The organism is Anaerostipes rhamnosivorans (assembly GCF_005280655.1).
In the GTDB taxonomy this organism is placed as follows: Bacteria; Bacillota; Clostridia; order Lachnospirales; family Lachnospiraceae; genus Anaerostipes; species Anaerostipes rhamnosivorans.
In genome coordinates this window covers 2,315,448-2,776,820 of record NZ_CP040058.1, presented here as the reverse complement: position 1 = coordinate 2,776,820, position 461,373 = coordinate 2,315,448, and the positions used below count along the sequence as shown (strand labels likewise).

Here is a 461,373-nt window from a genome sequence, read left to right as displayed (position 1 = left end):
GGTGAAATCATACATATTTTGCCCCTCCTTATACCAGTCCGGCTTTTCTTAGTTCTTGAAATACCCTCTGCGGAGAGAGGGGGATCTCGTTGACAGCGACTCCTGTGGCGTTGAGAAATGCATTTCTTATGGCCGGAGCAGGGGGAATGGCAGGAGGCTCCCCGAGAGCTTTGTTTCCAAACGGACCGGTGGGGTCCTCAAGCTCCACAAAATCCAGATGAAGGTCAGGGGCATCCATGGCAGTGGGAAGCTTGTAATCCAGCAGGGTCCCGTTTAATACCCGCCCAGTTTGTTCATCCAGCAGCATCTGCTCGCTGAGGCCATAACCAATCCCCATGGACATACCGCCGTGGACCTGCATGGAGGCAAGCTGGGGATTGATGATCTTACCGCTGTCGTGGACGTTGATAATATCAAGGATTCTGATTTTTGAAAGTTTCAAGTCCACCTCAATCTCGGCGAAACAGGCACCGAACGCGATGGTATTCTTTTTGATCTGCCGGGAGATGTCGGAGGTGATGGCAGAAGAGGAGGAGCGGCTGTAGTAGCTCTCCAAAGCCAGTTCCTCCAGGGACAGTACCGATTCTTTGCCGCACCAGATCTGTTTTTCTGACAATTTCAGTTCCCGGTCTTTATATTCCTCAGAGATCAAAGTCCTGGCATATGAAAGAATCTTTTCTCTCAGAAGTTCGGCACATTCCTTTACGGCGGTTCCGCTGATGTATGTCTGTCTGGAAGCGTAGGCGCCTGTATCAAACGGAGTGATGTCCGTATCCTGGAAGGACTGGATGTGAACGTCCTCCGGGCAAAGGCCAAGGACATCCGCCGCCATCTGTGTAAAGACTGTGTCTGAACCCTGCCCGATCTCTGCCGCACCGGTCTGGAGCTGGACACTGCCGTCCTGGTTTAAGATCAGCCTGGCGCCAGAAATCTCCAGAGAAATGGGCCATACGCCTGTTTTATAGCTGAACAGGGCCATACCCACTCCGCGCCTTTTATCGCCGGTCTGGTTCTTATATAAATCACGTTTTTCTTCCCAGTGTATGTAATCAGCACCACGCCTCATACATTCCCTGATGCCGTTGGTATTTGCCGCAATGGGAGTCAAAACAGGATCTTCAAAGTATCCGTCATATAGGTTGAGTTCCCGAAACTTCAAAGGATCCATGGAAAGCTTGTGTGCCATATCATCCATCAGGCATTCTGACACAAAACAAAACTGGGGAATACCGTAGCCGCGCATGGCTCCGCCTACGGGTGTGTTGGTGTAGACCGTATAAGCATCGGCGCGGATATTTTTAACGTCATACATATGGCGCCATGCGGTGGCGCCGTTTGCCGCGATGGCATGGCCGTGGGAGGCATAGGCCCCCTGATTGGAATAGGCCTTCATATCCTTGGCTAGGATCTTTCCCTCTTTGGATACACCTGCTGTCAGATCGTACTCAATGGAATGCCGGGTCCTTGTGTTGGCGAAGGTCTCTTCCCTGGAAAGGTCAAGCTTCACCGGGCGGCCGCCCACCAATGTCGTCAGGAATGCATTGAGCGGTTCGTACAGGACATCCTGTTTGTTGCCAAAACCTCCCCCGATATATGGCTTTATGACACGGACCTTTCCCCATGGGATTCCAAGGGCCTGCCCGATGACTCTTTTTACGATATGCGGGATCTGCGTGGAACTGACCACCACGATCCTGTCTTTTTCCATATAGGCGTAGGAGATAGGAGCTTCAATATGGCAGTGCTGGACCATAGGTGTGCAGAAGGATTCCTTCAGGACGATGTCCGATGCCAGAAGAGCTTCCTCCACATGGCCGATCTCGTAGCCGCTTTTTGCCAGGATATTGTCCGGGTTTTCTGCATGGACCGGAGGAGAGCTGCCCTTCATGGCATCTCTGGGATGCAGAACAGGCGGATACTCCTCATATTCTGCCTTGATCAGCTTCAGGGCTCTTGAGGCCGTGACTTCATCCTCTGCTACAACGGTGGCAATATCATCGCCGTAGTAACGGATCCTTCCGGTCAGCAGATGGCGGTCTGCCACATCCTGATGGGACTGCTCCACAGACCATGGATGGCCCGGCGTGGGATATGTATGTGTTGGAACTTCATGAAATGTGACGACTTTCACAACACCGTCCAAAGCCTCGGCCTCGGAAGTGTCAATGGAAGTGACGATGCCGTTGGCGATGGGAGCATGCAGCACCTTGGCAAAAAGACAGCGGTTTAAAATTAAATCATCTGTATATTTGGCTCTCCCGGTAACCTTTTCATAAGCATCCACTCTTTTTATACTCTGACCAACTGTTTTCATAGGCAATTCTCCCTTTGGATCTCATACATCTGAGCATACTACTAAATCATTCTATGTCCTTCTACGGCCTTACTTGTTATATAGTTTGAACAAAAAGTAAACGTCTGTTTAAATATATCTATGGAAAAAAGTGGGCATGCCCACTTTCAAAGTCTGTTTCATATGATAAAAAAGAAATTAGGGACAAACAGTGTGTTGCCCCGGGTGTCCTTTAAAATTGTATCAAAAATAATACAATGTGTCAACGAACAGCAAAGAAGAAGAGGAGGGTCCTCCATGGCTTATTTTGTGTAAGCCTATTGGCCGGAACCTCCCGTTGTCTGTCTGTATTGTTATTTATGAAAGATATATATAGTGGCGGATTCAGCATAAAAGACTTTGTTTTTTATCATTCCTTTAAGTTCTATGGTGCGGCCTTTTTTTACGTCATGGATACTTCCTTTTCGGTATTTCGTTTTTGTTCCCATGTCATAGGCATCACACACAGTGACCTTCAGATCTTTCCTGTATTTTACTGTGATATGGATGTCCGTACTTTCCGAGATGTCACCTCCTGTTTTTTTGTCTTTATAGGTATTGATCTTGGTGATGGTAAAACTTCCGGATTGAATATCTACGACTGTTCCATTCAGCTTTTTCTTTTTAGCAGAGGATTCAGAGGTCATGATATCCTCGTCGTTTCCCGGAGGATCGGATAGGACCACGATATCCGCGTGATTCTTCTTTTTTGAAAACCAGACAGACACCTTGGAATTCTTTTTGACGGACTTAAGCTGGGACAGACTGCAGCGTTTATACACCGTGTTTATCTGATGAAGACTGGCTTTGTCGTTTTCATAACTTAAAAAGAAGACCTTCGTGTCAGAAGTGACGGATATGGAAGAGGGATCCCCATACGTTTCGTCTATGTCACTGGTGCAGTGGATTGCCTCAGCACTTCCGGAAACAAAGTAACCGTTATAGTCTGGATTTCTTTTTGGAATGTCCTCCCCGCCTATGGTTTCCGATTTGTAGTGCACAAGGCCCAGCCTGTTTCCGAATTCTATATAAGCGATGGAACTGGCAGCAGCAAATGAAATGCACCCAAGGATCAGGCTGGTGACATAGATGCGGCGCTGGTCTTTTCTGCATAAGGCAGTTAGTAGCTTAAAACATAGGATCCCTGTGCATGCTCCCAGCACATTTAAAATGAGATCATCAATATCTGCGGATCCTAGATAAAAAACATATTGGCTGGTCTCGAAAAAAAGGCTCAAAAGAGCTGAGAGAAGTATAATTTTAAGTTTGGAGCCTTTGGATCCTCTCAGAAGGGCAAGAAGGTAACCAAACGGGAGGAATACCAGGCTGTTCCCCAAAAGATTTGAAAGGCTCCATAAGAAATTTCCCTGTCCTGCAATACGCGAGAAGCTTACAAAGGTCTGGAAAGGTATTAAATTTAGTGAGCGGAATCCCTTTTTCTCTCCGGTCAGAAACATTGGGAGAGAAGAGAGTTCCGTATCTTTTAGAAGTACGATTTTGATAAGGATCAGCAGATAAAAAATAAACACTGCCCAGAAAAACCGTTTAAAATATTTGTTTGAATTTTCTTTCTTCATAGTGATCTCCTTTTAAATGTGGGGAGATCAGGCAATACAGGATCATTCCGTCTGGCTTATTTCAAGATGCTGGACGAATTTCCCGTTGTTTGTATAGGAGTTTAAAATGATGTTCGGATACTTTTCCAATATTTTATGAACGATCATCAGCCCGTTGCCTCGTCCCAGGCCTTTGTCCGAGATACCAGGCACCACATCCTTTTCTTTCCGGATAGAGTTTGAGATGACAGTTTCATAAGTGTCTCTATTTGAAACAAACCGGATATCGATCCGTTTTTCCGCAGTAAACTCAGCTTCTTCCATGGCGTTGTCGAGAAAGATCCCCAGAATGCGGATGAAATCCAGGAAATCAATATGATCAGTGATCAGGCTTTCTTTGAAAGCGCCGTCAAAGGACAGATGGATGTCCAAGTGTTCCCGAAAGCCGGAAGAAATTTTATAATATAGAAAAGCTCTCAGCTGCTCATCGTCTGCCTGTTGCAGCTGGGCGTATAAATCGTTTTTCTTTAATTCACTCTGAAAGTACGGGTTGACCGTTTGCTTAAAATACTCTTTTAATGGTTCATCATGGCTGTTCTCGATTAGATGGCTCAGAGTAAATAAAATATTTTTCATATCGTGTTTTAAGTTCCGGATCTCGTTCAGATTCTTCTCCAGGTCATTGCTGTAGAGAAGCAGATTTTCTTCATTCCTCCGTTTTGCGTCAATGGTAAAACGGTACTTGGAAAACATCAAAAGAGTGACCAGAATGATGATCTGGATTAATAGCACACAAATTGTTATAACATTAATACATGAATTGACCTGGTTATAAAAACTGGAGTAACTATCCATATAATAATGTACTAGCAGCATAAAAAGCTGATACTGAAAGATCAGTCCGAATCCAAACAACAGAATTGTGCAGATGATAAAATTACGGGCGATCTTTGGATAGGATTTTTCCAGTATGGACACCTTTAAAAGATATTTGCCGAACAGCCTGCGGATCAAAAAGACAAACAGAGCGTCAACCAGAATCACAGCCGCCGATAGCAGCACAAAAATCCCGATTTTGATCAAATACTCAGCCTGCTGCCCGTTTGCATAGTCGAAATAAAAACTCATGAATGAATTATAAATTGCCCGGAGGAACAGCCGGTTGACCACATATAGAATAAAAGTGATCCATGAAAAAAATACTTTGCCATTCTGAAGTTCTCTTCTGTAGTAGCTGATGCCGAAGATCAGAAAGAAAATAAGGAAATCTGAAAATGCCTCAATATAAGAGGGTTTCGACACAACCAGCAAGATGGCAGAAAACAGCAGTAAATAATCAGGAAGCCGTAATCGGAGCAGATTTAAAATGGCGATGGATAAAATGGAAACAAGGCTCATCACAAAGTACTGCATAAAGGTGGTGCCTGTCATGTAAATAATCCGCCAAAACAATATATACCAGATCAGCCCGAGAGCGGCGGGATACAGGACCCACATGATTTTTCTAGTCTTTGTTTCCATAGATGACTCCTTTTATCTCGTTCCTCTGCCGGAAAGAACAGGGAGCGGTGTCCCCGTTGATAAACTTGATCATTCCGTCCGAGAGACCGATCATATGGCATTTTTGCACGATGACGGAACGATGGCTCTTCATGAATCCGTCACCCAGACATTCTAAAGCGTGATCGATGGTCTCCCGCACGGTGATGGAAGAACCGTTGACTGTGTGATAGCATATGCAGTGGGATTTTGTCTTGACTGCTTCCACATACAGGATATCAGCTTTGGGAAGTGAGACTTCTTCATCAGTGCCGATCTTCAAAGTAATAGAGTCCGCATCTGCCTCTGGATCGCCGGACGGTAAACTTTTTTTTGCCAGATAGATATACTGGTAGCAACATTGGTTCATTTTTGTGATGTCTGTGGTTTTTTCAATAAAGCCAAAAGGCTCGACCCCGGATTTTAGAACGTTTAGTGCCAGTTCATAATGGTTGGTGACAAATACAATCTTTGACCCTGGAAAATTCTTTTTAATCTGTTTTGCGATGTCAATCCCGTTAAATTCATTGCTCCCGAAATCCAGATCTAAAAAGAATAGATAGTCGCCGGGATTCTTTTTTAAATAGAGAAACAATTCCTGATAGCCGGAGGCAACACATGCCACGCGGCCCTCGGAGATAGATTCTGATAAAATATGTTCCACCTGTTCTTTGATGATCTTTAAGATAAAAGGGTCATCGTCACAGAGAATGATTTCTAACATAAAACTCCTTTCTGTCTGCCTGATCTCTATTGACTCCTATACAAGAACCACTATAAAAGATGAAAGCAGGCATGTCATAAAAATAACCTATAATTACGCAAACGCAACGCGAAGTAATCCGTGTTTGTTACGTTCAGGACAAAAAACATGCGGCCAGGATATTTGATAAAATAAAACCTGTCATCGATATAACGATTATATCATAAGTAGAAGGTATACCCAAACCTATGTGGGTATTTATGGAAATAAATACAATATAATCAACATTGCCCGTAGACTTTGCATGCATTCTATGCTAATATATTGCTATATTAACAAATGAAATTATACTGTGTTATACAATTAAAACAACGAAAGGATTAAGTCCAACTAGCCGTTGGGAACTGAACCCTGTATTTATATAGTAGGAGGTGACATAATGAACGATTTTGAGAACACTATGTTGGAAATGATGTCTGAATTATCTGTAAATATGGTAAGTATGGGTGCGGATATAAGTACTCTGAAAGAAGATCTGACAGCTGTAAAGGAAGAAGTCACATCTGTGAAAGAAGATCTAACAGCTGTAAAGGAAGAAGTCACGTCTGTGAGAGAAGATCTAACATCAGTGAAGGAAGAAGTCACGTCTGTGAGAGAAGATCTAACATCAGTGAAGGAAGAAGTCACGTCTGTGAGAGAAGATCTAACATCAGTGAAGGAAGAAGTCACGTCTGTGAGAGAAGATCTAACATCAGTGAAGGAAGAAGTCACGTCTATAAAGAAAGATGTAACTTCCCTAAAGAAAGATGTACGGGAACTAAAAGACAGTGTTACTAAATTAGAAATTACACAGGAAAATGAAATACTGCCGCGTTTAAAAGAGATCGAGTCCTGTTATTTAGATACATACAAACGTTATCAAGAAGGCAATGACGATATTGAATCTCTTAAAGTAGATGTAACAACAATTAAGAACTATTTGGCAAAGGCAAATTAATTTTTAACTGCATATATAAAACCCGTGTAATGTTGATTTTAACAGGCTCACACGGGTTGTTTTTATCTTTTACAATTGGAAGGGAAGGAAGTAAGGAACATGACAAAGATAGATATTATTTCAGGTTTTTTAGGAGCGGGTAAGACAACGCTGATCAAAAAGCTTTTAAAAGAGGCTTTGGGACAGGAGAAGATCGTTCTAATAGAGAATGAATTTGGGGAGATTGGCATTGACAGCGGTTTCTTAAAAGAGGCAGGAATCCAGGTGACAGAAATGAATTCCGGGTGTATCTGTTGTTCCCTGGTAGGGGACTTTGGCACTGCTCTAAAAGAAGTTGTATCCAAATACGCCCCGGACCGTATCATCATTGAGCCTTCCGGTGTCGGGAAATTATCTGACGTGATCAAGGCAGTACAGAAGGAGGCTGAGAATTGTAGTCTTTCTCTGAACAGTTTTGTCACCGTGGCAGATGCAAAAAAGTGTCAGATGTATATGAAGAATTTCGGGGAATTCTACAATAACCAGATAGAATATGCGGGTACAATCATTTTAAGCAGAACAGGGCAGCTGCAGGAGGAGAAACTTCAAAAGGCAGTAGAACTGATCAGGGAGCACAACCAGAAGGCGGCAGTGATCACCACTCCGTGGGAGGAACTTGACGGAGAAAAAATCCTTTCTGTGATGGAGGAAGGGAACCAGCTTTCAAGGGAGCTTTTTGACAAGGAAGAGATCTGTCCGGGGTGCGGACACCACCATGAGCACGGGGAGGATCATCATCATGAACATGAGCACCACCATCACCATGAACATGAACATGGGGACCACCATCATCACCATGCGGACGAAGTGTTTACAAGCTGGGGGATAGAGACACTGAAGAAGTTTGAGGAAGAATCATTGGAGAATATCCTGAAACAGTTGTCAGAGAAAGATTCCTTCGGTACGATCCTGCGGGCAAAGGGGATCGTGGAGAGTGGAAATAAGACCTGGATTCACTTTGACCTGGTGCCCGGAGAATATGAGATTCGCCGGGGAGACGCAGATTACACCGGAAGGATCTGTGTCATAGGTGCTAAGCTTGATACAGAAAAGATCCAAAAACTTTTCGGGCTGTCATAAGGAGGTGTATAACATGGAAATGCCGGTATACCTTATCTGGGGATTTCTGGAGAGCGGCAAAACCTCTTTTATCAAAGACACTTTGGGCCAGGAGTATTTTGCGGACGGTGAGCGGACAATGATCCTTTCATTTGAAGAAGGGGAAGAAGAATATGAAAAAGATTTTCTGGAGGAAAGTAATTCCTTTGTTATACAGGTGGATGATATGAATGATTTCTCACCGGCCTTTGTGGAAAACTGTGAGAAGAACTATCATCCGGACCGTATCATGATCGAATATAACGGAATGTACCAGATCGAGGATGTGATGGATGTAATTGATGAGACGAATATGGAGCTGTACCAGATCATTGTTATGGTGGACGCATCCACTGCGGAGTTGTATTTGAAAAATATGCGCTCTATGATGGTGGAAATGTTTAAGATGGCCGATATGGTCATATTTAACCGCTGTACCGATGAGACTAATGCATCTTCCTACAGAAGGAGTATCAAGGCGGTCAACCGGAGGGCACAGGTGGGCTTTGAGCGGGCGGACGGCAGAGAGTTTGAGATGAATGAGATGCTTCCATATGATCCGGAGGCTGAGATTATCAAGGTGGAAGAGGAGGATTTTGGGATCTGGTATATCGACGTCCTAGAGCGGCCCAACGTGTATCTGGGGAAAGTCGTGGAACTTTCCAATGTGTTCGTCAGAAGGCCAAACGGAATTCCTGCCGGGCTGATCCTGCCGGGGCGTTCTGCCATGACCTGCTGTGAGGATGATATCACTTTTATCGGTTTCATCTGCAAAATGCAGCATGCAAAGTCTTCCTCTATTAAAAAGGTCAAGGACGGCACATGGGCTGTTCTCACTGCAAAGATTTGCATGGAAAACCATAAGGCCTATGGTGGTGAGCGGGGGCCGGTGCTCCAGGCGCTGCGTATTGAACAGGGAACACAGCCAAAAGAGAGGCTGATCTATTTTTAGCAGCATATGGTAAGAAACGGAGACAAACGTCGGTTATTTGGCCCAAACGTTTGTCTCTGTTTTTTTCTGGGCAAGATCGCAGCCAACACAAGGTTTTTTCACCACAGATTCTCTGATCTTTTTTATACTGAAAGTGTTAAGAAAAGCTTACAGGATAAAAACAGGAGGAACTAGAATGAAAAGAAAAAGTGTGTGGCTGCTGGTCATCATCTTTACCGCCGTATTGTGGGCAAAAGGAGGAGATTGGTTTCAAGAGGATATACAGATCCAAGGTGATACTCCGAGGCAGGTATCAAATCTCAAGCAGATTTCAGAACAAAATATATACAGTGAATTTGTCGTGCTCGCAGAACGCGGGACCGGAAGGGTCCTGATGAATAAACGGGGAGAAAAAAAGATTTATCCTGCGTCGTTGACAAAGATCATGACGGTCCTGGTAGCTGTAGAATCAATTTCAGATGACAGCAGGGAAATCATTATGACGGATGATGTTTTTCACACGTTGACCGAACAGCACGCTTCTGTGGCGGGTTTTCTGCCTGGAGAGAGAGTAAAAATTAGGGACCTCTATTACGGCGCCATGCTGCCGTCAGGAGCAGAATGCTGTATCCGGCTTGCGAAGTATCTGTCTGGAAACGAAGAAAAGTTTACCAGGCTGATGAACCAGAAAGCGGAAGAAATCGGAATGAAACATACGAATTTTGTAAATTCAACAGGCCTGCACGATCCACAGCATGTTACAACAGCCAAAGACCTGGAGGTCCTGCTCCGTTATGCGTTAAAGAATCCAAAATTCAGAAAGGTTTTCCAGACCATGCAGTACCGCACAGGCCCCACTGGAAAGCATCCACAGGGGCTTCTACTTCGCAGTACCCTGACAAAGTATAAAAATCAGCTTAAACCTGAGAACGGCAGTTTCCTCGGCGGGAAGACCGGATATACAAGCGAAGCGGGACTCTGCCTGGCAAGCTGGGTTAAGATACACGGAAAGGAGTATCTTTTGGTGACGGCGGGCGCCAGAGGTGATCATCAAACCAAGCCGTTACATGTACTGGACGCGGAATCTATATATCAAGGATTATAGGAAGTCTAAACAGAAATTCCCCTGCATACACTGTAAAAACAGAGAATGCAGGGGATTTTTATGAAAGAGTACATTGAAGAACGCGCGGTAGAAGTCGGCAATTATATCGTAGATAAAAAAGCTACAGTCAGACAAACTGCCAAGGTGTTCGGAATCTCTAAATCTACCGTACATAAAGATGTGACGGAACGGTTGGAAAAGATCAACCAGTCCCTGGCCAGAAGGGCCAGAGAGGTACTGGATCTCAACAAATCGGAACGCCACATACGGGGCGGAATGGCGACCCGTGGAAAATACGAAAAGATTAAAAAAAATACAAAAGCAATTCAGGGGTGAATTGCTTTTGTATCCTTTTGGGTCAGCGGCCGGCGTTGGCATTTCCCGTCTGGTTATGTAGCAGCTGTTCATTGTATTTCAGAAGAGAGGATATCGGTTTGGACAGTGTCAGATATTGTCTTGTATGGCATCTGAATGAAGATGTCTTCTGAGCGTAAAGCTTCTGGGGAGAAAAGAAATCAGAGCCTTCAAACGGCGTCCTCTTGATAGAAATATCGATCACAATGTCTAAAAACCGATTCTGGTGAAAGATCTTCCTGGTACACTCCTTTTTATAGGTCGGATGAAGCTTATTGATCGTGAACTGGAAATACAGAGAATTCATCGCCGGCTCATCACTTTCCAGCAGAAAGCGATAATCGCCGTTCAGTATCTTTTGCACTTCTTCCTGGGTCAGAGAGAACTTTGTCTTATTGGCCACATGTCCATTGGTCTGGTTTTGAATAAAGAAAAAGTTGGTGTGGTCTTCTTCGTAGATATAATAGCGGATATTGGGTTCCTTCTCAACCCCTTCAAACATCAGAACTCTGACAGGCATGCTGATCATGTACTTTTCAGGGGAGGCAGAGAGCAGATATTCTTCCTGGATCTTTTCGTATTCTGCCTGGCTGATGTTCTTGTTCACTTCTGTATAAGAAAGCTTTTCTACTAATATTTTACCCATAATAACTCCAATGCGCAGTTTTGGTTTTTTGTTTCTTATCAATATACTAGTGACATTATATCAAATCGTGCCTATAAAATCATGACTTATTTCTAAAAAAAGTCTTAAATTTGCGTGGATTTTCATGGTTTCCTATGTTAAGATTACCAAAAAGGAGGAGCTATGGATTTATTTGATTATGCAAGACAGAAAAACAGCAGGAAAGAAGCTCCGCTGGCCGGGAGAATGCGGCCCAAATCCCTTGATGAAGTCGTGGGACAGGAGCATATTATAGGAAAGGACAAGCTGCTTTACCGGGCGATTCAGGCTGACAAGTTAAGCTCGATCATCTTTTACGGGCCTCCGGGTACGGGAAAAACAACACTCGCCAGAGTCATCGCCCAGACAACCCAGGCAAACTTTGTCCAGATGAATGCCACCACTTCTGGCAAGAAAGAGATGCAGGAGGCAGTGAAGGAGGCCAAGGAAGCCCTGGGTATGTTCCAAAAGAAAACGATTCTTTTCATCGACGAGATCCACAGATTCAATAAGGCACAGCAGGATTTTCTTCTGCCCTTTGTGGAGGACGGCACGATCATTCTCATCGGCGCCACCACAGAGAACCCATATTTTGAGGTGAATCAGGCTTTGATCTCCAGGTCCAATGTCTTTGAACTAAAGTCCCTGGAGGCAGAGGATATCAAGAAACTGCTCATAAGAGCGGTGAACGATGACGAAAAAGGCATGGGGATCTATCGGGCCAAGATTACGGACGATGCCCTGGATTTCCTGTCGGATATGGCGGAGGGGGACGCAAGAAGTGCGCTCAATGCCATTGAGCTTGGGATTCTCACCACACAGCCCGGAGAGGACGGGACCATTTTGATCGATATCGACGTGGCCCAGGAATGTATCCAAAAGCGGGTCATGAGGTATGACAAAGGCGGGGACAACCACTACGATATTATTTCTGCCTTTATTAAGAGTATGAGAGGATCGGATCCCGATGCCGCTGTTTATTATCTGGCCCGGATGATCGATGCGGGGGAGAGCGTTACGTTTATCGCCCGCAGAATCATGATCTGTGCCTCTGAGGACGTGGGAAATGCAGATCCCCAGGCACTTCAGGTGGCTGTGGCGGCCTCCCAGGCCGTGGAACGGATCGGTCTTCCGGAAGCCAGGATCATTCTGGCTCAGGCGGTGACTTATGTGGCGGGGGCCCCAAAGAGCAATGCGGCTTATATGGCTGTGGATCAGGCGCTTGACGCTGTGAGGAAGAAAAAGAATGGAATGGTACCGAATCACTTAAGAGATTCCCACTACAAGGGAGCCTCAAAACTGGGCAGGGGCATCGGATACCAGTATGCCCATAATTTTCCTGGCCATTATGTAAAACAGCAGTATCTGCCGGATGAACTTTTGGGAACGGTATTTTATGAACCCACAGATAATGGGTACGAAAAATACATTAAGAAATACCTGGACAGCTTAAAGGAGGAATAAGCCATGGAGAATTTACAGGATGGATATCTGCTTAGAAACGGAATAAAGATTCCGTGTATCGGGTTCGGGACCTGGAAGTCTCCGGACGATGTGGTCTGCGAGAGTGTGAAAGTGGCAATCGAAGCAGGCTACCGTCATATTGACGGTGCGGCGGCCTACGCCAATGAAGCAGGTGTGGGAAAGGGAATCCGGGAGAGCGGGATACCGAGGGAAGAACTGTTCATCACGAGCAAGCTGCCCAACGCAGATCACGGATACGGACCGGCCAAAGAATCCTTTGAAAGAACCTTAAACCAGATGGGGCTTGAGTATCTGGACCTCTATCTGATTCACTGGCCGGTGGTCATTGAGCATAAGGATGATTTTGAGCAGGATATACTGGACACCTGGAGAGCATTTGAAGAGCTCTATGAGGCCGGGAAGATCAAAGCCATCGGTGTCAGCAACTTTATGATAGAGCATTTGGAGATTCTGAAAAACCATGCTAAGATCATGCCGATGGTCAATCAGGTGCAGCTCCATCCGCAGCACCCCCAGGAGGAGATGGTAACCTACTGTAAGAAAAATGGGATCGTGCCGGAAGCGTGGAGCCCGCTGATCCAGGGACAGGCGTTCAAGAGAGAACTGTTAAAAGAGATGGCCCAAAAGTATGACCGGACGGTTGCGCAGATTTGTCTCAGGTGGATCATGCAGAAAGGGGTTGTTCCTCTTCCAAAAGCATCCAGCATAGAGCGGATCAAAGGTAATGCCGATGTGTTTGATTTTGAAATATCTAAAGATGATATGGAGGAGATCGCCACACTCAGGTCGTATGGAATGATCGGGGATGAGCCGAACATACCGAGAACAAAACAAGTGGTTGGATTTTAAAAGACAGAAGGAGTTTCCCGTAAACTGAGAAGCTCCTTCTGTTTTATTTTTGTCCTTTTTTATAGAGAAAGATGAGAACCCACAGCAGCAGCGGATAGAAAAACATCAGTGCCAGCATGCCGAAAAACGCCCGGCTTCCGGTAAAGGCACAGTATAGTGTGAGGCCTATGACCAAAAGGATGGACAGTATGACAAGAATGGACAGTATTCTTTTTGTTGTCTGTTTCATAGTGTGATCCTTTCCAAAACCAAATCCTTCAGGTGATCCTGGTCAGGGGCAGCAAGGCCGTGCTCCATGAGATAGGGAAAAAGGTCCAGTTCATGAAACAGATCCAGAAGCTGTTCCATATGTCCGGCGTCTGAACTAAGCATTGGGAGCATCGCCTGATAATCTGGAAGACTGGCTGCAGCTTTGTTGATGCCGCGCTGGTTGTAGGTGAAGGAAACCTGGTAGTCTGCGATGATATCTTCCCTTTCTGCACCGAGCAGGGTCAAGAGTACAGCGGAAAGGACACCGGTCCGGTCTTTGCCCGCGCTGCAATGGAATAAGACGCCGCCTTTTTCTAAGCCTTGTATGACAGTCTTTACTGCAGCAGCTATGAGTTCAGGACTGTCAGTAACCATTTTTTGATATCCGTCAGCGAGGCTTTTGGTGAAAGCTTTGGCAGCTGACTCAGAAGCATTTGAAAAATCAATTTCTTCTTTTTGAAGCGGGCAGTGAAAATACTGCATAGTTTCCGGGACCTGATCTTTCATGAGTTCTGCCTCAGATCTGCTGCGCAGGTCAACCACGGAGACGATACCGCAGCGTAAAAGCTTTTGCCATTCTTCTGAAGTCAGGAAGGAAAGACAGTCACCGCGGAACAGGCGGTTCCAGCGGACCAGGGAGCCTTCTGTGGTTTCCAGGCCGCCCAAGTCCCTTATATTAAACGCATGATCCAGACGTATTCTTTTTATGTTGTGCAATTGATAACCTCCCATCTAATTGATTTGATTCTTCTATTCTAATAGGTAGCCCAGGAAGATACAAGAGGTTATATTTTATAAAAAATATAACTGAATCTAAAAGCCACCTGGTTTATTGATCCAAAATAAGCGCAGAAGCTTCATTTATTCCCAGACTGACAAGATGATCTACAGCAAATTTGATCTCGTGTTCCATCAGCTCTTCAAACTTTGAAGCAAATCCAACTGCATCAAAACGCTCCAGAGATTCTAAAAAGAAATCAAAGTAGGGGAGATAAAAAGAAGTGTATGACTGTGGATCCTTTAACATACCTCGCAGGGGATGGCCCCAAAATAACTGTTGAAAGAGTTCTGTATATACTGTTCTAACTGCCGTCAAAGGAGCATCTTGGGATAACAGAGACAGAATAGTATAAGGAACAAGTTCCTGCCGATGTACTTGAGCGATTGCTGTTAACTTTAACTTCCATTTTTCTATAGAATTTTTATCCATTGAAGATATTGTGGCCTCAACGATCTGCCTGCAGGAAAGGGTTAGAATATGAAGGCTTTTGGCATAATCGAAAAGCCTTTTTCTGACAGTCGGTTGAGATAAATCACAGTATTCTGCAATTTGTTCAATCGGAAGGACCTGAGTGCCTACACCGTTGATCGATCTTGTCACACCGATGTTATTTAGCAGGGAAAACGTACGGCGGACTGTGTTGATAGAAACTTGTTTTTCTTTTGCCAGTGTCTTTAAAGAAGGAAGAAAAGTTCCCGGAGGATAATAACCATGATTAATTGCGATTAACAGTTCCATACCCAGTGAATAGCAGATTTGTGAGGCCTTTTGATAACTGCTCCAGATGAAGGGAATCTGTTGTTTGGAAGTTGAAAATAGATTCCTGTTTTTATAAAAATTTCTTAAAGCATGGTATTTTTGTTCTTGATATATTTCAGTAGAGGTCCTGAGCAATTCCCAATTTTGATCCCTGCATAACTGAGTCATTTGTAGCAGAGACTCCTGTTCTGTAGTGAGATATTTCAGATTACCTGGGACACTGAAAAAGGGTGTTAGAAAAAACATAAACACCTGCCACACGAGGCGCATGAGTAAATCATTGCCCAATGCACCATAGATGAACTGATGTTGTAGGATCACAATATAAGGTGAAAGATTCTCATCCTGGGTAGATAATTGTTCCAAATAATCTAATTGTTTTGAGGAAATACTTTTTAAACCCAGCCATTGGGCTTTGCTGAACAGCAGCCGCATGGACCGGCTCAGGTCTAACAGAGAATTTTTATGCTCGGCAAGAAACTGCTGGACATATGTCTCAATTTCCTGTTCACTGTATTGTACTTTTACCTTGACTCCGATGCTCTTGGAGATTGTGATGTAACCATCACTTGCAAGATGCTGATAAACTGTGCGGATCGTTCGGACCGAGACAAGAAAATACTGAGATGCATCCTCTATAGTAGGCAGACGATCTTCAAAACGGTAGGCACCAAATCTGATCTGTATTTTTATAACGTTATAGATTACATGCTGTAACTCTAAATGGTTTTTCACACCGTTTATCTCCAATCCTTTATTTACTAATTCCTTTTTATGCAGACAGTATATCATTTTTTTGCTGATAGTTCTATAAAAGGACCTTACATTTTTTACAGTTTGTTGCTATTTCAGTATTACTTTGCTATACTTAATATTAAATAACCATATGGACAAGGTGGAAATATTGGCATGGTATCACTGCCAAGGCAAATATCTAAAGAAGCCATTTGGCAACCATAAATTTTCAGTCAAAATAAAGGGACAATTTGGGAGGTGAATCCATGAAAAGATGGAATAGAGGATTGATTAAAGCGCTTATTCTTGGAACTCCTATTGTTCTATTGTTGGCAGTCTGGGTATATATCAATGAACTATCGCATACAACTGAGGCATCAGTTATTGCTTCCATGGAAGAATTATCCGGACATGACATGCAGAATATTCAAAGTGAACTGAAAAGTTCGTGGAATGAACTCTCAGCTGTTTATGGCAGAATCCAAGCCAGCCGGTGCGATACAGTACAGGAAGTGTGTAAGCGCCTGAATATTGAACAAGTGTCCAATACCTATGACAAGATTTTTTTGGTGGATTCTGAAGGAAATACCTATTCCAGTACAAATGCAGTTCAAAACAGCAAGGATAAAGCTTACATAAATCCATTGCTTTCTGGTGAAAAGAAGTTTGTGATGAGATATGACGAGCTGGATATTTTGGAAGCAGTTAAGGAAAACCTTGTTTATGGCACACGGTGTGAACCGCTTGAGGTAGACGGCATTCAATTTATTGGAATTATAGGCTTTTCAAAAATTAATACGATCCAGGAACGCCTTAAGATTGACAGCTTTGATGGACGGGGGTATACCGGTATTGTAGATATGGAAGGTAATTATGTCGTAAATCCTGACCGCAGCGCAGGTATCGGGAGAATTGACAATTATTTTGAACAAGTCCAAAAAAATGCAAACTTGTCAAAACAGGAAATTAAACAAATTACCGCTCGGCTTAACGAGGGGAAATCATTTATCGAGCATTTTGATTATAAGGATCAAGGTGCTCAGGTGGTGTCCTTTGTTTCCATCCCTGATACGAAATGGAGCATTGTACTGACAGTTCCCGAAAAAGCGTTCAGTGAACAAACGAATCAATTTGTAATCATGACGGGTATCATGCTTGCAGTTGTTGTGGTCGCTCTGTGCTTGATGATGTTGATTATCATCCGTACATTAATGGTTTCTACAACAGCAAAGGCAGAGGCAAAGGCCAGGGGAGACTTTCTCTCAAGCATGAGCCATGAGATACGTACGCCGCTCAACGGAATCGTTGGGTTGAACCATTTGATGCAGCAGAATATTAAAAATCCGGCAAAACTCAAGGGATATATTGAAAAATCGGATTCAACTACTAAGTATCTGCTTTCTCTCGTCAATGATATTTTAGATATGTCAAAGTTACAGGAAGGTAAGATGGAGTTGATTCTGAGGCCATTTTCCATTCACAGCTTAATTTCTACAATCGAAACGATTATGTACAACCGTATGGAAGATAAAAACATTGTTTTTCAAGTGGAATCAGATATTCAAAGCCCATACCTCATTGGAGATGAGATGAGAATTGAACAAATACTGATAAACATTCTCGGAAATGCGGTGAAATTTACTCCGGAGTACGGTCACATTACGCTGCGTGTATATCAATCTGCATTGGGATCTAAAAGGGTCAAAACGACCTATGAGGTGGAAGACACCGGCTGCGGTATAAGCGAGGAATTCCAGAAAAAAATATTTGATTCGTTCAGCCAGGAACACAATACCGTTTCACAAGGTATGCAGGGCACAGGACTGGGAATGTCCATCAGCTCTTTGCTGGTAAAGCAGATGGGAGGAACTTTATCCGTCAAAAGTAAGCTTGGCCAAGGGAGTTGTTTTATATTTACTATGGATGGAGATGTTACGGACGGTGTATCAGAGAGTATACCAACAAAAGAATGTTCGCCAGCAAAAGAAAAAAAAGAAAGGAGTTTAAAGGTTTTAATTGCTGAAGATAATGATCTAAATGCAGAAATCTTAATGGAGATGTTAAGTACAGCAGGATTTACCGCGACCCGTGCAGCCGATGGCGGACAGGTTGTGGAAATGTTCAGAGACTCGTCCCTTTATGATTTTGATGTTATTTTGATGGACGTAAAGATGCCTGTCAGAAATGGCTATGAGGCAACAAAAACGATCCGTATGCTGAACCGGCCAGATGCGAAGACGGTTATTATCTATGCCTGTACGGCCAATACATTTAAGGAAGATCAGGATATGGCACTGGAAAGTGGAATGGATGGCTTTATTGCAAAGCCAATTGACGTCCGTAAGCTCATGGAGAAACTCAACAAGATAAAGTGAAGGAGGAATGGGTCAAGATGAAAAGATGGAAAAGGATTCTAGCCGGAGGATTGCTGTTTGTAATGCTTCTAAGTATTATGTCTGGCTGTACAGCCAAAAAGGCAGAGAAAAAACAAGTGACGCTGACGATTAAACTTCCGCCGCTTACGGTGGCAAATGCAGACACAGATGTTACAGATGCTTATGATATGCTGGTTCAGGCAGGCAAAGATTTTGCGGCTCAGTATACCGAAGCTGAGGTCACGGTAAATGTAGTAAAGTTTGGCTATACTGAGGAGGATGAATATATCACAGGCTGTTTTGACAAGAAAGATGCCGCTGATATATTGTTTGAAGGCTATTTTAATATGGCTGGATACATTCATACAGGGCGCGTAGTGCCTCTAGATGACATTATTACTGATAAAATGAAAAATGATCTTGACAGTACGGTAATGAAAATGAGCCAGGTGAACGGTAAAACCTATATGCTTCCCTTCTACAGTCTACAAAATACCCTGTGCTTTAACAGGAAAATTTTCCGTAAATGTGGACTGGACAAGTACATAGGCAAAGAAGGGGAAATCCAGAGCTGGAGCCTCAAGGACTGGGAAATCATTCTGTCCACATTAAAAAGAAAACTGCCTGAGATGTCTTATCCTATGCTGATGTATGCCAAAAACGATCAGGGTGACACGCATATCATGACATTGTTACGCAGTCAGGGCAGCAAATTTTTTGATAAAAAAGGCCGTTTCCATGTGAATACCAAAGAGGGGGTCGCTGCACTCGAGTGGATTGTTGATTCGTATAAAAAAGGATACTTTCCTGAGGGATGTGAAAATCTAGAGATTAATGACTGTAATAATCTTTTCCTAAATAATCAATTAGCAATTGACCAGACAAATAGTGCCACTGCAATTAATATGGATTTAAAAACTACGGGTTTTGTTAATTTTCCGAGCAAAAACGGAAAGGGATATAATACTTCCTTTGTCACTGGATTTGAGGTTTTTGACAATGGAGATAAAACAAAGCTAAAAGCAGCCAAGGAATTTGTAAAATATTTTTATTCCAACGATGAATTAATGGATTATGCACAGATTGGCCTTCCTTCTAGTGCTGCCACTACAAAGCGTGTAAGTGATCATATCTTTATGCAGAAGGCATATAACGATAACATCTCTAATACAGTGGATTTTACAGCAAATAATCCGAATTGGCGCGGCGTGCGTGACGTATTTTACAAACATATTCATAAATTACTTACCGGGGAGGAAAGTCCGAAAGCGGCAGCAAAAGCAATTGATACAGATTGTAATGCGGCGATTGAGGAAGGATGGAAAAACAGTAAGCTGCATAAGTAAAATAAAATGTACCTAGATAGGTCTGGCATTTATCAGATGTCCGGAAGTACCGCTGATGGTACAGATATATCAAAAAAACATGCAGAAAGCCCTGTAACCCAAGGCTCCCTGCATGTCAAGGGGAGGATAAGTAATCCAATCTCTCGATCAGACATTAACAGTATGTCCTCTGTAATTTTTTTTATTCACAGATTGAAAAAATATTTTAAATTTGTTATAGTATCATAAGTATCACGAAAGCAATATAATCAATTAAAGGATGGATAAATCATGGGATTACTACAGGAATGGCGTGACTACGCATATAAGTTTGACGACCGTACACAGGAAGGGCAGCAGTTCTGGCTTTCTTATTTCGGAATAGAAAAAGAGATTTATGTAAAATTATTATCAGATAAAGACTCTGTGGAAAAAGGAACTGTAAAAGAGCTGGCCGAAAAGTATGAGACAGAACTTCAGTTTTTTGTCGGATTTCTGGATGGGATCAACGACAGTCTGAAGACTCCGAATCCGATCGAAGAGATGGAAGAGGATACAGAGGTAACCTTGGACATTGATTTTGAGAAATTATACTATAACATGGTTGCATGCCGCGCAGAATGGCTGTATGAGCTGGAGCAGTGGAATGACATCCTGCCGGAAGACAGAAGAAAAGAATTATATAAGGAACAGAAGTCATCCACAACGGTCGTAAAAGGCGAAAAGATCGGAAGGAATGATCCATGTCCTTGTGGAAGCGGCAAGAAATACAAAAAATGCTGTGGAAAAAATGCATAAGAGATTATAACGCCCGAAAAGTTGTCAATTCAGATTGGCAGCTTTTTGTTTATAAAAAGAAAAGGGTAAGAAAGATGAAAAAAGTGGAAGATAATATTACCTGGAGAAAACTTGATAACACGGCGCAGCTGTTTCCTGTCATTGCAAACAAGGAGATCAGCCACGTATACCGTATTTCAGCAACTCTGAAGAAGCCAGTGCAGCCAGAGCTTCTTCAGAGAGCATTGGAGGATACCCTGCCATGGTTTGACGTGTTTAGAGTACGGCTAAGAAGAGGATTCTTCTGGTTTTATTTTGAGGAGAATAAAAATAAATCTGAAGTAGAAGACGAAACAGAGTATCCATGTCGGTATATTGATCCCCATGGGAGGCGAAAATTTCTGTTCAGAGTCTCTTATTACGGAAGACGGATCAATCTGGAGGTGTTCCATGCGGTGTCCGACGGCATGGGAGCCATCACCTTTTTAAAAGAACTTACGTACCGTTACATTGACCTGTCCAAGAGACAGAGCGGCGAGAAAATCGGGAAGTATCGTCCAAGCGAAGAATGTATTCTTGACCAGGAAGACAGCTATATAAAACATTACAGGAAGAAAAAAGGGAAAAGCTACAGCACCAAGAAGGCATATCAGATCAGAGGACGGAAAATTTACGGATCTGGGATCAGTGTGATCCATGGGTATGTGGATTTAAAGGATTTAAAAAAAACTTGTAAAAAATATAAAGTCAGTGTTACAAAATACCTGACGGCAGTGTTGATCTTCAGTATCTATGAGGAATATTTAAATAGGCAGGAAGAACCGCATCCTATATGTATTAATCTGCCTGTCAACCTGCGTGCATTTTTTGATTCCAGCACAACAAGCAATTTTTTTGCAGTAACTCTGATTGAATTTTTCTCCCATGGTGAGAAGCACACGTTTGAAGAAGTACTCTCTCTGGTCAGTCAGCAGATGGATGAAAAGATAACAAAAACTAAAATTGAGGAGACCTTGGCATATAATGTAGCTGCACAGAAGAATCGCCTGATCAAGATACTGCCTTTGTTCATCAAAAACCTTGGACTCAGTTATACGTTTCGGCGATCCAGCAAATCAGCTACAACGACATTGTCCAACCTGGGGCAGATCAAGGTGCTGTCTGAATATGAAAATGAAATCGAACAGTTCCACGTGATGATGGGAGTCTTTAAGACCCAGGAGATCAAATGCGCCATGTTAAGCTATCAGGACCAGGCTGTTATCACATTTACGTCTGTATTCCAGGAAAGCTATCTGCAAAAAGCATTTTTCAGGAATCTCACAAGAGAAGGAATTAAAGTATCAATAGAAAGCAATGGGGTAATCAATGAAAAGGTGTAAGAGCTGCCAGGTGGAAGTCCTGGATCATACAGTGACATGCCCGCTCTGCAACAGGGTTCTAAGCGATGACGGAAAGGGTTTCACTCCTGAGAGAATGTACCCGGACCCGGAGGAGGACAGAAAAAGACTGTATGGAATAAAAAATATTTTTTTTATCCTGCTTGGTATGATCGCAGTTTTGATGGGAATCATCAATTATATTACATATAATGGATTCCTGTGGTCTGTGATCGTCCTGGCCAGTATTTTATATCTGATGGTGACTGTATCTTATTCCATCGTTCACAGAAGGAATCTGGCGGCCAAGATCGTCGTGGAAGTGATCGGCGGGGGAATCCTCGTTTCTGTCATTGACTACGTGATCGGGTTTGAGGGATGGTCTGTGGCTTATGTGATCCCCGGGCTGATCCTTACTGCGGATCTGGCTATGGTAGTCCTGGTTTTAGTCAACCGGAAGACGTGGTACAGTTATCTGATGTACCTGATCTTTATTGCGGCCTTGAGCCTGGTCCCGGTGGTTTTATACCTGTTCGGCCTTTTTGAACAGCCGCTGGTGGCATTGATCTCCTGCGGGATATCCGTGCTGACGGTCTTTATCATTCTGGCGGCAGGGAACAAAAAAGGGAAAAATGAGCTGGCCCGAAGATTTCACACTTGATATGGAAGGAGCATACAATGAAACGAGCAAGTTTCCGCGGACAGATGGCCGTTCAATGCATCAGAGGATTTACAGCGACACCCCGCGGCAGGACTTATGCCACAGGAATGGGGCATCAGAATCCAGAGGAATACCGATGGAGATGTCCGAAGGGATATACGAATGAAAAGCTTTCAGGGGGAGAATTTCGGATGGAATTTCTCTCGCCAAAACAGAACAAAAATGACACGGCAGTGTTGCAGCTTCACGGCGGCGGATATATCGGCACTCTGAGAAATGCATACCGCAGGGCGGCCGTCCAGTATTCTGTCTGCAGCGGGGGAGGAAGTGTCTTATCTCCTGATTACAGAGTGGTGCCAAATCATCCGTTTCCCGCTGCGCTGGAGGATGCGGTTTCCGCTTACCGGTGGCTGCTTTATCAGAAGGGATACGCTCCGGAACGGATTGTCGTCGCAGGGGATTCCGCAGGGGGAGGCTTAGCGCTGGCTCTCGGAATGTACTTAAAAGACCACAGTCTTCCTATGCCCGGAGGATTTATCGCCATGTCGCCGTGGACAGATCTGACCTTGAGCGGCGAAAGCCTTAAGTATAACTACGGAAGGGATCCCCTGTTCGGAAGATCGAAGGTGACGATGATATATGACTCCCTGTATCCGGGAGAGCATGATGTGAGGGATCCGTATATTTCTCCGCTGTTTGGGGATTTCCATGGGTTTCCTCCCATGCTGTTTCAGGCAGGCGGCAGGGAAGTACTGCTGGATGACACGCTGAGAGCTGCCAGAAAAGCCAGGGAGAGCGGAGTACCGGTGAGAACCAGCATTTATCCTGACATGTTCCATGTGTTTGAACTGGCAATGGGCCTGTTCCCGGAGAGTCAAGCCGCATGGAGAGAGATCAGAGCATATTTCAAAAAAACGCTGGGAACATAGTTTGGCAGAAATGTCACGGAATGTTCACAAATCTGTTCTTGTATTTTTAAATGTGCTGTGCTATGATATCGATTAGTCAACTAATGATTAGACAACTAATCTATCTGGAGAGGAAAGAAAACTCCCAGCTTATAAGTGGAGGATAAGAAACATTTTAATCTTTTGAAAGGAGATATCATGTATGAAGATGACGGCATTTATCATTTGCTGCTGAAGATAAACCATAAAAATTTTGCAATTGGATTTGCCTATTTGAAAGAGGCCGGGCTGCATCCGGGGCAGATGCCTCTGATTACCAGCCTTTACAAAAAAGAAGGGGTGACCCAGAAGGAAATTGCGGATAAATTAGGAATTAAGCCTTCCACCATCAATGTGATGATCAGAAGACTTGAGAAGAAAGAGTTTGTCATCAGGAAGCAGGACCCGGAAGACCAGAGAAGGAGCCTTGTGTATCTCACGGTACACGGCCGCCAGATTTATGAAAAGATCTCCGGAGCCGCCGTTGATATTAAAGATCAGGTCATGAACACCTTTACGGAAGATGAAAAGGAAGAACTGTTCCGCCTGCTCACAAAGTTTTATGAGGGGCTGGAGAAGTTAGTTGATTTGGAAATGGGAACTTGTAAATGTAAGGAATAGTCGTAGAAAGGAGACAACATGCTAAAAATATTCCGATATCTGAAAAAAGCGTATATCCCTATTGCATGTATTGTTCTGCTTTTATGTGTGCAGGTCAGCTGTGAACTGACGATCCCGACCTATACGTCCGATATCGTCAACGTCGGAATTCAGCAGGGCGGAATTGAGGACGCAGTTCCCGACGCCATGCGTGAAGAGACAATGCAGGCACTCGTTGGAATGATGAAACAAAAAGATGCAGACAAAGTTAAGGATGCCTATGAGCTGTACACCAAAGATCAGGTGAAGCACTCAGATTATGACTCCTATAAAAAAGGCCGGCTCTACGTGAAGAAAAATATCAGCAAAAAAGAGAGAGAGGAACTGGATAGGGTCCTTTCCAAACCTATGCTGATGCTGGAAATGAAAATGATGCAGCAGAGCGGACAGAGCAAAGAAAATGCGAAAATGGCCCAGAAATTCAAAGGAAAGAGCATTGATGACATGCCGGACAGCATTATCAGCCAGGCAGCCATCTCCTTTGTAAAAGCCGAGTACAAAGCTATGGGCCTTGATCTGGACCAGATCCAGACCAACTACATGTTAAAGACCGGAGCCATCATGGTGGGGCTTGCACTGCTGGCCATGGCCGTGACAGTTGTACTTTTATCAGCAAAACTGGCTGCAAGGCTGAGCCGGATCCTTCGTGACCATATTTTCAAAAAGGTTATGGATTTTACAAACTCAGAGTTTGACAAATTCTCCACAGCATCTCTGATCACCAGGAGTACCAATGATATTCAGCAGATCCAGATGTTTGTGACCATGATGTTTCGGATCGTGGTATTTGCACCGCTGATGGGTCTTGGAGGTATCTATAAGGTACTGAAGACCAACGTCAATATGACATGGACCATCGCTATCGGAGTTGTTGCGATCATGACTGTGATCTTGGTATTGTTTACGGTAGCGATGCCAAAGTTTAAGTCTTTACAGAAGCTGATTGACCGGCTGAATCTGGTCTCCAGGGAGATCCTGACGGGACTTCCGGTTATCCGTGCATTCAGCACAGAAAAGCACGAGGAAGAGAGATTTGATACAGCCAATAAAAATCTCATGAAGACGAACCTGTTTGTCAACAGAGCCATGACGTTTATGATGCCGCTGATGATGCTGATCATGAACGGACTGACGGTGCTGATCGTCTATGTGGGGGCAGACAACATTGATCTCGGAAGAATGCAGGTAGGAGATTTGATGGCATTCATCCAGTACGCTATGCAGATCATCATGTCCTTCCTGTTTATTTCTATGGTATCCATCATGATGCCGAGAGCACAGGTAGCAGCAGAGCGTGTCAATGAGATTCTGGATACTGAGATCATGATCAAAGACCCAGAACAGCCGAAAGAATTTATCAAAGAGAAAAAGGGAGAAGTGGAATTTAAGAACGTATCCTTCCGCTATCCTGATGCGGAAGAAGATATGCTGCACGACATCAGTTTTACAGCTCCTTCCGGAAAGACGACGGCGTTTATAGGAAGTACGGGAAGCGGGAAATCCACGCTGATTAACCTGATCCCCAGATTCTTTGATGTGACCGAGGGAAGCATCCTAGTGGATGGGACCGACATCCGCGATGTAAAGCAGTCAGACTTGAGAGACAGACTTGGTTATGTACCACAGAAAGGTGTGTTGTTCTCAGGAACCATAGATTCCAACTTACGTTATGGAAAAGAAGACGCCACGGAAGAACAGGTGAAGAAGGCGGCAAGGATCGCCCAAGCCACGGATTTCATTGAAGAAAAGAAAGAGGCATATGATTCACCGATCGCCCAGGGCGGTTCCAACGTTTCCGGAGGACAGAAGCAGAGGCTTTCTATTGCCAGAGCCATCGCAAAGGATCCGGAGATCTACATTTTTGACGACAGTTTTTCTGCACTTGACTATAAAACAGATGTAACTCTCCGTCAGGCTTTGGCCAGGGAAACTGCGGGCAGCACGACGTTGATCGTGGCGCAGAGAATCAGCACCATCCTGCATGCGGACCAGATCGTTGTATTAGATGAGGGCCGTGTTGTGGGAACCGGAACTCATGAAGAATTGCTGGAGTCATGTCCAGTCTACTTACAGATTGCAAAATCCCAGTTGTCAGAGGATGATTTTGCAAAAGCAAGGGAGGTGGCAGAACATGAGTAATCAGAATAGAAGACCCGGCAGAAGAATGGGCCATGGCCCGATGCAGGGCAGCGGCGAGAAGGCAAAAGACTTTAAAGGGACCATTAAAAAGCTTTTAAAGTACATGAGACGCTACTATGCTGCCATAGCTTTTGTCATCTTATTTGCCATTGCCAGTACCGTGTTTAATATTGTAGGACCGACAATCCTGGGAAATGCCACAACAGAGATATTTAACGGATTGGTCAAAAAGGTCCAGGGAACGGGCAGTATTGATTTTTCTAAGATCAGAAGTATTTTGCTTATGCTCTTAGGCCTGTATCTTACATCGGCGGCATTTTCATTCCTGCAGGGACTGATCATGACGCATGTGTCCAATAATACTACCTATCAGATGAGAAAAGATATCTCTGAAAAGATTCATCGTATGCCGATGAAATACTTTGAGAGCAGAACGTTCGGAGAAGTATTGTCAAGGATCACCAATGACGTAGATACTCTTGGGCAAAGCCTGAATCAGAGTATGACCCAGATCATCACGTCAATAGCCACCATCATCGGTGTGTTTGTAATGATGATCAGGATCAGTGTTCCGATGACTGTAGCCGTTGTCATCATCCTTCCGGTCTCTTTTCTGATGATCGGAGCGATCATGAAAAAATCCCAGCCTTATTTCCAGGCACAGCAGGCGCTGCTGGGGGAAGTCAACGGACAGGTGGAAGAGATCTACAGTGGACACAACATTGTAAAAGTTTTTAATAAAGAAAAAAGTGTTGTGGAAGAGTTTGAAAAAGTCAACGGAAAATTATATAATTCTGCATGGAGGTCCCAGTTCTTTTCAGGGGCAATGATGCCGCTGATGCAGTTTGTGGGTAACCTGGGTTATGTGGTCGTGGCGATCCTGGGCGGATTCCTGGCTATCAAAAATACCATTGAGGTAGGCCAGATCCAGTCCTTCATACAGTATGTGCGAAACTTTACCCAGCCTATCACCCAGCTGGCTCAGGTCGGCAATATGATGCAGACTACGGCGGCTTCCGCGGAGCGTGTCTTTGAATTCCTGGAAGAGGAAGAAGAGGCTGAAGTAGACGAGAACCCGGTGGATGTGTCTTCACTGCAGGGAAATGTATCCTTTGAACATGTATCCTTTGGGTATAATGAAAACCAGACCATCATCAATGATTTCTCTGTGGAAGTGAAGGAGGGACAAAAGATCGCTATCGTAGGTCCGACCGGCGCCGGAAAGACGACATTGATTAAGCTTTTAATGAGATTTTATGATGTCAACAGCGGTTCTATCAAGATAGACGGCCATGACTTAAGAGAGTTCAAGAGAAGCGATATCCGCCAGATGTTCGGAATGGTGCTGCAGGATACATGGCTTTACAACGCATCTGTCCGCGACAACATCCGGTACGGAAAGCTTAATGCCAGCGAAGAAGAGATTCAGGGAGCGGCGAGAGCTGCATTTGCCCATCATTTTATCGAGACACAGCCGAAAGGTTATGATATGATAATAAATGAGGAGAGCAATAATATTTCCCAGGGGCAGAAACAGCTTCTGACCATTGCAAGGGCGATCCTGGCAGATCCTAAGATCCTGATCCTGGATGAAGCTACAAGCTCTGTAGATACAAGGACAGAGGAGCGGATCCAGAAGGCCATGGATAATCTGATGGAGGGAAGGACCAGCTTTGTCATCGCCCATCGTCTTTCTACAATTAAAGATGCTGATGTGATCCTCGTCATGAATCACGGGGACATCGTAGAACAGGGGAATCATGAGGAATTGCTTGCCAAAGGCGGTTTCTATGCGAACCTTTATAACAGTCAGTTTGAAACAGCGGACTAGGAGGGATATACATCTTCCAGTCCTGAAGGCCTCCGGCACGTTGGTGTTTTTTGCACCGGCATGCCAGAGGCTAAATTGCATTTATCACAAGGAGGGAATTATGGTACGTTTAGCGTGTATAGGAACGAACTTTATCACGGATTGGCTGATGGAAGGGGTCCAGGAATTAGACGGGATCGAACTTACAGCAGTCTATTCAAGGACCATGGAAAAAGGAAAAGAATTTGCGGGCAAATACGGGGTAGAAAAAGTATATGACAATTTTGAAGAACTGGCAAAGGATTCTGATATTGACGCAGTTTACGTGGCAAGTCCTACATACTGCCACTTTAAACATACGATGATGATGCTGAACCATAAAAAGCACGTGCTCTGTGAGAAGCCGGTGGCGTCCAATTTAACGGAATTGGAACTGATGGTAAAGGCGGCTAAGGACAATCAAGTGATCTTTATGGAGGCGATGAAGTCTGTACATACACCTGGATACAAGGCGATGTTGGAGCATCTTCCGAAGCTGGGAGCTATTCGCCGTGCCACCATCCAGTACTGCCAGTATTCTTCACGCTATGACAAGTTTAAGATGGGCATCATCGAAAATGCATTTAAGCCGGAGCTTTCCAATGGGGCTGTCATGGATATCGGGGTATACTGCGTGCATTTTCTCGCAGCATTGTTCGGTATGCCTGATAAAATATTGGCGGATGCTATATTTTTGGACAACGGTGTGGACGGAGCGGGGACGATCATCGCTTCCTATGGGGACAAACAGGCGGAAGTCATCTATTCAAAGATCACAAATTCCAAACTTCCCACCCAGATTCAGGGCGAAAAGGGCTGTATGATCATTTCTGAGTGCCCGAACCCACAGGAGATCAAGATCTTGTACAATGACGGTACAGAAGAATTCCTTGAGTTTGAAAGCCGTGAAAATCCTATGAAGTATGAGACAGAGACATTTTTGGAACTGATCGGGACAAATCAGGTAGACCATCCGTATTTGGAGGCCTCCGTCATTGAAATGAAGATCATAGATGAAGCCAGACGGCAGACCGGGATTGTATTTCCGGCAGATAAAATCAGAGAACAGTAAAGGAGCCATATTCATGAAGAAGAAACTGATCGCAGGAGGGCTGGTATTGACTATGTTTGCGCTTGCCGGATGCCAGACTGCAAAGAAACAGGATAAAACAGAGAAAGCAAAAACGACTGCGGAGACTTCCACAGAGGCAAAGGTGCTCAGCAAATATAAAGAGATCAAGATCAACGGTGCCAAAAAGACCGTGCAGATCGGAGAGCCTTCCAAGGGAGAGACGGTAGCGGAAGTAAAGGTCAAAGGATACGGAACAATGAAGTTTAAGTTCTTTTTAAAGGATTCTCCATTGGCAGTCAAAAACTTCCTTACTTTGGCGGCTAACGATTACTATGACGGGATCATTTTCCACAGGGTCATCAAAGATTTTATGATCCAGGGTGGAGACCCAACTGGAACAGGAAAAGGCGGACAGAGTATCTGGGGGAAAGAGTTCAAGAACGAGACTTCAGATTCCTTGATTCCGTTAAGGGGGGCTTTATGTATGGCAAATGCAGGGCCGGATACAAACGGAAGCCAGTTTTTTGTAGTGCAGAACCGAGAGGTCACCGATGAGATGCTGGATTCTTCTCCTGTGGAATTGACCGGAGACCAGAGGAAGCTGTTTAAGGACCAGGGAGGATACCCGTCCCTGACTGGGGATTACACTGTATTCGGACAGTTATATGACGGATACGATGTGCTGGATAAGATTGCGCAGGCCCAGACCGTCTCGGATACGAAGGCTGAGAACAAGCCAAAAAAAGATATTGTCATTGAAAAGATCACGGTAAAGAATTACTAGGACACAACCGGGGAGGGACAGATGCTTACCATCGGACTGGACCATACAAAAAAAGAACCGCTGTACAGGCAGATCTATGCCTATATCCGGGATGAAATACGAAGCGGGGCTCTGCCCTGCGGCTCAAAGCTTCCATCTACCAGAAGACTGGCAAAGCATATGGACTTAAGCCGCAATACCATTGATCTGGCATACGGGCAGCTGGCGGCGGAGGGTTATATCGAGGCGCAGCCGAAACGGGGATATTTTGTCTGTCAGGTGGAAGATCTGGCCGCGTTTCATATACCGGTGGAGGCAGAAGACGAGGAGTTTGTACAGCAGGAGGAACCGGCACCCTATGATTTCTCTCCGGTGGGAGTTGACATGTCCCTGTTTCCCTATAATGTGTGGAGGAAGCTACTCAAGGAAGTGATGATGGACGACAACAGTGAGTTGTTTCAAAAGGGAGAAAACCAGGGAGATATGGACTTGAGGCGTGCCATCATGTATTACCTGAGACAGTCCAGGGGTGTGCACGTGGCTACAAGCCAGATCGTCATAGGAGCAGGGATTGAGAACCTTTTGTTCCTTCTAAGGCTGACCCTGGGCAAGGATCAGGTGATGGCCATGGAAAATCCTGCTTATCTGAATGCATACCGGACAATCCGGGAGCTGGGATTTCAGGTTGTTCCGGTCAATATGGACGAGGAAGGGCTGAAGATCACGGAACTTGAGCGAAGCAGCGCAGATCTTGCCTATGTGACGCCTGCTCACCAGTATCCTACCGGTGTGGTGCTTCCCATCGGGAGAAGGAGCCGGCTGATCAAATGGGCACGGGAAAAGGATGGGCGGTATGTCATTGAGGATGACTACGACAGCGAATTCCGCTACTATGGAAAACCAATACCCGCCCTGCAGGGCATCGATGAGAGTGGAAGAGTCATTTACCTTGGAACCTTCTCAAAAGCCATTGCTCCGGCCATCAGGATCGGATATATGGTGCTGCCTAAAAGTCTGATAGCTGCATACAAGAAAACAGCAGGGAATTTCTCCTGCGCTGTATCAAGAATCGATCAGCGGGTTCTGACCTCCTTTCTATCAGAGGGACATTTTGAACGGCATCAGAACCGGATGAGAAACGTCTATAAAGAAAAACATGATCTGCTCATTCAAAAGCTTAAGGAAATTGACAGCTCGATCACAGTTTATGGGGCAGGGGCAGGCCTTCATGTGCGTGTGGATTTCCACATAAAGGATACAGAGTGGTTTGAACAAGAACTGCTGAACAGAGGAGTCAGGATTTACGCCCTTTCTCTGTATTATATCGAGGGCTGTCCTGAGAGAGAGCAGTACATTTTGGGGTTTACGAAAATGCAGAAAGAAGATATGATAAAGGGACTGGAGACCATCCGGGAGGTATATGGACTGGCAAAAGACCGATTGGTATGCGAAATGACAAAGAAATGAGGTACATGAAATGTCGGAAGAAATAAAGGATACAGAATTAGAAGAAAAAGAAGTGCCTGCAGAGACCACAAAAGAGGATGATCCGCATGATGTGGAACACTACTGCTATCTGTGCCGCAGACCGGAATCCGTAACAGGGAAGATGATCACTCTGCCGAAGGATATCCACATCTGCGTAGACTGTATGCAGAGAACCATGGACAGCATGGGGAACGGACAGTTCAGCTTTATCGATGCATCCAACATGGATCTGAACAATATGGATCTGACCCGTCTCATGGAAAATATGCAGGAACCGCCGCAGCAGGCAGTGAAAAAGAAAGAGAAAAAGAAAAAGAAGAAGGAAAAAAAGGAATTAGATCTTAGAGATATCCCGGCACCCCACAAGATTAAGGCGATGCTGGATGAATATGTCATTGGACAGGATTATGCAAAAAAGGTCATGTCCGTGGCAGTATACAATCATTATAAACGTGTGGTAACCAACACGATGGATGAGATCGAGATTGACAAGTCCAATATGCTGATGATCGGACCTACAGGTTCCGGGAAGACGTATCTTGTAAAGACATTGGCCAGGCTTCTGGAAGTGCCGCTTGCCATCACTGATGCCACTTCCTTGACAGAAGCGGGCTATATCGGTGACGACGTGGAGAGTGTGCTGTCCAAGCTTTTGCAGGCCGCAGACAACGACGTGGATGAGGCAGAGCACGGCATCATCTTTATCGATGAGATTGACAAGATCTCAAAGAAACAGAATACCAACAGCCGCGATGTCAGTGGAGAATCTGTACAGCAGGGGCTGTTAAAGCTTTTGGAGGGCGCTGAAGTAGAAGTGCCGGTAGGTGCTACCAGCAAGAATGCTATGGTGCCGATGACGACAATCAATACAAAGAATATCCTGTTTATCTGTGGCGGGGCATTCCCTGACCTGGATGAGATCATTAAAAAGCGTCTGATGAAACAGACATCCATAGGTTTTCACGCAGATTTAAAGGATAAGTTTGACAAAGATGAAAATATTCTCTCCAGGGTCACAGTGGATGACCTCAGAGAATACGGAATGATACCGGAATTTTTGGGCAGGCTTCCTATGGTGTTTACCTTAGAGGGACTGTCTAAAGACATGCTAGTACGGATCTTAAAAGAGCCAAAGAATGCCATCTTAAAACAGTATCAGAAGCTTCTGGAACTGGATGAGGTGGAATTGATCTTTGACGAAAGCGCGCTGGAAGCTATTGCGGAAAAAGCGCTGGAAAAGAAGACAGGTGCCCGTGCTTTAAGGGCGATCATAGAGAAGTTTATGCTGGATATCATGTTTGAGATTCCAAAGGATGATACCATTGGAAGAGTGATCATCAACCGGGATTATATTCAAAACCATGGTACGCCGGTGATTGAACTGCGGGGACAATAGACAAAAAAGCCGGATCATTTGATCTGGCTTTTAATTCTATTCCATAGGAAAGTTCTTCGAACCTCCCTATGGAACAAAAAAGCCCTGCGGGCATTATGCACACAAATGCGTGAGGAAATTATTTGACCAAGTCAAATCGCATTTAGCGCCCAAAGTTGTCAAGCACCTCAAAGAGTGAGGGGCTGGGGAGATGAAGTGGGCTTGCCCACTTTGTTCCTTATGATAGACAGATGTACAGAAATTTTTCTTCGCAGATCAGATAGCATTATATTTTTACTAAGGAGATGATATAATAAGATCATGGAGGATTGTGTATGAATGATTTAAAGTATTTAAAAGAGCTGTCCAAGCAGTACCCTAACATTTCTGCAGCTTCTGCGGAAATTATTAATTTGCAGGCAATTTTAAATCTGCCGAAAGGGACAGAACATTTTGTGTCTGACCTTCATGGAGAGTATGAAAAATTCAGCCACATATTGAGGAACGGATCCGGGGCCATCAGGGGAAAAATTGATGACCAGTTCGGCAATATCCTGAGTATGAAGGAGAAAAAGAATTTGGCATCTGTCATTTATTATCCTGAGCAGAAGATGGATCTTATGGAAGAGGATTTAACGGAAGAAGAACTGGATTCCTGGTATCGGACTACACTGATCCGTTTGATTTTAATGGCCAAACTGGCAGCCAGCAAGTATACAAGATCTAAAGTAAGAAAAGCTATGCCTCCGGTGTTCGCATATATCATGGAGGAATTGATCACGGAGCATGGAATGCTGGACAAGGATGAATATTTTGACCAGATCATCGAGACGATCTTAAAGACCGGACAGGTAAGGGAGTTGATCGCGGCTCTGGGACATCTGATTCAGAGACTCACCATCGACCATCTCCATGTGATCGGGGATATCTATGACAGAGGGCCGGGAGCACACCGCATCATGGACTGCCTGATGGATTACCACTCACTGGATATCCAGTGGGGAAATCATGATATTCTGTGGATGGGGGCAGCAGCCGGGCATGGGGCGTGTATTGCCAATGTGGTAAGGATCAGCGCAAGATACAATAATCTTGATACACTGGAGAACGGATATGGAATCAACTTGATTCCTCTGGCACGGTTTGCTCTGGATTGTTACAAGGATGACCAATGTGAGCTATTCAGAGTTTCCGGGGATGTTCAGGAAGAGGACGTCAGAGAATTGGATCTCAATAAAAAAATGCACAAGGCCATTGCCGTGATCCAGTTTAAGCTGGAAGGACAGCTGATCAAGAGAAGACCGGATTTTGGTATGGATGATCGTCTGCTGCTGGACAAGATTGATTATGACAAGGGAACCATCTGTATCCAGGGTACGGAATATCCTCTGAAAGACGCTCTTTTTCCGACGATTGATCCGAAGAATCCGTATCAGCTGACCAAAGAAGAAGAGTACGTCATGGAGCATTTGGTCACATCATTTAAATACTGTGCTCATCTGCAGGAGCATGTGCGTTTTCTCTTTTCAAAGGGAAGTATGTATCTTACATATAACGATATGGTGCTTTACCATGGCTGTGTACCGCTGAATGCCGACGGAAGTTTTCGGCAGGTGAAAGTCAACGGGAAAAAGTATGCGGGCAAGGCTCTCTATGATGTGCTGGAACACCACGTCCGCCAGGGATATTTTGAGCAGGAGAATTCCTCAAAGAGGAAATATGGACAGGATATCATGTGGTACATATGGTCTAATGAAAACTCACCGGTATACGGAAAAGACAAGATGGCTACCTTTGAACGGTATTTTGTGGATGATGCAGATCTGAAAAAGGAAACAAAGGATTACTATTATCATCTGATCGAGGAGGAGGCAGTTCTATACCAGATACTGGAGGAGTTTGACGCTGACGGAACGAAAGGACATGTCGTCAACGGCCATATGCCCGTTGCAGTAAAAGACGGCGAGAGCCCCATCAAATGTAAGGGCAAGCTGTTCATCATAGACGGAGGTTTTTCAAAAGCTTACCAGAAGAAGACGGGGATCGCGGGTTATACCCTGGTTTCCAATTCTTACGGAATTAAGCTGGTAGCACATGAACCTTTTAAGTCCAGGGATGTTGTGATCAGAGAAGAAACCGATATCCACTCAGATACGGTCCTGTCCAAGAAAGTGACCCGCAGAAAAAGGGTCGGGGATACGGACAATGGAAGGCGCATCAAAGAAAGCATCAAAGATCTGGGCTGTCTCGTGACAGCATATCGCAAAGGCGAAATTTCAGAGAGAATTTAAGGAGCAGACACTATGGAAAAGACATATTATCAGGCACCGACAGCGGCAGTATTGGGAGATGTAGAACTGGAAGACGGAGTATCTGTCTGGTTTTCCTCGGTGGTAAGGGGAGATGAGAACCGAATACAGATCGGAAGACAGACCAATATCCAGGAAAACTGTACAGTTCATGTGGAGGAAGGACATCCGGTTATCGTGGGCGAACGGGTGACCGTGGGCCACAATACGATTCTCCATGGATGCACCATCGGGGATGAGTCCATGATCGGCATGGGAAGCATCATCATGAACGGAGCCCAGATCGGGACCCACTGTTTTATCGGTGCGGGAAGCTTGGTGACGGAAGGAACCGTGATTCCTGACGGCAGTCTTGCGTTCGGCCGTCCGGCCAAGGTTGTGCGTCGGGTGACCGATGAAGAGATCCAGCATATCAAAGAGAGCAGTCAGTATTATGTGGACACTGCACAAAATCACCTCATAGAGAAAAAGAGACATAATCCAAATTAAATTTTCATATTAATTTAGGAAGATGATGTTTGGGGGATGTTTATGCCGGAAGATTGCGTTGGTGTAGCAGTCAATGAGGATTACCGTGATTATATATCCGGTTTCAGGACCAGTACGGAGGAGCTCCGTGATTTTTATAAAACAGATTGTATCACCCAGGTTAACTTTCAGTATGCGATTGTTTATATTGACCGGCGGGAGGCGTCCGCGTCACCGGTGGATGATTTTTCGGGGAATGCGATCCCCAGGTGTTATGGTCTGATGGATACGCAGGTGCTGGAGGAAACCGGTGCGGCCCAGGTGAGGCGTTCAGGTCTTGACCTGACCGGGCAGGGGGTCCTGGCGGCCGTCATCGACACAGGGATCGACTATACAAACTCTGTGTTCCAGCTGGGAAACCGGACCACAAAGATACAGTATCTCTGGGACCAGACCATACAGGGAGAGAATCCTCCCATGCCCTATGGATATGGGACGGAATATACAAAGGAACAGATTGACAATGCGCTGCAGACGGAAAATCCTCTGGAGACCGTTCCTACGGAAGACACATCAGGCCATGGTACATTTCTTGCGGGAATGATTGCCGGGAATGAAGTACAGGAGGAAAATTTTTCGGGTATTGCCCCAGGAGCGGAGTTGATTGTAGTCAAACTTAAGCAGGCCAAAAGATATTTAAAGGAATATTATTGCATTGAACCCTCCAGAGAAGTATATGCGGAGCCGGATATCATGCTGGCGATCCGTTACGTTTTGGAGAAAGCAGATGAGCTTTCCATGCCCATTGTCATCTATCTGGGCCTTGGTACGAATCTCTCTTCCCATACGGGCACCTCTCCTTTAGCCAGACAGATTTCCACGCTGGCCTACCAGCCGGGGATCACGGTGGTAGTATGCGGAGGAAACGAAGGTCAGGCAAAGCATCACTATGCAGGGAATCTGACGGACGGGGAAGTTGTAGTTGAGGTGAAGGTCGGTCCCAATGAGTATGGATTTACCACTGAATTATGGGGATTTCAGCCCAACCAGTTTTTCGTGGATATTGAATCCCCATCGGGACAGAGAACAGGGACTATTTCGGGGGGTTATAAAGGCAGAAGGGATATCACGTTTCTTCTGGAAAATACCAATTTGGCTGTGGATTATTTCACTATCGATGTATCCACGGGTTCACCGTTTATCCGAATGCGGTTCAGGCAGCCGGCAGAAGGAATCTGGAGGTTTTATGTGACGGATGAAAATGTGGGTAGCAGGGAGTTTGATATGTGGCTTCCTATCCGCAATTTTATCTCTGATGAGACCTACTTTCTGGAATCTACGCCTTATAATACACTGACGGCTCCGGGAAACGCGGCACCCGTCATCACACCCTCCACGTATAACCAGAGCAATAACAGTTTTTTTATTGAAAGCGGAAGAGGATTTCCAAGGACCATGACCGTACAGCCTGATTTTGCAGCTCCCGGGGTAAATGTCATCGGCGTTTTACCCAGAGGACGCTTCGGTATGAAGACAGGGTCCAGCATATCAGGTGCCGTAGTCGCAGGGATTGCGGCTTTGATGTTAGAGTGGGGATCGGTCAAGGGAAATGACTTGATCTTAAATACGCTGAGAATGAAAAATTATCTGATCCGGGGAGCCAGAAGAGATCCGGACCGGACTTATCCCAATAGGGAATGGGGATTCGGAGCAGTGGATATTTACCAGACTTTTTTAAGGATCCGGTAGACATTTTGGAAGACATAGCTGTATAAAGAATACAGCCGTGCCCTTCTGTTGAGAGGGAAAAAACTGGAGATGAAAAGGCATTTGAATAACTATAGTTTGTCAAAAAATAAGAATACAGAAATCAACCTTTCGGTTGATTTCTTTTTTTGTGCCTTGATCTACAATGATCATATCAAATAAAGGAGGCATATGATGAATACCATATTAAATATCAATCATTTGAAAAAGGTGTTTCAAAAGAAAGAAGTGATAAAAAACTTATCTTTCCAGCTTAATCAAGGGGAAATTCTCTGCCTGCTGGGACCAAACGGCGCTGGGAAAAGTACTACAATCAATATATTAAGCGGGGTTCTTGAAGATGACGGAGGAAATGTTTTGTATTATGGAAGGGATATCAGAACATGCAGTAAGGAATTTCAAAAGCATCTGGGCTTTGTACCCCAGGACCTGGCTTTGTATGAAGATCTCAGCGCCCAGGATAATGTTCATTTTTTCGGCTCCCTGTATGGATTAAAAAAAGAGGAATTGAAGGAAAGGACAAAAGAATCCCTGGAGTTCGCCGGACTGTGGGACCGCAGAAAGGATAAAGTTAAAACGTTTTCCGGCGGGATGAAGCGGAGACTTAACATTGCCTGTGCCATCACCCACCATCCAGAGATTATTATTATGGATGAGCCCACGGTGGGGATCGATCCTCAGTCCAGAAACCATATTCTCAATTCTATCCGGGAACTGAGAGAGAAGGGAATGACAGTGCTGTATACGACACATTATATGGAAGAAGTAGAGGAAATATCAACAAGGATCATTATCATGGACCACGGCAGGATCTTGGCGGAGGGGACCAAAGAATCCTTAAAAGAAGAATTGGAGACACAGAAACGGTATCTTTTGTCTGTGGAGAATCTGGAGAATTTTTCTGCCAAGGGATTTTATAAGATCGAAGGGGTGGAAGAAGTGTCAGCCAAGGAGGGGATCATAGAGATCGCAACACTGAAAAACGTGGAGAATCTGGATTTTATCATTGGAGAGGCAGTGCGACAGGGACTTAAGATCAGCCATCTTTCCTGTGAAAATACAAGCCTTGAGATGGTATTTCTGAATCTGACCGGAAGAACACTGAGGGATTAGGAGATGAATTATGAAAGCAGTAAAAAATATAATTACACAGGATATTTATAATCTTTTTACAAATCCCATGTGGATTTTTTATAACATCGTTTTTTCATTTCTGCTGACAGCGGCCCTTGGATATCTGACAAAAGGAATGTACGGAGGCGGTGTGACGTCCTATGATTACTATGGCATTGCCATGACCGTGTTTGCCGTGATGAATACGGGAACAATCGCAGCCAACAGCTTTATGGAAGAAAGGATCAAAGCGGGGAACATGAGAATCTTATTTTCACCGGTGAATAATGCATGGATCTGGATTTCAAAAATCATTGCATCCTTTGTGTTCGGTCTTGTCTGCCATCTTGTGACCATAGGCCTTTTAAAGATCAGTTTCCACATCTATCTGGGAAGCGGGGCATGGCCGTGGCTTGTATTTCTGTTTATAAGCGCAGAGCTGTTTGCGGCAGTCTTGGGAGTATTTTTATGCTGTCTGTTTAAAAGCGAACATACTGCAAATCAGATCCTGAGCCTTGTTCTGCAGCTGATGGCTTTGGCCGGCGGTGTTTTTGTTTCATTGGAGAGATTCGGGGAAGTCTTTCGGAAACTTAGTTTTTTATCTCCTATGAAATGGATCATACAGTCTGTATTTTTACTGGTTTATGACCAGATCCCGGTCTACTGCATCTATGCGGGCATTGGGCTGCTGATCCTGTCAGGTCTTGGAATTCTGGGATGCTTTAAAACATGGAAAGGAGGGGACTGCTTATGATTCCGGTATTTATGAATAATTTAAAAAGAATTCTGGAGAAAAAGAAGAATGTAATGATCTACATGACCCTCACGATCATCAGTATATTGGCTGCGGTATATTTGGCAGGAATGCCAGAGACAGCAGGGAATATCGCGCTAGTATCAAAGAGCAGTATCTCCCTGCCAAAGAGCCAGAACATTAAAGTGACAAAACTGAAAAAAGTTCCGCCAAAAGCAGACCTGGTCTCCCAGCGTTTTGATGCGGTGGTTGAGATATCCGCACAGGGGGAAATCAAGGTCCATACCCTGAGAGATAAGCAATTTGAGTCCAAGATCTCAGATGCGGTGGGACACGGCGGAAACATGCAGGAGACACAGATAAAAACCAAGAAGAAAGGGAGCACTGTCATGGGATTTATGATGATGTTTCTTTTGATGCAGAGTCTCTATTATAATTCCCTGTTCGGCGAGGACAAGGAGAAACATCTGATTTCCAGGGTGCTGGTTTCTGATGTTTCCCATATAAGATATTTAGCAGGACATCTTTTGTTTTCCATCTTGTTTACCTTTCTGCCCGCTTTTCTCACCGTCAGTATCCTGTGGCTGGCCGGTTTTCAGATGGGATTTACACTGCTCCAATATGCATGGATGATCGGACTGCTGTCAGCATTTGCATCTGCTGCCTCCCTGCTGTTTTATACGGTCTTTCAGGAGGAGACCGCCAGCATGGCTGGTTCCGCGGTGTTTGTGCTCACCTCAGTTTTGGCAGGGGGATTTTATTCCTTTTCAGGCACAGGCAGATTGTTTAACCTGGTTACAGTCCTTTTGCCCCAGAAAGCCTTTTTGTCCTTTCTGCACGGGGTGGAACAGGGAAGGATCACCACAGTGAATGAGGCCCAGATCTTTTATGTGGCGGCAGTTACCGTTGCGTTTCTTTTGATCTCAGCGGGCTTGAGCAGAAGGAAGGTGTACAGGAGTTAAGCAGACAGTTGCAAAGGGCAGGTGTTCAGGGTACAATCAGGGCAGAAATAAAGTTGGGAAGGGGAGACAGATGGAGAGACCATTGATCATGACGAAAATCGGGATGCCGGTTCCACGGGACCATTATGTGGTAAGAACACGTCTGTTTTCCAAGCTGGAACAGATCAGATACTCAAAGGCTGCATTGATCGAAGGAGGCGCAGGAACGGGGAAAACGACTCTGGTCTCCTCATGGTTTCAGCAATCCGGTTCGGGACCGGTCTTCTGGATCACGCTGGATGAAGCTTTTGATCATGTGATCGTTTTTTGGAACTATGTGATGGAAGCTCTGAAGGATCTGATCGGAAATGACATACAGATGCAGACGGTTTTAAAAGAACATATTCAGGAAGAAGATATGGAGCAGGTTTTGGCACTGCTTATCAACCGCCTCTATGAGGCTGGGGAGTGTTTCCTTGTGCTGGATAATGCTCAGTATATAAAGAATCAAAAGCTTCTGGAATCACTGGATTTTTTTGTTGCCCATATGCCGGATAGCATGCACCTTATTCTGTCCGGCCGGAAAAAACCGGATATCTACCTGGGAACCCTGGCAATGGAGGCAAAACTCTTTGAGATTCGTCCGGAAGAATTAAAGCTGGATGGGGCGGAGGCAGCAGCCTTTTTAAAAAACACCCTGCAGCTCTCCTGCAAAGAAACAACATTGTCAGAGATGTGCAGGCTTGCAGCGGGGTGGGTTGGAGGCCTGCAGCTTCTGTCACTTTCCGTTACAAAGGACGGGGAAAATATAAGAAAACAGAAATTCAGCGGAAGTATTATCGACAAATACATGGAAAGAGAAGTACTCTCCAGTCTTACATCTAAAGAGACCGAATTCCTCACAGTGGCTGGAATCCTTGGATACTTTGATGAAGAAGTCTGCGGGTCTTTGTTTGAGGACTTCTCATTTCAGCAGATGATACAGGGGCTGCTCGGGAAAAATGTTATGCTCACAATCTTAAATGAAGAAAAGGAGATTTACTGCTGTCATGATATTTTAAAAGAATTCTTCGGGCGCAGATTTGAAACACTGCCTGAGAGTCAAAAGGGGAAGATTCTTCGGAAAGCCTCCGAGGTATATTTAGAAAAAGGGGATTTTGGCGAATGTCTGAAGTATGATATAAAAAGAAGAGACTACACACATGCCATGCAGGTCATCGCACAGATGGAGTTCGCCGGGGAAGCCATCACATATTTAAAACAGATTCCTATTGAACGCTCAGCAGAATGTCCTGAGTTTGCCTGTCAGGCTTTCTTCTATTATTATTCAAACTTTGAGGAAGAAACGTGTGAGAAAATCTACCGTCTGATCGAGGAAAAGATGAAGTATGACCAGGTGTATGAAGCGTTTTCCTATATTGATCTGTTTCTGGCCAGGTCCATCCAGAAGAGACATAATGAGATTCTTCCCCTTGAGGAGACATTAAACCTTCCCATGGGAAAGATGACGATGACGATCACCTTGATCAAAAATGCTTACCTGCTGTTTATTCAGGACAGAGTCCGGGAAGCAGAAGCATATCTGAGGGAAGCGGATCAGTATTATCAGGAATCGGCAAACCTGTATATTGGTTTTTTCCTATACACAACAAAATGCCAGATGTATGAGTATACAGGGAAACTTTCGAAGGCTATGGAAGCTTATGAGGCCTCCCGGCCGCTTATGGCAAGACTTCCCAACATGAAGCCTTCTTTCTTTGTGGGGATTGCCGGGGTTTATATAAAACAGATGGAACTTGAGAAAGCAGGAGAGGCTCTTTGCCAGACAAAAAAATACATGCAAGAAAAATCTGGAAGCATCCTGCTGGCTTGGAAGGTCACAAGCTTGAGGTTGCTTGTTATAACGGGGCAGTACGAAGAAGCCAGGGAGATGCTGGCTGATATTAGAAACTATTCGGCAGCAAAACTGGTCCATATGGGAGAAGAACTGCTGCTTTATTACAAAGCGATGCCCGGGGATCTTGTATTTGAGGAGTTCCAAAAAGACTATGAGAGTACAGACCTGAAGGAAACCGATTACAACAGCCAGATTTTATATGCTTTGCTGCTGTGGGAGAAAGGGAAAGAAAAAGAAGCGCTGGAGCTTTTGGAAAGAATTCTGGCCTACGCCAGGGAAACAGGAAATAAAGCTGCCATTTCCCAGGCAGGACTTATGAAAGCCAGGCTCCTGCTCCATAAAGAAGATAAAGAAAGCATCCGGATAAGAGAAGCTGCTATGTCGGAAGCAGTATATTATTCTTTTTCTGAAAATCACCGCCTGCCGTTTTGGATGGTCAGGGATCAGTGGGGACAACTTTTACAAAAGGCAGGGCCTCTGTGGAAAAAACAGCTGTCCGCAAAGGAACAGGACTTTATCCGAAGCCTTGGCACAGCAGGACAGAATGAGCTGCTCACTCTGAGAGAAAGGGAAGTGCTCATGGAGATTAAAAAAGGAAAGACAAACAAAGAGATAGCCAGGGATCTGTGTATCTCCCTGGCTACGGTGAAAAGCCATTTGATCCATATCTATTCTAAATTAGGGGCCAGCAACCGATTGGATGCCGTGAATAAGATGGAAGACGATGATTATCTATAATCCCCGCGGCAGAATTCTAAATGATACCCTATGCTGTCCATCCTGCGGCCAAGGCAGCCCACGCACTCAGCGGCTTCATCGCCGGTACAGATCTTGTTGTCGTATAGGGCATAGTCTTTTCTGACATCAATAGGGGAAAGATTCGGCATCACTACATTTGCACCGGCCAGAATCCCTTTTTCACGTCCTTTAGGATCAATGGTTCCAAGGGCCGTAGTGGAAGGCAGCAGAAGATGATGGTTCATCAGGCGCAGAATGCTGATCAAAAAGGTTGTAAGTTCTGCTGTGCCGGACGGCTCGTCCTTAAAAGGGGTGTCGTGATGGGGCACAAATGGACCAATGCCTACCATCTTAGGGTCCAGTTCTTTAATAAACAGCAGGTCCTCTGCCAGATGGGCCGCAGTCTGTCCGGGAGCGCCCACCATGAAGCCGGTACCCACATGGAAGCCAGCTTCTTTTAGATTCCACAGGCACTGTTTCCGGTGAGCCAGGGACATTTCCTTTGGATGAAGGTGCTGATAGTGTTCCTCTGTGGCTGTCTCATGGCGCAGAAGATAGCGGTCAGCGCCGGCCGCATGGAGAGCCTGATAGCTTTCCAGAGAGCGTTCCCCAAGGGACAGGGTGATGGCACAGTCAGGATAAGTTTTGCGCATGAGAGAAACAATGGAAACCATACGTTCATCGTTAAAATAGGGATCTTCTCCTCCCTGAAGGACAAAGCTTCGGTATCCAAGCTCATATCCGCACTGGCAGGCAGAGAGGATCTGCTCTGGTGTCAGGCGGTAACGGCTCACATTTGCATTAGAACGTTGAATGCCGCAGTAACAGCAGTCATTCTTGCAGTAGTTGGTAAACTCAATGAGCCCTCGTGGGAACACTCCTGTACCATATATCTTCTGTGCCTCTTTCCGGGCCAGGGATGCTATATATTCGGCATCTTCTTTGGTTCTGTGTTCTATGAGGCAGATAAAGTCTTCTTTCGACAAAATCTGATCGTTATATAATCGGTCGATCAATGAAAACTGGTTCATACAAATCAGGTTCCTTTCTTAGCATATTCGTGAGCATATCATACCATAATAAAAATAGAAGATAAAGGTTTTCTCTCCCCGTGGCTTTGTGATAAAATTTGATAGAAACTACAGGAGAAAAAGAAAGGAAATGATCATGAACGAGAATGTAACTGTTTTCAGCCATCCGCTGATCAAGCATAAGATATCCCAGCTCAGGGATGAAACATGCAAAACAAAGGAATTCAGAGCTTTAGTGGAAGAAATTTCTATGCTTATGGGATATGAGGTGCTCAGGGACCTTGAAATGGAAGAAATAGAGATCAAGACACCTCTGGAGACGACCATGGCGCCGATCATAAAAGGGAAAAAACTGGCCTTGGTCCCGATCTTAAGGGCAGGACTTGGCATGACCGGCGGGATCCTGTCCCTGGTACCTTCCGCAAAGGTGGGACATGTGGGGATGTACAGGGATGAAGAGACACTGGAGCCTAAGGAATATTACTGTAAGCTTCCGGAAGGCATTGACCAAAGAATGATCCTTATTGTAGATCCTATGCTGGCCACAGGAGGATCAGCAGATGCCGCAGTACAGTTCGTAAAGCAGAAAGGCGGAAAACAGATTAAGTTTGTTTCCATCATTGCGGCGCCGGAGGGAGTAAAGCGTCTGTCAAAAGCACATCCGGATATCCAGATCTACTGCGGAGAGATCGACAGGGAACTGAATGAAAACGGTTACATTCTCCCGGGACTTGGAGATGCCGGAGACCGGATTTTCGGAACAAAATGAAATATGAATGGCAAAAATGCTTTGGGAAACAATGAGAGTAATATTTGAATCTTATATCCGTATGTGCTAAACTACAAAAGTTGACGTTTTTTAAAGGAAAGTGAGTAAAAGATGGTAAGAGAAGATATTAGAAATATTGCGATTATTGCCCATGTCGATCATGGAAAGACCACATTGGTGGATGAACTGTTAAAACAGAGCGGTACCTTCCGCGAAAATCAGGCAGTGGAAGAAAGAGTCATGGACTCTAACGATATTGAGCGGGAACGCGGTATCACGATTTTGTCGAAAAATACCGGAGTCCGTTATAATGATGTAAAGATCAACATTATTGATACACCGGGGCATGCTGATTTCGGAGGCGAAGTAGAGCGTGTGTTAAAGATGGTAAACGGTGTTGTACTTGTTGTGGATGCCTTTGAGGGTCCCATGCCTCAGACAAAGTTTGTCTTGAAAAAAGCATTGGAGCTGGATCTGTCAGTGATCGTATGTGTCAATAAGGTAGACCGGCCGGAGGCAAGACCTCACGAGGTAGTGGATGAGGTTCTGGAATTGCTGATGGAGTTGGATGCTGACGATAAGCAGTTAGATTGTCCGTTTGTGTTTGCATCCGCAAAGGGCGGATATGCAGTCACTGATCTGGATAACGAACAGAAGGATATGAAGCCTTTGTTTGATACGATCATTGAACACATTGAAGCTCCGGAGGGAGATCCGGAAAAACCAACCCAGGTACTGATCAGTACCATTGACTACAATGAATATGTGGGAAGGATCGGTGTCGGTAAAGTGGACAACGGTTCTATCAAGGTTAACCAGGAATATATGGTGGTCAATGCCCATGAGGAAGAAAAGCAGCAGAAGGTCCGCATCACCAAATTATACGAATTTGAGGGACTTAACAAAGTGGATGTGAAGGAGGCAGGGATTGGTTCTATCGTGGCAATCTCTGGAATCTCTGATATCCACATTGGGGATACGATCTGTGACCTGGAGGAGCCTGTGGCCATCCCATTTCAGAAGATCTCAGAGCCTACCATTGCCATGCAGTTCATGGTCAATGACAGCCCATTGGCGGGACAGGAAGGCAAGTTTGTGACAAGCAGACATTTAAGAGACCGTCTGTTCCGGGAATTGAATACGGATGTCAGCCTGAGAGTGGAAGAGAGTGATTCAACCGACAGCTATAAGGTGTCCGGACGTGGAGAACTCCATTTATCCGTCCTGATTGAAAATATGCGCCGTGAAGGCTATGAGTTTGCAGTGAGCAAGGCTGAGGTCCTATATAAAGAAGACGAGAACGGCAAAAAACTGGAGCCTATGGAGATCGCCGTCGTGGACGTTCCAGAAGAGTTCTCAGGGGCCGTAATAGATAAGTTAAGCCAGAGAAAAGGGGAACTTCAGGGAATGAGTTCAGCCAAGGGCGGTTATTCCCGGCTGGAATTCTCTATTCCGTCCAGAGGTTTGATCGGCTACCGGGGTGAGTTTCTCACCGATACAAAGGGCAATGGTATCTTAAACACAGTTTTCGACGGTTATGGACCTTATAAGGGGGACATCCAGTACCGCAAGCAGGGTTCATTGATCGCCTATGAAACAGGTGAGACTGTAACCTATGGCTTATTTGCGGCCCAGGAAAGAGGAACCTTGTTTGTGGGAGCCGGCGAGAAGGTTTACAGCGGTATGGTCATCGGCCAGAACGGAAAGGCTGAGGATGTAGAAGTGAATGTCTGCAAGACCAAGAAGCTCACCAATACCCGTGCCTCAGGTTCCGATGATTCACTGAAGCTTTCACCACCTAAAATCTTAAGCCTGGAACAGGCTCTGGAGTTCATTGACACGGACGAACTGCTGGAGATTACACCGGAAAATATCAGGATCCGAAAGAAGATTTTGGACCCTACAATGAGGAAAAGACAGGCATATAAGAAAAAATAATGTCAAAACCTTCCGAATATTTTGTCGAAGGATTTTTCTTCTAATTGCTGCCAATTTGGAATACTCTGTATAGTACACGAATTGATACAAGAAGGGAGAAAAAGTATGACAGAAAAAGGAATCAATAATAATCAAGTGGAGGTAGCGGGCGAGATCATATCCACCTTTGAATACAGCCATGAGATTTTTGGTGAAGGTTTTTATATGGTCAAACTTTTAGTAAACAGGTTAAGCGAAGCGACTGATGAAATACCATTGATGATTTCCGAACGTTTAGTGGATGTGACAAAAGACTGCCGGGGCAAATATTTAAGGGCTTTCGGACAGTTCCGCTCTTATAACAAGCATGAAGAAAACCATAATCATCTGATTTTATCTGTCTTTGTCAGGGATCTGGAATTTCTGGATTCCATGGAAGACGTGAAGCCGAATCAGATCCAGCTGGACGGATTTATCTGTAAACAGCCGGTTTACCGGATGACACCTCTCGGACGGGAGATCTGTGACATCCTGCTGGCTGTGAACCGTTCATATGGCAAGTCCGATTATATCCCTTGTATCTGCTGGGGAAGGAATGCCAGATTTGCGGGCAGCCTGGAAATCGGAGCCAGGATTGAACTGGTGGGAAGGATCCAGAGCCGTGAATACCAGAAAAGGATCAGTGAATTTGAGGTTGTTAAGAGAACGGCCTATGAAGTTTCTGTGAACAAACTTGAAATGAAGGTTCTTGAAGAAGAGTAATCCCGCTGAAAATGGGGCATGACCAGTAAAATGCCATGAATTTGCTTCGCACGATAAGGGATAGATTTTTTGCCGGATTGGTGATATAATAAAGCGATATTACTAAAGGAAGATTCTTTGAGGTGAAAAGATGAAAGGACGAGTGGAAGTTTACTGCGGACAGGGCAAGGGGAAGACATCGTCTGCCTTAGGCCACTGTATTAAAGCAGCAGGACAGGGGAAGCAAGTCATTATTGTTCAATTCCTGAAAGGAAAAGACACGGAAGAAATCAGCTTTATCAGACGCCTGGAACCAGAGATTCAGCTGTTCAGCTTTGAAAAGTATGACCAGCACTACATGGATTTGACTCCTGAACAGAAAAAAGAACAGGAGCACTTCATTGGAAACGGTCTCTGTTATACAAAAAAGGTCATCGACACAAGACAGTGTGATGTCTTAGTGTTGGATGAGGTACTCGGACTTTTGGATCTCGGACTTCTCACAGAGAAGGAACTGGTGGCACTGATCGCCGGCAGGGATGAGGAACTGGAAGTCATCATGACAGGGAGAAGCCTGCCCGATTCCCTAAAGGACTGGGCGGATGACATCTACTGTATCAGCACAATAAAAGAATCATAAGGTTACATAAGAGATTAGGAGGAATGTATATGGCTATTTTTACTGGGGCCGGCGTTGCGTTGATTACGCCGATGAAAGAGGACTTATCAGTAGACTACGACCAGCTTGAGAGGGTCATTGACGACCAGATCAAGAATGGTACAGACAGTATCATCATCTGCGGGACCACAGGGGAAGCGTCCACAATGTCTCATAAAGAACAGATAGAAGTGGTTGCCGCATGTGTTTCCTGTGTCAACAAACGCGTTCCGGTCATTGCCGGTGCCGGTGCTAATTGCACAGATGAAGCCCTTTATCTTGCCAAGGAGTCGGAAAGAGTCGGAAGCGACGGGCTTTTAGTAGTAACTCCATATTATAATAAAGCGACACAGGCCGGTTTAGTTGAATATTACGAAAGCATTGGAAACTCAGTGAACATTCCGATTCTTATGTATAATATCCCGGGAAGAACCGGTGTGAACATTCAGGCCGATACAACAGCCAAGATTTTTAAATCTGTAGAAAATATCGTAGGTATGAAAGAAGCCAGCGGAAACCTTTCCCAGGTGGCGGATGCGCTTTATCTGACAGACGGGGAGATTGATATGTACTCTGGAAATGATGACCAGATACTTCCAATCTTGTCTCTCGGAGGAAAAGGTGTAATCTCTGTACTGTCTAATATTGCTCCTCAGGAGACTCATGATCTGGTCATGAAGTTCTTAAATGGAGATGTAAAAGGCAGTCAGGAGCTTCAGATGAAGTATATGGATGTGATCCACAAACTTTTCTGTGAAGTGAATCCTATCCCTGTTAAGAGAGCCATGGCAGAGCTTGGATACGGAGCCAATGCCGTAAGAAGACCTCTCACGGAGATGGAAGAAGACCATGCCCAGGAACTGATCGAAGCTATGAAAAAAGTAGGAATTCTTTAAGGAGCAGCACGAATGATAAAAGTAATGATGCACGGCTGCAACGGAGCCATGGGACAGGTGATCAGCAAGATCATCGATGAATCTGACAGCGCCGTGATGGCAGCCGGAGTGGACTTTAAGGACGATGGACACAATCCTTATCCTGTGTTTAAGAATCTGGACGACTGCAATGTGGATGTGGATGTCATTATCGACTTTTCATCTTCCAAAGCAACAGACCGTCTGCTGAACTATGTGACAGAGAAGCAGATCCCGCTTGTACTCTGTACAACGGGCCTCAGCGAAGAACAGATTCAAAAGGTTCAGGAGACAAGTAAAAAAACAGCGGTTTTGAGGTCTGCCAATATGTCTCTTGGTGTTAATGTTTTATTAAAGCTTGTAAATACGGCGGCGAAAGTGCTGGCGGAGGCAGACTTTGACATCGATATCGTAGAAAAGCACCATAAGCTCAAGGTGGATGCGCCGTCGGGAACCGCACTTGCTCTAGCGGATGCGGTGAATGAAGCACTTCACAATGAATATGAGTACGTCTACGACCGAAGCCAGAGGAGGATTCAACGTCCGAAAAAGGAAATCGGCATCTCAGCAGTCCGCGGAGGAACCATTGTCGGACAGCATGATGTAATTTTTGCCGGGCAGGATGAGGTTATTGAATTTCATCACACGGCATATTCCAAGGCCATTTTTGGAAAAGGAGCGGTCAGCGCAGCGATCTATCTGGCAGGGAAACCGGCAGGTATGTATGACATGAGCGACGTGATCGGTTAAATAGAATTTGAAACCAAAGGCGGTACGTTAATCTTACGTACTGCCTTTTTATTCCATAGGGAAACTATTTGACTGCGTCGAATTGCATTTGGCGCATAAAGTGAACATACGAAAGAAAGAGTGGGATTTATGTTATCAAAAAAAGTATTAGAATTGTCCGGCCAGCATTCTGTGATCCGGGATATCTTTGAATTCGGGATGGAAAGAGCCAAGGAAGTGGGAGCTGAAAATGTATTTGACTTCAGCATTGGAAATCCTTCTGTTCCCGCCCCGAAAGAGGTGGATGACACAGCGGTAAAGTACATACAAGACGGAGATCCTGTGGCAGTACACGGCTACACCAGCAATGCCGGCATTTATGAGGTCAGGGATGCTGTTGCCAAGTCTCTGAACCGCAGGTTTTCAACCGACTACAGGGCAGACAATATCTTTATGACCATCGGAGCGGCTGCGGCCATCGGCATCTGTTTTAAAAGTCTTGTGGACGGGCCCGAAGATGAGATCATCACCTTTGCCCCGTACTTTCCCGAGTATCAGGTGTATGCCCAGGGGGCAGGATGTAAGCTTACGGTGATCCCGGCAGAGACAGATTCCTTTCAGATTGATTTTGAAAGGCTTGAGGCAGCCATCAGTGAACATACAAAAGCAGTGTTGATCAACTCTCCTAACAATCCATCGGGAGCGGTCTATTCAGAAGAGACGATTAAACGACTGGCGAAACTCCTGGAGACAAAACAGAAAGAGATAGGACACAGCATTTATATCATATCAGATGAGCCTTACAGGGAGATCGTGTATGATGGTATTAAGCTGCCGCACATTCCTTCTTATTATAATAATACACTGGTCTGCTATTCCTTCAGCAAATCCCTTTCCATTCCGGGAGAGAGGATCGGATATATCATAGCGCCCAGCCAGGCCGAGGATTTTGATGATCTTTTGGCAGTTTTTATCGCTGCGGGAAGGCTTCTCTCCTATGTGAGCGTCCCTGCCCTTTATCAGAAGGTTGTGGGCGATTGTGTAGATCTTACCTCTGACTTGTCTGTCTATCAGGCAAATAAAGATCTGTTTTATCACGCGTTGATTGAGATGGGTTATGAGTGTGTGGAGCCGGGAGGGGCCTTTTATCTGTTTCCAAAAGCCTTGGAACCGGACGCCAACGCATTTTGTGAAAGGGCAAAGAAATACGATCTTCTTATGGTTCCTGGAGACAGTTTTGGCTGTCCGGGTTACGTGAGGATCTCTTACTGTGTACCCACAGAACGTATTGAGAAAGCACTGCCGCTGTTTCAACAGCTGATTGATGAATACAAGGAGAGATAAGATGAAGTCTTGGAGAGATAGTGTAAGAAATGTGGTTCCGTATACGCCAGGGGAACAGCCCAAGGAAGATGGCGTGATCAAGCTTAACACCAATGAAAACCCGTATCCCCCGTCTCCTAAGGTTCTGGAGGCAATGAAAGAAATTACAAATTTAAGAAAATATCCGGATCCGGCGGTATCTGACTTGACGGAAGCTTTGAGTTCGTATTATAGGATTGACAGCAGTGAAGTGTTTGTGGGAGTGGGCTCCGATGATGTTTTGGCCATTGCCTTTCTGACCTTTTTTAATTCGGACGTTCCTGTTTTCTTCCCTGACATTACCTATTCCTTTTATGATGTCTGGGCAGATCTGTTCCAGATACCGTTTGAGAGAAAACCGCTGAATGAGAAATTTGAGATCTGCGCTCAGGATTATTACGGTGAAAACGGGGGAGTGATTTTCCCGAATCCCAATGCCCCCACAGGAGCACTGCTGGAACTTGAGACGGTCAGGGATATTTTAGACCATAACAGGGAAGTACTGGTGATCGTGGACGAAGCCTATATTGATTTCGGGGGAGAAAGCGCATTGAGCCTAATCCATGACTATGACAACCTTCTTGTGGTGCAGACGTACTCTAAATCCCGTTCCCTTGCGGGACTTAGAATCGGCTATGCCATGGGAAACCGGGAACTGATCAAGGCTATGAGTGATGTGAAATACTCTTTTAATTCTTATACAATGAATGAGCCGTCAATCGTCATGGGCACGGCAGCCATTAAAGATGAGGAATATTTTCAGGATACAAGAAACAAGATCATAAAGACCAGGGAATGGTTTCAGGAAGAGCTGAGAGAGCTGGGCTTTTCATTTGCGGACTCCAAGGCAAATTTTGTGTTTGCGGCCCATGAATCGATACCGGCCAGGGAGTTGTTTGAGGCGGCAAAAAAAGAAAAAATTTACGTCCGTTATTTTGATAAACCGAGAATCAATAATTATCTAAGAATATCCATTGGAACGGATGAAGAAATGCAGGCTCTTGTAAGATTCTTTAAATCAATGATGAATAAATAGGTTATGGCAGGCGGCCGGAGAATTATTTCGGTACCGCTTGCTTTTTTTATTCTGGTGGGTTAAGATAATATTGTAATTATTTCAAAATTATGGAATATACGAGGAGGGGTATGGCGTAGATTTCCGTTTCACAGGGAAGGAGCGGTTATGTTGAACAGTCAAGAATTCTTAGATTATGTAGAGGAGCATATATTAGAGTATGTCAGTGATCCGGAAGAGAAAAAGGCCACTATACGGCAGATCACGAAGAATAATAACATCAGCTTGCATGGTCTGTGTATTGGAAAAGCAAAAGAGACCTGCCAGCCCATTATCTATGTAGATTCTTTTTTTACAGAGTACCAAAACGGTGCTGATCTGGGAGAGCTTTTGTGCAGAATGGGCGCACTCTATGAGGAGAGTGGGAGCGACTGCCCGATAGAATCTGATCTGTACAGGGATTACAGTTATATGAAGGGGCACCTGTTCTTTAGGCTCGTAAATTATGAGAAGAATAAAAAACTGCTGGAGGACTGTCCTTATGAGCGTGTGGAGGACCTTGCAGTCACATTCCGTTGGTTTGCCCACCATGACAGGGATGGAATGGCCAGTGCGCTCATACGCAGCCAGGATCTCAAGCTTTGGGGCATCACCAGGGAGCAACTCATAAGAGATGCAAAAGAGAACACGGAAAAGGCCTTCCCTGCGCTGCTCCGCCCTATGGAGCAGATCTTCCCGCAGATGAAGGGCGGCAGGGAAAAGCTGTATGTATTATCCAATAGGGAAGGGATCAACGGAGCAGGGGCTGTGTTGTACCAAGGTGTCCTGGAACGCTTTTCCGAGCAGATCCAGGGAGGATTTTATATCCTTCCCAGCAGCATTCATGAAGTACTTTTGGTGCCGGAAGAGGACGGAAGCGACCCTTTGGCTCTTGCAAAACTGGTCAAGGAAGTAAACCGTACTGTGGTAGAAAAAGATGAGATTTTGTCTGACAGGGTTTACTATTACGAAAAGGGACAGAATTTATTTATGACAAAAGTGTGAATTTTACATCGGGAGGGGCAGTGACCTTGTCATACGAAGCCTTGTACTTTATAATAGATGTACCCGTGGGGCATATCGTATTCCATAGCCTTTGGGTGGATACGTTCTGTGCAACAAACTAAAATTAAAAATCTGGGGTGATGAAAATGAGACGTTGGGAAATATACTTAGAAATTTTTATGGAACTTCTTGTGATTGCGGGAGGGGCATTTTTGCTGATCTTTGTTCTGCCGAAGTGCATCGGCTTTTTATGGCCTTTTGTGGCTGCCTGGATCGTTGCGATGCTGGCTCATCCGGTTATCTCTTTTCTAGAAGATAAGGTCCGGCTGCCCAAACAGTTTGGCTCGGCGCTGATCATCATCGCGGTTATAGCAGGCCTGATCGCTCTAATCTCTTTTATCGTCAGCCAGCTGGCACAGCAGATCGTTGGATTTGCAGCCAGTCTTCCGGATCTCAGGGAGACAGTTCAGACCCAGCTTATGAATCTAAAGGAGCAGATGCTCCATTTGATGGAGTCCCTGCCGTATGGTTTCGGGGACAAGTTTGATACCATGCTTGGTTCCACGGACAAAGTGCTGGACAAGGTGGTGGGAGCTATTGGAAACTACGGAATGGAGCATTCCGGCAATGTTGCCAAAGGAATGACCAGCGGATTTATTGGGACGGTTGTGATGTTCTTTGCTGCGTATCTTTTTATTGTGGATAAGGAGAAGATCATGCAGGGATATGAAAAGCATGTTCCAAAGATGGTACGCCATAAGATTGGAATCTTTTACCACAATACTTTGGGTGTGCTGGCAAGTTACTGCTGGGCCCAGGTGAAGATCATGGTCATTATTATTGCCATCCTATGGATCGGATTTATCCTTGCAGGAATCAGCTATGCTTTTTTTCTCGCTGTTGTGATCGCAATCCTGGACGTACTGCCGATCCTTGGTACGGGGACAGCCATTATTCCATGGGCACTCTATAAGATTCTCACCGGGGATATCAAGACGGCTGTGATCCTATTGATCATTTATGTGATCTGTCTTGTGACAAAACAGGTGCTGCAGCCGAAGATGATGGGGGACAGCATGGGAATTTCTCCGCTCACGACACTGTTTTTGATTTATATTGGATTAAAACTTTCCGGAATCGGAGGCATGCTTTTGGCCCTGATCCTTGGTATCTTCGTGTACAATTTGTATAAGCTCGGGGTGTTTGACCGGAAGATTGCATTTTTCCAGAGGCGGATTGAGATGCTGACCATCAACAGTGAGAAGGAAGAAGAGCAGATAAGAGAAGAACTTGAGAAAGTGGAAAGAGAGGGTAAGGAATGAGTTATGCAGATACATTGTTTATGAATATGTGCAGGGACATTTTAGAGAATGGCACCAGCACAGAGGGGGAGAAGGTCAGGCCTAAATGGCCGGACGGGACACCTGCCTACACTTTGAAGCAGTTTGGTGTGGTCAACCGCTATGATTTATCCAAAGAGTTTCCGGCTCTGACACTGAGGAAGACGTTTGTGAAGTCTGCGGTAGATGAACTGCTTTGGATCTGGCAGAGGAAGTCTAACAATATTCACGACTTAAAGAGCCATGTGTGGGATGAATGGGCAGATGAAGACGGATCGATCGGTAAGGCGTACGGTTATCAGATGCAGGTGAAGCATCAGTATGCGGAAGGTATGATGGACCAGGTGGACAGGGTGATCTATGATCTGAAGCATAATCCCTACAGCCGCAGGATTATGACAAATATTTATGTGCACCAGGATCTGCATGAGATGAACCTTTATCCGTGTGCCTACAGTATGACATTTAATGTGACGAAGAAACCGGGACATGACAAGCTGGTGCTGAACGGTATTCTCAACCAGAGATCCCAGGACATCCTGGCGGCAAACAACTGGAATGTTGTTCAGTACTCTGTCCTGATCTATATGCTGGCTCAGGTGTGCGATATGGAGCCGGGTGAGTTTGTCCATGTGATCGCAGATGCCCACATCTATGACCGGCATATCCCGATTATCAGGGAATTGATCCAGCGGCCGGTCTATGATGCACCGAAGTTTTCCCTGAATCCTGATGTGAAGGATTTTTATGAGTTTACACTGGACGACATTAAGATAGAAGATTACAAGGCGGGAGAACAGATCAAAGATATTCCCATCGCCATATAGGAGAAGACTATGAATCTAATTGTAAATGCAGATAAGAACTGGGGGATCGGAAAAGAAAACCAGCTTCTGGTCCACATCCCAAATGATATGAAGATGTTCCGGCAGACGACAACAGGCAAGGTGGTTGTCATGGGAAGAAAGACATTGGAGAGTTTCCCCAACGGAATGCCCCTTCCAAAGAGAACCAATATCGTCTTGACCACAGATCAGGACTATGATGGCAGAGGGGCGGTTGTAGTGCACAGCACAGAAGAGCTGTTTGATGAACTGAAAAAGTACAGTGACGAGGATATTTTTATCATCGGTGGAGAGAGCATCTACAGAATGATGCTTCCCTACTGTGATACAGCATACGTGACCAGACTGGACTATGCCTATGACGCAGACACTTATTTTCCAGATCTCGATGAGATGGAGGAGTGGAAGATTGTAGAGGAGAGCGATGAACAGACATATTTCGACCTTGAGTATGTATTTTTGAAGTATCAGAAGATGAAAGATTGACAGAAGATTTAAAAAGTTTCATAATAAAACGTAAGAAAATACATAGAACAGGAAGGAAGAGATAACATGTTAGATATCAAAGTTGAAAAGACCCAGTGTCCGAAGGAAAAACCGGCCAAAGACGATCCGCTGTTGTTTGGAACCATTTTTACGGATCATATGTTTGTGATGGATTATGAGGAGGGCAGAGGATGGTATGATCCGCGCATCGTTCCTTATACAGACCTTACATTGTCACCGGCGGCTACGATCTTTCATTACGGACAAGGTGTCTTTGAAGGACTGAAGGCATACAACTCAGAAAGCGGGAATGTTAATTTATTCCGTCCGGATATGAATGCCAAGAGATCTAACCGCTCATCCGACAGACTGTGCATTCCGGAGATCCCGGAAGAAGATTATATCCAGGCCATTGAGCAGCTGGTCGCATTGGATAAGGACTGGATACCGGACGAACCGGATCATTCACTGTACATCCGTCCATTCATCATCGGAACAGATCCTTTCTTAGGACTGAAGACATCCAGATATTATAAGTTCATTATCATTCTGTCACCGGTAGGACCTTATTATCCTGAAGGACTTGATCCGGTCAGCATCTGGATCGAAGATGACTATGTGCGCGCTGTCCGCGGAGGAATCGGGGAGGCCAAGACCGGGGGGAATTATGCAGCCAGCATCCTTTCCCAGGTAAAAGCCCATGATGAGGGATATTCTCAAGTACTCTGGTTGGACGGTGTAGAGAGAAAGTATATCGAAGAAGTGGGAGCCATGAATATCTTCTTTAAGATAGATGGTAAAGTTGTGACTCCGAAGTTAAATGGAAGTATCCTTCCAGGAATCACAAGGGATTCTGTGATCCAGCTCTGCAAAGAGTGGGGATATGAAGTGGAAGAAAAAAGGATCTCTATTGATGAGATTTACGAAGCCCACAAGGCAGGACTCCTGGAGGAAGTCTGGGGAACAGGGACTGCAGCAGTAATCTCACCGGTAGGAAAGTTCCGCTGGGGAGATGAGGTCATGCAGGTAAAAGACGGCGGAATCGGTGAATTAAGCCACAAGCTTTATGATACCGTAAGCGGGATACAGCTTGGTAAGATCAAGGACAACCATGGCTGGATCGTGGAAATCAAATAATATCTTTTTATTGGCTGGAAGTTTGATCTTCCAGCCTTTTTCATTGAAAATATTGTATTCTTGAAATGTCTTTGGTATAATATGAAAATGTGACTATAAGTCATAGACTCAAATTTTATTTATGAGGAAAGTGAAAGGAGATTGGACAATGGAAATGTACATTGCGATTGCGGCCGGAATCTTATCTCTGGTTGTTGCATTTGCGCTTATGTCAAAAGTAAAAAGTGCCAATGCGGGAAATGACCAGATGCAGGAAATTGCCGGAGCGATCAACGAAGGAGCCCATGCGTTCTTAAGGGCGGAATACAAGCTGCTTATTGTTTTTTGTATTGTAGTATTTGTATTAATCGGCCTTGGAATTCAAAGCTGGGTATCAGCAGTCTGTTTTTTGGTTGGAGCATGCTTTTCTGCGTTAGCAGGATATATCGGTATGCATACAGCTACAAAAGCAAATGTTAGAACAGCAGAAGCAGCAAGATCAGGCGGGATGAGCAAAGCTTTATCCATCGCATTTTCAGGCGGAGCCGTTATGGGTCTTACAGTAGTAGGTCTCGGACTGTTCGGTGTGACCATGGTTTATAAGATTACAGGAGACGTCAGCGTACTGACAGGATTCAGTCTGGGAGCATCTTCTGTAGCGCTGTTTGGACGTGTGGGAGGCGGTATTTATACAAAAGCTGCCGACGTAGGAGCCGATCTGGTAGGTAAAGTAGAAGCAGGAATCCCGGAAGATGATCCGAGAAACCCGGCTGTTATCGCCGATAACGTAGGTGATAACGTAGGTGACGTCGCAGGTATGGGTGCCGATTTATACGAATCCTATGTAGGATCTATCGTATCTGCTATCACCATCGGTGTAGTGGCATTCAGCGTGAAAGGTGCCGTATATCCATTAGTGCTTGCAGCGATTGGAATCGCGGCATCAATCCTCGGAGTTATCTTTGTTGTCAACACAAAGAGCCAGAATCCGCACAGGGCATTGGATGGAGGTACATACTTCTCAAGTGTCATCGTTTTAGTTGCAGCATTTTTCTTAAGCCGTCAGTTCTTTGGTAACCTGGATACTTTCTGGGCAATCCTCGGCGGTGTGCTGGTTGGAAATATCATCGGTAAGCTTACTGAGATCTACACATCCAGCGACTACGGCGCAGTTAAGAAGATTGCAGACCAGTCCGAGACAGGATCTGCAACAACGATTATTTCAGGACTTGCAGTAGGAATGGAATCCACAGCATTCCCGATCATTTTTATCTGTATCGCAGTTATCGTTGCGTATCAGTTTGCAGGTTTATATGGAATTGCCCTTGCAGCAGTTGGTATGCTTTCTACAACAGGTATCACAGTAGCAGTTGATGCTTATGGACCGATCGCCGACAATGCTGGAGGTATTGCGGAGATGGCAGAGCTTGATGAATCTGTACGTAAGATCACAGATAAGCTGGATGCAGTAGGAAATACAACAGCAGCTATGGGTAAAGGATTTGCCATCGGTTCTGCAGCGCTGACAGCACTTGCACTGTTTTCTGCGTATTCACAGGCCGTAAGCCTTACAACCATCAACTGTCTGGATCCGAAAGTTATCGTGGGTGTATTGATCGGAGGAATGCTTCCGTTCTTATTCTCAGCATTTACAATGCAGTCTGTAGGTAAGACAGCAAATGAAATGATTGTGGAAGTACGCCGTCAGTTTAAAGAGATCCCGGGAATTCTTGAAGGAAAAGGAAAACCGGATTACAAGAACTGTGTTGAGATTTCTACATCAGCAGCATTAAAAGAGATGCTTCTTCCAGGAGTTATGGCGATCATTGCTCCATTGCTCATCGGAGTTCTGTTGGGGGTAGAGGCACTCGGCGGATTGTTAGTAGGATCTTTGGCATCAGGTGTTATGATGGCGATCTTCATGGCAAATGCCGGAGGAGCTTGGGATAATGCGAAGAAGTATATTGAAGAAGGAAATCACGGCGGAAAAGGAAGCGATGCCCATAAGGCAGCAGTTGTCGGTGACACCGTAGGAGATCCATTCAAAGATACATCAGGACCGTCTATCAACATCTTGATCAAGCTGATGACGATCGTAGCATTAGTATTTGCACCGTTATTCTTAAGCATCGGTGGAATTTTATAAGACTTATGAAGACAAATATAATATCCATGGAATCGTTTGATTCCATGGATATTTTTTTGTTTATACTAGAAGCTTTTTGACCCTCTCTAATTTTCTGCTGCCGTTGCCTTATACGCCTGAGATTTTAGCTTTCTTTTCATCATCAGTACGGCAATGGCAGTGACAGCGGCTTCTGCGGCAATAATACCGGTCCAAAGAGCCTGCCGTCCAAAGACAGAGGGCAGAAGAAAGATAAACGCCACATTTACAACAAAGCTTCTCAGAGAGGCAATGACCAGAGCCTTGGACGTTCTTTTGGACGCCAGGTGGTAGGTGGTAAAGATCATATTCACTGCGGCAAACAGAAAGGATATACCATAGACCGACAAACTCTCACTGGCAAGGCGCACAAGAGCCGGTTCCCTGTTAAATATGTGAATGATCGGTTTTCCAAACAATAGCAGCACCGCATATAAGGAAAGAGCCAGTAGAAAATTTATCACAATACCTTTTCGGAAAAAATACTGCTCTAGTTCCTTTTTTCCTTCTCCTACAGAACGGCTGATCAACGGCTGGATTCCATCTGAAACTCCGATAAAAATAGAGAATACCAGGGTCAGGAGATAACATACGACAGAAAAAGCGGATACGCCCATATTCCCAAGATACTGGATCACGATTAAATTATAGCAGAAAATTGTGATGGGCTGGCTCATCTGCGTGATCAGTTCCGGTATACCCCTGCGCAGGATCTCCAGAACATAGTATTTTTTTAGGGGCAGGAGTTTCAGTTTCAGCCGGCCTTTTCCCACGATAAAGTGGGGAAGCATGATCATACAGGAAATGACCTGGCCGAGCCCGGATGCAATGGCAGCTCCGTGAATCCCCATGTTAAAAACAAAGATAAACAGCCAGTCAAGAAACACATTGCTTATCGCGCCGGCTGCCATGCCTACTAAGCCGAGCCGCGGACTTCCGTCGTTACGGACAAACGCTGCAAGCACCATGGCCATACAGAAGAAGACTCCGAACAGGATATAGTAACGAAGATAATCCGAAGTCAAGGACAGCAGATTCCCCTTTGCACCTAGGATCATAGCAATGCTGTCTGAAAAAAGAAAGCTGATGATAGTCATGACGGCCGAAAAGATTAGTACAAGAAAAATACTGTTCATGAAAGAATGAACGGCTTTTTTGTCATTGCCCTGTCCGATAAAGATGGATGTAATGGTTGCACCTCCCATGGCGATCATCATAGCCACTGCAGTCAGGATACAGATGAAGGGAACTGCAAGATTAATGGCTCCCAGTCCGGAAGAGCCGATTCCCCGCCCCACAAAAATCCCGTCAACTACAAAGTATAAACCGGTGACCATGGATGCACAAACCGACGGAATCACAAATTGATAAAATTTATTTTTGTTCATTTAGATAAAACCTCCACATTTCTGTTATAATAAAAGTATAAAGTATCCCATAATGGGAGAGTCAAGGAGAAGTGAGATGAAAGAATATCTGACAATCGGAGAAGTTTCTAGAATGAAAGGAGTAGGCATTAAATCCTTGAGATATTATGACCGGATTGGCATTCTGAAACCTGCATATACAAATCCCAAAACCGGGTACCGTTATTATTCCATTGAGCAGATGTTGATGCTGGATATGATCCTGCTGTGTCTGGGATTGGACATTCCACTGAAAGAAATGCAGGAATATATGGATGAGGAGAGCCATTTAGATGTAAAAAGCCTGCTGGAGGACGGCCGCCGAAAGGCGGAGGAGAAGGCAAAAAAGATACAGGAGACATTGTCTCAGATTGACGGTTTGGAAAAGAGGATCAAAGGGTCTGATGAGATAAGAAAAAGGGGCAGGGATATTTATGATAAATACATTGGGGAGAGGGCGGTCATTGCGCTTCCATGGGAACATCCGGCTGCAGATGACAAAGCATATATGAGTGAGATCACAAAATTGTACTCTTTATCACAGGAATTGGGACTGACTGTGTTTTATCAGCAGGGCCTGATCCGCTATAGAAAAGGCGAAAAGGATCTCTACTATATATTTATGGAAATACAGCAGTCAGATCTTAAGGATCCCAGGATTTTTTATCTGCCGGAGGGCATGTACCAATGCAGTGTTTCGGACGAAACGAGGATTGAGGAAGGTAATACGGTGGATTTCGATGAAGAAGGACTCATAGTTGAGACTGATTTTTATTTTGATCGACAGCCCAAAGACAAATATTTTTTGGAGTTACAGATATTGAAAGGAATAGGCAGCGGGAAATAGTGTTCCGCTGCCTATTTGATTTTATGGATTTAGTTCCGCGATCCGGCTGACCGCTACATAGATCTCGCTGATCTTATACCAGGTAGGATAGTCAACGATTCCCGTCTGTCCAAGTCCGAATACATTCTGGAATGTCCTTACGGCATCGGCTGTCTGCTGTCCGAAGGAACCGTCTACCGGGATCGTAGGGATGGAAGGATAATCCTTCGCAATCCGGTTTAATTGTTCCTGCATCTGGCGTACCTTGTCACCCGTGGAACCAATAGTCAGGTCATGGCCCGGCCAGGAGGCAGGAATACCTGAGATCTGCTCCGCAGTATTGATATAAATACTTTCACCGTAGTAGTATCTGAGGATTTCGATTGGAGTGTATCCTTGATCGCCAAGATACTTAGATCCCCATTGTGTCATCCTTATAGTAATAGCGTATGTAGTACGACGAAGCACGCATTTATCAGGTTTATGAATAATAGTAATAGATGTCAACCTCTCCATCAGATTTCCTGTAGACTATTTTTTTAACAATCGAATTGATAGCTGCATACTTCTCATCCTTTGTAGTTGATTCACTTGAAACAATATCGTATACGCTTCCAATCCTTTTAGGCATATCTGCTTTCATTTCTTCTTCAGGGACATTTAAACACTCAAGTTTATTTTGTAGAGAAGATCGTTCTCTTGTAAGTATATCTTTATTTTCCTTGTATTCATCCAAAGTGTCAATTCCATTCCTGTAGGCTTCTTTGATTCGAAGCTCCTTCATATCTATTTTTTCTAACTGTAACTTTAAGATTGAGATTTCATCAGAGTTCTTGTTATCTGTCAGGATCTCGAATGGAACGTCTTTTTTTAGCGAGTCTTCTTTTAACATTGCCAATACAATAGGAACAATCTTTTTTTCGGATACCTGATGGGACACAGTGCATTTCCCTTTAAAATATCCATAACATTGAAAGTTTGTATAAATCCTTCCATATCTTTTGTCAGTGTGGACAGAGGTAGAAAGACTACGCCCGCAAGCAGAACATTTAATCAGGCCGGAAAGCCAATGCCGCTTGACAGATGACGGTTTGCTTTTCGGGGGGACTATCTTAGACATTAATTCTATTCTTTCGTTTACAGCATCCCAAAGCTCTTCAGAAACGGTGGGCTCCAATCCGGGAACTTTCACTATAATCCAATCCTCTTTTGATTTCCTTGATCCATCTGGATTTCTATAGTTCCATCTAAGCCAACCTTTATAGATCGGATTGGTTAAAATATACTTAATTCCTCTTGCCTCAAATAATTTTCCTGTTTTTGTCCGATAGCCAAGTGAATTTAGATATCTTGCGATTTCTAAAAAACCCATGGAAGAATTGAATTTTTTAAAAGCTATCTCAACGGGTTTTGATTCTTCTGGAACTTTCTTCGGAAGCTCACCTTTACGGACAACTTTATATCCAATAGCGGGTGATGCTTGGAAATTGCCACGCATAGCGTTTTCAACCATGCCTCTTGTAACATCCTCCCCCAGGCGAATAGAATAAAATTCGTCCATCCACTCAATGATCCGCTCAATTAGCTTGCCGAACATCCCGTCACCCGTCTGCTCCGTGATGCTTATCACATCGACTTTACACTTATTACGAAGTAAATTTTTGTATACAATACTTTCTTCTTGATTCCTTGCGAAACGGCTGAACTTCCAAACTAAAATCACATCGAAGGGCGCAGGCTTTTGTTTTGCCATAGATATCATTTTCATAAAATCAGGTCGCTTATCAGCTTTCTTTCCCGATATCCCCTTATCCATAAAAATAAATTCATTGCTAAGGATCATGTCATTCTTCTTTGCGTATTCGATCAGAAGACGTTTCTGAGCGTCAGGAGACAATTCCTCCTGCATATGGGTACTGACTCTTATGTAAGCGGCAGCAGTTTTCATTATATCACCTCATTCTATTGTATTAAAAAAGAGTACAAAAATAACACCTATTGCCAGGTGCCTTCATGAAATGATATAATATGTATGCGACTACGATATTATATCCGACATGACCGGTAATAGTATCATTTTATTTCCGCCTGGTTGACGCCGGGCGGTTTTTTTATTTTTGGTTAAGTTTATCTAATTCCCGTTGTGAAATTAAGTATAGTTTAATGTCAACGACTTCAACGCAATCGAATTTAGGGTTATCGCTTTCAACTTCTTCGATTTTCTTTATATAACCTTCTGCTTTATGAAATGCGTATTCGTTTGAAATCATTTCAGCAACATGAGCCGGAACAACACCGATATCCATATCTGTCCTGTCAGGAACAACTAAATATGCAGGTTCGCCTTTGTATTGATATTCTTCTAAGTGAATTGTATCATCGACAGATATGTCAGAAATCTCATCCTGCCGGAGAAAATCCCCGTCTTTGTAACAAGGAAAAGTTACACCAGCTAAGTGAAAAGTTAAATGTTTTGAAGGCTTTGCAGATGGCTTGAAATCCGACGATGCAAAATCCTGTCTTGATTTAACGAACTTCGGTCTATTTTTCTTTTGCCTCATTGTGAAAAAGAGAGTCGAGCCACAAAAAAGTAAGAGTCCAAATAAATAGATTATAAGCCCTGGAAGAAAACCAACTTGTTTAATTATTTTTGACATATTGTAGATGATATAGCCAGTCCATATTACAAAAACAACTATAGTTATTTTGTTAAAGCTATGTTTTTTCATAAAACTTCTCCTTATTGTAGAAATTTAACTGCGTTCATCTGAGTGTATTATCGTGGTAAATTTTACCAAGGTATAAAAACTGACTTTTATTTATAATTTGTTTTATGGAAATAAGAACATGGCACGCACGGCACAATAAAAATATAACTTTAAAGCAATTACAAGATCTAACTGGAATCACAAAAACCGCATTAAACGAAATTGAGAATGGAAAAAAGTCACCCACATTAGATCAGTTAGAAAAAATAGCAAAAGCCTTAAATGTACGGATCACTGACCTTTTTATAAGCAAATATAAGTAAATTATACCATAATTTCAAGCTGTAGTGGCGGTTCAATGTACGATTTCCAGAATACCGGAAATCGTATGTATATATGACACAAAAGAAAGAAATTATGGTAAAATCTTTATATCTTATAAATTTCACATATGAAAAGGGGGATAAGCCAATGAATCACATCCCATATGTCAAACAAATTATTGAAAAACTACAAGAAATGGACGAATCAGACGAACATTTCATAAAACAGATTTTAGTGCTTATTAACAGGCACTTGCAGAAAAAGGGGACGAGTTAATCGTCTTCTTTTTTTGTATGTTCATTTTTTAAGTACTCACTTATTATATGTTCTTTTATATCTGCACTTGTTTTACAGAGCACCTCTCGTCCTGATCGGTCTAAGTTCTTGTATGATCGCATTGTCGCAAGTATCAAGTCAAAGAAATCATTTTTTTCTTCTAGGAACATAGAGACATATTCGGCAACTTCATCCTCTGGCGGGACGAACATTTCACCAGTTCCATTCTCTAAATAAGAAATATTTATACCAAATTCTGAACAGATAAGTGCCTTTGTTTGATCGGATGGATTGTTTTTTCCGGATTCTAACAAACTAACAGACGATTTTGTTATATGTATTCTCTTTCCAAAATCATCTTGACTTAATTCAAAGTATTGTCTTATTTCTTTTATTCGTTGTCCAATTTCTTTAAATTCGTTACTCAATTTATCACCTCCATAAATGAATCATATCAGAAAAAGTTAGTTTAGTCAACTAAAAAGAGTTGACAAAGATGATTTAACAAACTATAATGTAAGTGTAATCAACAAGGAGGTGAGAAAAATGGACGTAAAAAAAATGACAGAGGAAGAATTGAGAGAAACAACAATGAAAAACCTTTTACAAATGGATAAGCAGAGCTTGTTATTAATGAAAAGCAATGCAGAGGTATTGTGTATGTACCAAGAAATGAAAAAACGGGAGCAACAAAAAGACCAGGGAAAGAAACCAGCATAGGGATGAAAAGCAGGAAAAGAAAAGACATCTAACACAGCTACGTAAACCGGCTGTGGAAGGACAAGTATAAGAATCGAGGTGAGAAAGTGACAAAAGACTTAAAAGCAGCAAATGTAATTAATCATTACACAAATCTTCAGAATGCCATTTATGCAGAACTTCCAGAACTAATCAATAGAATACATGTTGAAGCCCTGATGAATTGCGAAGAGGGATCACCTGTTTTTTTTTCGGATGATACAAAATTTATTGAAGGATTCATAGAGGATACGAAAAGAGTCTTTGAAATATCAATGAAGAAAAGCGGTGAAATGATAAAAGAAATCTTGAATGAGACAGAAGAAGAACCCCAAAACATAAAAAATATTTTGGGGGAGAGTGAAAGCGTTGACAAAATGAGTGAACAAATTACTCATCAAATTCAAGGACTTCTGAAAGAACGGTTTTAAGAACAACTTTGTTCATTTCAAGTGATGTCATAATGGCCATTACGGCAAGAGAGCCAGAATCAATTTTACCATTTTCATCTGCATAGTTTAAAAACATAGTTTCTATAGCGTTTTTGTTTGCGTATTTCTCCAGGGCTTTTTTATAGGAAGAATCAAAAAGCAATGAAAAATCGTTTTTAGTCATAGAGATCTCCTTTCTTCTGATACTCGGCTCTGGCGGGAGCCTGTACTAAAATTATAAAGGAGATACATGGAAATAACAAGCAGGAAACAAGGACAAACAGCGGTTCATAAGATGTATAAAGGAGGTGATTTTGTGCTAAAACCAGGAAAACGTTATGTTGAAATTAATGGAAAAGACGTTCCAATGGAAGAGATCCCGGAAGATGAACTGGAAGAAATAAAAGAAGAATTTGTCCGAAGGGTAATCAAATCACTGGGAGGGAAGGTCACAACTGCGTAAGCAGTTGCAGAAGGACAAGCAAGGAGGAGCCATGTATATAAAAAAGCAAATGAAAGAAGAAATATATGCGATGCATCTGAATGGGATACCAATAGAAGAGATCGCAAAGAACAAAGATATTAAAATTGGGGATGCAGAAAAAGCAATCATAGAATGGGAAACAATCCTTTTAAAAGAAGTAGACCCACGGATCATTAGAAGAACATTTTTGTATTCTCTTGAAGGGAACTCTGTAGCTAAAGCTGTTTGTGATACAGCGGAAAAAACAGGACAAGCCAGAGATATTGTAGAAGAAATCTTGGGATTTCAATATCCTTTATTAACAGTACAGAGTGAAGGAGACAGAGACTTTGTTAATTGCTGGAACGGAATACATACTTATTGTCAATGCGTAAAGCATGGGAGAGCAAGGGAGGCTAGGAGGTACTATGCATTGTGCAAAGGATAGGCTGACCATGCGTAACGGAGACACAAATACATATCGGGCGTCAAAGATTTCAGAGACGTCAGAAGAAAATAATTGCCTCTTTGGACAGCTTGTGGACAAGCTGGGCCAATATGAAGACTTGGGAACGGTCGAGGAACTTAGAGAATTAAAAGAAAAAAGGCGTTAGATTTTGGGAGAATCTAACGCCAAGGTATTTGCATGGTAACAAATAAATCCTTAAGTTCATTTTACCATGCACATACTGAAAATGCAAGGAGCCGAGCGGCTTATATCGGCCTTGTAATTTATATTAACAACTCAACGAAAAGTAGGTGGTGCGTAGGTGACAAGGAAGAAGAGAGGGATGACCTACATCCCATATAACTATGAGGAAGCATTCAATCAACAGATCGAGACACTCCATGAATATTTCATAGAACAGATGCTAAAGTACCGATTCAAAGCGGTATATGCCTGTAAAGAAGTAAGGGCAGGTGAACAGCTTGAAATAGAGATCTATCCGGAGTTTTCAAAGCTGTCAGATATACCGGAAGGGGCAAGACTCAAAAGGGATAACTCGAAGGCACAAAAGAGTCTGAATGATAAGAACGCAAGAAAATATGTGAATCGGCTCATAGAGCATAATTTTACGGACCGGGATATCTGGATCACTCTTACATACGGGAAAGGGCAGGAGCCGGACGATATGGATGAAGCGATTAAGAATATGCAGAACTATATTAGAAGGATTAATTACCAGCGGAAAAAGCGTGGCCTGCCAAATGCAAAGTATGTCTATGTAACAGAGTTTTCGCCAGAATCAAAAGTCAGGTGGCACCACCATTTAGTAATGGATGGGCAGCTCGATATGGACCTGGTAGAAAAGACCTGGAAAAAAGGGCACAGAAATGAAACACGACGTCTGGAAAAAGATGAGTATGGTCTAACTGGTCTGGCAAATTACATAACCAAGGAGCCGAAAGGAAAAAAGCGATGGAACAGCAGCACAAACCTAAAGCAATTTAGAGTTCGGAAAGTCCATTCAAAAAAGGATCAGTTCGGAAAGTACAAAAAGGTGGAAGGTTATGTAAAAGAAATGGTCAAAGACCGATCCTATTTGGAATGGCAAATGAAAGAATGGTTCCCAGAGTATCTTTTTACGGAGTCGCAGGTTTACTATAACGATTTTAACGGGATGTTTTACATTCGGGCCAGGATGCGGAAAAGAAGGGAGATTCCATGAAACGCATAGATATTTACATATACACAGCCTGCCATGCAAGGAAGACCGGACCAGCAGTGTACCGGGCAATCTTGGAGTATGTATCAATAAAAACAAATCTTCTGATTGATGAAGGACAATTAGAAGATACGACCAAGAACCGGGCAGTAGTAGAAGCCGCACTCCGAGCATTGCACAGGATCAAGAAGGGCGAACGAATGGAAATCACGATCCACACGGAATCGGAATACTTCATGCGGATATTAAAAGATCTAAATAGGTATGCAGACGCAGATTGGCAGAAAGCAAATAAGCAAGACATTAAAAACGCAGACTTGTGGAAGCAAATCTATGTCTTTGCAACGCTGCACAAATTAAGGTGCGATATTAATTTAGACAAATATAACTGCAAAACAATTTTGGAAGGGAGACTTACATGATTAATTTTGACGTACAGAAAGAACTTGGATATTACAGCGATGAAGAGGCAGCAGGACCGATTGAGATGCACCATATTGTTTACCGGTCACACGGAGGCGTAGACCACTTTTATTCAAAAATAGCCCTCCCGGCCGGATTCCATAAAGGAAATAGGGGGCCACACTTGAACAAAAAAACGGATAAGGCTTTGAAAGAGGCTATGCAGAAAGAATTATTTGCGGCGTTCCAAGAATTTGCTACATATGACATTAATGCAATCCTGACCATCCTACAACCAGAAAATAAACGAAGCCGTGAAAAAATTTGCAGACAGATGGAAAAGACAAAGAATATCGCAGGGGAGTACAAGGCAGAGGACATTGTAAGGACCTTGATGGGAGGGAGATTGCATTGAGAGTAGCGAAGCAAAATGGACGCTATGCATACACGGATGAAATGATGCGAAAATCCATGAAGCTGAAAGCTGGAAGTCAAATAAGCGTTTCTAAATGGGTAGGGAGAGGAAAAGAGGCTCATATGCAGCGGATCGAAGGGAAATTAATAGAGATCTATCCGCATTATATCCTGATAGAAGTTGAAAAGAAAAAAGGGAAGTACCGGGAATGTTTCTTAAACAAAGATATTTTCTTTGGAAACGTAAAGATTCAAAAAGCCAGAAGGGAGAAAGCAATTTGAAAACGATATCAATTATAAACCTAAAGGGCGGGGTTGCAAAAACGATCTCTAGTGTAAACATAGGCCATATACTGGCAGCAGCCCACGGATTCAAAGTTTTGCTGATCGACAATGATAAGCAGGGCAATGCAAGTAAAATATTGAATCGGCATGATTATAGCCATAAAGGAACCGCGGACATCATGACGGAACGCAGAACGGAACTGAAAGAAATAATACAGCAAACGGATTATGAAGGGCTTGACATTATAACTGCAAACATGAATCTTTTGAAAGCAAATTTAGAGGTTCTCCTTGACCAGCAGAGACCGCAACAGACAAGATTCAAAAAAGCTTTAGAGCAGGCTCAAAGGGAGTATGACTACTGCATTATAGACAATGCCCCGGATATAAATATATCCACGATTAATGCGCTGGTGGCAGCAGATGACGTATTAGTACCGGTCACGATAGATGACTTTGCTCTGGACGGTTTGGCAGAATTAAAAGAGCAGATCGACAATACAAAAGAAGATCTAAACCCAAATCTTCGTTTCTGCGGGTGTTTTGTAACACAATACGACAGGACAAATGATGCTGATATACAGGGGAAAGAGTTTTTTAAAACCTTGGAATATCCGGTTTTTGAAACATGCATCAGAAAAACGCCAAAAATGAAGCCTAGCACGTTTGCAAGAGAACCAATTCTTTTATATTCAAGCAGATGCGCAGCATCATACGATTACAAGTCGCTAGTAGAAGAATATCTAAAAATGTGACCAATTTGGTCACGTTAAGGAGGAAAAATGCCAAAGGAAAACTTTAACTTGATGGATCTACTGAACCAAAGATCAAAGGAGACAGTAGAAAAAAAGAGCGAGAAAGTTTTGGAGGACGCAGAAAATATAATGATTGATATTTATGATCTGGCCCCGTCGAAAGAAAACTTTTACGATACAAAGAAAGAAATTGAAGAGTTGAAACAGTCTATTGAATTGGTAGGGCCTGCTGCAACCACTGCTTGTGAAGAAAGAAGGAGAAAAATACAGAATCATATCCGGGCACAGGAGAAGAATTGCTATGCTTGCACTTGTGAAAGAGGGAAAAGAACGATTCCGGAAAGTGCCATGTGTAAAGAAAGACAGTAAAAATGCCATAATGGACAGGCTGGCCCTGATCATGGCAAATAGATACCGGGACAAAACGGATTGGGAGAAAATGACGGAAGTTATTAAAACTGAAGAACTGGTTTTAAAACTTAGAGAAGAGTATGAAATAAAGGGGAAAACCAGGGAATTAATTTCCGAGATTGTAAAAAGTGCACCGGCTCAGATCGGGAGATATAAAACAATATATAAAAATCTTTGTTCAGATCTGATGGAAGAGTTTAAAAACGACAACATAGGTATTTCGGCAGTTTATGAGGCAGCAGGTATGTCAGAGGAATGGCAAGAAAGAGTATTTGAACTGTACAAAGAAAATGGAACTCTCAGCATAAACGATGTAATCACGATGAAGGAAAAAGAGGAAGAAGCAAAACCAATACCAGGTCAGATTGAAATGGAAGAGTTTGTTGAAAATGAAGCACATGGCACTGAAGAGAAAGGAGAGCAGCGAGGGTTCGAAGCAAATCCAGAAAAAATAATATCAAAATGCTTCTCATGTGCAAACTGGGAGCAGTGTAGCGAAAAAGGGGAAGCTGTTGATTATTGTCTTGACTTTAAAAACAAAGATATACCAGGATCCATGTCTGAGCGAGAACTGCAAGAGACACATTTTATGAACAAACCTGAGAATCAGACGGTAGATGCGAACGGCGAGATTCGCAATCGGAGAATTGAACATGATGTTAAAACTGCGGCTGAGTTTTTTGAGGACGCAAAAGCGGGGATAAAACCATTTGAATTACGAAAAAACGACCGGGATTATAAAGTGGGAGATTTCATGAAGATGCGAAAGTATAAGGATGGTGAATGGAGCGGAGATATTATCCGAAGGGAAATAACATATGTTCTGGAGGATCATGAAGGGCTGAAACCTGGCTACTGTATTTTAGGGGTGAAAGATGTATGAAGAATTTATACCGTGGTGGAGCTGCCCGGAGTGCGGCAGCAGGGATTTTGAAATTGAGGAACTAGCTGTAGAGATAGAATACGGATTAACAGACGGCTATAAGTGTAAGGAATGTGGACATAGAGAAATTGTCCCATATCCAAACATGTAGCATATATCACAAAGAAACTATTAATATCGACTAAAGGAACTAATGCGAGTAGGCCCCTCTTAGTAGGGGCAGAAAGGAGAACAATGAAATTATTGAAACGGATAGATGAAATAGAAGACAGACTTGATAGTCAAAACAGGAACATAAATAGATTATCAAACGAAATCAGAAGAACGCAAAGGGAGGGAAGAAAAATGGAATGCAAGAATAAAGAAATTTTTGTAAAAGGAATCAAAAAAACAGGCACAAGAATCGGATATAAAACAAAAATGTTGAGAGTCATGGTAACGAATGATCAGACGGGAAAAACATTGTCGGTATCAGACGGAGATACAATATTTACATTTTCTGCCGATGAAATTTCACGCTGGTTAGAACGATGATGGAACTAATATTACACACTGCGCTAATTTTTGTGGCCGCTTTTGAGGTTACGGCAGGATTTATAAGTGAATGGAGAGGGGACAAAATAAAGCAATTTGAACATTTTCAAAAAGCAATCCTTCTTATATTGATTGCAAAAATGTAGAAAGGAAAATCATGATAGAAAAAGAAAAAGGGATTTATGAATTACAGATAAAAATAGAATTGGATAACGATGATTTAAAGACGCTTGAAAGATATGGAGAGATTAGAAATAATAATGCACATCCTTCAGAAGAAAATTTAAAAGGATATTGCGAAATCTTATTGGGCGGAGCAATTGATAAACTCTCTGAGGAATATGATCAAGTGGAGCTAGAAGAGCATGATCCGAGTATTAGAGAGATACGAGAAATGCAAAGAAATCTAAGAGGAGCCGCGGATGAACTGACAAAAGTGATAGTGGTAGCAAAAGAAGGAGACGAAGAAGCAAAAGATACAGCAATTGCAAAGTACATGCTTAAACTAATAAAAATTGGAAAATAAATTGTTCGCATTACGAAAGGAAGGAGGAAAAGACATGGAGATTGTTTCAAACGGTGAATGCAGGGCTGAATTTACTGAGGAGGAGCAGGAGATCCTTAAGAAGTCGGAACAGATTTTGGACGAGGCGCGGATCAAAGTTTTTGAGGAAGGATCAGGAACAGAGGTAGAGGATGAACTGCAATATTTCTTAGAGGACACTTCCAATAGTCTAAGGAGAATTATTGAGGGAAGATATTAACGGTGAATAGAAGAAGTGGACTGGTTCCGGCCAGAGAAAGGGGCGAAACGATAAAAATGAAAAAGACAAAAAAATTCCGGCATTGCAACGAAGCTCTCCAGAATTTCATTAGTTTTTCACTTGGCATAATAATTTCTATTGTTTTGATTATTATACGAATAATCAAATACGCTTAGAAAACTCACCTATATTAGCATTTTAGGAGGTGAGGGAATGAAATTAAGAATGAAATGTGGAATCGGGTACGTAGGAGCAGAATACGTAGAAGAGGTTGAAATACAAGAATCGGAACTGAAAGGGATGGATGAAACGGAAAAAGACAGCTATATTTATGAAAAATATCTTCGCCCATTTGGGATGGAGCATTTAGAGTTGTCGTATGAGGAGATATAAAAAATTAAGATTTAGGGGGATAGGATGCTATTATTACCGATAAAAAGAAAATGGTTCCAGATGATTCTTACTGGTGAAAAGCGTGAAGAATACAGAGAAATCAAACCATATTGGACAAAGCGTATTCTCAGGGAGTTGGGATATCCAGAAGAACACTGGGAAGGTATTAAAGAATGTTTGATAGAGACGAGCACAGGCCGTTCTTTTCTGGTACATTTTAGGAATGGTTATGGGAATAACGTACCAGAGTTTATAGCGGAATGCCATTTATCAATTGGAAAAGGAAAAGAAGAGTGGGGAGCAAAACAAAATGTGGAATACTTTGTGTTTCATATTGAGAGAATCACTTGGTCTGCAACAAGAGGTATAATTTAAAATTTTGAGGAGGTAAAATGATAATCTTAGCACAAAGTGGTGAAGAATATGATGCCTATGAATTTATTCAGTCTGGGAAAGTAATAAAAATAAAATCTACAGAAGACAGAAGAATAAATATTATTGTTGGCACCTATGGTAGCAGACAAAGAGCAATAGAAGTGTTTAAAGAAATAGAGCATGCCACTAAGAATGGGAAATACAGGATGCCTAAGGATTAGAATATTAAGGAGGATAAGCAATGAAAATAAGAATGAAATGCGGAATTGGATATGAAGGCGCAGAGCACGTAGATGAGGTGGAAATACCAGACTCTGAATTAGAGGGAAAAGATGAATTAGAAAAAGAAAACTACATTTATAAAGAATACCTTCGTCCGTTTGCAGAAGAATATCTGGATATGGGATATGAAGAAATTAGAATTTAGAAAAGAAGGGAGATACAGATATGAACGAAACGAAGATAGTAGAAGTTGACCGATGCATAAACCTTGGGTGTATATTTTGCATCGGAAGACAGTGCATTACAGATCCAGAAATAGACTGCAAAACAAATGAGTGTATGAGCACCAATAATCAGAAGTATATAATTCCAGAGTGTGACATTGTAGAAGACTGAAAATTAGGATTTAGGAGGGCAATATGGAAGAGTGGTATGACGATAAATGCTGCGCCACTTGCATAAAAGGCGAATTGGTGAAGGACAATGACGAGGGCGAAATGGTTTATTGTAAACCAATAGATGATTATGTAGCGACAGATTACTATTGTCCAGGATATAAAAATTAGTGGGTGACGGACATCCAGCGGGGTGCAGAGGGGTTCGATTCCCTGAACGAGCCGGTTCAACTCCGGATCGTGCAAGGTGCAAAACCCCGTATTTTTAGTATTTGAGGAGGAAAAGATGATTAGATGTAATAGTCAAAATAGATGCGGAAAATGCGTGGCTGAAATGGACGGGCAAGAGAGCAAAGGTGGCACGATTGTATGTGATATTGCAGAAGATCTAGAGTTTTGTATAGATGATATTTTAGCAATCTGTGAATTTGCAACAGATGAATAAAATTAGAATTTAGGAGGAAGGACATGAACATTGTATCATTTGGTGGAGGAACGAATAGTACTGCAATGATTATTGGTATGTATAGAAGGAAAATTCCTATTGACCTGATCTTGTTTTCAGATACAGGAGGAGAACATCCACATACATATAAGCATGTAAGTAGATTTAATGAGTGGCTTAAAATCCATGGATTACCGCAAATTACAGTTGTGAGAAATGTAGATAAAGAAGGGAATGTGTTTACATTAGAAGAAGAGTGCTTAAAATCCCATTCTCTTCCTAGCATAGCATATGGATGGAAGAAATGTAGTTTAAAACACAAGATCGGGCCTCAGGATAAATATTGCAACCATCACCCTGAATGTAAAGAAATATGGAAGACAGGGAAGAAAATAAATAAGTATATTGGGTATGATGCAGGAGAAGTGAGAAGAAAGGAACATGCATTTGCTATTGATTTACAAGACAAGAAATATAAGAAAATTTATGCATTGATTGATTGGGATTGGTACAGAGAGGATTGTATTAAGGCTATACAGGAGGAAGGACTTGAACTTCCAGGAAAGAGCAGCTGTTTCTTTTGCCCATCTATGAAAAAGACCGAAATCAAGGCGCTAAGACGGGACTATCCGGAATTATTTAATAGGGCAATCACAATAGAGGACAATGCGCAGAACCAGCTTATTAAAGTAAAAGGACTTGGAAGGAGTTTTGCATGGAAAAACTACATGGAATGGGAAGATAGCCAGATCAGTATGTGCCAATTTTATGAGGAAAACGAAATCCCTTGTAGTTGCTATGATGGTTAAACTGAGATATTAAAAAATTTGTGTATTGCTACACATCAGGAAAGGAGTGTTTCAACATGGCAAGACAGAAAAAGGAGCCGGAACAAAAATATATTCGTCAAAATGTTAGCATGGAACCTGAACAAATGAAACAGTTGATTAAGTATTGCCAAAGGGAAGATCGCTCAATTTCCTGGGTGATCCGGCAGGCATTAAGTGAGTATTTGGTGCGTAATGGTGTGTAGTGATACATACCGAAACTGAGATTTAGCTGTCCTATCGGCTGTACGGGGAAATTAAAAAAATGGAGGTATAAAAAATGTTTTTAGTAAAGATTTTATTGCTTTTGGCAACAGTGGTAACAGTTATGATATTTGGAATTAAAAAGGACGTAGATGATAATGGTCACTATTTCAGCCCGGGGAAGAAACAACTATTTGCAATTATCCCGTTAACACTTTTCTTGGTTATAACATTTTGCATGGCATATGTTCCAGCAAACAATGTTGGTATTAAATGGTCCGCTTTTGGAGGTACGAGCAGTAAAACATTAAAGGAAGGGATATCCTTTAAGTCTCCTTTGGATAAGGTATATAAAATAGAAACAACTGTTCAAGAGAGGACTATGAAAGGGGTTAAGGTGCAGACAAAAGATTCTCAATTTGTGGAATCAAGAACAGATTTTAAGATTACTAAGTCGTTGCTGCGGAGAGTTTTCAATGTTAAGTTCACAGAATACAGAAGATAAGAAAGAGTTTGACAGCGCAATAAGTAAATGCAGACAGATTATGGCGGTAAGAATTATAAGAAAATATAGACCAGAACTTTTTAAAAAATAAGAATCCAAAAAGATTAATGAATTCACAATGTGAATAGAGAGGGGAATATGAAAAAAGAAAAGAAAGGAGGATAGGTTCCGCGGACAATAGATATCTTCCTAAAAAAGAGCTATGAACAAAAAAGAAGAATTGGTCAACACATTGCTAGTCAGGTTATCCGTCAAGTTTACTCCGGAACAACTTTCAACGGTGCAACAAAGCATGTATCTGGTGTTAAATAATTATGAAATTGATGATCGAAAGACGGAATTAACAATCTATAATCAAGACGAGGATCACAAGATGTATAACATGTTCTTTGTCTCTAAAAAGGTATCCGGACTCTCTATGGAGACATTAAACTATTACGGTTATGTCCTGCAAAGATTCTTTCATGAGATTCAAAAGGATATCAAGAATATTGATACAAATGATATCCGGTACTATTTGGCTGAACGGGCAATGAGAGATAATATATCTAAAGTGACGCAAGATAACGAGTTGCGGGTATTAAAATCTTTCTTTAACTGGCAGCAGGAAGAAGGATACCTTCAGCACAGTCCGGCCAGGAAGGTTGCAAAGATCAAGCAGGACTATCGAATTAAAAAACCGTATTCAGAAATCGAACTTGAAAAATTAAGACGTGAGACGACAAATAAAAGAGATCTGGCAATCATAGATGTTCTTTATAGTACCGGATGCCGGGTATCAGAAATTGTTAAGGCGAATAGGGAAGATATCGCCGGGGACGAATTAACCGTATATGGAAAGGGCGGGAAAGAAAGAGTTGTATACTTAAATCCTAAAGCCATCCTAACCTTGACAGAATACATAAATGACAGAGAAGACGACAACGAAGCTCTATTCGTTCATCTGCGGCGGCCGCATAGCAGGCTGAAGAAAGAAGGAATAGAAAGTATGATCTGCGAGCTTGGGAAACGTGCAGGAGTAAAGAAAGCACATCCGCACCGGTTCCGCAGGACCGTAGCAACAAACGCTTTAAACAGAGGAATGCCGATGGAAGAAGTTCAGCAGCTTTTGGGACATAACGACATACAAACCACTTCCATCTATGCAAAATCAACCCAGGAAAATGTAAAAGCAGATCATAAAAAGTATGTGGTATAGGGAGGACACAAACAATGACAGAGAGAGAAATTTTAAAGGAAGCAGAGAACTACTGTAATAAAAAGAAGTGCAAGGAATGTGATTACTGGAAAGCTGGACAAGGATGCAGGATTAATTATCCTGGAACAAAAGGAGACAAAAAACATGCCTAAACCGTTGTCTGAGAGGAAATGGGGAATTACTAAGCATGCATTCTACCAGGCTTATCATTTTGCACTCAGATACACGGAGTTCCGGGATATATTAAAGTACAAGACGGACACGGTGGGAAGCCAGGACATGGACGGGATGCCAAAGGGAAATGGGAGTAATGATGCGACACAGAATCTTGCAATAGTTCGGCAGCAGGCGGATAGAAATTGCCAGATAATTGAACAAACAGCCATTGAGGCGGATGGTGATATCTATCAATATCTTCTAAAAGCAGTTACAGAAGAAAATGTTACATTCAAATACTTAAAGACAGTAATGAACATTCCGTGCGAAAAGGATATGTTCTATGATAGACGTAGAAAGTTTTACTTCTTGCTGTCAAAAAAAATATAGAATGACCGTAATCAGAATCCTTTTTTTATAGTATTATAGTAGTATCGGAATAGGGAACAGGGAAGGTAGCCAAACGGCAACAGTCCTTGTTCCTTTATTTTGTGGAGTGGCGCGGATTAGTGAAAGGGTATCATGTCGGTCTCCTTAGCCGAAGTTATAGGTTCGACTCCTATGTCCGCAATTTTGTCAGGAGGATAAGATGCTGAAAAGTTGTAAATATTGTGGAAGGATCCATGACAGTAAGTTCAACTGTGGGAAAAAGCCACAAACAAATAAGAAGAATACAAAGGAAACAAAGTTCCACAGATCAAGGGTATGGACAAAGAAAAGCATAAGGATCCGGGAAAGAGACGCTTACCTTTGCCAATGCTGCATCAGAAAGATCGCGGGAACAGTAGAGGAACATAACTATAAAAACATATCAGTGCATCATATTGAGCCGTTGTGTCAAGCATGGGATAAGCGGCTGGATGATGACAACCTGATTACTCTCTGCGGGTATCATCACGAAGAGGCAGAGAAGGGGAACATAAGCAGAAGGATATTGAAACGGATTGTCGAGGAGCAGAACAGTAGCAGATAAGATGTAGCAGGTACCCCCCTGGGGGTGGAAAAATGAAATACCATCGGTCGTGTAGACCGACGCCCTACCTTTATCTATAATTTATTCCCACATCAGGTTTTCAAATTTGAAAAGATAGGAGGGATATTAAGGCCAACACCCACAAAGCCAACAAATATAATTGAGATGGAAGGTCGTTCCCATCGGACAAAGAAGGAAATGCGCCAACGCAAGCAGGCTGAACAATCTTTGTTGACAGGGGAAGAAATTAGAGAAAAACCGGAAGTAAAACAGAATAAAATTGCTCATAAAGAGTTCCTCAGAATAAAAAAATTACTAAAAAATATAGAAAAAAATGATGATTTGTACGGAGTTGTGATCAATAGGTATTGTCTTCTTTACGCCGAGTGTTTTGAGTTTGAGCAGAAAAGAGAAAAGATGTTTGAACAGCTCTGCGACCTTCAAGAAAAAGAGAATGAATTAATTGAACATGAGGAAATGACACTCAAAGAATTTTATGGGATGGAAAATAGTATGCAAAAAAATTTGATTGCTCTGGATCGGCAGGTGCAATCAAAAAGAAAAATGCTGTTAGAAATCGAAAAAGAAAACATTATGACCATTGCATCTGCTTTACGTTCAGTGCCAAAAAAAACAGAAAAAAAGAAAAATCCTTTGATGGAGGCGCTGAATGGTTCGTGACGGGAAAGCTTATCAGTATGCGGCGTGGTGTGTCACTGAAACAGATGGAAAGGTACCAAACTATGTGAAAAAACAGGCGAAGGACTGGATTAATATTGCAGATGACAATGATCCGGATGCTTATGTCGATGAAGAGGCGTATGAGAGAATATGCCGGTTATTAAAAATCATGATCCACCCGGATCTTCGATGCAGCATTTATGATGGACTGGAAGATTACGCATGGTTGTTTATTACGGCAACTCTTTGTACAAAGCTAAGAAATTCTGAATTTGACTCACGATTTTATGTCACTGCATTATTGGAAATTGCAAGAAAGAACTTCAAGACCTTCACCAGCGCAGTGATATTTATTATATTGATGCTTACAGAACCGGATTTTTCCCGGTTCTTTTCCGTTGCACCAGATTTGTCACTTTCCAGCGAGCTACAAAAAGCAATCAGAAAAATAATCAAGGTATCACCAGCACTATACGATGAAGATGAATCTGCATTTAAGCTTTTACGAAGTCAGATCATTTGTAATTTAAATGAAAACGAATACACCCCGCTTGCATATAGCAAAGACGGGATGGACGGTAAACTTGCAAATACATTCCTTGCGGATGAAGCTGGTGCATTGGATGAATACCCCGTAGAAGCTATGCGTTCTTCTCAGATCACATTATTTAACAAGCTGGGGATCATCATTTCAACACAATATCCGAACGATAATAATGTGTTAGTGGATGAAATTGACATAGCAAAGAAAACGCTTGACGGTCTGACTGATGACCGTCGATATTTTTCTTTGTTATATGAGCCGGATCAGGAGTTACAGACCGGGGATGCATGGAAAACTGATGATCGTGTTATTTACCAAAGTAATCCGGTGGCAGTAGCACATGAATATATTTTTAAAGAACTTAAAAAGAAACGTAATCTGGCAGTTATCTATGAAAATAAAAGGGAAAATTATTTATGTAAGCACAGCAACATTCTGTACAAAGGGCTTGGAACCGAAGGTTATATTGATGTACAAAAAGTTAAAGAATGTAGGATAGAACAAAACTTGAAATTTTGGAGAGGTCGCCGCGTATGGCTGGGAGTTGACCTTTCCATGACGGACGATAATACGGCAGTCGCTATGGTAACAGAGGAAGAAGGAGTCATTTATGCAAAAGTATTTGGATTCTTGCCAGCTGACAAGATTGAATACAAGTCAAACAAGGAGCATGTCGATTATAAAAAAATGATCAGAAATGAATATTGTTATGCCTGCGGAGACGAAGTTATTGATTATGGGGAAATTGAAAAATTTATCCTGGATATCGAGAAGAAATTTGATGTTGAGATTGTCCAAATTGGTTACGATAAGTGGAACGCGCTTGCAACAGTGCAAAAACTTGAGGCAGAAGGATTTGAATGTGTCGATATTAAACAGCATAGTTCTGTACTTCATATGCCAACGAAATTATTGAAGGAAAAAATACTTCAGCATGAATTTCAGTATGAAAGTAATCGTTTACTTGAAATCAACTTTCAGAATGCCAGGTGCACAGAAGATACGAATTTGAACAAATATGTGAATAAGAAAAAATCAAGTGGAAAAGTCGATATGGTGATTTCCTTAATCAATGCAATCTATTTGATACAACAGGATATGTTGTATGGAAATGATGGATTTATATGTCAGATGGCATGAAGGAGGTATAAAAGGAAGTTTTTTAAAAGAAAGGAACGGGCGGAGCCTGAAGTTAAAGAAACACCGGAAATGAACGAAGCTCTGTTAAGAGCCTTTATCTATGGTGTTGAAATGGATCGGGAAAAAGCGATGAACATTCCATCTCTTGCGGGGGCAATTCTTAAAATAGCGGATACAGTGGCGGCAATCCCTATCAAGCTTTATAAAAGGAACGGTGATAAAAATGAAGTGGTAGAAGACGAAAGAACGGTCCTTTTAAATGAAGATACCGGGGATACATTGGATGGATACCAGTTCAAACATGCGCTAATAATGGATTATTTCCTGGGAAAAGGAGGGTACGCATATATCAATAAAAGTGGAAGGAAGATAGAAAGCCTGCACTATGTAAAAGAAAGCAATATTTCCTTTCGGGAAAATGCTGATGTTATTTTCAAGGATTATCAGATCATGGTACAGGGGAATACATATGATCCGGAAGACTGGATCAGGCTATTGAGAAATACAGAAGATGGGATCAGGGGAAAAAGTATCATAGAAGAAAATAAGGAATCGTTGTCGGTGGCATACACAGCTTTAAAATTTGAAAAAAATCTTGTTTCAAAAGGTGGAAATAAAAAAGGATTTTTAAAATCAGAACGCCGATTGAAGAAAGAGCAAATGGATGAATTGAAAGCAGCGTGGAAAGAACTCTACTCAAATAATGGAGAAAATGTTGTCATTCTAAATGAAGGTATGGACTTCAAAGAAGCATCGAACACTTCAGTTGAGATGCAGCTCAATGAAAATAAAAAAACAAATGGAATAGAAGTTTGCAAAATTGTCGGAACTCCGCCGGCAATGATTGAAGGAAAAGCCACAGAGCGAGATGAGAAGATTTTTATTAAATATGAGATCAACAACGTCCTAAAAGCTTTGGAAACTGCAATCAACCGGGCAATGCTGCTTGAATCAGAAAAAGGGGAATATTACTTTGAAGCAGATACAGATGATCTGAACCGAAGCGATATTGAAAAACGATACGCTGCATACGGGACAGGCATTGAAAAAGGATTCTTGCAAGTAGATGAAGTGAGAAAAAAAGAGAAGATGCCACAGCTGGGAGTCGAATTTATAAAACTCGGATTAAACGATGGATTACTTGATCCGGTTGCAAATAAAGTTTATGTGTTAAATACCAATAAAACGATTGATCTAAACAAATTAAGAAAGGGGGAAGAAGAAGGAGAGTTGAACTTAGAGAACAATCCGTCCTCATTGACGGATACGTCAATGCAGTCGGGAGAGATAGCAGGCCAATCAGGGACCGAAGAACCGGAGAAAAATTTATAGAACAAATTGTCCCAGGAGTTTTTAAAAAAGCATTAGAGCGGGCAGATGATGTTGAAATTTTATTGAACCACGACCATTCAAGGCGACTTGGAAGTACAAAGGAAAATATAAAATTATTTGAAGACAATATCGGACTTCGGGCGATTGCGGAGATCACGGACGCTGAGATCGTGGAAAAAGCAAAAGAAAAGAAACTTCGGGGCTGGTCCTTTGGTTTTGTCGAGAAAAAAGCAAGTGAAGAAGAAATGAAAACAGGTCTAAAGCGAAGATACGTGGAAGATCTTGACCTGAAAGAGGTATCTTTAATTGACGAAAGGAAGCTTCCATGTTACGTAGGAACTTCGATCTATTTGCGTTCTGAAGGGGAAGAAGTGATTGAGGAGCGGGCCGAGGAGACAGAGGCCGTATATGAGGATTTAAGAGCTGGAGAAAAACTGGATCTTTCATCATACAAAAACAGAATTAAAAATTTAGGAGGGAAAATTAAGGAATAAGCAGAGAAGAATTGTAACAACAAAAAAAGGAATCCAGGAAAGAGCAGAAAACATTAAGGGTCTAAAAGAGCAGAGAGCTGCCTATCTGGAAGAATTACAGGGGATTGTAGAAACGGCGGAAATAGAAGAGCGTGCAATGAGCAATGATGAGCAAGGGAAATTTGACGACCTGGAAAAAAAGATAGCCGGGATTGATGCGACGATTAAGGCAAAAGAAAAAGTTCGTTCTATGTATCCTGAGAAAAAAACAGAGCAGCAGGAACAAAAAACGGGGGAACTCAGTGTCGAAGAAAGAGCGTTCGTTGATTATCTCCGAGGCAACGCAACAGAAGAGCGCGCGGAAAACTTAACATTTACGGATAACGGGGCAGTCATTCCAAATTCTATCATGAATAAAATCATTGAAAAGGTCGTTGATATTTGTCCGGTATATCAGATGTCAGATCGGTATAATGTAGGCGGAAATATTTCAATTCCATATTATGACGAAGAAACAAGTTCTATTACAATGGCTTATGCGGATGAGTTTACGGAATTGACTTCAAGTTCCGGATCCTTCAAGTCAATTGATTTATCCGGATTCCTGGCAGGGGCATTGACGCTAGTATCAAAAAAACTGATGAATAACAGCAATTTCAATGTTCTTCAGAAAGTCATAGAATATATGGGTAAAGCAATTGCGAAATTTGTAGAACATGAATGTCTGATCGGAACAGCAGATAAAGCAGACGGAATGAAAGGGGTAAAACAGGTAATAACTGCGGGAGCAGCAAACGCCATCACAGCCGATGAGCTGATTGATGTACAGGAAGAAGTGCCGGATACGTATCAAGGAGAATGTATCTGGATTATGAATAAAGATACTAGAAAGGCAATTCGGAAACTGAAGGATGCAGATGGAAATTATTTATTAAATCGGGATGTATCTGCGAAGTGGGGTTATACTTTGCTTGGAAAAGATGTGTATTGCTCTGCAAACATGGAAAAGATGGAAGCGGGGAAAGATGCAATTATCTACGGGGATATGAGCGGTCTTGCAGTAAAGGTAACAGAAGAAGCATCTATCGAGGTGCTGAGGGAAAAGTATGCGACGATGCACGCCGTTGGAGTGGTTGCATGGATGGAAATTGATACAAAGGTGGCAGACGTTCAGAAGATTGCGAAGCTGAAAATGAAAGCGTCATAGGAGGAGTCTATGGAGATTCGAGCATTAAAAAAATTTTGTGGTACCATCACAATGTCAAAAGGAGAAGTCAGAGAATGTGAAGAGACGGAGGTCGTAAAAGACCTACTGAAAGTCGGATACATTGAAAAAGTGAGGAAAACAAAGAATGAAGGCAAATGAACTCACGCCGGAATACATAGCTGACTATCTAAAAATTGACGATCCCGAAGAAAGTGATTTTAAGGATATTGAAATATTTCATTCCGCAGCAATCGACTACATAAAAAATCAGACTGGAATTGATGATCAAAAGATCAATTCCAGCGATGATCTGACAGTAGCAATTCTTGTTCTGGTAGAAGATATGTATGATAACCGAAGAATGTATGTTGACAACCAGAACATGAATCGGGTCGTGGAAAACATCATTTATCAATATTCAGAAAATTTGATTTAGGAGGACCTAATGAAGCAAATTAATATTGGTAAAATGAACAAAAGGATTTTTGTTATAAGAAGAGAAGAAACAGAAGATGCAATGGGACAGACGGTTCATCGTGAAATAAAGGGAAAAAGAATATGGGCGACTGTAAAATCTATTAGGGGAGGAGAATACTATGAGGCATTAAAAATTATTCCGGAGATCTCCTATGTTATTTACACAAGGTACAGGGAAGACATTAAAACGGATACAATCCTTGAGTATAAGGGGAAGAAATTAGAAGTGAAATATGTTGCGGATATAGAGGAACAACACCAAATGCTTGAGATTCAGTGCACAGAGTATATAAAAGAAGGTGATATCAGTGATCTCTTTTGACTTCGATGGAATTGAAGAAATTGAAGAACAGTTAGAGGCCGCCGCAAAAAAATTCCCGGATCTTGCAGAAAGTACATTGAAAAAAGAACAGTCTGAATTTAAAAAAGATATGAAGCAGGAGACATGGAATAAGGTAAAAAAGGGAACCGGAAACATAGTAAAAGGATTTCGATTTGACAAGATATATCGTTTCAGAGCGGATTTTGAAACAAACTTTCTTGCAGAGGGAGGAAAAAAGAATCCTCATTTTCATTTGATTAACAATGGACACGAGATGGTCACTCCGGTCAGCAGAAAAGGGAAGAAACTCAAAAATGGAGGTCAGACGGTCGGGTTTGTTCATGGGAAACGGATCAAAGAGCCGGTTATTGCAAAGTGGCATGAAAAACATGCAGAGCGGGCGAAACGGATGTTAAACAGGATATGTGAGGAGGCAAATAAGTGATAGAATTAAAAAGCATAAAGAATGCCTATATCAAGATTCTGAAAAAGCAATGTCCAGAAATTAAAAAAATATATTCGATAGAAGTAGAAGAAGGATATAAAACCCCTTCTTTTTTTGTACGTATTATTCCGCTTATTTTCAGAGAAAGAGCAACAATCAGCATTGTAAAATCACAATGCATGATTGAGACAACGTTCTTCCAAAAAGACAAGGATGAATCTCAACAGCTTGAAATAGCCGAAAAGATTAGAGAGGGGATTGGAGACTATATTGAAGTTTGTGAAGAGAAGTTAAGAGTCATGGATACTGAACTGGGATACACCGGGAAAGCACAGAACATCATGCAATTTACATTCAATCTTGAATTTTACGAGGATATTCGTCAAATCGCAACAGAACCGAAAATCAAAGGTGTAAGAGTAAAGGAGGAAATAACACATGGGAATGCCACAAATTAGCATCAGATTTTCAGAACTGGCCAAAAGTGTAACAGATAGAGCCGGTTCTAAAACCGTTGGGTTAATCCTAGCAGCAACAAATAAAGAAAAAATTCTAAAACTTGCTCCGGGGGACAAGGCTCCATCGGGAGTAGATAAAAATGCAGTTGAAATGTCTTTGATTGGGGGAGAACAGAAGCCAAAACGGACAGTTATTGTTTTTGCGGGAGAAGGATTTACCGAGATAGATACCGCGCTTGAAACGCTGGAAAGCGAGCAAATTGATTACCTTGCACTTAACGGAACGGCAGAAGGGGTTTCACAAAAAGTTGTAGATTGGGTAAAAGAGCAAAGAGCGCAGGGGAAGAACGTAAAGGCAGTTATGAATTATGAAGCTGATCATGAAGCCGTTATAAATTACGCAACAGAGAATACGACAGTTGATGGTAAAGATTATACCGCAGATCAGTTTTGTCCGCGTATCGCTGGACTTCTTGCAGGAACACCGATCACAATGTCTGCAACTTATTTTGTCCTTCCGGAAGTACAGGATTGTACAAGAATGAAGAAAGCCGAAATGGACAATGCAATCAACGAAGGAAAGCTGATTCTTTTCTACGATGGAGAAGATATCCGGATCGCAAGGGGTGTAAACTCATTAAAAACAATAACTTCAGAAAAGGGGGAACAGCAAAAGAAGATTAAGATTGTCGACATTATGGACACCATACGGGCAGATATTACGCGCACGGTCCGTAATAACTGGATCGGGAAAGTTCCGAATACATACGACAATAAGTGTCTTTTAGTATCGGCAATTCAAAATTATTTGGATGATTTGGTAAAACAGAGTGTTTTATCTGCGGCCGCAGTGGAAATTGACATCGAAGCTAACAAAGAATATTTAGAGGCAGCAGGGTATGATACCACTGAAATGTCCAGCGAAGAGCTTAAAAAAGCAAACACGGGTGACAGCGTCTTCCTGAAAGCGAGTATTGGAATTGTTGACGCAATCGAAGACATTATCATGGAGATTACAATTTAGGAGGTAGGAAAAGGGATAGCTACAAAGAAAATCAAGTAATTAACGGAACTTGGGGTGAAGTCTGGTTAAATGAACAATACATGGCTGAAGCGATTGGGTTAGAGGCAAAATATAAGATTACAAAAGCAGATGTAAACCAGACCGGGACACTCACAAAAGGAAAGAAGATCACGGAGATTGAGGGAACTGGTACATTAAAATTAAATAAAGTGTCCTCGTATATGTTGAAACTGTTGCTTGAGGATGTAAAACAAGGGAAAATGCCGGATATAACGATTATTTCAAATCTAAAAGATCCAGCCGCAGCTGGGAATGAGCGAGTAAAAATAACCGGCGTAAGCTTTGATGAATTAACGATAGCGGACTGGGAAGCTGGAAAATTAGGTGAAGAGTCATATGCATTTACTTTTGAAAATGCAGAATTGATTGACGCGGTATAGGAGGAGATAAAATGAATTTGATTGATAAATTATTACAGATTGATAAAAAGAAGATAACAGAGAAGAAAGAAAAAACATATGAGTCAGGCAGAATGCAAGAATTAATCGGAGATCCGAAAATTACAATCAGGGAAATTGATCCGGAAAGGTTATCTGAATTACAGTGTAATGCAGTAAACGCAGAGACAGGTAAACCGGATCTGACAAAAATGTATGACATTAACCTGCTTATTACAACAGAAGGAGTAGTGAATCCAGACCTAAGGGATAAAGGTCTTCAAGAGCATTTTGGAGCAGCCACTCCAAAAGATCTGGCAAAGATGATATTTAAAAATGAGGTCATGGAGATTGCTGATGCAATTTCCGAATTGGGTGCACCATCAGTTAAGGCGGAAACAATAAAAAACTAATCTATGAAAAAGAAGATATCAGCATGGGGTATCTTCTTTTTCGTGATCATAATATTCTGCCAGAGCAACACATGAATATGGGGCCAAATCAGCAACAAGTGGTGTATGGGTATCTGCTGAAAGAATGCGAAGAAAGAGAGGAGGCGCAAAAGGAGCAGAGTAATTGATGCGACGCTCAGATTAGTCGATAAGTTTTCATCACCACTGTCAAAGGCTGCAAAAAATATGGAGCATCAGACGGGGCTGATGCAGCGGCAGGCAAAACAGATTCAAAAGGCAGGAAAATCAATTCAATCTGTTGGTTCTTCTCTGACCAGAAAAGTCACCATGCCAATCATAGGGGTTGGGATGGCGAGTGGAAAGATGGCTGACACTTTCCAAAGGAACATGGGGCAGATTAATACCCTGTTAGACAATACGAGCCATTTACAGGGCTACAAAGATGCGGTCCTGCGAACATCGAATGATACCGGGCTGGGGCTTGATACAACAGCGAAAGGAATGTATCAAGCAATTTCAAGTCTGGGTGATGGAGGGAAGAAAACAGAAAAGATATTTGATGCCATGGCTAAATCCGCGAAAGCAGGTGGAGCTGAGGTAAAAGACTCTGTATCCCTGATTTCTTCCGGTATGAAAGGCTACAATAGCATTTCAGAAGGGACTGCAAAGAAGATATCTGACTTGGCATTCCAGACGCAGAAACTAGGCGTTACGACATTTCCTGAAATGGCGCAGAGTATGCAGCCACTTTTTCCGCTTGGAAAAAGCTTGAACGTGAGCTACGAAGAGCTATTCGGATCCATGGCGACGTTGACCGGGGTTACGGGGAATACGGCAGAAGTAACCACGCAGATGAAAGGAATTTTTACTGGGCTGTTAAAGCCTACAGAGTCCATGCAAAATTTGATGGCTAAATATGGCTATCAAAACGGGCAGGCAATGATCAAGGCGAAGGGAATGAGTGGAGTCCTTCAGATTCTGAAAAAAGAAACAGGCGGCCAGTCCGATAAGATGGCGAAGTTGTTTGGAAACTCACGAGCCTTGGTTGGTGCATTGGCCCTGACCGGTTCCCAATATGATACATTCAATCAGAAAACGAAAAAAATGAATGATTCAACGGGATCAACAGAGAAAGCATTAAAAGCAATTCAAACACCGCTGAGTAAGATCAGAAAGTCCGTCAATATTGTAAAGAACGGAATGACGGTTTTCGGGGAGGCTGTCTTAAAGGTAGTTGTTCCGCCAGCAACAAAGCTGGCCAATAAGGTAAAGGACCTATCTGAACGGTTTTCCAAACTGAATCCAAAGACACAGGAAACGATTGTAAAAATCGCTATGGTAGCGGCAGCGGTCGGACCGGTGATTTTAATGTTTGGAAAAATGGTTTTTTGGGTAGGGAAATCATATCTCGCATGGGCAAAATTGCTCAGAAGCATCAATAGATTTGGCGGGATTGCCGCAATGATTAAAAGTCCAGCTGGTATCGTGATTATTGCGTTGCTGGCAATTGTAACAGCAGCAGTCTTAGTTTATAAGAACTGGGATAAAATCAGTGCTGGTGCAAAGAAGATGGCCAAATTCGTAATATCGGCCATGAAAAGTGCAGGAATTGATGTAAAGCAATTAGGAAAGACCGTAAAAGCGATAGCCTCTAATATAAACAGTGCATTTAAAACAATCATAAAAATATTGAAGAGTTTACTAAAAGCTCTTGCACCGATAGCGAAATTTATCGGCGGAACGTTGCTAAAAATCGTGAAGCTGGCAATGAAGTTAATGATCGGATATTTTTCGGGATGGCTGAAATCTACGCTGGATATTATCAAAGGTGTTACAAAAGCCTTTTCCGGAATTGTAGATTTTATCTCCGGAGTTTTTACGGGGAATTGGAAAAAGGCTTGGCAGGGCGTTAAAAAAATCTTTTCTGGAATTTTTGAAGCATTGCTGGGAATAGCAAAACGCCCGTTGAACGGGATTATCGGTCTGGTGAATACTGTAATTGGCGGGCTGAATAAGTTGAAGATTAAAATTCCTTCTTGGGTTCCAGGGAAATATGGAGGGAAAAGCTTTGGAGTGAATATTCCTAAGATCCCGGCTCTTGCAAAAGGTACTCAAAATTGGAAAGGCGGTATTGCACAGATTAACGAGAAAGGCGGAGAACTCGTTAATCTGCCGAGTGGTGCAAAAGTTTGGCCGCACGATAAAAGCATACAAAAAGCCAGAGAAGAAGGAAAGAAATCAATCATAATTCAAAAACTGGCCGATCAGATTATCGTGAGGTCGGATGAAGACATTGACCGTATTGTGGATGAGATTGTGAAGAAACTATCAAAAGTTGTAGTATGAGGAGGAAGAAAGGGAATTTTGGTTAAACAATGGAAGTGATAAAATCAGGCTTGCAGTCATCCCGTCTTCTTATAAGATCTCAGACGGACAAAACAATACAAGCGTAAACGTACATCGAAAAGGAGAAATAAATTTACTTGGAGAAAAGGCACTGAGAACAGTTGAGATCAGTGCCTTTTTCCCTGCAAAGGAATATGACTTCTGCCAATACAAAGGATTTAACACGGATCCATGGCATTATGTGAAGAAGATTAAGGCGTGGAAAGATGGAAAAGTTACCCCACAACTCATGATTACAGGAAAACCAAATATCAACATGGCGGTGTCTATTGAGAGTTTCGAGTATGGGCAGGATGACGGAACCGAAGATGTTAGCTTTACGCTCAGTTTAAAAGAATATGTGGTAGTTAAATATACGACACAACCGAAAAAAACAAATACCAAGTCGGGAAAGAAAGTAAAAAAGAAAAGCAAGACAAAAAAGAGATCAAGTAAGAAAATAAAAACTTCAACGTATAAGGTAAAAAAAGGAGATACCTTGTGGGGTATTGCAAAGAAAAAGACGGGGAAATCATCGAACTGGAAAAAAATCTACAAGAAAAACAAAACGATCATTGAAAAAACTGCAAGAAAACATGGGAGGAAATCATCCAGTAATGGACATTGGATTTATCCCGGAACAAAGCTGGTGATAGAAAAATGAGCCTAAAAGTTAAATGGAAAGGCAATGACATTACAGACATAACTACGAACTATACATGGTCAGGCAGTAGCTATCAAGCTGCTAGAACATTTGAGTTTGGAATGGTGAATCCGGCAGGAGATAAGAATTTTAAAATTCCAAATATAAAAGTCGGGGATGTTGTTTGCTTTTATGATGGAGATAATAAATTGTTTCATGGGAAGGTAACAACAAGAACCAGGACCGGAGAAGCAGGAAATACAACTATCACATGCAATGATTTCATGATTCATCTGTTACGGAGCAAGGGGACGTATAAATTCAAAAAGAAAAAACCGGAACAAATTGTGAAACTGATCTGCAAAGATCTGAAGGTTAAGACAACAAGTTTAGCGAAAACCGGGGTAAAAATATCAAAGATCTTCTTTCAGGAAAAAGAATACTACAATATGATCCTTGCAGTTTATACAAAGGCATATCGGAAAAAAGGAAAGAAATATATGCCGGTTATGGTAGGGGATAAGCTTTCTGTAATAGAAAAAGGAAAACTACTTAAAATCGAACTGAATCAGGGAGAGGGAATCACAGAATCAGAGTTTCAGGAGACGAGCGATTCTATGATCAATAAAGTCGCAATATATAATGAAAAGAATAAGAAGATTGGCACGTTAACAAACAAGAAATGGATGAAAACGTATGGAACCTTTCAGGAGGCGATTACGGTTGACAAAGGCAGCGGAAAAAAAGAAGCAAAGAACACACTAACAGGAATAGAAAAAAGTGCGTCCATTACTGCGATTGGTGACATCCGGTGTATCTCAGGATATGGATTAAAAATACATGATGATGATTCTGGACTGACCGGAAAATTTTACATCGAAAACGACTCCCATACCTGGGAAAACGGCACGCACATGATGACTTTAGAACTTGCATTTAAAAATATCATGGATACCCAGGATGGTGATACGGAAGATAATAAGACAAAAAGCACAGGGATACTGAATGGAAAAAAAGTAAAAGCTTTGTTCACGGCATATTACCCGGCCAACAATAAAATGGAAGGTGGGTTTTATGATTGCAAAGGGAAAAAGCTTGATCCCTCAAAATATACCTGCGCTGCACCAAAGTCAATTTCATACGGAAAGCAGATTCAGGTCCTTGGAACAAAAACGTCCAGGGACAAAAAAGTGCATAAGGTCAATGACCGTGGCGGCCGGATTAATATAGAAAATGGAGTTTACCATTTTGATTTATTAATGAAGACAAAAGCACAGTGTAATAAATTTGGAAAGCGAAAAGGGTACGCAATCATCGGGAATGGAACGGGATTTAAGCAGACAAGTGCATCCGGAGGGAAAGCGGATAAAGTAATCTCTAAGGCAAAAACATATAAAGGGAAAGTCCGATATGTATTCGGTGCCGCAAGCCCGCAAAGTGGAAAATCGGATTGTTCTGGATACACGCAATATGTTTTTAAAAAAGCGGCCGGAATCAGTATTGGGAGAACGGCAGCGGCCCAAGCAACTAAAGGAAAGAAGATCTCAAAAAAAAACTTGAAGAAAGGCGATCTGGTAATCTTCCAGGGGACCTATAAGGCCGGGCCTTCTCATGTCGGGATTTATCTTGGGAATAAGCAGTTTATACACTGTTCAAGTTCAGGAGGGGTGAAGATCAGCAATCTAAACAGCACATATTATGTGAAACATTGGATGCAGGGAAGGAGGGTGCTGTGAATCAATATGAACAGTTATTAGAGATTATGAAGAAGATGGGAAGCAAAACAAATCCTGAAGAGCTTCAGTTGGCCGAAGCAGTATCTTCAACAGAAATACAAGTTGGAGGGAACAAATTAGATACAGACGACTATAAGATAAACGAAAATATCAAAGATCTGAAAGCTGGGGATTTGGTCTTGGTATATAAGATAAGAGACGATCTCTACATAATCATTTGCAAGGTGGTGTGATATGTTTCCATTTGAAGAAGATACAGAAGAAGAGAATATTAATGAAGAGGAAGAAGAGTGGTATCCAAAAGAGTATGAGGTCGATTTTACGACAGGAAAGCTGACCGGGAAAATTGTTGAAGGGTCAAAGGCTATTGCTGTATGGTGCTATCTTGCCTTATTGATTCCTAGATACAAGTATTACCAGTATTCATGGGAGCATGGAAGCGAATTAAGAGAATTAATCGGATCGAATAATTCGGACGAATACATAGAATCAGAAGTCAATCGTTTGATATCGGAATGCGTGTCAGAGAATCCTTATGTCACTGGGATTGAGAACCTTCAGATAGAAAGGCAGGAAAGCACACTTAAAATTACATTTGCGATCATTACGGACTATGGAAAGGAGGGAGTTGATATCAATGTATGAAGAAATGACATTTGATTATATCATTGCACTTATGATGGAAGATATGCCGGACGGTCTGGATACTTCTGAAGGGAGTTTAATTTACCACGCTTGTTCAAAATGTGCAGCACAGCTGGAAGAAGCGTATCTTCAACTGGCCGCAGTATATGAAAATATTTATCCGGATACGGCTGATCTGGATCATCTTGTACTCTTTGGCCAGGAAAAAGGTATTTATATAGAAGAAGCAACAGCAGCAGTTTTCAAAGGAAAATTTAATATTTCGATAGAAATCGGAAGCGAGTTTTCCGGAGACGATTATGATTATATCGTTACAGAATTGATTGACGATATAACACATACGTACAAGCTGGAATGCGAAGAAACGGGGACGGATCCAAACGGGTGGCTAGGAGAATTAACACCGCTTGATGATATTGACGGTCTGGAAACAGCCGAGTTGGTTGAACTCATTGAACCTGGAAGCGAAGAGGAGGATGAAGAATCATATCGGATGAGATTACTGGACAGTTTTGAAATTAAACCTTTTGCGGGCAATAGAGCGTACTACATTCAGGAGATAGGAAAGATCGAGGGTGTAGGAGGAGTAAAAGTATATCGCAGAGAGGGAGGAACCATCCCTGTGTATGTGATTTCTTCTACGTATGAAAGACCGGATGATGATGTCATACAGCGAGTACAGGAGGCAGTAGATCCATTACAAAATAATGGAGATGGAATAGGGATTGCTCCGATTGGCCATTCCGTTTTGATTAATGGTGTAGTAGAAGTAAAGATTAATCTTGATATGGCATTAATTTTTGACGTTGGTTTTGCATATGAAGATCTGAAAAGTCAGATCGAGAGTGCAATTTCAGAATACTTTCTTTTGCTTAGAAAAGACTGGATAGAAAAAGATAATATTGTAGTAAGGAAAGCAGGAGTTGAAAATGCAATATTTAACATTGAAGGAGTCCAGGATGTGACGGAAATAAAATTAAACGGTCTTACTTCAAATATAACACTTGATGAAAATGTAATACCTATACAGGGGGATATCATATGCAGTTAGAATACCCTGAATGTGTGATAGCGATTGATGAGATCAAGGCTGTTTATGACAAAGGTGACATTATAGAAAAAAAACTGTTTGGACATATAGAAACGGCTGATCAAGATACGAATATTACAACATCTACGGAAAATGGAATAAAGAGAAGAGAAGAAATCCTAAAAGTGAATCCAAAAGATACGGAATCTCTTGAGGACAGAAGGTTCCGTATCTTGATTAAATGGTATGACAGCTATCCATACACATTCCGTGACCTTATTAACCGTATGGATAATCTATTAGGTAAAGGAAATTATACGATTGTTATAGATAATGACACTCAGGAAATGATGTGTCGCTTAGAACTTAAAAAACGAGCAATGTATGATGAGTTTGTAAAATTGCTAGAAACAATCGTGCCTCTTAATATAAAAATGGATATTATGCTTCGGTACCGGCAATGGTTAGAATATAAGAACATAACATGGAAAGATTTGAAATTAAAAACATGGTATGACATGAGAAATGAGGCGAGGTAATGGCAGAAAAAAAGTATACAGAGCATTTAGAGCTGACACAGCAGTCCGAAGAGGATTTTGTGGATGGCGAAGAGATATCGAGAAGTTTTAGGGTCTTAGATAATACAGTTTGGAAAAACAAAATGGACATGGAAGATGTAAAACATGACCTGTTTCCTTCTTATACAGTAGAATTAGAGAAAGAAACAGATATTCCAATAATAAAGAGTAACATTATCTATGGAAACAGTAAGTATTTAGCACTGACGGAAAACGGATATTGCGTATCCGAAAATGGTGAGGCCTGGAATAGCCGTACATACGAGAATTTTTCCGGAGAATTTGTTGCCGGATTTCTCTCTGGGAAGTTTATTGTTTGTGGTCCGCCTGATAAGGGTATCTATATATCTGAAACGACGGAAATAGGAGATTGGCAAAATGTAAACGGTCCAGGGGTTGTAATCAAAGGTATGAATGAAGTAAACGGACGTTACTTTGTGATTGATGAAGAAGGTCATTTGTTCGAAATTTTGAATAATATAAGCACACCAGCTTTTAGCCCTTTGTATGAATCTTCCATGTCAGGGATTACGGATATAACATATGGAAATGGAACTTATGTGATATCTACTACAAAAGGACTGCGTTTTTCCAATGATGAGTTTAGATCACTTAAAAAAATATCAAATAATGGTGATGAAAATTTTATGAACTTAAATTTTACAAGTGTACGGTATGCCGGAAAACAGTTCCTTGCTGTCACGCAGGATGGAAATATATACACTTCGACAGATACGCGAATGTGGGAGCACACATCGTTTTTAGACAAAACGGTAACAAGACAAATAGAATTTTTAAATGGATTATTCTTTATCATTTGTGGAAGATACATTTTCGCAACGAAAGACGGGAGAGCAGCAAAATCTTTTATTGCATCGCTAGATGATATGACTGGAGTTGTAAATGCAAAAGAGAAGATTGCTTTTTACGACACCGCATCACGTGTATCTTATGTTTCGGTAGAAAAAAGTCTAAAAGAGCAGGTTTCCGAACTAAATGCGGATTTAAATAGTACTGATTTAAATTTAAATAAGATTAAGGAATCACTTCCATACAAAGTACTACCAACAAATAGAAAAATAATAGATTCACTTGATGAAAACAATGGAAATTTTATCTTTTACATAAATAGTTACGATAACTATGGAGGTTGTGATGTACCGGGAAAAGAAAATTATTATGGAATAGTATTTGCGGCAGGTGGAAGATATTCACAAGTGCTTTGTATGGGGAATTTAAATGGAGGTTTATATACACGAGTTAAAATTAACGGATCCTGGTCAGGATGGTTTGCGAAGTAAATAGGAATTTAGTTTAGGACCGCAAGGTTCTTTTTTGTTGCGATATCGCAACGTGGAGGGAAAATGGAGATACGAGCAGGACCGGAAACGGTCTTTTTATTATGCAATAAACGAATAATGAAATAAATAATTGGAAAGGAAAGTGAGGTACATGAAGAAAATGGGAAACAACATCATTGATACTTATAATGCGGTTACAGGAGCGGCGGTGGCGATTTTAAGCTATATATTAGGAGAACACTGGATTTTATTTGTTGCTTTTTTTGCTCTGAATGCAGTTGATTGGCTTACCGGGTGGATGAAAAGCCGTATGGCAGGAAGGGAGAACTCTGCAGAGGGGTGGAAAGGTGTTTTAAAGAAGTTGGGATACTGGTTGATGATTATGGTTGCTTTCGGATCTAGTGCAGTGTTTATAGAAATTGGAAAAGTAATTGGAGTTGACCTTGGTATTACTACATTACTGGGATGGTTTGTCCTGGCGTCACTCCTTGTAAATGAGATTCGATCTATTGTGGAGAATTTCGTTGAAGCTGGATTTAATGTTCCTGCAATCCTTATTAAAGGGCTTGAAGTTGCGGATAAAATGGTAAATAAAGATCAGGAGGGAGAGGACGAATAATCGCCCTCTTTTCTTTTCGGGAAGGAGAAGCAAATGTCATTAAAATTTAAAAAGAAGTTTGCTCATAAAAGCAACTACGGCGGCAAAAGAAGCACAAAGGATATAGATTATATCGTAATACATTACACCGGGAATAGCGGCGATACGGCTTTAAACAACTGTAAATACTTCCAGGGTGCATCCAGGGGAGCGTCAGCACATTATTTTGTCGATGGCGGAAAGTACATCTATAAGTCTGTAGCAGTAAACCGGGTGGCCTGGTCCGTGGGTGGGTGTTATTCTACGTCTGGGGCAGCGGGAAATTATTACAAAAAATGCACGAACGCAAACAGCTTGTCTATAGAGATGTGCAACAGTGCCGGGAAGGTGCCGGGGAATGTCCGGGAGCAGACAGTCGAACTGGTCAAATTTCTAATGAAGAAATATGGCGTTCCAGCATCACATGTAATTCGACATTGGGACGTAAACGGGAAAGCCTGCCCAGAGCCATGGGCCGGCGCAACAAATTCATGCTGGTCCGATTTTAAAAATGCAATCGGTGTTAAATCTGCCGCAAAGAAGTACACAGCGGTAAAAAAGGATTCCGGCAAAAATGCAATTCGCTGGCTGCAAGGCAAATTAAACAGCCTGGTTCCGGGCGAGAATATTGTGACAGACGGCATCTGGGGTCACAGGACGCAGTCTAAACTTGAAGCATACTGGCGGCAACTCGGCTGGAAGAAAGGCAGCTATGCAGGAAAGAAGACCTGCACGGCGCTGTACAAGAACAGAAAAAGATAGGATCAGGCCGGGAGGGATCCCGGCCTTTTTTAATTCTAAAAAATTCCCAGGATAAAACACCTGGGAATAGATTTATTCTTCAATACTTGAACCAGCAAGTTTGCTTAGTTCAATGATAGAATTTTTTGAAACTTTTTTACCTTTGTATTCAATGAGATTATCCATTTCACCAGTAAAGATGTCTGCTGGGTTATACTTTTTTAATATGATAGTATCCTCATCGGTGAAAATTTCAAGGGGATCCCTCTCAGCCACATCCAGATTCCGCCGTAATTCGATTGGCAACGTAATACGTCCTAACTCATCAAGCTTTCTAACTATTCCTGTACTTCTCATTTATGCTTCCTCCTATGTAATTTATTTACTTTATATATAATAACATATTTATCCATGTGTCGACATGGAAAATCATGGATACAAATGATGAAGAAACGAAAATTATCTAAATTGATAACTATTCGCTGCCCATTCTTGGTCTGATATGAGTTCAGCGCAGCTGTCCATAATATACCAACTATTTTTGCTGATTATGTATCTAGCTTTATAAGTGCGATATGTGCCAAATTTATTTACCAAAACCCGGATTTTGTATTCTACATAATTATATTTTTTTCCGGAATGATCAGTAGACTTCCCCTGTTTACATAAAAGAATTTCTTTTATTTCATATCTTTTCGTCCCTGAAATAGCACAGATCCAAAAATTCTTTTTATCATCTGACATGTTTATCAATTTCATATTATACCTCCATAAGAAAATAGAACATTTGTTTTTGATGATATTATATCTCAATATCGTAAAAAAGTAAACATATGTTTGGGTGTCGCGAATGTGGTATAAAATGGAATCGATAAAAAGATGATGGAAATTTGAAAGCGTGGATGATATAATGAGTTTAAGAAAAGAGCAGTGACAGGACTGCCCTTCTCTTATTTGTCGTATGTAGCCGGTATATTGCCGGCTTTTTTATTGCTGTTTTTCAGCCTCTTTGATTACCTTCTCGATAATCTCTTTTGCTTTTTCTGTATTCCCGGTGTCCATAAGGGCTTGTATGGAATATAGAAGGGTAAGAAGTTCAAGTCTTGTCATTTCCTCCATCTTGTCCTCCTTTCTCCGCCTGCCCGGCGATTCGTTAAAGGTTATCCCTTAACTAATTTTATTATACTATACGTACGTAATAATGTCAATGCTTATTTGTTGTTTTCGATTTTTTCTTCGATTGCAGAAAGAATGAAAGCCCGCACTGACATTTTACGTTTTTCAGCTTCTTTAACAATTACTTCATCATAATACTCCTTCTGAACATCGAGAGGTATTCTTTTCAATTTCTTTTTTGCGTATTCAACGCTATATTTTCCTTGTTCCTTAGTGTATGCCACCTTATCACATCCTTTCATATACATACTATCACATAATAGACTATACGTACATAATAAAAATAAACAACAATACGTACGTAAATTTGTGCAAAATGTCAGTAGAATTAATTACGTACGTATGGTATAATGTAATTACAGTAAAGGAAACGAATAAATCAAATAAAAAGGGAGGAAACGAAATGGATGTTTTAGTTTATAACGAAATGCCGAAAGGATGGAGCGCACTAAACGGAGCATTAACCGCACCAGAAGGATTTGTATGGATTTGGAATGGGAAATCTAGATTCGGGAATGGTAAAAATTTTCAGCATGGGTTGTTAAGACAATCAAATAGAGATTTTTAATAACTGACCGGGAGAGGTTTTCTCCCGGAGAAGGAGAAATTATGGATCATAGAAAATATAAAAAAATGCTTATAAAAGGCATATTAGAATTTCAGACAAAAAATCAATTCTGTGCAGAAGATTTAAAATCAAAAAGTATCAGGGCTTTAGAGATAATTTATGACAATGTGGAATAAGAACAAAAAACATGTTAAGATAAAAGAAAATATGGAGGTAGAAAAATGAATAGCATAGTAGAAAAAGCGCAGACAATAGATCAATACAATAACAACCTTCCTGATGTAGAACAGGGGGGGAAGTAACTCTCGGTGAAATCTGGGACGGAATAGGAGACGTTCCGGAGGGATCTTATAGTATCAAGTTAACCGACAGTGATTGGATCAACTATGTGTTTGATATTATTGAGCGAAAAGACGATCCATTAGAAACAACAATAAAAATTATTAGTATAGAGTTGTTATAAGAAAGTGAGGTTATATGAATACAGAAAAGGAACAAAGAGATGCATTAAAAGAAGCGTGTAAGAAAAAAGGAATGAAAGTATTAAATGAGAGCGCGGGAATGGAGAAAGAAGATGCCATTATCGCATTGTCAAAGGATAGAATTTCAAAGGACCCTTTAACGGCAGCAATAACAATTAAAAATAACGGTGATAAAACTGTTATCATTACTGACGAAGAATAAAAAATAAGCTCGGCGTATAGCCGGGCTTTTATATTTAATAGGAAGAAAAAAGTTAATACGCTATTACTATAAGGTCATCCATTCTGGACAAGACACCCGGTTGCCGTCACAGTACTGGGTCAGGATCGGCTGACGCACATTTGGCCGTGACAGATAGCTGGCAAATATCTCATCCACAATGCTGTTAATGGAATCATATGTTGTCTTTCCATTCATCCACTTGTGGTCATAAGCTGTGGAGGAAGTGATAGTAAAATCGTGTCCTTTGTTTCTGTACCATTCGGTGTAAACCCTGTTTAAGGTAAAGGACATGATCGCAAGAATATTTGCCTCCAAGGTCGCCCGGGGCCAGGTAGAATAAACTTCACAGGCCGCCACATTTTTAATGTAATCTTTGTAGCGGACATAGTAATTTTGCGCTGTTTGGTCACCGATAGCCCCATCGTGAACGATCACAAACTCGGGGATAACCACACGGCTTAATACAATCTCACCGGTTTCATCAACCGGTTTGATCTCATCTTCCGCAATCTTAGGGGGATACTCACCCCACAGAGTATGGGGGCCTATGACGATGTTATCAAAGTTCGTAGCTGCCGTTTCCAGAGGAATTAAGCTAACATTCTGCAGGCCGTTTGTATCTGCCAGGATCTGTGCTCCGGAAATGGTAATTGGCTCGTAGTCAGGTGCTGTCACATGCAGATTATATTCTGAATACGGCTGGGTTTCACCTGGAGAAAGACTGTATTCTACCGGAGGGGCATCCAGTGCAATCTCTTCCGTCTGTCCGTCTTGATTGGTATTAAGCTGCTCAAGAATCTGATCTGATTCACCTGTGTAGGAAATCGATATTGTAGCATTCCGGACCGGAACATATCCAATGGTAGAGTTTACTTGAATTTTTAAGTTGCCTTTGTCTGCCATTTAAAAAATCCTTTTTTTTTACTATATGCGGGCGAGTCGAAAATATAACCATAGGGCAGCTGCTTATAGTTATATTAATATAGAAGAAACATATTTAGAAGGAATGTCTGGACAAAGGAAGGATTTTCAAATATAATTGTTGTATATACACGGAAAGGAGGCGGAAATGAAAAAGGAAGCATGTGTGTGCATACGTCTGCGGCGGGCAGCCAATACTCTGACCAGCTATTATGACGCCGGTTTAAAGGAGGCGGGGATCACGGTAAACCAATATTCAGCTTTGGCACATCTTAAAAAGCTGGAATCAGCAAGTGTCAGTGAACTGGCTAAGAGTATGAGGCTTGAGAGGAGTACTCTCGTGAGAAACTTAAGACCTCTTCAAAAGAGCAGCTACATAAAAGATATCTCTAAGACCAGGGAAAGAAACCGCAGATTAGTTTTGACGCCGTCAGGAGAAGAGCTTTTAGAAAAAGCGGAACCCTTGTGGGATAAAATCCAGGCAGAGGTCAGGCAGCAGCTGGGGGAAACGCAGGTAGAGAGCCTGTTGGAGATCTTGGAAGAATTGCAGGAAATAGGAGGATATGAAGATGATTTATGAGGAAAAGGATTTAGAAATGGAAGGAGTACTTCAGGCCGCAAGGCAGATTTGCGTGGCTGCCAGAACCGCACCGAAGACAAGAGGGCTGGATTTTATCCACACGGCGGTTGTCACCGGAGAAGAGCTTTCAGCCCTTGCGGATGAGACAGAAAGATTGGGAAAAGAACAAGGGCAGGATTTTTATATTAGAGATGCAGAAAACTTAAGAAAAAGCCAGGCTGTGGTCTTAGTAGGTGTAACTTATCAGCAGAGAGGACTGAATGAATGCTGCGGGTATTGTAATCAGACAGACTGTCAGGGATGCCGCGAGAACCAGAGTGTCTGTGTATTTGATCCCATCGATCTGGGAATTGCATTGGGATCAGCAGTCAGCACAGCATCCATGAACCGAGTGGATAACCGTATCATGTTTTCCATAGGAAAGGGAGCTTTATCACTTGGATTGCTTGGGCCGGAGGTTAAAATTGTTCTTGGGATACCGCTTTCTGCTCTTGGCAAGTCACCTTATTTTGACCGGAAATAGCTGTAGAATATATTGGAGAACGTAAGCCTGATTTCCCGGATGACTGAGAAGCTAATTGTCCGGGAAATCTGAGCGGAAGCGTTGAATCTGTCTACATTTAGAGATATAATGAGAGATAAGAAACGACTTTAGAGTACCTTATGGACAACCCCGAAGACTGGATTCCAAATGTGAAATTATTAAATATATTCTAATAATATGATTTAATGATATATTTTGTTAGAAAAACCTATAATAAGTTGTATTTCCTTCTAAAATATAGTAAAATAGAACAATAGAATGGTTCATATATAAAGGAAACTAATGAGTCATATCAAAACACACATGATATGAGGGTAAAGCAAAAGGAAGGGGTGGGAAAGTGGATTTACAAGTATTTGAAGTCCGCTTAAAGGTATATTTATTAAAGGATATACCTGTAGATACGGTTCAAAAAAAGACGGCTGCGCTGATCGACATTTGCCTGAGCAGAGACGAAGCACTTCTGGAATTTCATGAGACAAATCAATTCAAAAATTATTCTTTCGGCAACCCATATCCACTGGAAAAAGACAAACTATATAAGAAGGACAAAGTGTATGTGATCACGATCCGCACGATTGATCCAAGACTTGCAGAAGTTTTTTCAGGAAAATTAAAGAATGAGCGGTCCGAAGAGATGCAGGCATTGACCTGTGAATATAAAATCATTCCCAAGAAACACAAAATTATAGATACGATTTATTCTATCTCCCCGGTGATTGTCAAAGCAGAACGCTACTGGAGGGGATTTTTTTCGTTGGAGGAATATGAAAAAAGGCTGACGGTAAATCTTATTAAGAAATATAACAATTTTTGCAGTACAAAAATAGATGAAGATTTTGAGTTTATCCGAATGATCCAAGTACAGAACAGAGCGCCCATCGCAGTTGCCTATAAGAAGATAAAGCTGCTGGGGGATAAGATTGCGCTCAAAGTAGCGGACAATGAATTGTCTCAGGAGCTTAGTTATATGACATTGGGAACTGGGCTGGGGGAGATCAATGCCCGCGGAGCTGGGTTTGTTAATTACCGTTGGATGTAGGAGGTGCAGGATAAATAATGTGCTGTAACCTGTATAAAATGTAAACAGAATGATATGGGGATTAAGTGATAAACATGATAGATCAGAACATCTCAAATTTATGTGGGTATAATTGTATAATAAATTGGAGTACAAAAAGGATTCCTATTTACTTGAATATAATGAAACTCTACAAATTTAATAGGGATATTCTGCGTCCAAAAAATTAGACAGAAGTTGCAAGTGTGCAATTTCTGTCTTTTTTTCAAAAGAGGAGGAATGATGATGAGTGGAAGTATTTTAGATGGGAGCAAGCTTGAATTCAGATTATGGCAGCTGACTCCGTTAATCCATTTTAAAGATGAGTCGGGAAGGACTGTCCGTGCTACGGAAATGAAACCTAAACTAGATCGATATATAAGCCAGTATATTCAAAAGAACGATAAAGAAATCAAACACAAATGGTTGGCTTATGGTGATGAAAGTTGGATAGCGCAAGATAATGATAGAAAACTGGAACTTATCGCATATGATTATAAATTGAGAATTAAGTTAGTCAAAAACCAACATAAATTAAAGACATATAAGAGAAACAAAAATACGGCCTATGGCGCATACTTTTGGACCAATGAAGATCCTAGATTCAATTCATATAGCACGGAATTAATTATTGAATTTCTTTGCAGCCATCATGAATTAAAAGAGTTAATCCATCATGTTTTTCCGGAGTTTTTGGCAACCACAACATTTGGATTCAGGCAGGATAAAGGTTATGGTTACTTTTTGACAGAGGAAGTAAAAGAAAATAAACATTTGCAAGATCAGTTGATCAAGAAATATATGAAAACATTCCTTTGCTCAGAGAATCCTAGATTTCAGCTTTACAAATTAAAAGGAACAAAAAGTTGCTACAAAGAATGTTTAGATTTGATTAAGAATTTTAACTGTGATATAAAAAGTGGTTTGAATGGAAAGCCATCTTTTATGCTGGATGAATATCATTATAAGGAAAGAGGTAACATTATACATGAAAAAAATGCTATGGATATGCTATTAAAAAATGAAAAACTAAACGGAGAAGAACAAATATGGTATATCAGAGGATTACTTGGATTTGCAGAACATTACTCCTATCTCCGTCCTAAAAAAGGTGATTTTAAGCTAAAAGTAACTGAAAATGGAACAGAGCGTCCTCAATTTAGATTTCCTTCTCCGATCCGTTTTATTCCGGCAATCGACTATAAAAATGTATATTTATTGTTTGATATGAAAGCTGTCCATAAGCTCCAGGAAAAAGCAGATTCTTTAGAGATCATCTTTCAAAATGGAGAGAATAAATTCGTGGCTAAAATACCTGATAAAGGGCAGTATGATGTTAGAGATATGCTGGATTCCTATAGTAAAAACAAAAAACAATTTAAACTAGAAAAAATTGATTAATATAAGGAGATAAACTGATGGAAATACAAAATAGTTCAGATTACATAGGAATCACGATTGGCCCTATTGTGGATACTCTGATGTTATCATCATCTCCGGCGGGACTTTGGGGAGCCAGTTATTTTTTTTCATATATTGCAAGAAATTTAACAGAAAAATTGATTGCAGCTGGGATAGAAGAAACAGAATTTGTCTGCCCTGTAGTGGATGAGGAAACAAAACAAATACGGCAGGAAGCGCAGGGTGTGGGACTTTTTCATGACCGTATAATTTTTAGAGCAAAAGCCGGCGAAATGAAAGTAGTTCAGGATTCCGTAAAGTGGATAAAAACTAAAGTGGCAGATCAATTTTATGAAAACCTTAAAGGTGATCCTGAGGAGAGAGAAAAGTACCAGAAGTTTATGAACAGCTGCCTGCAGATTCATGCAGTCAAGGCATCCGTCATGGAAAATGATAATCCGATTCTTCAGCTGGGGAAACTATTGGATGCGCTGGAATTGATGAAAACTGTCAACACGAAGGAAAACGAAAACTACATATTAAAAATGCTTGTGAATCAGGGAATGTTGAATGAAAAGGCAAAGGAGGATGGTGACAGTGAGAAAGGGAAGAACTTCTATATAAAACAAAGTTTTCTTGTGAAAGATGCAGTCCAGGGGGATAACTGGCAGCTGATGGAAAATGGAAGGATTAAGAATATCTCCGATATTGCGAAAAACGAAGTGGGCGCTGAAAAACTCAAAAAAAAGAAATATCAATATTATGCATTTGTCCAGTCTGATGGAGATAATTTAACAAAAATACTAAGAAATATAATAAATTTTTCTCAAGAAAAAGAAGTACATCCTGCTATCCGGGAATTTTCAAAGACATGTTTTCGATACTCAAAAAAGGCGGCAGAAAGGATTCATAAATATGGAGGAGTTACCATTTATGCAGGAGGAGATGATTTACTGTTTCTGGCACCTTTGGAGGGAAAAGAGCAGGATACTATTTTTGACCTGATACAGGAATTAGATATAGTCTTTAAAACGGAATTTAAAGAATATTTAAAGGATGGAGATGGAATGCCTTCTGGACTATCTGTTTCTTTTGGGGTTGCCATCCATCATGAAGGTTATCCATTGTATGAAAGTCTAAATAGGGCCTATATGCTATTAATGAAGGCAAAGGAAGGAGATAAACACGGACTTGCTGTTGAGCTGATGAAACATTCGGGGCAGGCAAATGGGATTTTTATAAAAAGATTCTCTAAGAATGAAACTTATCTCCGGATGCTTGAATTGTTTCATGAGATCAGGAACTTAGATGAGAAGTTTCTGCGTTCGTTGACACAAAAATTTGCCCTGCATGAACAGGAAATAAAAATGGCATTAGAAAAGAGCAGTAAAAGAGATAGTGAAAAAGTCCTACAAAATTTGGTGGAAAATTTATTTTCAAACAGACATAGGGGTATTTTTATTAAGGGCAAGGATGATATGGAGGCATCGCTTACAGAAGAAAGAAAGTATATAAGAGACATTACAATGTTGTTTTATAATCTGGAAAAGAAAAAAGAGATTGTAAGTTTGAATCAGAATAAGCAAGAGGCTCTGGAATGTTTAGATGCTATTATCCGAATCATGAAATTTTACCAGGAAGAAAGGGGTGATGCATAGTGGCAGTTTATAAAGTTTTATTTCATCCCATAGAGCCGTATTTTCTGGGGAACGAAAGATCCTTTGGATTTGATAAAGGGAATATCAGATATTATGCTGAGTCGAAGGAAATGCCTTCCCAATCTACAATATTGGGAACATTAAGATATCTTGGATTAAAACACGTAAAATCTGATTTTGATTATACTCAAGAAGAAAAAGAAGAAAATAACCAGTTGGTTGGAGAACGAAGTTTTTCTTTGGAGGATCCACCAGAAAGGTATGGAAAGATCCTGGGGATTTCCCCGGTTTTTATCCATGCTCAAAGCAAAAAGGAAGATAAAAAATCAATTTATCTGCCAATGCCTAAAAATCACGACAATGAGAAATTAATATATTCACCTTTTCAGTTATCAGAGACGGCTTACGAGACAACGGAAGGCTGTATAAAACTTCCAGAAACGTTTGATGTGAAAAAAGGAATCACACAGGATTTTGTAGATCTTGATTCTGGAAAGAAAATATTGCATGATACATTGTTTGGAACAGATACGAGGGTTGGAATTAAGAAAGCAGAGACAGGAACAGCCGCCGGTACGGATAACTCTGGCTTTTTTAAAAAAGGTTATAAATATTTAAAGCAAACCGAAGATCAGTGTTTTACTTTTGGATGTTTTGTTAAAACCGAAGCCGAACTTTGGAAACAACAGAAACCTATGCTGGCTTATATAGGACAGGGGAAATCTATGTTCCAGGTAACGTTCTTAAAAGTAGATGGAGAAGAGAACGGGCTAATGCAGTATCTGAATATGGAAAATGTATTTGCTCAAACGGATATAAATAAGCTTGTATATTTTATATCAGATGCATATGTGCCGCATTTTGATGAAAAATTCAAAGGACTGCAGGATTTTTCTGTGATTGAGACAGTAGAATACCGGGGACTGACAACAAAGGATGGAAAGAATATCAGTTACCGGGAGCGGTTTAAAAAGGATGAGGCTTTGTTTAAAATGATTTCTGCCGGAAGTGTGATTTATACAGAGAATAAAAAAGAATTGCTGAAAATTATACAGCATCCGGGGCTGCAGGCCGCTGGTTTTAACTATTGTTTTTAGAGGAGGATGACAAATGAAGACAGCAGTATATTTATTAAAGTGTTTAACAAACATGCATGTGGGAAATGGTGAAGAAAGTTATAATATTATAGATAATGAAGTAGAAAAAGATGTGGTTACCGGAAATCCTGCCATTTATTCTTCGGGAATAAAAGGCTCTCTGCTTCAGCATTTTAGGACACAGACGGACGTCAGCAAGGAAATAATAGAATACATATTTGGCAATGAGTTTGGCGGACCGGTTGTAAAAGAAGGACATTTTAAATTTCTGCAGGCACAGCTGCTTGCAAGGCCTATGAGAGTGTCATGCGGAGAAGCTACATATGCGATGGTGACGACGAATGAAATCCTGCATTCCTTTATAGAACATATGAAGATATTTGGATCTCAAAAAAATGAGAAAGATTTGTTTAAAGAAATACCTCAAAATGGTTATGATTTTGCGGTCATGGAATCTTCAAAAATTATCGAAATAGAAGGGTATCCGGTTAAGAAAATAATAAATAATACGTTCCCAGATGAACTTCAACTAACTGATAATCTTGCTATCGCATCCTCATCCATCTTTCAAAGTATTGATCTCCCGGTTCTTGCAAGAAATCGTCTGGAAAATGGAACGTCTAAAAATCTTTGGTACGAGCAGATCGTACCCCATGAGAGCCTGTTTTATATGACGGTATTGTACCCGGATGACTGTGACAAATTTGATTATTTCAATGAAATTGTCACCAATAACATAGTACAGTTTGGAGGAAGTGCTTCTGTGGGATATGGATATACCAAGATCACGTGTTTAGAAGGGGGAGTACAGAAGTGAATAAGAGAAAGGTAGATCAGGCCATTTCACGGGCTTATGATGTTTTGAATGAAATAGGTATTGTCGAAGAAATAAATGGAGAACCAGTGATCTTAAAGGGATACAAATCTCAGATCTCAGCTTTCGGGGCATCCATATCAATGGGCAGTTTAATTTCCGCAGTCTCTTTTTATAGTGAAAAAGGGAATGCAGCCGTAGACCGGACAAAGTTGATGAAAGCTATTTATATAATGATCAATGAACAGGAAAAGCTGGATCAACCGGATTGCACTCTTTGGGAATATATAAAGGAGACCTTGTCAGGATGTAAGGGTCTTGAATATCGTGAAACATATGCTGTATTAAAGGAACAAGTCATAAATTATTCGATTGCATTAAAGCTGGCAATGAATTTATATCCACTGAAGGATGATGCGGAGATAGGAGAAAAAGATAATGGGGGAGAAAACGAATAGTAATCTTCAATATTTATTTGAGGTTGATTATTATAAATGTCTATTAAAAACTGATGAGGAAGCTGAATATCAAATGAAGACATGTAAAGATCGATTAGTTGACTCAGATTTCAAAAAGCATACGAACAGTTATGACGAATTGAAACAATTACATGGGGTAGTGTCTTTTCAGCTGAAAACCTGTTCTCCTGGCCTGTTGATAGGGATTGGAAACGCACATGGAACAAAAGGAAAAAACGAAGATATCCAGATGGGAATGTCAATGGACTATGTTACCGGATATCCATATATTCCAGGATCCACGATTAAGGGAATTATCCGATCAGGATTTAAGAAGTTTCCGGAAGAAATCTGCAAATGGCTTGGGTGGGAGTATGAAAGCGGAGGAGAACAGAAACTGGGAGAGCTTGAGAAAAAGGTTTTTGAACCGGATTTGGACAAGGAGTTTGCAGAAAAGGATTTATTTTTTGATGCTTATATTACAAAAGCAGAAGAATGTGGAAGAAAGTTTATAGATACAGATAATATAACTCCTCATATCAATAAGAAAAATCCGGCAGAGAGTATTTTTAAATCACCAGAGGCAATCACTACGATACTGAAAGTGCGGCCTAATATTACCTTTGAATTTAACATAAGAATGAGCGATGGGGGTAAGATTGAAGATTCAGAAAAGAACAGGAAGGATTTGTATCAGAAGCTTTTGTGTGAACTTGGGATTGGGGCAAAGACAAATCTTGGTTATGGATCTATGGTGCCGGTTAAAAACAAAATTGAGTTAAAACCTGGAAACCTTTATTCAGCTGAGGTCATAGAGGTCCAGGGAAGACAATTAAAGTGTAGAATTGGAGAAGCAAATTATTCTATAGTCAAAAAGAAAAATATTTTGAATGTAGAAAAGACAAAGGGCGAATTATCTGACTTCTTTCATGTGGGAATGAAAATACGAATAAGGATGAAAAGAGAAATAAATGAATCTGGAAAACTTATTTCTATTTTTAATATGGAAGATCAAGGAGAGGAAATGAAAAAGTTATTTGAAAGCAGGGGGTTATATCATGAATGAAGAAAAAGAAGTATATAGCTACCATACTTTCTATTTTCCGTTTATATGGGAAGGGATAAAAGTAAAACAAGAAGAAATTATATCATATTTTGACAGTAACCATTATTGGGATAAAACGGATATAAAAGACTTTTCAAATGTAAATACAACGCCTGCTTTACAAGACGAAAAAAGTCGGATATGGCTTTATCAGGCTTATCAGTATTTTCATACTCCAGTCTGTCAGGCTATTTTTGGAGGTGACTCAGAAGTAGTACATAATTATCAGTTCTGTACAAAAGAGGTGAGACAACAAGCGTGTTATACTATTAAAAAAACTGAAAAATTTAACAATGAGATGATTAAAAAAGTATATGAACTGGATCTATATTCAATAAAATTAAAAATTTTTAATTCTGGCATTGGAATTTTAATTTTTGAGTGTGAGAACAGAAAACATGGTTCAATTAAAGAGGTAAAAGATATTAATGAATACGGAAGAAGAATCACAGCTCCTTTTTTGGATTCAGATATATGTGCAGACTTACTTTCTGTGTCGATAGAGAATATAGGAACCTTTAGTTTTGATTTTCGTAAAAAGTTTGGAAGCAGCCATGAAATCTTACATGAACATAAATATGCAAATTATAATTGTATAGCGTCTTTTATTATTGATATACTGAATTATAAAAAGGCCGAAAAAAAGTTTACGGATCAAAAATATTCATCAGGCGAAAAGTGGTATCTGGCTACTGCTTTAGATGATAGGATGTACGTGACATGCCTGGTCCGGGATGATTATTTTGCCAAATGCCTTCAAAAAGAAAAATTTTGTGGCAGTGGAAATCAATTAATAAAAACAGCGGGATGCAATCAATTTAAACAAGAGTTGTATGAATTGATTTTTGTGGATCGTCAAGATAAAACTTCATGTCCGACAGAGCGGATGAGAGAAGAAATTTTAAACAAACAATTATATGATCGCTGGATTGAATACGGGACTGCTTATGCGATTACTCATCATTCGTTCTTTTGTATGACAACAACAGACAAAGACATAGATGCCCCAGTTGTTAATCCATTCTTAGTCATTTATACGGAGATGGTCACATTATGCCTTGCACAGAGATGTTCTATCATATCATTTCAGCGGAAAATCGCAGCTTTTTCAAATGCGTTGAAAAAACATAAGTTCATATTGAATTGTAGAGCAGCAAAGAAATTAACAGATTTACAGGAAGATTATATTGCTTTTCAAAATCAATTACAGTTTTTTGAGGTGACATGCCAGGAACAGGGAATAGAACTGTATGACATGATAGCAGAAGCACTGTATATTGAAAAAGAAAAGCAAATGCTGATGGATCAAATGAACATTGCATATGAAGCCGCTAGTATTAATCAAGGCTTTAGATGGAACAAATGGGCCCTTTTTGTTAGTTTTCTAGCATTGCTTGTAACTTTAATGCCTCATATGCCAGATCTATGTAAAGTGATTGCAAAATGCATGAAATAGTTTTATTATAAAAATTGAATATGTGAAATCGATACTCGCAGAGGAAGGGGGATTCCTATTCGTTATTTTTTTGTAGACGCAGAGACAGATGGGTTATATGGTTCCTTTTTGACAGTAGCGTCAATTGTCATAGATGAAACAGGAAAGGAAATAGATTCTCTCTATATAGGAAGAAAAATAGACCAGAAAGAGATTAAAACCCAATGGGTGAGAGAAAATGTGATTCCGGTCCTTGGAGATTATGAACAAGTTGAGACTGAGGAAGAGTTGCTGGATTGCTTTTGGAGTTTTTGGATGAAATATAAAGAGAAAACTTATTGTATCGCTGATGTTCCTTTTCCAGTAGAGACTAGGCTTTTTTTGAAATGTGTTGAGACAGACAGAGAACGGAGACAATGGGATGCACCTTATCCCTTGCTAGATCTGAGCAGTATGCTCTATTTCGCAGGAATTGATCCATTGAAATCCAGAGATCAATTGAGTACGAAAAAAGGGATGGGACATAATGCTTTGGATGATGTAGACACCAGCGTGAGGATATGGAAAAAATTGCACGAAAAAGATTGAATAAAAGCAGTAATATAAGTATAATTAATGTGTAATTAAGTTACAAAACTTTAAAACAATTCATTTAGGAGGAGAGAGAATGAAAAAAGTTTTATTAGCTTTAACTGTATTTATATTAGTTTTTAGTATGGCAGGATGTGGGACAAAGAAGTCAACAAAAAGGGAGGAAACAAAACAGTACAGTGTGGAAGGAACGGATCTGGTCTATAAACTTCCAAAGAGCTGGAAATCAATGGAGGAAGAAGCAGAGGGTGCTTTTCAGAAAGAAGAAAGAGGAAAGGTTGTAGTTACTTTTCAAGTAGAGACAGTTGATTTGCCCAATTTAGATATTAATAAAAAGGAAAATCTGGATGCTTATTTAAAATCTGTCAAAGCAAACAACCCCTACTATAAATCAAATTTAAAAGCTAAAGCCAAGACAGTGAATGATTTAAAAGGACAGTACATTTCATTTGACGCAGAAAATGACAATGGAGAGATGAAATACCAAGGTTTTCTTTTTAATATAGATGGTAAGCTTATTGCTTTATCTATGTTTTATCAGGATTCTGAGTATAAAAAGCAGTTTGAGGACATACTAACATCTATAAAAGTAGAGGATTAGCTCAAAGATGCCCCGGCTATAAAGCCAGGGCATCTTTTTATTTAAACTTCACTGCAGTTCCATAAGCCATGATCTCTGCGGCCCCGGCCATAACTTCCGCGGAAGCATAACGGATATTGACAACCGCATCCGCTCCCAGGCTTTCAGCTTCCTCAGCCATGCGTTTGGTAGCCAAAGCACGGGCATCGTTCATCATTTCAGTGTAGGCTGTCAACTCCCCGCCTACCAGATGTTTAAATCCCTGTGTGATATCCCTTCCTACATTTTTTGTCTGGATCGTATTGCCTTTTACCAGCTGGATCATTTCTAATTCTTTTCCTGTAATGTAATCAGTATTTACTAAGATCATCTTCCTCACCACTCCTTATCTCTTTTATTCGCTCAACGAGTACAAAAATGGAGACTCCGCCAAGAGAAAGAGGCAGAATACCGATCAATGCTTTTATCCAGAATGAAAGAGGGATAAAAGCAAAAATCAGGCCATAATAAAATAGCATGAAGCAAAGTGAAAAAATAGTTATAATGATCGGTGCAACTAATTTCTTTCCCATAAGTGCCTCCTTGTTTGTGTTAATGTTATAATACAATAATAAAATAGATTGAATGAATTGTCAATAGAATTTTATTACCAAATGTTATTTGTAAATATTTGATGTACTTAATTGAATTAGGTAGGAAATCGTGTATAATAAAAGACAGGAGTGGAAATGATGAAGGAAAATTATCAGAAAAAGTTAGACCGTATCATAGAAGGGCTTCAGGATGAGAGGCCTTCTCTTTTGCTGCACAGCTGCTGTGCTCCTTGCAGCTGCTACGTTTTGGAATATCTCTCAAAGTATTTTCAAATCACAGTATATTACTATAACCCCAACATTGACTCCGAAGAAGAATATGAAAAAAGAGCCGAAGAGCAGAGACGCCTGATCTCAGAGATGGAATTCCCGGAGGAAGTGGCCTTTATAAAAGAAGAGTTTCGTCCCAAAGAGTTTTATGAAGCTGTCAAGGGATATGAAAAGGAGCCGGAGGGCGGGAAACGGTGTCTTATTTGTTATCGGCTGAGACTTTCAGAGGCAGCCAGGGCGGCCCGGGATCTGGGAAGTGATTATTTTACCACCACACTTACGATAAGTCCGATGAAGAACGCACAATGGCTCAATGAAATCGGACAGGAGATGGAGGAGCAGTTTCATGTAAAGTTCCTGCCGTCTGATTTTAAGAAAAAGAATGGTTATAAACGTTCTGTAGAGCTGTCACAAATGTATGGGTTATACCGGCAAAGCTTCTGCGGCTGTATTTTTTCAAAAAACGCAAATTAATTGTCAAAAACCCTTGCAAAAGGTTTTTATTTGTGATAGAATTTTTACAATTTGTAGAGAGATATATCTAAAATAATACCACATATTGCATTGAACTGCGCCTGCGCCTCAATGCTTGGATTCGTGATTTTTATTTTTGGATATATTTTTTTTATGCACATTTTTAAGGAGGAAACAGATTCATGGACGCATTTTTGATTTTGGAAGATGGGCAAGTGTTTAAAGGAAAAAGTTTCGGCGCCAAGAAAGAAGTGATCTGCGAAGTTGTATTTAATACATCGATGACAGGTTATCTGGAGGTGCTTACGGACCCGTCCTATCAGGGACAGGGAGTTGTCATGACATATCCGCTGATTGGAAATTACGGCGTATGTCTTGAGGATGCAGAATCCGTAAAGCCATGGCATTCGGCTTTTATTGTAAGAGAATTATCAAGAACTGCAAGTAACTTCAGGAGTGAGCAGGATCTGGAGGCATATCTTATTGCCAATGATATACCTGGAATCCAGGGAGTGGATACCAGAGCGATCACAAAAATCTTAAGAGAAGAAGGCTGCATGGGTGGAATGATCACTACAGATCCAGATTACGATTTGGATGAGATCCTTCCAAAATTAAAAGGATATCAGGTAAAAGACGCAGTAAAGACTGTAACAAGAAATGAAAAAGAGCATTTTCCGGGGGACGGGCTGAAGGTTGCCCTTTTAGACCTGGGCACAAAGAGCAATATTGCGAAGTCTTTAAATAAGAGAGGCTGCGATGTTACAGTTTATCCGGCATTTACTACAGCAGAAGAAATCCTTGGGGACCAGCCGGACGGGATTATGTTGTCCAACGGACCTGGGGATCCGAAAGAATGTGTGTCCATTATCAAAGAGATCAAGAAATTATACGACAGCGAGGTACCGATTTTTGCAATCTGCCTTGGGCATCAGCTGATGGCCCTGGCCAACGGTGCGGATACGAGAAAGATGCGTTTCGGACACCGCGGCGGCAACCACCCGGTCAAAGATCTTGCGACAGGACGCGTTTATATTTCTTCCCAGAACCATGGATATGTCATTAAAAAAGAAAGTGTACCAAAGAATCTGGCAGAAGTTTCATTCATCAATGTCAACGATAAGAGCATTGAGGGGCTCCGCTATAAGGACAAGAATGTCCGTACCGTGCAGTTCCATCCGGAAGCCAGCCCGGGACCGGTTGACACCGCTTACTTGTTTGATGAATTTATTGAAATGATGAAAGGAGCAAAAAATGCCTAGGATAGAAGATATTAAGAAAGTATTAGTCATTGGGTCCGGACCGATCGTCATCGGACAGGCAGCAGAGTTTGACTATGCGGGAACCCAGGCCTGTCGTGCCCTTCAGGAAGAGGGAATCGAAGTTGTTTTGGTAAACTCCAACCCGGCCACCATCATGACAGATAAAGATATCGCTGATAAAGTCTACATTGAGCCGCTGACTGCGGAGGTTGTAGAAAAAATCGTGGAAAAAGAAAAACCGGACAGCATTCTTCCGACTCTCGGAGGACAGGCTGCCCTGAACCTTGCCATGGAGCTTGAAGAGAGCGGGTATCTTGAAAAGAGCGGCGTGCGCCTGATCGGTACCTCTTCCACAACGATCAAAAAGGCAGAGGACCGCCAGGAATTTAAAGATACTATGGAAAAGATCGGGGAGCCCATCGCGGCGGGACGGGTTGTAACTGATATTCCTGCGGGTGCAGAATTTGCGGAAGAGATCGGTTATCCAGTTGTGTGCCGTCCGGCCTATACATTGGGAGGAAGCGGCGGCGGAATCGCCCACGACAGAGAAGAGTTAGAGGTGATCCTGGAAAATGGACTCAGACTGAGCCGTGTAGGAGAAGTTCTCGTAGAGCGTTACATCGGCGGATGGAAAGAAGTCGAGTATGAAGTGATGCGTGATGCCAACGGCACCTGCATTACAGTATGTAATATGGAAAACATTGATCCGGTCGGAGTCCACACTGGTGACAGTATCGTTGTGGCCCCTTCCCAGACATTAGGGGACAAAGAGTACCAGATGCTGCGTACTTCCGCCCTGAATATTATCACGGAACTTAAAGTAAACGGCGGATGTAACGTGCAGTTTGCGTTGAACCCGGACAGTTTTGAATACTGTGTCATCGAGGTAAATCCACGTGTCAGCCGTTCTTCTGCCCTGGCATCCAAGGCGACAGGTTATCCGATCGCAAAGGTGACAGCAAAGATCGCAGTGGGATACAATCTGGATGAGATTCCAAATGCGATCACTGGAAAAACTTACGCAAGCTTTGAACCAATGCTGGATTACTGTGTTGTCAAAATGCCGCGTCTGCCGTTTGACAAGTTTATTCATGCAAAGAGGACGCTGACGACTCAGATGAAAGCGACCGGAGAGGTCATGAGTATCTGCAACAACTTTGAAGGAGCGCTCATGAAGGCGATCCGTTCTCTGGAACAGAACGTGGACAGCCTGATCTTCGGAAACTACGGGGATATGTCAGATGAGGAATTGAAGTCAGAGTTAGAGAAGATCGATGATCTGAGAATCTACGTGATTGCGGAAGCGATCAGAAGAGGCTTTGACTATGACACCATTTTCAACATCACGAAGATTGACCGGTGGTTCTTAGATAAGATTGCTGTTCTGGTAGAGATGGAAAAGAAATTGCAGAGTGCAGGGGAATTGGACAAAGAGCTTCTTGCCGAAGCGAAACGCCTTGAGTTCCCGGATTCTGTCATTGGAAAGCTGACAGGAAAAACCGCAAAAGAGATTAAGGAGCTGAGAAATCAGTTTGACCTCCATGCAGCATATAAGATGGTAGATACCTGTGCGGCTGAGTTTGAGGCCAGCACTCCGTATTACTACTCTATCTACGGAAGTGAAAACGAAGTAGAGGAACTGAGCAAAAAGAAAAAGGTTATGGTATTGGGATCAGGCCCGATCCGTATCGGACAGGGAATCGAGTTTGACTATTGTTCTGTTCACAGTGTGTGGGCTTTGAGAGAGGCTGGATATGAGACGATCATCGTAAACAATAATCCAGAGACTGTATCAACAGATTTTGACGTGGCAGATAAGCTGTACTTTGAGCCGCTGACCGCTGAGGATGTGGAAAGCATCGTCGATCTGGAAAAACCGGACGGAGCGGTTGTACAGTTCGGCGGACAGACCGCGATCAAACTGACCCAGGCTCTGATGGAGATGGGAGTTCCGATTTTAGGAACCAGTGCGGAGAATGTAGATGCTGCTGAGGATCGGGAGTTATTTGATGAGATTCTCGAAGAATGTTGTATTCCAAGACCGAAAGGAATGACAGTATTTACTTGTGAGGAAGCGCTGAACGCGGCCCATGAGCTGGGATATCCGGTTCTTGTGAGACCATCCTATGTTCTCGGAGGACAGGGAATGCAGATCGCCGTTTCCGATGAAGATATCATTTCCTTTATCGAGATCATCAACCGTCAGACACAGGAGCATCCGATTCTGATCGACAAATATTTGGTAGGACGGGAAGTGGAAGTAGATGCCGTATGTGACGGGGAAGAGATTATCATTCCTGGAATCATGGAGCATATTGAGCGTGCCGGAATCCATTCCGGTGACAGTATTTCTGTCTACCCTTCCATTAACTTAAGTGATAAGGTGAAACGTGTCATCGCTGAATACACAAGAAAGCTTGCGAAATCGCTGCACGTTGTGGGACTGATCAACATTCAGTTCATCGTTTGTGACGAGGAAGTATTTGTCATCGAGGTGAATCCACGTTCCAGCCGAACTGTTCCTTATATCAGTAAGGTGACAGGGATTCCGATCGTAGATTTGGCAGCTAAGGTGATCGCCGGAGCTAAGATCAAAAATCTGGAATACAAACCGGGTCTTCAGGATGAATCTGAGTATTATGCTATTAAAAAGCCGGTGTTCTCATTTGAGAAACTGCGCGGGGCAGAGGTCAGCCTTGGACCAGAGATGAAATCCACAGGAGAATGCCTCGGTGTATCTAAAAATTACAACGAAGCGCTTTATAAAGCTTTCCTCGGGGCGGGAATCAATCTTCCGAAATACAAGAAGATGATCCTCACGGTGAAGGATTCTGATAAAATCGACGCGGTGGATATCGGCAGAAGATTTGCGGATCTTGGATATGAGATCTTCTCCACAAGAAGTACATGCAGGGTGCTGAATGAAAATGGAGTGCCTGCTCATCCGATCAATAAACTGGAGGAAGAATCTCCCAACTTGCTTGATTTGATTTTAGATGATAAAATAGATTTGATCATAGACACACCTTCTCAGGGAGTAGGGCGCAGCAAGGACGGATTCCTGATCCGCCGGTATGCGATTGAAACCGGTGTGACTTGTCTTACCAGCCTGGATACAGCGGATGCTCTGCTGACCAGCCTGGAATCAGGAAGCAGAGAAAATTTATCAGTTGTGGACATCGCACAAATTTAAACGTACAACGGGGTACCTTTAAGTCTATTAAAGGTGCCCCTTTTTATTATTCTTTTAGATGAGGCGTGTGATGTTCTTGAATTGACAATGAAAATGTTACTTGATAAAATTATTATAACTAGGCAAAGGCTGGATTCCGGGCCGTATGCCAAAAAAGAAAAGAGGAGTGATGATATGGACCGATATACGAAGCAAGACGTCATAGATCTGGTTAGAGAAAATGATGTACAGTTTATCAGGCTGCAGTTCTCCGACGTGTTCGGAACACTGAAAAATGTGGCGATCACGGCAAGACAACTGGAAAAGGCATTGGATAATAAGTGCATGTTTGACGGGTCTTCTGTGGATGGTTTTGTGCGGATAGAAGAATCTGACATGTATTTGTATCCTGATTTGGACAGTTTCCTTATATTTCCCTGGCATTCCCAAAGCGGCAAGGTCGCAAGGCTGGTCTGTGATGTCTACGGGCAGGACGGGCTTCCATTCATCGGGGATTCCCGCTATATCTTGAAAAAAGTGCTCAGAACGAGCAAGAAGCTCGGGTATAACTTTAACGTAGGACCGGAGTGCGAATTCTTCTTATTCCATACGGATGAGGAAGGATGCCCGACCACACTGACCCATGAGAAGGCCAGCTATTTTGACGTGGCGCCGTTAGACCTTGGAGAGGCGGCCAGGCGGGATATGATCCTGAATCTTGAAAACATGGGATTTGAGATCGAGGCATCCCACCACGAGGTGGCGCCGGCCCAGCACGAGATCGATTTCAAGTACGACAATGCGCTCCGCACAGCTGACAATATTCTCACATTTAAATTTGTTGTAAAGTATATTGCCAAGCGCCATGGGCTTTACGCAAGCTTTATGCCGAAACCGATTTCCGGCGTGGACGGTTCCGGTATGCATCTGAACATGTCCCTTTGGAGAGAAGGACAGAATATATTTGCAGATTCCAGAGGTGATCTGGGTCTCAGCGATGAGGCATATCATTTCATGGCAGGATTGATGAAGCATGCACCGGAGATGTCGCTTATCACGAATCCTTTGGTAAACTCCTATAAACGGATCGTGCCGGGCTATGAAGCTCCGGTCGATATCTCCTGGTCTCCGGCCAACCGGAGTCCGCTGATCCGTGTGCCGACCGCCAGAGGAAGCGGAACGCGTCTGGAATTCAGAAGTCCGGATTCTGCGGCCAATCCATATCTGGCGCTGGCAGTGAGCCTGGCGGCAGGGATCGACGGATTGGAAAACAAGCTCCAGCCAGGAAAAGCATCCACGAAGAATCAATACGAAGTCACAGAACGGGCTAAGCTTAAGGCCGGTATTGGCTCCCTTCCAAGGGATATGAAGGAGGCACTGGACCTGTTCAAAGACAGTCAGTTTATGAAAGAAGTGCTCGGACAGCACATTTTTGACCGGTATCTGGATGCAAAACAGGGAGAATGGGAATCCTATCAAAAGACTGTCTCCCAGTGGGAAATTGATGAATATTTGTATAAGATTTAACCGGCAGAAGGCAGGCGTCATTCATACGGGGAGGTGGGAAGCTTGGTTAATATTTTTGTTCTTTTCCCGAAACAAGAACAGGCAAGGAGCATCCGTAACCTGCTTGTGAGAAATGGATTTGAAGTGACGGCTGCCTGTGTTACAGGAGCCCAGATTATGCAGCGGGCGGAGAGTCTGGAAGACGGACTAGTTGTCTGCGGCTATAAGTTTGTTGACATGGTCAGCAGTGAACTGAGGGAATATCTCCCGACAGGGTTTAAAATGATCGTTTTGGCTCCCCAGACGAATCTTGAATTTTTTGATCTTCAGGGGATGGAATATCTGCCCATGCCGTTAAAACCCCAGCTTTTGTTAGAAAAGGTCAGACAGGTGGTAGACACCATGCTGGCCAGACAAAAGGAAAAGAAGCATAAACCGAGACAGCGCACCAGAGAAGAACTGGAGATTATAGAAGAAGTTAAGGCACTGCTGATGAAAAATAACCGGATCACAGAGCAGGAAGCCCACGAATACATCCAGCGCCGCAGTATGAACAGCGGGGTCGGATTAATTGAGATGGCAAAAATGATCCGGGATTCATATACATATTAAATATTAGGAGGACATCATGTTTAAAATCAACGACAACTATTTAAAGTTACCAGGCAGCTATTTGTTTTCTACCATTGCCAAAAAGGTTAATGCATTTCAAGAAGCCAATCCGGATAAGGAATTGATCCGCCTTGGGATCGGGGATGTGACACAGCCTCTGGCTCCGGCAATCATCGAGGCACTTCACGGTGCAGTGGATGAGATGGCTTCGGCAGAAACATTTCATGGATATGCGCCTGATCTTGGATATGAATTTTTACGAAACGCAATCGTGGAGGGTGATTATAGATCACGTGGAGCCAAGATCCAGGCAGATGAGATCTTTGTCAGCGACGGCGCAAAGTGTGACTCAGGAAATATCCAGGAGATTTTTGCAAAGGACAATAAGATTGCAGTCTGTGACCCGGTCTATCCGGTCTATGTAGACACCAATGTCATGGCGGGCAGAACGGGAACCTATGATCCAAAGAGTGAAACATGGAGCGATGTGATCTATATGCCGTGTACGGCAGAGAATAATTTCGCGCCGGAATTCCCTGAGGAAGTGCCGGATATTATTTATCTGTGTTTCCCAAATAACCCGACTGGTTCTACGATCACAAAAGACCAGCTTCAGGGCTGGGTGGATTATGCCAACAAAAACGGGGCGGTCATCATCTATGATGCGGCATATGAGGCATATATTTCAGAAGATGATGTGGCCCACACCATCTATGAGTGTGAAGGCGCAAGAACCTGTGCCATTGAGTTAAAGAGTTTTTCCAAAAACGCTGGGTTTACCGGGGTGCGCCTGGGATATGCGGTGGTTCCGAAGGATTTGAAATGCGGAGATGTAAAACTTCATGATTTATGGGCAAGACGCCACGGAACAAAATATAACGGTGCACCATATATTGTTCAAAAAGCGGGAGCGGCCGTTTATACAGAGCAGGGAAAAGCCCAGCTGAAAGAACAGGTCGGCTACTATATGAACAATGCAAAAGTTATCTTTGAGGGACTAAAAGAAGCGGGATATACCGTGTCCGGCGGAGTCAATGCACCATATATCTGGTTAAAGACTCCGGAGGGAATGTCTTCCTGGGATTTCTTTGACCATCTGTTGGAGCAGGCGAATGTGGTGGGGACACCGGGATCAGGATTCGGACCGAGCGGTGAAGGATATTTCCGGCTCACAGCGTTTGGAAACTACGAAAATACCGTAAAAGCTATTGAACGGATCAAGAATATATAGATCATATGAGAGGACCATGTCAGCGCCAGAGACATGGTCCTTTTTGTTTATTACGATTTTCATCGAGAATCATCTAGTTTTGTGAGAATATGACGATTTATTGACATTCTGCATAGAATGTGTTAAATTTATTTCAATAATATTGTAATATGTTCACAATACACTGGAAGGAGAGGGAGACACAAAAGGGATATGAAGCGGATAATAGCAAAGGGGACGATGACAGCCGGACTGTCACTGGCATTCATTCTCGGAGTTTCCACGTTTGCAGATGCGAAGGCAAGCCAGTATCAGACCGGACTTGCAGGCTCTGCGGCAGCCATGGAAGAGTACACAGGATCAGACAGTTCTGCATCACAAAAAAAGGCAGCGCCAAACAGTAAAACAACAAAGACCACAGCCAGGACAACGGCGGCGGAGAAGACAACCCAGGCAAAACATATCACAGAAGTAAAGAAACAGCCAGTATCCACAACTACCGCAGCACAGAAGACAACAAGTGCAAAACCAAAGACCGAGGCTAAAAAACAGAACGAGGAACCAGAATACACAAGTTCTACATATCAGGGCAAGGCAGCGCCGGATGTCCGTTCAGTGTTAAATATCAGGAAGAAGAAAAGTACATCCAGCCTGGTCGTAGGAAAGTTTAAAAAGGGAAACATCGGAACGGTTTTAAAAAAGGGCAGAGAGTGGACAAAGATCCGTTCCGGGAAAGTGACTGGCTATGTTAAGAATGATTATCTCATCTGGGGAAATAACATTCACAAGTATGCCAAGGAGCATAATTTTCCGAAGAAGGCAGTGGTGAAAGCAGACACGCTGAAAGTAAGGCAGAAACAGTCTACCAAAGCGAAGGTGCTGACCCTGGTCTCAAAGAATGACAGCTATAAGATCCTGAAAGAAAGTGCAGACTGGGTCAATGTAAAAGCAGACGGTGATAAAGGCTATCTTGCAAAGGACTATGTCAGCATCCGGTATTATTTTACCAATGCCAAGTCAACGGTGAAGAAGTCTAAACCGAAAGCAACAGAGAGCACCCAGAGTACGGAGCGGTCCACACAGAGCAGCCGGGAGACATCCTCTTCCCAGGACAGCGAGAGCAGTTCTTCAGGTACCAGCCGCCAGAAGGTAGTGAACTATGCACTGAAGTTTGTGGGAAATAAATACCGCTACGGGGGAAACAGCCTGACCAACGGGATTGACTGTTCCGGATTCACCCAGCAGGTACTGGGACATTTCGGTTACAGCATCAGCAGGACCTCATCCTCCCAGGCAAACGACGGACGTACCATCTCCGTCAGCAATGTGAGACCGGGAGATCTGTTGTTCTACAAAAGAGGCGGACGGATCAACCATGTGACAATGTACATAGGAAATGGACAGGTAGTCCACGCCAGCAACTCTGCACCATATCCGCGCGGAGGCATCAAAGTATCCAGCATGGGATACCGTACCCCATGCAAAGCAGTGCGCATCATAAACTAAGCGAGAGAAGATTATTTACATATAACTAAAGGGACCGCAGTGTTTCACATTTGTGAAACACTGCGGTCCCTCCTTTTTGAAAAGATATCACAGGTGACATCCTCTGGATTCTCCAGAAGATATTTTATCCTTTTTTCACATGATTGGAGTGAGACATTCTAAGAGCCGAACGGAAATTATGTGGAAAATGTTACACATTGAACTTAAATACAATCACGTCCCCGTCATGTACCACGTATTCTTTTCCTTCTTGTCTGACAAGGCCTTTTTCACGGGCAGCAGTGATACTTCCGTTTTCCACCAAGTCATCATAGGATACGACTTCAGCGCGGATGAAGCCGCGTTCAAAGTCTGTGTGGATCTTTCCGGCTGCCTGAGGAGCCTTGGTTCCCTCTGTGATGGTCCAGGCTCTTGTCTCATCCTCTCCGGATGTCAGATAGCTGATCAGACCGAGAAGAGAATAGCTTGCGGCAATCAGCTTGTCAAGGCCTGACTCACTGAGTCCCAGATCTTCTAAAAACTCTTTCCGCTCATCATCATCCAGCTCCGCGATTTCCTGTTCGATCTGAGCGCAGATAACAAAAACGCCTGCATCCACATCTTTGGCATAATCTCTCACTTCATTTACATACTCATTGGAAGCGGCGTCATCCATAAGATCGTCTTCACAGACATTGGCTGCAAAAATGACAGGCTTGATCGTCAGAAGATTACAGGAATCCAAAATGGCCTGTTCCTCCTCGTCAGCTGTCTCAAATGTCTTGGCAAGCTTTCCGTCTTCCAGATGGGCCTTGACTCTCTCTAAAAGCTCTACTTCCTGGGCGAGAGCTTTATCGTTTCTGGAGCCCTTTTTGGATTTTGCGATCCTTCTGTCTAAAACCTCAATGTCGGAAAAGATCAATTCAAAGTTAATCGTCTCGATATCCCTCAACGGGCTGACAGATCCGTCCACATGGACAATATTTTCGTCCTCGAAACAGCGGACTACGTGGACAATGGCATCCACCTCGCGGATGTTCGCCAGGAACTGGTTCCCAAGACCTTCTCCTTTGGAAGCTCCTTTTACCAAGCCTGCGATGTCCACGAACTCTATAACGGCAGGGACGACCTTCTTTGAGTGATACATTTCAGACAGTACGTCCAGTCTTTTGTCCGGCACAGTTACGATCCCTACATTAGGGTCAATGGTGCAGAATGGATAGTTGGCAGACTCAGCGCCTGCTTTTGTGAGAGAATTGAACAAAGTACTTTTACCTACGTTTGGCAATCCTACGATACCTAATTTCATTGTGTATTGATTCCTTTCTACTATCTTTGCGTATAATAAAGCTCTTCGGGCAGGATGCCCGCAAATGCTTAAGAAAATAATCTGCCTTTGGCAGTCCGCATTTGGCGCACTCAGCCGTCAAGCCGCTAAAATATGATAAAACAAGTCTACCATAAGAACCTTGAAAAGAAAAGGAAAATGGGATAAGATGAAACGACGGAAAGGAGTTTGGTAACATGGAAAATGAAATCCGATTTCCCTTTTTGGGTATTGTACTCAAACATGTAGGGGAGGGCATCTCGATCGGAGGATTTGAGATTAAATATTATGGGATTGTCATCGCCCTGGGGTTTTTGCTCGGAATGCTGGCTGCCAGCAGAATGGCGAAAAAGAACGGGATCAATCCTGATCTTGTGTTTGACTTTGTTATCGTCGTACTCATACCGGCGATCATTGGGGCGAGACTTTACTATGTAATCTTTTCATGGGATTATTATAAGAATCACCTGACGGAGATCCTGAATATCAGAAGCGGAGGTCTTGCCATCTACGGCGGGATCATTGTGTCGGTTATCACCATGGTGATATTCTGCAGGGTAAAGAAAATAGAGTTTTTTAAGCTTGCGGATATCGCAGTGCCAGGGCTTTTGATCGGCCAGATTCTTGGCCGGTGGGGGAATTTTTTCAACAGGGAGGCTTTTGGAGGATTTACAGACGGTCCTCTGGCTATGCAGATTCCCACGGATTACTTCGTGAAGCACGGTAGGCTTTCGGAGATCGTGGACACGGGGCTGTATGACCAGGCTGTCTTTGTAGGGAGTGGGAACCACATGAATACGTATATTCAGGTTCATCCTACCTTTTTATATGAAGGACTGTGGAATCTGGCAGTGCTGATCATCGTTGTCATCATGTCCAGGCGCAAGAAGTTTGATGGAGAATCAGTGGTAATTTATGCCATTGGATATGGGATCGGACGGTTTTGGATCGAGGGACTCCGGACAGACCAACTGCTGATTCCTGGTACGCAGATCGCTGTATCCCAGGTGGTTGCGGCACTTCTGGCCATTGGAGCACTGTTGGTGCTGGTCTATCAGTGGAGAAAAATAAAACATTAAGGTTGTGGAAAAGAAACTGTTCACAGAAGGAATTCTGTGGACAGTTTTTTCTTTTTCTTGATTTTTTGTTAACAATCCATTAGAATGGAAACAGTAGTGGTGGGAAGTGGTGGATAGTGGGTATAAAATACCACAAAGTGTCACGCTTGAACACCAGGTGGAGCGCACCCGATCAGGGAAACGGTAGGTGATTACCATGTTTATGGGCGAATACAATCACACAATCGACGCAAAAGGCAGACTGATAATCCCCTCAAAGTTCAGGGAAGCCCTGGGCAGTGAATTTGTAATTACAAAGGGATTGGATGGATGCCTATTCGTGTTTCCTATGAAAGAGTGGGAGGCCTTTGAGGAGAAACTCCGGGGCCTGCCTCTAATCGATAAGAATGCGCGGAAGTTTTCCAGATTCTTTTTAGCTGGAGCATCCACCTGTGAGCTGGACAAGCAGGGAAGGATCCTGGTGCCGGGCACACTGCGTGAATTTGCACAGATGGATAAGGAAGTAGTTCTTACAGGCATGCTGGACCGTATCGAGGTATGGAGTAAGGAACAATGGCTTTTAAATAATGCTTATGACGATATGGACGATATTGCCGGAAGTATGCAGGAACTAGGTTTGAATATCTAAATGGAAGGAAAGACAAATGGATTTTGAACATGCATCTGTGTTGTTGGATGAGACAATAAGGGAACTTAAGATAAAACCGGACGGAATCTATGTGGACGGAACCCTGGGCGGAGGTGGACATGCTTACCATGTTTTGAGCAGGCTCTCTGATGAGGGAAGATATATCGGTATTGACCAGGACGAAGATGCGATCAGGGCCAGTACAAAGCGGCTTGCGCCGTTTAAGGATAAAGTCACCATAGTCAGAGACAATTATGTAAACATGCCGAATGTACTCAGGGATCTTGGGATTTCACATGTAGATGGGATTCTTCTGGATCTGGGCGTTTCTTCTTTTCAGCTGGATGAGAAGGACCGGGGATTCACCTACCGGGAGGATGTACCGCTGGATATGAGGATGGACCAGAGACAGTCGTTTTCCGCAAGAGACATTGTCAATGAATACAGTGAACAAGAATTGTTTCATATCATCCGTGACTATGGGGAGGACAAGTTTGCCAAGAATATTGCCAAGCACATAGCCGCGGAGAGAGAAAAAGCACCGATTGAGACAACAGGGCAGCTTATTGAGGTGATCAAACATGCAATTCCGATGAAGATAAGGGCTGTGGGAGGACATCCTGCCAAGCGAACATTTCAGGCTATACGGATTGAGTGCAACCGTGAACTTGATGTTCTGAAGACAAGCCTGGACCAGATGATCGAGCTGTTAAACCCCGAAGGAAGACTTTGTATCATTACCTTTCACTCACTGGAAGACAGGATCGTAAAACGGGCATTCAGAAAAAATGAAAACCCATGTACCTGTCCGCCGAATTTTCCAATCTGTACATGCGGAAATGAGTCAAAAGGCAAGGTGATCACGAGAAAGCCGATTTTACCTACAGAAGAAGAATTGATAAGGAACAAAAGAGCAAAAAGTTCAAAGTTAAGAGTGTTTGAGAGAAAATAGTGAGGGGGAGAACAGCCAAGTGAATAAGACAAGACAAGAACGATATGAATTTATTTACGGAAGCACTGCACGGAAAATGGAAGCAGCACCGGCGAGGCCTGAATATGAACCATCGGTACAGCCTAAGAAGAAACCGGCAGTCCGCACAAAGAAAAAGACAACACCTCAGACAAAGGAAAATCAGAATAAAGCTCTGGAGTTTGATTTTGCATTTATTAGGGCCCTGGCGGCGGGAATTGCAGTGATCGCAGTGGTCAGTTTCTTTTATTTATCGGAACAGACGAAACTGGAACACCAGCGTGCCGTGGTCTCGGCAAAAAAATCGGAGCTCAGCACCCTGATGGTGGAAAATGAGGATTTGAATCTGGAAATTGAACAGAGCATTAATCTTCCTGCGATCCAGGAGACTGCCATGAAAAAATATGGGATGAAAAAACCTGCGCAGAACAAGGTAATTGCATATGACAGTAAAAATGTTGACTATGTAAGACAATACAATAAGATACCTGATTCGAAGTAAGGAGCGGTGTTTTTGAAGAAAAAAAAATATAAAAAGATAAAAAGAATAAACAATGCTATGAGAGTCAGGACGTTGTCCATTGTGGCTCTCATAGCAATTCTTTTTATAGGCCTTGTGGGCCGGCTGGTTTATTTCAGTGTGGCGAAAAACAAGACATATAAAAAGAAGGTCCTGGCCCAGCAGAATTACCAGAGCCAGACTCTTCCATATAAAAGAGGAGATATTTTAGACAGAAACGGTAATACCCTGGCTACCAGCCAAAAGCTGTACAGCCTGGTCCTGGAGCCGAAAAATATTCTGCGGACAGAGCAGACACAGAAAAATGCGTTAAACGCGCTGACCAAATATATGAATCTGGACCGGGATGACCTGCTGGAGTATTTGAAGGACCACAAGGATTCCTATTATTCTGTTTACAAAAAGGACATGAAATACAGTAAGGTTGCGGACTTAAAGGATTATCTCAAATCCAAAGACGGGAAAAAGGTCGTTGGAATTACATTTTCTGAGAAGTATGTGAGAAGATATCCAAATAAAAGTCTTGCGAGCCACCTTCTTGGGTTTGTGTCCGACGGAAGTATAGGTACAACAGGCATTGAACAATATTACAATAGCGCCCTGATCGGTGTGGACGGAAGGAAGTATACCTATTTAAATGAAGAGCTGGAACAGGATGATTCCATTGTGGATCCTGAAAACGGAAAGACACTGGTGTCAACCATTGATATCAACATTCAGAAAATAGCGGAAGACCGGCTGGCCAAGTTTGAGAAAAAATACGGCAGCAAGGGAAGTTCCATCTTGGTCATGGATCCCAACAATGGGGAAGTGCTGGCTATGGCTAATTCCAACACCTATGACCTGGAAAATCCCAGGAATGACAAGGCACTGCTATCAAAATATACCCAGAGCCAGATCAATGGGATGTCTGAGAAGCAAAAAGTTAAGGCTTTTAATGAAATCTGGAAAAATCCGATCGTCTCCAACAGTTTTGAGCCTGGATCAACCTACAAACCATTTACAGTGGCAGGCGGTCTTGAAGAGGGGATTTTAAAAGGAAACGAGACATATTACTGTAAAGGCTACAAGCAGGTTGGAAAGCATAAAATCCACTGCTCGCATCAGGAGGGACACGGAAACCTTACTCTTTCGGACAGTATCGCATATTCCTGCAATGTGGCTCTGATGGACATTGCGGCCAAAGAAGGGAAAAATGTATTTGCCAAGTATCAGAAAGATTTTAATTTCGGAGTGAAGACCGGCATTGACCTCCCTGCGGAGGCGGAAACCTCCGGGCTTTTGTACAGTGCAGATGAGATGACCAATGTGGACCTGGCGACCAGTTCCTTCGGACAGACATTCAACTGCTCCATGATCCAGATGGCATCTTCCTTCAGTTCTCTCGTAAATGGGGGCTACTATTACAAACCTCATGTTGTAAAGCAGACCAGGGACGATAGTGGAAATGTGCTGAACAATAAAAATTCAGAGCTGGTAAAACAGACGATCTCCGCGGACACTTCCAAAAAGCTCCGTTCTTATATGAAGGAGACCGTGGAAAAGGGAACCGGAAAGAAAGCGCAGATCAAAGGATACAGCGTGGGAGGAAAGACAGGAACAGCCCAGAAGATCCCCAGAAGTGCAAAAACCTATATTGTCTCCTTCTGCGGATTTGCCCCGGTAGAAAACCCAAAAGTCGTAGTCTATGTGGTGATCGATGAAATCCAGAAGGATTCACAGCTCAACACAGGACTGGCAGTGGAGATGGCAAGAGACGTGCTGAAAGAATCCTTAAAAGACATGAATGTCCCAAAAACAACCAAATAACATTTTCACCAGTTCTCCGGCTTGCTGTCTCAGGGACGTAAGATTTTCTAACTTTCAGCAAAGTCTCTCCGGCGGCCCGTTCGGAACTCGCTGACGCTGACCTAGAGCACTTAGTGAAGACAAACAAAGTGCAGGCTAAACTTAGTGCGAAGGTCGTTCGAAGGAACTTAATGAACGTGAGCCAGAGGCGAGGCGAGAATTTAGTGAATCGAACCTCCTTGCCTCCGAGTCTTTGCTTCAAGAAGAAAAACTAACGACCCTTCGAATGCAAGGCCTCCGAACTGGTGAAAATGGACGTAATGTCTGCTGGAGCAGGCTGCTACAAGACAAAAGGCGCCACCTCTAAGAGTTTTTCTTCATTGTTGGAAGGAGGCCTTTCCAGAGCCGACTGGAAACAATGGAGAAAAACTCATACTTGTTCGATGTTTGTCATATATTTTACCATTATAGATTCCGGAGTTTTGTATGAAAACAAGTTATAAACGAAGGATGCTTTTAATGGGAGGCATCTTTGCATTCTGCCTGATCTTTGTGGGGGGAAGGCTTTGCTATCTTATGATAGGCCAGGCGGATAAGTATCTGGCTCTGGCAAAGGATCTGCATCAGAGGGAGCGGGAGATCAAAGCTCCCAGAGGGAATATTTACGACAGAAACGGCGTGAAGATTGCCTCCAATAAGGCGGTGTACTCCATATCCGTTATCCATTCCCAGACAAAACAGAAGGATAAAATTGTGTCCGTCCTATCCAGGGAGCTTGAGATAGACAAGGCGGAAATCAAAAAAAAGGTTTATAAAAATTCAGTTAGGGAAAAGATTAAAAGTAATGTAGAAAAAGATGTAGCTGACCGGATCAGAAAATACGAGCTGGCTGGGGTTAAGGTGGATGAGGACTATAAGAGAACCTATCCGTACAATGATCTTGCCTCAAAGGTCCTGGGTTTTACCGGAGGAGACAACCAGGGCATCGTAGGCCTTGAAGTGACGTATGACTCCTATCTGCAGGGAACCCCGGGAAGAATCCTTACACTCACCGACGGCGGAGGACGGGAGATTGATGGGGCCTATGAGGAAAGAGATGAGCCTGTAGCAGGGAATGACCTGTACACAACGCTGGATGTAAACCTTCAGAATTATGTATGGCAGGCATGTGAAAAGGTCAGAAAAGAAAAGGGAGCCAAGAGGGTGTCTATGATCATCATGAATCCCCAAAACGGAGAAATCTATGCCATGGTCAATACTCCTGAATATAATTTAAATGAACCGTTTAAGCTGAAAGGCAAAAAAGACAAGACCACAGGGAAGAAGAGACAGGAACTTCTGAACCAGATGTGGAGAAATACATGTATCAATGATACTTATGAACCAGGGTCTGTTTTTAAGATCGTGACCGCCACTGCCGGGCTGGAGCTTGGGAAGGTGAAGGTGACCGATCATTTCAGCTGTCCGGGCTTCAGGATCGTGGAAGACAGAAAGATCCGCTGCCATAAAACCACGGGACACGGATCTGAGACTTTTAAAGAGGGCGTTATGAATTCCTGCAACCCCGTCTTTATGGAAGTGGGAGCCAGAGTGGGAGTGGACGGCATGTATACCATGTTCCGCAGGATGGGATTATTTGAAAAGACCGGGATCGACATTCCGGGAGAGGCCAACTCCATCATGCACAATAAAAAGAATGTGGGAGCTGTGGAGCTTGCCACCATGTCCTTCGGCCAGTCCTTCCAGATCACTCCTCTTCAGCTTATGAGAGCGGCCAGTGCCGCAGTCAATGGAGGCACTCTGGTGACACCGCATTTCGGTATGAAGGCAGTGGCACCGTCAGGGAAGACAGTCAAGACCTTTGAATTTGCAAAAAAGAAGAATGTAATCAAGAAGGAAACATCTGAGACTATGAGAGAGCTTTTGGAGGCGGTAGTGTCAGAAGGGTCCGGAAGGAACTGCAAGATCGAGGGATATTCCATAGGAGGAAAGACTGCAACCAGTGAAAAGCTGCCTCGTGGAACAGGAAAGTATATTTCTTCATTCTTAGGTTTTTCAAAGGCAAAGCATCCAACCGTAATGGCGTTAGTTATGATCGACGAGCCGAAAGGGACGTATTATGGGGGAACCATCGCGGCTCCGGTCGTCCGTGAAGTGTTCAAAGTCGCGCTTCCTTATCTTGGAATTTCCAAGGATTATACGGTTGATAAAACAGAGAAATAAAGATATACTGGAAAGATAAGAAAAACAAATGAGGTGAAAACATGAATTATAGTATCGTAAAACCAATTCTAATAGCATTCTTCGTCAGCGTGGTTTTAAGCCCGGTGATGATTAAATATTTGCAGAAGCTGAAATTCGGCCAGTTCATCCGGGGAGAGGGACCGGAGTCCCACCTGAAAAAATCAGGGACCCCAACCATGGGCGGATTGATCATCTTACTTGGCATTATCGTGGCTTCTCTGTTTTATGTAAAGGACTACCCGAACATCATTCCAGTGCTGTTTGTCACATTGGGATTTGGATTTATCGGATTTATTGACGATTACATCAAAGTTGTAATGAAAAGAAATCTGGGACTCCGGGCCTGGCAGAAGATGCTTGGCCAGATCATTGTGACCGGAGTGTTTGCGTATTATCTGATCAACCATACGGATATCGGCACTTCCATGCTGATTCCGTTCTCACACGGAAAATACCTGGAATTAGGTGCGCTCTTTGTTCCGGCTATTTTTATCATCCTTTTGGGAACAGTCAACGGAGCCAATTTTACAGACGGACTGGATGGCCTTGCGTCCAGCGTCACTGTTCTGATCGCCACTTTCTTTACGGTGGTTGCCATCGGGGCTGGAATCGCTGGGAACGATCCGGGGCTGTGGCCGATCACCTGCGCCACTGTGGGAGCCCTGCTTGGATTCCTTGTATTTAATGTGTATCCGGCTCGGGTATTTATGGGCGATACAGGTTCGCTGGCGCTGGGAGGATTTGTGGCTGCAACTGCGGTGATGTTACGTCTTCCGCTGTTTATTCCGCTTGTGGCCTTTATTTACATGATTGAAGTGCTGTCTGTTATGATACAGGTAGTATATTTTAAGAAAACAGGAAAAAGAATCTTTAAGATGGCGCCGATCCACCATCATTTTGAACTGTCCGGATGGCCAGAGACGAAAGTCGTCGCCATATTTGCCATTGTGACAGCCATCTTATGTCTGATCGGCCTGGTTGCCATTTAGATAAGGAGCGTAAAATGACATTAAAAGATAAGAAGGTTTTAGTTGCGGGAGCAGGAAAAAGCGGCATAGGTTCAGCCAATCTTCTGATTCGATCCGGAGCCTTGGTAAGTCTCTATGACGGAAATGAAGAGCTTAAACCGATGGATGTGTACGCCAAGCTTGAAGGGAACAGAGAGATCCCTCTGATCCTGGGTGAACTTAAAGCAGAAGATACAGAAGCGTTTGATCTCCTTGTGTTAAGCCCTGGCATATCAGTAAATGCTCCGGTTTCAAAGAGATTTATGGAAGCCGGGAAACCTGTCTGGAGTGAGATCGAGCTGGCATACCAGGTATCCAGAGGACAGATAGCGGCCATCACAGGCACCAATGGAAAGACAACCACAACAGCACTGGTGGGCGAGATCATGAGATGCTGTTACAGTGATGTCTATGTTGTTGGAAATATCGGGACACCGTATACGAGCATTGCCTTGGATACAAAAGACGATAGCGTGATCGTAGCAGAGATCAGCAGTTTCCAGCTGGAAACGATTCATGACTTTTGTCCGAAGGTTTCAGCGGTTTTAAACATTACCCCGGATCATCTGGACCGGCATGGGACTGTGGAGATTTATGCTAAGACCAAGGAGTCCATTGGAATGAATCAGACCAAGGACCAGATCATGGTACTCAACTATGAGGATGCCGTCACCAGGGAAATGGCAGTGCGGGCAAAGGCAAAAGTCGTATTTTTCAGCCTTCACCATGAATTAGAAGAAGGTGTGTATTTTAAAGATGGAGCCTTTATGCTGGCAGAAAACGGATCTGCGTTTGCCATATGTACAGAGCAGGACATCAACCTCCTGGGAGACCACAACTATGAGAATATTCTGGCGGCCATCGCAGTATCTCATTATATGGGAGTTCCGGCCGAAAAGATCAGACAGGGAGTTTCTGGTTTTAAAGGTGTGGAACACCGCATAGAATATGTAGATACCATTGAAAATGTTGCCTACTATAACGATTCAAAAGGAACAAACACCGATGCCGCCATAAAAGGGATCAAAGCCATGAACCGCCCGACATTTTTGATCGGCGGGGGTTATGATAAAAAGGCAGAGTATGATGACTGGATTGAAGCTTTTGACGGAAAAGTTAAAGAACTGATCCTTCTCGGAGCAACAGCAGAGAAGATCGGTGAGACAGCCAAAGCCCATGGTTTTTCTCAGATCGTGTATGTGGATACACTGGAGGAAGCGGTAGAGTATGCGGCGTCTCATGCGGTTTCAGGTGATGCGGTTCTTTTGTCACCTGCATGTGCAAGCTGGGGGATGTTCCCGAATTATGAAGTAAGGGGTGACCGCTTCAAGGAGTGTGTAAAAAGAATAAAGGAGCGTTAAGATTTGAAGAAGAGCAGAGTCAGTGAAAAATACATGCCAAAACGGCGTTATCTCGATTATCCGATGCTTTTCATCGTGATGTTTCTCGTTGGATTCGGCTTGGTCATGATCTTCAGTACAAGTTCTTATAAGAGTACTCTGAACTTTGGGAACCCTTATCACTGGTTGATCAGGCAGTGTTTTGCCGTGGCAGTGGGGGCAGTTTTTATGGCTGTTCTCACGTGGTTTGATTATAGGATCCTCAACACGAAGGTCATAGCCTACGGCTGCTATGGGCTCAGCGTGGCACTTTTGATCATCGTGTTATTTATCGGAGCTGCCAAAAAGGGTGCGGTGCGCTGGATTTCCATAGGAGGATTTCAGTTCCAGCCATCTGAGGTGGCAAAGATTTTCCTCGTGATCTACCTGGCTTACATATTGTCGAAGAATGCCCATAGGATGAGAACTATGGCCGCCGCAGTGAAAGTCATTGTACGCTGTCTGCCTATCATCGGACTGGTTGCTTACCAGAATCTGAGTACAGCCATTGTACTGACTGCAATGGTGGGGGTCATGATTTTTGTGGTGAGCCCAAAGACCAAAGAGCTCTTGGGAATCGCCCTGTCCGGCGTCGCGGGACTGGTACTCTATCTGACATTTTCCAACAGCTACCGAAATGAGCGTGTGGCGATCTGGAAAAATCCTGAGACACATCCCAAAGGACTTCAGACAATGCAGGCACTGTATGCCATAGGATCCGGGGGACTGTTTGGAAAAGGGCTGGGACAGAGTATGCAGAAGATGGGATTCATACCGGAGTCCCATAATGATATGATATTTTCAATCATCTGCGAGGAGCTGGGACTGTTTGGAGCTGTGTGCCTTATTTTACTGTTTATGCTCTTGATCTGGAGAATGCTTTTGATCGCCATGAACTCTGATGATCTGTTTGGGTCCTTGGTTGTCATCGGCTTTATGATTCATATCGGAGTACAGGTTTTCATTAATATTGCAGTTGTAACAAACACAATTCCGCCTACCGGAATTCCATTGCCGTTCATCAGTTACGGCGGTACTTCTATTTTGGTGGTCATGGCGGAGATGGGTCTGGTTCTGTCAGTATCCAGAAAAATACGGATGTAAAGGAACTGCTTATGGATAAAAATGAAAAGATCATAACAATCAGCCAGGCCAAGAAACAAAAAAAGGGGCCTGGCCACAAAAAGACAATCGTTTTATGTGTCGTTACTCTGTTGATTTTTGTATGTGTCGTGCTTTTTGGTGTTTTTCAAACAAAAAAGATGATTGTAAAAGGGAACGACCATTACACAGAAGGAGAGATCGCAGCGGCACTGAAACAAAATACATATGTGGGGAATGGTCTGGTCTTATATCTGCAAAACAAAATCTCACCGATAAAAACGCTTCCATTTGTGGAGTCAGTTGATATCTCACTGCAGGGGACCAATCAGGTGACAGTGCAGGTCAATGAGAAGAAAAGGGCAGGGTGTTTGAATTATAACGGCAAGTATGTTTACTTCGACAAAGAAGGGTACGCGCTGGAAATTTATGAGAAACACTATGATGATGTACCGTTGGTAACAGGGCTGAATTACAAAGAAATTGCGCTTGGGGAAAAAATCCCGGAGAAGAAAAGCAGTGTATTTATGCAGATACTAAAAATTACCATGGCCATTGACAAGTACGAGCTTCCGGTCAGCCAGATCCATTTCAACGCGGACGGAAAGGCTCTGCTGATCAGCGGAGAACTCACCGTAAACCTTTGGAACAGCCAGGAACTGGACTTAAAGCTCAGTGAGCTCACCGGGATCCTCCCGAAGATGAAGGGGAAGAAGGGAACCATCTCGATGAAATATTTTACAAAGGACAATCCAGTCGCAATTTTCAAGACGAAAAAGTAGTTGAAAGTTTAGGTGAAAAACTGTATCATATAATAATATAAGAATAGTGATAATGTGGATGAGTGTAAGAAAATTTGAGATAGATATTGAAGGAGGAGCATCGTGGTCGAGATTATGCCTAATGTAGAAAGCACACAAGCCAGAATTTTAGTCATTGGGGTCGGAGGAGCCGGCAACAATGCAGTCAACCGCATGGTTGATGAGAATATACAGGGAGTGGAACTTGTAGGGATCAATACGGACAGGCAGGCTCTGTCTTTATGTAAATGCTCTACAAAGATCCAGATCGGAGAAAAGCTGACCAAAGGTCTCGGTGCAGGTGCAAAACCTGAGATCGGAGAAGCAGCCGTTGAGGAGAACAGGGATGAGATCACCCAGCTGGTACAGGGCGCTGACATGGTGTTCGTAACCTGTGGTATGGGAGGCGGAACAGGGACTGGCGCAGCCCCGGTGATCGCTGAGATTTCAAAATCACTTGGCATTCTGACAGTAGGTGTTGTCACAAAACCGTTTACCTTTGAAGGCAAGCCCCGCATGAACAATGCCATAGCAGGGGTGGCCCGTCTTCAGGATCAGGTGGACACGATGATCGTGATCCCCAATGACAAGCTGCTTCAGATCTGTGAGAAGAAGACAACCATTCCGGATGCCCTGAAGAAAGCAGATGAAGTTCTTCAGCAGGGTGTACAGGGAATTACAGATATGATCTACAATCCTGGACTGATCAACGTGGATTTTGCAGATATCCAGACAGTTATGCGCGACAAGGGTATCGCGCACATCGGCATGGGTGTCGCGGACGAGGAATTGGAGGCTATCAAGGCAGCTATGGAAAGTCCGCTTCTGGAGACAACTGTTTCCGGAGCTACCGACATCATCGTCAACTTCTCAGGAGATGTAGGAATGCTGGAAGCACAGCAGGCAGTCGAGTACTTAAAGGATACGGCAGGACAGGAAGTCAATGTGATCTTCGGTACGGTTAACTCTGATATGGGAGACCAGATCAGCGCTACCATCGTTGCCACAGGGATTCAGTCTGAGACCGCATCCAGAGGGACAGGCTTTAAAAAGAAAAGTATTACACCTCCGCCTGTTTTTTCAGGACAGCCGATCTATAGCAGTCAGCCGAAAAGTGAGCCGGCCGAAAGTACAGAATCTACATACAGCAGCAAGGAACACGAGAATGCCAGTGTAGAGGACCATGATTCTAAGATTGTGATTCCAGAGTTTCTGTTAAAGAGCAGAAGAAAATAAAATACAACATGGGACAAGCCCGTATTCAGCCGAAAGGCAGGAATACGGGCTTTTTTTGTAGAATTTACGTAGCTGGCACTTCTCTTTTTTGACAAAGTACGTGCGCTTCTTTTTTTATAATAAGCTTATGTTTTTTTTGATGATGTTTTTGGAACAGTGGCTGGTTCTTCTGGGACTGCTGCTTATTTTAAGAAGTTCGCTGAAATCCTCCAGTTCGATTGTAAGGATCCTGACCGCATCGGCCGCAGGAAGCGGACTTGGGTGTCTGACTGTGTGGGCAGCTGGGGGAAACCAGGCCGTAATGCTTGGATTTCTTGCCGCAAGCATAGCAGCCACATCGTGGCTGGCGTTTCCGCTTTCCCTTAGGAAAAGTCTTATTTGTTCCGGATATTTGTTTGCGCTGTCAGCTTTGCTGGGAGGAATATGGAGCTTTATCAAATACCGTCTGTCCATCCACATCTGGATTTTCGGTTGTTTTGCCGCATTTCTCCTTCTGGCCTTTTTATACTGTGCAGTCTGGGAAAATATCCGGGAACAGAAGGATTCCTTATATCAAGTATCATTTGAACTGCTTGGAAAGACGGTCAGGGTAACCGCTTACCTGGACACAGGAAATTTTCTTTATGAGCCCATAGAGAAACTCCCGGTTTCTGTCATAGAAGAACAGGCACTGAATCCATATTTGGATGAGTCATTAACCATTTTAATAGAAAAACATAAGCTAAAAGATATAAGAATGATTCCATACAGGTCCGTAGGGAAAGAGGGCGGCCTGATGATGGGAGTTCTTGTAACTAATATGAGAATCAAGAATAGCAGCCAGACATGGATAGTGCAAAGGGGACTGATAGGACTGTCAGAGCAGCCGCTTTCCCGAAACGGTCATTATCAGCTTTTGCTTCATCCGGATCTGGTCAGGTAAGGTAATGGGAGGTTGTACAGTGCTGAAACTTAATGTGACATGTCAAAAGAGGACATTTTTAGCGAAAGGAAAAGAGATTCATTACATCGGAGGTGCAGAGATACTGCCGGCTCCTCTGGAGGCAAAGGAAGAGGAAAAAATGATTCATATGCTCGGAACGGCGGAGGAACCGGAAGCCAGGGCAAAACTGATTGAGAGGAATCTGCGGCTTGTTGTGTACATAGCAAAAAAATTTGACAATACGGGAATTGGGGTGGAGGATTTGATCTCCATTGGGACCATTGGGCTGATAAAAGCGATCAATACATTTAACCCAGCGAAAAAGATCAAACTTGCCACCTATGCTTCCAGATGTATCGAGAATGAAATTCTGATGTATTTAAGAAGGAACAACAAGACAAAAATGGAAGTGTCCATCGATGAGCCTCTGAACGTAGATTGGGATGGAAATGAACTGCTTTTGTCAGATATCCTCGGAACGGATGAGGATATCATCTACAGGGATCTGGAACACGAGGTGGACCGGAAGCTCTTGCTGAATGCAATGAAGATCCTCTCTGACCGGGAAAGAAAGATCATTGAGTTGAGATTTGGCATCAATCAGAAAGATGGAGAAGAAAAAACGCAGAAGGAGGTTGCGGATCTAATGGGAATCTCTCAATCCTATATTTCAAGATTAGAGAAAAAAATCATCAAGAGATTAAAGAGAGAGATGTCCAGGATGGGTTGTGTTTAAAAAGAAATTAGAGAGGTGTGCTGCATTATTATACTTTATATGCAGCACACTTTTTTCATTACCATAGGAAAGTTCTTCGAACCTCCCTATGGAACAAAAAAGCCCTACGGGCATTATGCACACAAATGCGTGAGGAAATTATTTGACCACGTCAAATCGCATTTAGCGCCCAAAGTTGTCAAGCCCCTCAAAGAGTGAGGGGCTGGGGAGATGAAGTGGGCTTGCCCACTTTGTTCTTCCTGGGAAGGTTTTCAAGATCTCTCGATGAATTAAAAATACCTTATGGAGGGTCCCGCCCACATTGGCTTGGGAAATTTTTCTTCTCTTTTATCTTTGGAAAATCATGAGAAAAATGATATACTACACAAAGAGATAAAAGGAGGAGGAAAATGAGATTAAAAGGGATAAAAAGTAAGATTGCAGTATTATCTTCAGTGTTAGTGCTGGCCGCCGGAGTTTGGACAGTAAGCAGTGTTCCGATTATGGCGGAAACAAAAAGCGCGGAAGAAAATGATCCGGCCAACAGCTGGAGATATAAAGATGGAAAGCCCATAAAGCAGCAGGAAGAAATAGGGCCTTCTGTAAACAGCAGAGGCGCAAGGGCAGTATCGAATGCTTGGAAAAATGTAAATGGAGTGTTTTTGAATTCTTTGGGCGATCCGATTCCTAACGCAACAGCCAAAGGGATTGACGTGAGCAAATGGGATGGAAAGATTGACTGGAACAAAGTCAAAGCAGACGGGATTGACTATGCGATCCTAAGAGTGGGATACGGCGAGAATCTTAAAAGCCAGGATGATCCTACATGGGCATATAATTCTTCTGAATGTGAGAGAATCGGCATGCCTTATGGTGTTTATATTTATTCCTATGCGACAAACACTACAAAAGCAAAAAGTGAAGCAGAACACGTGATACGCCTGATCAAAGGGAAGAAGCTTTCTTATCCAATCTATTATGACATGGAGGATGAGAAGTACCAGGGAGGATTGTCCAATAAAAAACTGTCGGATATCGCAGATACCTTCATAAAAACATTGAACAATGCAGGCTATAAAAATGTAGGCGTCTATGCCAATAAATATTGGTTTTCCTCACTTTTAACAAGCAGTGTGTTTGATAAAAATCCTAGATGGGTGGCACAGTATAATTACCGCTGTGATTATAAAGGAGATTATCACATGTGGCAAAGTACCTCTACCGGTACGGTCAGTGGTATTGGTACAAATGTAGATTTAAACTTTAAGATTGGATCCTGGAACGTAAACGCTTATCATACAGCAGCGGTTTCTTCTGTGAAGTTGAATAAGACAAGTCTGGGTCTCAAAAATGGATCTTCCTATACACTGAAAAAGTCCATTTCACCGTCCAATGCAGGAAATAAAAATGTGACATGGAGCAGCTCGAATAAGAAAGTTGCAGTGGTTTCTTCTAGCGGAAAGGTTACTGCCAAAGGAGTTGGAAAAGCAACCATTACAGCGAAGTCATCTAACGGAAAGAAGGCAGCGTGCAAAGTCACTGTCCGGCCTAAGACCAATAAAATTAAAAAGCTCAAGAAATTCGGAAAGAAAAGCATCAAGATTACATGGTCAAAAGTGAGCGGGACGACAAAATACCAAATCTATATGTCTAAAAAGAAATCTTCTGGTTTTAAACGGATTAAGACTGCTTCCTCAAAATCCGCCAGCTATACAAAAAAGAGCCTGAAAAGAGGCAGGCGTTATTATTTCAAAGTCCGTTCATACAAAACGGTAGGGAAAACAAAGTATTACAGCAGTTTTAGTTCTGTCAAATCATTAAAACGTTAAAATAAGGAAGAATACAATGCAATAGAGAAAGAAGATCCTATAGGGGATCTTTTTTCTGTTTCATGAATGAATTCATGTGAGATATAATAGATATAGCCATTCCATTATCCATATGGTATAATAATCCTACAAATGTAAGATTATTGAAAGGAGAAGACATGGCAAATCTTAAGATAAAGGTATGTAATAGGTTTTTTGCCGTTTTCATGGCAGTGGGGATGGGGCTGGCGCCTGCCGCTCAGACAGTGTATGGCAGCCAGCAGAATGTACAGCAGGAAAAGAAAGAAAGCGGGAAAGAAGACAGCTGGCGTTATAAGGATGGAAAGCCCATTTACTCAACTGAGGGGCAGATGGCTAGCAGATCTGCCAGGGGTTACAGCAATGCCTGGAATAAAGTCAACGGGATGTTTGTAAATGATCTTGGCAGCCCGATTCCAGGTGCATGGGCAAAAGGAATTGATGTCAGCCACCATCAGAAAAAGATTGACTGGGAGAAAGTGAAGGCATCCGGTATTGACTTTGTTATTCTCCGGTGTGGCTATGGGATGAATCAACCAGAGCAAGATGATGATCAATGGCTTCGAAACGTATCGGAATGTGAACGGCTGAATATACCATATGGAGTTTATCTCTATTCCTATGCAGACACAGTAGAAAAAGCAAAAAGCGAAGCTGACCATGTGATCCGATTGATACAGGACAGGAAACTTTCCTATCCTATTTATTACGATCTGGAAGAAAACGATATATATAAACTTTCAAACTCCAAAGTGGCACAGATAGCAGGCGCTTTTGCAGACAGATTAAAGGCAAACGGCTATACGAATGTCGGAATCTATGCTAATAAAGAATGGTTTGAGAAGAAACTGACAGATAAGTTATTCCAAAAGTACCCCAGATGGATTGCACAGTACAATAGTGTCTGTAGTTATTCTGGAAGTTACATTATGTGGCAGAGCACCGACAAAGGAAATGTTCCGGGAATCAACGGATATGTAGATCTGAATTTTTTGATCAAAAGCATTCCGGCAAAGAGCTTTAAACTGAGTAAGAAGTCGCTGTCGCTGAAAAGGGGTTCCTCTTATACGCTGAAAAGTTACACAGAGCCAAAAAACGCATTTCCAACCGTCAGGTGGTCCAGCTCCAATTCATCGGTGGCGTCCATCAGTTCTGCAGGTAAAGTGACAGCAAAAAAAGTCGGCACAGCAGTGATTACGGGAACAAGTGGAAGTGGCAAAAAAGTATCCTGTAAAATCACAGTGATTCCAAAATCCAATAAGATCAAAAAACTAAAAAAGAGCGGGTCAAAGGGGATCAAAATAACATGGTCAAAGGTCTCTGGTGTGACAAAGTACCAGATTTATATGTCCAAGAAAAAATCATCTGGGTATAAGCGGATCGCGACAGTGTCAGTGAAAAAATCATCTTATACAAAAGGTAAATTAACAAAGAAAAAGCGGTATTATTTTAAGGTCAGATCCTATCAGACAGTCAGGAAAAAGAAAATATATAGTCAGTTTTCTTCTGTAAAGTCTCTGAAACGCTGATCTAAAGATATTCCTCTTGAAAAAATAGCGCCTATAGTGTAGATTGGCTTTACAGTCAATAAACATCAGGAGGATAAAATTATGATAATTGCATTGATTGCACATGATAAGAAAAAAGATGAGATGGTGGAATTTGCAAAAAAGAATAAAGAGACTTTAGCAAAGTATAACTTAGTTGCAACTGGTACTACCGGAAAAAGAGTGGAGGAAGCCACCGGCCTTCCTGTAAAGCGATATCTGTCAGGACCTTATGGCGGTGACCAGCAGTTAGGCGGCAGGATTGCAGAAGGAAAGATTGGACTGGTTGTGTTCTTCCGGGACCCATTGACAGCGCAGCCTCATGAGCCGGATGTTTCAGCGCTGCTTCGTGTCTGTGATGTACACAACGTACCGGCAGTTACAAATACTGCTGCCGCAGAACTGATGATACAGATGTTTTAGTTTTAGATGAAGATTATCCGCGGATTACAGGCTTTACGGTTTCTGAAAATTAACTTGAAAAATGGCGGATCATAGTGTATATTTATTTTGAAAGCTGTGCGACTGGCGGATAGTGGAGAAACCACGGGGAGCACGGTAGTAGACATGTCGGCCGCCTGGGCAACTTTTATTTAGTATGCCCAGGCGGCTGTTTTATTCTATAGGATAGTTTTCCCTATGGAATAAAACAGCCCTGCGGGCGTTATGAACACAAATGCGTGAGGAATCATTTGACTACGTCAAATCGCATTTGGTACGCAAAGTAAACAAGCCAAAAGGAGGATGTAAGACAATGAAGATGTTGTCATTGGAAGACGAGTTAAAAGGGAATTCATATCCTGGCAGAGGGATTGTGATTGGAAAATCACCCAACGGAACTTATGCAGTAACTGCATACTTTATCATGGGAAGAAGTGAGAACAGCAGAAACCGTGTGTTTATTGAGGACGGAAAAGGAATCCGAACCCAGGCATTTGATCCATCCAAGTTGAGCGACCCAAGTCTTATCATCTATGCCCCGGTGAAGGTGCTTGGGAATAAGACGATTGTGACTAACGGAGATCAGACAGATACGATCTATGAGCTTATGGATAAACAGCAGACGTTTGAACAGGCACTTCGCACAAGAGAGTTTGAGCCGGATGCTCCGAATTATACTCCGCGTATTTCAGGTATCATGCACGTGGAAAATGGAACTTACAATTATGCCATGTCCATTTTAAAAAGCAATAACGGCAATCCGAATGCATGCAACCGCTATACATTTGCTTACGAAAATCCAGTAAACGGGGAAGGCCATTTCATCCATACCTATATGCAGGATGGGGATCCGCTCCCAAGCTTTGAAGGAGAACCGAAGTTAGTTGGTGTGGAGGATGACATCGAGACATTTACAGGCCGTATTTGGGACAGCCTGAATGAGGATAATAAAGTGTCACTGTTTGTAAGGTATATCAATATCGAAACAGGAGAATATGAAACAAGGATCGTGAACAAGAATCAATAGGAGGAAACCATGAAGGAATTAGAATTAAAATACGGATGCAATCCAAACCAGAAACCGTCAAGGATCTACATGGAAGATGGAGAACTGCCGATCAAAGTGTTAAGTGGAAAGCCAGGATACATTAATTTCCTTGATGCATTAAATGGCTGGCAGCTGGTGAAGGAACTGAAGAAAGCAACCGGACTTCCGGCAGCGGCTTCCTTTAAACATGTCTCACCGGCAGGTGCGGCAGTAGGACTTCCCATGTCAGATGTAGAAAAGAAAATCTATTGGGTGGATGATATGGATATGGAATTTACCCCTCCCGCCAATGCTTACGCCAGGGCAAGAGGAGCAGACAGGATGTCTTCTTTCGGAGATTTTATTTCACTTTCTGATGTGTGTGACGCAGCCACAGCAAAGATTATCAAAAGAGAAGTTTCCGACGGAGTGATCGCTCCAGGATATGAGCCGGAAGCGCTTGAGATCTTAAACGAAAAGAAAAAAGGGAACTACAATGTGATCGAGATTGATCCGGATTATGTGCCTGCTCCGATCGAACGCAAAGAAGTGTTTGGCATCACTTTTGAACAGGGAAGGAATGAGCTGAACATCGACAAAGATTTCTTTAACGATATTGTCACAGAAAATAAGGAAATTCCTGACTCCGCAAAAATCGACCTGGCCATTGCCATGATCACATTGAAGTATACACAGTCTAACTCTGTCTGCTATGCAAAGGATGGACAGGCCATCGGTATCGGTGCCGGACAGCAGTCCAGGATCCATTGTACACGCCTGGCAGGACAGAAGGCGGATAACTGGTATCTGCGCCAGGCACCGAAAGTTATGGGACTGCAGTTCGTTGACGGTATCCGCAGAGCGGACCGTGACAATGCCATTGATTTGTATATCGGAGATGATTATATGGATGTTCTGGCTGACGGAGAGTGGGAAAACATCTTTAAAGTGAAGCCAGAAGTATTTACGAGAGAAGAAAAACGAGAATGGCTTTCGCAGCTGACAGGAGTCGCTCTTGGATCTGATGCGTTTTTCCCATTTGGGGATAACATTGAGAGGGCTCACAAGAGTGGTGTCTCTTATGTGGCTGAGCCGGGCGGTTCTATCCGTGATGACCATGTTATTGAAACATGCAACAAATACAATATGGCTATGTGTTTTACAGGAATCCGTTTATTCCATCACTAAATCATAAAGGGAGAGAAATCATTATGATTTCTCTCCCTTGCCTATGAATGGGACTGGCAGTAAATGCGGATCGCGTCTGAAACAAACTGGGCAGTGCCCTGTCCTCCAGCGCGGTCAATGGACTCCTTCATCCTGTCATCACCGGTGTACATAGTACCGAGAGAGGCGAGGATATCGTCGGTACAAGTATAATACTGGTCTGTGATCGACTGCTTTAAGGCTTCAACTTGCTTTTTTACAGTTTCAGATGCCGGATCTTCGGCTTTCAGACGGCCGAATTCCACAAAGTTTGCCATAAACTTTGTATTCATGAACTTTAGGTCCTCCTCTGTATAGTCCTGGGTCTTTTGTTCGTATTCCTGGAAAGCTTCTGTTTGGCCCCAACTCTTTTTTGCCTCGGCTTTATAGTTTTCCAGTGTCTGTTTGTCAAATGCCTGATAATTCAATGGCTCCACTCCTAACTTCTGTATTCCAAGAGCAAAATCAATCAGATGTTCCAGACGATCCTTTTTCAGCATTAATAGTTCAATCTGCTGGTCCAGCGCTTTTTGCCGGTCAAAGTCCGGACGGTCTAAAATCTGTCTGATGTCTTTTAGAGAGAACTCAAGCTCACGGAACAGTAAAATATGCTGAAGACGTTCTAACGCCTGAGCTCCATACAGACGGTAGCCAGCCTCTGAGATTCGGTCAGGACATAAGAGTCCGATCTCGTCATAATAGTGGAGGGTGCGCACACTGACACCGGTTAATCTGCTTACTTCTCTTACTGTTTTCATCTTGGTCTCCTCCTGGTAAGATAAGAATAGCCCATAACGCCACGTGAGAGTCAAGAGTTTTTCTCCATTATCTCCAGTCGGCTCTGGAAAGGCCTCCTTCCGACAATGGGGAAAAACTTATACCCACAGGGCACACCGCATTTTATACCCTTCGGGTGGGCGTGCTCCGCACGATAAAGTATCCCTTGGATCACTGAAACTCGGTCATGTGTTTTCGGTACCAGAGCGGCATCATGGTTCTCTGGCAGCGGGGATTTTTTCTTGCCTCCACTCCGATGGTTTCAAAGAAAGCCTTCCAAAGGTCCGTATAGATATCGGAGCGCTCGGACTCTTTTAAGCGGCTCAGTTCATTCTCTGACAGTATTGTCATGTAATAGTCCTGGTCAGATGGATGGATTACAGCGGTTTTTCTGTTGTCATCGATGATCATCCAGTTCTCGGAGGGCATGCGGTCCGTAAATTGGGGAGCCAGGATGGTGAGGACATCGCATTTGGGCTCGATATGAGCGATAAGGACCTTGTCCACTTCTGAAAACCGGAGGAATTCCCGGAATAGATGAGCTTCATTGGACACCTTCCGGTCAAGCTCAAACAGATTCATCACGGCCGGCTCCTGAAGCATATGGACCACAGAGGGGCCGTAGTGAAAGCCATAGATTAGGAAACGGTAGATTATATCCAGCTTTTCTTCCTCAAATGACATGGCGGCCCGGTATACCATATGATAGGCGTGAAAAGAAATCTTTTTTTGGATGGATCGGATGACACTTGCGGTTTTGTCAGCATCATGTTCTACATGACGGTAATCACAGAACAGTTCCAGATTCCCTATAGGTTCTGTTTTGAGACGGACGTTATTATGGCCTAAGCGGGCGGCCCAGGCAGTATAGATACAGGACATCATATCCTCAAATGTGTTGTTGCAGGTAAAGATGGTCATAAATTCTTCTCCATTATCTCCAGCCGGCTCTGGAAAGGCCTCCTTCCAACAATGGAGAAAAACTTTCGCAGAGTGAAACCTTATGTTGGAACGGGTGTTTCCCGGGCAGATATCATAACTGTTCTTAGCATTATATCTGTCCGCTCAGTGATTTGCAGGAGTCCTCGGCTGAAGGGGATGTTGTAAAATTCTTATCGTCAAAGAGGGACAGCTGTTCGTAGGTCTGGGGATGGTCAATCTCCCAGGACTTCTTGGAGTCTTCACCGATCAGCTGCCGGGTGATGAAATTCTCTTCTATGGGGATGTTATACATCATTTTTCCATTGCAGGTGATAAAGTATTTTGCGCGTTTCAGGACGACGCCGATCTTTTTAAGGTTCTCAAATGTGAGAGAGCGCTGCCTCCGGCTCTTCACAATGCGGTAGGCGGACTTGGTGCCGATGCCGGGAACCCTCAGCAGATCTGCGTAGCTGGCCCGGTTGATCTCTACGGGGAAAAGTTCCAGATGACGCAGAGCCCAGTCGCACTTGGGGTCCAGCATAATATTAAAATTGGGCCGGTCGGTGCTCAGGAGTTCTTCTGCGTGGAAACCGTAGAATCTCAAAAGCCAATCCGCCTGATACAGCCGATGTTCTCTGAGCAGCGGCGGTGCAGTATCCAGAGCGGGAAGGCGGGAGTCTTCGTTGAGGGGGACATAAGCTGAGAAGAAAACACGTTTCAGGTCAAACTTCTGGTACATCTGCTGGGTGACGGTCAGAAGCTGCAGATCGTTCTCTGCGGTGGCGCCTACGATCATCTGGGTACTTTGTCCGGCGGGAACAAACGGTGCCGGCTTTCCCTTAGCAGGCGGACGGAAGGAGTCAGAAGCCAGCAGCTTGTGTTCTTCAATACGGCTGGCCGGGACATCATCAAAGATCGTGTGCTTTAAGTTCCGGTTACCACCGAAACGCTCCATCTGCGCATCCTTCCCGATGGACAGCCGGTGGTCTACAATGCCGGAGCGGATCTGTTCCATGGGCCTTAGGATCGTCTTCTGTGTCTTGTGGGGGGCCAGATCCTTAAGTCCTTCCGGCGTGGGCAGCTCCAGATTGATGCTGACCCGGTCTGCCAGATATCCGATGCTTGAAAGAAGTTCCTCGGGAGCGCCGGGGATGGCTTTCACATGGATGTAGCCGTTGAAACGGTACTGGTTCCTCAGCATGGAAAGGGTCCGGCACATAAGCTCCATCGTATAGGCGGGGCTTTTTACTACACCGGAGCTTAAGAACAGTCCCTCGATATAATTCCGTCGGTAGAACTCGATGACCAAATGGCAGACTTCCTCCGGAGTGAATGTGGTGCGGACCCGGTCATTGCCTGCACGGTTCAGGCAGTACTTGCAGTCATAGATGCACTCATTGCTCTGAAGTATTTTTAACAGGGAGACACAGCGGCCGTCAGAGGCAAAGCTGTGGCAGATGCCTGCGGCCACGCCGTTTCCCAGTTTTCCTTTTTCGCCCCGGCGGTCTACGCCGCTGGAGGTGCAGGCCACGTCATATTTGGCCGCGTCTGCAAGAATTGTTAATTTCTCCTGTAATGACAGGGAAGGACTTATAGTTTCCATAACCCACCTCACAATATCGAATGTTTGTTCTTTTATTCTAGCACAGTGCCATGGAGAAAGCAAGCAAAATAAGAACAGAAGTTCGAACGAAAAGAAGTTGCGGCAGTGCATTGGTAAATGGTATGATAATAGTCAACGGCAATACAATTTAGAAGGTTGAGGGTTAGTATGGATCAAAAAACAAAAATGAAGTTCGGCAAGGCAGCATTGTTTGGTTCTGCACTGATATGGGGCAGTTCCTTTTTTATTATGAAAAATACCATTGCCAATATACCAGAAAACTTTCTGCTTGCCACTAGATTTTTAGTGGGGGCATTGTTACTGTGTATTTTTTTCCATAAGAGGCTGGGGAACATAAATAAAAGTTATTTGAAAATCGGATTTGTACTGGGAAGTTTCTGGTTTTGGGCTTATTGGTTTCAGACAGAAGGGCTGTATCACACAACACCCGGGAAAAATGCATTTTTAACAGCTATCTACTGTGTGATTGTGCCTTTTGTGGCATGGGCCTGGCAGAAAAAAAGGCCCACAAAACAAAACTTTCTGGCGGCATTGATCTGTATCACCGGTATCGGGCTGATATCTCTCAATGGCAGTTTAAGCATTGGAATAGGTGACGCGCTGACCTTAGCGGGCGGCCTTTTGTTTTCTCTCCATATCGCTTATCTGGGAATGAAGAGTGGGGAAAAAGATCCTGTGCTGCTTACAATCGTACAGTTTTTATTTGCGGGGCTGTGGGGAGCAGTGCTGTCCTTGTTTACTGAGGATCTCAGTGCCATCCACTGGACTTTTGGGCAGGCGGGAAGCCTGGCCTATCTGGTCATCATGTGTACGGCTGTGGCAGTAACCTTTCAGAGCGTGGGACAGAGCCATGTGAATTCTTCCTCCGCTTCCCTGATCCTGAGTCTGGAGTCTGTATTCGGGGTGCTTTTCAGCGTGATTTTTTACGGAGAAAAGGCCACGTTAAAGATTTTGGCCGGTTTTGCGCTGGTGATGGCCGCAATTTTGCTCTCAGAGACAGATTTCGGCAGGAAGTCCAGACGAAAAAAAGTTATAAATAAGAAAACGGCAAATGTGGTATAATTTATCTTGAACGCCGATAAAATTTCCATCCGTGCATACGGTGGATCAAAATATAAAAAAGGAGCGAATTTCAAAGGCTATGATAAAGAATTATGAGTTGGTAAAAGAAGAACAGATCAAAGAGCTGAATGGAACAGGCTATGTATACCGCCACAAAAAGACGGGGGCCAGAGTGGTAGTGATCTCCAATGAGGACGATAACAAGGTATTCCAGATTGGATTTAAGACACCGCCAAAGGATGATACCGGGGTTCCGCATATTATGGAGCACTCCGTGCTCTGCGGGTCCAGAGAATTTCCTTTAAAAGATCCGTTTGTGGAGCTGGTGAAAGGATCCCTGAACACATTTTTGAATGCCATGACGTATCCGGATAAGACGGTATATCCGGTGGCAAGCTGTAACGATAAAGATTTTTTCAACCTGATGCACGTCTATCTGGATGCGGTCTTTTATCCGAACATTTATACAAAACCGGAGATCTTAAAGCAGGAAGGGTGGCATTATTCTCTTGAGTCAGAAGATGCGCCTGTAACCTACAACGGTGTTGTATATAATGAGATGAAGGGTGTATTTTCTTCCCCGGACCAGCAGCTTGCGCGTCTCATCCAGAAGTCACTGCTTTCTGACACTCCGTATGGATTTGAGTCAGGAGGAGATCCGGAAGCGATCCCTGAGCTCAGCTATGAGCAGTTCCTGGATTTTCACAGAACCTACTACCATCCTTCCAACAGCTATATCTATCTGTATGGGGATATGGACCCAGAGGAATATCTGGAGTTTATCGATGAGCATTATCTTTCTGACTTTGATAAAAAGCAGGTAGACACCTCATGGGAGCCCCAAAAAGCTTTCAGCGAAGTGAAACGTGTGGAGGAAGTGTATCCGGTCAGTGAACAGGATGGGACGGAGAATAAAACGTTCCTTTCTTATAATGCAGTCATAGGCACAAGTCTTGACAAAGAGCTGTATATTGCTTTTCAGATTCTTGACCGGGCGTTGTTTTCCATGCAGGGAGCACCTGTAAAAAAGGCTTTGATGGAAGCAGGAATCGCAAAGGATATCAGCAGTTCTTACGACAACGGTATTGAGCAGCCTGTCTTTTCTGTGGTAGCCCAGGAGGCAGATGAGAAAAAAGAAGAGGAATTTGTGCGCATCATCGAGGAGATGCTTCAAAAAATCTCTGAGGAAGGAATACAGAGACGCAGTCTGGAGGCGGCGCTGAATTATTATGAATTCCAATACAAGGAGGCCAACTTCGGGAGATTTCCAAAGGGACTCATGTATGGGCTTCAGATGTACGACAGCTGGCTCTACGACGATGATGAGCCGTTTATGCATGTAAAGACCAACGAGGTGTTTGCATTTTTAAGAGAGCAGCTGGACGGAAGCTATTTCACCGACTTGATCAAAACCTATCTGTTGTCAAATACACATAAATCCATCGTTGTGCTGAAACCGGAAAAGGGACTTCAGACCAGGAAGGACCAAAAGACAGCAGAGCAGCTCAGGGAATTCAAGGAGAGCCTGTTAGAAGAAGAACTCAGGCAGCTGGTAAAATCAACTAAAGAATTGAAAGAATATCAGGAGGCAGCGACTCCGAAAGAGGATCTGGAGAAAATACCGCTTCTGGATATTAAAGATATTAAGAAGGAAATCCGCCCTCTGTGCAACGAAGAAGTACTGGTGGATGGAGTCAAGATCATCTGGCACCCATACTTTACCAACCAGATCTGCTATCTGAAGATGGTATTTGATATGTCCAGGGTTCCAGCCAGACTGGTACCTTATGTGTCTCTCATGTCAGAAGTGTTCAGAAGCGTAGATACCAAAAAACACAGTTATTTTGAGCTGGGCAATGAGATCGGCATTGAGACAGGAGGCATGGTGACAACCATGGATGTTCTTCCTGACGGTACTGATGGGGTGAAAAGCTATTTTGTCATCAGGACAAAGTGCTTCTACGAAAATGCTGATAAAGCCTTTGAGCTGATGGAGGAGATCCTGTTTGACAGTAAACTGGACGACAAAAAACGTCTCAAGGAGATCATCGGGCAGATCTACACCAATATGAAGACCGATCTTGCTCAGGCAGGACACAAAACAGCTTCCAACCGGGCTATGTCCTATTTTTCTCCTTATGCAAGGTATAAAGAGCAGATCCAGGGTGTTTCCATGTTTGAATTTGTGAAAGACTGGTACGAATCCTTTGAACAGGAGAGCGATAAGATCGCAGATAACATGAAAGAAGCATGCAGATATATTTTCCGAAAGGAAAATCTTATGGTCAGTTATACTGGAAAAGAGAAAAAGCCGTCTTTCATGGAAGATGCTATGCATCAGTTTACAGGGCGTATGTTTACAGAAGACCTTCCGGAAGAAGAGACAAAGATTCTGCCGGAGAACATGGAGGAGGGATTCGCCACGGCAGGAGGAGTACAGTATGTAGCCTGTGCAGGAAACTTTGCCACAAAGGGTTATGAGTATACGGGAGCGCTCAATGTGTTACAGGTCATCTTTTCCTATGAGTATCTCTGGCTTAATATCCGGGTCAAAGGAGGAGCTTACGGCTGTATGTGCAGCTTTATGCCTCAGGGAGACAGTATGTTTGTCTCCTACAGAGACCCAAATCTCTTAGAGACCTATCAGGTGTTTGAGAATGCGGCGGATTTTGTAGAGCATTTTGATATTGATGACCGTGACATGGTGAAATATATCATCGGAACCATCAGCAACATGGATACTCCGCTGGAACCGGATGATCTGGGAGAGAGAAGCTTCCAGGCATATCTGCTGGGAAGGACAGAAGCAGAGCTTCAGAAGTACCGGGACCAGGTGCTTTCCTGTGATCAGGAAACGATTCGTTCTCTGGCGCCGTATGTGCGCTGTGTGGTGGATGCAGGAAATAACTGCACCATCGGAAATGAAGACAAACTAGAAGAAGCAAAGGATAAATTTAAGGAAATCAGACACGTATTTTAGGAAGGAAGTTTATGGACGCAGGAATGAAATCAGGATTTGTAACATTGATCGGCAGGCCGAATGTGGGCAAATCTACGCTGATGAATCAGCTGATCGGACAGAAGATCGCGATCACCTCTAAAAAGCCGCAGACAACAAGAAACAGAATCCAGACAGTTTTTACGGACGAGCGGGGGCAGATCGTCTTTTTAGACACACCAGGGATCAACAAAGCAAAAAATAAGCTCGGCGACTATATGCTCAAAGTCGCTGAGCGCACACTCAACGAAGTGGATCTTATTTTATGGCTGGTGGAGCCTACTACTTTTATTGGGGGTGGAGAGCGGTATATCATCGAACAGCTTGGCAAGGTCAAGACACCGGTCATCCTTGTCATTAACAAGACAGATACAGTTAAAGATGAGGAAATACTGAAGGCGATCACCACATACAAAGACGTGTGTGAATTTGTGGAAGTCATCCCGGTCTCTGCACTAAAGGGAAAGAATACGGACGATGTTATTGACTGTATTTTCAAATATCTTCCGGAAGGCCCCATGTTTTTTGACGAGGACACGGTCACGGACCAGCCCGAAAGACAGATCTGTGCGGAGCTCATCAGAGAAAAGGCACTGCGTCTGCTGGACCAGGAAATCCCCCACGGGATCGCGGTGATCATTGATTCTATGAAAGAGCGCCGGCACGGACATATCATAGACATTGACGCTACCATCGTATGCGAGAGGGATTCCCACAAAGGCATCATCATCGGGAAGCAGGGCAGCATGTTAAAGAAAATCGGATCTCAGGCCCGGATCGAAATGGAAAACCTGCTGGATATTAAAGTGAATCTGCAGCTGTGGGTGAAGGTAAAAAAGGACTGGCGAGACAGCGATATGCTTCTTAAAAACTACGGGTACAATAAGAAAGAAGTTTAAACATGGGACAGGAAATCAAAGTAACCGGCCTGGTATTAAATGCCGGGAATATCGGAGAATTTGATAAAAGGGTCACACTTCTCACAAAAGAGAGAGGAAGGATCACCGCCTTTGCAAGAGGGGCAAAAAAGGCAACAAGTCCTTATGCTGCAGCCTGTCAGCCGTTTACGTTTGGAGAATTTTCTCTGTATGAGGGCAGAAGCTCCTTTAATCTCATGTGGGCAGACGTGGGGCATTACTTTGAGGGGATCAAGGAGGATCTTCTACTGATCTCCTATGGCAGTTATTTTTGTGAGTTTGTTTCTTATCTCACAAGGGAAAATAACGATGAGATGGATATTTTAAAGCTGCTGTACCAAAGCCTGCGGGCCTTGGAGAAGAAAACCATCGGACCCGAATTGATCCGCAGGGTATTTGAGATCAAAATCATGGCTCTGTATGGGCAGGGCATGGAGGTTTTCTGCTGTACCCAGTGTGGCAGCACAGAAGACCTTGAATATTTTGACAGCAGCGCAGGCGGGATGGTATGTTCAAATTGCCAAAAGGCCGGGGGACGGGCGGTACATATTTCCGGATCTACGGTATATACCATTCAGTTTATTTTAAGCAGTGCCCTGGAAAAGCTGTATACATTTAAGGTTTCCAAAGAAGTGCAGAAGGAACTTGAGATAGTCTGCGATTCTTTTCTAAACCAATATGTCAGCCACCATTTTAAGTCGTTGGATTTTTTGGAGCTGCTTTGACTTTTTTTGCTTATCTCTTGAAAAAAGAGGGGTTACACGCTACAATAGAACAGATTATAGGAAATGAAAAAACGGTGAGGTAGAAACAATATGGAATTAACAATGGAGAAAATCGTAAATTTAGCAAAAGCCAGAGGTTTTGTGTACAGCGGATCTGAGATTTACGGCGGATTGGCAAATACATGGGATTACGGAAATCTGGGCGTGGAGCTTAAGAACAATGTCAAAAAGGCATGGTGGAAGAAATTCATCCAGGAGAGCCCGTACAATGTAGGTGTTGACTGTGCGATCCTGATGAATCCGCAGACTTGGGTTGCCTCCGGGCATCTGGGCGGATTTTCTGACCCTCTGATGGACTGTAAAGAGTGTCATGAACGGTTCCGCGCAGATAAGATCATCGAAGACTACATGGATGAACACGGCATGGAGATCGAAGGCGGTTCCGTGGACGGATGGACAAAAGAAGAGATGGTAGATTTTATCAATGACCATAATATTGTCTGCCCATCCTGCGGTAAGAAGAATTTTACGGATATCCGCGAGTTCAACCTGATGTTTAAGACCTTCCAGGGTGTCACTGAGGATGCGAAAAATACAGTTTATCTGCGTCCGGAGACAGCACAGGGTATTTTCGTCAATTTTAAAAATGTACAGAGAACATCCAGAAAGAAAATTCCGTTCGGTATCGGACAGGTAGGAAAGTCTTTCAGAAATGAAATCACTCCTGGAAACTTTACGTTCCGTACAAGAGAATTTGAGCAGATGGAACTGGAATTTTTCTGTGAGCCAGATACTGACCTTGAGTGGTTTGCCTATTGGAAAGATTTCTGTATTAACTGGCTGAAAACTTTGGGGATCACAGATGACCAGATGAGAGTCCGTGACCATGGAAAAGAAGAACTTTCCTTCTACTCCAAGGCTACTTCTGATATTGAATTTTTATTCCCGTTTGGATGGGGAGAGCTGTGGGGTATCGCTGACCGTACAGATTATGACCTGACACAGCATCAAAATACCTCAGGGGAAGATCTGACATACTTTGATGACGAGAAGAAAGAACGTTATATTCCTTACGTAATTGAACCGTCTCTGGGAGCAGACCGTGTAACGTTAGCGTTCTTATGTGCTGCTTATGACGAAGAAGAGCTGGAAGGCGGAGATAAGAGAACGGTACTCCGTTTTCATCCGGCCATTGCACCGGTAAAGATCGGCGTGCTTCCGCTGTCTAAGAAATTAGGCGAGGGTGCAGGTAAGGTCTACGAGATGCTTGCCAAATATTACAACTGTGAGTATGATGAGCGGGGAAATATCGGAAAACGTTATAGAAGACAGGATGAGATCGGAACACCGTTCTGTGTGACCTATGACTTTGATTCTGAGGAAGATGGGGCAGTGACCGTCAGAGACCGTGACACTATGGAACAGGAAAGAATCAAGATCGAAGATTTAAAAGACTATTTTGAAAAGAAATTTGAATATTAAGATTAAAAACCGACCAGGTCAATCATCTGGCCGGTTTTTTATTCCATAGGAAAGTTCTTCGAACCTCCCTATGGAATAAAAAAGCCCTGTGGGCAGTATGCACACAAATGCGTAAGGAATCTATTTGACTACGTCAAATCGCATTTGGTGCTCAAAGTTGTCAAGCCCCTCAAAGAGTGATGGGTTGGGGAGATGAGGTGGCTTGCCCACTTTGTTCAGATTTCTGATATGCAAGTCTCTCACTGCCGTTTTCCAAATAGATGATACCGCAATAGGTAAATCCATTTCTTTTAAGTAGATTCTGCATCACGTGATTATCTCTATGGGTGTCGATCCGCAGATTTCCGCATTCTTCAAAAGCCCAAGCCAGGCAGAAGGATGCGGATCCTTTCTTTTTCCCGCTGGAAGCAATCCGGTGAATCACACCGTAAGGATCCAGGTTCAGCCAATTTCCCTGATAAATATGTCCATAGGTGGGATCTTCCCCGGCTTTGTAAAAAAATACTGCAAGGATTTTTCCGTTTTCCATGCAGACATAGCTGTTTCCTGATTTTATATCACCGCATATGACTGCTTCCTGGGGATGTGTCTCTCCCCATTGGTCAGGATTCCCATGGTCCTTCATGAACGCTCTGGCATTAGAATAGATCTTCAGAATCTCACTGAGCTGTCCGATCTCAGCTTTTCGTATTTCCATATGTTTTCCCTCTTTTGTTATATTTTATGAGTGATAATATACAATGACTGGCTGCATAAATCAATAAAAATATTTTTTATCTGTTCAGAAAAAGGAAACGATCATAGTATCCTAAGAAAATTGTAATAATTTATGCATTTTTTTATCATACTTTTCTGGTATACTTAATTTATTCGGTAACAAGAAGGGAGAAATTATGAGAAAGATTGTTTTTAATAAAAAGTTTTTGGCAGCAGTGGGAATCGTACTGGCTGTGGGAGGGTGTTTTTTTGTAAAAGGAAAGATGAATACAAAGGCTGCGGATGACAGCATTTTTGTTCAAAATATGAGTGTTCAATTCAAACAGTGCGAAGGAACTTCCAAAGAAATACTGGAAGAAGATATTGATGAAAATATTTCAGAGGAGATCATGGCTCTGGAGGAAAAAGGCCATACCTATGAGATCGGTGAGGAATTAACTGCCCAGAACGGTTATTTCATACCAGTGATAAAACAGATAGAGGATGAGACAGCCTATGAGGCCATCGGCGGCTTTACCGTCAAGAAGAAAAATTATGTGGTAAAGGTAAAATCAGACCAGAAGATCACAGAGAGTGATGTGGAGACTGCACTGGAGGCAGTAAAGGAGCAGTTGAATTAGAGAATTAAAGAATATTGTTCATATATTGGCGGAGAGAAGTTAAAACTTCTCTCTGTTTTTTTATGTAAAAACCAGAGAACTTCCTGAGAAACCGAAAACTTCTTTGAATAAAATATATATTTCATTTCTTTGGTCAGGAAAAGTTTTATATCTATCTGTAAACTTTATTTCCGGTCGTGGGGAAAAAACTTGTATTGAGGGCTGCCAGAGCCGAGGATATACTAAAACCATAGAATTCATGAATTCCAATGGAACAATAAAACTGACATTAAAGGAGAATAAGTGCCATGGGAAGCAGCGCCAATGAGATTAAGAAACAAATAGTTTATTATGCAAAACTTATGGACGAAAAAGGGCTTGTCAATACACTGGAAGGAAACTTATCAATCTTAGACCGTGAAACAGAAGAATTATATATCACGCCGTCAGGCATAAGAAAAAGGCAGCTGAATGAAGACATGATAGCAGTGTTGAGAGACGGGGAACAAATTGGAGGAAGTGCGAAGAGATCCAGCGAGTACCTGCTGCACGAAGCTGCACTGAAGGCCAGACCTGACTGCTGTGCAGCGGCACACATTCATGCGCCGTATATGACAGCATATGCATACTGCGGAAAAGATATAAAATTAAAATGTTCTACAACATTTGCACTAAAGATGGGGGAGATCCCATGCCTTCCATATGGCGAACCTGGAACTTCCAGCATTGCACATGGGATAGAAGAAGTCATCAAAGACCACGACTTGATTCTTTTGGGGAATCATGGATGTATTGCTGTCGGGAATACGCTGGAAGATGCAGTAAAGATTGTGGAGGCTGCGGAAGAAGTTTTAAAAATTTATCATTTGACGGAGAGTATAGGGAAAGTGAAAGATATACCGGAGTGCCAGTTAAAGAAACTGATGGAGCGGAGGTCAAAAATACAGATGATTGGAAAAGAAACGAATGACAGAAAAGGAGGGATGTAATGATGAAGGCCGCACTGATGTATGGACCAAATGATATCCGGATAGAAGAAATGAAACGGCCGGCTTGTCCGGAGGGAGGATTTGTTTTAAAAGTATGTGCCATCGGATTATGTGGATCCGATATCAGAAATTTAACTACTGATTCAAAAAAAGGGCGGTATCCGCATGTTTTTGGGCATGAGATGGTAGGAATGATTGATGAGATTTCAGAAACAACAAAGAACTACAAAGTTGGAGACAGGGTTTATGTTCATCCTGGAAATCATTGTTTGGAATGTGAGGAATGCCGGAGCGGACATAGTGAGAACTGTGTGAACCATGAATCCTATACGGACAGGCAGGGTGGTTTTGCAGAGTTTGCGCCGGTAACCAAAGCACAGGCAGAGAAGGACTCTGTTTATAAGATTCCGGAAGATGTAAGCTTTGAGAGAGCTTCTCTTGGAGAACCGTTATCCTCCGTTTATGCCTGCCAGGAAAATATTCAAGTTGGATTCGGGGATACAGTTGTGATTATTGGTGCAGGACCGATCGGATGTTTTCATTCCAGGCTGGCAAAGCTGAGAGGTGCAAAAAAAGTTATCATGATCGAGATCAATGATCAGCGGCTGGAAATGACAAAGCAGTTTGGGGTGGACCATACGATTAACAGTACGAAGACTGACCCGGTTAAAGAAGTTAAAGAGTTGACAAATGGAAAAGGTGCTGACAAAGTGATTTCCGCGAATCCTTCAACACAGGCTCAGGCACAATCCATATTTATGGCAAGAAAAGGCGGAATTGTTGTGTTTTTCGGAGGAGTAGCAAAGGGAGCCATGACAGAGCTGGATACAAATTATATTCATTATCATAATTTATGGATTTACGGTCATTATGGAGCAAACAGCATGCAGGTCCAGAGAGCATTTGAACTGGCAATCTCTGATGAATTTGGAGCAGATCAATTTATTACTCATGTGCTTCCGCTGAGTATGATCAAAGAAGCCATTGAGTTGACAAGGACAGGAGAGGCCATCAAGGTGGTACTGTTTCCAAACAAAGAAAAGGAGGAGAGTACATGTCAAAACAATTGACCATTTTAGTAGCATGCGGCAGCGGTGTTGCCACATCCACTGTCGCACAGGAGGCAGTAAAGAAGATTTGCAGGGAGGCCGGCATACCAGCAAAAATAGTAAAAAGTACGATGACAGAAATTCCGTCCAAACAAAATGATGTAGATGTCATTATGGTGACGACAAATTACCGTAGGCCTGTAACAAAACCATTAATAAAAGTGTTTGGTTTAATCTCGGGGATCGGGGAGGACAGAATCAGAGAAGAGATTGTGAATACGTGCAAAGGATTATTGGATTAGGAGAGAACTTCTGAGCCATATAAATATTAGCTGTGCAAAAGAGAAAAGAAAGGAGTTTCTATGGATACCTTGTTAATGATCAGCCAAAAAATAATAAATATGGGCGCGGTTTCCCTGCTTCCGTTTATGATCCTGATTTTAGGATTAATTTTCCGAATGAAATTTGGAGCGGCATTAAAATCAGGTATGTTTGTAGGAATTGGGTTTCAGGGACTTAAGCTTGTTGTCTCATTACTCATTACAACCATACAGCCGGTCATCGACCATTATCAGTCATTGGGAAAAGGTTTCACAACAATTGATATGGGGTTTGCGGCAACTGGAGCTGCCTCCTGGACAGTACCGTTTGCGCCTGTGGCGGTCCCTTTGATCGTGTTGGCAAATTTTATCCTGATTTTTGTCTTTAAAAGAAAAGTCCTCAATGTAGATATTTGGAACTATATTCATTTGTTAATTCCGGGAGCACTTGCGTATGCCCTGTTTGGCAACATCATTCTTGGAGTGGCCGTCACGGTGGGGCTGTCAGTTGTCACAGTCTTAGTATCTGAACTGATTGCACCTAAGTGGCAGGAATATTTCGGTCTGGAAGGTACGACTTGTACAACATTTTCCTTTATCGTGTGGACTTATCCGGTCTCCTGGCTGATGAATAAGATTATTGATAAAATTCCCGGCCTTAAGGATATTGATATCGATATGGAACATCTGGAAGACAAACTAGGCATCTTTGGAGAACCATGTTTTGTTGGATTTCTCGTAGGAGTTTTTCTTGGAGTCATGACAAAGCAGCCGGTTGAAACCATGCTAGTGCTTGGCATGGGAATTGCCAGTGTATTGATTCTAATACCAAGAATGGTCTCCATCATGATGGAAGGAATCACCCCGATTGGGAATGCAGCAAATAAATTTATGAAAAAACATCTTGGAGAGGATTCACAGCTCTTTATCGGGATGGATATCGCGCTTGGACTTGGAGATCCTGCCTGCGTCACTTGCACAGCGATCTGCATACCAATCACCATCGCAACCGCATTTTTAATACCGGGAATGACTTATTTTCCAATCGGAATGTTGGCTTCTGTCTGTTACTTAACCGTATTTTGTGTTATGGCAAGTAACGGGAAACTGTTGCGGAGCCTAATTTGCTGCGTGGTTCTCATCTTCCTGAAATCTTTTCTGGCAAATCTATTCGTGCCGGAGGCCACTGCTTTCTTCAGTGTCACCGGATTGGATCTAGGGGGAAAGATGGCAACCGACGGTTTCTTCGGATATAATCTTGGAACAACGGTTATCTGTCTGCTGCATCGGCTGGCTGGTCTTTTCGTAGGATAAGAAAGCAATAGAATAGGAGAAGGCATATGGGCAAAAAAAATATATATTTGGCAACGGAGGGGGATGCAAAAGACTGGAAAGAAGCAATTCTTCTGTGCGGTGAATGTATGATGAGCTGCGGAAGTGTCAGTCAGGATTTTGTAGATGCCTGTATTGAGAGAGAAAAAGAATATCCAACAGGCCTTCCCTCAGAGATCCCGGTGGCAATTCCTCATTCTAAAGCAGAAGGGATCAGAGAAAACTGTATCTGTCTTTTGAGACTGGATCACCCAGTGCGGTTTTACCGAATGGACGACACAGAAGAATATGTTGACACCAGGCTGGTCTTTAATCTGGCAATTAAGGGGGCGGAGGATCATCTGGAATTTTTGAAGAGACTGATTCATTTTGTCCTTGATCAAACAACAATTTCAAAATGCAGTGAACTGCCGTTGGAAGAAATTCCAAGCTACCTTGAGAAAAAAATGAAAGTGTAAAAAACAAATAGAACGGAGAATAAACATTGCGTTTCCGGCGCAGTGTTTATTCTGCTTTTCCATGGTGGAGGGATGCTTATGAGAAAGCGCAGTGTGGAAATCATTCAAAAATTTATTCTTAATACAGATAAAGTCTGGACAGTAAAAGAACTTGCCCTGGAATACAAAATTACAAAAAAGACGCTGCGCAATGATATTGGAGAGATTAACCAATTCCTACATTCGATTCCTGTATCGGATATCACAGTATCAGAAGGCGGGGCACTGATAAAACAAGAGGATTTTGATGAAGCTCTTGTAGAAGAACATCTGTATAATATGGATATTTATTTGTATAAATTATCTAATCAGGAACGGCAAATCTATATTATGATGATTCTTGCAGTCAGCCAGCACCATATCACGATGCAGAATTTTGCAGAGGAGCTATATGTAAGCCGGATTACCATCGTTAAAGACATCGAACAAATCAAAGAGAAATTTATGGAACTTGAAACAAATCTGGTGATCGATCCTGGGAAAGGGATGTGCTTAAAGTGTGATGATCAAAAGAGGATTGAAATATTAATTTCTTTATTCCGGGAAATAGCAATTGATATAAAACATAATGGTTATTTTCAGAGAATGGTCATGAAGCGCATGGAGATCAGGTACAGCTTGTCTGCAATATTCTCCTATATGCAGGAATATATGCAGGTTTGCAGTCTGGTCTTTATGGAAGATGTTTTTTATGATATTGTATTATACTTATTTGTAATATTTAATTTTGGAAGAAAAGAAGGCACAGTGATCAGTAAAAAGGCTGTATTATCAGGAATTGATCATTTGATTTTATATGTGGGAGCTATGCTGCATATTCAGGTTACTCTGGAGATGCTGGAAAATTTCCGGTCCTATATTAAACGTCATCATTTGTATTCTTTTGTAAAAACAGTGGACGAGATTGAGCTGTATAAAATAATTATGCATTTTGTGGAGATCATCGATCAAAGGTTACAGCTTGGACTTGGCGATGATACCAAACTGTTGGATTCATTGCTTATGCATATCAAAAACCGGAAAGACTGGGGCAGCTATGAAGTGGAACTGCCAAAGGAATATGACAGCTTTATCAATTACGAATTACTGCAACAGGCAGTCAATCAAAATGCATGGATACTGGAACGCTATCTTACTTATAAGCTCAGTGAGAATATGAAAAAATCAATTGTAATCCATATTTGTGTTTCAATTATCAGAAACCGGCGTTACATGCCGAGGCTTTCTGTTGTGATTGTCTGTCCCGGCAGTATGGCAACTGGAAAATATCTTGAGGCACAGATTAAGAATTATTTTGACTTTAAGGTCATCGGTGTTCTGGCAGCTGAGGAGGTACCGGAGGAATTGGAGGCTAAAGATAAAAAGGTAGACTTTATTATTTCTACAGTTTCGATCAAAAGCAAAAAGTATCCGGTGATCAAAGTGCATGCTTTCCTAAAAATGTCTGATATGAATCTGATCCAGCAAATGGCACTTCAAAAGCAAAAAGTGCAGCAGGATGTTATGAATCCAAAATCTGAATTATTAAAAAGTATGATTCAGGATATCATAGATGATAAAAAGCTGGCGGATCTGCTGTGCAGGAAAGTGTCAGAGGTGATAAAGGACTATCGAAATACTGTTCTTTTAGTCCAAGAAAATGCATTGGGGGATCTCCTGGAGGAAGCATATATTCAGATCTGTAACCGGGAGATGACTTGGAAACAGGCTATATACAAAGCGGCAGAACCATTGGAAAGAGCCGGATTTATTGAATCGGAATACATCAGAAAATCAGTTGAACATGTGGAGGAATATGGCGACTATATCGTTGTAAGCAAAGGTGTCGCTCTTGCACATGCCAATAAAAATTACGGAGCCAATAAAGACTGTCTGAGTCTTCTCGTTTCAGAAAAAGGAATTACATTCACGGAAACAGAAGATAAGATTCATTTATTGTTCTGTTTTGCATCAAAAGGAGAAAATGAATATCTAGAACTTCTGAAATCAATCGTATTGATCGGAAAAACGGATGGGAAAGTAGATGAAATATGTAGCAAAAAAACGGTGGGTGAGATTTATAGGGAAGTTGTTTATTGTACTTAGCTGCTGTGGAGGCAGATAGCCTAAAGGTGGACGTGCCTCGCACGATAAGGTATGACATTTTCACCGGTTCTCCGGCTTGCTGTCTCAGGGACGTAAGATTTTCTGACTTTCAGCAAAGCCTCTCCGGCGGCCCGTTCGGAACTCGCTGACGCTCAAACAGCCTCACTGCGCAATGCGCACCGCCTACGAGTCTTTACTTCAAGAAGAAAAACTAACGTCCCTTCGAATGCAAGGCCTCCGAACTGGTGAAAATGGACGTAATGTCTGCTGGAGATAGCTGTTGCAAGACAAAAGGCATATAAAATGTAGGTTGATATGAGTCAAAAGGGGCTGCTCCACGAAAGTTAATTACCACTATTGGAGGAGCGCATTTCAAAAGCGCGACGGAAATAGTGGTAATTAACTTTCGATAAATGGCAGCTTTTTTTGACAGAGGTCCTTCTCCAGCGGACACTACGTCCATGTTCTACATGATTGGAGTGAGGCATTCTAAGAGCCGAACGGAAATCATGTGGAACATGTCATATCCACAGGGCATCCCGTATTTCATACCCTACGGGTGGACGTGCTTCGCACGATAAGGTAAAATAAAACCTGTAGGAGGAAAAGATATGATTTTAATAAAAAATGGAAGAGTTTTGGATCCGGAAACCGGATTCGACAAAGTGACCGATCTTGTTCTTTCCGACGGAAAGATCAAGAGCATAGGAAAATCTGAAGAAATAGATTATGACCAGATCATAGACGCAGAAGGCATGACCGTTGCGCCTGGGCTGATCGATGTACATGTGCATTTCAGGGATCCGGGTTTTACGCACAAGGAAGATCTGGAAACAGGAAGCAAAGCTGCCCTGCACGGGGGAGTTACCACGGTTGTCTGTATGGCAAATACGAAACCTGTGGTGGACAGCGCAGAGATCCTGGATGATATCATGAAGCGTGCGCAGGAGCAGCCGGTCCGCATCATTCAGACTGCGGCAGTATCCAAAGGATTCAAGGGAAAAGAGCTTGTGGACATGGAAGAGTTGAAAGCCCACGGAGCTCTTGGATTTACGGATGACGGACTTCCGCTCATGGATGAGAACGTTGTACGCAAAGCAATGGAAACTGCGGCGAAGCTGGACGTTCCGATCAGTCTCCACGAGGAGGATCCAAAGTATATTAAACGTCCGGGAGTTAATGCGGGGAAAGTGGCCGATCAGCTTGAATATGGAGGTGCTTCTGACGAAGCAGAGGCAGTGATGGTAGAAAGAGACTGCCGATTGGCTCTGGAGACCGGGGCATCTGTGGATATCCAGCATATCAGCTCTGCTAAAGCCGTGGATTATGTCAGAGACGCTAAAGCAAAAGGAGCTAAAGTGACTGCTGAAGCATCCCCACATCATTTTACCCTCACAGAGGAGGATGTGCTGACCTATGGGCCGCTGGCTAAAATGAATCCTCCGCTTCGGACATCAAAAGACAGGGACAGAATCATTGAGGGGCTGAAAGAAGGCACCATAGAGATCATTGCGACGGATCATGCCCCGCACTCAGAAGAAGAGAAAGCGGCAGGTCTTATAAAAGCACCAAGCGGTATCACGGGATTGGAAACATCTCTGGGACTTGGGATCACCAAGCTTGTGAGAGAAGGACACCTTACCTTGATGGAACTTTTGGAGAAGATGACAGTGAATCCGGCGAAACTGTATCATTTAGAGCAGGGAAGGATCCAAGAGGGAAAACCTGCGGATCTGGTTCTGTTTAAAGAAGATGAAGAGTATATTGTAGAGAAGTTTTACTCTAAGGCTTCAAACTCACCGTTCAAGGGCTGGAAGCTTTTCGGAAAGATTTATTACACCGTCTGCAAAGGAAATGTTTACGATCTCTGCCAAGACTAAAAACTTCATGTGAATGTCATAGTTCTGAGATATCTGCATGATATAATATCTTCATAGATGAATTTCTGATGGATCTTACGATCATATAAAGCCGCTTCGACAGGGCAGATACGAAGGAGGGGTGTCTTATGAAAAGATACGGTATCTGTTTTACAAGTATCATTGTAGCTGTTGTTTTATGTGCAGAGCTCATCGGGTTTCCGGTGTCTGTTTCTGCCAATGAGCCAAGGAGTGCAGACAGTATCGCGGCTGACGCAAAAGCGGGACGAAGTGCCAGGACTTCTGGGATGGATGAAGGCATTATGGAAGCGGGCCGGTTTGCCAGCATGGATGAAGCGTCCATGTATCTGATGTACGGTGACGGCATGTACACATTTACCCAGTCCTACCTAAGGGACCACCCTGATAGGATGATCGAGCTGAGAGTCAAGGAAGAGGGCAGCCTGATCCTTGTCTATCTCCAGGAGGATGAAAAGGCACAGATACCTTCACTGCTGGACCATCAGAAGACGCCTGTGGGGAACAGAATTCCGGATGGGGCTGTCAAGCTGAAAGCAAAGCCAGGCACATACTATGTGAGGCTTCCGAAAGATTATTCTACGATCTTTATCGCTCCGTTTGTCATCAAGGATGATCCCCGTACTTTATCCAATGAGACATCCTATATTCAGAGCGGTCAGGGAAAATATACGCACCACACATTCAATATGGGGAAACGGGGAACCGCAGATATCACGGCATCACCGATGATAAATCAGGCGAAACCGATCACCTTTTATATCCAGCGGAAAGAAAATGGACACTGGAAGAACATTGGAAAGCAGCAAAAGTCCTATTTCAGCAGTGAAACTGGAACGGTTGTCTACGGATTGAAAAAGGGAACCTATAGAATAGCTGCCAAGTCAGGAAAGGATCAGGGATATTCACTCTGTGTCATCAAGACCTACATGAAACCTGCTTACAAGACCAAAAAGCGGAATGCCAAGGTCTTAAAAAGATTCCAGGAACAGTATGATCTATATACGGTGACAGAAAAGGCCTCCAGATGGTACCGCATTTCGGTTCCGAAAAAACGGAAAAAGATCTCTATGGAAGCAGAAACTTATATGAACTCCGGACAGATCAAATTCACTGTTTACAAAAAGGGCAGGAAAAAGCCCGTGAAGTCCTTGATTTTATCTGGAGAAAAGGTTAAACAGTTTAGTTTTAAGGGCAGCAAAGGCACTTATTATATAAAAGTCACAAAATCAGGGAAACAGGCAAACGGCTCTTACTGGCTGTATCAGTATTAATCCCAGACATGACATATGGAAGAAGAATCTATTGAAAATCATAGATTCTTCTTTTTTTGTTATCTAAAAAGTGTTAAATATTCATAAGAAGTCTGTGAAATTTTACTCAGATTTAACAGAACTCATCTTTTGAATTTTACATTGGGGACGTAATATATGACTTGTAGCGATGAAAAGCCAAAAGGAGAATATTATGAGAAAGATGAGGAAAAGAATTTTAAGTGTTTTGTTGACAACAGTAGCGGCGACCAGCTTATTGGCAGGCTGCGGAAGTAAAGATGAAAGCAAAAAAGCAGCAGGCGAGGAGATCACTGTCGTATCCAGAGAAGACGGTTCTGGCACTAGAGGGGCTTTTATAGAGTTATTTGGGATTGAAGAAAAAGACAGTGACGGAAATAAGATAGATAACACCACAACGGAAGCGATGATCACAAACTCCACTTCCGTTATGATGACAACGGTATCAGAAAATGAGGCAGCCATCGGATACATATCCCTGGGTTCCCTGAATGATACAGTGAAGGCGTTAAAAATTGACGGAGCAGAGCCTAGCACAAAAAATGTAAAAAATAAGACTTATAAGATCGTCCGTCCGTTTAATATTGTAACAAATAAGAAAAAAATGTCCTCACAGTCTAAAGATTTTATAAAGTTTATTATGAGCAAAGAAGGGCAGAAGGTAGTTGCGGATAACGGATATATTACAGTGGATGACAAGGCTGCAGCCTATAAAGCTTCCGGTGCCAAAGGAAAGATTGTAGTGGCAGGTTCTTCCTCCGTAACACCAGTCATGGAGAAATTAAAAGAGGCTTATACGGCGCTCAACAAGGATGTAAAGATCGAAGTACAACAGAGTGATTCAACAACAGGCGTAACCTCAACAATCGATGGAGTATGTGATATCGGTATGGCATCCAGAGAGCTGGCTGAAAGTGAGACTAAGAAGGGTGTGGAACCGACCGTGATTGCACAGGATGGTATCGCGGTGGTCGTAAATAAGAAAAACGATGTTTCCGAAATGAAGAGCAGCCAGATTAAAGACATCTTTACAGGCAATGTGACTTCATGGGGCGATGTAAAGTAGATCTTTACACTGCAAGAAAAGAATGAGTGGGGAAATGAAGATGAAACAGTACAAAGAAAAAATTATGAAAGGTGTATTTCTTGCCGCAGCCTGTACTTCCATACTGGCAGTCATATTGATCTGTGTCTTTCTGTTCCTGAACGGACTTCCCGCTATTGGGAAAATCGGACCGGCAGAGTTTCTGGCCGGTGAGAGATGGATGCCAAAGAACGGACTCTTTGGCATCTTCCCAATGATCCTGGGAAGTCTTTACATCACGGCGGGAGCCATTATCGTGGGAGTGCCAATCGGTATTTTTACTGCAGTTTTTATGGCGAAATTCTGCAACAAGAAATTATATAAGATCTTAAAACCGGCAGTTGAACTTTTGGCTGGGATCCCATCTGTAGTTTATGGATTTTTCGGCATGGTTGTTATGGTTCCGATGATTCGCAATATATTCGGGGGAAACGGAAACAGTATTCTTACGGCTTCTCTTCTTCTTGGAATCATGATTCTTCCGACAATCATCGGCGTGTCAGAGAGCGCCATCCGTGCAGTGCCGGATCATTATTATGAAGGGGCTTTGGCTCTCGGGGCCAGTCATGAACGGAGTGTTTTCTTTACCGTTCTGCCGGCGGCCAAATCTGGGATTCTGGCCGGGGTTGTGCTTGGGATCGGACGTGCCATAGGGGAGACCATGGCAGTCGTAATGGTTGCGGGAAACCAGGCCAGGATGCCGATGGAACTTTACAAAGGAGTCAGGACACTGACAGCAAATATCGTATTGGAAATGGGGTATGCCACAGACCTGCACCGGGAAGCATTGATCGCCACAGCTGTTGTGCTGTTTGTATTCATTCTGCTGATCAACCTTTCTTTTTCTGCATTAAAACATAAGGAGGAATTCTGATGGAAGCAATAACAGCAAAGCCAGTGGGCAGCATCAAACCAGTGAACAGAGTCAGCCGGAAGCAGCGTTTTTCTTCTTATAAAAGGACACCTCTTTCTCTGCTTTTATACCTGCTCGTCCTGGCATCTACGATTTTTACAGCAGGCATCCTGATCTATCTGATCGGATACATTTTGGTCCATGGAGTTCCCTACCTTACAAAAGACCTGTTTTCCCTGAAATATACATCTACAAATGTGTCGCTGTTTCCGGCTATGGTCAATACGATCAGTATGACAGTTCTTGCGCTTCTTCTGGCAGTGCCTCTGGGGATCTTTTCTGCAATTTATCTTGTGGAATATGCCAGAAAAGGGAACAGATTTGTGGGGATCGTGAGGATCACGGCAGAGACTCTTTCGGGGATCCCGTCTATCGTATACGGATTGTTTGGATTGCTGTTTTTTGTTACCACATTAAAATGGGGGCTTTCCATTCTATCTGGGGCTGCAACACTGGCGATCATGATTTTGCCGGCTGTGATGAGGACCAGCGAAGAAGCGTTAAAATCAGTTCCCGATTCATTCAGGGAAGGCAGCTTCGGCCTTGGCGCGGGCAAGCTAAGAACAGTCTTTAAGATCGTCCTTCCATCTGCGGTTCCCGGTATTCTTTCGGGCGTGATCCTGGCAGTGGGAAGGATCGTAGGAGAGACTGCTGCATTGATGTACACGGCGGGTACCGTAGCAGAGATCCCCTCCAATGTGATGGGATCCGGAAGAACCTTATCGGTTCATATGTATGCCCTCTCCAGTGAAGGACTCCACATCAACCAGTCTTATGCAACGGCAGTGGTTCTGCTGATCGTAGTGATCGTGATCAATGCAGTGTCTACGTTTATTGCCAAGCGGATAACGAAAGGATAGAACATGGAATCAAAAATCAAAGTACAAAATCTGGATTTATATTATGGGGATTTTAAAGCATTAAAAGGGATCAATCTGGACATTTCTCCAAATGAGATCACGGCATTTATCGGTCCCTCCGGTTGTGGAAAGTCCACCCTTTTAAAATCCCTAAACCGCATGAATGACCTGGTGGAAGGATGTAAAATCACGGGAAAGGTCACGCTTGACGGGGAAGATATTTACGGGGATATGGATATTAACCTGCTGAGAAAGCGGGTGGGTATGGTCTTCCAGAAACCCAATCCGTTTCCTATGAGTGTCTATGACAATGTGGCTTACGGGCCGAGGACCCATGGAGTGAGGAATAAAGCCCAGCTGGATGAGATTGTGGAAAAGTCTTTGAGAAATGCGGCGATCTGGGATGAACTGAAAGACCGGCTGAAAAAAAGTGCTCTGGGGCTTTCAGGTGGACAGCAGCAGAGACTTTGTATCGCCAGGGCTCTGGCAGTGGAGCCGGAGGTGCTTTTGATGGATGAGCCGACTTCTGCGCTGGATCCGATCTCCACCTCAAAGATCGAGGACCTTGCGGCAGAACTGAAATCCAAGTATACTATCATTATGGTAACCCATAATATGCAGCAGGCTGTCCGTATTTCCGATAAGACCGCGTTTTTCCTCTTGGGAGAGGTAGTTGAGTATGGAAAGTCCGACAAATTGTTTTCCATGCCAAAAGATCAAAGAACAGAAGACTATATAACAGGAAGGTTTGGTTGATATGAGAAATCGGTTTGACAGGCAGCTTAGCCAGCTGAATATTGAAATGATCGAGATGGGTGCCCTCTGTGAAGATATGATACATCTGGCAGGGAAACTGGTAGACACAAAGAGCAAAGAGATGATTCAAAGGCTCAACGATCTGGAGGAAGAGATCAATCAGAAGGAACGGGACATTGAGAGACGCTGTATGAAGCTTTTGCTGCAGCAGCAGCCGGTGGCCGGGGATCTGAGAGTGATTTCCGCGGCGCTTAAAATGGTTTCCGACATGGAACGGATCGGGGACCAGGCCGTGGATATTGCGGGCATTGTGAAGAAAAGCGATGTGGTAGCCGTGATGAACGACCATACTCATGTGCAGATGATGGCTGCGAGGACCATCGCCATGGTGACAAAGGCTGTGGATTCCTTTGTAAAGAAGGATCTGGATGCAGCTAACGATGTAATCAAAGCGGACGATGAGGTGGATGATCTGTTTTCCAAGGTTAAAAAAGAAGTGATCTCTTTGATTCATCAGGACCCGGAGAAAGGGGAAGCCTGCGTTGCCATCGTCATGATCGCAAAATACTTTGAGCGGATCGGCGATCACGCCAGCAATATTGCTGAATGGGTGGAATTCTCCATCACCGGGGAATATAAAGGAGGAAGTCTGTGATATATATTGTCGAGGATGATGCAAACATACGTGAGCTCGTCATCTACACTCTTCAGAGTACAGGATTTGATGCAAAGGGATATGAAAGCGGCATCAGTTTTTTTAAGGACCTTTCCAATGGGAAGGTCCCTGAGCTGGTGCTTTTGGATATTATGCTTCCAGGGGAAGACGGCATCAGTATCTTGAGGAAGATCAGAAGCAATCCGGAGGTTAAACATATACCGGTTATCATGATGACCGCAAAAGGAGCGGAATATGACAAGGTGCTGGGCTTAGACAGCGGAGCGGATGATTATATCACAAAGCCGTTCGGAATGATGGAGTTGGTGTCCAGGATCAAAGCAGTGTTAAGACGGGTAAAAAAAGAGGAACCTAAGGAGGAGCTTTCAGCAGGCGGCCTTTATATCCATGTGGGAAAGCATAAGGTGCTGGCGGACGGCGAAAAGGTCGAGCTCACTTACAAGGAGTTCCGCCTGCTCTGTATGCTTATGGAAAGCAAAGGAAATGTGCTCACCAGAGACCAGCTTCTCACTAATATTTGGGGATATGATTTTGACGGTGAGACCCGGACGGTGGATGTGCATATCCGTACCCTGCGCCAGAAGCTGGGGGACTGCGGATCTATGATCGAGACTGTGAGAGGGATTGGATACCGTATCGGAGGCAGTGAATGAAACACAAGATATTTAAGAATATGTCCTACATCGCCCTGATCACAGTGGTCTGTACCACGGTGTTTTTATCCGCTGTGGCATACGGAAGATATATGTCACAGGTAAAAGAGGGGATTCAAAACGAGGCTGGATATATGGCGGAATCCTTAAACCAGCATGAAAACCAGAGCCTGGACGCATACAAGGATATTACCATCAGCAGGATTACGCTGATATCTTCAGACGGAAAGGTTTTGTATGACAGCACAGGGAAAGAGAACTCCATGGGCAACCATAGAAACCGTAAAGAATTCAAAGAGGCCAGAAAAAACGGAGCCGGGGAGAGTACCCGGGTTTCCAGAACACTGAATAAACAGACTTATTATTATGCAGTAAGACTTACCGATGGCAGCGTCTTAAGGCTCAGCAGGGAGACACAGACGATTCTGAACCAGGTAGAAGGCGTTCTTCCGGCCCTGATCCTTATGATGGCAGTGGTGTTTGTATTGGCGCTGGCGCTATCAAGACTTCTCACGGGAAGGATCATTGAACCGATCAACCGGATCAATCTGGAGCATCCGGAGGAGGAGACCACCTATGATGAACTGTCGCCTCTGCTGGTGAGGATCCATAGGCAGAATGAAGCGATCAAGGAAAAGATCAGGGAGATCAAGGAAAAGCAGATCGAGTTTACGACGATCACGGAAAATATGAGTGAGGGCTTTCTCGTTCTGAATGAGAAGTCGGTTGTGCTTTCTTATAATACAAGTGCCCTGCGTATTCTGGATATTGACAAGGAACAGTGCAGCAACCAGAATGTATTGTCCATCAACCGGAGCCACGAATTCCGAGATGCGGTGGAGATGGCACTTGGAGGAGAGGCTTCGGAAGAGGTGATGGAATTTCATGAGCGGAAATTTCTTCTGATGGCGAATCCGGTGACGGTATCCGGCGCAGTTAAAGGAGTAGTGCTGATGATGATCGATGTAACAGAAAAGGAAGAAAGGGAGGAGCTTAGAAAAGAATTCTCAGCCAATGTATCCCATGAGTTAAAGACACCGCTGACCACCATTTCAGGGTATGCGGAGCTGATGAAGGACGGGCTTGTGAAGCAGGAGGATATCGAGCGGTTTTCTGAGAAGATCTATACGGAAGCCAGAAGACTGATCTCCATGATTGAAGGAATCATAAAGCTGTCCAGGCTGGATGAAAATAAAATTGTACAGGAGAAGGAGAATGTGGACATCTACCAGCTGGCGTTGGAGATTAAGAATTCTCTTTCTATGGCAGCGGCGGAGTCAGGCATTGATATCCAGGTTCTAGGAGCCCCGTCTCAAGTATCCGGTGTCCGGCAGATGCTGTATGAGATGCTTCACAATCTAGTGGAAAATGCGGTGAAGTATAATAACAATGGGGGCCATGTATTTGTGACTGCGGCCAGCATGGAGGGCCGGCCCACACTCATCGTGGAAGATGACGGTATCGGAATCCCTCCGGAGGACGAGGAACGGATCTTTGAGCGGTTTTACAGGGGAGATAAAAGCCATTCCAGCGAGAGAGAAGGCACGGGTCTCGGACTGTCCATCGTAAAACACGGGGCAAAATACCACAACGCCAGGATCCAGGTGGAAAGTGAAGTTGGCAAAGGAACTAAAATCGCTATCATCTTTTAAATGAAAAGAGACTGTCTTTTTGATAGTCTCTTTTTTTCTTTCGTTTTTTATGGTATGATTTCAAATAAATATGTGAGTTTTTTTCCAATGTTGTAGGAGTTCGTTTTAAGCAACGGCGGAAATAATGAGAAATAACTCTGACGAGTAAAGGAGAAACAACATGATCAATGAATTAGTAAAAAAAATAAAACAACTGGATGCCCCGATTGTAGTCGGTCTGGACCCGATGCTTGATTATGTGCCTGAACAGATAAAAAAAGCAGCATTTGACGAATTCGGAGAAACATTAAAAGGAGCGGGAGAAGCCATCTGGCAGTATAATAAAGGCATCATTGACAGCACATATGACCTGATCCCCGCAGTGAAACCGCAGATCGCCATGTATGAACAGTTTGGTGTGGAAGGGTTGGCGGCATTTAACAAGACTTGTGAATATGCTAAGAGCAAAGGCCTTGTGGTCATCGGAGATATTAAACGGGGAGACATCGGTTCCACTTCATCCGCATACGCAGTGGGACACGCGGGACAAGTGCAGGTAGGCAGCAAAAAGTACAGGGGATTTGACGAGGACTTCCTGACAGTGAACCCCTACCTTGGAAGTGATGGCATTCTGCCTTTCATTGATGTGTGCAGGGAGGAGAACAAAGGGCTATTTATCCTGGTCAAGACATCCAATCCGTCCAGCGGAGAGTTCCAGGATCAGTTGGTGGACGGAAAACCTTTATATGAATTGGTAGCAGAAAAAGTTGCCATGTGGGGAGAAAGCCACATGGGAGAGGACTACAGCTATATCGGAGCTGTGGTAGGGGCAACCTATCCGAAGATGGGAGAGATCCTTAGAAAGATCATGCCGAAAAACTTTATTCTGGTTCCGGGATACGGTGCGCAGGGAGGAAAGGCTGAGGATCTGGCCCCATTCTTTAATGAGGATGGACTGGGAGCTATCATCAATTCCTCCAGAGGAATCATCTGTGCATACAAACAGGACCAGTACAGCAAGTTTGGAGAAGAAAACTATGCGGATGCGTCCAGACAGGCAGTTTTAGATATGAAGGAAGACTTGAAGAAAGCATTTGTAAAATAAGGAGAAGTATATGGGAAAACAAAACATAGAAGCTGAGATCATCAGCCAGAAAAAGCTTTCCGAAGATATTTTCGATATGACTTTAAATGTGGGAGACATGGCAGGGGAGGCCGAAGCCGGACAGTTTGTGTCTGTCTATGTTAACGACCAAAGCAGGCTATTGCCGAGACCGATCAGTATCTGCGGCATCGACAGCAAGCAGGGAACATTAAGGCTTGTCTACCGCATTGCAGGCGGCGGAACGGAAGTCTTAAGCTCTTATGAGGCAGGGACAAAGATCACGGTTCTGGGTCCTCTGGGCAATGGATTTACGAAGAAAAAAGAGAAAGCGATCTTGATTGGAGGCGGCATTGGGATTCCTCCGATGCTGGAGCTTGCAAAGCAGCTTCAATGTGATAAAAGTATTGTGCTCGGCTACCGGGATCATGATACTTTTCTGAAAGATGAATTTGAGCCGTACGGCAGTGTATATGTTTCCACAGAAGACGGTTCCGTGGGAACAAAGGGTAATGTCATTGACGCTGTCAGAGAACAGGCAGTCGAAGGGGCAGTGATTTATGCCTGCGGACCTACTCCTATGCTAAGGGGTGTGAAGGCATATGCACAGGAAAAGGGATTAGAGGCCCAGATTTCCCTGGAGGAGAGAATGGCATGTGGGATTGGAGCATGTCTTGCCTGTGTCTGCAATTCCAAGGAAGTAGATGGACATACCCATGTCCACAATAAACGTGTCTGCAAAGACGGACCGGTATTTGATGCAGAGGAGGTGGAGATCTGATGAATCTGGCAGTGAAGATCGCAGGAGTTTCCTTAAAGAATCCGGTGACAACAGGTTCCGGGACGTTTGGCTCCGGAGAAGAATACAGTGAATTTGTTGAGCTGTCCAGCCTTGGAGCGGTGACCACAAAAGGGGTTGCCAATGTTCCATGGCCAGGTAATCCCACCCCAAGAGTGGCAGAGACCTACGGAGGCATGCTCAATGCAGTAGGGCTTCAGAATCCGGGTGTGGATGTAATGATCGAGAGGGATCTGCCGTTTTTAAAGAAAGCGGGAGCCACAGTGATCGTCAACGTCTGCGGAAAGACAACGGAGGATTATCTGGAGGTGGTGGAACGGCTCTCTGATCAGCCGGCGGACCTTTTAGAGATCAATGTGTCCTGCCCCAATGTAAAAGAGGGAGGCATTGCGTTCGGACAGGATCCGAAGGCATTGTATGAGATTACAAAAGCGGTAAAGGAAAAAGCAAAACAGCCGATTATCATGAAACTGAGTCCCAACGTGACGGACATCAAAGAGATGGCAAAGGCAGCGGAGGCAGCGGGCAGTGATGCTCTTTCTCTGATCAATACGCTCACAGGCATGAAGATTGATATTGAAAAGAGAGATTTTCTGCTGGCCAACAAAACCGGAGGACTCTCTGGACCGGCGATCAAGCCGGTGGCTGTGCGGATGGTATACGAAGTATGCAGTACAGTAAAGATTCCGGTGATCGGTATGGGAGGAATCATGAACGCGGAGGATGCCCTGGAATTTATCATGGCCGGAGCCACCGCAGTGGCTGTCGGGACAGCCAACTTTACGGATCCCTGTGCTACAGTCAAGGTGATTGACGGGATCAGGACTTACATGGAAGATCACGGGATTGAGGACATCAAAGAACTGATCGGATGTGTAAAGTAAAAACAAAAGAAAACGGAAGTGAGGTCAGCATGAACATATTGTTTTTCTTGACGCCAAAAGAGAATGTTTCTTATCTGCCGGAAGACTATACGCTAAGACAGGCGCTGGAAAAGATGAAATACCACGGATATTCTGCGGTTCCGGTCTTGACTTTGGACGGCAGGTATGTGGGGACAGTGACAGAGGGGGATCTTCTCTGGGCGATGATGGACGAGGCCAGATTTGACCTTGAAAAGGCAGAACTCATTTTTTTAAGAGATATGGAACGGAGACGGGATAACCGTCCGGTGACAGTCAATACAGACATGGACGATCTGGTGGATGTGATCAAAGACCAGAATTTTGTGCCGGTCATCGATGATGAGCAGCGGTTCATCGGGATTGTCACGAGAAAAGATGTGATAGAGTTTTATTATAGAGAATATCAGAAGGCTGAACAAAAGGAGGAACATAATGGAACAGTATAAAAAAGAGTTTATTGAATTTATGATCGACTGCAATGTATTAAAATTCGGAGACTTTGTGACAAAAAGCGGAAGAAACACACCGTTTTTTGTCAATACAGGATTTTACAGGACCGGAGCACAGTTAAAGAAGCTGGGTGTGTATTATGCCAAGGCCATCGAAGCCAAATTTGGGTTTGATTTTGATGTCCTGTTCGGACCGGCGTATAAGGGAATCCCATTAAGCGTAGCTGCCGCCATCGCCATTTCTGAGGATTACGGCAAGGATATCAAATACTGTGCCAACCGGAAAGAAGTGAAAGATCACGGAGATACAGGAATTCTGTTAGGAAGCCCGATCGAGGACGGAGACAAGGTGGTCATCATTGAGGATGTGACAACGGCCGGAACTTCCATTCAGGAGACACTTCCTATCGTAAAGGCACAGGGAGACGTAGATGTGTTGGGTCTGGTAGTTTCTGTGGACCGCATGGAGCGGGGGCAGGGTACAAAAAGCGCTCTGGAGGAGATCCGCGAAAATTACGGGCTGGAGACTACAGCCATTGTGACCATGCAGGAAGTTGTGGAACACCTGTACAATAAACCATACAAAGGAAAAGTTATTATTGATGATACATTAAAGGCATCTATTGACGCATACTATGAACAGTATGGCGTTCAATAAAGAAGGGCTTATTTGTGACTAGAAAAAAGAAAAAGGCAGCCAGATTCGGCTGCCGGATTTTATTTTATTTGTATATCATTTTGATTTTTTATTTTGTGCTGTTGAGTGAGCGTTACGGCAGAGAGACAGGATATGAGACATCCCATGTGAATTTAGTTTTATTCAAAGAGATCAAACGTTTTTGGATGTATCGTTCCCTGCTGACGCCGGAGGCTTTTATTACAAATCTGGTGGGCAATGTATTTGCATTCAGCCCGTTTGGATTTCTGCTTCCTGCCATGACGGAGAAAAAGCGCGGCTTTATCAAAGTTGTAGTGGGAACATTTTTATTCAGTTTTCTCATCGAAAGCTGCCAATTTATTTTTAAAGTTGGGGTTTTTGATGTGGATGATTTACTATTAAACACAGTAGGCGGATTGATCGGTTATATTATTTATACCTTTGGGTATAAGATTTCCGTCACGATATACCGGAGGAGATAACATGCGGGTGAATAAAAAGAAGCGTCAGGCCTACCGTCCGTCGGATCATGTTGTATCCAGAGAGTCAGCAGTTTCCAGTATTCTGGGGGCCATAGGAATCTTCGGATATCTTATTTTAGTTGGATTTTCATTTCAGGCTGCCGGCAATGGAGGAATCCTGATCGGCGCAGCTGCTTGGGTGCTGTTTGGCATCTCTGTCTTTGGAATGATGCTTGCGGTCAGGAGTTATCACGACACAGCGTCCATGAGAATTTGGAAGGTGGTTGGAAGTATTACCAACGGAGCAGTTCTTCTGTTTTCCACGGCTATATTTCTGATCGGGCTGATATAGGAGGGAGTATGGAACGATTACAGAAACAGATGGAGTTTATCATAGAGGTGGACAGGCTTAAGGATATCATCCGCCAGACACATCTGACAAACGGGGAAAGAAAAGAAAACGATGCGGAACATTCCTGGCATCTTGCATTGATGGCAGTCTTTCTATCGGAATATTCAAAAGAACCGGTGGATGTGCTGCAGGTGATCAAGATGGTCCTGATCCATGATCTGGTGGAGATCGATGCGGGGGATACCTATCTTTATGATGAGGCAGGTAACGGAACAAAAGCTGCCAGAGAGCAGAAGGCGGCCGAGAGGATCTTCCATATCCTCCCCGAAGATCAGGCAGAAGAACTGTTTGGACTTTGGAGAGAGTTTGAGGAACGAAAGACACCAGAATCCAAGTTTGCAAACACCTTGGACCGGATTCAGCCGATCCTTTTAAATGATGCCACAGATGGAAGGGCCTGGAGAGAGCATGATGTCTGCATCGGCCAGATTATGAGCAAAAACGAGTATACCAGCCAGGGATCCGATGTACTTTGGGCGTATATTCAGGAAGTTTTTGAGAAAAATATAAAAAACGGAAATATTAAAAGGAGCTTATAACGTGGATGAATTATTAATGGAACGCCATGATTTAAATCAGGAAAGGCTGAAGGCTATTTTACAGGAAGATTCTGTGAAAGAGCCTTTTTTGGCCTATTTTAAAAAGATGGCGGAGAGGCTTTTATTTGCCAACGAGGTATTTGAGGAAAAAGACAGGCCGCTTTGCCGGATGAAAACGTGGAACCAGAGATGGTATGAGGATGTATTTCCATCCCGCTATCATGTCTGCTATGGGAATCCTGAATATGCACAGGCTGTCCTGGGAGAAGAATTCGGTGATATCCTGTGTTTTTTATATGCAGAGATTCATGGCTGTCTGATTTATGCTGTGGAAGAGCGGCTTTTTGAACTGACAATCTTAAGCGAATTGTTCTTAGAGATCTATCAGCTGTTCCAGGATGGGAATCCGCTAAGAAAGACCGCAAAACAGATCATCTTTGACCATATGAGAGATTATAGCCAGGAGATCTGCGCTTACCGTGTCAGAGAACAGCTGGATCCTTCCTTTCATTTTGCATCGGATATTGTCATGAAGGAGGATCTGTCTGATCCGGATGTACTCTACCGCTACGGGGAATATATTTCGGAAAATGAGATCCGGATGCTTTCATTTTTAAATAGCTTTCCAAAAGAAAGGATACAGGCCATCGCCAAAACTTATGTGGATGGTTTTCACGATGGTTTTATCATCAACAACATCGATATGACCCAAAAGGCCACCGTCAATATCAGGTATCACTTGGGATTTGAACCTGTAATCCGGGAAGCTGTCCGGCAGTTTCAAGAGATTGGGTTAACACCTATTTTGTACCGGGGTACCACAGGAGTGATTACAAGGGGGATGTCCAAAGTCGGATATATCTCCACAAGTCCAAATCCCCAGTTTGAATACGACCATAGATTTGACCAGGCTCTGTATTTTAACAATGCGTTTATGAGACATAAGCTGGAATGCTACAGAAATGCCTATGAAAAGCTGAAAGAAGAGGCGGCTGCATTTGCCGGCCCAGCCTGCATGGAGACCTTCGGTGAGCTGCCGTTTACGCCGGAGAACAAGGAGGCAAGTTTGAGGCTGTCCGAAAAGCAGGAAAAACTGTCTGTGGAATTCCAGAACGAGTCCAGCAAGATCGCCAATGAATATATGAAGCCTGAGGAGAGGAGTTTTACGATCATCGCCTATCCCATTCCTGAGATTGGCGAAAAGTTTGAGGAGATCTTTGAAGAGGTAGTGAAGGTCAATACACTGAACAAAGAAAAATATAAAAAGATCCAGCAGTATCTGATCGATGCCTTGGACCAGGGTGTGGAAGTCCACATCAAAGGGGCAAAAGACAACGAAACAGATCTGTATGTAGCGCTCCATGAGCTGGATCATCCGGACAGGGAGACGAATTTTGAAAACTGTCTGGCGGACGTGAACATTCCAGTAGGAGAAGTGTTTACGTCTCCGAAACTTAAGGGGACAAATGGAGTTCTTCATGTAAGTGAAGTTTATCTGAGAGATTTAAAATTTATTGACCTTAAGCTGGTGTTCAAGGATGGTATGATCAGTGAATATTCCTGCAGGAATTTTGAATCTGAGGAGGAGAATCAGGCTTATATCAAACAGAATCTTCTTTATAACAGAGAGACTCTTCCGATGGGAGAATTTGCGGTGGGGACCAACACCACAGCCTATGCCATGGCTCAGAAGTACGGAATCCTTTATCAGCTGCCGATCCTGATTGTAGAAAAGATGGGGCCGCATTTCGCAGTGGGAGATACCTGCTACAGCCACAGTGAGGCCACTGAATTGCATAACCCGGATGGAAAAGAAATCGTTGCAAAAAGCAATGAGTGGTCCAGAAAGGGAGAATATTTTAACTGTCATACAGACATCACCATTCCCTATGAGGAACTGGATTCTATCTGCGTGATCGGACTTGGAGGGATGGAAACACATTTGATCGAAAGCGGGAAATTTGTGCTCCCAGGCACGGAAATCCTGAACGAACCATTGACGTGACCGGATCCAGTGGGTAGAATAGAAGAAAAACAAATCGAATTATGACAAAGGAGATAAGATTATGGCAAAAGTAGCAATCGTTATGGGCAGTGATTCCGATATGCCGGTTATGAGCAAGGCGGCAGACTTTTTAGAGGAGATGGGAATTGATTTTGAGATGACCATTATTTCTGCGCACAGAGAACCGGATATTTTCTTTGAGTGGGCAAAGGGAGCTGAGGATAGAGGAGTCAAAGTCATTATCGCAGGTGCAGGAAAAGCGGCACACCTTCCAGGGATGTGCGCGGCACTGTTTCCGATGCCGGTCATTGGGATCCCGATGAAAACCTCAGATCTCGGAGGAGTGGATTCTCTTTACTCTATTGTCCAGATGCCGTCCGGAGTCCCGGTTGCATCCGTTGCCATTAACGGAGGACAGAACGCAGGAATCCTTGCAGCACAGATCCTGGCTTCCTCTGATGCAGAACTTCTTCAAAAATTAAAGGATTACAGAGAGACTATGAAAGATTCTGTAGTGAAAAAAGCCCAGAAGCTTGATGAGGTTGGCTATAAGAAGTATGAATAAGAAAAGACTTGCAGCCGTACTGTTATGTACGGCTGTTTGCGCTGGAGCGGTGCGGTCTTTGACAGCCAGTCAGAGCGCCCTGGCTGGGGATCGCCGGATCACGGTGGCCATCGATGCGGGCCATCAGAAAAAGGGTGACAGTAGAAAAGAACCCATCGGTCCGGGGGCAAAGAGAAAGAAAGCCAGAGTTGCATCCGGTACTCAGGGTGCGGCAACAAAAGTTCCGGAATCAAAGCTCACACTCAGTGTGGCAAAAAAATTGGAGAAGGAACTGAAAAAAAGAGGCTATAAGGTTTATATGGTCAGAAAGAAGCAAAACGTCAACATCAGCAATAAGAAAAGGGCACAGCTGGCCAATAAAAGTGGAGCTTCTGTCTGTATCCGTCTTCATGCGGACGCTGCAGGCAAAGGAGTACGCGGAGCTTCAGTCTTGTACCCGACTAAGAAAAATGCATATGTAAAAAAGATTAGTAAGCGCAGCAAAAAGCTTTCAAAGGCTGTGATCAAAAAGTATTGTGCAGTTACAGGAATCAAAAACCGTGGATTATCTGGACGGGATGACCTGACGGGTACGAACTGGAGTAAAATTCCAGTCACACTGATCGAAATGGGTTTTATGACAAACAAAAAAGAAGATAAAAAGATGCAGAAGGATTCTTTTCAGAAAAAGATGGCGGAAGGAATCGCAGACGGCATCGATGCTTATTTTGGAAAATAAAGAGGGTGTGCCCTTTGGGTACACATATTTAGGAGGATGAAAATGGATTATAAAAAAGCAGGAGTGGATATTGAAGCAGGTTACCAGTCGGTAGAACTTATGAAAAAGCACGTACAGGCAACCATGAGAGAGGAAGTTTTGACAAACATCGGAGGATTCTCCGGAGCTTTTTCATTAAAGAAGTTTAAGGATATGGAAAATCCTACTCTTGTTTCAGGTACCGACGGTGTTGGGACAAAGTTAAAGCTTGCATTTATCATGGATAAGCATGACACGATCGGTATCGACTGTGTGGCTATGTGTGTGAACGATATTGCATGTGCGGGCGGAGAGCCTCTTTACTTCTTAGACTATATTGCATGCGGCAAAAACTTCCCGGAAAAAATCGCTACCATTGTCAGTGGTGTGGCAGAGGGATGCAAACAGTCAGATGCCGCATTGATCGGTGGTGAGACAGCGGAGATGCCTGGATTTTATCCGGAAGACGAATACGACCTGGCAGGTTTTGCTGTCGGTATTGTGGATGAGAAGGATCTGATCACTGGAAAAGAGATCAAAGAAGGTGACGTGTTGATCGGTATTGCATCATCAGGTATCCACAGCAATGGATATTCTCTTGTGCGAAACGTTTTTGATATGACCAAAGAATCTCTGGAGACCTACTATGAGGAACTTGGTACAACACTCGGGGAAGCGCTGTTAGCACCTACCAAGATTTATGTAAAAGCATTAAAGTCCATCAAAGAGGCCGGTGTGGAGATCAAGGGATGCAGCCATATCACCGGAGGTGGTTTTTATGAGAATATTCCTCGGATGCTTCCGGACGGGGCGCATGCGGTCGTGCACAAGGATGCTTATGAAGTACCTGCGGTCTTTAAACTGCTCCAGAAGACCGGGGAGATCGATGAGAAAATGATGTATAATACATACAACATGGGAATCGGCATGATGGTAGCCGTAGATGAAAAGAATGTGAATGATACACTGGAAGCTCTGGGACGTGCAGGTGAAACTGCGTTTGTAGTCGGTGAGATTAAGGCCGGTGACAAAGGTGTTACAGTATGCTAAAGGTTGCAGTATTAGTGTCCGGAGGAGGTACCAATTTACAGGCTGTCATTGATGCTATAGAGGAGGGCCGGATTTCCAATGCCCGTATAGATGTAGTGATCAGCAACAATAAAAAGGCGTATGCTCTTGAGCGCGCCAAGATTCATGGAATCGAGGCTGTGGGACTTTCTCCGAAGGATTTTGAGACCAGAGACTTATTTAATGAAGCACTCTATCAGGAGCTGGTTGGCAGAGAGATTGATCTGGTGGTACTGGCAGGATGCCTGGTTGTGATACCTGACAAGATCATACGCAGATTTGAGAACAGGATGATTAATATCCATCCGTCTCTGATTCCATCTTTCTGCGGCAAGGGCTGTTACGGGCTGAAGGTACACGAACAGGCTCTGCTAAGAGGTGTAAAGATTTCTGGAGCTACCGTTCATTTTGTGGATGAAGGGACGGATACTGGGCCGATCATCATGCAGAAAGCAGTGGAGGTCAAAGAAGACGATTCACCGGAGACTCTCCAGAGGCGTATCATGGAACAGGCAGAGTGGGTGATTCTGCCGGAGGTCATCAACTTAATCGCGGAGGGCAGAGTCACAGTTTCCAAAGGACATGTAAAGATCGAGAAGTAAAAGGAAGGATAAAAGGATGAAGATACTGATTGTTGGAAGTGGCGGAAGAGAACATGCCATTGCCTGGGCAGCGTCAAAAAGCCCGAAGGCTGATAAGATTTACTGTGCCCCGGGAAATGCAGGGATTGCGGAGTATGCAGAGTGCGTGGACATCGGAGCTATGGAGTTTGATAAACTGGTGGCATTTGCTAAGGAAAGAGAGATTGATCTTACCATCATCGGAATGGATGATCCGCTTGTGGGAGGGGTCGTGGACGCATTTGAGGCTGAAGGGCTCAGAGTGTTCGGACCGCGCAAGAACGCGGCAGTCATCGAAGGATCTAAGGCATTTTCCAAGGATCTCATGAAAAAATATAATATCCCCACAGCAGCCTATGAAAATTTCACGGATCCTGAAAAGGCACTTGCTTATCTGGAGACCGTGAAGATGCCGATCGTCCTGAAAGCGGACGGACTGGCACTTGGCAAAGGGGTCTTGATCTGCAGCACACTGGAGGAGGCGAAGGCGGGTGTTAAAACGTTAATGCTGGACAAGCAGTTCGGAGACGCCGGCAATGAGATCGTCATTGAAGAATTTATGACCGGACGGGAAGTATCTGTTCTTGCCTTCTGTGACGGAAAGACGATCAGATGTATGACTTCTGCACAGGACCATAAGCGTGCCAAGGATGGAGACCAGGGGCTCAACACTGGCGGTATGGGAACCTTCTCCCCAAGTCCGTTCTATACGAAGGAAGTGGAAGAATTCTGTGAAAAGTATGTCTATCAGCCGACCATGGATGCCATGGCAGCAGAAGGACGCCCATTTACCGGCATTTTGTTTACCGGTCTTATGCTCACGGAGGACGGGCCGAAGGTGCTGGAATACAATGCACGGTTTGGAGATCCGGAAGCGCAGGTTGTCCTTCCCCGGATGAAAAACGATATCATTGACGTAATGGAAGCGTGTATCGACGGTAAGCTATCCGATATCACTCTGGAATTTGAGGACAATGCGGCAGTCTGTGTGGTACTGGCATCCGACGGATATCCTGAAAAGTACGAGAAAGGTTTTGAGATCACGGGGCTTGACACGTTCAAGGAAAAGGACGGCTACTATGTATTCCATGCGGGTACAAAGTTTGACGGAGACAAGATCGTTACAAACGGAGGCCGTGTGCTCGGAGTAGTGGCAAAGGGCAGTGATCTGAAAGAAGCTCGTAAGAATGCATACGGGGCGACAGACTGGGTCGATTTTGCAAATAAATACAAAAGAAATGACATTGGAAAGGCCATTGACGAGGCTTAGGAAAGGTCATGTGACAGAAGCAGGACAGAGGTACATTCTCTGTCCTGCTTCTCTATTTTTTGACATTGACAATCCGTGCTATTTATTATAGTCTAAGTATAACAAAAGATAGGAAAGAAGGAAGGGATGAAAATGCTGCTTGAAGTAGATTTTAACAGCGATCAGGCCATTTATATTCAATTGAGAAACCAGATCATCGTCGGTATTGCATGTTCCGATATCCAGGATGGCGAGTCCCTGCCGTCGGTGCGTCAGCTGGCACAGATCTTAGGAGTAAACATGCATACGGTAAATAAAGCATATGCTATATTGAGGGAAGAAGGCTACTTAAAGCTGGACAGAAGAAAAGGCGCCGTTGTAAGCGTGGATGCCAATGAGAAGGCCAAACAGCTGGATGAATTGGAGGAAAGCCTGCAGCTTTTGGTGGCCCAGGCCATCTGTAAGGGCGTGACAAGAGAAGAATTATATCAGCTGGTGGACCACGTTTACCGGCAGCTTGACAAGAGTTAGGAGGACAGAATGAGGAAATTACCACTTACCAGATATTTAAGCCATGCACTGGAGGAGGCGGGAAAGATATCCGCAAGGCTTGGGGCAGAGAATATAGAAACACTGTTTCTTTTAATGGGACTTTTAAAGATGAAAGGTTCTTTAGCATGTGAGATCCTCAGAATGCACGGAGTATCGGATGAACTATTTTCGGAAGCTTTAAAAGAGCGGGATATGGAGAAAAAAAGACGGACAAAAATAAAAAGTTTCACACCCAGGGCAGAGGAGATCCTGAGCCTTGCCGGCCAGATGGCTGTCAAATACGGAAGTGATGTCGTCGGAACCGAACATGTGCTGTTAGCTATCTTAAAAGATGGTGAAAATGAAGCGGTTCAGATCATGGGACAGAAAAAGATCCAGGTAGATGCTATTTTTATTGACACTTTGGTTACCATGGGGATTGACTATAAGTCTGCCAAGAACGAGTTTTCCAATAATACAGCGGACGATTATTTTACAGAGGACGGGTCCGGAGAGAACATATTGGAAAAGTTCAGCACAGATTTGACCCAGAAGGCAAAAGATGACGAACTGGATCCTATGATCGGAAGAGAAGATGAGATGGAACGTCTGATGCAGGTGCTCTGCAGAAGATCCAAAAATAATCCTTGTCTGATCGGAGACCCAGGAGTTGGAAAGACCGCTATCGTGGAGGGACTGGCCGCCCGGATCGCAGAGGGGAACGTGCCACTGAATCTGAGAGATAAAAGAGTGCTTTCCCTAGACCTGACAAGAGTCATCGCAGGGACCAAGTACCGGGGTGAATTTGAGGAACGCATGAAGCAGATTATCTCAGAAGTGACGGAGGATTCTTCTGTGATCCTTTTTATTGATGAGATACACACCATGATCGGAGCCGGCGGCTCTGAGGGAGCCATGGATGCATCCAATATTTTAAAGCCGTCTCTGGCCCGAGGGGATTTTCAGTTAATCGGCGCCACTACCAGTGAAGAGTATACAAAGTATTTTGAGAAGGATGCAGCATTGGTTCGAAGATTCCAGTCTATTTTGGTGGAGGAGCCTTCGTCGGAAGAAGCAATAAAGATTCTTGACGGACTGAAATATAAGTTTGAGTCCCACCACAGAGTTCTAATCCCTGAAGAGGTCACAGCCTATGCGGTAGATCTCTCCTGCCGGTATGTCAATGACCGGTTCCTGCCCGACAAGGCCATCGACGTTTTGGATGAGGCCTGTGCCAAGAAGAGGATGAAGGCTCTGAAAGTGCCCGCTGACATGAAAGAGGAACAGGAAAAGCTTAAGTTTCTCGTAAGAGAGATGGAGACATATATCAGCAGGGGCAAGATCGTTGAGGCCCGGGAGCTGAAGGCACAAAAAGAGGTACTTCAGAAAAGCTTGGATAAAAAGGGCCGAAGGATGGAAAGCCAGCAGAAAAAAGTACCGGTTATCGAAAAGGAAGATGTGGAAGAGATTATTTCTCTATGGACAAAGATTCCGGTAAACCAGCTCAAACAGGGAGAGATGGAGAGGCTCAAGAATCTGGAAAAGACTCTGCACAAGCAGGTCATCGGACAGGATAAGGCCGTGGAGGCTGTGGCAAAAGCCATAAAGCGCAGCAGGGTTGGGTTAAAGGATCCAAAACGCCCCATTGGCTCCTTTCTGTTTCTAGGGCCTACCGGCGTGGGTAAGACGGAGCTTTCCAAAAGCCTTGCCAGAGCTATGTTCGGAAGGGAAGAGGACCTGATCCGTGTGGATATGTCGGAATATATGGAAAAACACAGCGTGTCGAAGATCATCGGCTCACCTCCTGGATATGTGGGATTCGGGGAGGGCGGTCAGCTCAGTGAGCAGGTCCGGAGACATCCTTACTCCGTCATTCTTCTGGATGAGATCGAGAAAGCGCATCCGGATGTATTTAACATACTTCTCCAGGTGCTGGATGACGGGCATATTACAGATTCCAACGGCAGAAAGGTGGATTTTAAAAATACCGTTCTCATCATGACTTCCAATGCTGGGGCATCCAGGATCATTTCGCCTAAACAGCTTGGGTTTGTGAGGACCTCTGACAAGGAGAAAAACCACGAGAAGATGACCCAGGGAGTGATGGAAGAGGTACGTCAGATATTTAAACCTGAATTCTTGAATCGAATTGACGGGACCATTGTATTTACCATGCTTACAAAAGAAGAATTAAAGGAGATCACCAAGCTGTTTTTAAAAAATGTAAAAGAGCAGCTTATGAAGAATCATCAGGTTTCCTTGAAGATCACTCCTGCAGCCATTGCACTACTGGCAGACAAGGGCTACAGCGAGACCTATGGAGCAAGGCCTCTGCGCCGTGTGATCACCAGTGAGATTGAAGATGTTCTGGCGGATAAAATTCTAAACGGGGAGCTTAATGATGGGACTGTGCTGACGATCGGAGCAAAAGACAAAAACCTTACTTTTTCGATAAAGGATGCTAGTAAATAAGTATGAAATATTATATAATAAAATAACAAATGCAGATTTAATAGGAGGATAAGAACATGTCAGTGGTAACAGAGTTGTTTCGCAGCGAAGAAAATGGGACATTAAGCTTCGGAGATTACACATTAGATACGAAAGCCAAAAAGGACAAGATTGAATTTGAAGGGGATATGTACAAAGTCAAGACCTTCAAGACAATGACGAAGCTGGATAAGAACGGACAGCTGATCTTTGAATCTGTACCGGGATCCGCAGTCCATAATTTTGCTGCAACAACAGATGGAGTGGCATTTGAGATCGAGGCATCAGAGGATGTACAGGTAACCCTGGAAGTGGAGCCTGAACAAGAGTACCGCGTGTATATAGACAATACCAACGTAGGAACCATGAAGGCAAACCTCGGAGGAAAGCTGATCCTGAGTGTTGAGTTGAATCCAGGCATGACCGCTATGGTCCGTGTGAAGAAACAGTAGGGAGCAGGAACTGATATGGCAAAGGCAAAAACCGTATTTTTCTGCAGCGAGTGCGGACATGAATCGTCCAAGTGGATGGGACAGTGTCCGGCCTGCAAATCATGGAACACCTTTGTAGAAGAAAAGCAGTCAGTGACAAAAAAGGGAGGGGCAAAGCCCAAGCGGGCTTCTGCCTCTCCTATGAGTATGTCCGAGGTTTCTATAAAGAGCGAGGAGCGGATTCCCACAGGCATCGGTGAGCTGGACAGAGTCCTTGGAGGAGGCATTGTGACCGGTTCCCTTTCGCTGGTGGGAGGAGATCCGGGAATTGGTAAATCCACTCTGCTTCTCCAGGTCTGCAGGAATTTAGTCAATGCAAAACGAAAGGTTCTGTATGTTTCCGGGGAAGAGTCGGCTCACCAGATCAAGATGCGCGCTGAGAGGATTGGAACATTTGAAGATGAGCTTCTCCTGTTTTGTGAGACAAATTTAGAAGAGATCCTGGAGTCGGTTCGGAAGGTCCGGCCAGAATTTGTGGTAATCGACTCTATCCAGACCATGTACAGTGAAGAACTCACCGCTGCGGCGGGTAGTGTTTCTCAGGTTAGGGAAGTGACCGCGCAGATGATGCGCATCGCCAAGGAAGAAAATATCGCTGTCTTTATTGTGGGACATGTGACAAAGGAAGGCGTTGTGGCAGGGCCGAGGACACTGGAGCATATGGTGGATACGGTCCTTTATTTTGAAGGAGAGAGAGAAGCGGCATACCGGATCCTGAGGGGCGTAAAAAACCGCTTTGGCTCCACAAATGAGATCGGAGTGTTTGAGATGTGCGGAAACGGTCTTGTGGAGGTGGAAAATCCATCCAAGATGATGTTAAATGGCCGTCCTGTGGATGCCTCAGGTTCTGTGGTGGTATGTTCACTGGAGGGAACCAGGCCGATTCTCATTGAGATCCAGGCACTGATCTCCCCAACCAGCTTCCAGATGCCCAGGAGGACTGCCGTGGGGATCGACTACAACAGGGTCAATCTTCTCATGGCAGTCTTGGAAAAGAGGGTCGGCCTGCAGCTGGGCGGCTGTGACGCCTATGTAAACCTGGCCGGGGGTATGAGGCTCGGGGAGCCAGCCATCGACCTAGGGATCATTTTAGCCATTGCATCCAGCTATAAAAATCTGCCTTTGCCTGAGGACACGATCATTTTCGGCGAGGTGGGTCTTGTGGGAGAGATCAGGAGAGTATCCCAGGGTGACCAGAGGATCAAGGAGGCAGAGAAGCTTGGATTTAAAACCTGTATTCTGCCCAAGGCAAATGTGGACAGCTTAAAGATCAAGACAAAGATGCGGCTTCTGGGTGTGGCAAATGTAAGGGAAGCCCTTGATTGTATTTAAATTATGTCTTATATTATTAAAGAATAATGAAAAGTATGGAGGAATGGAGACACAATGGAAGAGGTCATCTCAAAAAATTTTATTGAGCAGATCATTGATGAGGATCTGAAAGAAGGGAAATACGAAAAAATTGTAACCAGGTTTCCACCGGAGCCAAACGGTTACCTGCATATCGGACATGCCAAGTCGATTCTTTTAAACTATGGTCTGGCCAAGGAGTACGGAGGGGATTTTCATTTCCGTTTTGATGATACAAACCCCACAAAGGAAAAGACAGAATATGTGGAATCAATCAAAGAGGATGTGGAATGGCTCGGAGCAGACTATGACCAGAATATTTATTTTGCATCCAGCTATTTTGACAGGATGTATGAATGCGCAGAGCTTTTGATTAAAAAAGGAAAGGCCTATGTGTGTGATCTGACACCAGAAGAGATAAGGGAATACAGAGGGACTTTGACGGAGCCGGGAAAAAACAGCCCATACAGAGACCGTACTCCGGAAGAAAATCTTGTGTTATTCCGGGCGATGAAAAACGGGGAGTTTGAGGACGGAAGCAAGGTGCTCCGCGCTAAGATTGATATGACTTCCGGCAATATGAACATGAGGGATCCAATCCTTTACCGTATTGCCAGAATGGAGCATCACAACACTGGCGGGGATTGGTGTATTTATCCTATGTATGATTTTGCCCATCCTCTAGAGGATGCCTTTGAAGGTGTGACTCATTCCATCTGTACCCTGGAGTTTGAGGATCACAGGCCGTTATATGACTGGGTCGTACAGGAGTGTGAATTTGAGCATCCTCCGAAACAGATTGAATTTGCAAAGCTTTACCTGACCAATGTGGTGACAGGAAAGCGTTATATTAAGAAGTTAGTAGATGAGGGAATCGTAGACGGATGGGATGATCCGAGACTGGTGACATTATCCGCATTAAGACGCCGCGGTTATACTCCAGAGTCTATCCGTAGATTCATGGAACTGGTCGGCGTGGCCAAGAGTCACAGTTCTGTAGATTACGCCATGCTTGAGTACTGTATCAGAGATGATCTGAAACTGAAAAAGCCAAGGGTTTCAGCCATCCTGGATCCAGTCAAACTGGTCATTACAAATTATCCAGAAGACCAGGTAGAGTATATGGAAGTGAAAAACAATCAGGAAAATGAAGAGATGGGAGTGAGAAAGGTTCCGTTCTGCAGGGAACTTTATATTGAAAGGGATGACTTTAAGATTGAGCGTCCGAAGAAGTACTTCCGCTTATATCCGGGCAATGAAGTGCGTCTGATGAATGGATATTTCGTGACCTGCACGGATTACGTAACTGATGAAGATGGTAATGTGACCGAAGTTCACTGCACTTATGATCCTGAATCCAGAGGAGGAAACAGTCCAGATGGAAGAAAGGTTAAGGGCACCATACATTGGGTGGCAGTGCCGTTTGCCAAGAAGGCGGAAGTCCGGTTATACGAAAATATCGTGGATGAGGAAAAAGGTGTCTATAATGAGGACGGATCGATCAACCTGAATCCGGATTCTCTTAAGATACTCACGGATTGCTATGTGGAGCCATGTCTTTTAGAGGCCGCTCCCGGCGATAGTTTTCAGTTTGTAAGGCAGGGATACTTCTGTCTTGATACAAAGGATACTACACCGGAGCATATGGTATTTAACCGGATTGTCTCCATGAAAAGTTCCTATCAGCCAAAATAAGAGAAAGATAAGCTGTTTTACGACAATAAAGAAAGGGGAAATCATGAAAAAGCTTACGGAAATGTCCAACGAAGAACTTTGGATACTCTTTCCTATCATTTTAACCGGGCATAAAAAGGAATGGAAACAGATGTATGAAAATGAAAGGAAGCTTTTGCTCCACATAATCGGAAAGGAACACGTGGCCCGGATCAGCCACATCGGCAGCACCGCGGTCGAGGGACTATTGGCAAAGCCAACGATTGATATTTTATTGGAGATTAAAGAGGGATATAATTTAGAACATTTGGCCTCAGTTCTCCAAAAGGAAGGTTATATCTATACAAAACAGCCGAAGAATCCGCCACCCCACATGACGTTCCTGAAGGGGTATACATTAAACGGATTTGCCAAACGGGTTTACCATCTCCATGTTCGGTATCCCGGAGATTGGGATGAATTATATTTCCGTGACTATTTAAGGAGGCATAAAGGAGCTGCGGAGGAGTATGGCAAATTGAAGATCGGACTTCAAAAGCGGTTTGAGCACGACAGAGATGCATATACGAGAGCTAAGACAGATTTCGTCAGACAGTGTACAAAACAGGCGCGGAAAGAGTTTGGAGACCTCTATCGGCTGGTTGATGAAAAGTGATAAAATTTTTCGAAAAAGCTCTTGCATTTTTTTGATAGGGTGTTATACTATATTTTGTGATTAGCACTCGAGCTAAGTGAGTGCTAACAATAATCGGGTAAATAAGACAAAAGAATTTCATCTGAATTTTAGGAGGTAATGATATGAATTTAAAACCATTAGGAGACAGAGTAGTACTGAAACAGTTAGAAGCAGAGACTACCACAAAATCCGGAATCGTGTTGACAACAGCATCTCAGGAAAAACCGCAGGAAGCGGAAGTTGTTGCAGTAGGACCTGGAACGGATGAAGTAAAAATGGAAGTAGAAAACGGACAGAAAGTCATCTATTCCAAATATGCGGGAACTGAAGTAAAATGTGGAGATGATGAGTACATCATCGTAAAACAGAACGATATTTTAGCAGTTGTAGAATAAGATTTTTGGAGGAGACGAATCATGGCAAAAGAAATCAAATACGGTATTGAGGCAAGAAAAGCATTAGAAGCAGGTGTGAACCAGTTAGCAGATACAGTCAGAGTTACCATCGGACCAAAGGGAAGAAATGTTGTCTTAGACAAATCTTTTGGTATCCCTTTGATCACAAATGACGGTGTTACCATCGCAAAAGAAATTGAGTTAGAAGATGCATTTGAGAACATGGGTGCTCAGATCGTCAAAGAAGTGGCAACTAAGACAAATGATGTTGCGGGTGACGGTACTACAACAGCAACTGTATTAGCTCAGGCAATGGTAAATGAAGGAATGAAGAACCTGGCAGCAGGTGCGAATCCGATCATTTTGAGAAAAGGAATGAAAAAAGCTACAGACGCTGCAGTGGAAGCAATCGCTGAGATGAGCAGCAAAGTAAATGGCAAGGACCAGATCGCGAAAGTTGCAGCAATTTCTGCAAGTGATGAGGAAGTTGGCGAGTTAGTAGCAGATGCTATGGAAAAAGTATCGAATGACGGTGTCATCACCATCGAAGAATCTAAGACAATGAAGACAGAATTAGATTTAGTAGAAGGTATGCAGTTTGACCGCGGATACTTATCTGCTTACTTCTCAACAGATATGGAAAAAATGGTTGCTGAGCTGGAAGATCCATACATCCTGATCACTGATAAGAAGATTTCAAACATCCAGGATATTCTCCCAATCTTAGAGCAGATCGTGCAGAGTGGAAAGAAACTGCTGATCATCGCTGAAGATATCGAAGGGGAAGCATTGACAACTCTGATCGTAAATAAACTTCGCGGAACATTCTCTGTTTGTGCTGTGAAAGCACCTGGATATGGTGACAGAAGAAAAGCTATGTTAGAAGATATTGCAATCTTAACAGGCGGTACAGTGATTTCTGAGGAAGTGGGATTAGACCTGAAAGAGATCACAATAGACCAGTTAGGACGCGCGAAATCTGTGAAAGTTGAAAAAGAGAATACAGTCATCGTTGACGGAGAAGGATCCAAGGATGCAATCCAGGCAAGAATTGGACAGATCAAAGGACAGATTGAAGAAACTACTTCTGAATTTGACAAAGAAAAATTACAGGAAAGACTTGCAAAATTATCCGGAGGAGTTGCAGTTATCCGTGTAGGTGCGGCAACAGAGACAGAGATGAAGGAAAGCAAGCTTCGTCTGGAAGATGCTCTTGCGGCAACGAAAGCGGCAGTTGAAGAAGGTATTATCTTCGGCGGTGGATCTGCATATATCCATGCTTCTAAAAACGTAGCAGCAATGGCTGAGGAATTAGAGGGTGACGAGAAGACAGGTGCAAACATCATCTTGAAAGCGCTCCAGGCTCCGTTATTCCACATTGCTGCAAATGCTGGTCTGGAAGGATCTGTTATCATTAATAAAGTGGAAGAACAGGAAATCGGATTTGGTTTTGATGCGTTAAACGGAAAATATGTTGACATGATCGAAGCAGGTATCATTGATCCGGCTAAGGTTACAAGAAGTGCATTACAGAATGCAACATCTGTGGCGTCTACTTTATTGACAACAGAGTCTGTAGTGGCTGACATCAAAGAAGATGCGCCGGCAATGCCAGCTGGAGCAGGGGCACCAGGAATGGGTATGATGTAATCCGCATACGGATAGAATTAAGATGTAAAAGGAATACAGATATAGGAAGAAGACTGATAAATACGTCAGTCTTCTTTTTTTTATGACATGAAAAAGGTATTCTAGTACAAATGACTGGACATAAAAGAGTAAAAGAAGTATAATATTTACAATTTATAACATTTGTAGAAGAAAGGAAGTGATGTTTTGCCTGAAGAACAGATGATGAAAGACATGTATGATTTAATGCAACAGATGAATTCCAGTATGATTACATTTGACGGAAGAATGGAGCGTGTGGAGGGAAAGGTTGACCTGCTGACTGTTAAGACAGAAAAACTGGAAGAAAAAACAGATGTGCTGGGTCAGGACATTCAGAAGCTGAACGAGAAAACTGACGGATTGGGCCGGGACATCCAGGGGCTGGACGAGAAGACTGATGGACTGACACAGGATATCCAGAGGCTGGACGAGAAGACTGACGGACTGACACAGAATATCCAGAGACTGGATGAGAAGACTGATGGACTGACACAGGATATCCATAGGTTGGACGAAAAGACCGACGGGATGAGCCGGGACATCCAGAGGCTGGACGAGAAGACTGACGGACTGACGCAGGATATCCATAGGTTGGACGAAAAGACCGACGGGATGAGCCGGGACATCCAGAGGCTGGACGAGAAGACTGACGGACTGACGCAGGATATCCATAGGTTGGACGAAAAGACCGACGGGATGAGCCGGGACATCCAGAGACTGGACGAGAAGACTGACGGACTGACACAGGATATCCAGAAACTAGATGAGAAGGCTGACGGATTGACACAGGATGTCCAGAAGCTGAACGAAAAGACTGACGGGATGAGCCGGGACATTCAGAGACTGGATGAGAAGACCGACGGGTTGACACAGGACATTCACAGACTGGATGAGAAGACCGACGGGTTGACACAGGACATTCAGAGACTGGATGAGAAGACCGACGGGTTGACACAGGATATTCAGAGGCTGGATGAGAAGACCGATAAGCTGAGTCAGGATATTCAGAGACTGGATAAAAAAACTGATATCTTGGAAGAGAAAACGGATACTCTGAGCAAGGATCTTAAGAGATTGGATCAAAAGACCGATGTAATGGAGAGGGATATCCAGAACCTGAATCAAAAGACTGATGCAATGGAGCAGAATATCCAAAACCTGAATGAAAAAACCGATGAGATGAATCAGAGCATCTGTCGTCTGGATCAAAAAACTGATAGAATGGAACACGATATTAAGCAGCTAAGGAAAAGAACAGATTCTCTGGAAGAAAAAACAGATAGATTAGACAGAACGACACAGCTTTTGTGTGAACAAAACAGTCTGCTGCTTCAGCGGACTGATATTCTTGCAGAAAAGACAAATCTTCTTTCTGAGAAGACAGACTCTATAGCGTCTCGTCTGGAACGTACCGAAGGGGAAGTGTCCGGACTCAGAACTGCAATGGAATCTGGTTTCTCAGATATCCATATGATCTTGGAAAATGAGATCTGTACAAAACTGAATGTTTTGTTTGAAAACCGGGAAGATTCATCCAGATACAAGATGGTCATCAAAAGGCAGGAGGTCCTTGAGACAGATATAGAACTTCTAAAAAAGACCGTGATCGACCACAGTGACAGACTCAATAAGATATTGTAAGGAGAAGGGCACAAGTACCTTCTCTTTTTGTGGCCTAAATACACAAAAGTTCTGTTTGCATAGATGTATTTCAACACTTTGCTATGCCGAAACAAGGGATGGTTTTTGCTTTTATTAAGAGTATTTTAAGAATTTGCAAAAAATGCTTTGCTATTGTGCAGATTCACGATATAATAAAAAAGATATTAAAAGATGCAGAAAGAGGTGTATTTGGTGTATAAAATAGTAAAAAAAGAGACACTTAATAACTTGGTTGAATTGATGGAAATTCACGCGCCGTTTGTAGCAAGGAAATGTGAACCAGGGCAGTTCATCATTATCCGCGTGGATGAAAATGGAGAGAGGGTTCCTTTAACCATCGCTGACTATGACAGAGAGAAAGAAACTGTCACAATTATTTATCAGGTTGTCGGCTATTCTACGGAATTATTGAGCAAGAAAAAAGAGGGAGATTTTGTAGCCGATTTTGTTGGTCCGCTTGGACAGCCATCCATGTTACATAAAAGAGAGAGAGTTTTAGGTGTGGCAGGAGGAGTCGGTGCAGCACCACTTTACCCTCAGCTGCGCAAGCTTGCCGATATGGGAGTTCCAGTTGATGTCATAATTGGCGGCAAGAGTGCAGAGTTTGTCATTTTAAAGGAAAAATTTGAAGAGTTTTGTGAAAATGTTTTCATCGCTACAGATGACGGAAGCCTTGGGACAAAGGGATTCGTTACCAATGTACTGGAAGATCAGATTGCAAAAGGCGTCAAGTATGATGAAGTGATTGCGATCGGGCCGTTGATCATGATGAAAAATGTTGTAAACATTACAAAACAGCACGATATTCCTACCATGGTGTCCTTAAATCCTATCATGATTGATGGAACCGGAATGTGCGGCGGATGCCGCGTCACTGTAGGCGGAGAGACAAAGTTCGCCTGCGTAGACGGACCGGATTTTGACGGATTCCAGGTGAACTTTGATGAGTGTATGAAACGTCAGACAATGTTTAGAGAAGAAGAACACGAATGCAAGATTGGGAGGGGTAAGTAGTCATGGCAAATATGAGTCCAAATAAAGTAGCAATGCCGGAACAGGATCCGAATGTTCGGAATAAGAATTTTAAAGAAGTTGCTTTGGGATATACGAAAGAAATGGCTATGGAAGAGGCAACCCGCTGCTTAAACTGTAAGAATAAACCTTGTGTGAACGGATGTCCGGTCAATGTACCGATTCCTGAGTTCATTGAAAAGGTAGCAGCTGGAGACTTTGAAGGCGCTTATGAAGTGATCACAAGTGAGAATGCCCTGCCTGCCATCTGTGGCCGTGTATGTCCTCAGGAAAACCAGTGCGAAGGGAAATGTGTCAGAGGAATCAAAGGTGAGGCTGTGGGAATCGGACGTATGGAACGGTTCGTGGCAGACTATCATATGGCAAACGCAAAGCCGGTGGAAGTGAACATCGAAAAAAATGGAAAAAAAGTTGCAGTGGTCGGATGCGGACCTGCTGGTATCACCTGTGCCGGGGAACTGATTAAAAAGGGATATGAGGTTACTGTTTTTGAGGCACTTCACAAACCGGGTGGAGTACTGAGTTATGGCATCCCAGAATTCCGTCTGCCGAAGGACTTAGTAGCAAAAGAAATAGAGTCAGTTGAGAATCTCGGAGTTAAGATTGAGACTAATGTGATCGTTGGAAGATCTGTCACCATCGATGAACTGATGGAGCAGGGGTATGAGGCAGTTTTTGTAGGAAGCGGCGCAGGACTTCCAAGATTCTTAAATATACCAGGAGAAAACTACCTTGGTGTTTATTCTGCAAACGAATTTTTAACCCGTGTGAACCTGATGAAGGGTTATGAATTTCCAGAGTATCCGACTCCTGTAAAGATCGGAAAGAAAGTTGCGGTTGTGGGAGCAGGAAACGTGGCAATGGATGCAGCAAGAACAGCAAAACGCTTGGGTGCGGATGAAGTTTATATTGTTTATAGAAGAAGTGAGGAAGAGGCTCCGGCACGTCTGGAGGAACTTCACCATGCAAAAGAAGAAGGAATCATCTTCAAATTCTTAAACAATCCGGTTGCTATTAAAGCCAATGAAGACGGCTGGGTAGATAAGATGGAGATTGTAAAACAGGAATTAGGTGAGCCTGATGCATCAGGAAGAAGATCTCCTGTTCCGATTGAAGGATCCAATTACGACATTGATGTTGATACTGTCGTAATCGCCATCGGTCAAAGCCCGAATCCATTGATCCGCCAGACTACCCCAGGACTGGATGTTCAAAAATGGGGCGGAATCATTGTCAATGAAGAGACAATGGAGTCAAGCAAAGATGGAGTTTATGCAGGAGGAGATACAGTCACTGGTGCGGCAACCGTCATACTGGCTATGGGTGCCGGCAAAAAAGCAGCAGCGGCGATCGACAAAAAATTAAGAGGATAATCAGGAGGACAGGATATGAGCAAAACAATTTTTCAAACGTCTGTCTATGAGTTGGGAGACCAGGTTGATGCCTTTTATGACGAAGGAATGTTTGTGCTGTTCGGCGAGAATGTTCCGGACACATTGAAAGACTTCTGTCATTTCATTGATGTCAACCAGATAGACGGAACGATCAGCAAAGGGAATACACTGGTTATTGATGATGCTGAATTTAAAATTACTGCTGTAGGGGAAATTGCCCAGTCAAATTTAGAAACATTGGGACATCTAACTGTAGTATTCAGCGGAGCGTCTGAGGCAGGGCTGCCGGGAAGCATCTGTGTTGAGGCAAATCCTATGCCTAAGTTAAAAGTCGGTTCCAAAATTTTAATCACAGAAGACTAAATCGAATGTACAAAGGATTATTGTTATCAGACAATAATCCTTTGTTTGTTGACAAAGAATTTAGAATTTGTTATAGTATAAAACTATAAATTAGATTACGAAAGAGATAGAAAGCGAGGAAAAAATGGGAAAGTTAATTGGCCAGGGAATTACATTTGACGACGTTTTATTAGTGCCGGGATATTCAGAAGTAATCGCGAATGAAGTTGAGACTGCTACCCGTCTGACAAACAAGATTACATTAAATATTCCTTTGATGAGTGCCAGCATGGATACTGTTACGGAACACCGCATGGCTATTGCAATGGCAAGACAAGGTGGAATCGGAATCATTCATAAGAATATGACCATTGCACAGCAGGCAGACGAGGTGGACAAGGTGAAGCGTTCTGAGAACGGCGTTATTACTGATCCATTCTCTTTAAGCCCGGACCATACGATTCAGGACGCAGATGATCTGATGGCAAAATACCGTATTTCAGGAGTGCCGATTACTGAGGGAACCAAACTGGTTGGAATTATCACAAACCGTGATTTAAAGTTTGAGACGGATTTTTCTAAAAAGATCAAAGAATCTATGACATCTGAACATCTGGTGACAGCTCCGGAAGGCATTACACTGGAAGAGGCAAAACAGATTTTAGGAAAAGCCAGAAAAGAAAAGCTGCCGATCGTGGATAAGGACTTTAATTTAAAAGGTTTGATCACAATCAAGGATATTGAAAAACAGATCAAATATCCAAATGCTGCAAAAGATGAGCAGGGCAGGCTGTTGTGCGGAGCCGGAGTCGGCATCACAGCAGACATTTTAGACCGAGTTGACGCACTGGTAAATGCACATGTGGATGTAGTTGTCGTTGATTCAGCACATGGACACTCAGCCAATGTACTAAAAGCAGTCAGAATGGTAAAAGAAGCATATCCTGAGCTTCAGGTCATTGCAGGGAACGTGGCTACGGCAGAGGGTACAAAGGCATTGATCGAGGCAGGAGCTGACGCAGTTAAAGTGGGAATTGGCCCTGGATCCATCTGTACTACACGAGTTGTGGCAGGAATCGGAGTGCCACAGATAACTGCAATCATGGGAGCATATGAGGAGGCTAAAAAAGCCGGAATTCCAATCATCGCTGACGGTGGTATCAAGTTCTCAGGAGATATTACAAAAGCTATCGCAGCCGGAGCCAGCGCATGTATGCTCGGAAGCATGATGGCTGGATGTGACGAAAGTCCTGGAGAATTTGAACTTTACCAGGGAAGAAAATACAAAGTATACCGTGGAATGGGATCTTTAGCTGCTATGGAATGTGGAAGCAAAGACCGCTACTTCCAGACCAATGCTAAGAAACTGGTTCCAGAGGGTGTCGAGGGACGTGTTGCTTACAGGGGAACAGCGGAAGATACCATATTCCAGTTGCTTGGTGGACTACGTTCCGGTATGGGATATTGCGGCGCAAAGACGGTGGAGCAGCTTCAGGAAAAGGGACAGTTTGTACAGATCACGGCTGCATCTCTGAAAGAAAGCCATCCGCATGATATCCATATCACAAAAGAAGCACCAAACTACAGTGTAGACGTTTAGACGATAAATACAAAATGGAACGATCGGATAACTATACCGGATCGTTCCATTTTTTTAATATTTCAAATTACTTTTGTGATTCAAACCATTTCTTACTGTCTTCCAGCCTTTTGTTTACGTAATCCCAATTGATCAGAGAAAACCAGTTATTCACATAATCCGGACGGCGGTTTTGATATTGGAGATAATACGCATGTTCCCAGACATCTACGGGGAGAAGGGGATAAAGGGTATCACTGAGCGGCACATCCTGATTCGGGAGCTTTATGACTTCTAACGTTCCGTTGTGATTTACAAGCCATCCATAACCAGAACCGAACACTGTGAGGGCAGCTTCTGTCATTTCTTTCATAAAAGCATCTAAAGATCCAAAATCTCTTTCGATTGCTTTCCCGATTTCACCTTCCGGGGTAGTGAATTCATCTTTTTCCATGGCATTAAAATAGACTTGATGATTATAAACACCTCCGCCGTTGTTTTTAATAGCAGTCTTTGCATTCTCAGGTATTTTATCCGGTTCAGTGAGAAGCTGTTCTAATGTCATGTTGTGCAGCTCCTCGTGTGGTTTGATCGCAGCATTCAGCTTCTCTACATAAGCAGCAAGATGTTTATCGTGGTGAAATCTGAGAGTCTCAGCATCAATCACTGGTTCCAGTGCATCATAATCGTATGGAAGCGGTTCGAGGGAAAATGGATATGTCTCATTCATATTTCAATCTATCTCCTTTTTTCTTTTTATTTTACGTAGGAATATAAAATAATATTCAAAAAAACTTGAATCATCTTGCCGGTCATGCTAACATTGTATTATTCTTATAATACAAAAAGTCAGAAGGGGTAAAATCATGTTTTCAAAGTTTAGTGTACGAAAGCCATATACTGTCATTGTAGGCGTCGTCCTTGTGATCATTTTGGGAGTTGTCTCTTTTTCAAAAATGACCACAGATCTGCTTCCGAGTATGGAACTTCCATATGCGCTTGTTATGACTACATATCAGGGGGCTTCTCCGGAGGAAGTGGAGACCACCGTGACAAAGCCTGTGGAACAGGCTATGGCTACAATTTCTAATATCAAGCAGGTAGCATCTTCTTCCAGCGAGAATATGTCCATTGTATATATGGAGTTTGAGGGGGATGCTAATATGGATTCCGCAGCTCTTGATATGCGGGAAAAGCTGGATATGATCAAGGGATACTGGCCGGATAAGGTGGGTAATCCTACGATCATGAAGTTAAATCCGGATATGATGCCGGTCCTTGTAACAGCGATGGATTCAGATAACAAAGATATGTCGGAGATATCCAAGCTCATCAAGGACAAAGTTTCGCCTGGGGTGGAAGCAGTGGAAGGTGTGGCTTCTGTGAGCCAGACAGGAATGCTTGAGGAAAATATCAATGTCATTATCAATGAGGATAAGATTAAATCCCTCAATAAAAAGATACAGAGGGCCTTAAACGGCCAGTTTGACGAGGCCCAGGATAAGCTGGACCGTGCGAAATCAAAGCTGGACGGAAGCAAAGCCCAGCTCAACTCTAAGAGAACCGAGTTAAACAATACACTGGCCAAGGCACAGACTGCCTTAAACAGCGGAAAACTGAGCCTTGCCCAGAAGGAAGTCGAGGTTACAAGTGCTCTGACAAACCTTGAGAATCAGAAAAAGGTTTTGGAGCTTGTAAAGCAGGCAGGAGAGGCAAGTGTCAAACAGTTGGAGGAGCAGCTTAAGACGGTGACGGATCCTGCACAGAAAGCGCAGCTCCAGGTACAGATCGCGGAGATAAACAAGCAGCTCAAGACAGCCGACAGCACCATCAAGACGCTGGATAAAAATATAAAGGCCTTAAAACAGGCACTGAAGCAGATACAGAAAGGCAAGAAAGAGGTAGATGCCAATCTGACTACGGTGACTGCACAGTCAGCTAATGCAAACAGCCAGATGACATCAGGAGAGATCGGGATCGCACAGGGCGAGTCCCAGATCACAATGGGGCAGCAGCAGCTGGACGCCAGCAAAAAGCAGGCAAAAGCAGCGGCCAACATTAAGGATAAGATCACTGTGGATAATGTAAAAGCCATGCTGATTGCTCAGAATTTTGAGATGCCGGCAGGTTATATCTCGGAAGATAATACCCAGTATCTTGTAAGAGTCGGGGACAAGGTTTCCAGCCAGGAGGACCTGGAGGACCTGGAGTTGATGGATCTTGGCATTAAGAATTTTGCCCCGATCCGTTTAAGCGATGTGGCAGATGTGGCTGTAGTCAATAACAAGAAAGACACATACTGCAGGATCAATGGAAATGATGCGGTGGTTCTGAGTGTGCAGAAACAGAATAATTATTCCACAGCGGACGTATCCAAGAGAGTGTCTGAAAAGCTGGATACTCTTAAGAAAGAAAATCCGGGACTGCATTATACAAACCTGATGGATCAGGGCATTTACATTGACATGGTAGTTGGCTCCGTCTTACAGAACCTTGGGATGGGTGCAGTACTGGCAGTATTGATCCTGCTTGTTTTCTTAAAGGATATCAAACCTACAGCGGTTATTGCCTGTTCCATACCAATCAGCGTCATCTTTGCGGTAGTCATGATGTACTTCAGCGGTATTACCCTGAATGTGATCTCACTTTCCGGCTTGGCACTTGGAGTCGGTATGCTGGTAGATAATTCGATTGTCGTCATAGAAAATATCTACCGGCTGAGAAAGGAAGGAGTGCCGGTCAAAGAGGCGGCCATTGAGGGTGCCAAGGGAGTGGCAGGTGCTATTACGGCTTCCACGCTGACAACGATTTCAGTTTTTCTGCCCATCGTATTTACCACAGGGCTGACCAAAAAGCTGTTTTCTGATATGGCACTGACCATCGGATACTCATTGATCGCCAGTCTGATCGTGGCGGTAACCTTTGTGCCGATGATGTCTGCTGGCGTACTGCACAAAGTGACAGAGAAAGATAACAAGCTGTTTGACGGCCTCCAGTCTCTGTACCGAGGTGTAATGGAAAAGGTTCTGAAGCGCAAGTGGATCGCAATCATTCTGACATTGGCAGTGTTTGTGGGCGCGGTCATCGGAGCGACTAAGATCGGTACCTCCCTTATGCCATCCATGGACAGTACAGAGATGAGTCTTACCATTGAGATGCCGAAGGGGTCAGGACTAAGCGATACAGCCGCCATGTCAGATACTGTCATGAAGAAGATCCGTGAAATCTCTGACGTAGACAGTGTGGGTGCTATGGTGAGCAGCTCTTCAGGAATCGGGGGTACTTCATCTTCAAGTAAGGCAAACCAGGATACTGCAAGTGTCTACATTATGTTAAAGGAAGACAAAAAACACACCAACAAAGAAATTAAAAACGAAATCTTGAATAAGACTAAGAAATTCGACTGTGAGATCCAGGTGCAGGAGTCCAATATGGATATGAGCGCCCTTGGAGGAAGCGGTATTTCCATTGAAGTAAAAGGAAATGATATGAATACCCTGAGAAAAACTGCCAGGGATATAGCGAAGAAAGTGGGCACCGTTAAAGGAACAAAAAATATAAGTGACGGCCAGGAGGAAACCACACCGGATATCCATGTGACGGTGGATAAGGCCAAGGCTGCAAAATACGGCCTGACAGTGGCTACCGTATATCAGCAGCTAAATGCGAAGCTCCAGGAAGGCTCCACGGCTACGACGATCAACCAGAATGAGAAACAGTGGGACGTAAAGGTGTCCAATGATACAAAGGACAATATCACAAGATCACAGTTGAAAAAAATGAAGCTTACCGGAACACAGAAAGGTGAAAGCAAGGAGGTCGCTCTATCCAAAGTTGCAAGTTTCCACGATACCGACAGTCTTTCTACAATCTCAAGGTCAGAACAGGAGAGAATTCTGACTGTGACAGCAGAACTGAAGGACGGATATAATATTGGTATTGTCAGCGAGAATGTAACGAAAGCTTTGAAGGGATATAAGGCACCGGCAGGCTACAGCTACAAGATAGCGGGTGAAATGGAATCTATCAATGAAACAGCGGGCCAGGTTGGGCTTATGTTAATACTGGCAATTGCATTTATGTACTTGATCATGGTTGCTCAGTTCCAGTCCTTAAAGTCTCCGTTCATCATTCTGTTTACGATCCCTCTGGCATTTACAGGAGGGCTCATCGGACTGTTTGTGGCAGGCAAGGATCTCAGCATTATTGCAATGATCGGCTTTGTTATGCTGTCGGGTATCATTGTAAACAACGGAATCGTGCTGGTGGATACTGTGAACCAGCTGAGAGATAAAGGCTGCGAGATGATGGATGCCGTCATAACTGCAGGGGCTATGAGAATCCGGCCAATCCTGATGACAGCCATCACAACGATTCTGGGGCTTTCCACAATGGCACTTGGCATGGGATCCGGAGCAGAGATGGTGCAGCCAATGGCAATCGTCACCATTGGAGGCCTGATTTACGGAACCTTGCTCACATTGATTTTCATCCCTTGTATTTATCTTGTGTTCAACCGAAAGAAGAAAAAGCGCAGATCCTGAATTTTCTTACAAATGTATTAAATAAATGCGCTTAGCTTTACATTTTGATAAGGGAAAGCTATAATTAAACAAGAATCATGTCAAATATCTGACATGGTTTTTGTTTGTAAAGGAGCGAAACATGAAAAAACAGCAAGGATATTTATGGAATTTAATTCCCAAATATGCAGTGCTTCCTTTGATCTGTTCTTTCACTTTTAATTCACTGATATATACAGGTACCCAGATTTTGTGCAGGGATTTAAAGCATTATGATTTTACAACAGCTTTTGACAGGGCAGTGCCCGTTATTCCCGGATTCACTAGTATTTATCTGATCTGTTATCTCTTTTGGGCAGTGAATTACATTATGATTGGAAGGATCGGAAAAGAGCATTTATATCGGTTCTTAGTGGGGGATTTTCTTTCCAGAATTGTCTGCGGAGTCTTTTTTGTATTGATCCCGACAACACTTGCAAGGCCTGAGATCACCGGAAGCGGGTTCTGGGACCAAATGCTGAGACTTGTATATACAGTAGATCCGTCGGCAAACTTGTTTCCGTCGATCCACTGTCTGGTCAGCTGGTTCTGTTATGTGGGAATCCGCGGTCAGAAAAAGGTTCCTGTATGGTATCAGCGTTTTTCTTGTGTTTTTGCGGTCTTGGTATGCATCTCCACACAGGTAACGAAGCAGCATTACATCATAGACCTTGTTGCAGGAGTTTTACTGGCAGAAGCCATGTATCTGGTCGGTCAGAAGACGGACTGGTATCTGAAGCTGCAGGGTATTTTCACAAAGGTCAACAGAGGAGTCCGTTTGGAGAGGGCAATTGACAAAGAGGTAGGTTATGGAGAATAAGAAGCGCTGGATTGGCAACGGCATCTTCTTTTTTGCACTGTTCGGGCTTACATTTTATGCAATTTTCCGGGGAAAAGAGCTGCCTGAACTGCTGCATGTCATGAGAAGCGTCAGTCCTGTTTACTATATACTGGGTTTTGCCCTGATCATTATATTTGTCTGCTGTGAATCTTTTATCATTGACAGAATGCTTCGTGTACTCCGGTATCGTGTGCCAAAAAGGCACTGCGTTCTTTATTCATTTGTAGGATTTTTCTTCAGCTGCATCACGCCGTCAGCTACAGGAGGACAGCCGGCTCAGCTTTACTATATGAACAGAGACAAGGTTGACGTGTCAGTCGGGACCGTTGTTTTAATGATCGTCACAATACTGTATAAGTTTGTACTTGTCTTTTTGGGAGCGGTGATCTTTATTTTCCGGCATGGTCTGATCACAGATTATATATCCCAGGTGGCTTTTTTCTTTTATCTTGGTATTGGCTTAAACGTTTTCTGTGTAGCACTGATGTTGATGCTTGTATTTGAACCCACTCTGGCATCCAGAGTATTGCTGGGAATGACACGGGGACTGGAGAAGATCCACATCCTTAAGAAGAAAGAGGAGAGGATCCGCAAGATCGAAGGATGGATGCAGGATTACCACAAGGCAGCTGCGGTCATAAAAGAACATAAGTTGATGATCTTTGAGATGTTTTTGGTCACATTGGCGCAGAGGATTCTGCATTTTTCCATCACATATCTGGTCTACCGGGCATTGGGACTGTCAGCGCTGGGATTTGTGGATATCGTGGCACTGCAGTGTGTGATTTCAATTTCAGTGGATATGCTGCCGCTTCCGGGAGGAATGGGAATCAGCGAAGGTCTGTTCTTAAGTATCTTTAGGAAGATATTCAGGGGCAGCTTATTGTATCCGGCCATGTTATTGAGCCGCGGAATCAGTTATTATGCGCTGGTTCTGATCAGTGCATTTTTAACATTTGTGGCACATGTGACAATAAAGCGTAAGGAATAGAGGTTTAATTATGATAGGATTTTATAATGTATCAGTCATACTGACATATGCGGGCGTTGTGAGTGCAGTGTTCGGCATGTCAGCGGCATTCAACGGCAACTTTAAAATAGCAATGATTTGTCTGATGATATCCGGATTCACTGATATGTATGACGGGACCGTCGCGAAGATGATCAAACGTTCTGACGATGCAAAGAAGTTTGGGATTGAGATTGATTCCCTTTGTGACCTGATCTGTTTTGGGGCGTTTCCGGTTGTGATCGGATACTCCATGGGGATGGACGCCTGGTACGCAAAGATTATTTATATGATGTATATTTTAGGGGCTGTGATCCGCCTGGCATTTTTTAATGTCACTGAGGAACAGAGACAGGCAGAGACAAGTGAGAGAAGAAAACATTACCGGGGACTTCCGGTCACGTCAGTGGCGTTGATCCTGCCCATTGTGTATCAGCTGAAGCGTTTTTTTACCGCACAGTTTCCTTACATATACCTGTTGGCTGTGCTGATCATTTCTCTTTTGTTTGTGATTGATTTCAGCGTGTTTAAGCCTGGGAAAAAGTGTATGTTCGCATTTGTCATCATCGGTATTCTGGTGGCAGTCCGTATTTATTTTCTATAAAGGAGACAGTCAATGAAGTATATAGACCAAAGCGGCCGCTGTTATGAGGAAGAGACATTCCAGGATCAGTTTTTAAAACTGCTGTACGGGACCTTTCTGGGAAGGATCAAACTAAAGTTTCTCACAAAGCCCTGGGTATCCAGGCTTGGGGGATTTATATTAAATACGTCCTGTTCAAAATGTCTGATTCAGCGTTTTATCAGAAAAAACAGGATCGATATGCGGGAGTATGAGGACAGATCCTATACCTCCTACAATGATTTTTTTACCAGAAGGATCAGGCCTGGAAAGCGTCCGCTGCCGGAGGATGAAAATATTCTGTTCAGCCCGTGCGACTGCAAAGCCAGCGCATACCGTATCACGGAGGATACTTCTTTCTGTGTAAAAGATACAGTGTATACGGTTGAGTCGCTGTTAAGAAGCAAAAAAATCGCAGATCATTTCATGAACGGCTACGCAGTCATTCTGCGTCTGACTGTGGACGACTATCACAGGTACTGCTATATTGACAACGGTAAGAAAAGCAAAAACTATTTTATAAATGGAACGTATCACACCGTAAATCCTGTGGCCAATGATTATGTTTCCATCTATAAAGAAAATGCCAGGGAATTTACCATGATGAAGACAGAGCATTTCGGCCATGTGGTACAGATGGAAGTGGGAGCTCTGATGGTTGGAAGGATCGTAAACCACCATGAGGAGGGGCGTATGCGCCGCGGCATGGAAAAGGGTTACTTTGAATTCGGCGGATCTACCATTGTCCTGCTTTTTCAGGGAGACAAGGTGGACATTGACCAGTGCCTTCTCGACAGAACACAGGATGGGTGCGAGACAAAAATTAAACAAGGACAGCGTCTGGGCGCTGGAAAGAAGAAAAGCCGGCAATGATGATTGCGGGCTTTTTTCTGTTACGCAGGTCAGAATACCAGAATTGTAAGGAACGATTTTATTTAGAAAGAGAGGGGACAAAATGCTTACCTATCACAAATTATCAAAAGAACGGCAGCAGGAAATCATAAAGGACCGGGAACAGGGATGGGTCAATCCATACGCCTGCAGGGATGAACAGGTGATCCGCAGAAATAAAGATCGGGATGAGGCCAGTCTCTGGAGACCGGCATTTGTCAGGGATGTGGAGAAGATCATTCACTCCCCATATTACAACCGTTATACGGATAAGACCCAGGTTTTTTCCTTTTACTTGAATGACGATATCTCAAGAAGGTCCCTTCATGTCCAGCTTGTCTCAAGGATTGCCAGGAATATCGGCAGGCTTCTGGGCTTAAACTGTGACCTGATTGAGGCCATCGCGCTGGGGCATGATATCGGACATACGCCGTTCGGCCATGCAGGAGAGCGCTTTTTAAACCAGATCTACCATGAGAAAACAGGCCGCTATTTTCAGCACAACGTCCACAGCGTGCGGGTTTTGGATGGGATGTTTCAACGAAATGTCTCTCTGCAGACCCTGGACGGAATCCTGTGCCATAACGGAGAGTTTGAACAGCAGGAGTACCGTCCGTGCCATATGGTGTCCTTTGAGGAGTTTTATGAAAAGACAGAACAGTGCAGCAGAGATAAGGCTTATATTAAAACACTGATTCCTTCTACATTGGAAGGATGTGTCGTGAGGATCTGTGATATGGTGGCTTATCTGGGAAAGGACCGGCAGGATGCAAAGAAAGCAAAGCTTATCGAAAACAGTGGAATCTTTACCCAGGGAGAGATAGGTGTGGAGAATGCGGAGATCATCAACAATCTGACGGTGAATATCGTGGAAAACAGCTACCGCAAGGATTATATTATGCTGGATTCCGAATATTACGAGGCTATGAAGAATGCTAAGAAAGAAAACTATGAGCAAATCTACTTTAACAAAAAACTGGACCGCATTTATACGGAAAATGTGGAACCTATGTTCAGAGAAGTTTATGAAAAGCTGTATTCCGACTTAGTCAAAGGGAATGAGGATTCTGTGATCTTTAAGCATCATATAGAATATGTGGAGGATGCCAGGGCACACTATGAGACATCAAGCGCCTATAGAGATGAGGAACCCTGTCAGATCGTAGTGGACTATATCGCAAGTATGACGGACGATTATTTTGTAGACCTGTACCATTATTTATTCCCGGACGGGAATTACCATGTCAATTATAAGTCTTATTTTAATGAAGAGGAGCATCGGAGGTAGCCGCCATGGCCGGATACACAAAGAACTGGACTGTTAAGGTAGTCTGCATTTTGACAGCGGTAATGATCATGACCGGGCAGCCCGCAGAGGTCCAGGCTGCAAAAAAGAATAAGTTTACTTATACATATGGCGTGTTCTTAAATGCAGGCAGAAAAGAAATAAATAAGTTCAAAAAATATAAGACCATCGTGATCGATGCACAGTATTTTAAGAAAAAAGATATTAGAAAACTGAAAAAACAGGGGCATATTGTATACAGTTATATAAACATTGGGTCTTTGGAGCACTTTCGTCCCTACTATAAAAAATACCGCAAATATACTATGAAGCCTTATGAAAATTGGGACGGGGAATATTGGGTTGATGTTTCCCAAAAGCCTTGGCAGAGAAAAATAAAGCAGCTTGCGGGTCAGCTTAATGGAAAAGGAGTGGACGGATTTTTTGTGGACAACTGTGACGTCTATGCGGAGTTTCCCAAAAAGAAGATCTACCGCGGATTAAAGAAGATCTTGTGTCATCTCCGGTCTTACCGAAAGAAAGCAGTCATACTGAACGGAGGGGATACGTTCGTCAGGAAGTTTTACAAAAACAACCGTAAACTTGGGCCGATCCTCACGGGAGTCAACCAGGAGGAGGTATTCACAAGGATTGATTTTAAGGGCAGGAAGCTTAGGAAAGCAAGGGTGGAAGACAGAAAATATTTTTTGGACTATTTAAATTTGGTGGCCGGCAGGAAAAAGAAAGTGTACCTGCTGGAATATACGAAGGATCCAGACTTAAAAAAATCCATCCGGCGTTACTGCAGAAAGAAGCACTGGAAGTGTTATATCACAAAATCTGTTAATTTGAGATTTTGAGAATTGGTATCAAATATAACTTGACATTTCAAATGAAATTGCGTATGATAAAACTATAAATGATATTGGTTATCAGTTTTAAAAGTGACGGCAAAAAGGCAGATGTGAATGGGAGGAATTATGACCACAGAACTTAGCCGGGAAAAAATCATAGAGCAGCTTCGGGAGCAGGGGCTGAGGATTACAAATCAAAGGAAAGTGATCTTGGATGTGATCCTTAAAAATAATTGTTCCTGCTGTAAAGAAATATTTTATGAGGCCAGTAAGATCGACTCTGCGATCGGAAGAGCTACTGTCTACCGGATGATGAATACGCTGGAAGAGCTGGGAGTCATCGACAGGGGAAAGCAGTATGAGATCTGTTACGAAGGGTTGTTCGGGACGAGACAGGATCAAACGAGCCTTCTGACCAAAGAGGAGATAAAGGAACTTCCAAAGGATATCTGGTATCCTGCTCTGAAAAAAATGCTCAGGGCTTTAGGAGAAATTAAGGATGAAGATATTTCCGTTGTTGTGAAAGTCGGCCGGAAAAGCAGTTAATGAAGATGCTGTGAGATCGTTAGAAACAGACGATTTTACGGCATCTCTGTTTTTATGCCAATTGATATTATTTTCCTTTGCCGAGGCACATTTGAAGCATGGACCCTCCACTTTTTATTTTTCATTGATCAGACTTTATGTTATAATACAGTCTAGGTTAATTTATTTGAAAATCAATTATGAGAAAGAGGTCAAACAATCATGGGAAAATATTTTGGAACAGACGGCTTCCGCGGGGAGGCAAATATCGACCTGACTGTGGAACACGCATATAAAGTAGGAAGATTTTTGGGATGGCATTTAGGGAAGAATAAAAAACGTCCTAAAGTTGTGATCGGAAAGGATACAAGAAGAAGCAGCTATATGTTTGAGCATGCACTGGTTGCAGGCCTTACCGCATCCGGCGCCAACGCTTATATGCTGTATGTGACAACAACACCGAGTGTGTCCTACGTGGTGCGCACGGAGCAGTTTGACTGCGGGATCATGATCTCAGCCAGCCATAACCCGTACTATGACAACGGAATCAAGCTGATCAATGCCAAGGGGCATAAGATGGAAGCAGAGATCGAAGACCAGATAGAGGCATATATCGACGGGGAGATAGGGGAGCTGCCTTTTGCGACAAAGAGTGATATCGGAAGAGCGACGGATTACGCTTCCGGAAGGAACCGCTACATAGGATATTTGATTTCCCTCGCCACACGGTCATTTAAGAATGTAAAAGTCGGCCTTGACTGTTCTAACGGAAGCTCATCCAGTATCGCAAAGAATGTATTTGAGACACTGGGAGCAGAGGTCTACGTGATCAACAATGAGCCGGACGGTACCAATATCAATACCAACTGCGGTTCAACTCACATTGAGATTCTCAAAGGCTATGTGAAAGAAAACCACCTGGATGTGGGATTTGCATATGACGGCGACGCAGACCGTTGTATCGCTGTGGATGAAAACGGGATGGAGGTAAACGGCGACCTGATCCTCTATGTATGCGGAAAATATATGAAAGAGCATGGAGCCTTAAATAACAACACCGTCGTGACGACGATTATGTCAAATCTTGGTCTCTACAAAGCATTCGACAAGGCCGGGATTGATTATGAGAAGACAGCAGTGGGTGACAAGTATGTCTATGAAAATATGTCTAAAAACGGACACGGTTTAGGCGGAGAGCAGTCCGGACATATTATTTTCAGCAAGTTTGCAACTACAGGAGACGGGATTCTTACTTCACTGAAAGTGATGGAAGCGATGCTGGAGCAGAAGCAGTCTCTTGGGCAGCTGGTAAGGGACGTGGAGATCTACCCGCAGATTCTTGAAAATGTTAAGGTCAGAGATAAAAAAGACGCAAGGGAAGATGCAGATGTGATCGCGGCAGTGGAAGCGGTGGAGAAGGAACTTGGAGAGGACGGAAGGATTCTCGTAAGGGAAAGCGGAACGGAACCTTTGGTGCGTGTAATGGTGGAAGCAAAATCCCATGAGATCTGCAGAGAGTATGTGGACCGTGTGGTCAAAGTGCTGCGCCAGAAGGGGCACGTTATCGAATAATTTATGGGAACATTATACGCAGATATTATCATCAATATTTCGCATGAGGCACTAGATCGGGTATTTCAATATCGAGTGCCTTTTTCCTTATGTGACCAGATCCGGGTGGGCCAGTCGGTCCGTGTGCCGTTTGGCGCCGGAAACAGGGAGCAGAGGGGATATGTGGTCAGACTTTCCGACAGGGCAGATTACGATCCCAAAAAGATAAAAGAAATCCTTTCCATAGAGGAAGACAGCGTAGATGCAGAGTCCAGGATGATACAGCTTGCGTATTGGATCCGGGAAAACTATGGTTCCACCATGATCCAGGCGTTAAAGACGGTGCTCCCGGTGCAGGATAAGATGAAGCAGAAGGAAAAGAAGACTGTGAAGCTCTTGCTTTCCATGGAACATGCGCCTGCACAGCTGGATGAATATTTTGGAAAGCATTATGTGGCAAAAGCAAGGCTTCTGGCAGCACTTATGGATCATCAGGAACTTACCTGGGAATCTGTCATAAAGAACTTAAAGATCCCCAGGACAACGGTGGAAGGTATGGAAAAGGACGGAATTATCCGGGTGCAGCGTGAGCAGTTTTACAGAAATCCCAACCCGAAAGGTCTTCAGATAGAGGAGCCTCTGCCGCTGAATGAAGATCAGGAGAGACTGATACGGGAGTTCAAGGAAGACTATGCCTTGGGAGAGAGAAAGACTTATCTGCTTCATGGAGTTACGGGGAGCGGGAAAACGGAAGTCTACCTGGCGGCCATCGAGGAAGCCGTCAGAATGGGAAAACAGGCCATCGTGCTGATCCCTGAGATCGCACTGACCTATCAGACAGTCTGCCGTTTTACTAAAAGATTCGGGGAGCGGGTATCCATCTTGAACTCCAGGTTATCAAAGGGAGAAAAGTATGATCAGTGGCTCCGGGCTAAAAACGGAGAGATTGATATCATCATTGGACCGAGATCAGCGCTGTTTGTACCGTTTCCGAACCTGGGCTTGATCATCATTGATGAGGAACATGAGGGAAGCTATAAAAGTGAACAGACCCCCAAATACCACGCAAGGGAGGTGGCACTTCAAAAGGCAGAGATGGAGGACGCCGCAGTGATTTTAGGATCGGCAACACCGTCCCTTGAGAGCTATCAGAAAGCACTTGACGGGGAATATAGACTTTGGACGTTAAAACAGAGAGCAAAGGAAGCGGTTCTGCCGGATGTCTATATTGAGGATTTAAGGGAAGAATTAAAACAAGGAAACCGGAGCATGTTCAGCCGCAGGCTGTACGGGCTGATCGAAGACCGGCTCCAAAAGAAAGAACAGATCATGCTGTTTTTAAACCGCAGAGGTTATGCAGGATTTGTGTCCTGCAGAAGCTGCGGGACTGTCATGCAGTGTCCCCACTGTGATGTATCTCTCACATATCACAGGGATGGAAAACTCCGATGCCATTACTGCGGATATGAGGAGATCATGCCGGAGGCCTGTCCAGAGTGTAAAAGTCCGTTTATCGGGACCTTCGGCCTGGGCACCCAGAAAGTGGAAGCCGCCATCAAGAGAGAATTCCCTGAGGCAAGAGTGCTGCGGATGGACATGGACACCACAAAGAGAAAGCATAGCCATGAGAAGATCTTAAAATCATTTTCTGACGGTGAAGCGGACATTCTTGTGGGAACCCAGATGATTGTCAAGGGGCATGATTTTGCAGACGTAACGCTGGTAGGCATACTGGCGGCGGATCTGTCTCTGCACGCCAATGATTTCAGGGCGGCAGAACGGACCTTCCAGCTTCTGACTCAGGCGGCCGGCCGGGCCGGAAGAGGGGAAAAAGCCGGAGAGGTGGTGATTCAGACCTATTCTCCGGAACATTACTGTATCGTGACGGCGGCCGGCCAGGACTATGAAGAATTTTATCAGCAGGAGATTGCATACAGGACCATGCTTTGTTACCCGCCGGTCTGGCAGATGCTGACGGTTCTTCTTGCCGGACCGGATGAAGAAGTGTGCAGACAGACTGCGCAGCGTCTGGGCAGGGTCATAAAGAACTCCGGCATCCGTGTCATAGGGCCGGGGGAGGCATCCCTGTCCAAGGTCAATGACATTTACCGGCAGGTATTGTATGTAAAAGAAAAAGATTACCAGCAGCTCGTCAGGGTGAAAGAGCGGCTGGAACTGTGGATCGACAGGCAGGAGCTGCCGAAGGATCTTCATATCACATTCGACTTTAATCCGATGAGCAGTTATTAACATAGAACATTTGAGAAGGAGAAGTATCCATGGCAATCAGAAACATCAGAAAAATGGGGGATGATGTCCTCAGAAAATCATCAAAAGAGATCAAAGAAATGACACCCAGGCTTCAGACATTGGTAGATGACATGTTTGAGACCATGTATCAGGCTTACGGCGTAGGGCTTGCGGCGCCCCAGGTGGGGATACTGAAACGGCTTGTGGTCATTGACACATATGAAGGGCAGCCGCTGGTCCTGGTCAATCCAAAGATTATAGAAAAGGACGGGGAACAGATCGGAGATGAAGGCTGCTTAAGCTTACCTGGCAAGGTGGCAGTGGTAAAGCGCCCGAATCATGTGATCTGCGAAGCTCTGGACCGGGATATGAACCCGATTACCGTAGAAGGGGAAGGACTTCTGGCCAGGGCAATCTGCCATGAACTTGACCATTTGGACGGAGTTCTCTATCCAGATGTGGCGGAGGAAGCGGTGAGAGATGTAGAAGAGGAAGAAGAGTAAGGAGGGCACGATGAACGTTGTATTTATGGGAACGCCGGAATTTGCGGTGCCGACACTGGAGAAACTGATCGAAAACCACCATGTGATGGCAGTGGTCACACAGCCGGATAAGCAGAAAGGCAGAGGGAAAAAAGTATCCTTTCCGCCGGTGAAGGAGTCTGCAATGAAACATGGAATCCCTGTCCTGCAGCCTGTGAAGGCCAGAGATGAGGAATTTATCGATCATCTGGAAGAATTAAATCCAGATGTCATTGTTGTAGTGGCATACGGACAGATTCTGCCGGAACGGATTTTGAAGATCCCAGAATACGGCTGTATTAACGTGCACGGTTCCCTTCTTCCGAAATACCGGGGAGCTGGGCCGATTCAGTGGGCAGTCTTAAACGGGGAAAAAGAGACCGGGATCACAACCATGTATATGGAAAAAGGTCTGGATACGGGTGATATGATCGACAAAGCGGTCATTTCCCTGGATGAGAAGGAAACATCGGGAACTCTTCACGACAAGCTGATGGTGCTGGGAGCAGATCTGCTCATAGAGACATTAAACAAACTGGAAAACAAAACTGCAGTGAGAACAAAACAGACAGACGAGGACAGTACCTATGCCCCGATGTTGAGCAAAGAGATGGGGCGGATCGACTTTACAAAGACTGCGGACCAGATCGAGCAGTGGGTCAGGGGACTGAATCCATGGCCCAGCGCTTACACAGAGCTTGAGGGAAAGACAATGAAGATCTGGGATGCGGACACTGTTGATTATGACGGGGACGAGAGACCTGGCACAGTGGTAGAGGTGACAAAAAAGCAGATCGTCGTTGCCTGCGGTGAGAATGCACTGGCCCTCAATGAGATTCAGTTATCCGGAAAGAAACGGATGGCTGTCCAGGCATTTTTGGCAGGATCTAAAGTGGAAACCGGAACGGTGTTGGGAGAGTAATATGCAGAATCCAAGAGAATCAGCACTAGATGTTCTGATGAAGGTAGATAAAAAAGAGGCACTGTCCCACATTGCCATTGGAGAGACCCTTGAGAAGTACCAGTTCAGTGACAAAAAGGACCGGGCATTTTTTACCCGTCTCTGCCAGGGTACTCTGGAACGCCGGCTGACCATAGACTATGTGATCAACCAGTATTCCAAGATGAAAGTAAACAAACTGAAACCGCTGGTCCGGGCACTACTTCGTATGGGCGTTTACCAGATCCTGTATCTGGATCAGATTCCGGATTCCGCAGCCTGCAATGAATGTGTCAAGCTTGCGAAAAAAAGAGGCTTTTCAAAATTGTCAGGGTTTGTCAACGGGGTTCTAAGGACTGTTTCACGGCAGAAAGAGAACATAGTGTTTCCTTCCAGAGAAAAGGATGTTGTAAAATATCTGTCCGTTTCCTATTCCATGCCGGAGTGGATCGTCCGCCATTTTCTTTCCAATTATTCAGAGCAGGATACGGAGAATATCGTCCGCTCTTTTCTGGAACCTAAGAAGACGACGTTGTCCTGGATGGAGAGCAATGGATCCAGGGAGGAACTGGTGGATTCACTTAAGAGAGAAGACATCACGGTGAAAGACGGGGAACTGCTCCCTGAGGCCATATACATCACCCATTATGACTTTTTAAAACGCCTGTCTTCTTTCCGCCAGGGGCGATTTATCGTACAGGATGAGAGTTCGATGCTTGCGGGGAAGATCGCAGATGTAAAGGAAGGACAGGATATTCTTGACATGTGCAGCGCCCCGGGAGGAAAAGCACTGTATATGGCAGATAAACTGCATGGAACTGGCCAGGTCCTGGCCAGGGACCTGACAGAATATAAAGTGGAATTGCTGGAAGAAAATATGGAACGCACCGGGTTTCATAATATCAGATCCCAGGTATGGGATGCCCGGATCCTGGATGAAGATCTGAGAGAAAGCATGGATGTAGTACTATGTGATGTTCCATGTTCCGGTCTTGGCATCATGGGAAAAAAACATGACATCAAATACAATCTGGAAGAAAAGGTTTTGAAGGAATTAGTCAGCCTTCAGAGAGAGATATTGAAGACAGCGGTGGCCTATGTAAAACCAGGAGGTGTCCTGATATTTTCAACCTGTACCATCAATCCAAAAGAAAATGAAGATAATTACCGGTGGCTTGCAGCCCAGCCGGGGTTTGAGCCGGAGGACATTACTTCGCTGCTGCCGGAATATCTTAGGATTGAGACAGCAAAAGAAGGTTACATCCAGCTGCTTCCGGGGATTCATCCGTGCGACGGATTTTTTATAGGAAAACTTAGGAGAATGAAATGAAGGATCTAAAATCGATGACACTGGAAGAACTTGAACTGGCGCTTGAACAAGCAGGTGAAAAAAAGTTCAGGGCAAAGCAGATATTTGAATGGTTCCATAAAAGGCTGGCATCTTCCATGGATGAGATGAATAATCTTCCGAAAGCGCTGAAAGAAAAATTGCTTTGTCGGTATGAGGTTAGGGAGCTTAAGGCGGTGGAGACTTATGTCTCAAAGATTGACGGGACAAGAAAATATTTATTTCAGCTGGATGATGGGAATATCATAGAGAGTGTACTGATGAAATACAAACATGGTAACTCTGTCTGTATCTCCTCTCAGGCCGGGTGCAGAATGGGCTGCAGATTCTGTGCGTCTACTCTCGGAGGGCTGGACAGAGATCTTCTCCCTTCAGAGATGCTGGGACAGATTTATTACATTCAGAGGGACACGGGAGAACGGGTATCCAACGTGGTCGTTATGGGAACCGGAGAGCCTTTGGATAATTATGAGAACCTCTTAAGATTTATCAGGCTTTTGACCGATGAGAAGGGACTGAACCTGAGCCAGCGGAACTTAACAGTATCGACCTGCGGGCTGGTGCCCAAGATCCGGGAGCTGGCCGGCGAAAAGCTTCAGATGACACTGGCCATTTCCCTTCACGCTTCCAACGATGACATGAGAAAATCTCTCATGCCGGTGGCAAACCAGTATTCCATGGAGGAACTGCTTTCTGCTTGTAAATATTATTTTGAACAGACTGGACGTAGAATGACATTTGAGTATAGTCTTGTAGCAGGTGTGAATGACAGTCCGAAAAATGCCAGAGAATTGTGCCGTTTTTTAGGAGGCTTTCCATGCCATGTGAACCTGATCCCGGTCAATCCCATCAAGGAAAGAGATTTCCGCCAGTCAATGCCGGAATTTGTAAATGACTTCAAAAACATACTTGAAAAAAATCGTGTAAATGTTACCATAAGAAGAGAAATGGGCAGAGATATCAATGCTGCCTGTGGACAATTAAGAAGAAAAAAGCTGGATTCTGTGGATAAACAGGGAATCCAGATCAAAAAGGAGAACTAAGATGCAATCCGTTGGAACTTCTCACAGAGGAAAGGTACGGTCTGAAAACCAGGACACAATCTTTAACTCTGATGTACCTGTAGGTCAATTGGATAATTTGTATATCGTTGCAGACGGCATGGGAGGCCACAAAGCAGGAGGCTTTGCGTCTTCTTTGGCTGTCAGGCGTTTTGTGGAATTGATACGCGAGATTGAGAATTCTGATCCTATTGAGATCATGAAGGAAGCACTGCAGAAGGTCAGCAGCGAAATATTACTGAAATGCCAGGAAGAAGAATATGCAGGCATGGGAACAACTATGGTGGCAGCAACTGTGACAGAGGAAAGCATTTTTGTAATGAACATCGGAGACAGCCGGCTGTATTTCGCAGACCAGGATTTAGTACAGATCACCACGGACCATTCCTTTGTGGAGGAACTGGTGAAGGCCGGAGAGATCGAACGCGGACAGATGAGACAGCATCCAAAGAGAAATCTGATCACAAGAGCCATCGGTGCAGGCATAGAGTCTGTTCCGGATTTTTTTGAGCTGCCGAAGAAAAGCGGATATCTGCTTTTGTGCAGTGACGGCTTGACGAGTATGGTCGCAGATGACGAAATCAAGGAACTCCTGTTAGATCACAGTCAATTAGAAAATAAGGCAGCCCAGTTGGTGAACAGGGCCAACGAATATGGCGGCAAGGACAATATATCCCTGGTGATCGTAGCGCTGGGGGAGCGAGGTGAGATCACATGTTAGAAGCAGGAACCATTTTGGGAGGACGCTATGAAATCCTGAAAAAAATTGGTACTGGCGGAATGGCGGACGTATATATGGCAAAGTGCCATAAGCTGAACCGAAACGTTGCCATCAAAGTGTTAAAAAATGAATATGTAGATAACGAAAAGTTTTTGAAAAAGTTTCAGGTGGAGGCAGAGGCGGTCGCAAGACTGGCCCATCCGAACATTGTAAATGTATATGATGTCGGGCAGGAAGGCAGTGTCAATTATATCGTAATGGAACTGGCAGAGGGCATTACCCTGAAGGAATATATCAAGAAAAAAGGGCATCTCTCCGCAAAAGAAACGGTTGAGCTTTCGCTTCAGATCGCTTCAGCCATCGGGCACGCCCATGAACACCACACGATTCACAGGGACATTAAGCCGCAGAATATCCTGGTATCTGAATCCGGGCAGGTGAAGGTGACGGATTTTGGAATCGCAAAAGCGGCCAACTCCAATACCGTCACATCCACGGCCATCGGATCGGTCCACTATATCTCCCCGGAACAGGCAAAAGGAAAGTATTGTGATGAGAAAAGTGACATCTATTCTCTGGGAATCACAATGTATGAGATGGCCACAGGGCAGGTTCCATTTGATCACGAGAACGGCGTGACCATCGCGCTGATGCATCTGCAGAATGAGATTACTTCCCCGGGAGAGTTGATTGAAGACATCCCGGAAAGCCTGGAAAAAATCATTTTAAAATGTACGATGAAAAAGCCCGAAGACCGCTACCAGTCTGTCAATGAGCTGATGGAGGATCTTAGACTTGTATTTGAGGATACAAAAGGAAGCTATGTGGGCATGGCTCCGTTTGTGGATGATTCACCGACCCAGCTGCTGAACACAAAAGAGTTTATCAGGCAGGAGGAGCCGGAGGAAGACGAACCGCAAGAGGAATCCGGATTTGTGGAAGATGACGAGGAGGAAGAAGAAAGAGGGATGAACTCCAAGCTGGAAAAGCTAGTGGTAGTCCTGGCCGCAGTGGTCGGTGCCATCATCCTGATTTCTATTATTGTTCTGGTCATCAACAGTTCTGGTTTGTTCCGTTCTGGCGATAACGCCACAACGGAAAAGCTTACGACTACAGAGGAGAGTACCACAGAGAAACTGGTCAAGGTTCCTGTAGAAAATTATGTAGGCATGACTTACGATGCAGCACTTGCGTCCATCGGGGATGATTTGAAAGTGGAACGTAAGACTGAGGCTTCATCCTCCTATGAAGCTGGATATGTGATTCGGCAGAGTCTGGAGTCAGACCAGGAAGTGGAGGAAGGGACAACGATTGTATTGACTGTCAGCAGCGGGGAGAGCAAGGTTTCCGTACCGGATGTCCGGGGATACAGCCAGAAATCAGCTACAAAGATTTTGTCTGAACAGGGATTTAAGGTTTCAGTATCCACCAAGTTCAGTTCCAGTGTAAATGAGGGAGATGTGATCTCCCAGTCCCCGGGAGCGGGAAACAGGATCGCCAGGGGCGCAAAGGTGACGATCACGGTCAGCAAGGGAGAAGACAAAGTGGCGGTACCGGAGATCGTATTCAAGACCGTGGATGACGCAAAAGAGCTTTTGAACAATGAGGGATTAAAACTCATCGTGTCTTCACAGAAATACAACAGCACGGTGCCGGAGGGCTGCATTATAAGCCAGTCCCCGAAAGCCGGGAAGAAGGTGACCAAAGGCACGGGCATTGGTGTTGTCGTAAGCCTTGGTAAACAGCCGTCCACAGAAGATACTACAGGAGATACAGAGGAGTAAGGTCAAGTTCATGCAGGGAAGAATAATCAAAGGAATTGCAGGATTTTATTATGTCTACGCAGACGGCGGATTATATGAGTGCAAAGCGAAAGGTATTTTCAGGAACCGGAAGATGAAGCCTCTGGTAGGTGATGTGGTTGAGATCGAGGTACTGGATGAGGATAAAAAACTTGGGAATCTGACAGAGATCCTTCCGCGAAGGAACGAATTGATCCGTCCCGCCGTGGCAAACGTAGACCAGGCACTGGTGATCTTTGCGGCTAAAAACCCAAAACCCAATTACAATCTATTGGACCGATTTTTATTGATGATGGAAAAACAGCAGGTTCCTGCGGTGGTCTGTTTTAACAAGACAGATCTGGCCAGGGAAAGAGAACTGTCTGTGTTAACAGATGTTTACAAGGACTGCGGGTACAGGGTGATCTTTACCAGTGTTTCCGAGGAGACAGGACTTTCTGAGATAAGAGAGGCTGTGGAGCACAAGACGACTGTGCTGGCAGGTCCGTCAGGGGTAGGCAAATCTTCTATGATGAACCTTCTGTATCCACAGGCGGCTATGGAGACCGGAGAGGTCAGTGAAAAGATCAAAAGAGGAAAGCATACCACCAGACATTCTGAACTGATCCATGTGGAAGGTGACACGTTTGTGATGGATACTCCGGGATTCAGCTCCTTGTTTGTGGATATGTTTGAGGAAGATGAGATCAAGTATTACTTCAAGGAGTTCGAGCCATATGAAGGCAAGTGCAGATTTCAGGGATGCAGCCATACCCACGAGCCGGGATGCGGCGTCAAGGAAGCGCTGGAGCAGGGGAAAATCAGCCAGATCCGGTATGACAACTATGTACTCATCTATCATGAATTAAAAGAAAAGAGAAAATGGTAATGCATATATTAATTTTAACAGGCGGAGATTTAGACACAGTCTTCGCCCGTTCTTATATCCAGACACAGACATTTGACAAAATCATTACTGCGGACAGGGGACTTCTATACGCAGAACAGCTTGGGATCCAGCCGGATTTTATCCTTGGTGACTTTGACAGCTGCCCGGACGAGACGCTCAAACGGTTTAAAGAAGAAAATATCATGATCCTTCCCAGGGAAAAGGATGACACGGACACAGGGATTGCCATGGAACAGGCAGTCAGCATGGGAGCAGGGAAAGTCACTGTGCTGGGAAGCACCGGAACCAGACTGGATCATGTACTAGGAAATATGGGACAGCTTGTTTATGCTCTAAAGCATGGGGTGGAGGCATACATTGTGGATGCCCACAACCGTATCCGGGCCGTGGACCGCCCTTTGAAACTGGAAAAGAGAGAACAGTTTGGAGATTATATCTCCCTGATCCCTGTGGGCACGGTGACGGGAGTGACACTTCACGGTTTTTATTATCCCCTGAACAACGACACTCTTCTGTTCCAGGAAACATGGGGGATCAGTAATGAACTGGTGGATGAGACAGGGGTCATTGAAATGAAGGACGGTATCCTGCTGATTGTTGAGAGCAAAGACTGAGGCACACCGTATTTTATATCCTTCGGGTAGACGCACTGCGTGCGATAAGGTAAACATGTTCCACATGATTTCCGTTCGGCTCTTAGAATGCCTCACTCCAATCATGTGGAACATGAACGTAATGTTTTCTGGATAAAGAGGGCATATCGTGTCTTTTACCTGTCGGCTAGACGCATGGCGTGCGATAAGGTATACCCAGGAGGGCATCCCGCATTTTATACCCTTCGGGTGGACGCACTGCGTGCGATAAGGTATACTTTTGTTATATTGTTTTTTTGTTTTGATTAGGAGAGGGTAGATATCATGAAAAAAGGTTTGATCTTGGATATGGACGGCGTTATTGTGGACAGTGAAGTGGTGTACCTGAAGGCATTTAAGAAGTGGTTTCAAAAACATGGGATTGAAATGGAGTTGGCGGATTTTGAGAAGGTGATCGGTACTCCATATGCGGATGCCATTGATTATTTTATGGAGTTTTGGGGAGACAGGAGCAGCAGGGAAGAATTTGAGGAGAAGTTTACCCGCATGAAAGAAAGCATCACTTTTGACTATCGTGATATTCTGAATCCGGGAGTGGACGAGCTGCTTACATATTGCAGGGAGAGACAGATTAAGACAACACTGGCATCGGGTAATTCTATGGACTGTATTGAAAAAATGCTGGCTGACTGTGAGCTGGAAAAGCATTTTGATTTTGTGATCAGTGGAGAACGGCTTACTAGGAATAAGCCACATCCGGATGTTTATCTAAAGGCGATGGAGTACATGGGGCTGGAGCCGGAAGAGTGCATTACACTGGAAGATTCTCAGATCGGGATCAGGGCGTCCAAAAATGCAGGGATCTTTACAGTGGCAAAGGTGCCTGAGATGTACCGGTTAGAACAGGAAGAAGCTGATACAAAAGTAAATCATATAAAAGAAGTGATCTCGATGTTAAAAGACGCGTGATCCAGCATACAGAGGTGAAAAGATGGGTTTATATAAAAAATTAGAAAAAGTGTTGTGGGCGGTATTGATACTGATGTTTGTATTCAGCCTGGTGTTTGACTGGGTAAAAGACTTTGTTGGATCCAGCACTTCATTTACAGATGTGGCATTTGTTTTAACGATCATCAGTGGGGCTGCATTGCTGCTGGAGCGATTTCTGGTAGGCCCTGGAAGGGGCAAGAACTATACTGCCACTGAGTCATTTGCTCTGCTTTTAGTTTTTGTCTATATGTTTGTGATGATGTTTCAGGCAAAAGGGCTCTTGACTCTATCAATTCTGGGAAATGATCAGAGATCCCTGTGGATCCTTGCGCCGGCTTTGGCTCTTTTGTGGTTTACGAAGACCATCGCACCAGAAATTGAGCAAAAAGACAAAGAACGTATCGAAAAGCAAAAGAAGAAATTTAAAAATCGGGATAGATAACATAATATTTTTATCAGTCAGAGGGAATGAATATGAAATATGATAAATGCCCGGTCTGTCAAGAAAAATTAAAAAACGGCGTCTGTCCTATGTGCGGTTATGATTTTAAGCGGTTGGAGATCGGACAGAGGTTCGAAAGCACAAGGAATAGACCGGAGTACAGAGTAAGGCCAAATGTGGAGCCAAAGAGCTCCATGACAAAATATCATAAAAGGGCACACAGACAGTTCCGCACGGAAACGAAAAGGGGAAAAGGAAAGTTTATAAAATTTATCTTGAGCCTTGTAGTTATTTCCGGCATGGTATTAGATGTTGTAAGTGATAACGATATCGGAGAGATATTAAAAAAGGTTCAGATATTTGTGAACGATGATGGGATGGAAGAGCATACAAAAACAATGCCCGATTTTACATATGAAGATGCGGCCTATTCTTTGGAAAAAACCGGGAACAGTTTTTCTGTGAAGCTTTCTTCCGGCAGATATATCGTAGGATTGGACCTTCCGGAAGGAAACTATACAATGACTGGGGCAGGGGATGATTTAAACTTCTCAGCAATAAATGATGTACAGAATATCAGTATTTATGAACAGGTTACAAATAAGAAAACATTGGAAGCGGACCGGTTCTGCAAAGTGAAAAATGTCCGTCTTTATCAGGGTTCTTTAGTAGAAGTTTCGGGCAAGGGGCACATATCCTGCAAAACATCGGACGCCAATCTAAAAAAAATGGGAGAACCGAGGGATAATAGTCTGAGCCAAGAGGTGGAAGTCTTCGGGGTGATGACTGCAGGAAAAGATTTTCCGGCAGGTACTTATGATATCGTTGCGGTTAACGGAGAAGGTGAGATTGATTTTACTTTTGAACAAGACAAGGATGACGAATATGGGGCACACAGTGTTTGGCTCTCAGAAGATCCACAGGGGGAAGAGCCGGATAAATACGTGAATCTGGAACTTACAGAAGGAACGGAAATTGAAATTTTATCCGAAGGAGACCTGGAGGTAAAGCTTGTACCAAGCAAACGTATCAGACCTGAGAATGTACCTGTGTATGATTCGTGAAATGGACTTGATTCATAAATTCAACTGTGTTATGATTAAAAATCATAGTGGATAAAAGGCGATGAAAAAGACTCAAAGCAAAAAGAACTCTACAGGGAGGAAAAGCCAAAGACTGAAAGCTTTCCGGGGACACCTTGCGGCGGGAACACTTTGGAGCCGGACAGTCAAAATGCAGAATCTGCACTAGGCTGTCACGTGGTACGCGTTAAGTACGGAAATGAGAAGAAGTCAGGATAAGAATAGAGATCCTGGTTTTAAGACGGGTGGTACCGTGGGAAGATATTCCCGCCCCGAAGCATATTATGCTTTGGGGCGGGATTTTTGAGTTAACCCACTCTGGATAAAAAGGAGGAATTAAAATGGCAAATCACATCAGTGATGAAACAATCGAATATGTCGGGATCTTAGCAAAACTGGAGCTGTCCGGCGAAGAAAAGGAACAGGCGAAAAAGGATATGGAGAGTATGCTGGACTACGTTGATAAGCTGAATGAGCTGGACACCGATGGTGTTGAGCCGATGTCACATGTATTTCCGGTACACAATGTATTTAGAGAAGATGTTGTCACCAACGAAAATGACAGAGAAGAGATTCTTAAAAACGCACCAGAAAAGAAGGATGGAGCCTTTATGGTTCCAAAGACTGTAGAATAGGAGGAAACCATGGGAATTTTAGATTTAACAGCCCTGGAACTGGGCAGGAAAATAAAAGCAAAAGAGATTTCCGTCAGGGAGGCAACGCAGGCTGTTTTGGACCAGATCCGGGAAATAGAACCGACTGTCCACGGGTATGTATCTTATGATGAGGAGAGCGCCTTGAAAAGGGCCGATGAAGTACAGCAGAAAATCGATGACGGAATATTGACCGGGCCTCTGGCCGGTGTTCCGATGGCGGTGAAGGACAATATCTGTACAAAAGGATATGCCACCACATGTGCTTCCAAGATCCTTGAAAATTTTGTTCCCACTTATGCTGCACAGGCAGTGGAAAACCTCATAGACGCTGGGGCAGTCATCATTGGAAAGACCAACATGGATGAGTTTGCCATGGGAAGCACCACTGAGACTTCTGCCTTCGGACCGACAAAGAATCCATGGAATGAGGAACATGTGCCAGGAGGATCTTCCGGCGGTTCAGCTGCGGCGGTGGCAGCAGGAGAATGTTTTATGGCTCTTGGCTCTGACACGGGCGGATCTATCCGCCAGCCGGCTTCTTTTTGCGGAATTACAGGAATGAAACCAACTTATGGGACTATCTCCAGATATGGATTGATCGCTTACGGCTCCTCTCTGGATCAGATTGGACCGATGGCCAAAGATGTATCCGACTGTGCCGCTCTTCTGGAAGCAGTCTCATCTTATGATAAAAAAGATTCCACATCCATTGAGCGGGAAGAATATGATTTCACGCAAGCCCTGGTGGATGATGTAAGAGGAATGAAGATCGGAATCCCTAAGGATTATTTTGGAGACGGACTGGACCAGGAGGTCAGAGAAGCCGTTTTGAAAGCGGCAAAGACACTGGAGCAAAAAGGTGCAATGATCGAAGAGTTTGACCTGGGCCTTGTAGAATACGCCATTCCCGCATATTATGTCATCGCTGCGGCGGAGGCAAGCTCTAACCTGTCACGGTTTGACGGGATAAAATACGGATACAGAGCAAAAGGGACAGAAGGTCTTCATGATATGTATAAAAAGACCCGTTCGGAAGGATTCGGGCCGGAGGTCAAGAGAAGGATCATGCTTGGTTCCTTTGTGTTAAGTTCCGGGTATTATGATGCATATTATCTAAAAGCCTTGAGGACAAAAGCTCTGATCAAACAGGAGTTTGACAAAGCCTTTGCCTCCTATGACTTGATCTTAGGACCTGCGGCGCCGACAACCGCTCCGAAGCTGGGAGAGAGTCTCAGTGACCCGATCAAGATGTATTTGGGAGATATCTATACGATTTCTGCCAATTTAGCAGGCCTGCCGGGCATCAGTGTCCCATGCGGAAAGGACAGCAAAGGGCTGCCGATCGGACTGCAGCTTTTAGGAGACTGTTTCCAGGAAAAGAAACTGATCCGTGCGGCTTTCGCATATGAACAGACGAGAACTTATGAAGCACCGGAGATAACAAAAGGAGGTGTGCGGTAATGAGCAGACAATATGAGACTGTCATCGGTCTGGAAGTCCATGTGGAACTGGCGACGAAAACAAAGATTTTCTGTGGATGCAGCACAGAATTCGGCGGGGAGCCCAACACCCATACCTGTCCGGTATGCACCGGAATGCCAGGTTCTCTCCCTGTATTAAACAAACAGGTAGTGGAATACGCCATGGCTGTGGGACTGGCTACCAATTGTAAGATCACTCAGAACTGCAAGTTTGACCGTAAAAATTATTTTTATCCGGATAACCCGCAGAACTACCAGATCTCCCAGTTATATCTGCCAATCTGCCGGGACGGGCACGTGGAAATTGAGACAGACGGAGAAAAGAAATCCATTGGGATTCATGAGATCCATATGGAAGAGGATGCAGGAAAGCTGATCCACGATGAATGGGAGGACTGTTCTTTGGTTGATTATAACCGTTCCGGCGTACCGCTGATCGAGATCGTCTCTGAACCGGATATGCGTTCTGCCGACGAAGTTATCGCTTATCTGGAAAAATTGAGACTGATCATTCAGTATCTCGGAGCCTCTGACTGTAAACTTCAGGAAGGTTCTATGAGGGCTGACGTGAATCTCTCCATAAGAGAAGCGGGAGCCAAAGAATTCGGAACCAGGACGGAGATGAAAAACCTGAACTCTTTTAAAGCCATAAGGCGTGCAATTGAGGGAGAGACAGACCGTCAGATTGCCCTTTTAGAGGAAGGAAAAGAAGTGACCCAGGAGACAAGACGTTGGGACGATGCCAAAGAAAAATCCTACCCGATGCGCTCCAAGGAGGACGCCCAGGATTACCGTTATTTCCCTGACCCTGACCTGGCACCGGTTGTGATCAGTGATGAGTGGATCCAGACAATAAAAGATGCGCAGCCGGAGCTACGTGATGAAAAACGCAGCCGCTATAAGGAAACATACGGCCTGCCGGATTATGATATCGACATTCTCACTGGAAGCAAGCATTTGGCAGATATTTTTGAGGTAACGATCGCAGAAGGAGCCGAGGCAAAGGAAGTCTCCAACTGGCTGATGGGTGAGACAATGCGCCTGGTCAATGATTCAGAGATGGATCTGGAGGACATTTCTTTTGCACCGCAACATCTGGCAGATCTGATCGCCATGGTGAAGAGTAATGAGATCAACAGGAAAGTGGCAAAAGAAGTCTTTGAAAAAATCTTCAAAGAAGATGTGGATCCAAAGTCCTATGTAGAGGAAAACGGACTGAAATCTATGAATGATGAAGGAGCCATTAAGGGAACCATTGAACAGATCGTAAAGGAAAATCCGAAATCTGTGGAGGATTACAAAGCAGGAAAGAAAAAAGCCATTGGATTCCTCGTGGGACAGACCATGAGAGCAACCCAGGGCAAGGCAGATCCGGGTATCGTCAATAAGATACTGAAAGAGATTCTGGATAAACTATAATAAAAGAGAGGCTTTGGGCAGCTGCTGTCCAGAGCTTCTTTTGGATAAAAACACAAAATGTTAAGAAATATTTCATAAAATGGTTGAGATTTATGAAAGAGAAATCCGGTATGATAACGTTATAAGATAAAAACATAATAGATAAGTAAATCAGAAGGAGCGTTATCATGAAAGATTTCTATAGGTCAATGTTTCTGCTTTCCCTTGGAATTACACTGATTTTAGTCATACAGGTGCTGATGATGTAGAATACCGCTTGAAATGGGAATTAAAAGAAAGTACAATAGTATTGGTTAAGCTGTTGATTTTAATAAATAAGGAGAAGAGACCATACTATGAAACAATATAAAGGAGCGGTATTTTTTGATTATGACGGGACACTGGTGGATGAGGTAGATCATATTAAGACAGTCACGCCTAAGACCCTGGAGGCTGTCAAGAAGCTTCAGGACAACGGCTATGCGGCATTGCTCTGTTCCGGGCGGACCAAGCGTTTTTTGGAGGCTGACATCGAACATTTTGACGGTGCGGTCACCTGCAATGGGAGCTATGCGGAAGTTGACGGTGAAGTGCTGCGGGATATCTTTATTGAGGAGGACCTGCTGCACGAAGTCATAGACAAATATTTTGTCAGGGATACGATCATCCAGATGGATACCCAGGATGTCACCTACTACTTACATAACGATGAAGAGTTTTTTAAGTATTTCTGTCGGCTGTTCAGTCTTCCGATGGAGTGGTACGCACCGTGGAAGTACTGGAAGAAACAGCATATATCAAAGCTGACGATGAACTATAAGGCACCGGATGTGTTTGAAGACTTTAAGAAGGAGTACGCGGACACATTTGAATGTGCCAAGCATGTCCGGGAGAATTTCTTTGATATTACTTTAAAGGGTGTTACAAAGGGTGATGCGGTTGTCCAGGTGGCGAAGGATCTGGGGCTTTCCAGAGAGAACCTTTATGCATTCGGTGATTCGGACAACGATGTGGAGATGTTAAGAAACGTAGGAACCGGAATCGGTATGGGCCGCTGCAGCGATGCTGTCAGGGCTGTCGCAGATATGTTTACTCAGACAACAAAGGAAAACGGAATCTATAATGCGCTGGAAGGGTTAGAATTAATATAAAGGTGGAAGCGGATGAAGAAAATTGTTGATGATGACCGTCTGATTTATAAATGCTGTAACTTATACTATATGAAGAATAAGACCCAGGTGGAGATCTGCAACACACTGGGACTTTCCAGAGCCACGGTTTCCAGGATGCTGGCACTTGGAAGAGAGCAGGGGATTGTGAAGATTGAGGTCATTAATCCAATCAGTTACGATTACGGGGAACTGGAACAGAAGCTGGAGCAGAGATTTGGTCTGAAGGAAGCGATCATTGTGGAGAGTGAACCTCTGGATACAAGAGAAGAGCAGATGGACATGCTGTCTGAGGCAGCCTTTGATTATCTGAGCCATATTCTAAAAAATGATGATTATGTAGGAGTTACCATGGGTAGGACGCTGTCCCATATAGCCCATGTGGATAAAGGTTACGATAAGGGAAATAAACTTTTATTTGTGCCCCTTTACGGGGGTATTTCCCAGAAAAGGACGGAGAAGCGGGATGTCCAGTCCAACCGTATCGCTGTGGAATTTGCTGAGAAGTTCGGTGGGGACTATGTCCAGTTTCTCTCACCTGGGATTTTTTCCAGCAAAGAGGTCAAGGATATTTTTCTTCAAGAGGAAACGGTCAATTATATCTATGAGTATTTTTCTAAGCTGAGGATCGTGGTGATGGGGATCGGCATCCCGGAGGCAGGCGGTACCGCCCTCGTGGCCGAAGGGTATTTGTCGGAGAAGGAACTAAAAGATTTTGTTGAGATGGGTGCAGTGGGGGATGCTTCACTTTACTTTTACAATATCGAGGGCAATACACAGCCCTTTGATTCCTTTAACCAGAGAGTAGCAGGTATTTCCCAGGAACAGCTCAAAAGCATCGATATCAGGATTGGAGTGGCCGGAGGAATTGAAAAAGCAAAATCTGTCATCGGAGCAGTCAGATCCAAGAATATCAATGTCCTGATCACAGACTCAGAATGTGCAAGGCAGATGTTAAAAGAAGTGTGATATTCTAATTGAAAATAAGTTAACATAAAGGGACTTCCCGGATTAAAAAAATCCGGGAAGTTTTTTGTTTGTTATGAATAAAATTGTATTGAAAAAATGTATTAATATTTGAACAATAATATTTACTTATACATTATTCCAAAAATAATTATTGACTATGATTAAGTTGAGAGTTAAAATAACAATACAGAGAAAATGTTCAAAGAAAGGAGAGGAAAATGTCAAATCATGTAGTGATTCTTTTTGGAGTATTTCTGGTATTGTTTTTGCTCCAGTCGGCGGGCGGCTTTTTTCAGATTAAAGATTATGAGAAAGCTGTGCGGCGGGTGAACCAAAACGGAACGGTAGGAATCGGACAAAAAAGGGGGCGGCTGCTGTCCGGGGGACACATTGTCATTCTTGCATGCGGCGATGACGGAAGGATAACGGGAGGAGAAGCGATGGACGGTATCTCGTTTCTGGCCAGGTTCCATCCGGTTGCTGAGGTTTATCAGGTAAAATTGCTGGACCGGGATTTCCGGGAAGTGCTCTCTGAGCTCCGTGGTATGACGAAAAAAAAGCAGAAGTATTATAAAGGATACATACAGGCGCTGGAAGCATTAGAAATGAGAGGTTAAGGAGGAACATATGCAGGTTATATCAAATTTAGCAAATGGGTTTATGAAACTGTTTTCCACGGGAGGGCAGACATTTTTGAGCTGGGTTACCACGATCATTCCCACAGTCGTATGTCTGATGACAGCAGTCAACGCGATCATAAAACTGATCGGTGAAGACCGGGTTGAAAAGTTTTGTATGAAGATCACCGGAAACAGAATATGCCGGTACTTATTCCTGCCTGTGATCGCCATGATTTGTGTTGGAAATCCAATGGCCTACACATTCGGAAGATTTGTAGAAGAAAAGTATAAGGTGCCGTTTTTTGATGCGGCCATCAGCTTTTGTCATCCGGTGCTGGGATTTTTTCCTCATGCCAATGCCGGTGAACTGTTTGTCTACATGGGAATCGCCGTGGGCATCCAGAAGTTAAAGCTTCCTCTGGGAGACTTGGCAGTCCGATATTTTCTGGTAGGACTTGTCGTCATCTTCATCAGAGGTATGGTGACAGAGAGAATTTATCTGATGCTCAGCAACAAATATAAGAAGATGGGGAAAAAGGAGGTAGCTGTCAATGAATAAGCCAGTAAAGATAACCGCAGGCTCCGGAGGATTCGGAGGTCCGCTTGTAGTTCAGGCAACAGAAACATGCAACAAGATCTTATGTATGACTGCCATCGGCGGCATCCATCCGCTGGGAGCAAAGCTTGCCCAGATGACCGGAGGGGAGGCAGTGGACGGACACAAGAATAATGTGCCCGACGAAGAAATCCTTGTGGCGATCGTGGACTGCGGAGGTACTTTAAGATGTGGGATTTATCCTCAAAAGGGAATCTTTACGATCAACTTGAATCCTGTAGGACAGTCTGGTCCTCTGGCAAAATACATCACTCCTGACATCTATGTATCCGCAGTTGACGAAAACTGTCTCTCCTATGCAGATGGGGAGACGGTCATGGAAAAGAAAGCGCCGGAGGGAGAAAAACAGGCCGGGCAGGAGAATAAAGCTGGGGAAGCAGGCGAACAGCCTGGACTGATCACAAGGCTTGGTATCGGTGTAGGGCAGGTGGTAGGAAAATTCTTTGCCGCAGGACGTGAGACTATTGATATGGTGGTAAAAAATATCCTCCCGTTTATGGCTTTCACAAGTACGATCCTTGGTATTATCACTGCCACAGGACTTGGAAACATCATAGCGAAGACCATCTCGCCTCTGTGTGCCACGCTCCCTGGAATGCTGATCATTTCTCTGATCTGTGCGATGCCGTTTTTGTCACCTGTGCTCGGACCGGGAGCTGTTATCGCGCAGGTGGTGGGAACACTTCTGGGATCTCAGATCGCTATGGGAAAGATTCCGGCCCAGTACGCACTGCCTGCACTATTTGCCATCAATGCCCAGGTGGGCTGTGATTTCATCCCGGTAGGATTGAGTCTCGCGGAATGTGAATCTGAGACCATCGAACTGGGTGTGCCGTCCGTTTTATATTCCCGTGTCATCACAGGACCGGTGGCCGTTGTCATCGCTTTCGTTGCAAGCTTTGGTCTGTATACATCATAGAAAGAAATATTTATACATAATTTCAATAAATTCTATGGACTTTGCATAAATATCGAGGTAAAATGGAGACATAAAATCAAAGGAGGCAGATACATATGAAGATTTCAATTGGATGTGATGAGGCAGCTTATGAATTAAAAGAGGCGATCAAAAAGAGATTAGAAGAAACAGGGCATACGTATGTAGACAATGGAGTAGAAGCAGGAGAAAGCGCATTGTACCCGGATGTTGCAGTAAAGACCTGTGAGAAGGTTACCAGCGGTGAGTGTGACAGGGGGATCCTTGTATGCGGCACAGGCATCGGTATGGCTATGACGGCAAACAAGGTACCGGGTATTAGAGCGGCAGTCTGCCACGATCCATTCTCTACAGAGCGTTCTATCCTAAGCAATGACGGAAATGTCATGTGTATGGGGGCAAGAGTGGTGGCGCCTCAGCTGGCACTTTATCTGCTGGATATCTGGATGGGGCTTGAATTCAAAGATGGGCCTTCTACAGAAAAGGTAGAGCGGATTACTTATTACGAAAAACAGTTTAGCAAATAGGCAGGAGGAGAGCATATGGATGAAGTTTTAAATTTTTCAATGAATGAAATGGCAGGCGCGGATTTCGACTGCAGCTGTGGAAAACACCACACGCTGGATATTAAACATATCATTATGGGCCAGGGAGTTTTAAAGGAACTTTCCAATGTACTGGAGCCGTTTAGGGGCAAGAAGGTTTACATGCTCAGCGACAACCATACATTTAAGGCAGCAGGAGACCGTGTGCTTTCGATCCTGGAGGCTGATGACTTCCTTGTGAAAAATGTCATGCTGGATTCCGGGGATGATATTCTGATTCCAAATGAGCAGGCCGTTGGAACCATGTTCCTGAATCTCGAGCCGGATACTGCAGTGATCGTTGCTGTAGGCTCAGGTACCATCAATGATATGGCAAAATATATGTCTGCCAGAACAAAGATTCCATATGTGATCGTCTGTACAGCACCTTCCATGGATGGATATGTAGCCGACGGGGCGCCGCTGATCCTGGAAGGAAGAAAAATATCCTTTGTCGCAACCCTCCCTTACGGTGTGGTCGGAGATACTGACATCATGAAACAGGCCCCAATGCATATGATCCATGCCGGGTTCGGCGATGTGCTGGGGAAACTGACAGCTCTGGCAGACTGGTATCTGGCAAAGGAAAAAGTGAATGAATACTGCTGTGAGACCTGTGTGACCCTTGTACAGAGGGCACTTGAGAAGGTCACAGGAAGTGCAGAAGCACTGGCAAAAAGGGATGATGATGCAATCCTTTATCTGATTGAGGCTCTGACCCTCACCGGAGTTGCCATGGGGTTAATCGGAGTATCTCGTCCCGCTTCCGGCGCAGAGCATATGCTGAGCCATTACTGGGAGATGGATTTCATCGCCAGAGGAAAGTTCCCGGAACTGCACGGCATTAAAGTAGGGATCGCTACCCCGGTGGTTGCGGAGATCTTTGAGATGATGAGAGACGAGGTGCCAGAGGAGGCTACGAAGCTGGCGCCGTCCAGAGAATATGTGGAAGGCCTCTTAAAGACCGTGGGGGCGCCGGTATACCCGACTGATATCGGAATCGACCGGGAGCTGTTCTATAACAGTATCTTGGAGGGATATAAAGTGAGGAACCGGTACAGTATCCTGGAACTGGCCCTGAAAACGGGAAGACTTGAGGAGATAGCCGAGAAAATAACCAACCGTATTTATCAGTAAGGGAGAGATAAGATGAAGTATTTCACAAGAATCCAGAAGCTGGGAAAAGATTCTCTGACATTTTTAGGAGATCCTGATTCCAATTTTATCATTCTGTTTAACGACGATGCACCGCCGGCCTTTGAAGATCTGTGTGTGCTGCATACCATCGAAGAACTGAGAGCCAATATAGAGCCTGGGGATACCATGCTGATCAACGAAAAAGGATTTGAGGTGACAGCAGTGGGCACAGAGGCCAACGAAACGCTCAGAGGCCTGGGGCACTGTACTGTGAGCTTCAAGGGCGGGCCTGAGGCAGAACGCCCTGGATGCATCATGGTCCAGGCCATAAAGGGTGAAGAGCCGCTGACAGCATCGGATCTTGCCCCGGGAAATACCATCGAGTTTATTTAACAGAGACACTACGTCCATGTTCCACATGATTGAAGTGAGGCATTTTAAGAGCCAAACGGAAATTATGTGGAACATGTTATATCCAGAAGGGTGTTTAAGCAGTATGAATGCACTGATTTATACAAATGTCTGTATATTTGATTAAAATAAAGAATTTATACAATTGTTCTATAGAAGGGGTAGATTTTATAATAGAATAGAAGTAAAATGAGATTATATTACCAGTGGTATTATTTATGTTGCAGGTGGTAACCTTATTTGAAATTAAGATTCGGGAGGAAACAAAATGGATGAGATCTTAAACTATTCTATGAATGAAATGGCAAAGGCAAGTTTTGACTGCAGCTGCGGAAGACATCATACTTTAGAAATTGAACGCCTGGTGATGGGGCAGGGAGTGATCAGTGAACTGCCTGAAATGGTCAAAGGGCTTGAAGCTAAGAAAGTTTACATGCTGAGTGATAACAATACATATAAAGCTGCGGGGGAAACAGCAAAGAAACTTCTGGAAGATGCAGGTTTCCAGGTAAAAAGTGTTGTGTTGGACTCAGGAGAGGACATCTTGATCCCGGATGAACATGCAGCGGGAACCATGTTCCTGAACCTGGAGCCTGAGACGGACGTTTTGATCGCAGTGGGTTCCGGAACCTTAAACGATATGGTAAAATATATGTCAGCGAGGACAAAGATTCCATACATTGTTGTGTGTACGGCACCTTCCATGGATGGATATGCGTCAGACGGAGCCCCTCTGATCCTGGGAGGGAAGAAGATCTCGTTCATCGCAACGCTGCCTTATGGAATCCTCGGTGATACAGACATCATGAAGCAGGCACCGATGCACATGATCCGGGCCGGTTTCGGAGATGTGATCGGTAAGCTTACAGCGCTGGCGGACTGGTACTTATCGAAAGAAAACACTGGAGAGTACTGTTGTGAGACCTGTGTGACCCTGGTGCAGAAAGCTCTTGAAAAAGTAACAGGAAGCGCTGAGGCACTGGCCAACCGGGATGAAGAAGCGGTTCTTTACCTGATCGAGGCTCTGACTTTGACGGGAGTTGCCATGGGGCTGATCGGGGTGTCCCGTCCGGCATCCGGAGCGGAGCATATGCTGAGCCATTACTGGGAGATGGAGTTTATCGCAAGGAAGAAGTATCCGGAGCTTCACGGCATCAAAGTGGGGATCGCAACACCGATCATCGCGGAGATCTTTGAGATGATGGGAGATGAGATACCAGAGGCGGCAAAGAAGCTGGCACCATCCAGGGAATACGTAGAAGGACTGTTAAAGACAGTAGGCGCACCGGTTTCCCCAAAAGAGATTGGCATTGACAGGGAACTGTTTTACGAGAGCTTGTTGAACGGACACAAGGTCAGAGACCGCTACAGCGTCTTAGACCTGGCAGTGGAAAAAGGAAGGATGCAGGAGATCGCGGAAAAGATCACGCATCGGTTTTATGACGAAGAATAAGGAGAAAAGCAGATGAAGCAAAATATTCAGGCAGTGAAAGATATCAAATGTTTTGTTCTTGATATGGACGGGACGATCTATCTGGGAAATGACTTGTTTCCATTCACCCAGGACTTTTTAAAGAAGGTGGAAGACACAGGGCGGGAATATTATTTCTTTACCAATAATTCATCCAAAAGCCAGCAGGCTTACATAGACAAACTTGCCGGCATGGACATTTCCATCACACCGGATCAGATGATGATATCCAGCCATGTGATGATCCAGTATTTAAAAAAGCATCATCCGGGAGAGACCCTCTATGTAGTGGGAACTCCTTCTCTGTTAAAAGAGTTTGAAGCGTTTGACATGCCGCTTGTTGAGGAAGACCCGGATATCGTGATCCTTGGATTTGATACCACGCTTACCTATGAGAAGATTTCCAAGGCGTGCCACTATGTAAGGAACGGCTGTACCTATTACGGCATCAACCCGGACTGGAACTGTCCGATGGAGGGAGGAAACTTCATTCCGGACTGCGGTTCTATGGCAAAGCTTGTTGAGGCGTCCACCGGAAGATTCCCTGAGTTTTTCGGTAAACCGTCAAAGCATACCCTGAATTATTTTGTGGAGCAGTCAGGTTTTAAACCGGAAGAGATCGCCATCGTCGGCGACAGGCTGTATACAGATATCGCCGTGGCAGACGGAAGTCCGGTGACTTCTATTCTGGTGCTTTCTGGGGAGAGTACCTTGGAGGATGTGGAGAACAGTGACGTAAAGCCGGATGTGATTGTGGATTCCTTGGCTGATATTACGGAGATTCTGTAAATTTAGCAAATAAATACTTGTAAAAAAGGTCAGTGGATGTAATTGGTTTACATGCGCTGGCCTTTTGTGTCTTCGTAAAGAAATGTATCTATTATCTAAAGAGCCATAAGCCAGCGGTTTATTCTGTGGCAGCTTCATTTCATAAGGGATACCCTGCTGTAAAAAAATTTGACGCAGAAACATTCCAACAAAACTTGAAATTGGACCTATATCTGTTAGAATGAAGAAGTAAGTTATAAGAGTATTTGCAAAGGAGGAACTCTTTATGACAAAAAAAGAAGCATTTTTCTTCGGCGGATTCTGGCTCTGGCTCGGCGTGGTCATCGGATTTTTGCTCTCCCCGATCAAAAAGGGTGTTGAGATCGGAAATAATAACACGTGTGACAACAACAGCTATGAAGGAAAAAAGAAAAAAAGAATAATTAAAACAAAAAGCCTGTACCGAGATTTTAAATTCCTGGTACAAGCTTTTTTAAGGATGTATATAAAATACGTTAGGAACTTTGATTCTTACCCTGCCAGCTGTCCTCTTGTTTCATGCGTTTGGCAATCTCATTTAAGACTTTGCGTTTATGGAGAGTCCAGCGGGGAGCGATCAAAAGATCTCTGGGACCATCGCCCGTAAGCCGGTGAATGACAATGTCCTCCCTCAGTTCTTCCAAGCAGCGAATGACCAAGCTGACATAATCGTCAAGTTCATACACAGGAAACGGCTGCTTTTTATAAAGCTCACCCAGATCCGTATGATGAAGGACGTGGAGAAGGGAAAGTTTCAGGCCGTCCACAGGGAGGCTGTTTAAGTATCGCACGGATTTAAGCATCATTTCTTCCGTTTCTCCAGGAAGGCCGAGGATCAAATGGACTACCGTATTGATCCCTCTTTCATGGAGATCTTTTACTGCATGATCAAAACAGGAGAGGGGATATCCTCTGCGGATCAATCCGGCGGTCTCTTCGTGGATGGTTTGGAGTCCCAGTTCTACGAAGACTGGTTTGATATGGTTTAATTCCCTGAGAAGTTCCAGAACCTCAGGCGGCAGGCAGTCCGGCCTTGTACCAATGGAAAGTGCGGCGATCCTTTCATCCTGGATTGCTTCACGGTACAGCCTGTTTAATCGTTCCACAGGGGCATAGGTATTGGTAAATGCCTGGAAATAAGCGATAAATCTTTGAGCATTGGATTTTCCTTCTATTAGCCGGATGCCATCTTCAATCTGTTCTGTCACTGTGAGGGCCCGATCAGAGGCAAAATCTCCTGATCCCCCCTCACTGCAGAAAATGCAGCCGCGGGTTCCGAGAGTACCGTCCCGGTTTGGACAGGTAAAGCCTCCGTCTAAAGAAATCTTGTATATTTTCTCTCCAAACGTTTGTTTTAAATAGAAATCTAAAGAGTAATAGCGTTTTCCATCCCAATTCATATGGTGTAGTTTCCTTTCCGGTTTTTATGGAGGTGTACAATGAATCTATAAAAAATTGTGACATCCTAAAACGGAAACCTCAAGAAGAATAGGGAGGCTCATCTAAATGAAGAAAAAACTTAAGGATATCACCGTTATGATACCGGGAAAAATCAAAAAACACAAGAAGCTGAAAGCTGTTTTATTGATTTTTTGTGGCCGCAGATGCATTTGCGGGAAGTTGGTTTGTGTTATAATCTTCTTAAATGATACAAAAGTACATAATTCACAGGGGGAAGAGAGACATGGATGCAGTTTTATTTGATGTGGATGATACACTGTATGACCAGCAGACTCCGTTTGAGAGGGCATACCGGCAGCTGTTTAACGAAAAATACAAGATCGATATGAGGCAATTGTTTGCATTGAGCAGAAAATACAGCGATGAATCATTTGAACAGTCCCAGAGTGGGCAGATGACAATGGATGAGATGTATATTTACAGGATCAGAAAGGCACTGGAGGAGTTTGATATCCAGATTTCAGACGAAACGGGGCTTAAATTCCAGCATCTGTACGCGGAGCATCAAAAACAGATCACGGTCTCTGATGTTATGAAAGAGATCCTGTCATACTGCCGGGCGAGAGTCCCCATCGGAGTGATAACCAATGGACCGTCCGGACATCAGTGGGAGAAAATAGAGACGCTGGGGCTTCAAGAATGGTTTTTAAAGGAAACTATTTTTGTATCGGGAGATATAGGAACGGCGAAACCTGACAAAAGAATTTTTCTGTACGCCTGTGAAAAGATGAAGGTTCAAAAGGACTCGGTCTGGTATGTGGGAGATTCTTTTCGTAACGATGTAGAAGGAGCCAAAGGTGCAGGGCTTCATTCCATATGGGTGAACCGGAGGAAGCATCCATATCCGCCGTCAGTAGTTAGGCCGGATTACTGTGCCGGCTCTGATGAGGAACTGTATCAGCTGCTTCAAAAGCTTTTGGGATAAAAGACAGGTCTAAAACTTTTCAAAATCTATGGAAAGGTTTTAGACCTGTTTATTTTTTTGCAAAAATACCAGAAATCCTTTTGACTGTTTTCTAAAATACAAGGATGATATAGTAAATGCATAGCAACGGAGGGATAAAAATGAACAAAAGATCAAGAGAGATTTTGCTCGGCCTTATGGATGCGGATAAGAGTTTCCGGATTTCAGAGCTGGCAGAGAAGTTTCAGGTTTCGGAGCGGACCATCAGAAATGATATCAATGATGTCAATGACATTTTGGAACAGCATCATATTTCTGTGATTAAGTTCGGGAGCAACGGCCTGCTTCTTGTGGAGGCTGACATTGAGGAGGCGGCCAAGCTGTTTCGCCAGAATGACTTCTACACTTACAGGCTCTCAAAAGGAGAAAGGAAAACGCTGACCGCAGCGATCCTGATCCAGGCTGAGGGACATGTGACATTATCGGAGATCGCTGAGCTTTTGTACGTGAGCAGGGCAACCGTGATCAATGATCTGGACAGTGTCAAACAGATGCTTTTGGCTGAAAATCTGACAGTAGAATCCCATTCCAACAAAGGCCTGGTGCTCTCAGGAGATGAGAGTGCAAAGAGGGCCTGTCTGCTGAAGCTCCTGAGCCAGGGAGGCGGTTTTGACGCGGAGGGGAGTGTGGTACAGACCTTCATACGGGGCTTAAATGTGGGATGCCGTTTGAAAAAAGAAGACAGGCAGAATTTACAGAAGATCATCAATGAACAGGAACATGCCCACGGACGTTTCCTGACAGACGCTTCCTTTGACTATCTGCTTCAGTATCTGATGATTATGATTCAGAGAGTAAAGCAGGGAAGACAGATTACATGCACCACAGGGATGAAAAAGAGCAAGTATGAAATGGCGGGAGACATTTTAAAGTATGTATCCCAGTATTGGGATTTCTCGGAAAGTGAAGGCGAGACAGAGCTTCTCAGTGATATTCTTGACAGCCTAAGCTATATAAAAAAGACGAGCAGAAACCAGAGGATCATCGGTCTCCAGCTGATCACGAGAAAGTTTATCGAACAAGTATCCAATGAACTGCATGTGGATTTAAACAAGGATTTTGTATTTTACGAGAATCTGGTGAATCATCTGGAATCCATATTTACAAAAGAATTTAATATCACCCAGCGGGATGATTTCCTGAAGGAGATTGTGGAACAAAACCAAACAGTGCTTTTGGCAGCTTCCAAGCATTTGGAAATGCTGGAGCGTTTTGTGGGGAGAAAGATCTCAGAAATCGAGATCGATTATATTGTCATTCATATCAGTGCGGCGCTGGAACGCAGAAAAAAGAAAGAGATCGACTTCCGCGTTGTCATCGTCTGCAACGGAGGCGTGGGCACATCACAGCTGCTGCTGGCCAAGATGAAGAACCGGTTTGATTTCCATATCGTCGATGTGGTATCTGCCCATGATCTGAAAAAAAGCGGCCACCAGAGCATTGATATGATCGTGTCTACCATTCCTCTGAAGGATTATGAGGGAGAATATGTGCTGGTGACACCAATGTTTTCCGATGAAGATTATCTGAGAGTAAACAAAAAGATAGAGCTTCTGCAGGGAAAACAGGGGATTCCAACGAAGAAGGTACAGGAAAAAGAGAATAATCCGGCAGAGCTCCTGGCTCTTTTAAAACCCTTGGTGAAGGATTCGGATCTCTTCAGGGATATATCAAAAACCGTATATGAATATTTTGAGGAGCCATATGATGAGTACCGAGAACCGCTTTTGTGCGAACTTTTGAGAGAAGGGAACATACAGCTGGACATCGAATGCAGTGACTGGAAGGATGCCATTCATAAGTCGGCGGCTCCGCTGCTGGAAAAAGGATTTATCGAAGACCGTTATGTGGACGCCATGATCCAGAATGTGCTGGAAAATGGAAGCTACATTGTCATATCCAAAGGTTTTGCCCTGCCCCATGAAGGATTTGAGGCGGGCAGCCAAAAAGTCGGGATGAACCTGATCAGGCTTAAAACTCCTGTTATCATCGAGGATGAGGACGGAGACCGGGAGGAAGTGAGATTTTTCTGCTGCCTCAGCACAGTCGATCACAAAAAGCATATGAAAGCATTTTTCCATCTGGTCAATATGCTTACAAATGAACGGTTCAAGGAAGAACTATTGGGTGCAAAGAGCGCCAGAGAGACAGCAAAGATCATTAAAACTTATGAACATAGAATAAAGGAGTAGATCATGGTTTGGGAACAATTAAAAGAAGAATTGATTTTGACCGGACTGGACGCAAAGGACAGCGGTGAAATATTTGAGGCAGCGGGAGGGAAGCTTCATGCTCTCGGCTACTGCAAAGACAGCTATGTGGATGCACTGAAAAAGAGAGAGCAGGATTTTCCCACCGGTGTGGACATGGGAGGAGCAGGGGTTGCCATTCCCCACACGGACATCAGCCATGTAAACAAGAAAGGGATCGCCATCGTAACCACAAAACAGCCAGTATCCTTTGTACAGATGGGGACAGACGACGAGACAGTGGACGTCCGGGTCATCTTTATGCTGGCGGTGGACGAAAAAGGGCATCTGGAATTACTTCAGGCAATTTTGGGGATTCTGAGAGACTTGGATGTATTAGAACAGCTGAGCTTAGCAGAAACCCCGGCAGAAATTATAAATATCATCAAAGAAAAGGAGAGTTCATTATGAAGAAGAAAGTAATCGTAGCATGCGGAGGAGCAGTGGCAACATCAACAGTGGCAGCAAACGCGGTGGTAGACCTGGCAAAAGAGAACGGAATTGATATAGAGATCGCACAGGTGAGGATCTCAGAGATTGAATCCAATCTTCCGGCAGACCTGATTGTGACTACATCCAAAGTAAAGAGAGATTATGGTGCGCCGTTGATTACGGGAATGCCGTTTATCTCAGGAATCGGAGTGGATAAGACGAAAGAAAAGATCCTGGAAGTGCTGAATAAATAAAAGGAAAATTCAAGGAGGAGAACAATGGGTATTTTTGGAGAGGCAATTAATTATGTGATTGACATGGGAGCATCGGTTATGCTGCCTTTGGTCATTGCGATACTGAGTATTATTGTAGGAGTTAAAATAAGAAAGGCTGTGCGTGCCGGACTGATGGTCGGTGTCGGATTCGTGGGGCTTGGCCTGATCGTTGATATGATGAATGCTAACTTAGGCCCTGCGGCAAAGGCAATGTCAGAAACCTTTGGGCTGCACATGAGTGTCGTGGATGTAGGATGGCCGGGAATGTCGCCGATCACCTGGGCTTCCGGAATCGCAACTGTTGCAATCCCGGTAGCGATCCTGGTCAATGTGGTCATGATCGTACTGAAGTTGACAAAAACCGTAAATATTGACATCTGGAACATCTGGCATATGACGTTTACCGGTGCCATCGCTTATGCGGTGACAGGGAACTTTGCCATCGGAATTTTAGGGGTAGTGGTCCATGCGGTTTTTACATACAAGTTTGGTGATTTATACGCACCGCTGATGGAAGATTATTTTGAATTGGAAGGACTTACAGTCCCTCATGGAACGTCCGCGTACCTGGCACCGTTTGCCTGCGCTATTGACGCCATCATTGAAAAAATTCCGGGACTCAATAAGATCAACCTCACTGCAGACAAACTGCAGGAAAAAGTCGGAGTCCTCGGAGAACCTATCGTCATCGGCGGCCTTTTGGGAACGCTGGTGGGAGCACTTGCAGGATATAATTTTCAGGCGGCACTCCAGCTGGGAATCAAGATGTCCGCAGTTATGGTGCTGATGCCGAAAATCACTAAATGTATCATGGAAGGACTGATGCCTCTCTCTGAGCGAATGAAAGAGATTCTCACAAAACGGTCCGGAGACGCAGAATTTTACATCGGACTGGACCCGGCAATCCTTTTGGGAGATGCCCAGGTAGTGACCGCAGGCCTGATCTTCATCCCTCTGACCATTCTTATTGCGATCATCGTGCCGGGAAATGTCATTCTTCCGTTTGGTGATCTGGCGACCATTGGATTCTTTATCGCCATTGCCGTTGCAGTGCACAAAGGAAACCTGTTCCGCACATTAATCTCTGGATCTGTGATCATGTATGTGACCATCTGGATCGCAAACCAGGCAATTCCTTGGACCACAGCGCTGGCTAAGTCTGTCAACTTAACCAAGGGGGCATCACAGATTGCGGCCCTTGACCAGGGAGGCTCACCGATCACTTATATGTTTACGCAGATCTTTACACGGGAGAATCTTGCAGGTCTTGCGATGATCGCAGTGATTTATGCCATCTGTCTTGTGTTCACCGTAAGAACATCCAAAGCAAGAGCGGCAGCTTTAAAAGAAGATTAATCACAGTGAGCGGGCCGAAAAGCCCGCTCCGGCTTTATCAAAATTTCAGGAGGAATGAATATGCCATTAGTGACAACCGAACAAATGCTTCTTCGTGCCCAGGCGGGCGGTTATGCGGTAGGTGCATTTAATGTAGAAAATATGGAAATGGTCATGGCGGTCATGGAAGCCGCAGAAGAGTTAAAATCTCCGGTGATCATGCAGACCACGCCGTCCACGGTGAAATATGCAGGCCTGGATTACTTTCTGGCCAACGTAAGAGCGGCGGCGCAGCGTGCTAGTGTACCGATCGCCATGCACTTAGACCACGGAGACAGCTTCGCGCTGGCCATGCAGGCTTTGAGGACCGGATATACATCCATCATGATTGACGGCTCTCATGAATCCTTTGAGGAGAATATCAGGCTCACCAAGTCAGTGGCGGATGCCTGTGCCCCTTCCGGTATATCTGTGGAAGCGGAGCTCGGCAAAGTCGGTGGAAAAGAAGATGACTTAGACGGAGGCGACGGAGGATATACAGATCCTATGCAAGCCAAGGAATTTGCCAAGAAGACAGGCATCACTTCCCTGGCTGTGGCCATCGGGACGGCCCACGGGGTTTACAAAGGAGAGCCGAAGCTGGACTTAGACCGTCTCTCAGAGATCAGGGAGGTTGTCTCCATTCCTCTGGTGCTCCATGGGACCAGCGGTGTGCCGGATGAAACGGTGGCAGACTGCGTAAGACGCGGGATCTGCAAAGTAAATTATGCCACAGACTTAAGGATTGCATTTACAAAGGGTGTTACCGGGTTTTTAAAGGAACAGCCAGATGCCATCGATCCGAAAAAGTATAACAAGGCAGGCAAGGAAATGGTCAAGGAATACGTAAAGTCAAAGATCAAGGTAGTGAAAAGTGAAGGAAAGGCTTAGGTGAGAGTGATGAAAGCAGGAGTGGTCCATGCCAAAAATGATATCCGCTATGAGGAGATCGAGACTCCCGTTCCAAAGAAAGGGCAGGTACTGATCAAAGTTAAATATACAGGGATCTGCGGATCTGATGTGCCAAGGGTCAATGGAGACGCATGTCATTTCTTTCCGAATGTTCTGGGACATGAGTTTTCCGGTGTGGTAGAAACAGTGGGAGAGGGAGTATCTTCCTTAAAACCAGGTGACCGTGTAGCAGGTGTGCCACTGGTTCCTTGTATGGAATGTGAGGACTGCCAGAAAGGCAATTATTCTCTCTGTAAACATTACAGCTTTATCGGCTCCAGAGAGTTCGGAAGCTTTGCGGAGTATGTGACGGTGCCGGAGAAAAATGCGGTGAAGTTTGAGGATTCTGTGTCTTTTGAACAGGGAGCCTTTTTTGAGCCCGCAACTGTGGCGCTTCACGGGCTTTGCAGAACAGACTATAAAGGCGGTGAAAGCGTAGCTATCCTTGGAGGAGGCACCATAGGGCTCTTTACCGCCCAGTGGGCAAAAATATTTGGGGCCAAAAAGGTTGTAGTCTTTGATATCAGCACCGAACGTCTGGAACTGGCGAAACGTCTTGGCATAGATGAAGGGATCAATACATTGGATGAAAATTTCATGGAGCAGGCCATGAAACTCACGGACGGCAAAGGATTTGGTTATGTCTATGAGACAGCCGGAGTCACCACCACAATGAAATATGCCTTTGAACTGGCGGCCAACAAAGCGGGAGTCTGCTTTATAGGAACACCGACCAGGGAGCTTTCGTTCAGCGTGGAAGAATGGGAACATATGAACCGAAAGGAATTTACCCTGACGGGTTCCTGGATGTCTTACAGTGCTCCGTTCCCCGGAAGAGAATGGGAACTTGCGGCACACTATTTTAAAGCAGGACAGCTGAAGTTTGATGAATCCCTGATTTTTAAGAAAATGCCTTTATCTAAGATTATGGATGCTTTTGAGCTTTATAAGGAAAAGGGTGCTGTAAAAGGAAAGATTTTAATCGACAGTGAGGAATAGCGATGATTACTACGGTGACATTAAACGTATCAGTGGATAAAGCTTACAAGATCAAAGGTTCTGTAAGGCCCGGGACCGTCTCCAGAGTGGAGGAGTGTACAAACACTGCAGGCGGCAAAGGGCTGAATGTGGCCAGGATTGTGGATCTCTGCGGTGAAGAGGTGCAGGCAGCAGGCTTTGCCGGGGGCTTTAACGGCGGGTACGTCAGAAAAATGCTGGATGAAGATGGCATTCAACATCAATTTACAGAGGTGAAAAGCGAGACTAGAAGCTGTATCAATATCCTGGCGGAAGACGGCACATCGACAGAATATCTGGAGCCAGGCGCACCAGTGACGGAAGAGGAGTGGCAGCGGTTTTTACAAGATTTCGCCTGGATGACAGAGAATAGCAGTGTCATCACCATTTCAGGAAGCGCGCCACAAGGATTGGAGGCAGAGTGTTATAAAACTCTGATTGAGGAAGTAAAGCGTCAGGGGAAACAGGTGATCCTGGATACCAGCGGGGTCTATTTGGAAGAAGGATTGAAAGCGGTTCCTACAATGATAAAGCCGAACCAGGAGGAATTAGAGGCACTGCTGGGGACCCGAATCCAGAACAGGCAGGAGTTGATCAAAGCAGGAAAGCAGCTTAAGAACTGGGGGATACCATTTGTAGTCATTTCGGCCGGGGCGGACGGTGCCCTTTTGATCTGTGAAGATGGTATTTACCACGGAAGGCCGCCAAAGCTTGAGGCTGTCAATCCTGTAGGCTGCGGGGATTCCATGGTGGGAGCTTTCGCTGTGGCAATGAGCCGCAGCAAAACACCAGAGGAGGCACTGGCCTTTGCGGTGGCAGTGTCCGCCGCCAATGCGATGAACGAGGGCACCGGAAGATTCCAGAGCGAGGATATGGAACAAATCCTCGGAAATGTCAGCGTGGAGAGAATTCAGGATTAACTTGGTACATATTTTAAAAGGAGCCATCCGGCGATTGTCAGATGACTCCTTTTGTCTTCCATTGCTGGAAGATTACTTTCTTTGTTTTGCTTCCTTTAATGTCTCCATGACGAAATCATGGTCTTCATTTTGTTTCAGCCCCGAAATCCCGATGGTTCCAACCAGACCGGCGCCCTCCACGACAATGGGGACGCACCCTCCTGCTGCAGCATATTCGGATGCCGGTAATCCATAGCGATTCTGCATGGTATCCTGTTTTAACTGCATATACAGGCTCATTTCATAGGAACTTTTTTCAAAATAATATACCGTATTTTCTTTTCTTTTCACCCAGTTGTCATTGTCAGAGGAAGTACCATCCAGAGCGGCATAGAAGATCTGATGGCGGTTCATAGTAATGGAGATCACAATAGGAAGTTTTTTCTCCAAAGCTTTTTCATACATTGCCATTCCGACCTTATACGCCTTTTCATAAGAAAAGCACGGCTGTATAACTTCTTTTCTGTCCTGTTCGATCTGCCTGATCTGATCTTCAATGTTCATGTTATCTCCTTTCGTCAGCAGGAAATAAAATTCCATTCTGTCTGCGCGCTTCATCCATGACCTGCAGTTCCATTACAGAAGCCTCATTGTGGATCTCGGCAGATGAACCGCTGTTTATGAGACGGATAAACTCCTGGATCTCATAGTACATATTGTTTGTTTTTTTCTCGATCGGTATGGTCTCTGTTGTTTTGTCTTTGTATACAATCGAAATCTCTGTGGTGTCCGGGATCTCTGTGATGACCATGGTTCCGTCCTCTCCCTGAATCTGGCTTGGCAGGGCAGAATTTGTTATCTTACTGTAAATCAGTTCCGCAAGCATATCCTCATATTTGCAGACAATGGTTCCTTCGGCTTCTACCCCGTTGGAGAGTTTAAGGCAGGATGCGTCAATTTCCTTTGGTGCGCCGAATAATTTTACCAGAGGATGAACGCAGTACACACCGATATCCATCAGGGCACCGTTTGAAAAAGCAGGGTTAAACGCGTTTTCAACAATCCCCTCCTTATACTTGTCATACCTCCTGGAATACTGGCAGTATTGGAACGTTGCCCTGCGGACGGTTCCTATTTTATGTAAATGTTCTTTGATGGCAGCAAAGCCTGGATCAAACACAGAGCGCATGGCTTCTAAGAGGACCACATGATTTTCTTTGGATGTCTCCAGCATTTCCTTCAATTCCTCTGAATTTGATGCGATTGTCTTTTCACACAATACATGTTTTCCAGCTTTCATCATCATAATACTCTGTTCGGCATGAAGGCTGTTTGGACTTGCCACATAGACGGCATCCACTGTATCAGACATTGCCAGTTCCTTAAGATTGTCATAATATTCTTCGGCGCCGTACTTTGCACCGTACTCCTTTGCCTTTTCTATATTCCGGGAGTACACTGCCTGAAGTTTGAAATCTTCGCACCAGTTTCCGGCTTCCAGTAAGCCGTCCGTTACAAAATTTGTGCCTATCACTGCAAATCGTACCATATAAACCTCCAGTTTAGTTGTTTTCTTTAGGAAAGTTTTAAGCTCTTCCTAAATAGATGGGTTGGTTTCATTATACCATTAATTTGACATTTTCTCCAGTTGCCCGGCATTCTGCGAGGACCTCCCAATAAGCTTTGTTGATCAAATAGGGATATATGAGAATGGATTCCCGTGGCAGCGGATGACTTGTTCTAGATCTCTGCAGCTGATCCATACAGTTGCGGTGTTGTCATTGGGATGGACACCGATGCAGGTACTGTCCTTAAGAGCTTCATCGATAAACACTTCTACTGCCAGATCATCATCATTTAAGATTCCCATAGGGGACACAGATCCTTTGGTAACTTTCAGGTGCTTCATCAGACGTTCTTCCGATGCGAAACTTAATCTGGACGATCCTATGGTCTGTTTTAATTTCTTTAAATCCACGGTCTTGTCTCCGGCCACAAGAACAAGAAAATGGCGTTTTCCGCTGCCGTCTCTTAAAAACAGGTTTTTGGCAATGGACTCGTTGGGACGGGTCAGTCTAAGAGCATCGATTTCCTCCATCGTGTAGGCGGCCGGGTGTCTCTCAAAGTCATAAGAAATGTTTAGGGAATCAAGGATATCCAATACCTTCTTGTGCGGGGTATGTTGCTTCATTTATTGGACCTTCTTTCTAATCAATGAGTGTCAGTAACTCTTCTGGATGATTTAAAACCAGACTACAATCTTTCTTTAAGGACTCAGAGGCTCCCCATCCGGCCAGGGCAAAGCTACAGCCGGCAGCCTCGGCACAGTCCTTATCATAAAGAGTATCCCCTACGAACAGCATGTGGGTGATAGGGGTGCGGGACTGCTCAGCCAGATAGTATAAAGGTTCCGGATCCGGTTTGGCTCTGGATACTTCATCCAGGCAGATGGAGTGTCTCATAAAGTGCTTCAGTTCAAATCGCTCCATGGTCTCCTCATATTCAATCCTTAATTTGTTCGTGGCAACACCCAGTGTGATTCCAGTCTGCTTCAGCGCAGACAGAGTATCCGGGATTCCGTCAAAAGGGTGAATTGTATGTGCGTAGCGTTCAATATTTTTAAGCCAGACATGAATGCTTCCCTCCGGAAATCCCATGGAATGAAGCAGGGCGATACTGTCGCCTCCCAGGCAATATTCAAATTCGCCAAGAGGTTTGGTTTCCTTCCATGTTTCTGCATACAAATCCCGAAAGCCTGAGAGAATCGAATACTTGGTATCCAGAAGAGTGCCATCCAGATCAAAGCCGATCATCTGATACATATTCCCCTCCATATCATAAAACCGTGATCGTATAGGTCAGTGTCTCAGACTGTCCGGGCGCCAGTTTTTTTACTCCCCGTTTATGTTCAAATATATCATCTTCATTGGAGCATGTGGAGGTGCCGCTCCAGGGCTCTATGGCCACGAAAGGCCCGTCATTGGCGCTGGACCAGATTCCGAGATAATCAAAGCCGGCAAAATCAACACGGATTCCTTTTTTGGTATCCCTGTGGAGCAGGGAAGCAGATCTGGATGTAAGGGTATCAAAAATCAGAGCATCATTATAGAAAAGTTCATGCTTTACTCCAAATTCAGATTCTTGGTTAAGAAAAGGTTTCCGGCTGTCCACGTTGACAAGCCCGTCTTCTGTGAGCATAGGGCAGGCTGCGGTTTCCGGCTGCTCAAATTTAATGACATAATCCTCAAAATTCTCTCCGTCATTTACCGGACAGTGAAAGGCGGGATGTCCTCCCACAAAATACGGCATGACCTGGGAATCATGGTTTGTCACCGTATGTTCCACGGCAACACTGCTGCCGGTGATCCGGTACGTCATCTGAAATTCAAAATCAAAGGGAAAAGCTTTCAGTGTTTCCTCATCGGCTTTTAAAGAAAGTGAAATACAATCCGCATCCAGATGGCTCAGGGTAAATTCACACCTTCTGGCAATGCCGTGCCTGCCCATGGTACAGGTCTCTCCATCTCCTATAGAAGCCATTCCGTTTCTTAAGCTGCCGCAGATGGGAAACAAAACAGGGGCCTGTCCGCTCCAGAACTCAGAATCACCCTGCCACAAATATTCCTTGCCCTCTGCATCCATAATAGAAGTAAGACCGGCACCGGCAGTGTCAACAGAAACAGAAATAGAATCATTTTTTAACTGATAAGAACTCATACTATGCTCCTTTATGCTGCAAAAAATAAACATGTGCTATACCGAATAGTATACCTTATCGTGCGCAGCACGTCCACCCGCAGGGTATAAGATGCGGGATGCTCCAGAGGGTATGAGTTATTTACCACTATTTCCGTCACGCTTTTAAAATGCGCTCCTCCAATAGCGGTAAATAACTTTCGAAAAGTGGCACCCTTCTTTTGACAGAAGCCCTTCCCTAGCAGACATTATGTCCATTTTCTACATGATTGGAGTGAAGCATTCTAAGAGCTGAACGGAAATCATGTGGAAATGTCATGAGTTATTCACCACTATTTCCGTCGCACTTTTGAAATGTACTCCTCCAATAGTGGCAAATAACTTTCGAAAAGTGACACTTTTCTTTTGACAGAAACCCTTCTCCAGCAGACATTACGTCCATTTTCTACATGATTGGAGTGAAGCATTCTAAGAGCTGAACGGAAATTATGTGGAAAATGTCATACCTTATCGTGCGCAGCACGTCCACCTGAAGGGCATAAAGCCTTGTGGTATGTTATAATACCAAAAAGGAGATAAATCATGACTAGCACGCGTTTATTTGAAATCATATATATTCTGCTGGAAAAGAAAAAGGTCACGGCCCCTGAGCTGGCCGAGCGGTTTGAGGTTTCCGTAAGAACCATATACCGTGACATTGACGCACTGAGTAGTGCGGGCATACCGGTTTACTGTACCCGGGGAAAAGGGGGAGGCATCGGTCTTTTAGAGGATTTTGTCATGGACAAGTCGGCTCTCACGGAGCAGGAACAGAACCAGATCCTTTTGTCGCTGCAGTGTATGGCGGTGACAGAGCATATGGACGCCCAGAAGCTTTTATCCAGGCTTTCAAGCCTGTTCCAGAAAGATGATGAAAACTGGGTTTATGTGGACTTCTCCAGGTGGAATGCACAGGGGGAAAAGGAACTTTTTGAGCAGCTGAAGCAGGCAGTTCTTAACCAGGAAGTGGTGTCCTTTGATTACTATAATGCAAAGGGAGAGCACTCCAGAAGGGCGGCAGAGCCTATGCAGCTTTACTTCCGGGGGATGGACTGGTATTTGATCGCCTATTGTAAAAAACACAAAGAAATGAGGACCTTTAAGCTGAAAAGGCTCAAGAACCTGGAAGTCACGAAAGAGCATTTTAAAAGAAGGGATATCAGGCAAATTAAAACCATGCCGGAACTTGAGGAACACAATGATCTGACGGTGTCCGTTCGCGTAGACGGCAGTCTAGGATTCCGTGTCTATGATGAGTTTGAACCGGAATGGATCAAGGTGCAGGACGGCGCCTTCTATATATCCTTTCCGTGTTCCGGGCAGGAATGGCTGTACGGCTGGCTTTTATCGTTCGGACCTGGACTTGAGGTGCTGGAGCCGGAGGAGATCCGCCAGGGGATGATAGACCGTCTGGAGCTTATGGCTGGCCAGTATCAGAACTTCCCTGTGTAATATGTGTAAGAACAAAGTGTACAAACCCATGAAAGTTCTCTAACTATTCACCCTATGAGGGGTTTGTACACTTTGCGCGCCAAATGCGATTTGACGAAGTCAAATGATTACCCCTCGCATTTGTGCGCATTATGCCCGAAGGGCTGCTTTTATTACACAGGGAAGTTCTCAGAACTTCCCTGTGTAATAAAAGTAAAACCTGACACACAGCTGTCAAGTTCTCTGTTGTACAATAAAGAAAAAACAATGGAGGAAGAATTATGGATTACGAAGTAGTGGATTTAAAGGAAAAGTTAGTAGCGGGGCTCAGTGCTAGGACATCCAATGATGCACCGGATATGGGCATGGTGATTGGATCGCTGTGGGGACGTTTTTTCGAGGAAGGCATCTTCTTTCACATTGACCATAAAGAGAATGAAAAAAGCATCGGTCTGTATTCTGATTACAACGGGGAGAAAATGGAGGAATATCAGATCACAGTAGGATGTGAGGTAAACAGCCGGGAGCAGTCCCAGGAGGGCTTGACGTTTGCTGTGATCCCCGCAGGAAAATATGCGAAGTTTGTTGTCCGGGGACACATGCAGAAGGCTGTGAGTGACTTTTGGATGAAGCTTTGGAGCATGGACCTAAACCGCAGTTTTACCGGGGATTTTGAGGAATATCAGCCGGGAGGCACGATGGAGGATTCTGAGATCCATATGTATATTGCACTGAAGGAGTGAGTTTATGGAAAAACTGGATTATAAAAAAGAGTATAAAGATCTGTATATGCCAAAAAAGAAACCGGTCCTTATAGAAGTCCCGGAAATGACTTTTTTTATGGTGGACGGAAAAGGAGAGCCTGGCGGAGACAATTACCAGCAGGCAATGGAGCTTTTATATGCATTTTCTTTTACAATAAAAATGAGCAAAATGGGTAACAACAGACCGGAAGGGTATTTTGAATATGTAGTACCTCCGCTGGAGGGACTTTGGTGGACCAAAGACAGCATGTTTGACTTGAATACTCCAAGGGAGGAATGGCTCTGGACCTCTATGATCCGCCAGCCTGAATTTGTCACGGAGGATGTATTTCAGTGGGCAAAAGATGAGATCAAGATAAAAAAGCCCAAACTGGATATCAGCCGTCTCCGGATGGAGACATTTACGGAGGGAAAATGTGTCCAGGCAATGCATATAGGAACCTATGCCCAGGAAGCTGAGACAATGGAAAAAATGGCCGCATTTATGAAGGAGAATGGACTGGCGCCAGATGTGGGAAATGGCCGCAAGCATCATGAGATCTATCTGTCTGATCCGAGAAGGACAGCTCCTGAACGTCTGAAAACAGTTTTGAGAACTCCGGTCGTGTGAGGTAAAAAGGATGGAATATGTAAAGGCAAAGCAGATCATCACCAGGGGACCGGGGGATTCCTGGTTCGGCGAAGAATACAACATGAATATATACCGTGGCTGCTGCCACGGTTGTATTTATTGTGACAGCAGAAGTGACTGTTATCATATTGAGAATTTTGACCAGGTGCGGGCCAAAGAAAATGCCCTGAAAATCATAAGAGATGATCTAAGGAGAAAAACAAAAAAGGGAGTCGTGGCCACCGGAGCCATGAGTGATCCATATAACCCTTTTGAAAAGGAACTGAAACTCACCAGGCATGCACTGGAGCTGATCAATGCGTTTGGTTTTGGCAGTGCCATTGCCACCAAAAGTGCGCTTATTACCAGGGATATTGATATTCTGGAAGAGATTAAAGAGCATTCCCCTGTGATCTGCAAACTTACGATTACAACATGTGATGACAATCTTTCTAAAAAAATAGAACCGGGAGTTTCTTTGTCTTCGGAACGGTTTGAGACCATTGCAAGGCTGAAAGAGGCGGGGATCTTTACAGGGATCCTGATGATGCCGGTGCTTCCATGGATCGAGGATACGAAGGAGAATGTTCTTGGCATCGTCAAGAAAGCTAAAGAATGCGGAGTAGATTTTATCTATCCTGCCTTTGGCATGACTCTGAGGCAGAATCAGAGGGAGTGGTATTTTCAAAAGCTGGAGCAGATATTTCCAGAACAGGGATTCAGAGAAAAATATGAAAAGAAATACAGAGACAGATACCAGTGTACCAGCCCCAGGGCAAAGGAACTTTGGAATGCCTTTGCTTCCGCCTGTAGCGATGCCGGTATTTTCTTTAATATGAGACATATTATCACGGCATATAAAAGGCCGTATCAGGCGGAACAGATGGATCTGTTCCAGTATCTTAAATCTTAGCGCGTCAAAAAACATTTGGAGGTATAGTGTGAAAGAAAGTAGAGGACAGCCAAAAAGTGGCGCACTGATTTAAGCTGTCAAGAAATGGCAACTTTTTGAAGTATTGATTTTAGGAATTAATTTAAGAAGCTATTGGTTCTAGTGGTGGATATAGTCCTTCACGTTGTAATAGCTTCATAGCCTGCTTGATGGCTTTTGCTTTTTGTTTTTCAAGTAAAGCTTCAGGCATATCAATTTTGTATAAGTCGCTTGGATTCCAAGCTTCACCAGTTGATAACATCTGGTAGATTGCAGTCAGAATCATACGAGCGATAGCAACTATGGCTCTTTTCTTGCCACGGCGTTTCATAAGAGATTCATATTTCTTTTTGTAGTAAGGAGACTTTTCAGATTTAACGGCTGCATGAGCACATTGTACTAATGCAGGTTTGAGGTAAACTCCAGCACGTGTGATCCGAACAGATTTCTTTTTACCACCAGATTCATTGCTGCCAGGGACTAAACCAGCCCAACAGCATAAACGTTTTGAAGAGCAGAACTGAGACATATCAATACCTATTTCGGAGATGATAGTGATTGCACTATCACGTTTAACACCCGGAATAGTCATTAGGAACTGGATAGCATTTTCATAATCAGGGTCAGAAGAAATCAATTTTTCTATTTCACGGTCTACATCATTGATTTCAGCTGTGATATAATCCATATGTGCACGGACGAGGCGCATACGATATTTTTGGGGATCAGTCATCTGATATCCTTCAATGGATTCAATCACAGCATCTTCTTTGGATTTGAGACGTCTAAGAAGTTTGGATGCGATTTCTTCATGGTTGATAGAATTGTCAGTCTGCTCAAGCAGGTAGTCAATAATGGATGTGGATGACTTCCCAAAGATATCGGAAACAACAGAATCTAAAGCGACATTACAAACAGTAAGCGCATTCTGATATCGATTCTTTTCACTGGAACGGCAGGAAACCAGCTTATAGCGGTATCTTGTATATTCTCTTAAAATACGTATTTTTTTACAAGGGATGTAGCGGCCCTTCACAAGTCCGAGACGGAATAAGTCTCCAATCCATTTAGAATCTTTGGTGTCATCCTTGTTGCCTTTTACAGCTTTTACCCATTTGGGATTAGCGATGGTAACATTGATTTCATCTTCCAATAGATTAAAGACAGGAACCCAGTATTTACCGGTGGATTCCATACAGACATCATGGCAGTCATTTTCGAGAAGCCAATGCTTGAACTCAAGAATTGAATTGTTAAAGGTGGAAAAACGTTTCTTCTGATAAGAAGGTTGAATGCCACCAGTGGTAGTAATGATTGTGGCAACGAGAAATGATTTGTGAACATCGACACCACAACAGGTTTTGTAGGTAACTTTCATAGTCAGACTCCTTTCTGAAAAAAGATAAGAGAAGCCATTGACTGAACTGCCACACAATTTAACCAAGGCGTTAAAACAATTCTTAGTGTACGGTCTTATAGATCCACTTATTTGTGCTTGAAAAGGCAGAACTTACACTGATTAAAATGCTGTCTAAAACGAGAAAGAATTTACAACTCCTCCTCCCGTGCTTTGTAGTGTAGCTTCTTGAAGCTATTATCTCATGGAGTTGAGGTTTTGAAAATCTTTCATTACTATTTGTGCCGCCGACTGAAAGGCGGCGGAATGGAGATTAAAATGAAAAAATGGTATGACGAGGAGTATGAGTTTGAAATCGAGGTGACGGGATTTCTCAGAAGTGACCACACAGAGCGGTATTGCAGGAACGGTGAGGAAATCGGAGATAAATATATGTGTACCTATGGCTGTCCTGTCAATGCGGATGGGCAGGGTATCTGCTCCAAGGTAATGATGATGATGTTTCCGGTCATGGAGGCTGTGAGAAGCGGAGGAGATCTTGAGAATATCGGCGGTGACGGAAAATACAGCAAGGATATTGTATGTCCGGATGGCTGTGTTGTGTTCAGGCTGACGGCAAAAAAACTCGGAAATGAAAATTTTTATAAGGGCAAATTTTTTGACTAGTTTTTTGCATTTATTTTTTCCTTTTTAAGAGGCATCGTACTGTTACTGTACGGTGCCTCTTCTGCCTGAGTGGAAAAAAGTTTTAAAATATGATAAACTAAAAAGGCAGTGCTGATAATTCTATAGTATAACAGATGATATTTGTTTTATAGAAAACGGAATAAAAGGATCTGGGGTGACACAGATCCTTTTGACTGTTTAAACAAAAGGAGTGAAATGAATGATTGAGTTTCAACACGTAACGAAGAGTTTTAAAGATAATAAAGTCCTGTCGGATATCTCTCTGACGATTGAAGATGGGGAACTGGTGGCGATCATTGGTTCCAGCGGCTGTGGCAAGACCACAACGCTTAAAATGATCAACCGGCTGATCCGTCCGACGAAAGGCAAGATTTTCATCGACGGGAATGACATTGAAGATATGAACAAAGTCGAGATGCGGCGCAATATCGGATATGTGATACAGCAGGCGGGACTGTTTCCCCATATGACTGTCAGAGAGAACATCGAACTGATCCAGAGATTGGAAAAAAAGAATGATGAAGAGATCAGGAAAAATACAGATTATCTCATGGATATGGTCGGACTCGAAGGAGAGGAATTCCTCGACCGCTATCCCAATGACTTAAGCGGCGGACAGCAGCAGCGAGTAGGTGTTGCCAGGGCGCTTGCCAATAACCCAAAGATTATTTTGATGGATGAGCCGTTTTCAGCGCTGGACCCTATGACAAGAGTCAGCCTCCAGGATGAACTGATCGCTCTCCATGAGAAGGTGGACACAACCATCGTATTTGTCACCCACGATATGGATGAGGCCATCAAGATCGCAGATAAGATTTGTATTATGAAAGACGGACACATTCTCCAATATGATACACCGGAAGAGATTCTTAAAAATCCGGCCAATGAGTTTGTAGAAAACTTCGTAGGAAAAAACCGTATCTGGGGATCACCGGAATACATAAAGGTGGAAGATATCATGATCGAGAATCCAGTCACCTGTTCCGGGGACCTGTCCAGAAGCCGGTGTGTGAAAAGGATGAAAGAACGCCATGTAGATACACTGCTTGTAGTGGATCAAGACAGGAAACTTAAGGGTATGGTCAACAGGAAAGCCCTCTACAGGGCTAAGAATCCGCTGGCTGCAGCGGAGACTATGATGAAGACAGATGTCCTGACCGCAAGCCCGGATGACAACATCCTCCAGCTTTTAAAGCTGATCGATGAGTATGACGTAGGAAACATCCCTGTGGTAGACGAAAATGAAAAGGTGCTGGGTCTGATCACAAACAGTAATCTGATCTCTACATTGAGCCAGCAGTATTTGACAGAGGATGAAGAAGAAACAGAGGGAGAACCGCCAGAAGGTTCCCATGCAGAAATGACAGAGGAGGAGGTGTAACCGATGGAATTTATTCAGTATATGATACAAAATAAACAACAGATTTTTTCTCTTGTGACAGAACATATCGAACTCACCGCCATTGCGGTGGGATGCTCTATTCTCGTCGGTGTGCCTCTCGGAATATTGATCAGCTATGTAAAGAATCTAAACAAGCCGGTTCTAGGAGTGGCAAATGTAGTACAGGCGATCCCAAGTATGGCACTTTTAGGACTGTCTATTCCGCTTCTAGGAATCGGGACCCTTCCTGCCGTGGTGATGGTTATCATTTATTCACTGCTGCCGATCATTAAGAACACATTTACTGGTATTAACAGTATCAGTCCGGAAATGGTGGAAGCGGCCAAGGGAATCGGCTTAACAAAAGCACAGGTGCTGTTTAAGGTCAAAATACCGCTGGCTCTGCCGATCATCATGGCAGGTGTCCGTATCTCTGCGGTAACGGCAGTGGGACTTATGACCATGGCTGCCTTTATCGGTGCCGGAGGACTTGGATATCTGGTATTTTCAGGAATCCGTACAGTTAACAACGCACAGATCCTGGCAGGTGCTATCCCGTCATGTATCTTAGCTCTTTTGGTAGACTATCTGGCGGGGCTGATTGAAAAGCTTGTGACGCCGATCAGTCTGCAGCAGGGATATGAAGGTTCAAAGGAACAGTTAAAAAGAAAGAGACGCCGCCAGAAAGGTGTGCTGGCACTGGTAGGAGTCCTGATCGTTGTGATCATGGGCAACTCCATCATCTCAAGCTTCAAGGGAGATGACAAGAGGATAGCCATTGGAAGTAAAGACTTTACGGAACAGCTGGTTCTCTGTAATCTCTATGCCGATGTGATCGAGGACAAGACAGATATCAAGGTGGACCGGAGAGAAAATCTCGGAGGCAGTGAGGTCTGCTATGAAGCCCAGGATAAAGGCGAGATCGATATGTATGTGGAATACACAGGAACTGCATATATGAACATTATGAAACAGGAATCCACCAACGATATGGATAAAGTCTATCAGGCTTTGAAGAAATACTTTAAAGAGAAAAATAATTTTGAAGTATTGGATCAGACAAAGTTTAACAATACTTATACATTGGCCGTGAGCAAAGAGACGGCCAAGAAGTATAATCTTAATAGGATCAGTGATCTGAGGAAAAGCGGATCCCAGCTGAGCATCGGTTCCACACTGGAATTCTTAAACCGTGCGGACGGTCTTCCGGGATTATGTGAAACTTACGGTTTTAAGTTTAAGGGTGAGACCGGCATTGACGGTTCTCCGAGATATACAGCACTGGAGAATAAGAAAGTGGACGTTGTAGACGCATTTGCGACAGACGGCCTATTAAAGAAGTTTAAACTGAAGGTATTGGAAGATGACAAAAAATATTTCCCTCCGTACTATGCGGTGCCGGTGATCAGAGAGGATACTCTCAATCAATATCCTGAGCTGAAAAAAGTCATCAACGACTTAAGTTCTCAGCTGACCAATGACGCTATGATGGAGATGAATTACGAAGTAGATGAATTGGGAAAAGAACCGAGAGAAGTTGCACACAACTATCTGGTAAAACAGGGACTGATAAAAGAATAAGAATCAAAGGCAAAACGCCTGCAGAATGTCTGCAGGCGTTTTTTTATTCCATAGGAAAGTTCTTCGAACCTCCCTATGGGATAAAAAAGCCCTGTGGGCAGTATGCACACAAATGCGTGAAGAAATTATTTGACTACGTCAAATCACATTTGGTGCGCAAGCTTGTTGATTTTGTTTTGATGTGCACATATGTGCACTATAAAGAAAAAATGAATTGACAAAGATACAAAACGGGAATATACTACGGGTAAGAACAAATGATACCTATAGTGGATATTTGATTAGGAGGTCAATATGATAGTTACGATGGATCAGATACTGAAAAAAGCAAAGCAGGATGGTTACGGAGTGGCTGCTCCCAATGTGTGGGACAGATTTACCGTCAAGAGTGTCTTTGAAGCGGCCAGGGAACTGAAAGCTCCGGTGGTGATCGACTGTGCAGGGATACATGACATCGAGGAGACCGCAGACTTAGTCAAGTTTTATGAGAAAAAATTCCCGGAGGTCACCGCGGCTCTGAATCTGGACCACGGCGGTGACTTTGAGGAGATCGTAGCGGCGGTCCGTTTTGGATTTAGTTCTGTTATGGTAGACCGCTCCACTCTTTCCCTGGAGGAGAACATAAAAGAGGTAAAGGAGATCGTGAAGATCGCCCATGCGTCAGGGATTTCCGTGGAGGCAGAGCTTGGGCATGTGGGTCAGGGGTTTGAGTATGAGCAGACAAGAGACTCCGGGCTCACAAGAAAGGAAGAGGCTAAAAGATTTGTGGAAGAGACAGAAGTTGACTGCCTGGCGGTATCCGTAGGGACATCCCATGGAACTTATAAAGGGACACCGAAACTGGAGTTTGGGCTTCTGGGTGAGCTGCATACACTGCTTGAGATACCTCTGGTACTCCACGGCGGTTCTGGAACCGGAGACGAGAACCTTAAAAAAGCAGTTCAGACAGGGATCCAGAAGGTTAACCTCTGTACGGACTTGAGCAACGCAGGCCTTACGAAGCTGAAGTCCTATCTAGGTATCGATTACGAAAGCATGGAGAAAAACGGGTCACTCGGGGAGTTTGGAAATCCGGCGGCCAATATGTGGGATGTGTCCAAAACTATGGCCGGAGGTTATAAAGAGGAGTTAAAACGTTATATGATTCTTTTTGGAAGTGATGGAAGAGCATAATTGTCAGGAGGGTAAGCGTATGGAACCAACAACAATGAAATTTGGATGCCTGGTGAAAAAGGGAGTGGCAGAAGTCCGGGAAAGGGAGCTGCCGGATGTGGGAGACCACCAGGTACTGCTTAAGATGAAAGCCTGCAATATCTGTACAACAGATTACGGGCAGTGGCTGGGGCTCAGGGAGCATCAGGGATACCCTATGGCGGGGGGACATGAAGCCTCTGGAGAGGTGATCAAAGTCGGAAAGAAGGTGGACGATTACCAGGTTGGGGATCTGGTGGCCACGGGCTACAACGGATGCGGCCACTGTATGGCCTGCAGGAACGGTGACGTGGATGCTTGCAAGTCAAAGACAAAAACATCTGAGGATGGATATTGTTTCAGTTTTTTTGGATTTTCAGACTACTGTGTGAAAGACGCAAAAAGTATTTATAAAGTGAATCCTGAGATGAATCCGTCCGAGGCGGGATTTTTAGAGCCGCTGGCGACCGTACTGCACGGCATTAAAAAAATCCAGATCAGACCGTTTGAAAACGTGGTCATCATCGGGGCAGGGACCATGGGGCTGGTAAATGCGCAGGCCGCCAAAGCCTATGGTGCCAGAGTGATCGTCTCTGAGATCATACCGAAAAAAATCCAGACTGCAAGAGACATGGGATTTGAGGTGATCGACGGAGGCACTGAAGATCCTGTAAAAAAAGTGATGGAGCTTACACAGGAAGAAGGGGCGGATACCGTCATCATCGCAGTGGGAAATACAAACGCCAACCAGCAGGCACTGGAGATGATAAGGGAACTGGACGGCAAGATTTTGTTGTTTGCGGCAGGATATCCTGCTCCTGAGATGGACGTTGATCCGAATACGCTCCACTACAGGAGGATCAGCCTGATCGGAACCTTTGGGGCAAACCACAAGGATTTTATGGAATCAGCAAAGGCGTTAAGTGCAGGGATCGTAGATGTTTCTAAACTGATTGAGCCGAAAACATTCTGCCTCGATCAGATACAGGAAGCATTTGAGGAAGCAAGCAAGCCCGGTATGTACAGAGTCAGTGTCTTACTAGATTAAAAAAGTAAATAGGGGCTTCCGGGCAGTGTGGAAGGAGGATCTGTATGGCAAAAAGATTGGCAGTAAGGATCGATGACAGGCTGATTCACGGACAAGTAGTGACGCAATGGGTGAACATTTTTAAGGCAGACCACATCATAGTGATCGACGATCAGGTGGCGGCAGACAAGATGCAGAAAAGTATTTTGAAATTTGCCGCCCCGCCGGACATAAAAGTCAGTATCTACTCTTCTGACAAGGCGGCAGAACAGTGGCAGAAAAACCAGTTTGGAAAGGGCAGTGTGTTTGTCTTATTCAAACAGGTGGGACAGATCGAAAAAACCGCGGATTTGGGAATTGTATTTGACGAGATCACCATCGGCCAGATGGCTGTGACCGGGGAACGGAAACAGATTTACAAACAGGTTGGCTTATCAAAAGCAGAAGCAGAGACATTACTCGACTTAGAAAAAAGAGGGATCAAGTTTAGCTTTCAGATGATCCCCACGGATAAAAAGATAGGGTTGCAGGAACGGATAAAAAAAGTCTTTCCGGACCTGTTATAAAGATCGGAGGGTTAAGTCATGGGAATCACTTTGTTTCAAGCGTTGCTTTTAGGCCTGATCTGCGGCCTTGCAAAGGCAATTATTTTTTACACGCCATCAGCGTTTATGATCAACACAGTCGTTTTTAATGCAGTCGTTGTTGGAGCTGTTCTGGGAGATATGAAGACGGCAATGATCATAGGTGCTTCATTACAGCTGATCTATCTGGGCGTTATCTCCGCGGGGGGAAACCAGCCGACAGATCCATGTCTGGCATCGTACATTGCCATACCGGTGGCAATGGCGTCCGGACTCAACACAACTGCCGCGGTGGCTATCGCAGTGCCCATCGGGCTTCTGGGGGCACAGCTTCAAAATCTTGTCTATTTAATGGCCGGTTTTTTTGCCCAGAGAGCGGATCAGTTTGCAGGAAAAGGTGATGCAGGAGGGATGACACGCTGGGCGGTTTTATACTGCGGATGCGTAAAGACACTGATATTTATGGTTCCGGTCACCTTGGCGCTGTACTTTGGAAGCGGGGCTCTGCAGGGAGTGCTGGACCATATCCCTGCCGCGGTGACCAACGGACTGGCGGCTATGGGCGCGTGCCTGCCGGCGGTAGGTTTTGCCATCATCGCAAGCCTGATCTCAAAGCCAAAGTATCTGCCGTTCTTTTTCGCAGGATTTTTCCTGATCGAATATACGAAAATCGGAACGATACCACTGCTGCTGGCAGGTCTTTTTCTCACTTTCCTGTATCTTACTTTCACAGACAAAGGGAAGGAGACAGATCTGGACGAAGAAGATGATGAGGAGGAAGAACCTGAAGCGGAAGGACAAAAACTGCTCAGCAAAAAAGACATTTTTAAAGCTTGGCTGATCTGGTGGACAACGGCGGAGATAAGCCACAGCTTTGAGAGAATGCAGGCTCCCAGTTTCTGTACGGCTTTAGTTCCTGCACTGAAAAGATACTACCCTAAAAAAGAGGATCAACCGAAGTTTGTCGAAGCATTAAAGAGAAATATGACATTTTTTAATACGGAAGGTCATTGGGGTGGAGGAACGATACTGGGTCTTACCCTGGCTCTGGAAGAGAAAAAGTCACAAAATTATGAGGCGATCCCGGGGGAAGTGATCGTCAATCTTAAAACAGGTCTTATGGGTCCTCTGGCAGGGATTGGGGACACCATTTCCTGGTCAACCCTGATGTATCTGCTGATTGGATTGTTCCTGCCTCTTGCCAAGAGCGGAAACGCACTGGGAGGTATTGCGCCGTTTGTACTGCTGACGGTCATATGTTTTAGCATCGGCCTGTTTCTGACTCAGAAGTGCTACCAGTTTGGTTACTCCTTTGCGGAAAACATGTTAAAGTCCGGACTGGTAAATAAAGTGATCACAGGGGCAAGTATCTTAGGACTGTTTATGATGGGGGGACTGGCTTCCACCTATGTGACGGTTTCTACACCGCTGAAACTTGCCACCAGCAGTTATTCCATTACGCTGCAGTCCATCTTTGACTCCATCGTGCCGGGGCTTCTGCCTCTTGTGGTGGTGCTCTGTGTATGGGGTTACTTATCAAAGATTAAAAGAAACTATTTTGCGGCCACCCTGGGAGTCACAGTACTCTCACTCATTCTTGGATGCATCGGCATCATAGGGGGATGATGATTTTCCGGAACGGATATGATAAAATGAAGATCAAAGAAAAATACTGTTTACAGATAGTTTAGACATAGGAAAGTGGTGAGAAGAAGGATGGAGAGCGTGAAAGAAGAGCGGTTTGTCTTAAAAGTAGTAGAAATGTATTACAAGCAGGGTTTGTCCCAAAGCGAGATCGGAAAGAAGCTCAATGTTTCCAGGACAAAGATATCTAGGACTTTGTCAAGAGCCAGGACAGAGGGATATGTCCAGATCAAGATCAATTATCCGAAGAATTCTATGATCAGCGTGGAAGAGCAGCTGGAAAAGAAGTTCGGGTTAAAAGAAGCGATTATTGCATATGAGCGGGACAGTGAAAGTATCAGTGATGAAGTAGCGTTCCTGGCCTCTGATTATATTGTCAGAGTCCTGAAAAATAAAATGATCCTGGCACTCACCAGGGGGACTACTCTGCAAAAGACCATCGCATGTTTGGAGCATGATATGAGACTGAAGTTCTTAAAGCTGGAAGACGTGAAGGTCATCCCGCTGATGGGAGCTACCAATATATCTTTGGAGGAGGACAAGAACTATCGTGCTGCGTACTCCAACTACTTGATTGATGAGGCGGCCAGGATCATCAATGCCAACAGTTATCAGATCCTGGCGCCGCAGTATGTGACAGATCCCGGAGTAAAAGAGAATCTGATGAAAGAAGAAACCGTGAAGGAAGTGATCGATCTGGCAAAGAATGCGGATATCGCCGTGTTTGGCATCGGAACGCTCAACGAAAATTCTGCGACCATCAACGCCAAAATCGTTCCCATGGAGGAATTTAAAAGACTTCAGGAAAAGGGAGGAGTAGGTGAGGTGCTTTCCAGAGTTTTTGACAAAGAAGGGAATCTGATCTCTGATGATTTTGACCGGAGGCTGATCTGCCTGGGATTAGAGGATTTAAAAAAGATACCGATCCGGGTCGGGGTAGCTTACGGTATTGAAAAAACAGATGCAATCCTTGGAGCTTTAAGGGGTGGAATTGTCAATGTGCTGATCACGGACAGTGAAGTTGCCGCAGCTCTGAACCAGAATAGGAGGTAATTTGATGAACAACTTTACATATTCAATTCCCACAAAGGTGCATTTCGGAAAGGGGCAGATTGTCCATCTGAAAGAACTGAGAGAAAGCGGGAATAAGGTGCTGCTGGTCTACGGAGGAGGAAGCATCAAAAAGAACGGAATCTATGACAGGGCCGTCGGGCTTTTAAAAGAGGCCGGCCTCGAGATCTTTGAACTTTCAGGGGTAGAGCCGAACCCAAAGATTGAGTCTGTCCGCAAGGGAGTTGCGTTGTGCCAAGAACATGAAATCGACATGACGCTTGCTATCGGCGGCGGAAGTGTCATAGACTGTGCGAAAGTCATTGCAGCAGGTGTCCGGTATGACGGAGATCCTTGGGATCTGGTCATTGATCCGAAGAAGATCAGAGGGGCTCTGCCTATTTACAGTGTACTCACATTGGCGGCCACAGGCTCTGAGATGGATGTGTTTGCGGTAATCTCTGATATGGACAAGAATGAAAAATGGGGCACTTCAAGTGATTATTTGAAACCAAGGATGTCAGTGCTGGATCCGGAGTATACCTATTCTGTTTCGGCAAAACAGACATCGGCAGGTACAGCAGATATTATGAGTCATATTCTGGAAAGTTATTTTACCAACGTTGAACATGCGGACGTGCAGGCCCGCTTTGCAGAGGGGCTTTTGAAAATATGCATTGAAAACGGGCCAAAAGCGCTGGCAGATCCCAGGGACTATGACGCAAGGGCAAATCTGATGTGGGCGTCCAGTATGGCGATCAATGGGATCATCAGCGGAGGCGCGGAAGTGGAATGGTGTGTTCATCCAATGGAACATGAGTTAAGTGCATTCTACGATATCACCCACGGGGAAGGTCTGGCGATCCTGACACCTCACTGGATGGAGTTTGCGCTGAACGATAGTACCGCTGGAAAGTTTGCGGACTACGGAAGAAATGTATGGGGGATTACAGAAACGGATGACATCACTGCCGCAAAAGAAGCGGTCAAATGTACCAGAAACTTTTTCAAACAAATGAATCTTCCATCCACATTGTCGGAGGTAGGAATTGATGACAAGTATTTTGAGGTTATGGCAGATAAAGCCGAGAAAGGGTGCAAGGGTTCTTTTGTTCCTCTTACGGCAGCGGATATTATAAAGATATACGAAGCATCGAAGTAGCGATATGTATGAACAGTGAATTTCGGAATAAATAGAAATAGTGCTTTTTTCGTCATATGGCTGGGCAGCCTGTGGAAAAAGCATTATTTCTATGTGAAAGGATAAAAAGAATGAAGATCGAAACTGAAAGGCTTATGATCCTTCCTCTTACACCGGAACAGCTTGACTTATGGACATGCAATCTGGCAGAGCTTGAAAAAGAACTAAACTGTTCCTATCAAGCGGAACCAATGGAGGGGATGTTCCGTGAGATTGTATGCGCGCAGGCAGATAAAGCAAAAAGAGATCCTGCAAATTATCTATGGCATACATTCTGGTTTATTTTGAGAAAATTGGACCGCTGTGTCGTTGGATCCATTGATTTTAAAGATATTCCGAACATAGAAGGCGAGGTTGAAATAGGATACGGTCTGGGAAGGAGCTTTGAACATAACGGTTATATGACCGAAACGGTCCAGGCATTTTGTGACTGGGCACTGGGGCAGGAGGGAGTCGGTCATATCATTGCGGAAACCGAGATTGAGGGACTTTCATCACAGAAGATTTTGCGAAAAATCGGCTTCAAAGAATATGACAGAAAGGATACTGTGTGGTGGCGTTATTCAAATATAATATGAATTCTTAGCATAGAGTTTCTCAAATGAAACTCTATTTTTAGTGGAAATCCATCTTTTGTTATGCTATCATAACCAGGAATACCCGCAGGGGCATGTGAGATAAAGAAAGAGGAAGAACTATGGCAAACAGTATTGAAAAGGAAATCGGCAGAAGAAGGACCTTTGCGATCATTTCGCATCCGGATGCCGGAAAGACCACCCTGACAGAGAAATTTCTGTTATATGGAGGAGCCATCAACACAGCAGGCTCTGTAAAAGGAAAAGCGAATACAAAACATGCGGTGTCTGACTGGATGGAAATCGAGAAGGAGAGAGGAATTTCAGTTACCTCATCTGTTCTGCAGTTTGAGTACAACGACTACTGCATCAATATCCTGGACACGCCGGGACATGAGGACTTTTCTGAGGACACATACCGGACATTGATGGCGGCCGACTGCGCTGTCATGGTCATTGATGCGTCCAAAGGTGTGGAGGCCCAGACGATCAAATTGTTTAAGGTCTGTGTCATGAGACATATCCCCATCTTTACGTTTATAAATAAAATGGACCGGGAGGCCAAAGATACATTTGAGCTTCTGGACAATATAGAAAAAGTTCTTGGCATTGATACCTGTCCAGTGAACTGGCCGATCGGGTGCGGGAAAGAATTTAAGGGAGTTTATGAGAGAAACAGCAGGGAGATCCTGGGCTTTGAAGCGGTCTCCACTGGCGGGTCCAAAGAAGCGAAAGAGACCGTGGTCTCCATCGATGACGGACAGGCTGAGCAGATGATCGGAGAGGATTTTTACGAAAATCTCATGGAAGAGATCGAACTTCTGGACGGAGCGTCACAGCCGCTAGATATGGAGAAAGTCCAGAAAGGAGAACTGTCCCCGGTATTTTTTGGATCAGCGCTGACCAACTTTGGTGTTCAGCCGTTTCTTGAACATTTCCTGAAGATGACGACGGCACCGCTTCCACGAATTTCAAAAGGAACCGAGATTGCTCCTTCTGGAAATGACTTTTCGGCGTTTGTGTTTAAGATCCAGGCAAACATGAATAAAAACCACAGGGACAGGATTGCTTTTATGAGGATCTGCTCCGGTAAATTTGAAGCCAATATGGAAGTAAAACATGTACAGAGCAAAAAGAAGATGCGCCTTTCCCAGCCGCAGCAGATCATGGCACAGGAGAGGAAGATTGTGGACGAAGCCTACGCCGGAGATATCATCGGCGTGTTTGATCCAGGAATCTTTTCCATCGGGGACACCGTCTGTATGCCAAAAGATGACTTTGAGTATGAGGGAATCCCTACCTTTGCACCGGAACATTTTGCCAGGGTCATTCAGCTGGACTCTATGAAGAGAAAACAGTTTGTAAAAGGTGTTGAGCAGATCGCGCAGGAAGGTGCCATTCAGATCTTCCAGGAGCACCAGGCAGGGTTTGCGGAGATCATCGTGGGCGTTGTGGGCACCCTGCAGTTTGATGTGTTAAAATACCGCCTGGAGAACGAGTACAACTGTGAGATCCGGCTGGAGCCGCTTCCGTACCAGGCGATCCGCTGGATCAAAGACGTCAAAACTGACATGGGCAAATTAAAGGGTGTGGCGGAAGTGAAGAAAGTCCGGGATATGAGAGGAAATCCACTTCTTTTATTTAAAAACGAATGGGGCATCCAATTTGTGCTGGATCGAAACGATGGGCTCGAACTGGTGGAATTCAGCAAAGAGTAAGCAAAAACAGTTGACAGGATCAGATTTTGATTGTATGATATTAAGAGTTGTGAGAAACAACAGGAACAAGAAAGAAGAGTATCCACTCTCACCTTAGCACCAGAGTGACTTGGGTTAATATTTAAGAAATTGATTCTATAATCATGCTTGAATGTAAAGTGGATAGTCTGACTATCCACTTATTTTTTTATGGAGGTGTAACGTTATTAGCGATTTAATGATCAATGGACAAATCAGAGACAAAGAAGTGCGACTGATCGGAGAGGATGGGTCACAGTTAGGGATTATGTCCGCAAGGGAAGCTCAAAAAAAAGCTGACGAGGCTGAACTGGATTTAGTTAAGATCTCTCCGAAAGCTAAGCCGCCGGTGTGCAAGATCATCAATTACGGTAAGTATAAGTATGAACTGGCCCGCAAGGAAAAGGAAGCGAAAAAGAAGCAGAAGACTGTTGAGGTAAAAGAAGTCCGGATGTCTCCGAACATTGATACGAATGATCTGAATACAAAGATCAGCCATGCCAGGAAATTTTTATCTAAGGGTGCCCGTGTAAAGGTAACGCTTCGATTCAGAGGAAGAGAGCTTGCCCATGTGAATTCCAGCAAAGGAATCCTGGATGATTTTGCAAAGGCGTTGGATGATGTAGCGACCGTTGATAAACGTCCGAAATTTGAAGGCAGAAGTATGATTATGTTTTTAGCACCTAAGAACTAGTGCCAGGAAGAAGCAAGAAAGTACAAGGAGGAAATTATCATGCCAAAGGTAAAGACATGTAGAGCAGCAGCAAAAAGATTTAAAAAGACAGGAACAGGAAAATTAAAAAGAAATAAGGCATATAAGAGCCATATCTTAACAAAGAAATCTCCTAAGAGAAAGAGAAATCTTAGAAAATCTGCAGTGACAGATTCTACAAACGCAAAAGTAATGAAGAAGATTTTACCGTATTTATAAGATAGAATATTGAAGGAGGTACTATAAGAAATGGCAAGAATCAAAGGCGGAATGAACGCAAGAAAGAGACATAATAAAGTATTAAAGCTGGCTAAAGGATACAGAGGTGCCAGATCAAAACAGTATAGAGTGGCAAAACAGTCTGTTATGAGAGCTCTTACATCTTCTTACGCAGGAAGAAAACAGAGAAAACGCCAGTTCAGACAGTTATGGATCGCACGTATCAACGCAGCTGCAAGAATGAACGGTTTATCTTACAGCAAATTTATGCATGGATTAAAGTTAGCAGAAGTTGACATCAACAGAAAGATGCTTTCTGAGATGGCAATCAGCAGCCCGGAAGCATTTACAGCATTAGTTGATGTTGCTAAAGGAAAACTGGCTTAAGAAATAGATTTTAAACTACAGCCCGGCTGGGTTATGGATACCCCTCCCGCAGAAGACAGTTCTTTGAACAAGGACGGTTTCCTGCGGGAGGGATTTTTATGTTATAGGAGTCTCCTCCAGAATTTGACGGCAGCTGCCATCTTTCTCTACAATGTTACAAAATGTGATAATATATTACGAATATATTACGAAATTGTTTAAAAAGTATTGACATAGGGGCTGTGCGTGTTATAATAGCACCTGTAGCAACAAAGTTAACAATTTTGTAACATTTAGAATTTGAGGAGGAAACATGATTATCAAGAAGATGAAACTGTCTGCCGCAGTTGTGGCCATGGCAGGTATGATATTGACATCGGCTCCTGTAAATGCGGCACCAAAAGAGACATCAAAGCCGGCAGCGCAGACACAGAAAAAAGAAAACGATCAGGCAAAGAGTGAATATGCCAATAAAGTAGTTGCGAAAGTAAAGAGCTCCTCTACTTTGAACATAAGAAAGAAGCCAAATACAGATTCCAAGATCTTAGGAAAAATGAAAAGAGGAGCGCTTGGAACGATTGTAGAAAAGAGCGATGGCTGGACAAAAGTGAAATCCGGGGATGTGACCGGATATGTGAAAAATGACTACCTTGTCTTTGAAGACGACATCCAGAGTTTTGCAGAAAAAAATATCAAGAAGGTGGCAAAAGTTAAGACAGAGACCCTCAGGGTACGGGAAAAGGCATCCACGGATGCTGATGTTGTAACTTTAGTCTCTGAGGATGAGACTTATAAGGTGAAAAAGCAGAACGGTGACTGGGCAAAGGTTAAAGTCGAAGGCGAGACTGGATATGTTTCAAAGGATTATGTGGATGTAAAATATAAATTCAAAAAAGCAAAATCTATGAAACAGATCGAGGCAGAGCGCCAGGCAAAACTGGAAGCAGAAAGAAAAGCCAGAGAAGCTAAAGAAGAGCAAGTACAGTCATCCCAGAGCAGCTCAGAGAGCAGTTCTTCCAATACGCAGAGCAGCGGCGGCAGCCAGAGCAAAAAATCCGTGCCGGCATCCGCAAGTGTTTCAGGATCATCTACAGGAGCAAGAGCGGCAAACTATGCCCAGCAGTTTGTAGGAAATCCTTACCGCTACGGAGGTAACAGTCTTACAAACGGTATCGACTGCTCCGGATTCACACAGCAGATCATGGCTAAGTTTGGATACAGCATCAGCAGGACATCCAGCGCGCAGGCTTCCGACGGTGTCGCGGTATCCACCAGTAATCTCCGGCCAGGAGATCTGATCTTCTACGGAAGCGGAGGAAGCATCAATCACGTGGCCATGTATATCGGCGGCGGACAGGTTGTGCATGCAAGTAATTCCGCACCTTATCCAAAGGGTGGAATCAAGATCTCAAATGCATTTTACAGGACTCCAGTTTGTGCAAGAAGAATCATCCAGTAATAAACAATATTCCAAAAGGTAAAGAGACTCCCGGGAGCTGCGGCTTGCGGGAGTTTCCATTTATTAAAAAAATCTGAAATCAGGTTTAGGAGTTGCGAAATTATGCCAGTGGATGTATGATGGAAAATATACAAGGGGGTATCAGTGTGAGTAAAGTTCTAAGAAAGGCCGCCAGTATCTTGTGTATGGTCGTTCTCATCCTGAGTATGTCAGTGCCGGCTTTTGCCGTTTCGCCTGACAGTGCCAAGGAGACCGCGGAGACTTCGTCATCCGGCACGACAGAAGAGAAGACAGAGACGGCCACAGAAGAGCAGACGGCAACACAGAAGCCGAAACCAACAACGGCTTCTGAGAAAACAGATACAGAGAAAAAGGGGGACTCAGAAAAGCCGGACAAAGTACATAAAAAGAAAAAGCTAGAGAAGAAAAAAAAGAAAGACAAAAAGAAAAAAGACAAGAAGAAAAAGAAAGAAAAGAAAATTGAAGCACCGGAAGATTCCGTATCGGTCAGATCCAAAACGGCGCTTGACAGAGAGAAAAAGCTGAAACGGCAGCTCATGCAGGAAGAAAGCCTGCAACAGGGGCTGATGCATACGGATAAGGTAAAGGAAGAGATTCAGAAGTTTTATGCGTCACTGGAGGAACAGAGCGGCAGTGTAACGCTTCCAGGAGTCGTGGCGTTGACCGGAGTGAAAAAGGATGGAGATGACACCCAGATCGGACACAGGGTGAACCATCTGCTCATGGAATTGGCACAGAAAACAAAGAATCGTTACTTAAAAGACATTGCTAGAAATTATAATTTTGATGTGGCCGGTGAAGTGAAGGTAGCGGATGTCATTCAGGAGGAGGAGACGATCCAGCTGAAGCAGTACTTAGACCAGCAGCTTCTCAACTGCGACAAGACGCAGGAGCAGCGAATAAAAGATCTGAAAAAGAGCAGAAAAAAGATACAGGCCCTGAAAAAACAGATCAAAGAATTGAATGCAGATAAGCCCCGTATCTTTGACCCGATGGATCTGCTGAAGAAGAGCAATCTGTCAGTGGAGGAGATCCGTCTTATGTTGAAGGGGACGGCTCTAGAGGAACAGGCTCCGGCATTTTATAAGTGTGAGAAGACTTACGGAGTCAATGCTGTTATGGTGATGGGCATTGCCATTCACGAAAGTGCCTGGGGCACCAGCAGGCGCGCCAGGGAAGATCATAATCTCACAGGCTACGGGGTCACTTCAGACAGTGCCAAGGGCATCAACGCACCAACCAAAGAAGAGAATCTGATGATGACTGCTAAGCTTTTGAAAGAAAAATATCTGGTCAAGGGCGGGGCCTATTATCACGGTCCTACCGTAAAAGGGGTCAATCAGAACTATTGTGTGGGAAACACATGGGCTGGTTATGTGACTAATCGGTGCTATGAGATCATGAAAAGATTATAAAGTTCCTGAAGAATCATTGTCGGGGGGACGGTATTTTAGACGCCATTCCCCGACAATTTTTTTTGCCCATTTTTCTTTCTGTCTGTAACGGGCCAGTGACAGGAACAGCCAGAGGAAAATCGAGACAGAGGCAACGCCCAAGATTCTGAAAAAATGTTTTTTATCCATAAAATCCACCTTTTTTATATTATATGAAATATTTTTATTTATATAGACTATTCTAACAAAAACGAATAACGGAGACAATATAGATAAAGAAATGTACTATAGAAATAAAAAGTATTTATGTAAATCAGAGATTATATTTTGTTACATAAATTATAGAAAGAAGTGGGGAAAGTGTATGAAGATAAATTATGAGGCTCTTGGGCGGAAGATAAAAGAAGTGAGAAGAAAACAAAATATGACCCAGGAATATTTGGCGGAGAAGGTTGACCTTTCTGTAAGTCATGTTTCAAATATTGAAACGGCAAAGACCAAGGTCTCACTTCCTACGCTGGTGGAGATCAGCAATGCGTTGGGTGTTTCTGTGGACTATTTGTTGATGGACAGTTATCAATCTCTGGAAATGAAAGAGGATATTTTTGTGAAGGAACTGGACGCGGTGATTGAAAATTGCGGTCCGAGAGATAAAAAGATTGTTCTGGAGATTTCCAGAAAACTTGCGGAGTTGTTGGAGAGCGAGTAAGGATTGGGATAGGCAGAAGGTGCCTATCCTTTTTAGTTTTGTACATAAAGGCAGCAATTTTCAAATTTGATTAAAACATTATCTTGACAAATAGAAATGTAATTGATATAGTTACAGTAAGAAATGTAACTAATATGGTTTCAGTTCACAAAAGAATTGGAGGGCACATTATGAGTATTTTAAATATAACAAAAGAAAATTTTCAATCCGAGGTAACGGAATCTAAAAAACCTGTATTGGTTGATTTTTGGGCTCCTTGGTGTGGCTACTGCAGAAGGATTTCACCTGCTCTGGATCAGCTGGGGGAGGAAAATGGGGGTGCAGTACAGATTGGAAAAATCAACATTGATGAACAGATGGAACTGGCAGAAAAGTTCCAGGTGATGACGATTCCCACAATGATTCTATTTAAGGACGGACAGGTAGGAAAGCCTCTTGTGGCTGCACAGTCAAAAGGACAGATCGAACAATGGCTTAAGGAGCAGGGAATGTAGTCTTGATTCCGGCAGTTTCCAGCCAGAATCCTCATAAAATCAACTGTTTTGAGCATGTATGTAAAAAAATACAAAGAAAATGAAAAAAAGACTGGATATTTTCTTTGGAATCGTGTATTATTAATTTTGCTTGAGACATGCAGAAGTGGCGGAACTGGCAGACGCGCTGTCTTCAGGCGGCAGTGGGATTACTCCCGTGAGAGTTCGAGTCTCTTCTTCTGCATTATATAAAACGGTTAAGTTCATTGATCTGAACTTAACCGTTTTTTCGTTCTATAGGAAAGCTCTTCGAACCTTTCTATGGTACTAAAAAGCCTTGCGGGCATGATGTGCACTTGTCCGCTTTGTTCTTTTCTAAAAATTGAATTCTTTTTCCCAGTCAAAGACTGCGGATTCCTCCAAGCTTTTGGGCCAATGGCTGCACCAGTCTGGGACCTGTGGGGATTCGATCCGGTCAAGGCTCGGTGTGTAGGGCTTAATATCCAGTACCGGCGAACCGTCATTGGCATCTATGTAAGCGATCTGGATTGTTCCACTCTGATCATCAATATGCAGGACTTCCGATGCGGTCAGGGCGATGGGGTTGGGTCGGATGGGTGATCTGGTAGAAAAGATCCCCATGACCTCCGGTGAATGTTGATAGGGCTGGGCTGTCTCAAGGACAGATCTGGCTTCTTTGGAATCACATTCACTGAACCACCAGATCACGTTGATATGGCTAAAGCCGTCCAGAGCCTTTAAAGCGGGGATATAGGGCGGATCGATCTGGATCACGGTTCCCTCTTCGCTGCTGCGGATTTTTCCGATGGAATTGACGTTAAATGTTTTCATAACACGTACCTCCGTATATTTGTTTTAATTACAAAGCAAATATAGACCCTCACATCATGTGAGAGTCAAGGAGTAGATTTAACAAAGCTCTCTTAGAGGGATCTGGATCTCTGTGAGATACTTTTCCGGACTGCTTTCGTTCCAAGGTCCCCGGTGGACGATCTGACGGGTCTGGCCGGTCATCTCATATTGGCTCTTTTCCTGGAGCCACTGGGCAAAGGATATATAGGCGTCTGCGATGTTTGAAAAGGGACCGTACACCATGGTACATGCCATAAGGGGTACAGGCTCTGTGTCACGGAAGACAAAGCCATCCATGTCTGCCAGCTTTTTTTTGACCGGGGCACACAGTTCCACGTCCACATGTTCTTCTTTATATTCTGTATCATGATAGATAGAAAAGGTTTGTTCTGCTGATAGCAGAACCCTGTGTTTGTCAATAAATCCAGACATTGTTTTCCACAGATCACCCTCGGCGTAATAATTGGGGATTACGTTTCTCAGGGAAAGCACTTGGCAGCTTGGGATGGATTTTAACAAAATGTTATAATGCATTTCATTTTTACTGCCTAAAAGTTCTTTTTTCGCATATTCAATCTTCTTAAGTTTCTTCTTCTCAGTCTCAATGAGCTTCTGGATCTCTCTGTATTTTTTGTCCAGCAGACTGGCGGCGGCAGTGTCATCCTCAGCGTTGAGGGCTGCAGCAATATCTGCCACCTGAAAACCGCTGTCCCGCAAATAAATAATTTTGTTCAGCACCGGGATCTGTTCTGTGGAATACAGCCGGTACCCGGTTATCGGATCAATCTGTGCAGGTTTTAAAAGACCTGTCTCATCATAGTGTCTCAGCATCCGGATGGTAACCTGCGTGAGTTTGGAAAATTCACCTATTTTAAACATACTGTTCTCCATATCGTGTTTTACAATCATACCCGTTTAGTTCCATAATATCATGAGTTTCGATATTTTAAAATGACAGTGCTGCCGATTGGGGGGATTAAAAATGTTTTATTTGAGTTGATTTCTGTATACACAAGGTATAAAATAACTTCGCAAAAAGATTTGGTTAAGAGCTGGAAAGGAAATAGCAATGATATTATATGAGACAACAGTGAACGATGTAGGACCGGAAGTGGAGATATTTGCAGAAAAAGGAATGCTGATCACCTTTGCCCAGAAGGCCATCGTGACTTTAAAGGACTACTGTTATTATATTGAGAAGAATGATGTAAAAGGTGATTTAAAGACAGCAGGGAAGATAGACATCGACGGAGAAGAGTACGAGGTGACACAGGTGGGCTTGATCGCGGAAGAGAATTTGAAAGCGCTTGGACATGTGACCATCTCTTTTAACGGAGACGGAGAATGTCTGCCTGGAAGTATCTGCACCAAGAAGGCCAAGGCACCGGTGCTCAAAAAGGGAAGCGGGATAACGATCTTTTCAAAGTCATAACAGAATAGACAGAAGTTTTACGATTGTCTATTGACTCTGACACTGTGATATAGTCTATAGTAAACATGAGCTCAGAAATAACACATATATGTGAGAGGTAGGAAACATGTTAAGAATCGGAGATTTTTCTAAATTGTCAAGAGTCAGCATCCGAATGCTGCGCCATTATGATAAGATCGGTCTGCTTGTGCCGGAGGAGGTGGATGAATCCACTGGATACCGGTATTACAGTGAATCACAGCTTCCGCTGGCAGAAAAGATACAGGTGCTGAAAACCATGGGATTTGGTTTATCTGTCATTGGCGAGATTCTGGTGAAATACGAGGACGCAGAAGAGATAGAGCAGTTTCTGCAAATCAAGCGGGAAGAACTCCTCTGCCAGGCACAGGAGACAGAACAGAGGATCAGGCTGCTTGACAATACGATACAGTGGCTGAGAAAGGATGGGAATTTTATGGATTATAATGTAGTTTTAAAAACACTGCCAAGGAGGTATGTGGCGAGTGTCCGGCAGGTGATCCCTGCATATAACTGTGAGGGTATGCTGTGGGAGCTTCTGAACAAAGAGATTGCAGGACAGGATGTACGTCCGGCAGTACCATGTTATGGGCTGGCAGTGTTTCACGACAAAGGTTTCAAGGAAAGTGACGTGGACGTTGAGATTCAGATTTCAGTGAGCGGGATCTATCAGGATACAGAGAATGTAAGATTTAAGGACGTGGATGCCATGGAGATCGCGTCCGTCACGTACAAAGGAAGCTACGAGCAGCTCACGAGGGTAAACAAAGCAGTTGCGGAGTGGATCTGTGAGAATGGTTACGATTTTAACGGAGCTTCTCTCTGTATTTATCACGTGAGTCCGCATGACGCAGAGACTCCGGAGGAACTTGTGACGGAAGTATGCTACCCGGTGAAAAAAAAGAATTAACAAGAAAATAAACATAGGATTGGGGTATCTGAGGCGGAAACCGCAGGTGCTTCGATCCTTTTTGTTCCATAGGAAAGTTCTCCCTATGGAACAAAAAAGCCCTCCGGGCATGATGCGCACGATGTGCCAAGGAAGGCTGCTTTGCAGCCGCACATCGGCGCGCAAAGCGGAACAAGTCCCTCATGATTGAGGGATTTAGGGAGTTGAAGCGGACTTGTCCGCTTTGTTCTTTTGGGTATAGATTAATTGTACAGAAAATAGGAAAAGATATTTCTAAACGGACGAAACTTAGAGCGGGGTGTTTATGGGAAATATCAAGAGACTTATCATTGATCTATGGAAATTGTTGACGTGGGACTGGCCGGTCCTTTTGCTGTTTGAAGTCATCTATAAAATGGTATTCCTGACTGTGATGTCGCTGAGTGAAAATGGGATTGATTTTGCTCTCAGCAAAGCCGGTATTGAATATCTGACAAACCAGAATCTGTTTCAGGTTTTGGTTAATCCGTATTCTCTGGCAGCATTGGTGTTATCATTTCTTATGGTCATATATTTTTCTTTTTTGGAAATCACAGCTATTATCTTGTACTGCCATATGGGCATGAAAGGGGAGAAGGCCAGTGTATACGGCCTTCTGATAGAGAGTGCCAAAAGAGCAGGCAGGCTGTCTTGGCCAGGGAATCTATGGGTAGTTCTTCTTTTGATCCTGGCAATGCCTGTCACCGGGATCAGCGTTATGTCCGGCCCCATCGGCTCTTTGAGAATCCCTGGGTTTATTCTGGAATTCATCCGGGGTAACACTGTACTGAGTATTTTATACGGAGGGCTCATTTTTGTACTGATCTTCCTGTTCTGCCGCTGGATCTTTGGCCTCCATGAATTTGTGCTGAACAGGATTACGTTTCGCCGGGCATGCCAAAAGAGTGCAGAACTTGTAAATGGGAAGAAAAGAAAAAGTGCCGTTTCTGTACTGTGTATCATGCTCTTTCTATGGGTGGGGGCGTCACTGGTTTATACAGCGGTCCTGATTGGAATGATGATCATCATCCGTTTTACCGGGAGTCTGGGAAGTGCTTTTTATGACTTTTGGTATCATTACCATGACCTGAACCGGGCATTGAGTTTTCTGTCTGCCATGCTAAAACCGGTCATATTATTTGGAACGGTCTCTGTGATCTATTATCGGGTACAGGGACACAAGATATCCACAAAAATAAGCAGGCGCACTAACGGAAGGAAAATTCTTGTGCTCATAGAGTGTGCGGCGGTTTATATTATCTCTGTGTTCTATATGGAGATGACCATGCCATACGGCTATGAAACTCCAAGTGACAGAAAGATCCAGGTGGTGGCTCACCGGGCTGGTGCGAAGTTTGCGCCGGAGAATACGATGTCAGCGATCCACGAGGCGGTCAAAAGCGGGGCGGATATTGCCGAGATCGATGTCCAGCAGACTAAAGACGGAGAACTGATCGTCATGCATGACACAAATTTCAAGCGAACGGCGGGGATTAAAAAGAATGTGTGGGACGTGACGTTAAAAGAGGCACAGACATACGACGTGGGCAGTTTCTTTGGAGCCCGTTACCGGGATGAAAGAATACCGGCTCTGGAAGATATGGTGAAGGCGGCAGACCGGCACATCAATCTGATGATCGAATTAAAAAGCAACAGGCATCAGAAACATCTGGAGGAGAAGACGGTCAGTTTAATCCGTAAATATGGGTTTGAAGACCAGTGCAGTATAGCATCTATGGATTACAGGATCCTTCAGAAGGTCAAAAAGCTGGATCCGGAGATAAAAACCGTTTACATTACCTCAATAGCATATGGGGATATGGAAAGACTGGAAGCAGCCGATATGATCAGTGTGGAGGAGAGCTTTGTAAATACACAGCTGATTGCCCGGGCAGGATTGTATGGGAAAAAAGTATTTGCATGGACCGTAAATAAAGAGACATTCATGAAAAAAATGAGACGCATTCATGTGGACGGCATTGTAACTGACAATGTTTATTTTACAAATTATATGCTGGAAGAAGGGGAGAAGAGTTATCTTATAAATGAGCTGGCAGAAAAACTGTTGAGGCACAAATAACAAAGCGGACAAGTCTGCTTCAACTCCCTAACTCCCTCAATTATGAGGGACTTGTTCCGCTTTGCGCGCCAAATGCGATTTGACGTAGTCAAATAGTTTCCTTACGCATTTGTGTGCATAATGCCCGTAGGGCTTTTTTGTTCCATAGGGAGGTTCGAAGAACTTTCCTATGGAATAACAAAAGAGGGTACAGAACAATGCTGAACCCTCCTTAATAGAACTTTGTTTTATTGGTGGATCCGGGTTCCGGTTTTTCCCATGATACCGTCTTTAGCTTTTTCCAGAAGCGTGATCATGGCGGTCCGGCCTTTTTTTGAACCTGCAAAGTCTATGGCCGCCTGGACTTTCGGCAGCATGGAGCCGGGAGCGAAGTGGCCTTCTTCAATAAACTTCTCAGCCTGCTCAACGGTCAGTTCGGAGAGCCATTGTTCGTTTTCTTTACCGTAGTTGATGGCTACCTTTTCCACTGCAGTCAGTATGATCAATACATCCGCATCCAGTTCTTTTGCCAGCAGGGCACTGGCAAAGTCTTTGTCAATGACTGCGCTGGCACCGGACAGATGGTCGTCTTTTAAGATGACCGGAATCCCGCCTCCGCCGCAGGTGATCACGACCCGTCCTGAGTCCACTAAGTTTTTGATGGCTCCCAGTTCCACGATCTCTTTTGGCTTTGGGGAAGCGACTACACGGCGGTATCCGCGTCCTGCGTCCTCCTTCATGATGTGGCCGTATTCTTTTGCCTGGAAATCTGCCTCCTCTTTGGTCAGAAAACGTCCGATGGGTTTGGACGGATTTCCAAAGGCAGGATCCTTTTCATCCACCCGCACCTGAGTTATGATGGTCACTACGGGAGTGCGGAGAAATCCGCGTTTTCTCAGTTCTTCCCGGATTGCGTTCTGTAGATCGTAACCGATATAACCCTGGCTCATGGCTACACACACAGAGAGGGGAGTGTTGGGCTGGTTTTCATCTTCCCGGCTCAATGCGCTCATGGCATTGTTGATCATACCTACCTGAGGTCCGTTGCCGTGAACGATGACAACCTCATGGCCGTCCTCGATCAGATCACAGATAGCTTTGGATGTGGATTTCACCGCCAGCATCTGTTCCGGCAGTGTATCTCCCAGAGCGTTGCCGCCCAGAGCGATGACGATTCTTTTTCTTGTATACATGCGGTACCTCCTGGAAATAGAAACCGCCACAAACACAATGGTCAGAATGTAAGTGGCGGTAAACTAGGATTTCATAGTTCAGATTATTCAAAGATTCTCGGTTTCTTGTTTTCTTCAAGCTTTTGAAGGATTGCCTGAGGATCTTCAAATTTGCTCAGGAAGATCATGGCAGCGATCACGTACGGTTTGTAGCTTGCTTCTTTGTAGAGCGGATTGCGGTAGCGGTCAAAGACGCTCTCGTCCACTTCTCCCTCCTCACAGCTCAGTCCGGTGATATCAGCCGGCAGGCAGTGGAGATAGAGGGCTTTTCCGTCTTTTGTGGTTTTCATTAATTCTTCAGTGCAAGCCCAGTCTTTATGTTCTGCGTTCTGTTTAAGCAGTTCCTGTTCCAGGCGGTCAATGCCGTCAAAGTCACCTTTTCCGTAGAGGTCTGTCCGTTCTTCCATAGCGGCAAACGGAGCCCAGCTTTTTGGATAGACAATATCAGCGTCTTTGAATGCCTCTGCCATATCATTGGTCTTTTTAAAGGTTCCACCGGATTTTTCCGCATTCTTTTTTGCAACCTCTTCCACTTCCGGCATAACATCGTAACCTTCCGGATGAGCCAGAACCACGTCCATGCCCATTCTGGTCATAAGACCGATGACACCCTGAGGAACAGAGAGCGGTTTTCCGTAGGAAGGAGAGTAAGCCCAGGACATAGCCAGTTTTTTGCCTTTCAGATTTTCTACACCGCCGAATTCGTGAATGATATGGAGCATATCTGCCATACACTGGGTCGGGTGGTCGATATCGCACTGCAGGTTTACAAGTGTCGGGCGCTGCTCTAAAATGCCGTCTTTATTTCCCTGTTCTACAGAGTCTGCCACTTCGTGCATGTAGGCATTTCCTTTTCCAATGTACATGTCATCCCGGATTCCGATGACGTCTGCCATAAAGGAGATCATGTTGGCGGTCTCCCTGACAGTTTCCCCGTGGGCAATCTGGGATTTGCCTTCGTCCAGATCCTGGACCTCCAGGCCCAGCAGGTTACAGGCAGAGGCAAAGGAGAAGCGGGTCCTGGTTGAGTTGTCCCGGAATAAAGAGATTCCCAGACCGCTCTCAAATACTTTGGTGGAAATATTGTGCTCGCGCATGAAACGCAGGGCGTCAGCCACCAGCCATACGGCCTCCAGCTCGTCGTCGGTCTTTTCCCAGGTCAGGAAAAAGTCGTTCTGATACATCTCTTTAAAATTTAATTGGTTCAAGCGGTCAATATAATCCTGTAATGAATTCATTTTCATGAAAGGTTCCTCCTATAATATAGATCTGATAAAAAGGCAGCGGGTTTTTATTTCTTTTCGCAGTAGACAGTCGGAAGTGCTGCGTAGACAGCGGCGCAGGTCACAAGTTCAGCCTTCCATGTCTTTTCGTTTGGCGCGTGGGCCTGGTCTTCATGTCCCGGTCCGAATCCGATGCAAGGGATACCGAAGCGGCCCATGATGGAAACTCCGTTGGTGGAGAAGGTCCACTTATCGATTCTTGGCTCTCCATACAATCCTTCAAAGGCATCGGCCATGGCCTTTGTCACGTCGTGGTCCTCAGGGATCACCCAGGTAGGGAAGTAGCATTCCGTTGGGTAGGTCAGGCCTTTCCAGGACGGCCTTGCATATTCATACATGGAAACCCTGGCACCGTATTTCTTTACATTCGGAAGGGCGCGGATCTCATCCAGGCAGCTCTCCCAGGTCTCACCGGCTGTCATCCGGCGGTCCAGAGAAACGGAGCAGGAATCGGCAACAGCACAGCGGCTCGGTGATGAGAAGAAGATCTCAGAAGTTGTGACGGTTCCGCGGCCTAAGAAGCGGGCTTCCTGCCATTCCTTGTTGAACTTTTCATCCAGCATCTTTACGAGGCCTTTGATCTCGGTTTTGTCCTCCGCGTCATTTTCATTGAGGGACCGCACATCCTGAAGAATATCAGCCATCTTATAGATCGCGTTGTCACCGCGCTCCGGAGCAGAGCCGTGGCAGGATACACCGTCCACGTCAATGCGGATTTCCATACGTCCTCTCTGTCCGCGGTAGATGCCGCCGTCCGTAGGCTCGGTGGATACGACAAATTCGGGGCGGACTTTATCTTCATTGACGATATACTGCCAACACAGGCCGTCACAGTCCTCTTCCTGGACTGTTCCTGTGACTAATACGGTATATTTGTCATTTAACATACCAAGGTCTTTCATGATCTTTGCACCGTAGACAGCAGATACGATACCGCCTAACTGGTCAGAGGTACCCCGGCCGCCGATCTCCATGTCGGATTCAAAACCTTCATAGGGATCAAATTCCCAGTTGTCGAGATTTCCCACGCCTACGGTATCTATGTGGGCGTCGTATCCAATCAGTGTCTCACCGGTTCCCATATATCCAAGAACATTGCCCATGGGATCGATCTCTACCTTGTCAAATCCAAGTTTGTTCATCTCTTCGGCGATTCTGTTGACATGGGCTTCCTCATCGCTGCTCTCTCCGGGGAATTTTACGATATCCCTCAAAAATTTTGTCATATCTGCTTCATAGTTTTGTGCGGCTTCTTTGATCTTGTTAAAATCCATTCTAATATCCTCCTAATGCGGTAAGTTTTCAGGGTTTTATTTGTCTTTTCCTTCCCAGACGATCTGTTTGTAGCGGTCCGGGTCAGTATCTCCTTCGGTTGAGAAGAGGAGAACTTTTGAGTCACGGTCTAGTCCTAAATGCTCACGGAGGTCTTTATACTCATCCATGGTCATGATACTTGCCAAAAGTCCGAAAGGAGCTGCTCCTGATTCTCCCGAGATGACCTGGGGGTCTCCTTTCAGGGGAGCAGAAAGCATACGCATTCCTTTTCTGGATACCCAGTCAGGGCAGGCAGTGAAAGTGTCCACATGATTCTTTAAAATATCCCAGGAGAGTGTATTGGGCTCCCCACAGGCAAGGCCGGCCATGATCGTAGGCATATCCCCGTCCACGATCTGGATGCTGCCGTCTTTTTTCACAGCCCCTTTGTAGAGGCAGGCGGCGGATTCAGCCTCCACCACGATGACCTTCGGCGGGTTATCAGGGTAACGGTTGGCAAAGTAGCCCTGTACCGCACCTGCCAGAGAACCTACGCCTGCTTGGATAAACACATGGGTGGGCCGTCCGCAGCCGTCTTCATTTAGCTGTTCATCGGCCTCCATAGCCATTGTGCCGTAGCCCTGCATGATCCAGGCCGGGATCTCTTCGTATCCATCCCATGCAGTATCCTGTACGACCACTCCGTGAGGTGTCTTTGCCGCCGCGGCAGCGGCCATGCGGACGCATTCATCATAGTTTACTTCTTCGATGGTAGCCGTTGCATTTTCAGCCAGAATGTTTTGGAGCCTGGTCTTTGTGGAGCCTTTCGGCATAAAGACCACGGCTTTCTGTCCCAGTTTGTTTGCTGCCCATGCGACGCCCCGCCCATGATTTCCGTCTGTGGCGGTAAAGAAGGTTGCCTGCCCGAATTCCTTTTTCAGGTCTTCAGAGACCAGCACGGGATAAGGCAGATCCCTCACATCCCTCCCAGTCTCTTTTGCTATGTAGCGGGCCATGGAAAAGGATCCTCCAAGGACTTTGAACGCATTCAGCCCGAAGCGGTAGGACTCATCCTTTACATAGATGCTGTGAAGTCCCAGGAAATCGGCCATGCAGTTTAATCTGGCAAGGGGAGTCTTACTGTACTGGGGAAAGCTTTCGTGGAATGTCCTGGCTTTCTGTATCTCATCCAGTGCCATAATGTCCAAATGCCTGTCATCGGTTTTCGGCATCTCATTGACTGCCCATTTGATTGTTTCCATATAGGTCAAAACCTCCTTTATTTGTTAACGTCAATGTAGCTGTATAAAGTAAACTTTGATATGCCAAAGTACTTTGCGACTTTATCACCGGACTTTGTGATCAGGAATGCTCCGGCGTCATTTAAAAACTGGATCGCCTTCACTTTCTCTTCCTTGTTCATAAGGGCCGCCGGTTTTCCGACCAGTGCAACAGACTGTTCAATCAGACTGTCCAGCAGATCGTGTACGTTGCCTACGATGGCTGTGGGCTCCTCCTTTTTTTGTTCCTCCACATGCATGAGGGACTGAAGGGAAGCGTCGATCATTAGAAGAGCGCTGATGTCATAGTTGATGGCGACAATATAGTGGACCCTGCCGTCATCGCCCTTTACAAATGTAGTGGTTGATTTTAAGATCTTTCCATCGGATGTCTTTATCTGATATGCATAGTGGTCTTTAATGTCTTCCGGATGCTTATGAAGAGTTTCCAGAACGACGGCAGAAGGGCCGTCTCCCAATTTCCGGTTTGTGACGTGTCCGTTTTCGATGTGTACGATCGTATGCTCCATGTCTTCACAGGTCAGATCGTGGATGATGACCTCACAGTCTTTCCCGAACTGCATGGCAATGGTGTGTGCCATTTGTTTTAAAAGTTCCAATTCCGGATTCATAATGATCACTCCTTTTCTGAGTGTTTTGGTTGCCTGATAAGTTAATCATAGCACGTTTTTTTAGGATTGCAATAAAAAAATACAAAAATTTTTAGATATATCAAAAATATTTTGTATACATGCTTCGGAACGGTTGTTTTTTACATTTTGGGATGCTATATTTAGATTATCAAAAGAGCACCTGCACAATGAATAGGAGGTCAAGTTATGAGAATTGTCGGGAACGGAAGAATGATCACGAGAGATGTCAGCTGTCCATTTTTAGAAGATGGCGCTGTTGTCATGGACGGAAATAAAATCATAGAAGTAGGCCAAACAAAAGACATAAAACAGGCTTATAAGGAGGCGGAGTATATAGATGCTAAGGGAGGCGTCATTATGCCCGCCTTCATTAATGCCCATGAGCATATTTACAGCGCCATGGCGAGAGGACTTTCCATCAACGGATATGATCCCAAGGGATTTTTAGACATTCTGGACGGTATGTGGTGGACCATTGACCGGAACCTTTCACCGGAACAGATCCTTCAGAGTGCAAGGGCAACCTACATTGACAGTATTAAAAATGGAGTGACAACCGTATTTGACCATCATGCAAGTTTTGGGAATATCACGGACAGTCTCTTTATTATAGAAGAAGCGGCAAAGGAGCTGGGGGTCAGGAGTTGTCTGTGTTACGAGGTTTCCGACAGGGATGGAAAGGAAAAGGCCAGAGAGGCTGTTTTAGAAAATTCCAGATTTATCAGTCATGCCCTGAAGGACGACTCTGATATGATCGCGGGGATGATGGGAATGCATGCGTCGTTTACGATCTCGGATGAGACTATGGAACTGGCGGCTGCCAATAAGCCCGAAGAGGTGGGTTATCACATCCATGTGGCAGAGGGGATCGAAGATCTGCACCACTGTCTAAAGCATTACGGCAAGAGGATCATTGACCGGCTCATGGATTGCGGGGTGCTGGGTGAGAAAACACTGCTTGGCCACTGTATCTATGTGAATGAGCATGAGATGGACCTGATCAGGGATACGGAAACTATGGTCGTACACAATCCGGAATCCAACATGGGAAATGCCTGTGGATGTCCTCCCACCATGCGAATGGTGGAAAAGGGAATCCTTACTGGACTTGGAACTGACGGATATACCCATGATATGACCGAATCCTACAAGGTGGCAAATTTATTACATAAGCATTCCCTCTGTGATCCAAATATAGCCTGGGCGGAAGTCCCTAAAATGCTGTTTGAGAACAATGCAAAGATTGCGAACCGGTATTTCAAGAGACCTCTTGGAGTCCTCAGAAAAGGAGCGGCAGCAGATGTGATCATCGTGGATTATGACCCGCTGACACCGATGAATGAGGGAAATATAAACGGTCATATCCTGTTCGGAATGAGTGGAAGAAATGTTGTGACGACCATCGGAAACGGAAAAGTCCTGATGAAGGACCGCAGGCTTCTTGTAGCCGATGAAGCTGAGGCAATGGCAAAGTGCAGGGAAGAAGCTGCTAAGCTTGCACATACCATCAATGGTTAGGAGGATAATTATATGAGCGATATTATGACGTCAATCCCGTTTTCACGGCTGCTTGAGTGGGTCGTGGAGGAGAAGGAAGATAAAGGAACGATTTTTGGGATCCGCAGGCCTTTTAAGGCGGATCCGGCTGACACTGCGGAGATCTTCGGACGGAAGCTGGAGACACCGATCGGGCCGGCGGCAGGGCCTCACACCCAGCTTGCTCAGAACATTGTGGCGGCCTATGTGGCAGGAAGCCGTTTCTTTGAACTAAAGACCGTACAGATCATGGACGGGGAAGAGTTGTCCGCCTGTGTCAACAAACCGTGCATCCTTGCGGAGGATGAAGGATATAACTGCGAATGGTCCACGGAGCTTTATGTTCCACAGGCGATGGAAGAATATATCAAAGCCTGGTTTCTGCTTCATATTCTTTCTAAAGAATATGGGCTTGGGACTGCGGACGGATTCCAGTTTAATATGAGTGTCGGGTATGACCTGGCAGGGATCAAGTCAGAAAAGATCAACACCTTCATCGACACCATGATGGATGCAGGGGAAAGCAGTATTTTTAGGGAGTGTATGAGGGATGCCAGGGCAATGGCCAAAAGGCTTAAGAACGTAACGGAAGAAGATGTAGAAGCCATTCCGGCTAAGATCTGCAATTCCGCCACGATCTCAACACTCCACGGATGTCCGCCACAGGAAATCGAGAGCATCGCAGACTACTTATTAAAAGAAAAAGGCCTGCATACATTTATTAAATGTAATCCCACACTGCTTGGATATGATTTTGCCAGAAAAACCATGGATGACATGGGATATGATTATATGGTGTTCGGTGACTTCCATTTTAAAGATGACCTTCAGTATGAGGATGCGGTCCCGATGCTTAAAAGGCTCATGGAGCTTGCAGATAAAAAGGGACTGGAATTCGGTGTAAAGATCACCAACACGTTCCCTGTGGATGTGAAGGAACATCAGCTTCCAAGTGAAGAAATGTATATGTCAGGAAAGGCACTGTTCCCGCTGTCTATCTCTCTGGCGGCAAAGCTGTCCAAAGAATTTGGTGGAAACTTAAGGATCTCCTATTCCGGAGGCGCGGATGCCTACAATATCGAGGAGATCATCGACACCGGAATCTGGCCGGTCACCGTGGCTACCACGCTGCTGAAGCCCGGCGGTTACCAGAGACTTACCCAGATGGCAAAGAAGCTTCAGGAGAGCAAAGTCCTGCGGCCGTTCGAAGGGATTGATGCAGAGGCAGTATCTAAGATCGCAGAGAAAGCTAAATCGGATAAGCACCATGTGAAAGCTGCAAAACCTCTTCCGTCCAGAAAAATGAAACAGCCGGTTCCTCTTTTGGACTGTTATGTGGCGCCGTGTAAGGAGGGATGTCCGATCCATCAGGATATCACCGCCTATATGCCGCTGGCTGACGAAGGAAAGTACAAAGAAGCACTGGAAGTCATCATGGAAAGAAATGCGCTTCCGTTTATCACGGGAACGATCTGTGCCCATAACTGCATGAGCAAATGCACCAGAAACTTTTACGAGGAACCGGTACATATCCGTGACAATAAGCTGAAAGCAGCCCAGGGTGGTTATGAAGAAGTGCTAAAGGCACTGAAACCGGCAGAGGAGAACGGAAAGAAGGCGGCTGTCATCGGAGGAGGACCGGCAGGTATGGCATGTGCATACTATCTGGCCAAGGCCGGAACCAAGGTCACCTTATATGAACAGAGCGGTTCCCTTGGAGGTGTAGTATCTCAGGTGATCCCTGAGTTCAGGATCTCGTCCTCTTTGGTGGAAAAGGATGCCTCTTTCCTGGAGAAGCTGGGCGTTGACATCCAGCTGAATGTAAGGATCGACAATGCACCGGCTCTTAAGAACCAGGGATATGATGCGGTGATCCTGGCAGTGGGAGCCTCCAAACCGGGAGAGCTGCCTCTGGAAAAGGGAGGTGTGATCAATGCGCTGGAATTCCTGAAGGAATTTAAGCAGAATGACGGTCATGTGATGATCGGAAAAAATGTAGCAGTTATCGGTGGCGGCAACACAGCTATGGACACCGCAAGGGCCGCAAAGCGGACCGAGGGAGTGGAGCATGTTTATCTTGTTTACCGCCGGACAAAACGATATATGCCTGCCGATGAGGAAGAACTTTTGATGGCTGTGGAAGACGGCGTGGAGTTTAAAGAACTTTTGTCCCCGGTACTGTTAGAAGACGGGGAGCTGGTCTGCAAAGCCATGGAGCTGTCTGATCCTGATGAGACGGGACGAAGGGGAGTCAAGAGCACAGGACAGCGTGTGAAGATTCCTGCAGATACGGTGATCGCCGCAGTTGGAGAACAGGTTCCCTCAAGCTTTTATCAGGAAAACGGAATCCATGTGGACAGCAGGGGAAGAGCAAAGACAGACCCTGAGACCCTGATGACTAACAAGGAAGGGATCTATGTGATCGGAGACGGGTTGAGCGGCCCCGCTACGGTAGTAGAAGGCATGAGGGATGCCATGAAAGCGGCAGAACATATTCTTGGCATTCCGGTTTCAAAGGGAGAAGACAATCCTTCTTCAAAAGAGGACTGCTGCGAGAAGAAGGGAATTCTTAAGGATACACAGGAAGAAAAAGACCAGAGCAGAAGATGCCTTGGGTGCGACGTGGTATGCGAAAACTGTGTGGATGTCTGTCCAAACAGGGCAAATGTATCCATCCATGTGCCTGGGTTTGAGAAAGACCAGGTCATCCATATTGACTATATGTGCAATGAATGTGGAAACTGCAGGTCCTTCTGTCCGTATGAAAGTGCCCCTTATCTGGATAAATTCACTCTTTTTGCGAACGAAAACGATATGGAGAACAGCAAAAATGAAGGATTTACCGTGCTGGATCTTATGGAACAGAAGTGCCAGGTAAGGTATCTGGGAGAAACTATGACAGTGAACTTAAAGGATGGAAGCTGCGCAGTGACAGAGGGCTTAAGAAGGCTGATGACTGTTGTCTGCGAAGACTACGCATTTTATCTGCTTTAGCCTTGTGGGCCGGTACGGGGAGCCCGGCCCGGATTTCAAAGGCTGTTATGCAGATGGCAGGGAGATAGTAGATATGTTGGATAGTTTTAAGAGTAAGACAGGAGTAAAAGAGCTATTTTTAACCGATGGGAAGCCGCCTTATAAACAGGTGCTCCCTCTGGCTCTGCAGCATGTGGTGGCTATGATCGTGGGCTGCGTGACCCCGGCGATTATCGTGGCGGGAATCGCTGTATCCCGGGGGGAGATTTCACCCCAGGATAAGATTGTGCTTGTGCAGGGGGCGCTGATCGTGGCCGCTGTGGCAACATTTTTACAGTTGATATCATTAAATCACAAAGTGGGATCTGGCCTTCCAGTTATCATGGGCGTCAGTTTCGCGTATTTGGCGACCATGCAGGCCGTAGTTCAGGAATTTGATCTGGCCACCCTGTTTGGTGCCCAGCTGACCGGAGGAGTGATCGCGGTCCTGGTAGGCATTTTTATCAAGAGGATCCGTTCCCTGTTTCCGCCTATCGTGACGGGAACTGTGGTGTTTACCATAGGGCTTTCTCTGTATCCGGTTGCTGTGGGATATATGGCAGGGGGAACCGGGTCCAAAGATTATGGGAGCGTGAAGAACTGGGCGGTAGCCCTGATCACACTGGCAGTTGTGGTTGGGCTGAGCCATTTTACCAAGGGATTTCTGAAGCTTTCCGCCATCTTGATCGGGATCTGCGTGGGATATGTGATCGCAGTGATTCTGGGGATGGTTGACTTTACACCGGTGGTGTCAGCGTCATGGATGCAGCTGCCAAAACCTTTGCATTTTGGAATCCGCTTTGAGCCTTCCTCTATGATCACCATGTCGATCTTGTTTGTGGTCAATTCGGTGCAGGCCATCGGGGACCTGACTGCGACCACACAGGGCGGGCTTGGAAGAGAACCCTCAGATCAGGAACTGTCAGGAGGGATCATCGGAAACGGTCTGGGCAGCATTTTCGGTGCCCTGTTCGGGGGGCTTCCGACTGCCACCTTCAGCCAGAATGTAGGGATCGTCGGAACCACAAAGGTAGTGGCAAAAAGGGTGTTTTATCTGGCGTCCATCATCATACTTGCGGCAGGGCTGCTGCCGAAGATTGCTTCTCTTTTGACCACAATCCCACAGTGTGTTCTCGGCGGAGCCACCATCTCGGTGTTTGCGTCCATCGCTATGACAGGAGTCAAGCTGATCGCAAAGGCAGGGCTCAATAACCGGAATACGGCTATTGTAGGCCTTGGAGTTGCCGTAGGCATGGGAGTCACACTGGCGCCGGATTCTCTGGCACTGTTCCCTTCCTGGGTCATGATGGTATTTGGAAAATCAGCGGTTGTTTTGGCAACCTTGATCACAGTCGTGCTGAACCTGATCATCCCGGAGGAAAAAGAAAAAGTAAAAGTCCGCAAAAGGATACCGCTGAATTTTACGGTGAAGGATAAGAATTTTAAAAATATCAAATCTTTGTAGATTGGCGGGGAGAATGGAGGGATCGATATGTTCCAATGCACGATTAACCATAAACAATACAGTACAGACAAAGACCAGAAGCTGATCCGTTTTTTGAGAGATGAATTGAAGCTTAAATCTGTTAAAGACGGATGCAGCCAGGGAGCCTGCGGCACCTGTACGGTGCTGGTGGACGGGAAAGCTACAAAAGCCTGTATTCCCATGATGTCCAGGATGGACGGGAAAGAAATACTCACAGTGGAGGGGATCCCTGAGGACGAAAAGGAGATCTTCGTCTATGCATTCGGCCAGGCAGGGGCTGTCCAATGTGGTTTCTGTATCCCTGGCATGGTGATCTGTGCCAAAGGACTGCTGGATGTGAATCAGAATCCCACGAGACAGGAGATTGCCTTTGCGCTCAGGAATAATATCTGCAGATGCACAGGATACAAAAAGATCATCGATGCGGTGGAGCTTGCGGCACAGCTGTTCCGGGATGGAAAGAAGGTACCGGAAGAAAACGGACAGTGGAAGATCGGTGAGAGGGTGCACCGCCTGGATGTGAGAGAAAAGGTTCTGGGCACCGGGGAGTATACGGACGACGTGGAGATGGATGGCATGCTTTATGCCAGTGCCGTTCGCTCAAAATATGCCAGGGCAAGAGTACTCTCCATCGATACCTCCAAGGCGCTGGCTGTTCCGGGGGTGGCCGCAGTGTTGACCGCAAAAGATATCCCGGGCAGTGTCAGAACCGGACATTTAAAACGGGATTGGTATGTGTTGATCCCGGAAGGTACCACCACCAAATATCTGGGAGACTCCATAGCTCTTGTGGCGGCGGAAAATGAAGAGGCTTTAAAACAGGCAAAAGAGCTTGTGGAAGTGGAATATGAGGTACTCACTCCCGTAAGGAATCCATATGAAGCCATGAAGGAGGATGCGCCTCTTGTGCACAGCGATGGCAATCTCCTCGCCAGGGAGCATGTGCGAAGAGGGAATGCTGAAAAAGCCATTCAAAATTCCAAGTATGTGATTACGAAGAAGTTCCACACTCCATGGACGGAACATGCGTTTTTGGAGCCGGAGTGCGCGGTGGCCTTTCCGTACAAGGAGGACGGCGTGAAGGTTTACTCCTCTGACCAGGGGGTCTATGATACCCAGCGGGAGTGTTATGAGATGCTTGGCATCTCCCCGGAAAAGGTTTACGTGGAAAACAAGCTGGTAGGCGGAGGCTTCGGCGGCAAAGAAGACATGACGGTGCAGCATCACGCGGCACTGGCAGCCTATCTTTTAAAGAGACCGGTGAAGGTAAAGCTAACAAGAGATGAAAGTATTTTAATCCATCCGAAGCGCCATCCGATGGACATGGAGTTTACCATGGGATGCGATGAGAACGGGATCATCCAGGGAGTAAAGGCAAGCATCATATCAGATACCGGGGCTTATGCGTCTCTGGGCGGCCCGGTGCTCCAGCGGGCATGCACCCATGCGGCAGGCCCTTATAACTATCAGAACTTTGAGATCGAGGGCAGGGCTTATTATACAAATAATCCCCCTGCCGGCGCATTCCGTGGATTCGGAGTGACCCAGAGCTGCTTTGGGCTGGAGATGGTTCTTACGCTGATGGCAGAAAAAGCGGGCATCTCTCCTTGGGAGATTCGCTACCGCAATGCCATCCGCCCCGGACAGGAGCTTCCCAACGGACAGCTGGTGGATGAGTCCACAGGTCTTGCCGAGACACTGGAGGCGGTCAGGGATATTATGGAGCAGTACCCGAAGGCCGGCATTGCCTGTGCTATGAAGAATGCAGGGGTCGGAGTGGGCATCCCGGATACCGGAAGATGTATTCTGAAAGTTTTGGATGGCAGGCTTCATATCCGAAGCGGCGCGTCCTGTATCGGGCAGGGGCTCGGAACCGTTCTGGTCCAGATCGTCGGGGAACAGACCGGACTTTCCAGAGATCAGATCGTCTATGAGGCATCCAACTCGATCCTGGCGCCGGATTCAGGAACGACATCAGGATCCAGGCAGACTCTGGTCACCGGTGAGGCGGTGAGGCGCGCGTGTGCCCTCTATAACGAGGCGGTCAGAGGAAAGGATATATCGGATCTTAATGGGGAAGAATTTTACGGGGAATATCTGGCCAAGACGGATCCAATGGGGACCGACAAACCCAATCCGGTATCCCATGTGGCTTACGGTTATGCCACCCAGGTCTGTGTGCTCAATGAGGACGGAACCATAAAGAAGATGACAGCGGCTCACGATGTGGGCAAAGCCATCAATCCTCTCTCCGTGGAAGGACAGATTGAGGGAGGGGTTGTCATGTCTCTCGGATTTGCCCTGACGGAGCAGTACCCGATCAATGAGAATCTGAAACCTACGGCTAAGTTTGGGACCCTGGGGCTTTTCAGGGCAGACAAGGTGCCCGAGGTGGAGAGCCGGATCGTAGAAAAAGAGGGACTTTCGGTGGCATGCGGAGCCATCGGGGTAGGAGAGATCACATCTATCCCTACGGCGCCGGCTGTGGCAGCGGCATACTATAATAAGAACGGCATTTTTGAGCAGGAGCTTCCTCTCGTGAACACGCCGTATGCAAGGAAAAAGAATATAAAGCAGAGATAGAAGGAGGCGGTTTTCGATGAGATACTTATTGAAAAATGGGACGATTGTGTCCGGGGACCAGATGAAGAAAGCCGACGTTCTGATCGAAGATGAGAAGATATTGGAGACGGGGCCGGATCTTCATGATCCGGAGGCTGTCTTGGTGGATGTGACCGGGGAACTTTTGTTTCCCGGTTTCATTGACGCTCACACCCATTTTCAGTTGGAAGTGTCAGGCACCGTAACAGCAGATGATTTTGACACGGGGACCAGAGCCGCCATCAAGGGCGGAACAACCATGGTCATTGATTTTGCCACACAGTATAAGGGAGAGACATTGGAGGAAGCCTTAGAGAACTGGCATCAGCGGGCTGACAACCGAAGCTCCTGCGACTATTCTTTTCACATGGCCATCTCCGACTGGAATAAAAATACAGCAGAGTCCATGGAGCATATGATGGAGGAAGGCATCACTTCCTTTAAGATGTATATGACATATCCGGATATGATCTTAAACGACCATGATATATTTATGGCCCTTAGAAAGATGAAAGAGATCGGCGGCATCACGGGCGTTCACTGTGAAAATTCAGGAATGATCGATGCGCTGACAGAGGAGGCCAGAAATAAAGGGGATCTGGGGGCGGATGTCCATCCGAAAGTCAGGCCCGAAGGCGCAGAGGCGGAGGCAGTCAACCGGCTTCTGGCCATTGCCGGTGAAATCGGTATTCCTGTGATCGTAGTCCATCTCACCTGCAAAGAAGCGCTGGACGCGGTGGAACGGGCCAGAAAAAAGGGGCAGACTGTGTTTGCAGAAACCTGTCCGCAGTATCTTCTCCTGGATTCATCCCTCTATGAAACCGGAGAAGAAGGGCGGAATTATATATGTTCCCCTCCCCTGAGAAAAAAGGAGAACCAGAAGGTACTGTGGGAGGGCCTTAGGAACGGAACCATCCAGACGGTCTCCACGGACCACTGCAGTTTTACCACGAAACAAAAAGGTTTCGGCAGGGATGATTTTACCAAGACCCCAAACGGTATGCCGGGGGTGGAAACCAGAGGCGTTTTACTTTATACTTATGGAGTAGGAAAGGGACTGCTGACTCCCCAGCAGATGTGCCGGGTGCTCTCAGAAAATCCGGCAAAGCTTTACGGTCTCTATCCAAAAAAGGGTTGTATCATGCCTGGAAGCGATGCGGATATTGCCGTGATTGACCCGGAACGAGAAGATGTGATCACGGCTGAAAGCCAAGAACAGAATGTGGATTACAGCCCCTTTGAGGGAACGAAGATCAAAGGGACCATCGACAAGGTGTTCTTAAGAGGCTGTCTGGTCACGGACGGCGGCCGGGTGGTAAAAATAAAACAGGGGAAATTTATTAAGAGAGGACCTCATATGTTATGAAGCCAATCATTGTCAGGGGCGGGGGCGATATTGCCACCGGAACCATCTATCAGTTAAGCAGGGCCGGATATCCGGTTCTTATATTAGAGACAGAAAAACCGTCTGCGATCCGCCGGCAGGTGTCATTTTGTGAAGCTGTCTATGAAGGGACGGCAGTTGTGGAAGGACTTGAGGCAGTACGCGCGGATACCTTAAAAGAGGCTCTGGGAACAGTCAGCCCTCAAAAGCCGGTGGTGTTAGTAGATCCTAAGGGAGACTCTATCAGAGCGGTCAGACCGGATGCGGTGGTGGATGCCATTCTTGCAAAGAGGAATCTGGGGACCAGGCGGGACATGGCAGGGCTGACCATAGGTTTGGGACCGGGTTTTACGGCAGGTTTGGATGTGGACTATGTCATCGAGACGATGCGGGGACACAATCTGGGAAGGATCATAACGGACGGAACAGCCATGGCGGACACAGGGATTCCTGGTGCCATCATGGGATACGGAAAAGAGAGAGTTCTCCACGCCCCGCAGAAAGGCCGCCTTTACGGACGCACAAAGATCGGGGCACAGGTGAAAAAGGGGGAGCTTATAGCGGTGATCCAGTCAGCGGATGGTCAAATGACACCGGTGCCTGCAAGCCTTGACGGCATTGTGCGGGGACTGATTCGGGACGGATACCCGGTCAGCAAAGGCTTTAAAATAGCGGACATTGACCCGAGAGCAGGGGAAAGAGAGAACTGTTTCACAATTTCAGATAAGGCAAGGTGTATCGGGGGCAGTGTGCTCCAGTTAATATGCGCCGCAGAGAAAGGACAGCTTAAGAGGTGAACGTATGAAAAAAGTCAGGGTAACAGATGCCGTCGGCATGGTGCTCTGCCACGATATGACGGAGATCGTTCCGGGAAAGTTTAAAGGCAGGGCGTTTAAAAAAGGACATGTGGTAAAAGAAGAAGATATAGAGAAGCTTTTGGATATTGGGAAACGATATGTCTATGTCTGGGACTTGGAAGAAGGTTTTGTCCATGAGGATGATGCGGCTTTTCGTATGGCCAGAGCCGCTGCGGGAGCCAATATCTCCTTCGGTGAGCCAAAGGAAGGAAAGATCGAATTCAGGGCAGCCTGCAGGGGAGTCTTAAGCATCAACATTGATTTATTATATGAGTTAAACAGCCTTAAGGATGTGTGTTTTTCTACCATTCATTCTGGAAAGATCGTGGAGGAAGGCAAACCTCTGGCGGGCACCAGAGTGATCCCTCTGGTGGCCGAGGAAGAGATGCTTGGACAGTTTGAGGCATTGTGTGAAGAAAAGGGGCCGCTGATCCAGGTTCTGCCGTTTAGGCATGCAAAGATCGGGATCGTGACCACTGGATCTGAGATTGCGGAGGGCCGTATTGAGGATAAGTTCGGTCCGGTGCTTCATAGGAAAGCCCGGGAACTGGACGCGGAAATCATCGGCCAGGTTTTCCCCGGGGATGACAAAGAGGAGATCACAAAAGCCATTCTAAGCTTTATCGAGCGGGGAGCGGACATGGTGCAGGTATCCGGCGGCATGAGCGTAGATCCGGACGATATGACGCCGTCTGCCATCAGAGGCTGCGGCGGGGAGGTCATCACCTACGGAAGCCCTGTGCTGCCGGGAGCCATGTTTATGCTGGCCTATGTAAAAGGCATCCCTGTGGTGGGTCTGCCGGGATGTGTCATGTTTTCCAAGCGGACGGTGTTTGACTTGGCAGTGCCGAGGATTCTGGCAGGAGAGAGGCTTCAAAAGGAAGACTTTATCAAAATGGCCCACGGAGGATTTTGTATGCAGTGCAGTCCGTGTACTTATCCGGACTGCGGATTTGGAAGGTAAGAAAGATGAATGATTTTTCACATTTTGACGGAGACGGCAACGCTGTGATGGTGGATGTTTCCGGAAAAGATAATACACGGCGGGAGGCCGCAGCCCAGGGAAGGATCTATGTGGGCAGGGAAGTCTATGAAAAGATCAAGGAACAGAAAATAGAAAAAGGAGATGTGCTGTCTGTTGCACGGATCGCAGGCATCATGGGCGCTAAACAGACCAGCAGTCTTATTCCTCTGTGCCATGTACTTCTGATCCATAAATGCAGCATAGATTTTACAATGCGCAAAGAGGATCACTCCATAAAAGCCGTCTGTACGGTAAAGACCACCGGCAAAACAGGGGTGGAAATGGAAGCGCTCACTGGTGTGCAGATCGCACTTCTGACGATCTATGACATGTGCAAGGCGGTGAACAAGTCCATGTCTATGGGGGATATCCACCTTTTAGAAAAGAGCGGAGGAAAGAGCGGCAGCTTTTGTTATGAGGACCATAAAATATCCAATGACGAAACGGAGGATGACAGTGGGAAGGATTGAAGCAATCTGTATCAGCACAAAAAAAGGAACGGTAAAACGGCCTGTGGAAGAGGCAGTGCTGATCGAGGATTTTGGAATAGAGGGAGACGCCCATGCCGGAAAATGGCACCGCCAGGTGAGTGTTTTAGGCTATGAGAAGATTAAGGATTTTAATGACCAGGGAGGACAGGTCACAGACGGAGATTTTGGAGAGAATCTGATCGTGTCCGGAATTGACATGGAATGTCTGGCTGTAGGGGACCGTCTTTTGTCGGGGGCTGTGGTCCTTGAAGTGACCCAGAGAGGAAAGGAATGTCACAGCCATTGTGAGATTTATAAGAGAGTCGGTAAATGCATCATGCCCACAGAGGGCATTTTTTTGAGAGTGATCCATGGAGGAATCCTGCACAGAAATGACAGGATCTCAAAATTACCGGAGGAGGAAACGGCATGTCATACAGAGTAGCAGTGATCACGCTGAGTGACAAGGGCGCGGCGGGAGTCCGGCAGGATGAGAGCGGACCTTTGGTAAGAAAGATAGTGGAAACAGAAGGGTTTCAGGTGATTTCTGAGGAGATACTAAAAGATGGGATCGAGCCTTTGAAAAGCCAGCTTATAAAGATCTGTGACCAGGGCCTGGCAGATCTGGTCCTGACTACCGGGGGGACCGGTTTTTCTGAGAGGGATCTGACACCGGAAGCAACGCTCCAGGTTTCAGAGCGCCTGGTCCCGGGCATCAGTGAAGCAATGCGCCAGGAATCATTAAAGATCACAAAGAGGGCAATGCTTAGCAGGGGAGTTTCCGTCATTCGGAAAAAAACGCTGATTGTGAATCTGCCCGGAAGTCCCAAGGCAGTCAGGGAAAACCTTGGATATATCATGGATACCCTCTCCCACGGACTGGGGATCCTGTGCGGAAAGGAGACAGAATGTGGGAATCCGGGAAAATAGATGTTTGACGGTTCACCCAAACATTTGATATGATAAAAGGACGGGATTATTTGTAGTTCCTAAAAATCATGAAAGGATTCATTATGGGAAAAGTTGCAGTAATTACAGATAGCAACAGCGGAATCACACAGAATCAGGCAGAGGAGTATGGGATCTATGTGCTGCCTATGCCGTTCTACATTGATGAAAAGCTGTATTTTGAGGATATTACCCTGACACAGGAAGAATTTTATAAGAAGCTGGGGGAAGGTGTCGACATCAAGACATCACAGCCTGCCCCGGGAGATGTGCTGGATCTGTGGAACAAGGTGCTCACAGATCACGACGAAATCGTCCACATTCCTATGTCCAGCGGGCTCAGCAGTTCCTGTGAGACTGCGCATATGCTGGCAGAAGACTTTGACGGCAGGGTACAGGTAGTGAACAACCAGAGGATATCCGTCACTCAGAAACAGTCAGTCCTGGAGGCAAAAAAGCTGGCTGATCAGGGAGAGAGTGCATCCAAGATCAAGGATCTGCTGGAAGAGCACAAGATGGATTCTTCTATTTTTATAACAGTGGATACTTTAAAGTATTTAAAGCAGGGCGGAAGAATCACACCGGCAGCGGCAGCCATCGGATCCGTATTAAATATCAAGCCGGTGCTTCAGATCAAAGGAGAAAAGCTGGATGCCTTCACCAAGGCCAGAGGAATGAAGCTGGCCAAAAAGAAAATGCTGGAGGCCGTGGAAAAAGAACTCATTGAAAACTTTGGCCAGACTGTAGATCCGGAAGCAGTCAATATCCAGGCTGCCTATACGGGGAGCAGGGAGGAAGCCCAGCTTTGGGCAGAGGAGATCAAGGAGCGTTTTCCGGGACATAAGTTTGAGATGGATCCGTTGTCTTTGAGCATTGCATGCCATATCGGATACGGCGCACTGGCCATCGCATGGACCAAAAGGCTTGTCTGAGATGGAGATATCTGGTCATTTATGAACAGGAGGTAGTAAGATGGAAGAGACGATCAAAGATTTAAAGGAAAGAAGAAGCATCAGGAAGTATCAGGACAGACAGATTGAGGAGGCTGACCTTCAGAAGATTCTGGAGGCCGGCATGTATGCACCCACAGGGATGGGGATGCAGTCTCCGCTTATGGTTGTGGTACAGGACAGAGATACAATCGCCAAACTGTCCAAGATGAATGCAAAGATCTTTGGGAATGAGAACATGGATCCATTTTACGGCGCTCCTACGGTGATCGTAGTCTTAGCAGACAAGAACAGACCCACGTACATCGAAGACGGCAGCCTTGTGATGGGGAATCTGATGAACGCCGCCCACGCACTGGGACTTGGTTCCTGCTGGATCCACAGGGCAAAGCAGGAGTTTGAGAGCGAAGAAGGGAAAGAGCTTCTGAGGCAGTGGGGGATCGAGGGTGATTATGCAGGGATCGGCCACTGTATCATCGGATATCCGGACGGAGCGATTCCGGAGGCTAAGCCAAGAAAAGAAAATTATATCTATAGAGTATGAGTTTTTCTTTCTTGTTGGCTGGGACCCTCCAGAAAAACCGCAGTACAAAACTGCGGTTTTTGTTTTACCTAGATAAGAGTTGGCTGAACTGTTCTGAGGGCATAGGGCGGTAGAAATAAAAGCCCTGGACAACGTCACAGCCGATGGTCTTTAGAAATTCTACCTGGCTTTGTTCCTCGATCCCCTCAGCCACGGTCTGTATATTCAGTTCTTTCACCATGGAGATGATGCCGCGTATAACGGTCAGATCCTTCTTAGAATCCCGGCTGTTCACAAAAAAGAGGGAATCCAGCTTGAGAACATCAATCGGCATGTCCTTCAGCATACTGAGGGAAGAATAGCCTTTCCCGAAATCGTCCATAGCGCATAAAAAGCCGTGCTCGTGCAGACGGGATATGATCTCCAGAAAATACTCCGTATTTTCAAAACCGACAGATTCGGTAAACTCAATCTCCAGTAATCCGTCCGGGATATCAAAGCTTTCTTTAATATCGGAATAGATGTGCAGGAAATCCGGGTTGTAAAACTGGATCTTGGAGACGTTTACGGATATGGGGATCACCGGAAGGCCGTCATCTATGCGTTTCTTTAAGAAAGAACAGACCTCACGGAATACATATTGGTCCAAGGCACTGATCAAGAAGTTTTTTTCCAGAACAGGGATGAAGGCGGCGGGGGAGATCAGGTTCCCGTCCTTTGTCTGCCAACGCACCAGGGCTTCCGCTGAGTCAAAAGTTCCCTGAGAAAGGTTTACCTTCGGCTGATAATAGACAAGGAACTCTTTTTCGTTTATGGCATCGTTAAACCGGCTCTGGATATTGATCTCCTCGATCATCTGCTCCCGGATGCTGTCTGTATAGAAAGCATAATGGCGTTCTTCCTGTCCTTTTACGGTTTTTTGGGCAAAGTTTGCCCGGTCTAAGATAGAGTCGATCTCCATGTCAGAAGAAACATCCTCAGCGCAGCAGATACCGCCGAAGATAGTAAGACTGTAGTGTTCCTTGGAATCCATGGCAAATGCCCTCATACGGCTGTCCACAGCTTTTTGGCGTGCCAGCAGCTCTTCCCGGAAATTATATCTTCTTAAAACAACAAACTTGTCACCAGAAATACGGCCGAAGGTCTCCCCCTCATTCATATCCTCAGACAGGTAGAAAGCATATTGTTTTAAAAGCCGGTCTCCGAAATCATAGCCGAAGATATCATTGCAGTATTTAAAATTCTGAAAATCCAGATGGAAAAAAGCATACTTATAGAGAGGATTTGATGCAAGCAGATGTTCTGCATCCAAACGGAACTTCTCCAAATTGGATGCGTTGGTGAGATCATCCCGGTAAGCGATGGATTCGAGATTCGTATTTTTCCTCTGCAGGTGGAATAGATTGCGGAAATAGATCAGGACAATACACAGCCAGGTAAAGATGGCTACTACAGAGAGTATGATGCTCAGACGGGTAAAGCTTTGAATATGTTCATTGGAGTAGTTTTCAGCCACAAAAACGGTGTTGTTGGCTGTATCAAAAAAATTCTCGCTGAAAGAGAGAAGATCCTTTGTATCAGAACCTTTCCGCACCTGGTAGATTTCTCGTTTCATTTCCTTCCACTCTCTGGTGAGTTTTGAAAGGCTTTGCTCATAATCCTTGTCATGAAGAGGCGACAGGCCGTATTTTCCTTCGCCGGTCTCAAGCTCTGAGAGGATGCCGTCCACATAGCTGATCAGGTTATCCTTCGGCTGTCTGCTGACTTCTAGTTTAGCGATCCGCTGGCCGCATCCCCGGACGATCCCAAGATAGTTGATCAGCTTTGCATAGCCCTGCATACTGACGATTGAGCGCACAGAAAAAAGGCTCGCCATGATCATGAGCAAGAAAAATATTGGTATTAGAATCTTGTTCCAACGTTTCATGAAAGTCCCCTTTAATCCCTAATTACTTATACCCCATTTTCTCTATTATAATCGAAACCTCCTGCTATTACCATCATATTTCACAAAAAGATCAAGAGCATCATAGGTGTTTTCAGAGATCTTGAATAAACGTTCTGATCACATCGCAGGAATGGTCAAATTTCTCTTGCTCCCGGTCTGTGAGAGGGATCTCAATGATCTTTTCAATTCCGGCTTTTCCAATCACGCAGGGGACACCGGCGTGAACGCCATGCTGTCCATATTCTCCTTCCAGCAGAGGCGAAGCGGGAAGGACCTTTTTTGAATCGTGGAAAATGGACTGGACGATCTCGGACAGGGCGATGCCGATACCAAACTCTGTGCTGCCCTTTCCTTCGATCACTTCATGGCCGGCGTTGGCGGTCTCCGTTTCAATCTGTGAAAGATCGAGACTTCCGTACCGTTCCGGTTCATCTTGCATCCACTGAAGCAATGGTTTCCCGGCTATATGTACCGCAGAAAACGGGATCATTTGGGAATCTCCGTGTTCTCCCATGACAAAGGCCTGAATGGAATTCCGGTCTAAGTGCATTCTTTGGGAAAGAATCCTTCTGAGACGGCAGGAGTCCAGGGAAGTACCGGTGCTGAAGCAGCGGTTTCTCGGAAGGCCCAGTTGTTTTCTCAGATAATCCGCCACAATGTCGGCAGGATTGGAGATACTGATGAGGATGCCCTGAATCTTCTTATCTTTTAAATGGCTGGTGACTTCTTTCATGATGCGGATGGAATCGTCCAGCATATCCAGCCTTGTCTGACCGGGCAGCCTGGAAACACCAGCGGCCATAACGATGATGTCAGCGTCCTCCACATCTTCATAATCCCCGGTGCGCACCGTGATCTGCCGGGGCAGGAAGGAGACGGCATCACTAAGGTCCAGCGCCTGGCTGTATGCCTTTTCCTTATCGATGTCTATGAATACCAATTCGTCCACTTCTCCGCGGTACATAAGACTCAGGCCGCACATGGTTCCCACATGTCCGGCCCCTATGATCACTATTTTTCTCATTTTATATGTCATTGTTTGTCTCCTTTACAGTGTTGCATTAATGTGATAAAATCGTAGCACTTTCAATTTTAAAAGTCAACGCAGGCCAGGGGGGATATTTATGGAACAGTGGAGAAACAGGATTCATACCGTCAGGAGAAAGTGGGCGGCCGCGTTTCCTGTTATTTTTGTATCCTTATTTATGTTCTTTTCAATTTTACTGCTGTTTGGCATAGGACAGGTCATCATGGTATCCTTTCTGACCCTGTTGTTCCGGACAAAGAGCCAGAAGGACTTTTCCCTTAATGACCTTCTTAACTGTTACGGCATCATGCTGCTGGTCTGCCTGGGAGCCTATCTGGCGGTCCTTAATCTCCCTTTGTGCTTTTTGCTGAATCTATTTGTCCCGTTTGCCATCGTCTTTCTGCTCACTGATAAATTTAACCCCAAAGCATATTTTGTTTACGGTATGGAATTTGTTTTCCTACAGCTCAGGCCGATCCCGCTGTCTCAGATGCCCGTGCGTCTTGCGGCGTTGTTTTACGCATTCCTTTCCCTTACGGTTCTGCTCTATCTCCATTCCAGGATTATCAGAAAGCGGAGGCATTACGGCACTGTGAGAAAGGGAATGAACAACCTGGGGCGCCAGTTGATGAATCTTGCTGCCGGAAAAAGAGATCCCCGAGATAGAGAAGAGCTGGTGCAGATGATGTCCCACATGAATCAGGTCATCTATTCCAGCAGGAATTATACATACTTGTCAAACGGGTACGGCACGGTAAACTACTATTTTATGCTGGTGTTCCAGCGGTTCCAATACCTGGTGGATGAAATTCTGGATGGGCAGACTATAGTATCAGGAGGCAGCCAGAGGTATTTCCTGAAACTGTCCGGTTTATGTTTTTGTATTGAAAAAGGCATGAATCAGAAGGACAACCGTTCCCTGGTCACAGAACTCACGGATTTCATAGAAAGTGAATCATTGGCCCCTAAAAAGCTTCAGGAGGGCATGCGGGAGATCCTGGAACTGATCTGCTTTTCCCTGACGAAGATTACAGATGTCAAGATGAACCGGCCGGTAAAGGAGTGGAAGATCCCGGATATGTCCCATAAACTTAAGGGAATCCGCTCTCATTTCCATCTGAACCAGTTTCATATGCGCTTTGCGCTGCGGCTGTCCATCGTACTGTGTGTTTCCTTTACTGTGTGCAGGATTACAGGACTGGAACACAGCTATTGGTACCCCATGAGTTCTTTTCTGATGCTCATGCCGTATTCAGAGGAGAGTGTCATGAAGATCAACAATCGTATCATCGGGACGGTTGCAGGTCTGTTGGTGACGTTTCTGCTCACAGAGATCTTCAAGAGCCTTGCGGGTCATATTGTTATCATTGTGGTGATGACGTGCTTTATGTACTATGTGCCGGTCACATCCTGGACCATGCCTATGTACAGCACCTGTTATGGAATGGCTTTAACAACCCTGAGCCTTCCAAGAGGGGAGGCCATAGAGCTTAGGATTTTCTATGTAGCGGCTGCAGTGGTAACAGTGCTGCTGGCAAACAGATTCCTGCTTCCGATCACTGCTAAGTCAGAATTCTTAAAAAGTGTCAACAGCCTGCTGGATATCGACGAGAGTATCATGACAGAAACCAGAAAGGGCAGGGACAGTGACCTGAATGTGATAAGAGAATTGCTTCTGCGGTCTCAGATGGTTTCCAATGAGATCAGAAATTATATAGAGAAAAACCTGGCACCGGAGGAAAAGGAATTTTATCAACAGCTTCTGCCGGTCAATGCCCAGCTTGTCTCAGAGATGGAACAGATCGGGGCCTATATGCGCAAAAGGAAGATTGTACCAGAACAGAATCTGATGCTGGAAGAGCTTTTAAGAAATATAGAACAGGCATTGAGAAGAATCAGGAAAAGCTATACAAAAAATGAACTGGCCAGTTCGATGCTGACAGAGGAGGAGAGCAGGGCTTACGGGTGTCTGGATGAGGAATTGTACTTTAATACCCTGGCTTTGAACTGTCTGAAAAGTGTCAACGAATTAGACCAGATCTTACACTCAAAATAGAGGACCATGGCGGCCATTGCCATGGTCCTGTTTCTTTGTGGTTGATTAAATCAACCAAAATCAACTTCAAATCCATTGTAGGATTCCTGCAGACGGATATAATGTAATTGAGGTGATGAAAATGAAGGAGCTGAATATCGCAAACAAACTGATGAAAAAGAGAAAGGAAAAAGGAGTCACACAGGATCAGCTGGCTGCCTACATAGGAGTCTCAAAGGCTTCAGTCTCCAAATGGGAGACAGGGCAGAGTTATCCTGATATCACATTTTTACCGCAGCTTGCCGCATATTTTAATATCAGCGTGGATGAACTGATTGGATATGAGCCTCAGATGACAAAAGAGGATATCCGCAGGCTCTACCACAGGCTTGCCGGTGAATTTTCCAAAAGGCCGGCAGAAGACGTTTTTCAGGAATGTGAAGAGATTGTCAAAAAGTATTATTCCTGTTTTCCGCTTCTATTGCAGATGGTCGTTTTGTATTTTAACCACTATGTGCTGTTCAAGGATCCAAAGCAGCAGGAGACAGTGCTCTTAAAAGCGGCAGAACTCTGCCGGAGAGTCAAGAAGGAGAGCGGGGACGTATCGGCCTCGTCCCAGGCAAATACCATGGAAGCCAGCATTGAACTGATGTCAGGCAGGCCAGAAAAGGTCCTGGAACTTCTGGATGAAGAGATCAGGCCGGATCTATACAACGCCACGATCCTGGTGGAAGCCTACCGCCTGCTGGGGAACAAAGAGAAAGCCACGGAGACAGTGCAGATCAGCCTGTACCAATATCTCATGGGGATAATGGCCTTTACCATACAGGCATTGACCTTATATGAGCAGGATGAAGAAAAATTTGAGATGATCATAGAGAGATCACTTCGGCTCACAGAAGCGTTTGAGGTGGAGTCATTGCATGGGAACGCCATGGCACAGTTTTATTTTGCCGCTGCCATGGGATACTTAAAGCAGGAGAAGGAGGACCGTGCCCTTAATATGCTGGAACGGTATGAGAATGTTTGTGTCAACAGCATGCTGCCGTTTACCCTGCATGGAGATGAATTTTTTGATCTGATCGATCCATGGCTCCACGATTTTGATCTGGGGGTTAAAGCTCCGCGGGAGGATAAGCTGATGAGGGAGTCTATGGTGAGCGCATTGGAAATCCCGCCTATGGCTTCGTTAAAGAACAATCCAAGGTATGAAGAAATCGTTAAAAGAATGAAAAGGAGAACAGAAATATGAATACATCAATTATGACAGAATATATACCTTTTTTAATACCAGTGATCCTGCTGGAGCTGGTACTCATGGTGACTGCGCTGGTCCATGTGCTGAGACACAAAAACTATCGGTTCGGAAATCGTGTGTTATGGGTCCTGGTGGTCGTGTTGATCCAGTTCCTTGGACCGGCAGCCTATTTTGTATTTGGAAGAGGGGATGAATGATGAACGTACTGGAAATCACAAACCTGTCCAAAAACTTTGGCAGCCATCAGGTGTTAAAGGGGCTTAACCTTCAGGTACCGGAACACTCCGTGTACGGATTTCTGGGTCAGAACGGCGCCGGAAAGACAACGACAATGAAGATTATCCTGGGTCTTTTAAGGGCAGGTGAAGGGGAGATTAGAGTTCTGGGAGAAGCTGTCTCTTACGGCGCCACAAAGACTAATAGACAGGTCGGGTACCTTCCGGATGTGCCGGAATTCTATGGATATATGAATGCAGTACAATATTTAAAACTGTGTGGGGAAGTGACAGGGCTTTCCAGAAATGAGATTACCCGGAGATGCACGGAGTTATTAGAACTGGTTGGCCTTTCAGGGACCAAGAAAAGGATTCGAGGGTATTCCAGGGGCATGAAGCAGAGACTGGGGATTGCCCAGGCGCTGCTCAACGAACCAAAGCTGCTGATCTGCGACGAACCCACTTCGGCTCTGGATCCCATAGGCAGAAAAGAGATCCTGGATATCCTCTCCAGGGTCAGGGAGAAGACTACAGTGTTGTTTTCCACTCACGTGCTTTCTGACGTGGAGCGGATCTGTGACCGCGCGGCCGTTCTAAAGGACGGAAAGCTGGTGTTGTCGGGAAGTCTTGAAGAATTAAAGACAAGACATAAAAAGGACAGTCTTCTTTTGGAGACCAGCAGCATTGAGGATCGGAAGTTTTTGAAAGAACAATTTATGGTCAAAGGTTATGTATTGGAAATAGAAGACAAGGAAGATGGGATGATCCTGCACACATCAGACATGAGACAGCTGGAGATTGAACTGATGACTGTTATGGCAGAGAAGGATATCTGTCCGCTGAGAATAGAAGTGCAGAAACCGACTCTGGAAAACTTGTTTATGGAGGTGGTCTCATGAGAGCTTACTGGGCATTCACAAAAAAAGAACTTATGGAAAGCGCTGCGACATACAGGCTGCTGATCCTGGTGTGTATTTTCCTTCTGTTTGGTGTCATGAACCCGTTAATAGCCAAGATGACCCCACAGCTTGTAAAGGAGTTCATGCCGGCGGGCATGCAGATGGTCCTGCCGGAGCCTTCCGCGGTGGATTCGTGGATGCAGTTTTTTAAAAATGTCGGGCAGATAGGCCTTGCAGTGCTGGCAATCCTGTTTTCCGGGATGATCGCGGGGGAGATTCAGAAAGGGACGTTAGTACTCATGGTAACCAAGGGCCTTTCCAGAACCACAGTATTATGTTCAAAGTTCACCGTTTCAGTTCTGCTCTGGACGGTCTCTTATGTGTTCTGTGTTGGCATCACATATGGGTACACCGTATATTTCTGGAACGCAGATGAAATCAAAAATTTGATGCCTGCACTCCTGGGTGTCTGGCTGTTCGGTGTACTTCTTCTGGCCTCTGACCTTTTGGGAAGTGTTCTGTCCAAGAGCAGTTATACGAGCCTTTTGTTTACCGGCGGCCTCGTGGCAGTGATGTTTCTTGTAAATATTGTACCAAAAGTCCAGAAGTACAATCCAATCCGGTTGGTATCAGAACCTTCCGGCCTGATCTCAGGAAGCCTGAAACTCTCTGGCTTTTATACGGCCTTTGCTGTTACCGGTGGGATGATCCTTATGTTCTTGCTGCTCTCTGTGCTGGTCTTCAGAAAAAAGCAGCTTTAATCCAATTGAAGAATATAGTAAAATGGAGGTTAGAATATAAGAAACAGGAGAAACTAAAATTGAAGACTTTAGGGAAAAAGGATTCTCTTTCTGAGGCTCTCGGAATCAGAGACGGAATCCTTGCAGTAACCGGGGCCGGCGGAAAGACGACCTCGGTATTTCTCATTGCTGATGAGCAGGCGGCAGCAGGGAAAAAAGTCCTGGTGACAACCACTACACATATGGAGATACCAGGGGATGACACCGTACTTTCCGGGGAGCTGGAAGAGATCAAAAAATGTCTGATCCCGGGGCGGGTACTCACGGCCGGCTTAAGGGACGGAGAGAAGATGAAGGGACTTTCTGAGAATGTGTTCCGGGAGATCCCAAAATATGCTGACCTTACGATCGTGGAGGCGGACGGAGCCAAAAGACTTCCTTTGAAAGCGAGGAATGACACGGAACCGGTCATTCCTGAGGGAACGGATCATATTCTTGTCGTGGCAGGTTTGAGTGCCCTGGGCCGTCCTATAGGGGAAGTATGCCATCGGCCGGAGCTTGCGTGCACTCTTCTGCAAAAATCATGTGAACATTTTGTTAAATGTGAAGATTTTGTTCGTCTGATCCGGGAAGGATATGTTATAATGCTGAGAAAACAATATCCGGATGCAAACCTTTCGATTCTGCTGAACCAGTGTGATACAGAAGAGCTTAAGAAAAAGGCGGCTGAGATAGGAGCATATTTCGACTGCTGTTATCCGGTGATCTTACGATAGAGGAGTTGCCATGTTTTTAAAGCAGGTGTTGATCCAGGCCATGGATCTTGGAAAAATGATGTTGATCAGCGGAGCAGGTGTCTCCAGAGTGGAAGATACCATTGAGCGGATCTGCCTGGCGTACGGAGCCAGGGAAGTAGAGGCTTTTACCATCACGTCCAGCATTGTCGTGACGGTGACAACGATGGACGGAGATGTGTTCACACAGACAAAACGGATTAAATATTATAAGACAGATTTTCATAAGCTGGATCAGTTAAATGATCTGTCCAGATATGTCTGCCGGGAAAAACCCGACATTTCTTATTTGGAGGACAAGCTTTCAAAGATACAAAAGGAGCGGATCTACAGCCTGCCAATCCAGTGTCTGATCGCGTCTCTGATCGCAGGTACTTTTTCGGTCTTTTTCGGAGGCGGGCTTGTGGAAGGGATCATCGGCGCAGTCTGCGGGGCAGCGGTCTGGTGGCTGATGGCAGGTCTTCAGAAGCTGGACTCCAACATCATGTTCTCTGATTTTGCGGCGGCCTTTATGGTTGCCAGCATCGCTTATTTAGTTGCACATCTGGGTGTTACCAGAGATTATGGCACGATCATTATAGGAAACATCATGCTCCTTGTCCCAGGGGTTGCATTTGTCAACTCCATCCGGGACATCATAGGCGGTGATGTGATGGCAGGTATGATACGGCTTTGCGAGGTGGTGGTGACCGCTGTTTTTCTGGCGGCAGGCTCCTTCACTGCCTTGGTATTATGGGGAGGTATCTTATGATAACACAGGCGGTTCAGGTGCTTTCTTCGTTTATCGGAGCGCTGGGGTTTTCCATTTTATTTAATGTGAGAGGGAAGAAGTTATTTTTAGCAGGTCTGGGAGGACTGGTTTCCTGGACGGTCTATCTGGTCATAGCATCCACGACCACCAGCACATTTTTCCCAAACTTTGTGGCGTCCATGGCCGCAACCATCTATGCGGAGGGACTGGCCAGGCTGGCAAAAAGCCCGGCTACCATATTTTTGATCGGTGCGATCATTCCTCTAGTGCCCGGAGGCCAGTTATATTACACCATGAACTATGCGGTGGCAAAGAACTGGGGGCTGTTTACACTCTATGGACAGAGAACGCTGATCACAGCTATGGCGGTATCCGGAGGGATCATGATGATTTCTTCGGTCTACAGGCTCTATAACGGCGTCAAAGGAATGAAAAAAAAGAATAGAAGCAAAGAAAAAGAAAGCAGAACATAAACCCTGCTTTCTTTTTTGTTCCATAGGAAAGTTCCCCCTATGGAACGAAAAAGCCCTCCGGGCATGATGCGCACGATGTGCCAAGGAAGGCTGCTTTGTTCTTATGCTAAATATCGGAAAAGCTGTATGAATACAGAGCTGACTTTAAAGATTAGTTTTTTCGATGAAGACAGCTCTTTTTTTTCTACCCCTTGCTTTGGCACATAGGTCCCGTCAGAATTCACCTTAAGGGACTGGGATTTCAGATGGTCCATATGTCCCCGGAGTTCCCGGTTGAATTCTTCTCCCTCCAGCACCAGCATAGTCTCTGTATCCAGATAGGTGCTGCGCATATCAAAGTTATAAGATCCTATAACAGACAGGTCATTGTCGATGGCGATGGATTTGCCGTGACAAGAGTGGTCTCCGAAAAATTCGTATACCTTAGCACCGGTCTTTAAGACTTTTGGACGGTTCATGGTATAGTCGGAGGAGGCGATAAAATTGTCGCCTGCAGCCGTAGAATTCACCAGCATTTCTACATTGGGGACCTTGGAGGTGAGCTCTTCCATACCCTGATACATGTCCCCCGAAAAGACTGCATACGGGGTCTGGATAGTCACATCTTTTTTTGCTGTGAGCATAAGCTGCTGCATGGTATACCACATATAGGGTTCCTTGTTTCCGATATGGGTGGGATTGGTCACAAAGGAGGCCTTTTTTACAGGGACCGTTTTCCTGGTCCAGTCTGTCCTTTCAGGGATCCGTTTTTTAATCTTTTCGTACCGGGAGGAGAGATATTTGATCTCTGTTTCCACCTTTTCCCCGGATGAAGATCCGCTGAATACGGTTTTGCAGTCAGAGGAGTCCCAAAGCTTATGAAAGTAGGAGAGTACCTGGGGAATGGCGTTTCCTTCGAATCCCTCGTTTGGGGAATACAGCAGGACTTCCCGGTCATATCCGATACTGCCGCGGCTGTCATCTCCGATAAAATAATCAAACATGTTGCGGCCTCCCATCAGCAGGAGAGAACCGTCAACCACCACATATTTATCGTGAAGCCGGCCGTTGATGGTCCATGGCTTTATAAAATTAGGTTCGTTATAGAATTTGATCTCCAGATTTTTGTGGCTTCCGGCTGCCTGGAAGACAGTCTTTCCGTTCATATGAAGCATTCCGTACAGCCCGTCCACAAGAACCTGAACCTTGACACCCCGGTCGGCGGCATTCAAAAGTGCAGCAAACGTATCGTCCGTACTTTTCCCCTCACGGATGTCAAAGGTGGAGATCACGATGCTCTTTTTTGCCTCTTTAAACATGGCGAGCCTTGTGTCCAGCGCACCTTTGTTCGTCTCCACGATGCCGGCCCGTTCCTTTGTTTTCCCTGTTCCCCGAAAGGCTTGGACATCCACCTTATTTTTATAGGAGTCACTGACCGGTTTTTGAAAAGCAAAGGGCAGGCAGGCGCCGACTGCTTCGTAAAGTATAACGATCAGGATCAGCAGCAGAATACGTTTTGTTATGGTTCGTTTTTTCTTTTTCATAGGTTCACCTGATTTTCCTTTGTATTATTTATAATATATTGTACCGCACCCTGTAACGTTTTACAATGTCCCGGGGGAGGGGTTGTTTTTTTCAGTCAATAGAATATAATCAAACATAATCATTAACCAAACCAGTCAATGGAGGTGGCATCTTGAATGAAAAGTTCTTAAACCTGTCGGAAGAAAAACAACAGAAGATCATAGACGGCGCCATACAAGTTTTTGCCGAAAACGACTATAAGCATGCCTCGACAGACCAGATGGCCGCACTGGCAGGGATATCAAAGGGACTGCTGTTTTATTATTTCAAAAATAAGAAAACGTTGTATCTTTTTTTATATGACCACATAATGGATACCATTATAAAACTCATCGAAGCTACGAATTTTAAGGATGTGCATGACTTCTTTGAACTGTTTAAGCTGTCCATCCGTGTGAAATCTGAACTGATGAAGAAAAATCACTATATCAATGGTTTTATATTGAAAGCAAAATATGAGGAAAATGAGGCTGTAAAAGAGGAATTGGACAGAAGAAACCAGATTTTTTTAGAGGAGATGTTTCCACGCTGGTTTCCGGAGGTGGATTTTTCAAAATTCAGGGAGGAAGTCAGCCCGGAAGATGTCTTTATGCTTTTATATTATCTGGGAGACGGATACATGCGGGACGCCGTACACCGGCCTGACTTTGACCTGGACCGGATATGTAAGGATTATGAACGCTGGATGGGATGGGTCAAAAAGAGTGTCTATCGGGAGGAGTATTTATGAAAATGATGGAGATGAAACATGTGACAAAGGACTACGGAAATCAAAGGGGGATCTTTGACGTCTCTTTTGCCGTTAAAGAGGGAGAAGTGCTTGGTTTTCTAGGTCCTAACGGTGCTGGAAAGACAACTACAATACGGCACCTTCTGGGCTTTTCTACCCCGGATAAAGGGGTCTGTACCATCAGCGGAAAGGACTGTTTTAAGGAGGCCGAAACAATCCATAGATCTCTTGGGTATCTGCCGGGAGAGATCGCATTTATGGACGATATGACAGGAAAACAGTTCCTGAGATTCATGGCGGACATGAAGGGGATGAAGAATATGGGGAGAATGCAGGAACTTATAGAAATGTTCTCTCTGGATTCGAGGGGAAAAATTAAAAAAATGTCCAAAGGAATGAAGCAGAAGATCGGTATTGTCTGTGCTTTTATGGATTCCCCCGACCTGTATATTCTGGATGAGCCTACCAGCGGGCTGGACCCGCTGATGCAGAACCAGTTTATTGATCTGATCCGGGAAGAAAAAAAGCGTGGAGCTACGATTCTCATGTCCTCCCATATGTTCGAGGAAGTGGAAAGGACCTGTGACCGTACAGCCATCATCAAAGAGGGAAAAATCGTGGCCGTGGAAGATATGAAGACGCTTAAGAAAAACAAGCAGAAGATTTTCCATGTCACATTGGCATCGGAAGCGGAAGCCCTGAGTCTGGCAGGTGAGATCAAAGGGGTCAGGGAAGTAAAAGAAACCCAGGTCACCATAGGAATAAAGGGAGAGATGACGGAATTCATCCGCTGCCTGGGCAACTACCGGGTCTTAAGCCTGACAGAACAGAGACAGAGCCTGGAGGACTTGTTTTTACATTTTTACGGAGGTGATTCTAATGAATAGATTCTTTGTTTTGCCGCTTTTGAAACGGGAGATAAAATCGAATTATAAAGTGTTTCTGATCATCGCAGCAGTGGCCTCCATGTATGTCAGCGTCATGATCTCCATGTTCGAGCCGGAACTGGGGAAAATGCTTTCAGAGTTTGAAAAGGCCATGCCCGGACTTATGTCCGCCGCAGGGATGACCAATCCAGGGACAACACTTCAAAGCTTTTTAAAAACATACTTATACGGATTCTTTTTGTTTGTGCTTCCGATGATCTATGAATTGTTTGCCGCAAATAAGCTGGTAGCCCGGTATGTAGACCTGGGTTCTATGGCACTGATCCTCGCTGCACCCCATTCCAGAAGAAAGACCGTGCGCACACAGGGATTCTTTCTCGCTGTCAGTGTGTGCCTGATGATCGCATATATTACGGTGCTTGGGATCGTCTGCTCTGAAGCTATGTTTCCCGGAGATCTGGATATAACAGAATTCTTAAGGCTTAATGCCGGCCTGCTCTGTCTTCACATCTGCATCAGCGGATTTTTCTTCTTTATGTCCTGCATCTGCAACGACAGCCGCAGGTCCACCGGCATTGGAGTGGGAGTTTTTCTGGCCTTTTATTTGATCCAGATGCTCTCTAATATGGGGGATAAGCTGGAGAACCTGAAATATGCCACAGTGTTTACCTTGTTTGACGGCGATGCTCTGTTAAAGGGAGAAATCAGAGCGTTGGTTATGTCCGGAGTCCTGCTTTTGATCGGGATTGCTTTTTATGAACTTGGGAAATACAGGTTTCAAAAGAGAGATCTTCCTCTGTGATAAAAGATCCCTTCTTAACACCGGAAGGTTCCAATGGTATAATATAGGAAGAAAAAATCAAATCTAGAAAAGAGGAACTGAAAATGATAGGGAAATTGGGAAGAAATGATGCCTGCTGGTGTGGAAGCAACAAAAAATACAAAGCCTGCCATATGGCTTCAGATGAGAAAATAGAGGCATTTGCTCGGAAAGGCCATATTGTGCCGCCGAGATTTATTCTCAAGAACAAAGAACAGATCGAGGGGATCAGAGAAAGCGGAAAGATCAATATCGCGGTCCTTGACTATGTGGCTGAACATATCCGGGAAGGCATGACTACGGAGGAGATCGACCGGCTTGTTTATGACAAGACAACGGAGCTTTCCGGAGTTCCTGCTCCGCTTGGATATGAAGGATTTCCAAAGAGCGTCTGCACCTCCATCAACGAACAGGTGTGCCACGGCATCCCTTCTGAGGATATCGTTTTGAAGGATGGGGATATTATCAATGTAGATGTTTCCACGATCTATAAAGGATATTTCTCTGATTCATCCAGGATGTTCTGTATCGGCGATGTGAGCGAAGAGAAAAGAAAGCTTGTGGACGTGACAAAGGAATGTGTGGGGCTGGGTCTTGAACAGGTGAAACCATGGGGCTTCATGGGGGATATGGGTCAGGCAGTCCATGACCATGCCAAGGAGAACGGCTACACGGTAGTCCGGGAGATCGGAGGACACGGTGTGGGCCTGGAGTTCCACGAGGAGCCGTTTGTCAGCTATGTGACAAAGAGGGGGACGGAGATGCTCCTGGTCCCTGGCATGATCTTTACCATCGAGCCTATGGTGAATATGGGAACAGATGAGGTTTACACTGACGGAGGAGATAACTGGAGTGTCTACACGGCCGATGGTCTTCCTTCTGCCCAGTGGGAGATCCAGGTCCTTGTGACGGAAACGGGGTACGAAGTGTTGGCATATTAGGAGGTGTCTGTTTGTCTGCATATGAATTGTTATTTAAGATACTGAAGGAACGGGGAAAGGTATTTTCTGCGACCATAGTCTCAGGCCCTATGGCTGGAGAGAAATGTGTTTACACAGAAAATGAGATGCACGGAAAACCATTTTGGAATGACTTTCTGCCAGATTTACAAAAGATTGAGCAGACCGAGACCGTCAGGATAGGAAAACGGGAGATTTTTGTAGAACTGTTTCTGAAAGCGCCAAGGCTTCTGATCCTGGGAGGCGGCCACGTTTCTTTGCCTGTCTGCCAGATCGGCAAAATCCTGGGATTTGATATCACCGTTGTGGATGACAGGGAAGAGTTTGTCACAAAGGAGCGTTTCCCGTGGGCAGACCATCTTCTGTGCTGTGATTTCGGCAACCTGCCGGAGGAACTGTTTGCGTATGAGAATACATTTTATGTAGCGGTGACCAGAGGGCATCAGGGGGACCGGGCCTGTGCCAGAGCAGTGCTGTCCCACCCATTTGCATACTTTGGCATGATCGGCAGCCGTACAAAAGTACAGATCACAAAAGATGCTCTGCTGAGAGAAGGTTTCTCAAAAGAAAAGATAGAGTCTATGCATTCGCCCATAGGACTTCCCCTGGGCGGACAGCTGCCTGAGGAGATTGCCGTGAGCATCATGGCGGAGATCGTAAAGGAAAAGAACCGCCGTTATACTGGGTTTGCTGATATGGAAGTGGCAGAGGCTGTTCTTAAAGGACAGCACGGAGTAATGTTGACGATCCTCTCCAAAAGTGGTTCTTCTCCCAGAGGAACCGGAAGCAAGATGTTTTTAGCGGATGGCGGACAGACAGCAGGAAGCATCGGGGGCGGCAATGTGGAATTCACTGCGTGCCGGGATGCCGGGCGGGTATCGGATGTGCAGGTCAAGGATTATGATCTTTCCGCCAAAGATGCGTCCAGCCTCGGAATGGTGTGCGGTGGACATGTCAGAGTGCTTTTTGAGAGGATCTAAGATATGAAGATTCATATGATCCTGCTGGCTGCAGGCCTCGGCAGCAGATTCGGATCCAACAAGCTTCTATACCCGGTGGACGGAAAAGCCATGTACCGGCACACCATGGACCTCATGGTAAAGCTGGTCGGAGAGTTTGAGGAGGCAGATGCAGCTGTTGTCACCCGCTATGAGGAGATCGCCGAGGAAGCCAAACGGCAGGGGGCAGCCTGTCTGATCAACCATCACAGCGAACAGGGAATCTCCTCCTCCATGCAGACCGGGCTCCGGGCAAGGCTGGAGGATGAAGCCTATTACTTATTTTTTACAGCGGACCAGCCGAGACTTAAAATGGCAACAGTAAAGGCATTTCTCTGTCAGTTTTTCGAGAGCGGGAAAGGGATCGGATGTGTTTCAAAACAGGGTACGCCTAAAAATCCATGCGTGTTTCACAGCCGCTACGCAGGAGAGCTGCTCTCCATCCGGGGTGACCGGGGAGGAAAGCAGGTAGTCTTAAGGCATCCGGAGGACGTTTTCTTATTTGAAGCCGGGGAAGAGGAGACAGAGGACATTGATACACCAGACGACTTCGTATAAAAGGCAGACAAAAAAGAGAAGCCGGGCAAACGTTTGTTTTTGCCTGGCTTCTCTTTTTTTGGTCATTGCGCCGGGTCCTCTTTCATAAATAAGAACCGGTCTTCGGGGAATCTGAGAAAAAGTGTATCCTTGAATTCCTGTCTGCGCCATATGTTTTTTGGAAGCTCAAACCGCAGACCTGTCCAGTCTCCCGTTTTCAGATTGTGCGTCTCCCTGAATAAAAGGATCATGGAAAAGGTATCTTCAATCATGTCAGTGATCCTGCACTCCATGGTATTGGAAAGAGATCCGTCCGGCACAATAGAAAAATAATGGGCCCGGAATCCAGCGTATTTGATATCTCTTGGAACTGGAACGGAAGATGTCAACGTAATATTCCAGTCGGAAGCAAAGAAGGTATGTTCATCCACATATTCTGCATGGGTCAGATTCTTGCAACCGGTGAGAAGCGCCGCCTCCAGTGATTTCGGGTTTTGAAACAGTTCTTTTTTTGACTGCATGGTTTTTAATTGGCCGTTTCCCATGACAGCGATCCTGTCAGACATACGAAAGACTTCGTCACGGTTATGGGAGACAAACAAAACAGTGCCGGGAAAGGCAAGGATGGTGCGCCTAAGTTCCTGTTCCAGCTGCCATTTCAGGTAGTCATCCAGTGCAGAAAAGGGTTCATCCAGCATGATCAGGGTGGGGTTGGAGGCGAGCATCCTTGCAAGGGCCGTGCGCTGCTGCTGTCCGCCGGACAGCTGAGCCGGATAATGATCTTCAAGTCCTGTCAGATAGAACTTTTCAATCCAGCAGCTAACGTCTTTTATATGTTTGGAGACAAGTCCGCATGCAATGTTTTCCTTTACTGTCATATGGGGAAACAGGGCATAGTTTTGAAATAGATATCCGATGTTTCGGTCCCTGGTGGGCAGGTTGATCCGTTTTTTTGAGTCAAATAAAACCCTGCCGTCCATTACGATACGTCCCCGGTCCGGCGTCTCGATTCCTGCAATGCACTTTAAGGTGAGGCTTTTTCCGCAGCCGGAGGCACCCAGAATGGAAAGCACTTCGTTTTCAGCCTCAAACTTTGTTTTCAGGCAGAACTCAGGGAAACGTTTTTCGATGTCTACATAAAGGCTCATTTTTTCCATCCTTTCCGGCGGGCTAAACGTACCTGGAACGATGTCCAGAAGTTCATGGCGATCATCATTACAAAAGAAAAACAGATGATGACAATGACCCAAAGATATGCGCTTTCACGGTCGCCTGCCTGTACTGCCGTATAAACAGCCACTGACATTGTCTGAGTCTTGCCGGGGATATTTCCTGCGATCATGATGGTAGCACCGAATTCACCCAGGGCCCGGGCAAAGGAAAGGATTGTTCCTGCCAGGATCCCGGGCCAGGCGATGGGAATGATGATCTTTCTGAATATTTTTCCCTCTGTCATACCAAGAGTCCGGGCTGCGTACAGGTATTCTGGGTCGATCTGTTCCAGAGCCCCGCGGACCGTGCGGTACATCAGCGGAAATGCGACAACGGTGGAGGCGATGACAGCCCCCTGCCATGAAAATACAAAGGAAAAGTCAAACCGGGAAAAGAATTGTCCGATCAGACTGTTTTTTCCGAAGAACAGCAACAGAAAAAAGCCTACAACTGTGGGGGGCAGGACTAAAGGCAGAGTGAACAGGCCGTCAATGACAGCCTGTCCATGTTTTAGTTTTACTACTGCCCGGGCAGCGCAGATGCCTAGTATAAAGGTAAATATGGTAGCCAGCAGGGCTACTTTTAATGAAATCCACAGCGGTGATAAATCAAACATTATTTTACCCTTTGAAAGCCGTAAGACTCAAACAGCTTCAGTATTTCGTCAGTTTTTAAGTAATCTACAAACTTTTGGGCTTCGTCCTTGTGTTTGCTGTCTTGTAATACGGCGACAGGATAAATGACAGGATCGGCAGCCTTTTTTGGAGCTTCACAGACAACGGTTATTTTGTCGGAGATTTTAGCATCTGTCATGTAGACAACTCCGCAGTCCACCTCGCCGCTTTCCACCCAGGTGAGGACCTGGCGCACATCGCTTCCATAGTTTGCTTTCTCTTTAATTTTATCTAATATTCCGAGTTTTTGGAAGACCCCTTCGGAATACTGTCCAACAGGAACGGCCTTTGGCTCACCAAGCGCCACTTTTTTGACACTGGATTTTGCCAGATCCTCAAAGGACTTGATGGAAGTCTTGCTGTCTTTTGGAACGATCAGCACCAGTTTGTTCTCCAGCAGTTCCACACGTGATTTTTTGTTGACTAGATTCTTTTTGGAGAGGGCGTCCATTTGTTTCTGGGCGGCTGACATAAAGATATCCACCTCTGCGCCTTCTTCGATCTGTGTCTGAAGGGCGCCGGAACTTCCATAAGAGAAATTGAGCTTTACATGGGGCTCCTTTTCTTTATATTTCTTGGCGATGTCTTTTGTTACATCCGTAAGGCTGGCAGCTGCGGAGATGGTCAGTGTGGTGGTTTCCTTCTTGGATGTTTCTTTGTCTTTTGAGCTGCATCCGGACAGGACAGCAGCAGAAAGGACTGCGGCAGCCAGTACAGCAAATAATTGTTTATTTCTCATAACATTCCTCCTTCTTGATGCTTCTACTTTACATGAAATAAATGTTCTATGTTATATGAAAAGCAAATAGAAAGGAGCCGATTGTTTTGGAAATGGGTGGAAAACCTCCGGTTCAGTAGTATTAATAGATAAAAACTATAAATAGAAGAGATGAGACGGTTCATAGATTTAAATAACAGGGGAATTGCGGAGATTATTATGGATGAAAAATTAGAAAACCAGCTGAATCTTTCCTTGAGTTTAACACCGGAAGAACGGGAAAAGAGCAGAGATCTGGATGTGGGATACGACAGGGCGCAGAATCTGTGGGAATTGATCATACGATATATTGGAGATATCAATGAACTGCCGGTGCCGGAAGGAGGCCGTATAGAAAAACTGAGCAATGAGTATGCCGTGGTTTATCTGCCAGAACAGGACATCGATGCATTTTCCAGGCTGCCCCAGGTCATTTATATGGAAAAACCCAAAAGCCTTCTGCTCAGCGACCAGGCGGGTATCGCGGCTTCCTGTATTCTGTCTGTCAGGGAAGGAAGAAGCGGTCTGCGCGGCGAGGGTGTTTATGTGGCAGTGATTGATACGGGCATTGATATTTTTCACCCGGACTTCTCCGATGCCCAGGGAGATACGGTGATCGAAGTGTTGTGGGACCAGACCATCCCGGGAAATCCGCCGGAAGGTTTTTTAGAGGGGAGTGTCTATAGCAGGGAGGAGATCAACCGCGCGCTGCATGCACCATCTTCCGAGGCAAGACAGATTGTTCCGAGCAGGGATACCAACGGCCATGGGACCCATGTGGCCTCTATCTGTGCCGGAAGACAGGGGGTGGCAGACAGGGCCTCTCTGATTGTAGTAAAATTAGGAGTTACAATAGAACAGGGGTTTCCAAAAACGACCCAGCTGATGACTGCTCTGGAGTTTGTGATCCGGTATGCCGAGGCAGAGGGCAAACCGGTCAGTATTAATTTAAGCTACGGAAATAATTATGGAGACCACCGGGGAAATTCTCTTCTTGAGACGTATATTGCCCAGATGGCAAACCAATGGCAGACAGCCATCTGCATCGGCACCGGAAACGAAGGAGATTCAGGCAGGCATCGGCAGGGATGTCTGAGGCAGTCAGAAGAAGTGATTTTTGCTGTTGCGCCATATGAACAGAGCCTGAATCTTCAGCTCTGGAAAAATTATGTGGATCGATTCAGGATCTGGCTTACAAGCCCTTCGGGGGAACGGCGGGAGATCCTGGACCAGACGGGAAGGACCGATTACCGTTACGGGGCTACCACAGTGTATGTCTACTATGGTTCTCCCACGCCTTACAACCGTCTCCAGGAAATTTATTTTTCGTTTGTACCCCAGAGGGAAGAGATAGAGAGCGGACAGTGGCTGCTTTACATAGAACCCGTGCAGGTGGTAAGAGGGGATTACTATATGTGGCTGCCTGTGTCTGCGGGGACCAATGAGGGGACCAGATTTCTGGAGCCAAGCCTTGATCTTACCCTGACGATCCCGTCTACGGCAAGAAGTGTGATTTCAGTCGGTGCTTATGATGCGTATAATAATTCGTATGCTTCATTCTCCGGCAGGGGAGATCTGAATATTTGTATGGAAAAACCTGATCTCGCAGCTCCGGGTGTGGGAATCTTGGGGGCAAGTCCGGGAGGAGGGAACACAAGGATGAGTGGAACATCCATGGCCACACCGTTTGTGACTGGCAGTGCCGCTCTTTTGATGGAGTGGGGAATTATAAAAGGAAACGATCCTTTCTTATACGGGGAGAAGATCAAAGCATATCTGCAGAAAGGGGCTAGAGAGCTTCCAGGATTTACGAAATATCCAAATTCGCAGGTGGGGTATGGGAAACTTTGTGTCAGGGACAGTCTGCCCGAATAGTAATTAAATTTACAGAGACATTTACCAGTTCTTATCAGGCAAAGCTTGTGATTGAAAGAAACCAAATGTATGTGGAAAACGCAAACAGGGCATCTCAGGATGCATTTATTACACCAGAAAATCTGGAACCAAATCCGAAGAACCCTGTCATTGCATCGTTTTTTAGGAATATTGGATATGCCGATCAACTTGGGTCTGGTGTGCGGAATTTATTTAAATATTGTAAATACTATTCTGGAAATGAGCCTGAATTTGTAGAGGGTGATGTATTTCGTATTGTTGTACCCTTAGATGATGGCTACTCATTTGATATAGGAAGAGGGCCAGATGTTCTTCAAGCCACTACCCAAGCTAATCAAACTACAGAGCAGGCTATCATTGATCTGCTTAAACAGAGACCGGATTTGTCACAAAAACAACTGGATTGTTTGTTAAATATGAATTTGAACACCGTAAAATATTATATGAAAAAAATGCGTAATAACGGAAGTTTACAAAGGGAGGGTTCCTCTCAAAAGGGACTTTGGATCGTAAAGTAATGTAAATGATATGATAGTATTTTTTATGTAGTTCTTGTTAAATATGCCCATATGTAATATAATTCCTAAGGGGATTATGATATCCGGATCAGTCAAAATAGAAAAAGTAACACACTCACGAAAGATAAAGTTGTTCTAGGTATCATTTTCCTCAAATGAAGATGGATAGACACAAAACCGTATAAGGATTTTAAATATTTTTTCTTCATCACTTGACAGGTACTTTTCCAATATGATATTCTGACTCTGCTTTAGAAAAGCTATATATTTTTCTGTTTCTGATTCACAAACAGAAAAATATATAGCTTTTTTTATGATGATGAGAGGAGAAATTATGGATACTGCAACAAACCCAATGGGTACAAAAAAGGTATTTCCCCTGCTGATCTCCATGGCGATCCCTCCGATGGTCTCCATGTTGATCCAATCCCTCTATAATATTGTAGACAGCATGTTTGCGGCCAGGCTGGGAGTGAATGCCATCACGGCGATTTCTCTGGCCTATCCTTTGCAGAATCTGATCTTATCGGTGGGAGTCGGGCTTGGCGTGGGGATCAATGCGTGTATCGCCATGAGCCACGGAACAGGAGATACAAAAAAGGCAGATCAGGCTGCCGTTCACGGACTGGTGCTGGCCGGTGTGCACGCTTTATTTTTTATCGCAATCGGGCTTTTGGGAATCCGTGCCTATCTGGGCATGTTTACAAAAGATCCGGAAGTATTGGCACTGAGTAGTCAATATACATATATCGTGGTTCTCTTGTCTGCCGGGTCCCTTGTCCATGTGGCCATAGAAAAGATTTTTCAAGCCATGGGAAACATGAAAGTTCCCATGATACTACAGGCTATGGGTGCACTGATTAACATCATATTAGATCCTCTGTTTATTTTCGGCTGGGGGATATTTCCGAGACTTGGAGTAGCCGGAGCGGCCATAGCCACAGTGATTGGGCAGTGGAGTGCCTGTCTACTTGCTGTTTTCCTGCTGTTTCGCAAAGAACACTCCATTCACATCAGATTCCGGGGATTTTCCTTTGACAGAGCTCTGCTAAAAAGGATCTATATGGTAGCGGTTCCCTCTGCTATTACTATGTCTCTGCCTTCCATCCTGATTTCTATTTTAAATGGGATACTGGCAGGGATCTCAGAGGTGGGTATTGCAGTCCTGGGGATCTATTTTAAGGTGCAGACTTTTATTTATATGCCGTCCAATGGACTGATCCAGGGCATGCGGCCCATCATCAGTTATAATTACGGTGCCGGCCAGGATAAGAGAGTAAAAGAGACAATCCGTTTCAGCCTGTTGGTGACAGGCGGGATCATGGCGGCAGGAACTGTGCTGTTCTGTGCTTTTCCAACACAGATCATGGGATTGTTCCATGCAGGAGGCTCTTTGATGGAAATGGGAGTTATGGCCTTTAGGATCATCAGCATCGGCTTTATTTTTTCAGCAGCTGGAGTGGTGTTTTCCGGTGTATTTGAGGCTCTGGGCAGAGGAACTGCATCTCTGGCAGTTTCTACCCTGAGACAGTTTTTTATTATTCCGATCCTGTCCCTGATCCTGGTTTCAAAAATGGGTGCCAATGGAATATGGGTCTCCTTTCCCATAGCAGAGACGACGGCAGCTTTGGCAGCGATTCTTTTGTACAAAAAGTATCAGAAAACGATCGCAGGATAATGTCAATTAGCTTTTTCAGATGAAATTTTGCGCATGTTGTGTTAAAATCATAATGACTTGAAGTGTAAAGGAGAATTTATATGGATAAAAAACTAAAGGCAGTCCTGATTGCGGTGCTGGTCATTGTGATCGGCGGAGCAGGATTTCTTGGATATGAATATGTAACACAGCGGCTTTCGGGGAATGAAGGGATTGAATACCTCACGAAAGGCGAATACCAGAAAGCATATGAGGCATTTCAAAAAGCGTGCGGAAAGAAGACACTGGTGTGGACGAGCCAGAAAAACGATGTGATGTTTTATCAGGCGGAATCACTCTACCAGCTGAAACGGTATAAGGACGCGGTCCATGTTTATGACCAGATCATAGAAAAGAAGCCGCAGGGAAGAGCTTATGAGTGGAAAGCCCTCTGTTATGTGGGGCTTGGGCAGGAGGAAAAGGCTCTTGAGGTGTGTGACGAAGGCATCGCCGCTCTTCCTTCTGAGGGAGAGAGCTACTATGCAAAATACGGAATCCTGGCGAAACAGAAAAAGTACGACAAGGGGCTTGCTGTTGTAAATAAGGCCTTAAAGCAGAAGCTTTCCACAAAGAAAAAAGAGCTGATGTTTGCAAGGATCAGTCTATATGAGGCAAAGTTTGATTTCAAGACAGCCTACCGATATGCCAAAGAATATGTAAAAGCTTATCCAAAGGATGAGAAAGGAAAGAAAGAAGCTACATTTTTAGAGACAAGATAAATAAGGGCGTATGTTCCAATTGGGGACATACGTTTTTTTTGTGCAAAACGCACAGATTTCATCTGTCAGGTTTGTGCGAAATAAAGTTTTGTTTCTTACATAAATGTATTGACAAAATAAAATTTTATAGTTAAAATATAAACATAAAATAAAGTTTCACATAAGATTATGAAACAAAATAAAGTTACTTTGAAGGAGGAAATGTATGAAACTGATCATCGCTGCCCACGGGCAACTGGCACAGGAAGCAGTCAATTCAGCAAACATGGTATTCGGTCAAATTGAAGATGCCGTGGCTGTTACTTTTGTTCCAGGTGAAAACGCAGACGACCTGAAACAAAAATACAGGGAACATATGACGGAGGGAGAAGATGTCTTGTTCTTAGTGGATCTGTTTGGGGGAAGTCCTTATAATGCGGCATTTCAGATCGCGGCAGAGACAGAGAACACAGACGTGATTTCCGGTCTGAGCCTGCCGATGCTCCTCGATGTGGTTGGCATCAGGGAGACTGTTACAGGGATTCGTCCATGGGAAGTGTATGAGAAACTTGGAAAAGATACTTACATAAAATCATGTAAAACTCTGTTAAACCAAAAGAACGAAGAAGAAGAGGAGGATGAGTTATAATGAAGATCAATTTATGCAGGATCGATGACAGGCTGATTCACGGACAGGTGGCTACAGTCTGGGCAAAGGAAGCAAATGCGGAGAGGATTATCGTTTGCAGCGATGAGGTGGCAAAGGACGATATCAGAAAGACCTTACTATTACAGGTGGGGCCTCCGGGAATCAAAGTAAGCGTTGTGGATATCGCAAAGGCAATTCGTGTCTACAACAATCCAAAGTATGAAAATGATACTGTATTTCTTTTGTTCACATGTCCGCAGGACGTATTGAGGATGATCGAAGGGGGAGTTCCGATCACAAGTGTAAACATCGGGGGAATGGCATTCAAGACCGGAAAAGAACAGATCACCAAAGCAGTATCTGTAGATGAAAGTGACAAGGATGCGTTCCGGAGAATGCATGAACTTGGCGTTGAACTGGAGATTCGTCCGGTAGCTACAGACAACAAAATCGACTTAATGACCAAAATCTGATAGAGGAAAAGAAAGGGAGGAACTATTATGGGATTATCAGGAATTCAAATTGTATTGCTGTTTATTGTATCATGTATCGTAGGAATGGGAAGTGTACTGGATTCATTCCAGACACACAGACCATTGATCGCATGTACCTTAGTCGGAATCATCCTCGGTGATGTAAAGACCGGAATCATGCTCGGAGGAACTCTTGAAATGATCGCACTTGGATGGATGAATATCGGAGCTGCACAGTCTCCGGACTCTGCTCTTGCCAGTGTCATCTCCACCATTCTGGTCATCGTTGGTAACCAGTCTGTATCAGCCGGTATCGCCATCGCGCTTCCGGTAGCAGTTGCAGGACAGGTACTGACCGTATTGGCAAGGACAGTCACTATTTTCTTCCAGCATGCAGCAGATAAGTATGCAGAAGATGCAAACTTCAGGATGATCGATGTGTGCCATATCACTGCTCTGGCAGTACAGGCACTGCGTGTTGCGATCCCTTGTCTTTTAGTATCCATGGTCGTAAATCCTTCCGGAGTCCAGAATATGCTCAACATGATCCCTGACGTGATCACAACCGGACTTTCCGTAGCAGGTGGATTTATCGTTGTTGTGGGTTATGCGATGGTATTGAACATGATGGGAGCGAAATACCTGATGCCGTTTTTCTTCTTGGGATTCGTCATTGCGGCATTCACAGACTTTAACTTAGTTGCCTTTGGCATCATGGGTATCGTGTTCGGACTTATTTACATACAGCTAAATCCAAAGTTCAATATGCCGAAAGCAGCTGTGGCAGCCGCGGCTCCGGCAGGCGGGGCATCAGTGGATGCGGACCTGGATGACGATTTAGACGATGAGTTAGATTAGGAAAAGGGAGGAAATAAGATATGAGTGAAGATATGAAAAAGACAGAAAATACTCTGACAAAAAAAGACCGTGTCAACATGTTTATAAGGAGCAACTTCCAGCAGGCCTCGTTCAACTTTGAGAGAATTCATGCTCTTGGGTTTGCATTTGATATGGTGCCGGCAATCAAACGGCTTTACCATACAAAGAAGGAGCAGTCAGAAGCATTAAAGCGCCACATGACATTCTTTAACGTAACACCGGGATGTGTAGGACCGGTGCTCGGTGTGACAGCGGCTCTTGAAGAGACAAAAGCAAACGGAGCGGATATTGACGAGGGAACCATCGGAAGTATCAAGATTGGTCTAATGGGACCTCTGTGCGGAGTCGGCGATCCGATCTTCTGGGGAACACTCCGCCCGATCACGGCAGCCATCGGTGCATCTATGGCATTGACTGGAAATGTGCTGGGACCGCTTTTATTCTTCGTACTGTTTAATGCAGTCCGTCTGGCAGCGTTATATTTTGGACTGGAATTCGGATATAAAAAGGGACTGGATTTAGTAAAAAATCTTGCAGGCAACATGCTTCAGAAGGTGACAGAATGTGCATCTATCCTGGGATTGTTTGTCATGGGTGCCCTCGTATCCAAGTGGACCACCATCAACGTGCCTTTGGTTGTATCTAAGGTTACAGCAAACGGTAAAACAACCATCACAACAGTGCAGAACATTTTAGACCAGTTACTGCCGGGACTGCTGGGACTTGTCCTTACCTTAGTTGTCTGCCGTCTGTTAAAGAAAAACATCAGCCCGATCCTGATCATCTTCATCTTATTTGCAGTTGGTATCATCGGTTATGGTTTAGGTATTTTAGGAGCGTAAAGATTCTCTGGGAGGAGTGAAGAATGAAGACAAAAGCAGTGAGACTGTATGGACGGGAAGATATCAGACTGGAAGAATTTGAGCTTCCTCCGATCAAAGAGGATGAGATTCTTGCGGAGGTAGTCACAGACAGCCTGTGTATGTCCAGCTATAAAGCGGCCATACAGGGAGAAAAGCATAAAAAAGTGCCGGAAGACATCAAAGAAAATCCAATCATTCTGGGACATGAATTCTGCGGTGTGATCCTGGAAGTAGGAGAAAAGTGGAAAGACCAGTATCATGCAGGGGATAAGTTTGTCATCCAGCCGAACATTGGGACGAAGAACGGTTTTGCGCCGGGATATTCCTATCCTTATGCGGGAGGAGATGCCACTAAGATCGTACTGATGAATCAGATCATGGAAAACGGTTCTCTTTTAAAATATAACGGGGAGTCCTTCTTTGAAGGCTCTCTGGTGGAGCCGCTCTCCTGTGTGGTAGGGGCCTTTAACGCCCAGTATCATCATAAAAAAATGTACAGCTACGACCATGTCATGGGTATCAAAGAGGGCGGAAATCTGGCAATCTTAGGGGCTACCGGCCCCATGGGATTCCTGGCCATCGACTTTGCCCTGCATGGACCGAAGAAACCAGGTCTGCTGGTTATCACGGGAAGGACAGAATCCAAGCTGGATCTGGCAAGAAAACTTTACACAGAGGAAGAGGCCAAACGCCAGGGAGTGAAGCTTGTCTATGTCAATACAAAACAGATGGAAGACTTCAGTGTTCCGCTTCGGGAGATGACAGAGGATCAGCGCGGATTTGATGATGTGTTTGTATTTGCGCCCAATGAACAGATGGTGACACAGGGAGAAAAACTGCTGGCATTTGACGGCTGTCTGAACTTCTTTTCTGGGCCTGCCGATACAGGATTTACAGCTCCGGTAAACTTCTACAATGTGCACTATAACTCTACACACTTTATAGGTACCAGCGGCGGAAATACGGACGATATGAAACAGTCTATTGAACTGATCGAAAACAAGATTGTCAATGTGGCAAAAATCGCCACCCATGTTCTGGGACTGGATCAGGTGGCAGAAACGACAAAACAGCTTCCAAAGCTCAACGGAGGGAAAAAGGTTGTGTACACACACCGGGAATTTCCGTTGACAGAAGTTGACAACCTGGGTGAAATAAGTGACAATAAAATAATAGAAGGACTCCGTCCAATTCTGGAAAAACACGGTCACTTATGGAGCGCGGAAGCAGAGACATATTTTTTAGAAAACGCTCCAGAGATTTGAAAGGGAGAGTTTTATGGCAAAGGAAGCAACGGTAAGGAATCAGATATTTTCCGCGTATGACAGTTTGTTTGATGCCGAAAAAAAGGTGGCAGATTATCTGATGAACCATCAGGAAAAGGCGATCGAGATGTCAGTATCAGAGCTGGCTGCTGCATGTGAAGCAAGTCAGGCTACAATTGTCCGGTTTTGCAAAAAGATCGGGTGCAACGGTTACCACCATCTGAAGATCAAGATGGCAAAGGAGATGCGGGAGCAGGATGATCATGAATTTTCCAATGAGATCAGCATAGACAACATTGAACAGTCGCTGAAAAATATCATGGCCAGCAAGATGGAAGAACTGAAGGAAACGCTGAGCAGCATCGACGGAAAGATGCTCAGAGAGATCATAGACCTGATCCTGAATGCAAACGTAGTGGAGTTTACCGCTATGGGGAATACGATCCCCGTGGCTCTGGACGGATCCTATAAGTTTAACCAGCTGGGGATTCCGGCAGTCAGCTCTACTATCTGGGAAACCCAGGAAGCTTATGCCAGGACCATGAGAAAAGGCGACGTGATGATCGCCATCTCAGCCTCCGGAGCTTCCAGGCATCTGCTCAACATGGCAAATATCGCAAAGGAAAACGGCGTAGAAGTTGTGGCGATCACGAATCAGGCCAAATCGCCGCTTGCAGAGGCGAGCCACTACACGATCGTGACAGCGACAAGAGAGCAGGTGTTCCACGATCAGGTCAGCTTTACCAGGATGGCTGCAATGGCAGTGATCGACAGTCTGTTCCTGCTGCTGTTTTCTACAAAATGGGATTCCTTTAAGAATCTGTCAGAACATGAACAGTCAGTGGCAGAAGATAAGATATAAGTTTTAAGCTTTGAATTGGAGGGCTTTTATTATGAATGAATCATGGCTGGGACTTGACGGCAAGACCGTCATCGTGACCGGAGGGGCATCCGGGATCGGGAAAGCAGCAGCCCAGGGGTTTTTAAATGTAGGATGTAATGTTGTTGTCTCTGATATGGCGCCGGAAGCACCGGTGTTCGAGGCAGCAGACGGCAGGTTCCATTATGTTAAGACTGATGTGACCAGCGCAAAAGATGTGGACGCCATGGTCAAAGAAGTGGTGGATACATACGGTACCGTGGATGTGTTAGTAAACAACGCAGGAATCAACATCCCAAGGCTTTTGGTAGATCCGAACGAGCCAAAAGGACAGTATGAGTTAGACGAAGCAGTGTGGGATAAAGTGTGCAGCGTCAACTTAAAAGGAGTGTTCTTCTGTGCTCAGGCAGTGGGAAGGATCCTTGTGGAAAAAGGAGAGGGCGTCATCATCAATATGTCCTCAGAGAGTGGACTGGAAGGTTCTGAGGGACAGAGCGTGTACGCGGCGACAAAGAACGCGGTGAATTCTCTAACCAGAAGCTGGGCGAAAGAGTTAGGAAAACAAGGAGTGCGCGTAGTAGGAGTGGCACCAGGGATCATGGAAGCCACAGGCTTAAGGACCTTAGCATACGAATCAGCTCTTGCCTACACAAGAGGGATCACAGTGGAGGACTTAAGAGCAGGATACAGCAAGACATCCACCACACCGCTTGGAAGATCTGGAAAGCTTTCTGAAGTGGCAGACATGTGTGTGTACCTGGCAAGCCAGAGATCTTCTTATGTACATGGAGTAACCATCAACGTGGCCGGCGGTAAAACAAGAGGCTAAACAACAAATTTTCAATCACGGCATAAATCCGGATGAGATATCAAAAAGATATTTCATCCGGATTTTTTGGTAAGATAGCTAACAAGAGCATGAAGATAACTGCCGAGAAAAATAAAATAGGTACAAAGAAAATATTCTAAATTGCCCATATATTCTTGGCTGGTCAGAAATCTCCAGATTATGACCGGTATCAGGATTTCGGCTGCGCATATGATATTTACGGATCTGTGCTTTATAACGAGTGCCACATTTTTTGAAAACAGGCAGACAAGAAATCCTGTCAATATAAAGAAGGTACATTTTAGTATGAATGTTGTTATTACAGTATCAGGGTTGACTAGATCCCTAGTTTCTGCCTCTATCAATAGAAATGCTGAAAAATAAGACAAAATCGGAGCTGATATGATCCATGCTTTTTTCATAATGTGAATCTCCTTTCGGTCTTTTCACGGTTGGCGATTCTTTAATACCATTATAAGGAAACTGCTGTAAAATAACAATAGATATGTATTGTTATTTTTTTTTGCCTATCTTATAATCATTAAGAACAGCAAAAGAGAAAGGATCAATATTTTGTGAACGTGATGGAAAGAAAAAAGCAGATATTTTATATGATTTTTCATATCATAGGGGTTCTGTTTAGTATTACGGCATTGGTATTGTGTGTGATTCAGTCAGCGGGAGCTGGCAGCGGCAGCAGAATTTTGGCCTCCTGTCTTTATGGGGCGGGGTTGATCTTGTTTCATATTGCTGCATCAATCTTTTATGGGCTCAAGCCTTGTAAGGGAAAAAACGTATTCCTTGTGCTCCTTCACTGCATATCAGTCCTAGTGCCAGTCTTTGGATGGTTTCCATTGTTTTTAGGTGTTTTAAGACAAGAGCACGCGGCTTGCGCATGGAGTCTGTTTGGCATCCTTGTGGGGATCGCCGTGCTGGGAATCACCTTTGCATCTATTAATATGAAAAGATTCCACAGTGTCTGGGGAATCTGCATCGGAGTGAATGCATGGCTTCCTATTTTTTGTGCGGCTTTTTACATCAATGATATAGGGCGTATAGGATTTTATCTGCTGTCAGCAGGGAATGTATTATGCACTTTAGGGATAGTCATACACAGCCTGCGGGGAAAAAGGATATACCCTGTCTATCCTTTGGTCCTGGCGATGGGAGGAATCCTTCATTTTTTCGCGGTTTGGATGTATATACTTTGAAGAATTTATTACGGAGGGTTTGTTATGTGGATGAAAATTGCAGTGGCTTTTGTCATGGTGATCGCTATACTGGCATTTATCGGATATTCTTATATGATCAAGCAGCAGTCAGATGAGGTGAGAAAACTGTATGCAGATTTCAGGGAGACCTATGGAAAAGATTATCAGATTGGGTTTGGGTTGTGTAAGGGAACCGTTTTTAACAAAGAATATATAGTGATCCTTGCTGCAGACAAGGACAAAAAAGTGATTGATGCTGTGTCGGCGGAAGGAGCTGGAATGGAATGGAGCCATGGGACCGCTTCTGAGTATATTGGCATGGATATCGCAAAATATAAAACAGAGCAGGAAGAAATGAAAAAGAAGCAGACGCTGTATGAAAAAGGGGAACAAGAAATGACTCCAAAGGAAAAAGCATTGACGATGGCTGTGAAAAATATTTAAATTTTTATTGTTAGAAGCAAAGCGGCAGGAAAGGAACAGAATGGAAGAAATACTGGAGCAGAAAAAAGAAAGAGTGATCCTGGTGGGTGTGTGTCTGGGAGAGCCGAGGGAAGCCGAGGAATCCCTGGAAGAGTTAGAAGAACTTACAAGGACGGCAGGAGCTTTAGTGGAAGGAAGCATTCTCCAGGCCAGAGAACAGGTCCATCCCGGTACTTATGTGGGAAAAGGTAAGATAGAGGAGATCCGGGATCTTTTATTTGAGACAGAGGCAGACGGTATTGTGTGTGACGATGAACTCTCACCGGCACAGCTTGCAAATCTCTCACAGATACTGGATATCAAGGTGATGGACCGGACATTGGTGATCCTGGACATTTTCGCTAAGCGTGCCAGAACAAAAGAGGGAAAGATCCAGGTGGAACTGGCCCAGCTCAGATACCGCGCCACAAAGCTGACCGGAAAGGGAGTAAGCCTTTCAAGGCTAGGCGGCGGAATCGGCACGAGAGGGCCGGGAGAAAAGAAGCTTGAGATGGACAGGCGCCTGATCCGCACCCGGATATCCCATTTAAAAGCTGAACTTTCCGGGGTGATCAAACATAGGGAAGTCCAGAGAAAGCAGCGGCAGAGAAACCATACACCTGTGGTCTGTATTGTCGGTTATACCAATGCCGGGAAATCCACGCTGTTAAATTACTTTACGGATGCCGGAGTCCTGGAAGAGGATCAGCTGTTTGCCACACTGGATCCCACCACAAAAAGTGTTGTGTTAAACAGCGGGCAGACCATTCTTATGACGGATACGGTTGGATTTATCAGAAAGCTTCCGCATCATTTGGTAGATGCATTTAAGAGTACACTGGAAGAGGCTAAGTACAGTGATGTGATCCTTCACGTGGTTGACTGCTCCAATCCATGTATGGAGCAGCAGATGGAGGCTGTCTATGAGACATTAAATCAGCTCGGCATCAAGGATACGCCTGTGATCACGGCATTTAATAAGATAGACCAGGCAGATAAAGGCATTTTTTTGAAGGATGTCCATGCGGATGAAACTGTAAAGATTTCCGCCAAAGAGGGTACTGGAACCGGGGATCTCTTAAATGTAATCGAAGACGTCCTTAGCAGACAGAAAATTTATTTAGAGAAAAAATACGGTTATGACGAGGCGGGAAAGATCCAGGCCATCAGAAACCACGGCCAGCTTTTAAAAGAGGAATACCGGGATGACGGCATTTACGTGGAGGCTTATATACCAAAAGAAATATTAGGAATGGTGTAGGAGGACGTATGATAATACAGAAAGTGATTAACAATAATGTGGTCAGTACCTATGACACGAACAACCATGAGGTGATTCTCATGGGAAAGGGCATAGGATTCCGCAAAAAGGCGGGGGATGAACTGGACAAGACAAAGATCGAAAAGATCTTTACGCTGGATCAGAGGGAAAAAAGTCCATTTATCCAGGAGGTCCTGGCCATCATCCAAGAATTTTATGAAATTAGCTTTCGGACAGAGATGCCGGCCTACCAAAGGTTTATCACACATCTGGAATATCTGGAGAACAGTATTAAGTCCGGAGAATCCCATTCCGCGGAAGAGGAAGAGGACGATGTGGAATTTTACGAGAGAAACCAGAAAAAATATCCGGAGGCATATATATGCAGCCAGAAAATCGTGGAACACATTGAGGGGCATTACGGCTATACTTTGTCCGTGGATGAAAAAATGTACCTGATCATTTATGTGAAACGCCTGATTTTAGAAGCTGGGATCCAGTAGGAATTTGTTTTGGTTTCAGTTGACAGCAGGACAGGTTTTTGATAAAATTTAGACATTGAATATTGGATTGTGACTGGTAAGGCAGGCAAGACCTTTTTGATAGATGTAAGCAGATATTCGCGCATTTATTAAGGGGTCTTTTTGTTTTTTTTCAGGCAGTCCGTCATTTATTAACTAAAATTTACAGAATGAAGGAGATTTTATTATGGTATCTAAGAAGTTTGTAATTGAAAACGAGCAGGGATTACACATGAGACCAGCAGGAGTTTTAGCAAAGGCAGTAACAAAGTTTGAATCTGATGTCACCATCGTTTTCGAAGACAAGAAAATCAATGCAAAGAGCCTTCTGAACATCATCGGTGCATGTATCAAATGTGGTTCAGAGATTGAACTTGTCTGTGAAGGTCCTGATGAGGAAGCTGCATTAGCGCATGCGACAGAATTAATTGAATCTGGTTTAGGTGAATAATTAATCTCATTTTACAAAGGGGACAGGTGGCATATGTATAAAGGTATTGGAGCATCTGCTGGAATCGGCATCGGAAAAGTAGTTGTGATCAAGGAACAGAGCCTGGATTACAAGAAGGAGACTATTGCAGACGCTGAGGCAGAAAAGAAAAGATTAGGCGAAGCGATCGAAGTGTTCATCGACAAGACAACCAAGATGGTGGAGGCCATGAAGGTGACTGCTGGAGAACAGGAATCTGAGATCTTAGAGGGACATATCCTCATGATTCAGGACCCTGCCATCAAAGAGCAGATTGACGCAAAGATCGATGATGAAAAGATCAATGCGGAAGCCGCAGTCGAAGAAGCATGTGATTTCTTTGCACAGATTTTTGCCATGGCTGAAGATGAATTAACCCAACAGAGAGCATCTGACTTAGGAGACATCAAAACTCGGTTAATCAAAATATTATTGGGAGTTGAAGAAGTTGATATCAGCGCCGTTCCAGAGGGAACGATCCTGGTAGCAGAGGATTTGACCCCGTCTATGACTGCCGGTATCAATCCAGCAAACGTTGAAGGTGTATTGACAGAGATCGGAGGAAAGACTTCCCACTCTGCCATCATCTGCCGTTCTATGGAGATCCCTGCGGTACTTAGTGTTGAAAACATTGTCTCTACCGTCAAGGACGGAGATGTTGTCGTATTAGACGGCGCAACAGGAGAGGCTTACATCAATCCTGAGGATTCCGTTTTAGAAGACTACAAGGCTAAAAAAGCAGCATATCTTGAAGAGAAAGCTGCTCTGTCCAAGTTTATCGGACAGGCGTCTCAGACTGCTGACGGACATGTGGTTGAACTGGTTGCCAACATCGGCGGACCGGATGAGGCTGCAAAGGTTGTTGAGTGTGATGGAGAAGGTGTGGGATTATTCCGTACGGAGTTCTTATTCATGGACCGTGACAGCGTGCCGACAGAAGAAGAGCAGTTCCAGGCATATAAGACAGTTGCAGAGACTCTGGAAGGAAAACCTGTCATTATCCGTACTCTGGATATCGGAGGCGACAAAGCACTTCCGTATCTTGGACTGGAGACAGAAGAGAACCCATTCCTTGGTTTCCGTGCAGTGCGTTTCTGTCTGCAGCGTCCTGATATCTACAGACCTCAGCTGAGAGCTTTATTAAGAGCCAGTGCGTTCGGAAAGATTCGTATCATGGTTCCGCTTGTAACATGTGTGGATGAGCTCCGTGCAGTGAATGCTTTGATCGAAGAGATCAAGGCAGAATTAGATGCAGAAGGTGTCGCATACAACAAAGACGTAGAAGTCGGAGTTATGATGGAAACCGCAGCTGCAAGTTTGATTGCCGACATTTTAGCAAAAGAAGCAGATTTCTTCAGCATCGGTACCAACGATCTGACTGGTTACACAATGGCAGCCGACAGAGGAAATGCCGATGTAGCTTACCTGTATTCAGCATATAACCCTGCAGTGCTGCGTTCTATCCGGAACATCATCGGTGCTGCAAACAAAGAGGGAATCATGGCTGGTATGTGTGGAGAAGCTGCCAGTGATCCATTGCTTGTACCGGTACTTCTTGCATTCGGATTGAACGAATTCTCTGTTAGCGCAACCGCAATTCTCGCTACGAGAAAAGTGATGTCCTTATGGACTATGGATGAAGCTAAGGCTTTAGCAGATGAAGTTATGCAGTTAACGACAGAAGCAGAAGTAAAAGCTTTATTAGAAGAAAGAGCTAGAAGCTAGGCTTTTGGTTTTTACAGACTCTTTGGAGATATCTTCCCATTAAAAGGGGGATCTCCTTAGAGTCTTTTTTTATTCCATTGGAAAGTTCTTCAAATTTGTTTACGCAATTCATTTTTTTGATTATAATATAGAGTAAGAAGACAGTTACGAAAAAGTGAAAAAAGGAGAATTTTATGGACCAGAATATGGAGAGAAAACAGTTCGTATGTCCCAAGTGCGGATGCAATTCCTTTGAGCATGATCAGTTTCAGGCCACCGGAGGGAATTTTGCTAAAATTTTTGATGTACAGAATAAAAAGTTTATTACCATCAGCTGTACCCGCTGCGGTTTTACTGAATTATATAGGAGCCAGACTTCCGATGGAATGAATATTTTAGATTTCCTTATGGGATAACGGGAATGAAAGAGAGAGCTTATAAGGAGATTCAATGTTCCGCGGCCTGCAACCGTGTCCGCGGACGGTTTCCCTACCATTGGGATTTGAATATATACAGGGGCTGTGCCCATTGCTGCCAATACTGTTTTGCGCTTTATTCCCATGAATACATGGAGTCAGATGATTTCTACAGTGAGATTTTTGTGAAGACGAACATTGCAGAACGGCTGGAACGGCAGTTAAAGAGCAGAAACTGGGACCGCCAGGTAATCAATCTTGGAGGTGTTACAGACAATTACCAGCCTGCCGAGGCACACTATAAGATCATGCCGGAGCTTTTAAAGCTTTTAATCCGATTTGAGAATCCGGCAATCATTTCTACCAAGTCTGATTTAATACTGAGAGATTACGACTTGATCGATCAGTTATCCAGAGTAGCCTATGTGAATATTGCGGCTACGATCACAACCATGGATGAAGATATAAGGGGCGTATTAGAGCCGGGAGGTGTTTCTTCCAGCCGGAGGTTTGAAGTACTGGGAGAATTCCGGAAGACAAACGCCAGCACAGGTGTCCATATGATGCCCATTGTTCCATATCTCACAAGCACCAGAGAGAATCTGGAGGCTGTATTTTCTGAGACAAAGCATAGAGATATCCACTATCTGATAACGTCAAATTTAAACTTAAAGGGACCGACTCGTGCCGTTTTTTTTCAATTTATAAGAGAAGAGTTTCCACAGTATGAGCAAGCACTGACAAACTTGTTTTGCTACGGGAAAGATTATAAGGACTATAAAAAGAAACTGTATCAAATCATTTCAGAGGTCCGCGCTAAGTACAAGGTAAAGGCGGATTTCGGAAGCATCATAAAAGAAAAGAATGCTCAGTTTCAGGCGGAGCAGCTGTCATTTTTCTAGGAGGTAATGACTATGGGAGAGATTATGTTGGAATGCTGTGTGGATTCATTTGAGTCTGCAGTGATCGCAAAAGAAGCCGGGACAAAACGGCTGGAACTCTGCAGTGATCTGATGATAGGAGGAACTACGCCGAGTTCAAAGCTTTTGGAGATGATCAAGATCCGTCTCGACATCCCAGTCCACGTATTGATCCGGCCCAGATTTGGAGACTTTTTATACACGGAAGAAGAGATTGTGCTTATGAGAAGTGAGATCCATCATTTCCGGGAGCTGGGAGCAGACGGTGTGGTATTCGGATGCCTTACAAAGGATGGCAGGCTCGATATGAGACGCATGGAAAGTCTGATGCAGAAAACAATGGGGATGTCTGTCACACTGAACAGAGCGTTTGATGTGTGTGTCAACCCTTATGAGGCGATGATCGAAGCCATTGAACTGGGAATTGACACAGTGCTCACTTCTGGGCAGAAAAATTGCTGTGCCGAGGGTAAAGAACTTTTAAAGAACCTTCTGGAAGTGGCAGGAAAAGATATCACTGTCATGGTCGGTGCGGGAGTGAATGCCGGTGTCATTGAAGATTTTTTGAAAGAAGCCCCTTTCCAGGCGTTTCATATGTCAGGCAAGAAGACGGTTGAAAGCCAGATGGAATACCGCAAACCAGATGTCAGCATGGGGCTGCCTATGATGAGTGAGTATGAGCGCTTTGTGACGGATGCAGAGGAGATTAAAAGAGCTGCAGATGTCATAGAGAAGTACATCCATTCAAGATAGGATTTGATATTGTAAGAAATTTGTTACTTTTTTGTCCGCTGGATTTCAGAACTGTCCGCTATGATAGAGATAGTAAAAGAAAGGCGGTGGCAGTTTATGAGCAGACAAGCTGTAAAAAAAGCGACAAATCTCACAACTCTGGTATTGATCGGAGCGTTGATCATATTCTCTATATATGGATATCAAAAAGGAATTTTTACAAACAGGCAGCAGATGGAGTTGTTCATCCGGCACAGCAGTTTTTGGGGACCGCTCCTGTTTATACTCATTCAGGTTGCTCAGGTGGTGATCGCAGTGATTCCGGGAGGTCTTACCTGTCTGGCGGGGGTTGTCTTTTTCGGTCCGTGGTATGGATTTTTGTACAGTGCCATTGGAATCCTCATCGGTTCCTGCATCAATTTTTATCTTGCAAGACAATACGGAGAAAAATTTATTCGTCTGTTTGTAAGTGATGAGACGTATGAAAAGACGAGAGAAAAATTTTTGACTGGGAAAAGATTTGATGTAGTATTTACGGCGGCAATTCTTCTTCCATGTGCACCTGACGACGTACTTTGTATGATCGCCGGACTGACAGACATGTCATGGAGAAAGTTTTTAACCATTCTTATTCTGGGAAGACCGGTGACGATCATAGTGTACAGCTTAGGAGGAGCCATGATTCCACTGTTGATGAGCTGAGTTTTTCTTCACTGTCAGAAGGCGGCGACTTTTGTTTTCTGATAATTGATTGTTTAACATGTAATAAATAATTTCACTCATTTAAAATAAAAGGCGGAGCAGTCATTGGACTGGTTTGCCTTTTATTGTTATATATGCAGATTTCATTGGTTTTGTTCTATTGATTCAAAAGTTTCGGTGGTATATACTGAAAAGGAAAATAACGAACTAAGGAACAGGAAAAGGAGACAGACGATGGGTTTAAATGAGACACCAAGGGGGGACAGGATTCATATCGCATTGTTTGGGAAAAGGAATGCGGGGAAATCCAGTATTATCAATGCGTTGACGGACCAGGAACTAGCCATTGTATCCGATGTGAAGGGAACAACAACTGATCCGGTTTATAAGGCCATGGAGCTTCTGCCGCTGGGGCCGGTGGTGATGATCGACACACCGGGCCTGGATGATGAGGGCGAACTGGGACAAAAGAGGGTGGACAAGGCAAAGGAAGTTCTCCGAAAGACAGATATTGCGCTGGTGATTGCCGATGCCGGGACAGGGCTTACAGAGTTTGAAGATGGAATTCTCGATCTGATCAAGGAACGGAAGCTTCCTTATCTGATCGTCTATAATAAGGCAGACGTAACCGGCAGTGACAGCCGCAGAGACCAGGAAAACTCTTGTTTTGTCAGTGCCATTACAAAGGAAGGAATTTATGAGCTGAAGGAAGCCATCGGAAAGCTGATTCCCCAGGAAGACAAGCACAAAAAGATCGTGGGAGATCTGATCTTACCGGGGGATTTTGTGGTACTTGTAGTTCCTATAGACTCAGCGGCGCCGAAGGGGCGTCTGATCCTGCCACAGCAGCAGACGATCCGGGATATTTTGGAGAGCGGGGCATGTTCCATTGTAGTGAGGGAATCGGAACTTGAACAAACCCTCCAGGATATTGGAAGAACTCCTGCGCTGATCATCACGGACTCGCAGGCATTTGAACAGGTGTCTGCTATAGTGCCGGAGGATATTCCTCTCACATCCTTTTCCATTCTGTTTGCCAGATACAAAGGCGACCTTGAAGAGGAAGTGAAGGGGGCCAGAGTTGTGGATCAGTTGAAGGACGGATCCAGGATTTTGATCGCGGAAGGATGCACCCATCACCGCCAGTGCGATGATATCGGAACCGTGAAGATTCCAAGGTGGCTGACAGAATATACGGGAAAGAAGCTGAACTTTGAAACATCCAGCGGCAGTACCTTTCCGGAAGACTTAAGCGGTTATGACCTGATCGTACACTGCGGAGGCTGTACGCTGAATCCAAAGGAGATGAAACACAGGATTGCTTCATCTGTGAGAGCGAAGGTGCCGATCGTCAATTACGGTGTTTTGATCGCAGAACTGAAAGGAATCCTCGAACGTAGTTTAGAGCCGCTGAAACTTTGAAAATACGGCGGGAGGCTTGACCGGAGACAGGGTTCTTGAGATAATAGACAGGATAACGAAAGAAAGGATTTAAAACAGATGAGTAAAGTAAGAACAAGATTTGCCCCAAGCCCTACTGGAAGAATGCATGTAGGGAATTTAAGAACCGCATTATATGCGTATTTGATTGCAAAACACGAAGATGGAGATTTTCTGCTTCGTATTGAAGATACAGATCAGGAGCGTCTGGTAGAAGGAGCGGTGGATATTATTTATAACACACTGGCGAAAGCAGGGCTTGTCCACGATGAAGGGCCGGATAAGGACGGAGGCTGCGGGCCCTATGTTCAGAGTGAGCGCCAGGCGGCAGGTATTTATCTGGACTATGCCAAGAAGCTGATTGAAAAAGGAGAGGCATACTACTGTTTCTGTGACGAGGAACGCCTGGAGAGCCTCAAGGTGAAGTCAGGAGATGTGGTTGTAAGCCATTACGACAAGCACTGTCTGAATCTGAGCGATGAAGAAGTGGAAGAAAAACTGAACGCAGGAATCCCGTATGTGATCCGCCAGAACAATCCAACAGAAGGAACGACCACATTTACCGATGAGATTTACGGTGAGATCACAGTGGACAATATAGAGTTGGATGATATGATCTTGATCAAGTCCGACGGTTATCCAACCTATAACTTCGCAAATGTGGTGGACGATCATCTGATGGGGATCACCCATGTTGTCCGTGGCAATGAATATCTTTCTTCCACGCCGAAGTACAACCGTCTATATGATGCATTTGGATGGGAAAAGCCTGTTTATGTGCACTGCCCTCTGATCACGGATGAGGAGCATAAGAAGCTGAGCAAACGAAGCGGACATTCTTCTTTTGAGGATCTGCTGGAGGCAGGATATCTTCCGGATACGATCGTAAACTTTGTAGCACTGCTTGGCTGGAGCCCGGGAGGGGAGAGGGAGATCTTCTCCTTAAAAGAGCTGGAAGAGGCGTTCGACTATCATCATATGTCCAAGACACCGGCAGTATTTGATATGACAAAGCTTTCATGGATGAACGGAGAATATATCAAAGCCATGGACGATGAAAGCTTTAAGGCTGCAGCGATGCCGTATGTCCGGGAAGTGATCACGAAGGATGTGGACATTGAAAAGATTTTATCTATGGTGAAGACAAGGATCGAGCTGTTCACTGAGATCAAGGATCATATTGATTTCTTTGAGGAAGTGCCGGAGTATGATAGTTCCATGTATCAGCACAAGAAGATGAAGACTACAAAAGAGTCCGCGCTGGAAGTTTTGAAAGAGATCCTGCCGGTTTTTGAGGCCCAGGAAGACTTTAGCAACGATGCACTGTATCAGACCCTGCTTGGATTCGCTAAAAGCCATGAGGTCAAAAATGGCTACGTCATGTGGCCGGTCCGCACTGCTGTGTCAGGAAAACAGATGACACCGGGAGGAGCTTCTGAGCTCATGGAGATTTTAGGAAAGGAAGAGTCTGTGAAAAGACTGCATGCGGCTGTTGAAAAGTTAGAGGCAGAGCTTTCATGACAGAATGGAATGAGGCCCAGAAACAGGCCATTACCCATAAAGATGGTCCGATGATGGTCCTGGCCGGCCCTGGATCCGGGAAAACTACAGTGATCACGGAACGGACAAAGTATCTTGTGGAGCACTGTGAGGTAAATCCCTCCAATATTTTGGTCATTACCTTTACTAAGGCAGCGGCAGCAGAAATGAAAGAACGGTTTATGAAGCTGGCAGGGAGATCCCTGCCAGTTTCTTTCGGGACCTTTCATGCTGTATTTTTTACAATTTTAAAGCATGCGTACCGGCTTCAGGCCGGATGCATCCTGCCTGAGCACAAAAAGTATGGACTGCTCCGGGAAATCATCACGGACCGGGATCTGGAAACAGGGGATGAACCCGACTTCCTTCGTTCCCTGATCAGTGAGATCAGTCTCGTGAAAGGACAGCTGCTTTCTATGGAGTATTATCACAGCCAAAGCTGTGCGGATAGTATTTTCCAGCTGATTTATCAGGAGTATAATAAAAAGCTCCAGAGAAACCAATGGATGGACTTTGATGACATTCTGGTCTATACATATCAGCTTCTGAAAGAACGAAAAGATCTGCTGGCTGCATGGCAGAACAAGTATCAGTATATCCTTGTAGACGAATTCCAGGACATTTCACCAATCCAGTATGAGATCATAAAGATGCTGGCAGCGCCGAAGAACAACCTGTTTATCGTGGGAGATGACGATCAGTCTATTTACCGGTTCCGCGGGGCAAAGCCAGAGATCATGCTCGGATTTCCCAGGGATTATAAAGACTCAAAAAAAATTCAGTTAGACATTAATTACCGTTCCAGCCCGGAGATCGTGGACGCAGCCCAGAAAGTGATAAAGGCAAATAAAAAGCGATTTGCAAAGGAGATCAGGTCCTGCAAAGGCGCGCAGGTACCGGTGGAATTGAGGACATTTAAAGACCAGCAGGAAGAATGTATTTATGTGGCCAAAAAGCTCAGGGAAGAATACGAGAAAGGCTGCCCGTTCGAGGAGAATGCCATTCTGGTCAGGACCAACCTGGGAGCCAGGACTATGATTGGAAAGCTGATGGAGTATAATATTCCGTTTGCCGTCAAGGATGGGATTCCCAGCCTGTTTGAGCATTGGATCGCAAGAGATATCATAGATTATATCAGAATGGCACTTGGAGACCGCAGGAGAGGAACGTTCCTGCGTATCATGAACCGCCCCAAGCGTTATATCAGCAGAGAGTATCTGGATCAGCCCGAGATCTCATTTCAGGAACTGAAAGAAAAGACAAAGGATAAAGAATGGCTGTATGACTATATCGAGGAGTTAGAGGAAGATCTGAGGCTTCTGAAGGATATGACACCGTTCCTTGCAATCACCTACATAAGAAAGTCTGTGGGGTACAACGCATATCTGGCGGAGTATGCAAGGATCCGGAAACTAAAAGAGGAAGAACTCACCGACGTGTTGGAAGAGCTTCAGGAAACGGCCAGAGCCTATGATACCTATGAAGAATGGTTTGAGTTTATGAGGTCATATACAGAAGAGCTGAAAGCCCAGTCCGATCAAAAAAATCAGGAAAAGCAGGGAGTGATCATCAGTACTCTGCACAGCGCAAAAGGCTTGGAATATGAGAGGGTTTTCCTGATCGATGTAAACGAAGGTGTGATTCCATATAAAAAGGCTGTGAAGACGGAAGAACTTGAGGAAGAACGGCGCATGTTCTATGTGGGAATGACCAGGGCAAAGAAATATCTCCATGTATTTTCTGTGGAAAAGATGTATAATAAAGACAGCAGTGTGTCGGATTTTATCCGTCCTTTAGAGGGGAAGAGGAGAAAGTAATAGAAGGGAGTCAATGCATATGGAGCAGAGAGCAATACCCAGACCGGGGGATTTTTATAAACATTTCAAAGATAAGCTGTATCAGATTGTCACAGTAGCAGAACATTCGGAGACTGGAGAGGCTCTTGTTATTTACCAGGCCTTATACGGGGATTATAAAACTTATGCCAGACCGCTGCCAATGTTTTTAAGTCAAGTGGACCGTGAAAAATATCCTGGGGTCAGCGCCAAATACCGTTTTGAGCGCGTAGATGTAAAGACATACCAGAACATCACGGATCTCCACCAGATCAACGACATCCTGGAACGGCATATCGAACGAAAGGAACCGGAGATACAGAAAGAACACCCGAAACCGGAGAAAAAGGAACCAAAACCAGAGGAACACACACATGAAAAAGAGCAGCAGGATCTGCTGATCCGTTTTCTGGACGCTGAGAGCAATGAGGAACGCCTGGAACTTTTGAGAAGATATGAGGACAGGATCTCGGAGACTGTCCTGGATTCCATTGGTCTGTCCATGGATTTCCCATTAAACAGCGAAGACCGGGGAAGAAAATTAAGAGAGCTGGAAGGTTTCATTAAGACGAAAATGAAATATGAAAAGAAAAGAAGATAATAAAAAGGGAAAGCATGAACATCTTATGCTTTCCTTTTTTGTCAGGCTTTTTCGGCCCTGCGTGTGATCTGAATCAATTCCAGTCTGTTTTTTTCTACTTTCCGGACTTTAAAATCAAAAGATTCGTCTGACGCGGTCTCTCCCTCAGAAGGAAGGTGATCCAACAGTTCGATCACATAACCGCCAACAGAGTCATAGTCCTCGGACTCGATCTCTGTATCCATCAAGTCGTTCAGATCATCAAGCTTCAGGGAAGCGTTGACGAGATAAGAACCGTCCTCAAGTTCCTGGAAACTTTCTAATTCGTTGTCGTCATATTCATCTCTTATCTCTCCCACCAGTTCCTCTAAGATATCCTCCAGAGTGATCAGTCCTGCGGTGATACCGTACTCATCCAGGACAATCGAAAAGCTGACATTTTCCTGCTGCATCTGAGCCAGCAGACTGGATATCTTCTGTGTCTCATAGGTGAAGAACGGTTTTCTCAACACATCCTGAATATGGAAGATTTCACCGCGGTGCAGAGTGCGGTAAAAATATATATCCTTTAAATAAACGATTCCAATGACCTTGTCCTTGCTCTCCTCATATACCGGGAGGCGGGAATACTGTGTAGCCATAAAAAGCTCCATGACCTCATCATAGGAAGCATCGGCAGATACAAAGGTAATATCGATCCTCGGGATCATAATATCTTTAGCGATGGAATCCTTGAAATCAAATACGTTATAGATCATTTCTTTTTCATCTTTTTCAATGACACCGTCCTCGTGGCTGGCATCTACAATCGTTCTCAATTCCCGCTCTGTCATGACCTGTCTAGACTGCTTGGCGTCAATGCGCAGAAGCATAAGAAGGCCCGTAGAGAGCTTATTGATGACGATGACCACAGGGGTCAGGATCTTTGTTACATAATATATGATCGGGCCGAAGCGCAGCGCAAGGTTTGTATTTTTGATGGTCGCATAGGTCTTTGGGGTGATCTCTCCGAAAATTAAAACGAGAATGGTGAGAACACCGGTTGCGATCCCTGCTCCGGCGCTTCCGAAGACGTCAATAGCTAATGTGGTGGCCAGAGATGTGGCAGAGATATTGACAAGGTTATTGCCGATCAGGATGCTGCTGAGCATAGATGCAGGGTTCTCGATCAACTGCAATACTCGTTTTGCATGCTTATTGCCATCCTCCACTAATGCACGGATGGTATGAACGTTTACCGTTGTAAGCGCTGTCTCCGACGACGAAAAAAATGCCGACAGAGCTAATAAGATAATTAAGATACATAATCTTAATATGACACTGGGGTCCAAATAAAATCCCTCCTAAATTGTTTATAGTATATGTGGTTACGATAATTTTACTAGTCATACGGCCAGGTGTCAAGTTTTGCCTGTCTTTCCGGCCTTATGAAAGGACCGGCTATCTGTGCTGGTAGTAGAAAATGGCAAGCTGGGTCCGGTCTCTTAATTCCAGCTTGTCGAGGATAACACTGAGATAATTTCGTATGGTTCCCTCACTCAAATAAAGGCATTCAGATATTTCTTTATTGCTCATGCCTTTTGCTATGTATTCTATGAGCCGGAGCTCTTTTGCATTGATGCCGTAATCAGAATAAGAAAACTGCTGTCTGCTTGCAATGAGATCCGGTATTTTTGAGATGATTTCATTGCCAAATACATTCTGGCCATTTTCTACGGCATGAAGGGCGGGAAGAATGCTTTCAAAATCCTGTTTCAGAATGTAGCCTTTGGCGCCGATATTCAGAGCATCGATGATATACTCATCATCGGAAAACGTGGTTAGGAACAGGATCTTAGCATCGGGATGCTTTCTGCGGATCTCTCTCGCAGCCTCTATGCCGGTCATGCCGTTCATCCTTATATCCATCAACAGTACATCGGGGCGGTAGGTGTCATATAGAGAAATCGCTTCTGTCCCATCTGATCCTAAAGCCTTGACCATGATATCTGGAGACGTCTCCAATATGGTTTTTAAAGAAGATGAAACAAGCTTGTCGTCATCGATGATAATGATATTCATGTATTACCTCCCAGTTGATAAGATGATGTATTGTGCGGAACTGTGATAAATATTTTAAAACCATGTTCATATGAAATATGAATCGTTCCGTGAAATGATTCGATCCGTTCTTTCATATTCGATAACCCCATGCCGGACGAGTAGGAGCCGGGCTCGATCGTTCCATCGTCTTCAAACAGCAGCTGATAGAAGGATGGATGTTCTCTCAGGACAAGGCGGATATGCCTGGCATTGCTGTGTTTTGACGTATTTGTAAATGCTTCTTTGATGATGGCCGCAAAACAGTATTGGAGATTCTGCGGGGGAGAATCTGAGATATCGTAGACAAAATCAACATTATAATCTGGATATCCCCGACTGATCTCCGATACAGTGTCATGGAGGCTGACGGAAGATTCCTGAAGCCCGTGCACGCTTGTACGGATACTGTCCATGGCTGTGTTCAGCGTCTTATGCAGCTCAGAAAGCGGCAGAGAAAGAGCAGGGTCCTGGTTGAGAGCCTTCAGTGCACCAAGCTGAAGAATGGACCGTGAGAGCATGTGTCCCACATTGTCATGGATTTCTCTTGCGATTCTGTTCCGCTCTTTCAGAGTTGCAAGGTGTATTTCTGTTTCCTGTTTTTCCAACAGATATCGGTTCTTTTTATTAAGCAGCAGATTCAGCTCCGTGCTGTCATCCCTTAATTTTTTGAATTCTTCCCTCATGCCGTCCAGTTTCTGTGTGCGTACAGATAAAAAAATGGAGAGCAAAAGATTGAGGATCAGCCCCATACGAAGAAACAGCGGGTGGGACGTCAGAAAGGGAATGGAACACAAAACGAGAAGTGCCCCGGAAAACTTCCGGCTGGTCCGTGTACAGTCATAACAAAACAGAGGAAGAAACAACTCAAAAGAAGGAAATGATATACTGAGAATGCCATACATACATGAGACAGATAGAGACAGCTTCTCATGATCTTTCAGGGAAAGAACGCAAGAAGCAGTAAACCCAGTCAAAAACGCAATGACAGGCACCATACCACTCTCCCGCAGGAGAAGAGGAATGGTAAATAATAATAAAATAGATTTATCTATGAGTACGGACATAACGCCCTCCTAAAACAAAAGTCACTTAAAATATTATACCTTATCGTGCGAAGCACGTCCACCCGAAGGGTATAAAATGCGGTATGCCCCAGAGGGTATACCTTATCGTGCGAAGCACGTCCACCCGAAGGGAATGAGTTATTCACCACTATTTCCGTCGCGCTTTTGAAATGCGCTCCTCCAATAGTGGTGAATAACTTTCGAAAAGTGGCACCTTTTTTTGACAGAAGCCCTTCTCCAGCAGACATTACGTCCATTTTCTACATGATTGGAGTGAGATATTTTAAGAGCCGAACGGATATCATGTGGAATATGTCATTTGTATAGGGCACACCGTGTTTTAAAATGCACTTCTCCGATAGTGATAAATAACTTTCGTACATTTTTGACAGTTACTTTTCTAGATGACAAAGAGGCGGTCACCAGAAAATAGAAGATATCTTCTACGATAGTTTTTCTTCATTGTCGTAAGGAGGCCTTTTCAGAGTCGACTGGAGACAATGAAGAAAAACTATCGTAGGATATGACAAATGTCATCTTCTTTCTTGACAAACGGCACTGTAGTAAGTGGATGAGATCCGCTATAGTAAAGATAACAAAAGAAAGGGGTGGAGTTATGGAACAATCTATCATTGAAATAAAAAATCTTGTGAAACGCTATAAAGACCTGGTGGCTTTGGATCATTTGAATATGGAAGTCAGGGAGGGAGAAGTATTTGGGCTTCTTGGGCCGAATGGTTCAGGTAAGACAACAGCGATCAACTGTATCCTGGGTCTTCTGTCCTATGACAAGGGGGAAATAAAGGTTTTCGGAAAACCGATGGAGGCTGACTCTTATGACAGTAAAAGAGAGATTGGTGTGGTCATGCAGAATGTGGCAGTTTTTGATGAACTGACAGTCTTTGAGAACATTGATTATTTCTGTGGGCTGTATGTGAGAGATAAAAAGGAGAGAAAAAAACTCGTGGAGGAGGCCATCCAGTTTGTAGAGTTGGATGAATTCCGCAAGTTTTATCCCCCAAAGCTGTCAGGAGGTCTTCTAAGACGCCTTAACATTGCCTGCGGCATTGCACATAAGCCAAAACTGATTTTCCTGGATGAGCCTACGGTGGCTGTAGACCCACAGAGCCGAAATAAGATCCTGGAGGGAATACTGGAATTAAACCGGCAGGGGACAACTGTTATTTATACCTCTCATTACATGGAGGAAGTGGAACAGATCTGCAGCAGGATTCTGATCATGGATAAGGGGCGGCCGCTGGCCATTGGAACAAAGGAAGAATTGAAACAGATGATCAAGATGGGAGAAAAAATTACGGTAGATGTCTTTGACCTAAAGGAGAAAGACCTGCAGGCGATTCAAAATATGAAGCATGTATTCCAGGCAAAATATTCTGACAGAAAGCTGTATGTGCAGTGTAGCGGAGGAAGCCATAATCTGGTCAATCTTCTGGGATATCTGTCTGACAGGGAGATATCTTTTGGAAGAGTATACTCGGAGCTTCCCACATTAAATGACGTATTCCTGGAGATCACAGGAAAACAGCTGAGGGATTAGGGGGCGAGAATATGTTTTGGCATTTATTTAAATATCATTTCAAATCATCCATAAGAAATAAATCGGCTATTTTCTGGTGTTTTGCGTTTCCTCTCATACTGGCGACACTCTTTTATTTTGCATTTGGGAATCTTTTGAAGGAGTCAGAGAAGCTGGAACCCGTTCCGGTAGCGGTTGTGGAGATGAAGGCCACAAAAAATGCAGAGGGTTTTAAGGAAGTTGCAGCGCAGCTGTCTAAAAAGGGTGATGACCAGCTGCTGAAAGTCAGGAATACGACCTTGAAGGAAGCGAAAAAACTGCTCAAGGATGAAAAAATCGACGGTTTTTATACTCTGGGAGACAATGTAAGGCTGACAGTCAAGGAAAACGGCGTGAACCAGACGATTTTAAAAGAGGTCAGCGACCAATATATCCAAATGAGCAAGATGGTAGAACAGACCATGAAGGAACATCCGGAAGGAATGCAAAAACTGGTGAAAGCCATGTCACAGGATATGGTGGAGAACAGGCAGATCAGTCTTGGAAATGAAGACGCCAATATGATGGTGCAGTATTTTTATGCGCTGCTTGCCATGGTGTGTCTGTATGGATGTTTTCTCGGGCTTCAGAGTGCCCTTCACGCCCAGGCCAACTTGTCGGATATCGCAGCCAGAAAAGCAGTGTCTCCAACTGGAAAACTGAAGAGTACGGCGGCAGACTTCCTTGTAGGTGTCACAGTGCAGTTTTTAGCTTTCCTTGTGGCCATCGGCTATATGTGGCTGATCTTGAAGATCGATCTGGGAAACCAGGCAGGACGTATACTATTGGCGGGATTTTTTGGCTGTGTCACAGGGGTGTCAATGGGAATGTTTATCGGTTGTGCCGGAAGGATGGCCAGAGATACAAAAAGCGGACTCTGCGTGGGCATCAGTATGCTGTTTTGTTTTTTCAGCGGACTGATGGTTGGAAATATGAAAGATATCGTAGAAAAAAATCTTCCGGTCTTCAACAGGATCAATCCGGCGGCCTTGATCACAGACTGCTTTTACAGTCTGAATATATATGATGATCTGACAGTCTATCTCAGAAGCTTGATTTCACTGGCGGTCATTTCTATGCTGCTCTGCCTCGGAAGCTTTTTCATGATGAGGAGGAAAAAATATGCAAGTATTTAAATGTTTTTTTAAGATTGTCAGGAGCAAAAAACTTTCAATGGTGGTCTATGGATCTGTTTTTATTGCGCTGACCATTATGTTCTCCAACTTTGGAAGGAGCAGTGACACCGGATTTAAGGCCACAAAAATAGAGGTAGGTATTGTGGATCACGATCAGAGCACCATATCCAAAGCTTTGAAAGACTTCCTCTCAAAAGAGCAGAATGTGAAAGTTATGAAAGATGACAAGAGGACAATGCAGGATGAACTGTTTTACAGAAATGTAGAATACATCCTGATCCTTCCGGAGGGATTCGGGGACAGCCTGTTAAGCGGGAATAAAAAGGCTGAAATTAAAAATGTAAAGGTGCCGAATTCCACCAGCGGCTATATGATCGACCAGCAGGTAGGTAAGTTTACGAAGATGGTGAGGAGTTATTTAGCGGCAGGATTCTCAGAGCAGCAGGCCGTTTCAAGGGCAGAGAATACATTAAAGTCATCGGTGGATATCAGCCTTGCGGGAAGCAAAAAAGCAGGAGAACAGAGCAGTACCGCATTTTATTTCCAGTATCTTGCCTATATTTTTATCGCTATGATCACTGTGGCGGTGAGTCCGGTATTTATGGTCTTCTTTAAAAAGGATATCCGGAGAAGAAACCAGTGTTCTGCGGATACGGATAAGTCCAGGAATTTTCAGCTAGCTCTGGGTACGCTGACCACATCCGTGGGCTGCTGGCTGTTGTTTGTTCTGCTGGCAGTAGTGATGTACCGAAACGAGATCTTCCAGGGAAATATCTGGCTGTTTATGCTGAACAGTCTGGTTTTCATGGGGGTGGCAGCGGGAGTGTCCTTCCTTGTAGGGCTGCTTGTGACCAACGACGATGCACTGCAGGGAGTGGTAAATGTTGTGTCATTGGGAAGTGCCTTTTTAGGCGGGGTTTTTGTACCAATAGAATACATGGGGAAATCAGTGCTGACAGTATCAAGATTCATTCCCACTTACTGGTATATTAAATCAAATAAGCTGATTGACCAGCTGGAAGTAATGGATATGAGCCATATATGGCCTGTTCTGCAGGGAATCCTGATCCAGGCAGGGTTTGTTCTGGCGCTGTTTGCAGCCGCCATGCTGGTGAGTAAGCAGAAACGGACTGCTTAGAAATTGACAGAAAAAGAATGGGCCGCAGATGATGATCTTTTATCGTCTGCGGTCCATTTTTTCTGAAGATAGGTAACAGGTAAGTGTTATTTTGCTTTTTCGGCAAAGTTGTTATCCACCAGCTTATCAAACGGCACGGTGTCATCCAGCTCACCTGCATTTTTTAAGATATCCTGGAGAAGCGCAAAGCCGTCTTTGCTAAATACCGGATTATCTTTAAAGGTATCCTGGTCTTTGTAACGTTTGATGATCGTAATCAGATCGTTTTTGGAAACATCAGGGAACTGTTCCCCGATGACGGCTGCAATCTCTTTCGGAGAGTGGCTGTTTACATACTCCTGGCCTTTTTTAATGGCATTGGTAAAGCCCTGAATGATTTTTGGATTCTTTTTGATATAGCTTTTTTTAGCGCAATACGTTGTGTAAGGGACAAAACCGCTCTCCACTCCGAGAGATGCGACGACGTATCCGGCCCCCTGTTTTTCGAGAGCTGTGGCATTGGGCTCAAATTCAACCGTAAAGTCCCCGGTTCCGCCGGAAAATGCACCGGAGGTGTTGGCAAAGTCAATGTTCTGAACCATTTTTACGTCCTTTTTCGGGTCAATGTTCTTTTTCTTGAGAACATATTCCAGGATCATCTGAGGCATTCCGCCTTTTCGTCCGCCGATCAGTTCTTTTCCTTTGACGTCATTCCATGAGAAGTTTTTGATCTTTTTTCTGGAAACGAGGAAGTTTCCTGCACGCTGGGTCAGCTGGGCAAAGTTGACCGCATAGTCCTGGTTTCCTTCATTGTACTGGTAGATGCTGGCTTCCGGTCCCATAAAACCGATATCCGCGTTTCCGGAGATCAAGGCAGTCATGCTCTTGTCTGCTCCGAATCCTGTATCGACTTTGAGTTCGATGCCCTCATCTTTGAAATAGCCTTTTTCAATGGCTACATACTGTGGGGCATAAAAGACGGAGTGGGTGACTTCATTTAAGGTCACCTTGGTGAGTTTTTTTGTCTTTTCTTCGGATTTGGATGTCTGGCAGCCGGAAAGTGCACCCAGGGCCATGACAGAAGACAGAAAGACGGCAGCAAGTTTTTTTACTCTCATAAAAACTCCTAAAAAATACTTTATTTAATAGAATATGCGGAATCAAAAAAACGGTGCAATTCTTCTTTACTTTAACGCACTGATGTTGTATATTAAAACTAATTAAGCATCGAGATGTCGAAGCAGGAAAAGGAGCAGCAGATTATGAGCAAAAAGATAAAAACAGAGGCCGCGAAACGGCTGTTTCAGGCGATCCTTACGTTGGAGACGCAGGAAGAGTGTTTCACTTTTTTTGAGGATTTATGCACGGTGAATGAGCTGGAATCCCTGGCACAGCGCTTTGAAGTAGCCTCAATGCTCAGGGAAAAGCATACCTATCTGGAAGTGGCGGAGAAGACTGGCGCATCCACGGCTACCATCAGCAGGGTGAACCGTTCTCTAAACTATGGAAGTGACGGGTACGATCTGGTATTTAAAAGAATGAAGAAATAGACGGCAGTCTATTTCTTCTTTTTTTTGTCTTTTTTATCTTCCTCTGGATCAAAGGTATACAGATTGTCGATCATCTTTTCGATCAGCTGTTTTTTTGCGTAGATGTCATAGCAGAGAAGTGTAATAAAAGAAAAGGTCTGAAGCAGTTCCCGGTCTTCTTTATCTTTTACAAAGGAAAAGGATTCCTTGGCCTTTTCCAGATCCTCACCGACGGATTCTTTGATCACTGGTTTTTGTCCATGTTCCAGCTGATAGATCTCTTCGTAGATATCATAAAACGAAAGCTCCCTGTCATCGTCATAAAAATGATCCTTTAACGGAGCCAGCAGAGACTTTATGTCGGAAATGGACATAAAGTTTTTTAGATAATAAATATATATTAAAAGAATCATATGATTTCTGGAATACTTCTTTTTGCTGGAAGGCGGCAACAGATCATTTTTGGAATAATTATTTATCATGGTTTTGGTAAAGATCTTATCGCCCTCGAAGCGTGTGGAATTTTTTAATTCTGTGTCCATAAATGTCGTGATCTGGTCCATATACAGGTCGATATTCGGGATATCTTCCGGAAGAATATAGTCTAATTCCAGCCATTCGGAAAGCTTGTTTTTCAAATCTTCCATACATCGTCCTCCTTGATTGTATGATAACTACATTATACGGTCTTTTATACTATATGACAAGTGGTTACGATACATATTTATCGCTTCTTTTTTCATCTGGATGTAGTATAATGATAGATAGTCTTACCGGAAAGGAAGGTTAAACAGAAGTAGAACAGGAGCAAGAAAGGATATTACATATGAGCATATATGATACATTAAACGAACAGCAGCGGGAAGCCGTATTTTGTACGGAAGGGCCTCTGCTTCTGCTGGCCGGCGCAGGCTCAGGCAAGACAAGGGTTCTGACTCACAGAATCGCATATCTGATAGAAGAGGGAGTGAATCCCTACCACATCATGGCTATTACATTTACGAACAAAGCGGCAAAGGAAATGAGAGAGAGAGTGGATGCTCTGGTTGGTTCCGGAGGGGAGCATATCTGGGTCAGTACATTCCATTCCACATGTGTCCGCATATTGAGGAGGCACATTGACAAACTGGGCTATGACAACAGCTTCACGATCTATGACAGTGATGACCAGAAGTCTTTGATCCGGGGGATCTGCAAGCAGTTTAAAGTTGATACCAAGGCCATGCCGGAGCGTTCGATCATGAACGCTATCTCATCCGCAAAAGACGAATTTATGACACCGGGAGAATATGAGACCCGGTATAACTATGATTTTAAGAAGAAAAAGATCGCAGAAATCTACAAAGAGTATCAGAAGCAGCTGAAAGCAAACAATGCCCTGGATTTTGATGATCTCTTATTTAAGACAGTGGAGTTGTTCCAGTTCCAGCCGGAAATACTGGACTATTACCAGGAACGGTTCCGTTATATCATGGTAGATGAGTACCAGGACACAAATACGATCCAGTTCCAGCTGATCAGTATGTTGGCTAGAAAGTACGGAAATCTGTGTGTGGTGGGTGACGATGATCAGTCTATCTATAAGTTCCGCGGAGCAAATATCAAAAATATTTTAAACTTTGAAGGAGTATTTCCAGATGCGGCAGTGATTAAGCTGGAGCAGAATTACCGGTCCACAAAAAACATTCTGAATGCCGCCAATGAAGTCATCAGAAATAATAAGGGCCGGAAAGAAAAAGCGCTCTGGACAGAAAATGATGACGGAGATACGATTGTATTTCACCAGTATGGGACAGAATATGAAGAGGCGGGACAGATCGTGGAAGAGATCGGCCGCCTGGCAAAGGAAGGTGTGGAGTACAAAAACATCGCGATTCTGTATCGGACTAACGCACAGTCCCGTATATTTGAAGAGAAATTTATGATCAAGAATATTCCATACCGAATCGTGGGAGGGACCAATTTCTACCAGAGGAAAGAAGTAAAAGACGTCATCTCCTATCTGAAAGCGGTAGACAACGGCCTTGACGACCTGGCAGTGAAGAGGATCATCAACGTGCCGAGAAGAGGTATCGGGGCAACTACCATCGATAAGGTCCAGACATATGCCATTGAGCAGAATATAAGCTTTCTGGATGCCTGTTTTGACGCAAGGCAGATTGAAACTCTTGCCAATGCCAAAAAGAAGATTGAGAAGTTTGCCGGAATTATTTCTGATTTTAGGGAGCAGGCACAAAAAGGCAGCCTGGAAGACCTGTTCCACTATATCGTGGATGAGACTGAATATGTAAAAGGACTGGAAGCTGAGGGTACGGAGGAAGCGCTGGCTAGAATCGAGAATATCAACGAACTTTTAAATAAGATCGTGGCTTATGAAGAGACAGCGGAGGAACCGACACTTTCCGGTCTTTTGGAAGAAATTGCTTTAGTGGCGGATATTGACAATCTGGAAGATTCAGATAACCGGGTGATTTTGATGACGCTGCATAGTGCCAAGGGACTGGAGTTTCCATATGTATTTATCAGCGGTATGGAAGACGGGATCTTTCCGAGCTATATGACGATCATTTCTGAGGATCAGGAAGAACTGGAGGAGGAGAGGCGGCTTTGTTATGTCGGGATCACCAGGGCCAAAGAAAAGCTTTATCTTAGCGCCGCAAAGCGCAGAATGATGCAGGGAAGGACGCAGTTTAATAAAGTCTCCCGTTTCATCGATGAGATCCCTCAGGAGCTCTTAAAGCTGGATTACGGTGTGAATTTAAACGATAAGCGGCCGGATCATGATATTTTTTCTTCCAACCGGAGGACCCAGTTCAGAAAGCCATTCCAGAAACGGCAATTTGCAGAACCAAAATCTGATTCTCTTTCTTACGGCGTAGGGGACCGGGTCAGCCATATCAAATTTGGTGCTGGAACAGTCAAGGAAATTGTCTCTGGAGGACGCGATTATGAGGTGACAGTGGACTTTGAATCGCATGGTGTAAAAAAGATGTTCGCATCCTTTGCAAAATTAAAGAAAACCGAGCAAAAATAGAAAAAAGATTAGTAATGAAACGGGATAAGTGATATAATAAAAAAAACACATAAGAAAGGGTGAATGACATGAAAAGTTTTGACGATTTACTAAGTGCGGCAAAGGTATCAGACATTATGCACAAGAAAGACAAAGAAGATAATAAAATTGTCTGGGCACTGGCAATCATCGGTGCGATCGCAGCGGTAGCAGGAATTGCATACGCAGTCTATAAGTATCTGACTCCAGATTATATGGAAGACTTTGACGATGATTTCGATGACGATTTTGATGATGATTTCTTTGAAGATGAAGATGATATAAAGTTATCAGCAAAAGAGGAAGAAGAATAAAATCTTATAGAGGACATTCTGGTGAGGAATGTCCTCTTTTTCATGTTACCAGAAAAGCATTTTTCTGTTGAATAAAAAGATTTATTGCATTATTTTTTTAATAAAAATATAAATTATTTTGTTATCCATTGTGGTTAAATATACTTTAAGCCCAGTATTTAAGCCGTTTCCGGGAGTTTTAAAAAAATATAAAAAAGATGTTGACTTTTGTCCGCCTGTCCAGTATAATAAATCTTGCTTGTGAGAAAGACGGCAGCCAAACAAAAGCAGTTTTGGAAAGTCTTTCAAGAAGGAATTACATATCGGGGTGTGGCTCAGCTTGGCTAGAGCGCTTGATTTGGGATCAAGAGGTCGCAGGTTCGAATCCTGTCACCCCGACTTTGCGGGTGTAGTTCAATGGTAGAACTCCAGCCTTCCAAGCTGATCACGTGGGTTCGATTCCCATCACCCGCTTTGGTTTTACAAAGCCAAACATATATACAGTTATATGTATGAGTCTGTAGCTCAGTTGGATAGAGCAACGGCCTTCTAAGCCGTAGGTCATGGGTTCGAATCCCCTCAGGCTCGTTTTTATTTCGCCTTTTTGAAATAATTTATATTTATGGTGGGTATAGCGCAGTTGGTTAGCGCGCCAGATTGTGGCTCTGGAGGCCGTGGGTTCGAATCCCATTACCCACCCTTTTTTATTATCTATTTACAGGATTACTGGATTTCCTGGAGATAATGGGCTATCGCCAAGCGGTAAGGCACAGCACTTTGACTGCTGCATTCGCTGGTTCGAATCCAGCTAGCCCAGTATGGGTGTGTAGCTCAGGTGGTAGAGCACTTGACTTTTAATCAAGTTGTCCGGGGTTCGAATCCCCGCACGCTCACTTCGTCATCTATACAATTTATGATAGATGACATTTTTTATGCGGATGTGGCGGAACTGGCAGACGCGCTAGACTTAGGATCTAGTTCTTCGGAGTGCAGGTTCGATTCCTGTCATCCGCATTATAGCTTACGGGCAGTCAAGATTGTATTAACAGAATACGAGTTTAAAAGCACATCTGAAAATGATGTGCTTTTTTATGTCATAGGAAATTCCTACGGAACCTCCTATGACATAAAAAAGCCCTGTGGGCAGTATGCACACAAATGCGTAAGGAATTTATTTGACTGCGTCAAATCGCATTTGGCGCGCAAAGTTGCCAAGCCCCTCAAAGAGTGAGCGGGTGGTGAGGTGGGTTTGCCCAATTTGTACCTGTTATGGAGAGTTACCATGAAACATCCTCATAGCTGTGATAAGATATAGAAAAAGAGAATAGACGGAGGAGAAGATGCATATGAGAAGTGAGTATTTAGTCAGCGCCTGCAGCGGGGCAGCGATTCATGTAAAAGAAGGCCAGTTTATCACGGTCATTGACATAGAAGGGGAGCAGGTTGCTGATTTCTTTGCGGAGGCAGGGCAGAACCCAAATGAATATTTGTCAGCCGGAGTGACCATCGACTGCAATGAGTCGCTGCGGCTGAATGTAGGCGATACGATTTACACGAATCTTTACCGTCCAATGTTTCAGCTTGTGGCTGATGATGTAGGGGAACATGATCTGATCCACCCGTGCTGCCGGGAGGAAATGTATGAGTTTTTTTACGGAAACGGAAAAGGCCATTCAAATTGTCTGGATCATATTAACAACAGTTTAAACAGACACAGGACAGGCATCACGCCGGTCAACCTGTTTATGTGCACCAGAATCCGCAGGGACGGCAGTATTTCCGTTGAGGCGCCAGTTTCTAAGGAGACAAAGTGGTCCTCAAGGCGCTTATGGATGTGTGTCTGGGGGTGGCTGCGTGCAGCGTATCGGAGAGCCGATGCAACGGAGGAAAGTGTTCAGCAATTAAAATTATTATAGAAGATGAGAATTCTGATGGCTTGACTATGGAGAAAGGCCATGTTTGATAAAGATCAAAAGAAAATAATTTTGTGGCTGCGAAGAGCCGGAGCAGTACTCTTTTTATTGATGGCGGTCTTGTATGGGGCCTTGGCGGCTGACTGTATGAAAACGTTCTCGGAGATGAAGATGACGTCTGGGGGATATGCCATGGTATTGATGGCATCAGTTATTTTTCTGTACACAGGATTTTTTGTCCAGATTCTCATCCATGAATTCGGTCATCTTGTATTCGGCCTGCTCAGCGGCTATCGGTTTTCGTCGTTCCGGATTGGAAACCTGATCTGGATCAAGAACCGTCAGGGGATACATTTGAAAAGACTGTCTCTTGCAGGGACGGGTGGACAATGTCTGATGAGTCCTCCCGATATGGAAGGAGGGAAGATACCGTTTATCTTATATCACCTTGGAGGCTGCATTATGAACACGGTCTTTGCTCTGATTCTCCTAGGAGGCTGTATTTTCTTTAAAACCGGGCCGTTTTTATCTGCGTTTTTACTAATTACAAGCCTTGTCGGTTTTGTCTGTGCATTTCTTAATGGGATTCCTATCCATTTTAGCAGCGCAGATAACGATGGGTTCAATGCAGTTTCATTGGGAGAAAATCCTGAGGCCGTGAGGTCCTTTTGGACACAGCTGAAGATCAATGAACAGAATACCAACGGAATCCGTATAAAGGATATGCCGGAAGAGTGGTTTCGTGTACCGTCCGATGAGGAGATGCGAAACAGTATGACTGCTGTCATGGGTGTCAGCGCCGCAAACCGTATGATGGATGCACATAAGTTTGATGAGGCAGAACAATTAATAGAGCATCTGCTTCGTATGGAGTCTGGGATTGCGGGCCTGCACCGCAGTCTGCTGATCTGTGACAGGATCTATTGTGAACTTATAAAGGGCAGCGGCCGGGAATGGATAGACTATATGCGGGACAGGCAGCAAAGAAAATTCATGCAGGCCATGAAGAACTTCCCGTCTGTGATCCGGACCCAATATGTATACGTGCTGCTATTTGAAAGGGATGTGGAAAAAGCGGAGAAAATAAAGAGAAGGTTTGAAGAGCAGGTAAGGTCATATCCGTATGAGAGTGATGTTGTGAGCGAAATGGAGTTGATGCGAACTGCAGAACAGAGGTTTACAGGCCATTATTTATGATTTTGGAAAGTATCAGATAATTGTAATTGAATAGTGAATTATCAGTTTTAATCGGGCTGCATATACTAAGAATCAGAAGACAAGGAACTGGGCAGGAACCGGGAAAATCGAGGCCAGAAATAGGAACTTCTTTTAATAAGAAGAAATCGGATTATCTGACCTCTTTTTTGTTGGTAGCTTAAAGGTGGTATAACATGCACAATAAATCCGGGTAAATACAAATTAAAATGGAAGAAGTGCACAATAGAAATTGGAAGGACCAACAAAAAATATTTTTCAAGTGGCAAAAAAGTAATTTTTATAGAAAAAATACCAAAAAAATAGGTTGATTTTTAGAATTGACAAAGCAAATCCAGAGTATTATACTCACTACAAATTTAGGAAAGGAGGAGCGTTCGATGAGTTTATCGGAGAAGTTGATGGAAGAGCTTGTGAGCAAGACAGCATTTACCATTCCTATCTTCGGCGGGATCCCAGTGCCGCAGTCGGTTGTGGTCACGTGGGGCATTATGGCTTTTGTCATCGTATTATGTCTGATTTTTGTGAGAAATCTTCAGATCGTCCCCACAAGAAGGCAGGCCTGCATCGAGACGGTCGTCGGAGGGGTGTACGGGTTTTTCCATGGGATTCTCGGGGATGAAGGAAAAGGTTATATCCCATATCTTGCGACAGTCGGTATTTATCTCGGCCTTTCCAATCTGAGCGGTTTGGTTGGACTGACGCCGCCGACAAAGGACATCAATGTGACAGCAGGGCTGGCAATCATGAGTATTATCCTGATCGAGTTTTCAGGGATCCGCCAAAAAGGTTTAAAAGGATTCATAAAAAGCTTCGCGGAGCCGGTTCCGTTTATCGCGCCGCTCAATGTGCTGGAAGTCTTTATAAGGCCGTTGTCATTGTGTATGCGGCTTTTCGGAAATATCCTCGGCGGGTTTGTCATCATGGAACTTTTGAAGATCGTGGCACCGATTTTAGTGCCGATCCCATTCAGTTTTTATTTTGACGTTTTTGATGGATTGATTCAGATGTATGTCTTTGTTTTCCTGACAGCGATCTTTATGAAGGAACTGATGGATTAAAACAAAGGAACAAATTAAGTGAAAAATAATAGTTTAAGGAGATGTAGATTATGTCATTAGTAGCATTAGGAGCAGGAATTGCAGTATTATCAGGAATTGGAGCAGGAATTGGTATCGGTATCGCAACATCAGGTGCGACAGATGCGATCGCAAGACAGCCGGAGGCAACTGGAGAGATCAATAAGACCTTATTATTGGGATGTGCACTGGCAGAATCCACAGCCATTTATGGTCTGGTTGTTGCGATTATTATCATGTTTGTACTTTAAAAAGCTTGGAGGCGGTGTAGGTGTTATCATTTAACTCAGGACTCCTGTGGACGTTTGTGAACCTTATTGTATTTTTTCTGATCTTAAAAAAGATCCTTTTTAAGCCCGTTATGGGAATGATCGAGAAGAGAGAACAGATGATAAACGGACAGATCCAGGATGCAGAACAAAAAAATACCCAGGCGGGGCTGTTAAAAGAGAAATACGAAGGCGAACTTAAGAATGCCAACCAGGAGGCAGCGCGGATCGTAAAGACGGCCAAGGAAAGAGGTAAAGAAGAATATCAGCGGATATTAAAGGATGCCAATGAAGAAGCATCCAAGGTTATTGCGGACGCAAATAAAACCATTGAGACGCAAAAAGAGAAAGCGATACAGGGAATCCAGAATGAGATTGCGGGAATGGCCATTGCGGCAGCTTCTAAGGTAATTCAGGAAAATGTGGACCAGGCGGCCAATGAGAAGATCCTGGATGACTTTTTGAAGGAAGCGGGTGCAGGCAAATGAACGGGCTGACGGATAACTATGCAAAGGTATTATTTGACTTGGCAATCCCGGAAGAGTACATCAACGAGACAAAAAGGCTGTGCTGTGAATGCCCCGAACTGGTGGCTGCACTGGCAAGCCCGGTAGTCTCACGAAAAGAAAAGCATGCGGTCATTGAGAAGGTGATTCCGGGACCGGTACAAAGCTTTTTGAAGGTTGTCTCTGACAATGGTGAGGCAGACAGCGTCTATGACATTTTTGAATCCTATGATGAAATAGTTTTAGACAAAAAAGAAGTAGCTACGGCAGTCTTTTCTTATGTCACTAAGCCGGATGAAAAAAGGCTTACGGACATCAAAAACATGATCTGCCAAAAATATCATAAAACAGGCGTAGAACTGCGGCTTAGAAAGGACCCGTCTTTGATCGGCGGTTTCGTCTTGACCGTAGGTGATGATGTATATGACAGAAGTGTAAAAGCTTCCATTGCAAAATTACAAAACAGCCTTGTGCGGGGGTGAAACAGTTGGGCAATATAAATCCGGAAGGGATTATCTCAGTTTTAAAAAGTGAGATAGAAGATTATGAAAACAAAATTCAAGTGCAGGAGGAAGGCACAGTCATCCAGATTGGTGACGGTATTGCGACCGTACATGGTTTAAATCATGCGATGTATGGAGAACTGGTGGAGTTTGAGAATGGCACCAGAGGGATCGTACAGAATCTGGAGATGAAGACCATTGGCTGTGTGTTGCTTGGAAGCGACCATGGGCTGGTGGAAGGCTCCAAAGTCGTAAGAAGCGGGAAACGTGCCGGAGTTCCGGTTGGAGACGGTCTGGTCGGACGTGTGGTGAATGCTTTGGGAGCACCGATTGACGGTAACGGGCCGATCAAGACGGATGCCTATCTGCCTATTGAGAGAGAGGCGGCGGGGGTCATTGAGAGAAAATCCGTAGATGTTCCTATGGAGACCGGAATTCTCGCTATTGATGCCATGTTCCCGATCGGCCGCGGCCAGAGGGAACTGATCATTGGAGACCGTCAGACAGGAAAGACATCCATTGCTGTGGACACAATTTTGAATCAGAAGGGCAAAGACGTTATCTGTGTCTATGTCGCCATCGGACAGAAGGCATCCACTCTGGCTAAAATTGTTTCCACACTGAAAAAACACGACGCTATGGATTATTCTATTGTAGTATCCGCTTCAGCCAGCGATGTGGCGCCGGTACAGTATATTGCACCGTATTCCGGCACGGCAATGGCGGAATATTTTATGGATAAGGGAAAAGATGTTCTGATCGTCTATGATGATCTGTCAAAACATGCAGTGGCATACAGAGCAATGTCATTACTTCTCCAGAGGCCGCCTGGAAGGGAGGCCTATCCGGGAGATGTGTTCTATCTGCATTCCAGACTGCTGGAGCGCTCCTGCAGGATGGATGAGGCACACGGGGGCGGATCCATCACTGCGCTGCCGATCATTGAGACTTTGGCAGGCGATGTATCTGCATATATTCCGACAAATGTTATTTCCATAACCGACGGGCAGATTTTCTTGGAAAGTGATTTGTTTTTCTCCGGAATCCGGCCTGCAGTCAATGTAGGTCTTTCTGTTTCCCGTGTGGGCGGGGCAGCTCAGACCAAAGCCATGAAAAAGGTCTCCGGAAGTTTAAGGATTGATCTGGCACAGTTCCGTGAAATGGAAGTTTTCACGCAGTTCAGCTCAGACCTGGATCCTCAGACAAAAGAACTTTTGGACCACGGAAACCGTTTGGTGGAATTATTAAAACAGCCGCTGTACCATCCGATGAGCCTGCATAAACAGGTGATCCTTTTATGTGCGGCAAACAACCGGCTGCTTATGGACGTTCCGGTCAATGAGATCAAGTCCTTTACGGAGGATCTGGTAATGTTCTTGGAAGCTAAATACGGTGACCTGGTCAACGAGATTGATGAGAAAAAAGTTTTGACGGATGAGATGGCAAAGCAGATCGTAAATGCGGTGAAAGAATTTAAAAAGTAGGTGAGCATACATGGCAAATATGACAGAAATCCGTTCCAGAATGAAGAGTATTCAGGAGACCATGAAGATTACCAACGCAATGTATCTGATCTCTTCCACAAAGCTTCGCAAGGCCAGGGAAAAGCTGGATGCCACGGCACCTTACTTTGAGCTTCTCCAGTCCACTATCAAAGATATCCTGTTCCACTCTCCGGACATTAACCATACCTTTTTTGACCAGAGGAAAAAGATTAAGCCGGAGGACAAAAAGAGGGGATATGTGGTTATGACTGCGGATAAGGGAATGGCAGGGGCTTACAACCACAATGTGTTAAAGCTTGCAGAAGAGAAACTTGCAAAGGGGAATAACAATACATTATTTGTCATCGGTCAGATGGGACGGCAGTATTTTATGAGGAAGAAGGTCAGGATTGACGGAGAATTCCTCTATACGGCCCAGGATCCAAGCATGTGGAGGGCCAGGAACATTGCGGAGACACTGGTTGATCTTTACCGCAAGGAGAACCTGGATGAGATTTATATCATCTATACAAAGATGATAACTCCGCTTAAGTCGGAGCCGGAGATCATTCAGATCCTTCCGTTGAAACGGCAGAGTTTTGAGGAAATGAATGTGGAACTGGAGAAATATCACAAGATCGCGGATTATTCTCCATCCCCGAAAGTAGTCATGGACCATCTGGTGCCGAACTATGTAAAGGGCCTCATATACGGAGCGCTTGTAGAGTCATTTTCCAGCGAGCAGAATGCGCGTATGATGGCAATGCAGGGGGCGACGGACAGCGCCAGGGACATGATCAAGGAACTATCTCTTTTGTATAACCGTGCCAGACAGGCGGCAATCACACAGGAGATCACGGAGATCGTAAGCGGCGCAAAAGCGTTTCAGAAGAAATAAATCATAGAAATAGAACATAGAAAGAATTGTGGTGAAGATATGGAAAAGGGAAAAATCGTACAGGTTTTAGGTCCGGTAGTGGATGTGGAATTTGACGGCGGCTATCTTCCGCTGATCAAAGACGCGCTGACAGTAGAACTGGATGGGAAAGAACTTGTCATGGAAGCGGCCCAGCATATGGGAAATAATATTGTCCGCTGCATTTTGCTTGCTTCCAGCGAGGGCTTGTCAAAAGATATGGAAGTGACAGCCACAGGTGCCGGTATCACTGTTCCGGTGGGAAGACAGACTCTTGGCAGAATGTTTAACGTGCTCGGACAGAATATTGATGGAAAAGAGCAGGTTGAAGGAGAGGAGCAGTGGGTTATCCACAGAGATCCTCCTACGTTTGAGGAGCAGAGTCCGGTGGTGGAGATCCTGGAGACAGGCATCAAGGTCATTGACCTGCTGGCGCCTTACGCAAAGGGTGGAAAAGTCGGACTGTTCGGAGGAGCAGGAGTAGGAAAGACAGTTTTGATCCAGGAACTGATCCACAACATTGCCACAGAGCATGGGGGCTATTCGATCTTTACCGGTGTAGGGGAGCGATCCAGGGAAGGAAACGACCTGTGGACCGAGATGAACGAATCCGGTGTTATCGACAAAACGGCATTGGTGTTCGGGCAGATGAATGAACCGCCGGGAGCACGTATGCGGGTGGCACAGACCGGTCTTACCATGGCGGAATATTTCAGAGATCAGGAGCACCAGAACGTGTTGTTGTTTATCGATAATATTTTCCGTTATGTGCAGGCAGGGTCAGAGGTTTCCGCACTGCTGGGCCGTATGCCGTCTGCGGTAGGCTATCAGCCGACGCTGGCCAATGAAGTGGGAGAGCTCCAGGAGAGGATCACATCTACGAAAAACGGTTCTATTACCTCTGTCCAGGCGGTATATGTGCCGGCAGATGACCTGACGGACCCGGCGCCGGCCACAACGTTTGCCCATCTGGATGCCACCACGGTACTCTCCAGAAAGATCGTGGAGCAGGGAATCTATCCTGCGGTAGATCCTCTGGAGTCCACCTCCAGAATCCTGGAAGCCGAAGTGGTGGGAGAAGAACACTATGAAGTTGCCATGCAGGTCCAGGAATTACTTCAGAAATATAAAGAATTGCAGGATATCATCTCAATCCTCGGTATGGAGGAACTGGATGAGGATGACAAGGTGGCGGTATACCGGGCAAGGAAGATCCAGAAATTCCTTTCCCAGCCGTTTCATGTGGCTGAAAACTTTACAGGCATGAAAGGAAAGTATGTGCCGGTCAGTGAGACCATCCGCGGATTTAAAGCCATTATCAATGGTGATATGGACGAATATCCAGAGAATGCGTTTTTTATGGTAGGGACCATTGATGAGGTCATTGAGAAAGCAAAGAGTGAAGCTGCCAAGGAAGCATAGAAATGAGGGATGAGTATGGGAAAGACCTTTTATCTGGAGATTACGGCCAGCGACCGGAGGTTTTATAATGGAGAATGTGAGATGATGATCTTTCCGGCGATCGACGGTGAACAAGGAATCCTGCCCAATCATGAATCCATGGTGACTGCAGTGAAGGCGGGAGAATTAAGGTTTAAAGTCGACGGAGAATGGAGAGAGGCTGCAGTGGGTGACGGATTCGTGGAGATCATGCCCGAGTTCGTGGTTCTCCTGGCCGATACGGTGGAATGGCCGGAGGAAATTGATATCCGGCGGGCCAACGAGGCAAAAGAACGCGCCCAGGAGCGCCTTAGGCAGAAAGAGAGCCAGAGAGAGTATTATCACAGCAAAGCTGCCCTTTCCAGGGCCATGGCAAGGCTTAAGGTGACGGGAAAACATTTATAAGACAGGATTCGGGGGACGTGTCGACAACAATTAGTTGACAAGCCGGAAAGAATTCGCTATGATTATATCTAAATAAAAGGGAGTAGCTGGCGAGTGAATCGTTTGCGGTGTCGTCAATCTCGATGAAGAAATTCATCCGTATCGTAATGAAACAGCGAGACTTTTATTGCACGAAAGATGCAGTAAAAGTCCCGTTGTTTTTTTATTTCATGGGAACATCCCATGAAATAAAAAACGCTCCGCGAGGATCGCACTGCGGCGGCAAGGAATCATGTCGCTAAAGCGACCCGCCGCAGGCGGAGAATCCCACAAGCGGGATTCTATCTTGTTTCATGGGAAAATGCATCCCGTGAAATAAAAAACGCTCCGCGAGGATCGCACTGCGGCGGCAAGGAATCATGTCGCTAAAGCGACCCGCCGCAGGCGGAGAATCCCACAAGCGGGATTTTATCTTAGTTCATGGGAAAGTGTCTCCTATGAAATAAAAAAGCCCTTTGGGACTTAGCTGCACACAGTGTGAGATTTCCACTGGTGAAAATCTTTCATCCTAAGAGGAAAGAAAATACTTAGAGAAATGGAGAATGATGAGTATGAAGGAGTTTTATCAACAAACAGCAGAAGAAGTCAAGAAGCAGCTGAACGGCTCTATGGAGCCCTTGACAGCTGCCCAGGTCACAGAGCATCAAAAGCAGTATGGGTATAATGAGCTTGTTGAGGGAAAAAAGAAAAGTGTCGTACAGATTTTTCTGGAACAGTTTAAAGACTTTCTGGTGATCATCCTGATCGCTGCGGCCACTGTATCCGGTTTTCTGGGAGATATGGAGAGTACTGCGGTCATCCTGGTCGTCATAACGGTCAATGCTATTCTTGGCACAGTACAGACAGTAAAAGCGGAACAGTCTTTAAGCAGCTTAAAACAGCTTTCTGCCCCTACGGCAAAGGTGCTGAGGAATGGGGTGATCGTACAGATCCCGTCCAGAGAAGTTACGGTAGGGGATGAGGTCCTCTTAGAAGCAGGAGATTCCATACCGGCAGATGGCAGGATCCTTGAGTCCGCTAGTCTTAAGGTGGATGAGAGCGCACTGACAGGAGAAAGCCTGGGGGTAGAAAAGACAAGCAGTGTGATCATCAGCCAGGTTCCTTTGGGGGATCGGATCAACATGGTATATTCCGGAAGCTTTGTCACCTACGGAAGAGGTAAGTTCCTTGTGACAGGCGTAGGAATGGATACGGAAGTCGGAAAGATCGCCGGAATGCTGAAAAATACAGAGGAGAAAAGAACTCCGCTGCAGGTTAATCTGGACCAGTTCGGACAGAAGCTGTCCCTTCTGATTCTAGTATTCTGCGGTATATTGTTCGGCATCAGTGTGATCCGGGGCGAGGATATCGGCGATGCCTTTATGTTTGCCGTTGCGTTGGCTGTTGCAGCCATCCCGGAAGCATTGAGTTCCATTGTCACCATCGTACTCTCTTTCGGTACACAGAAGATGGCAAAGGAACATGCCATCATCCGAAAACTTCAGGCAGTGGAGGGGTTGGGAAGTGTATCCATCATCTGTTCTGATAAGACTGGGACACTGACCCAGAATAAGATGACAGTGGAAGATTACTATGTGGGAGGCGTTCGGATTCCGGCGGCCCATATCGACCTGAAAAAGGCAGCTCAAAAGCAGCTTCTGGACTACAGTATGCTCTGCAACGATTCTACCAATATAAACGGGGAAGAGATCGGAGATCCCACCGAGACAGCGCTGATTAATCTTGGGGACAAGCTGGGACGGAAGGCGGAAGGTGTTCGCTGCTTTTATCCAAGAGTGGCAGAGATTCCGTTCGACAGCGAGCGAAAGCTCATGTCTACAGTACATGATATGGAAAATGGCTATACGATGATCACGAAAGGGGCAGTGGATGTACTGCTGGACCGTATGGTATCCATACAAAAAGGTGATAAAGCGGTACCTATCACCAACTGGGATAAAAAACAGATTGAGGCCTGCAACCAGGAATTTTCCAAAAACGGGCTGAGGGTTCTGGCCATTGCTTATAAGACCATAGAAAAGGGAAAGAGGCTGACGCCAAAGGATGAAAATGGATATACCTTCCTGGGGCTGATCTCTATGATGGATCCGCCGAGAAGGGAATCCAGATCAGCGGTGGCCCAGTGTATCCAGGCAGGAATCCGCCCGATCATGATCACTGGGGATCATAAGGTGACGGCAGCGGCCATTGCAAAACGGATCGGCATCCTGAAAGACGAGAGTGAGGCCTGTGAGGGAGCTGAGATCGACCATATGTCTGATCAGGAACTTGAGAAGTTTGTGGAAGGCATCTCTGTATATGCAAGGGTGTCACCGGAACATAAGATTCGGATCGTACAGACGTGGCAGAGAAAAGGAAATATTGTTTCTATGACAGGAGACGGTGTTAACGATGCCCCAGCCTTAAAACAGGCGGATATTGGCGTTGCCATGGGCATCACAGGCAGTGAAGTCTCCAAGGATGCGTCTTCCATGGTGCTGACGGATGATAATTTTGCTACTATTGTAAAGGCAGTGGAAAATGGCCGCAACTTGTATAGAAATATAAAAAATGCGATACAATTTTTGCTTTCCGGTAATTTTGCGGGGATCCTTGTAGTACTCTATGCGTCCATCGCAGCATTGCCTGTTCCGTTTGCGCCGGTACACTTACTGTTTATCAATCTGCTAACGGACAGCCTGCCTGCTATCGCCCTGGGTCTGGAGCCTCATACAGATCAGGTGATGGAAGAGAAGCCGAGGCCGGTTAATGAATCAATCCTGACAAAAGATTTCCTTGCGAACATTGGAATTGAAGGATTTGTGATTGGTGTTATGACAATGATCGGGTTTATGATCGGGTACCGGGACCAGAACGCAGTTCTGGCGAGCACTATGGCATTTGGAACCCTCTGTACCTCCAGGCTGGTGCATGGATTTAACTGTAAATCTAATCATCCTGTGTTATTTACTAATAAGTTTTTTGATAACATATATCTGATCGGGGCTTTTATACTTGGTGTCATTCTTATGACCTGTGTCATGGTAATACCGTCCCTGCACGTATTATTTAAAGTACAGACTCTGACTATGCAGCAGTTATTTACTGTTTATGGATTGGCACTGGCGAACCTTCCGGTGATCCAGCTGCTGAAAGCTATTCGGATGAAGATCCGAATCCTCTAAATAAAACCCTTAAGGGACCTTTTTCTTATTTTCGTTTGAAATCGGTCCCTTTTTGTTGTCAGAAAGCAGGAAAAGCATTAGAATAGAATATAAAAGGGGATAGGATCATTGAAAGAAGGGGGAAAGTATGAAGAAAAAATCGAGACAGAAGCTGTTTGGCAGAGGGGTTGTCTGTTTGGCTGTATTGTTGATCAGTTTTCTCTGTCTGGGGAATAGCTTAACTTCAGCTGCCTCCGGGAAAAAAGAAAAAACACAGTCGAAGCGGGTTGTGAAAGTCGGTTTTTTAGAGACGACTGGTCTGTGCGAGAAGGATGAATATGGGAATTATACTGGTCTGACCGTGGATTATCTGAATGAGATTGCCAAATATACAAACTGGGAGTATGAATTTGTTCCTACTACTGGGGAAACCTTTATGCAGGATATGGCAGCTGGAAAGTTTGAAGTGTTGGGCGGTACTTACTATGCAAAAGAACTGGAAAGCTTGTTTGCTTATCCAAAATATAGTATGGGCAGCAGCAGAGCCGCGCTGCTCTGTTTGAAAGACAACAATAAGATCAAGAGTTATGAGTTGAGCACATTAAACGGAAAGACGATCGGAGTCTTCGATAAGGCGGAAGAGAAGATCCGCAGACTGAAAGATTATTTAAAGATTAACGGTCTGAACTGCAAATTAAAATATTACGGCACAAAGGATCTGTCAAGAAAAGGAGACCTCTACAGCTTTTTAGAGGATAAAGAAGTCGATCTGCTGATGGGGAACGAACTGGAGAACAATAAGAATTTCCGGCTTGCAGCTTCCTTTGACGCACAGCCATATTATATTGTAACGAATACAGGCAACAAGGAAATACTAGACGGCCTGAATATGGCTATGGAGAAGATCTTAGATGCTGATCCGGAATTCGGAGAAGAACATTATGAGAAGAACTTCAAAGGGTTAAAATCGATTTCTTCTGTCTACCTCAGCCAGGAAGAAAGGAAGTATATTAAGAAAAAGAAAACAGTGTCTGTGGTGGTTGTGTCAGAACGTCATCCGTTTTACTGCGAAGTGGGAAAAGAAGATCACCATGATGGAATTATTCCGGATATCTTAGAGAAGGTGTCTGAATTTTCAGGACTGAATTATACTTATATGACGGCAGATACTTACGAGGAAGCAATTGAACTTGTTCAAAACAAAAAGGCAGATATTCTAGGATGTTTTTTAGATACGGAGAAGAATGCAAAGCAGGAGAATTTTATATTGTCCAGCGCTTACATTAAACTAAATAATATTGTCTTGAGGAATAAGGCAGTGAATTACCCATCTGGAGGGCTGAAGGCAGGGATACTTGCCGGCAGATCACTTCCGGACGGAATAAAAGCCAGAGAAGTGATCACCTATACTGATTCAAAGGAACTGATCACCGCATTGAACCGCGGTGAGGTGGATTTTATCTATGGACTGGCATCTTCACTGGAACAGGAAATGCAGAATCACCGGTATGCGAACGTGGTACCTGTCACCGGGGTCAACAATGATATGGGGGTTTCTTTCGCATTGCCAAGTCCCGCAGACATTCATCTCCTCACGATCCTCAATAAGTCCATCAACAGTATTTCTGAGGAAGATAAGAGCACCATCCTGAACCGGAATCTGGTATCGCTGGGGTCATCTCTGTCTTTAAAGGACTATATCTATGCAAATCCGATCATTTCGGTAGGTATGCTGAGCACGATCGTACTGGCTGTTGCTGCAGGTCTGATCCTTGTGTTGAGATCAAAGATGAGAAATAAGCTGATGCAGAGTGAGCTGGAAAAAGCTGAGGCGAAAAGCAGGGCAAAAAGTGAATTTCTCTCTCAGATGAGCCATGAGATCAGGACTCCTATGAATGCAATTACCGGCCTTACTGATCTTGTGAGGATGGAGGAAAAACTGCCGAAAGGCGTAGAAGAAAAGTTACAAAAAATTCATGCATCTTCCCAATACATGCTGGCACTGATCAACGATATTCTGGATATGTCAAAAATCGAGAATGGTAAGATGACCATTGAGACAGAAGAATTTTCACTGGCAGAGCTTTTGGATGGTTTACACGAAATGATGGAGGAGCAGGCACGGGAGAAACAGCTGGATCTTAAGTTTATAAAAGAATTTGAGCACGAATGGGTTATGGGAGATTCCATCCGCCTGCGACAAGTCATCACAAATCTTTTATCCAACGCACTTAGATACCGGAGTTGGAATTGCTCCTGAATTGCAAAGTCAGATATTTGAGGCATTCGAGCAGCTGGGCGCTAGCAGTACAAAAAGTGAAGGCACTGGGCTGGGACTTCCGATCAGTGCAAGTATCGTTCATGCTATGGGAGGCCAGCTGAAAGTAAACAGCCAGATAGGTAAAGGAGCAGAATTTTTCTTTTTAATCCGGCTGCCTTTAGGAAAAGATAAAGATCAGAAAAAGGAAGATGTATCAGTACTTCCGGATTTTCAGGGGATTCGGATCCTTTTGGCGGAAGATAACGATTTAAATGCAGAGATTGTGCAGGAACTTTTGCGAATGGAAGGAGCCGAGACGGAGCGGGTATTCGATGGACAGGAGGCTGTGGAACGGTTTTTGGCGAGTGAAGATGGGTGGTACCAGATCATCCTGATGGACATTAAGATGCCTCGAAAAAACGGTTATGAGGCAGCTGTGGAAATCAGGAAAAGCAGCCATGCTAATGCACAGAGTATCCCGATTATTGCCATGACGGCCAACTCATTTAAGGAGGATATGGAAGCTGCATTTGAAGCCGGAATGAATGGATTTGTGCCAAAACCAGTGGACATTCAATATCTGAACCGTGTACTGAAACAGAATCTTCATTAAAAGGTATGACATTTTCCACATGATTTCCGTTCCGTTCGGTTCTTAGAATGCCTCACTCCAATCATGTAGAAAATGGATGTAATGTCTGCTGGGGATGGCTGTTGTTCTTTTGAATTGTACTAATCAGAAGGTATATAAAATGTAGGTTGATGTGAGTCAAAAGGGGCTGCTCCACGAAAGTTATTTACCACTATTGGAGGAGCGCATTTCAAAAGCGCGACGGAAATAGTGGTAAATAACTCATAAAATAAAAACTGCCGTGTTCCTGCGAAAAGACAGGATACGGCAGTTTTGCAGTTAATCGATGATGAATGGCTGTAGTGCAGATTCAATCTCGTCAAGTTCTTCGTCACCGTAGACAGTAACAAGCAGCGGTTTGGATAATTCCAAGCTGAAAATACCCATAATGGATTTGGCATCGACGACATACCGGCCGGATGCCAGGTCGATCTCGGATTTGAATCGGTTAATTAAGTTTACAAAATCCTTTACGCTGTCTATGGAATCTAATAATATCTTATAGGTTTTCATATCAAACACCCCTTTCTTCTTTGCTGATGCAATGTCATGGTACAATTTTTTGAGACGAAAGTCAAATAGAGAAAAAGAATATATTGACAAGAAGCGGTTAAAATGAATAAAATAAAGTTCAATGGAAAGGGAGATCAGGAAGGTAAGGAGGAAGACCTATGGGACTTTTGACAAAAGTGACAGATAATCATCCGTTCAGCAAAGACATTGATGAACTTTTGGAGAAACGTGAGGATACACAGGAAAAGGCTGCGATAGACGGACTCACCTATGAGGAATCTATGAAAAAGATTGAGGAACGCATCAAAGAGCTGGGAATCCTGGAAGAAAAAGAATCATAAAATCATGAGACGTTCAGGCTGTAGATAAGAACACTTCAGTCTGTGCGTTTTTATTTAACTTGATTGTAAACTTAAATAGAAATATAAGTTGACAATAGGGAGCGAAAAAGGTATGATATTTTCTACGAGATTTCCGTTCGGCTCTTAATGCCTCACTCCAAGCCTGTAAAAAATGGACGTAGTGTCTGCTAGATAAGGATGACGGCTGAACAGAAGGTTTCATCCTACGATAGTTTTTCTTCATTGTCGGAAGGAGGCCTTTCCAGAGCCGACTGGAGACAATGGAGAAATACTCATACTTCATAACTAAGCAAGGAAATGAAAGGAGAAAATATGCTGAAGGATTTAACAGAACGGATCCTCTCGGGGGGAGAGGTTTTTTTTGAAACAGAGGATCTGAAGATCTTGATGGATTCGGATCTGACAGAGCTGTGCCGTTCGGCAGACAGGTTGAGGAAGTATTTCTGTGGAGATCACGGAGATCTGTGTACGATCATTAACGGAAAAAGCGGAAGGTGCAGCGAAGACTGCAGGTTCTGCGCACAATCCTCCTATCATCAGACTAGGGCAGAAGAATATGCCTTTTTGCCCGCAGCTGAAATTATAAAGGATTGTAAAGCGCAGGAGCAGAAGGGGGTGCACCGTTATTCTATCGTGACTGCGGGAAAAAGCATTGGCGGAGATGATTTTTTAAAAGCTTTGGAAGCATACCGTGGCATGTCTGCACAGAGCAGCCTTTCCTTGTGCGCTTCCCATGGACTTTTATCGCATGAAGCTTTTTTAAAGCTAAAGGAAAACGGAGTTAACCGGTACCATTGTAATCTGGAAACCTCCAGAAGGTTTTTCCCTCAGGTCTGTTCTACACATACATATGACGATAAGATAGAGAATATTCAAAGGGCAAAGAAAGCGGGCCTTGAGATCTGTTCTGGAGGAATCATCGGTATGGGGGAGACAATGGAGGACAGGATATCCATGGCTCTTGACCTGGCAGGACTGAAAGTGGATTCGATTCCCATCAATGTACTCACCCCGATCCCGGGAACCCCTTTGGAAAATCGGCAGAGGCTTAAGGAAGAAGAAATTCTCCGAACTGTTGCTGTCTTCCGGTTTTTAAACCCAAAAGCGGAGATCCGTCTGGCGGCAGGACGCAATGTGATGGAGGAAAACGGAAGGAAAGCATTTCTATCCGGGGCCAACGGAGCCATAACGGGGGACATGCTCACCACGTCGGGAAATAAGACAGAGGGAGACAGACAATTATTGATCCAGCTTGGATATACATTAAACTAGAAAGAGGAGTAGGATGATGAAAAAACTAGAAATCAAACAGATGACACTCATTGGATTGATGGCAGCGCTGATCTGTGTTGTGGGACCGCTCACAGTTCCGCTGCCGTTTACGCCGGTGCCCATCTCACTTACCAATTTGGCAATCTATCTGACTGCTTATGCTCTGGGCTGCAGGCTTGGGACGGTAAGTTATGTGATTTACCTGCTGCTTGGGACAGCAGGTCTCCCGGTATTTTCAGCTTTTTCCGGAGGATTATCAAAGCTTGCAGGTCCTACAGGAGGATATCTGATCGGATTTATATTGACAGCAGCCATCTGTGGATTCATGATCGACCGTTCAAAAGGGAAAAGGAGCATACAGTCTGCAGGGATGATCCTGGGAACTCTGGCAGCATATCTGTTTGGAACAGTATGGCTTTGTACACAGATACACCTGACGCCGATGCAGGGCCTGGCAGCAGGAGTTATCCCCTACCTGCCTGGTGATCTCATAAAAATTGCTCTGGCTGCTGCGGTTGGAAACAGTATTCGCCAGACAGTGAAAAAAACTGCGTCAGCAGTATCATAGAGACAAGGGACATGGAAATAAAAATTTCTGTGTCCTTTTATGGTACTAAAAACGCTCCGCACGGGTCGCACTGCGGCGGTAAGGAATCATGTCTTCAAAGCGACCTGCCGCAGGCGGAGAATCCTGCAAGCGGACTTGCCCACTTTGATATTGAAACAGTTCCCTTAAGCAAAAAGATTTTATTCTTGACATCATTGTTGTGTTATAGTACTATTGTATTAAATCATCAGTACAATAATACTATAACACAGGGAGGTCTATATGGATATTGTCGTAAAAGCGGAGGACATCACAAAGTCCTTTGGAAAACAAATAGCAGTCAGAAACGTCAGCATGGAAGTAAAAAGAGGAGATATTTATGGATTCATCGGGGAGAATGGTGCAGGAAAGACGACCATGATCCGGATGATGGCAGGGCTGGCAAAACCTACTTCCGGGGAATTGTCCTTATTTGGTTCAGGAGATCCGGTAAAAGCCAGGGAAAAGATTGGAACGGTCATTGAATATCCGGCCTTAATGCCGGGCATGACGGCAAAAGAAAATCTTATAGTAGAAATGAAGCTCCGTGGAATGAAAGACACAAGGAAAGTTGAGGAAGTTCTCACGAAGGTCGGACTTGATAATACGAAAAAGAAAAAAGTGAAGAATTTTTCTCTTGGAATGAAGCAAAGGCTGGCCATAGCAATTGCCCTCCTGGGAGACCCGGAATTTCTGATCTTGGATGAACCCACAAACGGGCTCGACCCGGTAGGTATCCGGGAGATCCGGGAGTTGATCCAGGAACTGAACCAGGAGCATCACATCACAGTATTGATCTCAAGCCATATTTTAGGAGAGTTATCCAAGCTGGCCACGAGATACGGCATCATCCATAAAGGAGAGCTGATCCAGGAGTTCACAGAGGAAGAACTGGTCAAACAAAGCCAGTCCAACCTGACCGTAAAGGTGCCCAAAGAGCAGCGGATGAAAGCATGTGAAGTGATGAAGGAGCAATTCGATGCAGATGAATGCCAGATCACCGGAGATGAAGAATTAAAGATCTACGGATTTTTGGACCAGCCGGGGGAAGTGAATCAGGCCTTGATGCAGAAGGGGATAAAGGTGCAGGAAATCTACGTGGAGAAAATGGATCTGGAGAAATACTTTTTAAATACAGTTGGAGGTGCAGCATGTTAAATTTAATCCGGACAGATATTTATAAATTGTTAAAATCAACCTCATTCCGAGTTTGCGGGGTACTGCTTCTGTTGTTGTCGGGAACGGAGAATTTTCTATATCACCTTGTGGAGAAGATAGGAGGAGGCATGGGAGGGCAGATGACGGTCATATCCAGGATACAGACTGCAGATACGTCTTACCTCATCCTGCTGTCCATCGTAGTTTCTCTGTTTATCGGAAGTGAATACACATATGGCACTATCAAGAACCTAGCCTCCAAACAGTACGAAAGAAGCAAAATCTTTGCATCCAAATGGCTGGTGAGCATGGGCCTTGCAACGGTTTATTTTGTGCTGAGTCTGGTTGTCGTTGGCATTACGGCAGCGTTCTACTGGAAAACCGGGGATGTGAGCGGGGCAGTCATAAGCGAAACGGCCGCCTACCTTTTCACAAAATACATCCTGGTGTTAAGCATCACTTCTCTTTATGTCATGGCGGCATTTCTCATAAGGAAAACCCAATTTATCCTGCCGGTGGCTATCATCGGGGTGGATGTGATCGGCACGGTGGCTTTATACGGAGATATGGGGCTGACAAAGCTTTTCGGACATTCGGTGGAACTGGCAAAATACTGGCCTGGCAATACGTTGTCAATACTGATTCAAAGCGGAATGAAAAATGCGGATCTTGTTACGGGAATTGTGACAGGTATTGTATTTCTGACCGCCGCTGCAGTGGTTGGCGCCATGCATTTTAAAGCGGTGGATATTAAATAATCCGGTTGACATTTCAGGGGAAAGCGCATAAACTATATGGTAAGTGAAATGCGCAGAACAGAACCAGTACCTTCACCGGAACTATCAGAGAGAAACTGTCATCGGCTGAAAGCAGTTTTTAGGAAAAGAGTTGGGAATGCCTCTGGGAGCAGACAGGACGAAGCAGCAGTAGCCCTGTACGTGGCCGGCGTTAACGGAAGCTTAAGGGAAGACATCCCAAGGATGTTTTAAGTAAGAGTGGAACCGCGGATATAACTTCGTCTCTTTTTTGAGACGGAGTTTTTTTATTCTATGTTAGAAGGTTCACAGAACCTCCCTATAGAATAAAAAGTCCTGCATTATGTAAATATGGATTTGGAGGTAAGTATGGGCTTTAGAGATTTTGCAAAAAGCCAGTTTGAGATTATCAAGGACCGGGATCCGGCCCTTAAAAACCAAAGAGAAGTCTTTCTGTATCCTTATGTGAAAGCACTGTATTGGTACAGAATCACCCATCAGATGTATAAGGAAGGTAATTTTTATAAAGCCAGAAAGATTTCACAGAAGATCGCCAGAAAAACCGGTATCGAGATCCATCCAGGGGCACAGATCGGCGAAGGCCTTTTTATTGACCACGGACATGGGGTCGTCATCGGCGAGACGACGATCATCGGGAACAACGTGACCATCTATCAGGGGGTTACGCTGGGTGGTACTGGAAATGAGACTGGCAAGCGTCATCCGACCATTGAGGATAATGTACTGATCAGTGCAGGAGCCAAAGTACTAGGATCGATCACGATTGGGAAGAATTCTAAGATAGGCGCAGGCTCAGTTGTGGTCTCTGATGTGCCGCCTAACTCAACGGTCGTAGGTGTTCCGGGAAGAGTGATCAAAAGAGACGGCACCCGGATCCAGAGTCTGGAACTCAACCAGATTGATCTTCCGGATCCAGTGGATATGGATATCGAAAAATTGGCGAAGGAAAATGCGGAACTCAGAAGTGCGTTGAATATTTTTATGGAGCACTGCAAACGAGTGGAAGATGCAGCGAAAGGAGATAAATGATGAAGATCTACAATACACTGACAAGAAAAAAAGAGGAATTTGTACCGGTGCATCCGGGCAAAGTAGGGATATATGTGTGCGGACCCACAGTTTATAATTACATTCACATTGGAAATGCACGGCCCATGATCATCTTTGATACCGTCCGCAGATATTTTGAATACAAAGGTTATGATGTCAACTATGTGTCAAACTTTACGGATGTGGATGACAAGATTATTAAAAAGGCCAACGAGGAAGGTGTGTCCGCTACAGAGATCGCAGAGCGCTATATCGAGGAATGTAAAAAGGATATGGAAGGTTTGAATGTAAAACCGGCAACGCACCAGCCAAAAGCCACGGAAGAGATAGACGGAATGATCCGTATGATCGAGACTTTAATCGAGAAGGGCCACGCATATGAATCAAACGGAACGGTTTACTTTAAAACACGTTCATTTGAGGGATACGGAAAGCTTTCCAAAAAGAATATAGACGATTTGGAAGGCGGCCACAGGGACATTAAAGTCCGTGGAGAAGAAGGGAAAAAGGATCCGTTGGATTTTGTGCTCTGGAAACCGAAGAAAGAGGGAGAGATCGCATGGCCGTCCCCGTGGGGGAAAGGCCGCCCCGGATGGCATATCGAATGTTCTGAGATGTCCAAAAAGTATATTGGCGACACCATCGACATCCATGCAGGTGGAGAGGACTTGATCTTCCCACACCATGAAAATGAGATTGCCCAGAGTGAAGCTTGCAATGACGAATGTTTTGCAAATTACTGGATGCACAACGGTTTCTTAAATATCGACAACCAGAAAATGTCGAAATCGGCGGGGAACTTTTTTACGGTGCGGGAGATCAGTGAAAAGTACCCGCTTCAGGTCATCAGGTTTTTTATGCTGAGCGCCCATTATAGAAACCCGTTGAATTTTAGTGATACTCTTGTTGAGTCTGCAAAGAACAGCCTGGACCGGATCTTGACGGCCATTGATCTTTTGAGAGACCGGGCTTGCATGCCGGAAACAGAGTTGAGCAGTGAGGAAGAGCAAAACCTTGCGGAGGCTGGGAAGCTGACCGCTAAGTTTGAGGAAGCCATGGAGGATGACTTTAACACCGCAGATGCCATTTCCGCTATCTTTGAGATCGTTAAACTTTCCAACACAACGGTGAAAGAGGGCTCCAGTGCCTACGCCAAGAAGCTTTTGGAAACGTTAGAAACCTTATGCGGGGTTCTTGGGATTGAGACAAAGCAGGAGGAAGGAATCCTGGATGAGGAGATTGAACAGCTCATCGAAGAACGAAATCAGGCAAGAAAAGATAAGAACTTTGGCAGAGCGGATGAGATCAGAGACGAACTGTTGGAAAAAGGAATCATTTTAAAGGATACAAGAGAAGGCGTAAAATGGAAACGAGCTTAATTGAATTTATGATACAGGGGCTTGATCTGCCAAAAATAGATCCAAAGACCTACTCTCCTCTGGGGCTCGCCTACATTGGAGATGCGGTTTATGAACTCGCCGTCAGGACTCTGGTGATCTCTGAAGGGAATATGAGTGTCAATAAGTATCACCAAAAGTCCAGCAGCATGGTAAAAGCTTCCGCACAGGCCCGGGTTTATGATAGAATAAAAGAAAGGCTGACCGATGAAGAATCAGCTGTCTATAAGCGAGGGCGGAACGCTAAATCCGCCACCGCCGCAAAAAATGCTTCCATCGTTGAATACCGCATGGCCACAGGAGTTGAAGCCCTGATGGGATATTTGTATTTGTCCGGGAAGATGGGGCGTGCTGTGGAGTTGATAAAAATAGGATTAGATTTAGGAGAAAATGAATGAGCTACGAAGAATATTTGCTGGCGGGCAGGAATGCCGTGCTGGAAGCGTTGAGGGCAGGCAAACCGATCGACAAGATCTTTATCTTGGACGGATGCCAAGACGGTCCTATCAGAACCATTGTAAGAGAAGCAAAAAAGACGGATGCGGTTCTGAATTTTGTAGAAAAGGAACGCTTAGACCAGCTGACAAATGAGCATCACCAGGGTGTGGTAGCCATGGCTGCGGCTTATGAGTATGCACAGCTTGATGATCTTTTCCGCAAGGCAGAAGAAAAAAATGAGGATCCATTCTTTATTCTTCTGGACGGTATTGAGGACCCACACAATCTGGGGGCCATCATAAGGACTGCAAACCTTGCGGGAGCCCACGGAGTGATCATTCCGAAGCGCAGAGCTGTGGGGCTGACATCGACAGTGGCCAAAACTTCCGCCGGGGCCATCAACTATACACCGGTCGTGAAAGTGACCAACCTTTCAAAGACGATGGAAGAATTAAAGGAGCGGGGACTGTGGTTTGTCTGTGCTGATATGGAAGGGGAAGTCATGTACCGCCAGAATCTGACTGGGCCCATCGGGCTGGTCATCGGAAACGAAGGCAGCGGAGTCAGCCGTTTAGTCAAAGAGCGCTGTGATTATATTGCTTCCATTCCTATGAATGGTGATATTGATTCATTGAATGCGTCTGTGGCTGCCGGTGTGCTGGCTTATGAAATTGTGAGACAGAGACTTCTAAAATAGAGGTGCTATGAAAATATTTAAAGATTATTCTGACCAGGAATTGTTGGATGAAATTAAACTTGGAGATGATCAGGCGATGGATTTTCTGTTAAACCGGTATGGGGGACTGGTGCGCAGAGAGTCCAGAAAGTTTTTTCTTGCCGGAGCGGATGAGGAGGACTTGATCCAGGAAGGCATGATCGGCCTTTTCAAAGCTGTTAAAAATTATGACAAAGACAAAAATGCGTCATTTTCCACGTTTGCATCCCTTTGTGTCAAACGTCAGATTTATACGACAGTGACCGCTTCCAAGAGAAAAAAACATGGTCCGTTAAATAACTATATTTCGCTGTTTAATGATCATGGAGAGGAAGAACAGTTCATGGAAGAGGATACGAATCCGGAACAGGTTCTAATACAAAAGGAAAATATATCTGATTACTATAAGAAGATCGAGACGAAACTCAGCGGATTTGAAAAAGATGTGATGGAGCTTTATCTCAGCGGAGAGAACTATGTAGAAATCGCCAGGAAACTGGACAAGCCGACAAAATCAATTGACAATGCGATCCAGAGGATCCGCAGGAAGTTAGGGGAAGAAAGTCCATAACCTAAAGGGGGAGTATTCATGCAGAAGATCTATGTGCTGTCTGACATTCACGGCCAAAGCCGGGCTTTTTTTGAGATGCTTGAGAAGATTCAGTTTTCCTCCGAAGACAAACTGTATATCATCGGAGACGTGGTGGACCGGGGACCGGACGGCATCAAGCTGCTGGAATATATCAGGGGGCAGAAGAATATGGTTCTTCTCATGGGAAATCATGAGGATATGATGTTGAGAACTATGAATGATGAGGAATCCTGGTATGAGACATGGCTTTTTAACGGGGGAGGAGTCACTTTAGCTTCCCTGATGTCCTTTCCGAAGGAGGAGCAGGAACGGTGCATTGAGTTTGTAAAAAATCTTCCCCTGTACCGTATGATCTCGGTAGAAGGGAAGCAGTATCTGTTAGTACATGCAGGAATTGACGTATCCAGGGGAGAATCGGAGGAACAGATTGCTGCTATGGACCGTGACACCCTTTTATGGATCCGCAGGGAGTTTTTTAATGCAAAATTGTCCTGTCCGTATACCGTCATCTTTGGGCACACCCCTACAGGTGCGCTGCTTTATTATGCGAAAGATCTGCCGGAGGAATCCAGGGAACAGGCGGCGGCATTTCACATAACTAGGTGGGACCGGAGAATCGCCATTGACTGTGGGTGCGCTTACGGAGAAAACTTAGGCTGTCTCAGACTGAATGACCAGAAAGAATTTTACATAAAAATATGAAAAAATATTGACAAGATTCGATGTGTATGATAAATTTAATAACGGTCTTGCTGATGTGGCACAGGTGGTAGCGCACCTCATTGGTAGTGAGGAGGTCACGGGTTCAACTCCCGTCATCAGCTTATCGTAAGAAACGGCTTAGGCCCTTATTTATAAGGGTCTGAGCTGTTTTTTTGTTCCTTTATAGGAAACTTGTCGTTTCCTATAAAGGGGTGTTTAGAATAAAAAAATATACCCATCAAAAGATGGGCATGGCAAACAGATGAAATGGATTAGAAGAGATAAAAACCTTCTTCTCCGATTTCATCATCAAGATCATCCTCCTCATGCAGGAAATAATCCATATCCAGTAAGTCATCATCGCTCATAGATCTGATGTCTTTCGTGGTCATCCCTTCAGGTGGATGCTGCATATACGTTTGTCTGAGTTCCTCGATGTGTTTTGGATCCATTTTGATTGTCCTCCGTTTGGTTCAGTATATCACAGCGGAGGAGGCTGTGGGAGTAAAGATTAAGGACCATGATATTTTTCCTTGGCTTTTCGATAAAGTTCATCGAGAGGAACGCGCTTGTGGTTATGATAAATTTCGAGCAATTCCATTTTTTGGTTACAGCATGGGCATTGAATCGGGTCATATCCAAAAGAGAGACTGATACAGTCCCGCCATCTGTTCATAGAAAGATAAAATTTATGCATTGATGAATGGATCGCATGATGGAGTTTGTAATCTTCTATATGGGATCTGGCATAAAGCCCATAGTAACGAACTTGTTTAAAATGTTTTTCTGGAATGTGTCGGATCAGTCTTTTGATGAAGTCCATGGAGGGAAGAGTTTCTTCCACATAGTGATCATCTTCATGACGGTTGTAATGAAACGTGACCGTATCATCAATAGAGTTGTAGAGATCAATGCGGGAAGTGGCGATGACGGGTCTGCCCAGATACCGGCCGATGTAGTTAATCACCTGTTTTGGCTTACAGCGGTTTGGTTTTGCATAGACATAAAAGCCATCCCTGCTGTTTTTGTAAACCTGAGAGACCACTTCTTTGAAAGAATGAGGAAGTTTCTTCTTAAGTTCATTCAAAAGAGCAGTTTGAAAGGAGCTGCGCATGAAAGTATAGTTAAAATGTGATTTTGCCTGCCACAGGCCACTTTTGCCCAGACCACCTTCTGAAAGGAGACAGTGAATATGCGGGTTCCATTTCAAATCTCTGCCAAAGGTATGAAGGACAAGAATGAAACCAGGAGTAAATAATTCTGTTTGATTATCCTTGTGGAACATGCGGAGAATGACACTTCTTACAGCAGAAAAAAGGCAGTTAAGAAGAGAACGATCCTGGAGGAAGTAAGAGCGAAGTTCATCTGCAATGGTAAAAACACAATGTCTGTGTTTGACGTTGATGATTTTAAAAGCCATAGAAGTAGTGCGGTCAATGGAATACTTGGCACCGCAGGTAGGACAGAAACGGCTTTTGCAACGAAAAGGAACAAACTTTAAGTTGCCACATTTGGAGCATCCATACATGGCACCACCGAAAGAAGGGTCGCCACAATGAAGCATTCGGTCAATGTTTTGGATGACAGAAGGACGAGGATGGAGAGTATATTTGATTTCTTCATAATGGTCACAAAAGATTTTCTGTAATATATTCATAGGACTATTATGAAGGAAAAAGAGACAAAAGAAAAGCCTTAACCCCTCATGAGTGAGGGGCAGGGGAGTTGAAGTGTCGAAGACACTTTTTTACATAGGAAAGTTCCCCGAACCTCCCTATGGAACAAAAAAGCCATGCGGGCACTATGCACACAAATGCGTGAGGGGTTGGAGGGTTGAAGTGGCTTGCCACTTTGTTTTATGCTGTCTTTTATGGAAGTAATTGCCCCAAATAGAACTTGCCCACATTGCCCTTGGGCATCATGTTATATTCTTGCTTGCAGGTTTTGTTATTAATTAAAAGGAGAAAAAACATGAATATTTGGGAAAGTACAGTATTGACGGACAAAGGGGCAGCTCTTCAGGCAAAGTTAGTGGATGGAAAGACATTGCAAATCACAAGGGTGATGACTGGGGCTGTGAAGGTTCCAGTGGTGAATCTGCGGCAGCAGAAGAGTGTAACCGGTGGAGGAAAGGAAATTACCCTGCAGCCAAGTAGAATTGAAGGGGATAAGATGATTGTTCCGGTATTGTTGGAAAATAAAGAACTGGAGAAGGGTTATGATCTTTGGCAGGTTGGCATATACGCCCAGGATCCAGATGAGGGAGAGATTTTATACTGTCTTGCCCAGGCATCGGAGGCAAAACATATTCCTTCCGCTACAGAAGGTCCTGGTTTTTCTATCACATGGGATTTTTGTTTTAAAACATCCAATACTGCACCATTTGATATTACTTTAAACCCCGTAGGGCTGGTGAATATTGAGCAGTATCAGGTTCATACAGCTGAGATTGGCAGTCTGAAAAGTTCAATTGTAGATCTTGACGGAAGAATTGAGGAATTAAATGCGGATTTACATAATGTAACTGCGGATTTTACAACAGTAACGGGAACTTTTATTACAAATTCTGGTTTTACAAATCTAAAATATCCATCGGGTTTTAAACAAGATAATTGTATTGTTGTTGCTATAGAGGTCCTATATGAATCGTGGCGTGGGGGATATGGCCTTAATAACGCAAATGATCCTAGTAGGCTATTTACCATACTAGATCCTAAAGAGATACGGGTTTATTGCAACAGTACAACACATATGGTTGATAAACAATTTAGGGTTCTGCTAAAAAAAATAGGAGTTTAATATGTATAGAAGTATTATCACTTAAATTTAGTTACATAACATATGTTTAGAAACTCAATTGTCCCTACATTAACTTGCCCACATTGCCCCAGGGCACTATGCTATATTTTTTATAAAGATCATGATCTAAAGAAATAAAAAGGCAGCATAGCCATAGTTTTTTGGATGGCTTCTGTGAAACAGTCGTTTATATCAGGAGGTATTATCATGAATATTTGGGAAAATGCAGTTTTAACAGACAAAGGGACAGCTCTGCAGGCAAAACTTGTGGACGGACAAACTTTACATATTACAAAGGTGGTCAGCGGGGGTGCCAAAGTTCCTGTGGTGAACCTGAGACAGCAGACAAATGTGACAGATGGCGGAAAAGAAATTACCTTGCAGCCAGTTAGAATAGAAGGAGATAAAACTATCCTTCCAGTGTTGTTAGAGAATATAGGTTTGGAAGAAGGGTATGATCTCTGGCAGATTGGCATTTACGCGCAGGATCCGGAGGAAGGAGAAATTTTATATTGTCTTGCCCAGGCTTCAGAGGCAAAGCATATTCCTTCTGCGACAGAGGGACCAGGGTTTTCTATCACATGGGACTTTGTAATCAAAACTTCAAATACAGCACCGTTTGAGGTTGATGTAAACTCTGTGGGTCTGGTAAGCATCGAGCAATATCAGGTACATGCAGGAGAGATTCAAAGTTTGAAAAACTCAATTGTAAATCTTGACGAAAGAATTGAAGATTTAAATGCGGATTTAAATAGTACTGATTTAAATTTAAATAAGATTAAGGAATCACTTCCATACAAAGTACTACCAACAAATAGAAAAATAATAGATTCACTTGATGAAAACAATGGAAATTTTATCTTTTACATAAATAGTTACGATAACTATGGAGGTTGTGATGTACCGGGAAAAGAAAATTATTATGGAATAGTATTTGCGGCAGGTGGAAGATATTCACAAGTGCTTTGTATGGGGAATTTAAATGGAGGTTTATATACACGAGTTAAAATTAACGGATCCTGGTCAGGATGGTTTGCGAAGTAAATAGGAATTTAAATAACAAATATATTGTCACTTATAAATAATCTACATAAACCAATTTAAGAAAATAAGATAAAGAGTTACAACAACAGAGAATTATATGACTATAGACTTTTTAAAGAACATAGATATCACCTATCTACTCTTCTTTCATCATCCAACATATGCTAAAATAGAATCTGACAAAACAGATAGATTTGACAACTGCATTTCGGAGGATAAATAGAATGGAAATTAAATTACTTGAGCAGGATTTTTCCATCTGCAAACTGAAGGATTTTTCACAAGCGGATTTAAGCCGGGATTTTTGCTTTGTAGGCAAAACGGATCAGGAGAATTCCTTGGTGTGCCCCACAGAATATATACCCCAAAATATTATTGAAAAAGAGGATGGATGGAAAGCATTCCGGATACAAGGAATACTTGATTTTTCTCTGATCGGCATTCTGGCAGACATTTCTGGTCTGCTGGCTGAAAACAAAATCGGCATTTTTGTTATCTCTACCTATAACACAGATTATATTCTGACAAAGACTGAAAATTTTCAAAAAGCTGTCTCTGTGCTGAGGGAAAATGGGTACATTATCGTGTAAAGCACGCCCACCCAAAGGGTATGACATTTTCACCAGTTCTCCGGCTTGCTGTCTCAGGGACGTAAGATTTTCTAACTTTCAGTAAAGCCTCTCCGGCGGCCCGTTCGGAACTCGCTGACGCGGGGGCAGTCTCACTGCGCAATGCGCACCGCCTACGAGTCTTTACTTCAAGAAGAAAAACTAACGTCCCTTCGAATGCAAGGCCTCCGAACTGGTGAAAATGGACGTAATGTCTGCTGGAAATGGCTGTTGCGAGACAAAAGGCGCCACCTACGATAGTTTTTTCTTCATTGTCGGAAGGAGGCCTTTCCAGAGCCGACTGGAGACAATGGAGAAAAACTATTGTAAGATGGCTCCTTTTGTTTTTCTGAATTGCATCTATCAACAGATATTACGTCTATTTTCTAATGAGTTACCAATAAGCCTGAACGAATATGTAACTCTTAGAGAACAGACAAAAAAGTAAAACGATATAAGTCAAAAGAAGCCCTTCTCCAGCAGACATTACGTCCATATTCTACATGATTGGAGTGAGGCATTCTAAGAGCCGAACTGAAATCATGTGGAAAATGTCATACCTTATTATTTAGTAAGAAAAATCTGGATTGAAGGTTTGGAAACTTTGGAACAATATGATATGATGGAGTCAGTGATTCCGGGCAGGGCACAGAGTGCTCTGTTGATTCGGGAAAGAGATTAGGGAAGAAAGGAACGACAGATGTTAGACGGAAAAAAATCATTATTCAGTGGCATGCAGGCCACAGGGACCATCACATTAGGAAATTATTTAGGAGCTTTAAAGAACTGGGTGGATATCGACAAAGATGAGTACATGTGCTTTTACAGTGTTGTGGATATGCATTCTATCACTGTCAGACAGGACCCGTCAGAGCTTAGAAAAAGAGCCAGGAGCCTTTTGGCACTTTATATTGCGGCGGGACTGGATCCGGTAGAAAATTGTATTTACTATCAGTCCCATGTTTCAGCCCACGCAGAACTTATGTGGATCCTGAACTGCTTTACCTATATGGGAGAAATGAACCGGATGACCCAGTTCAAGGATAAATCCCAAAAGCACTCAGACAATATTAATACAGGTCTTTTCACTTACCCTGTGTTGATGGCGGCAGATATTCTTCTGTTCCAGTCCGATGTGGTGCCGGTGGGCAAAGATCAGATGCAGCATCTGGAGATCACCCGTGATATTGCGGAGAGATTTAATAAGATATATGGGGATGTGTTCACGATTCCGGAAGCGTACATTGGAAAAGTGGGGCAGAAGATCATGAGTCTGCAGGAGCCGGAAAAGAAGATGTCCAAGTCCGATGAAAATGCCAACTCCCATATCCTGCTTTTGGATGACCCGGATACTATTATGAGGAAGTTTAAAAAGGCAGTGACGGATTCTGAGGCATGCATTGCTTATTCGGAAAATAAACCGGGAATCAAAAATCTGCTGGATATTTACTGCTCTATCAATGGCAAGACTCCGGAGGAAGCGGTAGCTGAGTTTGACGGAATGGGCTATGGCAAGCTGAAAGAACGAGTAGGAGAAGTGGTTGTGGAAGAACTTCGTCCGATCCAGGAGCGTTACAAAGATATTATGAAGGACAAAGATTATTTAAACATGATCATCAAGGACAATGGGGAAAAAGCATCTTATTATGCAACTAAAACCTTGAGAAAGGTACAGCACAAGGTAGGTTTCCCAGACCGCATCCGCTGATTTGGGACCGGGAAGAATTGATGATGAAAGATCCGGGGAAACGGTTTAAGACAGCCGTTTTTGCCGGATCTTTTTTTTGTGTAGGGCTTGCCCGGTCCGTTCTTCTGTTAAACGGCTTTCCTGCTTTGTTTTGCCGGGATTCTGAAAAGGCAAATGTATCTTGCAGTGGACAAGCGCTTTTGATATAATTCTATTATCATTTAATGCGCGTAAGCGCAGTTTTGGCGTCCAGGGTTGGGATGCCGGACAGAAGGAGGAAGGTTCATGAAGAAAAAGATTTTGAAAGTCACTGGCATTTTTTTGTCTTTGGTTCTTGTCATGGGTATGATGGCGGGCTGCGGTTCCAAAAAGACAACAAGCGACAAGAAAGAGGAGAAGAAGCAGTTTAAGATCGCTAAAAAAGATCTTAAGATCGGTGTGATTCATATTTCAGATCCATCAGAGGGATCAGGATATACTTACACACATGATCAGGGGATTGTAGCCATGCAGAAGAAGCTTGGCCTGAAAGACAATCAGATTGTCCGCAAGAACAACATCACAGACACTGATCCGACAAAGACAGAGACTGCTATCAAAGAGTGTATCGAAGACGGATGTAACGTGATCTTTGGTACAAGCTGGGGTTACATGGATACGATGGAAGCCATGGCAAAGGAATATCCGGATGTAGTTTTTTCCCACGGAACCGGATACAAGAAGAATGATTCCAACTTTAACAATTATTTCGGAAGAATCTATCAGGCAAGATATTTAAGCGGTATCGCAGCAGGACTTAAGACAAAGAGCAATAAGATCGGCTACGTGGCAGCGATGGGCAAGGACAACGCTGAGGTTACCGGCGGTGTGGATGCATTTGCCATGGGTATTTACTCAGTAAATAAAAAGGCAAAAGTATATGTAAAAGTTACCAACAGCTGGTTTAACCCAAATGAAGAGACCAATGCAGCCAAAGCCCTGATCTCACAGGGATGTGATGTGATTGGACAGCACTGTGATACACCGAATCCTCAGCTGGAGGCAGAAAAAGCAGGTGTATGGGGAGTTGGATACAATTCTGACATGAGCAAGGATGCTCCGAAGGCAACCCTGACATCGACGATCTGGCACTGGGGTGCTTACTACACAGAAGCAGTTCAAAAGATCATTGACGGAACATGGAAACCTGAAGTATACTATGGCGGTATGAAAGAAGGACTGGTTGACATTGCTCCGCTCAACAAGAAGCTCATCGCTCCTGGCACAGAGAAGAAGATCAATGAAGCAAAGGAGAAGATGCTTTCTGGAGACTTTAATGTATTTGACGGTGTCATTGAGACCAACGACGGCAAAAAAGTCGGCAAAAAGGGCGAGACTTTGAGCGATGAAAATATCAAAGGCAAGATCAACTGGTACTTTAAAAACATCGTTGTAAAATAGGCAGCGCAGAAGTAATTTCCATGGACAGCATGGATGAAAAAGAAGGGCATTGTAGATTCTGTAACAGAAGGCAGTGCCCTTCTTTCTTGGAACTTATTGAAGAAAAAAGAGAGGCAGAGAACACATGATACGAGGTGATGAAATGGCACAGGATAAAAAGGATACATATGCCATAGAGTGCAGAGGCATCCGAAAGACCTTCGGGAGTGTTGTTGCAAACAACAACGTAGATCTGGATGTAAAATATGGTGAGATCCTTGCCCTGCTCGGAGAAAACGGATCAGGAAAGACAACGCTGATGAATATGCTCTCCGGGATTTACCACCCAGATGCCGGAACGATCAAGATCGGAGGACAGGAAGTTTCCATTAATTCTCCGACAGACGCCATCGGTCTGGGGATCGGCATGATCCATCAGCACTTTAAGCTGGTAGATGTGCACAGTGCGATGGATAACATTGTGCTTGGGACAAAGGAAAAGAGAATCCGTCCGAAAGAGCTGAAGTCGAGAATTGAGGAGATCAGCTCTAAGTTCGGATTAGAGGTTGATCCTGAAAAGAAGATTTACAATATGTCAGTCAGTGAAAAGCAGACGGTGGAGATCTTAAAGGTTCTCTACAGGGGAGCGAGCATTCTGATCCTGGATGAGCCAACGGCGGTGCTGACTCCCCAGGAGACGGAAAAGCTGTTTGCGATCCTGAGAAGGATGAAGGAACAGGGATGTGCCATTGTCATCATCACACATAAACTGAACGAAGTGCTGGCTATCAGTGACCGTGTAGCCATCCTCAGAAAAGGGGAGAGCATTGGCACCGTGCCCACCAAGGAAAGCGATGAGAAAAAATTGACCGAATTGATGGTTGGAAGGCCCGTGACACTGGAGATCGAGCGTCCGGAGAAAAAGGCAGATGCAACTCCTGAAATTATCGTAAGAAACTTGAGTGTGGACCGCCCGGACGGCACCGCTGGACTGTCTCATGTGAACTTTGACCTGATGGAGGGTGAGATCCTGGGAGTTGCGGGAATCGCCGGAAGCGGGCAGAAAGAGTTATGTGAGGCCATCACAGGACTTACCCAGATCAAAGAAGGAAGCATCATCCACCGGAAGGAAGAGCTGGTGGGTATGACCTTTAAAGATATCCGAACCAGAGGCATCCGCATCTCTTTTGTGCCGGAGGACCGTTTAGGTATGGGGCTTGTGGCGTCTATGGGGATGGTAGATAATGTGCTCTTAAAACACTATCAAGATCAGAAGGGGATTTTTATCGACCGAAAAGCCCCGAGGAAGATGGCTGAGAAGATGGTAGAGGAGCTGGGGATTCTGACTCCGAGTGTGGACGCGCCGGTGAGGATGATGTCCGGAGGAAACGTGCAGAAAGTACTGTTGGGAAGAGAGATCATTGCGGAGCCTAATGTACTCCTCACGGCTTATCCGGTGCGTGGTCTGGATATCAATTCATCCTATACGGTCTATGATTTACTCAACGAACAGAAGAAAAAAGGAGTGGCAGTGCTGTTTGTGGGAGAGGATCTGGATGTCCTCTTATCCATCAGTGACCGTATCCTGGTGCTTTGCCACGGAGAAGTATCGGGGATTGTAGATGCCAGAAAAACCACAAAAGAAGAAGTCGGACTTCTCATGACCGGAGTAAAAGAACCAAAAGAAGAAATGGAGGAAAGCACAGATGGAAGCAAGTAAGAAAACAGGAAAAGAACCGTTTCTCCGTACCGTCAAGAGAGCGGAGCTTTCCCGGAAGAAGACGATGATTCTGCGCGTTGCTTCTGTACTGCTTGCCCTGGTGGCAGGAGGAATCTTTCTTTTGATCATCGGATTCAATCCCTTTACGGTTTATCAGACGATCATCAGCGGGGCTTTTCGAAGTGAAATGGCAGCTCAGGCGACGATCCGTATCATGATCCCATTGCTGATCTCTTCTCTGGGTGTCACTATGGCATTTAAAATGAGATTTTGGAATATCGGGGCGGAGGGACAGATCATCATGGGAGCTATTTTTGCCACCTATTTTGCTCTGTACCAAAATGCCATGCCACATGTCCTGCTGCTGATCGTTATGTTTATTGTCAGTGTCATCGGCGGCGGACTGTTCGGACTGATCCCGGCATTTTTTAAATCGAAGTTTAATACAAACGAGACACTGTTTACACTGATGCTGAATTATATTGCATTGAATGTGATCGTTTACCTCAGGGACGGCCCATGGAAGGACCCGGCATCTTCAGGATTTCCAAAGATCGCAAGATTTGATATCAACGCGCAGCTGGACCCGGTTTTCGGTGTTCAAGCCGGATGGATCATTGCCCTGGTGCTCACGGTTATCGTATATATTTATTTAAAATACACCAAGCAGGGATATGAGATCTCTGTCGTGGGAGACAGCCATGCCACAGCAAAATATGCGGGGATCCCTGTAAAACGGGTGATGCTGCGCACGATGTTTTTAAGCGGCGCTGTCTGCGGCATTGCCGGGATGGTACAGGCCACGGGGTCTGATATGACGCTGGCCACCTCGGTTGCTGGGGGAGTCGGGTTTACGGCCATCATCGTAGCATGGCTGGCCCGCCTGAATCCTATGGGTATTGTGATCGTTTCATTCCTGTTCAGTATCCTGGAAAAGGGAAGCAGTGTCATGCAGTCCACCTATGGACTTTCCAGCTATTCGGCGGATGTACTGCAGGGAATCATTCTGTTTTTTGTTCTGGGATGTGAATTCTTTGTACGATATAAGTTTGTGGCCAGAAAAGGAGGTGCCGGTAAATGAATACGGTATTAAATCTGTTTGTTGCGGCAGTGCTGGCCGGTACGCCTTTGCTGTTCGGCACAGTCGGTGAAATCATGAACGAAAAGGTAGGACACCTGAACCTGGGTGTTGAGGGAATGATGTCCATAGGGGCATGTGCAGGTTTTATGGTCGGATACCAGACGGATAACGTGGTATTTGCCCTGCTGGCCGCCTTTGGGGCCGGAGTGCTTGCAGCATTGATCTATGCAGTCTTGACCATCACTTTCATGGCAGACCAGAATGTAACGGGTCTGACGCTGACAATCTTCGGGGTAGGGCTTGCAAATTTCATCGGGGAATATATGCTGGATCATTCTACGACCCAGTCACTAAAGCTTCCGGAACATATATCTGCACAGATTGCGAATCTGCATATCCCGGTCCTCAGTGACATTCCGGTGCTGGGAAAGCTGCTGTTTTCCTATAATATCTTTGTGTATATCGGTTTAGTGATCGCTGTGGCCTGCTGGTATTATCTCCAGAGAACAAAAGCGGGCCTCAATGTGCGGGCTGTGGGTGAAAATCCCGGAGCTGCTGATGCTGCCGGGATCAGAGTCATCCGGGCAAAATATATCAATGTACTGATCGGCGGCGGGATCTGCGGAATCGGCGGAGCATATTCCGCTATGATCATCTGCGGAGGTGTTTGGATCAGCAACTGCGTCAACGGATTGGGATGGATCTCCGTAGCGCTTGTTATTTTTGCATCGTGGAGTCCGGTAAAAGCCATTTACGGATCTCTGGCATTCGGATGTTTCAGTGTCCTGAAATATTACGTGCCGAAAAGTATCATCAGCATACCAAATGCGATTTATGACATGCTTCCGTTTGTGATCACCGCACTGGTCCTTGTGGTCTCCTCCATCAGGCAGTCCAAGGAAAACAACCAGCCGGCATCCTGCGGAACCAATTACTTCAGGGAAGAACGCTGAGCAGAAACAAGGAAACGGTACGAAAAACTCTATGTGAACGGACTAGTTCTGTCCACATAGAGTTATTTTATTTCATAGGAAAGTGCGACTATGAAATAAAAAACGTTCCGCGAGAATCGCACTGCGGCGGTAAGGAATCATGTCGCCAAAGCGACCCGCCGCAGGCAGAGAATCCCGCAAGCGGGATTCTTTCTTATTTCATAGGATTTCATAGGAAATTGCCGTTATGATTTTATCTTTCTGTAATGCATAACTACTACAAGCAGGGTGCTCGCCATGAGTCCCCAGAGATATCCGTTGATCCCAACGTACGGTACCACAAAAACGATAAACGCAATCCTCAGCATAAGAGAGACTGAGTTATTAAATAGGGTTGTTTTTGTCTTTCCGAGGCCATTTAAGATGCTGGATAGTGTCCCGGACAAGTAAAGGACCGGGCAGAGGAAGGAAAGCATCCGAAGGAACATGCCTGCTTTTTCACTGTGGAACACGATCACTCCGATGGAGGGCCCCAAGGCAAAGAACAAAAAGAAACTTACAATCCCAAGGAGAAAACAGAAGGAAAGAGAGTATTTTGTTGCCCTATGTAATGTTTGATAGTCCTGTTCTGCCGTTGCGGCTGAAACCTTCGGCAGCAGCATCACGGAAATGGAGTTGGTGATACTGGAGGGAAAGTTGATAAAAGGGATAGCCATACCGGTCAGGATACCGTAGATCTCCACGGAATAGTGCTGATTGGCATAAAAACGGGTCAGCATTAGTGGAATCAGGATATTTTCCAGACTCTGGAGCAGCGTGATGGACAGTGAGTTGCAGGTCAGGGGGAAACTTAAGGACAGAAGATTGCCCAGAAGCTTTCTGGAGGAAGCTGCCGGCAGTCTGCTTTTTTGGCGCTTTACCTTCAATAGATGGTAGATGACCGTATAGAGGCAGGAAGCCATTTCACCTGCGACCATTCCCAGCACTGCGATCAATGCAGGAGTTTCAAGCTTTAAAAAGAAAGTAACGGAGATCGCGTAGATGCCTAACACTCTTGATATCTGTTCAATACACAGTGAGACAGAGGGAAGTCCGGGCTTGCCCAGCCCTATGTGATAGCTGTGGATGCACGCTTTGATCCCTACAAACGGCATGGCAAAGACGGCGGCTTTAAGGCAGGGGATACAGTCCTTTTCGTGGAGAAATTTCATGCATAGTTCATCCGCAAAGAAAAACAGGAAGCAGGCACAGATCACGGACAGCAGGATTGTGACGGACAAAGTGATCTTTAAAATTTTTCTGCAGTTTTCTGGGCGTCCTTTGGCCATCTGGGCAGCTACGATCTGTGACAATGCCGTTTCATAGCCGTGGAAGCATAGGGCGAATCCGACCAGATAGATCGGAAAAATTAATTGATAGACTCCCATTTGATGGGCACCAATCAATCCAGCCAGAAATATTCTATTATAGAATCCAATGAATCTGGAAAAAATATTAGCGGCTGTTAAAATTAATGTACCTTGTACAAAAGGGCTGGATTTTTTCATATGAACTCCCCCATTGTTATTGTTTTATTGTATGTTAAGAAATACGCGGTTATGATTGGGATTGTGTTGACATTGGAAGCCCCAAATGATAACATAGCAATGTGATATCCGACTATTTTGGTCGGGATTGGAGTGATGAGATGAAATTATCAACAAAAGGAAGATACGGCCTTCGCGCCATCGTAGATATTGCAGTGTTCGCAGAGACAGAACCTGCCGCGGTCAGCGCGATTTCAGAGAGACAGGATATTTCTATCCGCTACCTGGAACAGCTGCTTTCGAAGCTTCGCAAAGCTGGACTTGTGAGGAGCATCCGGGGAGCCCAGGGAGGATATGTACTGTCCAGAAGTGCAAAAGAGATTTCGGTGGGAGATGTTCTGAGGGCACTGGAAGGCGATCTTACACCGGTAGACTGTACGGAACTTACTGATACAGAGGAGACATGCAGCAGCTCAAAGTACTGCGTGACCAAAACTGTATGGAAGAGGATCAATGACAGCATTGCAAAGACCGTGGATGCCATCTATCTGAGTGAGCTGGCGGATGAGGCAAAAGCTGTTCAGCAGGGAAAACCGGCAGAAAGAAAATGTGAAAGATAGGAGTAGTTATGGAGAAGATCATATATTTAGACCATGCAGCAACAACACCGGCAAGGCCGGAAGTAGTAGAGGCGATGATGCCTTATTTTACAGAGAAATTCTGGAATCCGTCCAGTGTGTACTCACCGGCGTCTGAGGCAAAAAAGGCAGTAAGCGAAGTTCGTGAACGGATCGCAGACAGTCTTGGTACCCAGAGCCAGGATATTTACTTCACTGGGGGAGGCTCCGAGGCAGATAACTGGGCTATCAAGGAGACAGCGGAAGCCTATGCGTCCAAAGGAAAGCACATCATCACAAGCAAGATCGAGCATCATGCAGTGCTTCATACCTGCCAGTATCTGGAGAGAAATGGATATGAGGTGACCTATCTGGATGTGGATGAGATGGGGTATATTAAACTGGATCAGCTTAAGAAAGCGATCCGTCCGGATACAATTTTAATTACCATTATGTTTGCAAACAATGAGATTGGTACGATCCAGCCGGTGAAGGAGATTGGCGCAATTGCAAAAGAGCACGGAATTCTGTTTCACACTGATGCAGTACAGGCATACGGACAGGTTCCGATCAATGTGGATGAGATGAACATTGACATGATGAGTGCCAGCGGACACAAATTAAACGGGCCTAAAGGCATCGGATTTATGTATATCCGCAAAGGACTTAAGCTGCGTTCCTTTATCCATGGTGGAGCCCAGGAGCGCAAACGCCGGGCAGGTACAGAGAATGTGACCGGTATCGTGGGACTTGGCAAAGCTGTTGAGATTGCTTTTGAGACCATGAAAGAGCGCACAGGCAAAGAGCAGGAGCTGAGAGATTACGCCATCAAGAAGATTCTGGCGGAGATCCCGTACTGCCGTCTGAACGGAGGAAGAGAACACCGTCTTCCCAATAATATTAATATCAGCTTTCAGTTTATTGAAGGGGAATCCCTTTTGATCATGTTAGATATGGCGGGGATCTGTGCTTCCAGCGGATCTGCGTGCACATCTGGGTCACTGGATCCGTCTCATGTACTCTTAGCCATCGGACTTCCTCATGAGATTGCCCATGGTTCCCTTCGAATGACTTTGGGAGAAGAGACTACAAAAGAAGATATGGATTTTGTTGTGGAGAAGCTGAAAGAGATCGTAGATAAGTTGAGAAAAATGTCACCGTTGTATGAAGATTTTGTAAAGAAGCGTTAGAAGGCGCAGATGAACTGAATATATAATAGAAGAAAAAACAGGAGGTACTGTTATGTATAGTGAAAAGGTTATGGATCATTTTGAACATCCAAGAAACGTAGGAGAAATTGAGGACGCCAGCGGTGTTGGTACTGTAGGGAATGCCAAATGCGGAGATATCATGCGCATCTATTTTGACATTGATGATGATCAGATTATCCGGGATGTAAAGTTTAAAACATTCGGCTGCGGGGCAGCCGTTGCCACCAGTAGTATGGCTACAGAACTGGTAAAAGGTAAATCAGTGCAGGAAGCGCTGGAAGTCACAAACAAAGCGGTGATGGAAGCGCTGGATGGTCTTCCTCCGGTGAAGGTACACTGTTCTCTTTTGGCAGAGGAAGCCATCCATGCGGCACTCTGGGACTATGCGGAAAAGAACGGCATTAAGATCGAAGGTTTAAAGAAACCTAAATCTGATATCGGAGAAGAGGAAGTGGAAGAAGAGTACTAGGAGGCATCCGTGAAAGAGAAAGTAGTTGTAGGTATGTCAGGAGGGGTGGATTCCTCCGTGGCAGCCTATTTATTGAAAGAACAGGGATATGAGGTCATCGGTGTCACCATGCAGATCTGGCAGGATGAAGAACAGGCTCTTTTGGAGGAAAACGGAGGGTGCTGCGGCCTGTCAGCTGTGGACGATGCCAGACGAGTGGCCCAGGCGCTTGACATTCCTTATTATGTGATGAATTTTAAGCAGGACTTTAAGGAACATGTCATTGACTATTTTATTGAGGAATATCTGGACGGGCGCACCCCCAATCCGTGTATTGCATGCAACCGCTATGTCAAATGGGAGTCTCTTTTAAAAAGATCTTTGGATATCGGTGCGGATTATATTGCCACCGGACATTACGCGAGAATCGAAAAACTTTCCAATGGGCGGTATGCCTTAAAGCGGTCTGCAACGCTTGCAAAGGATCAGACATATGCCCTATATAACTTGACACAGAACCAGCTGTCGAAAACTCTGATGCCGGTAGGCGAATATACCAAGGATGAGATTCGGGAGATCGCAGAAAAGATCCATCTTCCGGTGGCACAAAAACCGGACAGCCAGGACATCTGTTTTGTGGATGGAGACTACGGAGACTTCATCGAGGAAGAGACCGGGCGGAAGATAACGGCCGGCAATTTTGTGGACATGGACGGAAATATCCTGGGTACCCATAAAGGGATCGTCTCCTATACGGTCGGGCAGAGAAGAGGTCTCGGCCTTTCCCTGAAACAGCCGGGGTATGTGGTGAGGATCGACAAAGAAAAGAATGAAGTTGTGATTGGCAGCAATGATGACTTGATGACAGATGTTTTATATGGGAATCAACTGAATCTGATGTCTATCCCTTCTCTGGAAAACGGAATGAGATTTGTGGCCAAGGTCCGCTATAACCACAAGGGTGCTCCGTGTACGGTGCAGATGGCCGGCGAGGATAAGATCCAAGTCCGGTTTGATGAGCCTCAGAGGGCTGTGACTCCCGGACAGGCAGTTGTGTTCTATGATGGAGATTATGTGGCAGGCGGCGCGACAATCTTATAATGTGAATTGGAGCTTTAATCGTGATGAGTCTATATTATCTTTTGTCCTATTTTTTTATTTATGGTTTTCTCGGCTGGTGCAGCGAAGTCGCATTTGCTGCATTGAAAGAGAGGAAGTTTGTAAACCGGGGGTTCTTAAACGGACCGATCTGTCCGGTTTACGGTTTTGGTGTTGGATTTGTGGTTTCTCTGCTGATGCCGTATAAGTCCAATGTTTTTTTCATGTACATCGGTTCGGTCATCGCCGTGTCAGCCATTGAGTGGGTTACTGGTTTCGCGCTGGAAAAGATCTTTCACAGCAGGTGGTGGGATTATTCTGAACAGCCGTTTAACCTAAACGGATATATCTGTCTTCCGTTTTCCCTGATCTGGGGAGTAGCCTGTATGCTCATCGTGTATGTTCTGCATCCGCTGGTCACCAGAATGGTGGGATTCATCCCCGGGCTTTTGGGCAATGTGCTCCTTGTTGTTTTTTTGGCAGGTATGGCCGCGGATGTCTGGGTAACGGCGGCAGGTATCTTTAAGATGAATAGGCGGCTGCGCAAGATGAGTGAGATCGCGGATGAACTGCACAATATCTCAGAACAGCTCGGAGAAAACATCTATCTGAGTGTCATGACAGCCGTGGAAAAGCAGGAAGAGACGAAGAAAAAACTGGATGAAGCGGGTCAGGAACTGAAGGAAAGAAAGAATGCTGTCCAGGAAGAACTGAAAGAGCGCAGAGAGAATCTGGGCGGAGAACTTGAACAGCGGGTGGAAGAACTGAAAGACCGATACCAGGAGATCGCGGGTAAGAAGAGTCAGACCAGCAGACGGCTTCTGAAAGCTTTCCCGGCTTTTGATTCCAACAAATACAAAGAGGCATTGAAAGAATTAAAAGAGCGGATGAAAAATAAATAGCAGACAGAAATGAAAGAGGACTGTGATCTCTGAAATTGAGATCACAGTCCTTGCTTTTATGTAAGTTTAAAATTGTCCCGGTCAGCTAGAATACAGCGAATGATGTACGCGATACCGTCCTTTGTGTTGGCCCGGGTCTGGTATACGCAGATATCCTTGATGGCCTCTGTGGCATTTGCCATGGCCACGGAATGAATCCCAGGGATAGAAAGCATAGAATAGTCATTCTCGCTGTCACCGATGGCTACAATCTCATCAGGAACAATGCCTTTTCTGCCCGCATAGTCCATCAGGCCGATTCCCTTCTGTGCTTCTACGGATGTGATCTCGATGTCGGTAGGTACGGTGGATACTACGGCAAGCCCGGGGATCTTTTCCAGCTCAGCACGCAGTCTGATCAGTGAATCTGGGTCTGTAGACTGGGAGATCACCTTCAAAACTCGGTGTTCACTGTGAAACAGACCGTCTTCCCCGTCCACATATGTGACCTGGCTGACCAGTTCTTCAAAATCCTTGTCTGTATATATAAAGTCAGGATGGTTGATCTGCATGGCCGGGATCATGACATCCTTTGTGTACTGCTTTAACTCTTCTTTGGACAGTAGGGAAATGCGTCCCATCTGAGAAAACGGAGTCGGCACCAGATCAAACTTATGAAACGTCTCAAAGATCTGTTTTACGGTCTCCTGTGGAATGGAATGTTCAAACAGCAGATTTCCCTCTTTATCATAACCGCAAGAACCGTTGCTGCAGATCATATCACACTGAAGTCCTGCCTTTTCTAAAATTCCGGTCACATTTTGGTATTCTCGTCCGGTATTGATCGTAAATTCGACGCCGCTGTCCTGCAGGGTACGGATGGCATCAATATTGACCTGGGTGATCTGGCGGTAGCTGTCCAGAAGCGTCCCGTCCATGTCAGACGAAATTAATTTTATCATGATAGAACCTCCTTGATGTTCGTAATTTTGTAAAATGAATCAATATTATACTACCATAAATGTCAGAAGAAGGACATAGTTTCATAAATCCTTAAGGTTTTCTTGCTTTTTATTTTACATAGTGTGTGATATAATACAAAAAGTTGTGTTGGGACAGATCCCAGCAATTGTCATTGTTTTTAAAACAAAGGAGTTCATATGTTAAACTTTATTCGGGGATTTTGTATGGCGCTGGCTGACAGTGTACCGGGAGTGTCCGGCGGTACCGTAGCTTTTCTGCTTGGATTTTATGACCGTTTCATCTCATCCCTTGACGATCTGATCACAGGAAATAAACAAAAGAAAATTGAGGCAGTGAAGTTCCTGTTTCGTATCGGTGTGGGATGGGTTGTAGGCTTCGGTGCGGCAGTATCCATACTCGCCAGTATTTTTACAGACAGGATCTATGAAATCAGCTCTCTGTTTTTAGGGTTGATCATCTTTGCGATACCGATCATTTGGGCTGAAGAGAAAGACTGTCTTAAAGGGAAATATAAAAATGCAGTATTTGCGGTCATCGGCATCGTTATGGTCGCTGCCATCACCTATTTCAATCCGGCGTCAGGAAAAGGCATGAACGTAAGTGTGGAGCATCTGAACTTAGGACTCGGCATATACATTTTTCTTGTGGCCATGGTTGCCATATCCGCCATGGTGCTTCCGGGTATCTCAGGTTCTACCATGCTTTTGATCTTTGGTTTATATGTACCTATCATATCAGCGGTAAAGGAAGCAATGCATTTTAATACAGCGTATTTCCCGGTGATCCTGATCTTTGGCTGCGGTATTCTCTGTGGTATTGCATCCGTCGTCAAATTGATCCGCACTTGTCTTGAGAAGTTTCGCTCCCAGATGGTATATTTCATCATCGGTATGATGGTTGGATCTCTGTATGCTATCAGCATGGGGCCAACTACCTTAGAAGTGCCGAAGCCTGCCATGGCAGTGGGCAATTTCAGTTTTGTGTTCTTTATCATCGGAGGAGTCATCATCTTTGGGCTTCAGAAACTGAAAGCTATGTCTGACAGGGACGAAGCGGCAGCAGGGGTTTCAGAGGCAGAATAGAAATCAATAAAAGTCTTAGACATCAGCATTTTGAGGGCTGATGTCTTTTTTTTCACAATTTTATCATAAACCTGTGGTACACTATAGATTAGAAAATATCCGAAAATGGAATAATATCGCAGGAGGATCACGGATGAACGATTTAAAAATATTAGTAGTGGATGATGAGAGCAGGATGAGAAAGCTGGTCAAGGATTTTTTAAACCGTGCCGGCTATCAAGTGCTGGAGGCTGCGGACGGTGAGGAGGCAGTGGATGTATTCTTTTCTACGAAGGGAATCGATCTGCTTGTATTAGATGTGATGATGCCGAGGATGGACGGCTGGGAGGTTGTACGGGAGATCCGCAAGGTGTCTGAAGTGCCGATTATCATGTTGACGGCCAAAGACCAGGAAAATGATGAGCTGCAGGGATTTGACCTTGGAGTAGATGAATACATCTCCAAACCGTTTAGCCCAAAGATCCTGGTGGCCAGGATCGAGGCCATCTTACGGAGGACAAAGCAGCAGGATGGGGAAGTGTTAAAGGCAGGCGGTATTGTCTTGGATGAGGCTGCCCATATGGTGGCCATCGACGACAAAAGCATCGACTTAAGCTTTAAGGAATTTGAACTGTTGTCTTATTTTATGAAAAACGAGGGAAGAGCCCTCACAAGGGAGAATATTCTGAATCAAGTGTGGAACTATGACTATTTTGGGGATGCCAGGACAATCGATACCCATGTAAAAAAACTCAGAAATAAGATGGGAAACAAGGGATCTTATATTCATACCATCTGGGGCATGGGTTATAAGTTTGAGGTACAGGAATAAGTGAAAGAAAAAATACTGAAGAACCAATCCATCAAGGTGAAGATGACGCTGGTGCTGATCGTGATCATGGCATCCACGATCCTTCTCTCCATCTGTATTAACATCTTGATGATCGAACCATACTATGTGTTTAAGGAAAAAAAGAATATTACCCATGTATATGATTCTATCAACCATCTGTTTAATACAAAAGGAGCCCGCAATAATACTTACAAGATTTCCAAAATTGTAAGGGAGTACAATTACCGGATGATCATCGTCGACAATGCAAACGGACAGGTGATATATTCCTCAGAAGGCAAACAGGGGCTGATGTACAATGATATGATCAGCACCTTGGAGGATATGGGCAAAATCAAAAAACAGATCAATGAGGAGGGGTATGCCGTAGTATCCGGCTCAGACAAGGAATCTACAGGAACAAGTATCAATCTTCTAGGCTATTTTGACAACGGTTATGCGGTGGTCATCAATACCCCTATGGAGAGCATCCAGACCAGTGCGGTGTTGTCGGGGAGATTCACTGCATATGTAGGTGCGCTCCTGATCGTGGCGGGAGGAATCGCCATGTATATTTACAGCAAGCAGTTTACAAGGCCCATCGAGGAGATGGCGGCGGCTGCCAACCGGATGAGTAATCTGGATTTTGATGTGAAAGTGATGGACTGCGGGGAAGACGAACTGGGGCACCTTGGGGAGAGTTTAAATGAACTTTCTTCCAAACTGGAGTATACCATCTCGGAGCTTAAGACTGCCAACAATGAACTGAGGCAGGACATCGAGCAAAAGGTACAGATCGATGAGATGAGAACAGAGTTTCTATCCCATGTATCCCATGAACTGAAAACGCCGATCGCGCTGATCCAGGGGTATGCAGAAGGTCTGAAGGACAATGTTTCTGCAGATGAGGAGAGCCGGGAATTCTACTGTGATGTGATTGCGGACGAAGCCAAAAAGATGAACCGGATGGTACAGAAGCTGCTGACATTAAATCAGATAGAGTTCGGCAACCATCAGGTCAGTATGGAACGGTTTAATATCCAGGAGCTCGTGCAGAATATGCTGTCTGCCAATACGATATTTTTTGAAAAAGAAAATATTACGATAGAGTTTGATGAGCCGCCGACTTACGTGTGGGCTGATGAGTTTATGATCGAAGAGGTGTTTGGAAATTATCTGAGCAATGCCAGAAACCATGTATATAAGAACGGAAAGATTGCCATCACGTTCAAGCAGATCGGGCAAGATCTGCGGGTGACGGTGTTTAACTCTGGAAATCATATACCGAAAGAGGATCTGGATAAGCTCTGGGTAAAATTCTACAAAGTGGATAAGGCAAGAACCAGGGAATATGGAGGCAGCGGCATCGGACTTTCTATCGTGGCTGCCACCATGAAAGCCCACGGCAAAGAGTATGGAGTTGCCAATGTGGAGGGCGGAGTGGAATTTTACTTTGATGTGGATTGTGCAAATGCCTGAAAATGTGATAAAATAGTGCATATTTCACATGGAAGCAAAGGAGCGGCATATGTTAAAAGATTATGTTAGCAGGATACAGGATGCGGATATGGTTCTGGTGGGCATCGGACCGGAACTCTCCGCACATAAATTGGTGGATTTTAAAAAAGAGATCACAAATGAGCATTATCAGAAGCTTTTAGAGATGAACGACGGGGATGACAATGTCAGATGGATGAGGCAGGTCTATGAGCGCTTTCATCTACTGAACCTTGTTCAGGTGCCATATTTCAAAGTTCTGGAGGAGGCGCTTTGCCAAAAGAACTATTTTGTGATCACAAGCAATGACGACGGACTCATCTTTCAATCAGGTCTTGAGAAAGGCCGTCTGGCGGCTCCCTGTGGCAGTGGGGACTTTTTCCAGTGTGAGGAGCCGTGCAGCGAGCAATTATATCCGGCAAAGCTGGGGCTTGAAGACCTGATCTGCCACTATGAGAATACAGGGGAGATTGAGCGTCTGGAATGTCCAAAGTGCGGAAAACCGCTGATATTTAATATTCGTACGGAGGATACGAAGAGCACTTATATTGAAGGGGCTTATCTGAACAGCTGGGCAGCTTATACCAAGTGGCTTCAGGGGACCTTAAACAAAAAGCTTTTTATCCTTGAGCTGGGAGAGGGATTTAACGTGCCAAGTTTGTTTCGGTGGCCGTTTGAAAAGATGGCTTTTTATAATGAGAAAGCATATATGGTGAGAGTGAACCGTACTCTGTATCAGATCGGGGAAGAATTGAAAGGTAAAGCAGAGTCGGTAAAGATGGACAGCAGAGATTTTCTAGGGATTGAGAGGTAGGATATGGTAGCGATTATTGATTATGATGCGGGAAATATCAGGAGTGTGGAGAAAGCAGTCCAGTTTCTCGGTGAGGAAGCCGCGATCACAAGGGACAAGGAACAGATCCTAAACAGCAGCCACGTGATTCTTCCGGGGGTTGGGGCTTTCGGGGATGCTATGGAAAAGATCCGCCAATATGGACTGGAGGAGACTATCCATCAGGTGGTGGAAAAAGGGATTCCGTTTCTGGGGATCTGTCTGGGGCAGCAGATTATGTTTGAGAAGAGTGAAGAAGCGCCGGGAGTGAAAGGGCTGGGACTTTTAGAAGGAGAGATCGTAAAGATCCCCAAAAAGGATGGGCTTAAGATTCCGCATATGGGCTGGAATAACCTTTCCATCAAGGAAGGCGCAAAGCTGTTTAAAGGAGTCCCCGATGATTCTTATGTATACTTCGTACATTCTTACTATCTGAAAGCTTCAGATCCGGATATTGTGGCGGCTTCTACAGAGTACTCAGAGGTCATCCATGCCTCTGTGGAGAAAGGGAATGTGTTTGCATGCCAGTTCCACCCAGAGAAAAGCAGCACCGTAGGACTTCAGATTTTAAAGAACTTTATTTCACTGTAGGAGGAAAAATTAATGCATACAAAAAGAATCATTCCATGTCTGGACGTACATAACGGCCGTGTGGTGAAAGGGGTCAATTTTGTTAATTTGGTCGATGCGGGGGATCCGGTAGCCATCGGGGCAGCTTATGACAAGGCGGGAGCAGATGAACTTGTCTTCTTAGATATCACAGCATCCTCCGATGCCAGAAATATCATGGTGGATATGGTAAGAAAGGTAGCGGAAACCGTTTTTATCCCGTTTACTGTGGGCGGGGGGATCCGAACTGTAGATGATTTCAGAGCAATCTTGAGGGAAGGCGCTGATAAGATCTCCATCAATTCTTCAGCCATCAATACTCCGGATTTAATCAGCGACGCGGCAGATAAATTCGGAAGCCAGTGTGTGGTTGTGGCCATTGATGCCAAACGGCGGGGGGACGGCCCGGGTTGGAATGTATATAAGAACGGCGGAAGGATCGACGTTGGCCTGGATGCCGTAGAATGGGCCAAAGAAGCAGAGCGGCGTGGAGCCGGGGAGATTCTTTTAACCAGTATGGACTGTGACGGTACCAAGGCAGGATATGATAATGAACTGACCAGAGCCATCGCGGAAGCCGTGGATATTCCTGTGATCGCATCGGGAGGTGCAGGGACTATGGAACACTTCTATGACACACTGACAGAAGGAAAAGCGGATGCGGCACTGGCGGCCTCCCTGTTCCATTTTAAAGAGATGGAGATCATGGATTTAAAAGAATATCTGGATGACAGAGGAATCAGTGTCCGCAGGTAAAACGATTGACAGTTCCATCCAGTTATAGTACTGTTGTGTCATAGTAATAGTACAATGATGATAGGAGGGATGGAGATGAAAAAAACATTTTATACGGCCGTTGTGATCCTGTTTGCAGTCAGTGTATTTTCTGGATGCTCCGTAAAACAGGAGCCAAAAAAGAAAGAGACCACAAAACAACAGACAAAGATCAGCGAAGTCAGCAAAGCACAGAAGATACAGATTATATCCCTGAAAGAACAGAAGACTGTGGCGGACATAAAAGATAAAGATGAGATACGCGCTCTGCTCGAAGATCTAAAGATCGACCAGTGGGAGACGGTGAAGTCTGTTCCCGAGGGAGCAGAGGCTGTTTACCGATGTGATCTGTACCAGGCAGGGACCCAGAAGCTGGATCAAAAGAAACCGGGAAGCGTGAAGAAGATGGGGTCCTTGACGTTCTATGAGGACGGTCCGTATGTGTCAATGAAAATCCTATCCTTCCGGCTGAACTTTAAGATCCCGGTGGATGCGGTACAGATCCTTAAAAAGCTTTAATTTAAAAGAAGGCCTGCAGGCCTTCTTTTTTAATACTCTTTATTCAAAAATATTCTGCATGAGATACGGTAGGATCCAAGGGAAATCATCAGTATGATTGGGACCGGCAGGAATTTTCCCCAGCCCTCAAACAAGCCCAGTATTGATTTTATCGGCAGATTCAAGAATATTACAGCTTTTCCAAGAAGGATGACGATCACAAAGATGGAAGCAAATACGCCGAACATTACAAACCGTCCTTTTTCTGTGCCAAACCGGTAGGCGATGGGATACATAAGGGACATCATAAGAAGTCCTATGGTAATACCCGCATAAGCTGTATAGAAGATTTCCTCATAAGCCAGGGGTGCCTGTTTGATCAGAGTCACGGCAAAGGATAAAACAATACCGAATATGGTGCCTAAGGCCAAGAGGACTGTGGTAATAATAAACTTGCTCCGGACGCAGTCTCTGGGTTCCACTGGGAGAGTCAGGGAATAGGCATCCCAGTGATAGTAATCGTCATAGCTGATGAGAGACAAACAAAGGATTGAAAACATACAGGGCAGCGCAGAGGCCAGGAAGGAGTAACTTTCGTTGAAGAAAGTGATACCTGTAAACATAATGACGATCAAAATGAGATTTTTTACATAGGACTGCAGCAGAAGCAGTTCCTTTTTTAATAAGCCGATCATATTTTTTCCCCCTTAATATATAAAAGCATCAGATTCTCAATTGTTATCTTATCAATCACTGCATTTTGGTAAAGACGGCGGATCTTATGCCGGTCTTCCACCAGCACTTCATAATTGTAACGGTTTTTGCGGTAGCGGATCACATCAGAAGCTTCCAACATGTGAAATTGTTTTTCGTCACACTTTAAGATGCCGTAGCCGTCGAGAATCTCGTCCCTTGTTTTAAAGAAAAGCATGGTCCCGTTGTCTATGAAGGCCAGATAATCCGCAATGTGTTCCAGGTCGCTGGTGATATGGGTGGAGAGTAAAATACTGCATTCCTCGTTGTAAATGAAGTCCTGAAAAATATCCAGGATTTCGTTTCTTACCACCGGGTCCAGCCCGCTGGTCGGTTCATCCAGGATCAGGAGCTTTGGATGGTGAGAGAGAGCTGTGAGGATTTCCAGTTTTTTTCTCATACCCTTGGACAATTCTTTGATCTTTTTTGACGGATCGATGCCAAAACGTGACAGGTAATCATAAAAAAGAGAGGAATCCCATTGTTTATAAACACCTTTCATAATAGTATCGATGGACTTCACTTTTAAAAGTTCCATAAAGAAGCTGTCATCCAGCACAACACCAATGTCCGCTTTGATCTCCTTCATGCAGGTCCGGGTATCCTTTCCGAAGATATATACCTCACCCTCTTCAGGATGGACCAATCCCAGCATTCCTTTGATCAGTGTGGTCTTGCCGGCACCGTTCTCACCAATCAATCCGACAATGGAGCCTTTCGGGACTGTCAGATCCACCTGGTTCAAACGGAAGTCTGTGTAGGATTTTGTCATATGTTTGATCTCTATGTTATTATTCATGGCGTCCGCCCTCCTCATATAGGTAGGAAAGAATTTCATCTAATTCTTCCTGTCCGATTCCATATGATATTGCCATATGTACGGCATTGATTAAGTGTTCCTCGATTTTTCTTAAAACTTCTTCCCTGAGCAGTTCTGAACTTTTTGTTTTGACAAAGCATCCCTTTCCGGGGATGGTTTCTATAAACCCTTCCTTTTCCAGTTCTTCATAGGCTCGTTTGGTTGTGATGACGCTGATCCGCAGGTCTTTTGCAAGAGAGCGGATGGATGGGAGCAGCTCCCCTCCGGAAATTTCGCCGGACAGAATTTTTTCTTTGAAGCTCTCTGCGATCTGTTCGTAAATGGGCAGGTCACTTTGATTGCTTATTATGATATTCACACGGCACCTCCTATCTGTATATATACAGTATATACGGTATATGCACAGTTGTCAATACATACATAGGAAAAACCGCACTAGTTGTATTTATAGGATGAATATGTTTTAATTAGGAAAGGATCAACAGACAGAGGAGGAATCACGATGAGCAAAAGAGAAGAAGCGGTCAGAAGACACAAACAAGGATATAACTGTGCCCAGGCAGTAGCTTGTTGTTACTGTGAAGAGATGGGCATCGATGAACGGACAGTGTTTGAGTTTATGGAGGGGTTTGGTCTTGGTATGGGAGGCATGGAAGCAACCTGCGGTGCAGTTTCAGGAGCGGTCGCAGTCCTGGGAAGGCTGAACAGCACAGGAAATCTTGGAAAACCGGATTCTAAGGGTGCCACGTATCAGCTGACAAGAGAGCTGGTGAGGCGTTTTAGGATAAAGAATCAAAGCACAGTGTGCAGAGAATTAAAGGGAATGACCACAGGTACAATGATCAGAAGCTGCCAGGGATGTATTGAAGATTCTGTGAAGATTCTGGAGGATATCCTCGACAGAATGGAATAGGGATCTGCATCATACAGGCAGCAGCGGGAGGAGGTTTTCTTGTTATTTAAACAATTAAAGTATTTTACAGAGGTAATAAAATGCGGAAGCTTCACGGAAGCGGCAGAGAGGTGCTTTATATCCCAGTCTGCCATATCTCAGCAGATACGGGCTTTGGAAGAAAGTCTGGGCGTTGAGCTGATCAAGAGGAAGAACAGAAAATTCTCGATGACTCCCGCCGGAGAATACTTTTACCGGCATGGCCTGGTACTGCTGGATGAGGCAGAACGGCTGAAAAGAGAGACCGTGCGGATCGGCAGCCATAAGGAGGAACAGCTGAAGATTGGTTATCTAAGATGCTACGGAGGCATGGAATTCCGACAGGCAGTGGCAGTTTTTTCAGAGAAATATCCTGAATTAGAACTGGAGATCGTCACAGGCAATCATGAGGAATTATATGATCTGCTGCGCTTTGGAGGAGTTGACTTAATTCTCAATGACCAGAGAAGGGCATTTTCCGAGGAATATGAAAATTATCAACTGGTCACAAGCAGCTGTTACATTGAGCTATCAGAGAGGAGCGCGCTCAGCGCGCTGACATACGTCACTTTGGAGGACTTACGGAAGATCCCATGTATCCTGGTGGCCTCAGAGGATCAGCAGGAGAGAGAAAAGGATCATTATGCAAAAACTATGGGATTTCCTGATAACTTTTTATTTGCGGTGACCTTGGAGGAGGGGAGGCTTTTGGCGGCAGCTAACAAAGGCTTCCTGCCAGTAGAAGGGACATCGGAGGGGGCCTCTAAGCCAGAACCTGCAATTCGCCGTATCCCGCTGTGCCGGGATGGAAAGCAGATAAAAAGAAACTACTGTGCTTTTTGGAAAAAGGAACGGACCGGCTATTACATTGAGGAGTTTGCAGAAATCCTGCGCCAGATGTTTTTGAAGAAACAAGAACAATAAAGACAGATATAAAGGTATGAATCACAGCTCTTGAATTTATCGACAGATTATGATAATATAATGACATACAAAAGAGAAAAAACAGCAGTCTGTAATTTTTACAGACTGCTGTTTCTATTTATACCTACAATGAAGAAAAATTATCGTAGGATGGCACCTTTTGTTTAGCTGTCATCCTTATCCAGCAGACATTACGTCCATGTTCTACATGATTGGAGTGAGGCATTCTAAGAGCCGAACGGAAATCATGTGGAACATGTCATAAGTTTTTTACGGCTGCTGAGAGCATCAGCTTGATCCGGTTGATCTGGTTGACTTCACTGGCTCCGGGATCGTAGTCGATGGCAACGATGTTGGACTCAGGGAATGCCTGGCGGAGTTCTTTGATGACGCCCTTTCCTACCACATGGTTCGGCAGGCAGGCAAACGGCTGTGTACATACGATATTTGGTGCGCCGCTGTGGATCAGCTCCACCATCTCTCCGGTGAGGAACCAGCCCTCCCCGGTCTGGTTTCCGATGGAAACGAACGGTTTGGCATAGGCTGCCAGATCTTTGATGTAGGCGGGCTCGTCAAAACGTTTGCTCTTAGAGAGCTCTTTGCGCAGGGTCTTTCTATACTGTTCCACCACCCAGATACCGGAGTTGCAGATGATGGCTGTCTTCTTAGACTTTCCAAGATATCGGTATTTGAAGTTGCTATTGTAGAAACCGTACATAAAGAAGTCCAGAAGATCAGGGACAACGGCCTCGGCGCCTTCCCGTTCCAGAAGCTCTACCAGATGGTTGTTGGCATCCGGCAGGAATTTAACAAGAATCTCACCTACAATTCCAACTCTCGGTTTTTTCTCGTCCGTCAAAGGAATCTCATCAAAGTCCCGGATGATGCCTCTGATGTTCTTTGAGAATGTGGTCAGGCTGCCTTTCATAACATCACGTTTACACTTGGCTTCCCAGCGTTTGTGAAGGCGGTTTACGGACCCCTTTTCCTTTTCATATGGACGGGTTCGGTAAACGACCCTCATAAATAAATCTCCATAGACAATGGCCTGGACAGCCCGGTTTAATAGGCCGGGAGAGAGTTTAAAACCGCTGTTTTTCTCAATCCCCTGGGTACTGATGCCAATGACCGGAATATGCCCGTATCCGGCATTCTGAAGCGCCCGCCGGATGAAGCTGATATAGCTTGTGGCACGGCAGCCGCCGCCGGTCTGACTGATAGCCAGGGCAATCTTATCTGTATCATATTTGCCTGACAATAAAGCGTTCATCAGCTGACCGATGACGATCAGGGACGGATAACATGCATCATTGTTAACATACTTAAGCCCTGTATTCACGTCTTTCATTCCGCCCTGTTTTAAAACTTTGACCTTATATCCGCAGGATTTTAAGGCTGGTTCCAACATAGAAAAGTGGATCGGTGACATCTGTGGGATCAAAATTGTGTATTCTTTTGCCATTTCTTTTGTAAATTCTATACGCTTCATGGCAGCAGACACCGGTTTTGGTTCAATGTTATGTTTTTTTCTGACGCGGACCGCACTGATCAGAGATCGGATCCTGATTCTGGCTGCGCCCAGGTTATTAACCTCATCGATTTTTAACACTGTATAGATCCTTCCGGAGCGGGTGAGGATCTCGTTGACGGTATCGGTGGTAACTGCATCCAGGCCGCATCCGAAGGAATTTAACTGGATCACTTCCAGCTGCTTGTTGGATTTGGCATAGTTGGCGGCACCATACAGTCTTGAGTGGTACATCCATTGGTCAGATACATTCAGAGGACGGTCTACCTTGGATAAATGGGAAATGGAATCTTCCGTCAGCACAGCGATGCCGTAGGAGTTGATCAGTTCAGGGATTCCGTGGTTGATCTCAGGATCAATGTGGTACGGGCGCCCGCAGAGCACAATACCGGTCCGCCCGGTTTCCGCCAGATAGGCCAGAACTTCTTCCCCCTGGTTCTGTATGTCTTTTCTCACATGATCCAGTTCATCAAACGCAGCCCTCACGGCCTCGTTAATCTCTGGCGCAGTGATGCCGTATTTCTCACCCAATTCCTCAAAAAGTCTTGGTTTCAGAGCTTCCTGGTTATCCAGGGCAAGGAAAGGATTCATGAAGTTGATATTCTCTGTCCGCAGTTCTTCCATGTTGTTCTTAATATTTTCCGCATAGGATGTCACGATTGGACAGTTGTAGTGGTTGTTGGCCTCTTCCGTCTCATTGCGTTCGTAAGGAATGCATGGATAGAAGATATCCTTGATCCCCTGTTTGATCAGCCACATCACATGGCCGTGAGCAAGCTTCGCAGGGTAACACTCGGATTCACTTGGGATGGATTCAATTCCCAGCTCATAAATCTTCCTGGAAGATTCGGGCGACAGAACTACAGAAAATCCAAGCTTCGTAAAAAATGTATGCCAGAACGGATAATTCTCGTAAATGTTCAGAACCCTTGGAATACCAATAACTCCGCGCCTGGCTTCATCGGCGGGAATAGAATCATAACCGAAGGTTCGCTCCAGTTTGTAGTCATACAGGTTCGGGATATTGTCCTTATTTGCTTTGCCGCCGACTCCGCGTTCGCAGCGGTTTCCGGTGATGTAGCGGCCGCCGTTGGAAAACTTGTTGATGGTCAGCAGACAGTTGTTGGTACAGCCCTTGCAGCGTGTCATAGAAGTGTCTACGGTCAAGGCAAAAATATCTTTCATTGGCAGCATCTGTGTCTGTGTGTGTTCTGTCTTAAAACGTTCCTTGGCGATCAGTGCAGCCCCGAAGGCCCCCATGATACCGGCGATGTCCGGCCGGATGGCATGGCATCCAGAGATGCGCTCAAAGCTTCTCAAAACAGCGTCATTGTAGAATGTTCCTCCCTGAACAACAATGTGTTCACCGAGAGATTTAGGATCTGTCAGCTTGATAACCTTTAAAAGCGCGTTTTTAATGACAGAGTAAGCAAGACCGGCGGAGATATCCCCCACGCTGGCACCTTCCTTCTGTGCCTGTTTTACCTTTGAATTCATAAATACTGTACAGCGGGACCCAAGGTCGATCGGTGTCTTTGAGGTCAGAGCCACTTTGGCAAAGTCCTGTACAGAATAGTTCAGGGACTTGGCGAAGGTCTCGATAAAGGAGCCACAGCCGGAGGAACAGGCCTCATTGAGCAGTACATTGTCCACGACTCCGTTCTTGATCTTGATGCACTTCATGTCCTGGCCGCCAATATCCAGGATACAGTCTACATTTGGATCAAAAAATGCGGCCGCATAGTAATGGGCAATGGTCTCCACTTCACCGTAATCTAGATTCAGCGCAGCTTTGATCAGATGTTCGCCGTAGCCTGTGGAACAGGAAGAGACGATGTTTGCCTCTTTCGGCATCTGCGAATCGATCTCTCTGAGGGCGTCAATGGTCGCGTTAAGAGGATTTCCATTGTTATTGGTGTAGTAACTGTAAAGAAGATCTCCTTTTTCGCTTACTAATGCCACCTTTGTAGTAGTGGAGCCGGCATCGATCCCCAGATAACAGTTGCCTTCATATGTAGAGAGATCCCCGCGCTTTACAATGTGGCGGTTATGATCTTTTAAAAACATCTGGTATTCCTGATCATCTTTAAATAAAGGCTCCAGCCGGTCAACCTCATGGTTCAGTTCGATCTTCCTGCTGAAGTGTTCCAGGAGATCAGTGAAATTTGTCGTCACCTCATCCTTGGAATTCAGAGCAGCTCCTACGGCCGCAAATAAGTGAGAGTGGTTTGGAGCGATGATCGCCTCACCTTCAAGACCAAGAGTACGAATGAAAGCCTCTTTCAATTCAGAGAGGAAATGCAGAGGCCCTCCCAAAAAGGCCACGTTGCCTCGGATCGGTTTTCCGCAGGCAAGACCGCTGATGGTCTGATTGACCACGGCCTGGAAGATGGAAGCCGCTAGATTTTCTTTTGTGGCGCCTTCGTTGATCAAAGGCTGGATGTCTGATTTGGCAAACACACCGCAGCGGGCTGCGATGGGGTAGATCGTGTCATAATTCTTGGCATATTCATTCAGTCCTGCGGCGTCTGTCTGAAGCAGAGATGCCATCTGGTCAATGAATGAACCAGTACCGCCGGCACAGACACCGTTCATGCGCTGGTCAATGCCGTTGGTGAAATAAATGATCTTCGCATCCTCTCCGCCCAGTTCAATGGCCACGTCAGTTCTCGGAGCGTAGTCCTGGAGTGCTGTGGAAACACAGACAACCTCCTGGCAGAATGGGATTTCCAGATAAGAGGAAATAGAAAGTCCGCCAGAGCCTGTCACTGTAGGGGCAAAGGTGAGATCGCCGATCTGGTCTTTGGCCTTTCTTAAAAGAGAAGCCAGGGTTTCCTGTATATTTGCATAATGTCTCTCATAGTCTGAGAACAGTATATTGTGCTGCTCATCGATCACCGCCACTTTAACGGTGGTAGAGCCGATATCAATTCCTAATCGTTTCATCTTAATTGTAACCTACTTTCCTTTCGATAGTAGTCTTATTATAAAATAAAGAAATTGAAATAACAAGATTCAACTGATCTCTTCTTACCTATTAAATAGTGCAGGAAAAAAGGATGAGAAAAAAATTCACTAAAATTAATCGGAAACAAATGAAAAACAAGGCATAGTCTATAAGAAAAAGGCAAAGGAAAGAATAAAATATGACAGAACGGGGAAACTGTAATGGAATTGTTTATGTAATCAAGGAAAAAGATACCTTATATCAGATTGCAAAACAATATAATGTGAGAGTAAGGGATATCATGAGGAGGAATCCTTATGTAAACATTTACAACCTGCAGATTGGTGATGAGTTATGTATTCCGGCAGCGGGACCGGTGATTTCAGGTGCTTTTGAGCCATATGTGGTGAAAGAAGGCGACACACTTATGAATATTATGGAAAATAAGAATGTTTCCTTTGAAAAATTAGCGAAATCAAACAAAAGTGTCAGTGAGCTTACCCTGCCTGTAGGGACAGTTCTGTTAATTGACAAAGAGAAATAATATCTCTATAATGAAACGTGAACTCGTGGAAAACAGGCGGATGGTGTCATCTGCCTGTTACCGCAGCGAAGTGGAAGGAGACCTAAATGATACAAATTTTTCGGACAATGGATGGCCGGATCAACGAAATATCTGAGTCCATAGAGGGCTGTTGGATTTCTGTGGTGGACCCTACAGCCACAGAGTTGGTGGAACTATCCCAAAAGTATCAGATTGATTTGGATCATTTAAAAGCGCCTCTGGATGAGGAAGAACGTTCCCGTATCGAGGTTGAGGACAACTATACCTTGATCATCGTGGATGTGCCCATCACAGAAGAGAGAAAAGAAAAGAACTACTTTGTGACGATCCCGTGCGGAATCATATTGACAGATCTGTGCCTGATCACCATCTGCCTGATGGACACGCCGGTGCTTTCCAACTTCAAAGAGGGAAGGGTCCGAAACTTCTGGACTTATAAGAAGACTAGATTCATACTGCAGATCTTGTTTCGCAATGCCTCACTCTACCTTCAGTACCTGCGGATTATTGATAAAAAAAGCGATGAGGTTGAAAAACAGCTTCATATTTCCACAAAGAATCAGGAGCTGATCGAGCTTTTGGAGCTGGAAAAGAGTCTGGTTTATTTCTCCACTTCACTGAGGGGAAATGAGCTTGTTTTAGAGCGCCTGTTAAAGATCGAGAAGATTAAGCAGTATCCGGAGGATGAAGAACTTCTGGATGACGTCATCATTGAGAACAAGCAGGCAATTGAGATGTCTGACATCTACAGCAATATCCTGAGCGGCACAATGGATGCCTATGCGTCCGTTATCTCCAATAATCTGAACATTGTCATGAAGGTTCTGGCGGTGATCACCATTGTCATGTCCATACCGACGATGATCGCCAGTTTTTGGGGGATGAACGTGCCTGTGCCCTTTGCGGACAGCCGTTTTGGATTTTTTGGACTTGTTGGGGTGTCTGTGGTGCTGACAGTGATCGGAAGTATTGTATTAGGAAAGAAAAAAACATTTTAGGAAAGGTAACATATGAATTGGTTAAATAAGCTTGAGAGGAAGTTCGGGCGGTTTTCCATCCCAGGGCTTCCAAAGTATATTATTCTTTTATACGTGGTTGGGATCCTTGTACAGTTTGCAGCGCCGGAGTTGTACAGTCTGTTTTCGCTGAATCCTTATCTTGTAATGCATGGACAAGTATGGAGGATCTTTACGTTTTTGCTGATCGCACCGTCTACAAACTTGTTCTTTATGATCTTTGTGCTGTTGTTTTATTATTCGATCGCATCGTCTCTGGAACAGGTATGGGGAAGCTTCCGCTTTACTATGTATTACCTGATCGGTGTTATCGGAACAGTTGCAGGGGCTTTTCTTACATATCTGATCCTCACGGTTTCAGGAGGGCAGATGAGCGCTATGTTTGTGGAGATGGATACTTTTTATCTGAACTTATCTCTGTTCCTGGCTTACGCTATGATGTTTCCTGACATGCAGGTACTCTTTTATATGATCATTCCGATGAAGGTAAAATGGCTGGCATATCTTGACGCCGCGTACCTTTTTTATACATTTTTTATCGCAACAGACTTTACAGTCATGGGAATTTCGATTAAAGTATCTATAGTGGTCGCACTGCTTAACTTTGTTCTGTTCTTTTTCTCAACAAAGAAAATGAAAGCAAAGGGAGCCAGATTCAGCCAGAAAGTAAAACAGAGGAAACGCAAAGCCCAGTTCGGGGAACCGGCTGGACATGTGGAACCAAAGAAAAATGGCGCAAGGCATGAATGTGCCGTCTGCCACCGGACAGAATTGGACGATCCCACACTGGAATTCCGGTACTGTTCCAAATGTGACGGGAATTATGAGTATTGCCAGGATCATCTGTTTACTCATATCCATGTCAAAAAGGACGATAAAGGAAATAATTAATTATTACAATTAATTGATTATACATTGTTATGAAAAGGAGATTAACTATGCTGACAAAAAAAACAAAGATTGTTTGCACGATGGGGCCTGCGACAGATGATGATGCGGTGCTCAAACAGCTGATGCTGGAAGGAATGGATATCGCGAGGCTGAATTTCTCTCACGGTGACCATGAGGAACAGCTTGGAAGGATCAAGAGAATTAAAAGATTCCGTGAAGAACTGAATATTCCGATCGCGATCTTACTGGATACAAAAGGACCTGAGATCCGTACAGGACTTCTGGAGACAGACGGAGACGTGGAATTAAAAGAAGGAAATGAATTTGTTCTGACCACAAGGGACATCAAAGGAAATGATTCTATCGTAGCAATTACATACGAAGAGCTTCCGCAGGATGTCACAGAAGGAAATACAATCCTGATCGATGACGGTCTGATCGAACTGAGAGTCAAAGAGATCAAAGACGGAACAGATATTGTATGTGAAATTGTAAACGGCGGACTTTTAGGAAGCCGTAAGGGAGTGAACGTACCGAACGTGCGCGTAAATCTTCCTTCCATCACAGAAAAGGATAAGAGAGACATTGAGTTCGGACTTGAAAACGGCATTGATTTTATCGCGGCTTCTTTCATCCGTAACGCAGATGCAGTCAATGAGATCAAGGACATCGTAAAAGCCCACAACATGGAAGTCGGCGTTATCTCCAAAATTGAAAACGTGGAGGGTGTGGAAAATATTGAATCCATCATCCAGGCTTCTGACGGAATCATGGTAGCCCGTGGAGATTTAGGTGTGGAAATTCCCGCAGAGGAAGTTCCGTTTATGCAGAAAGCAATCATTAAGAAATGCAACAATGCATTTAAGCCAGTCATCACAGCTACACAGATGTTAGACTCTATGATCAGAAACCCACGTCCGACAAGAGCGGAAGTAACAGACGTTGCCAATGCTATTTATGACGGAACCGATGCGATTATGCTTTCTGGAGAAACCGCGAAGGGGAAATACCCTGTGGAGGCCGTAAGGATGATGAACCAGATCGCCATCTCCACAGAACTGCATCTGGATACGAAGATCAAAGATTTTCGTTCCATCTATGTAAGCCGTGGAATCTCAGCAGCGGTTGCTTATTCTGCTGTACAGACTGCTCATAATATTAACGCAAAATGTATCCTGGCGTCCAGTATGTCCGGATTTACGGCAAGGATCGTATCTAAGTTCAAACCGGATGCACAGATCATTGGCTTGTCTCCGGATGAAGCGGTTGTGCGTAAGATGCAGCTTTACTGGGGAGTGCGTCCGTTTAAGTCACATAAGGCTTCCTCTACCAGAGAACTTTTGGATGAAGCTACGGATATCGTACTGAATGCAGATCTTGCACAGGAGAACGACATCCTGGTACTGACCGGAGGAGGTCCGGCAGACCACCGTGGAAAAGGCGTGACAAACATGCTGAAAGTAGTAAAAATCGGCGAATAAGGATAGACAGGGGGTGTGAAAGCATCCCCTTTTTGGTAAGGTGATAATTTATGAAGGTTGCTGAAAAAGTTTACATATCGGAAATTTTAACGATCACAAAAGCAAAGTTAATAAAGCGGATTGTAAAGGGAAAAAGCATTCCTTCGTTATATTGTATTACACTGCCGCTTGGAAATGTAGGAATTCTGGAAGTATACGAATACCGGGAGCTTTTAAAGGACTATTATCAGGACAAAGAGGTTACCGTTGTGGGATGTGCCGTCTCTAAACAGGACGCCTTCGTTATGGTCAGAAGGATCGTGGAAGAGATAAAACAGCAGGGTTGCCTTTTGCAGGTTCCTGAATTTTTTGAAGAGGAGTGAGGCAATGGCAGTTTTATGGATCATTTTAAAAATCATAGGAATACTGCTGCTGTGTCTCCTTGCATTGTTACTTCTGGTGCTGTTTGCGCCTGTCGGCTATGCCTGCCGGGGTGTCTGGAACGGCAGTGAGAAATGGGCCAGAGGCCGCATTTCCTGGCTTTTCTTTTTTGTCCGTATGAAGGTTGTGTGGAGAGAAGGAGAGGAGCCAGGCATTACTCTAAGGATACTGGGACTCCCCGTCTACAGCTCTGATGAGAAGCGATGGTCCTTTCTCAACAGGAAAACAGAGGATAATGTGGTAGAAATCAGGGATTCTGGGAAGGATATAAAAGAGCCGGACAGAGCAGCCCAGAAGACTTCCCGGCCGCTTTCAGAGGAACCGGCAAGTGAGAAAGAGCAACTTCCCGATGATATCCTGGATTATACCTGGGACGGGGAAGATTTGGAATCCTTTGAGGAGGAAGAGCCAAGAAAGCCGTCTTTCACAAAAAGGGTGAAAAGTTTCCTGCAAAGATGCTATAATACAGGTAAGCGTCTGTACAAAAGATTAAAATACATTTTAAACAGGGCTGGTTCTTTTAAGGAACTGCTGGAAGATGAGGAATTGATCAGTGCAGTCAGGCGTCTGTTTGGATACAGCAAGAAGGGGATCAGACATTTTCTTCCTAAGAAGCTCTCGGGAGAGATCACCTTTGGGTTTGAGGACCCCGCCGCGACAGGGCAGGCACTTGCCGCTGTGAGCGTTTTGATGCCGCTGTTCAGAGGAAGTCTGTATGTGGAACCGGATTTTGAAGAAGCAAGATTTGAAGCCGACCTGACTGTTTCGGGACGGATTTATGCGTTTTATTTTCTGAAGCTTGCCTGGGATATCTATCGGGATAAAGAGCTTTGGAGACAGAAGGAGCGTATCTTAAGAACAATAGGAGGTTAGTTTAATGAGCAAAGAAAAGTTTAATGAGACCGTGGACTCGTTATTCCAGGGCATTGAGGGATTTATGACCTCAAAAACGGTAGTCGGAGATCCGATTTATGTGAAAGACACGATCATCCTGCCGCTGGTGGACGTATCCTTCGGCATGGGAGCCGGGGATTACCGAGCAGACCGGAAAGCCCGCGGATACGGCGGCATCGGGGGAAAGATGACTCCCAGCGCCGTCCTTGTGATCCGTGATGGACAGACAAAGCTTGTCAATGTGAAAAACCAGGAGACCATTACCAAGCTGCTTGATATGGTTCCGGATGTGATCGACAAATTTACAAAAAAAGAAGAGACACTAGAAGACATTGTGGAAGACTTGGAAAACGAATGATAACCTCCCTATTGGGAAATGCCCTGTATTATCAGAAATCTATAATACAGGGCATTTTTATTCAATACTTTCCGTTTGTTTGCATATACTAGTTAATAAGCTTAAATAGGTGTGTATGTATGAAACGTGTTTGCGGAGTCGCTTTTTTCTTTTTCGGGCTGGGACTGTTTATCGGATTATTTATCCAAAGAGATTTCACACAGTTTGCAATGACAGGGGTCTGTATTTCATTGTCTTATTTTCTGTTTTTTCAATAGAATAATAGATACCGGAAGAGTCCGCCTTTTGCAGTAAATAAAGAATCAAAAAAAGAGCCGGAAATTCCAGCTCCCCTAAGGTTTATAATCAATCGGGAAAGATTATGCTCTTTCGACTTTACCTGATCTCAGACAAGAAGTACAAACGTACATTTTTTTAGCTGCACCGTTTACCTTCACTCTTACAGATTTGATATTTGATTTCCACATCTTATTTGATCTTCTATGTGAATGACTGACTGCATTACCAAAATGAGCGCCTTTTCCGCAGATAGCACATTTTGCCATGTTAGCACCTCCTTAACTCGATCTTATCCCTCTCTGGGACTGACAACTATTTCATTCTAACAGATTGATTTATAAAAATCAAGAAGAAATTCTCTTTTCTTTTTGGGAGGTAAATAGTATAATCTAAGTAGCGTTCCGGGCGTACGGCCCTGTATGGACGCAAAAGAATACGAAGTATGGAGGTAAAGCGATGAAAGGACATATGAACACGAAGAACGGCGAGATTTCTATCGAAAATCAAGTGATTGCTAAGTATGCCGGAATTTGTGCCCTTGGATGTTTTGGCATTGTCGGCATGGCAATGGTCAATATGAAAGACGGAATCGTAAAGCTGCTGACCAGAGATAATATAAGAAAAGGCGTTTTTGTTTCTGTGAAGAACAACAAAATTTCTATAGATTTTCACATTATTGTTTCTTATGGAGTTTCCATTTCTGCGGTGGCGGACAACCTGATGTCTTCTGTGAAGTACCGGGTTGAAGAATTCACCAGCCTGGAAGTGGAGCGGATTAATGTATACGTTGAAGGCGTGAAAGATATAGGATAATTACGGAGGCAGGATAAATGAAGCAAATCGACGCGGCTTTGCTCAAGAAGATGTTCATCGGCGGAGCAAAGAGACTGGAAGCTCAAAAAGAGCATATCAACGAATTAAATGTGTTCCCGGTACCGGACGGTGACACGGGAACCAACATGACCATGACGATCATGTCGGCGGCAAAAGAAGTGGGAGCTATTGAGGACCCCACCATCGAGGATCTGGCAAAAGCAATCTCAGGAGGGTCCTTAAGAGGAGCCAGGGGTAACTCCGGAGTGATCTTATCCCAGTTGTTCAGAGGATTCACAAAACAGATTAAATATTTGGACAGCCTGACCACCAGAGATGTGGCGGCAGGTTTTAAAAAAGCAGTGGACACTGCATATAAAGCAGTCATGAAACCAAAGGAAGGGACGATCCTTACGGTGGCAAAGTCCGCTGCGGACAGCGCCATGAGATCAGCCAAAAAAACAGAAGATTTTGAAGAGTTTGCCAAGACTGTCATGCAGGATGCAAATGCTACGTTATTAAAGACTCCGGAGATGCTGCCTGTCTTAAAGGAAGCGGGAGTGGTAGATTCGGGCGGACAGGGACTCATGGAGGTCCTTCAGGGAGCCTATGATGTGCTGCTTGGCAAAGAAGTAGACCTTGAGGTGGCAGTGGCATCGAAACAGAAACAGAAACCTGTGGGTGCTGCCATGGGAGAGACGGCGGATATCACGTTCGGTTACTGTACCGAGTTTATTGTCATGCTGGAAAAGGATTTCGGTTCAAAGCAGGAGCAGGAGTTTAAGGATTATCTCACAGCCATGGGAGATTCCATTGTGGTAGTGGCGGATGAGGATATCGTAAAGGTCCATGTGCACACAAACCATCCGGGCAAGGCCATTGAAAAGGGCCTGAGCTTTGGATCCCTGACCAGTATGAAGATCGACAATATGAGAGAAGAACACGAGGAGCGTTTAAACTTAAGCCGCCAGGCAGAAGAAAAGGCACCGGCTCCGAGAAAGGATATGGGGTTTGTAGCGGTATCCATCGGAAGCGGGCTCAATGATATTTTCAGGGAACTGGGTGCGGATTATCTGATTGAAGGCGGACAGACCATGAATCCAAGCACCGAGGATATGCTCAACGCCATTAAGCAGGTAAATGCGGACCATGTGTTCATCCTTCCGAATAATAAGAACATCATATTGGCTGCCCAGCAGGCAAAAGCCCTGGTGGAGGACAAGGAGATCATCATTATCCCGACAAAGACGGTTCCGCAGGGGATTTCTGCTTTGATCGCATTTGAGACGGAGAGCAGTGTGGAAGAGAACGAAGCGGCCATGACCGAGATGATGAACGGTGTCAAGACCGGAGAAGTTACCTATGCAGTCCGAGATACGTCCATCGATGGAAAACAGATCAGAGTAAATGACATTATGGGCATAGACGATGACGGGATCCAGGAAGTGGGCAAAGATGTCCAGGAAGTGACGATGGGACTCTTGAGGAGCATGGTGGATGAAGACAGCGAACTGATCTGTATCTATTACGGAGAAGAGACGCCGGAAGAAAAGGCACTAGAGCTTTCCAAGAAGGCGGAGGAGTTATACCCGGACTGTGAAGTCCAGGTGGAATACGGCGGACAGCCGATTTACTATTTCCTGCTGTCTGTAGAATAAAATCAGCAAGTAGAAAAGAAAAGGGAGCAGCGGATGTTCCCTTTTCGTGTTTTAAAGGAGTAACCATTTCATGAACGGGGATACGAATATACAGTGCCTGAAAGGGATCGGGGAGAAAACATATAAAGGATTTAAAAAGCTTGGGGTGGAGACGGTGGACAGCCTGATCACAATGTATCCAAAATATTATCTGACCTATGAGGATCCGGTTCTGCTCTCTGAGCTCACAGCAGGGGAGAGGGCAGCGGTTTTAGTGAGGATCGCATCGGATGTGAACATCCGGTATGTAAGAGGCTTAAAAATCGTTTCGTGCCTTGGAAGGGACAGTTCCGGCACCATGACTTTTACATGGTTTAATATGCCGTACTTAAAAAAGCAGATTCACCGGGGAGAGGACTATATCTTTGTGGGAACACCGGTGTTTAAGAACGGACGTCTGATGATGGAGCATCCGGAGATATTTCAGGAGCAGGACTATGCTGCAAAGCAGGAGACACTTCAGCCGGTCTATCCGCTGACTTCCGGGATCACAAACAAGACAGTGAGCAAGGCAGTTTTGCAGACCGAAGAGTATATAAAAAGCATCCGGGAATATCTCCCGGACCAGGTTTTGTCAGAAAACCGTCCCATGGATTATAGTGAGGCGATCTGGAACGTCCATTTTCCAAAGGATAAAAAGACACTTGTGGAGGCAAAAAAAAGGCTGATCTTTGACGAATTTTTTATTTTTATGGCTGGTATGAACCTGATGAAACAGGAACATCGGGAGGAGAAAAACCGATATCAGATCCCGGTATGTGATGAGGCGGACAAGCTGACGGCTTCTCTTCCGTATGAACTCACAGGAGCTCAGAAAAGGGCTTTAACGGAGATGCAGAAGGATCTGATGGGAGAGAAGGTCATGAACCGTCTTGTACAGGGGGATGTCGGATCAGGAAAGACGATCCTCGCCGTTATTCTTCTATTGATGTGTGCCAAGGCGGGGTACCAGGGCGTTTTGATGGCTCCCACTGAAGTGCTTGCAAGCCAGCATTACGAGACCTTCCTTTCGTTGCTGGGGCCGTTCGGTGTGTCTGTGGCACTGCTCACTGGGTCCACAAAAGCAAAGGAAAAAAGGGAGATCTATCAGGGGATCAAAAACCATGAGTATGATATTGTTATTGGTACCCACGCCCTGATTCAGGACGCGGTGGAGTACGACCAGCTTGCCCTGGTCATCACCGATGAGCAGCATAGATTTGGTGTGAGGCAGAGAGAAATTCTCTCCAAGAAAGGGGAACAGCCCCATGTGCTCGTGATGAGCGCCACCCCGATTCCAAGGACGCTGGCGATCATCATGTATGGGGATTTGGACGTATCGATCATTGATGAGCTGCCCAGCAACCGTCTTCCTATTAAGAACTGTGTGGTGAACCAGAGCTACCGCCCCAATGCCTACCGTTTTATGGAGCGGCAGGTGGCGGAGGGGCGCCAGATCTATATTATCTGCCCTATGGTGGAGGAGAGTGAAGCCATGGAAGGCGAAAATGTGATTCAATATGCCAATATGCTGAAAGGACAATTTCCTCCCAGTGTACATATCGGGGTACTTCATGGTAAAATGAAACCAAAGGAAAAGCAGAAAATCATGGATGAGTTTTCAGAGCGCCGCATCGACATTTTAGTTTCCACAACGGTCATTGAGGTGGGGGTCAATGTACCCAACGCTACGGTGATGATGGTGGAAAATGCAGAGAGATTTGGACTGGCCCAGCTCCATCAGCTGAGGGGGCGTGTCGGAAGAGGCAAACACCAGTCTTATTGTATTTTTATGAGCGGAGCCAAAAAGAAAGAGACTATGGAGCGTCTTGAGGTGCTGAACAAGTCAAACGATGGTTTTTATATCGCGAATGAGGATCTGAAGCTGAGGGGTCCCGGAGACTTTTTCGGTGTTCGTCAGAGCGGCATGATGGACTTTGTTCTGGCTGACATATACACCAATGCAGATCTTTTAAAACAGGCAAGCGATGCAGTGCATCAGCTGTGTGAGGAAGGATTTGATTTTTCCACGCTGAGAAACAGCCGCCTTGGGAAACAGATTTCGCTTGCCAACAGAATATAAAGGAGGGAGTGCTATGATGCGTGTGCGTTTGCATTTTACAGGGAGAGTCCAGGGAGTGGGATTCCGCTATTTTGCCCAGATGAATGCCTCACAGTTTAACGTGACAGGATGGGTGAAGAATATGTATGACGGCTCTGTCACAGCAGAGGCTCAGGGAACGAAAAAACAGATTGAAAGTTTTATTGAAGCCATGAAACACGGGCACAGGTTCATGCGGATTGACCACATGACAGCCGAGGAATGCCCGGTTTTACAGGGGGAAAAGGACTTCAAAGTCAAGTATTAAAATCTCCTTGAAAAAAATGTTATTCCATGTAAAAACTCTCAGTGTATCTTTTGTGTTATTAAACATACTATCTTCGTAACAAAAAACAACAAAAGAAACGGAGGTCTTTCAAAATGGAAGAACGTACTTCAGCAAACAGCAAAGGTAACAACAGAGTGGAAGTTCCAGAGGCTAGAGAAGCACTGGACAGATTCAAATTCGAGGTTGCTAATGAAATCGGTGTAGACTTAAAAGAAGGATACAACGGACATTTAACAACTGCTCAGGCAGGTTCTGTTGGAGGAGAAATGGTTCGTAAAATGATCCGCAGACAGGAAGAGGAAATGTCTGGACGTTAGTCAACAGGCTCATACGAATTTGTTTTAACTCGTAATTTCGATGAAAGAACGAAAGAAAAAGAGGGGCAATCAGAGCATCAGTTCTGATTGCTCCTTTTATGTGCGCTGAACTAGGCTTGTCTGCTTTGATCTTAATTCACAGGAAATTCCTTGTTATTTAGTTGACAAATTATCTGAATATAATACAATAGTAGGGAGAAAAAACAAAGGAAGATAAAATTATGCGAGTGATTTCAGGAAAAGCCAGAAGCTTGAGGCTCAAAACGCTGGAAGGTATGGATACAAGGCCCACCCAGGACCGCATCAAAGAAACACTGTTTAATATGGTCCAGCATGATGTGGCGGGAAAGGATTTTTTAGATCTGTTTGCGGGCAGCGGCGCTATTGGTATTGAAGCCCTGAGCCGGGGATGCAGACAAGCCGTGTTTGTGGAAAATCATAAAAAAGCGGCGGCCTGTATCCGGGAGAATCTAATACATACGAAACTTACCGGGGATGCCCAGGTCCTTGTGACAGATGTTTTAAGCGCGTTGAGAAAGCTTGAGGCAGAAGGCAGAACCTTTGATTTTATATTTATGGACCCTCCGTATAATAAAGGGATGGAGGGATCCGTGCTCAGAGAACTTGATCATTCTTCCGTGTGCGGGGGGCAGACTCTCGTTATTGTAGAATCCAGTCTGCAGACAGAGTTTGAGGATGGAATGTTCGACCATCTTAAAATAGTAAAGGTAAAGCAATACAAAACAAACAAACACACTTTTTTGCAAAAAATGCAGGAGGACTGATCAATGAGCATCGCAGTATATCCGGGAAGTTTTGACCCGGTTACCTATGGGCATCTGGATATTATCAAACGTTCCATAAGGGTCTTTGACAAAGTCATCATCGGGGTATTAATCAACAGTGAGAAGAATCCGATGTTTTCAACAGAAGAGAGGGTGGAATTCCTGCTGGAAGCCACAAAAGATATGGATAACGTAGAAGTGAAATCTTTTTCCGGTCTATTGGTGGACTTCGCCAGGGAAAACCATGCGGACATCACAGTCCGGGGGCTTCGCGCCGTGACTGATTTTGAATACGAACTGCAGATCGCCCAGATCAACAATAAGCTGGACTCCAATCTGGATACGATGTTTTTTACGACCAGCACGGAATATGCTTATCTAAGCTCAACGATCGTCAGAGAAATTGCATCCTACCATGGAGACATCAGTGAACTGGTACCTCCATACGTGGAACAAAAGCTGAAGCAAAAATTTAGAGAAAGTATAGAGGGAGAAGCATGAGTGAGAAATATTTGCATGAAATGATTGATGACATTGAGATTTTAATCGATGAGGCTAAGCCTGCTAGATTTAATCCCGGTAAAGTTGTCATTGACAGGGATGTGCTGATTACGGTTATCGAGGAGCTGAGAAAGCAGATCCCCGGTGAGGTGGAGCGCAGCCATAAGGTTATGATGAACAAGGATGCGATTCTGGAGGATGCCAGGATCAAGGCCCAGAACATCGTGGATCAGGCGGCCAGAGAGGCCGGAGAACTCATCGATGAGAATGAGATCGTGGAGATGGCGAAGATGCGGGCAGGAGAGATCGAGGAGGCGGCGTTAGAACATGCCAATGAGGTCATCCACAATGCCAACGAGGAAGCCGAACAGGTGAGATACGGAGCACTCCAGTACACCTGTGACATTATGGAGGACGTACAGGATTACATAACCAAAGTAAAAGAAGGGCAGCAGAGCCTGTTTGACCAGCTGCTTTCTACTTTAGAGAGTGATATCGGTTCCATCAGCACTAACTACGAAGAGATCAAGCAGCAGCTTGACAGCGCTTCCAGGACAAAACCAAGAACTGTGGAAGATTTCGTTTCACAGGAGGAAGAGTAGCATACCGCTGCTTATGACAGCAAATATCATTTTAAAGATTAAATAGCTTTTCATAGACAGCTGCGATTTTTGGCAGACGCTCTTGACCTGCGCCATACTGCATAGGCCGCCGAAGGAGGTCACTGCAAGAATGGCAGCTGCTTTCTGTCTGAAATTAAGAGATAAAAGGCTCACATGGGAGATCCCGGTTGTGATCTCCAGCATACCGATGACCGGAGATGAGACGGCAGCGGAAAGGACTCCACTCTGCAGCAGAGAGGATATAATGGAAAATATCATGATAAAAATGCCTATGGTGAAGATCGTCTTTAAGCTGTCAAAGATGATATCATCAAAAGATTTTATAGCCGCTGTCATAGGTTTTTGCTGATGGATATGTAAAAAGCCGCTGCCTTTATTCTTGCAGAAGATAAAAATAAAATACAGAAGGTTTGGAACATAAAGGCAGCAAAAATAAAGGGGGACAGACAAAGCGCCCTTTAAGATCAAAGTGAGGGTGAAGCCGATGGAAAACATAGGGCTTACGTTATTGCAAAGTACAAGAAGGGCTTCCCCTTCTTTTTTTGTATAGGAACCGGATAATACCAGGTCGTTGATGATCTTGCCGCCCAGTGGATAACCGCATAAAAACCCCATGAGAACCGTGTAAGCCAGATCCTTATTCAGCCATGGGAACAATCTGAATAAAGGATAAAACAGATAGGAGATGTAGTGGACAGTTTGGTATTTCATCATTAGGTTGGTCAGGAGAAAAAACGGCAGGAGGGTGGGAACGATGGTACCGGACCAGAGCAGCAGGCCGCTTTTGGCACCTGCCACACACTGCTCCGGAAATAGGAACAATAGGAATGCTGTTAGAATCAAACAAAGCTGATAAAAGTATTTACCCATAGAAAAACCCCCTGTCCTCTACAGCCTATGAAAGGAAAGGTTATATTATGATTTGTTCTTCCTTAAGCTTTGTTTTAAATTTGGCGCGGAGTATCATCTGATAGAGAGCGTCCGCTTTTTGCTCTGTAAAAAGCATCTGTTCCTGGACGTTTGTCAGAGGATCCTCAAGAGGTCTCAGATGGCGGACCATAGGCCATTGTTTGTTGTTTTTGATTTCACGTATTAAGACGGAAGCATCTTTACGGAAGCCGAGGATCTGGAAGTAGAGAGGCTGTCCTGAATTCACGTAACGGTCATTGCAGGACTGCTTCATATTGAGGAGGATGTGCAGAAATCCTCTGCTGATCCGGCTCCAGGTGAGACTTTTGTTTTTTACAGCTTCGATCTGGCAGGAAAACGGCTGCCCGGGTACGGTCATGTTTCTGATACGGTCGCTTAGATCCCCGGAGATGTCCCAATAGTCTTCAAAAGAGGATTCCGTGCAGAGTTTATAGGACAGAAGATCCGAGAAATCGTCCAATAACACAGGGAACTGGCGCTGATACGTGTTACGTAACAGCGGGTGCAGATTTTCCGGGACACTTCCAAGGGCCTTATTTAAACCGTCATAAACAGCCAGCCGTGACCGGATAGCGGAGGCAGAGCTGATATCCCCGGAAAGGTCAAGACTGTGGTGGCTGCTGTGTTTTCTTGGGATGCAGAATGGACGGATGCTGCTGTTTCTGCGCTTAAGTGCCATGATATATTCAAGTCCCAGCAGATTGTTGGGCTCTTTCAGGACTTCGGTGTCACTTTTGGAGCATCCCAGTGATAGAAATGCATTCTCCCTCGCTTTGGGATAGGAGATGCCGGTCTTTAAAAGCAGTTTGATCTGTTCTGTGAGATCCTGTTCCCTGTCGGCGAGAAAGTTGCCCAGAGAAAGCAGGCGGCTCAGAGAACCGCATTCACTGCCGAAGGAAAGGATATCCACAACCCCCAGGGAATCCAGAAGGGCGATGCTGCCGTCGGCAAAGTAGGGAGCGCTCCCGGCAGAAAACCACAACGGCAGCTCCAGCACCAGATCGGCCCCATTCATCAAAGCCATTTTTGTTCTCAGTTTTTTTTCCATGACAGCTGGACCACCGCGCTGTACATAATTTCCACTCATCAGTGCAATGATATAATCAGCACCTAAAATACGTTTTGTCTTTTCGATATGGTAAAGATGACCGTTATGGAACGGATTGTACTCACAAATGATTGCCGCAGTTTTCATTGCTGGTCTCCTTTCTTTTGTGAAATCATTATAACAAAGAACTGGAAAAAGGTAAAATTGCACAAAAAAGAGGAAATAAAAGGCTGAAACTTGCTATTAAAAATAAAAGATAGTAAAATGAAAACATTATGAGATGAGATGTACAGGGAAAAGTACAACAAGGCATATTGTATACAACTAACGAATATTGTATAATTTCCATGATAAGAATTCATCTTTGTAGAAAGTTGGAAGGAGCAACGTAATGAGTTTTATTGATGTGATTAAAGAACGAGCTAAAAATGAAAGAAAGAAGATTGTCCTGCCGGAGACCGGAGATCCCCGTACGATTGAAGCGGCTGACACAGTATTAAAGGAAGGGATCGCCGATGTGATCCTGGTGGGAAACAAGGAAGACATTTTAAGCCGGGCAGAGGGATTTGACCTTTCCCAGGCAACTTTTGTAGATCCAGATAACTGCGAGAGACTCAATACATATATTGAATCTTTGTGTGAAGCTAGAAAGAGCAAAGGTCTTCTGCCGGAAGACGCGAAAGAGATCCTGCTCTCCAATCCTCTGTTTTTCGGAGCTACGATGGTGCGCTCCGGGGATGCGGACGGTATGGTGGCTGGTGCCGTAAACTCATCTGCAAACGTTCTGCGCTCTGCGCTTCAGGTTGTCAAGACAGCTCCGGGAACAAAGATCGTTTCTGCCTTTTTCCTTATGGTAGTGCCGGACTGTGATCTGGGTGCCAACGGTACTTTTGTATTTGCAGACTGCGGACTGAACCAGAATCCTAATTCAGAACAGCTGGCAGCTATTGCAGGAAGTTCCGCACAGACCTTCAAACAGCTCGTGGGCGAGGAACCTAGAGTTGCCATGCTCTCTCATTCTACTGTGGGAAGCGCAAAGCACGATGACGTGACAAAAGTAGTAGAAGCCACTGCCATCGCAAAAAAAGATTATCCGGATACATTGATCTGCGGAGAACTGCAGCTGGATGCGGCTATTGTACCTGAAGTTGCGGCTTCCAAAGCTCCTAGAAGCGAAGTGGCAGGAAAAGCCAATGTTCTTGTATTCCCTGACCTGGACGCCGGAAACATCGGATACAAATTAGTCCAGAGACTTGCCAAAGCAGAAGCCTACGGACCAGTTACCCAGGGTATTGCAAAGCCGGTCAACGACTTATCCCGTGGATGTAAGGCAGAGGATATTGTCGGTGTTGTGGCCATCACAGCAGTACAGGCACAGCTCACAGAAAATAATTAGAGATTAGAGTATATAGGAGAATTAAGAATGAAAGTTTTAGTTATCAATTGCGGAAGTTCCTCACTGAAATATCAGCTGATCGATTCTGACACGGAAGACGTTTTGGCAAAAGGCCTCTGTGAGAGGATCGGGATCGACGGAGCCCTGACCCATGAGCCGGCAGGAAAAGACAAGATTAAGACAGCTCCTGCCATGCCGGATCATAAGACAGCCATTGGCATCGTATTAGAACAGCTTACGGACAAAGAAAACGGAGTGATCGCTTCCCTGGATGAGATCAGCGCAGTAGGCCACAGAGTCGTACACGGCGGAGAAAAGTTCACAAAATCCTGTATCATCACAGAGGATGTGTTAAAAGAGATCGAGGCATGCAACGTATTCGCACCGCTCCACAACCCAGCTGCCCTGATCGGGATTGAAGCATGCCAAGAACTGATGCAGGACAAGCCGATGGTGGCAGTGTTTGATACTGCGTTTCACCAGACGATGCCGGAAAAAGCCTTCCTCTACGGAATTCCAAGAAAGTACTATGACGAAGACGGCATCCGCCGTTATGGGTTCCACGGGACATCCCATCAGTTCGTCTCCAATGAAGCCGCAAAAATGCTCGGAAAAGACATCAAAGATCTCAATATCATCGTATGCCATTTAGGAAATGGAGCCAGTGTCACAGCTGTCAAAGGCGGAGAATCCGTGGATACTTCCATGGGATTGACACCGCTTGAAGGGCTGATTATGGGTACCCGTTCCGGTGATCTGGACCCAGCCATCCTTGAATTTATTGCAAACAAAGAGAATAAGACGGTATCCGAAGTTGTAAACATCTTAAACAAAGAATCCGGAGTGCTCGGACTGTCAGGCGGAGTCTCCTCTGATTTCAGGGACGTAAAGGCTGCAAAGGCAGAAGGAAACAAGGCCGCCAAGGCAGCACTGGACGCATACGCATACCGTGTAGCAAAATACATTGGGGCATACACTGTGGCAATGAACGGAGTGGATGCCATCGCATTTACCGCAGGACTCGGTGAAAATGACGATGCGACAAGGGCAGCCATCGGAGAATACTTAGAGTGTATTGGTGCCAAGATCGATGCTGTAAAGAACGATGTACACGGGAAAGCGGCAGTGATCTCCACAGATGACTCCAGGGTAAAAGTGCTCTGTATTCCGACCAACGAAGAAGTGATGATCGCAAGAGACACCGTTGCTCTTGTAAAATAAAATTACTTGACAAACAAATATGACGTTTGTATAATAGACAAGTATGAAATTTTAGGAGATAGTATGCTAATTCAGTTATCAAAATTATTGTCAATGCCAAATCATGAACAGACAGTGGAGTGTTCTCTGGATATGGACGAGCTTGTCCTTAAAAGGGGAAGTTATCCGGTCCTTGAAAAGTCTTCTTTCCCGGTTGTTTTAAGGAATGAAGGAAAACGGACGGTATCCATTGCGTTTGAGACAAGTATCACAGTCGGGATGCCTTGTGACCGGTGCCTTACTGAGGTCCCGGAAAAGATTCGGCTCAATGTCTATAAAGCATTGGATTTTGATGACATAGAAGAAACTTGTAAGGATCAAGTGTCTTTCCTAGATGGAAGCAGCCTGGACGTGGATGAACTTATTCTTGAGGAAGTGATTCCTCTGCTGCCGACAAAGGTGTTATGCGATGAAGATTGCAGAGGGCTTTGTCCGGTGTGTGGAGCGAACCTGAACAAGGAAGAGTGCGGCTGCGACCGGACGGTCCAGGATCCACGGATGGCAGCTATCCAGGATATTTTTAAGAATTTTAAGGAGGTGTAATACCAATGTCAATCTGTCCAAAGAATAAATCTTCAAAAGCGAGAAGAGATAAACGTAGAGCTAACTGGAAAATGACTGCACCGGCTTTAGTAAAGTGCAGCAAGTGCGGTGAATTAATGATGCCTCACAGAGTGTGCAAAGCCTGCGGATCTTACAATAAAAGAGAAATTGTAAATGCTCAGTAAGAATTGACAGCAGCACATGTTGTCTTCGATTGCCATGCGTTTAGACTATATTAGTTTAAGCGGATGGCATTTCTTTTAATTTAAGAATGATGTATCAAGGAGGTTTTATATGGAAAAGATAGTTAAGGTTGCGCTGGATGCCATGGGTGGCGACAATGCGCCCGGGGAGATCGTCAAGGGCGCAGTAGACGCGGTCAATGAAAACAGCAACATCAAGGTATATCTTGTGGGAAAATCCCCGAGGATCCACGAGGAACTGAAAAAATACCGTTACAAAAGTGAGCAGGTTGAAGTCGTCAATGCAGAAGAAGAAATTTCTTGTGATGAATCACCGGTGGAGGCGATTCGTAAGAAGAAAGATTCTTCCATGGTAGTCGGAATGAAAATGGTGAAAGACCAGACTGCAGATGCGTTTGTCTCAGCGGGAAGCTCAGGTGCGATCCTTGTGGGAGGGCAGTTCGTGGTAGGCAGGATCAAAGGTGTGAAGCGTGCGCCTTTGGCAGCGTTGATGCCGACGACCAAGGGTGTCTCTCTGATCATTGACAGTGGGGCCAACATGGATGCCAAACCGGAATATCTTTTGGAGTTTGCAAAAATGGGCTCCATTTATATGGAAGACGTGGTGGGAGTCAGGAAACCGAAGGTGGCCATTGTAAATGTAGGTGTGGAAGAGGCCAAAGGAAATACGCTTGTAAAAGACACATTCCCGCTTCTAAAGGAATGCAGCGATATCAACTTTACCGGAAGCATAGAGGCCAGGGATATTCATTCCGGACAGGCAGATGTGGTCGTGTGTGACGCTTTTGTGGGAAACGTGATCCTGAAGCTGTCAGAGGGACTTTCTTCCACGCTCATGTCCATTGTAAAAGACGGAATGATGCAGAGCTTACGTGGAAAGATCGGTGGACTTCTCGTCAAACCGTCCTTGAAAAAGACATTAAAACGATTTGACGCGTCAGAACACGGCGGAGCGCCCCTTCTGGGACTAAACGGGCTGGTAGTGAAAATGCACGGAAGTTCCAAAGCAAAAGAAACAAAGAATGCCATTATCCAGTGTATCGCATTCTCAGAAGCCAAAATCAACGAAAAGATCAAAGAACAGATTGTAAAGGAAAAGTAAAAGGTATGAATCAATCAAATCAGGAAGATTTTCAGAAAAGGATCAAGATTCGTTTCCATGACCAGAAATTACTGACAACAGCATTGACACACAGTTCCTATGCAAATGAGCGAAAATTACCCAGAGGGAAAGATAATGAACGCCTGGAATTTTTAGGGGACGCAGTGCTGGAACTGATTATGAGTGACTATTTATTTAAGACTTACAGAGACGAACCGGAAGGGAAACTGACAAAAATGAGAGCAAGCCTTGTCTGCGAACCAACGCTTGCGTTTTGTGCCAAGGATATCGCATTGGGAGATTACCTGCTTCTCAGCAAAGGTGAGGATCTTACAGGAGGACGGGAGCGCAACTCAATCCTTTCGGACGCGTTTGAGGCTGTCATAGGAGCTGTGTATCTGGATCAGGGATTTGAGGAGGCCAGAAAGTTTGTGGAGACTTATCTTCTTCAGGATGTGGATGAAAAGGTGCTGTTTTATGATGCCAAAACTTCACTTCAGGAGTTGGTACAGAGTATATCCAAAGAATCCCTCTCGTATATACTGACGAAAGAGGAAGGGCCTGACCATCAAAAGACTTTTACGGTGGAGGCCAAACTGGGCGGAAAGGTTATCGGGACCGGAGCCGGCAGGAGCAAGAAAAGTGCGGAGCAGATGGCAGCCTATGAGGCAATGAAACATAAGGACAGAATATTGAGGTAGCTATGTATCTGAAAAGCATTGAAGTAAACGGATTCAAATCCTTTGCCAATAAAATGATTTTTAAATTTGACAGTGGTATCACGGGCATCGTGGGACCCAATGGGAGCGGAAAGAGCAACGTGGCGGATGCAGTCCGGTGGGTGCTGGGTGAACAGAGCGCCAAACAGCTTCGGGGCGCCAAGATGGAGGATGTGATTTTCTCTGGCACGGAGATGAGAAAGCCCATGGGTTCTGCTTATGTTGCTATCACGATGGATAACAGTGACCAGAGCCTTCCCATAGGGTTTGACGAAGTGACAGTGGCCAGGAGGGTTTACCGTTCCGGAGAAAGTGAATACTTGATGAACGGAAGTCCGTGCAGGCGGAAGGATATCGTAGAGTTATTCTTTGACACTGGAATTGGAAAGGAAGGATATTCTATCATCGGGCAGGGCCAGATTGACCAGATTCTGAGCGGAAAGCCGGAAGACCGGAGAGAATTGTTTGATGAGGCTGCCGGGATTGTCAAGTATAAGAAAAACAAGCTTGAGACCGAGAAGTCTCTGGAGGCTGAACGGGACAACTTAAACCGTGTGACTGATATTCTTTCTGAGTTGGAACGCCAGGTGGGACCGCTAAAGCACCAGTCTGAAAAGGCAAGGGAATATCTCGGATACCGGGACCGGTTAAAAGAATATGATACTTCCATGTTCCTGCTGGAAAACGGCAGGCTTTCAGAGGAGATGGAAGCCCTGGACGAAAAGATAACGATTGCCCAGAGGGAAGTGGACGATGCAGGAAGGCGTCTGGAACAGACAAAAGCCGAGTATGAAAAACAGGATCAGGCACTCAACGAATTAAAGTCTGAGATCGAAACCAGGACAGAAGGGCTTTCTGAAGCCAAGGTGGACAAAGAAAAGCAAGAAGGCCAGATCAAAGTCCTGAGAGAACAGATGAATACGGAGCGCATGAGAGAGACGCATCTGGCTTCTGACATTCAGCGTCTTGCCGGGGAAAAGGAAGACAAGCAAAGCCAGCTTGCTAAGCTTCAAGGGGAACAGGAAGAGATCAGAGAAGCGTTAAAGAAAGCCCAGGAAGAAACTGTGGAGAGTGAGAGCCAAGTCGCATTTCTCCAGAAAGAGATCCAGGACACAGAAGCGGAACTGGAAAAGGTCAGGAGAAACCAGCAAAGCTTTGCCAACAATCAGATGAATCTATCCAACCGGCTGCAGCACGTGGAGACTGTACGCGAGCAGCTGGAGGTGAGGATCTCCCATGTTGATTCTCAGGCCCAGGAATCCAGGCAGCACAGAATAGAACAGGAACAGAGAAAGCAGCAGGAAAATCAGAGAAAGCAGAGGCTTTTAGCGGAGAAACAGAAGCTTTCAAACGACCTGGTGGCGGAAAGAAATCTCTACGCCGTGCTGGAAAAAGAAAGAACTTCAGCGCAGGAAAACCTTGCGTCCCAAAAAGAGAGCTTCCATCGCAGCCAGTCCAGCTATGAAACACTGAGAAACATGGCAGAACGCTATGAGGGATATGGGTTCGGCATCAAAAGGGTCATGGAACAGAAAGCCAAGCAGCCGGGAATCATCGGCGCAGTGGCCGATATCATGAAGGTAAAGAGAAAGTACGAGCTTGCTGTGGAGACCGCCCTGGGCGGAGCTATACAGAATGTGGTAACAGACTCCCAGCAGACAGCAAAAGAAATGATTGGATTCTTAAAAAGGAACCGGTACGGAAGAGTTACCTTTCTGCCTTTGGATGCCATCAAGTCCAGGGGAGGATTTCCGAGGCCTGACGCACTGAAGGAGGAGGGTGTCATCGGCACCTGTGACCAGCTGGCCAGCTATGACGAACGGTTTTCTGACCTGTTTCATTCCCTTTTAGGACGTGTGCTTGTGGTGGAGAGTATCGATGACGGTATCAGGATCGCGGGGAAATACAATCATTCTTTCCGCATTGTTACACTGGAAGGGGATGCTCTGAACCCTGGAGGTTCCATGTCCGGAGGTGCCTACAAAAATAAGAGCAATCTACTGGGAAGAAACCGGGAGTTAAAAGAGTTAAAGCAGAAGCTTTCAAAAGACAGGGAGCAGATTTCTAGTTTTGCAGAAGTTTTGGATGAAAAAACGGCAGAGCTACAAAAGGCCGGGGAAAGGATCAGACGGCTGCAGAGCAGCATTCAGGAATATTCTCTCCGAGAGAATACGGTGGTGATGACACTTAGATCCATTGAAAAGCAGATGGAGGAAGAAGTAAAGAGGGAGCAGGAATTTCTTGCTCAGGCCCAGTCGCTCCGTCGGGAATACAATTCCATGGAAGGTGACGTGACCTCTTTATCTGACAAAAAGCAGGTGCTGGAGGAGGCGAACCAGTCGGAGGAGCAAAAGATCCAAACCCTTTCGCAACGTCTGGATGAGGCCAGAATCAAGGCAGAAGAAAAAGCCAGGGAAGTCACTGAGGCGCATATGAAAGCCGGGCAGCTCAAGCAGCAGCAGGATTTTATCATGAGCAACAGCGAGAGGATACGGCTGGAGATCTCCAAGATCGAAGACGATCTGGATACCCTGAGAAAGCAGACAGGTTCCATTGAGACATCGATGGATGACATTAAAAAGCAGATTGAGGAAAAAAGCCAGGCCGTCCTTACGAAAAACCAGTGGATCGAGACAGAAGAAGAACAGATCCTGGACCGGCAGAGAAAACTCGGGGAAACGGAAGAGAGATACCGGCAGAGCCTTGGCGCCAGGGAAGAACTCATGGAGCGTATGAACGGGTTTGACAAGGAAGTCTACCGGCTCACTTCAGCCAGAGAAAAGTTCGATGAAAAGCAGCAGGAGCTGCTGAACTATATGTGGGAAAACTATGAGCTTACATACCATCAGGCAAAAGCGGCCGCAGGCGTCGAACAGCCGGCGGAAAGCCTCCAGGAGTTAAAAAAGAAGATCGCAGAGCTCAAAGCGCAGATGAAAGATCTGGGACCGGTCAATGTAAACGCCATTGATGACTACAAGGATGTGCTGGAGCGATACGAGTTCTTGAAAAAACAGCATGAGGATATCGTGAAGGCAGAGGCACATCTTGTGGGTCTCATCGACGAACTGGAAGCCGCCATGAAGAACCAGTTTCAAGAGAAGTTTAAAGATATCCAGGAAATGTTCCAAAATGTATTTCAGGAACTGTTTGGCGGAGGATATGCGCGTCTGGAACTCACAGACGACGATGTGCTGGAATCCGGTATCCGGATCATAGCGCAGCCGCCAGGCAAGAAGCTTCAAAACATGATGCAGCTGTCCGGAGGAGAAAAAGCACTGACTGCCATATCCCTTCTGTTTGCCATCCAGAATCTGAAGCCGTCTCCGTTCTGTCTGCTGGATGAGATCGAGGCGGCGCTGGATGACTCCAACGTGGCAAGATTTGCACAATACCTGCATAAGCTTACAAAAGAGACACAATTTATTGTAATTACCCACAGACGTGGTACAATGACAGCAGCGGATATTTTATATGGAATCACCATGCAGGAAAAGGGTATTTCCACTCTGGTATCCGTGAGCCTGATCGAAAACGATCTGGACGAGTAAACGAAGACGGGAAGGAGATTTAAAATGGCAGAAAAGAAAGGATTCTTTAGCAGACTGGCAGAGGGGCTTACAAAGACCAGAGACAATATAGCTTCAGGGTTTGATTCTATTTTTAAAGGCTTTTCCAGCATTGATGATGATTTCTACGAAGAGCTGGAAGAGATCATGATCATGAGTGACATGGGAATTGATACGACCATGAGTATCATTGAGAATCTGAAACAAAAAGTCAAAGAAGAAAAGATCAAGGAGCCTGAGGAATGCAGGCAGGTCCTCATAGATTCCATCAAAGAGCAGATGAAGCTCGGGGACGAGGCTTATGATTTTAAAGATAAGAAAAGTGTGGTCTTAGTCATTGGTGTCAATGGTGTTGGTAAAACTACATCCGTTGGTAAGATGGCTTCCCTGCTGAAAGGCGAGGGTAAGAAGGTCATGATGGCAGCGGCGGATACGTTTCGGGCAGGCGCCATCGAACAGCTGAAGGAGTGGTCTGTGCGCGCAGGCGTGGATATCATCAGCCAGGCGGAAGGCGCAGATCCGGCAGCTGTGGTATTTGACGCGGTCTCTGCGGCGAAAGCAAGGAATGTGGATGTGCTTCTTTGCGACACGGCGGGAAGGCTTCACAATAAAAAGAACCTGATGGATGAGCTTAAAAAGATCAACCGCATCGTAGAACGGGAATACCCGGAAGCGTATAAGGAGACTCTGATCGTTCTGGACGGAACCACGGGACAGAATGCTCTTGCGCAGGCAAAACAGTTTAAAGAGGCAACGGACATCTCTGGTATTATTCTGACCAAATTAGACGGGACAGCAAAAGGAGGGATCGCCATAGCGATCCAGGCAGAGTTGGGAATTCCGGTGAAGTATATCGGTATCGGCGAACAGGTGGATGACCTGCAGCCGTTCGATCCGGATATGTTTGTGAATGCACTGTTTGATAGAGGAGATGAATAGATGTTAACATTAAACAAGTTTGAAAAAGCGTACGATAAGGTACAAGAGATCGTTCTGCCCACAAAGCTGATGAAAAGTGAATACTTTTCTGAGCAGACAGGAAACCTGGTTTATTTAAAACCGGAAAACATGCAGTTAACAGGGGCCTATAAGATCCGCGGCGCTTATTATAAGATCAGCACTTTGAATGAAGAAGAAAAGGCAAAAGGACTGATCACCGCTTCGGCGGGAAACCATGCACAGGGAGTGGCCCTGGCGGCAAAGAGACAGGGAGTGAAGGCCACCATCGTCATGCCGACTACGACTCCGCTTTTGAAAGTAAACCGTACAAAGGATCTGGGAGCTAAAGTAGTCCTCCACGGAGATGTTTACGATGAGGCATGCGATCACGCGCTGAAGCTTGCCGAAGATAAAGGTTTTACCTTTGTGCATCCGTTTGACGACCTGGAAGTGGCGACCGGACAGGGAACCATCGCCATGGACATTTTTAAAGAACTTCCTACAGTAGATTATATCCTTGTGCCTATTGGCGGGGGCGGCCTTGCGACCGGTGTCTCAACACTTGCCAAGCTCTTGAATCCTAAGATCAAGGTGATCGGTGTAGAACCTGCAGGGGCAGCGTGTATGAAGGCATCCCTGGAAGCGGGGAAAGTGATCTCCTGCGACCATGTAAATACTATCGCCGATGGTACAGCCGTGCAGACTCCTGGGAAAAAGATTTTTCCGTACATACAGAATAATATCGATGATATCATCACAGTGGAAGATGAGGAATTGATCCCGTGCTTTTTGGACCTTCTGGAAAACCACAAAATGCTTGCGGAGAATTCAGGCCTTCTGACCATTGCTGCATTAAAGCACTTAAAAGCCGAAGGAAAAAAAGTTGTCCCGATCATCAGCGGCGGCAATATGGACGTGATCACAATTGCTTCTTTGGTACAGCATGGGCTGATCATCAGAGACCGTATTTTCACAGTTTCTGTTTTCCTGCCGGATAAACCGGGAGAACTCACAAGGGTCTCCAAGGTCATATCACAGGCCCAGGGCAACATTGTAAAATTGGAACATAACCAGTTTGTCAGCATTAACAGGAACAGTGCAGTGGAGCTGACGATCACGATGGAGGCCTTTGGCACCGAACATAAAAATAAGATCATCAAAGCACTACAGGACACCGGATATAAACCTGAGATCAGGAGTTCAAAAAGTGTATTCTAACAGTTTTAACAAATGATAAATTGAGAGTTTTCAAAAAAACAGTTTCCGTTAAAGACAGAAACTGTTTTTTTGCACTTTTTGATGCAGCCGTATGTAACAAAAAGTGCAAAATTGAGGTTTTCAAAATTAACAAAAAAAGGACGGGAAAAGTGTATTAAATTTTGTACAATTTGTTGTATAAAGTCCCCTTTTTATGTTATAATAGGTTTATGAAACAGATGTCAGCAATTTGATCTTGTAAAGGACAGCATCGGTTACGTTCTAGTTATACAGAAATTTTTTTTAAGTAGATTAGGAAGTGTGATTTTGACCATTTGCAAGGACAAAATGGTGAAATTTGCACTTTTTTTATGAGCTTGTACATATAATAATTATTATGTATTTGAAGGAGGAGGATATATCCCATGGAAACAAACATTAGTAAAGAGGACTTATATTTATTTCAGACGGGAAAAGCGCAGAAAGCATATTTAATGTTTGGATGCCACTACTTGAAGGAAGCGGATGCCCACGAGTTTGTAGTATGGGCTCCCAATGCGAAATCTGTCAGCCTGGTCGGAGACTTTAACCAGTGGAATCCACTGTCACATCCGATGAAGCAGACGGAAAAAGGGATTTATTCCATCCAGGTTGAAGGACTGGAAAAAGGCGATTTATATAAATATTACGTGGAGGGTATGGACGGCAGATGCAGATACAAAAGCGATCCGTTTGCGTTCCATTCTGAGAACAGGCCTGACACTGCATCTGTGGTCTGGGATGAACTGGATGGTTTCTCCTGGAGGGACAAGCGGTTTATAAGCCGCAGAAAGAAAAAGCAGGATGTAAGCCAGCCTATGTCTGTCTATGAGATGCACTTGGGCACATGGAAGATGCCGAAAGAGGAAGACAGGGAGTTTTATAATTACCGTGAGATTGCGGACATGCTTGTACCGTATCTGCAAAAGATGGGATATACCCATGTAGAGTTGATGCCGGTGACAGAATATCCTTATGATCTGTCCTGGGGATACCAGGTGACAGGTTACTACTCTGTAACTTCACGCTATGGAACGCCAGAAGATTTTATGTATTTTATTGACAAGCTCCACAGAGCAGATATCGGCGTGATCTTAGACTGGGTTCCGGCTCATTTTCCTAGAGATGAACATGGTCTTGCATTGTTTGACGGATCTCACATTTACGATCATGCGGATCCGAGAAAAGGAAGCCAGCCGGATTGGGGGACACTGCTGTTCAACTACGGCAAACCGGAAGTACAGAGTTTCTTGATCTCCAGTGCTGTATTTTTTGCGGAGAAATACCACATTGACGGTATTCGGATCGATGCGGTCAGCGCCATGCTGTATCTGGATTTCGGGAAGAAACCAGGAGAATTTGTACCGAATGAAGACGGAACAAATATCAACTACGAGGCAGTAGATTTTCTGAAGAATTTAAATCGTACCATGCGCTCCAACTTTGACGGGTTCATTACGGTTGCGGAAGAATCAACAGCCTATCCGAAGGTGACCAGCGACATTGATGACGAGGAAGGACTTGGATTTACATATAAGTGGAACATGGGATATATGCATGACTCTCTCTATTATATGGAGCTTGATTCTCTGTTCCGCAAAGAGAACCACGGAGCAATCGTATTCTCCATGGATTATGCTTACAGTGAAAATTATATCCTGCCGTATTCCCATGATGAAGTCGTGCACGGAAAAGGCTCTATGATCAATAAGATGTTTGGAGAATACGAGCAGAAGTTTGCGTCACTGAAAACGCTATATGGATTTATGTACGCACATCCCGGTAAGAAGCTGCTCTTTATGGGAGATGACTTTGCACAGTTTGTAGAATGGAGAGACAAGGAAGAATTAGACTGGTTCCTGATCGATGAGTATGAGACCCACAGAACGATGAATGAGTATGTGGCAAACTTAAACGAGCTTTACCGCAAAGAACCGGCGCTCTATGAATTAGACAACAAACCGGAGGGCTTTGAGTGGCTGCTCCAGAAGGATGCGGACCACAGTGTGGTGGCATTTATCAGAAAATCAAAAAAACGCAGAGGGAAACCTCAGGAACAGATCGTTTGTGTCTGCAACTTTACACCGGTCGAATGGGATAAATATCACATCCCGATGCCGAAGGACGGCAAACTAACCAAGATTTTGGACAGCAGCGAGAAGGCGTTCGGAGGAGATGGAGAAGTCAGCCAGAAGTCAGCAAAAGTGCGCAAAAAGAAGATCAAAGGAAAGAGAAACGCCTACGAGCACTATGCGGTACTTTCATTAAAGCCGCTCAGTGTCGTTATGTATAAATATACGCTGGAAGATACACCGGCTAAAAAGAAGGCGGAGCCAAAGAAGACAACAGCCAAGAAGACAGCGTCGAAGGCGCCAGAACAAACAAAGGCTGAGACAGTAAAAACACCTGAGAAAAAGGAGGCCGCAAAACCGGCAGCGGTAAAAGAAGAAATTACAAAGACCGCAAAACCGGCAGCGGAGAAAAAAGAAACTCCAAGATCAGCTACGGTGAAAAAAGTGGAGAAGACAGAAAAGAAAGCAGAACAAGCAACAAATGATAAACAAAAATCTAAGAAGGAGGAGACCAAAAAAGAAGGAAAACAGCAGACTGTAGAATCCACTAAAAAGACAACAGCATCGAAGAGTGCAGATAAAAAAGAAACAAATTAGGCATTGTGAGAAGGAGGAAAACTATGATTACAAAAAAAGAGTGTGTGGCAATGTTGCTGGCAGGCGGCCAGGGAAGCCGATTATTTGCGTTGACCCAGAAGAAGGCAAAGCCTGCTGTTCCCTACGGCGGTAAATACAAGATTATAGATTTTCCGTTATCCAACTGCGCGAATTCAGGAATTGATACTGTGGGTGTCCTGACTCAGTATGAGCCTTTGGAACTGAATTCATATATCGGAACCGGAGGGTTCTGGGACCTGGACAATATGAACGGAGGCGCTTTTGTCCTTCCTCCGTATGTAAGAGGAGAACAAGGTAACTGGTACCGGGGAACTGCCGATGCCATCTACCAGAATATCAACTTTATTGATAATTACGATCCAGACCATATCATTGTTTTATCTGGTGACCAGATCTGCTGCATGGATTATCAGAAAATGCTGAACTACCATAAGAAAAAAGGCGCGGACTGTACAATCTCTGTGCTGGAAGTTACATTGGAGGAAGCAAAGCGTTTTGGTATCATGAATACGGACGAGGAAAATAAGATCGAGGAGTTTGAGGAAAAACCGGCTCATCCAAAGAGCACAAAAGCATCCATGGGTATTTATGTGTTCAAATGGAAATTGATCCGCCAGTATTTGATCGATGATGCCAATGATCCGGATTCCGAGCATGATTTCGGAAAGAATATCATTCCGAGAATGCTGGAGGAAGGAAAGAAGATGTATGCTTACAGCTTTGACGGATACTGGAGAGATGTAGGAACGATCTCCAGCCTTTGGGAAGCAAACATGGAACTATTGGAAGAAAATCCTCAGCTCAACTTAAATGATGACAAGCTGAAAGTCTACACAAGGACTTATGGACTTCCTCCTCATTACATAGCAGAGGGTGCCAGTGTGAAAAAGAGCATCATTGCAGATGGTTCTTTCATTGAAGGAACGGTGGAAAACTGTGTCATCCATTCCGGCGTAAAGATCGGAAAGGGAGCTGTCGTAAAGAACAGTGTCATTATGAAGGATTCCATCGTCCGGGAAAACAGCGAGATCAACAAAGCGATCATTGACGAAGAAGTTGTTGTGGAAGAAGGAAGCAAAGTCGGAGAGGGCAACGAGGTTACCGTCATCGGCTATCACAGTGTGGTACTGGAAGATGCAGTCGTTGAGGATGGTGCAATGATCTATCCGGAATCTATTTTACACTAGGGAGGTAGAAACTATGGAAAATCAAATGCTTGGAATCATAAACGCAGGAGAAGAAAACAGAAAACTTCAGGATTTGGTGCGTACCAGGAGCTTATCGGCTCTTCCGGTAGGCGGAAGATATCGGACCATAGATTTCCTCCTGAGCAATATGGTAAACTCTGCGATCAAAAATGTCGGAATCATGACAAGATACAACTACAGTTCTCTGATGGATCATGTGGGATCAGGAAAGGACTGGGGACTTAACAGAAAACGCGGAGGACTCTATACATTCCCTCCTTACATATCCGGAAGCGGAAGGTCAGGCGAATACGCCAGTGTTATGGACGGTCTGAGAGGAACATTAGGATTTCTTAAGAAAGCCTCCGAGCCGTATATTCTGTTAGGGCGTTCCTATGTGATCTTTAACTCTGATTTTAATGAAATGCTGGAAAAGCACATTGAGAGCGGAGCAGACATTTCCATGATGTATTTTGATAACAGTAATGACGCTACCAACTGCGATTATGACGGCGTTTACCTGAAACCGGATGAGAGCGGACGCATCACTGACATGTGTTATTCTGAGACAAAACACCGTTACGGCAAGAAAAGTATGGATGTCTATATCATGAAACGGGAACTTTTGATTGATTTCATCCAGGAAGCAGTTTCTCACAACAGGAAGCATTTCTTCTTTGATGTTCTCGTTCCAAACTTTGACCGTCTGTTTATACAGGGTTATGAGTATAAAGGGTATGTTGGATGCATTACATCTGTTGAGGCATACTATAACATCAATATGGATTTATTAAAACAGGACGTGCAAAAAGAACTGTTTTTCGGTAAGAATAAGATATATACAAGGACAAGCGACAGTGCTCCTGCCCGCTACGGCATTGAGGCTAATATCAGCAACAGCCTGATCAGCAGCGGCTGTGAAGTGGACGGAACTGTTGAAAATTCTGTGATCTTCCGTGGATGTCAGATCGAGAAGGGGGCGGTGATCAAAAATTCCATCGTAATGGCAGAAGGATTTATCGGAAAAGGTGCAGATATCAACCATACCATCATGGACCGCCATGTGAAGATCTATTCTAACGCACATTTATCCGGATCAAAACAGCATCCGGTGTTTATACCGAAGGGAGCCAGCGTCAATGAATAAAAGGAATGAGTGTATGATGAATGTACTGATGGTTGCAGCGGAATGCGCTCCCTTTGTAAAGCTGGGAGGCCTTGCCGATGTCATCGGTACTCTGCCTAAGGAGCTCAATAAGCTCCAGGTGGATGCCAGAGTCATGATGCCGTTCCACCGTCAGATAAAAGATAAATACGCAGCTCAGACAAAGCATATGGCAGACTTTTTTGTTCATTTTGCAGGAAGAGAAGTCTATGTGGGAGTTGAAGGATTGTTTTTCAACGATGTCACATACTATTTTATAGACAATGAAGAATATTTCGGCGATGCGGTTTACAGAGGCGGCGACGCAGAAGGAGAGCAGTATGCATTTTTCTGCCGGGCAGTGGTAGAGGCTGCCGGAAGGATCGGATTCCTTCCGGATGTGCTGCACTGCAATGACTGGCAGACCGGGTTGATCCCGCTTCTTTTGAAAACCCAGTACAGCCATTGGGAGATTGGACGGGCAAGGACGATCTTTACGATCCACAATATGATGTATCAAGGTGAGTACAGTTTTGACGCGTTCCATCACTGGCTGGGGATCGATCCGAGATATGATACTCCGGAATTTATGCATAACTATGAGTGTGCCAGTTTTATGAAGGCGGCACTTGTGTTCGCTGACCGCATCAGCACTGTCAGCCCGACTTATGCACAGGAGATCAAGACTCCGGAATTCTCCTATCGGCTGGAAGGTATCTTAAATGCCAGAGCGTGGGATACATGGGGAATCGTAAACGGCATCAACACAGAAGAGTTTGATCCCGAGACGGATCCTTACCTGGAATATCATTTTAACAAGGATGATCTGACTGGGAAAAAGAAGAACAAAGAAAAGCTGATCAGGGACCTGGGGCTTAATATATCTCCGGGGGTACCGATCATAGGCATGGTAAGCCGCCTGACCGCACAGAAGGGGTTGGATCTAGTTAAGTATATTCTGGATGAACTTATATGTACGGAGGATATTGCTTTCGTTGTGTTAGGCACCGGCGACCATGATTACGAAGAATTTTTCCGCTTTATGGAGAATAAGTATAAGGGTAGAGTATGCTCATATATCGCATACAACAATGCGGTGGCTCATCAGATTTATGCGGCCAGCGACCTGTTCCTTATGCCTTCCAAATTTGAACCATGCGGTATTTCTCAGATGATCGCGCTTCGGTATGGAACTCTGCCGATCGTCCGTGAAACAGGTGGGCTTTGTGACACGGTTCAAAGCTACAATGAATTTGAAGAGACAGGAAACGGATTTTCTTTCAGAAATTATAATGCACACGAGATGCTTGGAGTCATCCGTTACGCATTGAATACACTGCGCAGTCCAAAGCGTAAGAAAGGCCTGATCCAAAGGGCGATGGAGTCTGACAATAGTTTTGCGTCATCAGCCAGAAAATATCTAGAATTATACCAGAGCATTCTTTAGACAACTGGTGAAAGGAGCAACAGAGGATGAAAATTGTAAACAATAACAGCAAAGTTCAGGAGATCATCAGCAATGTTGAAAACAAACTGAACAATAATTTCGGAACAACATTGGAGGAGGCAACCAGGGATGAGCTTTATAAAGCCGGAGCTGGCTGCATTCGGGATGATATCATGCATCTCTGGACAAAGAGCCGGAAGAAGACAGAGGATCTGGGGCTGAAAAAGTTATATTATATGTCCGCAGAATTCCTTATGGGAAGAGCGTACAGCAACAACCTGATCAATTCCGGGGTCTTTAAGGACTACAAAGAAGCGTTTGAGAAGATGGGAATCGATTTCGATGACATCTTAGACGAGGAGAGTGATCCTGGACTTGGAAACGGCGGATTGGGACGTTTGGCCGCATGTTTCCTGGATTCCTTGTCCACACTGAACCTGCCGGCCATCGGATGCGGTATCCGCTATGAATATGGTCTGTTCCAGCAGAAGATCATTGACGGCAGTCAGGTAGAGGTAGAGGATGACTGGCTGAGAGACGGTTTTGTATGGGAGGTGGAACGACCGGAGCTTGCCATGGAGGTTCGCTTTAACGGTGAGATCAAAGAAAACTGGACCGAGGACGGATTAAAGATTGAGCATTACAACTATCATACGGTGCTTGCAGTCCCTTACGATGTACCAGTGATGGGATACAAGACAAACGCTCCTGCTACATTGAGACTTTGGAGCGCAAGAAGCAAACAGAATTTCGACCTGCACTCCTTTAATGAGGGAAGATATGAGAAGGCTTCTGCTGATTCAGAGTTTGCAGAGGTAATCTCCAAGGTGCTGTATCCGGCAGATGACCATATGCAGGGAAAACTTTTAAGATTAAAACAGTTCTACTTCCTGACGTCTGCGACCATGCAGCTCATGGTGAAAAATCACAAGGAAAAAAGAGGAGATCTCCATACACTGCCTGAGTATGCCGCAGTGCAGATCAACGATACCCATCCTACCCTGGCCATTCCGGAACTTATGAGGATCCTCATGGATGAGGAAGGCTTTGGATGGGAGGAAGCAGAGGATATTGTAAGCCAGATCTTCAATTATACGAACCATACGATCATGGCTGAAGCCCTGGAGTGCTGGGACGAAAATATGTTCAAACTTCTGCTGCCGAGGATCTATCAGATCATCTGCATCATGAACCAGAAGTACTGTGAGCGCTTAAGGACTTATTATCCAAACGACGAGGCGAAGATCGCCTATATGTCCATCATCGGCAATAACCAGATCCGTATGGCCAACCTGTGCGTGGCAGTCTGCCACAGGGTAAACGGGGTGTCACAACTTCACGGAGACATTTTGAAAACGAATCTGTTCCACGATTCCTACAATATTTATCCTCAGAAGTATCTTGCCATTACCAACGGTATCACCCACAGAAGATGGCTTGCCCTGGCAAATCCGGAACTGTGCGACCTGATTCAGGAACATGTCAGGGGTGACATTCTTTCAGACTACCGTCTGTTTGAGAAGATCCTTCCGTTGGCAGACAACGCAGACTTCTGCAAAAAGTATGACGCCATCAAGCAGCGCAATAAAAAAAGGCTCGCCAAGTATCTGAAACAGAAACAGGGCATCGAGATTAATCCGGATTCTCTGATCGATGTACAGTGCAAACGTCTTCATGAGTATAAGAGACAGCTGTTAAAATGCCTTCATATTATTTATCTGTACAAACAGGTGAAGAAAAATCCGGACTTCTTAAGCAAACCGATCACCTTTATTTTCGGTGCGAAAGCGGCTCCTGGATACCAGAGGGCTAAGGAGATCATTCGTCTGATCAATTCCATCGGGGATATGGTCAACAACGATCCGGATACCAAAGATAAGATGCAGGTTGTCTTTGTAGAGAACTACTCTGTGTCTGTGGCAGAAGTTCTGATCCCGGCAGCGGACATCAGCGAGCAGCTTTCCACAGCCGGACTGGAAGCTTCCGGAACCGGAAACATGAAGTTTATGATGAACGGTGCTTTGACACTCGGTACCATGGACGGCGCCAATGTGGAGATCTTTGAACAGGTAGGGGACGATAATATCTTTATTTTCGGAGCCACTGTGGATGAGATTAATTCTATGAAACAATACCGGACTTACAACCCGGGTACCATTTTTGAGAAAAACCCAATGATCCGTGAAGTGTGTAACTGTCTGATCGCAGGGGAACTTCCTCGGTACGGTAAGAGAAAATACTCTGATATTTATCAGTCTCTGCTGTTTGGGGAGTATAATATACCAGATCAGTACTTTGTCCTGTATGATCTGCCTTCTTATGTGGAAGAATTTGAGAAGGTATATGACACTTATATCAATCACCATGATGAATGGGTGAAAAAAGCGGTGATTAATACCGCCAAATCCGGATTTTTCTCTTCTGACCGTACAATCGAAGAGTACAATGATAAGATCTGGAATTTACCAACATATAAATAGGCAGGGTGAGAGAACATGATCCATAATGCATCAATTGAGCAGTACAGAGAACCCATCGGGGCTGTCACAAAAGGCGAAGAGGTAAAACTTCGCCTTTTTGCCTTAGAGGGAACTGCTGCGACTGTGGAAGTGGTCTTATTTTCGGAAGAGTATCATAAGACCTTTCCAATGAGAGAGAAAAAGGGCATCTATGAATGTATCATAGAGATGCCGGAAAAAGCGTGTATCCTATGGTATTACTTCAGGATCACAGAAGGGAACTACACGTATTATTACGGGGCAAAGCCGGGACGCACCTGCGGAGAGGGTATGCAGGTAGAGGAAGATGTCCGCGGTTTTCAGATAACTGTATACGAAAGAGGGTTTGAAACGCCTAGATGGCTTTCAAAAGGCATTATGTATCAGATATTCCCGGACCGGTTCTGCCAGGGAAACCGGCAAAACACCGAAAAGGGAGAAGAATACCATAGAAAAATGGGCCGTGATATTTACGTGCACAAAAGCTGGGAAGAACGGCCGCTGTTCGGGCCGATGGAGGGAAAAGAATTCTACGATCCGTGTGATTTCTTCGGCGGGGATCTGGAAGGGATCAAAAAGCACCTGGATGATTTGAAAAAGCTGGGTGTTACATGCATCTATCTGAATCCGATTGTGGAGTCCAGTTCCAATCACAGGTACAATACCGGCAATTATAAAAAAGTAGATCCGTTCCTTGGGGATAATGAGGACTTCAGAGAGTTATGTGAAGTTGCAAGAAGAAAAGGGATCCATATTATTTTGGATGGTGTTTTCTCCCATACAGGGGCAGACAGCCTTTACTTTAACAAGAATGGAAATTATAAGAGTGTCGGCGCATATCAGAGCCAGGAGTCGCCGTTTTATGACTGGTACTCCTTTGACAGTAAAGGAGACTACAAAAGCTGGTGGGGATTTAGAAGCCTTCCGGAAGTCAATGAACTGAATGAACGCTTTTTATCGTATATCATCACGGGAAAAGACTCCGTATTAAAGCACTGGTTTACTCTGGGGGCTTCCGGATTCCGCCTGGATGTAGCGGATGAGCTTCCGGATGAGTTTATTTTCCTGATGCGCAAGACAATGAAAAAGATGTTTAAGAATTACGCTTTGATCGGGGAAGTCTGGGAGGATGTCACCACCAAAGAGAGCTACGGCGTCAAGAGAAAGTATGCTCTCGGCAAAGGGCTTGACAGTACCATGAACTATCCGTTTAAAGTAAACTGTGTCAACTATCTGCTTGGGAATGAGGACGCGTATGCAATGCAGCAGTTTTTGCTGGGGCAGCAGTGTAACTATCCAAAACCGTTTTATTACAGCGTGATGAACCTGCTGTCATCTCATGATATCCCAAGGATCCGGACCACTCTGGCATCAGGCATGAATGAGATGCTGCCGTCCAGGGAAAATCAGATTGACTATGTGGTCACATCAGAAAATGACCGCAAAGGAGCAAGGCTTTCCAGGCTGGCTTTTGCGATCCAGTTTTTTATTCCGGGAATCCCATCGATCTATTATGGAGATGAATATGGAATGAACGGATTGATGGATCCTTTTAACAGGGGACCGATGTTTAAACATGACACAAAGATATTTGAGGAACTGAAAACAGTTTCCGTTTTCCGGAGCAGAGAGAAGATCCTGCAGACGGGTTATGCCCTTTATATCGCCGCATCAAAACATGTTTTGGCGATTCTCAGATTTGTTCCGGGAACAAAGGATGTCTTTGGGGAACCGTGTAACCAGGGAGCTTACCTTCTGCTTGTAAATACAAGTGACGAGGAAGAAGAGATTGATTTTGATTTCCTGGATCACAAAGAAGGGGTACCGGAGGAAGAACACAGGCGTCTCATCAAAATGCTTGATAACACCCGCGTTCACACAAAGGTACAGAAATTAGACTATAAGATCATGCATCTGTCATGATTCAACCAGCAGTTCTTCGTCAGACGGATCCATCACGGAGAATGCAATATTTGTTCCATGGTCAGCGATCCGCTCCAGGGATGAAAGCATATCAGAAAATAACAGACCGGCCCGGGGCTCACAGATGCCCTGGGCCATTCTGTTTAGATGGCGCTTTTGATAGCGGCGCTCCATGGCATCGATGGCCTGTTCGTGTTTATAAAATTCAGGAATCATTTCTTTTTTATGTTCTTTAAAGATCACAACGGCATCCTCAAGCAGAGCAGAAACTGCGTTATACATATTGACCAGTTCACGCTTGGCATCCTTGCTCAGGCGGGAATTGTGGTCAGCTGCGGAACGGGCGCTGTCAGCGAAGTTCTCGGCAAGGTCACCGATCCGTTCAATATCCCCAACGGCATAGAACATACTGCCCAGGATCTCACGGTCACCGACCGGCAGTTCCTGAAGGTTTGAGTTGACAAGGAAGTCCGTAATCTTCTGGCTTAAGCTGTCGATTTCCTCTTCCCGCTGATAGATCTCACCCAGATGCTTTGTATTGCAGTTTAAGAAAGCCTGGAAAGCCAGTTCAAGGTTTTTGTTGGCAAGCTCTGCCATACGGGAGATTTCCTGGCGGACCTGAGGGATGGCTGAGATCGGAGAACGGTATTCCCCGATAAAATTAAGCTCAGAGGCGGAAGGCTTCTCCTCATCGCCGGGAACAATTTTTTCCGCCAGTTTTACGATCAGGCCTGTGCTTGGAAACATGATCAGAACCTCAAAGATCTTAAAGAATGTATGAGCATTGGCGACACTCCGCCCAACATTTCCACTTGATATATGTAAGATCATCTCTGAGATCGGATAAAGAAAGAAGGTGAGTACGGTAAAGATAGCCGCGCTTCCGAATATGTTAAATAAAAAATGGATCACTGCGGCCCGTTTTGCATTTTTCTTACCGCTTAAGCTGGCCAAGAGAGCTGATACACAGGAGCCCATGTTACAGCCGAGGATGATAAAGAAGCAGATCGGCAGATCCAGAAGACCCTGGGAGGCCATCAGGAGTACAATGCTGACGGTCACGGAGGAACTCTGCAGGATCGCAGTGATCACAAAGCCGATGAGCACGGCGGCAAAATGGTTGTCCAATCCGGCGAGAGCGTTCATGACAGCCGGGGAGTCTTTTAAGAAGGACATGGTGGAGGACATGGTCGTAAGGCCGGTGAATAAAACACCGAAGCCCAAGACTACCTCTCCGGCTTTCTTGATTCTGGGGTTTTGGACGAACATGACCATGACCACTCCGGACATCAAAAAAATAGGTGCGGCATCTGATAAGTTAAAGGCAACCAGCTGGGAGGTTACTGTGGTTCCGATGTTGGCTCCCAGGATAACGCCCGCTGCCTGGGAAAGATTCATGAGTCCTGCATTGACAAAGCTTACGACCATAACTGTGGAAGCGCTCGACGACTGAATGATGGCCGTAAAAAAGATGCCCACCAGCATCCCTGAAAAACGGTTGGTTGTAAAGAACTCCAGGATTCCCCGAAGTCTTGCCCCGGCGGCTTTTTCAAGACCGTCGCTCATTAATTTCATTCCGTATAAAAACAGGCCCAGACCGCCGGCCATCGGTAATAAAAAAGAACTCATTGCTGCCTCCTTGGTTTTGTATGCACTTTAACATAGATTTTACAAACTCGTTACTTCTATTTTACTTTAAAAGGAGCAAAGAGACAAGAAAAACAGATTGTCATTTTTCTTGGGACAAGGTATAATAAACCAAATATAAGGAGGAAGTTTATGAAACATTATGATTATATTTTAGTCGGCGGCGGACTTTTTAACGGAGTCATTGCCAGAGAAGCGAGAAAGCAGGGGAAAACCTGTCTGGTAGTAGAAAAGAGAGAGGCCCTGGGTGGAAATATCATGTGCAGGGATGTGGAGGGCATTATGGTCCACGAATACGGGGCACATATTTTTCACACAAGCAATGAGGAAGTGTGGGAGTATGTAACTTCGCTGGTGGAATTTAACCACTACATCAACAGTCCGGTGGCGAACTATCACGGTGAGACATATAATCTTCCTTTTAACATGAACACATTCAGCAAGATGTGGGGGATCGCATTTCCTTCTGAGGCGAAAAAGATCATAGAATCCCAGAGACAGGCTGTAGAAGGAGAGCCGGAAAATCTTGAAGAACAGGCTATCAGCCTGGTAGGTACGGATATCTACCAAAAGCTGATCAAAGGTTACACAGAAAAGCAGTGGGGAAGAGACTGCAGGGACCTGCCTGCTTCGATTATCAAGAGGATCCCTGTCCGGTACATTTACGATAACAACTATTTTAACGATCCACATCAGGGTATTCCTAAAAAAGGTTATAATGAGTTGATCAGCAAGCTGTACGAAGGCTGCGATGTTATGCTTTCCACAGATTTTTTAGAAAAGAGAGAGGAACTTTCACGTCTCGGAGACCAGGTGATCTACACTGGTACCATTGATTCCTATTATGGATACCGGTTCGGAAAACTTTCCTACAGAAGCTTAAAGTTTGAACATCAGGTACTGGAGGAAGAGAACCATCAGGGTGTGGCGGTCATGAATTATACTGACCGGGAGACACCGTACACGAGAAAGATCGAGCACAAGCATTTTGCGTTCGGCACACAGAAGAACACAGTGGTCACTGAGGAATATCCGGTGGAGTGGGATGACGGCATGGAACCCTACTATCCGGTGAATGATGAGAAAAATAATCAGTTGTTTCAAAAATACCGTGATCTGGCGGATCAGGAAGAAAAGGTCCTGTTCGGCGGAAGGCTCGGAGAATACAAGTATTATGACATGGACAAGGTGATAGAGTCAGCACTCTGTTTTGCCAAAGACCGGCTGAATCTTTAGACGGAGATGGAAACCGCCCAAATTCTTTTCAGGATTTGGGCTTTTTTCATTGTTTATGGATTTGCACGATTTTTTAAATATTGTTATAATAGATTCCATATGTCAAGAAATGAAAAAGAACGGAGAAATACCAATGCCAACATATAAAAATGAAGCACAAAAACAGTATTCCTATATGGAAGGGATGAAGGGATGGGTAAAGGCACAGGAAGAACGTCTGGGCAGACGGCTCACCTGCCATATCACTACCTTCGGCTGTCAGATGAATGAAAAGGATTCAGAAAAACTTCTGGGGGTTCTGGAGACGATCGGATACGAGGAAACCGACACGGAACAGGCGGATCTGGTCCTTTTTAATACTTGTACAGTCCGGGAGAATGCCAATACAAAGCTGTATGGGCATCTGGGTCATGTAAAGAAAGCCAAGGAGAAGAATCCAGAAATGATCGTAGGGCTCTGCGGCTGTATGATGCAGGAAGAACAGGTTGTGGAGAAGATCGGAAAGAGCTATCCGTTTGTGGATCTTATTTTCGGCACCCACAATATCTTTAAATTGGCAGAGTTGTTGAAGGCCAGAGTAGATTCCGGCGGAATGATCGTGGACATCTGGAAGGACACGGACCAGATCGTGGAGGATCTTCCAAGCGACCGGAAGTTTTCTTTTAAATGCGGAGTCAATATTATGTTCGGCTGCAACAATTTCTGCAGCTACTGTATTGTCCCCTATGTGAGAGGCCGGGAGAGAAGCCGGAAGCCGGAGGACATTATACGGGAGATCGAGGGACTTGTGAAAGAGGGAGTCCGGGAAGTGATGCTGCTCGGGCAGAATGTAAATTCTTACGGCAAGAACCTGGATGAGCCGGTGAGCTTTGCAGAACTTCTGTCCATGATCGAACAGATCGAAGGGCTTTCACGCATCCGGTTTATGACACCACATCCGAAAGATCTGTCAGACGAACTCATCGACGTAATGGCATCCTCCAAAAAGATTGGCCGCCACATGCATCTGCCGGTCCAGTCAGGGAGCAGCCGGATCTTAAAGCTGATGAACCGACATTATACCAAGGAGAGCTATCTGGCTCTGACAGAAAGGATCAAGGAGAAGATACCGGGCATTGCCATGACCACGGACATTATCGTGGGATTTCCAGGGGAGACAGAGGAAGACTTTGAGGAAACCCTGGATGTGGTCAGAAAGGTCAAGTTCGACAGCGCCTATACCTTTGTCTATTCAAAAAGAACAGGGACACCGGCGGCCGCCATGGAAGATCAAGTGGAGCCAGACGTAGTGAAAAGGCGATTCCAGCGTCTGCTTGAGGTGATCAAGGAGAGCTCTAAGGACAACCGGAAGGAAGGAATCGGAAAAGTAGAAGAGGTGTTGGTGGAGGAAAAGAATACACACGAGGACGGCATGGTCACAGGACGCCTTTCCAACAATATATTAGTACATTTTAAGGGGGACGAAAGCCTGATCGGGCAGATCGTCCACGTGAAAATTACGGAAGAAAAAGGTTTTTATTATATGGGAGAACAGGTAAATGGCTAAATTAACTCCAATGATGGAACAGTATATGGCGATCAAAGAACAGAATCAGGATTGCATCCTGTTTTACAGGCTGGGAGATTTTTATGAAATGTTCTTTGAAGATGCCACGACGGCTTCCAGGGAATTAGAAATTACACTGACAGGGAAAAACTGCGGAATGGAAGAGCGCGCTCCAATGTGCGGCATCCCGTTTCACGCGGTGGATTCCTATTTGAATAAACTGGTGGAAAAGGGATATAAGGTTGCCATCTGTGAGCAGGTGGAGGATCCGAAGCAGACCAAGGGGATCGTAAAAAGAGAAGTTATCAGGATTGTGACGCCGGGAACAAATATTTCCCAGCAGAGCTTAGATGACGAAAAAAACAATTATCTTATGTGTGTCTTCTGCAGCGACGATAATTTTGGGTTGTCTGTGGTGGATGTCACAACCGGAGATTTCCGGACCACCTCCATGGATGAGCTGCAAAAGGTAGTGGATGAGATCTTTAAATTTGCACCGGCAGAGATCATCTGCAACGACGCTTTTATGATCAGCGGTGCGGATATTGGCCTGATCAAAGATAAACTCGGGGTATCCGTCTCCAGTATTGACCACTATTATTTTGATGAGGAGCAGGGAACAGCCGCCATCAAGTCCCAGTTCCATGTGGGGAATCTCAGCGGTCTGGGCTTATCGGACCATCCTATGGGCATCATCGCCACCGGTGCCATGCTGCTCTATCTCCATGAAACGCAGAAAAATGCGTTGAATCATCTTATGTCAATATCACCGTATGAGACAAGCGAATTTATGATCATTGACAGTTCCAGCCGGAGAAATCTGGAGCTGTGCGAGACCCTCAGAGATAAAAGAAAAAAGGGTTCTCTTCTGGGGGTATTGGATAAGACCAAGACGGCTATGGGAGCCAGGCTTTTAAGAAGTATGATCGAGCAGCCATTGATCGACCGTGATAAGATTGAGGAGCGGTATGAGGCACTGACCACGCTGACAAAGCAGGCCATTGTCCGGGAGGAGATCCGGGAGTATTTAAATCCGGTCTATGACCTGGAACGGCTTATGACGAAGGTCAGTTACCAGACGGTGAATCCAAGAGATATGATTGCATTGAAGGTATCGCTCCAGTGGCTGCCGCCCATCAAGACCATTCTGGAAGAATGCAGTGACGGCCTGTTGACCGGGCTTCGGGAGGAATTGGACGTACTGGAGGATGTGGCAGGGCTTCTGGAGGATGCAGTGATCGAGGAGCCTCCCATTTCCATTAAAGAAGGGGGCATCATCAAAGACGGCTTCTCAGAACAGATCGACCAGCTTAAAAGTGCCAAGACCGACGGAAAGCAGTGGCTCATGGAGTTGGAAGAGAGGGAGAGGCAGGCCACCGGCATTAAGAACCTGAAGGTGAAGTTTAACAAGGTGTTCGGATATTATCTGGATGTGACCAATTCTTATAAGGACAAAGTGCCGGAGCATTACATACGGAAACAAACCCTTGCCAATTCCGAGAGATACACGACAGAGGAATTAAACAAGCTGGCGGATACGATCCTTGGAGCGGAGGACAAACTCTGCGCTCTGGAATATGAGACCTTTGTGTCGATTCGGGAAACGCTGGCCGGAGAGATGGAGAGAATCAAGAAAAGTGCGGGAGTGATCGCCTATCTGGATGTGCTCTGCTCCTTGGCTTATGTTGCGGAGAGAAACGGTTATGTACGGCCAAAGCTGAACACAAAAGGTCTAATTGACATCAAGGAGGGCCGCCACCCAGTGGTAGAACAGATGATGTCCAATGACATGTTCATTGCCAACGATACTTATCTGGACAGCAAACGGCACCGGGTATCCATCATCACCGGTCCGAATATGGCTGGAAAATCAACATATATGAGGCAGTCTGCCCTGATCGTACTGATGGCGCAGATCGGCTCCTTTGTGCCGGCCATGAAAGCCAACATCGGTATTGTAGACAGGATCTTTACAAGGGTGGGGGCATCCGATGATCTGGCCAGCGGACAGAGCACCTTTATGGTGGAGATGAGTGAGGTGGCTAATATTTTAAGGAATGCCACAAAGGACAGTCTGCTGATTCTGGACGAGATCGGACGGGGGACCAGTACCTATGACGGACTGAGCATTGCATGGGCCGTTGTGGAGTATATCAGCAATTCTAAACTATTGGGAGCCAAGACGCTGTTTGCCACTCACTATCACGAACTGACAGAGCTGGAAGGAAAGATCACCAGTGTAAACAATTACTGCATTGCGGTTAAAGAACAGGGTGACAACATCGTGTTTTTGAGAAAGATTGTAAAAGGCGGGGCTGACAAGAGCTATGGAATCCAGGTGGCCAAGCTTGCAGGAGTTCCGGATATGGTCATCCAGAGGGCCAAAGAGATTGTGGCTGAATTAAGTGACAGTGACATTGTCTCCAAGGCACAGAAGATACAGGTGTCCGATGAGCCGCAGCAGCTGTCTTTGTTTGCCAATGACAGCGAGCCGACCATGGAGCACCCGTTTATGGCGGAGATCAGAGAAAAGGATCTGTCAGGAATGACCCCGCTGGAAGCGTTGAACTATTTGTATATTCTGCAGAACAAACTTAGGGAAGAGGAATAGTTATGGCAGAAATTCAGTTATTGGACCAGAAGACAATTGATAACATTGCAGCCGGAGAAGTGATCGAGCGTCCGGCTTCCGTAGTAAAAGAGTTGGTGGAGAACGCCATAGATGCCAAGGCCACGGCAGTCACGGTGGAGATCAAGGACGGCGGCATGACGCTTATGCGGGTGACGGACAACGGATGCGGCATCCCAAAGGAAGAGGTAAAGACTGCCTTTCTGCGCCATGCCACGAGCAAGATCCGCACGGTGGAAGACTTGGTCTGTGTCTCGTCACTGGGGTTTCGGGGAGAGGCTCTCTCAAGCATCAGCGCGGTGGGGCAGGTGGAAGTCATCACTAAGACCGCTGGGGCTTTTTCAGGGGTCTCCTACAAGATCTTCGGCGGGGAAGAGCAGGGCTTTGAAGAGATCGGCGCACCAGACGGCACAACCTTTCTTGTAAGGAATCTATTTTACAACACCCCAGCTAGACGGAAATTCTTGAAAAGTCCAGTGACAGAGGCGGGTTATGTGGAGCAGATTATGGTGCACATGGCATTGAGCCATCCTGATGTTGCGTTTAAATTTATCCATAACAGTAAGAATAAGATGTATACCTCTGGAAATGGAAACGTCAAAGATATCATTTACCATCTGTACGGAAGAGAGGTGGCGGGAGCCCTCCTGCCTATCTCAGTAGAGAGCCAGACGGCCAAAGTGGACGGCTATATCGGAAAACCGTTTATTTCCCGCGGAAACCGCAACTATGAGAGTTACTTTATCAATGGCAGGTATATTAAGAGCAAGATCATATATAAGGCCGTCGAGGATGGGTATAAGACTTTTACCATGGCACATAAATATCCGTTTGTATGCCTGAACATCCAGGTAGAGCCTGAACTTTTAGATGTCAATGTGCATCCGACCAAAATGGAAATCCGTTTCCGCAACGAAAGGGAGCTGTATGAGCTCATAGAGTCAGGCATCAAGGAGGTTCTGACCCACAAGGAGATCATTCCCAAAGCGGAGATTGGAAAACCTGAGAAAAAAGAAAAGAAAGTGCTGCCGGGGAAAATGCCGGAGCCGTTTGAGCAGGTCAGAAGAAACGGGAAAAGTCCCGATGAGCCGGAAAAGGAAGCCGTACCAGAACCATGGGCGGCCGGCAGGGACTTTCAAAAAGCGCAGAATCCGGCTGTGCAGGTACAAAAGAGTGTTTCGGCAGGTGTCAACTACAATGAACAGGCAAAGACAGAGGAGATAAAGCAGATCACTCTCAATGAGACCTCTCTGCTGGATGAGGAGGCAAGGCCGGACCGGAAAGTCATCGGCCAGCTGTTTAAGACTTACTGGCTGATCGAATATGAGGACCAGCTGTTCATCATGGACCAGCACGCTGCTCACGAAAAGGTGAATTATGAAAAGCTCATGAAGTCCTTTAGGGAGAAAAAGGTTTACAGTCAGGGAGTGGAGCCGCCTTACGTGGTGACACTTTCTATGGCTGAGGCAAAGGTGCTCTCGGAGACAAAAGAGGTTTTTGAACAGCTTGGGTTTACCATAGAGGCATTTGGAGGCAATGAATTCTGCATCCGTCAGGTGCCGGCAAACTTATACGGATTAAAAGAGAAGGAGCTGTTTATGGAGCTTTTGGATTCCCTCACTGCAGACGGGATAAAAAAGGATCCGGAGATGATCACGGATAAGATCGCATCCATGGCCTGCAAGATGTCAGCGAAAGGAAATCAGAGAATGTCACTTCCTGAGGTGAAAAATCTTTTGGACCTTTTGATGGAATGTGAAAATCCGTATACCTGTCCCCATGGACGGCCTACGATGATCAAGATGAGCAAATATGAGATAGAAAAGAAATTCAAAAGAGTTTTGTAACATTTGATTTATATTTATGCCAGATTAGGAAATGGGTGGTTTTATGAACGATAGAGAATTGTTGGGTTTGGCGAAAGAGGCCAGGAAGCGGGCGTATGCTCCGTATTCGGGTTTTTTTGTGGGGGCGGCTCTTTTGTGTGCGGACGGGAGTATCTATACCGGCTGTAATGTGGAGAATGCCTCTTACGGCGCGGCCATCTGTGCAGAACGCAATGCCATCAGCACTGCTGTGGCTGATGGAAAGAGAGAGTTTGAGGCCATTGCCATTGCGGCAGAGGGAAAGGGCTGTGTCTATCCCTGCGGGATCTGCCTGCAGGTGATGAACGAATTTTCCAAAGAGATGCGGGTGATCTGTCAGGATCAGGAGCGCTTTCAGAGTTTTTCACTGGGAGAACTGCTGCCGAAAGGATTTGATGAGTTATGAAGCCGTTAATCATACTGACAGGACCTACGGCAGCAGGGAAGACAGAGCTGTCTATAAAGCTTGCGAAAAAAGTGGGAGGGGAGATCATCTCCGCCGACTCCATGCAGGTTTATAAAAAAATGGACATCGGCACTGCTAAGATCATGCCCGAGGAGATGGGAGGTGTCCGTCATTTTCTCGTGGATGAGCTGGATCCGGCGGAGGAATTTCATGTGGTGCGGTTTCAGCAGATGGCAAAGCAGGCGTTAAAAGAGATTTATGAAAAAGGAAAGATTCCTATCGTTGTGGGAGGAACCGGATTTTATATCCAGGCCCTTTTATATGACATTGATTTCTCCAAGGAAGATTCAGACCAAGAGTACCGGGAAGAACTCCGACAGCTGGCGGAGGAAAAAGGAAATGCCTATTTGCATAAGATGCTCTCTTTAGTGGACCCGGAATCTGCGTATGCAATTCATGAAAATAATACAAAGAGAGTGATCCGGGCGCTGGAGTTTTATAAAAAGACAGGGAGCAAGATTTCTCTGCACAATGAAGAAGAGAGAAAAAAGGAATCCTGCTATCAGTTTGTCTATTTTGTCCTTTCCCATGACAGAGAGGTTTTATACGACAGAATCAATCAGAGAGTGGACAAGATGATAAAGGCAGGATTGATAAAAGAAGTAGAACGGCTGGCCAAAGAGGGCTATACGAAAGATATGGTGTCCATGCAGGGGATCGGTTATAAAGAAGTGTTTGATTATCTGGAAGGAAGGCAGAGCTTAGAAGAGACTACAGAGCGTATAAAAAAAGATACAAGGCATTTTGCAAAGCGTCAGCTTACGTGGTTTCGGCGGGAAAAAGAGGTGACGATGATCAACCGGCAGGATTTCCGGGGAGAAGACGAGATTCTGGCTTTTATGCTGGAAAAGATAAAAGAGAAAGGCATTTATGATGGAGCAGTTAAAAGAGTATTATAGGCAGCTTGGTGTATCAGAAGAGGTTTACGATTACGCAAAAAAAATTGAGGCATCGTTGGCTGGAAGGTTTGCCAAGTTTGATGCCGTTGCGGAGTTTAACCAGCTGAAAGTTTTGAAGGCAATGAAGAAAAACCGTATTTCGGAAGCACATTTGGGAGAGACAACGGGCTACGGATATGACGATATCGGGAGAGAGGCCATCGAGGGCGTCTATGCAGATATTTTCCAGACCGAGGATGCGCTGGTGCGTCCGCAGATCACCTGTGGTACCCATGCTCTGGGGCTTGCTTTGAGTGCCAACCTGCGGCCCGGGGACGAAGTGATGTCACCGGTAGGAAAACCTTACGACACACTGGAGGAAGTGATCGGTATCCGTCCGTCCAAAGGGTCTCTGGCTGAATATGGTATCACCTACGCCCAGGCAGATTTAAAGGAGGACGGCTCCTTTGACTATGACGCCATCAAAGCGGCCATGAATGACAGGACAAAGCTGGTCACAATCCAGAGATCCAAAGGCTATGCCACACGTCCCACCCTGTCTGTGGAGAGGATTAGGGAACTGATATCTTATGTAAAGGGTATTAATCCATCTGTGATTGTCATGGTGGACAACTGCTACGGGGAGTTTGTGGAAGAGACAGAACCGAGTGAGGCAGGAGCAGACTTAGTTGTGGGATCGCTGATCAAAAACCCGGGAGGGGGGCTTGCACCCATCGGCGGTTATATCTGCGGTAAAAAGGAACTGATCGAACAGTGCGCCTACCGGCTCACCACACCGGGGCTTGGAAAGGAAGTGGGGGCATCTCTCGGAGTGAACCGCCAGTTTTTGCAGGGACTTTTTCTGGCACCGACTGTGGTCAACAGCGCGTTAAAAGGAGCCGTATTTGCGGCAAACCTGTACGAGAGCCTGGGCTTTCATGTAGTTCCAAACGGGACCGAGAGCCGCCACGATATCATTCAGGCAGTGGAATTTAACGATCCCCAAAAGCTGATCGCTTTCTGTGAGGGAATTCAGGCAGCTTCCCCGGTGGACAGTTATGTGACCCCAGAGCCGTGGGACATGCCTGGCTATGACAGTCAGGTCATTATGGCAGCAGGGGCGTTTGTGTCAGGATCTTCCATTGAACTCAGCGCCGATGGCCCTATGAAGCCGCCGTATGCCGCTTACTTTCAGGGAGGTCTCACCTATCCACACGCCAAATACGGGATAACCATGTCCCTGCAGAGAATGGTAGAAAAAGGATTGATCAGGCTGTAATGTCGTATGCCGGTTTTTTATGTCAAAGCGATAAGAAAAACTTAAGGAAACCGTCATAGTTCCTGGGTATACAAGAAAAAGATCTTATGGTAAGATTTATTAATGAGAAATGTTTTTTTGCGTATTCCTTTGAGGAAAGGAATCTATGGAAAAGAGACATTATACAATAAAAGAGCTTCCTGAGTCTGAACGCCCCTACGAAAAGTGTGAGCGCCTGGGACCAGAAGCATTGACGGATGCAGAGCTTTTAGCGGCTGTCCTAAGAAGCGGTGCAAAGGACAAACGGGCTACAGTCCTGGCAGTGGAGATTTTGGAGTTGCACCCGTATTACGAAGGACTGCTCGGCATCTGCCATGTGTCCATGAACGAACTGATGCGGATCAGAGGCATCGGAAAGGTCAAAGCCATACAGGTTCTCTGTATCGCAGAGCTCTCCAGGCGTCTGTCCTCACAGAAAGTACATAAGAAGATTAGTTTTCATACTCCAAAGTCCATCGCGGATTATTATATGGAGAAAATGCGTCACTTGAACAGGGAAGAAATGATTTTAATTCTTTTTAATGGGAAGAATAAAGTCATCAAAGAACTGAAGGTATCCGTTGGTACGGTCAACCAGACAGTGGCGTCGCCCAGGGAAGTTTTTCTGGAAGCTTTGAAGTATGAAGCGGTATATTTGATTTTACTGCACAATCACCCTTCCGGGGATCCAACCCCCAGCAGGCAGGATGTCTCTGTCACAAAACGGATGAAGGAGGCAGGCGAACTGCTTGGCATTTATCTGTCCGACCATATCATTATAGGAGACCGTTCTTATATAAGTTTTAAAGAAGAACAATTACTATAGCCTTACAGGCGGTATGGAATGGAGTGTTTATGAAAAAGGGACTGATTGGAATCGAGCTTGGCTCAAAGAATCTGAGGATTTATTCGAGAGAGAAGGACCAGATCTTAAGGCTCAAGAATGTCATTGCCCTGACCGAGGATTCGGAAACGGCAGCAGTGGGAAACGAAGCGTTTTCTATGTATGAGAAAGAGCCGCACCAGATTCAGATTATCACACCGATGGTTCACGGAGTCATCGGTGATTATACGAATATGCGAAGGCTTCTCGCTGAGATTCTCAGACGCTATCTGAGAAAGCTAAAAAAATATGAATTTTATATGGCGGTGCCGTCAGACATCACAGGAGTGGAGCGCCGGGCATTTTATGATCTTATGCTGGAGTCTTTCCGCTCGGTGAGAGAAGTAAAGCTCTGGCCGAAACCTATGGCGGATGCCGTGGGGCTGGGCATTGATGTGGGAGCTCCCTGCGGCAACATGGTGATCAACATGGGGGCAGATACTACAGAGATCTCTGTGGTATCTCTTGGAGGCATCGTAAGGAGCCGCCTGATCAAGCAGGGAGGCAGCCAGATTGACCAATGGTTGATCTCTAAGTTAAAGAGGAACCACAACATTGAGATCGGTATGAAGAGCGCAGAGCGTCTGAAGCTTCTTTATTCCAGAATGGAAGCGGAAGACAAGGATGCCTACGTGAAAGGCCGTGATCTGGTCAGCGGTCTTCCTAAAAAAATCCAGGTCCCAGGGGATATAGCACAAGAGAAGGTAAGGAACTATGTCAATGATATTATTATAGAGGCCAAGGCTATGCTGGAAGTGATCCCGCCGGAACTGGCGTCTGATATCATGGTGGAGGGAATCTATCTCTCTGGAGGAAATTCTTCTTTTTCAAAGATACCGGAGTGGATGGAGGAAGCCATCGGGATCCGCGTCCATTCTGCGGAACAGCCGGAGGAAAGCGTCATACGAGGCTTGAAGGCGATTATGAACAAAGACAACAAATACTAGTGAGGAAAGTGGAATGAAATTTCAGAAGAAAAATATGCGTTCAAGGCATTACCTGTTTATTTTTGTAGGAATATGCTTTTTGTTGATCGGAATCAGTGTTTTTGCAGGAGGTGTGCTGTCTCCTGTCAAGGCGGTGGCCACAGGGGTCTTAAGTCCTATGCAGAAAGGGATTAATTCCGTTGGGAACAGCATTTTTTCCTGGAATGAAAATATAAAGACAAAGAAACAGCTGAAAGATGAGAATAAAGTCCTTCAGGAGAAGATTGATTCATTGAAGATGCAGAACCGGATTCTCTCCCAGGACCAGGTGGAGTTAAACCGGCTGCAGGATCTCCTGAAGCTGAAG

The 461,373-nt window shown here is 44.7% G+C and carries 462 protein-coding genes, 10 tRNA genes, 3 pseudogenes, 1 riboswitch and 1 other annotated feature (2 of these 477 running past the window's edge); of the genes and pseudogenes, 405 read left to right on the top strand and 70 right to left on the bottom strand.

Annotation, left to right across the window (positions count from 1 at the left end; translation table 11 throughout):
• The 5 genes from xdhB to AR1Y2_RS13785 form a co-directional block, all read right to left on the bottom strand.
• Nucleotides 1–15 carry the 5' end (the start) of a xanthine dehydrogenase subunit XdhB gene (gene xdhB / locus AR1Y2_RS13805; protein WP_137329492.1) on the bottom strand. It extends 861 nt beyond the left edge of the window, so only the first 15 of its 876 coding nucleotides appear in the window; the start codon lies at nucleotides 13–15; the stop codon falls past the left edge of the window.
• Between the two features lie 13 nt (nucleotides 16–28).
• A complete protein-coding gene (gene xdhA / locus AR1Y2_RS13800) occupies nucleotides 29–2,314 on the bottom strand; it encodes a xanthine dehydrogenase subunit XdhA (RefSeq protein ID WP_137329491.1) in 2,286 nt (761 codons plus the stop codon).
• A gap of 332 nt (nucleotides 2,315–2,646) precedes the next feature.
• Nucleotides 2,647–3,909: a VanZ family protein gene (locus AR1Y2_RS13795; protein ID WP_137329490.1), complete on the bottom strand. Its 1,263-nt coding sequence runs from the start codon at nucleotides 3,907–3,909 to the stop codon at nucleotides 2,647–2,649.
• 42 nt (nucleotides 3,910–3,951) lie between these two features.
• Entirely contained in the window at nucleotides 3,952–5,409 is a 1,458-nt protein-coding gene (locus tag AR1Y2_RS13790) for a GHKL domain-containing protein (protein ID WP_137329489.1), read from the bottom strand.
• The gene (locus AR1Y2_RS13785) at nucleotides 5,393–6,151 is read right to left on the bottom strand and encodes a LytR/AlgR family response regulator transcription factor (RefSeq protein ID WP_137329488.1); all 759 of its coding nucleotides are present in this window, start codon (nucleotides 6,149–6,151) and stop codon (nucleotides 5,393–5,395) included. Before AR1Y2_RS13785 ends, AR1Y2_RS13790 begins: the two co-directional genes overlap by 17 nt.
• A gap of 418 nt (nucleotides 6,152–6,569) precedes the next feature.
• Here AR1Y2_RS13785 and AR1Y2_RS13780 point away from each other — a divergent pair, with 418 nt between their 5' ends.
• The 5 genes from AR1Y2_RS13780 (at nucleotide 6,570) to spoIIID (ending at nucleotide 10,636) form a co-directional block, all read left to right on the top strand.
• Complete coding sequence (locus AR1Y2_RS13780; RefSeq protein WP_137329487.1) at nucleotides 6,570–7,127, top strand: hypothetical protein; 558 nt, start codon at nucleotides 6,570–6,572, stop codon at nucleotides 7,125–7,127.
• 99 nt (nucleotides 7,128–7,226) lie between these two features.
• Nucleotides 7,227–8,246: a CobW family GTP-binding protein gene (locus AR1Y2_RS13775; RefSeq protein WP_137329486.1), complete on the top strand. Its 1,020-nt coding sequence runs from the start codon at nucleotides 7,227–7,229 to the stop codon at nucleotides 8,244–8,246.
• A gap of 13 nt (nucleotides 8,247–8,259) precedes the next feature.
• Nucleotides 8,260–9,216 (top strand): TIGR03943 family putative permease subunit, encoded by a 957-nt coding sequence (locus tag AR1Y2_RS13770; protein ID WP_137329485.1) that lies wholly within the window; start codon nucleotides 8,260–8,262, stop codon nucleotides 9,214–9,216.
• Between the two features lie 175 nt (nucleotides 9,217–9,391).
• Nucleotides 9,392–10,300, top strand: coding sequence for a D-alanyl-D-alanine carboxypeptidase family protein (locus tag AR1Y2_RS13765; RefSeq protein ID WP_137329484.1), 909 nt, complete (start codon nucleotides 9,392–9,394; stop codon nucleotides 10,298–10,300).
• Nucleotides 10,301–10,360: 60 nt separating this feature from the next.
• The gene (gene spoIIID / locus AR1Y2_RS13760; RefSeq protein WP_022261237.1) at nucleotides 10,361–10,636 is read left to right on the top strand and encodes a sporulation transcriptional regulator SpoIIID; all 276 of its coding nucleotides are present in this window, start codon (nucleotides 10,361–10,363) and stop codon (nucleotides 10,634–10,636) included.
• A 22-nt stretch (nucleotides 10,637–10,658) separates the two neighbouring features.
• Here spoIIID and AR1Y2_RS13755 read toward each other — a convergent pair whose 3' ends face one another.
• Nucleotides 10,659–11,300, bottom strand: coding sequence for a VTC domain-containing protein (locus AR1Y2_RS13755; protein ID WP_137329483.1), 642 nt, complete (start codon nucleotides 11,298–11,300; stop codon nucleotides 10,659–10,661).
• Nucleotides 11,301–11,462: 162 nt separating this feature from the next.
• Between AR1Y2_RS13755 and AR1Y2_RS13750 the strand changes: the two genes are divergently transcribed.
• Together AR1Y2_RS13750 and AR1Y2_RS13745 are read left to right on the top strand one after the other, a co-directional pair.
• A complete protein-coding gene (locus AR1Y2_RS13750; RefSeq protein WP_137329482.1) occupies nucleotides 11,463–12,782 on the top strand; it encodes a replication-associated recombination protein A in 1,320 nt (439 codons plus the stop codon).
• A gap of 3 nt (nucleotides 12,783–12,785) precedes the next feature.
• The gene (locus AR1Y2_RS13745; RefSeq protein WP_137329481.1) at nucleotides 12,786–13,652 is read left to right on the top strand and encodes an aldo/keto reductase; all 867 of its coding nucleotides are present in this window, start codon (nucleotides 12,786–12,788) and stop codon (nucleotides 13,650–13,652) included.
• A gap of 43 nt (nucleotides 13,653–13,695) precedes the next feature.
• Here AR1Y2_RS13745 and AR1Y2_RS13740 read toward each other — a convergent pair whose 3' ends face one another.
• The 4 genes and pseudogenes from AR1Y2_RS13740 to AR1Y2_RS18425 all read right to left on the bottom strand — a co-directional run.
• Entirely contained in the window at nucleotides 13,696–13,881 is a 186-nt protein-coding gene (locus AR1Y2_RS13740) for a hypothetical protein (RefSeq protein ID WP_137329480.1), read from the bottom strand.
• Complete coding sequence (locus tag AR1Y2_RS13735; RefSeq protein ID WP_243118760.1) at nucleotides 13,878–14,618, bottom strand: tyrosine-protein phosphatase; 741 nt, start codon at nucleotides 14,616–14,618, stop codon at nucleotides 13,878–13,880. Before AR1Y2_RS13735 ends, AR1Y2_RS13740 begins: the two co-directional genes overlap by 4 nt.
• A gap of 112 nt (nucleotides 14,619–14,730) precedes the next feature.
• Entirely contained in the window at nucleotides 14,731–15,876 is a 1,146-nt protein-coding gene (locus AR1Y2_RS13730; protein WP_243118912.1) for a GntR family transcriptional regulator, read from the bottom strand.
• A gap of 150 nt (nucleotides 15,877–16,026) precedes the next feature.
• Nucleotides 16,027–16,233, bottom strand: a pseudogene (locus AR1Y2_RS18425) (hypothetical protein); the annotation flags it as partial.
• A 209-nt stretch (nucleotides 16,234–16,442) separates the two neighbouring features.
• Between AR1Y2_RS18425 and AR1Y2_RS13725 the strand changes: the two are divergent.
• From AR1Y2_RS13725 to AR1Y2_RS18185, 21 genes and pseudogenes are all read left to right on the top strand, one after another.
• A complete protein-coding gene (locus tag AR1Y2_RS13725) occupies nucleotides 16,443–18,551 on the top strand; it encodes a hybrid sensor histidine kinase/response regulator (protein WP_137329477.1) in 2,109 nt (702 codons plus the stop codon).
• A gap of 7 nt (nucleotides 18,552–18,558) precedes the next feature.
• Nucleotides 18,559–18,684, top strand: a complete 126-nt coding sequence (locus AR1Y2_RS18190) for a hypothetical protein (RefSeq protein WP_282432087.1) — start codon at nucleotides 18,559–18,561, stop codon at nucleotides 18,682–18,684.
• A gap of 55 nt (nucleotides 18,685–18,739) precedes the next feature.
• On the top strand, nucleotides 18,740–19,897 hold the full coding sequence (locus AR1Y2_RS13720) for an ABC transporter substrate-binding protein (RefSeq protein WP_243118759.1): 1,158 nt from the start codon (nucleotides 18,740–18,742) through the stop codon (nucleotides 19,895–19,897).
• Between the two features lie 270 nt (nucleotides 19,898–20,167).
• Nucleotides 20,168–20,674, top strand: a complete 507-nt coding sequence (locus tag AR1Y2_RS13715) for an SEC-C metal-binding domain-containing protein (RefSeq protein ID WP_137329475.1) — start codon at nucleotides 20,168–20,170, stop codon at nucleotides 20,672–20,674.
• A 74-nt stretch (nucleotides 20,675–20,748) separates the two neighbouring features.
• Nucleotides 20,749–22,035 (top strand): hypothetical protein, encoded by a 1,287-nt coding sequence (locus AR1Y2_RS13710; RefSeq protein WP_137329474.1) that lies wholly within the window; start codon nucleotides 20,749–20,751, stop codon nucleotides 22,033–22,035.
• A complete protein-coding gene (locus AR1Y2_RS13705) occupies nucleotides 22,022–22,693 on the top strand; it encodes a DUF6320 domain-containing protein (RefSeq protein WP_137329473.1) in 672 nt (223 codons plus the stop codon). The genes AR1Y2_RS13710 and AR1Y2_RS13705 overlap by 14 nt, the downstream gene beginning before the upstream one ends.
• 17 nt (nucleotides 22,694–22,710) lie before the next feature.
• Nucleotides 22,711–23,622 (top strand): alpha/beta hydrolase, encoded by a 912-nt coding sequence (locus AR1Y2_RS13700; protein ID WP_137329472.1) that lies wholly within the window; start codon nucleotides 22,711–22,713, stop codon nucleotides 23,620–23,622.
• A 177-nt stretch (nucleotides 23,623–23,799) separates the two neighbouring features.
• On the top strand, nucleotides 23,800–24,261 hold the full coding sequence (locus AR1Y2_RS13695; protein ID WP_137329471.1) for a MarR family winged helix-turn-helix transcriptional regulator: 462 nt from the start codon (nucleotides 23,800–23,802) through the stop codon (nucleotides 24,259–24,261).
• Between the two features lie 18 nt (nucleotides 24,262–24,279).
• Nucleotides 24,280–26,439, top strand: coding sequence for an ABC transporter ATP-binding protein (locus AR1Y2_RS13690; protein WP_137329470.1), 2,160 nt, complete (start codon nucleotides 24,280–24,282; stop codon nucleotides 26,437–26,439).
• Nucleotides 26,432–28,270: an ABC transporter ATP-binding protein gene (locus AR1Y2_RS13685; protein ID WP_137329469.1), complete on the top strand. Its 1,839-nt coding sequence runs from the start codon at nucleotides 26,432–26,434 to the stop codon at nucleotides 28,268–28,270. The genes AR1Y2_RS13690 and AR1Y2_RS13685 overlap by 8 nt, the downstream gene beginning before the upstream one ends.
• A 100-nt stretch (nucleotides 28,271–28,370) precedes the next feature.
• The gene (locus AR1Y2_RS13680; RefSeq protein WP_137329468.1) at nucleotides 28,371–29,360 is read left to right on the top strand and encodes a Gfo/Idh/MocA family protein; all 990 of its coding nucleotides are present in this window, start codon (nucleotides 28,371–28,373) and stop codon (nucleotides 29,358–29,360) included.
• 13 nt (nucleotides 29,361–29,373) lie between these two features.
• Entirely contained in the window at nucleotides 29,374–30,144 is a 771-nt protein-coding gene (locus AR1Y2_RS13675) for a peptidylprolyl isomerase (RefSeq protein WP_137329467.1), read from the top strand.
• A 21-nt stretch (nucleotides 30,145–30,165) separates the two neighbouring features.
• Nucleotides 30,166–31,590 (top strand): MocR-like pyridoxine biosynthesis transcription factor PdxR, encoded by a 1,425-nt coding sequence (pdxR, locus tag AR1Y2_RS13670; protein WP_137329466.1) that lies wholly within the window; start codon nucleotides 30,166–30,168, stop codon nucleotides 31,588–31,590.
• 10 nt (nucleotides 31,591–31,600) lie between these two features.
• On the top strand, nucleotides 31,601–33,007 hold the full coding sequence (gene clpX / locus AR1Y2_RS13665) for an ATP-dependent Clp protease ATP-binding subunit ClpX (protein ID WP_137329465.1): 1,407 nt from the start codon (nucleotides 31,601–31,603) through the stop codon (nucleotides 33,005–33,007).
• A 314-nt stretch (nucleotides 33,008–33,321) separates the two neighbouring features.
• A complete protein-coding gene (locus AR1Y2_RS13660) occupies nucleotides 33,322–35,277 on the top strand; it encodes a fructose-1,6-bisphosphatase (RefSeq protein WP_137329464.1) in 1,956 nt (651 codons plus the stop codon).
• Nucleotides 35,278–35,289: 12 nt separating this feature from the next.
• On the top strand, nucleotides 35,290–35,784 hold the full coding sequence (locus AR1Y2_RS13655) for a gamma carbonic anhydrase family protein (protein ID WP_137329463.1): 495 nt from the start codon (nucleotides 35,290–35,292) through the stop codon (nucleotides 35,782–35,784).
• Between the two features lie 42 nt (nucleotides 35,785–35,826).
• On the top strand, nucleotides 35,827–37,512 hold the full coding sequence (locus AR1Y2_RS13650; protein WP_137329462.1) for a S8 family peptidase: 1,686 nt from the start codon (nucleotides 35,827–35,829) through the stop codon (nucleotides 37,510–37,512).
• Between the two features lie 279 nt (nucleotides 37,513–37,791).
• A pseudogene (locus AR1Y2_RS13645) lies at nucleotides 37,792–38,643 on the top strand (ABC transporter ATP-binding protein); the annotation flags it as partial.
• A 10-nt stretch (nucleotides 38,644–38,653) separates the two neighbouring features.
• Entirely contained in the window at nucleotides 38,654–39,397 is a 744-nt protein-coding gene (locus AR1Y2_RS13640; RefSeq protein WP_137329460.1) for an ABC transporter permease, read from the top strand.
• Nucleotides 39,394–40,359: an ABC transporter permease gene (locus AR1Y2_RS13635; protein ID WP_175403663.1), complete on the top strand. Its 966-nt coding sequence runs from the start codon at nucleotides 39,394–39,396 to the stop codon at nucleotides 40,357–40,359. Before AR1Y2_RS13640 ends, AR1Y2_RS13635 begins: the two co-directional genes overlap by 4 nt.
• 70 nt (nucleotides 40,360–40,429) lie before the next feature.
• Nucleotides 40,430–42,973, top strand: a complete 2,544-nt coding sequence (locus AR1Y2_RS18185) for a LuxR C-terminal-related transcriptional regulator (RefSeq protein ID WP_175403662.1) — start codon at nucleotides 40,430–40,432, stop codon at nucleotides 42,971–42,973.
• Here the strand turns inward: AR1Y2_RS18185 and hydE are convergent.
• Nucleotides 42,964–44,004: a [FeFe] hydrogenase H-cluster radical SAM maturase HydE gene (gene hydE, locus AR1Y2_RS13625; protein WP_137329458.1), complete on the bottom strand. Its 1,041-nt coding sequence runs from the start codon at nucleotides 44,002–44,004 to the stop codon at nucleotides 42,964–42,966. The two genes, AR1Y2_RS18185 and hydE, sit on opposite strands and share 10 nt — an antisense overlap.
• Nucleotides 44,005–44,140: 136 nt before the next feature.
• Between hydE and upp the strand changes: the two genes are divergently transcribed.
• The 14 genes from upp to AR1Y2_RS13555 all read left to right on the top strand — a co-directional run bounded on the left by upp (nucleotide 44,141) and on the right by AR1Y2_RS13555 (nucleotide 59,086).
• The gene (gene upp, locus AR1Y2_RS13620; protein WP_137329457.1) at nucleotides 44,141–44,773 is read left to right on the top strand and encodes a uracil phosphoribosyltransferase; all 633 of its coding nucleotides are present in this window, start codon (nucleotides 44,141–44,143) and stop codon (nucleotides 44,771–44,773) included.
• Nucleotides 44,774–44,884: 111 nt separating this feature from the next.
• Nucleotides 44,885–46,711, top strand: a complete 1,827-nt coding sequence (gene typA / locus AR1Y2_RS13615) for a translational GTPase TypA (protein WP_137329456.1) — start codon at nucleotides 44,885–44,887, stop codon at nucleotides 46,709–46,711.
• A gap of 105 nt (nucleotides 46,712–46,816) precedes the next feature.
• Nucleotides 46,817–47,452 carry a single-stranded DNA-binding protein gene (locus tag AR1Y2_RS13610; RefSeq protein WP_137329455.1) on the top strand — a complete coding sequence of 212 codons (636 nt, stop codon included), beginning with the start codon at nucleotides 46,817–46,819 and terminating at the stop codon, nucleotides 47,450–47,452.
• Between the two features lie 130 nt (nucleotides 47,453–47,582).
• Nucleotides 47,583–48,071, top strand: coding sequence for a cob(I)yrinic acid a,c-diamide adenosyltransferase (locus tag AR1Y2_RS13605; protein ID WP_137329454.1), 489 nt, complete (start codon nucleotides 47,583–47,585; stop codon nucleotides 48,069–48,071).
• A gap of 29 nt (nucleotides 48,072–48,100) precedes the next feature.
• A complete protein-coding gene (gene dapA / locus AR1Y2_RS13600) occupies nucleotides 48,101–48,985 on the top strand; it encodes a 4-hydroxy-tetrahydrodipicolinate synthase (RefSeq protein WP_137329453.1) in 885 nt (294 codons plus the stop codon).
• Nucleotides 48,986–48,997: 12 nt separating this feature from the next.
• Nucleotides 48,998–49,753: a 4-hydroxy-tetrahydrodipicolinate reductase gene (gene dapB, locus AR1Y2_RS13595; protein WP_137329452.1), complete on the top strand. Its 756-nt coding sequence runs from the start codon at nucleotides 48,998–49,000 to the stop codon at nucleotides 49,751–49,753.
• 129 nt (nucleotides 49,754–49,882) lie between these two features.
• Nucleotides 49,883–51,076 carry a pyridoxal phosphate-dependent aminotransferase gene (locus tag AR1Y2_RS13590; protein WP_137329451.1) on the top strand — a complete coding sequence of 398 codons (1,194 nt, stop codon included), beginning with the start codon at nucleotides 49,883–49,885 and terminating at the stop codon, nucleotides 51,074–51,076.
• A 1-nt stretch (nucleotide 51,077) separates the two neighbouring features.
• Nucleotides 51,078–52,130 (top strand): histidinol-phosphate transaminase, encoded by a 1,053-nt coding sequence (gene hisC, locus AR1Y2_RS13585; RefSeq protein WP_137329450.1) that lies wholly within the window; start codon nucleotides 51,078–51,080, stop codon nucleotides 52,128–52,130.
• Between the two features lie 147 nt (nucleotides 52,131–52,277).
• Nucleotides 52,278–53,153: a DUF5688 family protein gene (locus AR1Y2_RS13580; RefSeq protein WP_137329449.1), complete on the top strand. Its 876-nt coding sequence runs from the start codon at nucleotides 52,278–52,280 to the stop codon at nucleotides 53,151–53,153.
• Between the two features lie 146 nt (nucleotides 53,154–53,299).
• Nucleotides 53,300–54,475 (top strand): sporulation integral membrane protein YtvI, encoded by a 1,176-nt coding sequence (ytvI, locus tag AR1Y2_RS13575; protein WP_137329448.1) that lies wholly within the window; start codon nucleotides 53,300–53,302, stop codon nucleotides 54,473–54,475.
• The gene (gene thyA / locus AR1Y2_RS13570) at nucleotides 54,472–55,320 is read left to right on the top strand and encodes a thymidylate synthase (RefSeq protein ID WP_137329447.1); all 849 of its coding nucleotides are present in this window, start codon (nucleotides 54,472–54,474) and stop codon (nucleotides 55,318–55,320) included. Before ytvI ends, thyA begins: the two co-directional genes overlap by 4 nt.
• A gap of 9 nt (nucleotides 55,321–55,329) precedes the next feature.
• Nucleotides 55,330–55,824: a dihydrofolate reductase gene (locus AR1Y2_RS13565; protein ID WP_137329446.1), complete on the top strand. Its 495-nt coding sequence runs from the start codon at nucleotides 55,330–55,332 to the stop codon at nucleotides 55,822–55,824.
• 66 nt (nucleotides 55,825–55,890) lie between these two features.
• Nucleotides 55,891–56,961: a branched-chain amino acid aminotransferase gene (locus AR1Y2_RS13560; protein WP_137329445.1), complete on the top strand. Its 1,071-nt coding sequence runs from the start codon at nucleotides 55,891–55,893 to the stop codon at nucleotides 56,959–56,961.
• Nucleotides 56,962–57,109: 148 nt separating this feature from the next.
• Nucleotides 57,110–59,086 (top strand): sodium-translocating pyrophosphatase, encoded by a 1,977-nt coding sequence (locus tag AR1Y2_RS13555; RefSeq protein ID WP_137329444.1) that lies wholly within the window; start codon nucleotides 57,110–57,112, stop codon nucleotides 59,084–59,086.
• A gap of 86 nt (nucleotides 59,087–59,172) precedes the next feature.
• Here AR1Y2_RS13555 and AR1Y2_RS13550 read toward each other — a convergent pair whose 3' ends face one another.
• Complete coding sequence (locus tag AR1Y2_RS13550; protein WP_137329443.1) at nucleotides 59,173–60,492, bottom strand: MATE family efflux transporter; 1,320 nt, start codon at nucleotides 60,490–60,492, stop codon at nucleotides 59,173–59,175.
• A 76-nt stretch (nucleotides 60,493–60,568) separates the two neighbouring features.
• Here AR1Y2_RS13550 and AR1Y2_RS13545 point away from each other — a divergent pair, with 76 nt between their 5' ends.
• On the top strand, nucleotides 60,569–61,357 hold the full coding sequence (locus tag AR1Y2_RS13545; protein ID WP_137329442.1) for a MerR family transcriptional regulator: 789 nt from the start codon (nucleotides 60,569–60,571) through the stop codon (nucleotides 61,355–61,357).
• A 21-nt stretch (nucleotides 61,358–61,378) separates the two neighbouring features.
• On the opposite strand, the pseudogene AR1Y2_RS13540 reads toward AR1Y2_RS13545, so the two are convergent.
• From AR1Y2_RS13540 to AR1Y2_RS13530, 3 genes and pseudogenes are all read right to left on the bottom strand, one after another.
• Nucleotides 61,379–61,768, bottom strand: a pseudogene (locus AR1Y2_RS13540) (peptidoglycan-binding protein); the annotation flags it as partial.
• 49 nt (nucleotides 61,769–61,817) lie between these two features.
• Nucleotides 61,818–63,245 carry a recombinase family protein gene (locus AR1Y2_RS13535; protein WP_243118758.1) on the bottom strand — a complete coding sequence of 476 codons (1,428 nt, stop codon included), beginning with the start codon at nucleotides 63,243–63,245 and terminating at the stop codon, nucleotides 61,818–61,820.
• A 202-nt stretch (nucleotides 63,246–63,447) separates the two neighbouring features.
• Nucleotides 63,448–64,065 (bottom strand): hypothetical protein, encoded by a 618-nt coding sequence (locus tag AR1Y2_RS13530; RefSeq protein ID WP_137329440.1) that lies wholly within the window; start codon nucleotides 64,063–64,065, stop codon nucleotides 63,448–63,450.
• 104 nt (nucleotides 64,066–64,169) lie between these two features.
• Here AR1Y2_RS13530 and AR1Y2_RS18340 point away from each other — a divergent pair, with 104 nt between their 5' ends.
• Nucleotides 64,170–64,367 carry a helix-turn-helix domain-containing protein gene (locus AR1Y2_RS18340; RefSeq protein ID WP_137329439.1) on the top strand — a complete coding sequence of 66 codons (198 nt, stop codon included), beginning with the start codon at nucleotides 64,170–64,172 and terminating at the stop codon, nucleotides 64,365–64,367.
• Nucleotides 64,368–64,640: 273 nt separating this feature from the next.
• Here the strand turns inward: AR1Y2_RS18340 and AR1Y2_RS13520 are convergent, their stop codons facing one another.
• Entirely contained in the window at nucleotides 64,641–65,072 is a 432-nt protein-coding gene (locus AR1Y2_RS13520; RefSeq protein ID WP_175403660.1) for a helix-turn-helix domain-containing protein, read from the bottom strand.
• A 118-nt stretch (nucleotides 65,073–65,190) separates the two neighbouring features.
• On the opposite strand from AR1Y2_RS13520, the gene AR1Y2_RS17865 reads away from it, so the two are divergent.
• Together AR1Y2_RS17865 and AR1Y2_RS13515 are read left to right on the top strand one after the other, a co-directional pair.
• A complete protein-coding gene (locus AR1Y2_RS17865) occupies nucleotides 65,191–65,364 on the top strand; it encodes a hypothetical protein (protein WP_175403659.1) in 174 nt (57 codons plus the stop codon).
• Nucleotides 65,365–65,450: 86 nt separating this feature from the next.
• Complete coding sequence (locus tag AR1Y2_RS13515) at nucleotides 65,451–65,813, top strand: hypothetical protein (RefSeq protein WP_137329437.1); 363 nt, start codon at nucleotides 65,451–65,453, stop codon at nucleotides 65,811–65,813.
• Here the strand turns inward: AR1Y2_RS13515 and AR1Y2_RS13510 are convergent.
• A complete protein-coding gene (locus AR1Y2_RS13510) occupies nucleotides 65,773–65,997 on the bottom strand; it encodes a hypothetical protein (RefSeq protein ID WP_118476709.1) in 225 nt (74 codons plus the stop codon). The genes AR1Y2_RS13515 and AR1Y2_RS13510 overlap by 41 nt on opposite strands.
• Before the next feature lie 132 nt (nucleotides 65,998–66,129).
• Here AR1Y2_RS13510 and AR1Y2_RS17860 point away from each other — a divergent pair, with 132 nt between their 5' ends.
• The 52 genes from AR1Y2_RS17860 to AR1Y2_RS13290 all read left to right on the top strand — a co-directional run bounded on the left by AR1Y2_RS17860 (nucleotide 66,130) and on the right by AR1Y2_RS13290 (nucleotide 96,754).
• Nucleotides 66,130–66,276, top strand: coding sequence for a hypothetical protein (locus AR1Y2_RS17860; RefSeq protein WP_175403658.1), 147 nt, complete (start codon nucleotides 66,130–66,132; stop codon nucleotides 66,274–66,276).
• Between the two features lie 31 nt (nucleotides 66,277–66,307).
• A complete protein-coding gene (locus tag AR1Y2_RS13505) occupies nucleotides 66,308–66,724 on the top strand; it encodes a hypothetical protein (RefSeq protein WP_137329436.1) in 417 nt (138 codons plus the stop codon).
• Nucleotides 66,705–66,890, top strand: coding sequence for a hypothetical protein (locus tag AR1Y2_RS13500; protein ID WP_137329435.1), 186 nt, complete (start codon nucleotides 66,705–66,707; stop codon nucleotides 66,888–66,890). Before AR1Y2_RS13505 ends, AR1Y2_RS13500 begins: the two co-directional genes overlap by 20 nt.
• Nucleotides 66,891–67,046: 156 nt before the next feature.
• Nucleotides 67,047–67,946 carry a rolling circle replication-associated protein gene (locus AR1Y2_RS13495; RefSeq protein ID WP_137329434.1) on the top strand — a complete coding sequence of 300 codons (900 nt, stop codon included), beginning with the start codon at nucleotides 67,047–67,049 and terminating at the stop codon, nucleotides 67,944–67,946.
• Nucleotides 67,943–68,365 (top strand): RNase H family protein, encoded by a 423-nt coding sequence (locus tag AR1Y2_RS13490; protein ID WP_137329433.1) that lies wholly within the window; start codon nucleotides 67,943–67,945, stop codon nucleotides 68,363–68,365. Before AR1Y2_RS13495 ends, AR1Y2_RS13490 begins: the two co-directional genes overlap by 4 nt.
• Nucleotides 68,362–68,760 carry a hypothetical protein gene (locus tag AR1Y2_RS13485; protein WP_137329432.1) on the top strand — a complete coding sequence of 133 codons (399 nt, stop codon included), beginning with the start codon at nucleotides 68,362–68,364 and terminating at the stop codon, nucleotides 68,758–68,760. Before AR1Y2_RS13490 ends, AR1Y2_RS13485 begins: the two co-directional genes overlap by 4 nt.
• The gene (locus AR1Y2_RS13480; RefSeq protein WP_137329431.1) at nucleotides 68,757–69,041 is read left to right on the top strand and encodes a Veg family protein; all 285 of its coding nucleotides are present in this window, start codon (nucleotides 68,757–68,759) and stop codon (nucleotides 69,039–69,041) included. The genes AR1Y2_RS13485 and AR1Y2_RS13480 overlap by 4 nt, the downstream gene beginning before the upstream one ends.
• Nucleotides 69,038–69,799 (top strand): ParA family protein, encoded by a 762-nt coding sequence (locus AR1Y2_RS13475; RefSeq protein WP_137329430.1) that lies wholly within the window; start codon nucleotides 69,038–69,040, stop codon nucleotides 69,797–69,799. The genes AR1Y2_RS13480 and AR1Y2_RS13475 overlap by 4 nt, the downstream gene beginning before the upstream one ends.
• Nucleotides 69,800–69,826: 27 nt before the next feature.
• Entirely contained in the window at nucleotides 69,827–70,168 is a 342-nt protein-coding gene (locus AR1Y2_RS18055; RefSeq protein WP_243118757.1) for a hypothetical protein, read from the top strand.
• A gap of 31 nt (nucleotides 70,169–70,199) precedes the next feature.
• Nucleotides 70,200–71,093 carry a DUF3850 domain-containing protein gene (locus AR1Y2_RS13470; protein ID WP_243118756.1) on the top strand — a complete coding sequence of 298 codons (894 nt, stop codon included), beginning with the start codon at nucleotides 70,200–70,202 and terminating at the stop codon, nucleotides 71,091–71,093.
• Entirely contained in the window at nucleotides 71,086–71,244 is a 159-nt protein-coding gene (locus tag AR1Y2_RS17855) for a hypothetical protein (RefSeq protein ID WP_175403657.1), read from the top strand. The genes AR1Y2_RS13470 and AR1Y2_RS17855 overlap by 8 nt, the downstream gene beginning before the upstream one ends.
• An 83-nt stretch (nucleotides 71,245–71,327) precedes the next feature.
• Nucleotides 71,328–71,627: a hypothetical protein gene (locus AR1Y2_RS13465; RefSeq protein WP_137329428.1), complete on the top strand. Its 300-nt coding sequence runs from the start codon at nucleotides 71,328–71,330 to the stop codon at nucleotides 71,625–71,627.
• Nucleotides 71,628–71,784: 157 nt separating this feature from the next.
• Complete coding sequence (locus tag AR1Y2_RS13460; protein ID WP_137329427.1) at nucleotides 71,785–72,153, top strand: hypothetical protein; 369 nt, start codon at nucleotides 71,785–71,787, stop codon at nucleotides 72,151–72,153.
• A gap of 34 nt (nucleotides 72,154–72,187) precedes the next feature.
• Entirely contained in the window at nucleotides 72,188–72,391 is a 204-nt protein-coding gene (locus tag AR1Y2_RS13455; RefSeq protein ID WP_137329426.1) for a hypothetical protein, read from the top strand.
• A gap of 213 nt (nucleotides 72,392–72,604) precedes the next feature.
• Entirely contained in the window at nucleotides 72,605–72,784 is a 180-nt protein-coding gene (locus tag AR1Y2_RS13450) for a DUF7167 family protein (protein WP_137329425.1), read from the top strand.
• A gap of 24 nt (nucleotides 72,785–72,808) precedes the next feature.
• On the top strand, nucleotides 72,809–73,159 hold the full coding sequence (locus AR1Y2_RS13445; protein WP_137329424.1) for an ASCH domain-containing protein: 351 nt from the start codon (nucleotides 72,809–72,811) through the stop codon (nucleotides 73,157–73,159).
• 17 nt (nucleotides 73,160–73,176) lie between these two features.
• Nucleotides 73,177–73,380, top strand: coding sequence for a hypothetical protein (locus AR1Y2_RS13440; RefSeq protein WP_137329423.1), 204 nt, complete (start codon nucleotides 73,177–73,179; stop codon nucleotides 73,378–73,380).
• A 20-nt stretch (nucleotides 73,381–73,400) separates the two neighbouring features.
• Nucleotides 73,401–73,586 carry a DUF7167 family protein gene (locus tag AR1Y2_RS13435; RefSeq protein ID WP_137329422.1) on the top strand — a complete coding sequence of 62 codons (186 nt, stop codon included), beginning with the start codon at nucleotides 73,401–73,403 and terminating at the stop codon, nucleotides 73,584–73,586.
• 20 nt (nucleotides 73,587–73,606) lie between these two features.
• Nucleotides 73,607–73,777 (top strand): hypothetical protein, encoded by a 171-nt coding sequence (locus tag AR1Y2_RS17850; RefSeq protein WP_175403656.1) that lies wholly within the window; start codon nucleotides 73,607–73,609, stop codon nucleotides 73,775–73,777.
• A 23-nt stretch (nucleotides 73,778–73,800) separates the two neighbouring features.
• On the top strand, nucleotides 73,801–73,947 hold the full coding sequence (locus AR1Y2_RS17845; RefSeq protein WP_175403655.1) for a hypothetical protein: 147 nt from the start codon (nucleotides 73,801–73,803) through the stop codon (nucleotides 73,945–73,947).
• A 115-nt stretch (nucleotides 73,948–74,062) separates the two neighbouring features.
• The gene (locus AR1Y2_RS17840) at nucleotides 74,063–74,221 is read left to right on the top strand and encodes a hypothetical protein (RefSeq protein WP_175403654.1); all 159 of its coding nucleotides are present in this window, start codon (nucleotides 74,063–74,065) and stop codon (nucleotides 74,219–74,221) included.
• A 23-nt stretch (nucleotides 74,222–74,244) separates the two neighbouring features.
• A complete protein-coding gene (locus AR1Y2_RS13430; protein ID WP_137327839.1) occupies nucleotides 74,245–75,030 on the top strand; it encodes an adenine nucleotide alpha hydrolase family protein in 786 nt (261 codons plus the stop codon).
• A gap of 56 nt (nucleotides 75,031–75,086) precedes the next feature.
• Nucleotides 75,087–75,254, top strand: a complete 168-nt coding sequence (locus AR1Y2_RS13425) for a ribbon-helix-helix domain-containing protein (RefSeq protein WP_137329421.1) — start codon at nucleotides 75,087–75,089, stop codon at nucleotides 75,252–75,254.
• Nucleotides 75,255–75,328: 74 nt separating this feature from the next.
• Nucleotides 75,329–75,757 (top strand): SPFH domain-containing protein, encoded by a 429-nt coding sequence (locus tag AR1Y2_RS13420; protein ID WP_137329420.1) that lies wholly within the window; start codon nucleotides 75,329–75,331, stop codon nucleotides 75,755–75,757.
• 202 nt (nucleotides 75,758–75,959) lie between these two features.
• Nucleotides 75,960–76,955 carry a site-specific tyrosine recombinase/integron integrase gene (gene xerA, locus AR1Y2_RS13415; RefSeq protein WP_137329419.1) on the top strand — a complete coding sequence of 332 codons (996 nt, stop codon included), beginning with the start codon at nucleotides 75,960–75,962 and terminating at the stop codon, nucleotides 76,953–76,955.
• 14 nt (nucleotides 76,956–76,969) lie between these two features.
• Nucleotides 76,970–77,107, top strand: a complete 138-nt coding sequence (locus AR1Y2_RS17835) for a hypothetical protein (protein WP_175403653.1) — start codon at nucleotides 76,970–76,972, stop codon at nucleotides 77,105–77,107.
• Entirely contained in the window at nucleotides 77,100–77,501 is a 402-nt protein-coding gene (locus AR1Y2_RS13410; protein ID WP_137329418.1) for a hypothetical protein, read from the top strand. Before AR1Y2_RS17835 ends, AR1Y2_RS13410 begins: the two co-directional genes overlap by 8 nt.
• A 110-nt stretch (nucleotides 77,502–77,611) precedes the next feature.
• A tRNA-Arg gene (locus AR1Y2_RS13405) sits at nucleotides 77,612–77,682 on the top strand.
• An 18-nt stretch (nucleotides 77,683–77,700) separates the two neighbouring features.
• Nucleotides 77,701–78,084 (top strand): HNH endonuclease, encoded by a 384-nt coding sequence (locus AR1Y2_RS13400; RefSeq protein ID WP_137329417.1) that lies wholly within the window; start codon nucleotides 77,701–77,703, stop codon nucleotides 78,082–78,084.
• Nucleotides 78,085–78,282: 198 nt separating this feature from the next.
• Nucleotides 78,283–78,765 carry a hypothetical protein gene (locus AR1Y2_RS13395; RefSeq protein ID WP_243118755.1) on the top strand — a complete coding sequence of 161 codons (483 nt, stop codon included), beginning with the start codon at nucleotides 78,283–78,285 and terminating at the stop codon, nucleotides 78,763–78,765.
• Nucleotides 78,755–80,449, top strand: a complete 1,695-nt coding sequence (locus AR1Y2_RS13390) for a terminase TerL endonuclease subunit (RefSeq protein WP_137329415.1) — start codon at nucleotides 78,755–78,757, stop codon at nucleotides 80,447–80,449. Before AR1Y2_RS13395 ends, AR1Y2_RS13390 begins: the two co-directional genes overlap by 11 nt.
• 69 nt (nucleotides 80,450–80,518) lie before the next feature.
• Entirely contained in the window at nucleotides 80,519–81,781 is a 1,263-nt protein-coding gene (locus tag AR1Y2_RS18050; protein ID WP_137329414.1) for a phage portal protein, read from the top strand.
• Nucleotides 81,706–82,275, top strand: coding sequence for an HK97 family phage prohead protease (locus tag AR1Y2_RS13380; RefSeq protein ID WP_243118910.1), 570 nt, complete (start codon nucleotides 81,706–81,708; stop codon nucleotides 82,273–82,275). The genes AR1Y2_RS18050 and AR1Y2_RS13380 overlap by 76 nt, the downstream gene beginning before the upstream one ends.
• A gap of 10 nt (nucleotides 82,276–82,285) precedes the next feature.
• Nucleotides 82,286–83,461: a phage major capsid protein gene (locus tag AR1Y2_RS13375; RefSeq protein WP_175403716.1), complete on the top strand. Its 1,176-nt coding sequence runs from the start codon at nucleotides 82,286–82,288 to the stop codon at nucleotides 83,459–83,461.
• 9 nt (nucleotides 83,462–83,470) lie between these two features.
• On the top strand, nucleotides 83,471–83,620 hold the full coding sequence (locus AR1Y2_RS17830) for a hypothetical protein (protein WP_175403652.1): 150 nt from the start codon (nucleotides 83,471–83,473) through the stop codon (nucleotides 83,618–83,620).
• Nucleotides 83,607–83,897, top strand: a complete 291-nt coding sequence (locus AR1Y2_RS13370) for a head-tail connector protein (protein WP_137329411.1) — start codon at nucleotides 83,607–83,609, stop codon at nucleotides 83,895–83,897. The genes AR1Y2_RS17830 and AR1Y2_RS13370 overlap by 14 nt, the downstream gene beginning before the upstream one ends.
• Before the next feature lie 9 nt (nucleotides 83,898–83,906).
• Entirely contained in the window at nucleotides 83,907–84,260 is a 354-nt protein-coding gene (locus AR1Y2_RS13365) for a phage head closure protein (RefSeq protein WP_137329410.1), read from the top strand.
• Entirely contained in the window at nucleotides 84,247–84,705 is a 459-nt protein-coding gene (locus AR1Y2_RS13360; RefSeq protein ID WP_137329409.1) for an HK97 gp10 family phage protein, read from the top strand. The genes AR1Y2_RS13365 and AR1Y2_RS13360 overlap by 14 nt, the downstream gene beginning before the upstream one ends.
• A complete protein-coding gene (locus AR1Y2_RS13355; RefSeq protein WP_137329408.1) occupies nucleotides 84,702–85,163 on the top strand; it encodes a phage tail terminator family protein in 462 nt (153 codons plus the stop codon). Before AR1Y2_RS13360 ends, AR1Y2_RS13355 begins: the two co-directional genes overlap by 4 nt.
• Nucleotides 85,144–86,187 carry a phage tail sheath subtilisin-like domain-containing protein gene (locus tag AR1Y2_RS13350; protein ID WP_137329407.1) on the top strand — a complete coding sequence of 348 codons (1,044 nt, stop codon included), beginning with the start codon at nucleotides 85,144–85,146 and terminating at the stop codon, nucleotides 86,185–86,187. The genes AR1Y2_RS13355 and AR1Y2_RS13350 overlap by 20 nt, the downstream gene beginning before the upstream one ends.
• An 80-nt stretch (nucleotides 86,188–86,267) precedes the next feature.
• Nucleotides 86,268–86,627, top strand: a complete 360-nt coding sequence (locus AR1Y2_RS13345) for a phage tail tube protein (protein ID WP_243118754.1) — start codon at nucleotides 86,268–86,270, stop codon at nucleotides 86,625–86,627.
• Nucleotides 86,628–86,638: 11 nt separating this feature from the next.
• Entirely contained in the window at nucleotides 86,639–87,037 is a 399-nt protein-coding gene (locus AR1Y2_RS13340; protein ID WP_137329405.1) for a phage tail assembly chaperone, read from the top strand.
• Nucleotides 87,038–87,262: 225 nt separating this feature from the next.
• Entirely contained in the window at nucleotides 87,263–89,383 is a 2,121-nt protein-coding gene (locus AR1Y2_RS13335) for a phage tail tape measure protein (RefSeq protein ID WP_137329404.1), read from the top strand.
• Between the two features lie 241 nt (nucleotides 89,384–89,624).
• Nucleotides 89,625–90,086, top strand: a complete 462-nt coding sequence (locus AR1Y2_RS13330; RefSeq protein WP_243118753.1) for a LysM peptidoglycan-binding domain-containing protein — start codon at nucleotides 89,625–89,627, stop codon at nucleotides 90,084–90,086.
• The gene (locus AR1Y2_RS13325; RefSeq protein ID WP_137329402.1) at nucleotides 90,083–91,801 is read left to right on the top strand and encodes an XkdQ/YqbQ family protein; all 1,719 of its coding nucleotides are present in this window, start codon (nucleotides 90,083–90,085) and stop codon (nucleotides 91,799–91,801) included. Before AR1Y2_RS13330 ends, AR1Y2_RS13325 begins: the two co-directional genes overlap by 4 nt.
• Entirely contained in the window at nucleotides 91,798–92,034 is a 237-nt protein-coding gene (locus AR1Y2_RS13320) for a hypothetical protein (RefSeq protein ID WP_118476676.1), read from the top strand. Before AR1Y2_RS13325 ends, AR1Y2_RS13320 begins: the two co-directional genes overlap by 4 nt.
• Before the next feature lies 1 nt (nucleotide 92,035).
• The gene (locus AR1Y2_RS13315; RefSeq protein WP_137329401.1) at nucleotides 92,036–92,446 is read left to right on the top strand and encodes a DUF2634 domain-containing protein; all 411 of its coding nucleotides are present in this window, start codon (nucleotides 92,036–92,038) and stop codon (nucleotides 92,444–92,446) included.
• The gene (locus tag AR1Y2_RS13310; protein WP_175403651.1) at nucleotides 92,439–93,497 is read left to right on the top strand and encodes a baseplate J/gp47 family protein; all 1,059 of its coding nucleotides are present in this window, start codon (nucleotides 92,439–92,441) and stop codon (nucleotides 93,495–93,497) included. The genes AR1Y2_RS13315 and AR1Y2_RS13310 overlap by 8 nt, the downstream gene beginning before the upstream one ends.
• Complete coding sequence (locus AR1Y2_RS13305; RefSeq protein WP_137329399.1) at nucleotides 93,488–94,015, top strand: putative phage tail protein; 528 nt, start codon at nucleotides 93,488–93,490, stop codon at nucleotides 94,013–94,015. Before AR1Y2_RS13310 ends, AR1Y2_RS13305 begins: the two co-directional genes overlap by 10 nt.
• Entirely contained in the window at nucleotides 94,015–95,355 is a 1,341-nt protein-coding gene (locus tag AR1Y2_RS13300) for a hypothetical protein (RefSeq protein ID WP_137329398.1), read from the top strand. Before AR1Y2_RS13305 ends, AR1Y2_RS13300 begins: the two co-directional genes overlap by 1 nt.
• A 151-nt stretch (nucleotides 95,356–95,506) precedes the next feature.
• A complete protein-coding gene (locus AR1Y2_RS13295; protein ID WP_137329397.1) occupies nucleotides 95,507–95,974 on the top strand; it encodes a phage holin family protein in 468 nt (155 codons plus the stop codon).
• A gap of 33 nt (nucleotides 95,975–96,007) precedes the next feature.
• Nucleotides 96,008–96,754, top strand: a complete 747-nt coding sequence (locus AR1Y2_RS13290; protein WP_137329396.1) for a peptidoglycan recognition protein family protein — start codon at nucleotides 96,008–96,010, stop codon at nucleotides 96,752–96,754.
• Nucleotides 96,755–96,826: 72 nt separating this feature from the next.
• Here the strand turns inward: AR1Y2_RS13290 and AR1Y2_RS13285 are convergent, their stop codons facing one another.
• The 4 genes from AR1Y2_RS13285 to AR1Y2_RS13275 all read right to left on the bottom strand — a co-directional run bounded on the left by AR1Y2_RS13285 (nucleotide 96,827) and on the right by AR1Y2_RS13275 (nucleotide 98,133).
• Nucleotides 96,827–97,090, bottom strand: coding sequence for an AbrB/MazE/SpoVT family DNA-binding domain-containing protein (locus AR1Y2_RS13285; protein ID WP_137329395.1), 264 nt, complete (start codon nucleotides 97,088–97,090; stop codon nucleotides 96,827–96,829).
• A 102-nt stretch (nucleotides 97,091–97,192) separates the two neighbouring features.
• Nucleotides 97,193–97,492: a hypothetical protein gene (locus AR1Y2_RS13280; RefSeq protein ID WP_137329394.1), complete on the bottom strand. Its 300-nt coding sequence runs from the start codon at nucleotides 97,490–97,492 to the stop codon at nucleotides 97,193–97,195.
• A 228-nt stretch (nucleotides 97,493–97,720) separates the two neighbouring features.
• Entirely contained in the window at nucleotides 97,721–97,852 is a 132-nt protein-coding gene (locus tag AR1Y2_RS18180) for a hypothetical protein (RefSeq protein WP_282432086.1), read from the bottom strand.
• A gap of 92 nt (nucleotides 97,853–97,944) precedes the next feature.
• Nucleotides 97,945–98,133, bottom strand: a complete 189-nt coding sequence (locus AR1Y2_RS13275; protein ID WP_137329393.1) for a hypothetical protein — start codon at nucleotides 98,131–98,133, stop codon at nucleotides 97,945–97,947.
• Nucleotides 98,134–98,312: 179 nt separating this feature from the next.
• Between AR1Y2_RS13275 and AR1Y2_RS17825 the strand changes: the two genes are divergently transcribed.
• The 3 genes from AR1Y2_RS17825 to AR1Y2_RS13270 all read left to right on the top strand — a co-directional run bounded on the left by AR1Y2_RS17825 (nucleotide 98,313) and on the right by AR1Y2_RS13270 (nucleotide 99,161).
• Entirely contained in the window at nucleotides 98,313–98,477 is a 165-nt protein-coding gene (locus AR1Y2_RS17825; protein ID WP_175403650.1) for a hypothetical protein, read from the top strand.
• A 41-nt stretch (nucleotides 98,478–98,518) separates the two neighbouring features.
• On the top strand, nucleotides 98,519–98,653 hold the full coding sequence (locus tag AR1Y2_RS18175; protein WP_282432085.1) for a hypothetical protein: 135 nt from the start codon (nucleotides 98,519–98,521) through the stop codon (nucleotides 98,651–98,653).
• A gap of 301 nt (nucleotides 98,654–98,954) precedes the next feature.
• The gene (locus AR1Y2_RS13270) at nucleotides 98,955–99,161 is read left to right on the top strand and encodes a phosphoheptose isomerase family protein (RefSeq protein ID WP_137329392.1); all 207 of its coding nucleotides are present in this window, start codon (nucleotides 98,955–98,957) and stop codon (nucleotides 99,159–99,161) included.
• 66 nt (nucleotides 99,162–99,227) lie between these two features.
• On the opposite strand, the gene AR1Y2_RS13265 is transcribed toward AR1Y2_RS13270, so the two are convergent.
• Nucleotides 99,228–100,085, bottom strand: a complete 858-nt coding sequence (locus AR1Y2_RS13265) for a carboxypeptidase regulatory-like domain-containing protein (protein ID WP_137329391.1) — start codon at nucleotides 100,083–100,085, stop codon at nucleotides 99,228–99,230.
• 166 nt (nucleotides 100,086–100,251) lie between these two features.
• On the opposite strand from AR1Y2_RS13265, the gene AR1Y2_RS13260 reads away from it, so the two are divergent.
• The 12 genes from AR1Y2_RS13260 (at nucleotide 100,252) to AR1Y2_RS13205 (ending at nucleotide 111,447) form a co-directional block, all read left to right on the top strand.
• On the top strand, nucleotides 100,252–100,683 hold the full coding sequence (locus AR1Y2_RS13260) for a MarR family winged helix-turn-helix transcriptional regulator (RefSeq protein WP_137329390.1): 432 nt from the start codon (nucleotides 100,252–100,254) through the stop codon (nucleotides 100,681–100,683).
• Nucleotides 100,673–101,206: a ferredoxin domain-containing protein gene (locus tag AR1Y2_RS13255; RefSeq protein WP_137329389.1), complete on the top strand. Its 534-nt coding sequence runs from the start codon at nucleotides 100,673–100,675 to the stop codon at nucleotides 101,204–101,206. Before AR1Y2_RS13260 ends, AR1Y2_RS13255 begins: the two co-directional genes overlap by 11 nt.
• Before the next feature lie 361 nt (nucleotides 101,207–101,567).
• Complete coding sequence (locus tag AR1Y2_RS13250) at nucleotides 101,568–102,269, top strand: CRISPR-associated endoribonuclease Cas6 (RefSeq protein ID WP_137329388.1); 702 nt, start codon at nucleotides 101,568–101,570, stop codon at nucleotides 102,267–102,269.
• Between the two features lie 258 nt (nucleotides 102,270–102,527).
• Nucleotides 102,528–103,688: a hypothetical protein gene (locus AR1Y2_RS13245; protein WP_175403649.1), complete on the top strand. Its 1,161-nt coding sequence runs from the start codon at nucleotides 102,528–102,530 to the stop codon at nucleotides 103,686–103,688.
• Between the two features lie 17 nt (nucleotides 103,689–103,705).
• Entirely contained in the window at nucleotides 103,706–105,346 is a 1,641-nt protein-coding gene (gene cas10 / locus AR1Y2_RS13240; RefSeq protein WP_137329386.1) for a type III-B CRISPR-associated protein Cas10/Cmr2, read from the top strand.
• Entirely contained in the window at nucleotides 105,346–106,443 is a 1,098-nt protein-coding gene (locus tag AR1Y2_RS13235; RefSeq protein WP_175403648.1) for a type III-B CRISPR module-associated Cmr3 family protein, read from the top strand. Before cas10 ends, AR1Y2_RS13235 begins: the two co-directional genes overlap by 1 nt.
• 13 nt (nucleotides 106,444–106,456) lie before the next feature.
• Entirely contained in the window at nucleotides 106,457–107,260 is an 804-nt protein-coding gene (gene cmr4, locus AR1Y2_RS13230) for a type III-B CRISPR module RAMP protein Cmr4 (RefSeq protein ID WP_137329384.1), read from the top strand.
• A complete protein-coding gene (locus tag AR1Y2_RS13225) occupies nucleotides 107,257–107,715 on the top strand; it encodes a type III-B CRISPR module-associated protein Cmr5 (protein ID WP_175403647.1) in 459 nt (152 codons plus the stop codon). The genes cmr4 and AR1Y2_RS13225 overlap by 4 nt, the downstream gene beginning before the upstream one ends.
• Entirely contained in the window at nucleotides 107,696–108,781 is a 1,086-nt protein-coding gene (gene cmr6 / locus AR1Y2_RS13220; RefSeq protein WP_137329382.1) for a type III-B CRISPR module RAMP protein Cmr6, read from the top strand. The genes AR1Y2_RS13225 and cmr6 overlap by 20 nt, the downstream gene beginning before the upstream one ends.
• Complete coding sequence (locus AR1Y2_RS13215; RefSeq protein WP_137329381.1) at nucleotides 108,774–110,276, top strand: hypothetical protein; 1,503 nt, start codon at nucleotides 108,774–108,776, stop codon at nucleotides 110,274–110,276. The genes cmr6 and AR1Y2_RS13215 overlap by 8 nt, the downstream gene beginning before the upstream one ends.
• Before the next feature lie 207 nt (nucleotides 110,277–110,483).
• Nucleotides 110,484–110,843: a hypothetical protein gene (locus tag AR1Y2_RS13210; protein WP_137329380.1), complete on the top strand. Its 360-nt coding sequence runs from the start codon at nucleotides 110,484–110,486 to the stop codon at nucleotides 110,841–110,843.
• A 79-nt stretch (nucleotides 110,844–110,922) separates the two neighbouring features.
• On the top strand, nucleotides 110,923–111,447 hold the full coding sequence (locus tag AR1Y2_RS13205) for a PsbP-related protein (RefSeq protein WP_137329379.1): 525 nt from the start codon (nucleotides 110,923–110,925) through the stop codon (nucleotides 111,445–111,447).
• Nucleotides 111,448–111,484: 37 nt separating this feature from the next.
• Here the strand turns inward: AR1Y2_RS13205 and AR1Y2_RS13200 are convergent, their stop codons facing one another.
• Nucleotides 111,485–111,796, bottom strand: coding sequence for a YbjQ family protein (locus AR1Y2_RS13200; RefSeq protein WP_137329378.1), 312 nt, complete (start codon nucleotides 111,794–111,796; stop codon nucleotides 111,485–111,487).
• Nucleotides 111,777–111,998 (bottom strand): hypothetical protein, encoded by a 222-nt coding sequence (locus tag AR1Y2_RS13195; protein ID WP_137329377.1) that lies wholly within the window; start codon nucleotides 111,996–111,998, stop codon nucleotides 111,777–111,779. The genes AR1Y2_RS13200 and AR1Y2_RS13195 overlap by 20 nt, the downstream gene beginning before the upstream one ends.
• A 156-nt stretch (nucleotides 111,999–112,154) precedes the next feature.
• On the opposite strand from AR1Y2_RS13195, the gene AR1Y2_RS13190 reads away from it, so the two are divergent.
• The 7 genes from AR1Y2_RS13190 (at nucleotide 112,155) to AR1Y2_RS13160 (ending at nucleotide 122,031) form a co-directional block, all read left to right on the top strand.
• Nucleotides 112,155–112,763 (top strand): epoxyqueuosine reductase QueH, encoded by a 609-nt coding sequence (locus AR1Y2_RS13190; RefSeq protein WP_137329376.1) that lies wholly within the window; start codon nucleotides 112,155–112,157, stop codon nucleotides 112,761–112,763.
• 182 nt (nucleotides 112,764–112,945) lie between these two features.
• Nucleotides 112,946–114,025 carry a carbamoyl phosphate synthase small subunit gene (locus tag AR1Y2_RS13185; protein ID WP_137329375.1) on the top strand — a complete coding sequence of 360 codons (1,080 nt, stop codon included), beginning with the start codon at nucleotides 112,946–112,948 and terminating at the stop codon, nucleotides 114,023–114,025.
• Nucleotides 114,018–117,218 carry a carbamoyl-phosphate synthase large subunit gene (gene carB / locus AR1Y2_RS13180; protein WP_137329374.1) on the top strand — a complete coding sequence of 1,067 codons (3,201 nt, stop codon included), beginning with the start codon at nucleotides 114,018–114,020 and terminating at the stop codon, nucleotides 117,216–117,218. Before AR1Y2_RS13185 ends, carB begins: the two co-directional genes overlap by 8 nt.
• A 174-nt stretch (nucleotides 117,219–117,392) precedes the next feature.
• On the top strand, nucleotides 117,393–118,724 hold the full coding sequence (locus tag AR1Y2_RS13175) for a glutamine synthetase family protein (RefSeq protein ID WP_137329373.1): 1,332 nt from the start codon (nucleotides 117,393–117,395) through the stop codon (nucleotides 118,722–118,724).
• Between the two features lie 33 nt (nucleotides 118,725–118,757).
• Entirely contained in the window at nucleotides 118,758–119,315 is a 558-nt protein-coding gene (locus AR1Y2_RS13170) for an ANTAR domain-containing response regulator (protein ID WP_137329372.1), read from the top strand.
• Nucleotides 119,316–119,331: 16 nt separating this feature from the next.
• The gene (locus tag AR1Y2_RS13165) at nucleotides 119,332–120,546 is read left to right on the top strand and encodes an LL-diaminopimelate aminotransferase (protein ID WP_137329371.1); all 1,215 of its coding nucleotides are present in this window, start codon (nucleotides 119,332–119,334) and stop codon (nucleotides 120,544–120,546) included.
• A gap of 192 nt (nucleotides 120,547–120,738) precedes the next feature.
• Nucleotides 120,739–122,031, top strand: coding sequence for a C40 family peptidase (locus tag AR1Y2_RS13160; protein WP_137329370.1), 1,293 nt, complete (start codon nucleotides 120,739–120,741; stop codon nucleotides 122,029–122,031).
• Between the two features lie 190 nt (nucleotides 122,032–122,221).
• Here the strand turns inward: AR1Y2_RS13160 and ychF are convergent, their stop codons facing one another.
• The gene (gene ychF / locus AR1Y2_RS13155; RefSeq protein WP_137329369.1) at nucleotides 122,222–123,319 is read right to left on the bottom strand and encodes a redox-regulated ATPase YchF; all 1,098 of its coding nucleotides are present in this window, start codon (nucleotides 123,317–123,319) and stop codon (nucleotides 122,222–122,224) included.
• 215 nt (nucleotides 123,320–123,534) lie between these two features.
• Here ychF and lgt point away from each other — a divergent pair, with 215 nt between their 5' ends.
• From lgt to AR1Y2_RS13060, 18 genes are all read left to right on the top strand, one after another.
• The gene (lgt, locus tag AR1Y2_RS13150) at nucleotides 123,535–124,416 is read left to right on the top strand and encodes a prolipoprotein diacylglyceryl transferase (protein ID WP_137329368.1); all 882 of its coding nucleotides are present in this window, start codon (nucleotides 123,535–123,537) and stop codon (nucleotides 124,414–124,416) included.
• Nucleotides 124,417–124,612: 196 nt separating this feature from the next.
• Entirely contained in the window at nucleotides 124,613–125,044 is a 432-nt protein-coding gene (gene mraZ, locus AR1Y2_RS13145) for a division/cell wall cluster transcriptional repressor MraZ (protein WP_137330278.1), read from the top strand.
• A 16-nt stretch (nucleotides 125,045–125,060) separates the two neighbouring features.
• Complete coding sequence (rsmH, locus tag AR1Y2_RS13140; protein WP_137329367.1) at nucleotides 125,061–125,996, top strand: 16S rRNA (cytosine(1402)-N(4))-methyltransferase RsmH; 936 nt, start codon at nucleotides 125,061–125,063, stop codon at nucleotides 125,994–125,996.
• A 19-nt stretch (nucleotides 125,997–126,015) separates the two neighbouring features.
• On the top strand, nucleotides 126,016–126,516 hold the full coding sequence (locus AR1Y2_RS13135; protein WP_137329366.1) for a hypothetical protein: 501 nt from the start codon (nucleotides 126,016–126,018) through the stop codon (nucleotides 126,514–126,516).
• A 12-nt stretch (nucleotides 126,517–126,528) separates the two neighbouring features.
• The gene (locus AR1Y2_RS13130) at nucleotides 126,529–128,343 is read left to right on the top strand and encodes a peptidoglycan D,D-transpeptidase FtsI family protein (protein ID WP_137329365.1); all 1,815 of its coding nucleotides are present in this window, start codon (nucleotides 126,529–126,531) and stop codon (nucleotides 128,341–128,343) included.
• 465 nt (nucleotides 128,344–128,808) lie between these two features.
• Nucleotides 128,809–130,545, top strand: a complete 1,737-nt coding sequence (locus AR1Y2_RS13120) for a peptidoglycan D,D-transpeptidase FtsI family protein (RefSeq protein ID WP_137329363.1) — start codon at nucleotides 128,809–128,811, stop codon at nucleotides 130,543–130,545.
• Nucleotides 130,546–130,586: 41 nt separating this feature from the next.
• The gene (mraY, locus tag AR1Y2_RS13115) at nucleotides 130,587–131,555 is read left to right on the top strand and encodes a phospho-N-acetylmuramoyl-pentapeptide-transferase (RefSeq protein ID WP_137329362.1); all 969 of its coding nucleotides are present in this window, start codon (nucleotides 130,587–130,589) and stop codon (nucleotides 131,553–131,555) included.
• A gap of 14 nt (nucleotides 131,556–131,569) precedes the next feature.
• The gene (murD, locus tag AR1Y2_RS13110) at nucleotides 131,570–132,934 is read left to right on the top strand and encodes a UDP-N-acetylmuramoyl-L-alanine--D-glutamate ligase (protein WP_137329361.1); all 1,365 of its coding nucleotides are present in this window, start codon (nucleotides 131,570–131,572) and stop codon (nucleotides 132,932–132,934) included.
• Between the two features lie 3 nt (nucleotides 132,935–132,937).
• Entirely contained in the window at nucleotides 132,938–134,056 is a 1,119-nt protein-coding gene (locus tag AR1Y2_RS13105; protein ID WP_330576916.1) for an FtsW/RodA/SpoVE family cell cycle protein, read from the top strand.
• An 11-nt stretch (nucleotides 134,057–134,067) separates the two neighbouring features.
• Nucleotides 134,068–134,835: a cell division protein FtsQ/DivIB gene (locus AR1Y2_RS13100; protein WP_137329360.1), complete on the top strand. Its 768-nt coding sequence runs from the start codon at nucleotides 134,068–134,070 to the stop codon at nucleotides 134,833–134,835.
• A gap of 114 nt (nucleotides 134,836–134,949) precedes the next feature.
• On the top strand, nucleotides 134,950–136,089 hold the full coding sequence (gene ftsZ, locus AR1Y2_RS13095) for a cell division protein FtsZ (RefSeq protein ID WP_137330276.1): 1,140 nt from the start codon (nucleotides 134,950–134,952) through the stop codon (nucleotides 136,087–136,089).
• A gap of 127 nt (nucleotides 136,090–136,216) precedes the next feature.
• Complete coding sequence (locus AR1Y2_RS13090) at nucleotides 136,217–137,011, top strand: sigma-E processing peptidase SpoIIGA (protein WP_137329359.1); 795 nt, start codon at nucleotides 136,217–136,219, stop codon at nucleotides 137,009–137,011.
• 4 nt (nucleotides 137,012–137,015) lie between these two features.
• The gene (gene sigE / locus AR1Y2_RS13085) at nucleotides 137,016–137,747 is read left to right on the top strand and encodes an RNA polymerase sporulation sigma factor SigE (RefSeq protein ID WP_137329358.1); all 732 of its coding nucleotides are present in this window, start codon (nucleotides 137,016–137,018) and stop codon (nucleotides 137,745–137,747) included.
• 389 nt (nucleotides 137,748–138,136) lie between these two features.
• Nucleotides 138,137–139,555: a GH25 family lysozyme gene (locus AR1Y2_RS13080; RefSeq protein WP_137329357.1), complete on the top strand. Its 1,419-nt coding sequence runs from the start codon at nucleotides 138,137–138,139 to the stop codon at nucleotides 139,553–139,555.
• A 158-nt stretch (nucleotides 139,556–139,713) separates the two neighbouring features.
• Nucleotides 139,714–141,102, top strand: a complete 1,389-nt coding sequence (locus AR1Y2_RS13075; protein WP_137329356.1) for a GH25 family lysozyme — start codon at nucleotides 139,714–139,716, stop codon at nucleotides 141,100–141,102.
• A gap of 81 nt (nucleotides 141,103–141,183) precedes the next feature.
• The gene (locus tag AR1Y2_RS13070; protein WP_137329355.1) at nucleotides 141,184–141,543 is read left to right on the top strand and encodes a methylglyoxal synthase; all 360 of its coding nucleotides are present in this window, start codon (nucleotides 141,184–141,186) and stop codon (nucleotides 141,541–141,543) included.
• A gap of 88 nt (nucleotides 141,544–141,631) precedes the next feature.
• A riboswitch (ZMP/ZTP riboswitch) is annotated at nucleotides 141,632–141,711 on the top strand.
• A gap of 163 nt (nucleotides 141,712–141,874) precedes the next feature.
• A complete protein-coding gene (locus AR1Y2_RS13065; RefSeq protein WP_137329354.1) occupies nucleotides 141,875–142,588 on the top strand; it encodes an IMP cyclohydrolase in 714 nt (237 codons plus the stop codon).
• Between the two features lie 9 nt (nucleotides 142,589–142,597).
• A complete protein-coding gene (locus AR1Y2_RS13060; protein WP_137329353.1) occupies nucleotides 142,598–143,776 on the top strand; it encodes a phosphoribosylaminoimidazolecarboxamide formyltransferase in 1,179 nt (392 codons plus the stop codon).
• A 41-nt stretch (nucleotides 143,777–143,817) separates the two neighbouring features.
• On the opposite strand, the gene AR1Y2_RS13055 is transcribed toward AR1Y2_RS13060, so the two are convergent.
• The 3 genes from AR1Y2_RS13055 to AR1Y2_RS13045 form a co-directional block, all read right to left on the bottom strand.
• Nucleotides 143,818–144,552: a MerR family transcriptional regulator gene (locus AR1Y2_RS13055; RefSeq protein ID WP_137329352.1), complete on the bottom strand. Its 735-nt coding sequence runs from the start codon at nucleotides 144,550–144,552 to the stop codon at nucleotides 143,818–143,820.
• A gap of 190 nt (nucleotides 144,553–144,742) precedes the next feature.
• Complete coding sequence (locus tag AR1Y2_RS13050; protein WP_137329351.1) at nucleotides 144,743–145,492, bottom strand: TIGR03915 family putative DNA repair protein; 750 nt, start codon at nucleotides 145,490–145,492, stop codon at nucleotides 144,743–144,745.
• A 130-nt stretch (nucleotides 145,493–145,622) separates the two neighbouring features.
• On the bottom strand, nucleotides 145,623–147,095 hold the full coding sequence (locus AR1Y2_RS13045) for a putative DNA modification/repair radical SAM protein (protein ID WP_137329350.1): 1,473 nt from the start codon (nucleotides 147,093–147,095) through the stop codon (nucleotides 145,623–145,625).
• 168 nt (nucleotides 147,096–147,263) lie between these two features.
• Between AR1Y2_RS13045 and AR1Y2_RS13040 the strand changes: the two genes are divergently transcribed.
• From AR1Y2_RS13040 to AR1Y2_RS13020, 5 genes are all read left to right on the top strand, one after another.
• A complete protein-coding gene (locus AR1Y2_RS13040) occupies nucleotides 147,264–148,178 on the top strand; it encodes a DMT family transporter (RefSeq protein WP_243118751.1) in 915 nt (304 codons plus the stop codon).
• Between the two features lie 79 nt (nucleotides 148,179–148,257).
• Nucleotides 148,258–151,158: an insulinase family protein gene (locus AR1Y2_RS13035; RefSeq protein ID WP_137329349.1), complete on the top strand. Its 2,901-nt coding sequence runs from the start codon at nucleotides 148,258–148,260 to the stop codon at nucleotides 151,156–151,158.
• An 11-nt stretch (nucleotides 151,159–151,169) separates the two neighbouring features.
• Nucleotides 151,170–152,075 (top strand): GTPase Era, encoded by a 906-nt coding sequence (gene era / locus AR1Y2_RS13030; RefSeq protein WP_137329348.1) that lies wholly within the window; start codon nucleotides 151,170–151,172, stop codon nucleotides 152,073–152,075.
• Nucleotides 152,076–152,077: 2 nt separating this feature from the next.
• A complete protein-coding gene (recO, locus tag AR1Y2_RS13025; protein WP_137329347.1) occupies nucleotides 152,078–152,818 on the top strand; it encodes a DNA repair protein RecO in 741 nt (246 codons plus the stop codon).
• A gap of 90 nt (nucleotides 152,819–152,908) precedes the next feature.
• Nucleotides 152,909–154,300: a glycine--tRNA ligase gene (locus AR1Y2_RS13020; RefSeq protein ID WP_137329346.1), complete on the top strand. Its 1,392-nt coding sequence runs from the start codon at nucleotides 152,909–152,911 to the stop codon at nucleotides 154,298–154,300.
• 169 nt (nucleotides 154,301–154,469) lie between these two features.
• On the opposite strand, the gene AR1Y2_RS13015 is transcribed toward AR1Y2_RS13020, so the two are convergent.
• Nucleotides 154,470–154,997 carry a GNAT family N-acetyltransferase gene (locus AR1Y2_RS13015; protein ID WP_137329345.1) on the bottom strand — a complete coding sequence of 176 codons (528 nt, stop codon included), beginning with the start codon at nucleotides 154,995–154,997 and terminating at the stop codon, nucleotides 154,470–154,472.
• Nucleotides 154,998–155,193: 196 nt separating this feature from the next.
• Here AR1Y2_RS13015 and AR1Y2_RS13010 point away from each other — a divergent pair, with 196 nt between their 5' ends.
• The 43 genes from AR1Y2_RS13010 to guaB all read left to right on the top strand — a co-directional run bounded on the left by AR1Y2_RS13010 (nucleotide 155,194) and on the right by guaB (nucleotide 198,527).
• Nucleotides 155,194–155,637 (top strand): hypothetical protein, encoded by a 444-nt coding sequence (locus AR1Y2_RS13010; RefSeq protein WP_137329344.1) that lies wholly within the window; start codon nucleotides 155,194–155,196, stop codon nucleotides 155,635–155,637.
• Between the two features lie 287 nt (nucleotides 155,638–155,924).
• Entirely contained in the window at nucleotides 155,925–156,605 is a 681-nt protein-coding gene (locus AR1Y2_RS13005; RefSeq protein ID WP_137329343.1) for a class II aldolase/adducin family protein, read from the top strand.
• Complete coding sequence (locus AR1Y2_RS18335; RefSeq protein ID WP_243118750.1) at nucleotides 156,605–157,675, top strand: zinc-binding dehydrogenase; 1,071 nt, start codon at nucleotides 156,605–156,607, stop codon at nucleotides 157,673–157,675. The genes AR1Y2_RS13005 and AR1Y2_RS18335 overlap by 1 nt, the downstream gene beginning before the upstream one ends.
• Nucleotides 157,660–157,956 carry a PTS sugar transporter subunit IIB gene (locus AR1Y2_RS12995; RefSeq protein ID WP_137329342.1) on the top strand — a complete coding sequence of 99 codons (297 nt, stop codon included), beginning with the start codon at nucleotides 157,660–157,662 and terminating at the stop codon, nucleotides 157,954–157,956. The genes AR1Y2_RS18335 and AR1Y2_RS12995 overlap by 16 nt, the downstream gene beginning before the upstream one ends.
• Nucleotides 157,957–158,016: 60 nt before the next feature.
• Entirely contained in the window at nucleotides 158,017–159,288 is a 1,272-nt protein-coding gene (locus tag AR1Y2_RS12990; RefSeq protein ID WP_137329341.1) for a PTS transporter subunit IIC, read from the top strand.
• 26 nt (nucleotides 159,289–159,314) lie between these two features.
• A complete protein-coding gene (locus AR1Y2_RS12985; protein ID WP_137329340.1) occupies nucleotides 159,315–159,764 on the top strand; it encodes a PTS sugar transporter subunit IIA in 450 nt (149 codons plus the stop codon).
• 78 nt (nucleotides 159,765–159,842) lie between these two features.
• Complete coding sequence (locus AR1Y2_RS12980) at nucleotides 159,843–161,888, top strand: BglG family transcription antiterminator (protein ID WP_175403645.1); 2,046 nt, start codon at nucleotides 159,843–159,845, stop codon at nucleotides 161,886–161,888.
• A 611-nt stretch (nucleotides 161,889–162,499) separates the two neighbouring features.
• Nucleotides 162,500–163,768 (top strand): dihydroorotase, encoded by a 1,269-nt coding sequence (locus AR1Y2_RS12975; RefSeq protein ID WP_137329338.1) that lies wholly within the window; start codon nucleotides 162,500–162,502, stop codon nucleotides 163,766–163,768.
• Nucleotides 163,769–163,896: 128 nt separating this feature from the next.
• A complete protein-coding gene (locus tag AR1Y2_RS12970; RefSeq protein WP_137329337.1) occupies nucleotides 163,897–165,060 on the top strand; it encodes a hypothetical protein in 1,164 nt (387 codons plus the stop codon).
• 193 nt (nucleotides 165,061–165,253) lie between these two features.
• Complete coding sequence (locus AR1Y2_RS12965) at nucleotides 165,254–166,144, top strand: substrate-binding domain-containing protein (RefSeq protein ID WP_243118749.1); 891 nt, start codon at nucleotides 165,254–165,256, stop codon at nucleotides 166,142–166,144.
• Between the two features lie 40 nt (nucleotides 166,145–166,184).
• The gene (gene pstC, locus AR1Y2_RS12960; protein ID WP_137330273.1) at nucleotides 166,185–167,036 is read left to right on the top strand and encodes a phosphate ABC transporter permease subunit PstC; all 852 of its coding nucleotides are present in this window, start codon (nucleotides 166,185–166,187) and stop codon (nucleotides 167,034–167,036) included.
• Complete coding sequence (pstA, locus tag AR1Y2_RS12955; protein ID WP_137329335.1) at nucleotides 167,036–167,935, top strand: phosphate ABC transporter permease PstA; 900 nt, start codon at nucleotides 167,036–167,038, stop codon at nucleotides 167,933–167,935. The genes pstC and pstA overlap by 1 nt, the downstream gene beginning before the upstream one ends.
• 3 nt (nucleotides 167,936–167,938) lie before the next feature.
• Entirely contained in the window at nucleotides 167,939–168,691 is a 753-nt protein-coding gene (pstB, locus tag AR1Y2_RS12950) for a phosphate ABC transporter ATP-binding protein PstB (RefSeq protein ID WP_137329334.1), read from the top strand.
• 1 nt (nucleotide 168,692) lies between these two features.
• On the top strand, nucleotides 168,693–169,346 hold the full coding sequence (gene phoU / locus AR1Y2_RS12945) for a phosphate signaling complex protein PhoU (protein ID WP_137329333.1): 654 nt from the start codon (nucleotides 168,693–168,695) through the stop codon (nucleotides 169,344–169,346).
• Entirely contained in the window at nucleotides 169,343–170,020 is a 678-nt protein-coding gene (locus AR1Y2_RS12940) for a winged helix-turn-helix domain-containing protein (RefSeq protein ID WP_137329332.1), read from the top strand. The genes phoU and AR1Y2_RS12940 overlap by 4 nt, the downstream gene beginning before the upstream one ends.
• Complete coding sequence (locus AR1Y2_RS12935) at nucleotides 170,017–171,672, top strand: sensor histidine kinase (protein WP_137329331.1); 1,656 nt, start codon at nucleotides 170,017–170,019, stop codon at nucleotides 171,670–171,672. The genes AR1Y2_RS12940 and AR1Y2_RS12935 overlap by 4 nt, the downstream gene beginning before the upstream one ends.
• A gap of 160 nt (nucleotides 171,673–171,832) precedes the next feature.
• Entirely contained in the window at nucleotides 171,833–172,756 is a 924-nt protein-coding gene (gene pyrF, locus AR1Y2_RS12930) for an orotidine-5'-phosphate decarboxylase (RefSeq protein WP_137329330.1), read from the top strand.
• A gap of 10 nt (nucleotides 172,757–172,766) precedes the next feature.
• Entirely contained in the window at nucleotides 172,767–173,534 is a 768-nt protein-coding gene (locus tag AR1Y2_RS12925; RefSeq protein ID WP_137329329.1) for a dihydroorotate dehydrogenase electron transfer subunit, read from the top strand.
• Nucleotides 173,534–174,436, top strand: coding sequence for a dihydroorotate dehydrogenase (locus AR1Y2_RS12920; RefSeq protein ID WP_137329328.1), 903 nt, complete (start codon nucleotides 173,534–173,536; stop codon nucleotides 174,434–174,436). The genes AR1Y2_RS12925 and AR1Y2_RS12920 overlap by 1 nt, the downstream gene beginning before the upstream one ends.
• A 29-nt stretch (nucleotides 174,437–174,465) precedes the next feature.
• The gene (locus AR1Y2_RS12915; protein WP_137330272.1) at nucleotides 174,466–174,903 is read left to right on the top strand and encodes a CBS domain-containing protein; all 438 of its coding nucleotides are present in this window, start codon (nucleotides 174,466–174,468) and stop codon (nucleotides 174,901–174,903) included.
• Nucleotides 174,890–175,564 carry an orotate phosphoribosyltransferase gene (gene pyrE, locus AR1Y2_RS12910; protein WP_137329327.1) on the top strand — a complete coding sequence of 225 codons (675 nt, stop codon included), beginning with the start codon at nucleotides 174,890–174,892 and terminating at the stop codon, nucleotides 175,562–175,564. Before AR1Y2_RS12915 ends, pyrE begins: the two co-directional genes overlap by 14 nt.
• Before the next feature lie 14 nt (nucleotides 175,565–175,578).
• On the top strand, nucleotides 175,579–176,046 hold the full coding sequence (locus AR1Y2_RS12905) for a VanZ family protein (RefSeq protein ID WP_137329326.1): 468 nt from the start codon (nucleotides 175,579–175,581) through the stop codon (nucleotides 176,044–176,046).
• 1 nt (nucleotide 176,047) lies between these two features.
• The gene (locus tag AR1Y2_RS12900) at nucleotides 176,048–176,377 is read left to right on the top strand and encodes a hypothetical protein (RefSeq protein ID WP_137329325.1); all 330 of its coding nucleotides are present in this window, start codon (nucleotides 176,048–176,050) and stop codon (nucleotides 176,375–176,377) included.
• An 8-nt stretch (nucleotides 176,378–176,385) separates the two neighbouring features.
• A complete protein-coding gene (locus AR1Y2_RS12895) occupies nucleotides 176,386–176,976 on the top strand; it encodes an HD domain-containing protein (protein ID WP_137329324.1) in 591 nt (196 codons plus the stop codon).
• Nucleotides 176,977–176,992: 16 nt separating this feature from the next.
• Nucleotides 176,993–178,981, top strand: coding sequence for an aminopeptidase (locus AR1Y2_RS12890; RefSeq protein ID WP_137330271.1), 1,989 nt, complete (start codon nucleotides 176,993–176,995; stop codon nucleotides 178,979–178,981).
• Between the two features lie 61 nt (nucleotides 178,982–179,042).
• Nucleotides 179,043–179,546, top strand: a complete 504-nt coding sequence (purE, locus tag AR1Y2_RS12885) for a 5-(carboxyamino)imidazole ribonucleotide mutase (RefSeq protein ID WP_137329323.1) — start codon at nucleotides 179,043–179,045, stop codon at nucleotides 179,544–179,546.
• The gene (locus AR1Y2_RS12880; protein ID WP_137329322.1) at nucleotides 179,539–180,264 is read left to right on the top strand and encodes an N-acetylmuramoyl-L-alanine amidase family protein; all 726 of its coding nucleotides are present in this window, start codon (nucleotides 179,539–179,541) and stop codon (nucleotides 180,262–180,264) included. Before purE ends, AR1Y2_RS12880 begins: the two co-directional genes overlap by 8 nt.
• Nucleotides 180,265–180,306: 42 nt before the next feature.
• A complete protein-coding gene (gene purM / locus AR1Y2_RS12875; protein ID WP_137329321.1) occupies nucleotides 180,307–181,332 on the top strand; it encodes a phosphoribosylformylglycinamidine cyclo-ligase in 1,026 nt (341 codons plus the stop codon).
• Complete coding sequence (gene purN, locus AR1Y2_RS12870; protein ID WP_137329320.1) at nucleotides 181,326–181,952, top strand: phosphoribosylglycinamide formyltransferase; 627 nt, start codon at nucleotides 181,326–181,328, stop codon at nucleotides 181,950–181,952. Before purM ends, purN begins: the two co-directional genes overlap by 7 nt.
• Before the next feature lie 16 nt (nucleotides 181,953–181,968).
• Entirely contained in the window at nucleotides 181,969–183,240 is a 1,272-nt protein-coding gene (gene purD, locus AR1Y2_RS12865; protein WP_137329319.1) for a phosphoribosylamine--glycine ligase, read from the top strand.
• Between the two features lie 132 nt (nucleotides 183,241–183,372).
• Complete coding sequence (locus AR1Y2_RS12860) at nucleotides 183,373–183,750, top strand: GntR family transcriptional regulator (RefSeq protein ID WP_137329318.1); 378 nt, start codon at nucleotides 183,373–183,375, stop codon at nucleotides 183,748–183,750.
• A 9-nt stretch (nucleotides 183,751–183,759) separates the two neighbouring features.
• Nucleotides 183,760–186,222: an ATP-dependent Clp protease ATP-binding subunit gene (locus tag AR1Y2_RS12855; RefSeq protein WP_137329317.1), complete on the top strand. Its 2,463-nt coding sequence runs from the start codon at nucleotides 183,760–183,762 to the stop codon at nucleotides 186,220–186,222.
• A gap of 56 nt (nucleotides 186,223–186,278) precedes the next feature.
• Nucleotides 186,279–186,692 (top strand): endosialidase, encoded by a 414-nt coding sequence (locus AR1Y2_RS12850; RefSeq protein ID WP_137329316.1) that lies wholly within the window; start codon nucleotides 186,279–186,281, stop codon nucleotides 186,690–186,692.
• A gap of 15 nt (nucleotides 186,693–186,707) precedes the next feature.
• Nucleotides 186,708–188,063, top strand: a complete 1,356-nt coding sequence (gene radA / locus AR1Y2_RS12845) for a DNA repair protein RadA (RefSeq protein ID WP_137329315.1) — start codon at nucleotides 186,708–186,710, stop codon at nucleotides 188,061–188,063.
• 54 nt (nucleotides 188,064–188,117) lie between these two features.
• Nucleotides 188,118–189,776 (top strand): glutamine--tRNA ligase/YqeY domain fusion protein, encoded by a 1,659-nt coding sequence (locus AR1Y2_RS12840; RefSeq protein ID WP_137329314.1) that lies wholly within the window; start codon nucleotides 188,118–188,120, stop codon nucleotides 189,774–189,776.
• Between the two features lie 43 nt (nucleotides 189,777–189,819).
• The gene (locus AR1Y2_RS12835; protein ID WP_137329313.1) at nucleotides 189,820–190,410 is read left to right on the top strand and encodes a GrpB family protein; all 591 of its coding nucleotides are present in this window, start codon (nucleotides 189,820–189,822) and stop codon (nucleotides 190,408–190,410) included.
• 143 nt (nucleotides 190,411–190,553) lie between these two features.
• The gene (locus tag AR1Y2_RS12830; protein WP_137329312.1) at nucleotides 190,554–190,826 is read left to right on the top strand and encodes a co-chaperone GroES; all 273 of its coding nucleotides are present in this window, start codon (nucleotides 190,554–190,556) and stop codon (nucleotides 190,824–190,826) included.
• A 21-nt stretch (nucleotides 190,827–190,847) separates the two neighbouring features.
• Nucleotides 190,848–192,476: a chaperonin GroEL gene (groL, locus tag AR1Y2_RS12825; RefSeq protein ID WP_137329311.1), complete on the top strand. Its 1,629-nt coding sequence runs from the start codon at nucleotides 190,848–190,850 to the stop codon at nucleotides 192,474–192,476.
• A gap of 186 nt (nucleotides 192,477–192,662) precedes the next feature.
• Entirely contained in the window at nucleotides 192,663–194,138 is a 1,476-nt protein-coding gene (locus AR1Y2_RS12820; protein ID WP_137329310.1) for a coiled-coil domain-containing protein, read from the top strand.
• Nucleotides 194,139–194,351: 213 nt separating this feature from the next.
• On the top strand, nucleotides 194,352–195,173 hold the full coding sequence (locus tag AR1Y2_RS12815) for a sulfide/dihydroorotate dehydrogenase-like FAD/NAD-binding protein (RefSeq protein WP_137329309.1): 822 nt from the start codon (nucleotides 194,352–194,354) through the stop codon (nucleotides 195,171–195,173).
• A 2-nt stretch (nucleotides 195,174–195,175) separates the two neighbouring features.
• Complete coding sequence (gene gltA / locus AR1Y2_RS12810; protein ID WP_137329308.1) at nucleotides 195,176–196,564, top strand: NADPH-dependent glutamate synthase; 1,389 nt, start codon at nucleotides 195,176–195,178, stop codon at nucleotides 196,562–196,564.
• A gap of 15 nt (nucleotides 196,565–196,579) precedes the next feature.
• The gene (locus AR1Y2_RS12805) at nucleotides 196,580–196,948 is read left to right on the top strand and encodes a PTS glucitol/sorbitol transporter subunit IIA (RefSeq protein WP_137329307.1); all 369 of its coding nucleotides are present in this window, start codon (nucleotides 196,580–196,582) and stop codon (nucleotides 196,946–196,948) included.
• A gap of 124 nt (nucleotides 196,949–197,072) precedes the next feature.
• Nucleotides 197,073–198,527, top strand: a complete 1,455-nt coding sequence (gene guaB, locus AR1Y2_RS12800; protein ID WP_137329306.1) for an IMP dehydrogenase — start codon at nucleotides 197,073–197,075, stop codon at nucleotides 198,525–198,527.
• A gap of 67 nt (nucleotides 198,528–198,594) precedes the next feature.
• Here the strand turns inward: guaB and AR1Y2_RS12795 are convergent, their stop codons facing one another.
• Nucleotides 198,595–199,236: a superoxide dismutase gene (locus AR1Y2_RS12795; protein WP_137329305.1), complete on the bottom strand. Its 642-nt coding sequence runs from the start codon at nucleotides 199,234–199,236 to the stop codon at nucleotides 198,595–198,597.
• A 136-nt stretch (nucleotides 199,237–199,372) separates the two neighbouring features.
• On the opposite strand from AR1Y2_RS12795, the gene AR1Y2_RS12790 reads away from it, so the two are divergent.
• From AR1Y2_RS12790 to AR1Y2_RS18040, 34 genes are all read left to right on the top strand, one after another.
• Nucleotides 199,373–203,050, top strand: a complete 3,678-nt coding sequence (locus AR1Y2_RS12790) for an efflux RND transporter permease subunit (RefSeq protein WP_137329304.1) — start codon at nucleotides 199,373–199,375, stop codon at nucleotides 203,048–203,050.
• A 121-nt stretch (nucleotides 203,051–203,171) separates the two neighbouring features.
• Entirely contained in the window at nucleotides 203,172–203,888 is a 717-nt protein-coding gene (locus AR1Y2_RS12785; protein ID WP_137329303.1) for a phosphatase PAP2 family protein, read from the top strand.
• The gene (locus AR1Y2_RS12780) at nucleotides 203,878–204,900 is read left to right on the top strand and encodes a lysylphosphatidylglycerol synthase transmembrane domain-containing protein (RefSeq protein WP_137329302.1); all 1,023 of its coding nucleotides are present in this window, start codon (nucleotides 203,878–203,880) and stop codon (nucleotides 204,898–204,900) included. Before AR1Y2_RS12785 ends, AR1Y2_RS12780 begins: the two co-directional genes overlap by 11 nt.
• Before the next feature lie 10 nt (nucleotides 204,901–204,910).
• A complete protein-coding gene (locus tag AR1Y2_RS12775) occupies nucleotides 204,911–205,522 on the top strand; it encodes a CDP-alcohol phosphatidyltransferase family protein (protein ID WP_137329301.1) in 612 nt (203 codons plus the stop codon).
• A gap of 12 nt (nucleotides 205,523–205,534) precedes the next feature.
• Nucleotides 205,535–206,413 carry a phosphatidylserine decarboxylase gene (locus AR1Y2_RS12770; RefSeq protein WP_137329300.1) on the top strand — a complete coding sequence of 293 codons (879 nt, stop codon included), beginning with the start codon at nucleotides 205,535–205,537 and terminating at the stop codon, nucleotides 206,411–206,413.
• A gap of 82 nt (nucleotides 206,414–206,495) precedes the next feature.
• Nucleotides 206,496–207,719 carry a deoxyguanosinetriphosphate triphosphohydrolase family protein gene (locus tag AR1Y2_RS12765; RefSeq protein WP_137329299.1) on the top strand — a complete coding sequence of 408 codons (1,224 nt, stop codon included), beginning with the start codon at nucleotides 206,496–206,498 and terminating at the stop codon, nucleotides 207,717–207,719.
• Between the two features lie 5 nt (nucleotides 207,720–207,724).
• Nucleotides 207,725–208,576 carry an endo alpha-1,4 polygalactosaminidase gene (locus AR1Y2_RS12760; RefSeq protein WP_137329298.1) on the top strand — a complete coding sequence of 284 codons (852 nt, stop codon included), beginning with the start codon at nucleotides 207,725–207,727 and terminating at the stop codon, nucleotides 208,574–208,576.
• A gap of 120 nt (nucleotides 208,577–208,696) precedes the next feature.
• The gene (locus tag AR1Y2_RS12755; protein ID WP_243118748.1) at nucleotides 208,697–209,116 is read left to right on the top strand and encodes a Fur family transcriptional regulator; all 420 of its coding nucleotides are present in this window, start codon (nucleotides 208,697–208,699) and stop codon (nucleotides 209,114–209,116) included.
• 201 nt (nucleotides 209,117–209,317) lie between these two features.
• The gene (gene glmM / locus AR1Y2_RS12750) at nucleotides 209,318–210,667 is read left to right on the top strand and encodes a phosphoglucosamine mutase (protein WP_137329296.1); all 1,350 of its coding nucleotides are present in this window, start codon (nucleotides 209,318–209,320) and stop codon (nucleotides 210,665–210,667) included.
• A 3-nt stretch (nucleotides 210,668–210,670) separates the two neighbouring features.
• The gene (priA, locus tag AR1Y2_RS12745; protein WP_137329295.1) at nucleotides 210,671–212,896 is read left to right on the top strand and encodes a replication restart helicase PriA; all 2,226 of its coding nucleotides are present in this window, start codon (nucleotides 210,671–210,673) and stop codon (nucleotides 212,894–212,896) included.
• A gap of 29 nt (nucleotides 212,897–212,925) precedes the next feature.
• The gene (gene def / locus AR1Y2_RS12740; protein WP_137329294.1) at nucleotides 212,926–213,399 is read left to right on the top strand and encodes a peptide deformylase; all 474 of its coding nucleotides are present in this window, start codon (nucleotides 212,926–212,928) and stop codon (nucleotides 213,397–213,399) included.
• Between the two features lie 10 nt (nucleotides 213,400–213,409).
• Entirely contained in the window at nucleotides 213,410–214,339 is a 930-nt protein-coding gene (gene fmt, locus AR1Y2_RS12735; protein ID WP_137329293.1) for a methionyl-tRNA formyltransferase, read from the top strand.
• 1 nt (nucleotide 214,340) lies between these two features.
• Nucleotides 214,341–215,687, top strand: a complete 1,347-nt coding sequence (gene rsmB / locus AR1Y2_RS12730) for a 16S rRNA (cytosine(967)-C(5))-methyltransferase RsmB (RefSeq protein WP_137329292.1) — start codon at nucleotides 214,341–214,343, stop codon at nucleotides 215,685–215,687.
• Nucleotides 215,684–216,748 (top strand): 23S rRNA (adenine(2503)-C(2))-methyltransferase RlmN, encoded by a 1,065-nt coding sequence (gene rlmN, locus AR1Y2_RS12725; protein WP_137329291.1) that lies wholly within the window; start codon nucleotides 215,684–215,686, stop codon nucleotides 216,746–216,748. The genes rsmB and rlmN overlap by 4 nt, the downstream gene beginning before the upstream one ends.
• A gap of 1 nt (nucleotide 216,749) precedes the next feature.
• The gene (locus AR1Y2_RS12720; RefSeq protein WP_137329290.1) at nucleotides 216,750–217,487 is read left to right on the top strand and encodes a Stp1/IreP family PP2C-type Ser/Thr phosphatase; all 738 of its coding nucleotides are present in this window, start codon (nucleotides 216,750–216,752) and stop codon (nucleotides 217,485–217,487) included.
• Nucleotides 217,481–219,271, top strand: coding sequence for a Stk1 family PASTA domain-containing Ser/Thr kinase (gene pknB, locus AR1Y2_RS12715; RefSeq protein ID WP_137329289.1), 1,791 nt, complete (start codon nucleotides 217,481–217,483; stop codon nucleotides 219,269–219,271). The genes AR1Y2_RS12720 and pknB overlap by 7 nt, the downstream gene beginning before the upstream one ends.
• A gap of 10 nt (nucleotides 219,272–219,281) precedes the next feature.
• Nucleotides 219,282–220,157, top strand: a complete 876-nt coding sequence (gene rsgA, locus AR1Y2_RS12710; RefSeq protein ID WP_137329288.1) for a ribosome small subunit-dependent GTPase A — start codon at nucleotides 219,282–219,284, stop codon at nucleotides 220,155–220,157.
• Nucleotides 220,157–220,792 carry a thiamine diphosphokinase gene (locus tag AR1Y2_RS12705; RefSeq protein ID WP_243118747.1) on the top strand — a complete coding sequence of 212 codons (636 nt, stop codon included), beginning with the start codon at nucleotides 220,157–220,159 and terminating at the stop codon, nucleotides 220,790–220,792. Before rsgA ends, AR1Y2_RS12705 begins: the two co-directional genes overlap by 1 nt.
• 303 nt (nucleotides 220,793–221,095) lie before the next feature.
• Nucleotides 221,096–221,740 carry an HAD family hydrolase gene (locus AR1Y2_RS12700; protein ID WP_137329286.1) on the top strand — a complete coding sequence of 215 codons (645 nt, stop codon included), beginning with the start codon at nucleotides 221,096–221,098 and terminating at the stop codon, nucleotides 221,738–221,740.
• 22 nt (nucleotides 221,741–221,762) lie between these two features.
• On the top strand, nucleotides 221,763–222,203 hold the full coding sequence (locus tag AR1Y2_RS12695) for a hypothetical protein (protein ID WP_137329285.1): 441 nt from the start codon (nucleotides 221,763–221,765) through the stop codon (nucleotides 222,201–222,203).
• Between the two features lie 32 nt (nucleotides 222,204–222,235).
• The gene (locus AR1Y2_RS12690) at nucleotides 222,236–223,267 is read left to right on the top strand and encodes a hypothetical protein (protein WP_243118746.1); all 1,032 of its coding nucleotides are present in this window, start codon (nucleotides 222,236–222,238) and stop codon (nucleotides 223,265–223,267) included.
• A gap of 359 nt (nucleotides 223,268–223,626) precedes the next feature.
• Entirely contained in the window at nucleotides 223,627–223,920 is a 294-nt protein-coding gene (gene gatC / locus AR1Y2_RS12685; RefSeq protein ID WP_137329283.1) for an Asp-tRNA(Asn)/Glu-tRNA(Gln) amidotransferase subunit GatC, read from the top strand.
• 9 nt (nucleotides 223,921–223,929) lie between these two features.
• On the top strand, nucleotides 223,930–225,402 hold the full coding sequence (gatA, locus tag AR1Y2_RS12680; RefSeq protein WP_137329282.1) for an Asp-tRNA(Asn)/Glu-tRNA(Gln) amidotransferase subunit GatA: 1,473 nt from the start codon (nucleotides 223,930–223,932) through the stop codon (nucleotides 225,400–225,402).
• Entirely contained in the window at nucleotides 225,402–226,841 is a 1,440-nt protein-coding gene (gene gatB, locus AR1Y2_RS12675; protein ID WP_137329281.1) for an Asp-tRNA(Asn)/Glu-tRNA(Gln) amidotransferase subunit GatB, read from the top strand. The genes gatA and gatB (AR1Y2_RS12675) overlap by 1 nt, the downstream gene beginning before the upstream one ends.
• Nucleotides 226,842–227,176: 335 nt before the next feature.
• Entirely contained in the window at nucleotides 227,177–227,971 is a 795-nt protein-coding gene (locus AR1Y2_RS12670; protein WP_137329280.1) for an HAD family hydrolase, read from the top strand.
• A gap of 12 nt (nucleotides 227,972–227,983) precedes the next feature.
• Complete coding sequence (locus tag AR1Y2_RS12665) at nucleotides 227,984–228,958, top strand: sugar-binding transcriptional regulator (protein WP_137329279.1); 975 nt, start codon at nucleotides 227,984–227,986, stop codon at nucleotides 228,956–228,958.
• Between the two features lie 218 nt (nucleotides 228,959–229,176).
• Nucleotides 229,177–229,575 carry a transcriptional regulator GutM gene (locus AR1Y2_RS12660; protein ID WP_137329278.1) on the top strand — a complete coding sequence of 133 codons (399 nt, stop codon included), beginning with the start codon at nucleotides 229,177–229,179 and terminating at the stop codon, nucleotides 229,573–229,575.
• A gap of 10 nt (nucleotides 229,576–229,585) precedes the next feature.
• The gene (srlA, locus tag AR1Y2_RS12655; RefSeq protein ID WP_137329277.1) at nucleotides 229,586–230,137 is read left to right on the top strand and encodes a PTS glucitol/sorbitol transporter subunit IIC; all 552 of its coding nucleotides are present in this window, start codon (nucleotides 229,586–229,588) and stop codon (nucleotides 230,135–230,137) included.
• Nucleotides 230,130–231,113, top strand: a complete 984-nt coding sequence (gene srlE / locus AR1Y2_RS12650) for a PTS glucitol/sorbitol transporter subunit IIB (RefSeq protein ID WP_137329276.1) — start codon at nucleotides 230,130–230,132, stop codon at nucleotides 231,111–231,113. Before srlA ends, srlE begins: the two co-directional genes overlap by 8 nt.
• A 95-nt stretch (nucleotides 231,114–231,208) precedes the next feature.
• Nucleotides 231,209–231,658, top strand: coding sequence for a ribose 5-phosphate isomerase B (rpiB, locus tag AR1Y2_RS12645; RefSeq protein WP_137329275.1), 450 nt, complete (start codon nucleotides 231,209–231,211; stop codon nucleotides 231,656–231,658).
• A 15-nt stretch (nucleotides 231,659–231,673) separates the two neighbouring features.
• Nucleotides 231,674–232,852 (top strand): sn-glycerol-1-phosphate dehydrogenase, encoded by a 1,179-nt coding sequence (locus AR1Y2_RS12640; protein WP_137329274.1) that lies wholly within the window; start codon nucleotides 231,674–231,676, stop codon nucleotides 232,850–232,852.
• 12 nt (nucleotides 232,853–232,864) lie between these two features.
• Nucleotides 232,865–233,245 carry a PTS glucitol/sorbitol transporter subunit IIA gene (locus AR1Y2_RS12635; protein ID WP_137329273.1) on the top strand — a complete coding sequence of 127 codons (381 nt, stop codon included), beginning with the start codon at nucleotides 232,865–232,867 and terminating at the stop codon, nucleotides 233,243–233,245.
• A 286-nt stretch (nucleotides 233,246–233,531) separates the two neighbouring features.
• Nucleotides 233,532–234,716: a sn-glycerol-1-phosphate dehydrogenase gene (locus AR1Y2_RS18045; protein ID WP_243118745.1), complete on the top strand. Its 1,185-nt coding sequence runs from the start codon at nucleotides 233,532–233,534 to the stop codon at nucleotides 234,714–234,716.
• Nucleotides 234,717–234,728: 12 nt separating this feature from the next.
• Nucleotides 234,729–235,523, top strand: coding sequence for an HAD-IIA family hydrolase (locus AR1Y2_RS18040; RefSeq protein ID WP_243118744.1), 795 nt, complete (start codon nucleotides 234,729–234,731; stop codon nucleotides 235,521–235,523).
• 494 nt (nucleotides 235,524–236,017) lie between these two features.
• Here AR1Y2_RS18040 and AR1Y2_RS12625 read toward each other — a convergent pair whose 3' ends face one another.
• A complete protein-coding gene (locus AR1Y2_RS12625; protein WP_137329272.1) occupies nucleotides 236,018–236,941 on the bottom strand; it encodes a TIGR01212 family radical SAM protein in 924 nt (307 codons plus the stop codon).
• Nucleotides 236,942–237,225: 284 nt separating this feature from the next.
• Between AR1Y2_RS12625 and AR1Y2_RS12620 the strand changes: the two genes are divergently transcribed.
• The 8 genes from AR1Y2_RS12620 (at nucleotide 237,226) to pfkB (ending at nucleotide 245,184) form a co-directional block, all read left to right on the top strand.
• Nucleotides 237,226–237,927 carry an HAD family hydrolase gene (locus tag AR1Y2_RS12620; protein ID WP_137329271.1) on the top strand — a complete coding sequence of 234 codons (702 nt, stop codon included), beginning with the start codon at nucleotides 237,226–237,228 and terminating at the stop codon, nucleotides 237,925–237,927.
• 140 nt (nucleotides 237,928–238,067) lie between these two features.
• Nucleotides 238,068–240,158: a BglG family transcription antiterminator gene (locus AR1Y2_RS12615; RefSeq protein ID WP_137329270.1), complete on the top strand. Its 2,091-nt coding sequence runs from the start codon at nucleotides 238,068–238,070 to the stop codon at nucleotides 240,156–240,158.
• Between the two features lie 3 nt (nucleotides 240,159–240,161).
• A complete protein-coding gene (locus tag AR1Y2_RS12610) occupies nucleotides 240,162–240,626 on the top strand; it encodes a PTS sugar transporter subunit IIA (RefSeq protein WP_137329269.1) in 465 nt (154 codons plus the stop codon).
• Complete coding sequence (gene gatB, locus AR1Y2_RS12605; protein ID WP_137329268.1) at nucleotides 240,623–240,901, top strand: PTS galactitol transporter subunit IIB; 279 nt, start codon at nucleotides 240,623–240,625, stop codon at nucleotides 240,899–240,901. Before AR1Y2_RS12610 ends, gatB (AR1Y2_RS12605) begins: the two co-directional genes overlap by 4 nt.
• Nucleotides 240,902–240,925: 24 nt before the next feature.
• A complete protein-coding gene (locus AR1Y2_RS12600) occupies nucleotides 240,926–242,278 on the top strand; it encodes a PTS galactitol transporter subunit IIC (protein ID WP_137329267.1) in 1,353 nt (450 codons plus the stop codon).
• Between the two features lie 60 nt (nucleotides 242,279–242,338).
• Nucleotides 242,339–243,187 carry a tagatose-bisphosphate aldolase subunit GatY gene (gene gatY / locus AR1Y2_RS12595; RefSeq protein WP_137329266.1) on the top strand — a complete coding sequence of 283 codons (849 nt, stop codon included), beginning with the start codon at nucleotides 242,339–242,341 and terminating at the stop codon, nucleotides 243,185–243,187.
• Between the two features lie 9 nt (nucleotides 243,188–243,196).
• Nucleotides 243,197–244,246 (top strand): galactitol-1-phosphate 5-dehydrogenase, encoded by a 1,050-nt coding sequence (locus tag AR1Y2_RS12590; RefSeq protein ID WP_137330270.1) that lies wholly within the window; start codon nucleotides 243,197–243,199, stop codon nucleotides 244,244–244,246.
• Between the two features lie 2 nt (nucleotides 244,247–244,248).
• Nucleotides 244,249–245,184 carry a 1-phosphofructokinase gene (gene pfkB, locus AR1Y2_RS12585; RefSeq protein WP_137329265.1) on the top strand — a complete coding sequence of 312 codons (936 nt, stop codon included), beginning with the start codon at nucleotides 244,249–244,251 and terminating at the stop codon, nucleotides 245,182–245,184.
• A 72-nt stretch (nucleotides 245,185–245,256) separates the two neighbouring features.
• On the opposite strand, the gene AR1Y2_RS12580 is transcribed toward pfkB, so the two are convergent.
• From AR1Y2_RS12580 to AR1Y2_RS12560, 5 genes are all read right to left on the bottom strand, one after another.
• Nucleotides 245,257–245,727, bottom strand: coding sequence for a heme-degrading domain-containing protein (locus AR1Y2_RS12580; RefSeq protein WP_137329264.1), 471 nt, complete (start codon nucleotides 245,725–245,727; stop codon nucleotides 245,257–245,259).
• A gap of 1 nt (nucleotide 245,728) precedes the next feature.
• Nucleotides 245,729–246,712 (bottom strand): Gfo/Idh/MocA family protein, encoded by a 984-nt coding sequence (locus AR1Y2_RS12575; protein WP_137329263.1) that lies wholly within the window; start codon nucleotides 246,710–246,712, stop codon nucleotides 245,729–245,731.
• A gap of 141 nt (nucleotides 246,713–246,853) precedes the next feature.
• Complete coding sequence (locus AR1Y2_RS12570) at nucleotides 246,854–247,354, bottom strand: prolyl-tRNA synthetase associated domain-containing protein (RefSeq protein WP_137329262.1); 501 nt, start codon at nucleotides 247,352–247,354, stop codon at nucleotides 246,854–246,856.
• Nucleotides 247,355–247,370: 16 nt separating this feature from the next.
• A complete protein-coding gene (locus AR1Y2_RS12565) occupies nucleotides 247,371–247,985 on the bottom strand; it encodes an HAD family hydrolase (RefSeq protein WP_243118743.1) in 615 nt (204 codons plus the stop codon).
• A 13-nt stretch (nucleotides 247,986–247,998) separates the two neighbouring features.
• A complete protein-coding gene (locus AR1Y2_RS12560; protein ID WP_137329261.1) occupies nucleotides 247,999–248,880 on the bottom strand; it encodes an aldose 1-epimerase family protein in 882 nt (293 codons plus the stop codon).
• A gap of 561 nt (nucleotides 248,881–249,441) precedes the next feature.
• On the opposite strand from AR1Y2_RS12560, the gene AR1Y2_RS12555 reads away from it, so the two are divergent.
• The 4 genes from AR1Y2_RS12555 (at nucleotide 249,442) to AR1Y2_RS12540 (ending at nucleotide 252,616) form a co-directional block, all read left to right on the top strand.
• Nucleotides 249,442–250,350: a helix-turn-helix transcriptional regulator gene (locus AR1Y2_RS12555; protein WP_137329260.1), complete on the top strand. Its 909-nt coding sequence runs from the start codon at nucleotides 249,442–249,444 to the stop codon at nucleotides 250,348–250,350.
• A gap of 260 nt (nucleotides 250,351–250,610) precedes the next feature.
• Nucleotides 250,611–251,072, top strand: a complete 462-nt coding sequence (locus AR1Y2_RS12550; protein WP_137329259.1) for a GyrI-like domain-containing protein — start codon at nucleotides 250,611–250,613, stop codon at nucleotides 251,070–251,072.
• 4 nt (nucleotides 251,073–251,076) lie between these two features.
• Nucleotides 251,077–251,703: a GyrI-like domain-containing protein gene (locus AR1Y2_RS12545; protein WP_137329258.1), complete on the top strand. Its 627-nt coding sequence runs from the start codon at nucleotides 251,077–251,079 to the stop codon at nucleotides 251,701–251,703.
• A gap of 10 nt (nucleotides 251,704–251,713) precedes the next feature.
• Nucleotides 251,714–252,616: an SPL family radical SAM protein gene (locus AR1Y2_RS12540; protein WP_137329257.1), complete on the top strand. Its 903-nt coding sequence runs from the start codon at nucleotides 251,714–251,716 to the stop codon at nucleotides 252,614–252,616.
• A gap of 121 nt (nucleotides 252,617–252,737) precedes the next feature.
• Here AR1Y2_RS12540 and AR1Y2_RS12535 read toward each other — a convergent pair whose 3' ends face one another.
• Nucleotides 252,738–254,012 carry an IS110 family RNA-guided transposase gene (locus AR1Y2_RS12535; protein WP_137329256.1) on the bottom strand — a complete coding sequence of 425 codons (1,275 nt, stop codon included), beginning with the start codon at nucleotides 254,010–254,012 and terminating at the stop codon, nucleotides 252,738–252,740.
• A 297-nt stretch (nucleotides 254,013–254,309) separates the two neighbouring features.
• Here AR1Y2_RS12535 and AR1Y2_RS12530 point away from each other — a divergent pair, with 297 nt between their 5' ends.
• The 16 genes from AR1Y2_RS12530 to AR1Y2_RS12450 all read left to right on the top strand — a co-directional run bounded on the left by AR1Y2_RS12530 (nucleotide 254,310) and on the right by AR1Y2_RS12450 (nucleotide 270,840).
• Nucleotides 254,310–254,657: a TIGR04076 family protein gene (locus AR1Y2_RS12530; protein WP_137329255.1), complete on the top strand. Its 348-nt coding sequence runs from the start codon at nucleotides 254,310–254,312 to the stop codon at nucleotides 254,655–254,657.
• Nucleotides 254,658–254,877: 220 nt separating this feature from the next.
• Entirely contained in the window at nucleotides 254,878–256,059 is a 1,182-nt protein-coding gene (locus AR1Y2_RS12525) for a betaine/proline/choline family ABC transporter ATP-binding protein (protein ID WP_137329254.1), read from the top strand.
• 3 nt (nucleotides 256,060–256,062) lie between these two features.
• Complete coding sequence (locus AR1Y2_RS12520) at nucleotides 256,063–257,640, top strand: ABC transporter permease/substrate-binding protein (RefSeq protein WP_137329253.1); 1,578 nt, start codon at nucleotides 256,063–256,065, stop codon at nucleotides 257,638–257,640.
• A 294-nt stretch (nucleotides 257,641–257,934) separates the two neighbouring features.
• On the top strand, nucleotides 257,935–258,813 hold the full coding sequence (locus AR1Y2_RS12515; protein WP_137329252.1) for a class II fructose-bisphosphate aldolase: 879 nt from the start codon (nucleotides 257,935–257,937) through the stop codon (nucleotides 258,811–258,813).
• A gap of 19 nt (nucleotides 258,814–258,832) precedes the next feature.
• Nucleotides 258,833–259,879: a zinc-dependent alcohol dehydrogenase gene (locus tag AR1Y2_RS12510; RefSeq protein WP_137329251.1), complete on the top strand. Its 1,047-nt coding sequence runs from the start codon at nucleotides 258,833–258,835 to the stop codon at nucleotides 259,877–259,879.
• A 44-nt stretch (nucleotides 259,880–259,923) separates the two neighbouring features.
• Nucleotides 259,924–260,424: a PTS sugar transporter subunit IIB gene (locus AR1Y2_RS12505; protein ID WP_137329250.1), complete on the top strand. Its 501-nt coding sequence runs from the start codon at nucleotides 259,924–259,926 to the stop codon at nucleotides 260,422–260,424.
• Between the two features lie 18 nt (nucleotides 260,425–260,442).
• Entirely contained in the window at nucleotides 260,443–262,068 is a 1,626-nt protein-coding gene (locus AR1Y2_RS12500) for a PTS system mannose/fructose/sorbose family transporter subunit IID (protein ID WP_137329249.1), read from the top strand.
• 90 nt (nucleotides 262,069–262,158) lie between these two features.
• Nucleotides 262,159–263,139 carry a sugar-binding transcriptional regulator gene (locus AR1Y2_RS12495; protein ID WP_137329248.1) on the top strand — a complete coding sequence of 327 codons (981 nt, stop codon included), beginning with the start codon at nucleotides 262,159–262,161 and terminating at the stop codon, nucleotides 263,137–263,139.
• 4 nt (nucleotides 263,140–263,143) lie between these two features.
• Nucleotides 263,144–264,298 (top strand): iron-containing alcohol dehydrogenase, encoded by a 1,155-nt coding sequence (locus AR1Y2_RS12490; protein ID WP_137329247.1) that lies wholly within the window; start codon nucleotides 263,144–263,146, stop codon nucleotides 264,296–264,298.
• A gap of 110 nt (nucleotides 264,299–264,408) precedes the next feature.
• Nucleotides 264,409–264,915 carry a GNAT family N-acetyltransferase gene (locus AR1Y2_RS12485; RefSeq protein WP_137329246.1) on the top strand — a complete coding sequence of 169 codons (507 nt, stop codon included), beginning with the start codon at nucleotides 264,409–264,411 and terminating at the stop codon, nucleotides 264,913–264,915.
• A 119-nt stretch (nucleotides 264,916–265,034) separates the two neighbouring features.
• Nucleotides 265,035–266,630, top strand: coding sequence for a peptide chain release factor 3 (locus AR1Y2_RS12480; protein WP_137329245.1), 1,596 nt, complete (start codon nucleotides 265,035–265,037; stop codon nucleotides 266,628–266,630).
• Nucleotides 266,631–266,847: 217 nt separating this feature from the next.
• Nucleotides 266,848–267,342, top strand: a complete 495-nt coding sequence (gene infC / locus AR1Y2_RS12475; RefSeq protein ID WP_137329244.1) for a translation initiation factor IF-3 — start codon at nucleotides 266,848–266,850, stop codon at nucleotides 267,340–267,342.
• 39 nt (nucleotides 267,343–267,381) lie between these two features.
• Nucleotides 267,382–267,579, top strand: coding sequence for a 50S ribosomal protein L35 (gene rpmI, locus AR1Y2_RS12470; RefSeq protein ID WP_006569064.1), 198 nt, complete (start codon nucleotides 267,382–267,384; stop codon nucleotides 267,577–267,579).
• Nucleotides 267,580–267,609: 30 nt separating this feature from the next.
• A complete protein-coding gene (gene rplT, locus AR1Y2_RS12465) occupies nucleotides 267,610–267,966 on the top strand; it encodes a 50S ribosomal protein L20 (RefSeq protein WP_137329243.1) in 357 nt (118 codons plus the stop codon).
• A 292-nt stretch (nucleotides 267,967–268,258) separates the two neighbouring features.
• A complete protein-coding gene (locus tag AR1Y2_RS12460; protein ID WP_137329242.1) occupies nucleotides 268,259–269,404 on the top strand; it encodes a C40 family peptidase in 1,146 nt (381 codons plus the stop codon).
• A gap of 146 nt (nucleotides 269,405–269,550) precedes the next feature.
• The gene (locus AR1Y2_RS12450; RefSeq protein WP_175403643.1) at nucleotides 269,551–270,840 is read left to right on the top strand and encodes a glucosaminidase domain-containing protein; all 1,290 of its coding nucleotides are present in this window, start codon (nucleotides 269,551–269,553) and stop codon (nucleotides 270,838–270,840) included.
• Here AR1Y2_RS12450 and AR1Y2_RS17820 read toward each other — a convergent pair.
• Nucleotides 270,835–271,008, bottom strand: a complete 174-nt coding sequence (locus AR1Y2_RS17820) for a hypothetical protein (RefSeq protein ID WP_175403642.1) — start codon at nucleotides 271,006–271,008, stop codon at nucleotides 270,835–270,837. The genes AR1Y2_RS12450 and AR1Y2_RS17820 overlap by 6 nt on opposite strands.
• Before the next feature lie 175 nt (nucleotides 271,009–271,183).
• Between AR1Y2_RS17820 and AR1Y2_RS12445 the strand changes: the two genes are divergently transcribed.
• From AR1Y2_RS12445 to AR1Y2_RS12435, 3 genes are all read left to right on the top strand, one after another.
• A complete protein-coding gene (locus tag AR1Y2_RS12445; RefSeq protein WP_137329239.1) occupies nucleotides 271,184–271,528 on the top strand; it encodes a helix-turn-helix domain-containing protein in 345 nt (114 codons plus the stop codon).
• Nucleotides 271,529–271,698: 170 nt separating this feature from the next.
• Nucleotides 271,699–272,022 (top strand): thioredoxin, encoded by a 324-nt coding sequence (trxA, locus tag AR1Y2_RS12440; protein ID WP_137329238.1) that lies wholly within the window; start codon nucleotides 271,699–271,701, stop codon nucleotides 272,020–272,022.
• 139 nt (nucleotides 272,023–272,161) lie between these two features.
• Nucleotides 272,162–272,245 (top strand) — tRNA-Leu (locus AR1Y2_RS12435).
• Nucleotides 272,246–272,376: 131 nt separating this feature from the next.
• On the opposite strand, the gene AR1Y2_RS12430 is transcribed toward AR1Y2_RS12435, so the two are convergent.
• On the bottom strand, nucleotides 272,377–272,853 hold the full coding sequence (locus AR1Y2_RS12430) for an SAM-dependent methyltransferase (RefSeq protein WP_137329237.1): 477 nt from the start codon (nucleotides 272,851–272,853) through the stop codon (nucleotides 272,377–272,379).
• 78 nt (nucleotides 272,854–272,931) lie between these two features.
• Nucleotides 272,932–273,753, bottom strand: a complete 822-nt coding sequence (locus tag AR1Y2_RS12425) for a MerR family transcriptional regulator (protein WP_137329236.1) — start codon at nucleotides 273,751–273,753, stop codon at nucleotides 272,932–272,934.
• 190 nt (nucleotides 273,754–273,943) lie between these two features.
• Between AR1Y2_RS12425 and AR1Y2_RS12420 the strand changes: the two genes are divergently transcribed.
• The 3 genes from AR1Y2_RS12420 to AR1Y2_RS12410 all read left to right on the top strand — a co-directional run bounded on the left by AR1Y2_RS12420 (nucleotide 273,944) and on the right by AR1Y2_RS12410 (nucleotide 277,332).
• A complete protein-coding gene (locus AR1Y2_RS12420) occupies nucleotides 273,944–274,306 on the top strand; it encodes a PTS glucitol/sorbitol transporter subunit IIA (RefSeq protein ID WP_137329235.1) in 363 nt (120 codons plus the stop codon).
• 106 nt (nucleotides 274,307–274,412) lie between these two features.
• Complete coding sequence (locus AR1Y2_RS12415) at nucleotides 274,413–275,234, top strand: MerR family transcriptional regulator (RefSeq protein WP_137329234.1); 822 nt, start codon at nucleotides 274,413–274,415, stop codon at nucleotides 275,232–275,234.
• 304 nt (nucleotides 275,235–275,538) lie between these two features.
• On the top strand, nucleotides 275,539–277,332 hold the full coding sequence (locus AR1Y2_RS12410) for a glycerophosphodiester phosphodiesterase family protein (RefSeq protein WP_137329233.1): 1,794 nt from the start codon (nucleotides 275,539–275,541) through the stop codon (nucleotides 277,330–277,332).
• Nucleotides 277,333–277,559: 227 nt separating this feature from the next.
• On the opposite strand, the gene arcC is transcribed toward AR1Y2_RS12410, so the two are convergent.
• The 5 genes from arcC to AR1Y2_RS12385 form a co-directional block, all read right to left on the bottom strand.
• The gene (gene arcC / locus AR1Y2_RS12405) at nucleotides 277,560–278,504 is read right to left on the bottom strand and encodes a carbamate kinase (RefSeq protein WP_137329232.1); all 945 of its coding nucleotides are present in this window, start codon (nucleotides 278,502–278,504) and stop codon (nucleotides 277,560–277,562) included.
• Between the two features lie 83 nt (nucleotides 278,505–278,587).
• A complete protein-coding gene (gene ygeW, locus AR1Y2_RS12400; protein ID WP_137330268.1) occupies nucleotides 278,588–279,781 on the bottom strand; it encodes a knotted carbamoyltransferase YgeW in 1,194 nt (397 codons plus the stop codon).
• A gap of 53 nt (nucleotides 279,782–279,834) precedes the next feature.
• Nucleotides 279,835–281,100 carry a YgeY family selenium metabolism-linked hydrolase gene (locus AR1Y2_RS12395; RefSeq protein WP_137329231.1) on the bottom strand — a complete coding sequence of 422 codons (1,266 nt, stop codon included), beginning with the start codon at nucleotides 281,098–281,100 and terminating at the stop codon, nucleotides 279,835–279,837.
• 36 nt (nucleotides 281,101–281,136) lie between these two features.
• Nucleotides 281,137–282,342 (bottom strand): diaminopropionate ammonia-lyase, encoded by a 1,206-nt coding sequence (dpaL, locus tag AR1Y2_RS12390; RefSeq protein ID WP_137329230.1) that lies wholly within the window; start codon nucleotides 282,340–282,342, stop codon nucleotides 281,137–281,139.
• A 17-nt stretch (nucleotides 282,343–282,359) separates the two neighbouring features.
• Complete coding sequence (locus AR1Y2_RS12385) at nucleotides 282,360–282,992, bottom strand: helix-turn-helix transcriptional regulator (protein ID WP_137329229.1); 633 nt, start codon at nucleotides 282,990–282,992, stop codon at nucleotides 282,360–282,362.
• A 207-nt stretch (nucleotides 282,993–283,199) separates the two neighbouring features.
• On the opposite strand from AR1Y2_RS12385, the gene ssnA reads away from it, so the two are divergent.
• The 12 genes from ssnA to AR1Y2_RS12325 all read left to right on the top strand — a co-directional run bounded on the left by ssnA (nucleotide 283,200) and on the right by AR1Y2_RS12325 (nucleotide 297,825).
• On the top strand, nucleotides 283,200–284,531 hold the full coding sequence (ssnA, locus tag AR1Y2_RS12380; RefSeq protein ID WP_137329228.1) for a putative aminohydrolase SsnA: 1,332 nt from the start codon (nucleotides 283,200–283,202) through the stop codon (nucleotides 284,529–284,531).
• 12 nt (nucleotides 284,532–284,543) lie between these two features.
• Complete coding sequence (gene ygfK / locus AR1Y2_RS12375; RefSeq protein ID WP_137329227.1) at nucleotides 284,544–287,543, top strand: putative selenate reductase subunit YgfK; 3,000 nt, start codon at nucleotides 284,544–284,546, stop codon at nucleotides 287,541–287,543.
• Nucleotides 287,544–287,616: 73 nt separating this feature from the next.
• On the top strand, nucleotides 287,617–289,026 hold the full coding sequence (locus AR1Y2_RS12370) for a uracil-xanthine permease family protein (RefSeq protein ID WP_137329226.1): 1,410 nt from the start codon (nucleotides 287,617–287,619) through the stop codon (nucleotides 289,024–289,026).
• Between the two features lie 27 nt (nucleotides 289,027–289,053).
• The gene (xdh, locus tag AR1Y2_RS12365) at nucleotides 289,054–291,630 is read left to right on the top strand and encodes a selenium-dependent xanthine dehydrogenase (RefSeq protein WP_137329225.1); all 2,577 of its coding nucleotides are present in this window, start codon (nucleotides 289,054–289,056) and stop codon (nucleotides 291,628–291,630) included.
• A gap of 16 nt (nucleotides 291,631–291,646) precedes the next feature.
• Complete coding sequence (gene hydA / locus AR1Y2_RS12360; RefSeq protein WP_137329224.1) at nucleotides 291,647–293,014, top strand: dihydropyrimidinase; 1,368 nt, start codon at nucleotides 291,647–291,649, stop codon at nucleotides 293,012–293,014.
• On the top strand, nucleotides 293,011–293,829 hold the full coding sequence (gene yqeB, locus AR1Y2_RS12355) for a selenium-dependent molybdenum cofactor biosynthesis protein YqeB (protein ID WP_137329223.1): 819 nt from the start codon (nucleotides 293,011–293,013) through the stop codon (nucleotides 293,827–293,829). The genes hydA and yqeB overlap by 4 nt, the downstream gene beginning before the upstream one ends.
• 4 nt (nucleotides 293,830–293,833) lie before the next feature.
• Nucleotides 293,834–294,853: a molybdopterin-binding protein gene (locus AR1Y2_RS12350; RefSeq protein ID WP_137329222.1), complete on the top strand. Its 1,020-nt coding sequence runs from the start codon at nucleotides 293,834–293,836 to the stop codon at nucleotides 294,851–294,853.
• Between the two features lie 5 nt (nucleotides 294,854–294,858).
• Entirely contained in the window at nucleotides 294,859–295,383 is a 525-nt protein-coding gene (gene moaC / locus AR1Y2_RS12345) for a cyclic pyranopterin monophosphate synthase MoaC (RefSeq protein ID WP_137329221.1), read from the top strand.
• The gene (locus tag AR1Y2_RS12340; protein WP_137329220.1) at nucleotides 295,370–295,828 is read left to right on the top strand and encodes an MOSC domain-containing protein; all 459 of its coding nucleotides are present in this window, start codon (nucleotides 295,370–295,372) and stop codon (nucleotides 295,826–295,828) included. The genes moaC and AR1Y2_RS12340 overlap by 14 nt, the downstream gene beginning before the upstream one ends.
• Complete coding sequence (locus tag AR1Y2_RS12335; protein ID WP_137329219.1) at nucleotides 295,813–296,313, top strand: MogA/MoaB family molybdenum cofactor biosynthesis protein; 501 nt, start codon at nucleotides 295,813–295,815, stop codon at nucleotides 296,311–296,313. Before AR1Y2_RS12340 ends, AR1Y2_RS12335 begins: the two co-directional genes overlap by 16 nt.
• A gap of 83 nt (nucleotides 296,314–296,396) precedes the next feature.
• A complete protein-coding gene (locus AR1Y2_RS12330) occupies nucleotides 296,397–297,263 on the top strand; it encodes a DegV family protein (protein ID WP_137329218.1) in 867 nt (288 codons plus the stop codon).
• 40 nt (nucleotides 297,264–297,303) lie between these two features.
• Nucleotides 297,304–297,825, top strand: coding sequence for a nitroreductase (locus tag AR1Y2_RS12325; RefSeq protein WP_137329217.1), 522 nt, complete (start codon nucleotides 297,304–297,306; stop codon nucleotides 297,823–297,825).
• A 64-nt stretch (nucleotides 297,826–297,889) separates the two neighbouring features.
• Here AR1Y2_RS12325 and AR1Y2_RS12320 read toward each other — a convergent pair whose 3' ends face one another.
• Together AR1Y2_RS12320 and AR1Y2_RS12315 are read right to left on the bottom strand one after the other, a co-directional pair.
• The gene (locus AR1Y2_RS12320) at nucleotides 297,890–299,731 is read right to left on the bottom strand and encodes a putative bifunctional diguanylate cyclase/phosphodiesterase (RefSeq protein ID WP_137329216.1); all 1,842 of its coding nucleotides are present in this window, start codon (nucleotides 299,729–299,731) and stop codon (nucleotides 297,890–297,892) included.
• Between the two features lie 112 nt (nucleotides 299,732–299,843).
• Complete coding sequence (locus AR1Y2_RS12315) at nucleotides 299,844–300,788, bottom strand: L-lactate dehydrogenase (RefSeq protein ID WP_137329215.1); 945 nt, start codon at nucleotides 300,786–300,788, stop codon at nucleotides 299,844–299,846.
• 88 nt (nucleotides 300,789–300,876) lie between these two features.
• On the opposite strand from AR1Y2_RS12315, the gene AR1Y2_RS12310 reads away from it, so the two are divergent.
• From AR1Y2_RS12310 to AR1Y2_RS12275, 8 genes are all read left to right on the top strand, one after another.
• Nucleotides 300,877–302,835, top strand: coding sequence for an FUSC family protein (locus AR1Y2_RS12310; RefSeq protein WP_137329214.1), 1,959 nt, complete (start codon nucleotides 300,877–300,879; stop codon nucleotides 302,833–302,835).
• 121 nt (nucleotides 302,836–302,956) lie between these two features.
• Nucleotides 302,957–304,066, top strand: a complete 1,110-nt coding sequence (locus AR1Y2_RS12305) for a helix-turn-helix domain-containing protein (RefSeq protein WP_137329213.1) — start codon at nucleotides 302,957–302,959, stop codon at nucleotides 304,064–304,066.
• Complete coding sequence (locus AR1Y2_RS12300) at nucleotides 304,063–304,269, top strand: PLDc N-terminal domain-containing protein (RefSeq protein WP_137329212.1); 207 nt, start codon at nucleotides 304,063–304,065, stop codon at nucleotides 304,267–304,269. The genes AR1Y2_RS12305 and AR1Y2_RS12300 overlap by 4 nt, the downstream gene beginning before the upstream one ends.
• On the top strand, nucleotides 304,269–305,186 hold the full coding sequence (locus tag AR1Y2_RS12295; protein WP_137330267.1) for an ABC transporter ATP-binding protein: 918 nt from the start codon (nucleotides 304,269–304,271) through the stop codon (nucleotides 305,184–305,186). The genes AR1Y2_RS12300 and AR1Y2_RS12295 overlap by 1 nt, the downstream gene beginning before the upstream one ends.
• Nucleotides 305,183–305,947 carry an ABC transporter permease gene (locus AR1Y2_RS12290; protein WP_137329211.1) on the top strand — a complete coding sequence of 255 codons (765 nt, stop codon included), beginning with the start codon at nucleotides 305,183–305,185 and terminating at the stop codon, nucleotides 305,945–305,947. Before AR1Y2_RS12295 ends, AR1Y2_RS12290 begins: the two co-directional genes overlap by 4 nt.
• Nucleotides 305,948–306,006: 59 nt before the next feature.
• Nucleotides 306,007–306,702, top strand: a complete 696-nt coding sequence (yqeC, locus tag AR1Y2_RS12285; RefSeq protein WP_137329210.1) for a selenium cofactor biosynthesis protein YqeC — start codon at nucleotides 306,007–306,009, stop codon at nucleotides 306,700–306,702.
• 10 nt (nucleotides 306,703–306,712) lie between these two features.
• Nucleotides 306,713–307,471: a threonine/serine exporter family protein gene (locus AR1Y2_RS12280; RefSeq protein ID WP_137329209.1), complete on the top strand. Its 759-nt coding sequence runs from the start codon at nucleotides 306,713–306,715 to the stop codon at nucleotides 307,469–307,471.
• Nucleotides 307,468–307,944, top strand: coding sequence for a threonine/serine exporter family protein (locus tag AR1Y2_RS12275; protein ID WP_137329208.1), 477 nt, complete (start codon nucleotides 307,468–307,470; stop codon nucleotides 307,942–307,944). The genes AR1Y2_RS12280 and AR1Y2_RS12275 overlap by 4 nt, the downstream gene beginning before the upstream one ends.
• A gap of 101 nt (nucleotides 307,945–308,045) precedes the next feature.
• Here the strand turns inward: AR1Y2_RS12275 and AR1Y2_RS12270 are convergent, their stop codons facing one another.
• Nucleotides 308,046–309,467 carry a phospholipase D family protein gene (locus AR1Y2_RS12270; RefSeq protein ID WP_137329207.1) on the bottom strand — a complete coding sequence of 474 codons (1,422 nt, stop codon included), beginning with the start codon at nucleotides 309,465–309,467 and terminating at the stop codon, nucleotides 308,046–308,048.
• 152 nt (nucleotides 309,468–309,619) lie between these two features.
• Here AR1Y2_RS12270 and AR1Y2_RS12265 point away from each other — a divergent pair, with 152 nt between their 5' ends.
• From AR1Y2_RS12265 to AR1Y2_RS12240, 6 genes are all read left to right on the top strand, one after another.
• The gene (locus AR1Y2_RS12265) at nucleotides 309,620–310,237 is read left to right on the top strand and encodes a TetR/AcrR family transcriptional regulator (protein ID WP_137329206.1); all 618 of its coding nucleotides are present in this window, start codon (nucleotides 309,620–309,622) and stop codon (nucleotides 310,235–310,237) included.
• A complete protein-coding gene (locus AR1Y2_RS12260) occupies nucleotides 310,234–311,124 on the top strand; it encodes an ABC transporter ATP-binding protein (RefSeq protein WP_137329205.1) in 891 nt (296 codons plus the stop codon). The genes AR1Y2_RS12265 and AR1Y2_RS12260 overlap by 4 nt, the downstream gene beginning before the upstream one ends.
• Nucleotides 311,117–311,926 carry an ABC transporter permease subunit gene (locus AR1Y2_RS12255; RefSeq protein ID WP_137329204.1) on the top strand — a complete coding sequence of 270 codons (810 nt, stop codon included), beginning with the start codon at nucleotides 311,117–311,119 and terminating at the stop codon, nucleotides 311,924–311,926. The genes AR1Y2_RS12260 and AR1Y2_RS12255 overlap by 8 nt, the downstream gene beginning before the upstream one ends.
• A gap of 83 nt (nucleotides 311,927–312,009) precedes the next feature.
• Nucleotides 312,010–312,885 carry a methionyl aminopeptidase gene (locus AR1Y2_RS12250; RefSeq protein WP_137329203.1) on the top strand — a complete coding sequence of 292 codons (876 nt, stop codon included), beginning with the start codon at nucleotides 312,010–312,012 and terminating at the stop codon, nucleotides 312,883–312,885.
• Between the two features lie 11 nt (nucleotides 312,886–312,896).
• Nucleotides 312,897–313,883: an XdhC family protein gene (locus tag AR1Y2_RS12245; RefSeq protein WP_243118742.1), complete on the top strand. Its 987-nt coding sequence runs from the start codon at nucleotides 312,897–312,899 to the stop codon at nucleotides 313,881–313,883.
• A 3-nt stretch (nucleotides 313,884–313,886) separates the two neighbouring features.
• Nucleotides 313,887–314,459, top strand: coding sequence for a nucleotidyltransferase family protein (locus AR1Y2_RS12240; protein WP_137329202.1), 573 nt, complete (start codon nucleotides 313,887–313,889; stop codon nucleotides 314,457–314,459).
• Nucleotides 314,460–314,521: 62 nt separating this feature from the next.
• On the opposite strand, the gene AR1Y2_RS12235 is transcribed toward AR1Y2_RS12240, so the two are convergent.
• Genes AR1Y2_RS12235 through modA form a run of 3 tightly spaced genes read right to left on the bottom strand, consistent with a single transcriptional unit; the run spans nucleotide 314,522 to nucleotide 317,063 of the window.
• Nucleotides 314,522–315,586, bottom strand: coding sequence for a sulfate/molybdate ABC transporter ATP-binding protein (locus AR1Y2_RS12235; protein ID WP_137329201.1), 1,065 nt, complete (start codon nucleotides 315,584–315,586; stop codon nucleotides 314,522–314,524).
• Nucleotides 315,583–316,266, bottom strand: a complete 684-nt coding sequence (gene modB / locus AR1Y2_RS12230) for a molybdate ABC transporter permease subunit (RefSeq protein WP_137329200.1) — start codon at nucleotides 316,264–316,266, stop codon at nucleotides 315,583–315,585. Before modB ends, AR1Y2_RS12235 begins: the two co-directional genes overlap by 4 nt.
• Entirely contained in the window at nucleotides 316,266–317,063 is a 798-nt protein-coding gene (gene modA / locus AR1Y2_RS12225; RefSeq protein WP_137329199.1) for a molybdate ABC transporter substrate-binding protein, read from the bottom strand. Before modA ends, modB begins: the two co-directional genes overlap by 1 nt.
• A gap of 198 nt (nucleotides 317,064–317,261) precedes the next feature.
• Between modA and AR1Y2_RS12220 the strand changes: the two genes are divergently transcribed.
• From AR1Y2_RS12220 to AR1Y2_RS12170, 11 genes are all read left to right on the top strand, one after another.
• Entirely contained in the window at nucleotides 317,262–318,956 is a 1,695-nt protein-coding gene (locus tag AR1Y2_RS12220) for a S8 family peptidase (RefSeq protein WP_175403641.1), read from the top strand.
• 47 nt (nucleotides 318,957–319,003) lie between these two features.
• Entirely contained in the window at nucleotides 319,004–319,495 is a 492-nt protein-coding gene (locus AR1Y2_RS12215; RefSeq protein WP_243118741.1) for an ATP-binding protein, read from the top strand.
• A gap of 334 nt (nucleotides 319,496–319,829) precedes the next feature.
• The gene (locus tag AR1Y2_RS12210; protein WP_137329198.1) at nucleotides 319,830–321,173 is read left to right on the top strand and encodes an MATE family efflux transporter; all 1,344 of its coding nucleotides are present in this window, start codon (nucleotides 319,830–319,832) and stop codon (nucleotides 321,171–321,173) included.
• 80 nt (nucleotides 321,174–321,253) lie between these two features.
• Nucleotides 321,254–321,910 carry a tetratricopeptide repeat protein gene (locus AR1Y2_RS12205; RefSeq protein WP_137329197.1) on the top strand — a complete coding sequence of 219 codons (657 nt, stop codon included), beginning with the start codon at nucleotides 321,254–321,256 and terminating at the stop codon, nucleotides 321,908–321,910.
• Nucleotides 321,911–322,115: 205 nt separating this feature from the next.
• On the top strand, nucleotides 322,116–322,538 hold the full coding sequence (locus AR1Y2_RS12200) for a PTS sugar transporter subunit IIA (RefSeq protein WP_137329196.1): 423 nt from the start codon (nucleotides 322,116–322,118) through the stop codon (nucleotides 322,536–322,538).
• A complete protein-coding gene (locus AR1Y2_RS12195; RefSeq protein WP_137329195.1) occupies nucleotides 322,538–323,011 on the top strand; it encodes a mannose/fructose/sorbose PTS transporter subunit IIB in 474 nt (157 codons plus the stop codon). The genes AR1Y2_RS12200 and AR1Y2_RS12195 overlap by 1 nt, the downstream gene beginning before the upstream one ends.
• Nucleotides 323,012–323,038: 27 nt before the next feature.
• Entirely contained in the window at nucleotides 323,039–323,869 is an 831-nt protein-coding gene (locus tag AR1Y2_RS12190; protein ID WP_137329194.1) for a PTS mannose/fructose/sorbose transporter subunit IIC, read from the top strand.
• A 20-nt stretch (nucleotides 323,870–323,889) separates the two neighbouring features.
• Complete coding sequence (locus AR1Y2_RS12185) at nucleotides 323,890–324,732, top strand: PTS system mannose/fructose/sorbose family transporter subunit IID (RefSeq protein WP_137329193.1); 843 nt, start codon at nucleotides 323,890–323,892, stop codon at nucleotides 324,730–324,732.
• A 23-nt stretch (nucleotides 324,733–324,755) separates the two neighbouring features.
• Nucleotides 324,756–326,018, top strand: a complete 1,263-nt coding sequence (locus AR1Y2_RS12180; protein WP_137329192.1) for a zinc-binding dehydrogenase — start codon at nucleotides 324,756–324,758, stop codon at nucleotides 326,016–326,018.
• Between the two features lie 13 nt (nucleotides 326,019–326,031).
• Nucleotides 326,032–326,880: a MurR/RpiR family transcriptional regulator gene (locus AR1Y2_RS12175; RefSeq protein ID WP_137329191.1), complete on the top strand. Its 849-nt coding sequence runs from the start codon at nucleotides 326,032–326,034 to the stop codon at nucleotides 326,878–326,880.
• A gap of 31 nt (nucleotides 326,881–326,911) precedes the next feature.
• A complete protein-coding gene (locus tag AR1Y2_RS12170; RefSeq protein ID WP_137329190.1) occupies nucleotides 326,912–327,727 on the top strand; it encodes an SDR family oxidoreductase in 816 nt (271 codons plus the stop codon).
• Nucleotides 327,728–327,780: 53 nt separating this feature from the next.
• Here AR1Y2_RS12170 and AR1Y2_RS12165 read toward each other — a convergent pair whose 3' ends face one another.
• Complete coding sequence (locus AR1Y2_RS12165; RefSeq protein WP_137329189.1) at nucleotides 327,781–328,149, bottom strand: hypothetical protein; 369 nt, start codon at nucleotides 328,147–328,149, stop codon at nucleotides 327,781–327,783.
• Nucleotides 328,150–328,302: 153 nt separating this feature from the next.
• Between AR1Y2_RS12165 and AR1Y2_RS12160 the strand changes: the two genes are divergently transcribed.
• The 14 genes from AR1Y2_RS12160 (at nucleotide 328,303) to AR1Y2_RS12095 (ending at nucleotide 341,540) form a co-directional block, all read left to right on the top strand.
• Nucleotides 328,303–328,938: an AdipoR/hemolysin III family protein gene (locus tag AR1Y2_RS12160; protein WP_137329188.1), complete on the top strand. Its 636-nt coding sequence runs from the start codon at nucleotides 328,303–328,305 to the stop codon at nucleotides 328,936–328,938.
• 24 nt (nucleotides 328,939–328,962) lie between these two features.
• The gene (locus tag AR1Y2_RS12155; protein WP_137329187.1) at nucleotides 328,963–329,382 is read left to right on the top strand and encodes a transcriptional regulator GutM; all 420 of its coding nucleotides are present in this window, start codon (nucleotides 328,963–328,965) and stop codon (nucleotides 329,380–329,382) included.
• Nucleotides 329,383–329,422: 40 nt separating this feature from the next.
• The gene (gene hflX, locus AR1Y2_RS12150) at nucleotides 329,423–330,661 is read left to right on the top strand and encodes a GTPase HflX (RefSeq protein ID WP_137329186.1); all 1,239 of its coding nucleotides are present in this window, start codon (nucleotides 329,423–329,425) and stop codon (nucleotides 330,659–330,661) included.
• An 8-nt stretch (nucleotides 330,662–330,669) separates the two neighbouring features.
• Nucleotides 330,670–331,164, top strand: a complete 495-nt coding sequence (locus tag AR1Y2_RS12145) for a CAT RNA binding domain-containing protein (protein WP_137329185.1) — start codon at nucleotides 330,670–330,672, stop codon at nucleotides 331,162–331,164.
• Nucleotides 331,165–331,369: 205 nt separating this feature from the next.
• Nucleotides 331,370–331,633 (top strand): HPr family phosphocarrier protein, encoded by a 264-nt coding sequence (locus AR1Y2_RS12140; RefSeq protein WP_006568975.1) that lies wholly within the window; start codon nucleotides 331,370–331,372, stop codon nucleotides 331,631–331,633.
• A gap of 33 nt (nucleotides 331,634–331,666) precedes the next feature.
• Nucleotides 331,667–333,376 (top strand): phosphoenolpyruvate--protein phosphotransferase, encoded by a 1,710-nt coding sequence (gene ptsP / locus AR1Y2_RS12135; protein WP_137329184.1) that lies wholly within the window; start codon nucleotides 331,667–331,669, stop codon nucleotides 333,374–333,376.
• Between the two features lie 173 nt (nucleotides 333,377–333,549).
• Nucleotides 333,550–333,771, top strand: coding sequence for a zinc ribbon domain-containing protein (locus AR1Y2_RS12130; protein ID WP_137329183.1), 222 nt, complete (start codon nucleotides 333,550–333,552; stop codon nucleotides 333,769–333,771).
• 5 nt (nucleotides 333,772–333,776) lie between these two features.
• Nucleotides 333,777–334,673, top strand: a complete 897-nt coding sequence (locus AR1Y2_RS12125) for an SPL family radical SAM protein (protein WP_175403640.1) — start codon at nucleotides 333,777–333,779, stop codon at nucleotides 334,671–334,673.
• Nucleotides 334,674–334,685: 12 nt separating this feature from the next.
• Nucleotides 334,686–335,444, top strand: a complete 759-nt coding sequence (locus AR1Y2_RS12120) for a copper homeostasis protein CutC (RefSeq protein ID WP_137329181.1) — start codon at nucleotides 334,686–334,688, stop codon at nucleotides 335,442–335,444.
• A gap of 96 nt (nucleotides 335,445–335,540) precedes the next feature.
• A complete protein-coding gene (locus AR1Y2_RS12115) occupies nucleotides 335,541–336,125 on the top strand; it encodes a TVP38/TMEM64 family protein (protein ID WP_137329180.1) in 585 nt (194 codons plus the stop codon).
• 234 nt (nucleotides 336,126–336,359) lie between these two features.
• Nucleotides 336,360–337,547 (top strand): [FeFe] hydrogenase H-cluster maturation GTPase HydF, encoded by a 1,188-nt coding sequence (hydF, locus tag AR1Y2_RS12110; protein WP_137329179.1) that lies wholly within the window; start codon nucleotides 336,360–336,362, stop codon nucleotides 337,545–337,547.
• A gap of 78 nt (nucleotides 337,548–337,625) precedes the next feature.
• Complete coding sequence (gene gltX, locus AR1Y2_RS12105; protein WP_137329178.1) at nucleotides 337,626–339,086, top strand: glutamate--tRNA ligase; 1,461 nt, start codon at nucleotides 337,626–337,628, stop codon at nucleotides 339,084–339,086.
• Nucleotides 339,083–340,921, top strand: a complete 1,839-nt coding sequence (locus AR1Y2_RS12100; protein WP_137329177.1) for an ATP-dependent helicase — start codon at nucleotides 339,083–339,085, stop codon at nucleotides 340,919–340,921. Before gltX ends, AR1Y2_RS12100 begins: the two co-directional genes overlap by 4 nt.
• Before the next feature lie 19 nt (nucleotides 340,922–340,940).
• The gene (locus tag AR1Y2_RS12095; protein WP_137329176.1) at nucleotides 340,941–341,540 is read left to right on the top strand and encodes a DUF1653 domain-containing protein; all 600 of its coding nucleotides are present in this window, start codon (nucleotides 340,941–340,943) and stop codon (nucleotides 341,538–341,540) included.
• A gap of 41 nt (nucleotides 341,541–341,581) precedes the next feature.
• Here AR1Y2_RS12095 and AR1Y2_RS12090 read toward each other — a convergent pair whose 3' ends face one another.
• From AR1Y2_RS12090 to AR1Y2_RS12080, 3 genes are all read right to left on the bottom strand, one after another.
• Nucleotides 341,582–342,850, bottom strand: coding sequence for an HlyC/CorC family transporter (locus AR1Y2_RS12090; protein WP_137329175.1), 1,269 nt, complete (start codon nucleotides 342,848–342,850; stop codon nucleotides 341,582–341,584).
• A gap of 109 nt (nucleotides 342,851–342,959) precedes the next feature.
• Entirely contained in the window at nucleotides 342,960–343,580 is a 621-nt protein-coding gene (locus AR1Y2_RS12085; RefSeq protein ID WP_137329174.1) for a response regulator transcription factor, read from the bottom strand.
• Nucleotides 343,577–344,665, bottom strand: a complete 1,089-nt coding sequence (locus AR1Y2_RS12080; protein WP_137329173.1) for a sensor histidine kinase — start codon at nucleotides 344,663–344,665, stop codon at nucleotides 343,577–343,579. Before AR1Y2_RS12080 ends, AR1Y2_RS12085 begins: the two co-directional genes overlap by 4 nt.
• 616 nt (nucleotides 344,666–345,281) lie before the next feature.
• On the opposite strand from AR1Y2_RS12080, the gene AR1Y2_RS12075 reads away from it, so the two are divergent.
• From AR1Y2_RS12075 to AR1Y2_RS12065, 3 genes are read left to right on the top strand one after another with little or no spacing between them, the layout of a single operon-like run.
• Nucleotides 345,282–346,223: an ABC transporter ATP-binding protein gene (locus AR1Y2_RS12075; RefSeq protein WP_137329172.1), complete on the top strand. Its 942-nt coding sequence runs from the start codon at nucleotides 345,282–345,284 to the stop codon at nucleotides 346,221–346,223.
• 11 nt (nucleotides 346,224–346,234) lie between these two features.
• On the top strand, nucleotides 346,235–347,377 hold the full coding sequence (locus tag AR1Y2_RS12070; protein WP_137329171.1) for an ABC transporter permease: 1,143 nt from the start codon (nucleotides 346,235–346,237) through the stop codon (nucleotides 347,375–347,377).
• The gene (locus AR1Y2_RS12065) at nucleotides 347,364–348,515 is read left to right on the top strand and encodes an ABC transporter permease (RefSeq protein ID WP_137329170.1); all 1,152 of its coding nucleotides are present in this window, start codon (nucleotides 347,364–347,366) and stop codon (nucleotides 348,513–348,515) included. Before AR1Y2_RS12070 ends, AR1Y2_RS12065 begins: the two co-directional genes overlap by 14 nt.
• 86 nt (nucleotides 348,516–348,601) lie before the next feature.
• On the opposite strand, the gene AR1Y2_RS12060 is transcribed toward AR1Y2_RS12065, so the two are convergent.
• Nucleotides 348,602–349,612, bottom strand: coding sequence for an ABC transporter substrate-binding protein (locus AR1Y2_RS12060; protein ID WP_137329169.1), 1,011 nt, complete (start codon nucleotides 349,610–349,612; stop codon nucleotides 348,602–348,604).
• A 144-nt stretch (nucleotides 349,613–349,756) separates the two neighbouring features.
• Here AR1Y2_RS12060 and AR1Y2_RS12055 point away from each other — a divergent pair, with 144 nt between their 5' ends.
• On the top strand, nucleotides 349,757–350,044 hold the full coding sequence (locus tag AR1Y2_RS12055; RefSeq protein ID WP_137329168.1) for a YerC/YecD family TrpR-related protein: 288 nt from the start codon (nucleotides 349,757–349,759) through the stop codon (nucleotides 350,042–350,044).
• An 8-nt stretch (nucleotides 350,045–350,052) separates the two neighbouring features.
• Here AR1Y2_RS12055 and AR1Y2_RS12050 read toward each other — a convergent pair whose 3' ends face one another.
• Nucleotides 350,053–350,670 (bottom strand): DUF1836 domain-containing protein, encoded by a 618-nt coding sequence (locus tag AR1Y2_RS12050; RefSeq protein WP_137329167.1) that lies wholly within the window; start codon nucleotides 350,668–350,670, stop codon nucleotides 350,053–350,055.
• Nucleotides 350,671–350,849: 179 nt separating this feature from the next.
• On the opposite strand from AR1Y2_RS12050, the gene pcrA reads away from it, so the two are divergent.
• The 22 genes from pcrA to AR1Y2_RS18035 all read left to right on the top strand — a co-directional run bounded on the left by pcrA (nucleotide 350,850) and on the right by AR1Y2_RS18035 (nucleotide 369,153).
• Nucleotides 350,850–353,057, top strand: a complete 2,208-nt coding sequence (gene pcrA, locus AR1Y2_RS12045; RefSeq protein WP_137329166.1) for a DNA helicase PcrA — start codon at nucleotides 350,850–350,852, stop codon at nucleotides 353,055–353,057.
• A gap of 68 nt (nucleotides 353,058–353,125) precedes the next feature.
• A complete protein-coding gene (locus tag AR1Y2_RS12040; protein ID WP_095142895.1) occupies nucleotides 353,126–353,389 on the top strand; it encodes a DUF4366 domain-containing protein in 264 nt (87 codons plus the stop codon).
• A gap of 303 nt (nucleotides 353,390–353,692) precedes the next feature.
• Nucleotides 353,693–353,767: transfer RNA gene (locus AR1Y2_RS12035), tRNA-Pro, on the top strand.
• 4 nt (nucleotides 353,768–353,771) lie between these two features.
• Nucleotides 353,772–353,842, top strand: a tRNA-Gly gene (locus tag AR1Y2_RS12030).
• A gap of 40 nt (nucleotides 353,843–353,882) precedes the next feature.
• Nucleotides 353,883–353,956 (top strand) — tRNA-Arg (locus tag AR1Y2_RS12025).
• Between the two features lie 37 nt (nucleotides 353,957–353,993).
• Nucleotides 353,994–354,067, top strand: a tRNA-His gene (locus AR1Y2_RS12020).
• A 46-nt stretch (nucleotides 354,068–354,113) separates the two neighbouring features.
• A tRNA-Gln gene (locus AR1Y2_RS12015) sits at nucleotides 354,114–354,185 on the top strand.
• A 3-nt stretch (nucleotides 354,186–354,188) separates the two neighbouring features.
• Nucleotides 354,189–354,261 (top strand) — tRNA-Lys (locus AR1Y2_RS12010).
• 41 nt (nucleotides 354,262–354,302) lie between these two features.
• A tRNA-Leu gene (locus tag AR1Y2_RS12005) sits at nucleotides 354,303–354,382 on the top strand.
• 332 nt (nucleotides 354,383–354,714) lie between these two features.
• Nucleotides 354,715–355,284, top strand: a complete 570-nt coding sequence (locus tag AR1Y2_RS12000; RefSeq protein WP_330576905.1) for an urea carboxylase-associated family protein — start codon at nucleotides 354,715–354,717, stop codon at nucleotides 355,282–355,284.
• 39 nt (nucleotides 355,285–355,323) lie between these two features.
• On the top strand, nucleotides 355,324–356,478 hold the full coding sequence (locus AR1Y2_RS11995; RefSeq protein WP_137329165.1) for a M50 family metallopeptidase: 1,155 nt from the start codon (nucleotides 355,324–355,326) through the stop codon (nucleotides 356,476–356,478).
• Nucleotides 356,479–356,876: 398 nt separating this feature from the next.
• The gene (locus tag AR1Y2_RS11990) at nucleotides 356,877–357,557 is read left to right on the top strand and encodes a F0F1 ATP synthase subunit A (RefSeq protein WP_137329164.1); all 681 of its coding nucleotides are present in this window, start codon (nucleotides 356,877–356,879) and stop codon (nucleotides 357,555–357,557) included.
• A 50-nt stretch (nucleotides 357,558–357,607) separates the two neighbouring features.
• The gene (atpE, locus tag AR1Y2_RS11985) at nucleotides 357,608–357,826 is read left to right on the top strand and encodes an ATP synthase F0 subunit C (RefSeq protein WP_006568949.1); all 219 of its coding nucleotides are present in this window, start codon (nucleotides 357,608–357,610) and stop codon (nucleotides 357,824–357,826) included.
• Nucleotides 357,827–357,846: 20 nt separating this feature from the next.
• A complete protein-coding gene (atpF, locus tag AR1Y2_RS11980; protein ID WP_137329163.1) occupies nucleotides 357,847–358,332 on the top strand; it encodes a F0F1 ATP synthase subunit B in 486 nt (161 codons plus the stop codon).
• Nucleotides 358,329–358,832, top strand: a complete 504-nt coding sequence (gene atpH, locus AR1Y2_RS11975; protein ID WP_137329162.1) for an ATP synthase F1 subunit delta — start codon at nucleotides 358,329–358,331, stop codon at nucleotides 358,830–358,832. The genes atpF and atpH overlap by 4 nt, the downstream gene beginning before the upstream one ends.
• Before the next feature lie 5 nt (nucleotides 358,833–358,837).
• Complete coding sequence (atpA, locus tag AR1Y2_RS11970) at nucleotides 358,838–360,337, top strand: F0F1 ATP synthase subunit alpha (protein ID WP_137329161.1); 1,500 nt, start codon at nucleotides 358,838–358,840, stop codon at nucleotides 360,335–360,337.
• A gap of 10 nt (nucleotides 360,338–360,347) precedes the next feature.
• Nucleotides 360,348–361,235: an ATP synthase F1 subunit gamma gene (atpG, locus tag AR1Y2_RS11965; RefSeq protein ID WP_137329160.1), complete on the top strand. Its 888-nt coding sequence runs from the start codon at nucleotides 360,348–360,350 to the stop codon at nucleotides 361,233–361,235.
• A gap of 39 nt (nucleotides 361,236–361,274) precedes the next feature.
• Nucleotides 361,275–362,675, top strand: a complete 1,401-nt coding sequence (gene atpD / locus AR1Y2_RS11960; RefSeq protein WP_137329159.1) for a F0F1 ATP synthase subunit beta — start codon at nucleotides 361,275–361,277, stop codon at nucleotides 362,673–362,675.
• Between the two features lie 9 nt (nucleotides 362,676–362,684).
• The gene (gene atpC / locus AR1Y2_RS11955) at nucleotides 362,685–363,098 is read left to right on the top strand and encodes an ATP synthase F1 subunit epsilon (RefSeq protein WP_137329158.1); all 414 of its coding nucleotides are present in this window, start codon (nucleotides 362,685–362,687) and stop codon (nucleotides 363,096–363,098) included.
• Between the two features lie 590 nt (nucleotides 363,099–363,688).
• Nucleotides 363,689–366,301, top strand: coding sequence for a cation-translocating P-type ATPase (locus AR1Y2_RS11950; protein ID WP_137329157.1), 2,613 nt, complete (start codon nucleotides 363,689–363,691; stop codon nucleotides 366,299–366,301).
• Nucleotides 366,302–366,428: 127 nt separating this feature from the next.
• Nucleotides 366,429–368,540 carry a transporter substrate-binding domain-containing protein gene (locus tag AR1Y2_RS11945; protein ID WP_243118740.1) on the top strand — a complete coding sequence of 704 codons (2,112 nt, stop codon included), beginning with the start codon at nucleotides 366,429–366,431 and terminating at the stop codon, nucleotides 368,538–368,540.
• A gap of 1 nt (nucleotide 368,541) precedes the next feature.
• Complete coding sequence (locus AR1Y2_RS18035) at nucleotides 368,542–369,153, top strand: ATP-binding response regulator (protein ID WP_243118739.1); 612 nt, start codon at nucleotides 368,542–368,544, stop codon at nucleotides 369,151–369,153.
• Between the two features lie 297 nt (nucleotides 369,154–369,450).
• Here AR1Y2_RS18035 and AR1Y2_RS11935 read toward each other — a convergent pair whose 3' ends face one another.
• Nucleotides 369,451–369,684 carry an HPr family phosphocarrier protein gene (locus AR1Y2_RS11935; RefSeq protein WP_137329156.1) on the bottom strand — a complete coding sequence of 78 codons (234 nt, stop codon included), beginning with the start codon at nucleotides 369,682–369,684 and terminating at the stop codon, nucleotides 369,451–369,453.
• 158 nt (nucleotides 369,685–369,842) lie between these two features.
• Between AR1Y2_RS11935 and AR1Y2_RS11930 the strand changes: the two genes are divergently transcribed.
• The 12 genes from AR1Y2_RS11930 (at nucleotide 369,843) to AR1Y2_RS11870 (ending at nucleotide 378,854) form a co-directional block, all read left to right on the top strand.
• Nucleotides 369,843–370,025: a hypothetical protein gene (locus AR1Y2_RS11930; protein ID WP_137329155.1), complete on the top strand. Its 183-nt coding sequence runs from the start codon at nucleotides 369,843–369,845 to the stop codon at nucleotides 370,023–370,025.
• Nucleotides 370,026–370,358: 333 nt separating this feature from the next.
• Complete coding sequence (gene bioB, locus AR1Y2_RS11925; RefSeq protein WP_137329154.1) at nucleotides 370,359–371,318, top strand: biotin synthase BioB; 960 nt, start codon at nucleotides 370,359–370,361, stop codon at nucleotides 371,316–371,318.
• A gap of 16 nt (nucleotides 371,319–371,334) precedes the next feature.
• A complete protein-coding gene (locus AR1Y2_RS11920) occupies nucleotides 371,335–371,886 on the top strand; it encodes a biotin transporter BioY (protein ID WP_137329153.1) in 552 nt (183 codons plus the stop codon).
• Nucleotides 371,887–372,147: 261 nt separating this feature from the next.
• Entirely contained in the window at nucleotides 372,148–373,062 is a 915-nt protein-coding gene (locus tag AR1Y2_RS11915; RefSeq protein ID WP_137329152.1) for an ABC transporter ATP-binding protein, read from the top strand.
• Nucleotides 373,056–373,820 carry an ABC transporter permease gene (locus tag AR1Y2_RS11910; protein WP_137329151.1) on the top strand — a complete coding sequence of 255 codons (765 nt, stop codon included), beginning with the start codon at nucleotides 373,056–373,058 and terminating at the stop codon, nucleotides 373,818–373,820. Before AR1Y2_RS11915 ends, AR1Y2_RS11910 begins: the two co-directional genes overlap by 7 nt.
• 44 nt (nucleotides 373,821–373,864) lie before the next feature.
• Nucleotides 373,865–374,088, top strand: a binding site (T-box leader).
• Nucleotides 374,089–374,186: 98 nt separating this feature from the next.
• A complete protein-coding gene (epsC, locus tag AR1Y2_RS11900; protein ID WP_137329149.1) occupies nucleotides 374,187–374,867 on the top strand; it encodes a serine O-acetyltransferase EpsC in 681 nt (226 codons plus the stop codon).
• Entirely contained in the window at nucleotides 374,867–376,267 is a 1,401-nt protein-coding gene (gene cysS, locus AR1Y2_RS11895; RefSeq protein ID WP_137329148.1) for a cysteine--tRNA ligase, read from the top strand. Before epsC ends, cysS begins: the two co-directional genes overlap by 1 nt.
• A complete protein-coding gene (locus tag AR1Y2_RS11890; RefSeq protein ID WP_137329147.1) occupies nucleotides 376,252–376,683 on the top strand; it encodes a Mini-ribonuclease 3 in 432 nt (143 codons plus the stop codon). Before cysS ends, AR1Y2_RS11890 begins: the two co-directional genes overlap by 16 nt.
• Nucleotides 376,680–377,420 carry a 23S rRNA (guanosine(2251)-2'-O)-methyltransferase RlmB gene (gene rlmB / locus AR1Y2_RS11885; protein WP_137329146.1) on the top strand — a complete coding sequence of 247 codons (741 nt, stop codon included), beginning with the start codon at nucleotides 376,680–376,682 and terminating at the stop codon, nucleotides 377,418–377,420. Before AR1Y2_RS11890 ends, rlmB begins: the two co-directional genes overlap by 4 nt.
• A gap of 7 nt (nucleotides 377,421–377,427) precedes the next feature.
• Nucleotides 377,428–378,009 carry a sigma-70 family RNA polymerase sigma factor gene (locus AR1Y2_RS11880; RefSeq protein WP_137329145.1) on the top strand — a complete coding sequence of 194 codons (582 nt, stop codon included), beginning with the start codon at nucleotides 377,428–377,430 and terminating at the stop codon, nucleotides 378,007–378,009.
• A gap of 18 nt (nucleotides 378,010–378,027) precedes the next feature.
• The gene (locus tag AR1Y2_RS11875) at nucleotides 378,028–378,732 is read left to right on the top strand and encodes a metallophosphoesterase family protein (protein WP_137329144.1); all 705 of its coding nucleotides are present in this window, start codon (nucleotides 378,028–378,030) and stop codon (nucleotides 378,730–378,732) included.
• A gap of 49 nt (nucleotides 378,733–378,781) precedes the next feature.
• Nucleotides 378,782–378,854: transfer RNA gene (locus AR1Y2_RS11870), tRNA-Thr, on the top strand.
• Between the two features lie 150 nt (nucleotides 378,855–379,004).
• Here AR1Y2_RS11870 and AR1Y2_RS11865 read toward each other — a convergent pair.
• Both AR1Y2_RS11865 and AR1Y2_RS11860 read right to left on the bottom strand, forming a co-directional pair.
• Nucleotides 379,005–379,184, bottom strand: coding sequence for a hypothetical protein (locus tag AR1Y2_RS11865; RefSeq protein WP_137328969.1), 180 nt, complete (start codon nucleotides 379,182–379,184; stop codon nucleotides 379,005–379,007).
• Nucleotides 379,185–379,243: 59 nt separating this feature from the next.
• Complete coding sequence (locus AR1Y2_RS11860; RefSeq protein ID WP_137328968.1) at nucleotides 379,244–380,389, bottom strand: IS91 family transposase; 1,146 nt, start codon at nucleotides 380,387–380,389, stop codon at nucleotides 379,244–379,246.
• A gap of 314 nt (nucleotides 380,390–380,703) precedes the next feature.
• Here AR1Y2_RS11860 and AR1Y2_RS11855 point away from each other — a divergent pair, with 314 nt between their 5' ends.
• The 8 genes from AR1Y2_RS11855 to AR1Y2_RS11815 all read left to right on the top strand — a co-directional run bounded on the left by AR1Y2_RS11855 (nucleotide 380,704) and on the right by AR1Y2_RS11815 (nucleotide 390,043).
• On the top strand, nucleotides 380,704–381,531 hold the full coding sequence (locus AR1Y2_RS11855; protein WP_137329143.1) for a hypothetical protein: 828 nt from the start codon (nucleotides 380,704–380,706) through the stop codon (nucleotides 381,529–381,531).
• A 207-nt stretch (nucleotides 381,532–381,738) separates the two neighbouring features.
• The gene (locus tag AR1Y2_RS17815) at nucleotides 381,739–382,575 is read left to right on the top strand and encodes a hypothetical protein (protein ID WP_175403639.1); all 837 of its coding nucleotides are present in this window, start codon (nucleotides 381,739–381,741) and stop codon (nucleotides 382,573–382,575) included.
• Between the two features lie 224 nt (nucleotides 382,576–382,799).
• Nucleotides 382,800–383,165, top strand: coding sequence for an ACT domain-containing protein (locus AR1Y2_RS11845; RefSeq protein WP_137329142.1), 366 nt, complete (start codon nucleotides 382,800–382,802; stop codon nucleotides 383,163–383,165).
• Nucleotides 383,166–383,883: 718 nt separating this feature from the next.
• Nucleotides 383,884–384,891, top strand: a complete 1,008-nt coding sequence (gene trpS / locus AR1Y2_RS11835; protein WP_137329141.1) for a tryptophan--tRNA ligase — start codon at nucleotides 383,884–383,886, stop codon at nucleotides 384,889–384,891.
• Nucleotides 384,892–385,155: 264 nt separating this feature from the next.
• A complete protein-coding gene (locus AR1Y2_RS11830; protein WP_137329140.1) occupies nucleotides 385,156–386,310 on the top strand; it encodes a BMP family ABC transporter substrate-binding protein in 1,155 nt (384 codons plus the stop codon).
• Between the two features lie 142 nt (nucleotides 386,311–386,452).
• Nucleotides 386,453–388,009: an ABC transporter ATP-binding protein gene (locus AR1Y2_RS11825; RefSeq protein ID WP_137329139.1), complete on the top strand. Its 1,557-nt coding sequence runs from the start codon at nucleotides 386,453–386,455 to the stop codon at nucleotides 388,007–388,009.
• Nucleotides 387,996–389,090, top strand: coding sequence for an ABC transporter permease (locus AR1Y2_RS11820; RefSeq protein WP_137329138.1), 1,095 nt, complete (start codon nucleotides 387,996–387,998; stop codon nucleotides 389,088–389,090). Before AR1Y2_RS11825 ends, AR1Y2_RS11820 begins: the two co-directional genes overlap by 14 nt.
• Nucleotides 389,087–390,043 (top strand): ABC transporter permease, encoded by a 957-nt coding sequence (locus AR1Y2_RS11815; protein ID WP_137329137.1) that lies wholly within the window; start codon nucleotides 389,087–389,089, stop codon nucleotides 390,041–390,043. Before AR1Y2_RS11820 ends, AR1Y2_RS11815 begins: the two co-directional genes overlap by 4 nt.
• A 224-nt stretch (nucleotides 390,044–390,267) precedes the next feature.
• On the opposite strand, the gene AR1Y2_RS11810 is transcribed toward AR1Y2_RS11815, so the two are convergent.
• Complete coding sequence (locus AR1Y2_RS11810; protein WP_137329136.1) at nucleotides 390,268–391,569, bottom strand: polysaccharide biosynthesis protein; 1,302 nt, start codon at nucleotides 391,567–391,569, stop codon at nucleotides 390,268–390,270.
• 140 nt (nucleotides 391,570–391,709) lie between these two features.
• Here AR1Y2_RS11810 and AR1Y2_RS11805 point away from each other — a divergent pair, with 140 nt between their 5' ends.
• From AR1Y2_RS11805 to AR1Y2_RS11785, 5 genes are read left to right on the top strand one after another with little or no spacing between them, the layout of a single operon-like run.
• Nucleotides 391,710–392,168, top strand: coding sequence for an RrF2 family transcriptional regulator (locus tag AR1Y2_RS11805; RefSeq protein WP_175403638.1), 459 nt, complete (start codon nucleotides 391,710–391,712; stop codon nucleotides 392,166–392,168).
• A gap of 8 nt (nucleotides 392,169–392,176) precedes the next feature.
• Nucleotides 392,177–393,355, top strand: coding sequence for a cysteine desulfurase NifS (gene nifS, locus AR1Y2_RS11800; protein ID WP_137329134.1), 1,179 nt, complete (start codon nucleotides 392,177–392,179; stop codon nucleotides 393,353–393,355).
• Nucleotides 393,356–393,407: 52 nt separating this feature from the next.
• Nucleotides 393,408–393,845, top strand: coding sequence for a Fe-S cluster assembly scaffold protein NifU (gene nifU, locus AR1Y2_RS11795; RefSeq protein WP_137329133.1), 438 nt, complete (start codon nucleotides 393,408–393,410; stop codon nucleotides 393,843–393,845).
• A 9-nt stretch (nucleotides 393,846–393,854) separates the two neighbouring features.
• Nucleotides 393,855–394,925, top strand: a complete 1,071-nt coding sequence (gene mnmA / locus AR1Y2_RS11790) for a tRNA 2-thiouridine(34) synthase MnmA (RefSeq protein WP_137329132.1) — start codon at nucleotides 393,855–393,857, stop codon at nucleotides 394,923–394,925.
• Nucleotides 394,926–394,948: 23 nt separating this feature from the next.
• Nucleotides 394,949–395,824, top strand: a complete 876-nt coding sequence (locus tag AR1Y2_RS11785) for a putative ABC transporter permease (RefSeq protein WP_137329131.1) — start codon at nucleotides 394,949–394,951, stop codon at nucleotides 395,822–395,824.
• A 56-nt stretch (nucleotides 395,825–395,880) separates the two neighbouring features.
• On the opposite strand, the gene AR1Y2_RS11780 is transcribed toward AR1Y2_RS11785, so the two are convergent.
• Nucleotides 395,881–396,765, bottom strand: coding sequence for a Cof-type HAD-IIB family hydrolase (locus AR1Y2_RS11780; protein ID WP_137329130.1), 885 nt, complete (start codon nucleotides 396,763–396,765; stop codon nucleotides 395,881–395,883).
• A 198-nt stretch (nucleotides 396,766–396,963) separates the two neighbouring features.
• Between AR1Y2_RS11780 and AR1Y2_RS11775 the strand changes: the two genes are divergently transcribed.
• The 7 genes from AR1Y2_RS11775 (at nucleotide 396,964) to AR1Y2_RS11745 (ending at nucleotide 402,911) form a co-directional block, all read left to right on the top strand.
• A complete protein-coding gene (locus AR1Y2_RS11775; protein ID WP_137329129.1) occupies nucleotides 396,964–397,869 on the top strand; it encodes a DUF368 domain-containing protein in 906 nt (301 codons plus the stop codon).
• Between the two features lie 133 nt (nucleotides 397,870–398,002).
• Entirely contained in the window at nucleotides 398,003–398,680 is a 678-nt protein-coding gene (locus tag AR1Y2_RS11770) for a response regulator transcription factor (protein ID WP_137329128.1), read from the top strand.
• Nucleotides 398,681–400,159, top strand: coding sequence for a sensor histidine kinase (locus AR1Y2_RS11765; protein WP_137329127.1), 1,479 nt, complete (start codon nucleotides 398,681–398,683; stop codon nucleotides 400,157–400,159).
• A gap of 49 nt (nucleotides 400,160–400,208) precedes the next feature.
• The gene (locus AR1Y2_RS11760; protein WP_175403637.1) at nucleotides 400,209–400,991 is read left to right on the top strand and encodes a hypothetical protein; all 783 of its coding nucleotides are present in this window, start codon (nucleotides 400,209–400,211) and stop codon (nucleotides 400,989–400,991) included.
• A gap of 3 nt (nucleotides 400,992–400,994) precedes the next feature.
• Nucleotides 400,995–401,600 (top strand): imidazole glycerol phosphate synthase subunit HisH, encoded by a 606-nt coding sequence (gene hisH, locus AR1Y2_RS11755; RefSeq protein ID WP_137329125.1) that lies wholly within the window; start codon nucleotides 400,995–400,997, stop codon nucleotides 401,598–401,600.
• Between the two features lie 12 nt (nucleotides 401,601–401,612).
• On the top strand, nucleotides 401,613–402,374 hold the full coding sequence (gene hisF / locus AR1Y2_RS11750; protein ID WP_137329124.1) for an imidazole glycerol phosphate synthase subunit HisF: 762 nt from the start codon (nucleotides 401,613–401,615) through the stop codon (nucleotides 402,372–402,374).
• A gap of 75 nt (nucleotides 402,375–402,449) precedes the next feature.
• Nucleotides 402,450–402,911, top strand: coding sequence for a hypothetical protein (locus AR1Y2_RS11745; RefSeq protein ID WP_137329123.1), 462 nt, complete (start codon nucleotides 402,450–402,452; stop codon nucleotides 402,909–402,911).
• Between the two features lie 29 nt (nucleotides 402,912–402,940).
• Here AR1Y2_RS11745 and AR1Y2_RS11740 read toward each other — a convergent pair whose 3' ends face one another.
• Genes AR1Y2_RS11740 through AR1Y2_RS11730 form a run of 3 tightly spaced genes read right to left on the bottom strand, consistent with a single transcriptional unit; the run spans nucleotide 402,941 to nucleotide 404,821 of the window.
• Nucleotides 402,941–403,585, bottom strand: a complete 645-nt coding sequence (locus tag AR1Y2_RS11740; protein WP_137329122.1) for an ABC-2 transporter permease — start codon at nucleotides 403,583–403,585, stop codon at nucleotides 402,941–402,943.
• Nucleotides 403,582–404,442: an ABC transporter ATP-binding protein gene (locus AR1Y2_RS11735; RefSeq protein WP_137329121.1), complete on the bottom strand. Its 861-nt coding sequence runs from the start codon at nucleotides 404,440–404,442 to the stop codon at nucleotides 403,582–403,584. Before AR1Y2_RS11735 ends, AR1Y2_RS11740 begins: the two co-directional genes overlap by 4 nt.
• The gene (locus tag AR1Y2_RS11730) at nucleotides 404,435–404,821 is read right to left on the bottom strand and encodes a GntR family transcriptional regulator (RefSeq protein WP_137329120.1); all 387 of its coding nucleotides are present in this window, start codon (nucleotides 404,819–404,821) and stop codon (nucleotides 404,435–404,437) included. Before AR1Y2_RS11730 ends, AR1Y2_RS11735 begins: the two co-directional genes overlap by 8 nt.
• Nucleotides 404,822–404,965: 144 nt before the next feature.
• Here AR1Y2_RS11730 and AR1Y2_RS11725 point away from each other — a divergent pair, with 144 nt between their 5' ends.
• A complete protein-coding gene (locus AR1Y2_RS11725) occupies nucleotides 404,966–405,376 on the top strand; it encodes a C-GCAxxG-C-C family protein (protein WP_137329119.1) in 411 nt (136 codons plus the stop codon).
• Nucleotides 405,377–405,415: 39 nt separating this feature from the next.
• Nucleotides 405,416–406,318, top strand: coding sequence for a LysR family transcriptional regulator (locus tag AR1Y2_RS11720; RefSeq protein ID WP_137329118.1), 903 nt, complete (start codon nucleotides 405,416–405,418; stop codon nucleotides 406,316–406,318).
• 259 nt (nucleotides 406,319–406,577) lie between these two features.
• Here AR1Y2_RS11720 and AR1Y2_RS11715 read toward each other — a convergent pair whose 3' ends face one another.
• Nucleotides 406,578–410,792: a 2-hydroxyacyl-CoA dehydratase gene (locus AR1Y2_RS11715; protein WP_137329117.1), complete on the bottom strand. Its 4,215-nt coding sequence runs from the start codon at nucleotides 410,790–410,792 to the stop codon at nucleotides 406,578–406,580.
• 200 nt (nucleotides 410,793–410,992) lie between these two features.
• Here AR1Y2_RS11715 and AR1Y2_RS11710 point away from each other — a divergent pair, with 200 nt between their 5' ends.
• The 7 genes from AR1Y2_RS11710 to AR1Y2_RS11680 all read left to right on the top strand — a co-directional run bounded on the left by AR1Y2_RS11710 (nucleotide 410,993) and on the right by AR1Y2_RS11680 (nucleotide 416,418).
• Nucleotides 410,993–411,337, top strand: coding sequence for a LysM peptidoglycan-binding domain-containing protein (locus tag AR1Y2_RS11710; protein ID WP_137329116.1), 345 nt, complete (start codon nucleotides 410,993–410,995; stop codon nucleotides 411,335–411,337).
• An 86-nt stretch (nucleotides 411,338–411,423) separates the two neighbouring features.
• Nucleotides 411,424–412,356, top strand: a complete 933-nt coding sequence (locus AR1Y2_RS11705; protein ID WP_137329115.1) for a magnesium transporter CorA family protein — start codon at nucleotides 411,424–411,426, stop codon at nucleotides 412,354–412,356.
• A 12-nt stretch (nucleotides 412,357–412,368) separates the two neighbouring features.
• Nucleotides 412,369–413,265, top strand: a complete 897-nt coding sequence (locus tag AR1Y2_RS11700; protein ID WP_137329114.1) for a rhomboid family intramembrane serine protease — start codon at nucleotides 412,369–412,371, stop codon at nucleotides 413,263–413,265.
• Between the two features lie 47 nt (nucleotides 413,266–413,312).
• On the top strand, nucleotides 413,313–414,746 hold the full coding sequence (pyk, locus tag AR1Y2_RS11695) for a pyruvate kinase (protein ID WP_175403636.1): 1,434 nt from the start codon (nucleotides 413,313–413,315) through the stop codon (nucleotides 414,744–414,746).
• Between the two features lie 50 nt (nucleotides 414,747–414,796).
• Nucleotides 414,797–415,108 (top strand): hypothetical protein, encoded by a 312-nt coding sequence (locus AR1Y2_RS11690; protein WP_137329112.1) that lies wholly within the window; start codon nucleotides 414,797–414,799, stop codon nucleotides 415,106–415,108.
• A gap of 4 nt (nucleotides 415,109–415,112) precedes the next feature.
• A complete protein-coding gene (locus AR1Y2_RS11685; protein ID WP_137329111.1) occupies nucleotides 415,113–416,039 on the top strand; it encodes a DUF2953 domain-containing protein in 927 nt (308 codons plus the stop codon).
• A 4-nt stretch (nucleotides 416,040–416,043) separates the two neighbouring features.
• Nucleotides 416,044–416,418, top strand: a complete 375-nt coding sequence (locus AR1Y2_RS11680; protein ID WP_137329110.1) for a GerW family sporulation protein — start codon at nucleotides 416,044–416,046, stop codon at nucleotides 416,416–416,418.
• Nucleotides 416,419–416,777: 359 nt separating this feature from the next.
• Here AR1Y2_RS11680 and rpmB read toward each other — a convergent pair whose 3' ends face one another.
• Nucleotides 416,778–416,963, bottom strand: coding sequence for a 50S ribosomal protein L28 (gene rpmB, locus AR1Y2_RS11675; protein WP_006565876.1), 186 nt, complete (start codon nucleotides 416,961–416,963; stop codon nucleotides 416,778–416,780).
• 190 nt (nucleotides 416,964–417,153) lie between these two features.
• Here rpmB and AR1Y2_RS11670 point away from each other — a divergent pair, with 190 nt between their 5' ends.
• The 8 genes from AR1Y2_RS11670 to AR1Y2_RS11635 all read left to right on the top strand — a co-directional run bounded on the left by AR1Y2_RS11670 (nucleotide 417,154) and on the right by AR1Y2_RS11635 (nucleotide 423,781).
• Complete coding sequence (locus AR1Y2_RS11670) at nucleotides 417,154–417,510, top strand: Asp23/Gls24 family envelope stress response protein (protein WP_022260796.1); 357 nt, start codon at nucleotides 417,154–417,156, stop codon at nucleotides 417,508–417,510.
• A 17-nt stretch (nucleotides 417,511–417,527) separates the two neighbouring features.
• Nucleotides 417,528–419,168, top strand: a complete 1,641-nt coding sequence (locus tag AR1Y2_RS11665) for a DAK2 domain-containing protein (RefSeq protein WP_137329109.1) — start codon at nucleotides 417,528–417,530, stop codon at nucleotides 419,166–419,168.
• 70 nt (nucleotides 419,169–419,238) lie between these two features.
• Complete coding sequence (recG, locus tag AR1Y2_RS11660; protein WP_137329108.1) at nucleotides 419,239–421,269, top strand: ATP-dependent DNA helicase RecG; 2,031 nt, start codon at nucleotides 419,239–419,241, stop codon at nucleotides 421,267–421,269.
• Nucleotides 421,270–421,282: 13 nt separating this feature from the next.
• The gene (locus AR1Y2_RS11655; protein ID WP_137329107.1) at nucleotides 421,283–421,555 is read left to right on the top strand and encodes an acylphosphatase; all 273 of its coding nucleotides are present in this window, start codon (nucleotides 421,283–421,285) and stop codon (nucleotides 421,553–421,555) included.
• Between the two features lie 113 nt (nucleotides 421,556–421,668).
• On the top strand, nucleotides 421,669–421,893 hold the full coding sequence (locus AR1Y2_RS11650; RefSeq protein WP_006565871.1) for an alpha/beta-type small acid-soluble spore protein: 225 nt from the start codon (nucleotides 421,669–421,671) through the stop codon (nucleotides 421,891–421,893).
• 221 nt (nucleotides 421,894–422,114) lie between these two features.
• Nucleotides 422,115–422,678 (top strand): 16S rRNA (guanine(966)-N(2))-methyltransferase RsmD, encoded by a 564-nt coding sequence (gene rsmD / locus AR1Y2_RS11645; RefSeq protein ID WP_137329106.1) that lies wholly within the window; start codon nucleotides 422,115–422,117, stop codon nucleotides 422,676–422,678.
• 3 nt (nucleotides 422,679–422,681) lie between these two features.
• Complete coding sequence (gene coaD / locus AR1Y2_RS11640) at nucleotides 422,682–423,179, top strand: pantetheine-phosphate adenylyltransferase (RefSeq protein WP_137329105.1); 498 nt, start codon at nucleotides 422,682–422,684, stop codon at nucleotides 423,177–423,179.
• Nucleotides 423,176–423,781, top strand: coding sequence for a hypothetical protein (locus tag AR1Y2_RS11635; protein WP_137329104.1), 606 nt, complete (start codon nucleotides 423,176–423,178; stop codon nucleotides 423,779–423,781). The genes coaD and AR1Y2_RS11635 overlap by 4 nt, the downstream gene beginning before the upstream one ends.
• On the opposite strand, the gene AR1Y2_RS11630 is transcribed toward AR1Y2_RS11635, so the two are convergent.
• Together AR1Y2_RS11630 and AR1Y2_RS11625 are read right to left on the bottom strand one after the other, a co-directional pair.
• Nucleotides 423,764–424,672 carry a sporulation protein gene (locus AR1Y2_RS11630; RefSeq protein ID WP_137329103.1) on the bottom strand — a complete coding sequence of 303 codons (909 nt, stop codon included), beginning with the start codon at nucleotides 424,670–424,672 and terminating at the stop codon, nucleotides 423,764–423,766. The two genes, AR1Y2_RS11635 and AR1Y2_RS11630, sit on opposite strands and share 18 nt — an antisense overlap.
• A 40-nt stretch (nucleotides 424,673–424,712) precedes the next feature.
• Nucleotides 424,713–425,927 carry a tRNA(Met) cytidine acetate ligase gene (locus AR1Y2_RS11625; protein ID WP_137329102.1) on the bottom strand — a complete coding sequence of 405 codons (1,215 nt, stop codon included), beginning with the start codon at nucleotides 425,925–425,927 and terminating at the stop codon, nucleotides 424,713–424,715.
• Nucleotides 425,928–426,171: 244 nt separating this feature from the next.
• Here AR1Y2_RS11625 and pta point away from each other — a divergent pair, with 244 nt between their 5' ends.
• The 15 genes from pta to AR1Y2_RS11550 all read left to right on the top strand — a co-directional run bounded on the left by pta (nucleotide 426,172) and on the right by AR1Y2_RS11550 (nucleotide 447,633).
• Nucleotides 426,172–427,176 (top strand): phosphate acetyltransferase, encoded by a 1,005-nt coding sequence (gene pta, locus AR1Y2_RS11620; protein ID WP_137329101.1) that lies wholly within the window; start codon nucleotides 426,172–426,174, stop codon nucleotides 427,174–427,176.
• A 27-nt stretch (nucleotides 427,177–427,203) separates the two neighbouring features.
• Nucleotides 427,204–428,397 carry an acetate/propionate family kinase gene (locus AR1Y2_RS11615; RefSeq protein WP_137329100.1) on the top strand — a complete coding sequence of 398 codons (1,194 nt, stop codon included), beginning with the start codon at nucleotides 427,204–427,206 and terminating at the stop codon, nucleotides 428,395–428,397.
• A gap of 63 nt (nucleotides 428,398–428,460) precedes the next feature.
• Complete coding sequence (locus AR1Y2_RS11610) at nucleotides 428,461–428,979, top strand: YceD family protein (protein WP_137329099.1); 519 nt, start codon at nucleotides 428,461–428,463, stop codon at nucleotides 428,977–428,979.
• Nucleotides 428,980–428,984: 5 nt separating this feature from the next.
• Nucleotides 428,985–429,164 (top strand): 50S ribosomal protein L32, encoded by a 180-nt coding sequence (gene rpmF / locus AR1Y2_RS11605; protein WP_006565851.1) that lies wholly within the window; start codon nucleotides 428,985–428,987, stop codon nucleotides 429,162–429,164.
• A 109-nt stretch (nucleotides 429,165–429,273) separates the two neighbouring features.
• The gene (gene plsX / locus AR1Y2_RS11600; RefSeq protein ID WP_137329098.1) at nucleotides 429,274–430,284 is read left to right on the top strand and encodes a phosphate acyltransferase PlsX; all 1,011 of its coding nucleotides are present in this window, start codon (nucleotides 429,274–429,276) and stop codon (nucleotides 430,282–430,284) included.
• A 5-nt stretch (nucleotides 430,285–430,289) separates the two neighbouring features.
• The gene (gene rnc / locus AR1Y2_RS11595) at nucleotides 430,290–430,985 is read left to right on the top strand and encodes a ribonuclease III (RefSeq protein ID WP_137329097.1); all 696 of its coding nucleotides are present in this window, start codon (nucleotides 430,290–430,292) and stop codon (nucleotides 430,983–430,985) included.
• 2 nt (nucleotides 430,986–430,987) lie between these two features.
• Nucleotides 430,988–434,551: a chromosome segregation protein SMC gene (gene smc, locus AR1Y2_RS11590; protein ID WP_137329096.1), complete on the top strand. Its 3,564-nt coding sequence runs from the start codon at nucleotides 430,988–430,990 to the stop codon at nucleotides 434,549–434,551.
• Nucleotides 434,552–434,575: 24 nt separating this feature from the next.
• Complete coding sequence (gene ftsY, locus AR1Y2_RS11585; RefSeq protein WP_137329095.1) at nucleotides 434,576–435,508, top strand: signal recognition particle-docking protein FtsY; 933 nt, start codon at nucleotides 434,576–434,578, stop codon at nucleotides 435,506–435,508.
• Nucleotides 435,509–436,726, top strand: a complete 1,218-nt coding sequence (ilvA, locus tag AR1Y2_RS11580; protein ID WP_137329094.1) for a threonine ammonia-lyase — start codon at nucleotides 435,509–435,511, stop codon at nucleotides 436,724–436,726.
• Nucleotides 436,727–437,130: 404 nt separating this feature from the next.
• On the top strand, nucleotides 437,131–439,413 hold the full coding sequence (gene glgB / locus AR1Y2_RS11575) for a 1,4-alpha-glucan branching protein GlgB (protein ID WP_137329093.1): 2,283 nt from the start codon (nucleotides 437,131–437,133) through the stop codon (nucleotides 439,411–439,413).
• Between the two features lie 23 nt (nucleotides 439,414–439,436).
• Complete coding sequence (locus AR1Y2_RS11570; protein ID WP_137329092.1) at nucleotides 439,437–440,621, top strand: glucose-1-phosphate adenylyltransferase; 1,185 nt, start codon at nucleotides 439,437–439,439, stop codon at nucleotides 440,619–440,621.
• Between the two features lie 13 nt (nucleotides 440,622–440,634).
• Nucleotides 440,635–441,768 (top strand): glucose-1-phosphate adenylyltransferase subunit GlgD, encoded by a 1,134-nt coding sequence (gene glgD, locus AR1Y2_RS11565; protein ID WP_137329091.1) that lies wholly within the window; start codon nucleotides 440,635–440,637, stop codon nucleotides 441,766–441,768.
• Nucleotides 441,761–443,212: a glycogen synthase GlgA gene (gene glgA, locus AR1Y2_RS11560; RefSeq protein ID WP_207670567.1), complete on the top strand. Its 1,452-nt coding sequence runs from the start codon at nucleotides 441,761–441,763 to the stop codon at nucleotides 443,210–443,212. The genes glgD and glgA overlap by 8 nt, the downstream gene beginning before the upstream one ends.
• A gap of 26 nt (nucleotides 443,213–443,238) precedes the next feature.
• A complete protein-coding gene (locus AR1Y2_RS11555) occupies nucleotides 443,239–445,692 on the top strand; it encodes a glycogen/starch/alpha-glucan phosphorylase (protein ID WP_137329090.1) in 2,454 nt (817 codons plus the stop codon).
• A 15-nt stretch (nucleotides 445,693–445,707) separates the two neighbouring features.
• Nucleotides 445,708–447,633, top strand: coding sequence for a glycoside hydrolase family 13 protein (locus tag AR1Y2_RS11550; protein WP_137329089.1), 1,926 nt, complete (start codon nucleotides 445,708–445,710; stop codon nucleotides 447,631–447,633).
• Here the strand turns inward: AR1Y2_RS11550 and AR1Y2_RS11545 are convergent.
• Nucleotides 447,628–449,262 (bottom strand): Na/Pi cotransporter family protein, encoded by a 1,635-nt coding sequence (locus AR1Y2_RS11545; protein WP_137329088.1) that lies wholly within the window; start codon nucleotides 449,260–449,262, stop codon nucleotides 447,628–447,630. The two genes, AR1Y2_RS11550 and AR1Y2_RS11545, sit on opposite strands and share 6 nt — an antisense overlap.
• Before the next feature lie 150 nt (nucleotides 449,263–449,412).
• Here AR1Y2_RS11545 and glf point away from each other — a divergent pair, with 150 nt between their 5' ends.
• The 10 genes from glf to mreC all read left to right on the top strand — a co-directional run.
• Nucleotides 449,413–450,516 (top strand): UDP-galactopyranose mutase, encoded by a 1,104-nt coding sequence (glf, locus tag AR1Y2_RS11540; RefSeq protein WP_137329087.1) that lies wholly within the window; start codon nucleotides 449,413–449,415, stop codon nucleotides 450,514–450,516.
• 133 nt (nucleotides 450,517–450,649) lie between these two features.
• The gene (miaB, locus tag AR1Y2_RS11535) at nucleotides 450,650–452,062 is read left to right on the top strand and encodes a tRNA (N6-isopentenyl adenosine(37)-C2)-methylthiotransferase MiaB (protein ID WP_137329086.1); all 1,413 of its coding nucleotides are present in this window, start codon (nucleotides 450,650–450,652) and stop codon (nucleotides 452,060–452,062) included.
• The gene (gene mutS, locus AR1Y2_RS11530; RefSeq protein WP_137329085.1) at nucleotides 452,055–454,673 is read left to right on the top strand and encodes a DNA mismatch repair protein MutS; all 2,619 of its coding nucleotides are present in this window, start codon (nucleotides 452,055–452,057) and stop codon (nucleotides 454,671–454,673) included. The genes miaB and mutS overlap by 8 nt, the downstream gene beginning before the upstream one ends.
• A gap of 2 nt (nucleotides 454,674–454,675) precedes the next feature.
• Nucleotides 454,676–456,538 (top strand): DNA mismatch repair endonuclease MutL, encoded by a 1,863-nt coding sequence (mutL, locus tag AR1Y2_RS11525; RefSeq protein WP_137329084.1) that lies wholly within the window; start codon nucleotides 454,676–454,678, stop codon nucleotides 456,536–456,538.
• A gap of 43 nt (nucleotides 456,539–456,581) precedes the next feature.
• The gene (gene cdd / locus AR1Y2_RS11520) at nucleotides 456,582–456,962 is read left to right on the top strand and encodes a cytidine deaminase (protein WP_137329083.1); all 381 of its coding nucleotides are present in this window, start codon (nucleotides 456,582–456,584) and stop codon (nucleotides 456,960–456,962) included.
• Entirely contained in the window at nucleotides 456,959–457,921 is a 963-nt protein-coding gene (gene miaA / locus AR1Y2_RS11515) for a tRNA (adenosine(37)-N6)-dimethylallyltransferase MiaA (RefSeq protein ID WP_137329082.1), read from the top strand. The genes cdd and miaA overlap by 4 nt, the downstream gene beginning before the upstream one ends.
• Nucleotides 457,896–459,179 (top strand): methionine gamma-lyase family protein, encoded by a 1,284-nt coding sequence (locus AR1Y2_RS11510; protein WP_408608832.1) that lies wholly within the window; start codon nucleotides 457,896–457,898, stop codon nucleotides 459,177–459,179. The genes miaA and AR1Y2_RS11510 overlap by 26 nt, the downstream gene beginning before the upstream one ends.
• 145 nt (nucleotides 459,180–459,324) lie before the next feature.
• Nucleotides 459,325–460,023, top strand: a complete 699-nt coding sequence (gene radC / locus AR1Y2_RS11505; protein WP_137329080.1) for a RadC family protein — start codon at nucleotides 459,325–459,327, stop codon at nucleotides 460,021–460,023.
• Between the two features lie 29 nt (nucleotides 460,024–460,052).
• Nucleotides 460,053–461,027, top strand: a complete 975-nt coding sequence (locus tag AR1Y2_RS11500) for a rod shape-determining protein (RefSeq protein ID WP_137329079.1) — start codon at nucleotides 460,053–460,055, stop codon at nucleotides 461,025–461,027.
• A 13-nt stretch (nucleotides 461,028–461,040) separates the two neighbouring features.
• Nucleotides 461,041–461,373 carry the 5' portion of a rod shape-determining protein MreC gene (gene mreC, locus AR1Y2_RS11495; RefSeq protein ID WP_137329078.1) on the top strand. It continues 534 nt past the right edge of the window, so only the first 333 of its 867 coding nucleotides appear in the window; the start codon lies at nucleotides 461,041–461,043; its stop codon lies beyond the right edge, outside the window.

Coding starts and splice junctions, on each gene's coding strand:
- rpmF (WP_006565851.1), top strand. CDS start 428,985: ATGTCAATCTGTCCAAAGAATAAATCTTCAAAAGCGAGAAGAGATAAA.
- AR1Y2_RS12320 (WP_137329216.1), bottom strand. CDS start 299,731: ATGAAACGTTGGAACAAGATTCTAATACCAATATTTTTCTTGCTCATG.
- AR1Y2_RS12590 (WP_137330270.1), top strand. CDS start 243,197: ATGAAAGCAGGAGTGGTCCATGCCAAAAATGATATCCGCTATGAGGAG.
- AR1Y2_RS11630 (WP_137329103.1), bottom strand. CDS start 424,672: ATGGGTAAATACTTTTATCAGCTTTGTTTGATTCTAACAGCATTCCTA.
- AR1Y2_RS13750 (WP_137329482.1), top strand. CDS start 11,463: ATGGATTTATTTGATTATGCAAGACAGAAAAACAGCAGGAAAGAAGCT.
- AR1Y2_RS11615 (WP_137329100.1), top strand. CDS start 427,204: ATGAAAGTTTTAGTTATCAATTGCGGAAGTTCCTCACTGAAATATCAG.
- AR1Y2_RS12510 (WP_137329251.1), top strand. CDS start 258,833: ATGGAACCAACAACAATGAAATTTGGATGCCTGGTGAAAAAGGGAGTG.
- AR1Y2_RS13340 (WP_137329405.1), top strand. CDS start 86,639: ATGAATTTGATTGATAAATTATTACAGATTGATAAAAAGAAGATAACA.
- AR1Y2_RS11865 (WP_137328969.1), bottom strand. CDS start 379,184: ATGGATCCAAAACACATCGAGGAACTCAGACAAACGTATATGCAGCAT.
- AR1Y2_RS12995 (WP_137329342.1), top strand. CDS start 157,660: ATGTCAAAACAATTGACCATTTTAGTAGCATGCGGCAGCGGTGTTGCC.
- AR1Y2_RS12085 (WP_137329174.1), bottom strand. CDS start 343,580: ATGAATATCATTATCATCGATGACGACAAGCTTGTTTCATCTTCTTTA.
- AR1Y2_RS12580 (WP_137329264.1), bottom strand. CDS start 245,727: ATGAACATTGAAGATCAGATCAGGCAGATCGAACAGGACAGAAAAGAA.
- AR1Y2_RS12760 (WP_137329298.1), top strand. CDS start 207,725: ATGGCCGGATACACAAAGAACTGGACTGTTAAGGTAGTCTGCATTTTG.
- AR1Y2_RS12000 (WP_330576905.1), top strand. CDS start 354,715: ATGAGAAGTGAGTATTTAGTCAGCGCCTGCAGCGGGGCAGCGATTCAT.
- AR1Y2_RS12395 (WP_137329231.1), bottom strand. CDS start 281,100: ATGGATTTTAACAAGATCAAAGAAGCCGCACAAAACTATGAAGCAGAT.
- plsX (WP_137329098.1), top strand. CDS start 429,274: ATGGAAAAGATAGTTAAGGTTGCGCTGGATGCCATGGGTGGCGACAAT.
- AR1Y2_RS12350 (WP_137329222.1), top strand. CDS start 293,834: ATGAAAAAAGTCAGGGTAACAGATGCCGTCGGCATGGTGCTCTGCCAC.
- glmM (WP_137329296.1), top strand. CDS start 209,318: ATGGGAAAATATTTTGGAACAGACGGCTTCCGCGGGGAGGCAAATATC.
- AR1Y2_RS12520 (WP_137329253.1), top strand. CDS start 256,063: ATGGAATTTATTCAGTATATGATACAAAATAAACAACAGATTTTTTCT.
- AR1Y2_RS13565 (WP_137329446.1), top strand. CDS start 55,330: ATGAATCTAATTGTAAATGCAGATAAGAACTGGGGGATCGGAAAAGAA.
- AR1Y2_RS13345 (WP_243118754.1), top strand. CDS start 86,268: ATGGCTGAAGCGATTGGGTTAGAGGCAAAATATAAGATTACAAAAGCA.
- AR1Y2_RS13065 (WP_137329354.1), top strand. CDS start 141,875: ATGAAGATGTTGTCATTGGAAGACGAGTTAAAAGGGAATTCATATCCT.
- AR1Y2_RS11810 (WP_137329136.1), bottom strand. CDS start 391,569: ATGAAAAAATCCAGCCCTTTTGTACAAGGTACATTAATTTTAACAGCC.
- AR1Y2_RS12070 (WP_137329171.1), top strand. CDS start 346,235: ATGTTTTGGCATTTATTTAAATATCATTTCAAATCATCCATAAGAAAT.
- AR1Y2_RS11855 (WP_137329143.1), top strand. CDS start 380,704: ATGAATATTTGGGAAAGTACAGTATTGACGGACAAAGGGGCAGCTCTT.
- modB (WP_137329200.1), bottom strand. CDS start 316,266: ATGTTTGATTTATCACCGCTGTGGATTTCATTAAAAGTAGCCCTGCTG.
- AR1Y2_RS12855 (WP_137329317.1), top strand. CDS start 183,760: ATGAGGAAATTACCACTTACCAGATATTTAAGCCATGCACTGGAGGAG.
- AR1Y2_RS12145 (WP_137329185.1), top strand. CDS start 330,670: ATGATAATACAGAAAGTGATTAACAATAATGTGGTCAGTACCTATGAC.
- rpmI (WP_006569064.1), top strand. CDS start 267,382: ATGCCAAAGGTAAAGACATGTAGAGCAGCAGCAAAAAGATTTAAAAAG.
- clpX (WP_137329465.1), top strand. CDS start 31,601: ATGTCGGAAGAAATAAAGGATACAGAATTAGAAGAAAAAGAAGTGCCT.
- AR1Y2_RS13610 (WP_137329455.1), top strand. CDS start 46,817: ATGACAGAAAAAGGAATCAATAATAATCAAGTGGAGGTAGCGGGCGAG.
- AR1Y2_RS12765 (WP_137329299.1), top strand. CDS start 206,496: ATGCTTACCTATCACAAATTATCAAAAGAACGGCAGCAGGAAATCATA.
- AR1Y2_RS12935 (WP_137329331.1), top strand. CDS start 170,017: ATGAAACACAAGATATTTAAGAATATGTCCTACATCGCCCTGATCACA.
- AR1Y2_RS12065 (WP_137329170.1), top strand. CDS start 347,364: ATGCAAGTATTTAAATGTTTTTTTAAGATTGTCAGGAGCAAAAAACTT.
- ychF (WP_137329369.1), bottom strand. CDS start 123,319: ATGAAATTAGGTATCGTAGGATTGCCAAACGTAGGTAAAAGTACTTTG.
- AR1Y2_RS13795 (WP_137329490.1), bottom strand. CDS start 3,909: ATGAAGAAAGAAAATTCAAACAAATATTTTAAACGGTTTTTCTGGGCA.
- AR1Y2_RS13720 (WP_243118759.1), top strand. CDS start 18,740: ATGCTGGTTCAGGCAGGCAAAGATTTTGCGGCTCAGTATACCGAAGCT.
- AR1Y2_RS11510 (WP_408608832.1), top strand. CDS start 457,896: ATGGAGCAGTTAAAAGAGTATTATAGGCAGCTTGGTGTATCAGAAGAG.
- AR1Y2_RS11685 (WP_137329111.1), top strand. CDS start 415,113: ATGGCAGTTTTATGGATCATTTTAAAAATCATAGGAATACTGCTGCTG.
- AR1Y2_RS11785 (WP_137329131.1), top strand. CDS start 394,949: ATGAGTCTATATTATCTTTTGTCCTATTTTTTTATTTATGGTTTTCTC.
- hydE (WP_137329458.1), bottom strand. CDS start 44,004: ATGAACCAGTTTTCATTGATCGACCGATTATATAACGATCAGATTTTG.
- rsmD (WP_137329106.1), top strand. CDS start 422,115: ATGCGAGTGATTTCAGGAAAAGCCAGAAGCTTGAGGCTCAAAACGCTG.
- AR1Y2_RS13535 (WP_243118758.1), bottom strand. CDS start 63,245: ATGCAGGAGGAATTGTCTCCTGACGCTCAGAAACGTCTTCTGATCGAA.
- AR1Y2_RS13460 (WP_137329427.1), top strand. CDS start 71,785: ATGATAGAAAAAGAAAAAGGGATTTATGAATTACAGATAAAAATAGAA.
- def (WP_137329294.1), top strand. CDS start 212,926: ATGGCAATCAGAAACATCAGAAAAATGGGGGATGATGTCCTCAGAAAA.
- AR1Y2_RS12665 (WP_137329279.1), top strand. CDS start 227,984: ATGAAGAAAATTGTTGATGATGACCGTCTGATTTATAAATGCTGTAAC.
- AR1Y2_RS12895 (WP_137329324.1), top strand. CDS start 176,386: ATGGAACGATTACAGAAACAGATGGAGTTTATCATAGAGGTGGACAGG.
- AR1Y2_RS13660 (WP_137329464.1), top strand. CDS start 33,322: ATGAATGATTTAAAGTATTTAAAAGAGCTGTCCAAGCAGTACCCTAAC.
- AR1Y2_RS13695 (WP_137329471.1), top strand. CDS start 23,800: ATGTATGAAGATGACGGCATTTATCATTTGCTGCTGAAGATAAACCAT.
- AR1Y2_RS12330 (WP_137329218.1), top strand. CDS start 296,397: ATGGGAAAAGTTGCAGTAATTACAGATAGCAACAGCGGAATCACACAG.
- gatB (WP_137329281.1), top strand. CDS start 225,402: ATGAGCAGACAATATGAGACTGTCATCGGTCTGGAAGTCCATGTGGAA.
- ygeW (WP_137330268.1), bottom strand. CDS start 279,781: ATGAATTCATTACAGGATTATATTGACCGCTTGAACCAATTAAATTTT.
- AR1Y2_RS12830 (WP_137329312.1), top strand. CDS start 190,554: ATGAATTTAAAACCATTAGGAGACAGAGTAGTACTGAAACAGTTAGAA.
- AR1Y2_RS12610 (WP_137329269.1), top strand. CDS start 240,162: ATGGTTTGGGAACAATTAAAAGAAGAATTGATTTTGACCGGACTGGAC.
- AR1Y2_RS12075 (WP_137329172.1), top strand. CDS start 345,282: ATGGAACAATCTATCATTGAAATAAAAAATCTTGTGAAACGCTATAAA.
- AR1Y2_RS13770 (WP_137329485.1), top strand. CDS start 8,260: ATGGAAATGCCGGTATACCTTATCTGGGGATTTCTGGAGAGCGGCAAA.
- AR1Y2_RS17865 (WP_175403659.1), top strand. CDS start 65,191: ATGGACGTAAAAAAAATGACAGAGGAAGAATTGAGAGAAACAACAATG.
- AR1Y2_RS13455 (WP_137329426.1), top strand. CDS start 72,188: ATGGAGATTGTTTCAAACGGTGAATGCAGGGCTGAATTTACTGAGGAG.
- AR1Y2_RS13080 (WP_137329357.1), top strand. CDS start 138,137: ATGAGATTAAAAGGGATAAAAAGTAAGATTGCAGTATTATCTTCAGTG.
- AR1Y2_RS12720 (WP_137329290.1), top strand. CDS start 216,750: ATGCAATCCGTTGGAACTTCTCACAGAGGAAAGGTACGGTCTGAAAAC.
- AR1Y2_RS11950 (WP_137329157.1), top strand. CDS start 363,689: ATGAAGGAGTTTTATCAACAAACAGCAGAAGAAGTCAAGAAGCAGCTG.
- rpmB (WP_006565876.1), bottom strand. CDS start 416,963: ATGGCAAAATGTGCTATCTGCGGAAAAGGCGCTCATTTTGGTAATGCA.
- guaB (WP_137329306.1), top strand. CDS start 197,073: ATGGGAAAGTTAATTGGCCAGGGAATTACATTTGACGACGTTTTATTA.
- AR1Y2_RS11845 (WP_137329142.1), top strand. CDS start 382,800: ATGGAAATTAAATTACTTGAGCAGGATTTTTCCATCTGCAAACTGAAG.
- AR1Y2_RS13255 (WP_137329389.1), top strand. CDS start 100,673: ATGATTTATGAGGAAAAGGATTTAGAAATGGAAGGAGTACTTCAGGCC.
- AR1Y2_RS11890 (WP_137329147.1), top strand. CDS start 376,252: ATGGAAACGAGCTTAATTGAATTTATGATACAGGGGCTTGATCTGCCA.
- AR1Y2_RS18335 (WP_243118750.1), top strand. CDS start 156,605: ATGATGAAGGCCGCACTGATGTATGGACCAAATGATATCCGGATAGAA.
- xdh (WP_137329225.1), top strand. CDS start 289,054: ATGTTCCAATGCACGATTAACCATAAACAATACAGTACAGACAAAGAC.
- AR1Y2_RS13780 (WP_137329487.1), top strand. CDS start 6,570: ATGAACGATTTTGAGAACACTATGTTGGAAATGATGTCTGAATTATCT.
- AR1Y2_RS12485 (WP_137329246.1), top strand. CDS start 264,409: ATGAAGATCGAAACTGAAAGGCTTATGATCCTTCCTCTTACACCGGAA.
- AR1Y2_RS12780 (WP_137329302.1), top strand. CDS start 203,878: ATGGAGAATAAGAAGCGCTGGATTGGCAACGGCATCTTCTTTTTTGCA.
- AR1Y2_RS13465 (WP_137329428.1), top strand. CDS start 71,328: ATGAAATTATTGAAACGGATAGATGAAATAGAAGACAGACTTGATAGT.
- AR1Y2_RS12430 (WP_137329237.1), bottom strand. CDS start 272,853: ATGAAAACATTTAACGTCAATTCCATCGGAAAAATCCGCAGCAGCGAA.
- rplT (WP_137329243.1), top strand. CDS start 267,610: ATGGCAAGAATCAAAGGCGGAATGAACGCAAGAAAGAGACATAATAAA.
- glgB (WP_137329093.1), top strand. CDS start 437,131: ATGGAAACAAACATTAGTAAAGAGGACTTATATTTATTTCAGACGGGA.
- AR1Y2_RS12240 (WP_137329202.1), top strand. CDS start 313,887: ATGAAGATTCATATGATCCTGCTGGCTGCAGGCCTCGGCAGCAGATTC.
- AR1Y2_RS18185 (WP_175403662.1), top strand. CDS start 40,430: ATGGAGAGACCATTGATCATGACGAAAATCGGGATGCCGGTTCCACGG.
- AR1Y2_RS12795 (WP_137329305.1), bottom strand. CDS start 199,236: ATGAATGAGACATATCCATTTTCCCTCGAACCGCTTCCATACGATTAT.
- AR1Y2_RS18040 (WP_243118744.1), top strand. CDS start 234,729: ATGAAGCAAAATATTCAGGCAGTGAAAGATATCAAATGTTTTGTTCTT.
- AR1Y2_RS13005 (WP_137329343.1), top strand. CDS start 155,925: ATGGGAAGCAGCGCCAATGAGATTAAGAAACAAATAGTTTATTATGCA.
- ptsP (WP_137329184.1), top strand. CDS start 331,667: ATGTATAAAGGTATTGGAGCATCTGCTGGAATCGGCATCGGAAAAGTA.
- AR1Y2_RS13305 (WP_137329399.1), top strand. CDS start 93,488: ATGCAGTTAGAATACCCTGAATGTGTGATAGCGATTGATGAGATCAAG.
- pdxR (WP_137329466.1), top strand. CDS start 30,166: ATGCTTACCATCGGACTGGACCATACAAAAAAAGAACCGCTGTACAGG.
- AR1Y2_RS12965 (WP_243118749.1), top strand. CDS start 165,254: ATGAGAAAGATGAGGAAAAGAATTTTAAGTGTTTTGTTGACAACAGTA.
- AR1Y2_RS12600 (WP_137329267.1), top strand. CDS start 240,926: ATGGGTATTTTTGGAGAGGCAATTAATTATGTGATTGACATGGGAGCA.
- AR1Y2_RS11990 (WP_137329164.1), top strand. CDS start 356,877: ATGAGTTTATCGGAGAAGTTGATGGAAGAGCTTGTGAGCAAGACAGCA.
- radA (WP_137329315.1), top strand. CDS start 186,708: ATGGCAAAGGCAAAAACCGTATTTTTCTGCAGCGAGTGCGGACATGAA.
- thyA (WP_137329447.1), top strand. CDS start 54,472: ATGAGTTATGCAGATACATTGTTTATGAATATGTGCAGGGACATTTTA.
- AR1Y2_RS12890 (WP_137330271.1), top strand. CDS start 176,993: ATGGAACGCCATGATTTAAATCAGGAAAGGCTGAAGGCTATTTTACAG.
- AR1Y2_RS13395 (WP_243118755.1), top strand. CDS start 78,283: ATGCGCCAACGCAAGCAGGCTGAACAATCTTTGTTGACAGGGGAAGAA.
- AR1Y2_RS13775 (WP_137329486.1), top strand. CDS start 7,227: ATGACAAAGATAGATATTATTTCAGGTTTTTTAGGAGCGGGTAAGACA.
- AR1Y2_RS12210 (WP_137329198.1), top strand. CDS start 319,830: ATGGATACTGCAACAAACCCAATGGGTACAAAAAAGGTATTTCCCCTG.
- AR1Y2_RS12980 (WP_175403645.1), top strand. CDS start 159,843: ATGAGAAAGCGCAGTGTGGAAATCATTCAAAAATTTATTCTTAATACA.
- AR1Y2_RS13390 (WP_137329415.1), top strand. CDS start 78,755: ATGGTTCGTGACGGGAAAGCTTATCAGTATGCGGCGTGGTGTGTCACT.
- ftsY (WP_137329095.1), top strand. CDS start 434,576: ATGGCAGAAAAGAAAGGATTCTTTAGCAGACTGGCAGAGGGGCTTACA.
- AR1Y2_RS11920 (WP_137329153.1), top strand. CDS start 371,335: ATGAAAAAACTAGAAATCAAACAGATGACACTCATTGGATTGATGGCA.
- AR1Y2_RS12515 (WP_137329252.1), top strand. CDS start 257,935: ATGATAGTTACGATGGATCAGATACTGAAAAAAGCAAAGCAGGATGGT.
- AR1Y2_RS13100 (WP_137329360.1), top strand. CDS start 134,068: ATGGATAAAAATGAAAAGATCATAACAATCAGCCAGGCCAAGAAACAA.
- AR1Y2_RS13015 (WP_137329345.1), bottom strand. CDS start 154,997: ATGGAAATACGAAAAGCTGAGATCGGACAGCTCAGTGAGATTCTGAAG.
- nifS (WP_137329134.1), top strand. CDS start 392,177: ATGGAGAAGATCATATATTTAGACCATGCAGCAACAACACCGGCAAGG.
- AR1Y2_RS13680 (WP_137329468.1), top strand. CDS start 28,371: ATGGTACGTTTAGCGTGTATAGGAACGAACTTTATCACGGATTGGCTG.
- AR1Y2_RS12055 (WP_137329168.1), top strand. CDS start 349,757: ATGAGCAAAAAGATAAAAACAGAGGCCGCGAAACGGCTGTTTCAGGCG.
- AR1Y2_RS12195 (WP_137329195.1), top strand. CDS start 322,538: ATGAAGATCAATTTATGCAGGATCGATGACAGGCTGATTCACGGACAG.
- AR1Y2_RS12900 (WP_137329325.1), top strand. CDS start 176,048: ATGCGGGTGAATAAAAAGAAGCGTCAGGCCTACCGTCCGTCGGATCAT.
- AR1Y2_RS12975 (WP_137329338.1), top strand. CDS start 162,500: ATGATTTTAATAAAAAATGGAAGAGTTTTGGATCCGGAAACCGGATTC.
- phoU (WP_137329333.1), top strand. CDS start 168,693: ATGAGAAATCGGTTTGACAGGCAGCTTAGCCAGCTGAATATTGAAATG.
- AR1Y2_RS13560 (WP_137329445.1), top strand. CDS start 55,891: ATGTTAGATATCAAAGTTGAAAAGACCCAGTGTCCGAAGGAAAAACCG.
- AR1Y2_RS12130 (WP_137329183.1), top strand. CDS start 333,550: ATGGACCAGAATATGGAGAGAAAACAGTTCGTATGTCCCAAGTGCGGA.
- moaC (WP_137329221.1), top strand. CDS start 294,859: ATGAATGATTTTTCACATTTTGACGGAGACGGCAACGCTGTGATGGTG.
- AR1Y2_RS17850 (WP_175403656.1), top strand. CDS start 73,607: ATGAACGAAACGAAGATAGTAGAAGTTGACCGATGCATAAACCTTGGG.
- pta (WP_137329101.1), top strand. CDS start 426,172: ATGAGTTTTATTGATGTGATTAAAGAACGAGCTAAAAATGAAAGAAAG.
- AR1Y2_RS11665 (WP_137329109.1), top strand. CDS start 417,528: ATGAAGCAAATCGACGCGGCTTTGCTCAAGAAGATGTTCATCGGCGGA.
- upp (WP_137329457.1), top strand. CDS start 44,141: ATGAACGAGAATGTAACTGTTTTCAGCCATCCGCTGATCAAGCATAAG.
- AR1Y2_RS12835 (WP_137329313.1), top strand. CDS start 189,820: ATGAAAAAGCTTACGGAAATGTCCAACGAAGAACTTTGGATACTCTTT.
- AR1Y2_RS12050 (WP_137329167.1), bottom strand. CDS start 350,670: ATGGAAGATTTGAAAAACAAGCTTTCCGAATGGCTGGAATTAGACTAT.
- AR1Y2_RS12415 (WP_137329234.1), top strand. CDS start 274,413: ATGTTAAGAATCGGAGATTTTTCTAAATTGTCAAGAGTCAGCATCCGA.
- AR1Y2_RS13580 (WP_137329449.1), top strand. CDS start 52,278: ATGTTGAACAGTCAAGAATTCTTAGATTATGTAGAGGAGCATATATTA.
- AR1Y2_RS12775 (WP_137329301.1), top strand. CDS start 204,911: ATGATAGGATTTTATAATGTATCAGTCATACTGACATATGCGGGCGTT.
- AR1Y2_RS12540 (WP_137329257.1), top strand. CDS start 251,714: ATGGAATATGTAAAGGCAAAGCAGATCATCACCAGGGGACCGGGGGAT.
- AR1Y2_RS11910 (WP_137329151.1), top strand. CDS start 373,056: ATGTTAAATTTAATCCGGACAGATATTTATAAATTGTTAAAATCAACC.
- AR1Y2_RS12385 (WP_137329229.1), bottom strand. CDS start 282,992: ATGAATCCGGAATTGGAACTTTTAAAACAAATGGCACACACCATTGCC.
- arcC (WP_137329232.1), bottom strand. CDS start 278,504: ATGTATACAAGAAAAAGAATCGTCATCGCTCTGGGCGGCAACGCTCTG.
- AR1Y2_RS12140 (WP_006568975.1), top strand. CDS start 331,370: ATGGTATCTAAGAAGTTTGTAATTGAAAACGAGCAGGGATTACACATG.
- AR1Y2_RS12785 (WP_137329303.1), top strand. CDS start 203,172: ATGAAAAAACAGCAAGGATATTTATGGAATTTAATTCCCAAATATGCA.
- AR1Y2_RS18340 (WP_137329439.1), top strand. CDS start 64,170: ATGGAAATAAGAACATGGCACGCACGGCACAATAAAAATATAACTTTA.
- AR1Y2_RS11625 (WP_137329102.1), bottom strand. CDS start 425,927: ATGAAAACTGCGGCAATCATTTGTGAGTACAATCCGTTCCATAACGGT.
- AR1Y2_RS12880 (WP_137329322.1), top strand. CDS start 179,539: ATGAATAAGAAAAGACTTGCAGCCGTACTGTTATGTACGGCTGTTTGC.
- AR1Y2_RS13635 (WP_175403663.1), top strand. CDS start 39,394: ATGATTCCGGTATTTATGAATAATTTAAAAAGAATTCTGGAGAAAAAG.
- AR1Y2_RS13175 (WP_137329373.1), top strand. CDS start 117,393: ATGGACCGATATACGAAGCAAGACGTCATAGATCTGGTTAGAGAAAAT.
- AR1Y2_RS18050 (WP_137329414.1), top strand. CDS start 80,519: ATGAACGAAGCTCTGTTAAGAGCCTTTATCTATGGTGTTGAAATGGAT.
- AR1Y2_RS13215 (WP_137329381.1), top strand. CDS start 108,774: ATGAATGAAGAAAAAGAAGTATATAGCTACCATACTTTCTATTTTCCG.
- AR1Y2_RS12315 (WP_137329215.1), bottom strand. CDS start 300,788: ATGACATATAAAATGAGAAAAATAGTGATCATAGGGGCCGGACATGTG.
- dpaL (WP_137329230.1), bottom strand. CDS start 282,342: ATGGAAACAATCAAATGGGCAGTCAATGAGATGCCGAAAACCGATGAC.
- AR1Y2_RS13055 (WP_137329352.1), bottom strand. CDS start 144,552: ATGAAAACAGTAAGAGAAGTAAGCAGATTAACCGGTGTCAGTGTGCGC.
- AR1Y2_RS11680 (WP_137329110.1), top strand. CDS start 416,044: ATGAGCAAAGAAAAGTTTAATGAGACCGTGGACTCGTTATTCCAGGGC.
- miaB (WP_137329086.1), top strand. CDS start 450,650: ATGCCAACATATAAAAATGAAGCACAAAAACAGTATTCCTATATGGAA.
- pfkB (WP_137329265.1), top strand. CDS start 244,249: ATGATTACTACGGTGACATTAAACGTATCAGTGGATAAAGCTTACAAG.
- AR1Y2_RS11735 (WP_137329121.1), bottom strand. CDS start 404,442: ATGAATAATAACATAGAGATCAAACATATGACAAAATCCTACACAGAC.
- AR1Y2_RS12620 (WP_137329271.1), top strand. CDS start 237,226: ATGGATGCAGTTTTATTTGATGTGGATGATACACTGTATGACCAGCAG.
- AR1Y2_RS13740 (WP_137329480.1), bottom strand. CDS start 13,881: ATGAAACAGACAACAAAAAGAATACTGTCCATTCTTGTCATACTGTCC.
- AR1Y2_RS13655 (WP_137329463.1), top strand. CDS start 35,290: ATGGAAAAGACATATTATCAGGCACCGACAGCGGCAGTATTGGGAGAT.
- AR1Y2_RS12805 (WP_137329307.1), top strand. CDS start 196,580: ATGAGCAAAACAATTTTTCAAACGTCTGTCTATGAGTTGGGAGACCAG.
- AR1Y2_RS11915 (WP_137329152.1), top strand. CDS start 372,148: ATGGATATTGTCGTAAAAGCGGAGGACATCACAAAGTCCTTTGGAAAA.
- AR1Y2_RS13265 (WP_137329391.1), bottom strand. CDS start 100,085: ATGGCAGACAAAGGCAACTTAAAAATTCAAGTAAACTCTACCATTGGA.
- srlA (WP_137329277.1), top strand. CDS start 229,586: ATGCAGGTTATATCAAATTTAGCAAATGGGTTTATGAAACTGTTTTCC.
- AR1Y2_RS13185 (WP_137329375.1), top strand. CDS start 112,946: ATGGACGCATTTTTGATTTTGGAAGATGGGCAAGTGTTTAAAGGAAAA.
- ftsZ (WP_137330276.1), top strand. CDS start 134,950: ATGCCTAATGTAGAAAGCACACAAGCCAGAATTTTAGTCATTGGGGTC.
- pyrE (WP_137329327.1), top strand. CDS start 174,890: ATGGAACAGTATAAAAAAGAGTTTATTGAATTTATGATCGACTGCAAT.
- AR1Y2_RS12250 (WP_137329203.1), top strand. CDS start 312,010: ATGATAGGGAAATTGGGAAGAAATGATGCCTGCTGGTGTGGAAGCAAC.
- AR1Y2_RS11725 (WP_137329119.1), top strand. CDS start 404,966: ATGAGCAAAAGAGAAGAAGCGGTCAGAAGACACAAACAAGGATATAAC.
- mutS (WP_137329085.1), top strand. CDS start 452,055: ATGGCTAAATTAACTCCAATGATGGAACAGTATATGGCGATCAAAGAA.
- AR1Y2_RS12115 (WP_137329180.1), top strand. CDS start 335,541: ATGAGCAGACAAGCTGTAAAAAAAGCGACAAATCTCACAACTCTGGTA.
- AR1Y2_RS11740 (WP_137329122.1), bottom strand. CDS start 403,585: ATGATCGGCTTATTAAAAAAGGAACTGCTTCTGCTGCAGTCCTATGTA.
- AR1Y2_RS12550 (WP_137329259.1), top strand. CDS start 250,611: ATGGATTACGAAGTAGTGGATTTAAAGGAAAAGTTAGTAGCGGGGCTC.
- AR1Y2_RS13745 (WP_137329481.1), top strand. CDS start 12,786: ATGGAGAATTTACAGGATGGATATCTGCTTAGAAACGGAATAAAGATT.
- AR1Y2_RS12640 (WP_137329274.1), top strand. CDS start 231,674: ATGGATGAAGTTTTAAATTTTTCAATGAATGAAATGGCAGGCGCGGAT.
- purE (WP_137329323.1), top strand. CDS start 179,043: ATGGCAAAAGTAGCAATCGTTATGGGCAGTGATTCCGATATGCCGGTT.
- AR1Y2_RS11945 (WP_243118740.1), top strand. CDS start 366,429: ATGAAGAAAAAATCGAGACAGAAGCTGTTTGGCAGAGGGGTTGTCTGT.
- atpE (WP_006568949.1), top strand. CDS start 357,608: ATGTCATTAGTAGCATTAGGAGCAGGAATTGCAGTATTATCAGGAATT.
- AR1Y2_RS12460 (WP_137329242.1), top strand. CDS start 268,259: ATGATTATCAAGAAGATGAAACTGTCTGCCGCAGTTGTGGCCATGGCA.
- glgA (WP_207670567.1), top strand. CDS start 441,761: ATGAATAAAAGGAATGAGTGTATGATGAATGTACTGATGGTTGCAGCG.
- AR1Y2_RS13035 (WP_137329349.1), top strand. CDS start 148,258: ATGATAAAGAATTATGAGTTGGTAAAAGAAGAACAGATCAAAGAGCTG.
- recG (WP_137329108.1), top strand. CDS start 419,239: ATGAACGGGGATACGAATATACAGTGCCTGAAAGGGATCGGGGAGAAA.
- AR1Y2_RS13450 (WP_137329425.1), top strand. CDS start 72,605: ATGAAATTAAGAATGAAATGTGGAATCGGGTACGTAGGAGCAGAATAC.
- AR1Y2_RS12555 (WP_137329260.1), top strand. CDS start 249,442: ATGACTAGCACGCGTTTATTTGAAATCATATATATTCTGCTGGAAAAG.
- atpG (WP_137329160.1), top strand. CDS start 360,348: ATGGCAAATATGACAGAAATCCGTTCCAGAATGAAGAGTATTCAGGAG.
- AR1Y2_RS11780 (WP_137329130.1), bottom strand. CDS start 396,765: ATGATAAAATTAATTTCGTCTGACATGGACGGGACGCTTCTGGACAGC.
- epsC (WP_137329149.1), top strand. CDS start 374,187: ATGGGCTTTAGAGATTTTGCAAAAAGCCAGTTTGAGATTATCAAGGAC.
- AR1Y2_RS13280 (WP_137329394.1), bottom strand. CDS start 97,492: ATGAAATTGATAAACATGTCAGATGATAAAAAGAATTTTTGGATCTGT.
- AR1Y2_RS12790 (WP_137329304.1), top strand. CDS start 199,373: ATGTTTTCAAAGTTTAGTGTACGAAAGCCATATACTGTCATTGTAGGC.
- hisF (WP_137329124.1), top strand. CDS start 401,613: ATGCATACAAAAAGAATCATTCCATGTCTGGACGTACATAACGGCCGT.
- AR1Y2_RS17820 (WP_175403642.1), bottom strand. CDS start 271,008: ATGGATAAAAAACATTTTTTCAGAATCTTGGGCGTTGCCTCTGTCTCG.
- trxA (WP_137329238.1), top strand. CDS start 271,699: ATGAGTATTTTAAATATAACAAAAGAAAATTTTCAATCCGAGGTAACG.
- trpS (WP_137329141.1), top strand. CDS start 383,884: ATGTTAGACGGAAAAAAATCATTATTCAGTGGCATGCAGGCCACAGGG.
- AR1Y2_RS12175 (WP_137329191.1), top strand. CDS start 326,032: ATGGCAAAGGAAGCAACGGTAAGGAATCAGATATTTTCCGCGTATGAC.
- rnc (WP_137329097.1), top strand. CDS start 430,290: ATGAATCAATCAAATCAGGAAGATTTTCAGAAAAGGATCAAGATTCGT.
- AR1Y2_RS13485 (WP_137329432.1), top strand. CDS start 68,362: ATGATTAATTTTGACGTACAGAAAGAACTTGGATATTACAGCGATGAA.
- typA (WP_137329456.1), top strand. CDS start 44,885: ATGGTAAGAGAAGATATTAGAAATATTGCGATTATTGCCCATGTCGAT.
- AR1Y2_RS12755 (WP_243118748.1), top strand. CDS start 208,697: ATGACCACAGAACTTAGCCGGGAAAAAATCATAGAGCAGCTTCGGGAG.
- AR1Y2_RS12155 (WP_137329187.1), top strand. CDS start 328,963: ATGTGGATGAAAATTGCAGTGGCTTTTGTCATGGTGATCGCTATACTG.
- AR1Y2_RS13285 (WP_137329395.1), bottom strand. CDS start 97,090: ATGAGAAGTACAGGAATAGTTAGAAAGCTTGATGAGTTAGGACGTATT.
- AR1Y2_RS11880 (WP_137329145.1), top strand. CDS start 377,428: ATGAAAATATTTAAAGATTATTCTGACCAGGAATTGTTGGATGAAATT.
- gatC (WP_137329283.1), top strand. CDS start 223,627: ATGGCAAATCACATCAGTGATGAAACAATCGAATATGTCGGGATCTTA.
- gatY (WP_137329266.1), top strand. CDS start 242,339: ATGCCATTAGTGACAACCGAACAAATGCTTCTTCGTGCCCAGGCGGGC.
- gltA (WP_137329308.1), top strand. CDS start 195,176: ATGGCAAATATGAGTCCAAATAAAGTAGCAATGCCGGAACAGGATCCG.
- atpD (WP_137329159.1), top strand. CDS start 361,275: ATGGAAAAGGGAAAAATCGTACAGGTTTTAGGTCCGGTAGTGGATGTG.
- pstA (WP_137329335.1), top strand. CDS start 167,036: ATGGAAGCAATAACAGCAAAGCCAGTGGGCAGCATCAAACCAGTGAAC.
- gatB (WP_137329268.1), top strand. CDS start 240,623: ATGAAGAAGAAAGTAATCGTAGCATGCGGAGGAGCAGTGGCAACATCA.
- AR1Y2_RS18190 (WP_282432087.1), top strand. CDS start 18,559: ATGGGTCAAGATGAAAAGATGGAAAAGGATTCTAGCCGGAGGATTGCT.
- ilvA (WP_137329094.1), top strand. CDS start 435,509: ATGTTAACATTAAACAAGTTTGAAAAAGCGTACGATAAGGTACAAGAG.
- AR1Y2_RS13410 (WP_137329418.1), top strand. CDS start 77,100: ATGCCTAAACCGTTGTCTGAGAGGAAATGGGGAATTACTAAGCATGCA.
- AR1Y2_RS11760 (WP_175403637.1), top strand. CDS start 400,209: ATGTTAAAAGATTATGTTAGCAGGATACAGGATGCGGATATGGTTCTG.
- AR1Y2_RS13715 (WP_137329475.1), top strand. CDS start 20,168: ATGGGATTACTACAGGAATGGCGTGACTACGCATATAAGTTTGACGAC.
- AR1Y2_RS13400 (WP_137329417.1), top strand. CDS start 77,701: ATGCTGAAAAGTTGTAAATATTGTGGAAGGATCCATGACAGTAAGTTC.
- hisH (WP_137329125.1), top strand. CDS start 400,995: ATGGTAGCGATTATTGATTATGATGCGGGAAATATCAGGAGTGTGGAG.
- cmr6 (WP_137329382.1), top strand. CDS start 107,696: ATGGGGGAGAAAACGAATAGTAATCTTCAATATTTATTTGAGGTTGAT.
- AR1Y2_RS11775 (WP_137329129.1), top strand. CDS start 396,964: ATGTTAAACTTTATTCGGGGATTTTGTATGGCGCTGGCTGACAGTGTA.
- purN (WP_137329320.1), top strand. CDS start 181,326: ATGCTAAAGGTTGCAGTATTAGTGTCCGGAGGAGGTACCAATTTACAG.
- AR1Y2_RS11815 (WP_137329137.1), top strand. CDS start 389,087: ATGAATACGGTATTAAATCTGTTTGTTGCGGCAGTGCTGGCCGGTACG.
- AR1Y2_RS13365 (WP_137329410.1), top strand. CDS start 83,907: ATGAAGCAAATTAATATTGGTAAAATGAACAAAAGGATTTTTGTTATA.
- AR1Y2_RS12300 (WP_137329212.1), top strand. CDS start 304,063: ATGAATACATCAATTATGACAGAATATATACCTTTTTTAATACCAGTG.
- AR1Y2_RS12700 (WP_137329286.1), top strand. CDS start 221,096: ATGAAAAAAGGTTTGATCTTGGATATGGACGGCGTTATTGTGGACAGT.
- coaD (WP_137329105.1), top strand. CDS start 422,682: ATGAGCATCGCAGTATATCCGGGAAGTTTTGACCCGGTTACCTATGGG.
- AR1Y2_RS12445 (WP_137329239.1), top strand. CDS start 271,184: ATGAAGATAAATTATGAGGCTCTTGGGCGGAAGATAAAAGAAGTGAGA.
- AR1Y2_RS11555 (WP_137329090.1), top strand. CDS start 443,239: ATGAAAATTGTAAACAATAACAGCAAAGTTCAGGAGATCATCAGCAAT.
- AR1Y2_RS13605 (WP_137329454.1), top strand. CDS start 47,583: ATGAAAGGACGAGTGGAAGTTTACTGCGGACAGGGCAAGGGGAAGACA.
- AR1Y2_RS12200 (WP_137329196.1), top strand. CDS start 322,116: ATGAAACTGATCATCGCTGCCCACGGGCAACTGGCACAGGAAGCAGTC.
- AR1Y2_RS12305 (WP_137329213.1), top strand. CDS start 302,957: ATGAAGGAGCTGAATATCGCAAACAAACTGATGAAAAAGAGAAAGGAA.
- AR1Y2_RS13555 (WP_137329444.1), top strand. CDS start 57,110: ATGGAAATGTACATTGCGATTGCGGCCGGAATCTTATCTCTGGTTGTT.
- AR1Y2_RS13425 (WP_137329421.1), top strand. CDS start 75,087: ATGGCAAGACAGAAAAAGGAGCCGGAACAAAAATATATTCGTCAAAAT.
- modA (WP_137329199.1), bottom strand. CDS start 317,063: ATGAGAAATAAACAATTATTTGCTGTACTGGCTGCCGCAGTCCTTTCT.
- rsgA (WP_137329288.1), top strand. CDS start 219,282: ATGCAGGGAAGAATAATCAAAGGAATTGCAGGATTTTATTATGTCTAC.
- AR1Y2_RS12165 (WP_137329189.1), bottom strand. CDS start 328,149: ATGAAAAAAGCATGGATCATATCAGCTCCGATTTTGTCTTATTTTTCA.
- pyk (WP_175403636.1), top strand. CDS start 413,313: ATGCTGACAAAAAAAACAAAGATTGTTTGCACGATGGGGCCTGCGACA.
- hflX (WP_137329186.1), top strand. CDS start 329,423: ATGGAAGAAATACTGGAGCAGAAAAAAGAAAGAGTGATCCTGGTGGGT.
- AR1Y2_RS12625 (WP_137329272.1), bottom strand. CDS start 236,941: ATGAATTGGGATGGAAAACGCTATTACTCTTTAGATTTCTATTTAAAA.
- AR1Y2_RS11830 (WP_137329140.1), top strand. CDS start 385,156: ATGAAGAAAAAGATTTTGAAAGTCACTGGCATTTTTTTGTCTTTGGTT.
- AR1Y2_RS11655 (WP_137329107.1), top strand. CDS start 421,283: ATGATGCGTGTGCGTTTGCATTTTACAGGGAGAGTCCAGGGAGTGGGA.
- AR1Y2_RS12525 (WP_137329254.1), top strand. CDS start 254,878: ATGATTGAGTTTCAACACGTAACGAAGAGTTTTAAAGATAATAAAGTC.
- AR1Y2_RS13335 (WP_137329404.1), top strand. CDS start 87,263: ATGGAGCATCAGACGGGGCTGATGCAGCGGCAGGCAAAACAGATTCAA.
- AR1Y2_RS12260 (WP_137329205.1), top strand. CDS start 310,234: ATGAAAATGATGGAGATGAAACATGTGACAAAGGACTACGGAAATCAA.
- ygfK (WP_137329227.1), top strand. CDS start 284,544: ATGAGCGATATTATGACGTCAATCCCGTTTTCACGGCTGCTTGAGTGG.
- AR1Y2_RS13490 (WP_137329433.1), top strand. CDS start 67,943: ATGAAACGCATAGATATTTACATATACACAGCCTGCCATGCAAGGAAG.
- AR1Y2_RS13765 (WP_137329484.1), top strand. CDS start 9,392: ATGAAAAGAAAAAGTGTGTGGCTGCTGGTCATCATCTTTACCGCCGTA.
- AR1Y2_RS12670 (WP_137329280.1), top strand. CDS start 227,177: ATGAAACAATATAAAGGAGCGGTATTTTTTGATTATGACGGGACACTG.
- AR1Y2_RS13640 (WP_137329460.1), top strand. CDS start 38,654: ATGAAAGCAGTAAAAAATATAATTACACAGGATATTTATAATCTTTTT.
- AR1Y2_RS13545 (WP_137329442.1), top strand. CDS start 60,569: ATGAAAGAATATCTGACAATCGGAGAAGTTTCTAGAATGAAAGGAGTA.
- AR1Y2_RS13200 (WP_137329378.1), bottom strand. CDS start 111,796: ATGATCTTAGTAAATACTGATTACATTACAGGAAAAGAATTAGAAATG.
- AR1Y2_RS13430 (WP_137327839.1), top strand. CDS start 74,245: ATGAACATTGTATCATTTGGTGGAGGAACGAATAGTACTGCAATGATT.
- AR1Y2_RS12505 (WP_137329250.1), top strand. CDS start 259,924: ATGGCAAAAAGATTGGCAGTAAGGATCGATGACAGGCTGATTCACGGA.
- yqeB (WP_137329223.1), top strand. CDS start 293,011: ATGAAGCCAATCATTGTCAGGGGCGGGGGCGATATTGCCACCGGAACC.
- AR1Y2_RS17830 (WP_175403652.1), top strand. CDS start 83,471: ATGGAGATTCGAGCATTAAAAAAATTTTGTGGTACCATCACAATGTCA.
- AR1Y2_RS12530 (WP_137329255.1), top strand. CDS start 254,310: ATGAAAAAATGGTATGACGAGGAGTATGAGTTTGAAATCGAGGTGACG.
- AR1Y2_RS13290 (WP_137329396.1), top strand. CDS start 96,008: ATGTCATTAAAATTTAAAAAGAAGTTTGCTCATAAAAGCAACTACGGC.
- rsmH (WP_137329367.1), top strand. CDS start 125,061: ATGGATTTTGAACATGCATCTGTGTTGTTGGATGAGACAATAAGGGAA.
- cmr4 (WP_137329384.1), top strand. CDS start 106,457: ATGAAGACAGCAGTATATTTATTAAAGTGTTTAACAAACATGCATGTG.
- recO (WP_137329347.1), top strand. CDS start 152,078: ATGGGACAGGAAATCAAAGTAACCGGCCTGGTATTAAATGCCGGGAAT.
- AR1Y2_RS13315 (WP_137329401.1), top strand. CDS start 92,036: ATGTTTCCATTTGAAGAAGATACAGAAGAAGAGAATATTAATGAAGAG.
- AR1Y2_RS13420 (WP_137329420.1), top strand. CDS start 75,329: ATGTTTTTAGTAAAGATTTTATTGCTTTTGGCAACAGTGGTAACAGTT.
- AR1Y2_RS12410 (WP_137329233.1), top strand. CDS start 275,539: ATGGGAAATATCAAGAGACTTATCATTGATCTATGGAAATTGTTGACG.
- AR1Y2_RS17840 (WP_175403654.1), top strand. CDS start 74,063: ATGATTAGATGTAATAGTCAAAATAGATGCGGAAAATGCGTGGCTGAA.
- AR1Y2_RS13470 (WP_243118756.1), top strand. CDS start 70,200: ATGGCAAATAGATACCGGGACAAAACGGATTGGGAGAAAATGACGGAA.
- AR1Y2_RS12480 (WP_137329245.1), top strand. CDS start 265,035: ATGGCAAACAGTATTGAAAAGGAAATCGGCAGAAGAAGGACCTTTGCG.
- AR1Y2_RS12185 (WP_137329193.1), top strand. CDS start 323,890: ATGAGTGAAGATATGAAAAAGACAGAAAATACTCTGACAAAAAAAGAC.
- AR1Y2_RS12565 (WP_243118743.1), bottom strand. CDS start 247,985: ATGTATCAGATGATCGGCTTTGATCTGGATGGCACTCTTCTGGATACC.
- AR1Y2_RS12120 (WP_137329181.1), top strand. CDS start 334,686: ATGGGAGAGATTATGTTGGAATGCTGTGTGGATTCATTTGAGTCTGCA.
- dapA (WP_137329453.1), top strand. CDS start 48,101: ATGGCTATTTTTACTGGGGCCGGCGTTGCGTTGATTACGCCGATGAAA.
- AR1Y2_RS11500 (WP_137329079.1), top strand. CDS start 460,053: ATGAAAAAGGGACTGATTGGAATCGAGCTTGGCTCAAAGAATCTGAGG.
- rpiB (WP_137329275.1), top strand. CDS start 231,209: ATGAAGATTTCAATTGGATGTGATGAGGCAGCTTATGAATTAAAAGAG.
- AR1Y2_RS13350 (WP_137329407.1), top strand. CDS start 85,144: ATGGGAATGCCACAAATTAGCATCAGATTTTCAGAACTGGCCAAAAGT.
- AR1Y2_RS11875 (WP_137329144.1), top strand. CDS start 378,028: ATGCAGAAGATCTATGTGCTGTCTGACATTCACGGCCAAAGCCGGGCT.
- carB (WP_137329374.1), top strand. CDS start 114,018: ATGCCTAGGATAGAAGATATTAAGAAAGTATTAGTCATTGGGTCCGGA.
- AR1Y2_RS13370 (WP_137329411.1), top strand. CDS start 83,607: ATGAAGGCAAATGAACTCACGCCGGAATACATAGCTGACTATCTAAAA.
- pcrA (WP_137329166.1), top strand. CDS start 350,850: ATGAGCATATATGATACATTAAACGAACAGCAGCGGGAAGCCGTATTT.
- AR1Y2_RS12235 (WP_137329201.1), bottom strand. CDS start 315,586: ATGAGCCTTTATGTAGACATCGAAAAACGTTTCCCTGAGTTCTGCCTG.
- AR1Y2_RS13705 (WP_137329473.1), top strand. CDS start 22,022: ATGAAAAGGTGTAAGAGCTGCCAGGTGGAAGTCCTGGATCATACAGTG.
- AR1Y2_RS12205 (WP_137329197.1), top strand. CDS start 321,254: ATGGATAAAAAACTAAAGGCAGTCCTGATTGCGGTGCTGGTCATTGTG.
- atpC (WP_137329158.1), top strand. CDS start 362,685: ATGAGTATGGGAAAGACCTTTTATCTGGAGATTACGGCCAGCGACCGG.
- AR1Y2_RS12970 (WP_137329337.1), top strand. CDS start 163,897: ATGAAAAGATACGGTATCTGTTTTACAAGTATCATTGTAGCTGTTGTT.
- AR1Y2_RS12100 (WP_137329177.1), top strand. CDS start 339,083: ATGACAGAATGGAATGAGGCCCAGAAACAGGCCATTACCCATAAAGAT.
- AR1Y2_RS17815 (WP_175403639.1), top strand. CDS start 381,739: ATGAATATTTGGGAAAATGCAGTTTTAACAGACAAAGGGACAGCTCTG.
- AR1Y2_RS13045 (WP_137329350.1), bottom strand. CDS start 147,095: ATGGAAACTATAAGTCCTTCCCTGTCATTACAGGAGAAATTAACAATT.
- AR1Y2_RS13725 (WP_137329477.1), top strand. CDS start 16,443: ATGAAAAGATGGAATAGAGGATTGATTAAAGCGCTTATTCTTGGAACT.
- AR1Y2_RS13160 (WP_137329370.1), top strand. CDS start 120,739: ATGAAGCGGATAATAGCAAAGGGGACGATGACAGCCGGACTGTCACTG.
- AR1Y2_RS12190 (WP_137329194.1), top strand. CDS start 323,039: ATGGGATTATCAGGAATTCAAATTGTATTGCTGTTTATTGTATCATGT.
- glf (WP_137329087.1), top strand. CDS start 449,413: ATGAAACATTATGATTATATTTTAGTCGGCGGCGGACTTTTTAACGGA.
- AR1Y2_RS12255 (WP_137329204.1), top strand. CDS start 311,117: ATGAATAGATTCTTTGTTTTGCCGCTTTTGAAACGGGAGATAAAATCG.
- AR1Y2_RS18175 (WP_282432085.1), top strand. CDS start 98,519: ATGGATCATAGAAAATATAAAAAAATGCTTATAAAAGGCATATTAGAA.
- purM (WP_137329321.1), top strand. CDS start 180,307: ATGGATTATAAAAAAGCAGGAGTGGATATTGAAGCAGGTTACCAGTCG.
- AR1Y2_RS12170 (WP_137329190.1), top strand. CDS start 326,912: ATGAATGAATCATGGCTGGGACTTGACGGCAAGACCGTCATCGTGACC.
- AR1Y2_RS13165 (WP_137329371.1), top strand. CDS start 119,332: ATGTTTAAAATCAACGACAACTATTTAAAGTTACCAGGCAGCTATTTG.
- AR1Y2_RS12570 (WP_137329262.1), bottom strand. CDS start 247,354: ATGAAGCAACATACCCCGCACAAGAAGGTATTGGATATCCTTGATTCC.
- AR1Y2_RS13190 (WP_137329376.1), top strand. CDS start 112,155: ATGATGAAGGAAAATTATCAGAAAAAGTTAGACCGTATCATAGAAGGG.
- xdhA (WP_137329491.1), bottom strand. CDS start 2,314: ATGAAAACAGTTGGTCAGAGTATAAAAAGAGTGGATGCTTATGAAAAG.
- AR1Y2_RS12560 (WP_137329261.1), bottom strand. CDS start 248,880: ATGAGTTCTTATCAGTTAAAAAATGATTCTATTTCTGTTTCTGTTGAC.
- AR1Y2_RS11745 (WP_137329123.1), top strand. CDS start 402,450: ATGAAAAAAACATTTTATACGGCCGTTGTGATCCTGTTTGCAGTCAGT.
- AR1Y2_RS12060 (WP_137329169.1), bottom strand. CDS start 349,612: ATGAGAGTAAAAAAACTTGCTGCCGTCTTTCTGTCTTCTGTCATGGCC.
- spoIIID (WP_022261237.1), top strand. CDS start 10,361: ATGAAAGAGTACATTGAAGAACGCGCGGTAGAAGTCGGCAATTATATC.
- AR1Y2_RS11545 (WP_137329088.1), bottom strand. CDS start 449,262: ATGAGTTCTTTTTTATTACCGATGGCCGGCGGTCTGGGCCTGTTTTTA.
- AR1Y2_RS17855 (WP_175403657.1), top strand. CDS start 71,086: ATGTATGAAGAATTTATACCGTGGTGGAGCTGCCCGGAGTGCGGCAGC.
- AR1Y2_RS13195 (WP_137329377.1), bottom strand. CDS start 111,998: ATGGGAAAGAAATTAGTTGCACCGATCATTATAACTATTTTTTCACTT.
- AR1Y2_RS11860 (WP_137328968.1), bottom strand. CDS start 380,389: ATGAATATATTACAGAAAATCTTTTGTGACCATTATGAAGAAATCAAA.
- AR1Y2_RS13060 (WP_137329353.1), top strand. CDS start 142,598: ATGAAGGAATTAGAATTAAAATACGGATGCAATCCAAACCAGAAACCG.
- mraZ (WP_137330278.1), top strand. CDS start 124,613: ATGTTTATGGGCGAATACAATCACACAATCGACGCAAAAGGCAGACTG.
- AR1Y2_RS12500 (WP_137329249.1), top strand. CDS start 260,443: ATGGGAATCACTTTGTTTCAAGCGTTGCTTTTAGGCCTGATCTGCGGC.
- AR1Y2_RS13050 (WP_137329351.1), bottom strand. CDS start 145,492: ATGACCATCTTTACCTGCAACAACACATTTGAGGATATGATGTCCTGT.
- AR1Y2_RS13070 (WP_137329355.1), top strand. CDS start 141,184: ATGATAATTGCATTGATTGCACATGATAAGAAAAAAGATGAGATGGTG.
- AR1Y2_RS13550 (WP_137329443.1), bottom strand. CDS start 60,492: ATGAACAAAAATAAATTTTATCAATTTGTGATTCCGTCGGTTTGTGCA.
- AR1Y2_RS13295 (WP_137329397.1), top strand. CDS start 95,507: ATGAAGAAAATGGGAAACAACATCATTGATACTTATAATGCGGTTACA.
- purD (WP_137329319.1), top strand. CDS start 181,969: ATGAAGATACTGATTGTTGGAAGTGGCGGAAGAGAACATGCCATTGCC.
- AR1Y2_RS13510 (WP_118476709.1), bottom strand. CDS start 65,997: ATGACTAAAAACGATTTTTCATTGCTTTTTGATTCTTCCTATAAAAAA.
- murD (WP_137329361.1), top strand. CDS start 131,570: ATGACATTAAAAGATAAGAAGGTTTTAGTTGCGGGAGCAGGAAAAAGC.
- AR1Y2_RS12080 (WP_137329173.1), bottom strand. CDS start 344,665: ATGTCCGTACTCATAGATAAATCTATTTTATTATTATTTACCATTCCT.
- AR1Y2_RS12915 (WP_137330272.1), top strand. CDS start 174,466: ATGAACATATTGTTTTTCTTGACGCCAAAAGAGAATGTTTCTTATCTG.
- AR1Y2_RS13755 (WP_137329483.1), bottom strand. CDS start 11,300: ATGGGTAAAATATTAGTAGAAAAGCTTTCTTATACAGAAGTGAACAAG.
- AR1Y2_RS18055 (WP_243118757.1), top strand. CDS start 69,827: ATGCCAAAGGAAAACTTTAACTTGATGGATCTACTGAACCAAAGATCA.
- AR1Y2_RS12425 (WP_137329236.1), bottom strand. CDS start 273,753: ATGTTTAAAATAGGTGAATTTTCCAAACTCACGCAGGTTACCATCCGG.
- AR1Y2_RS13325 (WP_137329402.1), top strand. CDS start 90,083: ATGAGCCTAAAAGTTAAATGGAAAGGCAATGACATTACAGACATAACT.
- AR1Y2_RS13685 (WP_137329469.1), top strand. CDS start 26,432: ATGAGTAATCAGAATAGAAGACCCGGCAGAAGAATGGGCCATGGCCCG.
- AR1Y2_RS13790 (WP_137329489.1), bottom strand. CDS start 5,409: ATGGAAACAAAGACTAGAAAAATCATGTGGGTCCTGTATCCCGCCGCT.
- AR1Y2_RS13445 (WP_137329424.1), top strand. CDS start 72,809: ATGCTATTATTACCGATAAAAAGAAAATGGTTCCAGATGATTCTTACT.
- AR1Y2_RS13205 (WP_137329379.1), top strand. CDS start 110,923: ATGAAAAAAGTTTTATTAGCTTTAACTGTATTTATATTAGTTTTTAGT.
- atpH (WP_137329162.1), top strand. CDS start 358,329: ATGAACGGGCTGACGGATAACTATGCAAAGGTATTATTTGACTTGGCA.
- AR1Y2_RS11550 (WP_137329089.1), top strand. CDS start 445,708: ATGATCCATAATGCATCAATTGAGCAGTACAGAGAACCCATCGGGGCT.
- AR1Y2_RS12705 (WP_243118747.1), top strand. CDS start 220,157: ATGCATATATTAATTTTAACAGGCGGAGATTTAGACACAGTCTTCGCC.
- AR1Y2_RS12370 (WP_137329226.1), top strand. CDS start 287,617: ATGTTGGATAGTTTTAAGAGTAAGACAGGAGTAAAAGAGCTATTTTTA.
- AR1Y2_RS12545 (WP_137329258.1), top strand. CDS start 251,077: ATGGAAAAACTGGATTATAAAAAAGAGTATAAAGATCTGTATATGCCA.
- ytvI (WP_137329448.1), top strand. CDS start 53,300: ATGAGACGTTGGGAAATATACTTAGAAATTTTTATGGAACTTCTTGTG.
- AR1Y2_RS12325 (WP_137329217.1), top strand. CDS start 297,304: ATGGAAGAGACGATCAAAGATTTAAAGGAAAGAAGAAGCATCAGGAAG.
- pstB (WP_137329334.1), top strand. CDS start 167,939: ATGGAATCAAAAATCAAAGTACAAAATCTGGATTTATATTATGGGGAT.
- rlmN (WP_137329291.1), top strand. CDS start 215,684: ATGAAGGATCTAAAATCGATGACACTGGAAGAACTTGAACTGGCGCTT.
- AR1Y2_RS12335 (WP_137329219.1), top strand. CDS start 295,813: ATGTCATACAGAGTAGCAGTGATCACGCTGAGTGACAAGGGCGCGGCG.
- rlmB (WP_137329146.1), top strand. CDS start 376,680: ATGAGCTACGAAGAATATTTGCTGGCGGGCAGGAATGCCGTGCTGGAA.
- AR1Y2_RS13270 (WP_137329392.1), top strand. CDS start 98,955: ATGAATACAGAAAAGGAACAAAGAGATGCATTAAAAGAAGCGTGTAAG.
- AR1Y2_RS13785 (WP_137329488.1), bottom strand. CDS start 6,151: ATGTTAGAAATCATTCTCTGTGACGATGACCCTTTTATCTTAAAGATC.
- AR1Y2_RS13260 (WP_137329390.1), top strand. CDS start 100,252: ATGAAAAAGGAAGCATGTGTGTGCATACGTCTGCGGCGGGCAGCCAAT.
- AR1Y2_RS11650 (WP_006565871.1), top strand. CDS start 421,669: ATGGAAGAACGTACTTCAGCAAACAGCAAAGGTAACAACAGAGTGGAA.
- mraY (WP_137329362.1), top strand. CDS start 130,587: ATGAATTATAGTATCGTAAAACCAATTCTAATAGCATTCTTCGTCAGC.
- AR1Y2_RS12310 (WP_137329214.1), top strand. CDS start 300,877: ATGGAACAGTGGAGAAACAGGATTCATACCGTCAGGAGAAAGTGGGCG.
- sigE (WP_137329358.1), top strand. CDS start 137,016: ATGGGAGGTTGTACAGTGCTGAAACTTAATGTGACATGTCAAAAGAGG.
- AR1Y2_RS17825 (WP_175403650.1), top strand. CDS start 98,313: ATGGATGTTTTAGTTTATAACGAAATGCCGAAAGGATGGAGCGCACTA.
- AR1Y2_RS13730 (WP_243118912.1), bottom strand. CDS start 15,876: ATGCGGCTGCTGTTCAGCAAAGCCCAATGGCTGGGTTTAAAAAGTATT.
- AR1Y2_RS13040 (WP_243118751.1), top strand. CDS start 147,264: ATGGATCAAAAAACAAAAATGAAGTTCGGCAAGGCAGCATTGTTTGGT.
- hydF (WP_137329179.1), top strand. CDS start 336,360: ATGGGTTTAAATGAGACACCAAGGGGGGACAGGATTCATATCGCATTG.
- AR1Y2_RS12275 (WP_137329208.1), top strand. CDS start 307,468: ATGATAACACAGGCGGTTCAGGTGCTTTCTTCGTTTATCGGAGCGCTG.
- bioB (WP_137329154.1), top strand. CDS start 370,359: ATGCTGAAGGATTTAACAGAACGGATCCTCTCGGGGGGAGAGGTTTTT.
- AR1Y2_RS13690 (WP_137329470.1), top strand. CDS start 24,280: ATGCTAAAAATATTCCGATATCTGAAAAAAGCGTATATCCCTATTGCA.
- cysS (WP_137329148.1), top strand. CDS start 374,867: ATGAAGATCTACAATACACTGACAAGAAAAAAAGAGGAATTTGTACCG.
- glgD (WP_137329091.1), top strand. CDS start 440,635: ATGGAAAATCAAATGCTTGGAATCATAAACGCAGGAGAAGAAAACAGA.
- AR1Y2_RS13440 (WP_137329423.1), top strand. CDS start 73,177: ATGATAATCTTAGCACAAAGTGGTGAAGAATATGATGCCTATGAATTT.
- AR1Y2_RS11705 (WP_137329115.1), top strand. CDS start 411,424: ATGATACAAATTTTTCGGACAATGGATGGCCGGATCAACGAAATATCT.
- AR1Y2_RS13435 (WP_137329422.1), top strand. CDS start 73,401: ATGAAAATAAGAATGAAATGCGGAATTGGATATGAAGGCGCAGAGCAC.
- AR1Y2_RS12040 (WP_095142895.1), top strand. CDS start 353,126: ATGAAAAGTTTTGACGATTTACTAAGTGCGGCAAAGGTATCAGACATT.
- AR1Y2_RS11610 (WP_137329099.1), top strand. CDS start 428,461: ATGCTAATTCAGTTATCAAAATTATTGTCAATGCCAAATCATGAACAG.
- AR1Y2_RS13650 (WP_137329462.1), top strand. CDS start 35,827: ATGCCGGAAGATTGCGTTGGTGTAGCAGTCAATGAGGATTACCGTGAT.
- AR1Y2_RS12770 (WP_137329300.1), top strand. CDS start 205,535: ATGAAGTATATAGACCAAAGCGGCCGCTGTTATGAGGAAGAGACATTC.
- AR1Y2_RS11700 (WP_137329114.1), top strand. CDS start 412,369: ATGAATTGGTTAAATAAGCTTGAGAGGAAGTTCGGGCGGTTTTCCATC.
- AR1Y2_RS17835 (WP_175403653.1), top strand. CDS start 76,970: ATGACAGAGAGAGAAATTTTAAAGGAAGCAGAGAACTACTGTAATAAA.
- AR1Y2_RS13010 (WP_137329344.1), top strand. CDS start 155,194: ATGAGAAAGATTGTTTTTAATAAAAAGTTTTTGGCAGCAGTGGGAATC.
- AR1Y2_RS17845 (WP_175403655.1), top strand. CDS start 73,801: ATGGAAGAGTGGTATGACGATAAATGCTGCGCCACTTGCATAAAAGGC.
- AR1Y2_RS12840 (WP_137329314.1), top strand. CDS start 188,118: ATGGAAGAGGTCATCTCAAAAAATTTTATTGAGCAGATCATTGATGAG.
- era (WP_137329348.1), top strand. CDS start 151,170: ATGGACGCAGGAATGAAATCAGGATTTGTAACATTGATCGGCAGGCCG.
- AR1Y2_RS12660 (WP_137329278.1), top strand. CDS start 229,177: ATGTCAAATCATGTAGTGATTCTTTTTGGAGTATTTCTGGTATTGTTT.
- infC (WP_137329244.1), top strand. CDS start 266,848: ATGATCAATGGACAAATCAGAGACAAAGAAGTGCGACTGATCGGAGAG.
- AR1Y2_RS11770 (WP_137329128.1), top strand. CDS start 398,003: ATGAACGATTTAAAAATATTAGTAGTGGATGATGAGAGCAGGATGAGA.
- AR1Y2_RS13530 (WP_137329440.1), bottom strand. CDS start 64,065: ATGAAAAAACATAGCTTTAACAAAATAACTATAGTTGTTTTTGTAATA.
- cdd (WP_137329083.1), top strand. CDS start 456,582: ATGAACGATAGAGAATTGTTGGGTTTGGCGAAAGAGGCCAGGAAGCGG.
- nifU (WP_137329133.1), top strand. CDS start 393,408: ATGTATAGTGAAAAGGTTATGGATCATTTTGAACATCCAAGAAACGTA.
- miaA (WP_137329082.1), top strand. CDS start 456,959: ATGAAGCCGTTAATCATACTGACAGGACCTACGGCAGCAGGGAAGACA.
- AR1Y2_RS12290 (WP_137329211.1), top strand. CDS start 305,183: ATGAGAGCTTACTGGGCATTCACAAAAAAAGAACTTATGGAAAGCGCT.
- AR1Y2_RS11805 (WP_175403638.1), top strand. CDS start 391,710: ATGAAATTATCAACAAAAGGAAGATACGGCCTTCGCGCCATCGTAGAT.
- AR1Y2_RS12280 (WP_137329209.1), top strand. CDS start 306,713: ATGTTTTTAAAGCAGGTGTTGATCCAGGCCATGGATCTTGGAAAAATG.
- AR1Y2_RS13700 (WP_137329472.1), top strand. CDS start 22,711: ATGAAACGAGCAAGTTTCCGCGGACAGATGGCCGTTCAATGCATCAGA.
- AR1Y2_RS12495 (WP_137329248.1), top strand. CDS start 262,159: ATGGAGAGCGTGAAAGAAGAGCGGTTTGTCTTAAAAGTAGTAGAAATG.
- pstC (WP_137330273.1), top strand. CDS start 166,185: ATGAAACAGTACAAAGAAAAAATTATGAAAGGTGTATTTCTTGCCGCA.
- AR1Y2_RS11570 (WP_137329092.1), top strand. CDS start 439,437: ATGATTACAAAAAAAGAGTGTGTGGCAATGTTGCTGGCAGGCGGCCAG.
- AR1Y2_RS18045 (WP_243118745.1), top strand. CDS start 233,532: ATGGATGAGATCTTAAACTATTCTATGAATGAAATGGCAAAGGCAAGT.
- gltX (WP_137329178.1), top strand. CDS start 337,626: ATGAGTAAAGTAAGAACAAGATTTGCCCCAAGCCCTACTGGAAGAATG.
- AR1Y2_RS11935 (WP_137329156.1), bottom strand. CDS start 369,684: ATGAAAACCTATAAGATATTATTAGATTCCATAGACAGCGTAAAGGAT.
- AR1Y2_RS13505 (WP_137329436.1), top strand. CDS start 66,308: ATGTATATAAAAAAGCAAATGAAAGAAGAAATATATGCGATGCATCTG.
- AR1Y2_RS13675 (WP_137329467.1), top strand. CDS start 29,374: ATGAAGAAGAAACTGATCGCAGGAGGGCTGGTATTGACTATGTTTGCG.
- xerA (WP_137329419.1), top strand. CDS start 75,960: ATGAACAAAAAAGAAGAATTGGTCAACACATTGCTAGTCAGGTTATCC.
- cas10 (WP_137329386.1), top strand. CDS start 103,706: ATGGAAATACAAAATAGTTCAGATTACATAGGAATCACGATTGGCCCT.
- AR1Y2_RS11930 (WP_137329155.1), top strand. CDS start 369,843: ATGGGACTTTTGACAAAAGTGACAGATAATCATCCGTTCAGCAAAGAC.
- AR1Y2_RS12270 (WP_137329207.1), bottom strand. CDS start 309,467: ATGAAAAAGAAAAAACGAACCATAACAAAACGTATTCTGCTGCTGATC.
- AR1Y2_RS13300 (WP_137329398.1), top strand. CDS start 94,015: ATGGCAGAAAAAAAGTATACAGAGCATTTAGAGCTGACACAGCAGTCC.
- AR1Y2_RS13090 (WP_137329359.1), top strand. CDS start 136,217: ATGTTTTTTTTGATGATGTTTTTGGAACAGTGGCTGGTTCTTCTGGGA.
- AR1Y2_RS13590 (WP_137329451.1), top strand. CDS start 49,883: ATGTTATCAAAAAAAGTATTAGAATTGTCCGGCCAGCATTCTGTGATC.
- AR1Y2_RS13710 (WP_137329474.1), top strand. CDS start 20,749: ATGAAAAAAGTGGAAGATAATATTACCTGGAGAAAACTTGATAACACG.
- AR1Y2_RS12220 (WP_175403641.1), top strand. CDS start 317,262: ATGGATGAAAAATTAGAAAACCAGCTGAATCTTTCCTTGAGTTTAACA.
- gatA (WP_137329282.1), top strand. CDS start 223,930: ATGGGAATTTTAGATTTAACAGCCCTGGAACTGGGCAGGAAAATAAAA.
- AR1Y2_RS11820 (WP_137329138.1), top strand. CDS start 387,996: ATGGAAGCAAGTAAGAAAACAGGAAAAGAACCGTTTCTCCGTACCGTC.
- AR1Y2_RS12990 (WP_137329341.1), top strand. CDS start 158,017: ATGGATACCTTGTTAATGATCAGCCAAAAAATAATAAATATGGGCGCG.
- priA (WP_137329295.1), top strand. CDS start 210,671: ATGGGAACATTATACGCAGATATTATCATCAATATTTCGCATGAGGCA.
- AR1Y2_RS12850 (WP_137329316.1), top strand. CDS start 186,279: ATGTCAGTGGTAACAGAGTTGTTTCGCAGCGAAGAAAATGGGACATTA.
- AR1Y2_RS13020 (WP_137329346.1), top strand. CDS start 152,909: ATGGAATTAACAATGGAGAAAATCGTAAATTTAGCAAAAGCCAGAGGT.
- AR1Y2_RS12695 (WP_137329285.1), top strand. CDS start 221,763: ATGGGTTTATATAAAAAATTAGAAAAAGTGTTGTGGGCGGTATTGATA.
- AR1Y2_RS11715 (WP_137329117.1), bottom strand. CDS start 410,792: ATGAAACGATTAGGAATTGATATCGGCTCTACCACCGTTAAAGTGGCG.
- lgt (WP_137329368.1), top strand. CDS start 123,535: ATGGAAAATGAAATCCGATTTCCCTTTTTGGGTATTGTACTCAAACAT.
- AR1Y2_RS12095 (WP_137329176.1), top strand. CDS start 340,941: ATGGAGCAGAGAGCAATACCCAGACCGGGGGATTTTTATAAACATTTC.
- AR1Y2_RS12535 (WP_137329256.1), bottom strand. CDS start 254,012: ATGAAAGTTACCTACAAAACCTGTTGTGGTGTCGATGTTCACAAATCA.
- AR1Y2_RS11690 (WP_137329112.1), top strand. CDS start 414,797: ATGAAGGTTGCTGAAAAAGTTTACATATCGGAAATTTTAACGATCACA.
- pyrF (WP_137329330.1), top strand. CDS start 171,833: ATGATCAATGAATTAGTAAAAAAAATAAAACAACTGGATGCCCCGATT.
- AR1Y2_RS12490 (WP_137329247.1), top strand. CDS start 263,144: ATGAACAACTTTACATATTCAATTCCCACAAAGGTGCATTTCGGAAAG.
- radC (WP_137329080.1), top strand. CDS start 459,325: ATGGAAAAGAGACATTATACAATAAAAGAGCTTCCTGAGTCTGAACGC.
- fmt (WP_137329293.1), top strand. CDS start 213,410: ATGAACGTTGTATTTATGGGAACGCCGGAATTTGCGGTGCCGACACTG.
- pknB (WP_137329289.1), top strand. CDS start 217,481: ATGTTAGAAGCAGGAACCATTTTGGGAGGACGCTATGAAATCCTGAAA.
- AR1Y2_RS12985 (WP_137329340.1), top strand. CDS start 159,315: ATGGGCAAAAAAAATATATATTTGGCAACGGAGGGGGATGCAAAAGAC.
- AR1Y2_RS11670 (WP_022260796.1), top strand. CDS start 417,154: ATGAAAGGACATATGAACACGAAGAACGGCGAGATTTCTATCGAAAAT.
- hydA (WP_137329224.1), top strand. CDS start 291,647: ATGAGATACTTATTGAAAAATGGGACGATTGTGTCCGGGGACCAGATG.
- AR1Y2_RS13310 (WP_175403651.1), top strand. CDS start 92,439: ATGTATGAAGAAATGACATTTGATTATATCATTGCACTTATGATGGAA.
- AR1Y2_RS12295 (WP_137330267.1), top strand. CDS start 304,269: ATGAACGTACTGGAAATCACAAACCTGTCCAAAAACTTTGGCAGCCAT.
- dapB (WP_137329452.1), top strand. CDS start 48,998: ATGATAAAAGTAATGATGCACGGCTGCAACGGAGCCATGGGACAGGTG.
- AR1Y2_RS12575 (WP_137329263.1), bottom strand. CDS start 246,712: ATGGTACGATTTGCAGTGATAGGCACAAATTTTGTAACGGACGGCTTA.
- AR1Y2_RS11995 (WP_137329165.1), top strand. CDS start 355,324: ATGTTTGATAAAGATCAAAAGAAAATAATTTTGTGGCTGCGAAGAGCC.
- ssnA (WP_137329228.1), top strand. CDS start 283,200: ATGAGAATTGTCGGGAACGGAAGAATGATCACGAGAGATGTCAGCTGT.
- AR1Y2_RS13120 (WP_137329363.1), top strand. CDS start 128,809: ATGAAAACAAGTTATAAACGAAGGATGCTTTTAATGGGAGGCATCTTT.
- srlE (WP_137329276.1), top strand. CDS start 230,130: ATGAATAAGCCAGTAAAGATAACCGCAGGCTCCGGAGGATTCGGAGGT.
- AR1Y2_RS12180 (WP_137329192.1), top strand. CDS start 324,756: ATGAAGACAAAAGCAGTGAGACTGTATGGACGGGAAGATATCAGACTG.
- groL (WP_137329311.1), top strand. CDS start 190,848: ATGGCAAAAGAAATCAAATACGGTATTGAGGCAAGAAAAGCATTAGAA.
- AR1Y2_RS13500 (WP_137329435.1), top strand. CDS start 66,705: ATGCATTGTGCAAAGGATAGGCTGACCATGCGTAACGGAGACACAAAT.
- AR1Y2_RS13075 (WP_137329356.1), top strand. CDS start 139,714: ATGGCAAATCTTAAGATAAAGGTATGTAATAGGTTTTTTGCCGTTTTC.
- AR1Y2_RS12860 (WP_137329318.1), top strand. CDS start 183,373: ATGCTGCTTGAAGTAGATTTTAACAGCGATCAGGCCATTTATATTCAA.
- hisC (WP_137329450.1), top strand. CDS start 51,078: ATGAAGTCTTGGAGAGATAGTGTAAGAAATGTGGTTCCGTATACGCCA.
- AR1Y2_RS12125 (WP_175403640.1), top strand. CDS start 333,777: ATGAAAGAGAGAGCTTATAAGGAGATTCAATGTTCCGCGGCCTGCAAC.
- AR1Y2_RS11825 (WP_137329139.1), top strand. CDS start 386,453: ATGGCACAGGATAAAAAGGATACATATGCCATAGAGTGCAGAGGCATC.
- AR1Y2_RS12925 (WP_137329329.1), top strand. CDS start 172,767: ATGGGAAAACAAAACATAGAAGCTGAGATCATCAGCCAGAAAAAGCTT.
- AR1Y2_RS12690 (WP_243118746.1), top strand. CDS start 222,236: ATGAAATATGATAAATGCCCGGTCTGTCAAGAAAAATTAAAAAACGGC.
- AR1Y2_RS18180 (WP_282432086.1), bottom strand. CDS start 97,852: ATGGAGGAAATGACAAGACTTGAACTTCTTACCCTTCTATATTCCATA.
- AR1Y2_RS11635 (WP_137329104.1), top strand. CDS start 423,176: ATGAGTGAGAAATATTTGCATGAAATGATTGATGACATTGAGATTTTA.
- AR1Y2_RS12420 (WP_137329235.1), top strand. CDS start 273,944: ATGATATTATATGAGACAACAGTGAACGATGTAGGACCGGAAGTGGAG.
- AR1Y2_RS12635 (WP_137329273.1), top strand. CDS start 232,865: ATGAAGTATTTCACAAGAATCCAGAAGCTGGGAAAAGATTCTCTGACA.
- smc (WP_137329096.1), top strand. CDS start 430,988: ATGTATCTGAAAAGCATTGAAGTAAACGGATTCAAATCCTTTGCCAAT.
- rsmB (WP_137329292.1), top strand. CDS start 214,341: ATGCAGAATCCAAGAGAATCAGCACTAGATGTTCTGATGAAGGTAGAT.
- AR1Y2_RS12920 (WP_137329328.1), top strand. CDS start 173,534: ATGAATCTGGCAGTGAAGATCGCAGGAGTTTCCTTAAAGAATCCGGTG.
- AR1Y2_RS11710 (WP_137329116.1), top strand. CDS start 410,993: ATGACAGAACGGGGAAACTGTAATGGAATTGTTTATGTAATCAAGGAA.
- AR1Y2_RS12615 (WP_137329270.1), top strand. CDS start 238,068: ATGAACAAAAGATCAAGAGAGATTTTGCTCGGCCTTATGGATGCGGAT.
- AR1Y2_RS13245 (WP_175403649.1), top strand. CDS start 102,528: ATGATGATGAGTGGAAGTATTTTAGATGGGAGCAAGCTTGAATTCAGA.
- mutL (WP_137329084.1), top strand. CDS start 454,676: ATGGCAGAAATTCAGTTATTGGACCAGAAGACAATTGATAACATTGCA.